This window comes from Pseudomonas sp. C6002 (assembly GCF_013385805.1).
Lineage (GTDB): Bacteria > Pseudomonadota > Gammaproteobacteria > Pseudomonadales > Pseudomonadaceae > Aquipseudomonas.
The window spans coordinates 1-459773 of sequence record NZ_JACAPH010000030.1 but is presented as its reverse complement, the minus strand read 5'-3'; the positions used below and the strand labels follow the sequence as shown (position 1 = coordinate 459773).

General features: G+C 61.2%; 429 protein-coding genes, 1 other RNA gene and 1 pseudogene (1 of these 431 running past the window's edge). 203 read left to right on the top strand and 228 right to left on the bottom strand.

The window, feature by feature from the left end:
• Positions 1-172: the end of a DUF2059 domain-containing protein gene (locus HX817_RS21830; RefSeq protein ID WP_177041151.1), read on the top strand. It extends 581 nt beyond the left edge of the window; 172 of the gene's 753 nt are visible here — the last part of the coding sequence; its start codon lies off the left edge, out of view; its stop codon occupies positions 170-172.
• A 104-nt stretch (positions 173-276) separates the two neighbouring features.
• On the opposite strand, the gene HX817_RS21825 is transcribed toward HX817_RS21830, so the two are convergent.
• Entirely contained in the window at positions 277-1218 is a 942-nt protein-coding gene (locus HX817_RS21825; protein WP_177041149.1) for an alpha/beta hydrolase, read from the bottom strand.
• A gap of 111 nt (positions 1219-1329) precedes the next feature.
• Between HX817_RS21825 and HX817_RS21820 the strand changes: the two genes are divergently transcribed.
• The 4 genes from HX817_RS21820 to HX817_RS21805 all read left to right on the top strand — a co-directional run bounded on the left by HX817_RS21820 (position 1330) and on the right by HX817_RS21805 (position 4014).
• Positions 1330-1914 (top strand): DUF6436 domain-containing protein, encoded by a 585-nt coding sequence (locus HX817_RS21820; protein WP_003213861.1) that lies wholly within the window; start codon positions 1330-1332, stop codon positions 1912-1914.
• A 107-nt stretch (positions 1915-2021) separates the two neighbouring features.
• A complete protein-coding gene (locus HX817_RS21815; protein ID WP_003213864.1) occupies positions 2022-2378 on the top strand; it encodes an EamA family transporter in 357 nt (118 codons plus the stop codon).
• Complete coding sequence (locus HX817_RS21810) at positions 2378-2791, top strand: multidrug efflux SMR transporter (RefSeq protein ID WP_008438917.1); 414 nt, start codon at positions 2378-2380, stop codon at positions 2789-2791. The genes HX817_RS21815 and HX817_RS21810 overlap by 1 nt, the downstream gene beginning before the upstream one ends.
• The gene (locus HX817_RS21805; RefSeq protein ID WP_177041147.1) at positions 2788-4014 is read left to right on the top strand and encodes a DegT/DnrJ/EryC1/StrS family aminotransferase; all 1227 of its coding nucleotides are present in this window, start codon (positions 2788-2790) and stop codon (positions 4012-4014) included. The genes HX817_RS21810 and HX817_RS21805 overlap by 4 nt, the downstream gene beginning before the upstream one ends.
• Here the strand turns inward: HX817_RS21805 and HX817_RS21800 are convergent.
• Positions 4011-4886, bottom strand: a complete 876-nt coding sequence (locus tag HX817_RS21800; RefSeq protein ID WP_177020263.1) for a hypothetical protein — start codon at positions 4884-4886, stop codon at positions 4011-4013. The two genes, HX817_RS21805 and HX817_RS21800, sit on opposite strands and share 4 nt — an antisense overlap.
• Positions 4883-5968, bottom strand: coding sequence for a GNAT family N-acetyltransferase (locus tag HX817_RS21795; RefSeq protein ID WP_177041145.1), 1086 nt, complete (start codon positions 5966-5968; stop codon positions 4883-4885). The genes HX817_RS21800 and HX817_RS21795 overlap by 4 nt, the downstream gene beginning before the upstream one ends.
• Positions 5969-6207: 239 nt before the next feature.
• On the opposite strand from HX817_RS21795, the gene HX817_RS21790 reads away from it, so the two are divergent.
• The gene (locus HX817_RS21790) at positions 6208-8571 is read left to right on the top strand and encodes a penicillin acylase family protein (RefSeq protein ID WP_177041143.1); all 2364 of its coding nucleotides are present in this window, start codon (positions 6208-6210) and stop codon (positions 8569-8571) included.
• A 131-nt stretch (positions 8572-8702) separates the two neighbouring features.
• Here the strand turns inward: HX817_RS21790 and HX817_RS21785 are convergent, their stop codons facing one another.
• Positions 8703-9605 carry an AraC family transcriptional regulator gene (locus HX817_RS21785; RefSeq protein ID WP_177041141.1) on the bottom strand — a complete coding sequence of 301 codons (903 nt, stop codon included), beginning with the start codon at positions 9603-9605 and terminating at the stop codon, positions 8703-8705.
• 99 nt (positions 9606-9704) lie between these two features.
• Between HX817_RS21785 and HX817_RS21780 the strand changes: the two genes are divergently transcribed.
• Positions 9705-10058: a carboxymuconolactone decarboxylase family protein gene (locus HX817_RS21780; RefSeq protein ID WP_016973032.1), complete on the top strand. Its 354-nt coding sequence runs from the start codon at positions 9705-9707 to the stop codon at positions 10056-10058.
• Here HX817_RS21780 and HX817_RS21775 read toward each other — a convergent pair.
• Positions 10036-11001, bottom strand: coding sequence for a GlxA family transcriptional regulator (locus HX817_RS21775; RefSeq protein ID WP_177041138.1), 966 nt, complete (start codon positions 10999-11001; stop codon positions 10036-10038). The genes HX817_RS21780 and HX817_RS21775 overlap by 23 nt on opposite strands.
• 268 nt (positions 11002-11269) lie before the next feature.
• On the opposite strand from HX817_RS21775, the gene HX817_RS21770 reads away from it, so the two are divergent.
• Positions 11270-11911, top strand: coding sequence for an HD domain-containing protein (locus HX817_RS21770; RefSeq protein WP_177041136.1), 642 nt, complete (start codon positions 11270-11272; stop codon positions 11909-11911).
• A gap of 144 nt (positions 11912-12055) precedes the next feature.
• Here HX817_RS21770 and HX817_RS21765 read toward each other — a convergent pair whose 3' ends face one another.
• The 8 genes from HX817_RS21765 to HX817_RS21730 form a co-directional block, all read right to left on the bottom strand.
• Positions 12056-12943: an ABC transporter permease subunit gene (locus tag HX817_RS21765; RefSeq protein ID WP_008438909.1), complete on the bottom strand. Its 888-nt coding sequence runs from the start codon at positions 12941-12943 to the stop codon at positions 12056-12058.
• Positions 12940-13860, bottom strand: coding sequence for an ABC transporter permease subunit (locus HX817_RS21760; protein WP_003213882.1), 921 nt, complete (start codon positions 13858-13860; stop codon positions 12940-12942). Before HX817_RS21760 ends, HX817_RS21765 begins: the two co-directional genes overlap by 4 nt.
• Positions 13857-14999, bottom strand: a complete 1143-nt coding sequence (locus HX817_RS21755) for an ABC transporter ATP-binding protein (protein ID WP_003195240.1) — start codon at positions 14997-14999, stop codon at positions 13857-13859. Before HX817_RS21755 ends, HX817_RS21760 begins: the two co-directional genes overlap by 4 nt.
• Positions 15000-15074: 75 nt before the next feature.
• Entirely contained in the window at positions 15075-16169 is a 1095-nt protein-coding gene (locus HX817_RS21750) for a polyamine ABC transporter substrate-binding protein (RefSeq protein WP_003213885.1), read from the bottom strand.
• Between the two features lie 165 nt (positions 16170-16334).
• Positions 16335-17429: a polyamine ABC transporter substrate-binding protein gene (locus tag HX817_RS21745; RefSeq protein WP_003213887.1), complete on the bottom strand. Its 1095-nt coding sequence runs from the start codon at positions 17427-17429 to the stop codon at positions 16335-16337.
• Between the two features lie 207 nt (positions 17430-17636).
• Positions 17637-19001, bottom strand: a complete 1365-nt coding sequence (locus HX817_RS21740) for an aspartate aminotransferase family protein (RefSeq protein WP_003213889.1) — start codon at positions 18999-19001, stop codon at positions 17637-17639.
• Positions 19002-19059: 58 nt separating this feature from the next.
• On the bottom strand, positions 19060-20418 hold the full coding sequence (locus HX817_RS21735; RefSeq protein ID WP_003213891.1) for a glutamine synthetase family protein: 1359 nt from the start codon (positions 20416-20418) through the stop codon (positions 19060-19062).
• A gap of 39 nt (positions 20419-20457) precedes the next feature.
• Positions 20458-21237, bottom strand: a complete 780-nt coding sequence (locus HX817_RS21730; RefSeq protein ID WP_003213893.1) for a gamma-glutamyl-gamma-aminobutyrate hydrolase family protein — start codon at positions 21235-21237, stop codon at positions 20458-20460.
• A gap of 278 nt (positions 21238-21515) precedes the next feature.
• On the opposite strand from HX817_RS21730, the gene HX817_RS21725 reads away from it, so the two are divergent.
• Positions 21516-22892: a glutamine synthetase family protein gene (locus tag HX817_RS21725; protein WP_003213894.1), complete on the top strand. Its 1377-nt coding sequence runs from the start codon at positions 21516-21518 to the stop codon at positions 22890-22892.
• 252 nt (positions 22893-23144) lie between these two features.
• A complete protein-coding gene (locus HX817_RS21720) occupies positions 23145-23783 on the top strand; it encodes a TetR/AcrR family transcriptional regulator (protein WP_003213896.1) in 639 nt (212 codons plus the stop codon).
• A gap of 171 nt (positions 23784-23954) precedes the next feature.
• On the opposite strand, the gene HX817_RS21715 is transcribed toward HX817_RS21720, so the two are convergent.
• The 10 genes from HX817_RS21715 to argE all read right to left on the bottom strand — a co-directional run bounded on the left by HX817_RS21715 (position 23955) and on the right by argE (position 34409).
• Positions 23955-24170 (bottom strand): molybdopterin-binding protein, encoded by a 216-nt coding sequence (locus tag HX817_RS21715; protein WP_003213899.1) that lies wholly within the window; start codon positions 24168-24170, stop codon positions 23955-23957.
• A 29-nt stretch (positions 24171-24199) separates the two neighbouring features.
• A complete protein-coding gene (gene ssuB / locus HX817_RS21710) occupies positions 24200-25006 on the bottom strand; it encodes an aliphatic sulfonates ABC transporter ATP-binding protein (protein ID WP_008438906.1) in 807 nt (268 codons plus the stop codon).
• Complete coding sequence (ssuC, locus tag HX817_RS21705; RefSeq protein ID WP_008438905.1) at positions 25003-25791, bottom strand: aliphatic sulfonate ABC transporter permease SsuC; 789 nt, start codon at positions 25789-25791, stop codon at positions 25003-25005. Before ssuC ends, ssuB begins: the two co-directional genes overlap by 4 nt.
• A 9-nt stretch (positions 25792-25800) precedes the next feature.
• Positions 25801-26949, bottom strand: a complete 1149-nt coding sequence (ssuD, locus tag HX817_RS21700; RefSeq protein WP_003213905.1) for an FMNH2-dependent alkanesulfonate monooxygenase — start codon at positions 26947-26949, stop codon at positions 25801-25803.
• Between the two features lie 25 nt (positions 26950-26974).
• Positions 26975-27943 (bottom strand): sulfonate ABC transporter substrate-binding protein, encoded by a 969-nt coding sequence (locus HX817_RS21695; RefSeq protein WP_003213907.1) that lies wholly within the window; start codon positions 27941-27943, stop codon positions 26975-26977.
• 108 nt (positions 27944-28051) lie between these two features.
• Positions 28052-28645: an NADPH-dependent FMN reductase gene (gene ssuE, locus HX817_RS21690; RefSeq protein ID WP_003213909.1), complete on the bottom strand. Its 594-nt coding sequence runs from the start codon at positions 28643-28645 to the stop codon at positions 28052-28054.
• Positions 28646-28962: 317 nt separating this feature from the next.
• Complete coding sequence (locus HX817_RS21685; RefSeq protein ID WP_003213910.1) at positions 28963-29601, bottom strand: peroxiredoxin; 639 nt, start codon at positions 29599-29601, stop codon at positions 28963-28965.
• A 273-nt stretch (positions 29602-29874) separates the two neighbouring features.
• Complete coding sequence (locus HX817_RS21680) at positions 29875-31233, bottom strand: OprD family porin (protein ID WP_003213912.1); 1359 nt, start codon at positions 31231-31233, stop codon at positions 29875-29877.
• A 592-nt stretch (positions 31234-31825) separates the two neighbouring features.
• A complete protein-coding gene (argA, locus tag HX817_RS21675; RefSeq protein ID WP_003213914.1) occupies positions 31826-33124 on the bottom strand; it encodes an amino-acid N-acetyltransferase in 1299 nt (432 codons plus the stop codon).
• A 136-nt stretch (positions 33125-33260) separates the two neighbouring features.
• The gene (gene argE, locus HX817_RS21670) at positions 33261-34409 is read right to left on the bottom strand and encodes an acetylornithine deacetylase (protein ID WP_003213916.1); all 1149 of its coding nucleotides are present in this window, start codon (positions 34407-34409) and stop codon (positions 33261-33263) included.
• A gap of 158 nt (positions 34410-34567) precedes the next feature.
• On the opposite strand from argE, the gene HX817_RS21665 reads away from it, so the two are divergent.
• Complete coding sequence (locus HX817_RS21665) at positions 34568-35935, top strand: inorganic triphosphatase (protein ID WP_008438903.1); 1368 nt, start codon at positions 34568-34570, stop codon at positions 35933-35935.
• Between the two features lie 56 nt (positions 35936-35991).
• Here HX817_RS21665 and HX817_RS21660 read toward each other — a convergent pair whose 3' ends face one another.
• On the bottom strand, positions 35992-36462 hold the full coding sequence (locus HX817_RS21660) for an Lrp/AsnC family transcriptional regulator (RefSeq protein WP_087693276.1): 471 nt from the start codon (positions 36460-36462) through the stop codon (positions 35992-35994).
• A gap of 127 nt (positions 36463-36589) precedes the next feature.
• Here HX817_RS21660 and HX817_RS21655 point away from each other — a divergent pair, with 127 nt between their 5' ends.
• The 7 genes from HX817_RS21655 to HX817_RS21625 all read left to right on the top strand — a co-directional run bounded on the left by HX817_RS21655 (position 36590) and on the right by HX817_RS21625 (position 42667).
• On the top strand, positions 36590-36928 hold the full coding sequence (locus tag HX817_RS21655; protein WP_102604088.1) for a hypothetical protein: 339 nt from the start codon (positions 36590-36592) through the stop codon (positions 36926-36928).
• Between the two features lie 84 nt (positions 36929-37012).
• Positions 37013-38716, top strand: coding sequence for a GspE/PulE family protein (locus HX817_RS21650; RefSeq protein ID WP_177041134.1), 1704 nt, complete (start codon positions 37013-37015; stop codon positions 38714-38716).
• Between the two features lie 56 nt (positions 38717-38772).
• The gene (locus tag HX817_RS21645; protein WP_003213925.1) at positions 38773-39693 is read left to right on the top strand and encodes an SPFH domain-containing protein; all 921 of its coding nucleotides are present in this window, start codon (positions 38773-38775) and stop codon (positions 39691-39693) included.
• A 10-nt stretch (positions 39694-39703) separates the two neighbouring features.
• Positions 39704-40150, top strand: coding sequence for an NfeD family protein (locus HX817_RS21640; protein WP_177041133.1), 447 nt, complete (start codon positions 39704-39706; stop codon positions 40148-40150).
• A gap of 69 nt (positions 40151-40219) precedes the next feature.
• Positions 40220-40537 (top strand): DUF2388 domain-containing protein, encoded by a 318-nt coding sequence (locus tag HX817_RS21635; RefSeq protein WP_008438896.1) that lies wholly within the window; start codon positions 40220-40222, stop codon positions 40535-40537.
• 160 nt (positions 40538-40697) lie between these two features.
• Positions 40698-41369, top strand: coding sequence for an outer membrane protein (locus HX817_RS21630; protein WP_177041131.1), 672 nt, complete (start codon positions 40698-40700; stop codon positions 41367-41369).
• A gap of 158 nt (positions 41370-41527) precedes the next feature.
• The gene (locus tag HX817_RS21625) at positions 41528-42667 is read left to right on the top strand and encodes a DegT/DnrJ/EryC1/StrS aminotransferase family protein (RefSeq protein ID WP_087693281.1); all 1140 of its coding nucleotides are present in this window, start codon (positions 41528-41530) and stop codon (positions 42665-42667) included.
• 42 nt (positions 42668-42709) lie between these two features.
• On the opposite strand, the gene gcvH is transcribed toward HX817_RS21625, so the two are convergent.
• From gcvH to HX817_RS21580, 9 genes are all read right to left on the bottom strand, one after another.
• Positions 42710-43093 (bottom strand): glycine cleavage system protein GcvH, encoded by a 384-nt coding sequence (gene gcvH, locus HX817_RS21620; RefSeq protein WP_087693282.1) that lies wholly within the window; start codon positions 43091-43093, stop codon positions 42710-42712.
• A 51-nt stretch (positions 43094-43144) separates the two neighbouring features.
• Positions 43145-44227, bottom strand: a complete 1083-nt coding sequence (gene gcvT, locus HX817_RS21615; protein WP_003213938.1) for a glycine cleavage system aminomethyltransferase GcvT — start codon at positions 44225-44227, stop codon at positions 43145-43147.
• Positions 44228-44383: 156 nt separating this feature from the next.
• Positions 44384-46000: an iron ABC transporter permease gene (locus HX817_RS21610; RefSeq protein ID WP_177041129.1), complete on the bottom strand. Its 1617-nt coding sequence runs from the start codon at positions 45998-46000 to the stop codon at positions 44384-44386.
• Between the two features lie 197 nt (positions 46001-46197).
• A complete protein-coding gene (locus tag HX817_RS21605; protein WP_008438892.1) occupies positions 46198-47202 on the bottom strand; it encodes an extracellular solute-binding protein in 1005 nt (334 codons plus the stop codon).
• Between the two features lie 95 nt (positions 47203-47297).
• Entirely contained in the window at positions 47298-48515 is a 1218-nt protein-coding gene (locus HX817_RS21600; protein ID WP_177020368.1) for a 2-octaprenyl-3-methyl-6-methoxy-1,4-benzoquinol hydroxylase, read from the bottom strand.
• A gap of 9 nt (positions 48516-48524) precedes the next feature.
• Positions 48525-49010 carry a DUF4442 domain-containing protein gene (locus tag HX817_RS21595; RefSeq protein WP_003213946.1) on the bottom strand — a complete coding sequence of 162 codons (486 nt, stop codon included), beginning with the start codon at positions 49008-49010 and terminating at the stop codon, positions 48525-48527.
• Positions 49003-50190, bottom strand: coding sequence for a 2-octaprenyl-6-methoxyphenyl hydroxylase (gene ubiH / locus HX817_RS21590; RefSeq protein ID WP_177041127.1), 1188 nt, complete (start codon positions 50188-50190; stop codon positions 49003-49005). Before ubiH ends, HX817_RS21595 begins: the two co-directional genes overlap by 8 nt.
• The gene (pepP, locus tag HX817_RS21585) at positions 50187-51509 is read right to left on the bottom strand and encodes a Xaa-Pro aminopeptidase (protein WP_177041126.1); all 1323 of its coding nucleotides are present in this window, start codon (positions 51507-51509) and stop codon (positions 50187-50189) included. Before pepP ends, ubiH begins: the two co-directional genes overlap by 4 nt.
• Positions 51510-51529: 20 nt before the next feature.
• Positions 51530-52087, bottom strand: a complete 558-nt coding sequence (locus HX817_RS21580) for a YecA family protein (protein ID WP_003213952.1) — start codon at positions 52085-52087, stop codon at positions 51530-51532.
• A 139-nt stretch (positions 52088-52226) separates the two neighbouring features.
• Between HX817_RS21580 and HX817_RS21575 the strand changes: the two genes are divergently transcribed.
• The 4 genes from HX817_RS21575 (at position 52227) to HX817_RS21560 (ending at position 53645) form a co-directional block, all read left to right on the top strand.
• A complete protein-coding gene (locus HX817_RS21575; protein WP_003213954.1) occupies positions 52227-52436 on the top strand; it encodes a TIGR02449 family protein in 210 nt (69 codons plus the stop codon).
• On the top strand, positions 52433-52750 hold the full coding sequence (locus tag HX817_RS21570) for a cell division protein ZapA (protein ID WP_003213956.1): 318 nt from the start codon (positions 52433-52435) through the stop codon (positions 52748-52750). Before HX817_RS21575 ends, HX817_RS21570 begins: the two co-directional genes overlap by 4 nt.
• 30 nt (positions 52751-52780) lie before the next feature.
• Positions 52781-52959, top strand: a non-coding RNA gene (ssrS, locus tag HX817_RS21565) — 6S RNA.
• A gap of 56 nt (positions 52960-53015) precedes the next feature.
• On the top strand, positions 53016-53645 hold the full coding sequence (locus tag HX817_RS21560) for a 5-formyltetrahydrofolate cyclo-ligase (protein WP_102370312.1): 630 nt from the start codon (positions 53016-53018) through the stop codon (positions 53643-53645).
• Between the two features lie 7 nt (positions 53646-53652).
• Here HX817_RS21560 and HX817_RS21555 read toward each other — a convergent pair whose 3' ends face one another.
• Positions 53653-53802, bottom strand: a complete 150-nt coding sequence (locus tag HX817_RS21555) for a hypothetical protein (RefSeq protein WP_003213959.1) — start codon at positions 53800-53802, stop codon at positions 53653-53655.
• A gap of 196 nt (positions 53803-53998) precedes the next feature.
• Here HX817_RS21555 and HX817_RS21550 point away from each other — a divergent pair, with 196 nt between their 5' ends.
• The 4 genes from HX817_RS21550 (at position 53999) to HX817_RS21535 (ending at position 59391) form a co-directional block, all read left to right on the top strand.
• Complete coding sequence (locus HX817_RS21550; protein WP_177020275.1) at positions 53999-54448, top strand: EVE domain-containing protein; 450 nt, start codon at positions 53999-54001, stop codon at positions 54446-54448.
• Between the two features lie 140 nt (positions 54449-54588).
• Positions 54589-55554, top strand: coding sequence for an HlyD family secretion protein (locus HX817_RS21545; protein WP_003213963.1), 966 nt, complete (start codon positions 54589-54591; stop codon positions 55552-55554).
• Positions 55551-58271 carry a ribosome-associated ATPase/putative transporter RbbA gene (rbbA, locus tag HX817_RS21540; protein WP_177041124.1) on the top strand — a complete coding sequence of 907 codons (2721 nt, stop codon included), beginning with the start codon at positions 55551-55553 and terminating at the stop codon, positions 58269-58271. The genes HX817_RS21545 and rbbA overlap by 4 nt, the downstream gene beginning before the upstream one ends.
• 1 nt (position 58272) lies before the next feature.
• On the top strand, positions 58273-59391 hold the full coding sequence (locus HX817_RS21535) for an ABC transporter permease (protein ID WP_003213965.1): 1119 nt from the start codon (positions 58273-58275) through the stop codon (positions 59389-59391).
• 118 nt (positions 59392-59509) lie between these two features.
• Here the strand turns inward: HX817_RS21535 and HX817_RS21530 are convergent, their stop codons facing one another.
• Positions 59510-59917: a flagellar basal body-associated protein FliL gene (locus HX817_RS21530; RefSeq protein WP_003213967.1), complete on the bottom strand. Its 408-nt coding sequence runs from the start codon at positions 59915-59917 to the stop codon at positions 59510-59512.
• Positions 59918-60066: 149 nt separating this feature from the next.
• Between HX817_RS21530 and HX817_RS21525 the strand changes: the two genes are divergently transcribed.
• The 3 genes from HX817_RS21525 (at position 60067) to glpT (ending at position 63296) form a co-directional block, all read left to right on the top strand.
• Positions 60067-61044: an NADPH:quinone oxidoreductase family protein gene (locus HX817_RS21525; RefSeq protein ID WP_177041122.1), complete on the top strand. Its 978-nt coding sequence runs from the start codon at positions 60067-60069 to the stop codon at positions 61042-61044.
• 76 nt (positions 61045-61120) lie between these two features.
• A complete protein-coding gene (locus HX817_RS21520; protein WP_008438881.1) occupies positions 61121-61738 on the top strand; it encodes a flagellar basal body-associated protein FliL in 618 nt (205 codons plus the stop codon).
• 220 nt (positions 61739-61958) lie between these two features.
• On the top strand, positions 61959-63296 hold the full coding sequence (gene glpT / locus HX817_RS21515; protein WP_010167932.1) for a glycerol-3-phosphate transporter: 1338 nt from the start codon (positions 61959-61961) through the stop codon (positions 63294-63296).
• On the opposite strand, the gene HX817_RS21510 is transcribed toward glpT, so the two are convergent.
• Positions 63293-63946, bottom strand: coding sequence for a gamma-glutamylcyclotransferase (locus HX817_RS21510; protein WP_003213974.1), 654 nt, complete (start codon positions 63944-63946; stop codon positions 63293-63295). The genes glpT and HX817_RS21510 overlap by 4 nt on opposite strands.
• A 40-nt stretch (positions 63947-63986) precedes the next feature.
• The gene (locus HX817_RS21505; RefSeq protein ID WP_177041120.1) at positions 63987-66380 is read right to left on the bottom strand and encodes a TonB-dependent siderophore receptor; all 2394 of its coding nucleotides are present in this window, start codon (positions 66378-66380) and stop codon (positions 63987-63989) included.
• Between the two features lie 329 nt (positions 66381-66709).
• Between HX817_RS21505 and HX817_RS21500 the strand changes: the two genes are divergently transcribed.
• Positions 66710-67186: a sn-glycerol-3-phosphate transporter gene (locus HX817_RS21500; RefSeq protein ID WP_177009072.1), complete on the top strand. Its 477-nt coding sequence runs from the start codon at positions 66710-66712 to the stop codon at positions 67184-67186.
• Positions 67187-67337: 151 nt separating this feature from the next.
• On the opposite strand, the gene HX817_RS21495 is transcribed toward HX817_RS21500, so the two are convergent.
• From HX817_RS21495 to HX817_RS21470, 6 genes are all read right to left on the bottom strand, one after another.
• Positions 67338-68306: a CDP-6-deoxy-delta-3,4-glucoseen reductase gene (locus HX817_RS21495; protein WP_003213981.1), complete on the bottom strand. Its 969-nt coding sequence runs from the start codon at positions 68304-68306 to the stop codon at positions 67338-67340.
• Complete coding sequence (gene ubiD, locus HX817_RS21490; RefSeq protein ID WP_008438879.1) at positions 68306-69772, bottom strand: 4-hydroxy-3-polyprenylbenzoate decarboxylase; 1467 nt, start codon at positions 69770-69772, stop codon at positions 68306-68308. The genes HX817_RS21495 and ubiD overlap by 1 nt, the downstream gene beginning before the upstream one ends.
• A gap of 89 nt (positions 69773-69861) precedes the next feature.
• Positions 69862-71847 carry an acyltransferase family protein gene (locus HX817_RS21485; RefSeq protein WP_177035325.1) on the bottom strand — a complete coding sequence of 662 codons (1986 nt, stop codon included), beginning with the start codon at positions 71845-71847 and terminating at the stop codon, positions 69862-69864.
• Between the two features lie 156 nt (positions 71848-72003).
• Complete coding sequence (rho, locus tag HX817_RS21480) at positions 72004-73263, bottom strand: transcription termination factor Rho (protein ID WP_008438874.1); 1260 nt, start codon at positions 73261-73263, stop codon at positions 72004-72006.
• 235 nt (positions 73264-73498) lie between these two features.
• Positions 73499-73828 (bottom strand): thioredoxin TrxA, encoded by a 330-nt coding sequence (trxA, locus tag HX817_RS21475; protein ID WP_003213989.1) that lies wholly within the window; start codon positions 73826-73828, stop codon positions 73499-73501.
• Positions 73829-73949: 121 nt separating this feature from the next.
• Positions 73950-74645, bottom strand: a complete 696-nt coding sequence (locus HX817_RS21470) for a FadR/GntR family transcriptional regulator (protein WP_003213991.1) — start codon at positions 74643-74645, stop codon at positions 73950-73952.
• A 255-nt stretch (positions 74646-74900) separates the two neighbouring features.
• On the opposite strand from HX817_RS21470, the gene HX817_RS21465 reads away from it, so the two are divergent.
• Genes HX817_RS21465 through HX817_RS21450 form a run of 4 tightly spaced genes read left to right on the top strand, consistent with a single transcriptional unit; the run spans position 74901 to position 77748 of the window.
• Positions 74901-75686, top strand: coding sequence for a transporter substrate-binding domain-containing protein (locus HX817_RS21465; RefSeq protein ID WP_003213993.1), 786 nt, complete (start codon positions 74901-74903; stop codon positions 75684-75686).
• A gap of 22 nt (positions 75687-75708) precedes the next feature.
• Positions 75709-76377, top strand: coding sequence for an amino acid ABC transporter permease (locus HX817_RS21460; protein ID WP_003213995.1), 669 nt, complete (start codon positions 75709-75711; stop codon positions 76375-76377).
• Positions 76374-77024, top strand: coding sequence for an amino acid ABC transporter permease (locus HX817_RS21455; protein WP_003213996.1), 651 nt, complete (start codon positions 76374-76376; stop codon positions 77022-77024). Before HX817_RS21460 ends, HX817_RS21455 begins: the two co-directional genes overlap by 4 nt.
• On the top strand, positions 77011-77748 hold the full coding sequence (locus HX817_RS21450) for an amino acid ABC transporter ATP-binding protein (protein ID WP_003213999.1): 738 nt from the start codon (positions 77011-77013) through the stop codon (positions 77746-77748). Before HX817_RS21455 ends, HX817_RS21450 begins: the two co-directional genes overlap by 14 nt.
• A 4-nt stretch (positions 77749-77752) precedes the next feature.
• Here the strand turns inward: HX817_RS21450 and HX817_RS21445 are convergent, their stop codons facing one another.
• The 4 genes from HX817_RS21445 to HX817_RS21430 form a co-directional block, all read right to left on the bottom strand.
• Positions 77753-78343 (bottom strand): hypothetical protein, encoded by a 591-nt coding sequence (locus HX817_RS21445; protein WP_177041117.1) that lies wholly within the window; start codon positions 78341-78343, stop codon positions 77753-77755.
• On the bottom strand, positions 78309-80813 hold the full coding sequence (locus tag HX817_RS21440; RefSeq protein ID WP_256348808.1) for a fimbria/pilus outer membrane usher protein: 2505 nt from the start codon (positions 80811-80813) through the stop codon (positions 78309-78311). The genes HX817_RS21445 and HX817_RS21440 overlap by 35 nt, the downstream gene beginning before the upstream one ends.
• A 7-nt stretch (positions 80814-80820) precedes the next feature.
• Complete coding sequence (locus HX817_RS21435) at positions 80821-81537, bottom strand: fimbria/pilus chaperone family protein (RefSeq protein ID WP_218173584.1); 717 nt, start codon at positions 81535-81537, stop codon at positions 80821-80823.
• 120 nt (positions 81538-81657) lie between these two features.
• Positions 81658-82317 (bottom strand): DUF1120 domain-containing protein, encoded by a 660-nt coding sequence (locus HX817_RS21430; RefSeq protein WP_008438866.1) that lies wholly within the window; start codon positions 82315-82317, stop codon positions 81658-81660.
• 472 nt (positions 82318-82789) lie between these two features.
• Here HX817_RS21430 and ppx point away from each other — a divergent pair, with 472 nt between their 5' ends.
• Positions 82790-84292 carry an exopolyphosphatase gene (gene ppx, locus HX817_RS21425; RefSeq protein ID WP_003214007.1) on the top strand — a complete coding sequence of 501 codons (1503 nt, stop codon included), beginning with the start codon at positions 82790-82792 and terminating at the stop codon, positions 84290-84292.
• A 186-nt stretch (positions 84293-84478) separates the two neighbouring features.
• On the opposite strand, the gene ppk1 is transcribed toward ppx, so the two are convergent.
• Together ppk1 and hemB are read right to left on the bottom strand one after the other, a co-directional pair.
• Positions 84479-86707, bottom strand: coding sequence for a polyphosphate kinase 1 (ppk1, locus tag HX817_RS21420; RefSeq protein WP_003214009.1), 2229 nt, complete (start codon positions 86705-86707; stop codon positions 84479-84481).
• Between the two features lie 18 nt (positions 86708-86725).
• Positions 86726-87739, bottom strand: coding sequence for a porphobilinogen synthase (hemB, locus tag HX817_RS21415; RefSeq protein WP_177041106.1), 1014 nt, complete (start codon positions 87737-87739; stop codon positions 86726-86728).
• A 229-nt stretch (positions 87740-87968) separates the two neighbouring features.
• Between hemB and HX817_RS21410 the strand changes: the two genes are divergently transcribed.
• Entirely contained in the window at positions 87969-88607 is a 639-nt protein-coding gene (locus HX817_RS21410) for a DedA family protein (protein WP_003214015.1), read from the top strand.
• Here the strand turns inward: HX817_RS21410 and HX817_RS21405 are convergent.
• On the bottom strand, positions 88588-89823 hold the full coding sequence (locus HX817_RS21405) for a sterol desaturase family protein (protein ID WP_177041104.1): 1236 nt from the start codon (positions 89821-89823) through the stop codon (positions 88588-88590). The genes HX817_RS21410 and HX817_RS21405 overlap by 20 nt on opposite strands.
• 115 nt (positions 89824-89938) lie before the next feature.
• Here HX817_RS21405 and elbB point away from each other — a divergent pair, with 115 nt between their 5' ends.
• On the top strand, positions 89939-90604 hold the full coding sequence (elbB, locus tag HX817_RS21400) for an isoprenoid biosynthesis glyoxalase ElbB (RefSeq protein WP_177041102.1): 666 nt from the start codon (positions 89939-89941) through the stop codon (positions 90602-90604).
• Here elbB and HX817_RS21395 read toward each other — a convergent pair.
• Together HX817_RS21395 and HX817_RS21390 are read right to left on the bottom strand one after the other, a co-directional pair.
• The gene (locus HX817_RS21395; RefSeq protein WP_003214020.1) at positions 90601-91053 is read right to left on the bottom strand and encodes a YaiI/YqxD family protein; all 453 of its coding nucleotides are present in this window, start codon (positions 91051-91053) and stop codon (positions 90601-90603) included. The genes elbB and HX817_RS21395 overlap by 4 nt on opposite strands.
• A gap of 2 nt (positions 91054-91055) precedes the next feature.
• Positions 91056-92951, bottom strand: coding sequence for a cytochrome c/FTR1 family iron permease (locus HX817_RS21390; protein ID WP_008439302.1), 1896 nt, complete (start codon positions 92949-92951; stop codon positions 91056-91058).
• 307 nt (positions 92952-93258) lie between these two features.
• Between HX817_RS21390 and HX817_RS21385 the strand changes: the two genes are divergently transcribed.
• The 4 genes from HX817_RS21385 to HX817_RS21370 are packed head-to-tail and all read left to right on the top strand — an operon-like array spanning position 93259 to position 96408.
• Complete coding sequence (locus tag HX817_RS21385; protein WP_003214023.1) at positions 93259-94656, top strand: COG3014 family protein; 1398 nt, start codon at positions 93259-93261, stop codon at positions 94654-94656.
• Between the two features lie 10 nt (positions 94657-94666).
• Complete coding sequence (locus tag HX817_RS21380) at positions 94667-95038, top strand: YcfL family protein (RefSeq protein WP_008439304.1); 372 nt, start codon at positions 94667-94669, stop codon at positions 95036-95038.
• A gap of 35 nt (positions 95039-95073) precedes the next feature.
• Positions 95074-95661, top strand: coding sequence for a penicillin-binding protein activator LpoB (gene lpoB / locus HX817_RS21375; protein ID WP_003214026.1), 588 nt, complete (start codon positions 95074-95076; stop codon positions 95659-95661).
• Positions 95662-95664: 3 nt separating this feature from the next.
• Positions 95665-96408 carry a penicillin-binding protein activator LpoB gene (locus HX817_RS21370; protein ID WP_177041101.1) on the top strand — a complete coding sequence of 248 codons (744 nt, stop codon included), beginning with the start codon at positions 95665-95667 and terminating at the stop codon, positions 96406-96408.
• Between the two features lie 141 nt (positions 96409-96549).
• Here HX817_RS21370 and HX817_RS21365 read toward each other — a convergent pair whose 3' ends face one another.
• From HX817_RS21365 to HX817_RS21355, 3 genes are all read right to left on the bottom strand, one after another.
• Complete coding sequence (locus HX817_RS21365; protein ID WP_003208844.1) at positions 96550-97182, bottom strand: LysE family transporter; 633 nt, start codon at positions 97180-97182, stop codon at positions 96550-96552.
• Between the two features lie 203 nt (positions 97183-97385).
• Complete coding sequence (locus HX817_RS21360) at positions 97386-97949, bottom strand: mechanosensitive ion channel family protein (RefSeq protein ID WP_008439307.1); 564 nt, start codon at positions 97947-97949, stop codon at positions 97386-97388.
• Positions 97949-99859, bottom strand: coding sequence for an ATP-binding cassette domain-containing protein (locus tag HX817_RS21355; RefSeq protein ID WP_003208841.1), 1911 nt, complete (start codon positions 99857-99859; stop codon positions 97949-97951). The genes HX817_RS21360 and HX817_RS21355 overlap by 1 nt, the downstream gene beginning before the upstream one ends.
• 50 nt (positions 99860-99909) lie before the next feature.
• Here HX817_RS21355 and HX817_RS21350 point away from each other — a divergent pair, with 50 nt between their 5' ends.
• Positions 99910-100371 carry a TIGR02444 family protein gene (locus tag HX817_RS21350; RefSeq protein ID WP_177041098.1) on the top strand — a complete coding sequence of 154 codons (462 nt, stop codon included), beginning with the start codon at positions 99910-99912 and terminating at the stop codon, positions 100369-100371.
• On the opposite strand, the gene HX817_RS21345 is transcribed toward HX817_RS21350, so the two are convergent.
• The gene (locus tag HX817_RS21345) at positions 100368-101465 is read right to left on the bottom strand and encodes an AlgP family protein (protein ID WP_177041096.1); all 1098 of its coding nucleotides are present in this window, start codon (positions 101463-101465) and stop codon (positions 100368-100370) included. The genes HX817_RS21350 and HX817_RS21345 overlap by 4 nt on opposite strands.
• A gap of 192 nt (positions 101466-101657) precedes the next feature.
• Here HX817_RS21345 and HX817_RS21340 point away from each other — a divergent pair, with 192 nt between their 5' ends.
• Positions 101658-102323, top strand: a complete 666-nt coding sequence (locus HX817_RS21340) for an FKBP-type peptidyl-prolyl cis-trans isomerase (protein ID WP_003208833.1) — start codon at positions 101658-101660, stop codon at positions 102321-102323.
• A 53-nt stretch (positions 102324-102376) separates the two neighbouring features.
• Here the strand turns inward: HX817_RS21340 and rsd are convergent, their stop codons facing one another.
• The 7 genes from rsd to HX817_RS21305 all read right to left on the bottom strand — a co-directional run bounded on the left by rsd (position 102377) and on the right by HX817_RS21305 (position 108775).
• Positions 102377-102835: a sigma D regulator gene (gene rsd, locus HX817_RS21335; protein WP_177041094.1), complete on the bottom strand. Its 459-nt coding sequence runs from the start codon at positions 102833-102835 to the stop codon at positions 102377-102379.
• Between the two features lie 206 nt (positions 102836-103041).
• Positions 103042-103563, bottom strand: a complete 522-nt coding sequence (locus tag HX817_RS21330; protein ID WP_003208831.1) for a disulfide bond formation protein B — start codon at positions 103561-103563, stop codon at positions 103042-103044.
• 237 nt (positions 103564-103800) lie between these two features.
• A complete protein-coding gene (locus tag HX817_RS21325) occupies positions 103801-105042 on the bottom strand; it encodes a heme biosynthesis protein HemY (RefSeq protein WP_003208828.1) in 1242 nt (413 codons plus the stop codon).
• Positions 105043-105047: 5 nt separating this feature from the next.
• Complete coding sequence (locus HX817_RS21320; RefSeq protein ID WP_003208826.1) at positions 105048-106166, bottom strand: uroporphyrinogen-III C-methyltransferase; 1119 nt, start codon at positions 106164-106166, stop codon at positions 105048-105050.
• An 18-nt stretch (positions 106167-106184) separates the two neighbouring features.
• Positions 106185-106952, bottom strand: a complete 768-nt coding sequence (locus HX817_RS21315; protein ID WP_177041092.1) for a uroporphyrinogen-III synthase — start codon at positions 106950-106952, stop codon at positions 106185-106187.
• Positions 106949-107890 carry a hydroxymethylbilane synthase gene (hemC, locus tag HX817_RS21310; RefSeq protein WP_008439333.1) on the bottom strand — a complete coding sequence of 314 codons (942 nt, stop codon included), beginning with the start codon at positions 107888-107890 and terminating at the stop codon, positions 106949-106951. The genes HX817_RS21315 and hemC overlap by 4 nt, the downstream gene beginning before the upstream one ends.
• A 138-nt stretch (positions 107891-108028) precedes the next feature.
• Positions 108029-108775: a LytTR family DNA-binding domain-containing protein gene (locus tag HX817_RS21305; protein WP_003208820.1), complete on the bottom strand. Its 747-nt coding sequence runs from the start codon at positions 108773-108775 to the stop codon at positions 108029-108031.
• A gap of 562 nt (positions 108776-109337) precedes the next feature.
• Between HX817_RS21305 and argH the strand changes: the two genes are divergently transcribed.
• Complete coding sequence (argH, locus tag HX817_RS21300; RefSeq protein WP_008439335.1) at positions 109338-110732, top strand: argininosuccinate lyase; 1395 nt, start codon at positions 109338-109340, stop codon at positions 110730-110732.
• 110 nt (positions 110733-110842) lie between these two features.
• Here the strand turns inward: argH and HX817_RS21295 are convergent, their stop codons facing one another.
• Positions 110843-111502 (bottom strand): glutathione S-transferase family protein, encoded by a 660-nt coding sequence (locus HX817_RS21295; RefSeq protein ID WP_177041090.1) that lies wholly within the window; start codon positions 111500-111502, stop codon positions 110843-110845.
• Positions 111503-111627: 125 nt separating this feature from the next.
• On the opposite strand from HX817_RS21295, the gene HX817_RS21290 reads away from it, so the two are divergent.
• The 3 genes from HX817_RS21290 (at position 111628) to HX817_RS21280 (ending at position 115315) form a co-directional block, all read left to right on the top strand.
• Positions 111628-111912, top strand: coding sequence for a hypothetical protein (locus HX817_RS21290; RefSeq protein WP_003208814.1), 285 nt, complete (start codon positions 111628-111630; stop codon positions 111910-111912).
• A 148-nt stretch (positions 111913-112060) separates the two neighbouring features.
• Positions 112061-112309: a TIGR02647 family protein gene (locus tag HX817_RS21285; RefSeq protein ID WP_177041088.1), complete on the top strand. Its 249-nt coding sequence runs from the start codon at positions 112061-112063 to the stop codon at positions 112307-112309.
• Positions 112310-112477: 168 nt separating this feature from the next.
• Complete coding sequence (locus HX817_RS21280) at positions 112478-115315, top strand: class I adenylate cyclase (protein WP_102370150.1); 2838 nt, start codon at positions 112478-112480, stop codon at positions 115313-115315.
• Here HX817_RS21280 and rnk read toward each other — a convergent pair.
• The 3 genes from rnk to cyaY all read right to left on the bottom strand — a co-directional run bounded on the left by rnk (position 115312) and on the right by cyaY (position 116407).
• Positions 115312-115722: a nucleoside diphosphate kinase regulator gene (gene rnk / locus HX817_RS21275; protein WP_003208808.1), complete on the bottom strand. Its 411-nt coding sequence runs from the start codon at positions 115720-115722 to the stop codon at positions 115312-115314. The two genes, HX817_RS21280 and rnk, sit on opposite strands and share 4 nt — an antisense overlap.
• A gap of 131 nt (positions 115723-115853) precedes the next feature.
• A complete protein-coding gene (locus HX817_RS21270; protein WP_003208805.1) occupies positions 115854-116072 on the bottom strand; it encodes a DUF1289 domain-containing protein in 219 nt (72 codons plus the stop codon).
• A 2-nt stretch (positions 116073-116074) separates the two neighbouring features.
• The gene (gene cyaY, locus HX817_RS21265) at positions 116075-116407 is read right to left on the bottom strand and encodes an iron donor protein CyaY (RefSeq protein ID WP_003208803.1); all 333 of its coding nucleotides are present in this window, start codon (positions 116405-116407) and stop codon (positions 116075-116077) included.
• A 239-nt stretch (positions 116408-116646) separates the two neighbouring features.
• On the opposite strand from cyaY, the gene HX817_RS21260 reads away from it, so the two are divergent.
• Genes HX817_RS21260 through HX817_RS21235 form a run of 6 tightly spaced genes read left to right on the top strand, consistent with a single transcriptional unit; the run spans position 116647 to position 121227 of the window.
• Positions 116647-116808 (top strand): lipoprotein, encoded by a 162-nt coding sequence (locus tag HX817_RS21260; RefSeq protein ID WP_003208801.1) that lies wholly within the window; start codon positions 116647-116649, stop codon positions 116806-116808.
• Between the two features lie 9 nt (positions 116809-116817).
• Positions 116818-118065: a diaminopimelate decarboxylase gene (gene lysA / locus HX817_RS21255; RefSeq protein WP_008439346.1), complete on the top strand. Its 1248-nt coding sequence runs from the start codon at positions 116818-116820 to the stop codon at positions 118063-118065.
• Positions 118066-118069: 4 nt separating this feature from the next.
• A complete protein-coding gene (gene dapF / locus HX817_RS21250; protein ID WP_177041086.1) occupies positions 118070-118900 on the top strand; it encodes a diaminopimelate epimerase in 831 nt (276 codons plus the stop codon).
• Positions 118901-118913: 13 nt separating this feature from the next.
• Positions 118914-119630, top strand: a complete 717-nt coding sequence (locus tag HX817_RS21245; protein ID WP_003208796.1) for a DUF484 family protein — start codon at positions 118914-118916, stop codon at positions 119628-119630.
• Between the two features lie 2 nt (positions 119631-119632).
• Entirely contained in the window at positions 119633-120532 is a 900-nt protein-coding gene (gene xerC / locus HX817_RS21240; RefSeq protein WP_008439350.1) for a tyrosine recombinase XerC, read from the top strand.
• Entirely contained in the window at positions 120529-121227 is a 699-nt protein-coding gene (locus HX817_RS21235; RefSeq protein WP_177041084.1) for an HAD family hydrolase, read from the top strand. The genes xerC and HX817_RS21235 overlap by 4 nt, the downstream gene beginning before the upstream one ends.
• 257 nt (positions 121228-121484) lie before the next feature.
• On the opposite strand, the gene sutA is transcribed toward HX817_RS21235, so the two are convergent.
• From sutA to glnK, 4 genes are all read right to left on the bottom strand, one after another.
• The gene (gene sutA / locus HX817_RS21230; protein WP_003208791.1) at positions 121485-121811 is read right to left on the bottom strand and encodes a transcriptional regulator SutA; all 327 of its coding nucleotides are present in this window, start codon (positions 121809-121811) and stop codon (positions 121485-121487) included.
• A 103-nt stretch (positions 121812-121914) separates the two neighbouring features.
• Complete coding sequence (locus HX817_RS21225) at positions 121915-122340, bottom strand: secondary thiamine-phosphate synthase enzyme YjbQ (RefSeq protein WP_003208787.1); 426 nt, start codon at positions 122338-122340, stop codon at positions 121915-121917.
• 209 nt (positions 122341-122549) lie between these two features.
• Entirely contained in the window at positions 122550-123890 is a 1341-nt protein-coding gene (locus HX817_RS21220) for an ammonium transporter (RefSeq protein WP_008439352.1), read from the bottom strand.
• Positions 123891-123924: 34 nt separating this feature from the next.
• The gene (gene glnK / locus HX817_RS21215; RefSeq protein ID WP_002555808.1) at positions 123925-124263 is read right to left on the bottom strand and encodes a P-II family nitrogen regulator; all 339 of its coding nucleotides are present in this window, start codon (positions 124261-124263) and stop codon (positions 123925-123927) included.
• A gap of 473 nt (positions 124264-124736) precedes the next feature.
• Here glnK and HX817_RS21210 point away from each other — a divergent pair, with 473 nt between their 5' ends.
• Positions 124737-124946, top strand: coding sequence for an accessory factor UbiK family protein (locus HX817_RS21210; protein WP_371103568.1), 210 nt, complete (start codon positions 124737-124739; stop codon positions 124944-124946).
• Positions 124947-124998: 52 nt separating this feature from the next.
• On the opposite strand, the gene cfa is transcribed toward HX817_RS21210, so the two are convergent.
• A complete protein-coding gene (gene cfa / locus HX817_RS21205; RefSeq protein WP_003208781.1) occupies positions 124999-126081 on the bottom strand; it encodes a cyclopropane fatty acyl phospholipid synthase in 1083 nt (360 codons plus the stop codon).
• Between the two features lie 263 nt (positions 126082-126344).
• Between cfa and HX817_RS21200 the strand changes: the two genes are divergently transcribed.
• Positions 126345-127253, top strand: coding sequence for a LysR family transcriptional regulator (locus HX817_RS21200; protein ID WP_003208779.1), 909 nt, complete (start codon positions 126345-126347; stop codon positions 127251-127253).
• A gap of 97 nt (positions 127254-127350) precedes the next feature.
• Positions 127351-128847 (top strand): YifB family Mg chelatase-like AAA ATPase, encoded by a 1497-nt coding sequence (locus HX817_RS21195; RefSeq protein WP_177041082.1) that lies wholly within the window; start codon positions 127351-127353, stop codon positions 128845-128847.
• Here the strand turns inward: HX817_RS21195 and HX817_RS21190 are convergent.
• Positions 128834-129418, bottom strand: coding sequence for a TetR/AcrR family transcriptional regulator (locus HX817_RS21190; RefSeq protein WP_177028054.1), 585 nt, complete (start codon positions 129416-129418; stop codon positions 128834-128836). The two genes, HX817_RS21195 and HX817_RS21190, sit on opposite strands and share 14 nt — an antisense overlap.
• Positions 129419-129532: 114 nt before the next feature.
• On the opposite strand from HX817_RS21190, the gene HX817_RS21185 reads away from it, so the two are divergent.
• Positions 129533-130456, top strand: a complete 924-nt coding sequence (locus HX817_RS21185) for an ABC transporter six-transmembrane domain-containing protein (RefSeq protein ID WP_177041080.1) — start codon at positions 129533-129535, stop codon at positions 130454-130456.
• 117 nt (positions 130457-130573) lie between these two features.
• Here HX817_RS21185 and HX817_RS21180 read toward each other — a convergent pair whose 3' ends face one another.
• Both HX817_RS21180 and HX817_RS21175 read right to left on the bottom strand, forming a co-directional pair.
• Positions 130574-132550 carry a methyl-accepting chemotaxis protein gene (locus HX817_RS21180; RefSeq protein WP_177041079.1) on the bottom strand — a complete coding sequence of 659 codons (1977 nt, stop codon included), beginning with the start codon at positions 132548-132550 and terminating at the stop codon, positions 130574-130576.
• A 178-nt stretch (positions 132551-132728) separates the two neighbouring features.
• On the bottom strand, positions 132729-133649 hold the full coding sequence (locus tag HX817_RS21175) for a LysR substrate-binding domain-containing protein (protein ID WP_003208769.1): 921 nt from the start codon (positions 133647-133649) through the stop codon (positions 132729-132731).
• A gap of 152 nt (positions 133650-133801) precedes the next feature.
• Here HX817_RS21175 and HX817_RS21170 point away from each other — a divergent pair, with 152 nt between their 5' ends.
• Positions 133802-135205 (top strand): NorM family multidrug efflux MATE transporter, encoded by a 1404-nt coding sequence (locus HX817_RS21170; RefSeq protein ID WP_008439410.1) that lies wholly within the window; start codon positions 133802-133804, stop codon positions 135203-135205.
• Positions 135206-135333: 128 nt separating this feature from the next.
• Here HX817_RS21170 and HX817_RS21165 read toward each other — a convergent pair whose 3' ends face one another.
• Positions 135334-137004, bottom strand: coding sequence for a bifunctional diguanylate cyclase/phosphodiesterase (locus HX817_RS21165; protein ID WP_177041077.1), 1671 nt, complete (start codon positions 137002-137004; stop codon positions 135334-135336).
• Positions 137005-137271: 267 nt separating this feature from the next.
• Here HX817_RS21165 and rep point away from each other — a divergent pair, with 267 nt between their 5' ends.
• Positions 137272-139281, top strand: coding sequence for a DNA helicase Rep (gene rep, locus HX817_RS21160; protein WP_008439414.1), 2010 nt, complete (start codon positions 137272-137274; stop codon positions 139279-139281).
• A 57-nt stretch (positions 139282-139338) separates the two neighbouring features.
• Complete coding sequence (locus HX817_RS21155; RefSeq protein ID WP_008439415.1) at positions 139339-139911, top strand: xanthine phosphoribosyltransferase; 573 nt, start codon at positions 139339-139341, stop codon at positions 139909-139911.
• 130 nt (positions 139912-140041) lie between these two features.
• Here the strand turns inward: HX817_RS21155 and HX817_RS21150 are convergent, their stop codons facing one another.
• The 6 genes from HX817_RS21150 to dadA all read right to left on the bottom strand — a co-directional run bounded on the left by HX817_RS21150 (position 140042) and on the right by dadA (position 146147).
• Positions 140042-141964, bottom strand: a complete 1923-nt coding sequence (locus HX817_RS21150) for an acetyl-CoA hydrolase/transferase family protein (protein ID WP_177041075.1) — start codon at positions 141962-141964, stop codon at positions 140042-140044.
• 135 nt (positions 141965-142099) lie between these two features.
• Positions 142100-142516, bottom strand: coding sequence for a cytochrome c5 family protein (locus HX817_RS21145; RefSeq protein WP_008439417.1), 417 nt, complete (start codon positions 142514-142516; stop codon positions 142100-142102).
• A 182-nt stretch (positions 142517-142698) separates the two neighbouring features.
• Positions 142699-143247, bottom strand: a complete 549-nt coding sequence (locus HX817_RS21140; RefSeq protein ID WP_003208755.1) for a cupin domain-containing protein — start codon at positions 143245-143247, stop codon at positions 142699-142701.
• 116 nt (positions 143248-143363) lie between these two features.
• The gene (gene alr, locus HX817_RS21135; protein WP_003208753.1) at positions 143364-144440 is read right to left on the bottom strand and encodes an alanine racemase; all 1077 of its coding nucleotides are present in this window, start codon (positions 144438-144440) and stop codon (positions 143364-143366) included.
• An 80-nt stretch (positions 144441-144520) separates the two neighbouring features.
• Positions 144521-144874, bottom strand: coding sequence for a RidA family protein (locus tag HX817_RS21130; RefSeq protein WP_003208752.1), 354 nt, complete (start codon positions 144872-144874; stop codon positions 144521-144523).
• Complete coding sequence (gene dadA / locus HX817_RS21125; RefSeq protein ID WP_177041073.1) at positions 144846-146147, bottom strand: D-amino acid dehydrogenase; 1302 nt, start codon at positions 146145-146147, stop codon at positions 144846-144848. Before dadA ends, HX817_RS21130 begins: the two co-directional genes overlap by 29 nt.
• A 156-nt stretch (positions 146148-146303) precedes the next feature.
• On the opposite strand from dadA, the gene HX817_RS21120 reads away from it, so the two are divergent.
• Positions 146304-146792 carry an Lrp/AsnC ligand binding domain-containing protein gene (locus HX817_RS21120; RefSeq protein WP_003206849.1) on the top strand — a complete coding sequence of 163 codons (489 nt, stop codon included), beginning with the start codon at positions 146304-146306 and terminating at the stop codon, positions 146790-146792.
• Between the two features lie 46 nt (positions 146793-146838).
• Here the strand turns inward: HX817_RS21120 and HX817_RS21115 are convergent, their stop codons facing one another.
• Positions 146839-147192: a YkgJ family cysteine cluster protein gene (locus HX817_RS21115; protein WP_008439419.1), complete on the bottom strand. Its 354-nt coding sequence runs from the start codon at positions 147190-147192 to the stop codon at positions 146839-146841.
• Positions 147193-147307: 115 nt separating this feature from the next.
• On the opposite strand from HX817_RS21115, the gene HX817_RS21110 reads away from it, so the two are divergent.
• A complete protein-coding gene (locus HX817_RS21110; protein ID WP_177028058.1) occupies positions 147308-148600 on the top strand; it encodes an FAD-binding oxidoreductase in 1293 nt (430 codons plus the stop codon).
• 1 nt (position 148601) lies between these two features.
• Here HX817_RS21110 and HX817_RS21105 read toward each other — a convergent pair whose 3' ends face one another.
• The gene (locus tag HX817_RS21105) at positions 148602-148838 is read right to left on the bottom strand and encodes a DUF1127 domain-containing protein (protein ID WP_023659297.1); all 237 of its coding nucleotides are present in this window, start codon (positions 148836-148838) and stop codon (positions 148602-148604) included.
• A 165-nt stretch (positions 148839-149003) separates the two neighbouring features.
• On the opposite strand from HX817_RS21105, the gene HX817_RS21100 reads away from it, so the two are divergent.
• Positions 149004-150428, top strand: a complete 1425-nt coding sequence (locus tag HX817_RS21100) for a PLP-dependent aminotransferase family protein (RefSeq protein WP_008439421.1) — start codon at positions 149004-149006, stop codon at positions 150426-150428.
• 62 nt (positions 150429-150490) lie between these two features.
• Positions 150491-152053 (top strand): phospholipase D family protein, encoded by a 1563-nt coding sequence (locus HX817_RS21095; protein WP_003208738.1) that lies wholly within the window; start codon positions 150491-150493, stop codon positions 152051-152053.
• A 124-nt stretch (positions 152054-152177) separates the two neighbouring features.
• On the opposite strand, the gene HX817_RS21090 is transcribed toward HX817_RS21095, so the two are convergent.
• Complete coding sequence (locus HX817_RS21090) at positions 152178-153320, bottom strand: MFS transporter (protein ID WP_102370161.1); 1143 nt, start codon at positions 153318-153320, stop codon at positions 152178-152180.
• Between the two features lie 156 nt (positions 153321-153476).
• A complete protein-coding gene (locus HX817_RS21085; RefSeq protein WP_003213259.1) occupies positions 153477-154970 on the bottom strand; it encodes an aldehyde dehydrogenase in 1494 nt (497 codons plus the stop codon).
• 230 nt (positions 154971-155200) lie between these two features.
• On the opposite strand from HX817_RS21085, the gene HX817_RS21080 reads away from it, so the two are divergent.
• Entirely contained in the window at positions 155201-155563 is a 363-nt protein-coding gene (locus tag HX817_RS21080; RefSeq protein ID WP_003213261.1) for a cupin domain-containing protein, read from the top strand.
• Between the two features lie 70 nt (positions 155564-155633).
• On the opposite strand, the gene rpmG is transcribed toward HX817_RS21080, so the two are convergent.
• Positions 155634-155789, bottom strand: a complete 156-nt coding sequence (gene rpmG, locus HX817_RS21075) for a 50S ribosomal protein L33 (protein WP_003176906.1) — start codon at positions 155787-155789, stop codon at positions 155634-155636.
• 11 nt (positions 155790-155800) lie between these two features.
• Positions 155801-156034 (bottom strand): 50S ribosomal protein L28, encoded by a 234-nt coding sequence (gene rpmB, locus HX817_RS21070; RefSeq protein WP_003213263.1) that lies wholly within the window; start codon positions 156032-156034, stop codon positions 155801-155803.
• A gap of 458 nt (positions 156035-156492) precedes the next feature.
• On the opposite strand from rpmB, the gene HX817_RS21065 reads away from it, so the two are divergent.
• Positions 156493-158085 carry an ABC transporter substrate-binding protein gene (locus tag HX817_RS21065; RefSeq protein ID WP_003213265.1) on the top strand — a complete coding sequence of 531 codons (1593 nt, stop codon included), beginning with the start codon at positions 156493-156495 and terminating at the stop codon, positions 158083-158085.
• A gap of 28 nt (positions 158086-158113) precedes the next feature.
• Here HX817_RS21065 and radC read toward each other — a convergent pair whose 3' ends face one another.
• Positions 158114-158788, bottom strand: a complete 675-nt coding sequence (radC, locus tag HX817_RS21060; protein WP_087693709.1) for a DNA repair protein RadC — start codon at positions 158786-158788, stop codon at positions 158114-158116.
• 130 nt (positions 158789-158918) lie between these two features.
• Here radC and coaBC point away from each other — a divergent pair, with 130 nt between their 5' ends.
• From coaBC to argB, 4 genes and pseudogenes are all read left to right on the top strand, one after another.
• The gene (gene coaBC, locus HX817_RS21055; RefSeq protein ID WP_008439425.1) at positions 158919-160127 is read left to right on the top strand and encodes a bifunctional phosphopantothenoylcysteine decarboxylase/phosphopantothenate--cysteine ligase CoaBC; all 1209 of its coding nucleotides are present in this window, start codon (positions 158919-158921) and stop codon (positions 160125-160127) included.
• Between the two features lie 5 nt (positions 160128-160132).
• Positions 160133-160588 (top strand): dUTP diphosphatase, encoded by a 456-nt coding sequence (gene dut / locus HX817_RS21050; protein WP_003213270.1) that lies wholly within the window; start codon positions 160133-160135, stop codon positions 160586-160588.
• Between the two features lie 252 nt (positions 160589-160840).
• Positions 160841-162262: pseudogene (locus HX817_RS21045) on the top strand (phosphomannomutase/phosphoglucomutase); the annotation flags it as partial.
• 19 nt (positions 162263-162281) lie between these two features.
• The gene (argB, locus tag HX817_RS21040; protein WP_003213275.1) at positions 162282-163187 is read left to right on the top strand and encodes an acetylglutamate kinase; all 906 of its coding nucleotides are present in this window, start codon (positions 162282-162284) and stop codon (positions 163185-163187) included.
• Between the two features lie 168 nt (positions 163188-163355).
• Here argB and pyrE read toward each other — a convergent pair whose 3' ends face one another.
• On the bottom strand, positions 163356-164000 hold the full coding sequence (gene pyrE, locus HX817_RS21035) for an orotate phosphoribosyltransferase (protein ID WP_003213276.1): 645 nt from the start codon (positions 163998-164000) through the stop codon (positions 163356-163358).
• Between the two features lie 82 nt (positions 164001-164082).
• Between pyrE and HX817_RS21030 the strand changes: the two genes are divergently transcribed.
• A complete protein-coding gene (locus HX817_RS21030; protein ID WP_003176915.1) occupies positions 164083-164862 on the top strand; it encodes an exodeoxyribonuclease III in 780 nt (259 codons plus the stop codon).
• Between the two features lie 59 nt (positions 164863-164921).
• Here HX817_RS21030 and HX817_RS21025 read toward each other — a convergent pair whose 3' ends face one another.
• On the bottom strand, positions 164922-165290 hold the full coding sequence (locus tag HX817_RS21025) for a DUF4870 domain-containing protein (protein WP_003213278.1): 369 nt from the start codon (positions 165288-165290) through the stop codon (positions 164922-164924).
• A gap of 22 nt (positions 165291-165312) precedes the next feature.
• On the bottom strand, positions 165313-166035 hold the full coding sequence (gene rph / locus HX817_RS21020) for a ribonuclease PH (RefSeq protein ID WP_003213280.1): 723 nt from the start codon (positions 166033-166035) through the stop codon (positions 165313-165315).
• Between the two features lie 217 nt (positions 166036-166252).
• On the opposite strand from rph, the gene HX817_RS21015 reads away from it, so the two are divergent.
• From HX817_RS21015 to HX817_RS20990, 6 genes are all read left to right on the top strand, one after another.
• The gene (locus HX817_RS21015) at positions 166253-167116 is read left to right on the top strand and encodes a YicC/YloC family endoribonuclease (RefSeq protein ID WP_102604063.1); all 864 of its coding nucleotides are present in this window, start codon (positions 166253-166255) and stop codon (positions 167114-167116) included.
• A gap of 11 nt (positions 167117-167127) precedes the next feature.
• The gene (gene gmk / locus HX817_RS21010; protein ID WP_003213284.1) at positions 167128-167748 is read left to right on the top strand and encodes a guanylate kinase; all 621 of its coding nucleotides are present in this window, start codon (positions 167128-167130) and stop codon (positions 167746-167748) included.
• 167 nt (positions 167749-167915) lie between these two features.
• Positions 167916-168179, top strand: coding sequence for a DNA-directed RNA polymerase subunit omega (gene rpoZ, locus HX817_RS21005; RefSeq protein WP_003176920.1), 264 nt, complete (start codon positions 167916-167918; stop codon positions 168177-168179).
• Between the two features lie 60 nt (positions 168180-168239).
• A complete protein-coding gene (spoT, locus tag HX817_RS21000; RefSeq protein ID WP_008439435.1) occupies positions 168240-170345 on the top strand; it encodes a bifunctional GTP diphosphokinase/guanosine-3',5'-bis pyrophosphate 3'-pyrophosphohydrolase in 2106 nt (701 codons plus the stop codon).
• Positions 170346-170369: 24 nt separating this feature from the next.
• Entirely contained in the window at positions 170370-170750 is a 381-nt protein-coding gene (locus HX817_RS20995; RefSeq protein WP_003213288.1) for a RidA family protein, read from the top strand.
• A gap of 63 nt (positions 170751-170813) precedes the next feature.
• The gene (locus HX817_RS20990) at positions 170814-171557 is read left to right on the top strand and encodes a hypothetical protein (RefSeq protein ID WP_003213290.1); all 744 of its coding nucleotides are present in this window, start codon (positions 170814-170816) and stop codon (positions 171555-171557) included.
• A 43-nt stretch (positions 171558-171600) separates the two neighbouring features.
• On the opposite strand, the gene HX817_RS20985 is transcribed toward HX817_RS20990, so the two are convergent.
• On the bottom strand, positions 171601-172452 hold the full coding sequence (locus HX817_RS20985; RefSeq protein ID WP_177041069.1) for an SDR family oxidoreductase: 852 nt from the start codon (positions 172450-172452) through the stop codon (positions 171601-171603).
• 189 nt (positions 172453-172641) lie between these two features.
• On the opposite strand from HX817_RS20985, the gene exbB reads away from it, so the two are divergent.
• The 9 genes from exbB to HX817_RS20940 all read left to right on the top strand — a co-directional run bounded on the left by exbB (position 172642) and on the right by HX817_RS20940 (position 181280).
• The gene (gene exbB / locus HX817_RS20980) at positions 172642-173628 is read left to right on the top strand and encodes a tonB-system energizer ExbB (protein WP_177020294.1); all 987 of its coding nucleotides are present in this window, start codon (positions 172642-172644) and stop codon (positions 173626-173628) included.
• A gap of 6 nt (positions 173629-173634) precedes the next feature.
• The gene (gene exbD / locus HX817_RS20975; protein WP_003213296.1) at positions 173635-174060 is read left to right on the top strand and encodes a TonB system transport protein ExbD; all 426 of its coding nucleotides are present in this window, start codon (positions 173635-173637) and stop codon (positions 174058-174060) included.
• Positions 174057-174806 (top strand): energy transducer TonB, encoded by a 750-nt coding sequence (locus tag HX817_RS20970; protein WP_003213297.1) that lies wholly within the window; start codon positions 174057-174059, stop codon positions 174804-174806. The genes exbD and HX817_RS20970 overlap by 4 nt, the downstream gene beginning before the upstream one ends.
• Positions 174807-174974: 168 nt before the next feature.
• The gene (locus HX817_RS20965) at positions 174975-175310 is read left to right on the top strand and encodes a cupredoxin domain-containing protein (RefSeq protein ID WP_177041067.1); all 336 of its coding nucleotides are present in this window, start codon (positions 174975-174977) and stop codon (positions 175308-175310) included.
• Positions 175311-175313: 3 nt separating this feature from the next.
• A complete protein-coding gene (locus tag HX817_RS20960; protein WP_008439439.1) occupies positions 175314-176132 on the top strand; it encodes an FTR1 family protein in 819 nt (272 codons plus the stop codon).
• 19 nt (positions 176133-176151) lie between these two features.
• Positions 176152-176682 carry an iron transporter gene (locus HX817_RS20955; RefSeq protein WP_087693714.1) on the top strand — a complete coding sequence of 177 codons (531 nt, stop codon included), beginning with the start codon at positions 176152-176154 and terminating at the stop codon, positions 176680-176682.
• Positions 176683-176796: 114 nt separating this feature from the next.
• Complete coding sequence (locus HX817_RS20950) at positions 176797-177717, top strand: hydrogen peroxide-inducible genes activator (protein ID WP_003213305.1); 921 nt, start codon at positions 176797-176799, stop codon at positions 177715-177717.
• Between the two features lie 8 nt (positions 177718-177725).
• Positions 177726-179801, top strand: coding sequence for an ATP-dependent DNA helicase RecG (recG, locus tag HX817_RS20945; RefSeq protein ID WP_003213306.1), 2076 nt, complete (start codon positions 177726-177728; stop codon positions 179799-179801).
• 78 nt (positions 179802-179879) lie between these two features.
• Positions 179880-181280 carry an aminoacyl-tRNA deacylase and HDOD domain-containing protein gene (locus HX817_RS20940; protein WP_003213308.1) on the top strand — a complete coding sequence of 467 codons (1401 nt, stop codon included), beginning with the start codon at positions 179880-179882 and terminating at the stop codon, positions 181278-181280.
• 134 nt (positions 181281-181414) lie between these two features.
• Here the strand turns inward: HX817_RS20940 and HX817_RS20935 are convergent, their stop codons facing one another.
• The 13 genes from HX817_RS20935 to tagH all read right to left on the bottom strand — a co-directional run bounded on the left by HX817_RS20935 (position 181415) and on the right by tagH (position 198929).
• Positions 181415-181795 carry a hypothetical protein gene (locus tag HX817_RS20935; RefSeq protein ID WP_008439448.1) on the bottom strand — a complete coding sequence of 127 codons (381 nt, stop codon included), beginning with the start codon at positions 181793-181795 and terminating at the stop codon, positions 181415-181417.
• Positions 181796-181920: 125 nt separating this feature from the next.
• Positions 181921-182844: a type VI secretion system-associated lipoprotein TagQ gene (gene tagQ / locus HX817_RS20930; protein WP_177041065.1), complete on the bottom strand. Its 924-nt coding sequence runs from the start codon at positions 182842-182844 to the stop codon at positions 181921-181923.
• A gap of 84 nt (positions 182845-182928) precedes the next feature.
• Positions 182929-184641, bottom strand: a complete 1713-nt coding sequence (locus HX817_RS20925) for an SUMF1/EgtB/PvdO family nonheme iron enzyme (RefSeq protein ID WP_063033839.1) — start codon at positions 184639-184641, stop codon at positions 182929-182931.
• A complete protein-coding gene (locus HX817_RS20920) occupies positions 184634-185818 on the bottom strand; it encodes an ABC transporter permease (RefSeq protein WP_177041063.1) in 1185 nt (394 codons plus the stop codon). The genes HX817_RS20925 and HX817_RS20920 overlap by 8 nt, the downstream gene beginning before the upstream one ends.
• Complete coding sequence (locus HX817_RS20915) at positions 185818-186522, bottom strand: ABC transporter ATP-binding protein (RefSeq protein WP_177041061.1); 705 nt, start codon at positions 186520-186522, stop codon at positions 185818-185820. The genes HX817_RS20920 and HX817_RS20915 overlap by 1 nt, the downstream gene beginning before the upstream one ends.
• The gene (locus tag HX817_RS20910) at positions 186522-189530 is read right to left on the bottom strand and encodes a serine/threonine-protein kinase (RefSeq protein WP_177041059.1); all 3009 of its coding nucleotides are present in this window, start codon (positions 189528-189530) and stop codon (positions 186522-186524) included. Before HX817_RS20910 ends, HX817_RS20915 begins: the two co-directional genes overlap by 1 nt.
• Complete coding sequence (locus HX817_RS20905; RefSeq protein ID WP_003213320.1) at positions 189527-190246, bottom strand: PP2C family serine/threonine-protein phosphatase; 720 nt, start codon at positions 190244-190246, stop codon at positions 189527-189529. The genes HX817_RS20910 and HX817_RS20905 overlap by 4 nt, the downstream gene beginning before the upstream one ends.
• Positions 190247-190900, bottom strand: a complete 654-nt coding sequence (tagF, locus tag HX817_RS20900) for a type VI secretion system-associated protein TagF (protein WP_008439457.1) — start codon at positions 190898-190900, stop codon at positions 190247-190249.
• Positions 190897-194397 carry a type VI secretion system membrane subunit TssM gene (gene tssM / locus HX817_RS20895; protein WP_177041049.1) on the bottom strand — a complete coding sequence of 1167 codons (3501 nt, stop codon included), beginning with the start codon at positions 194395-194397 and terminating at the stop codon, positions 190897-190899. The genes tagF and tssM overlap by 4 nt, the downstream gene beginning before the upstream one ends.
• Positions 194394-195683, bottom strand: coding sequence for a DotU family type VI secretion system protein (locus tag HX817_RS20890; RefSeq protein WP_177041039.1), 1290 nt, complete (start codon positions 195681-195683; stop codon positions 194394-194396). The genes tssM and HX817_RS20890 overlap by 4 nt, the downstream gene beginning before the upstream one ends.
• Before the next feature lie 6 nt (positions 195684-195689).
• On the bottom strand, positions 195690-197024 hold the full coding sequence (tssK, locus tag HX817_RS20885) for a type VI secretion system baseplate subunit TssK (protein WP_003213330.1): 1335 nt from the start codon (positions 197022-197024) through the stop codon (positions 195690-195692).
• Positions 197025-197038: 14 nt separating this feature from the next.
• Positions 197039-197545 carry a type VI secretion system lipoprotein TssJ gene (gene tssJ / locus HX817_RS20880; RefSeq protein WP_003213332.1) on the bottom strand — a complete coding sequence of 169 codons (507 nt, stop codon included), beginning with the start codon at positions 197543-197545 and terminating at the stop codon, positions 197039-197041.
• A gap of 52 nt (positions 197546-197597) precedes the next feature.
• Positions 197598-198929 carry a type VI secretion system-associated FHA domain protein TagH gene (gene tagH, locus HX817_RS20875; RefSeq protein ID WP_023659289.1) on the bottom strand — a complete coding sequence of 444 codons (1332 nt, stop codon included), beginning with the start codon at positions 198927-198929 and terminating at the stop codon, positions 197598-197600.
• A gap of 403 nt (positions 198930-199332) precedes the next feature.
• On the opposite strand from tagH, the gene tssA reads away from it, so the two are divergent.
• From tssA to HX817_RS20815, 12 genes are all read left to right on the top strand, one after another.
• Positions 199333-200352 (top strand): type VI secretion system protein TssA, encoded by a 1020-nt coding sequence (tssA, locus tag HX817_RS20870; RefSeq protein WP_177041038.1) that lies wholly within the window; start codon positions 199333-199335, stop codon positions 200350-200352.
• 54 nt (positions 200353-200406) lie between these two features.
• Positions 200407-200913 carry a type VI secretion system contractile sheath small subunit gene (gene tssB, locus HX817_RS20865; protein ID WP_003213340.1) on the top strand — a complete coding sequence of 169 codons (507 nt, stop codon included), beginning with the start codon at positions 200407-200409 and terminating at the stop codon, positions 200911-200913.
• 2 nt (positions 200914-200915) lie between these two features.
• Positions 200916-202412, top strand: coding sequence for a type VI secretion system contractile sheath large subunit (gene tssC / locus HX817_RS20860; RefSeq protein WP_003213343.1), 1497 nt, complete (start codon positions 200916-200918; stop codon positions 202410-202412).
• A gap of 153 nt (positions 202413-202565) precedes the next feature.
• Positions 202566-203054 (top strand): type VI secretion system tube protein Hcp, encoded by a 489-nt coding sequence (locus HX817_RS20855; RefSeq protein WP_003213345.1) that lies wholly within the window; start codon positions 202566-202568, stop codon positions 203052-203054.
• Between the two features lie 78 nt (positions 203055-203132).
• Positions 203133-203648 carry a type VI secretion system baseplate subunit TssE gene (gene tssE, locus HX817_RS20850; RefSeq protein WP_003213348.1) on the top strand — a complete coding sequence of 172 codons (516 nt, stop codon included), beginning with the start codon at positions 203133-203135 and terminating at the stop codon, positions 203646-203648.
• The gene (tssF, locus tag HX817_RS20845) at positions 203645-205504 is read left to right on the top strand and encodes a type VI secretion system baseplate subunit TssF (RefSeq protein WP_063033828.1); all 1860 of its coding nucleotides are present in this window, start codon (positions 203645-203647) and stop codon (positions 205502-205504) included. The genes tssE and tssF overlap by 4 nt, the downstream gene beginning before the upstream one ends.
• A complete protein-coding gene (gene tssG, locus HX817_RS20840) occupies positions 205468-206511 on the top strand; it encodes a type VI secretion system baseplate subunit TssG (RefSeq protein ID WP_008439466.1) in 1044 nt (347 codons plus the stop codon). Before tssF ends, tssG begins: the two co-directional genes overlap by 37 nt.
• Positions 206504-209161: a type VI secretion system ATPase TssH gene (tssH, locus tag HX817_RS20835; protein WP_177041019.1), complete on the top strand. Its 2658-nt coding sequence runs from the start codon at positions 206504-206506 to the stop codon at positions 209159-209161. The genes tssG and tssH overlap by 8 nt, the downstream gene beginning before the upstream one ends.
• Before the next feature lie 158 nt (positions 209162-209319).
• A complete protein-coding gene (locus tag HX817_RS20830; protein WP_177041018.1) occupies positions 209320-211260 on the top strand; it encodes a type VI secretion system Vgr family protein in 1941 nt (646 codons plus the stop codon).
• Between the two features lie 15 nt (positions 211261-211275).
• Positions 211276-211710: a DcrB-related protein gene (locus HX817_RS20825; RefSeq protein WP_003213356.1), complete on the top strand. Its 435-nt coding sequence runs from the start codon at positions 211276-211278 to the stop codon at positions 211708-211710.
• A gap of 12 nt (positions 211711-211722) precedes the next feature.
• Positions 211723-216030 carry an RHS repeat-associated core domain-containing protein gene (locus HX817_RS20820; protein WP_177020306.1) on the top strand — a complete coding sequence of 1436 codons (4308 nt, stop codon included), beginning with the start codon at positions 211723-211725 and terminating at the stop codon, positions 216028-216030.
• 15 nt (positions 216031-216045) lie between these two features.
• Positions 216046-216453 (top strand): hypothetical protein, encoded by a 408-nt coding sequence (locus tag HX817_RS20815; protein WP_102604051.1) that lies wholly within the window; start codon positions 216046-216048, stop codon positions 216451-216453.
• A gap of 117 nt (positions 216454-216570) precedes the next feature.
• Here HX817_RS20815 and HX817_RS20810 read toward each other — a convergent pair whose 3' ends face one another.
• The 3 genes from HX817_RS20810 to HX817_RS20800 form a co-directional block, all read right to left on the bottom strand.
• The gene (locus HX817_RS20810; RefSeq protein ID WP_003213368.1) at positions 216571-216846 is read right to left on the bottom strand and encodes an HU family DNA-binding protein; all 276 of its coding nucleotides are present in this window, start codon (positions 216844-216846) and stop codon (positions 216571-216573) included.
• Between the two features lie 191 nt (positions 216847-217037).
• Positions 217038-218186 carry an NAD(P)/FAD-dependent oxidoreductase gene (locus tag HX817_RS20805; RefSeq protein WP_087693724.1) on the bottom strand — a complete coding sequence of 383 codons (1149 nt, stop codon included), beginning with the start codon at positions 218184-218186 and terminating at the stop codon, positions 217038-217040.
• Between the two features lie 48 nt (positions 218187-218234).
• Positions 218235-218402: a rubredoxin gene (locus HX817_RS20800; protein ID WP_003213373.1), complete on the bottom strand. Its 168-nt coding sequence runs from the start codon at positions 218400-218402 to the stop codon at positions 218235-218237.
• Positions 218403-218597: 195 nt separating this feature from the next.
• Here HX817_RS20800 and HX817_RS20795 point away from each other — a divergent pair, with 195 nt between their 5' ends.
• Positions 218598-219161: a chorismate lyase gene (locus tag HX817_RS20795; RefSeq protein WP_177041016.1), complete on the top strand. Its 564-nt coding sequence runs from the start codon at positions 218598-218600 to the stop codon at positions 219159-219161.
• Entirely contained in the window at positions 219161-220051 is an 891-nt protein-coding gene (gene ubiA / locus HX817_RS20790; RefSeq protein ID WP_003213378.1) for a 4-hydroxybenzoate octaprenyltransferase, read from the top strand. Before HX817_RS20795 ends, ubiA begins: the two co-directional genes overlap by 1 nt.
• Positions 220052-220084: 33 nt before the next feature.
• Here ubiA and HX817_RS20785 read toward each other — a convergent pair whose 3' ends face one another.
• The gene (locus HX817_RS20785) at positions 220085-220465 is read right to left on the bottom strand and encodes a hypothetical protein (RefSeq protein ID WP_177041014.1); all 381 of its coding nucleotides are present in this window, start codon (positions 220463-220465) and stop codon (positions 220085-220087) included.
• 152 nt (positions 220466-220617) lie between these two features.
• On the opposite strand from HX817_RS20785, the gene phoB reads away from it, so the two are divergent.
• From phoB to HX817_RS20770, 3 genes are all read left to right on the top strand, one after another.
• Positions 220618-221307 (top strand): phosphate regulon transcriptional regulator PhoB, encoded by a 690-nt coding sequence (gene phoB, locus HX817_RS20780; protein ID WP_003195617.1) that lies wholly within the window; start codon positions 220618-220620, stop codon positions 221305-221307.
• A 43-nt stretch (positions 221308-221350) separates the two neighbouring features.
• On the top strand, positions 221351-222673 hold the full coding sequence (phoR, locus tag HX817_RS20775; RefSeq protein WP_008439473.1) for a phosphate regulon sensor histidine kinase PhoR: 1323 nt from the start codon (positions 221351-221353) through the stop codon (positions 222671-222673).
• A gap of 124 nt (positions 222674-222797) precedes the next feature.
• Entirely contained in the window at positions 222798-224138 is a 1341-nt protein-coding gene (locus tag HX817_RS20770) for a hemolysin family protein (RefSeq protein WP_003213385.1), read from the top strand.
• Between the two features lie 117 nt (positions 224139-224255).
• Here HX817_RS20770 and HX817_RS20765 read toward each other — a convergent pair whose 3' ends face one another.
• The 8 genes from HX817_RS20765 to HX817_RS20730 all read right to left on the bottom strand — a co-directional run bounded on the left by HX817_RS20765 (position 224256) and on the right by HX817_RS20730 (position 234732).
• Positions 224256-224906: a M23 family metallopeptidase gene (locus tag HX817_RS20765; protein WP_008439474.1), complete on the bottom strand. Its 651-nt coding sequence runs from the start codon at positions 224904-224906 to the stop codon at positions 224256-224258.
• 236 nt (positions 224907-225142) lie between these two features.
• Positions 225143-226042 (bottom strand): response regulator, encoded by a 900-nt coding sequence (locus HX817_RS20760; RefSeq protein ID WP_003213389.1) that lies wholly within the window; start codon positions 226040-226042, stop codon positions 225143-225145.
• 124 nt (positions 226043-226166) lie between these two features.
• The gene (gene phoU, locus HX817_RS20755) at positions 226167-226928 is read right to left on the bottom strand and encodes a phosphate signaling complex protein PhoU (protein WP_003213392.1); all 762 of its coding nucleotides are present in this window, start codon (positions 226926-226928) and stop codon (positions 226167-226169) included.
• A 72-nt stretch (positions 226929-227000) separates the two neighbouring features.
• On the bottom strand, positions 227001-227834 hold the full coding sequence (pstB, locus tag HX817_RS20750) for a phosphate ABC transporter ATP-binding protein PstB (protein ID WP_003213395.1): 834 nt from the start codon (positions 227832-227834) through the stop codon (positions 227001-227003).
• 139 nt (positions 227835-227973) lie between these two features.
• Positions 227974-229644, bottom strand: a complete 1671-nt coding sequence (pstA, locus tag HX817_RS20745; protein WP_008439475.1) for a phosphate ABC transporter permease PstA — start codon at positions 229642-229644, stop codon at positions 227974-227976.
• A 15-nt stretch (positions 229645-229659) separates the two neighbouring features.
• Positions 229660-231693 (bottom strand): ABC transporter permease subunit, encoded by a 2034-nt coding sequence (locus HX817_RS20740; RefSeq protein ID WP_173406109.1) that lies wholly within the window; start codon positions 231691-231693, stop codon positions 229660-229662.
• Positions 231694-232123: 430 nt separating this feature from the next.
• Complete coding sequence (locus HX817_RS20735; RefSeq protein ID WP_003213401.1) at positions 232124-233113, bottom strand: phosphate ABC transporter substrate-binding protein PstS; 990 nt, start codon at positions 233111-233113, stop codon at positions 232124-232126.
• Between the two features lie 329 nt (positions 233114-233442).
• The gene (locus HX817_RS20730) at positions 233443-234732 is read right to left on the bottom strand and encodes an MFS transporter (RefSeq protein ID WP_177041012.1); all 1290 of its coding nucleotides are present in this window, start codon (positions 234730-234732) and stop codon (positions 233443-233445) included.
• A 457-nt stretch (positions 234733-235189) separates the two neighbouring features.
• On the opposite strand from HX817_RS20730, the gene HX817_RS20725 reads away from it, so the two are divergent.
• Together HX817_RS20725 and HX817_RS20720 are read left to right on the top strand one after the other, a co-directional pair.
• Entirely contained in the window at positions 235190-235594 is a 405-nt protein-coding gene (locus tag HX817_RS20725) for an acyl-CoA thioesterase (RefSeq protein WP_003176975.1), read from the top strand.
• A gap of 58 nt (positions 235595-235652) precedes the next feature.
• A complete protein-coding gene (locus HX817_RS20720) occupies positions 235653-236552 on the top strand; it encodes a D-hexose-6-phosphate mutarotase (RefSeq protein ID WP_177041010.1) in 900 nt (299 codons plus the stop codon).
• 120 nt (positions 236553-236672) lie between these two features.
• Here the strand turns inward: HX817_RS20720 and HX817_RS20715 are convergent, their stop codons facing one another.
• The 5 genes from HX817_RS20715 to HX817_RS20695 all read right to left on the bottom strand — a co-directional run bounded on the left by HX817_RS20715 (position 236673) and on the right by HX817_RS20695 (position 240464).
• Positions 236673-237206, bottom strand: coding sequence for a DUF3299 domain-containing protein (locus tag HX817_RS20715; RefSeq protein WP_023659290.1), 534 nt, complete (start codon positions 237204-237206; stop codon positions 236673-236675).
• A gap of 78 nt (positions 237207-237284) precedes the next feature.
• Positions 237285-237530, bottom strand: coding sequence for a GlsB/YeaQ/YmgE family stress response membrane protein (locus HX817_RS20710; RefSeq protein WP_003213408.1), 246 nt, complete (start codon positions 237528-237530; stop codon positions 237285-237287).
• 103 nt (positions 237531-237633) lie between these two features.
• On the bottom strand, positions 237634-238719 hold the full coding sequence (locus tag HX817_RS20705) for a 5-(carboxyamino)imidazole ribonucleotide synthase (RefSeq protein ID WP_087694603.1): 1086 nt from the start codon (positions 238717-238719) through the stop codon (positions 237634-237636).
• A 12-nt stretch (positions 238720-238731) separates the two neighbouring features.
• Positions 238732-239223, bottom strand: a complete 492-nt coding sequence (purE, locus tag HX817_RS20700) for a 5-(carboxyamino)imidazole ribonucleotide mutase (protein WP_003213411.1) — start codon at positions 239221-239223, stop codon at positions 238732-238734.
• Positions 239224-239555: 332 nt separating this feature from the next.
• On the bottom strand, positions 239556-240464 hold the full coding sequence (locus HX817_RS20695; RefSeq protein WP_003213413.1) for a LysR substrate-binding domain-containing protein: 909 nt from the start codon (positions 240462-240464) through the stop codon (positions 239556-239558).
• Positions 240465-240645: 181 nt separating this feature from the next.
• Here HX817_RS20695 and aspA point away from each other — a divergent pair, with 181 nt between their 5' ends.
• The 6 genes from aspA (at position 240646) to HX817_RS20665 (ending at position 248289) form a co-directional block, all read left to right on the top strand.
• A complete protein-coding gene (gene aspA / locus HX817_RS20690) occupies positions 240646-242070 on the top strand; it encodes an aspartate ammonia-lyase (protein ID WP_003213415.1) in 1425 nt (474 codons plus the stop codon).
• Positions 242071-242462: 392 nt separating this feature from the next.
• Positions 242463-243914 (top strand): sodium:alanine symporter family protein, encoded by a 1452-nt coding sequence (locus HX817_RS20685; RefSeq protein ID WP_003213417.1) that lies wholly within the window; start codon positions 242463-242465, stop codon positions 243912-243914.
• A 77-nt stretch (positions 243915-243991) separates the two neighbouring features.
• A complete protein-coding gene (locus HX817_RS20680; protein WP_177041008.1) occupies positions 243992-244969 on the top strand; it encodes an asparaginase in 978 nt (325 codons plus the stop codon).
• A gap of 50 nt (positions 244970-245019) precedes the next feature.
• Complete coding sequence (locus tag HX817_RS20675; protein WP_177041005.1) at positions 245020-246012, top strand: AraC family transcriptional regulator; 993 nt, start codon at positions 245020-245022, stop codon at positions 246010-246012.
• A 154-nt stretch (positions 246013-246166) separates the two neighbouring features.
• Positions 246167-247201 carry a histone deacetylase family protein gene (locus HX817_RS20670; RefSeq protein WP_134327548.1) on the top strand — a complete coding sequence of 345 codons (1035 nt, stop codon included), beginning with the start codon at positions 246167-246169 and terminating at the stop codon, positions 247199-247201.
• The gene (locus tag HX817_RS20665) at positions 247198-248289 is read left to right on the top strand and encodes a polyamine ABC transporter substrate-binding protein (RefSeq protein WP_093203570.1); all 1092 of its coding nucleotides are present in this window, start codon (positions 247198-247200) and stop codon (positions 248287-248289) included. The genes HX817_RS20670 and HX817_RS20665 overlap by 4 nt, the downstream gene beginning before the upstream one ends.
• A gap of 21 nt (positions 248290-248310) precedes the next feature.
• On the opposite strand, the gene HX817_RS20660 is transcribed toward HX817_RS20665, so the two are convergent.
• Positions 248311-249873 carry a PLP-dependent aminotransferase family protein gene (locus HX817_RS20660; RefSeq protein ID WP_177041003.1) on the bottom strand — a complete coding sequence of 521 codons (1563 nt, stop codon included), beginning with the start codon at positions 249871-249873 and terminating at the stop codon, positions 248311-248313.
• A gap of 90 nt (positions 249874-249963) precedes the next feature.
• On the opposite strand from HX817_RS20660, the gene HX817_RS20655 reads away from it, so the two are divergent.
• From HX817_RS20655 to HX817_RS20635, 5 genes are all read left to right on the top strand, one after another.
• Positions 249964-250599, top strand: coding sequence for an FMN-binding negative transcriptional regulator (locus HX817_RS20655; RefSeq protein ID WP_177041001.1), 636 nt, complete (start codon positions 249964-249966; stop codon positions 250597-250599).
• On the top strand, positions 250596-251042 hold the full coding sequence (locus HX817_RS20650; RefSeq protein ID WP_087694598.1) for a GNAT family N-acetyltransferase: 447 nt from the start codon (positions 250596-250598) through the stop codon (positions 251040-251042). The genes HX817_RS20655 and HX817_RS20650 overlap by 4 nt, the downstream gene beginning before the upstream one ends.
• Positions 251043-251055: 13 nt before the next feature.
• On the top strand, positions 251056-251727 hold the full coding sequence (locus HX817_RS20645; RefSeq protein WP_177020311.1) for a GNAT family N-acetyltransferase: 672 nt from the start codon (positions 251056-251058) through the stop codon (positions 251725-251727).
• A gap of 384 nt (positions 251728-252111) precedes the next feature.
• Entirely contained in the window at positions 252112-255084 is a 2973-nt protein-coding gene (locus HX817_RS20640; protein WP_177040999.1) for an autotransporter domain-containing protein, read from the top strand.
• Positions 255085-255195: 111 nt separating this feature from the next.
• Positions 255196-256524: an autotransporter domain-containing protein gene (locus HX817_RS20635; protein ID WP_177040997.1), complete on the top strand. Its 1329-nt coding sequence runs from the start codon at positions 255196-255198 to the stop codon at positions 256522-256524.
• 70 nt (positions 256525-256594) lie between these two features.
• Here the strand turns inward: HX817_RS20635 and oadA are convergent, their stop codons facing one another.
• Entirely contained in the window at positions 256595-258403 is a 1809-nt protein-coding gene (gene oadA / locus HX817_RS20630) for a sodium-extruding oxaloacetate decarboxylase subunit alpha (RefSeq protein ID WP_003213440.1), read from the bottom strand.
• Positions 258404-258414: 11 nt separating this feature from the next.
• Positions 258415-259830: an acetyl-CoA carboxylase biotin carboxylase subunit gene (locus tag HX817_RS20625; RefSeq protein ID WP_003213442.1), complete on the bottom strand. Its 1416-nt coding sequence runs from the start codon at positions 259828-259830 to the stop codon at positions 258415-258417.
• A 194-nt stretch (positions 259831-260024) separates the two neighbouring features.
• Here HX817_RS20625 and HX817_RS20620 point away from each other — a divergent pair, with 194 nt between their 5' ends.
• Positions 260025-260999, top strand: a complete 975-nt coding sequence (locus tag HX817_RS20620) for a LysR family transcriptional regulator (protein ID WP_102604039.1) — start codon at positions 260025-260027, stop codon at positions 260997-260999.
• On the opposite strand, the gene HX817_RS31410 is transcribed toward HX817_RS20620, so the two are convergent.
• The 3 genes from HX817_RS31410 to HX817_RS20610 all read right to left on the bottom strand — a co-directional run bounded on the left by HX817_RS31410 (position 260929) and on the right by HX817_RS20610 (position 265251).
• On the bottom strand, positions 260929-261126 hold the full coding sequence (locus tag HX817_RS31410; protein ID WP_076013218.1) for a PA3496 family putative envelope integrity protein: 198 nt from the start codon (positions 261124-261126) through the stop codon (positions 260929-260931). The two genes, HX817_RS20620 and HX817_RS31410, sit on opposite strands and share 71 nt — an antisense overlap.
• 222 nt (positions 261127-261348) lie before the next feature.
• Positions 261349-262215, bottom strand: a complete 867-nt coding sequence (gene hexR / locus HX817_RS20615) for a transcriptional regulator HexR (RefSeq protein WP_003213447.1) — start codon at positions 262213-262215, stop codon at positions 261349-261351.
• 162 nt (positions 262216-262377) lie between these two features.
• Positions 262378-265251 carry a GGDEF domain-containing phosphodiesterase gene (locus HX817_RS20610; RefSeq protein ID WP_008439498.1) on the bottom strand — a complete coding sequence of 958 codons (2874 nt, stop codon included), beginning with the start codon at positions 265249-265251 and terminating at the stop codon, positions 262378-262380.
• A 279-nt stretch (positions 265252-265530) separates the two neighbouring features.
• Here HX817_RS20610 and uvrD point away from each other — a divergent pair, with 279 nt between their 5' ends.
• The 3 genes from uvrD (at position 265531) to HX817_RS20595 (ending at position 269325) form a co-directional block, all read left to right on the top strand.
• A complete protein-coding gene (gene uvrD, locus HX817_RS20605) occupies positions 265531-267714 on the top strand; it encodes a DNA helicase II (RefSeq protein WP_003213452.1) in 2184 nt (727 codons plus the stop codon).
• 191 nt (positions 267715-267905) lie between these two features.
• On the top strand, positions 267906-268781 hold the full coding sequence (locus tag HX817_RS20600) for a Tim44 domain-containing protein (protein WP_003213454.1): 876 nt from the start codon (positions 267906-267908) through the stop codon (positions 268779-268781).
• A gap of 136 nt (positions 268782-268917) precedes the next feature.
• Positions 268918-269325: an SMI1/KNR4 family protein gene (locus HX817_RS20595; RefSeq protein WP_003213456.1), complete on the top strand. Its 408-nt coding sequence runs from the start codon at positions 268918-268920 to the stop codon at positions 269323-269325.
• Positions 269326-269405: 80 nt separating this feature from the next.
• Here HX817_RS20595 and HX817_RS20590 read toward each other — a convergent pair whose 3' ends face one another.
• Positions 269406-271169, bottom strand: a complete 1764-nt coding sequence (locus HX817_RS20590; RefSeq protein WP_003213459.1) for a cation:proton antiporter — start codon at positions 271167-271169, stop codon at positions 269406-269408.
• A 295-nt stretch (positions 271170-271464) separates the two neighbouring features.
• Between HX817_RS20590 and HX817_RS20585 the strand changes: the two genes are divergently transcribed.
• Complete coding sequence (locus tag HX817_RS20585) at positions 271465-271950, top strand: acyl-CoA thioesterase (protein ID WP_003213461.1); 486 nt, start codon at positions 271465-271467, stop codon at positions 271948-271950.
• Between the two features lie 27 nt (positions 271951-271977).
• On the opposite strand, the gene HX817_RS20580 is transcribed toward HX817_RS20585, so the two are convergent.
• Both HX817_RS20580 and pdxY read right to left on the bottom strand, forming a co-directional pair.
• Complete coding sequence (locus HX817_RS20580; protein WP_177040995.1) at positions 271978-273024, bottom strand: hypothetical protein; 1047 nt, start codon at positions 273022-273024, stop codon at positions 271978-271980.
• An 81-nt stretch (positions 273025-273105) separates the two neighbouring features.
• Positions 273106-273978: a pyridoxal kinase PdxY gene (gene pdxY / locus HX817_RS20575; RefSeq protein ID WP_003213465.1), complete on the bottom strand. Its 873-nt coding sequence runs from the start codon at positions 273976-273978 to the stop codon at positions 273106-273108.
• Between the two features lie 117 nt (positions 273979-274095).
• Between pdxY and HX817_RS20570 the strand changes: the two genes are divergently transcribed.
• Positions 274096-274494, top strand: a complete 399-nt coding sequence (locus HX817_RS20570) for a DUF3301 domain-containing protein (RefSeq protein ID WP_003213466.1) — start codon at positions 274096-274098, stop codon at positions 274492-274494.
• Here HX817_RS20570 and HX817_RS20565 read toward each other — a convergent pair.
• The 4 genes from HX817_RS20565 to dksA are packed head-to-tail and all read right to left on the bottom strand — an operon-like array spanning position 274488 to position 277777.
• On the bottom strand, positions 274488-275450 hold the full coding sequence (locus tag HX817_RS20565) for a GTP-binding protein (RefSeq protein WP_177040993.1): 963 nt from the start codon (positions 275448-275450) through the stop codon (positions 274488-274490). The two genes, HX817_RS20570 and HX817_RS20565, sit on opposite strands and share 7 nt — an antisense overlap.
• A 45-nt stretch (positions 275451-275495) precedes the next feature.
• On the bottom strand, positions 275496-276140 hold the full coding sequence (locus tag HX817_RS20560; RefSeq protein WP_177040991.1) for a DUF1826 domain-containing protein: 645 nt from the start codon (positions 276138-276140) through the stop codon (positions 275496-275498).
• Positions 276140-277345 (bottom strand): zinc metallochaperone GTPase ZigA, encoded by a 1206-nt coding sequence (zigA, locus tag HX817_RS20555; RefSeq protein WP_177020318.1) that lies wholly within the window; start codon positions 277343-277345, stop codon positions 276140-276142. Before zigA ends, HX817_RS20560 begins: the two co-directional genes overlap by 1 nt.
• A gap of 27 nt (positions 277346-277372) precedes the next feature.
• Complete coding sequence (gene dksA / locus HX817_RS20550; RefSeq protein WP_003213474.1) at positions 277373-277777, bottom strand: RNA polymerase-binding protein DksA; 405 nt, start codon at positions 277775-277777, stop codon at positions 277373-277375.
• 127 nt (positions 277778-277904) lie between these two features.
• Between dksA and HX817_RS20545 the strand changes: the two genes are divergently transcribed.
• Positions 277905-278273 (top strand): hypothetical protein, encoded by a 369-nt coding sequence (locus tag HX817_RS20545; protein ID WP_003213476.1) that lies wholly within the window; start codon positions 277905-277907, stop codon positions 278271-278273.
• Here HX817_RS20545 and HX817_RS20540 read toward each other — a convergent pair.
• A complete protein-coding gene (locus tag HX817_RS20540) occupies positions 278270-279493 on the bottom strand; it encodes an N-acetylmuramoyl-L-alanine amidase (protein ID WP_003213478.1) in 1224 nt (407 codons plus the stop codon). The two genes, HX817_RS20545 and HX817_RS20540, sit on opposite strands and share 4 nt — an antisense overlap.
• 128 nt (positions 279494-279621) lie before the next feature.
• On the opposite strand from HX817_RS20540, the gene folE2 reads away from it, so the two are divergent.
• From folE2 to HX817_RS20505, 7 genes are read left to right on the top strand one after another with little or no spacing between them, the layout of a single operon-like run.
• Entirely contained in the window at positions 279622-280518 is an 897-nt protein-coding gene (folE2, locus tag HX817_RS20535; protein WP_177040989.1) for a GTP cyclohydrolase FolE2, read from the top strand.
• The gene (locus tag HX817_RS20530; RefSeq protein ID WP_008439505.1) at positions 280515-281183 is read left to right on the top strand and encodes a metal ABC transporter ATP-binding protein; all 669 of its coding nucleotides are present in this window, start codon (positions 280515-280517) and stop codon (positions 281181-281183) included. Before folE2 ends, HX817_RS20530 begins: the two co-directional genes overlap by 4 nt.
• A complete protein-coding gene (locus HX817_RS20525) occupies positions 281183-282049 on the top strand; it encodes a metal ABC transporter permease (protein ID WP_003213483.1) in 867 nt (288 codons plus the stop codon). Before HX817_RS20530 ends, HX817_RS20525 begins: the two co-directional genes overlap by 1 nt.
• An 11-nt stretch (positions 282050-282060) precedes the next feature.
• Complete coding sequence (locus tag HX817_RS20520; protein WP_102604031.1) at positions 282061-282945, top strand: metal ABC transporter substrate-binding protein; 885 nt, start codon at positions 282061-282063, stop codon at positions 282943-282945.
• A complete protein-coding gene (hisI, locus tag HX817_RS20515) occupies positions 282942-283367 on the top strand; it encodes a phosphoribosyl-AMP cyclohydrolase (protein ID WP_008439510.1) in 426 nt (141 codons plus the stop codon). The genes HX817_RS20520 and hisI overlap by 4 nt, the downstream gene beginning before the upstream one ends.
• Positions 283364-283924 carry a DapH/DapD/GlmU-related protein gene (locus tag HX817_RS20510; protein ID WP_003213490.1) on the top strand — a complete coding sequence of 187 codons (561 nt, stop codon included), beginning with the start codon at positions 283364-283366 and terminating at the stop codon, positions 283922-283924. The genes hisI and HX817_RS20510 overlap by 4 nt, the downstream gene beginning before the upstream one ends.
• A gap of 2 nt (positions 283925-283926) precedes the next feature.
• A complete protein-coding gene (locus HX817_RS20505; RefSeq protein WP_177040987.1) occupies positions 283927-285264 on the top strand; it encodes a dihydroorotase in 1338 nt (445 codons plus the stop codon).
• A gap of 142 nt (positions 285265-285406) precedes the next feature.
• Here the strand turns inward: HX817_RS20505 and HX817_RS20500 are convergent, their stop codons facing one another.
• Positions 285407-285928: a DUF3617 domain-containing protein gene (locus tag HX817_RS20500; RefSeq protein ID WP_003213494.1), complete on the bottom strand. Its 522-nt coding sequence runs from the start codon at positions 285926-285928 to the stop codon at positions 285407-285409.
• Positions 285929-286058: 130 nt separating this feature from the next.
• On the opposite strand from HX817_RS20500, the gene cls reads away from it, so the two are divergent.
• The gene (cls, locus tag HX817_RS20495) at positions 286059-287498 is read left to right on the top strand and encodes a cardiolipin synthase (RefSeq protein ID WP_134327562.1); all 1440 of its coding nucleotides are present in this window, start codon (positions 286059-286061) and stop codon (positions 287496-287498) included.
• A gap of 130 nt (positions 287499-287628) precedes the next feature.
• Here cls and cfaB read toward each other — a convergent pair whose 3' ends face one another.
• The 8 genes from cfaB to hflK (HX817_RS20455) form a co-directional block, all read right to left on the bottom strand.
• On the bottom strand, positions 287629-288813 hold the full coding sequence (gene cfaB, locus HX817_RS20490) for a C17 cyclopropane fatty acid synthase CfaB (RefSeq protein WP_177040986.1): 1185 nt from the start codon (positions 288811-288813) through the stop codon (positions 287629-287631).
• A gap of 87 nt (positions 288814-288900) precedes the next feature.
• Positions 288901-289686: a DNA-binding domain-containing protein gene (locus HX817_RS20485; protein WP_177040984.1), complete on the bottom strand. Its 786-nt coding sequence runs from the start codon at positions 289684-289686 to the stop codon at positions 288901-288903.
• Positions 289677-290522, bottom strand: a complete 846-nt coding sequence (locus HX817_RS20480; protein WP_087694584.1) for a DUF692 domain-containing protein — start codon at positions 290520-290522, stop codon at positions 289677-289679. The genes HX817_RS20485 and HX817_RS20480 overlap by 10 nt, the downstream gene beginning before the upstream one ends.
• A gap of 66 nt (positions 290523-290588) precedes the next feature.
• The gene (locus HX817_RS20475; protein ID WP_003213503.1) at positions 290589-290840 is read right to left on the bottom strand and encodes a hypothetical protein; all 252 of its coding nucleotides are present in this window, start codon (positions 290838-290840) and stop codon (positions 290589-290591) included.
• A gap of 107 nt (positions 290841-290947) precedes the next feature.
• Positions 290948-292843 carry a cation-translocating P-type ATPase gene (locus HX817_RS20470; protein WP_102370196.1) on the bottom strand — a complete coding sequence of 632 codons (1896 nt, stop codon included), beginning with the start codon at positions 292841-292843 and terminating at the stop codon, positions 290948-290950.
• Positions 292840-293874, bottom strand: a complete 1035-nt coding sequence (hflK, locus tag HX817_RS20465) for a protease modulator HflK (RefSeq protein ID WP_003213508.1) — start codon at positions 293872-293874, stop codon at positions 292840-292842. Before hflK (HX817_RS20465) ends, HX817_RS20470 begins: the two co-directional genes overlap by 4 nt.
• Positions 293871-294869, bottom strand: a complete 999-nt coding sequence (gene hflC, locus HX817_RS20460; protein ID WP_161635746.1) for a protease modulator HflC — start codon at positions 294867-294869, stop codon at positions 293871-293873. The genes hflK (HX817_RS20465) and hflC overlap by 4 nt, the downstream gene beginning before the upstream one ends.
• 9 nt (positions 294870-294878) lie before the next feature.
• Entirely contained in the window at positions 294879-296810 is a 1932-nt protein-coding gene (gene hflK, locus HX817_RS20455) for a protease modulator HflK (RefSeq protein WP_177040982.1), read from the bottom strand.
• Between the two features lie 184 nt (positions 296811-296994).
• Here hflK (HX817_RS20455) and HX817_RS20450 point away from each other — a divergent pair, with 184 nt between their 5' ends.
• Genes HX817_RS20450 through HX817_RS20425 form a run of 6 tightly spaced genes read left to right on the top strand, consistent with a single transcriptional unit; the run spans position 296995 to position 302682 of the window.
• Positions 296995-297618 (top strand): CDP-alcohol phosphatidyltransferase family protein, encoded by a 624-nt coding sequence (locus tag HX817_RS20450; RefSeq protein ID WP_003213515.1) that lies wholly within the window; start codon positions 296995-296997, stop codon positions 297616-297618.
• Between the two features lie 10 nt (positions 297619-297628).
• Positions 297629-299383 (top strand): bifunctional alpha/beta hydrolase/class I SAM-dependent methyltransferase, encoded by a 1755-nt coding sequence (locus HX817_RS20445; RefSeq protein WP_177040980.1) that lies wholly within the window; start codon positions 297629-297631, stop codon positions 299381-299383.
• Between the two features lie 3 nt (positions 299384-299386).
• Positions 299387-300685 carry a phosphatase PAP2/dual specificity phosphatase family protein gene (locus HX817_RS20440; protein WP_177040978.1) on the top strand — a complete coding sequence of 433 codons (1299 nt, stop codon included), beginning with the start codon at positions 299387-299389 and terminating at the stop codon, positions 300683-300685.
• On the top strand, positions 300675-301118 hold the full coding sequence (locus tag HX817_RS20435) for a hypothetical protein (RefSeq protein ID WP_003213520.1): 444 nt from the start codon (positions 300675-300677) through the stop codon (positions 301116-301118). Before HX817_RS20440 ends, HX817_RS20435 begins: the two co-directional genes overlap by 11 nt.
• A 9-nt stretch (positions 301119-301127) precedes the next feature.
• On the top strand, positions 301128-301748 hold the full coding sequence (locus HX817_RS20430) for a 1-acyl-sn-glycerol-3-phosphate acyltransferase (RefSeq protein WP_003213522.1): 621 nt from the start codon (positions 301128-301130) through the stop codon (positions 301746-301748).
• Position 301749: 1 nt separating this feature from the next.
• Positions 301750-302682, top strand: coding sequence for a phosphatidate cytidylyltransferase (locus HX817_RS20425; protein ID WP_177040976.1), 933 nt, complete (start codon positions 301750-301752; stop codon positions 302680-302682).
• 254 nt (positions 302683-302936) lie between these two features.
• Here the strand turns inward: HX817_RS20425 and HX817_RS20420 are convergent, their stop codons facing one another.
• On the bottom strand, positions 302937-303410 hold the full coding sequence (locus HX817_RS20420) for an Lrp/AsnC family transcriptional regulator (RefSeq protein WP_177041318.1): 474 nt from the start codon (positions 303408-303410) through the stop codon (positions 302937-302939).
• Positions 303411-303555: 145 nt separating this feature from the next.
• Here HX817_RS20420 and HX817_RS20415 point away from each other — a divergent pair, with 145 nt between their 5' ends.
• The 3 genes from HX817_RS20415 to pbpC all read left to right on the top strand — a co-directional run bounded on the left by HX817_RS20415 (position 303556) and on the right by pbpC (position 312386).
• The gene (locus tag HX817_RS20415) at positions 303556-304185 is read left to right on the top strand and encodes a LysE family translocator (RefSeq protein WP_177040974.1); all 630 of its coding nucleotides are present in this window, start codon (positions 303556-303558) and stop codon (positions 304183-304185) included.
• A gap of 79 nt (positions 304186-304264) precedes the next feature.
• Positions 304265-310108 carry an alpha-2-macroglobulin gene (locus HX817_RS20410; protein WP_177040972.1) on the top strand — a complete coding sequence of 1948 codons (5844 nt, stop codon included), beginning with the start codon at positions 304265-304267 and terminating at the stop codon, positions 310106-310108.
• A complete protein-coding gene (gene pbpC / locus HX817_RS20405) occupies positions 310089-312386 on the top strand; it encodes a penicillin-binding protein 1C (protein WP_032899911.1) in 2298 nt (765 codons plus the stop codon). Before HX817_RS20410 ends, pbpC begins: the two co-directional genes overlap by 20 nt.
• Here pbpC and HX817_RS20400 read toward each other — a convergent pair whose 3' ends face one another.
• The 18 genes from HX817_RS20400 to mnmG form a co-directional block, all read right to left on the bottom strand.
• Entirely contained in the window at positions 312387-313553 is a 1167-nt protein-coding gene (locus tag HX817_RS20400; protein ID WP_177040971.1) for a hypothetical protein, read from the bottom strand.
• The gene (locus HX817_RS20395; protein WP_177040967.1) at positions 313550-314131 is read right to left on the bottom strand and encodes a LemA family protein; all 582 of its coding nucleotides are present in this window, start codon (positions 314129-314131) and stop codon (positions 313550-313552) included. The genes HX817_RS20400 and HX817_RS20395 overlap by 4 nt, the downstream gene beginning before the upstream one ends.
• Before the next feature lie 161 nt (positions 314132-314292).
• Positions 314293-316125: a glutamine--fructose-6-phosphate transaminase (isomerizing) gene (gene glmS / locus HX817_RS20390; protein WP_003213537.1), complete on the bottom strand. Its 1833-nt coding sequence runs from the start codon at positions 316123-316125 to the stop codon at positions 314293-314295.
• A gap of 10 nt (positions 316126-316135) precedes the next feature.
• Positions 316136-316903, bottom strand: a complete 768-nt coding sequence (locus HX817_RS20385; protein ID WP_003213539.1) for a DeoR/GlpR family DNA-binding transcription regulator — start codon at positions 316901-316903, stop codon at positions 316136-316138.
• Between the two features lie 228 nt (positions 316904-317131).
• Positions 317132-318499 carry a bifunctional UDP-N-acetylglucosamine diphosphorylase/glucosamine-1-phosphate N-acetyltransferase GlmU gene (gene glmU / locus HX817_RS20380; protein WP_003213541.1) on the bottom strand — a complete coding sequence of 456 codons (1368 nt, stop codon included), beginning with the start codon at positions 318497-318499 and terminating at the stop codon, positions 317132-317134.
• Positions 318500-318614: 115 nt separating this feature from the next.
• On the bottom strand, positions 318615-319040 hold the full coding sequence (locus HX817_RS20375) for a F0F1 ATP synthase subunit epsilon (protein WP_008439541.1): 426 nt from the start codon (positions 319038-319040) through the stop codon (positions 318615-318617).
• Between the two features lie 44 nt (positions 319041-319084).
• Positions 319085-320464: a F0F1 ATP synthase subunit beta gene (gene atpD, locus HX817_RS20370; RefSeq protein ID WP_003213545.1), complete on the bottom strand. Its 1380-nt coding sequence runs from the start codon at positions 320462-320464 to the stop codon at positions 319085-319087.
• Positions 320465-320491: 27 nt separating this feature from the next.
• Positions 320492-321352, bottom strand: a complete 861-nt coding sequence (gene atpG, locus HX817_RS20365; protein WP_003213547.1) for a F0F1 ATP synthase subunit gamma — start codon at positions 321350-321352, stop codon at positions 320492-320494.
• Between the two features lie 50 nt (positions 321353-321402).
• Positions 321403-322947 (bottom strand): F0F1 ATP synthase subunit alpha, encoded by a 1545-nt coding sequence (atpA, locus tag HX817_RS20360; protein ID WP_003213549.1) that lies wholly within the window; start codon positions 322945-322947, stop codon positions 321403-321405.
• 21 nt (positions 322948-322968) lie between these two features.
• On the bottom strand, positions 322969-323505 hold the full coding sequence (locus tag HX817_RS20355; protein ID WP_003213551.1) for a F0F1 ATP synthase subunit delta: 537 nt from the start codon (positions 323503-323505) through the stop codon (positions 322969-322971).
• A 12-nt stretch (positions 323506-323517) separates the two neighbouring features.
• On the bottom strand, positions 323518-323988 hold the full coding sequence (locus tag HX817_RS20350; RefSeq protein ID WP_008439543.1) for a F0F1 ATP synthase subunit B: 471 nt from the start codon (positions 323986-323988) through the stop codon (positions 323518-323520).
• Between the two features lie 56 nt (positions 323989-324044).
• Positions 324045-324302, bottom strand: coding sequence for a F0F1 ATP synthase subunit C (gene atpE / locus HX817_RS20345; protein ID WP_002555987.1), 258 nt, complete (start codon positions 324300-324302; stop codon positions 324045-324047).
• A gap of 133 nt (positions 324303-324435) precedes the next feature.
• Entirely contained in the window at positions 324436-325305 is an 870-nt protein-coding gene (atpB, locus tag HX817_RS20340) for a F0F1 ATP synthase subunit A (protein ID WP_003213554.1), read from the bottom strand.
• 16 nt (positions 325306-325321) lie between these two features.
• Positions 325322-325729 (bottom strand): F0F1 ATP synthase subunit I, encoded by a 408-nt coding sequence (locus tag HX817_RS20335; RefSeq protein WP_003213556.1) that lies wholly within the window; start codon positions 325727-325729, stop codon positions 325322-325324.
• Positions 325730-325877: 148 nt separating this feature from the next.
• Positions 325878-326750 carry a ParB/RepB/Spo0J family partition protein gene (locus HX817_RS20330; protein ID WP_003213558.1) on the bottom strand — a complete coding sequence of 291 codons (873 nt, stop codon included), beginning with the start codon at positions 326748-326750 and terminating at the stop codon, positions 325878-325880.
• A 9-nt stretch (positions 326751-326759) separates the two neighbouring features.
• On the bottom strand, positions 326760-327557 hold the full coding sequence (locus tag HX817_RS20325) for a ParA family protein (protein ID WP_003213559.1): 798 nt from the start codon (positions 327555-327557) through the stop codon (positions 326760-326762).
• An 18-nt stretch (positions 327558-327575) separates the two neighbouring features.
• On the bottom strand, positions 327576-328220 hold the full coding sequence (rsmG, locus tag HX817_RS20320; protein WP_003213561.1) for a 16S rRNA (guanine(527)-N(7))-methyltransferase RsmG: 645 nt from the start codon (positions 328218-328220) through the stop codon (positions 327576-327578).
• Positions 328217-330109, bottom strand: a complete 1893-nt coding sequence (gene mnmG / locus HX817_RS20315; RefSeq protein WP_087694608.1) for a tRNA uridine-5-carboxymethylaminomethyl(34) synthesis enzyme MnmG — start codon at positions 330107-330109, stop codon at positions 328217-328219. Before mnmG ends, rsmG begins: the two co-directional genes overlap by 4 nt.
• A gap of 586 nt (positions 330110-330695) precedes the next feature.
• Between mnmG and HX817_RS20310 the strand changes: the two genes are divergently transcribed.
• The 3 genes from HX817_RS20310 to HX817_RS20300 all read left to right on the top strand — a co-directional run bounded on the left by HX817_RS20310 (position 330696) and on the right by HX817_RS20300 (position 334681).
• The gene (locus tag HX817_RS20310; RefSeq protein ID WP_008439546.1) at positions 330696-331202 is read left to right on the top strand and encodes a sigma-70 family RNA polymerase sigma factor; all 507 of its coding nucleotides are present in this window, start codon (positions 330696-330698) and stop codon (positions 331200-331202) included.
• Positions 331202-332146 (top strand): FecR domain-containing protein, encoded by a 945-nt coding sequence (locus HX817_RS20305; RefSeq protein ID WP_087694576.1) that lies wholly within the window; start codon positions 331202-331204, stop codon positions 332144-332146. Before HX817_RS20310 ends, HX817_RS20305 begins: the two co-directional genes overlap by 1 nt.
• Before the next feature lie 93 nt (positions 332147-332239).
• The gene (locus HX817_RS20300; RefSeq protein WP_102370204.1) at positions 332240-334681 is read left to right on the top strand and encodes a TonB-dependent siderophore receptor; all 2442 of its coding nucleotides are present in this window, start codon (positions 332240-332242) and stop codon (positions 334679-334681) included.
• A gap of 22 nt (positions 334682-334703) precedes the next feature.
• Here the strand turns inward: HX817_RS20300 and mnmE are convergent, their stop codons facing one another.
• From mnmE to rpmH, 5 genes are all read right to left on the bottom strand, one after another.
• Positions 334704-336074, bottom strand: coding sequence for a tRNA uridine-5-carboxymethylaminomethyl(34) synthesis GTPase MnmE (gene mnmE, locus HX817_RS20295; protein ID WP_008439550.1), 1371 nt, complete (start codon positions 336072-336074; stop codon positions 334704-334706).
• Positions 336075-336154: 80 nt separating this feature from the next.
• Positions 336155-337837, bottom strand: coding sequence for a membrane protein insertase YidC (yidC, locus tag HX817_RS20290; protein ID WP_003213572.1), 1683 nt, complete (start codon positions 337835-337837; stop codon positions 336155-336157).
• A 2-nt stretch (positions 337838-337839) separates the two neighbouring features.
• On the bottom strand, positions 337840-338085 hold the full coding sequence (yidD, locus tag HX817_RS20285; protein ID WP_003213574.1) for a membrane protein insertion efficiency factor YidD: 246 nt from the start codon (positions 338083-338085) through the stop codon (positions 337840-337842).
• Positions 338078-338482, bottom strand: a complete 405-nt coding sequence (gene rnpA / locus HX817_RS20280; protein ID WP_010168490.1) for a ribonuclease P protein component — start codon at positions 338480-338482, stop codon at positions 338078-338080. Before rnpA ends, yidD begins: the two co-directional genes overlap by 8 nt.
• Before the next feature lie 16 nt (positions 338483-338498).
• Positions 338499-338633: a 50S ribosomal protein L34 gene (gene rpmH / locus HX817_RS20275; protein ID WP_003213577.1), complete on the bottom strand. Its 135-nt coding sequence runs from the start codon at positions 338631-338633 to the stop codon at positions 338499-338501.
• A 585-nt stretch (positions 338634-339218) separates the two neighbouring features.
• Here rpmH and dnaA point away from each other — a divergent pair.
• From dnaA to gyrB, 4 genes are read left to right on the top strand one after another with little or no spacing between them, the layout of a single operon-like run.
• Complete coding sequence (gene dnaA / locus HX817_RS20270; RefSeq protein ID WP_032868695.1) at positions 339219-340739, top strand: chromosomal replication initiator protein DnaA; 1521 nt, start codon at positions 339219-339221, stop codon at positions 340737-340739.
• 39 nt (positions 340740-340778) lie between these two features.
• Entirely contained in the window at positions 340779-341882 is a 1104-nt protein-coding gene (dnaN, locus tag HX817_RS20265; RefSeq protein ID WP_003213582.1) for a DNA polymerase III subunit beta, read from the top strand.
• 20 nt (positions 341883-341902) lie between these two features.
• Complete coding sequence (recF, locus tag HX817_RS20260) at positions 341903-343006, top strand: DNA replication/repair protein RecF (protein ID WP_003213585.1); 1104 nt, start codon at positions 341903-341905, stop codon at positions 343004-343006.
• Between the two features lie 4 nt (positions 343007-343010).
• Entirely contained in the window at positions 343011-345434 is a 2424-nt protein-coding gene (gene gyrB, locus HX817_RS20255) for a DNA topoisomerase (ATP-hydrolyzing) subunit B (RefSeq protein ID WP_003213587.1), read from the top strand.
• Between the two features lie 93 nt (positions 345435-345527).
• Here the strand turns inward: gyrB and HX817_RS20250 are convergent, their stop codons facing one another.
• Positions 345528-346250, bottom strand: coding sequence for a response regulator transcription factor (locus tag HX817_RS20250; RefSeq protein WP_177040965.1), 723 nt, complete (start codon positions 346248-346250; stop codon positions 345528-345530).
• 173 nt (positions 346251-346423) lie between these two features.
• Between HX817_RS20250 and HX817_RS20245 the strand changes: the two genes are divergently transcribed.
• The 3 genes from HX817_RS20245 to HX817_RS20235 all read left to right on the top strand — a co-directional run bounded on the left by HX817_RS20245 (position 346424) and on the right by HX817_RS20235 (position 350250).
• On the top strand, positions 346424-346675 hold the full coding sequence (locus tag HX817_RS20245) for a hypothetical protein (RefSeq protein WP_003213590.1): 252 nt from the start codon (positions 346424-346426) through the stop codon (positions 346673-346675).
• A 269-nt stretch (positions 346676-346944) separates the two neighbouring features.
• Complete coding sequence (locus tag HX817_RS20240; RefSeq protein WP_256348805.1) at positions 346945-347940, top strand: FecR domain-containing protein; 996 nt, start codon at positions 346945-346947, stop codon at positions 347938-347940.
• 18 nt (positions 347941-347958) lie between these two features.
• Positions 347959-350250, top strand: coding sequence for a CHASE2 domain-containing protein (locus tag HX817_RS20235; protein WP_177040963.1), 2292 nt, complete (start codon positions 347959-347961; stop codon positions 350248-350250).
• A gap of 180 nt (positions 350251-350430) precedes the next feature.
• Here HX817_RS20235 and HX817_RS20230 read toward each other — a convergent pair whose 3' ends face one another.
• From HX817_RS20230 to glyQ, 4 genes are all read right to left on the bottom strand, one after another.
• Entirely contained in the window at positions 350431-351201 is a 771-nt protein-coding gene (locus HX817_RS20230; protein WP_177040961.1) for a 1-acyl-sn-glycerol-3-phosphate acyltransferase, read from the bottom strand.
• A gap of 84 nt (positions 351202-351285) precedes the next feature.
• Positions 351286-351822 (bottom strand): D-glycero-beta-D-manno-heptose 1,7-bisphosphate 7-phosphatase, encoded by a 537-nt coding sequence (gene gmhB / locus HX817_RS20225; RefSeq protein WP_166742131.1) that lies wholly within the window; start codon positions 351820-351822, stop codon positions 351286-351288.
• A 2-nt stretch (positions 351823-351824) separates the two neighbouring features.
• Positions 351825-353879, bottom strand: a complete 2055-nt coding sequence (glyS, locus tag HX817_RS20220; protein WP_003213599.1) for a glycine--tRNA ligase subunit beta — start codon at positions 353877-353879, stop codon at positions 351825-351827.
• Complete coding sequence (gene glyQ / locus HX817_RS20215) at positions 353876-354829, bottom strand: glycine--tRNA ligase subunit alpha (RefSeq protein WP_003213601.1); 954 nt, start codon at positions 354827-354829, stop codon at positions 353876-353878. The genes glyS and glyQ overlap by 4 nt, the downstream gene beginning before the upstream one ends.
• Positions 354830-354910: 81 nt before the next feature.
• Between glyQ and HX817_RS20210 the strand changes: the two genes are divergently transcribed.
• The gene (locus HX817_RS20210; RefSeq protein ID WP_087694571.1) at positions 354911-355468 is read left to right on the top strand and encodes a DNA-3-methyladenine glycosylase I; all 558 of its coding nucleotides are present in this window, start codon (positions 354911-354913) and stop codon (positions 355466-355468) included.
• Positions 355469-355508: 40 nt separating this feature from the next.
• Positions 355509-356396, top strand: coding sequence for a lysophospholipid acyltransferase (locus tag HX817_RS20205; protein ID WP_177040959.1), 888 nt, complete (start codon positions 355509-355511; stop codon positions 356394-356396).
• Between the two features lie 134 nt (positions 356397-356530).
• Here the strand turns inward: HX817_RS20205 and HX817_RS20200 are convergent, their stop codons facing one another.
• The 5 genes from HX817_RS20200 to def are packed head-to-tail and all read right to left on the bottom strand — an operon-like array spanning position 356531 to position 361087.
• Positions 356531-356842 carry a lipopolysaccharide assembly protein LapB gene (locus HX817_RS20200; protein ID WP_177040957.1) on the bottom strand — a complete coding sequence of 104 codons (312 nt, stop codon included), beginning with the start codon at positions 356840-356842 and terminating at the stop codon, positions 356531-356533.
• 18 nt (positions 356843-356860) lie between these two features.
• Positions 356861-358234 carry a Trk system potassium transporter TrkA gene (gene trkA / locus HX817_RS20195; RefSeq protein ID WP_003213611.1) on the bottom strand — a complete coding sequence of 458 codons (1374 nt, stop codon included), beginning with the start codon at positions 358232-358234 and terminating at the stop codon, positions 356861-356863.
• Between the two features lie 22 nt (positions 358235-358256).
• Complete coding sequence (rsmB, locus tag HX817_RS20190) at positions 358257-359567, bottom strand: 16S rRNA (cytosine(967)-C(5))-methyltransferase RsmB (protein WP_102604438.1); 1311 nt, start codon at positions 359565-359567, stop codon at positions 358257-358259.
• Positions 359564-360523, bottom strand: a complete 960-nt coding sequence (gene fmt, locus HX817_RS20185; protein ID WP_177040955.1) for a methionyl-tRNA formyltransferase — start codon at positions 360521-360523, stop codon at positions 359564-359566. Before fmt ends, rsmB begins: the two co-directional genes overlap by 4 nt.
• A gap of 57 nt (positions 360524-360580) precedes the next feature.
• Positions 360581-361087, bottom strand: a complete 507-nt coding sequence (gene def / locus HX817_RS20180; RefSeq protein WP_003213617.1) for a peptide deformylase — start codon at positions 361085-361087, stop codon at positions 360581-360583.
• 150 nt (positions 361088-361237) lie between these two features.
• Here def and HX817_RS20175 point away from each other — a divergent pair, with 150 nt between their 5' ends.
• From HX817_RS20175 to HX817_RS20165, 3 genes are all read left to right on the top strand, one after another.
• Positions 361238-362026: a peptidoglycan-binding protein gene (locus HX817_RS20175; RefSeq protein WP_177040953.1), complete on the top strand. Its 789-nt coding sequence runs from the start codon at positions 361238-361240 to the stop codon at positions 362024-362026.
• Between the two features lie 63 nt (positions 362027-362089).
• Positions 362090-363184 carry a DNA-processing protein DprA gene (dprA, locus tag HX817_RS20170; RefSeq protein ID WP_003213620.1) on the top strand — a complete coding sequence of 365 codons (1095 nt, stop codon included), beginning with the start codon at positions 362090-362092 and terminating at the stop codon, positions 363182-363184.
• A 54-nt stretch (positions 363185-363238) separates the two neighbouring features.
• Positions 363239-363796: an L-threonylcarbamoyladenylate synthase gene (locus HX817_RS20165; protein WP_003213622.1), complete on the top strand. Its 558-nt coding sequence runs from the start codon at positions 363239-363241 to the stop codon at positions 363794-363796.
• A gap of 145 nt (positions 363797-363941) precedes the next feature.
• Here the strand turns inward: HX817_RS20165 and HX817_RS20160 are convergent, their stop codons facing one another.
• Complete coding sequence (locus HX817_RS20160; RefSeq protein ID WP_008439566.1) at positions 363942-364919, bottom strand: NADPH:quinone reductase; 978 nt, start codon at positions 364917-364919, stop codon at positions 363942-363944.
• 158 nt (positions 364920-365077) lie between these two features.
• Here HX817_RS20160 and hemF point away from each other — a divergent pair, with 158 nt between their 5' ends.
• A complete protein-coding gene (gene hemF / locus HX817_RS20155; protein ID WP_003213625.1) occupies positions 365078-366007 on the top strand; it encodes an oxygen-dependent coproporphyrinogen oxidase in 930 nt (309 codons plus the stop codon).
• On the top strand, positions 366007-366825 hold the full coding sequence (gene aroE / locus HX817_RS20150) for a shikimate dehydrogenase (RefSeq protein WP_134325487.1): 819 nt from the start codon (positions 366007-366009) through the stop codon (positions 366823-366825). The genes hemF and aroE overlap by 1 nt, the downstream gene beginning before the upstream one ends.
• 114 nt (positions 366826-366939) lie before the next feature.
• Here aroE and HX817_RS20145 read toward each other — a convergent pair whose 3' ends face one another.
• The 3 genes from HX817_RS20145 to betC all read right to left on the bottom strand — a co-directional run bounded on the left by HX817_RS20145 (position 366940) and on the right by betC (position 371125).
• Positions 366940-368508: a SulP family inorganic anion transporter gene (locus tag HX817_RS20145; RefSeq protein ID WP_177040951.1), complete on the bottom strand. Its 1569-nt coding sequence runs from the start codon at positions 368506-368508 to the stop codon at positions 366940-366942.
• A gap of 165 nt (positions 368509-368673) precedes the next feature.
• Complete coding sequence (choX, locus tag HX817_RS20140) at positions 368674-369594, bottom strand: choline ABC transporter substrate-binding protein (RefSeq protein ID WP_177040948.1); 921 nt, start codon at positions 369592-369594, stop codon at positions 368674-368676.
• A gap of 16 nt (positions 369595-369610) precedes the next feature.
• Complete coding sequence (gene betC, locus HX817_RS20135) at positions 369611-371125, bottom strand: choline-sulfatase (protein WP_008439571.1); 1515 nt, start codon at positions 371123-371125, stop codon at positions 369611-369613.
• 103 nt (positions 371126-371228) lie between these two features.
• Between betC and HX817_RS20130 the strand changes: the two genes are divergently transcribed.
• The 6 genes from HX817_RS20130 (at position 371229) to HX817_RS20105 (ending at position 376909) form a co-directional block, all read left to right on the top strand.
• Positions 371229-372179, top strand: coding sequence for a LysR family transcriptional regulator (locus HX817_RS20130; RefSeq protein WP_102367813.1), 951 nt, complete (start codon positions 371229-371231; stop codon positions 372177-372179).
• Positions 372180-372210: 31 nt separating this feature from the next.
• On the top strand, positions 372211-372537 hold the full coding sequence (locus HX817_RS20125) for a DOPA 4,5-dioxygenase family protein (RefSeq protein WP_003213639.1): 327 nt from the start codon (positions 372211-372213) through the stop codon (positions 372535-372537).
• Positions 372538-372639: 102 nt separating this feature from the next.
• Entirely contained in the window at positions 372640-373608 is a 969-nt protein-coding gene (locus HX817_RS20120; RefSeq protein WP_177040946.1) for a 2-dehydro-3-deoxygalactonokinase, read from the top strand.
• Positions 373609-373621: 13 nt separating this feature from the next.
• Positions 373622-374242 carry a 2-dehydro-3-deoxy-6-phosphogalactonate aldolase gene (locus HX817_RS20115; protein WP_003213643.1) on the top strand — a complete coding sequence of 207 codons (621 nt, stop codon included), beginning with the start codon at positions 373622-373624 and terminating at the stop codon, positions 374240-374242.
• Between the two features lie 33 nt (positions 374243-374275).
• Positions 374276-375424 (top strand): galactonate dehydratase, encoded by a 1149-nt coding sequence (gene dgoD, locus HX817_RS20110; protein ID WP_003213645.1) that lies wholly within the window; start codon positions 374276-374278, stop codon positions 375422-375424.
• Between the two features lie 180 nt (positions 375425-375604).
• Positions 375605-376909, top strand: coding sequence for an MFS transporter (locus HX817_RS20105; protein ID WP_177040944.1), 1305 nt, complete (start codon positions 375605-375607; stop codon positions 376907-376909).
• A 203-nt stretch (positions 376910-377112) separates the two neighbouring features.
• On the opposite strand, the gene HX817_RS20100 is transcribed toward HX817_RS20105, so the two are convergent.
• The 3 genes from HX817_RS20100 to trpB all read right to left on the bottom strand — a co-directional run bounded on the left by HX817_RS20100 (position 377113) and on the right by trpB (position 379733).
• Positions 377113-377556 carry an anti-virulence regulator CigR family protein gene (locus tag HX817_RS20100; protein WP_003214903.1) on the bottom strand — a complete coding sequence of 148 codons (444 nt, stop codon included), beginning with the start codon at positions 377554-377556 and terminating at the stop codon, positions 377113-377115.
• A 140-nt stretch (positions 377557-377696) separates the two neighbouring features.
• Positions 377697-378506 (bottom strand): tryptophan synthase subunit alpha, encoded by an 810-nt coding sequence (gene trpA / locus HX817_RS20095; protein ID WP_102367815.1) that lies wholly within the window; start codon positions 378504-378506, stop codon positions 377697-377699.
• On the bottom strand, positions 378507-379733 hold the full coding sequence (gene trpB, locus HX817_RS20090) for a tryptophan synthase subunit beta (protein ID WP_177040942.1): 1227 nt from the start codon (positions 379731-379733) through the stop codon (positions 378507-378509).
• A 109-nt stretch (positions 379734-379842) separates the two neighbouring features.
• Here trpB and HX817_RS20085 point away from each other — a divergent pair, with 109 nt between their 5' ends.
• Positions 379843-380739 (top strand): LysR family transcriptional regulator, encoded by an 897-nt coding sequence (locus HX817_RS20085; RefSeq protein ID WP_008439584.1) that lies wholly within the window; start codon positions 379843-379845, stop codon positions 380737-380739.
• Here the strand turns inward: HX817_RS20085 and HX817_RS20080 are convergent.
• The gene (locus HX817_RS20080) at positions 380736-381062 is read right to left on the bottom strand and encodes a YqjD family protein (RefSeq protein WP_003170746.1); all 327 of its coding nucleotides are present in this window, start codon (positions 381060-381062) and stop codon (positions 380736-380738) included. The genes HX817_RS20085 and HX817_RS20080 overlap by 4 nt on opposite strands.
• Before the next feature lie 156 nt (positions 381063-381218).
• Here HX817_RS20080 and HX817_RS20075 point away from each other — a divergent pair, with 156 nt between their 5' ends.
• Together HX817_RS20075 and HX817_RS20070 are read left to right on the top strand one after the other, a co-directional pair.
• Complete coding sequence (locus tag HX817_RS20075) at positions 381219-381434, top strand: dodecin (RefSeq protein WP_008439585.1); 216 nt, start codon at positions 381219-381221, stop codon at positions 381432-381434.
• A 117-nt stretch (positions 381435-381551) separates the two neighbouring features.
• Entirely contained in the window at positions 381552-381779 is a 228-nt protein-coding gene (locus tag HX817_RS20070; RefSeq protein WP_003214893.1) for a DUF1161 domain-containing protein, read from the top strand.
• 118 nt (positions 381780-381897) lie between these two features.
• Here HX817_RS20070 and HX817_RS20065 read toward each other — a convergent pair whose 3' ends face one another.
• The gene (locus tag HX817_RS20065; protein WP_087694564.1) at positions 381898-382899 is read right to left on the bottom strand and encodes an LLM class flavin-dependent oxidoreductase; all 1002 of its coding nucleotides are present in this window, start codon (positions 382897-382899) and stop codon (positions 381898-381900) included.
• A 217-nt stretch (positions 382900-383116) separates the two neighbouring features.
• On the opposite strand from HX817_RS20065, the gene HX817_RS20060 reads away from it, so the two are divergent.
• A complete protein-coding gene (locus HX817_RS20060; RefSeq protein ID WP_008439587.1) occupies positions 383117-383548 on the top strand; it encodes an OsmC family protein in 432 nt (143 codons plus the stop codon).
• Between the two features lie 113 nt (positions 383549-383661).
• Positions 383662-383901: a DUF1161 domain-containing protein gene (locus HX817_RS20055; protein WP_003214887.1), complete on the top strand. Its 240-nt coding sequence runs from the start codon at positions 383662-383664 to the stop codon at positions 383899-383901.
• Here the strand turns inward: HX817_RS20055 and HX817_RS20050 are convergent, their stop codons facing one another.
• Positions 383902-384324: a hypothetical protein gene (locus HX817_RS20050; RefSeq protein WP_177040940.1), complete on the bottom strand. Its 423-nt coding sequence runs from the start codon at positions 384322-384324 to the stop codon at positions 383902-383904. It lies immediately after the preceding gene.
• Positions 384325-384466: 142 nt separating this feature from the next.
• On the opposite strand from HX817_RS20050, the gene HX817_RS20045 reads away from it, so the two are divergent.
• Positions 384467-385522 (top strand): aminopeptidase, encoded by a 1056-nt coding sequence (locus HX817_RS20045; protein ID WP_102367819.1) that lies wholly within the window; start codon positions 384467-384469, stop codon positions 385520-385522.
• Positions 385523-385618: 96 nt separating this feature from the next.
• Here the strand turns inward: HX817_RS20045 and HX817_RS20040 are convergent, their stop codons facing one another.
• The gene (locus HX817_RS20040) at positions 385619-386272 is read right to left on the bottom strand and encodes an HAD family hydrolase (protein ID WP_177009008.1); all 654 of its coding nucleotides are present in this window, start codon (positions 386270-386272) and stop codon (positions 385619-385621) included.
• Between the two features lie 11 nt (positions 386273-386283).
• Positions 386284-386826 (bottom strand): gamma carbonic anhydrase family protein, encoded by a 543-nt coding sequence (locus HX817_RS20035; RefSeq protein WP_003214876.1) that lies wholly within the window; start codon positions 386824-386826, stop codon positions 386284-386286.
• 102 nt (positions 386827-386928) lie between these two features.
• On the opposite strand from HX817_RS20035, the gene prlC reads away from it, so the two are divergent.
• A complete protein-coding gene (gene prlC, locus HX817_RS20030) occupies positions 386929-388980 on the top strand; it encodes an oligopeptidase A (RefSeq protein WP_003214874.1) in 2052 nt (683 codons plus the stop codon).
• Positions 388977-389249, top strand: a complete 273-nt coding sequence (locus tag HX817_RS20025; protein WP_003214872.1) for a YheV family putative zinc ribbon protein — start codon at positions 388977-388979, stop codon at positions 389247-389249. Before prlC ends, HX817_RS20025 begins: the two co-directional genes overlap by 4 nt.
• Positions 389250-389276: 27 nt before the next feature.
• Here HX817_RS20025 and HX817_RS20020 read toward each other — a convergent pair whose 3' ends face one another.
• Positions 389277-389963 carry a tyrosine-protein phosphatase gene (locus HX817_RS20020; protein ID WP_177040938.1) on the bottom strand — a complete coding sequence of 229 codons (687 nt, stop codon included), beginning with the start codon at positions 389961-389963 and terminating at the stop codon, positions 389277-389279.
• A 283-nt stretch (positions 389964-390246) separates the two neighbouring features.
• Here HX817_RS20020 and HX817_RS20015 point away from each other — a divergent pair, with 283 nt between their 5' ends.
• The 3 genes from HX817_RS20015 to HX817_RS20005 are packed head-to-tail and all read left to right on the top strand — an operon-like array spanning position 390247 to position 394070.
• Complete coding sequence (locus HX817_RS20015) at positions 390247-390987, top strand: gluconate 2-dehydrogenase subunit 3 family protein (RefSeq protein ID WP_003214869.1); 741 nt, start codon at positions 390247-390249, stop codon at positions 390985-390987.
• 2 nt (positions 390988-390989) lie between these two features.
• On the top strand, positions 390990-392774 hold the full coding sequence (locus HX817_RS20010; RefSeq protein WP_003214867.1) for a GMC family oxidoreductase: 1785 nt from the start codon (positions 390990-390992) through the stop codon (positions 392772-392774).
• 12 nt (positions 392775-392786) lie between these two features.
• Positions 392787-394070, top strand: a complete 1284-nt coding sequence (locus HX817_RS20005; protein ID WP_177040936.1) for a cytochrome c — start codon at positions 392787-392789, stop codon at positions 394068-394070.
• Between the two features lie 54 nt (positions 394071-394124).
• Here HX817_RS20005 and HX817_RS20000 read toward each other — a convergent pair whose 3' ends face one another.
• The gene (locus HX817_RS20000) at positions 394125-394310 is read right to left on the bottom strand and encodes a hypothetical protein (RefSeq protein ID WP_177040934.1); all 186 of its coding nucleotides are present in this window, start codon (positions 394308-394310) and stop codon (positions 394125-394127) included.
• 287 nt (positions 394311-394597) lie between these two features.
• Here HX817_RS20000 and HX817_RS19995 point away from each other — a divergent pair, with 287 nt between their 5' ends.
• The 3 genes from HX817_RS19995 to HX817_RS19985 all read left to right on the top strand — a co-directional run bounded on the left by HX817_RS19995 (position 394598) and on the right by HX817_RS19985 (position 398217).
• Positions 394598-395656 carry a PA0069 family radical SAM protein gene (locus HX817_RS19995; protein WP_087694555.1) on the top strand — a complete coding sequence of 353 codons (1059 nt, stop codon included), beginning with the start codon at positions 394598-394600 and terminating at the stop codon, positions 395654-395656.
• 196 nt (positions 395657-395852) lie between these two features.
• The gene (locus HX817_RS19990; RefSeq protein WP_003214859.1) at positions 395853-396584 is read left to right on the top strand and encodes a carbonic anhydrase; all 732 of its coding nucleotides are present in this window, start codon (positions 395853-395855) and stop codon (positions 396582-396584) included.
• An 85-nt stretch (positions 396585-396669) separates the two neighbouring features.
• Positions 396670-398217, top strand: a complete 1548-nt coding sequence (locus tag HX817_RS19985) for a SulP family inorganic anion transporter (RefSeq protein ID WP_008439613.1) — start codon at positions 396670-396672, stop codon at positions 398215-398217.
• Between the two features lie 129 nt (positions 398218-398346).
• Here the strand turns inward: HX817_RS19985 and HX817_RS19980 are convergent, their stop codons facing one another.
• A complete protein-coding gene (locus tag HX817_RS19980) occupies positions 398347-398994 on the bottom strand; it encodes a hypothetical protein (protein ID WP_003214855.1) in 648 nt (215 codons plus the stop codon).
• A gap of 368 nt (positions 398995-399362) precedes the next feature.
• On the opposite strand from HX817_RS19980, the gene coxB reads away from it, so the two are divergent.
• The 4 genes from coxB to HX817_RS19960 all read left to right on the top strand — a co-directional run bounded on the left by coxB (position 399363) and on the right by HX817_RS19960 (position 403754).
• The gene (coxB, locus tag HX817_RS19975) at positions 399363-400490 is read left to right on the top strand and encodes a cytochrome c oxidase subunit II (RefSeq protein WP_003214854.1); all 1128 of its coding nucleotides are present in this window, start codon (positions 399363-399365) and stop codon (positions 400488-400490) included.
• Between the two features lie 58 nt (positions 400491-400548).
• A complete protein-coding gene (gene ctaD / locus HX817_RS19970) occupies positions 400549-402138 on the top strand; it encodes a cytochrome c oxidase subunit I (RefSeq protein WP_003214853.1) in 1590 nt (529 codons plus the stop codon).
• A gap of 141 nt (positions 402139-402279) precedes the next feature.
• On the top strand, positions 402280-402831 hold the full coding sequence (locus HX817_RS19965; protein ID WP_008439615.1) for a cytochrome c oxidase assembly protein: 552 nt from the start codon (positions 402280-402282) through the stop codon (positions 402829-402831).
• Between the two features lie 35 nt (positions 402832-402866).
• Positions 402867-403754: a cytochrome c oxidase subunit 3 gene (locus HX817_RS19960; protein ID WP_003214849.1), complete on the top strand. Its 888-nt coding sequence runs from the start codon at positions 402867-402869 to the stop codon at positions 403752-403754.
• A gap of 6 nt (positions 403755-403760) precedes the next feature.
• Here the strand turns inward: HX817_RS19960 and HX817_RS19955 are convergent, their stop codons facing one another.
• Positions 403761-403964 (bottom strand): twin transmembrane helix small protein, encoded by a 204-nt coding sequence (locus tag HX817_RS19955; RefSeq protein WP_010168612.1) that lies wholly within the window; start codon positions 403962-403964, stop codon positions 403761-403763.
• An 84-nt stretch (positions 403965-404048) separates the two neighbouring features.
• On the opposite strand from HX817_RS19955, the gene HX817_RS19950 reads away from it, so the two are divergent.
• The 5 genes from HX817_RS19950 to HX817_RS19930 are packed head-to-tail and all read left to right on the top strand — an operon-like array spanning position 404049 to position 407966.
• The gene (locus HX817_RS19950; protein WP_177040932.1) at positions 404049-404792 is read left to right on the top strand and encodes an SURF1 family protein; all 744 of its coding nucleotides are present in this window, start codon (positions 404049-404051) and stop codon (positions 404790-404792) included.
• Positions 404758-405357, top strand: coding sequence for a hypothetical protein (locus HX817_RS19945; RefSeq protein ID WP_177035393.1), 600 nt, complete (start codon positions 404758-404760; stop codon positions 405355-405357). The genes HX817_RS19950 and HX817_RS19945 overlap by 35 nt, the downstream gene beginning before the upstream one ends.
• Before the next feature lie 10 nt (positions 405358-405367).
• Positions 405368-406447, top strand: a complete 1080-nt coding sequence (locus HX817_RS19940) for a heme A synthase (protein WP_177035394.1) — start codon at positions 405368-405370, stop codon at positions 406445-406447.
• The gene (gene cyoE, locus HX817_RS19935) at positions 406435-407334 is read left to right on the top strand and encodes a heme o synthase (RefSeq protein ID WP_003214839.1); all 900 of its coding nucleotides are present in this window, start codon (positions 406435-406437) and stop codon (positions 407332-407334) included. Before HX817_RS19940 ends, cyoE begins: the two co-directional genes overlap by 13 nt.
• Positions 407331-407966, top strand: a complete 636-nt coding sequence (locus HX817_RS19930) for an SCO family protein (RefSeq protein ID WP_008439627.1) — start codon at positions 407331-407333, stop codon at positions 407964-407966. Before cyoE ends, HX817_RS19930 begins: the two co-directional genes overlap by 4 nt.
• Before the next feature lie 212 nt (positions 407967-408178).
• On the opposite strand, the gene HX817_RS19925 is transcribed toward HX817_RS19930, so the two are convergent.
• Genes HX817_RS19925 through HX817_RS19915 form a run of 3 tightly spaced genes read right to left on the bottom strand, consistent with a single transcriptional unit; the run spans position 408179 to position 410685 of the window.
• Positions 408179-408952, bottom strand: coding sequence for a MetQ/NlpA family ABC transporter substrate-binding protein (locus HX817_RS19925; protein ID WP_003214835.1), 774 nt, complete (start codon positions 408950-408952; stop codon positions 408179-408181).
• A gap of 51 nt (positions 408953-409003) precedes the next feature.
• Complete coding sequence (locus HX817_RS19920; RefSeq protein ID WP_003214831.1) at positions 409004-409678, bottom strand: methionine ABC transporter permease; 675 nt, start codon at positions 409676-409678, stop codon at positions 409004-409006.
• Positions 409678-410685 (bottom strand): methionine ABC transporter ATP-binding protein, encoded by a 1008-nt coding sequence (locus HX817_RS19915; RefSeq protein WP_003214829.1) that lies wholly within the window; start codon positions 410683-410685, stop codon positions 409678-409680. Before HX817_RS19915 ends, HX817_RS19920 begins: the two co-directional genes overlap by 1 nt.
• Positions 410686-410953: 268 nt before the next feature.
• Between HX817_RS19915 and katE the strand changes: the two genes are divergently transcribed.
• The gene (gene katE / locus HX817_RS19910) at positions 410954-413095 is read left to right on the top strand and encodes a catalase HPII (protein WP_177028121.1); all 2142 of its coding nucleotides are present in this window, start codon (positions 410954-410956) and stop codon (positions 413093-413095) included.
• 112 nt (positions 413096-413207) lie between these two features.
• Here the strand turns inward: katE and HX817_RS19905 are convergent, their stop codons facing one another.
• From HX817_RS19905 to HX817_RS19890, 4 genes are read right to left on the bottom strand one after another with little or no spacing between them, the layout of a single operon-like run.
• Positions 413208-413927 carry a PA5502 family lipoprotein gene (locus HX817_RS19905; RefSeq protein WP_003214825.1) on the bottom strand — a complete coding sequence of 240 codons (720 nt, stop codon included), beginning with the start codon at positions 413925-413927 and terminating at the stop codon, positions 413208-413210.
• A gap of 37 nt (positions 413928-413964) precedes the next feature.
• Positions 413965-414753, bottom strand: a complete 789-nt coding sequence (gene znuB / locus HX817_RS19900; protein ID WP_003214823.1) for a zinc ABC transporter permease subunit ZnuB — start codon at positions 414751-414753, stop codon at positions 413965-413967.
• On the bottom strand, positions 414746-415531 hold the full coding sequence (gene znuC, locus HX817_RS19895) for a zinc ABC transporter ATP-binding protein ZnuC (protein ID WP_003214821.1): 786 nt from the start codon (positions 415529-415531) through the stop codon (positions 414746-414748). Before znuC ends, znuB begins: the two co-directional genes overlap by 8 nt.
• A complete protein-coding gene (locus HX817_RS19890; RefSeq protein ID WP_003214819.1) occupies positions 415531-416013 on the bottom strand; it encodes a Fur family transcriptional regulator in 483 nt (160 codons plus the stop codon). Before HX817_RS19890 ends, znuC begins: the two co-directional genes overlap by 1 nt.
• Positions 416014-416071: 58 nt before the next feature.
• On the opposite strand from HX817_RS19890, the gene HX817_RS19885 reads away from it, so the two are divergent.
• Entirely contained in the window at positions 416072-417001 is a 930-nt protein-coding gene (locus HX817_RS19885; protein WP_008439631.1) for a zinc ABC transporter substrate-binding protein, read from the top strand.
• A 127-nt stretch (positions 417002-417128) separates the two neighbouring features.
• Here HX817_RS19885 and HX817_RS19880 read toward each other — a convergent pair whose 3' ends face one another.
• Both HX817_RS19880 and HX817_RS19875 read right to left on the bottom strand, forming a co-directional pair.
• Entirely contained in the window at positions 417129-418082 is a 954-nt protein-coding gene (locus tag HX817_RS19880) for a homoserine kinase (protein ID WP_177040930.1), read from the bottom strand.
• Between the two features lie 56 nt (positions 418083-418138).
• Complete coding sequence (locus tag HX817_RS19875; RefSeq protein WP_003214814.1) at positions 418139-418429, bottom strand: DUF2782 domain-containing protein; 291 nt, start codon at positions 418427-418429, stop codon at positions 418139-418141.
• 74 nt (positions 418430-418503) lie between these two features.
• On the opposite strand from HX817_RS19875, the gene polA reads away from it, so the two are divergent.
• Entirely contained in the window at positions 418504-421296 is a 2793-nt protein-coding gene (gene polA, locus HX817_RS19870) for a DNA polymerase I (RefSeq protein WP_177035396.1), read from the top strand.
• Between the two features lie 266 nt (positions 421297-421562).
• On the opposite strand, the gene yihA is transcribed toward polA, so the two are convergent.
• Complete coding sequence (gene yihA / locus HX817_RS19865; RefSeq protein ID WP_003214811.1) at positions 421563-422204, bottom strand: ribosome biogenesis GTP-binding protein YihA/YsxC; 642 nt, start codon at positions 422202-422204, stop codon at positions 421563-421565.
• 192 nt (positions 422205-422396) lie between these two features.
• Here yihA and HX817_RS19860 point away from each other — a divergent pair, with 192 nt between their 5' ends.
• The 6 genes from HX817_RS19860 to HX817_RS19835 all read left to right on the top strand — a co-directional run bounded on the left by HX817_RS19860 (position 422397) and on the right by HX817_RS19835 (position 428016).
• Entirely contained in the window at positions 422397-422699 is a 303-nt protein-coding gene (locus HX817_RS19860; RefSeq protein WP_003214809.1) for a cytochrome c5 family protein, read from the top strand.
• A 33-nt stretch (positions 422700-422732) separates the two neighbouring features.
• Positions 422733-423338: a cytochrome c4 gene (locus tag HX817_RS19855; protein WP_003214807.1), complete on the top strand. Its 606-nt coding sequence runs from the start codon at positions 422733-422735 to the stop codon at positions 423336-423338.
• A gap of 169 nt (positions 423339-423507) precedes the next feature.
• Positions 423508-424146: a thiol:disulfide interchange protein DsbA/DsbL gene (locus HX817_RS19850; protein WP_063033700.1), complete on the top strand. Its 639-nt coding sequence runs from the start codon at positions 423508-423510 to the stop codon at positions 424144-424146.
• 10 nt (positions 424147-424156) lie between these two features.
• Positions 424157-425035, top strand: coding sequence for an endonuclease/exonuclease/phosphatase family protein (locus tag HX817_RS19845; protein WP_177040928.1), 879 nt, complete (start codon positions 424157-424159; stop codon positions 425033-425035).
• Positions 425032-427137: a GGDEF domain-containing protein gene (locus tag HX817_RS19840; RefSeq protein ID WP_177040926.1), complete on the top strand. Its 2106-nt coding sequence runs from the start codon at positions 425032-425034 to the stop codon at positions 427135-427137. Before HX817_RS19845 ends, HX817_RS19840 begins: the two co-directional genes overlap by 4 nt.
• Positions 427138-427239: 102 nt before the next feature.
• Positions 427240-428016 carry an N-acetylmuramoyl-L-alanine amidase gene (locus tag HX817_RS19835; protein ID WP_008439640.1) on the top strand — a complete coding sequence of 259 codons (777 nt, stop codon included), beginning with the start codon at positions 427240-427242 and terminating at the stop codon, positions 428014-428016.
• A 17-nt stretch (positions 428017-428033) separates the two neighbouring features.
• Here the strand turns inward: HX817_RS19835 and HX817_RS19830 are convergent, their stop codons facing one another.
• Together HX817_RS19830 and algB are read right to left on the bottom strand one after the other, a co-directional pair.
• Positions 428034-429821: a KinB sensor domain-containing domain gene (locus HX817_RS19830; protein WP_003214794.1), complete on the bottom strand. Its 1788-nt coding sequence runs from the start codon at positions 429819-429821 to the stop codon at positions 428034-428036.
• Between the two features lie 10 nt (positions 429822-429831).
• On the bottom strand, positions 429832-431178 hold the full coding sequence (gene algB / locus HX817_RS19825) for a sigma-54-dependent response regulator transcription factor AlgB (RefSeq protein ID WP_003214793.1): 1347 nt from the start codon (positions 431176-431178) through the stop codon (positions 429832-429834).
• 392 nt (positions 431179-431570) lie between these two features.
• Between algB and HX817_RS19820 the strand changes: the two genes are divergently transcribed.
• The 5 genes from HX817_RS19820 to HX817_RS19800 all read left to right on the top strand — a co-directional run bounded on the left by HX817_RS19820 (position 431571) and on the right by HX817_RS19800 (position 435957).
• Positions 431571-431855: a hypothetical protein gene (locus tag HX817_RS19820; RefSeq protein WP_087694545.1), complete on the top strand. Its 285-nt coding sequence runs from the start codon at positions 431571-431573 to the stop codon at positions 431853-431855.
• A 77-nt stretch (positions 431856-431932) separates the two neighbouring features.
• Positions 431933-432097 carry a DUF1328 domain-containing protein gene (locus HX817_RS19815; protein WP_003170804.1) on the top strand — a complete coding sequence of 55 codons (165 nt, stop codon included), beginning with the start codon at positions 431933-431935 and terminating at the stop codon, positions 432095-432097.
• Between the two features lie 2 nt (positions 432098-432099).
• A complete protein-coding gene (locus tag HX817_RS19810) occupies positions 432100-432567 on the top strand; it encodes an inhibitor of vertebrate lysozyme family protein (protein WP_177022440.1) in 468 nt (155 codons plus the stop codon).
• Between the two features lie 729 nt (positions 432568-433296).
• A complete protein-coding gene (gene gltP, locus HX817_RS19805) occupies positions 433297-434628 on the top strand; it encodes a glutamate/aspartate:proton symporter GltP (protein ID WP_003214787.1) in 1332 nt (443 codons plus the stop codon).
• Positions 434629-434727: 99 nt separating this feature from the next.
• Entirely contained in the window at positions 434728-435957 is a 1230-nt protein-coding gene (locus HX817_RS19800; protein WP_177040923.1) for a nucleoside recognition domain-containing protein, read from the top strand.
• Positions 435958-436043: 86 nt separating this feature from the next.
• Here the strand turns inward: HX817_RS19800 and HX817_RS19795 are convergent, their stop codons facing one another.
• The 9 genes from HX817_RS19795 to HX817_RS19755 form a co-directional block, all read right to left on the bottom strand.
• Positions 436044-436703, bottom strand: coding sequence for an ABC-type transport auxiliary lipoprotein family protein (locus HX817_RS19795; RefSeq protein ID WP_177022442.1), 660 nt, complete (start codon positions 436701-436703; stop codon positions 436044-436046).
• Positions 436700-437638, bottom strand: a complete 939-nt coding sequence (locus tag HX817_RS19790; protein WP_177040921.1) for an MlaD family protein — start codon at positions 437636-437638, stop codon at positions 436700-436702. Before HX817_RS19790 ends, HX817_RS19795 begins: the two co-directional genes overlap by 4 nt.
• A gap of 1 nt (position 437639) precedes the next feature.
• Complete coding sequence (locus HX817_RS19785; RefSeq protein WP_003214778.1) at positions 437640-438443, bottom strand: ABC transporter ATP-binding protein; 804 nt, start codon at positions 438441-438443, stop codon at positions 437640-437642.
• Positions 438440-439588 carry an ABC transporter permease gene (locus HX817_RS19780; protein WP_032899919.1) on the bottom strand — a complete coding sequence of 383 codons (1149 nt, stop codon included), beginning with the start codon at positions 439586-439588 and terminating at the stop codon, positions 438440-438442. Before HX817_RS19780 ends, HX817_RS19785 begins: the two co-directional genes overlap by 4 nt.
• Positions 439589-439643: 55 nt before the next feature.
• Positions 439644-440687 (bottom strand): DUF5924 family protein, encoded by a 1044-nt coding sequence (locus HX817_RS19775; RefSeq protein WP_003214774.1) that lies wholly within the window; start codon positions 440685-440687, stop codon positions 439644-439646.
• Positions 440688-440758: 71 nt separating this feature from the next.
• On the bottom strand, positions 440759-442141 hold the full coding sequence (locus HX817_RS19770; protein ID WP_003214772.1) for a pitrilysin family protein: 1383 nt from the start codon (positions 442139-442141) through the stop codon (positions 440759-440761).
• A gap of 58 nt (positions 442142-442199) precedes the next feature.
• Positions 442200-443858 carry a Na/Pi cotransporter family protein gene (locus HX817_RS19765; protein ID WP_003214770.1) on the bottom strand — a complete coding sequence of 553 codons (1659 nt, stop codon included), beginning with the start codon at positions 443856-443858 and terminating at the stop codon, positions 442200-442202.
• A 214-nt stretch (positions 443859-444072) separates the two neighbouring features.
• Positions 444073-444840 (bottom strand): TerC family protein, encoded by a 768-nt coding sequence (locus HX817_RS19760; protein WP_003214768.1) that lies wholly within the window; start codon positions 444838-444840, stop codon positions 444073-444075.
• Between the two features lie 65 nt (positions 444841-444905).
• Positions 444906-446213, bottom strand: a complete 1308-nt coding sequence (locus HX817_RS19755) for a CitMHS family transporter (protein WP_003214766.1) — start codon at positions 446211-446213, stop codon at positions 444906-444908.
• 272 nt (positions 446214-446485) lie between these two features.
• Between HX817_RS19755 and HX817_RS19750 the strand changes: the two genes are divergently transcribed.
• Positions 446486-446887: a GFA family protein gene (locus HX817_RS19750; RefSeq protein WP_177040919.1), complete on the top strand. Its 402-nt coding sequence runs from the start codon at positions 446486-446488 to the stop codon at positions 446885-446887.
• Here HX817_RS19750 and HX817_RS19745 read toward each other — a convergent pair.
• The 11 genes from HX817_RS19745 to HX817_RS19695 all read right to left on the bottom strand — a co-directional run bounded on the left by HX817_RS19745 (position 446884) and on the right by HX817_RS19695 (position 456980).
• Positions 446884-448845, bottom strand: a complete 1962-nt coding sequence (locus HX817_RS19745) for a DUF4105 domain-containing protein (protein ID WP_177040917.1) — start codon at positions 448843-448845, stop codon at positions 446884-446886. The two genes, HX817_RS19750 and HX817_RS19745, sit on opposite strands and share 4 nt — an antisense overlap.
• On the bottom strand, positions 448842-449162 hold the full coding sequence (locus HX817_RS19740) for a DUF2388 domain-containing protein (RefSeq protein WP_003214760.1): 321 nt from the start codon (positions 449160-449162) through the stop codon (positions 448842-448844). The genes HX817_RS19745 and HX817_RS19740 overlap by 4 nt, the downstream gene beginning before the upstream one ends.
• A 26-nt stretch (positions 449163-449188) precedes the next feature.
• A complete protein-coding gene (locus HX817_RS19735; RefSeq protein WP_003214758.1) occupies positions 449189-449497 on the bottom strand; it encodes a DUF2388 domain-containing protein in 309 nt (102 codons plus the stop codon).
• Between the two features lie 106 nt (positions 449498-449603).
• Positions 449604-449924: a DUF2388 domain-containing protein gene (locus HX817_RS19730; protein ID WP_003214756.1), complete on the bottom strand. Its 321-nt coding sequence runs from the start codon at positions 449922-449924 to the stop codon at positions 449604-449606.
• A gap of 151 nt (positions 449925-450075) precedes the next feature.
• The gene (locus tag HX817_RS19725; RefSeq protein WP_003214754.1) at positions 450076-450270 is read right to left on the bottom strand and encodes a DUF1127 domain-containing protein; all 195 of its coding nucleotides are present in this window, start codon (positions 450268-450270) and stop codon (positions 450076-450078) included.
• A gap of 262 nt (positions 450271-450532) precedes the next feature.
• Entirely contained in the window at positions 450533-450748 is a 216-nt protein-coding gene (locus HX817_RS19720; protein WP_003214752.1) for a DUF1127 domain-containing protein, read from the bottom strand.
• Between the two features lie 318 nt (positions 450749-451066).
• Positions 451067-452560 (bottom strand): acetyl-CoA hydrolase/transferase family protein, encoded by a 1494-nt coding sequence (locus HX817_RS19715; RefSeq protein WP_177040915.1) that lies wholly within the window; start codon positions 452558-452560, stop codon positions 451067-451069.
• Between the two features lie 179 nt (positions 452561-452739).
• Entirely contained in the window at positions 452740-454176 is a 1437-nt protein-coding gene (locus HX817_RS19710; protein ID WP_003214748.1) for an NAD(P)(+) transhydrogenase (Re/Si-specific) subunit beta, read from the bottom strand.
• The gene (locus HX817_RS19705) at positions 454173-454496 is read right to left on the bottom strand and encodes an NAD(P) transhydrogenase subunit alpha (protein WP_003170836.1); all 324 of its coding nucleotides are present in this window, start codon (positions 454494-454496) and stop codon (positions 454173-454175) included. The genes HX817_RS19710 and HX817_RS19705 overlap by 4 nt, the downstream gene beginning before the upstream one ends.
• Before the next feature lie 15 nt (positions 454497-454511).
• Complete coding sequence (locus tag HX817_RS19700) at positions 454512-455633, bottom strand: Re/Si-specific NAD(P)(+) transhydrogenase subunit alpha (protein WP_003214747.1); 1122 nt, start codon at positions 455631-455633, stop codon at positions 454512-454514.
• 447 nt (positions 455634-456080) lie between these two features.
• Entirely contained in the window at positions 456081-456980 is a 900-nt protein-coding gene (locus HX817_RS19695; RefSeq protein WP_177022446.1) for a LysR family transcriptional regulator, read from the bottom strand.
• Positions 456981-457137: 157 nt separating this feature from the next.
• Here HX817_RS19695 and HX817_RS19690 point away from each other — a divergent pair, with 157 nt between their 5' ends.
• Both HX817_RS19690 and HX817_RS19685 read left to right on the top strand, forming a co-directional pair.
• Positions 457138-458319: an acyl-CoA dehydrogenase gene (locus HX817_RS19690; protein ID WP_010168706.1), complete on the top strand. Its 1182-nt coding sequence runs from the start codon at positions 457138-457140 to the stop codon at positions 458317-458319.
• Positions 458320-458332: 13 nt separating this feature from the next.
• Positions 458333-459553 (top strand): CaiB/BaiF CoA-transferase family protein, encoded by a 1221-nt coding sequence (locus tag HX817_RS19685; RefSeq protein WP_177022447.1) that lies wholly within the window; start codon positions 458333-458335, stop codon positions 459551-459553.
• Positions 459554-459773: the final 220 nt, after the last annotated feature.

Genomic DNA, 459773 nt, shown 5'->3' with positions numbered 1-459773 from the left:
TGATCTGAACAACACGCTGTTGTACGTCTACCGGGATTTGTCCGACCCGGAGCTGGAAGAGTTCGCGACGTTCGCGGAGTCGCCGGAGGGCAAGGCGTACTACAAGGCGGCACTGGCGGCGATTCGCGCCGGGCTGGCGGTCGGCCAAAGCACCTCGAGCCTGGCGCAGTAACCCTGTGGGAGCGGGCTTGCTCGCGAAGACGGTGTGCCAGTCACTGGTTATGCTAACTGATCGACCGCCTTCGCGAGCAAGCCCGCCCCCACATTTGGATTGCGTTATTTCAGGTGGTCGGTGAGAAACCCGAAGTATTGCTGCCGAATCTCCGGAATCTCATTCGCCAAGTGATGCCTGCCGCGCGGCAGCATCAACACCTCCGGCTGGTCGAACTTGCTGCGCAGCACGTTCAGGTTGTGCTGCCAGTCCACCGTCATGTCTTCCTCACCCTGCACGATCAACGGCCGCCGCGTGCTGCGTGGCGCCGCTTCAACACGTTTGATCCAGCGCGCCAGGGCGCCCACCCAGGCAGTCGGCAACTGCCGTGGCTGCAATGGGTCGGCCTCCAGGAACGGCTTGAACTGCGGGTCGTTGGTGTTATCGCTGAAGCGCCGGGCAATGCCTTTGACGAACGGCCGGAGCAGGTAATAGCTGAGCTGCGACCAACCCCAGGCGCGGGGCCGCACCAGCGGTGACAACAGGAACGTCTTGCCCTGGGCCGGGCTGTCGACGCCATGGCTAAGCAGGTGATCCACCACAATCGCGCCGCCGGTGCTTTGCCCGAACAAGTGCCACGGCTGCGGCAATTGCAGCGCCCTGGCCTGTTCAAACAACGCCTGCACCACGTCCTGGTACACCGCAAAGTCATCAATGCTGGCCCGCTCGCCGCTGGACAGGCCATGGCCCGGCAAGTCGCAGGCGATCACCACAAAACCCTGGTCCAGCGCCCAGTCCACGGCATGCCGGTACAGGCCCATATGGTCGTAGAAGCCATGGAACATGAACATCGTCGCCACCGGCACCGGTGGCCACCACACCTGGCAGACCACGTCGAACCCATCCACCGCAAACCGCCCCAGGCGGCTTGTCGCGGGCACCTTGCGGGCAGCGAGGTCCAGGCCGTAGAAGCGCTGGTAGACCCGGGCCTCGGCTGAAAGCGGCTGCGCGTCCACCAGTGGGCGCAAGCTTTCGCGTAGATGATCAGGGTCAAACGTAACGGGCATAAGAACTTCCAGACTGTGGCTTCAACGCATTGAACAGATGAATATCGAGCCGCGATATTCATCTGTCAGGGCAAGCATGGCAAGCTACGCGTCCTCCGAGGATTGATCCAAATGCGACAGCCCTACCGCACCACCCTCTTCGCCAGCCTGATCGTGATCATTTGCGCCGGGGTGTTGTGGGCGGCGTATGACTGGTTCCAGGGACGCTACCTGCGGGCATTCAGTGAGCATACGGCGGTGTTTTCCGGTGACAGCCTGAGCCTGCCGGCCGAGCTTGCCGGCCCGGGCCCGATCCGCCTGGTGCACTTCTGGGACCCCGCCTGCCCGTGCAATGTCGGCAACCAGCAGCACCTTGGCGAGTTGATCGAGCAGTACGCCCCCCAGGGCGTGGAGTTCTATTCCCTGCAGAAAGCCGGCAGCCACGGCCAGTTGCCCGCCACCCTGGGCTCGATGAAGGCCCTCAAGGCAGTGCCCGGTGCCCAGCATCTGCCGGCCAGCCCTGCCGTGGGCATCTGGGACCGCAGCGGCAAGCTGGCGTATTTCGGGCCCTACAGTGAAGGGTTGACGTGTAACTCCAGCAACAGCTTTATCGAGCCCATCCTGCAAGCCCTCGAAGGCGGACGCGAGGTCAATGCGACCCACACCCTGGCGGTCGGCTGTTATTGCGAGTGGAACGGGGAAACGTCTCCACCCTGACTCGGCAAGCTGAACAGACGCTGTTCGTTCGACAAACTCGAACAACTGTATCGGCACGCTCCTGTATCGTAAGCAACTAGCCGTACAAGCAGACGACACGGGAACACATGAGCCAATTAACCATCATCCTCTGGATACTCAACGTCATCGTTGATACGTCCGGCCAGTTGGCGTTCAAAGCCGCAGCCTCAGCCAGCGCCGAGCATGACGGCATGGCCCACTGGCGCCATATGCTCAAGCGTCCGTGGATCTGGCTGGGCATCATCTGCTATGTGTTCGAATTCGTGCTGTGGCTGGCCTTCCTGACACTGGTGCCGTTGTCGGTCGGGGTGATGCTGGGCTCCATCAATATTGTCGTGATCATGATTGCCGGGCGTTTCCTGTTCAAGGAAAGCCTGAGCAAATGGCGGTTGATCGGCATCATGCTGATCGCCTGTGGCGTGACCGTCGTGGGGTTCGAGTAATGAAACGGTTTTATATCCTGGGTTTTCTGTCGCTGATCATTTTCGATACCTTGGCGCAGGTCAGTTTCAAGTTCGCCTCGATTCATGCCGAACCGCTGACGATGGACGCCGCCTGGTTGATCCGCGTGTTCGGTGCGCCATGGATCTACGGCGCATTCGTGGGCTACATCGGCGCGTTTTTCACCTGGATGACGCTGTTGAAATACGCCCCGGTGGGCCCGGCGTTTGCGGCGTCACACCTGGAGCTGATCAGCGTGACGCTGATCTCCGTCTGGCTGTTCAACGACACCCTTACCCTGCCCAAAATCGTCGGTGGCGCGCTGATTATCGCGGGCATACTGTGCCTGGCGCGCAGCGAAGACAAAGAAAGCAAGACCGTCGAGGCCGAACCCTCGCAGACGCTGGCGTCATGACGCCCGTTGTCAGCCAGCGGGAGATTCCGCCAACGGCGGGGCTTCCCCTGCGCTGGCAGGACTTGTTCAACCGCTCGGGCGACCTGGCCCGCGACCTGGCCCGACAGCTCGACATCCCGCTGCCGGCCCTGCCCTGCTCCGGCACCGCCGCGCTGATCATGGCGCTGCGGGTGTTGCAGCAGCGCACGCCGGGGCGCACCGAGCTTATCGTGCCGGCCTATACCTGCCCGCTGGTGGCCCTGGCGGCCCATCACTGCCCGCCTTTGCGCGTGGTAGCGTGCGATCTGCAGCCCGGCAGCATCGACCTGGACGAACACCAGCTGGCGCAGCTGTGCAACCAAAACACCTTGGCGATCGTCGTCACTCACCTGGCCGGGCGTGTGGCGGATGTGGAGGCTGCCAAGCTCATTGCCGAGCCACTCGGCATTGCGGTGATCGAAGACGCCGCCCAAGCCATGGGCGCACTGGATGATGGAAAAAGCGTCGGACTGAAAGGCGACATCGGCTTTTTCAGCATGGCACTGGGCAAAGGCCTGACGACGGCTGAAGGCGGTGTGTTGTTCAGCCGGGATCCGGCGCTGCATCAGGCGTTGCACCAGCAATGCCGGCAGGACTTGCCCTTCAGCCTGCGCTGGGAAGTGCAACGCAGCGCCGAGCTGTGGGGCTATGCCGCGGCGTATCAGCCCCGCGGGCTGAAGTACGTGTACGGCAAACCGCTGCGGGCGGCGCTGGCGCGGGGCGATGAAGTGGCGGCGGTGGGCGATGATTTTTCCGTCAACGATATTCCGTTGCACCGGTTGGGCGGCTATCGCCAGAAGGTCGGCGCCGCAGCCCTGGCACGCTTGCCCGAGCATTTGCAGCAAGGCCGCCTGCGGGCCTTGCGTCGCGTGGCGCAGCTGAGCAGCTTGCCCGGCGTGTCGGTGTTGACCGACAGCCCGGGCCAGCAAGGCACCTGGCCGTTCTTGATGGTGGTGATGCCCAGCGCACAAACCCGCGATACCGCGATGGCGCAGCTGTGGACGGCAGGCCTGGGCGTGACCCGCCTGTTCATCCACGTATTGCCGGGCTACCCGGCACTCACCCCGCTGTTACAGCAAGGCGCCGATATCCCCCGCGCGCAAAGCTTCGCCGCCCAGACACTGTCGATCAGCAATAGCCACTGGCTGACGGACGAGCTGTTCGAGCAAGTGCTGGATCATCTGCGGCGGATTCTTAAACGCTAGGCCCAGCTTTGATCGATACGGGTCAACAAGCGCGCATTCAGCTCATTCTGCTGCTGTTGCCAGATCACCACCTGGTTCTCCGGCAGCTCTTCCTGGCCATCCGACGCACTCAGCCAGCGCTTGAACTTGCTCTGGTAGTGGTAGGCGGACACGTCGCCGGTAATGTCCGCGCCAATAATGCTGCCGTGGCAGGCATCGATCAGCGCATTCAAATGCTTCTCCAGAAACTCGCCCTGGTCCCAGTTGGTATTCACCACCTGCGGGCTCAGCACGTCTTTGTCGATCGAGAGATACACCGGCAGCGAAGGGTCGAGCTGCGCCAGGAACGCGCTCATCAACTCGTCCGCGCTGGTGAATGCACGATTGCTGCGGCCTGCGCCGATCCAGTTCAACCAGCGGGTATCGACGTTGGTGTTCCAGTAGGTCAACTTGCGTTTCACCAGCGGCGACCAGTGATTCTCCCAGGCGTGCTTGAGGGAAATGTCCGGCGAGCCAATGCCCAGCACGTGAACGTGCTCGACCTGCGGCAGGCGGCTGGCCCAGTAGACCCAGGACCCACAATGGATACCAAACGGATAACGCATGTTGTCCGGGTGGTTATCGCAAATGATCAGCTGGATCTTTTGCTGGGTGGGAAGACGGTTCAACAACAGCTGGCTGAGGTGGTGATAATCACCGCTGCCGGTAAACACACAGCCGTAATCGCTGGGCATCTGCGCGTGCAGGGCGTTCTCCAGCTCCTTGAACTGCGCCCAGCGGCAGCCGAAACGGATCTTCTCCTGCCAGGCTTGCAACGGCAGGGTAAGGGCGCCGGGAATGTTATTCACGGCCCCGTCAAAATCGAGGATCAATGCGGGACGGGCCTGGCTCATGCGGTTTGCTCCTGCTGCCACTGGGTATCGCTTTCAAAATGGTGCCGGAAACGGTTCATCACTTTGCGCAGCAGCGGGTTCCTCACCCACACCAGATGGCGGGTAAACGTGAACTTGGCGCCGAGGCTGGACTTGACCTGTGGGTCGGTCCACCCCGCGACATAAAACTGCAGGCCCTTTTCCAGGGCGAACTCCAGGTTCACAAACCAGCTGACGAAGTACAGGTTGTGCTCCAGCGCCAGCGGGTAGTTCAGGCCGATGTACTTGTCGAGCAACTTGCCGTCTTGCTGGTAGCACAGGTTATAGCCAACCAGTTCGTCCTCGTCCCAGTAGCAGAACACATGCCCGCCGCTGTCGGCATCGGTGAGCAACTGGATGAAGAATTCGGGCGTGAGCAAGTCGAAGTGGATTTCGCTCTGTGCGTACACCGCCTTGTACAGCCGATACAGTTCCTGCTGCCATTGCTCATCGCTGAAGCGGGCATCGCCGGTGTCCAGGATCTCGATGCGCAGCTCATCACGGCTGCGTAGCTTGCGGCGGATATTGCGGCGACGGCTGTGGGACAACCGCGACAGATACTCATCCGTCGAGCTGAAGTCGATCGGTACATAGGCCAGCGCCTGGCCCTCTACATTGATGAATCCGCGCTGGGTGCAGGCCTCGATCAACGCGTGTGCGTAGCGATTGTCCTCAACGCTGAGCAGCGGAGAATCCAGCGGCACATCCTTGACGATGGTGAGCTTGCGTTGCGGTGCACACTCCTGTTGCAGCCATTGCGCCATGTCCTGTGGCGGTACGTTCAGCGGGAACGGGGAATATTCGCTGACCGTGGTGCCGATAAAACAGGTGTCGATATGCAGCCATGACTGCCACAAACGGTACCCCGGCCAACTGCGCAGGCGGCTACGCAGCTCATCGTCGGCGGTGGTCTGCAGGTCGAACCGGGTGAAAAAGTACGGCAGTCCCTGTGCTGACAGCTGGGCAGTGAAGCCCGCCGGCGGGTATCGCAAAAAATTGCTGATCAGCGATGGCGTTTCCATGCAGCAGGCATAAGGCACCTGTGCACGGCTGGGATCTGTCATAAATTGCATTCCGAAAGTGATAGCAAAGGCGCGCCCGGATGACGGGGTGAATCATCGCGCCGCTGGTTTCATGTAACAGAGTAAACATAATACTCCGCCCACCCGCGGCCCACTTCAGAACCCCCACTTCATGCAGCTCAGGTTCAGGGAGCACGAACCCGAGAGCATTTTCCGCAGCGCTCGCCAAACCCACTAAACTGCCCGAATCTTCACGGTGACCGACTAATAAGGGACAACCCATGAAACGCATCCTGACCGCGCTGGCCATCCTGCTCGTAGCCCTTATGGTTGGCGCCGGCTGGTACGTGTACAGCAAGCAGCCGACTCGCCAGGGCACGGTGGAGCTGGCCCATCTGCAAGGTTCGGTCACGGTGCGCTACGACGACCGAGGCGTGCCGCATATCCGCGCCGAGAATGAGACTGACCTGTACCGCGCCCTCGGCTACGTACATGCCCAGGACCGGTTGTTCCAGATGGAAATCATGCGGCGCCTGTCCCGTGGCGAGCTGGCCGAGGTGCTGGGGCCCAAGCTGCTGGAGACCGACAAGCTATTTCGCAGCCTGCGCATTCGCGAGCGCGCCTTGAGCTACGTCGAGCACATGGACCATGAGTCTGCGTCCTGGAAGGCCCTGCAGGCCTACCTGGACGGCGTGAACCAGTATCAGGACAGCCACGCCAAACCCATGGAGTTCGACGTACTGGGCATCCCCAAGCGCCCGTTCACCGCCGAAGACACCATCAGCGTCGCCGGCTACCTGGCCTACAGCTTTGCCGCAGCCTTTCGCACCGAACCCTTGCTGACCTACGTACGCGATCAGTTGGGCAACGACTACCTGAAGGTCTTCGACCTCGACTGGCAGCCCAAGGGCGCGCTGAACCTGGCGGCCGGTGACTGGAAAGACCTCGGCGCCATTGCCCAGTTGAGCGAACAGGCCATGGCCGACAACGGCCTGCCGCAGTTCGAAGGCAGCAACGCCTGGGCCATCAGCGGCAGCCGCACCAAGAGCGGCAAGCCGTTGCTGGCGGGTGACCCGCATATCCGTTTCTCGGTGCCGTCGGTGTGGTACGAGGCGCAGCTGTCGGCGCCGGGCTTCGAGCTGTACGGCTATCACAACGCGCTGGTGCCGGTGGCGTTCCTGGGCCACAACAAGGATTTCGGCTGGAGCCTGACCATGTTCCAGAACGATGACCTCGACCTGATCGCCGAGAAGGTCAACCCGGACAACCCCAACCAGGTCTGGTACCACGACAAGTGGGTGGACATGACCAGCAGCGAGCAACAGATCGCGGTCAAGGGCCAGGACCCGGTAACCCTGACCCTGCGCACCTCGCCCCACGGTCCGATCATCAACGACGTGCTCGGCGAGAATGCCGGCAAGACGCCGATTGCCATGTGGTGGGCATTCCTGGATACCGAAAACCCGATCCTCGACGGTTTCTATCAGCTCAACCGTGCCGATACCCTCGCCAAAGCGCGTGCGGCGGCGGCCAAGGTCCAGGCGCCTGGCTTGAACATCGTATGGGCCAATGCCAAGGGCGATATCGGCTGGTGGGCGGCGGCGCAATTGCCGATCCGCCCGGCCGGGGTCAACCCGGGCTTTATCCTCGACGGCAGTACCGCCCAGGCGGACAAGCTCGGTTTCTACCCATTCAGCGCCAACCCCCAGGAAGAAAACCCGGCCCGCGGTTATGTGGTGTCCGCCAATGCCCAGCCGGCGTCACCCACCGGCATGCCGATCCCCGGGTATTACAACCTGGCAGACCGTGGCCAGCAGTTGAACGCGCAACTGAGCGACAACAGCGTGAAATGGGACGTGGACAACAGCCAGGCCTTGCAGCTCGGCACCACCACCGCCTACGGGCCACGGCTGCTGGCACCGCTGCTGCCGGTGCTGCGTGAGGTGGTCAAGGACCCGGCGCAGTTGAAGCTGGTGGAGCAACTGGCAGCCTGGAAAGGCGATTACCCGCTGGGCTCCACCAGTGCCACGCTGTTCAACCAGTTCCTGTTCAACCTCACTGACGCAGCGTTCCACCCGAAACTGGGCGATGGGATGTTCAAGACCTTGCTCACCACCCGGGTAGTGGACGCAGCCTTGCCGCGCCTGGCCGCTTCAGCGGATTCGCCGTGGTGGGATGGCCACCGCGCCGAGACCGTCAAGCTTGCCTGGGACAACAGCCTGCAACACCTCAAGGCGACCTTTGGTGACGACCCATCGCAGTGGCAATGGGGCAAGGCCCACACCCTGACCCACGGCCATCCACTGGGCTCGCAGAAGCCGTTGGACAAGATCGTCAACGTGGGCCCGTTTGCCGCTCCCGGCAGCCATGAAGTGCCCAACAACCAATCCGCACAGATCGGCCCGGCGCCGTGGCCGGTGACGTACGGGCCGTCGACCCGGCGCCTGATTGATTTCGCCGATGCCGCACATGGGCTGACCATCAACCCGGTCGGGCAGAGTGGTGTGCCGTTCGACAAGCACTATTCCGATCAGGCGGAAACGTACATCGAAGGCGGGTATGAGCAGGCGCATTTCAATGATGAGGAAGTGACGGCGAATACCCGCAGTACGCTCAAGCTGTTGCCGGCCCGGACACCGCAATAACTGAAGAAACAAAAAACCAATGTGGGAGCGGGCTTGCTCGCGAATGCGGTGGATCAGTCAATACATCTGGTGACTGACACTCCGCATTCGCGAGCAAGCCCGCTCCCACATTTTGATCTGCGTTGTTGCTTCTAGCGGGTACGCAGCCGCCCCGGCGCCTCACCGTAGGTTTCCTTGAATTTCTTGCTGAACGCCGCCTGGGATTGATACCCCGCCTGAGCGGCAATATCCGTCAGGCTCAGCCGCGACTGATGCAGCAGGTTGAACGCCAGCTCCATGCGCAACTGCGTCAGCAACACCCACGGCGACACGCCCGCCACTTTGACAAACCCACGCATGAACGTCGCCCGGGACATCGACGCGGCGCTGGCCAGGCTGTCGATGGTCCACTCATGCCCGGGATCCGCCAGCATCGCCCGCCAGGCCTTGCCCAGGCGTTTGTCGGTCAACAAGGCAAAGGTGCCCGCCACCGGCGCTTGCTGCGTCAGCCATGCCCGCAGGATCAGGGTGAACAACGCCGACGACAGCGCATCAATGAAAAACCGCGCCCCCAGCCGCTGCCCGTCCGCCTCGCTGCGCAGCAGTGCGATCAATGCCGCCAACTGTCCATCGGCCTGCCACTGCCGGCTGGACACCACCAGGTAGTCCGGCAACGCACTGAACAGCAACGACTGGCGGTTGTAGCGAAAACTGCCGCAGAGCATGTCCACGTCCGGCTGCTCACCGCCCAGGCGATGGATCGGCAGCAAGCCGCCTTCGATCACGGTCTGCGCCACCGGCTTTACCCGCGCGCCCTGGCTGCGCACCAGGTGCGTCGCGCCACCGGGCATCAACAGGATGTCGCCCTCCTCCAACGTCACCTGCTGCCCGCCGGACAATTCGGCGCGGCAGGTGCCCGCCAGCACAATGTGATACGGCGCCACGCCCAGCGGCTCGGGCTCGTGGTCCATGGCCCAGGCGCCCTGGAACTGGCAACGCAAGTCCAGGCTGCCCCGCAGGTTGGCCAACGCGATGAGGGTGTCGATGGAGTTCATTTGCGAGCATCGGTCAAAAAGGTGAGTGGATCGAACAAAAGCGCCAAACCTGAACCGCGCACACTGGCTTCACACCCAACCCGTTCAGGAGTTAACACGATGTTCAATAACTGGTCCGACTTGCTGCCTACCGTGAAGAAAGCCTTTGGCGCGCTGGGCAAGAGCAACCCGAAGATGGTCAAAGCCTACATGGCGCTGGGGGAAGCAGCCGAGGAAAACAACGTCCTGGATGCCAAGACCCGTGAGCTGATTTCCATCGCCGTGGCCATCACTACCCGCTGTGACGGCTGCATCGGCGTGCATGCCGACGCGGCGATCAAGGCCGGCGCCACCCGCGAAGAAGTGGCCGCGACCCTGGCCACCGCGATCTCGCTGAATGCCGGCGCGGCGTATATCTACTCGCTGCGCGCCCTGGAAGCCTATGACACGCTCAAACCGGCGCCGCAAAGTTAAGCCGGAATTGTTGCGGCGTCACGCCCAGCCGGCGATTGAACACACTGCGCATGTGCTGGGCGTCGCGAAAGCCGCATTGATACGCCACGGTCTTGAGCGGTGCGTGGGTGCTTTCGAGCATCACCCGCGCCGCATCCACCCGCGCCCGCTCGACGAACTCCGCCGGAGTGATCTGCGCCTCCCGGGCAAATACCCGCGAGAAGTTGCGCGCGCTCATGTTGGCGGCTTTGGCCAGGTCGGCGATGGTCAGGTCGCCCGTCAGGTTGGCCAATACATACAGCTGCACCAGTGCCACCGCCGAGGTGGCTTGCGCGTGGGGTGTCAGGAACGGGCTGAACTGCGACTGCCCGCCGGAACGCTGGGTGAACACCACCAGGCGCTTGGCCACGCTGAGGGCGACTTCCGGGCCGTGGTCCTGGGCCAGCAGGTACAGCGACAGGTCGATGCCCGCCGTCACCCCGGCGGAGGTGTAGAGGTTGCCGTCCTGCACGTAGAGGCGGTCCGCTTCGACCTGGGACGATGGGCATAAGGCGGCCAGGTCGGCGGCATCGCCCCAGTGGGTGGTGACGGTGCGCCCGTCCAGCAACCCGGCGCGGGCGAGCATGAAGGCGCCGTTACAGATGGAGCCGAAACGTTTCGCTCGCGCGCTGGCGTCACGCAGCCATTGATTGAACACCGGGCCGAAATCCTCGAAGGGCAACTGCGGCCCGCCGGCCATCAATAGTAAATCGTAGGGCTCGACGGCCTCGCTGAAATGCCGGTGTGCCTGCAAGGACAAGCCGTTGGAACAGGCCATGTTGCCGTGCCCCAGGCCAATCACCTCCAGCTGGTAATGCGCCTCGGGCGGCAGAAAACGGTTGGCCTCGCAGAACACATCTAGGGGCCCGGTCACGTCCAGTGACTGGACGCCGGGGAAGATCAGGATGGCGACGGTTTTGCCCATGGATAGAAACACCTTTTTCCAACTGAATAAATGCAAAACCCCTGTGGGAGCTGGCTTGCCTGCGATACAGGCGACGCGGTCCATCAGGTATACCGAGGTGATGCTATCGCAGGCAAGCCAGCTCCTACATTTGATCGCGCATAGCCTTGGCGCGATATCGCGGCACATTGGCCGGGATCGCATCCTCGCCGCGATGGCCCCTTCGCGGGCGCGCGACCAGACTGGACTCATCGGCGCCAACCCCGGCGCTTTCTTGAGGAGAACGACCATGAGCACCACCATCGCCGGCATCAGGATCCCGGACAGCGCCCTGGCCAAGGCCACCACCGAATACATCCGCGACATCGAATCCGACCTGTTGTACCACCACTCCCGCCGGGTGTTCCTGTTCGGCGCATTGAGCGGCGAGCGCCAGCAGTTGGCCTATAACCCGGAGTTGCTGTACGTCGGCGCGATGTTCCACGACCTGGGCCTGGTGGAAGGTCACCGCAGTGACGACGAACGCTTTGAAGTGGACGGCGCCAACGCGGCGGCGGACTTTCTCAAGCCTTACGGGTTGAGCGATGACGACATCGAACAGGTGTGGTTGTCCATCGCCCTGCACACCACACCGGGGGTGCCCAAGCACTTGCGTCCAACCGTGGCGCTGGTGACGGCGGGCGTGGAAATGGATGTGCTGGGAATGGAGTACGCGGCGTTTACCAGCGTGCAGCGCGAAGCGGTGGTGCATGCGCATCCACGGGGTGAAGGGTTCAAGGAGTGCATCATCTGCGCGTTTGCCGACGGCCTGCGCCATCGTCCGCAGACCACGTTTGGCAACGTGAAGACCGATGTGCTGGTGGATCAGGAGCCGGGGTTCAAGCCGATGAACTTCGTCGAGGTGATTCGCAAGTCGCCTTGGACTGCTTAACCCGAATTGGAATGCAATCAAAATGTGGGAGCGGGCTTGCTCGCGAAGGCAGTGGATCAGTCAATACATCCGGTGACTGACACTGCGCTTTCGCGAGCAAGCCCGCTCCCACATTTTTGATCCGGTTTCTTCAGGGCTACCTGATTAGACCGGTGCTGGAGCCCGACGCGAATCCGCCGGCTTCTCCCAACCATCCGCAGCCGCTTCTTCAATCGCCTGCTGGATCGCTTTCTTGCGGTGCTCTTCCGCACGACGGCTGAAGAACCACACCAGGAAGGTCACGATCGACACCGCCAACAGAATCAGGCTGGCCACGGCGTTGATCTCGGGTTTAACCCCCAGGCGAACCGCCGAGAATACTTCCATCGGCAACGTGGTCGAACCCGGGCCCGACACGAAGCTGGCCAACACCAGGTCATCCAGCGACAGCGCGAACGACATCATGCCGCCCGCCGCCAGCGACGGCGCGATCATCGGGATGGTGATCAGGAAGAACACCTTCCACGGCCGCGCACCCAGGTCCATGGCTGCCTCTTCAATCGACAGGTCCAGCTCACGCAAGCGCGCCGACACCACCACCGCCACATACGCCGAACAGAACGTGGTGTGGGCGATCCAGATGGTCACCAGGCCACGTTCCTGCGGCCAGCCGATCATCTGCGCCATGGCCACGAACAGCAGCAACAGCGACAGGCCGGTGATCACTTCCGGCATCACCAGCGGCGCCGTCACCAGGCCGCCGAACAGCGTGCGGCCCTTGAACTGGCTGATGCGCGTCAGCACGAACGCCGCCAATGTACCGAGTGCCACCGCCGCAATCGCGGTGTAGCAGGCGATTTCCAGGGAACGACCGACCGAGCCCATCAACTGGGTGTTGTCCAACAGGCCGACGTACCACTTGATCGACCAACCGCCCCACACCGTCACCAGTTTGGATTCGTTGAACGAGTAGATCACCAGGATCAGCATCGGCAGGTAGATGAACAGCAACCCCGCCACCAGCATGAAGCTTGAGAAACTGACGCGCTTCATATCTTGCCCTCCATCTCTTTGGCTTGGCTGCGGTTGAACAGGATGATCGGCACGATCAGGATCGCCAGCATCACCACCGCCAGGGCAGACGCCACCGGCCAGTCACGGTTGTTGAAGAATTCTTGCCACAACACTTTACCGATCATCAGGGTTTCCGGACCGCCCAGCAGTTCCGGGATCACGAACTCGCCCACCACCGGGATAAATACCAGCATGCAGCCGGCGATGATGCCGTTCTTGGACAGCGGCACGGTGATTTTCCAGAAGCTGTTGAAGGTGCTCGAACCCAGGTCCGACGCGGCTTCCAGCAGGCTCTGGTCGTGCTTCACCAGGTTGGCGTACAGCGGCAGGATCATGAACGGCAGGTACGAATAGACCACGCCGATATACACCGCGATGTTGGTGTTGAGAATCTGCAGCGGTTCGTTGATCAACCCGATGGACATCAGGAAGCCGTTGAGCAACCCGTTGTTGCTGAGGATGCCCATCCACGCATAGACCCGGATCAGGATCGCAGTCCAGGTCGGCATCATGATCAGCAGCACCAGCACGGTCTGGATTTCCTTGCGTGCGCTGGCAATGGCGTAGGCCATCGGGTAGCCGATCAGCAGGCAGAGGATGGTGCTGAAAAACGCCATCTTCAGCGAGCCCAGGTACGCCGCGATGTACAACTCGTCATCGCCCAGCATCCCGTAGTTGGCCAGGTTCAGCACCAACTGCAGTTTCTGTTCAACGAAGGTGTAGATCTCGGTGTAAGGCGGGATCGCTACGTCGGCTTCGGCAAAGCTGATCTTCAAGACGATGAAGAACGGCAGCATGAAGAACAGGAACAACCAGAGGAAAGGGATCCCGATGACCACATGCCGGCCACCGGGGGTTATTCGTTGCAGCTGGCGTTTGAACTTCTTCATGTTCATGAGCGAAGTACCACGCCGCTGTCGTCTTCCCACCACACGTACACCTGGTCGCCCCAGGTAGGGCGCTGGCCACGGCGTTCGGCGTTGGCCACGAAGGATTGCACCAGCTTGCCGCTCGGCAATTCGACGTAGAACACCGAATGGCCGCCGAGGTAGGCGATGTCATGCACCTTGCCGCTGGACCAGTTGTGCTCGCAGGTCGGCATTTCGGTGGTCACCAGCAGCTTTTCAGGGCGGATGGCGTAGGTCACCGACTTGTCTTCCACCGAAGTGGCGATGCCGTAGCCGACGTAGATATCGCGGTCCAGGTCCGGGCACTTGAGTACCGCGTGGCCTTCGGCGTCGTCCACCACCTGGGTGTCGAAGATGTTGACGTTGCCGATGAACTCGCACACTAGGCGGCTGGTCGGCGTTTCATAGATGTCGATCGGGCTGCCGATCTGGGCGATCCAGCCCAGGTGCATGATCGCGATGCGCTCGGCCATGGTCATGGCCTCTTCCTGGTCGTGGGTCACCATCACGCAGGTCACGCCCACGCGCTCGATGATCTCCACCAGTTCCAGTTGCATCTGCGAACGCAGCTTCTTGTCGAGTGCGCCCATCGGCTCATCGAGCAGCAGCAGTTTCGGACGCTTGGCCAGGGAACGCGCCAGCGCCACCCGCTGACGCTGGCCGCCAGACAGCTGGTGCGGCTTGCGCTTGGCGTACTGGCTCATCTGCACCAGCTTGAGCATCTCGGCCACACGGGCGTCGACCTCGGCCTTGGGGATCTTGTCCTGCTGCAGGCCAAACGCGATGTTCTGGGCCACGGTCATGTGGGGGAACAAGGCGTAGGACTGGAACATCATGTTGATCGGCCGCTCGTACGGCGGCATGTCGGTGATGTCCACACCGTCGAGGTAAATGCGTCCTTCCGTTGGGCGCTCGAAGCCTGCGAGCATGCGCAGCAAGGTGGATTTGCCCGAACCCGATCCGCCGAGCAAGGCGAAGATTTCGCCTTTCTTGATTTCCAGGGACACATCGTCCACCGCAATCGTCTCGTCGAACTTCTTCGTGACCCGGTCGATTTTGACCAGCACCTTTTTCGGTGTCTGGTCGCCCTCGAGGGCTTTCTTATAGGCGCCGGAGGCAACTGCCATTTACGAAACTCCCAGAATAAAAAGAGTGCAGCTCGCCCAATACGGGCCAGCCTTGGATAGTTTGAGCGTTAAGCCTTACTTGCCCGTCTTGACCTTGGTCCAGCTACGGGTCATCAAACGTTGCACTTTCGGGGGTAGCTCGAAGTTGACAAAAGTCCGGTCGAGAACCGCCTGCGGTGGGTAAACCGCTTCGTCGGTGCGTATCGATTGCTCCATCAGTTTGTCCGCCCCTGGGTTAGGGTTGGCGTAACCGACGTAATCACTGACCTGAGCGATCACCTCAGGTTTCAGCAAATAGTTGATGAAGGCGAGGGCCTCTTTGACGTTGGTGGCATCCTTGGGGATGGCCAGCACGTCGAACCACAGGTTGCCGCCTTCTTTCGGAATCACGTAGGCAATGTTCACGCCCTTGCCCGCCTCGGCCGCACGAGCCTTGGCCTGGAACACATCACCGGAGAAGCCGGCCGCCACGCAGATGTTGCCGTTGGCCAGGTCCGAGATGTATTTGGAAGAATGGAAGTAGGTCACGTAGGGACGCACTTTCAGGAGTTTCTCTTCAGCCTTCTTGTAGTCTTCAGGGTTGGTGCTGTTGGGGTTGAGGCCCATGTAGTTGAGCACCGCCGGCAGCATTTCATCCGCCGAGTCCATGAACGACACACCGCACGTGGCCAGCTTCTTCATGTTTTCCGGCTCGAACAGCACGGCCCAGGAGTCGATATGGTCGACGCCCAATACTTCCTTGACCTTGTCGACGTTGTAGCCAATACCGTTGGTGCCCCACAGGTACGGCACGGCGTACTGGTTGCCCGGGTCGTTCTTTTCCAGACGCTTGAGCAGCGCCGGGTCGAGGTTGGCGTAGTGGGTCAGTTGCGACTTGTCGAGCTTCTGGAACGCGCCGGCCTTGATCTGCTTGCCGAGGAAGTGGTTCGACGGCACGACCACGTCATACCCGGTACGCCCGGCGAGCAACTTGCCTTCCAGGGTTTCGTTGGAATCAAACACGTCGTAGACCGGCTTGATGCCGGTGGCCTTTTCAAAGTTGGCCAGGGTGTCCGGGCCGATGTAGTCCGACCAGTTATAAATATGCACAGTCGGGGCGGCCTGCACGCTGACAGCCAGCGTGATACCTGCACCCACCAGCAAGGCTTTGCGAAATAAAGAAATTGGCAAGTGGAGGTCCTCTTAAATAGTTGGGCCCGAAGTTGTTGCCCGGCAACAAAACCGGCGCGCAACTTACCCTCGATAAACCGATCCGGCAAAACTTTCTGTCATTTAATTGTTTCGCTAACCACCGCGCGCATCGCGGCAGTTAGCAAAACAGGTATCAAAGCGGCTTTACTTGCCCGATTTGATTTTGGTCCAGCTGCGGGTCATTTCCCGCTGAGTAGCAGCCGGCAAGTCAGCAATGGCATACAGCTTGGCTTGCACGTCCGCTGGCGGATAAATGCCTGGGTCGCTGGTGATGTCTTTGTCGACCAACGCGGTAGCTTTCTCGTTACCGTTCGGGAAACGTACGCTGTTGGTAATGCCCGCCATGACTTCCGGCTTCAGCAGGTAGTTCATGAACTTGTAGGCAGCGTCGACGTTCTCGGCATCTTTAGGGATGGCGACCATGTCATAGAAGCTGCCGGCACCTTCTTTCGGAATGTCATAGGCAACCTTGACCTTGCCACCGGCTTCAGCCGCGCGGGACTTGGCCTGTTGCACGTCACCCGAATAACCCACGGCTACGCAGATGTTGCCGTTGGCCAGGTCGGAAATGTACTTGGACGAGTGGAAGTAGCCGATCGAAGGACGCAGCTTGAGGAACAGGGCCTCGGCTTGCTTGAGGTCTTCCTTCTTCTGGGTGTCGGTCGGCAGGCCCAGGTAATGCAGTGCCACTGGCAGCATTTCGGTTGGCGAATCGAGGAAGCTCACACCGCAGCCTTTGAGCTTGGCGAGGTTTTCCGGCTTGAGGATGGTGTCCCACGAGTCGATCTTGTCGATGCCCAGTGCGGCCTTGACCTTCTCCGGGTTGTAGCCGATGCCGATCGAGCCCCACATGTACGGGAAGGCGTGCTTGTTGTCCGGGTCGCTGATGGACACGGCTTTAAGCAGGGACTTGTTCAGGTTGTCGTAGTTCGACAGCTTGGACTTGTCCAGTTCCTGGTAAACACCGGCCTTGATCTGCTTGGCGAGGAAGTTGTTCGACGGCACGACAATGTCGTAGCCGGACTTGCCTGCCAGCAACTTGGCTTCCAGGGTTTCGTTGGAGTCGAACACGTCATAGACCACCTTGATCCCGGACTCTTTTTCAAAGTTCGCGATGGTGTCCGGTGCGATGTAGTCGGACCAGTTATAAACGTGCAGCACTTTATCGTCGGCGTGTGCCGCGCCTGCCATGGCCCCCATCAGGGACAAGGCCAGGAGGGTCTTGCCAGCGTTCTTCAAACCTAATGCCTTCATTCGGTCATGCTCCAATTTTTTCTTTTTTGGGCCACGTTCGTTCTTTAATTACAACGTGTTTCGCAGCCCGTCTAAGGGCGACAAAACAGGGCGACAGTCTGGCAAGTTCAGGGGCCGGCTTTCAACCAATGCCCCGCTTTTCTAACACCCCAGAAGCAGCGCCCGACAGGCGCTGCGTTCTGAGCCTAGCATTTAGCCCTGCAATGCCGCCAAAGTCAGGTCCAGGCAGTGCCGCGCCTTGGTCACCAACTCGTCTATCTCGGCCTTGCTGATCACCAACGGTGGCGAAATGATCATGGTGTCGCCGACGGCGCGCATGATCAGGCCATTCTCGAAGCAGAACGTGCGGCAGATCATGCCAACACCACGGCCTTCATAACGCTTGCGCGTTGCCTTGTCCTGAACCAGTTCGATGGCACCGAGCATGCCCACACCGCGAACTTCCCCCACCAGCGGGTGATCAGCCAGTTCCCTCAAACGCTTTTGCAAATAGGGTGCCGTTTCGTCGTGCACGTGCTTAACAATTTGTTCATCGCGCATGATGCGGATGTTTTCCAGGGCTACCGCTGCCGCCACCGGGTGACCGGAATAGGTGAAGCCGTGGTTGAAATCACCGCCTTCGTTCAGCACGGCGACCACTTCGTCGCGCACGATCAGGCCGCCCATCGGGATGTAGCCGGAGGTCAGGCCCTTGGCGATGGTCATCATGTCGGGCTTGAGGCCGTAGAAATCGCTACCGAACCACTCACCGGTGCGGCCAAACCCACAGATCACTTCGTCAGCCACGAACAGGATGTCGTACTTGGCGAGGATTTCCTTGATGCGCGGCCAGTAGCTGTCTGGCGGCACGATCACCCCACCGGCACCCTGGATCGGCTCGGCTATAAAGGCACCGACGTTGTCCACGCCCAGTTCCAGGATCTTCTCTTCCAGCTGGTTGGCCGCCCACACGCCGAATTCTTCCGGGCTCATGTCGCCGCCTTCGCCGAACCAGTAAGGCTGGGCGATGTGGACGATGCCCGGGATCGGCAAGTCGCCTTGTTCATGCATATAAGTCATGCCGCCCAGGCTGGCGCCGGCCACGGTTGAACCGTGGTAGCCATTCTTGCGGCTGATGATGGTTTTCTTGTTCGGCTGGCCTTTGATCGCCCAGTAGTGGCGGACCATACGCAGCATGGTGTCGTTGCCTTCGGAGCCGGAGCCGGTGAAGAACACGTGGTTCATGCCTTGCGGGGCGATATCGGAGATGGCTTTGGCCAGTTCCAGCACCGGCGGGTGGGCGGTCTGGAAGAACAGGTTGTAGTAAGGCAGTTCTTTCATCTGCTTGGCGGCCGCATCAGCCAGTTCATCGCGACCGTAACCGATCGCCACGCACCACAGGCCGGCCATGCCGTCGAGAATCTTGTTGCCTTCGCTGTCCCACAGGTAAACGCCGTGGGCTTTGGTGATGATCCGTGGGCCTTTCTCTTTCAATTGCTTGAAGTCGCTGAACGGCGCCAGGTGGTGATCGCTGCTCAAGGCTTGCCATTCACGGGTTTGCGGGTTGTTGCTGGACATACCAATCTCCTAGATGTTTCAGGTGAGGACGCGCCGTTTGAAGGGCGCGCCCGGCGCATCAGACGGCGAAGAGCAGGAATTCCCGCTCCCACGAACTGATCACGCGCTTGAAGTTTTCATGCTCGGCCCGCTTGACCGCGACGTAGCCTGTGATGAATTTGTGACCCAGGTATTTCTCGATGGTCTTGCTGTTTTCCATGCGTTCCAGGGCGTCTTCGATGGTCAGCGGCAGGCGCAGGTTGCGGCGCTCGTAACCACGGCCCACCACCGGCGCGCTTGGGCTGATGCCTTCGACCATGCCGATGTAGCCACACAGCAGGCTGGCAGCGATCGCCAGGTACGGGTTGGCGTCGGCGCCCGGCAGGCGGTTTTCCACCCGACGGTTTTGTGGGCCGGCGTCCGGAACCCGCAGGCCAACGGTGCGGTTCTCTTCGCCCCACTCCACGTTGACCGGCGCCGAGGTGTCGGGCAGGAAGCGGCGGAACGAGTTGACGTTAGGGGCGAACAGCGGCAGCAGCTCGGGGATGAACTTCTGCAGGCCGCCGATGTGGTGCAGAAACAGCTCGCTCTTGGTCCCGTCTTCATTGGAGAACACGTTCTTGCCGGTGGCGATATCGATGATGCTCTGGTGCAGGTGCATCGCGCTGCCGGGCTCGCCGGTCATGGGCTTGGCCATGAAGGTGGCCGCCACGTCGTGCTTGAGCGCCGCTTCGCGCATGGTGCGCTTGAACACCAGGATCTGGTCGGCCAGGGACAGTGCGTCGCCGTGACGGAAGTTGATTTCCATCTGCGCCGTGCCGTCTTCGTGGATCAGCGTGTCGAGGTCCAGTTCCTGCAGCTCGCACCAGTCGTAGACGTCTTCGAACAACGGGTCGAATTCGTTGGCCGCTTCTATAGAGAAGGACTGGCGGCCAGTCTCCGGGCGACCGGAGCGGCCAATCGGCGGTTGCAGCGGGAAGTCCGGGTCTTCGCAGCGTTTGGTCAGGTAGAACTCCATCTCCGGCGCCACGATGGGCTGCCAGCCTTTATCGGCGTAGAGCTTGAGGACTTTCTTGAGCACGTTGCGCGGCGACAGCTCGATCGGGTTGCCTTGCTTGTCGTAGGTGTCGTGGATCACCTGGGCCGTAGGCTCTATGGCCCAAGGCACGAGGTACACCGCGTTCTCGTCCGGGCGGCAGATCATGTCGATGTCGGCCGGGTCGAGCAATTCGTAATAGATGTCGTCTTCGACATAGTCGCCGGTCACGGTCTGCAACAGAACGCTTTCGGGCAGGCGCATGCCTTTTTCGGCGATGAACTTGTTGGTCGGCGAGATCTTGCCCCGGGTGATGCCGGTGAGGTCGCCAATCATGCATTCGACTTCTGTGATCTTGTGGTCTTTCAACCAATCGGTGAGCTGGTCGAGGTTGTTACTCATAAATGCCTCTGGGCTGTGTTTCCTGACATCCATTAAAGGTCAGGCGTAAGTTGACGCAGCATCCGCGTCGCGTTGCATCACCCGCTTTCGACAGGCATTGCCAAATGCCTGAAAGATTGCGAGGTAGTGCGGGTTAGAGCTTACCTGCCATTCGGGGTGCCATTGCACTCCTAAAGCAAAAGCCTTGCCCGCGGGCACTGAAAAGCCTTCGATCAGGCCATCCGGCGCGGTGGCCTCGACCTGGAAACCGGCCGCCAGGCGATCAATGCCCTGTGAATGAATCGAGTTGACCTGGATCGTCGACGGCAAGCCCAGGCTTGCCAATACCCCATTCGGGGAGATGGTTACCGGATGTGCCGGGCCGTACTGGATGTCCAGCGGCTGGGTGTCGTCTTCGCGGTGATCCATCATGCCCGGCACTTCATGAACCTTCTGGTGCAGGCTGCCGCCAAACGCCACGTTCATTTCCTGGAAGCCACGGCAAATCCCCAGTACCGGAACGCCGGCCGCTATGGCTGCACGCAGCAGCGGCAGGGTGGTTTGGTCCCGTGCAGAATCATGAGCAGTCCCGGGCGCGCTGGCCGGACCGTCGTAGTGAAAGGGTTCGATATTGGAAGGTGAGCCGGTAAATAGAATGCCGTCCAGGCCGTCAAGAATATTGGCCGGGTCGAGCAGATCCGCCAGGGACGGAATAATCAACGGCAAGCCCTTGGCAGCGGTGGCCACTGCACGGACGTATTTGTCGCCACTGATGTGATAAGCATGCAGACCGACCTGTTTGGAGCAGGCGGTGACGCCGATTAACGGCAGGCGAGACATGAAGCACCCCGGTATTATTGCTGTTATGGGTTTGAATCGAGCTTAGCCTTGTTCATTTTTTTACACAACACCCCCGTAAAAAATACAACACGGCCCGCTCAAACGTGCTGGTTCCAAGAGCCCCAATCCCAAAAAATTGCCCCAAAAAGCCCCAAAAAAGCCCTCACGGCGCTTTTTTAGGGCAAAAAAGGCCTCGCTTGACTTCGGCATGCCGTTCGGGTTGACTGAAACCCGAAGAGATCAATGATTGATATTTTTAACAACAAAGGTGTTGCATCATGTCGGTACCCCCGCGTGCCGTTCAGCTTAACGAAGCGAACGCGTTCCTTAAGGATCATCCTGAGGTTCTGTACGTAGACCTTCTAATTGCGGATATGAATGGTGTGGTGCGCGGCAAGCGCATCGAACGCACCAGCCTCCACAAGGTTTACGAGAAGGGCATTAACCTGCCTGCCTCTCTATTTGCCCTGGATATCAACGGCTCAACGGTGGAAAGCACCGGCCTGGGTCTGGACATCGGTGATGCTGACCGAATCTGTTATCCAATCCCCGACACCCTGTGCAATGAACCCTGGCAAAAGCGCCCAACCGCGCAACTGCTGATGACCATGCACGAACTCGAAGGTGAACCTTTCTTCGCCGATCCTCGCGAAGTACTCCGCCAAGTTGTAAGCAAATTTGACGACCTCGGTCTGACCATCTGCGCCGCATTCGAGCTGGAGTTCTACCTGATTGACCAGGAGAACGTGAATGGCCGGCCACAACCGCCCCGCTCGCCGATCTCCGGCAAACGCCCGCACTCGACACAGGTCTACCTGATCGACGACCTCGACGAATACGTCGACTGCCTCCAGGACATTCTGGAAGGTGCAAAAGAGCAAGGCATCCCTGCCGACGCCATCGTCAAGGAAAGTGCCCCGGCACAGTTCGAAGTGAACCTGCACCACGTTGCCGACCCTATAAAGGCCTGCGACTACGCGGTACTGCTCAAGCGCTTGATCAAGAACATCGCCTACGACCATGAAATGGACACCACCTTCATGGCCAAGCCTTACCCGGGCCAGGCAGGCAACGGTCTACACGTGCACATTTCGATCCTGGACAAGGACGGCAAGAACATCTTTGCCAGCGAGGATCCCGAGCAGAACGCCGCATTGCGTCACGCGATCGGCGGTGTGCTGGAGACCCTACCCGCCCAAATGGCGTTCCTGTGCCCTAACGTCAACTCCTACCGTCGTTTCGGCGCACAGTTCTACGTGCCGAACTCGCCGTGCTGGGGCCTGGATAACCGCACCGTGGCGATTCGCGTACCGACCGGCTCGTCCGACGCCGTACGTATCGAACACCGTGTGGCCGGGGCTGATGCCAACCCTTACCTGCTGATGGCTTCGGTATTGGCGGGCGTGCATCACGGCCTGACCAACAAGATCGAGCCTGGCGCACCGGTGGAAGGCAACAGCTACGAGCAGAACGAACAGAGCCTGCCGAACAACCTGCGTGATGCCCTGCGCGAGTTGGACGACAGCGAGGTGATGGCCAAGTACATCGATCCTAAATACATCGATATCTTCGTCGCCTGTAAGGAAAGTGAGCTGGAGGAGTTCGAACACTCCATCTCCGACCTTGAGTACAACTGGTACCTGCATACCGTGTAAGCGGTTGCCGGGCTAAAAAGAACGCCGCAGGCCTTTGGCCTACGGCGTTTTTTTATGGCTGTTGTGGCGAGGGAGCCTGCTCCCGCCGGGCTGCGAAGCGGCCCCAATAAGAACACCAGGTTCTTTCAGGCGGAACCGAGGTGCAGGTCTTGGGCCTGCTGCGCAGTCCAGCGGGAGCAAGCTCCCTCGCCACAGGGTATGGATCATCCAGTGGCTCTGCGTACAATGCCCGCTGCCCTGTAGGAGACTTCAATGAATCGCCCTGCCACTCCTCGCAAACCCCGCGCCCGCAGCCAGGCCCGGATCGACGCGATCCTCGATGCCGCCCGCACCTTGCTGGCCGCCGAAGGCGTGGCCAGCCTGTCGATCTACAGCGTGGCCGAGCGGGCGCAGATTCCACCGTCATCGGTGTATCACTTCTTCGCCAGCGTGCCGGCGTTGCTGGAGGCGCTGACCGCTGACGTTCATGCGGCCTTTCGCGCGGCCATTCAGGCGCCCATCGATCATGATTCACTCAAGCACTGGCGCGACCTGTCCTGCGTGGTGGAGCAGCGCATGCTCAGCATCTACAGCAACGACGCCGCCGCCCGCCAATTGATCCTGGCCCAGCACGGGTTGACCGAAGTGACACAGGCCGACCGCCAGCACGACCTGGAGCTGGGAAACCTGATGTTTGAGGTGTTCAACCGGCACTTCGAGGTGCCGAGCCTGCCCGCCGATGTCGACGTGTTTGCCCTGGCCCTGGAACTGAGCGACCGCGTCTACGCGCGCTCGGTGCATCAGCACGGGCAAATCACCCCGCGCATGGCCGAGGAAGGCATGCGGGTGTTTGATGCGTATGTGGGGCTCTACTTGCCGGCGTTCTTGCCCAAGCGGGTGGCTGCGCTCTGATTTTTTGTTGCCTGTCCGGGCCTCTTCGCGAGCAAGCCCGCTCCCACATTCGACCGTATTCCAAAGGTAGAACTCGGTCAAATGTGGGAGCGGGCTTGCTCGCGAAAGCAATCTTGAGAACGACAAAAACCCCGACAGGCTTTCACCTTCGGGGTTTGTGCGAACCATTGATCACAACTTGGCGATCGACACCTCGGTGGATTTCACGAAGGCAATCACTTCACTGCCGATCACCAGTTCCAGCTCTTTCACCGAGCGGGTGGTGATCACGGAAGTGACGATGCCGGACGCGGTCTGTACGTCGATTTCCGACAGCACGTCGCCTTCGACGATTTCCTTGATGGTGCCTTTGAACTGGTTACGCACGTTGATGGCTTTGATAGTCATGGTCGTTCTTCCTGTGTAAGACAAGTGAGTTATTGAGCCCAACGCAATTGCGTAGGCAGCGGTGAAACAGGTTCGGGTTCCGGCGGGGTGCCGGGCAGCGACAACACACGGTTAAGCACTTCGGTTTCCAGCGCCGCCAGGCGGTGGGAGCCACGCACCCGCGGACGTGGGAGTTCCACGTGCAGGTCGAGGCCGATTTCGCCGTCTTCGATCAAAATCACCCGGTCGGCAATGGCCACGGCTTCGCTGACGTCGTGGGTCACCAGCAACACGGTGAAGCCGTGCTTCTGCCAGAGGTTCTCGATCAGTTGCTGCATCTCGATCCGGGTCAGGGCATCCAGCGCCCCCAGCGGTTCGTCCAGCAGCAACAGGCGCGGTTGGTGGATCAGGGCGCGGGCCAGGGCCACGCGCTGCTTCTGGCCACCGGACAACGCCGCCGGCCACTCATTGGCGCGCTCGGCCAGGCCGACCGCTTCCAGCGCTTCCAGTGCCTGCGGGCGCCAGTTGCCCTTGAGGCCAAGGCCCACGTTGTCGATGATCTTTTTCCACGGCAGCAGGCGCGCTTCCTGGAACATCAACCGCGTGTCTTCAATCGCTTCGCTCAGCGGCGCGGAGCCGGCGAGCAGTTCGCCGCCGCTGGCTTTGTCCAGCCCGGCCAGCAGGCGCAGCAAGGTACTTTTGCCGCAGCCACTGCGGCCCACGACCGCCACGAATTGACCGGCAGGAATATGCAGGTCGATTTCCTTCAGCACTTCCCGCGCGCCGAAAGCCTTGCGCAACTTGCGCACTGCCAGGGGAATGCCCCGCAGCAGGCGTGGAGGTTGTTGAGCGGTCATGCCGCACCTCCTTTATTCACTTGATAAGCCGGGTGCCAGCGCAGCCAGACTCGCTCCAGGCCTCGCGCCGCCAGGTCTGCCAGCTTGCCGAGGACCGCGTAAAGCACGATCGCCAGAACCACCACGTCGGTCTGCAGGAATTCCCGGGCGTTCATCGCCAGGTAGCCGATACCGGAACTGGCGGAGATGGTTTCCGCGACGATCAACGTCAGCCACATAAAGCCCAGCGCGAAGCGCACGCCCACCAGAATCGAAGGCAAGGCGCCCGGCAAAATCACTTGGCGAAACAGGCTGAAACCGGACAGGCCATAACTGCGGGCCATTTCCACCAGCGCCGGGTCGACGTTGCGGATGCCGTGGTAAGTATTGAGATAGATCGGGAACAGCGTGCCGAGGGCGACCAGGAATATCTTCGCCGTCTCGTCGATGCCGAACCACAGGATCACCAGCGGGATCAGCGCCAGGTGCGGCACGTTGCGGATCATCTGCACCGAGCTGTCCAGCAGGCGTTCACCCCAGGTCGACAGGCCGGTAATAAAACCCAGGGTCAGGCCGATGCTGCCGCCGATCACAAAGCCCAGGCCCGCACGCCAGCCGCTGATGGCCAGGTGGGTCCAGATTTCGCCGCTGCGCACCAGGCTGACACCCGCTTCGATCACCGCGCTGGGCGCCGGCAGAATGCGCGTCGACAACCAGCCGGCCGAGACGGACAGCTGCCATACCGCCAGCAACAGGATCGGCAGCGCCCAGGGCGCCAATCGATGACTTAACTTTTCAAGGTTCATGGCGGCGCCTCAGCTCTGGGACGCAGCTTTGGGAAGAATGTCGTTGGCGACCATTTCGCCGAACGGGCTGACGTAGCCGGCGCCTTTCGGCAACTCGGGACGCTCGATGTCGAGATGCGGGAACAGCAACTCCGCTACGCGATACGACTCTTCCAGGTGTGGGTAGCCGGAGAAGATAAAGGTGTCGATACCGAGGTCCGCGTATTCCTTCACCCGCGCGGCCACGGTCGGGCCATCGCCCACCAGTGCCGTGCCGGCGCCACCGCGTACCAGGCCTACGCCCGCCCACAGGTTGGGGCTGACTTCCAGGTTGTCGCGACTGCCGCCGTGCAAGGCGGCCATGCGTTGCTGGCCTACGGAATCAAAGCGCGACAACGACGCCTGGGCGCGGGCGATGGTTTCATCGTCCACATGGGAGATCAGTTTGTCGGCGGCCTGCCAGGCTTCGGCGTTGGTTTCACGCACGATCACATGCAGGCGAATGCCGAAGCGCAGGGTACGCCCGAGCTTGGCGGCCTTGGCGCGAACCTGTGCAATCTTTTCCGCCACCGCGGCCGGTGGCTCGCCCCAGGTCAGGACCATTTCCACTTGTTCGGCTGCCAGGTCCTGGGCCGCTTCGGAAGAGCCACCGAAATACAGCGGCGGACGCGGTTGCTGGATCGGCGGATAGAGCAACTTGGCGCCTTTGACGCTGATGTGCTGGCCGTCGTAATCGACGGTCTCGCCTTCCAGTACGCGGCGCCAGATGCGGGTGAACTCCACCGACGCCTGGTAACGCTCTTCATGGCTCAGGAACAAACCGTCGCCGGCCAATTCATCCGGGTCTCCACCGGTCACCAGGTTGAACAACGCCCGGCCGCCGGACAGACGATCCAGGGTCGCGGCCTGACGCGCAGCCACCGTCGGGGAAATGATCCCGGGGCGCAGCGCGACAAGGAATTTCAAGCGTTGGGTCACCGGGATCAGCGACGCCGCCACCAGCCACGAATCCTCGCAGGAGCGGCCGGTGGGGATCAGTACCCCGCCGAAGCCAAGGCGGTCGGCCGCCTGGGCCACTTGCTGCAGATAACCGTGGTCTACGGCGCGAGCGCCTTCGGCGGTGCCAAGGTAATGGCCGTCGCCGTGGGTAGGCAGAAACCAGAAAATATTGAGGCTCATGGAGTTGTCTCCTGAAGAAGTCGGATTACGGCGCTTTGGCAACGGCGGCAGGTGGTGTCCAGATCACGTCCTTGATGCTCAAGGGTTTGGGGATCAATTTGAGTTGGTAGAAGCTGTCGGCGATTTTCTGCTGCGCCGCGATCACTTCAGGCGTCAGGAACTGCGCACCGTAGCCCTGGCGTTTTACCGAGGTCAGGGTGATGTCAGCCGGCAGGCCCAGCAGCGGAGCAACTTGTTCGGTGACTTGTTCCGGGTTGGCCTTGGACCATTCGCCCACGGCGCGGACTTCTTCCACCAGCGTCTTGATCACTTCAGGGTGTTTTTCGGCGTACGGCTTGGTGGCCAGGTAGAACTGATGGTTGTCGGCAATGCCGGTGCCGTCACGCAGGGTGCGGGCTTGCAGTTGCTTCTCGGCGGCTGCCTGGTACGGGTCCCAGATCACCCAGGCATCGACGCTGCCACGCTCGAACGCGGCGCGGGCATCGGCGGGCGGCAGGAACACGGTCTGCACGTCGGTGTATTTCAGGCCGGCATCTTCCAGGGCACGTACCAGCAGGTAATGCACATTGGAGCCTTTATTGAGGACGACTTTCTTGCCCTTGAGGTCTTGCACCGATTTGATCGGCGAGTCTTTCGGTACCAGGATCGCTTCGCTGGTAGGCGCCGGCGGTTCATAGGCGACGTAGAGCAGATCGGCACCAGCAGCCTGGGCGAACACTGGCGGGGTTTCACCCGTCACGCCGAAGTCGATGGAGCCTACGTTCAATCCTTCCAGCAGCTGCGGGCCGCCGGGAAACTCGGTCCACTGCACTTGCACGCCCTGCTCGGCCAGGCGCTTTTCCAGCGAGCCCTTGGCCTTGAGCAGCACCAGGGTGCCGTATTTCTGATAGCCGATCCGCAAGGTTTCGGCGGCCTGGGCTTGAACAATGGCGCCGAAGGACACAGCCGCAGCAAACAGTGCGACCAGACCACGACGCAAGATGACAGTGCGCATGGCGCTCTCTCCAAATATACGATTAGGGGGTTGGCTGCACCTGCTTGGCCGTTGGCGGCTGAGTAAGGTGAGTAGTACTTGTCGAATTCAGGTAAAGCTGGGTAAGGCTTAAATGCTCCAGCGAGCACTCAACAAACGTTCATTCAACACATTGGGGTCAAGGGGTTTCGGGCGGCGGGCCATGGCGCTGTAGAACGTCTCCAGGGCCTCGCTCAAGCGTTGTTCCAGCACCGGCACCAGTTGCGCCTGGGCGCTGCCTTCGCCGTAGGCGATCTGGCTGTCTTCGGCGAAAATCCCGTGGAGCAATTCCTGGGCTTTCAATGCCGACAGCACCGGTTTCAGCGCGTAGTCCACCGCGAGCATGTGGGCGATGCTGCCGCCGGTGGCCATCGGCAACACTATTTTGTGGGCCAGGGCGCGTTCAGGCAGCAGGTCGAGGATGGTTTTCAGCGCGCCGGAAAACGAAGCCTTGTACACCGGCGTGGCGATCACCAGGCCATCGGCGTTCGCCACTTGCTGCAACAAGTCGATAATTTTCGGGCTATCGAACCGCGCGTGCAGCAAGTCTTCGGCCGGGAAGTCCCGTATCTGATAACTCACCACTTCCACGCCTTGTTGCTGCAACCAGTTGCGGGTGTGATCCAGCAAGACCCCGGACCGGGAACGTTGGCTGGGGCTACCACCAAGTGTTACGACCAGCATGTAGGAAATTCCTTTGGAAAGTGTCGGCGGTTCGCTATGTGGCGATGGCGCCAAGATGGGACAGACCATATCAGCCAATTTATATATCTATAAATCTTATTTTTTCATTTGTTTATTCTTTAAATGCATATGCTGCCAACTAAATCGCAGGCATAAAAAAAGGCCGTCGAAACGGCCTTAAAACCCCTGCTATGTGAGACTTGAAATGCGTGCAAGTGTGGGAGCGGGCTTGCTCGCGAAAGCGGTGTGTCATTCAAAGATGCATCAACTGACAGTGCGCATTCGCGAGCAAGCCCGCTCCCACATGTGGTTGTGTGTCAGCGATTCGGTTGAGGCGTGAGCCGCAGGTACGGCTTCACCGCCCGGTAACCCTTCGGAAAGCGTTTCTTGATCTCTTCCTCGTCCTTGAGCGACGGCACTATCACCACTTCGTCACCGTCCTGCCAGTTGGCCGGGGTCGCGACTTTGTGGTTGTCGGTCAGTTGCAGCGAGTCGATCACCCGCAGGATTTCGTGGAAGTTGCGACCGGTGCTGGCCGGGTAGGTGATGGTCAGGCGAATCTTTTTGTTCGGATCAATCACGAACAGCGAACGCACGGTAAGGGTGTCACTGGCATTCGGGTGGATCAGGTCGTACAGGTCGGAGACCTTGCGGTCAGCGTCGGCCAGGATCGGGAAGTTAACGATGGTGTTCTGGGTTTCGTTGATGTCTTCGATCCACTTGTGGTGGGAGTCCACCGGGTCCACCGACAGCGCAATGGCCTTGACGCCCCGCTTGGCGAATTCATCCTTGAGCTTGGCGGTGAAACCCAGCTCGGTGGTGCACACCGGGGTGAAGTCCGCCGGGTGGGAAAACAGCACACCCCAGCTATCGCCCAGCCACTCGTGGAAGCGAATCTTGCCGGCGCTGGAATCCTGTTCAAAGTCGGGGGCGATGTCGCCCAGTCTGAGGCTCATGGTGTGGCTCCTGATGAGTGCTTATGGAGCCCACTGTGCCTGTGTCGCGGATTATTTAAAAAGAATAAATATCGATTTATCTAGACGATAAAGGAATATTAAAAATCTGTTCATTGGACTTGGCAACGGGCGTGGATCAACATCTGCTTCAAGGTTCGAGAAGGCCTTGAGACGCTGTACAAAGAGGGGTTCAGGACGGGCTTGCGGGGGTTGAGCCCGGCTTGAAAAGTAAAGCACCCTGCCCGGCATTGCGCCGGGCAAGGTTTTACGCTCTTACTTGAACGCGTAGGTGTAGCTGAGGATTACGCGGTTTTCGTCCTGGGAACGGGTGTTCGCCAGGTCGGTACGCCACATCGCGTTTTTCCAGGCAACGCCCAGGTTTTTCAGCGGACCTTCTGGAACAACGTAAGCCAGGGTCAGGTCGCGTTCCCACTCGTTACGCTCGCCGACGGTGGTGTCGATGTTGCTACCTTTGAGGTAAACCACACCGGCAGTCAGGCCAGGTACGCCGATCTTGGCGAAGTCATAGGCGTAGCGAGCTTGCCAGGTACGTTCGCCAGCACGGGCAAACTTCTGGATTTGCATGTCGGTGATGGTGCTGTTCGACGAGCCGTCACCTTGGTTCAGCCAAGGGAAGTCGCTGTCGCCCTTGGTGTACTGGTAGCCAGCACCGAAGGTGTGACCGGCAACCGAGTACAGCGCCAGGTAGCTGTACAGGTCGTTGTCGACCTTACCTTTGACCTTGGTGGCGTTGGTCGGATGATCCGAGTAGTAGCCGGAGGTGTAGTAACCGGCAGTATCACCGTTGGCACCGTTGTCACGGCTGCGGTAGTAGCGCAGGTCACTTTTCAGGACGCCAGGACCGATCGCCCAGTTGTGGACCAGGCCCAGGAAGTTCTGAGAGTAGAAATCCTTCAGCTCGCCGAAGTAGTACGAAGCGGTCAGGTCTTTGTTGATTTTGTAGTCAGCACCGGCGTAGTAGAACTTGTTGACGAAGTTACCAGCGTCGTAGTTCGAGCTGCCGTTGGCACCGGCCAGGGACAGACCTTCATTGTTGCTGGAGTTACGGCCTTTGGAGTGCTCGATCTGACCAGCAGTCAGGGTCAGGTCCTTGAACTCGTTCGAAGAGATCTCGCCGCCCTGGAAGGTTTGTGGCAACAGACGACCGTCGTTGGTCTTGATCACCGGGTTGTTCGGCTGCAAGGTACCGATCTTCAGCACGGTTTGGGAGATCTTGACCTTACCGGTCACGCCCAGGCTGGCGAAATCGTGAACGGCCTTGTTGCCATCACTTGGGAACACGGTGCCGCCGGAAGCAGTACCAGTGTAGTTACCGTGATCAGCGCGGCTGGAATCCAGACGCACGCCATACAGGCCGATGGCGTCAAGACCGAAGCCCACAGTACCTTGGGTAAAACCCGAGATGAAACGCAGGTCGAAACCCTGACCCCATTCAGCGTTTTTGCTGCGGGTGTTCGAGGTAGCCGATGGCTTCAGATCGCGGTTGTCGGTGTTGATGTAAAAGTTACGTACGCCCAGCGTGATCTTGCTGTCATCGATAAAACCAGCGGCGCCTGCTTGTTGGGCGATTGCCCCCAAAGCTACGGCCAACGCCAATGTTGACTTCTTCATGTACCGCTCCTCTCATTTCTAATTTTTGTATTTCTTAGGTCTCGGGTCTGACGCCCTCGATCCACAGATGCGCGATTAGCACCGGATAGTGACTGACAAGTCAATCGTAACCTTGTGTGTCTACTACTTTCGTCTAACCGCAGTTAATTTGGTCCTTGCAGGGTAATGAGTTTTTCATACACCCAAAAAGAATTGTTTCGTCCTTTTTCATACCATTCAGGAATAACGCTTTCCATGGGACGGTCAAGCCGACAGGCGATGCCGCTCCATAAGCGTTTTCCGAAAGAGTATGTCTTTGCGCTTTTTTAGATCGTTTTGTGTTGACCAAACGGGGTCATACGTCACTCACGATCAAAAACGCGACGCCATCATGGCCAAACGCACATCATTCCGTCAATTTGTTACAGTTTTTGTATCGATGAAACTTTTCTGCCGTCCCAGCAATCCACCTCACCGTACCCGGTGATAATGTCACTTTGATGTCAGTTATATGTATAAATTGGCAAACCCTGTGTTCAGGGCCGATGCATCCGCCGAGGAGCATGACTCGCCAAAGTGACAGGCGAGAGGATTGCCCCCTCGCCCCTTAGCCTTACAACGCCTTTTCGAAAATCTTCGAATTACGCTGATAGTTGTATAACGACGCCCGCGCCGACGGCAGGCGATCCACCGTGCTCGGCACAAAACCACGTTCGCGGAACCAGTGGGCGGTACGGGTCGTCAGCACGAAGAGCGTCTTCAAACCCTGGGCCCGGGCACGGGTCTCGATGCGCTCCAGCAGTTCGTCACCGCGACCGCCATGGCGGTACTCGGGGTTCACGGCCAGGCACGCCAGCTCGCCTGCGTCGGAGTCGGCGATCTGATACAGCGCCGCACAGGCGATGATCATGCCTTCACGTTCCACCACGCTGAACTGCTCGATTTCCCGCTCCAGCACTTCCCGGGAACGACGCACCAGAATCCCCTGCTCTTCCAGCGGGCTGATCAGGTCCAGCAACCCGCCAACGTCTTCAATCGCCGCTTCGCGCACCAGTTCGAACTGTTCCTGGGCCACCAGCGTACCGCCGCCATCCCGGGTGAACAGCTCGGTCAGCAAGGCGCCGTCTTCGGCATAACTGACAATGTGGCTGCGGCCTACGCCGCCACGGCAAGCTTCAGCCGCCGCGTCCAGCAATTCGGCCTGGTAGTTGTTGCCCAGGCGTTGCAGGTGCGCGGGCACCTGTTGCGGCCGCAATTCACGCACCAGGCGGCCGTGCTCGTCGATCAGGCCGAGATCGGCACCGAACAGCAGCAACTTGTCCGCGCCAAGGTCGATGGCCGCGCGGGTGGCGACGTCTTCACAGGCGAGGTTGAAGATTTCGCCGGTAGGCGAGTAGCCCAGCGGCGACAGCAGCACGATGGAGCGCTCGTCCAGCAGGCGGTTGATGCCCTTGCGGTCGACCCGGCGCACTTCGCCGGTGTGGTGATAGTCGACGCCTTCAAGTACACCGATCGGGCGCGCCGTCACCAGGTTGCCGCTGGCCACCCGCAGGCGCGAGCCCTGCATCGGCGAAGAGGCCATGTCCATCGACAAGCGCGCTTCGATAGCAATGCGCAGATGGCCGACCGCATCGATCACGCACTCCAGGGTTGCGGCATCGGTGATGCGCAAGCCTTCGTGGTAAGCCGGGGTCAGGCCGCGGGCGGCGAGGCGGGTTTCAATTTGCGGGCGCGAACCGTGGACCAGCACCAGTCGTACGCCCAGGCTGTGGAGCAGCACCAGGTCGTGGACGATATTGCCGAAGTTCGGGTGCTCTACACCATCGCCCGGCAGCATGACGACAAAAGTGCAATCCCGGTGGGCATTGATGTAAGGCGAAGCGTGACGAAGCCAATTGACGTATTCGGGCATAAAAACCTGGGCCTGTAATAAAAAGCAGCCAAAAATGGATGAATCGCAAAAACGCACAGCGGGCTGTTGGTTATCGTCGGAACAGGCTTGGCGACACGCTCGCTCTCCTTCTATGTACGGATGGGCAGGGGTTAATTTATGCAGGTGTCAGGCAGTAATGTTGAATCAGTTCACGCAATAGACGCACTGTAGGCGTCAAGCGTGACATTTCAAGGTACTCGCCTGGCTGGTGGGCGCAGGCGATATCGCCAGGGCCAAGCACCAGGGTCTCGCAACCAAGGCGCTGAAGATAAGGCGCTTCGGTGCCGAACGCCACTGCTTCGGCGCGATGACCGGTAAGTCGTTCAGCTACCCGCACCAATTCTGCATCCTCGGCCTGCTCGAACGGCGGCACTTCGGGGAACAGCGGCGCGTAGTCGATCTTCACCTGATGGCGCTCGGCCAAGGGTTCGAGCTTCTGCCGGATGGCAGCGCGCAGCACCTGGGGATCCATGCCCGGCAGGGGCCGCAGGTCGAATTCCAGGGAGCATTGGCCGCAGATGCGGTTGGGGTTGTCGCCACCGTGGATGCAGCCGAAGTTCATGGTCGGCTGCGGCACGCTGAACTGCGGGTTGCGGTATTCGCGCTGCCAGGCCAGGCGCAGGCCACGCAGTTCGCCAATGGCGTCATGCATGGCTTCGAGGGCACTGTGGCCCAGGCTTGGGTCCGACGAATGGCCGCTGCGCCCGAGGATATCGATGCGCTCCATCATTACGCCCTTGTGCAGGCGGATGGGTTTGAGGCCGGTGGGTTCACCGATCACCGCCGCACGGCCCAAGGGACGACCCGCCTCGGCCAGTGCACGAGCACCGGCCATGGAGCTTTCTTCATCGCAGGTGGCAAGAATCAGCAGCGGCTGCTTGAAAGGCTGGTCGAGCAACGGCTGGACGGCTTCGATCACCAGGGCGAAAAAGCCCTTCATGTCACAGCTGCCCAGTCCTACCCAGCGGCCGTCGACTTCCGTCAGCTTGAGCGGATCGGTCTGCCATAGGGCGCCGTCGTACGGCACGGTGTCACTGTGGCCCGCCAACACCAGGCCGCCAGGGCCGGTGCCGAAACTGGCCAACAGGTTGAATTTGCCTGGGCTGACCTGCTGGATGTCGCAGGCAAAGCCCAGGTCTGCCAGCCAGGTGGCGAGCAAATCGATGACCGGGCGGTTGGATTGGTCGAGAGAGGCCTGGGTACAACTGACCGAAGGCGCGGCAATCAGCGCGGCGAATTGTTCTTTCATGGACGGTAAAGGCATGCGCTGTCTCTCAACTTCCCGGACGAACCCCATCATAGAGCTATCTGAGTGACACAATAAACCGTTGCGGCACGTTGCCGGGCTCAGTCCTGTACACTGCACGACCTTGGCAGCCACTCTTTTCCCCGGCTGCGCTCCCGATCCTGGATTTTCCGGCCATGCAGAAAGAAACCGAAATCAAGCTCCGTGTCAGCCGCGAAACCCTCGCCGCGCTGCGTGAGCACCCGTTACTGAAAAAACGCAACAAAAGTGGCTGGGAACGCCGTGAGTTGATGAACCAGTACTTCGACACCCCGGAACGCGACCTGGCCCAGGCCAAAGTGGCCCTGCGCCTGCGCAAAGACGGCGACGAAGTGATCCAGACCCTCAAGACCCGTGGCCAGAGCGTCGCCGGCTTGTCGGAACGCAATGAGTACAACTGGGACCTGGCCAAAGCCAAGCTCGACGTGAAGAAACTCGACGGCGAATGCTGGCCCGAGCAACTGGCCGAGCTGGACAAAAAGACCCTCAAGCCGATCTTCACCACCGATTTCGTCCGCGAACGCGCTGAAATCGCCTGGGGCCGCGGCAAGGCCAAGGTGGTGATCGAAGCCGCCCTGGACCTGGGCCACGTGGTTGCCGGCAAGCAGAAAGAAGAAATCTGCGAGCTGGAACTGGAACTGCGCGAAGGCGACCCGGCCGCCCTGCTGGAGCTGGCCGCTGAACTGGCCGCGACCCTGGCGCTGATGCCGTGCGATATCAGCAAGGCCGAGCGTGGCTATCGCCTGTTCGACGCCAACAGCTACTCCCTGAGCCTGCCGGCACCGCTGCTGCACGCCGAAATGCCGCTGGACGACGCATTTGCTGCCGTCATGTGGCATCTGTTGGGCAGCAGCCAGCGCCTGGCCGAGCAATACCGTTTCAACGGCCACTGGCGCCTGCTGCAGGACTGGGTGGAAAACCTCGGCGAACTGCGGGCCCTGCTCGGCAGCCTCGGCCAGGCCGCACCGCGTCAGTCCACCAGCGAATTGCGCGCCGCACTGGACGCCTTGCTGGAAGACTGGCGTCCGCTGGTCCAGGCCGGTGACGACGATGAAGACATCCGCAAGGCCGCGCCGGAGCAGTTCGCCGAAGAACTGGAAGACGTGCGCTGGGGTTTGTTCTCCCTGACCACTTCCCGCTGGCTGCTGGCCCGCACCTGGGCCGCGGATCGCAACGTGCGTGGCAATCGCCAGGGCGCTGCACAGCTGGCCAACTGGCTGCCGCGCCTGCTGGCCGATGACGCTGTTGCCCTGCAACTGCCGCGCTACCAGCAACAGCCGGAAGACCTGGCCGAGCAACTGCCGCGTATCGAACGCATCCTGGCCTGGCTGCACCATGCACGCCAGGTGCTGGATATCGCCGAGCTGGACCGTTTGTATGGCGAGCTGAACAAGCTGGCGCACCTGGCCAACCAGCCGATCACCGATGAGTCGCTGGATGCGCGGATGCATCAGGCGATTGCGGTGTATCAGAATCGCGCCTGGAAAACCCTGCTGCGCCTGTAAAACCTTGTGGCGAGGGAGCTTGCTCCCTCTTCACTAAAATCAGGCCAAGACAACTATCAGCGCAACACCGGCAAACTCGTGGTGGACTTGATCTCCGACAAGGCCACTATCGAGTTGACCTCCTGAATCCCCGGCACCATCGACAGCTTCTCAAAGAAAAACCGCTCATACGCCTCGATGTCCGACGTGACGATCCGCAGTAAAAAGTCCACCGCCCCCATCAGCACATAACATTCCAACACTTCCGGAAAACCGCGAATCGCCTCGGTGAATTCAGTGAAGTTGGAACGGCCGTGGGCGTTGAGTTTCACCTCGGCAAAAATCTGCGTATTAAGGCCGATTTTCTTGCGATCCAGCAGGGTGACCTGGCCGCGAATCACACCCTCCTCTTTCAGCCGCTGAATCCGGCGCCAGCACGGCGACTGCGACAGGCCGACCTGTTCGGCGATCTGCGCGCTGGAGAGCGAAGCGTCTTCCTGCAACAGCGCGAGAATGCGCCGGTCGTACACGTCCAATTCAGCGTGCATAGAAATACCCATTAATCATGATTTAAAGAATTATATGATTCTCTTATAAGCCAATACAGGCTGTTTTAGATAAGAAATCTCCCGCGACGAATGCAAAAATTTCTCCAGTCGAATCCGGAGAATCATCATGCACGTCGTCGAAGCCTCCCACCCCGCCCAACGCGTTGACGCCTGGGCCGTCAGCAATGCCCACTGCCAGGCGCACTATCAAATCCTCGCCGAGGCTGAACCCGACGTGTTGTGCCGGGTGCTCAACTATTTTGCCCTGCAGTTCCTGGTGCCACGTCAGGTGAGCGTGCAGCGTGAAGACGACCTGCTGGCGATCGATATCGTGATGGATGGCCTGAGCTGGCACCGGGCCCAGGTGATCGGCGAAAAACTTCGTAACCTGATCAGTGTGTGCTCGCTGGAGCTGCGCCCGGCAGATGCTGCGCGGCCTCTGGCGGTCCAGGCGGCCGCTCAGTAAAAGCCTGCAATATACCTCGGAGGCCGAAGCGCAAAGGGTGACTAGCCTGAGGACTACGCCTAATCGTTGCCCAGGAACGTCACCATGTCCGTTGCGCCAAATCCGCAGGATCGCTGGCTGGAAATCCATCAGTTGTTGCCTGCCCTGATCGACCAGGGCCTGGTGCCCGCCGACCTGGCCCTACCGGCGAACAGTGGGCTGCATCCCCTGGAATGCATTGCCAGCCAGGGGCCGTCTCTGGAAATGCTGACCGAATGGCTCGCCCGCCACTGCGGCCAGCCCTACCTGCGTATCGACCCGTTGAAAATCGACGTCGCGGCGGTGGTGCCGCTGATGTCCTATGCCTTTGCCCAGCGCCACAAGATCCTGGCCGTTGCGGTCGACGCCCACAGCGTTACCGTCGCCAGTGCCCAGCCTTACGTGTGCAGTTGGGAAGCCGGCCTGGCTCAGGTGTTGAAGCGCTCCATCAAGCGGGTGCTGGCCAATCCCCAGGAGATCCAGCGCTGCACCGTGGAGTTTTACCGACTGGCGAAATCGGTCAGCGGCGCCATTGATCAAAAAACCTCCGGCGCGCCGAATATCGAACAACTGCTCAATCTCGGCGCCAGCGACCAGGAGCCCGACGCCAACGACGCGCACATCGTCAACATCGTCGACTGGCTGTTGCAGTACGCCTTTGGCCAGCGGGCCAGTGATATCCATATCGAACCCGGACGCGATCAGGGGCGCGTGCGTTTTCGCATCGACGGGCTGCTGCATGACGTCTATCAATTCCCATCCCAGGTGACGATGGCGGTGGTCAGCCGCCTGAAAAGCCTGGGCCGGATGAACGTGGCGGAAAAACGCAAACCCCAGGACGGCCGGGTGAAGACCAAAAGCCCCACGGGCGGGGAAGTGGAGGTGCGCCTGTCGACCTTGCCCATAGCCTTCGGCGAAAAGCTGGTGATGCGAATTTTTGACCCGCAGGTGCTGCACAAGGATTTCCAGCAACTGGGACTTTCCAGCGACGACCTGCAACGCTGGCAATCCATGACCGGCCAGGCCAACGGCATCATCCTGGTCACCGGCCCTACCGGTTCCGGCAAGACCAGCACGCTGTACACCACGCTCAAGCAATTGGCCACTCGCGAGGTCAACCTGTGCACCGTCGAAGACCCGATCGAGATGGTGGAGCCGGCCTTCAACCAGATGCAGGTGCAGCACAACATCGACCTGACCTTCGCCAGCGGCATCCGCGCCCTGATGCGCCAGGACCCGGACATCATCATGATCGGCGAGATTCGCGACCTGGAAACCGCAGAAATGGCGATCCAGGCCGCCCTGACCGGGCATCTGGTGCTGTCGACGTTGCACACCAACGATGCGCCCGGCGCCATCAGCCGCTTGCTGGAACTGGGCATTCCCCATTACCTGATCAATGCCACGCTGCTGGGGGTGATGGCCCAGCGCCTGGTCAGGCTGTTGTGCCCGCACTGCAAGCGGCAAGCCGGGCAGGTCCATCAGGCAGTGGGTTGCGGCGAGTGCCGGGAAAGTGGCTATCGGGGTCGAGCCGGGGTCTACGAGATCATGCTGATGAACGATCGCCTCAAGGCCCTGGTCAGCCCGGGCACCGACCTCCAGGCCCTGCGTCTGGCGGCCCTTGAACAGGGAATGTGCAGCTTGCGGTCCGCCGGTATGCGCAAGGTAATGGCAGGACTGACAACACTTGAAGAGGTACTGCGAGTGACGCCTGGGGATTCAGAAACAAATCCTTTGATCGATGGCGCGGTAATCCGTCCTTATCCGTGACAACACCGTTACAATCGGAAAAACCTCGCTTCACCGTCACCAGACAAGGAATCGTTATGCAGATCGGAACCGTACTGCTTCTTTTTGTAGGCTTGGCCGTCGCCATCCTTTTCATGGGTTTCAAGGTGGTCCCGCAGGGTTACCAGTGGACAGTCGAGCGCTTCGGCCGCTACACCAACACCCTCAAGCCCGGCCTGAACATCATCATTCCGGTCATGGACCGCATCGGTCGCAAGATCAACGTGATGGAAAGCGTGCTGGATATCCCACCCCAGGAAGTCATCACCGCTGACAACGCCACGGTGCAGATCGACGCCGTGTGCTTCTTCCAGGTGGTCAATACCGCCCAGGCTGCCTACGAGGTGAACAACCTCGAACACGCCATCCGCAACCTGTTGCAAACCAACATCCGTACCGTGCTCGGCTCCATGGAGCTGGATGCGATGCTCAGCCAGCGTGACGGCATCAACGAAAAACTGCTGCGCACCGTCGACGAAGCCACCGCACCGTGGGGCATCAAGATCACCCGGATCGAGATCAAGGACATCAGCCCGCCTGCCGACCTGATGGCCGCCATGTCCGGCCAGATGAAGGCCGAGCGGATCAAGCGTGCGCAGATCCTCGAGGCCGAAGGCCTGCGAGCCTCCGCGATCCTGACCGCCGAAGGCAAGAAGCAGGCGCAGATCCTGGAGGCCGAAGGTGGTCGTCAGGCCGCCTTCCTGGAATCCGAAGCCCGCGAACGTCAGGCCGAGGCCGAAGCCCGCGCCACTCAAGTGGTATCGGAAGCCATCGCCACCGGTAACGTGCAGGCCATCAACTACTTCGTCGCCCAGAAATACATCGACGCACTGGGCAAGCTGGCCTCGGCCAACAACAGCAAGGTGATCCTGATGCCGCTGGAAGCCAGCCAGGTGATTGGCGCAGTCGGCGGCATCGGCGAAATCGTCAAGGCAACCTTCGACAACAAGAAAGCCTGAGGCACGCACCATGTGGGAATTCCTGCAGCACCTGTCGTTTTGGGACTGGCTGGCACTGGGCACGGTGCTGTTGATCCTTGAAGTGTTCGGTGCCGGTGGTTATCTGCTGTGGATGGGCATCGCCGCGGCAGCCGTGGGCGTGATCAAGTTCCTGGTGCCGAGCCTGGGGCTGGAGTGGCAACTGCTGCTGTTCGCCGTGTTGTCGATCCTCACGGCGGTGTACTGGTGGCGACGCCAGCGCAGCAGCGCCAAGGTCAGCGACCAGCCGGGGCTGAACATGCGCGGCTCCGAGTTGATCGGTCGCACCTTTGTGGTGCATCAGGCCATCGTCGAGGGCCGTGGCAAGATCAAGGTGGGTGACGGTGTGTGGATGGCATCCGGGCGGGACGCGCCGGCTGGGGCACACGTACGTGTCATTGGTCAGGAAGGCGTGATTTTGCAGGTTGAAACTGTTTAGTCATCCATGGAACTCGGCTGGGCTATCTACAATCAAACTGTTCAGATAACCCAGTCGGAGTCACCCATCATGCGTCTAAAATATGCTGTCGCAACCCTCGCTGTGCTTTCCCTTCCTGTCGGTTCAGCCATGGCCGACAGCTTCTGGCGTAATGTCATCTCATCGGGTGCCACGACCGGCTCGACGTACCTGACCTTCAAGGACCACAAAATGGTAGTCGCCGCCCAGGACGACGCCGGTAGCTTCGTCGCCAGTGACGGCAACATCCGTGGCCCATACCTGGAAGCTGCGATGCAGAAAGTCCGCGCCGATAACCCTGGCCTCAAGGCCACGGATATGGACCTGGCGAACGCAATCCTGGCAAAAAACGCCATTGCTTCCGAGTAATACCGCCGCATAAAAAATGCCGTTCCTCGAGAGCGGCATTTTTTTGCCCTGATTTCCTACGCCAGACGCTGGCGATTCCGCATCTGAACAGGAAAAGTCCTGTCGAGTTGCAGGCGCGCCCGGCAACAAGCTATCGATTCCCTTCAGACTGAGTGAATCGATGACCATGCAAAAACTCTCCTACGCCCTGCTGCTCGCCGCGGTTGCCACGCCTTATGCCCAGGCAGAAAGCTGGTACGGGTCGGCAAAGCTCAACAGCGCCCGGCAGAATCTCTCAAGCTCACTGCTGACCAGCCCACGCGTAACCCACCGGGTAGAAGCCCCCGACAGCAGCAAGACGTTCACCGGCTCATTCGCCGTGGGCTATGCCTTTGCCGATGGCTGGCGCGTGGAGGGGGAATACACGATGCCCAGCCACTCGACCTTCAAATCCCATTGGGCACCGTTCAATGCCAACGTCAACAGCCTGCGCACCGACAGCCAGCGCCTGATGCTCAACGGTTATAAAAACATCCCGATCAATGAATGGCTGTCGTTCTACGGTATGGCGGGAGTCGGCGTGGCCCAGGTTGACGCCGAGGGTTACCAGACCAACGACACCCGCCGTTTCGCCAGCAATCGCCAATACAACTTCGCCTACAGCGTTGGCCTGGGGCTGGATGCCAAGGTCAGCGAAACCCTGACCCTGGGTACCGGCTGGCGTTACGTGGACATGGGCGGGATCGAGACCGGCTACAACACGTTCGCCAATCGGATAAACGCCCGGGACGAACAGCTCAAAGGCAAGCTCAAAGAGCAGAACGTGTTTCTTGAGGCACGCGTTGCCTTCTGACACCGATGCTGAAATGCCGCTCCCGAGGCGGCATTTTTTGTTTCAGGCGGGACGATTCATTCACAGACGACAGGCTATATTCAGTCGAGCCGTGCAACCATGCCCGGCATTGATATGCTTTTTTCTCATCGCCTTCTGAAACGGATGCCTTCAACGTCATGAGCCAACTGCCCTTTCTGCCGTTCTCCAAGCCCACTATTGATGAAGCCACCATCTCGGCGGTAGGCGACGTACTGCGCTCCGGCTGGATCACCAGCGGGCCGAAAGTGCAGGCGTTCGAGGCGCAGTTGTCGGAATATTTTGGGGGGCGCCCGGTGCGTACCTTCAACTCGGGCACCTGCACCATGGAGATTGCCTTGCGCATCGCCGGTATCGGGCCTGGTGACGAAGTCATCACCACCCCGATTTCGTGGGTAGCCACGGCCAACGTGATTCTGGAAGTCGGTGCCACGCCGGTGTTCGCCGACATCGACCCGGTGACCCGCAATATCGACCTGGCCAAGGTGGAAGCCGCGATCACACCGCGCACCAAGGCAATCATCCCGGTATACCTGGCGGGCCTGCCGTTGGACATGCCATTGCTCTACGCGCTGGCCAACAAGTACAACCTGCGCATCGTCGAAGATGCAGCCCAGGCCCTGGGTTCCAGCTGGGATGGCCAACGCATTGGCGCTACCGGCGATTTCGTATCGTTCAGCTTCCAGGCGAACAAGAACATCACCTCGTCCGAAGGCGGCTGCCTGGTATTGAACAACGCTGAAGAAGCGCGCCTGGCGGAAAAATATCGCCTGCAGGGCGTGACCCGCACCGGCTTCGATGGCCTCGACGTGGATGTGTTGGGCGGCAAGTTCAACATGACCGACATCGCAGCAGCCATCGGCCTGGGCCAGTTTGCCCATATCGAGAAGATCACTGCCCACCGCCAGGAACTGGCGCGTCACTATTTCGAATGCTTCGGCAGTGATTTTGAAGCGCAGTACGGTGCGCAATTGCCACCGGCAGACTTCGAAAACAGCAACTGGCACCTGTTCCAGCTGGTACTGCCGGAGCGCCAGGACGGCCTGCCCGCACGCGCCACGTTCATGGAGCAGATGCAGGCCCATGGCGTCGGCATTGGCTATCACTACCCGCCGATCCACCTGCTGAGCTTGTACAAGGCACAGGGATTCAAGGAAGGCATGTTCCCGGTAGCGGAAAAAGTGGGGCGTTTGATTGTGTCGTTGCCGATGTTCACGGCGATGACGAAAGCGGACGTAGAGCGTTCGGTAGCGGCGGTAAAAGCGGTGTTGAAGCGCTGACAAAACCTTTGCGGGAGCCGGTTGCCGGCTCCCGCAGCGGGATCACTCGCCGATGGCAGCCTTGTAGCCGGCAGCGTCCAGCAATTTTTTCAGTTCATCCGGGTTGCTTGGCTTGAGCTTGAAGATCCAGGCGCCGTAAGGGTCGGAGTTCAACAGCTCTGGCTCACCGCTCAAGGCGTCGTTCACCGCGATCACTTCGCCAGCAATTGGCGAGTAGATATCCGAAGCGGCCTTCACCGATTCAACCACGCCGGCCTGGTCAGCCGCCTTGAACACGTTGCCGACTTCGGTCAACTCAACGAACACTACATCCCCCAATGCTTCCTGGGCATGGTCCGAGATCCCGACGGTCACGGTGCCGTCAGCTTCCAGACGGGCCCATTCGTGACTTTCGGCAAAACGCAGGTCGGCAGGGATATCGCTCATAGTCTGTGTCCTCAAGGAAAAATGTCAGCGGCCATTGGCCCGCCGGAAAAGTTAGATCAATGTTTTGCCATGGCGCACGAACGTCGGTTTGACCACCCGAACCGGGTACCACTTGCCGCGGATTTCCACCTCGGCCCGGTCAGCAGTCGCCGACGGCACACGCGCCAGGGCAATGGATTTGCTTAGCGTAGGAGAGAAACTACCACTGGTGATCTCTCCTTCGCCAACATTGGCGATACGAACCACCTGGTGAGCGCGTAAAACCCCGCGCTCTTCCAGCACCAGGCCGACCAGCTTGGACTTCACACCCGCAGCCTTTTCGGCTTCCAGGGCGGCGCGGCCGATGAAATCCCGCTCGGCCGGCTCCCAGGCGATGCTCCAGGCCATGTTGGCTGCCAGGGGCGAAACGTCCTGATGAATATCCTGACCGTAAAGGTTCATGCCGGCCTCGAGGCGCAGCGTGTCGCGGGCGCCGAGGCCGATGGGCGAAATGCCTGCGCCTACCAGGTCGTTGAAGAACGCCGGGGCCTGATCGGCCGGCAGGACAATTTCAAGACCGTCTTCGCCGGTGTAACCGGTGCGCGCGATAAACCAGTCGCCGTCAGCCAGGCCTTCAAAGGGCTTGAGCTGATGGATCAGGGTGGCGCGGGACTGGGTCACCAGTTCAGCGATCTTTTGCCGGGCATGGGGGCCTTGAATGGCGAGCATGGCCAATTCGGGCCGCTCGCGGAGCTGGGCCTGATAGCTGCCGAGCCGAGCCTGCATCCAGGCCATGTCCTGGTCACGGGTGGCGGCGTTGACCACCAGCCGGTAACCGCCCTCGGTGCGGTAGACGATCATGTCGTCCACCACGCCGCCCTGCTCGTTGAGCATGGCGCTGTATAACGCGCGGCCGCAGCCGTGCAATCGGTCAACATCATTGGCCAGCAAATGCTGGAGCCATTCCTTGGCCTGGGGGCCTGTGATATCGATCACGGTCATATGGGATACATCGAACACCCCGCAGTCGCGTCGCACCTGATGGTGCTCCTCAACCTGCGAGCCGTAGTGCAAAGGCATATCCCAACCGCCAAAATCGACCATTTTCGCGCCAAGGGCGAGATGCAGGTCATACAGAGGCGTGCGCTGTCCCATGGGTTTCTCCTTCCGGGCGTGGCGAAGGTGCGGACGGTCGCCGTTCGGGCCGCACGCCTTGAAATACAAGGCCTGTAGCCGCGTTCAGCAACCCGATCTGAAAGATCGACCGCACCGAATGCCGCGCATTGTAGCCTCAAGCCGTAGGACTGGCACCTAACCGATTCGTCGCGCCGAACGTCGGATCAACCCGATGACCGGTAACAGCCCCACCAATACCAGGGTCAGGGCCGGCAGCGAAGCCCGCGCCCACTCCCCTTCGCTGGTCATCTCGAAAATCCGCACCGCCAGCGTGTCCCAGCCGAACGGGCGCATCAGCAGGGTCGCCGGCATTTCCTTGAGCACATCGACAAACACCAGCAGCGCCGCGCTCAGGGTGCCCGGCAGCAAAAGTGGCAGATACACTTTGCAAAACAGTCGCGGCCCGCTGACCCCAAGACTGCGGGCGGCTTCCGGCAAGGACGGACGGATTCGCGCCAGGCTGTTTTCCAGCGGCCCGTAGGCCACCGCAATGAAGCGCACCAGATACGCCAGCAGCAAGGCCGACAAACTGCCCAGTAACAGCGGTTTGCCGGCGCCCCCCAGCCAGCCGGAGACCGGGATCACCAGTTCACGATCCAGGTAGCTGAACGCCAGCATGATCGACACCGCCAGTACCGAGCCGGGCAGCGCGTAGCCTACGTTGGCCAGGCTGATGCCGGAGCGGATGGCCCGGGTGGGCGCCAGGCGATGGGCGAACGCCAGCACCAGGGCCACGCTGACGGTGATCAGGGCAGCCATACCGCCTAGGTACAGGGTATGGACGATCAAACCGGCGTAGCGCTCGTCCAGGTCTAAACGGCCACGCTGCCAGAACCAGGCCACCAGTTGCAGCATCGGGATCACGAACGCGCAGGCGAACACCAATCCGCACCAACCACTGGCCAACGCCGCCTTGAACCCGCGCAGATGGTAAAGCGCCTTGCCGCGAGGTCGCTCGTTGCTCGGCCGGCTGGCGCCCCGGGCACGGCGTTCGCCGTACAGCACCAGCATCACCACCAACAGCAACAGGCTGGCCAGTTGCGCGGCACTGGAGAGGCTGAAAAAGCCGTACCAGGTCTTGTAGATGGCGGTGGTAAAGGTGTCGAAGTTGAACACCGAGACGGCACCGAAATCCGCCAGGGTTTCCATCAACGCGAGGGCCACGCCCGCACCGATAGCGGGACGCGCCATGGGCAGGGCCACCCGCCAGAACGCTTGCCACGGCGACTGCCCCAAGACACGCGCCGCTTCCATCAGGCCTTTGCCCTGGGCGAGAAACGCGGTGCGCGCCAGCAGATAAACGTAGGGGTAGAACACCAACACCAGCACGATGATCACACCGCTGGTCGAGCGCACACGCGGCAGGCGCAGGCCTGTACCAAACCATTCGCGCAGCAGGGTTTGCACCGGGCCGGAGAAATCCAGCAGGCCGACGAAGACGAAGGCGAGCACATAGGCGGGAATCGCGAAGGGCAGCATCAACGCCCAGTCCAGCCAGCGCCGGCCGGGGAATTCGCAGAGGCTGGTCAGCCAGGCCAGGCTGACGCCCAGCAGCGTAACGCCCACACCGACGCCCAGCACCAGGGTCAAGGTGTTGCCCAGCAGACGTGGCATCTGGGTTTCCCACAGGTGGGACCAGATTTGATGGTCGATGGTCTGCCACGACAGCAACAGCACGCTCAGCGGCAGCAGCACCAGGGCGGCAACGGTGAAGACCGGCAGGTACCAGCGGCGATGGGCGGGATGGGCCAAAGGTTAATTCTCAGAGAATGAATAGCTTGAAGCCAGCGCTAACCAATGTGGGAGCGGGCTTGTGTGGGAGCGGGCTTGCTCGCGAAAGCGGCGTGTCAGTCAACGCATATGTGACTGATACACCCTCTTCGCGAGCAAGCCCGCTCCCACACAAACCCGCCCCCACATTTAGATCGGCGGCGCCTTGCAAATTGTATCTAGTTCCAGCCAGCGCGATCCATCAAGCGAATCGCCTCAGCCTGACGCTTGCCCGCCACTTCCACCGGCAATGTGTCAGCCACAAACTTGCCCCAGGTCGCGACTTCAGCCGACGGCGGCACCGCCGGGTTGGCCGGGAATTCCTGGTTCACATCCGCAAAGATCTTCTGCGCTTCCGGCGTGGTCATCCACTCCACTAGCGCCTTGGCTGCTTCCGGGTGCGGTGCATGCTTGGTCAGGCCGATGCCCGACAGGTTGACGTGCACCCCGCGGTCGCCCTGGTTCGGCCAGAACAACTTCACCGCCAGGTCCGGCTTCTGCTTGTGCAGGCGGCCGTAGTAGTAGGTGTTCACGATGCCCACGTCACACTGCCCGGCGTTGATCGCTTCCAGCACGGCAATGTCATCGGAGAACACGTCGGTGGACAGGTTGTTGACCCAGCCCTTGACGATTTCTTCGGTCTTGGCCGCGCCGTGGGTTTCGATCAGGGTGGCGGTCAGCGACTGGTTGTAGACCTTCTTCGCGGTGCGCAGGCACAGGCGGCCTTCCCACTGTTTGTCGGCCAGGGCTTCGTAGGTGGTCAGGTCGCCCGGTTTCACGCGATCGGTGGAGTAGGCGATGGTCCGCGCTCGCAGGCTCAGGCCAGTCCAGGCATGGGCCGAAGAACGGTATTGAAGGGGAATATTCTTGTCGATCACCGCAGAGGTGAACGGCTGCAGGATGCCCATCTGCTCGGCCTGCCAGAGGTTACCGGCGTCGACGGTGAGCAGCAGGTCGGCGGTGGCGTTTTCACCTTCGGCCTTGATGCGCTGCATCAGCGGCGCTTCCTTGTCGGTGATGAACTTCACCTGCACGCCGGTCTTCTTGGTGTAGGCGTCGAACACCGGCTTGATCAGTTCGTCGATGCGCGAGGAGTAGACCACGACCTCATCGGCCGCCTGCACGGTGGTGCTGCCGATAAGAGTGAGTGCCAGGGCAGTCAGGAGGCGCTTGGGTGCCAGCATGGGTGCGGTCTCTCATTTGCAAAAAGAGCGCAAATGATAAGGACTCACATTTGGTAACGCTCAACGGAGCCGTTACCAGATGTTGCACAGCGCACTCAGGCCTTGGCCAGCTCCGGCAAATCCCCGGTCAAACCCAATGCCTGACGCACAAACAACGCCTTGGCCTCCGGCATCTGCTCAACCACCTTCAGCCCTGCATTACGCAGCCAGCGCAACGGCAGTTGATCGGCCTGGAACAACCGCTCAAAGCCTTCCATCGCCGCCATCAGCGCCAGGTTGTGGGGCATGCGCCGACGCTCGTAACGGCTGAGCACCTTCACATCCGCCAGGCGCTCGCCGCGCTCGTTGGCCGCCAGCAGCACCTCGGCGAGCACCGCCGCATCGAGGAAGCCCAGGTTCACGCCCTGCCCCGCCAGCGGATGAATGACGTGGGCCGCGTCGCCAATCAATGCCAGGCCTTCGGCCACGTAACGTTTGGCGTGGCGCTGACGCAACGGCACGCACAGCCGTGGATCGGCGCTTATCACGCTGCCCAGGCGGCCTTCGAAGGCATTTTCCAGTTCACGGCAGAAGCTTTCATCGTCCAGCGCCATCAAGCGCTCGGACTCACTCGGGGTGGTCGACCAGACGATCGAACACCAGTCTTCCTGCCCGTCCCGCACCAGCGGCAGGAATGCCAGCGGGCCATTGTCGGTAAAACGCTGCCAGGCCGTCTTTTGATGCACCTGGCTGCTGCGCACACTGGTGACGATGGCGTTGTGCAAATAATCCCACTCACGGGTAGCGGTGCCGGTCAGGCGACGTACTGCCGAGTTGGCGCCGTCCGCCGCGACCACCAGCGGCGCGCGCAAGGTGCGGCCATCGGCGAGGGTCAGCAGCCAGTCATCGCCGGAGCGGCGCATCTGTTCCAGGCGCGCATTGGCCAGCAGGCCGAGGTCGCAGTCGTGCAGGCGGTCGAGCAAGGCGTCCTGGACCACACGGTTTTCGACGATATGCCCCAGCACCTCGGCATGCACGCTGGCCGCCGAGAAGTGGATCTGCCCGGTGCCGCTGCCGTCCCACACCTGCATCTCGCCGTACGGGCTGGCACGTCGCTCGACAATGCCTCCCCACACGCCAAGGCGCTCGAGGATGCGCTGGCTGGCGGCCGACAAGGCGCTCACCCGCGGTTCGAACGCAGCATGAGGGTCGAACGGCTTGACGCTCAGGGGGCTGCCGTCGAGCAGCAGCACCTGCAGGCCACTGCCCTGCAACGCCAGCGCCAGGGCGCTTCCGACCATTCCGGCCCCGACAATCAGCACATCTGCGCGCATGTCCATGCTTTAAGCCTGTCTCGATTGCAGCTTGCGCCGCACGTAAAGGGTTTTGTCGACCCGCGCCACCAGGGTGCCGGAGCCGTCATGAATCTGTACCTTGAGCTGCGGTAAATACTTGTCGCCGCTGGCGGTGTGCTGGCGAATCTCGTCCAGCAACGCTTGGTCGATGGAAAATTCGGCGAACACCGGGCCTTTGCCCGGCGAGATAAAGTCGATAGCGGCAGCCTTGTCCCAGACAATGTAGTCGCGGCCCAGGTTCTCCATCAGCATCAGCATGTAGAACGGGTCGACCATCGAATACAGGCTGCCGCCAAACTGCGTGCCGACGTAGTTGCGGTTGTACCAGCCCAGGCCCATGCGCACCTTGACCTCGCGGAAATCGCTGCCGATGTGCAACACACGAACTCCGGCCCCGAGGTACGGCGGGTACAGGGTCATGATCCAGCGCAACAGCCGCGCCTTGCCCAGGCGTCGGGTCAGCCACTCACGCATCGGGACGGGTACCCAGGCCCATGGCCTGGCGCGCGAACCAGCGCTTGGCCGGCGGCAGCAAGTCGAGGCCCAGCAAGCCCATGTTGCGGCCCAGCGCGACCAACGGTTGCGCACTGCCAAACAGGCGGGTGACCTGATCGGAGAAGCCGACGGTGAGCTTCTGGTCCATGCGCTGACGCTCGCGGTACGCCTGCAGTGTCGCCAGGTCGCCCGGAATCGCCGGCCCGGCCAGCAGCGCCTCGGCCAACGCGTAGGCATCCCGCAGGGACAGGTTGAAGCCCTGACCGGCAATCGGGTGCAGGCTGTGGGCGGCATTGCCAAGTACGGCCAGATGAGAGCGCACTTGTTCTTCCGCTTCCACGAGCGTCAGCGGGTACAGGTGGCGCGCACCGACTTGCTTGAGGGTGCCCAGGCGGTAGCCGAACACGCCCTGCAGTTCACTCAGGAAGCTGCGTTCGTCCAGCTCGGCCAGGCGCTTGGCGTCCATGCCGATGCGGGTCCAGACCAGCGCGCAACGGTTGTCCGGCAACGGCAGCAAGGCCATCGGGCCTTCGTCGGTGAACCGCTCGAACGCCTCGCCGTTGTGGGCCTCGCTTGGGGTGATGTTGGTGATCAGGGCGCTCTGGTTGTACGGCCGCTTTTTAACGCCGATGCCCAGTTGCTCGCGCAAACCTGAGCGACCGCCATCGGCCAGCACCGCGAGGTCGCACTCCAGCACGGTTTCGTCATTGAGGGTCAGGCGGTAGCCATCGGCAAGCGGCTCCATGCGCGTAACTTCCGCCGGGCAACGCCAACTGACCACGTCCTTGTCCAGCCCTTGCCACAGGCATTGGCCCAGCCAGGCGTTTTCCACCACGTAGCCAAGCGCCGGCACACCCTCTTCCATGGCGGACAGGCGCGCGGTAGAGAAGCGGCCACGGTCCGACACATGAATCTGTTTGATCGGCTCGGCGCGGCGAGAGATTTCCTGCCACACGCCCAATCGTTGATAGATCTGCCGCGCGCCAAAGGACAGCGCTGAAGAACGCGCGTCATAGCTCGGCTGGTAGCTGTCGCCGGGGGCAAACGGCTCGATCAGCACGATCTTCCAGCCCCGGGCCTTGGCCCCGGCCTGCAAGGCCAATGCGAGGCTGGCACCCACCAGGCCGCCGCCGATAATCGCCAGGTTGACCCGGCTCATCGGGCGCTCGCCATCAATGCTTCGATCTCGGCGACGGACTTGGGCACGCCACCGGTCAGAATTTCACAGCCTTGCTTGGTCACCACCACGTCGTCCTCGATGCGTACGCCAATGCCACGCCATTTCTTCGCCACGCTCTGGTTGTCCGGCGAGATGTAAATCCCCGGCTCCACGGTCAGTGCCATGCCAACTTCCAGCACCCGCCACTCGCCGCCGACCTTGTATTCGCCGACATCGTGCACATCCATCCCCAGCCAGTGGCCGGCGCGGTGCATGTAGAAGGCTTTATAGGCTTCACTGGCGATCAGTTCGTCGACATCACCCTGCAACAATCCCAGCTTCACCAGCCCGGCAGTGATCACTTGCACCGTCGCCTCGTGGGCCTGGTTCCAATGCTTGTTCGGGGCGATTTCGGCAAAGGCGGCTTCCTGGGAAGCCAGCACGATTTCATAAATCGCCTTCTGCTCGGCGGAAAACTTGCCGCTCACCGGCCAGGTGCGGGTGATGTCGCTGGCGTAGCAGTCGATCTCGCAGCCGGCGTCGATCAGCACCAGGTCGCCGTCCTTGAGCAGCGCGTCATTCTGCTGGTAGTGCAGGATGCAGCTGTTGCGCCCCGAGGCGACGATGGAACCATAGGCCGGCATCTTCGCCCCGCCCTTGCGAAACTCGTAGTCGAGCTCCGCTTCCAGGCTGAACTCATGCAACCCGGCGCGGCTGGCCTGCATCGCCCGTACATGGGCCGCGCAGGAAATCCGTGCCGCCTCGCGCATCACCTTCACTTCTGCCGCCGATTTATACAGGCGCATGTCGTGAAGCAGATGATCCAGGGCAACAAATTCGTTCGGTGGCTGGGCGCCGAGGTGCGCTTTGGAGCGGATCACGTTGATCCACTCCATCAGGTGCCGGTCGAATTCGGCATTGCTGCCCATGGCCGAATACACCCGGTCGCGGCCTTCGATCAGGCCGGGCAGGATGTCGTCGATATCGGTAATCGGGAAGGCGTCATCCGCGCCAAAATCGCGAATCGCGCCTTCGGTGCCCGCTCGCAGGCCGTCCCACAGTTCGCGCTCGGCATTGCGCTCGCGGCAGAACAGCACGTACTCGCCGTGCTGGCGGCCGGGCATCAGCACGATCACCGCTTCCGGTTCCGGGAAGCCGCTCAGGTACTGGAAGTCGCTGTCCTGGCGGTAGACGTGCTCGACGTCACGGTTGCGGATGGCTACCGCGGCCGCCGGCAGGATGGCGATGCTGTTGGGTTCCATCTGCGCCATGAGCGCCTTGCGGCGCCGGGTGTATTCCGCTTTGGGGATATGGATCATGGGCAGATGGGCTTCCTTTCTTAGTGCAGCGACGGCTTGGGTGCAGCGGGCTCAGCCGATTTACGGGTCTCGGTGAACAGCAGCAGCGGCGCGACGCGCAGGTATTCCATGACTTCCATGTAGTCGCTTTCGCCGTCTTCGGACTCTTCCAGGGCGTCTTGCACCTGGGAGATGGCGGCCAGGTCCTGCAGCACTTCCTGGGCATCGGTGCTCAGGTCGAGGCCGCCGGCGTTCACGCCGAAACCGTGGAGGAAGCCTTGGCACCATTGGCCCAACGCGGCGGCGCGCTCGGTGAGCGGCGCGTCATCGGTAGGCAGCAGCAGGACGACGGTGACGTCATCACCGGTCAGCTCGCCTTTAACCATCTCTTGCAGGCCGATGAGCGCATTGCGCACGTTTTCGGTAGGCTCGGTTTCCAGCAGCTCGGCGACGTCGGCCAGCCAGTTGTCGGCATCAAAGCCGACACCGGTGCAGCTGCGGCCCAGCAGCACGCCGTGCAGTTCGGCAGGCGAGCAAGGATGACCGCTGGAACTCAGCAGTTTGGAAAAAGCATCGTACGGGGAGTTCTGAATGGGCATGGTGAGCTAGGCGCCAGACGGCGCAATGTCTAGAATGAAGCGCTGTATCCTAGCATCGGCAGACGTACCAAGACTATCGAGGGCGTCAGATCGTTTATCCAGCAGTTGCCATTCATCAGACAAAATCCAGTGGAACCCAATGGAAGACACCGACCTGCAAGCGCTGATGGCCAGACTCGAGCTGCTAATTAACCGGGTCGAGCAACTTAAGAGCCAAAACGGACTCCTATTAGCTCAGGAAAAGACCTGGCGCGAGGAACGCGCTCACCTCATTGAAAAAAACGAAATCGCCCGGCGTAAGGTCGAATCGATGATTTCGCGCCTGAAGGCCCTGGAGCAAGACTCATGAGTTCAAGCAATAGCGTCACCGTGCAGATTCTCGACAAAGAATATTCGATCATCTGCCCCCAGGAAGAACGCAGCAACCTGGTGAGCGCTGCCCGCTACCTGGACGGCAAGATGCGCGAAATCCGCAGCAGCGGCAAAGTCATCGGCGCCGATCGCATCGCCGTGATGGCCGCCCTGAACATTACCCACGATCTGCTGCATAAGCAGGAACGGCCTGACGTGCAGGCCAGCGGCTCGACGCGCGAGCAGGTGCGCGACCTGCTGGAGCGGGTCGATCTGGTACTTTCTACCGATCCAGAGCCACCCAAGGGCTGATTGCGGCGTCGGTTTCGGGTATACTCGCCCCACTCCCTGGCGTGCTTGCCAGTCGGCGATGTCCCTGAGCCGATTCGCACTACCCTGGAAGTTACACGTTGGGCTGGTGTGCATGTCCGCTAGACGGAAAGCCTTAAAGCCTACTGTTTCTTCCACCTTGAACTTTCGGGTTCAAGGGCTAAGTCGACAGCGGTTCTGTCGGGGAGCCTGATTCCCAAATCCAATGCCAGTCCCAGGACTGGCATTGTTTTATGAGCCGAAAACCATGACCGAACCTGCGCCGCTTTCCCGCCCGCAACTTCGACGCATGCTGCGCAAAGCCCGCCGCGCCCTGACGCCAAGCGAGCAACGCCAGGCCGCCCTGGGCCTGTATCGGCAACTGGCACAGCACCCGCTGTTTCGCCGGGCCAAACACCTATCCTTATATCTACCGACGGACGGTGAAATCGATCCGCGCCTGCTGCTGCGCGCTGCACAGCGCCGGGGCAAGGCGACTTACCTGCCGGTGCTCAGTGCATGGCCGCGAACCAAGATGGTGTTCCAGCGAGTGCGCCCCGGCGAAAAGCTGAGGCCCAACCGTTTTCGCATCCTCGAGCCCCAGGTAAATGCCAGCCGACAACGCAAGGTCTGGGCGCTGGACCTGGTGCTGCTGCCACTGGTTGGCTTTGATGATGAGGGCGGACGGTTGGGCATGGGCGGCGGGTTTTATGACCGCAGCCTGGCCTACATGGCCCGCCGGAAATCCTGGCGCAAGCCGACGCTGTTGGGCCTGGCCCATGAATGCCAGAAGGTCGAACGATTGGCACAGGCAAGCTGGGATGTACCGCTTGAGGGCACAGTCACCGATAAGGATTGGTATATAGCAGAGACGCTACTGGAATCAGCAGCGCCTTGAAGACGGGTCAGCGTTTGAACGGTTGCGGCTGTTGCTGTGCGAGTTCAATCGGTGCGTCAGTCTTGTTCGACCACAAGCTCTGCGCATAGCCGGTGGTCACAACGCCCAGGCCGAACAAAATAACCAAAATCCATAGTAAATCCGGTTTGCGTTTCATCGATTGCCCCCCTTCAGGCATCTTGCACACGATGACAGCAACGTTCCATTAGTAGTCCGTGCCAGCTGCGTCAAGCTCAAAACCCCGGCATTCTGCGTTAACGTGAACCAACACGCAAACCTTGACGCCAACCGACTGTCGGTTTGTCATAAAATTGCAGGACAACTTTCCCAATCGACTTTTGAGGAGCGAAAACATGGCCTATTGGCTGATGAAATCCGAGCCCGATGAACTGTCCATCAAGGGCCTGGAAAAGCTCGGCGAGGCCCGGTGGGACGGGGTGCGCAACTACCAGGCGCGGAACTTCCTGCGGGCGATGGCGGTGGGTGACCAGTTCTTCTTCTACCACTCCAGCTGCCCGGAACCGGGGATTGCCGGCATCGGTAAAATCGTCGAGGCAGCCTACCCGGACCCGACCGCGCTGGAGCCCGACAGTCACTATTTCGACGCCAAGGCCAGCCCTGAAAAAAACCCGTGGAGCGCGATCAATGTTGCCCACGTCGAGACCTTTGCGAAGGTCCTGGGGCTGGGCTATCTGAAACAGCAAACCGCCCTCGCCGAGTTGCCCCTGGTGCAAAAAGGCAGCCGCCTTTCGGTGATGCCGGTCACCGCCGAGCAATGGTCCGCCGTACTCGGCCTGCGCTGAAACAGCAGAACCCTGCGGTCACGCCCATGGCGCATGCATCTGCGCGCCAACCGGGTTAGGCTGGCGCTTCATTTGACCCGCATCAAGGGCCTCCGGGCAGGATCGGTCAAACTAGGACGCTAACGCCGCAGGATGCACCCATGTCGACGAACCACCGTACCTCCCATCTTTTCGCCATTCCATTGATTGTCTTGCTGCTGGCCGCCGGCGGCTTCGGCTATTGGCAATCCACCCAGGACCGCCTGCCCGAAGGCTTGAGCATGGGCAATGGCCGGCTGGAATCGACTGAAGTGCAGATCGCCGCCAAGATCCCCGGTCGCCTCGCCGAAGTGCGGGTGGACGAAGGCGACAAGGTGCTCAAGGGCCAACTGCTGGCGCGCATGGACACCCGCACCCTGGAAGCCCAGCGCGCCCAGGCCGAAGCCGAAGTGCTGCGGGCCAGGGAGAATTTCGCTGCTGCCGAAGCCAATGTGCAACTGCGCCGGAGCGAACAACTGCTGGCCAGCCAGGAACTCAAGCGCACCCAGGAGCTGTACAAGCGCGGCTTCGCCAGCGGCCAACTGATCGACCAGCAGCAGGCCCGGCAAAACACCGGCAACGCTGCCGTGGTCGCCGCCCAGGCCCAGGTCAATTCGGTAAAGGCCGCCATCGGCGCCGCCCAGGCTCAGGTCGCCCAGCTCACCAGTGAAATCGAAGACAGCAGCCTGCGGGCGCCTATCGACGGCATCATCCAGCTACGCCTGGCCGAACCCGGCGAAGTGCTCGGCGCGGGTGGTCGCGTGTTACTGCTGATCGACCCCAACGACCAATACATGAACCTGTATCTGCCCGCTTCAGTCACAGGCGCTTTGACCGTGGGCAGCGAAGCGCGGATCGTCCTCGACGCCCTGCCGAAGCAACCGCTGCCGGCGAAAATCAGCTTCGTCGCCGCCAAATCGCAGTTCACCCCCAAGGAAGTGGAAACCCGCGACGAACGCCAGAAGCTGGTGTTCCGGGTCAAGCTGCGGCTGACCCAACCAAGCGCCGTGCCCCAAGCCAAACCGGGCATGCCCGGCGCCGGCTATGTGCGCACCGCTGACCTGGACTGGCCGGCTAACCTGCAATGAGCGGCCTGGCGCTGCACGCCACGGGGATCAACCATCGCTACGGCAAGCAACAGGCGCTGATCGACATCGCCTTCAGCCTGCCTGCCGGCACACGCTGCGGGTTGATCGGCCCGGACGGCGCCGGCAAGTCGAGCCTGCTGGGCTTGATCGCCGGGGTCAAAAAGCTTCAACAGGGCGAACTGCAAGTACTCGGCGGCTCCATCGAAGACCGCCGCCACCGCAACAGCCTGTACCCGCGCATCGCCTTCATGCCTCAAGGCCTGGGCGGCAACCTTTACCCCGAGCTGTCCATCAGCGAAAACATCCGGTTCTTTGCCACGCTGTTCGGCCTGTCAAAAGCCGATTGCGACCAGCGCATGCACAACCTGCTGCTGGCCACCGACCTCGCACGCTTCGCCGAGCGCCCCGCCGGCAAGCTCTCCGGCGGCATGAAGCAGAAACTCGGCCTGTGCTGTGCACTGATCCACGACCCGGACCTGTTGATCCTCGACGAACCCACCACCGGCGTCGACCCGCTGTCCCGTCGACGCTTCTGGGAACTGGTGGAAACCGTACGCAGCGAACGCCCGCAGCTCACACTGCTGGTGGCCACCGCCTACATGGAAGAAGCCGAGCAGTTTGAACACTGCCTGATGCTCGACCGCGGCAAGCTGATCGCCGACGGCCTGAGCAGCGAACTCGCCGCCGCGACGCCCAGCGGCAAACTGGATGAAGCCTTCACCCATTTCCAGGGCGACAGTGCCCATAACAATGAACCGCTGGTGATTCCGCCCCGGCAAAGCGACAACACCGACATCGCCATCGAAGCCCACGACCTGACCTTGCGCTTCGGCGACTTCACGGCAGTCAACAAGGTCAGCTTCGCCATAGGCCGGGGCGAGATCTTTGGTTTCCTCGGCTCCAACGGCTGCGGCAAGACCACCACCATGAAAGTCCTCACCGGGTTGATGCCCGCCACCGAGGGCACCGCCACGCTGCTGGGCAACCCGGTCAACGCCAAGGACCTGGCCACCCGCAAGCGCGTGGGTTTCATGTCGCAAAGCTTCTCGCTGTACGGCGAACTCAGCGTGCGCCAGAACCTGGTGCTGCATGCGCAGTTGTTCGACCTGCCCAAGGCCGAGAGCGGCCAGCGCATCGACGAGTTGATCAAGCGTTTTGACCTGGGCGACGTTGCCGAGCAGCCGTCCGGCGAGTTGCCGCTGGGCCTGCGCCAGCGCTTGTCCCTGGCGGTGGCGGTGCTGCACCGCCCGGAAGTGCTGATCCTCGATGAGCCGACCTCGGGCGTCGACCCGGCCGCGCGGGATGACTTCTGGCGGTTGCTGATCGAACTGTCCCGGGAACAGGGCGTGACGATCTTCCTGTCCACCCACTTCATGAACGAAGCCCAGCGCTGCGACCGCATCTCGCTGATGCACGCGGGCAAGGTGCTGGCCTGCGACACGCCGGACGCGCTGCAACAGCAGTTCCACGGCGAAACCCTGGAAGCGGCGTTCGTCACCTGCCTCGAACAGGCCCAAGGCGCGCCCGAAGCGACCACCGCGCCCACCGAAACCGTCAGCGAACCCATGGCCCCCCCCGTCAGCAAACGCGGGTTCAGCGTCGCCCGCCTGTTGGCCCTGGCCAGCCGCGAAGGCAAGGAACTGCTGCGGGACAAAGTGCGCATGGCCTTCGCCCTGTTGGGGGCGATTTTCATGATGGTGATCTTCGGCTACGGCATTTCCCTGGACGTGGAGAAGCTCGCCTTCGCCGTCTACGACCAGGATCAGACGCCGCAAAGCCGGGCCTACTTGGAAGCCTTTCGCAGTTCGCGCTATTTCGCCGAACAGCCGCCGATCACTGACTCCAACGAACTGCACAAACGCCTGCAACGCTCGGAAATCAAACTGGCGCTGGAGATTCCGCCAGGGTTCGGCCGCGATCTCTACGCCGGCCGCCAACCCGCCGTGGCCGCCTGGCTCGATGGCGGCATGCCGTTCCGTGCGGAAACCAGCCGCAATTATGTCGAGGCCGTGCACCAGGCCAACCTCCAACAACTGGCCGAACTGAACAGCACACCACTGAATCAGCAAGCCGCCGCCAAACTGGAAACCCGCTTTCGCTACAACCAGGACGTGGTCAGCGTGAACGCTATCGGCCCCGGCGTGATGGCGCTGATCCTCGCGTTTATCCCGGCGATGCTCACGGCCCTGGGGATCGTGCGCGAGAAGGAACTTGGCTCCATCACCAACTTCTACGCCACACCCCTGACCCGCCTGGAATTCCTGTTGGGCAAGCAGGCGCCGTACCTGGCCGTGAGCCTGATCAACCTGGGCCTGCTGGTGGCGATGAACCGCTGGCTGTTCGGCGTGCCGTTCAAGGGCAGCGGCGTGACCCTGGCTTTCGGCGGCCTGCTGTATGTGCTGGCCACCACCAGCATGGGCCTGCTGATTTCCGCGTTCACCCGCACCCAGATCGCAGCGATCCTCGGCACCATGATCATCACCAGCCTGCCGACCATCCAGTTCTCCGGGCTGATCGTGCCGCGCTCGTCCCTGGAAGGCGCCGCCGCGTTGATGGGCATGTTGTTCCCGGCGGGCTACTTCCTCGACATTGCGGTGGGCACCTTTACCAAGGCCCTGGACCTGCGTCAGCTATGGCCACAGTGCCTGGCGCTGTTCGGGTTTTTCCTGGGGTTCACCGGGCTTAGCCTGATCATGCTCAAGAAGCAGGAGGCCTGAGATGCACAAGTTCGCCCATATCCTGCGCCTCGGCATCAAGGAACTGACCAGCCTGCGTCACGACAGCGTGTTGCTGCTGTTCCTGTTCTACGCCTTTACCGTCGCCATCTATATGCCCGCCGCCGGCTCGGTGATCGGTGTGCACAACGCCAGCGTGGCCTTTGTGGATGAAGACCACAGCGCGCTTTCCCGGCAACTGGCCGAAGCGCTGCAACCGCCGGAATTCCAGGCGGCGGTGCCGTTGCCGTACGACCAACTGGACAAGGTGATGGACAGCGGCCAGTACACCTTCGTGATCAACGTGCCGGCGAATTTCCAGGCCGACCTGTTGGCCGGGCGCCAGCCGGGGGTGCAGGTCAACGTCGATGCCACGGCCATGAGCCAGGCATTCATGGGTGCCGGGTATATCGGGCGGATTTTCCAGCGGGAATTGCTGACCTATGGCAACCAGGCCGATGCCGCCCAAAAGGCGCCGGCGCTGCTGACCACCCGGGCGCTGTTCAATACCAACCTGGAAGGCGGCTGGTTTCTGGCGGTGATCCAGATCGTCAACAACATCACCATCCTCGCCATCGTGCTGACCGGCACCGCGCTGCTGCGTGAGCGCGAACACGGCACCCTCGACCATTTGCTGGTGCTGCCGCTGACTGCGCTGGAAATCATGCTGGCGAAAATCTGGAGCAACATGCTGGTGGTGGTGCTGTGCACCTGGCTGTCGCTGGAAGTGGTGGTGAAAGGCTTGCTCGGCGTGCCGCTGGCCGGGTCGCTGACATTGTTTTTGCTGGTAACAGCGCTGTACCTGTTTGCCAGTACTGCCCTCGGCATCTTCCTCGCCACGCTCGCCCGCTCGACGCCGCAGTTTGGCCTGCTGGCGATCCCGGTGATTATCCCGATGCTGCTGTTGTCCGGCGGCAGCACGCCGCTGGACAGTATGCCGCAGTGGTTGCAATGGGTGATGCAGGGCTCGCCGTCGACGCACTTTGTGAGCCTGAGTGCGGCGATTCTGTTCCGGGATGCGGGTGTGAATGTGGTGTGGCCGGACTTGCTGGCGCTGGCGGGGATTGGGTTGCTGTTCTTTGCGGTGGCGTTGGCGCGGTTCAGGAAGAGCCTGGCTTCCTGAGGTGCCTGTCAGGACCTCTTCGCGAGCAAGCCCGCTCCCACACTTGACCGAGTTCTAACATGAGAATGCGGTTAAATTTGGGAGCGGGCTTGCTCGCGAAGGGCGCGAAGCGACCGGCTTACTGGATGATCAGGTTGTTGAACAACAGATCCTCAACCTGCGGCTTGCCGGTTTCGTCGTTCATCACTTGCTGGGTCTGCTTCAGGGCTTCCTGGCGCAGTTTTTCCTTCCCATCAACGCTGCTCATGGTGTCGTTGGTCTGCTGGGTAAACAGCGCCACCAACTGGTTGCGAATCAGCGCGTCGTTGGCTTTCACGGCAGCGGCTGCCTCGGGACCGGTGACCCGCAGGGCGATATCCGCCTTGAACACCCGCAGCTTCGCGGTGCCATCCAGGCCGTAGTTACCGACAAACGGCGGGCTCAGGCTGATATAGCTGACCTTCGGCGCTTCGCCTTCTTTGGCTTCTTCGGCCAGGGCTGCCGTCGGCAGTGTCAGGGCCAGCATCAACAGGATCCACGCTTTCACAGTTCATTCCTCAATTCGGTTGCCCAGTAGCATAACGCTAGCAGCCCTGAGCACAAGCTTATGGCGACTTATCAGGCCGGGGCATGCTCGTTGACCCGTCGCCCTGCCCACCTACACTTATCGGCCAACACGCCAAAAGGAATAGTCCGATGAAAGCTGTGCTGTGCAAAGCCTTCGGCCCCGCCGAAAACCTGGTGCTGGAAGACGTCGAAAGCCCGGCGATCAAGAAGAACGAAATCCTGTTGGACGTGCATGCGGCCGGGGTCAATTTCCCGGACACCCTGATCATCGAGGGCAAGTACCAGTTCAAGCCGCCCTTCCCGTTTTCGCCGGGCGGTGAAGCGGCAGGCGTGATCAGCCAAGTCGGTGAGAACGTCAGCCACCTGAAGGTCGGTGACCGGGTGATGGCCCTGACCGGCTGGGGCAGCTTCGCCGAGCAGGTCGCGGTGCCGGGCTACAACGTGCTGCCGATCCCGCCGAGCATGGACTTCAATACCGCCGCCGCTTTCAGCATGACCTACGGCACGTCGATGCACGCCCTGAAGCAGCGGGCCAACCTGCAACCCGGGGAAACCCTGCTGGTGCTCGGTGCCTCCGGCGGCGTCGGCCTGGCTGCGGTGGAAATCGGCAAGGCCATGGGCGCCCGGGTGATCGCCGCGGCCAGCAGCGCCGACAAGCTGGCGGTGGCCAAGGCGGCGGGTGCCGATGAGTTGATCAACTACAGCGAAGCCAGCCTCAAGGACGAGATCAAACGCCTTACCGGCGGCAACGGCGTGGATGTGATCTACGACCCGGTGGGCGGCGACCTGTTTGACCAGGCCATTCGCGGCATCGCCTGGAATGGCCGGCTGCTGGTGGTGGGCTTTGCCAGCGGGCGCATTCCCGAGCTGCCGGTGAACCTGGCGCTGCTCAAGGGCGCGGCGGTGGTCGGGGTGTTCTGGGGTTCGTTTGCCCAGCGCCAGCCGCAGGACAATGCCGCCAACTTTCAGCAACTGTTCGGCTGGTTCGCCGAGGGCAAGTTGAAGCCGCTGGTGTCCCACGTGTATCCGCTGGAGCAGGCGGCGCAGGCGATCAACGACCTCGGCCAGCGCAAGGCTGTGGGCAAGGTCGTGGTGCAGCTACGCTGACTATTGTTTCATTTTGTCCGCGGAGTGCCTGGGCCCATGATCGGCCGAGGCACTCACTCACTGGCAGGAATGAATAATGGTCACACCGCTGCGCGCGCTGTTTCTGGGGTTGTTGATGATGGTGTCGGCTCACGCCTTTGCCCATAAAGAGGGCAAGGATGTACGCGGGCTGAACAACGTGACGGTGCTGATCGTGCGCCATGCGGAAAAACCCGATGAAGGTCCGTTGCTGAGCCCCAAGGGCGAACAGCGGGCGGCGGCCTACGCCAGCTATTTCGACCCGCTGCTGTTGAACGGCATCTCCGTGGTGCCCCAGCGGCTGATCGCCACCAGCGACAGCAAGGAAAGCTCTCGCCCGCGCCTGACCCTGACACCCCTGGCCCAGCGCCTGCAGCTCCCGCTTGAAACACCCTACTCAGACGATCAAGTCGGCAAGCTGGTGAAGTCCCTGCGCAAGTCCAACCAGGCGCAGACCGTGTTGATCGCCTGGCATCACGGGCATATCGACAAGTTGATCGAGGCCTTCGGCGGTGACGGCGCGGCGCTGACCGGGATGAAGAAATGGCCGGAAAATGTGTATGACTGGCTGATCGTGTTGCGCTTCGACGACCAGGGTCAACTGGTGGAATCCCGCAGCCAGAAGATCCAGGAACACCTGCTTCCAGGTGATATCGCAGCCGCCAACGGCAACTGAACCGAATCACTGCCTGTGGTAAGGGAGTTTGCTCCCTCACCACAGCTTCTTGGCATTCCCTCCTGAAAACGTCCCACACTTGCCTCTAAGCGACATGTTCGTAAAAGAACATGCAATTGCACTCAATTCCTATGCCCGCAGATAAGAGGCGGTGCTATTTTCGGTAACGAAACTGTAACATTCGCATCCGCAGTCAAAACAAGAAATCTGGAGCTCTTGAATGTTTGCTTTCTTCCGTCCTGCCGCACATCAGGCGCCCCTGCCTGAAGAAAAAATAGACAGCACGTACCGACGCCTGCGCTGGCAGATCTTCGCCGGTATTTTCTTCGGTTACGCCGGGTACTACCTGCTGCGCAAGAACTTCTCCCTGGCCATGCCGTACCTGATCGACGAGGGTTACACCCGTGGCCAGCTGGGCCTGGCAATGTCGGCGATCGCAATTGCCTACGGCCTGTCCAAGTTCCTCATGGGCCTGGTGTCCGACCGCTCCAACCCGCGCTACTTCCTGCCCTTCGGCCTGTTGGTGTCCGCCGGGGTGATGTTCATTTTCGGTTTCGCACCTTGGGCTACGTCCAGCGTGACCATGATGTTCATTCTGCTGTTCATCAACGGTTGGGCCCAGGGCATGGGCTGGCCGCCAAGTGGGCGGACCATGGTGCACTGGTGGTCGCAGAAGGAGCGCGGCGGTGTGGTTTCCGTATGGAACGTGGCGCATAACGTCGGCGGCGGCTTGATCGGCCCGCTGTTCCTGCTGGGCATGGCCTGGTTCAACGACTGGCACGCGGCGTTCTACGTCCCGGCTACCGTGGCCCTGCTGGTGGCGGCGTTTGCCTTCATCACCATGCGCGACACCCCGCAATCGGTGGGCCTGCCGCCCATCGAGCAATACAAGAACGATTACCCGGAAGGCTACGACGCCAGCCACGAGGACGAATTCAGCGCCAAGGAAATCTTCGTCAAGTACGTGCTGCGCAACAAAATGCTCTGGTACATCGCCTTCGCCAACGTCTTCGTCTACCTGCTGCGCTACGGCGTGCTGGACTGGGCACCGACGTACCTCAAGGAAGCCAAGCACTTCGACGTGGATAAAACCTCGTGGGCGTACTTCTTCTACGAGTGGGCGGGCATTCCGGGCACGCTGCTGTGCGGCTGGATGTCGGACAAGATCTTCCGTGGCAACCGTGGCCTGACCGGCATTGTGTTCATGGGCCTGGTCACCGTGGCGACCCTGGTTTACTGGCTCAACCCGCCGGGCAACCCGATGATCGACATGATCGCGCTGTTCTCCATCGGCTTCCTGATCTACGGTCCGGTGATGCTGATCGGCCTGCAGGCGCTGGAACTGGCACCGAAAAAAGCCGCCGGTACCGCAGCGGGCTTTACGGGCTTGTTCGGTTACCTGGGTGGTTCAGTGGCAGCGAGTGCGGCCATGGGCTACACCGTTGACCATTTCGGCTGGGACGGTGGTTTCGTATTGCTGATCGGCGCGTGCCTGCTGGCCATCGCGTTCCTGATCCCCACCTTGTGGCACACCAATAGCGTCAGTACCGCACGTTAATCGTCGGAACAGCCTTTGGAACACCGCTTGAGCCGCGCCTCCAGATTCTTGTCTGGCATGGCGTGGCTACGCAGGGCGTTGACGGTCTGCTCGACATAATCGCGCGTAGTGCCGTAACGCCCGCAAGCGCTTTGCAACACGTGATTCAGGACGATGTCGGGCAAATTGCCGGCATAACTGGGCAGGTGCCGCTCCAGGACAAATCCCAATGCCTGCACCTGGCTGCCATCTTCCAGACGACAGCTGAGCCAGTGCGGCCGGTACGAGGGATACGGCATCTCGCGCTGCCACAGGGCATACAGCGAGGCCTCCAGTTGATCTTCCGGCAAGCGGTAGGCAAACCCGCTGCACGAGCCGCCGCGATCCAGGCCAAACACCAACCCCGGTATTTCCGGCGTGCCCCGGTGCTCATGAGACCACAGGTACAAGCCCCGGTGATAACCGTGGACCCGCGCCCGCATCCGCTGTGTCGACGAACATTCAGGCCGCCAGATCAGCGAACCGTAAGCGAATAGCCAGACCGGCCCACCCTTGTGCAGCGCCATGGTGGCTTGCATCGAGCTCATCAACTGTTCGTGAGTGAGTTGCGGCCCCAGATCGAGCCGCGGAGGGTAAGCCAATTGCAAAAGATCAGATTCAATGGCGGTCATGGCAGATCGCTTAGGTCTCCTTTGTTGTTACGAGAAGCTGTTACCAGTTGTAAGCAACTTTACCGTAATAGAACGCGCCGCTGTAACCGTACGGCGAAAAAGTGCTATAGGCCAAATTGCCACCACTGCTGGCGTAGGCATTGAGTTTTTCCGGGTATTTGTCGGTGACGTTGTCGCCGCCAACGGTGAAGGTCCAGTTTTTCAGCTTGTAGTCGGCTGACAGGTCCAACAGCCAGGCGGCCTTGAAGCTCTGGTCGTTGGTCGGGTCGGCCTGGTAGCTGGTGAATGAACCATAGCGCACCAAATTACTGTGCAGCGCCCAGTTGCCGAAACTCAGGTCGTTGCCCAGGCTCAGCTTGTGCTGTGGCGTGGTATCGCCCAGCAGGCCGATGCGCTCGCGACGGTCCACCCGAACCAGGCTCGCGCCCAGGCTATCCAGTACGGACGGGTTGGCTTTTACGTCGGTGACCTTGGTGTGGTTGTAGTTGTAGCCCACGGTGCTGTTCCAGCGCACACCGTTGTCCAGTTGGTAGCGATAGTTGGCCACCAGGTCGACGCCATTGGTGGTGGTGTCGGTGGCGTTGGTGAAGTAGCGCACCGTGGTGTAGTTGATGTTGCCGACGCCATTGGCCTGCAGATACGCGAGCGCAGCCGGGTTCTTGCTCAGGTCCAGGTTGGAGGACAGGCTGATGCGGTCGCTGATGTCGATACGGTAGACATCGGCGGTCACGGTCAGGTTGTCGGTCGGCTCCAGCACCAGGCCGAGACTGTAGTTGCGGGACTTCTCGGCTTTCAGGTCTTCAGCGCCGAGCAGGCGCGCCACCTGGCTGTTGGCCGGGAAGGTGCCGGCTTCCTGGATGGTGTTGCCGATCAGTTGCGACGAGGTGTAGGCGAAGTTTTGCTGGGCCAGGGACGGCGCACGGAAACCGTTGGAAACACTGCCGCGCAAGGCCACTTGCGGGGTGAAGTCGTAACGGGCGGAGAGCGAGCCGCTGACGTTGGAGCCAAAATCACTGTAGTCCTCGTGGCGCACGGCGGCGGAGGCACTGAGTTTTTCGGTGAAGTTGGTTTCCAGGTCCAGGTACTGCGCCCAGTTGTGGCGCGTGCTGGTGCCGGCGTCGGAATCACGGAAGCCGCCCAGGCCCGAGCTGCCGGTCTGGTAGTAGGACGCCGGGTCGCCCGCCTTGATCTGGTAACCCTGGTCCAGGTATTCGCCGCCAAACGCCACCGACACTGGATACGGCAACCAGCCCAGGCTGAATTCCCGCGACAGGTCCAGGCTGAGTTGCTTCTGGTCATTGACCAACGTGCCGTTGTCGAACTTGCGCGGCGTGGCCAGGCCCAGCGAGGTGTTGATGGTTTCGGTACCGATCTGGTACTGGTTCTTGCCGTAGTTGACCGACACATCGTAGTGCCAGTCATAGGCCAACAAGCCGCGCAGGCCGACCGCCAGGGACGTGTCTTCCACGTCACCGCGAATCAACGGCAGGTAACCATTGGGGTTGAGCGCAGGAATGTTGTTGCTCGCGTTACTGGCCCGGTAGAACGCCGCCGTCTCGCCGCGGGTCTTGCTGTAGCCGCCAAACGCATAGAACTCGGCCGCATCGCTGAAGGAATATTCCGAGTTGAGAAACAGCTTGCCCTGGTCGGTGGCCGGCTCGCCCTGGCGGAACACCCGCTGGCCGTAGGTCGTCGAACCAACGCTGCCCGGACGCAGGTCCTTGCCGGCGCGGTTGGTGTAATCGTTGTCGGCGCCTTCGGCAGAGATGTTGATAAACCCGTTATCGCCCAGTGCCACACCGGTGTTGCCGCTGAGGTTGCGCTGGATACCGTCGCCCTTCTTGTACTCACCAAACTTGCTGATGATCGAGCCGCCGTGGTCGTCATGCTTGAGGATCACGTTGATCACCCCGGCAATCGCATCGGAGCCGTAGCGGGCCGATGCGCCGTCACGCAGCACCTCGATATGGTCGACCGCCGACAACGGGATCGCATTCAAATCCGCCGGCGCCGAGCCACGCCCAACCGCACCGCCGAGATTGACGAAGGCACTGGTGTGGCGGCGCTTGCCGTTGACCAGCACCAACACCTGGTCCGGTGACAGGCCACGCAGCTGCGCCGGGCGCACCAGTTCGGCACCGTCTACCAGGCTCGGGCGTGGAAAGTTGATGGAAGGAATCAATCGGGCCAACACCGCGCCCAACTCATCAGAGCCGGTGCTGCGCAAGGTGTCGCCGGAAATCACATCGATAGGTGACAACGAGGCACTGGCGGTGCGCTCTTGGGCGCGGGTGCCGGTGACAATGACTGTATCGAGTTTGGGTACATCGGCAGTGGCCGTTTCGGCGGATGCCACTGGACTGAATCCCACAGCGGTCAGCAAATTAGCCGACAAAATCGCCGTGTACAGCAGGTGCTGCTTGTTGCTCCCCATACCGCTCCCCTTGGAATCAAAAGCCAGAACGTCAATGCTCTGAGCTCGTACGATCGATCCGTGTGGCGGACGGTGGCGGTCATTTATTGGTTATTGGCAGAAAGTCGGTAGTCCGTTGGCATATAGCTTAATGATATTTATGTAACAAATTAAATACCTTTAAAGAATAAGCGAATGCATAAGCCCAGGCCGCTCCGCTCATCAGGATTGGCTGCCTCAATCCCTGTAGTTTCAGCGCAGGTTCAGCCTGGGGGCACGCTGAGCCTTCAAAATAGGCGCCTGTCACGACCCACCTGGCCGCCAACCGAATCGACTACCGAGGTCACTCCATGAAATACCGACTGCCCAGCCTGTTGTTCCTGGCACAGGCCACCACCGCCCTGGCGGCGGAAGTGCCGACCCAGGACGAAAAAGGCTTCTGGTATGCCCAGACGAGCGTCTACACCCGGCATTTTGCGCCGGACAAGGACCACAACAACAACCAGGACCTGATCGGCCTGGAGCGCAATGAAGCGTCAGGCCTGGTGTATGGCGGGGCGACGTTTCGCAACTCGTTCAGCCAGCGTTCGTACTACGCCTATGCCGGCAAACGCTACGACATGCCCGATTACCCGGTGTACTTGAAGCTGACAGGGGGTTTGATCCAGGGCTATCGCGGCAAGTACCGCGACAAGATTCCGCTGAATGGACTGGGGGTAGCGCCGGTGATCATCCCCTCGGTGGGCACCCACTACGGGCCGGTCGCCGCCGAGCTGGTGTTGCTCGGGTTCAATGCGGCGATGGTGACCACGGGCGTTCGTTTCTGATCAAGCCGCTGAAAGGCTTCTGTGGCGAGGGAGCTTGCTCCCGCTGGGTCGCGAAGCGGCCCCTGAAGTTCATGCGGTCTTTCAGGTAGAACACAGCGACTGTTTCGGGGCTGCTGCGCAGCCCAGCGGGAGCAAGCTCCCTCGCCACACGTTACGGGCGGGGTGCGTAGGCAAATACGTCAGCACGCATCTGGTGCGCATCCATGCCGGCCTCGACCAGCGCATCCAGGGTGCCGTAGATCATCGCCGGTGAACCGCTGGCGTAGACATGCACGGCCTTGAGGTCGCTGATGTCTTCGCACACCGCTTCATGTAACAGCCCGCAGCGCCCTTCCCAGCCACACAGGTCGCTGACCACTTTGTGCAGGAACAGGTTGGGCAGTTGCAGCCACTGGTCCCAGTGCTCGATGTCGTAGAAGTCTTCCGGTCGACGTACACCCCAATACAGATGCACCGGGTGCTTGAAGCCACTGGCGCGACAGTGTTCGATCAGGCTATGCATCTGGGCCATGCCGGTGCCGGCGGCGATCAGCACCAGCGGCCCGTCGGGCAGTTCCGCCAGGTGGGTGTCGCCAAACGGCATTTCGATGCGGGCCATCTGGTTGCGCTGCAACTGCTCCAGTAGGCTGCGGGCGCTGTCTTCCCGAGCCAGCACGTGCAATTCCAGCTCGCGCCCGGCGTGGGGCGCCGAGGCCAGGGAGAACGCCGACTTCTCGCCGTTTTCCCGCTCGATCATCAGGTACTGCCCGGCGTGGTAGCGCACCGCCTTGCCGGCTGGTGCCCGCAGGCGTACGCGCCAGACGTCACCGCCCACTTCAACGCATTCACTCAGTTGGCAAGACAGTTTGCGCACCGGCAATTCTCCCGGCGCCAGCACGCCATCCCACAACACAATGCAATCTTCCAGCGGTTCGGCGATGCAGGTATAGAACTCGCCATGGTCACGCACCTCACCGGCTTGCTGCACCCGGCCTTCCACCAGCAGCGCCGCGCACACGTGGCACACGCCATTGCGGCAGGCCTGGGGGCAATCGTAGCCCAGGCGGCGCGCACCCTCGAGGATCCGCTCGCCGGGCGTCAGTTCAAGTACCGCACCGGAAGGCTGCAGGGTTACACGCATCAATCTATTCCTAATTCTTTCCAGAGCGCATCGACACGGGCAGTGACCGCTTCGTCCTTGACGATCACGCGGCCCCATTCGCGGGTGGTTTCACCCGGCCATTTATGGGTGGCGTCCAGGCCCATTTTCGAGCCGAGGCCCGATACCGGGGAAGCAAAGTCGAGGTAGTCGATCGGCGTGTTGTCGATCATCACCGTGTCGCGCTTGGGGTCCATACGCGTGGTGATGGCCCAGATCACGTCGTTCCAGTCCCGGGCGTTGATGTCGTCGTCGGTGACAATAACGAACTTGGTGTACATGAACTGTCGCAAAAACGACCACACACCCAGCATTACCCGCTTGGCGTGGCCGGGGTACGACTTCTTCATCGTCACGATGGCCATGCGATACGAGCAGCCTTCGGGCGGCAGGTAGAAGTCAGTGATTTCCGGAAACTGCTTTTGCAGGATCGGCACAAACACTTCGTTCAACGCCACGCCGAGGATCGCCGGCTCATCCGGCGGGCGGCCGGTGTAGGTGCTGTGGTAGATCGGCTTGATCCGGTGGGTGATGCGCTCGACGGTGAACACCGGGAAGCTGTCGACTTCGTTGTAGTAGCCGGTGTGGTCGCCGTAGGGGCCTTCATCGGCCATCTCGCCCGGGTGAATCACGCCTTCGAGGATGATTTCGGCGGTGGCCGGCACTTGCAGGTCGTTACCGCGGCATTTCACCAGCTCAGTGCGATTGCCGCGCAACAGGCCCGCGAAAGCGTACTCGGACAGGCTGTCGGGCACCGGCGTGACGGCGCCGAGGATGGTCGCCGGGTCGGCGCCCAGGGCCACGGAAACAGGGAATGGCTGGCCGGGGTGCTTTTCGCACCACTCACGGAAATCCAGGGCGCCGCCACGGTGGCTCAGCCAGCGCATGATGACCTTGTTGCGGCCGATCACTTGCTGACGGTAGATGCCGAGGTTCTGGCGGTCCTTGTTCGGGCCCTTGGTGACGGTCAGGCCCCAGGTGATCAGCGGGCCGACATCGCCAGGCCAGCAGGTCTGCACGGGGAGCATGCCGAGGTCGACATCCTCGCCTTCGATCACCACTTCCTGGCAAACCGCGTCTTTCACGACCTTGGGGGCCATGGCGATGATCTTGCGGAAGATGGGCAGCTTCGACCAGGCGTCCTTGAGCCCCTTGGGTGGCTCGGGCTCCTTGAGGAAGGCCAGCAGCTTGCCGATCTCGCGCAGTTCGCTGACCGACTCGGCGCCCATGCCAAACGCCACGCGGTCGGGGGTGCCGAACAGGTTGCCGAGCACCGGGATATCAAAGCCCACCGGGTTTTCGAACAGCAGCGCCGGGCCCTTGTTGCGCAAGGTGCGGTCGCAAATCTCAGTCATCTCCAGGACCGGGGAAATCGGCACCTGGATACGTTTCAACTCTCCGCGCTGCTCAAGTTGCTGCACGAAATCCCGAAGATCCTTGAATTTCATTAACCATGCCACCCGTAAAATAGGCGTACATCCTACCTGCTCTTACGGTCGCTGGCAGCTTATTGAGCAGCATTGCCGACGACACAGACTCAAAGAGCCGATGCCTGGGTTTCATCGCGCAAGGCTTTGAACAAGGGTTCAAGAAACGCCTCGACATACCGCGAACCAACCGCCGAGAGGTGATTGTCGTCGGTGTACAGCGACTGACCGTCCAGTTCCACCCGGCACCAGTCATTCGCACTGCATAACTTGGGCGCCGGATCCATTACCTTTACCCCGGGATCAGCCGCCGCCATGCGCTCGAATACGCTGCTGATATAGGCCTGGCGCTGGAGGTGCTCATCCAGGGGCATGCCTTCTTTGTCGGTGGGCCGGCCGAGCATCGCCAGGCGACTCAGGCGGTAAGGCGGACTGAATTCCTGCAGGGGGACTTCCTTGACCAGCCACACCCGATGGCCGCTGGCGCGCAATTGCTGCACAAGGGCGCCGAGACTTTCAGCGAAGCGCCGCTCGGCGAAGGCGCGGTCATAGGTTCCGGTCGCCGGGTCCAGCAACGAAGCCTCGGTATCACCATCGCGCTGCCCATAGACATACAGGCTCCAGCGCGCCACCAGCACCACGTCGCTAAAGGTTTCCTTGCCGAGCAGTTGCGTGACCTGCTGGTTAAAGGTCAAGCAGCCCGGAACGCTTTCCTTGCGATTAAACGGCAGGCAACCGGCATAACCTGCCTGCGTGACGCTGACACCGTACTTGCTGGCGCCGTCTCGCAACGCCGGAACCAGCGCCGTGGCATGGCTATCGCCCCAGACCAGCGCGCGCGTCGGCGCGGACTGAGGCCCGAAATGACAAAATCCATGGTGGCGATTTTTCCCACCATCCACCAGGCAGGCCATAAGGTCCGGGCTCCACTCGCGCGCCTGGGCAAATTGCAGCGCCTCGGGCGACAGGCGCCAAGGCAAGCCCTTCGTCATGACCAGGCCTTTGCCGAGCAGTCCCACCCCAAGCAGCGCGATACCCGCCGCCACCAGGATTTGCTTGCGCCCTGCCAACAGCCGACGTTCACGGAACGGCGCCTCGACAAACCGCCAGGACGCATAACCCAGCACCAGGCTCAACACAAACAGTGCACCAAGCTCCCACGGGCCCAGCCCGTCGACACTGGCGTACTTGCCAAACACGTACACCGGCCAGTGCCACAGGTACCAGGAGTAGGAGATCAGGCCAATCCCCACCAGCAAGCGGCTACCCAGCAGCTTGCTGGTCAGGGTAGTTTGCTGGCCGTTGGCCCAAATCAGGCAGACCACGCCCACCACCGGCAACAGCGCTGCGGCGCCGGGAAACGGCGTGCTCGGGTCATACGCGAAGACCGCCAGCAGGATCAGGCCGAGGCCGGCAAGGCTGACGGCCTGCGCCAACGCCGGGCTGGCGCGGTACTCGCGTACCGGCATTACCGCCAGCATTGCGCCCGCCAACAGCTCCCAGGCACGCATCTGCAGCAGGAAAAAGGCTCTTTCCGGAGCGTGGGCCACCGCCCATGTACTCATGCCGAATGACACCAGCAACAACACGAACAGCGCCGTGCGCCAATATTTGAGCCGGCTCGACAGCAGTGTCAGCAGGAGTGGGAAGAGGATGTAGAACTGTTCTTCAACCGACAATGACCAGGTATGCAGCAACGGTTTGATATCGGAGGCCACATCAAAGTAACCGTCCTGACGCATGAAAAACAGGTTGGAGATAAACACCACCTGGTTATGTATCGAGCGCCCCAACTCGCTGTAATCCTTGGGCGCCAGCAGGAACCAGCCCACCACCAGCGCGCCGAGCATCATCACGAACAGTGCCGGCAGGATACGCCGCGCTCGCCTGGCCCAGAAGCTGACAAAACTGAAACGGCCGGCCTCACGCTCGCGCCAGATGATCGAGGTGATCAAGTAGCCGGAGATCACGAAAAACACGTCGACGCCGACAAAGCCGCCGGTAAAGCCCGGTACACCAAAATGAAACAGCACAACAGCGAGCACAGCTATGGCACGCAGGCCGTCAATGTCCCTGCGATAAGCGAGAATGGTCATAAAATCTTGTAATTTGCCTGATCGGATGGACAGCGAGTGTAGTCACACACGCGAATTTGTTTCTAAACAGACACACACTAAAGCCAAAACTCCTTTTCCAGAAACAAAAAAAATGGCGCCCCATGGGGCGCCATCCTTTTTGACCGAAGCGTCGTGTTACTTACGCTTCATCGACAGGAAGAACTCGTCGTTGGTCTTGGTGGTTTTCAGCTTGTCGATCAGGAACTCGATGGCCGCAACTTCGTCCATCGGGTGCAGCAGCTTGCGCAGGATCCACATGCGCTGCAGTTCGTCATCGGCGGTCAGCAACTCTTCGCGGCGCGTGCCGGAACGGTTGATGTTGATGGCCGGGAACACCCGCTTCTCGGCGATACGACGGTCCAAAGGCAGTTCCATGTTGCCGGTACCTTTGAACTCTTCGTAGATCACTTCATCCATCTTCGAACCGGTTTCAACCAGTGCGGTGGCGATGATGGTCAGCGAGCCGCCTTCTTCGATGTTCCGCGCAGCGCCGAAGAAACGTTTCGGTTTCTCCAGGGCGTGGGCATCGACACCACCGGTGAGCACCTTGCCGGAGCTTGGGATCACGGTGTTGTAGGCACGGGCCAGACGGGTGATGGAGTCGAGCAGGATCACCACGTCTTTCTTGTGTTCGACCAGGCGCTTGGCCTTCTCGATCACCATTTCGGCAACCTGCACGTGGCGGGTTGGCGGCTCATCGAACGTCGAGGCAACCACTTCGCCGCGCACGGTGCGCTGCATTTCGGTTACTTCTTCCGGACGCTCATCGATCAGCAACACGATCAGGTGAACTTCAGGGTTATTACGGGCGATGTTCGCTGCGATGTTCTGCAGCATGATGGTCTTGCCGGCTTTCGGCGGGGCCACGATCAGGCCGCGCTGGCCTTTGCCGATCGGGGCACACAGGTCGATGACACGACCGGTCAAGTCTTCGGTGGAACCGTTGCCGGCTTCCATCTTCATGCGCACGGTCGGGAACAGCGGCGTCAGGTTCTCGAAGAGAATCTTGTTTTTCGCGTTCTCGGGACGATCGTAGTTGATCGTGTCGACCTTGAGCAGGGCGAAATAACGCTCGCCTTCCTTTGGAGGGCGGATCTTGCCAACGATGGTGTCACCGGTGCGCAAGTTGAAGCGACGGATCTGGCTCGGCGAGACGTAGATATCGTCTGGGCCGGCGAGATAGGAAGCGTCTGCAGAGCGGAGGAAGCCGAAGCCGTCCTGGAGAATCTCCAGCACGCCATCACCGGAGATTTCCTCGCCGCTTTTCGCGTGCTTTTTCAGCAGGGAGAAAATCACGTCCTGCTTGCGCGAACGGGCCATATTTTCTATGCCCATCTGTTCGGCCAATTCGAGCAGTTCGGTAATCGGCTTTTGCTTGAGTTCAGTCAGATTCATATAGGAATGACGTAATCATTTATGGAGGGGGGGGAAATTAAGCTTTTGGCTTAATGAGGCCGCGCCGCAGAGAAGGCGACAGGATCGCGTACTAATCGAAAAGGAGAGCGTCGGCGACGGCTTGCAGGGGGCAGTGGAGAAACCAGTGCGGGGCCGAATGTACCACCTGAGTTTCAGAGCGTCTAGCCCTGTTTCACGAAAAAGCCCCGCAAATTGCGGGGCTTTTTGAGGACGCTTAGATATTGGCGTCGAGGAAAGCTTGCAGCTGGGACTTCGACAGCGCGCCGACCTTGGTGGCCTCGACGTTGCCGTTCTTGAACAGCATCAGGGTCGGGATACCACGCACGCCGTGCTTGGCCGGAGTTTCCTGGTTGTCATCGATGTTCAGCTTGGCAATGGTCAACTTGCCTTCGTAAGTGGTGGCAATGTCGTCCAGGACCGGAGCGATCATTTTGCAAGGACCGCACCACTCAGCCCAGTAGTCAACCAGCACCGGGCCCTGGGCCTTCAGTACTTCGGCCTCGAAGGTCGCGTCGGTGACGTGCTTGATAAGATCGTTGCTCATGGATGTCTCCGGGTTGTAAGCAAAAAAAACGTTGCCCATCATAGCCGCCCTTCCCGCGTTCAGGAAGCTGCAGCTGATTGACTCTTCCTATGATGGCGCATGAGTTTGGGTATAGCCCAACTCATGGGGTTACGGGAGTGATGAAGGCAATCCCTGTACGCAACGCCGCGTTACGCACATGTTCCTGCATGCTTTTCTGCGCCGCCCCGCTGGCGCGTCGGGCCAGGGCACGGAGGACCTTGCGGTGCTCCTGCCAGGTCTCCATGGCCCGCTCCGGCCGGATGAACGGTAGTTTCTGGCTCTCCAGGAACACCTCGGCACTGGCGCTGAGGATGCTCACCATCGCCTGATTGCCGCTGGCCAGCAGGATGCGCCGGTGGAATTCGAAGTCCAGCCGGGCGGCTGCCTCGAAATCACCGGCCTTCAGCTCCTTGCGCATCGCCTCGACGTTATCTTCCAGGATGTCCAACTCCCCGGTGGTCAGCGTCACCGCCGCCAGCCCCGCCGCAAAACCTTCCAGGGCGTAGCGCAGTTGAAAGATATCCAGCGGCGTCGCCTGTGCCGTAAACGGCCAGGCCAACCCCGGCAGCTCTTCGGCCGCTTGCACGAACACGCCTTTGCCCGGCTGCACACTTACCACGCCCAAGGCACTGAGGGACGACAAGGCTTCACGCAAAGAGGCCCGGCTCACGCCCAATTGCAGCGCCAGGTCGCGCTGGGAGGGCAACGCATCACCCGGCCCGAAGCCCTCGTCAGCGATCAATTTGCGGATGGCCTGTAGCGCCACTTCCGGTACGGCTTGGGCGATGGAATTCATAAGAAACTCAGGTTTCCAGTCAACTGAGCGGCTAGTTGTAAAGCTATTCGCAGCGCCCGGCAAGCCACGCCCCAAAGGGGCTCGCGCGGTTTTGACGGCGCTCGAAAAGGGTGCAGAAAACCCAGTAACTGTTCAGACCAGTAAGACCGCCAAGACTCAACAGCCACCGGCTCTGGCGCGAAATACGGCGGTGCTGGCATGGGCTGTGCACTGGCAAAAACCGGAAAATCCTTTCGTCCTTTTCGGAGAGTCGCCATGACCAAGCGTTGCAGCGCCCTGCTCACTGCCCTGTTTGCCAGCCTGATGCTGAGCCAGGCGCCCGCCCAGGCCAACGGTCTGGACGATATCGTCGCCCGTGGCACCCTCAAGGTGGCCGTGCCCCAGGATTTCCCGCCGTTCGGCTCGGTCGGCCCGGACATGAAGCCCCGCGGCCTGGACATCGACACCGCAAAGCTTTTGGCCGACCAGCTCAAGGTCAAGCTTGAACTGACCCCGGTCAACAGCACCAACCGCATCCCGTTCCTCACCACCGGCAAGGTCGACCTGGTGATTTCCAGCCTGGGCAAGAACGCCGAGCGCGAGAAGGTCATCGACTTCTCCAAGGCCTACGCGCCCTTCTACCTCGCCGTATTCGGCCCTCCCGATGCGCCGATCAGCACCGTTGACGACCTCAAGGGCAAAACCATCAGCGTGACCCGTGGCGCCATCGAAGACATCGAGCTGACCGCCGTGGCGCCTAAAGAGGCGACGATCAAGCGCTTTGAAGACAACAACTCGACCATCGCCGCCTACCTCGCCGGCCAGGTGGACCTGATCGCCAGCGGCAACGTGGTGATGGTGGCCATCAGCGAACGCAACCCCAAGCGCGTGCCGGCACTGAAAGTGAAGCTCAAGGACTCGCCGGTGTACGTGGGCGTGAACAAGAACGAGCCGGCGCTGCTGGACAAGGTGAACCAGATCCTGGTCGCGGCCAAGGCCGACGGCAGCCTGGAAAAGAATGCATTGCAGTGGCTCAAAGAGCCGCTGCCGGCTGATCTCTGAGCGCGGTAACGAGGGTTAGCCTATGGCCTATCAATTCGACTTTGTGCCGGTCCTGGCCAATACCGATCTGTTGCTGCGCGGCGCGCTGTTCACACTTGAACTGACCGCCATCGGTGCAGTACTGGGCGTGGCGCTGGGAATCGTCGGCGCCGTGGTGCGGGCGTGGAAGATCCAGCCGTTCAGTTGGATCTTCGGCGTGTACGTCGAGTTGATCCGCAACACGCCGTTCCTGGTGCAGTTGTTTTTCATCTTCTTCGGCCTGCCGTCCCTCGGCCTGAAAATTACCGAATGGCAGGCGGCGGTGCTGGCGATGGTGATCAACCTGGGGGCGTACTCCACCGAGATCATCCGCGCCGGGATCCAGGCGATCCCCCGCGGGCAACTGGAAGCGGCGGCCGCGCTGGCGATGACACGTTTCGAGGCGTTCCGCCATGTGGTGTTGCTGCCCGCGCTGGGCAAGGTCTGGCCGGCCCTGAGCAGCCAGATCATCATCGTGATGCTCGGCTCGGCGGTCTGCTCGCAGATCGCCACCGAGGAACTGAGCTTTGCCGCCAATTTTATCCAGTCGCGCAACTTCCGCGCCTTTGAAACCTATGCGCTGACGACCCTGGTCTACCTGTGCATGGCGCTGATGATCCGCCAATTGCTGAACTGGATCGGCCGGCGCTATGTCATGAGGAACGCCCGATGAGTGATTTTTCGTTCTGGGACATCGTGCGCAACCTGCTCACCGGTTTGCAGTGGACCTTGCTGCTGTCGCTGGTAGCGTTCATCGGCGGCGGCGTGATCGGTTTGCTGGTGATGACTATGCGCATCAGCACCAAGGCGTTCCCGCGCAATGTCGCCCGCACCTATATCGAACTGTTCCAGGGCACGCCGCTGTTGATGCAACTGTTCCTGGTGTTCTTCGGCATCGCCTTGCTCGGCGTGGACATTTCGCCCTGGCTGGCGGCGGCGATTGCCTTGACCCTGTTCACCAGCGCCTACCTGGCCGAAATCTGGCGTGGCTGCGTCGACTCCATCGCCCACGGCCAATGGGAGGCGTCCGCGAGCCTGGCCCTGAACCCGCTGGAGCAATTGCGCTATGTGATCCTGCCCCAGGCCCTGCGCATTGCCGTGGCGCCAACCGTGGGTTTCTCGGTGCAAGTGGTCAAGGGCACCGCCGTGACCTCGATCATCGGCTTCACCGAGCTGACCAAGACCGGCGGCATGCTCGCCAACGCTACCTTCGAACCCTTCATGGTCTATGGCCTGGTGGCGCTGGGTTACTTCCTGCTCTGCTATCCCTTGTCCCTCAGTGCGCGCTACCTGGAAAGGAGACTGCATGCCTCTGCTTAGAATTTCCGCCCTGCATAAGTATTACGGCGATCACCACGTACTCAAGGGCATCGACCTGAGTGTCGAAGAGGGCCAGGTGGTGGCGATCATCGGTCGCAGCGGCTCGGGCAAATCCACCCTGCTGCGCACCCTCAATGGCCTGGAGTCGATCAATGACGGCGTGATCGAGGTCGACGGCGAATACCTCGACGCCGCCCGCGCCGACCTGCGCACCCTGCGGCAGAAAGTCGGCATGGTGTTCCAGCAGTTCAACCTGTTCCCACACCTGACGGTGGGCGAAAACGTCATGCTTGCGCCGCAAGTGGTGCAGAAAGTGCCGAAAGCCAAGGCCGCACAATTGGCGCGACAGATGCTCGAGCGCGTTGGGCTGGGGGAGAAGTTCGACGCATTCCCCGATCGTTTGTCCGGCGGCCAGCAGCAGCGGGTAGCAATCGCCCGGGCACTGGCGATGTCGCCCAAAGTGCTGCTGTGCGATGAAATCACCTCGGCCCTGGACCCGGAGCTGGTCAACGAAGTGCTCAGCGTAGTGCGCCAACTGGCCAAGGATGGCATGACACTGATCATGGTCACCCATGAGATGCGTTTTGCCCGGGAAGTGGGTGACAAGCTGGTGTTCATGCACCAGGGCAAGGTGCATGAAGTGGGCGACCCGAAAATCCTGTTTGCCAATCCGCAGACCGCCGAGCTGGCCAACTTCATTGGTTCGGTGGAGCGCACGGACTGAGGCATCAAGTCCCGGGCGCCCACTCAAAACCGCCCTGCCCCTCAAATGTCGTTTCATCCCTGACGGCCAGCAAAGCCTCAGGCAGGAAGGTCTCGACGTTGACCAGGGCGGTGAAGCGGCGCCCATGCACCGGCATACCCGCTACGTGTGCAACAAGCCTATGGCCCGGCAGCAATCGTCCGGTCGCCGGCTCTTCAGACAGGTGCGGCATTACCAGCTCAACGGATTTTCCATCGACTTGAGCGGACTGCAGGCTCAGGGTGAAATGCCCCTGGCGCCCAAACCGAAAGCCCTCCAGGCCTGCGGGTACGCCCGTAAAGCGCAGCGCCATGGATACCGGCACCTCACAGGCCATGCTCAGGCGAAGCGTGCGCTTGCCCAGCGCGATCTGTGGGTGGCCCCGCTCGGCCTGGCGAACCAGACCGTAATCAACCCGGGGCTGGCTCAAGGACACCTGGCAGTTATCTGCCCGCGCCTCATTGGCCAACACCACGACAAACAGCAGCAGGTAAAGGATAAGCCCATGACGCAGGCGTACACCGTCAAAAGGCCCCACCGGCTCAGAGGGTACGGCAGACCGCCGAACCTGTTTCATAGAATTTGTCGTCATTGGATTCTGGCTCAAGGTTCAGTTGCAACAAGCAGGTGCTTGAATCTGGCAAGGAGATGTTCAGCGCTCGCGACTCATCCAGGCTGTTAAGGAAGACCATGCCCTCGCCCACGACGCTGGTCAGGAAAGCATTGTTGCTGTCGAGAACCGAGGCTCCCTGGGGCAAGGGTTGGCCCTGCGCGTCACGGACCTCAAGCAATACACGGCGCACTTTCACTACTTCGAAATCGATCGTGTTGAAAGAACCGCGTCCGGCCGCAAGGACCTTGGTGCCGTTTTTCAGATCGATGCGCTTGGGCAGGGATTGGGTTTGCACCTCGACATTGCTGCTGCGGTAGGCAGGCAGGCTGGCGATCACCGCCTGCCCGCGGTAGTCAGTCCAGACCGGCCCCTGCGGCGTCGAAACCTTGGCTGCCCCGACATTACCCACCGAGACAATTCCAAAGGTGTCCTGGACGGCATAGGGCGAGAACGTCATGCCTCTGTCGTGGACCACCACGCCGCCCTGCAATTGGCCGGTATACCCGGTGCTCAATGAATCATGTCGCACACCCAACCCTATCTGGGTGTAACGCGGCATGGCATTCACGCGGGCGTGAACAGCCTGTGTACGGCTCGCCTGCTCACGCGCAACCCCCACTTCATAGTTCACATAGTCGTTGACCCGATCGCTGAAGGCGGTCCCAAGATCGAACCTGTCGCCCCGCCGACTGGCATACGAGGTGACGCGGCGATCCCCACCGAACGGCACGGTGACCTGCAACCGAAGCGAAAGCCCCTTATCCGACACATCGCTGCGCTCGTCTCGAACGGTGTTCTTGACCTTGCGCGGTCGAGAGCCGCCCACCCGGGAATCCGCAATCAAAGCCACCTGGGTGCCATTGAACTGCTGGTTCCATGAGGCGAATACGTGTTCGGCGGAGCGATCATCAAATTGCGAGCTGCGGGAATAACTGACGGAAAAGCCTCCCAGGGACGGGTCGACCCAACTCAAACCTACCGTGTATTGGTCCTTGAAGCGGGCATCCCGCTGGTCACGCCGCGTCGACTGCCCCACTTCCAGTACTTCGCGATAATCCCGCGTCTGGGTAGTGGCACTCGACGTCATTTCAATGCCGGCGAACAGCGGACTTCCCACGGTGACTGAGCTGCGAGCCCCGGTAACTTCGTCCCGGCCATCGCGAGACAGGTTCTGGCGCACGCCAACCGAAAGGTGCTGGAAAAAAACACTGCTCCACACGCCACCCGCCGCCTGGTATTCGTCGGTACTCAACAGGCCGAATCCCAGTGACGAGTTGCGCCCCAATCCCCAGGTCCCACTGCCCATCGCCACGACCGGAGGCTCCCCGGCACCCGGATTTGCCCCGCGCACCTTGCCCAGGGAGAAGTAATAACCGGGCTCTATCGGTACCGCCCCCGCAAAGGACGCGGCAGGGACGGTGAACCCATGCCTGCCATCGCGAGTGCCAATGACACTGACCTCAAGATCGCTGGTGCCATTGAGTATGGGTAATCCGGTCAACGTGAACGGGCCTTCCGGTACCAGTGTGGTATGGATCAACACCCCGGCCTGGCGCACCTCGACCCGGGATGGGCTCTGGGCCAAACCTTCGACCACCACGCTGCTGCCACCCGGACTGCGCGATTGGCCATCCGGCGAGAGCTGGAAACCCGACAGCTGTAACCCACCGAACACCGGGTTGTTGCTGGAAATCTGCCCGACCTGGAAGGTCGACTTCAGGGGCGCGAAATCGCGTTGGGCGTAGGCATTCACATGCTCGCTGCTGCGCTTGCCGTTATCGGAGACAAAGAATTGGCGGCTTCGGACGATCCAGTTGCCGATATTGAATCCCGCCTCGGTGTAGGCCGAAACCGAGCGGGAAGAGCCGCTGTTGAAGCGCTCTTCGAATCCCTGCACATCGTAATTGAACAAGGCTGCCGTGCCGCCCTGGGAGAAACTGCCGACATCCCATTCGGCCTCGCGCATTGACTGAGTAGGCACCACCAGCGATACCTCATCGCTGCCGGGGCGCAACTTGACGATGGTCGCGGGGTAAGCACCGAGAAAGTCATGACACGCCTGGTCGGGCGCGATGCCCGGCCGAATAATCGCGGCTGGCAACCGCAACCCGGCCTTGTCCAGCAGGACCGGGGTAAAACACAACTGCCCCTGGTAATCGAAGCGTGCCTCCACCAGGCCCAATGAGGTGCCGTTGACCTGCAGCCCCACCACGTGCACGCCCTCGCGGAATCGCGCAGCACTGCGAAAATAATGGGCAACCTTCGGGTCGATCCCGTTCGCCGACAAGACCGCCAGATCAAAACCCGATCCGAGCTCCAGCGCGTAGGCGGGAAGGCTCCACAGCGTTGCCAGGCCGATACAAGTCCGGGAAACCGAGGTTCGAATGGGTCGTACAGAGAGGCTCCAATCGTTTGCATGGGTAGCATTTCTCATAGACCGCTCAACCCGCCTCGACAACAACGGAGGCTTCGTAGGCGGTTGCCGAATACCCGTAGACCGTCGCCGGCTGAATCTCGACACCGCTGACCTGGGCCACCGCCTCTTCGATGCGGGTTGATAACACTTCGCCAGGCAGGATATAGGTGCGCGGCAATATCGCCGGGTGCCTCGACGGCAGCAGGTGCACCTCCAGCCCCATCCGGACCACGTAGGCACTGTCGTTATGAACCGTCAGCCGATTTCCCCGCAGCTTCCACTTCAGCAACTTCCATGGCTCCTGATGCCGCGGCAAGCCCTGGGGGTGCAGGATCAGCGGTAAGTCCTGTCGAATGGTCACTCCAATGGTCGAGCGCCCTTCGGCGCGCGCCTGCGGAATGCCTTCAAAGGTGACGCGCTTCAATCGCTGAGTCTTGAGCGGCTGCTTCAAGGTACTGATAAACCGCACAAGTTGTGTTTCGCCCGGTTCGACACGGGCGATAGGAGGCGTAACGATCAAGAGTGTCTCCGGATCTTCCGGGACGTTTTGAATGACTGTGTGAAGTAAAGCAGGGCCAGCGTCCGTATTTTTTACGTTGATCGTCGCTTCACCGTTCTCTTCATAAAGAATAACAACGGATGTTTCCGGCTCCATCCCATCCGCTCTTACACTGCCAGAAACTAAAAAATAAAGATTCGCACACCAGAACAGAGCATTAACTGCATTTAAAAGACGACTCATCGAACTCTACCCGCAACCAGATAACGCACCGTTGACAATCACGAAATACCTATACGCATATAAAGAGCCAGCACGAAGCCACGCGCGACCGCCTGCTAAATGCTGGCCATGTTTATAGAGTTAGATTCGAGTTACTACCAAAGTAGCAGCTCCATTCAATTGAATATCCCTGCTGAGATCCAGTGCATCGCCGCGATTGATCACAGCCTTGACTACGAGAGTGCCGGTAACGGAAGAGACCGCGGCTGGAGTTGTGTTGTTATTACGGCTCCAGGAGTGCTGGTAAGGAGATTTTTCGACCTTGCCGTCACTGGTGCTCCAGGCACCGCCGGAGCTTGTCCTTCTAAGCGGGTACAGCGTAGCGCCGACAGTGGTCAAGGTGGCGAGCCTGATCGAATAGCCACCGGTATTCCTGGTTCCGACCGCGCCAAGACCAAAGTTGTGGTTGTCGGTGAAGCCGGTTCCCAGGATCCCCCTTACGACACTGTTTGTTTGTGAGTCAGTCACGGACAGTGCCATCTGGGCAGCCGCCGCACCACAGTTGACGTTTAACGGCAGCGACTTTTCCGGCAGAGGATAGAAAGAGGTCAGCGGAATGCTCGACGCATTGATCGTACCGTAATCAACGGTGCCGCCTGTGGCGCCGAGGTTTACCGTGCATGCAGCTGGTTTAATGGTTCCGGTGACTCTCAGGTTCCCGGCACCACTTGTATTTGCTTGAGTACCCATGCTTACCGCCAGGCCAACGACAACTATTGCCAAACCAAATGTTCTGTTCATGTTCATCCTGTCACTGAAGTTCTCAGGTGCATGTGGTTCGCCGGGCTATTCCATGCCCAACTGCTATCAACCTTGATAGGCAAACTACAAATAGTTAACACCACGGCTTAATTGCCGAGTGACAGTCTCTCTCGTAAACACCCGAAGAAAGAATGAGACGACGCCTGAACTAGTGTCAGAGCGGTAAAAAAACAATGTCCCCTTAGATCATCCTTGCAGTAGTCCTGACTTAATTATCGACTGGAACAAATAACCCAGCCATGTAGGCATATTCAGGAAGCCTATTAAAGCTGGAGATTTCCGTTACTCCACTTGCCCTACGGAACAATCGCCAGGCGCATCAAGAATCGCCCTACATATCCTGCAGATTTTCCTCCAAGACACCGATGAGCGAATTCCGGAAGCACTACGCGTTGGCGTCAGCGGTTGATCGTGGCACGATGGCGAGGTTATCGACCGAGACCCCTTAACCATGCCGCAATCCCAAGCCAAGAATCTGTCCCTGATCGCCGCCATCGACCTGGGCTCCAACAGCTTCCACATGGTCGTGGCCAAGGCCCAGAACGGCGAAATCCGCATCCTTGAGCGGCTCGGCGAGAAAGTGCAGCTGGCTGCCGGGATCGACGACGAGCGTCAGCTCAATGAAGAATCCATGCAGCGCGGGCTCGATTGCCTGAAGCGCTTTGCCCAACTGATCAACGGCATGCCCCCGGGCGCCGTGCGGATCGTCGGCACCAACGCCCTGCGCGAAGCCCGCAACCGGGGCGAGTTCATCCGCCGCGCCGAGGAGATCCTCGGGCACCCGGTAGAGGTCATCTCCGGCCGCGAGGAAGCGCGCCTGATCTACCTCGGCGTGTCCCACACCCTGGCCGACACTCCGGGCAAGCGCCTGGTGGCCGACATCGGCGGTGGCAGTACCGAATTCATTATTGGCCAGCGCTTCGAGCCGCTGCTGCGCGAAAGCCTGCAAATGGGCTGCGTCAGCTACACCCAGCGCTATTTCAAGGACGGCAAGATCACCCCGGCCCGCTACGCCCAGGCTTATACGGCGGCGCGGCTGGAGATCATGAGCATCGAGCACGCCCTGCACCGCCTGACCTGGGATGAGGCCATCGGTTCGTCCGGCACCATCCGCGCCATCGGCCTGGCCCTCAAGGCCGGCGGCCATGGCACTGGCGAGGTCAACGCCGAAGGCCTGGCCTGGCTCAAGCGCAAGCTGTTCAAGCTGGGGGATGCCGAGAAGATCGACTTCGAAGGCATCAAGCCTGATCGCCGCACCATTTTCCCGGCGGGCCTGGCGATTCTCGAAGCGATTTTCGACGCCCTCGAACTGCAACGCATGGACCACTGCGATGGCGCCCTGCGTGAAGGGGTGCTCTACGACCTGCTGGGCCGTCATCATCATGAAGACGTCCGTGAGCGCACCCTCAGCTCGTTGATGGAGCGTTACCACGTCGACCTGGAACAGGCAGCGCGGGTTGAACGCAAGGCGCTGCATGCTTTCGACCAGGTCGCAGCGGACTGGGACCTGGAAGACGGCGTGTGGCGTGAACTGCTGGGCTGGGCGGCCAAGGTCCATGAAGTGGGGCTGGACATCGCCCACTACCATTACCACAAGCACGGCGCCTACCTGATCGAGCACTCGGACCTGGCGGGTTTCTCCCGTGAAGACCAGCAGATGCTCGCGCTGCTGGTACGCGGCCACCGCCGCAACATCCCCCGGGACAAGTTTGCCGAGTTCGGTGCCGAGGGCATCAAGCTGATTCGCCTGTGCGCGCTGCTGCGGTTTGCGATCCTGTTCCACCACATCCGTGGTACCCAGGAAATGCCGCAAGTGGTCCTGCGGGCCAATGCCGACAGCCTGGACGTGGTATTCCCGAAGAACTGGCTGGATGAAAACCAGCTGACCCAGGCGGATTTCGCCCAGGAAGCCGAGTGGCTGACGCGGGTTGGGTTCACGCTGAACGTGCGCTGATATGAGTGAGTGACGCGGAGCGTCACAGGATGTATTCCCACGCAGAGCGTGGGAACAATCCAACGCCACAAAACAAATGTGGGAGCGGGCTTGCTCGCGAAGGCGGAGTGTCAGTCAACAGATTCATCGACTGATCCACCGCTTTCGCGAGCAAGCCCGCTCCCACATTTTTGACCGCGTCGGTTTTTAGTTCACCGTCAGAATCGGGCTGCCCAGCTTCTCCAGCAACGTCGCCTGGGCGCTGCGCGGGTTCTGGTTGCCGGTCGGGGTGTTGCGCACGTAGCGCCCGTCCGACTGCAGGCTCCAGCTGTGGGTGTTATCGGTGAGATAACTTTCCAGCTCCTTCTTGACCCGCATGATCAGTTTCTTGCCTTCCACCGGGAAGCAGGTCTCCACACGCTTGTCGAGGTTGCGCTCCATCCAGTCGGCACTGGAGAGGAACATCTGCTCCTCGCCGCCATTGAGGAAGTAGAACACCCGCGTGTGCTCCAGGAAGCGCCCGATGATCGAACGCACGTGGATGTTATGGGAGACCCCGGCGATGCCCGGCCGCAGGCAGCACATGCCACGCACCACCAAATCGATACGCACACCCGACTGGCTGGCCTTGTACAGCGCGCGGATGATCTTCGGATCGGTCAGCGAGTTGAACTTGGCGATGATGTGCGCCGGCTTGCCTTCGAGGGCGAACTGGGTCTCGCGGGCAATCATGTCGAGCATGCCCTTCTTCAGGGTGAACGGCGCGTGCAGCAGTTTCTTCATGCGCAAGGTCTTGCCCATGCCGATCAACTGGCTGAACAGCTTGCCGACGTCTTCACACAAGGCGTCGTCGGAGGTCAGGAGGCTGTAGTCGGTGTAGAGCTTGGCGTTGCCGGCGTGGTAGTTGCCGGTGCCCAAGTGGGCGTAGCGCACGATCTCACCGGCTTCGCGGCGCAGGATCAGCATCATCTTGGCGTGGGTCTTGAAGCCGACCACGCCGTAGATCACCACCGCACCGGCGGCTTGCAGACGGCTGGCCAGTTGCAGGTTGGACTCTTCGTCGAACCGCGCCCGCAGTTCGATCACCGCCGTCACTTCCTTGCCGTTACGCGCGGCGTCTACCAGCGCATCGACGATTTCCGAGTTGGCGCCGGAGCGGTACAGGGTTTGGCGCACAGCCAGCACGTGCGGGTCCTTGGCGGCCTGACGCAGCAGGTCGACCACCGGGGTGAAGGACTCGAACGGGTGCAGCAGCAGAATGTCCTGCTTGCTCACCACACTGAAGATGTTCTCGCTGTTTTGCAGCAGTTTCGGGATCTGCGGGGTGAACGGCGTGTATTGCAGCTCCGGGTGGCTGTCCAGGCCAGTAATGCTGAACAGGCGCGTCAGGTTCACCGGGCCATTGACCTGGTACAGCTCGGTCTCGCTCAGGTTGAACTGCTTGAGCAGGTAGTCGGACAGGTGTTTCGGACAGGTGTCCGCCACTTCCAGGCGCACCGCATCACCGTAGCGACGGGAGAACAGCTCGCCGCGCAGGGCGCGGGCCAAGTCTTCGACGTCTTCGGAGTCCAGCGCCAGGTCGGCGTTACGGGTCAGGCGGAACTGGTAGCAGCCCTTGACCTTCATGCCCTGGAACAGGTCATCGGCGTGGGCGTGGATCATCGACGAAAGGAATACATAGTTATCGCCAGCGCCCCCCACCTCTTCCGGTACCTTGATGATCCGTGGCAACAGGCGCGGTGCCGGAATGATCGCAAGGCCCGAGTCGCGACCGAAGGCATCGATACCTTCCAGCTCGACGATGAAGTTCAGGCTCTTGTTCACCAGCAGCGGGAACGGGTGCGTCGGGTCGAGGCCGATGGGGGTGATGATCGGCGAGATTTCGTCGCGGAAGTAGCGGCGCACCCAGGTCTTGATCTTGGTGGTCCAGTGCCGGCGCCGGATGAAGCGCACGTGATGCTTTTCCAGTTCCGGCAGCAGGATGTCATTGAGGATCGCGTATTGGCGGTCCACGTGGCCGTGTACCAGCTCGCTGATGCGGGCCAGGGCCTGATGCGGTTGCAGGCCGTCGGCACCGGCTTGTTCACGGGCGAACGTGATCTGCTTCTTCAGGCCGGCGACACGGATCTCGAAGAACTCGTCCAGGTTGCTGGAGAAGATCAGCAGGAATTTCAGCCGCTCCAGCAACGGATAGGACTCATCCAGTGCCTGTTCCAGCACGCGGATGTTGAATTGCAGTTGTGACAGCTCGCGATGGATGTACAGGCTGCTGTCATCCAGGTTGGTAACCGCAACCACCGGTACCGGCGCGGCAGCGGGCGCTTCGGCCACCACGGCAGGCGGGGCCGGCTCCAGCTCCGGCGGGGTCTCGGTAGCTTGTTCGACCACCGGGTGAGCGTCTTTTACGGCAACTTCTGTGAGTCCTTCGGTATTCATCGAGTGTTCCTGTGAGGGCTAGTGTTGCTCTCTAAGCAATTGGGCAGCGCGGGCGGCGAAGTAAGTCAGGATGCCATCGGCACCCGCGCGTTTAAAGGCAGTCAGGGATTCAAGGATCACCCCTTCACTCAACCAACCATTCTGGATCGCGGCCATGTGCATGGCGTATTCACCGCTGACCTGATAGACAAAGGTCGGCACCTTGAATTCCTCTTTGACCCGATAAAGGATGTCGAGGTACGGCATCCCGGGCTTGACCATCACCATGTCGGCGCCTTCGGCCAGGTCCGCGGCCACTTCGTGCAGGGCTTCGTTGCTGTTGGCCGGGTCCATCTGGTACGAGGCCTTGTTGGCCTTGCCCAGGTTCAGCGCCGAACCCACCGCATCGCGGAACGGGCCGTAATAGGCGCTGGCGTACTTGGCCGAGTAGGCCATGATGCGCACGTTGACGTGGCCGGCCAGCTCCAGGGCTTCGCGAATCGCCTGGATGCGACCGTCCATCATGTCCGAGGGGGCCACCACCTGGGCGCCCGCTGCGGCGTGGGACAAGGCCTGTTTTACCAGCGCATCAACGGTGATGTCGTTCTGAACATAGCCTTCTTCGTCGAGAATGCCATCCTGCCCGTGGGTGGTGAACGGGTCCAGCGCCACATCGGTAATCACCCCCAGCTCCGGAAAGCGTTCACGCAAGGCGCGGGTGGCGCGCTGGGCGATGCCGTCGGGGTTCCAGGCTTCGGCGGCGTCCAGTGACTTCAGCCCGGACGGCGTGACCGGGAACAGCGCCAGCGCCGGAATCCCCAGTTCAACCCAGTTCGCGGCCTCTTCGAGCAGCAAATCAATGGTCAAGCGCTCCACGCCCGGCATCGACGCCACCGCTTCCCGACGATTTTCACCGTCCAGCACAAACACCGGCAGGATCAGATCATTCACCGTCAGCACGTTTTCACGCACCAGGCGCCGGGAAAAATCATCACGACGGTTGCGACGCAGACGAGTGGCGGGAAACAGGCGGTTGGCGGGGGTAAAGCTCACGGCAGACTCCTGAGCCCGGCTTGACGGGCGAGCGTGACAGTTATAAGCGGCCATTATGACGAAGGAATTACAGTTGTGGTTAGCTCATGCGCCGTAAGGCAACCGGCGTGCGACCTGTAGTCGCATTCGTCGTTTATGTAGGAATTGTTCACTTCGTGACACATCTCGATACTTTCATGAATGTTCACGAAGGCGTAGGCTGCGCGTTCATTTCGCCAGCACCCAGACCATGCTTCAACAATTTCTGCATGACTTCGGCTACTTTGCGCTGTTCCTAGGCACCTTCTTCGAAGGCGAAACCATCCTGGTTCTCGCAGGCTTCCTGGCGTTCCGTGGATACATGGATATCAACCTGGTGGTGGTCGTTGCCTTTTTCGGCAGCTACGCCGGCGACCAGTTGTGGTACTTCCTGGGACGCAAGCACGGCCGCAAACTGTTGGCGCGCAAGCCGCGCTGGCAACTGCTGGGCGACAAGGCCCTGGAGCATATTCGCAAGCACCCGGACATCTGGGTGCTGAGCTTCCGGTTTGTCTACGGTTTGCGCACGGTGATGCCTGTGGCCATTGGTTTGTCGGGCTATCCGCCGGGCCGCTACCTGTTGCTCAACGGGATTGGCGCCGCCGTGTGGGCCGCAGCGCTGGGGGCTGCGGCTTACCATTTCGGCGCGGTACTGGAAGGCATGCTGGGCAGCGTCAAGAAATACGAGCTGTGGGTGCTGGGCGCACTGCTGGTGCTGGGCCTGGGCTTGTGGATTCGCCGGCGCGTCAAGAACGCCCGCCTGACCCGCGAAGCCTGTGCCGCCGAGAAGGTTCGCCTGGCGGCCGGCGAACCTGAAAAAGCCGAAAAGCCTACGACGCCAGTCGAGTAAGCCGGTCTCTGCAACAGTAGAGGCCGATGCCGCTGAGCAAGCTGTAACTGACCAGGCCCAGCCAGCCCAACGAGCTGGCCGGCCACAGCCCCACCAGCGGCGCCAGCCAAACCAGCGGCACATTCAGTGCCAGGCGCAGCAGTTCAGCCTTCAACGCCCACGGGCGGTTCTCCAGCGCCACCCCCAGGGTAAACAACCCCAATGCCATCGCGCTCCAGCCCAACACCAGGGCAGCGGTCGGCAAGCCCTCGCCGAAATTCATCAGGTAGCTGCCAAAACCCACGTACGCGGCAAACTGCAGCGCGATGTAAATCTGTTGGCGCCCATCCAGCGGCACCTCGAACTTGCGGAACTGGCTCAAGTCCGGCTTGGCCATCGGGTACTTTGCCGCCACATCCGCCGGGCGCCAACCGGTGCGCATGAACCAGATCCGCAGCTTGTCCCACCCACTTTCGGTGCGCCGTGCATCACTCCACAGCTGCGCATAAAACTGCAGGTTGGCCCACAGCGGGTTCCAACTGGCCAAGGGCGTGGTCACGCCAAAGATTACCGGCTCGTTATCGTCTTCTTCCTGGAAGGAGCCAAACAGGCGGTCCCAAATAATGAACACCCCGCCGTAGTTGCGATCCATGTAGAGAGCGTTCTGTGCATGGTGGGCCCGATGATTGGATGGCGTGACGAAGAACCACTCGTACCAGCCGAGCTTCGGCACATGCCGCGTATGCACCCAGAATTGATACAGCAGGTTGAGGGACGCCACGCTGATAAACACCACCAGCGGCACGCCCAACACGGCCAGCGGCAAGTAGAAGATCCAGCTCAGCAGGAAGCCGGTGCTGGTCTGGCGCAAGGCGGTGCTGAGGTTGTAGTCCTCGCTCTGGTGGTGCACGGAATGCGCGGCCCAGAGGATGTTGCGCTCATGGCCCATGCGATGCAGCCAGTAGTAGCAGAAGTCATAGAACACAAAGGCGAACACCCAGGTCCAGACGCTTTGGGCCGACAGCTCGATGATCGCCAGGTGCTTGAGCGCGAAGGCGTAGGTGAGGATGCCCACCCCTTTGGTCAGCAGCCCTGTGGTGGTGGACAGCACGCCGGTGCTGAGGCTGTTGATGGCGTCAGCCACCCGGTAGTTGCGTTGGCCGCGCCGGTAGTCGGCCAGCAGCTCGACCACGATCAAGGCAATGAAAAACGGTACCGCGTAAGGGACGAAGTCCATGGGCAAGTCCGGTCAATTATTGTTACATCTAGAGTAGGTGTAGCGGCTGGATATCCCATTGGCAATGAGTGACAAATGAGTAGACATTTAACGCCATGAATCAGGAGAAATGCCCATGAGCAAAAAGATTGCAGTGATCCTTTCCGGCTGTGGCGTGTACGACGGGGCTGAGGTTCATGAAAGCGTGATCACCCTGCTGCGCCTGGACCAGCGCGGCGCCGAGGTGCAGTGTTTTGCGCCGAACATTGCCCAGTTGCATGTGATCAACCACCTGACGGGGGAGGAGATGCCCGAGTCGCGCAATGTGCTGGTGGAGTCGGCGCGCATTGCCCGTGGCGAGGTGAAGGACATTCGTGAGGCCAACGCCGAGGATTTCGACGCACTGATCGTGCCCGGGGGGTTTGGCGCGGCGAAGAACCTGTCGAACTTTGCCGTGGAAGGCGCCGGGTGCAGCGTCAACCCGCAGGTGCTGGAACTGGCCGAGGCGTTTGCCGAAGCGGGCAAGCCCGTCGGGCTGATCTGCATCTCGCCGGCGCTGGCAGCGAAGATCTATGGCCCAGGCGTGACCTGCACCATCGGCAATGACGCCGACACCGCAGCCGCCATGAACAAGATGGGCGCCACCCACCAGGAATGCGCGGTCGACGACATCGTCGAAGACAAGGCGCGCAAGCTGGTGAGTACCCCGGCCTACATGCTGGGCAAACGCATCAGCGAAGTGGCGTCAGGCATCAACAAGCTGGTGGACCGGGTGCTGGAACTGACCCACGAGAACGATTAGGCCTTCATCAGCCGGGTCAGAATCCGATCCAGCGAATTGGCAAACGCCTGCTTGTCCTTGTCCCCATGGGGCGGCGGGCCACCGCCCATCTGCCCCTGCTCCCGCAGATCGGTGAACAGGTTACGCACCGCCAGCCGCTCGCTCATGTTCTGCGGGCTGAACTCCTTGCCTCGTGGGTCGAGCGCAGCCACGCCATTCTTCACCAAGCGGTCGGCCAACGGCACATCGCTGCAGATCACCAGGTCACCGGGCACGGCGTGCTCAACCAGGTAGTCATCGGCCGCGTCCGGGCCGCTGGGCACCACGATCAACTTCACGCACGAGAAGCTCGGCTTGATCTGGCTCTGCCCGGCCACCAGCACCACTTCGAACTGGCGCTTGAGGGCGAACTTCACCACCTGATCCTTGGCTGCCCGGGGGCAGGCGTCTGCATCGATCCACACGCGCATGGTTAAGCCACCACCCGGCGCTTTTCAGCGAGCCGGCTGCGACCGTACAGCACCACAATCGCCAGGATCGCCACAGCCTGAGCGCTCAGGGAATAGGCATCGGCGTGAATGCCCAGCCAGTCGAAGTCAAAGAACGCGACCGGCCGGGTGCCGAAGATCCCGGCTTCCTGCAACGCCTTGACGCCATGCCCGGCGAATACCACCGACAGCGCGCACAGCAACGCCGCGTTGATGCCAAAGAACAGCGCCAGCGGCAGTTTCGCCGAGCCCCGCAGAATCACCCAGGCCAGGCCCACCAACAGCACCAGCGCCGTGGCGCCACCGGCCAATACCGCGTTGTGCCCGGCAGGGCCGGCCTGCAACCACAGGGTTTCGTAGAACAGGATCACTTCGAACAGCTCGCGGTACACCGAGAAGAACGCCAGCATCGCAAAACCGAAGCGCCCGCCACCGCCTACCAGGCTGCTCTTGATGTAGTCCTGCCAGGCGGCCGCGTGACGGCGGTCGTGCATCCACACCCCGAGCCACAGCACCATCACGCTGGCAAACAGCGCCGTGCAGCCTTCCAGCAACTCGCGCTGGGCGCCGCTGACGTCGATCACATAAGCCGCCAACGCCCACGTCGCCAAGCCGGCCAACAGCGCCAGGCCCCAGCCGACGTTGACGCTGCGCACCGCCGATTGCTGGCCGGTGTTACGCAGGAACGCGAGAATCGCCGCCAACACCAGGATCGCTTCCAGGCCTTCGCGCAGCAGGATCAGCAAACCGGAGATGTAGCTCAGGGACCAGCTCAAGCCATCGCTGCCCAGCAGGCCGGCCGACTCGGTGAGCTTGCCCTTGGCCACATCCAGGCGCTGCTGCACTTGCTCGATCGGCAAGCCGTCCTGCAATGACTGCCGGTAGGCCATCAGGGCCTTTTCGGTGTCCTTGCGCACGTTGGCATCAACGTTATCGAGGGAGCTTTCAACCAGCTCGAAACCTTCCAGGTAGGCGGCTACCGACAGGTCGTAGGCCTGCTCGTGCTCGCCATTGCGGAACGCGGCGAGGCTTTTGTCGAGGGTGGCCGCGGTGTAATCAAGCAACTGCGCCGGGCCACGCTTGACCTGCGGCGGTTGGGCGCGCTGGGCGCGGAAGGTGGCAACTGCGCCGGGACCTTCGGCAGCCAGCACTTCGTTGGGGGTCTGGCGCGCGAGGTCGGCGAGGTTGAAGGACTTTTCACTGTTCGCGGCAGCCGGGTCGGCGGTGAAGCCGGCGATATAGGTCGCCAGGTCCCAGCGCTGGCGGTCGTCCAGTTGATCGGCAAACGACGGCATGTCGGTGCCTTCCACGCCCAGACCCAGGGTGTTGTAGATCGCGTAGAGGCTCAAGCGATCGAGGCGTGCAGCGTCCCGCAGGTTGGCGGGCGGCGGCGTCATGCCCACGCTTGCGGGGCCATCGCCGGCGCCTGTGGCGCCGTGGCACACCGAGCAGTTCTGCGCGTACAGCGGCGCACCGCGCGTCGGATCGGGGGTAATGGCCGGGGCCTGGCTGACTTCATAGGCCACTGCCAACTTGGCGCCCAATTGCCGGGCCTGGTGCGCAACCACCGCGCCGTCCTGATGGGCTGTTACGGCGGCCAGCAGTTCATCCACGCCTTTGATCAGTTCGGCACGCTCGGGCTTTTCCGGCAGATCGGCCACCAGCCCCTGCAACACCCCGAGAAACTCTACCTGTTCACGGTATTCGGAATCATCGATAACCTTGCCCGCCTCCACCGTCGGCGGGTAGTCCGCACCGATGTAATCCAGTAAATGCAGGGCCTGCGGGGCGCCCTCGGCAGTCGCAGCCAGCAGGTTGAAGCTGCACGACATCAACGCCGGCAGCACCAGCCAGGCAAGAAAACGGAAGGGGGCAATCATGAATGAATCTCAAAGGGAAATACGAAGTAACACATTGTCAAACCTTAAGGGGTTTGACTCAAGGCGTTAGTGATTCGGGGATGGGGATAACGACACTGAGGTGGTGGCATCCGAGCTAAAAATCGGATCCAAAAGGCCATTGTTTTGCCAGTAATGCAGCTTATAATGCCGCGCCTTCGTTATTTCGAAATGGCATTTCAGCTCCTCTTTTTATGAGGAATTGGCCGGATCGCAACGCGTTCCTGCCATTGGTGATTCGGCCCGACCAGCACATTCGGCCGATTACGTTCAGGGAAGAAGCTCTTCGATGGCATCTCGCGCCTTTACCTCGCTCGCGCTCGCGGCAGTGACCTTGCTGTCCGGTTGTTCGATGTTTCGCAGCTACGACACCGAGCTGCAAGCCACCAATCAGCAGTTGGCCACCGGCAACGTCGACGCCGCGCTGACGCTGCTTGAGAAGAACAACACCGGCGACGACAAGGACCTTCTCTACTACTTCGAAAAGGGTGAGTTGCTGCGCGCCAAGGGCGACCTGACCGGCAGCCAGGTCGCCTGGCGCAGCGCCGACCTGCAAGTCTACAAGTGGGAAGAGTCGGTCAAGTTCGACACCGACAAGTACCTCGCGCAGTTCGGCGCCTTCCTGGTCAATGACAAGGTCCGCCGTTACGAAGGCTACGACTACGAAAAGGTCATGCTGACCACCCAGATGGCCCTGAACCTGCTGGCGCTGAATGACTTCGACGGTGCCCGCACCGAGATCAAGAAGACCCACGAACGCGAAGCGGTGATTGCCGACCTGCGGGACAAGGAATACCTCAAGAGCGAAAACGAGGCCGAGCGCCAGGGCATCGCGACCCAGTTCAAGGACCTGCGCGGCTACCCGGTGGAAAGCCTCAACGCCCCTGAAGTGGTAGGCCTGAAGAACAGCTACCAGAGCGCGTTCAGCCACTACCTGGCCGGCTTCGTCTACGAAGCCCTGGGCGAAAAAGACCTGGCCGCACCGGGTTATCGCAAGGCCGCCGAACTGCGCCCCAACACACCACTGCTGGAACAGGCCCTGCTCGACCTGGACAAATCCAAGGTCGGTGCGGACGAGACTGACGTGCTGATCGTGGTGCAAAGCGGCCTGGCGCCGGCCCGCGACTCGATTCGCCTGCCGTTGCCGATCCCCATCGACGGCCACCTGGTGATCACGCCACTGTCGTTCCCGGTGATCAAGCCCGACACCTCGACCGCGCCCTTCGCCCAGATCGGTGTCGACGGCCGGCAACAGAACCTCACTGCCCTCAACAGCACCACCGCCATGTCCCGCCGCGCCCTGCGGGATGACATGCCGGGGATCATCCTGCGCACCACCGTGCGCGCCGTCACTCGCGGCATCACCCAGAACAACCTGAACAAGACCAACCCGATGGCGGGCCTGGTACTCGGTATTGCCTCGGCCGTCACCGAAGGCGCCGACACCCGCACCTGGCGCACCCTGCCGGACATGACCCAGGTGACACGCCTGCGCCTCAAGCACGGCGAGCACCAGGTCAGCCTGCCCAACGCCCTGGGCGGCACGCTGGTGACGGTCAAGGCCGATCAGCGCTACCAGGTGATCACCCTGCGCGTGGTCGGCAACCAAGTCTTCGCCGGCGGTCTTGCAGCCCACGTGGTGCAGAACAATCCGCCCCAGGCCGTCGCCACTCTCAAACAACCTTAAGGAGCACGCTATGCGTCATTTCATCCTCGGCGCCCTGGCGCTGGTCCTGCTGGCCGGTTGCGCCACCCCGCCACCGCCGGAACCCGGAAGCGCCGCGAGCAAGATCGTGGTGATGGGCAAGTTCAAGGGCATCGCCGTCGGCGCCATCCGTGTCGCCCGGGAAAACGGTTTCCTGACCGCCAAGGTGCAGTTGAGCAACATCACCAGTAGCAACCAGATGATGTATTACCGCTTCGCCTGGCTGGGTGCCGACGGTTTCCCGGTGGGTGATGAAGAGACCTGGAAGGTGCTGAACCTCTACGCAAACCAGGCGACCTTCCTGCCGGCCATCGCCAACCTGCCCCAGGCTGCCGACTTCCGCCTTGAAGTGAAGACGCCTTGATCCACCCACTCATTCAGTTTCAGAGAGACATCCCCATGTTTGCACGCTTCTCGTTCCTCGCCGTGGTGGCCGTCCTGGCCAGCGGCTGCGCCAACACCTCGCCAGTCCTGGGCGGTAAAAACATCAGCTACGGCGACAGCAAGGCCGTGGAACTGGTGACCAACGAGTTCGGCTCCACCGACCTGCAGATGATCGCCGAAAGCATGACCCGCTCCCTGGCCCAGTCCGGCATCCTGCAAGGCCGCCCGGTGGTGCAGGTGTATGACGTGAAGAACAAGACCAGCGAGTACATCGATACCCGCGAGATCACCACGTCGATCAAGACCCAGCTGATGAAGACCGGCACCGCCCGCTTCGCCAGCGACAACACTGACATGCAAAGCCAGGTCGACCAGCTGAAGCTGCAGAACCAGAGCGGCCTGTATAAGAAGTCGACCGTCAGCAAGACCGGCAACATGGTCGCCGCCAAGTACCGCCTGGAAGGCTCCATCAGCTCCATCGTCAAGCGCAGCTCGGACTACAAGGACGTGTTCTACAAGTTCAGCCTGCAACTGGTCGACGTCGAAAGCGGCCTGGCCGAATGGATGGACGAAAAAGAAATCCGCAAGACCACGGAGCGCTAAGCAATGCGTGCATGGATCGGCATGATCGGCCTGCTGTGCGCCTTTGGCGCCTCGGCCGCACCGAAGATCGCGGTAACCGACCTGGCCTACGAGGCTCGCGTGGAGGAGTACATCCACCAGGTCGCGGCCAGCAATAATTTCCAGGCCAGCGCCTACAACGCCAGCGGCGCCTCGAGCTACAGCGAATACGAAAGTCGTACCAGCTACATCGAGCAGACCGAGCTGCGCAAGTTCAGCGGCGACATCAAGGGGGAAATCCTCAAGTCGCGGCAGTTCCAGCTGGTGCAGGGCACGCCTTACACCGCGGACGCCAAGGGCGATGTGTATGACGTGATCAAGCGGATCAAGGCCGGTAACTTCAAGGGTGCGGACTACGTGCTGTTCGGCACCTTGTCGGACATCGACTTCACCCAGGACATCAACGTGCTGGACCACACCAACAGCTACTCGGCGGTGCTGGGCCTGACGCTGGTGGCGGATTTCAGCCTGATCAACACCCGCACTTTTGAAATCACCTCGGCGTTTACCGCCATGGGCGAAGGCCAAGACACCAAGCTGGTGAACAACCGTGACGTGCGCGTGAGCCTGAACCGGCCTCGCGTGGTGCGGGAAGTGTCGAAGGCGTTGGGCGAGGATGTGGCGCGGCAGTTGGCCGAACAACTCGGCGGTGGTTATCAGGAAGCACCTGGACAGCCTGCATTGCGCAATAACCTGCCACGGGATGAAGCGCCGAAGATCCTGCGCTGAACGAAAATCCCGCTACCGACATAAAACCAATGTGGGAGCGGGCTTGCTCGCGAATGCGGTGGATCAGTCAATACATCTGGTGACTGACACTGCGCATTCGCGAGCAAGCCCGCTCCCACATTTTTGATCCGGTTTCGTCAGTTACGCCGTTGCGCGATGCAAGCTGGCCAGGAACCCCGCCGCCCCAACGAACAAGCCAGCAAACGTACGGTTCATGCGTTTCTGCTGCTTCGGTGTGCGCAACAGGCGCAACACTTTCGACGCCAGCCCGGTGTAGCCGGCCATCACGATCATGTCCACGCAGATCATTGTCGCACCCAGGATCAGGTATTGGTTCAGCAGCGGCGCCTGCGGGTTCACGAACTGCGGCAGCACCGCCAGCATGAACACCAGGGCCTTGGGGTTGCTGGCGTTGACCAGGAACCCGCGGAACATCATCGCCATCGGCTTGCCGATCGGGCGAATCGCCGCGTCATCGCTCAGGTCGGTTGGCAGCGCGCGCCATTGCTTGATGGCCAGGTACACCAGGTACGCTACGCCAAACCATTTGATCGCATAGAACGCGGTGGAGGATGCGGCAAGAATCGCCCCCAGGCCACCGGCGACCACGGCAATCTGCATCGCCAGGCCCAATTGCAGGCCCAGGGCGTTCCAGTAACCGCGCAGGAAACCGTATTGCAGGCCGCTGGACATCGACGCAATGGCACCGGCGCCAGGGGAAAGACTGATGATCCAACTGGCCAGGAAAAAGGCCAGCCATGTGTCGAGCGCCATTACACACCTCAGAGCTTAGTTTGCTGAATGTTTCTAAACTAACGCTGCCGGCTGAGAAATGGCTAGAAAAATTTTGGGGTGCGCCTTTGTGGCGAGGGGGCTTGCTGTGGCGAGGGAGCTTGCTCCCGCTGGAGTGCGTAGCGCTCCCGGCTTTTTTTGGGGCTGCTACGCAGCCCAGCGGGAGCAAGCTCCCTCGCCACAGGTTAAGGCAGCACGTCGCTGCCGCGCCAACGGCGCACCGAGCGCTGGAAGAACAGGCTGTTGGGCACTTGCACCATGACACTGCCGGTACCGGCCTCTTCCACTTCGATCAGCGTGGTGTAGAGCAGGTTGATCGCCACCACCCGGCCTTTGACGCCGGGCTTGTCGACGGTGTCCACCAACTCGACCACATCGCCCAGGCGGAACGGCCCGACGGTGAAGATCAGGATGGCGCACAGCAGGTTGGACAACACCGACCACATGGCGAAGAACGCCACCGCGGCCACCGCCACAAAACCCGACAACGCCGTCCACAACACCGTGGCAGAGACGCCCAGGCGCTCCAGCACGAAGATCAGCGCGCTGCCCATGATCAGCCAGCGCAGGCCGCCGCGCAGCGGCATCAGCAACTGCGGCGGGAACGGATAACGTTCCCCCAGGCGGTTCAGGCATTTGGCGACGAAACGCTGGGCGAGATAGCCGGCCAGCAGGATCAGCAGAATCTGTACGGCCACCCAGATCGGCGCGATCCATTGGGCCGGCAGCGGCAGTTGCAGCGCTTCCATCAGGACAGCGCCTCCAGCTCCGCTTGCAAGGATTCCAGCAGTTCGAGGGCTTCCATCCAGGTCTCCTCCAACTGCGCTTCACGTACCTTGAGCTTGGCCTGTTCGGCCAGCAGGTCGCGCAATTCATCCTTGCGGGCCGGCTCGTAGACGGCGCTGTCACCCAGGCTGGTTTCGATCTTCGCCAGCTTCTCGTGGATCTTGCCCAATTCGGCTTCCAGCTTGTCCGCTTCACGCTTGTGCGGGGCCAGTTGCTGACGCAATGCAGCCGCGGCCTGGCGCTGGGCCTTCTTGTCGGTCTTGTCCGGGTTGACCGGCGTGTTGCTGACCGGCGCGTTGCGCAGGCGGTAGTCCGACAGCCAACGGGCATAGTCTTCCAGGTCGCCGTCGAATTCCTCGACCTTGCCATCAGCCACCAGCAGGAAGTTATCCGTGGTGCTCTTGAGCAGGTGGCGATCGTGAGACACCACCAGTACCGCGCCGCTGAATTCCTGCAGGGCCATGGTCAACGCCAGGCGCATTTCCAGGTCGAGGTGGTTGGTCGGTTCGTCGAGCAGCAACAGGTTTGGCCGGTCCCAGGCGATCAGGGCCAGGGCCAGGCGGGCCTTTTCGCCACCGGAGAAATTCAGCACCGGCTCGTCGATGCGCGCACCACGGAAGTCGAAACCACCGAGGAAGTCCCGCAGGGTCTGTTCGCGTTCGGTCGGCGCCAGGCGCTGCAGGTGCAGCAGCGGGCTGGCCTTGGCGTCGAGGGAATCCAGCTGGTGCTGGGCGAAGTAGCCCACCACCAGGTTCTCACCGCGCACCAGGCGGCCGGCCAGGGGCTGCAATTCGCCCGAGAGGTTTTTGATCAAGGTCGACTTGCCCGCGCCGTTGGGGCCGAGCAGGCCGATCCGCGCGCCAGGGGTGAGCTGCAACTTGACCTTCTCGAGGATGGTCTTGTCGCCATAGCCCAGGCGGGCATCGGAAAGGTCCAGCAACGGGCTGGAGATTTTCACCGACTCGCGGAACACAAAGTCGAACGGTGAATCGACGTGGGCCGCCGACAGTTCTTCCATGCGCTCCAGGGCCTTGATCCGGCTCTGGGCCTGACGGGCCTTGGTGGCCTGGGCCTTGAACCGGGCGATGTAGCTTTCCATGTGTGCGCGCTGCGCCTGCTGCTTCTCGTAGGCCTGCTGTTGCTGGGCCAGGCGTTCGGCACGGGCGCGTTCGAAGGCGCTGTAGCCGCCGCGGTACAGGGTGATTTTCTTCTGGTCGACGTGGGCAATGTTGTCCACCACGGCGTCGAGGAAATCCCGGTCGTGGGAAATCAGCAGCAAGGTGCCCGGGTAGCTTTTCAGGAAGTCTTCCAGCCACAGGATCGCATCGAGGTCCAAGTGGTTGGTGGGTTCATCGAGCAGCAACAGGTCCGAGGGGCACATCAGTGCCTGGGCCAGGTTCAGGCGCATGCGCCAGCCACCGGAGAAGTCGGCGACCGGGCGGTCCATCTGTTCGTTGGTAAAGCCAAGGCCGGCAAGCATCTTGCGCGCACGCGCGTCGGCGGTGTAGCCGTCGGCGCTGTCCAGTTCCGAGTGCAGGCGGGCCTGTGCGGCGCCGTCCTGGGCTTTCTCGGCCTCGGCGAGGTCGTGTTGCACCTGGCGCAGGCGCAGGTCGCCATCGAGCACGTAGTCGATCGCAATGCGGTCGAGGGTGTCGATCTCCTGGCGCATATGGGCGATGCGCCAGTCGGCCGGCAGCAGACAATCCCCGGAGTCGGGAGTCAGCTCACCCAGCAGCAAGGCGAACAACGTGGATTTGCCGGCGCCGTTGGCACCGATCAGGCCGGCTTTGTGACCGGCGTGCAGGGTCAGCTCGGCGTCTTCGAGAAGACGTTGCGGGCCACGCTGTAATGTTAGGCTTTGAAGTCGGATCATAATGGCGGCGGAGTCTACCAGCTTCGTTGGCCGCTGGCTTGGGTGTGAATATGTGCGCTGACCTGTGGAGCTTTGCCCTCTCGACCTACGCCCGCTCGGGCGTCGAGGACGCGTGCCTGCGCTTGCAGGCGCAAGGGGCTGATGTGTGCCTGGTGTTGTGCGGGTTGTGGCTGGAGCAGCGGGGTGTGGCGCCGCAACCGTCGCGCTTGCAGGCACTGCGACAGATCGCCGGGCCGTGGCAGGCGGAGGTGGTTGAGCCGCTGCGGCAAGTACGCACGCAATGGCGGGCCATGGCGCAGCAGGATGCTGAGCTGGGAGCGTTACGGGAGCGGGTCAAGGCTTTGGAATTGGATGCAGAAAGGCTGCTGCTATCACGCCTGGAAGGTGTGGCGCAGCATTGGCCGATGGCCGAGGTGAATCATCAAGCATGGGTTGAAGGACTGGCGGCCGAAGCCGCCAACCTTGACCACGACGCGCTGCATCAGCTGCGCGCCGCGGTTACCGGCACTTAGGAAGCGCTGGTTGGGGTGACGCTTGGCGCTGCCGGTGCAGGCGTGCTGCTGGCCGGTGCGGTTGGCGCTGTGGTACTGGCAGCAGGTGCAGCCGGGGTCGCAGGCTTTGCAGCTGGAGTAGCTGGTTTGGCTGGTGCTGGCTTGGCGGCGGCAGGTTTAGCGGCAGGTTTAGCGGCTGGTTTGGCAGCAGCAGGTTTGGCGGCCGGCTTGGCAGCTGGTTTCGCAGCAGCAGGTTTAGCGGCCGGCTTCGCGGCTGGCTTGGCAGCTGGTTTTGCAGCAGCAGGTTTAGCGGCTGGCTTCGCGGCAGGTTTTGCAGCAGCGGGTTTAGCGGCTGGCTTCGCAGCTGGTTTCGCAGCAGCGGTTTTAGCAGCTGGCTTCGCGGCTGGTTTCGCAGCAGCAGTTTTAGCGGCTGGCTTGGCAGCTGGTTTCGCAGCAGCAGTTTTAGCGGCTGGCTTGGCAGCTGGTTTTGCAGCAGCGGTTTTAGCGGCTGGTTTGGCCGCTGGTTTTGCAGCAGCGGTTTTAGCAGCTGGCTTGGCAGCTGGTTTTGCAGCAGCAGTTTTAGCCGCCGGTTTGGCAGCCGATTTAGCCGGTGCTTTTGCTGCAGGCTTGGCCGCAGCTTTTGCAGGTGCCTTGGCAGCGACGGCCTTGCTGGCTGGTTTTTTCGCCGCGCTGGCTGCAACAGCTTTAGCCGGAGCACGGGTGCTCAGCACTTTGCCTACAGCTTCCTTCACACGACCAACACCCTGGGCCAATTTCAGGCTCTCGGAAGCATCACGCTTGAGTTGGGAAATGTAGGTGCGGGTTTCGGATTGACGATCCTTGAGGGCGTCGAGCAAGTCCTCAAGTTCTTTGACGGCGTCCTTGGCCTTGGCTTGTGCCTTGGCTTTGCCAGCGGTCGCTGCGCCTTGCAGTTTGGTGCGGGATTTGTGCAGTTTTTCCTGAGCTTTGCCGCGTTGTTTTTCAAGCTTGGCGAGCAACTTCTCAGCATCAGCCAAGGCTTGTGAACAAGCGCTTTCCAAATGTTCGAGCAGGCTGCCCGAAAGTTGTTGGAGCAAATGCAACGGGGTATTTACAGGCTTCTGTTTGGCCGACATGGTTTACCTCCTGGCTGACGTGGGTGCGGCTCATACTAGCCCTCTGCTCTTACCGCCGCTAGGGCATGTTGACAGTATCGATTGGCTTGCGTTGCACCGCACGAAAATTCTTATTGATATAACGAAAATCCACGCCACTTTTTAAGCATTCACACTGGCATAATCCATCGCACTTTCGGCTGGAGAACGCCCATGTCGCGTTACCTTTTTTTAGTGTTGAGCGTGGTGCTTTGCGTGGCCAACGCAAGCGAGAAATCCCCCTCCAAAGATGACCACGACCTGGCCTACAGCCTGGGCGCGAGCCTGGGTGAGCGCCTGCGCCAGGAGATGCCTGGGTTGCAGGTAGAGGCGCTGATCGACGGACTCAAACAGGCCTATCAAGGTAAGCCACTGGCCCTGGACGACACACGCATCGAACAGATCCTTGCCCAGCACGAAGCACAAAACGCGCCGGACAATCGAGCACCACAAAGTGAAAAGGCACTCGCTGCCGAGCAACAATTTTTAGCCAGTGAGAAATCCAAAAGTGGTGTGCGTGAATTGGCAGACGGCATCCTGCTGACCGAACTGACCCCTGGCAGCGGGAAGAAACCGGCGGCCGATGATCGCGTGCAAGTGAATTATGTTGGGCGGTTACCCGACGGGACCGTCTTCGACAAGAGCACACAACCTCAGTGGTTTCGCCTGGACAGTGTGATCAATGGCTGGCGCAGTGCGTTGCAACAGATGCCGGTGGGCGCGAAGTGGCGCCTGGTGATTCCATCCGACCAAGCCTATGGCGCTGATGGCGCAGGCGAACTGATCCCGCCTTATACGCCGCTGGTATTCGAGATCGAATTGCTCAAGGCGGGCGCCTGAGCCCAAACGAAAAACGGTGCGCAATGCGCACCGTTTTCTTGTGTCGGGGGGAGTCAGGCCTTAGCCGTCAACTCTTCCTTGTGAGCGTTGTGCAGCACTTCGATCAGGCAATCTTCCAGCTCGAAACGCTCGTGAAGCAAACCACCCAGCTCTTTGAATTTTTCTGCAACGCACTGGCCGGCATCACACAGGTCGTTGAACGCCAGCAGCTTCTCGGTGATGACATCGATACGCGGGTAAATCGTCTCCGCCAAATCGAGGCCACGTTGATCGTCGAAAGCCTCGGCCTCTCTGGTCAACTGCTCGTAGACACCGAAGTGCCCCGCCGATACGTAGTCCACCAATACGCCGCAGAATTCCTGCAACGGCTTGCGGTTCTCGCTGAGCGCTTCGGGCTTGGCACCGAGAGCATCAAAGGCCCGAACCAGTTCGTGACGCGCTTTCAACCAACCATCGATCAGTTTGTGCACCCCACCCCAGCGTTCCTGAGCATTCTGACAACGTTCCAGCATGATGATCTCTCTTCCCTATAGGGGCGCCGCACGCTGCCCGCGCAACACTTCAAGGTTAAAGCGGCAACCGGGCAAAGGTGCATCGAACAGTCTGTTTCAATAACGCGTGCGGGCCAGATTATGCCCGCACGACTATGTCATCAAGGTACGCAGGAGAGAAAGTTCATACAAGTGTTTAATCCCTTCCTACAACCTGCGGTTACCTGTCAGTGCCGTGCAAGGCCAAAACGCTGGCTCAGCAGCAACCGCGAGAACTGCGCGATGCCAAGGATCAGCATCGCCACGAAGAACAGCAGGCTCCACTCGGGAATACTCAAGTCGAACAGCGTCCAGTTGATTTCCACGCAGTCGACGGTGCCCTTGAAGATCAAGGCCAACGTCTCTCTCAGCGACAGGTTCTCGATCATGGATTGAAGGCCGGGCCAACAGGCAGGCAACTGTTCCGGCGGCGTATTTTGCAGCAGCACCTGGCGTACGGCGGTAATGGCGCCCAGCACTGCACACCCCATGCTCGCCGCCCAATACAGGTAGATCCCGGACCGCTTCGGCCCATGAATCGCTGCCACGAGATTGATCAGCGTGAAGGCAGCCACAAGAATTCGTTGCACCTGGCACAGGAAACAAGGCCGCAAAAGCGCGGCGTATTCCAGGTAAAAGGACGCGCCCAGCGTCAGCGCACCAGCCAGGAACGCCAGGAGGAACAGGGAGCGTGAGGGGGCCAAAGACATTGTTTATCCGCAACGCAAGAGATAGGTAGTTACGGTAGAGGAAAGACCTTACCCCTTTCAATACGCGCCAGAGCAGACGATTCCGCGAGAGCGTAGGGATATCCCGTCAGAAGGCGAGCGATTAAACGCGCGTCTACGTAGGAGTTTACTACAAGCCGTATTGACTACAGCTATTGGGCGTTATTGAAGGGTTGGCCACCAGACAATTCTGAGGCAACCCTTACTCTGTTTCCTACTTCAAACCCGTGCCGGCACCGGCAGCGGTGACGCCAGCAAACGCTTGTCCAGCAAGCCCAGGCCTTCCTGGAACAACTGGTTGCTGCGCTCGGTGTCGCCCAACTGCGCCAGCAGGCGTGCCAGCTCGGCGCAGGCCTCAGGGTTGCGCTGCACCTGCAGGCTGCTTTCAAGGTAGTCCCGCGCCTTGCCCCACAAGCTGTTTTGCAGGCACAGGCGCCCCAGGGTCAGCAGCAGGCTGGCATCGCCTGGATGGTCCTTGAGCCAGCCTTCGGCGAACTTCAACTGCTTCGCCGGATCGCTGCCACGCAGCAGCCCGTAGAGCCGGATCAGATGACTGTCGTACTCGCGCTTGAGGGCACCGCGCAGCACTTCTTCGGCCTTGGCGTCCGCGCCCAACTGGCGCAATTGTTCGGCGTACGCCAGCACCAGTTGCGGCTCCTGGCGCTGGGCCGAAGTCAGTTGTTGCCAGGCCAGCTCCAGGGATTGCTGCCCGGCCTCGCCCTGCTCTTCGCGCTGGGCAGCCAGGGTCAGGTTCTCGCCCCAGGCGCGTCGCTCCAGGTCGGCCAACTCGGCAGGCGGCAACACCTTGTCCTTGCGCAACTCCGGCAACAGCCGGATTACCGAAGACCAATCGCCACGCTGTTGATACAGCCGCTGCAGTTGGCGCAATACCTGGACGTTATGCGGATGACGCTCATGCATGGCCTGCAGGGTGACCAGGGCGCCATCGGTGTCACCGCGGTCCATCTGCAACTGCGCATGACTCAAGGCTACCGCCAGTTCGGCCTGGGGCTGGCGCTCAAGCGCGCGTTCCAGCAGGCCATCCGCTTCCTCATAACGGCCCTGTTCGTTGGCCGCACGGGCGGCGCCGAGGTAGTAGAGCAATGGCTGGCGTTCGGCTTCGGCCGCACGGTGCAAGTGGCGCTCGGCACTGGCCCAGCGCCCTTCGGCGAGGTCCATCTGGCCCTGCTCGATGGCAACCTGGACCCGACGGCTGCGGTTGCGCCGCGACCACGGATTGACCACGCCACCCGAGGTCAGCACCAGGCCCAGCAGCACCCTGGCCAAATAGATCACCAGGCCGATGGCAAACAACGCCACCAGCGTCGACCACAGCCCCGACTCGTAATGCAGCACATGGGGATAGGTAATCAGCACGTAGCCGGTATGTTTCGAAATGCCCACGGCCAGTGCCAGGGCGATCGCAATCGCCAGCACCAGGATCACATAGAAGCGCTTCATCGGCTTTACTCCTGGGTCGCCGGCTTGCCAGCGGAAGCCTTGGCTTCCTCGGCAGACAGGTGGCGACGGTCAAGGTAAGCCTGCACGGCAGCCAGGCTCGCGGCCAGGTCCGGCGTGACCACCGAGACGGCCTTGGGCTCAAGCTCGGCAATACGGGCCAGCATGGCTTTGCTTTGCGGGTTGTCTTGATTGAAGTTGTCCTGCAACACGCTGCGAGCCTCGCCCAGGGATCGGCTGTACACCGCCGGCTCGCCGTTGAGCGCCGCCCATTGCGCCTGCTCAAGTGCAAGGCTCAGGGCCAGGCGCACCTGGTTCAGGCCTTGCCCTGCCAGGAGCGGGCGAATGTTGTCATCAGGATTGAAGTCGATGCGGAAATACCGCGAGATCTGCGCCCACCACTGACTCCAACGGCTGTCCGTGTCGGTGGTCGGACGCCCATCATTGGCCGCTTCAGGGAGTTGGTATTCCGGCGCGATGGCCGCCAACTGCACGACCTGATCGCGCAATGCCGCCAGTTGCAGGTACAGCCCGGTACGGTCGGGCTGTTCGATATTGCGCAACGCGGCGAGGCTCTTGGCCAACTGCTCACGGGCGGCGTAGGAGCCAGGGTCACTTTGTTCGCGGAGGATTTCGTCAGCGCCCTGGACCAGTGCCTGGGCACTGTTGATGTCCTGCAAGGCGGAAAGACGCAGGCTGGCCAGGCGGATCAAGTGCTCGGCCTCGGCCAGGCGCCAGTCCTGGCGGCTGGCCCCCAGCACCGTTTCCAGGCGCTGGCTCAGACGTTGTTGATCACCCTGCAATTGCGCCACCAGCCGGCGACGCTCTTCCAGCTCATCGGCGCCGGGCAGTTGCCCCAGACGGGCCGACAGCTGCTGCTGGCTCTGCTTGAGGCTCTGGGATTGGTCGTCCAGGGTTTGCACTTGGCCCAGCTGTTGCTGGCTGCTCGCCTGCAGTGCGCGGACCTGCCAGATCCCCCAGCCACCGGCGGCAACGCCGGCGGCGCCGAGCAACAAGGCCACGATGGCCAGGCCGTTGCCACGGCGCGGGGCGGTGGTGACCGGTGTCTCAACAGGCGCATCAAGCGCGGGCTGAGCTTCATCTTTAGGCAAGGCTGTTTCGCTCACGTATCCATCCTTTGCGTATTAGAGAGTGGGAACGGAAACACTCCGTAACGCCACTAACAAAGCCGCGGCACTGGCGCCACGACAATCCACAACTTCTTTCGCGCCAGCGGCACGCGCCATCTCGGCGACTCGCGGGCTGGGCACGAACAACGGCAGCTGTGCCACCTGGGGCCAATCTGTACCGGCCAGCGCTTGCAGGTGTAAAAAACCCTGCCCACTGCTGACCACCACGCCGTTCAAGCGTTCCACGTTTATGCGCTGGGTCAGCGTTGCACGGTCGTAGTCCGGCAGGAAACGGCGATACAACTCCAGATAGTCGACACTAGCACCTTGCTCGCGTAAACGCTCAGCCAGCAGCTCTCGCCCGCCCTCGCCCCGCAGGATCAGCACCCGGGCGCCGGGCTTCGAGATAGCCTCGCGCAAGGCGACCAGTTCAAGCAAGGCTTCACTGTCGTCGCCGTCGTGGGGATAACTGACATCAAGGCCATGCTCGGCCAACACCTGCGCCGTAGCAGCGCCGACACTGAACCACGGTAACGCCGGCGGTTGCGGCCAGTGTTGAGCCAACAACTGCAAGCCCAGGCGCGCGGCCGGCTTGCTCACCACGATCACCGCGCAATAGCGGTCCAGCTCGCGAAAAACAGTCTGTTGTTCAGGCGTGACAGGCAGCGCTTCAACCTCCAGCAACGGCAGGCTGCTGCTGAAAACACCTTCTTCGGATAACGTCGCCGCCAGGGCCGCCGACTCCTCGGCAGGCCGCGTCAGCAGCACACGCCATTGCATCACTGCGGCCCGGCCTCGCCGTACACCGCTTGCAGAATGGCACCGGCGCCTTTTTCCAGCAGTTCCTCGGCGACCTTGATACCCAGGCTGGTGGCCTCGCTTTGCGGCCCGCGAATCTCTGCGGTGAGCAACAACCCACCACTCGGGTCGCCCACCAGGCCACGCAGCCAGAGGTTCTCGCCCTCAAGCACGGCGTAACAGGCGATCGGTACCTGGCAGCCACCATTGAGGTGCTTGTTCAGGGCACGTTCGGCGGTGACGCGAATTTCGGTGTCCTGGTGATCCAGCGGCTTGAGCAGCGCATGAATTTCGCTGTCGGCGGTGCGGCATTCAATGCCCACAGCGCCCTGCCCGCCGGCCGGCAAGCTGTCTTCGACGCTGATGGCCGAGGTGATGCGGTCTTCAAAGCCCAAGCGGATCAAGCCGGCTGCCGCGAGAATGATCGCGTCATATTCACCGGCGTCGAGCTTGGCCAGGCGAGTATTGACGTTGCCCCGCAGGAAGCGGATTTGCAGGTCCGGGCGGCGGGTCAGCAACTGCGCCTGGCGACGCAGGCTGGAGGTGCCGACGACGCTGCCCAGCGGCAGCTCATCCAGGGAGGCGTAGGTATTGGAAACGAAGGCATCGCGGGGGTCTTCGCGCTCGCAGATGCAAAAAAGGCCCAGGCCTTCGGGGAAGTCCATGGGCACATCTTTCATAGAATGCACGGCGATGTCGGCTTCGTTCTCCAGCAGCGCGGTTTCCAGTTCCTTGACGAACAGGCCCTTGCCGCCGATTTTCGACAATGGCGAATCAAGCAGCTTGTCGCCGCGACTGACCATGGGCACCAGGGACACCTTCAGGCCAGGATGAGCCTGCTCAAGGCGTGCTTTGACGTATTCGGCCTGCCATAAGGCCAGGGCGCTTTTACGGGTGGCGATGCGGATTTCGCGAGAGGACATGGATCAATCCGTACTGAATAGATACGGCAGATAATAACAGCTCAGGCAAATGCGCTTTGATTTGAATCAGCAAGTGCGGGGCCTCCCTGGCCGCGTCGCACCGGGATATGGGCGGTGAAGCTCGCGTCAGCCCTCGGGCTAAAGCTGCTGCATCATCTTGCGCACACCGGCGACATGGCGCCGGCTGACGATCAGGGCGTCGCCATTGAGGCCCTTCAGGAACAGCTGAAAGTGCCCAAGCGGCGTGCGCTGCAGACGCTCGATTCGCTCGCGGGCCACCAGCGCATTGCGGTGGATGCGCACAAAGCGGTCGCCAAATTCATCTTCCAACGCCTTGAGTGGCTCATCGAGCAGCACTTCACCGGCCTCGTGACGCAAGGTCACGTACTTGTGATCGGCGATGAAGTAGACCACCTGGTCCAGGGGAATCAACTCGATGCCCTTGCGGGTACGGGCGCTGATATGGCTGCGTGGCCCGTTGCCGCCCTGGGCTGCGGGCTGGGTCAAGGCTGCCAGTTGGACACGATTGGGACGCTCGGCCTTTTTCAAGGCGCGAAGCAACGCATCGGCATTGATCGGCTTGACCAGGAAACTGGCGCCGCTGGCATCCAGGGCCTCGGAAGAGAACTCATCCTGGGAGGCGCACAGCACCACCGAAGGCGGCGATTCTCGCTCGCTCAGGCGGGCAGCCACCTGCAAGCCATCAAGGCCCGGCATGCGGATGTCGAGCAACACGACGTCCGGCTTGAGGCTGTCAATAAGGGCCAAGGCTTCCTCGCCACTGGTGGCGCTCGGCTCAAGGACATTGTAACCCTCGAGTTCACTGACCAAACGGCTCAGTCGCTCGCGGGCTTGGGGTTCGTCATCAACGATCAGGACATTCATATTGCGCTGGATTCCTGCGTGAGTCTCGCACAAGGATAGCGTAGACAGGTGCGGTGACTTCCGTCACGGCGATCCACGCTAAGACTAGCGCGAGCGGCAAAAAGTGCCCCGAGAGTGGCACCAATATTTACCCGGACCTGTTCAATCGCGCCCAAAGCCTGCTGCCTTCGGGCATCGTCGTAGGGTTTGCTGATACACAATACGAACACCCCCTCTCTAATGGATAGCCTGGAGTTCGACCTCATCGCCCGGCATTGGTGCAGTACACCTTCCGTCAGCGCGAAGCTCTATCAGTGCAACTGTAGACGCTGGCGAAGACGATATTGCTCAATCGTCAAATATCGTTTCAATAAACACGCTTTGTTTGACCAAGGACCGCAAGTTTCCCCCCCGATCGGTCCTGGCTCCAGTCTCGTCCTGCGCGAGTCCGGGGGCAAGGCACTTAGCCATCTTGGAAACAAATAAAAATGCCCCGCCCCGCCATCGTCGCCTCCGGGGGCAACCCTGTTATTATCGGCGCCACACTTTCATGCCCTCTTTCCAGCAGATCACGAGCGAATCCATGAGCACCGACAAGACCAACCAGTCCTGGGGCGGCCGCTTCAGTGAACCCGTCGACGCCTTCGTCGCGCGCTTCACCGCCTCCGTCACTTTCGACCAGCGCCTCTACCGCCACGACATCATGGGCTCGATCGCCCACGCCACGATGCTGGCCAAGGTCGGCGTGCTGACCGACGCCGAGCGCGACAGCATCATCGACGGCCTGACCACCATCCGTGGCGAGATCGAAGCCGGCACCTTCGACTGGCGCGTCGACCTGGAAGACGTGCACATGAACATCGAGGCCCGCCTCACCGACCGCATCGGTGTGACCGGCAAGAAACTGCACACCGGTCGCAGCCGTAACGACCAGGTGGCTACCGATATCCGCCTGTGGCTGCGGGACGAGATCGACCTGATCCTGGCAGAAATCACCCGCCTGCAAAAAGGCCTGCTGGAGCAGGCAGAGCGTGAATCCGGCACCATCATGCCCGGCTTCACCCACCTGCAGACCGCACAGCCTGTGACCTTCGGCCACCATCTGCTGGCCTGGTTCGAAATGCTCAGCCGCGACTACGAGCGCCTGGTGGACTGCCGCAAGCGCGCCAACCGCATGCCTCTGGGCAGCGCTGCACTGGCTGGCACCACCTACCCGATCGACCGCGAATACACCGCGCAGCTGCTGGGTTTCGACGCCGTGGGCGGCAACTCCCTGGACGGCGTGTCGGACCGTGACTTCGCCATCGAATTCTGCGCCGCGGCCAGCATTGCGATGATGCACTTGTCGCGCTTCTCCGAAGAGCTGGTGCTGTGGACCAGCGCGCAATTCCAGTTCATTGACCTGCCGGACCGCTTCTGCACCGGCAGCTCGATCATGCCGCAAAAGAAAAACCCCGACGTGCCGGAGCTGGTACGCGGCAAGAGCGGCCGTGTATTCGGTGCGCTGATGGGCCTGTTGACCCTGATGAAAGGCCAACCGCTGGCCTACAACAAGGACAACCAGGAAGACAAGGAACCGCTGTTCGACGCCGCCGATACCCTGCGCGACTCGTTGCGTGCCTTTGCCGACATGATCCCGGCGATCAAGCCCAAGCACGCCATCATGCGTGAAGCGGCCCTGCGCGGTTTCTCCACCGCCACAGACCTGGCGGACTACCTGGTACGCCGTGGCCTGCCGTTCCGCGACTGCCACGAGATCGTCGGGCATGCCGTGAAGTACGGAGTGGACACCGGCAAGGACCTGGCGGAAATGAGCCTGGAAGAACTGCGCCAGTTCAGCGACCAGATCGAGCAGGACGTGTTTGCGGTGCTGACCCTGGAAGGCTCGGTGAATGCCCGTAACCATGTCGGCGGGACTGCGCCGGCGCAGGTGAAGGCTGCCGTGGTTCGCGGCCAGGCATTGCTCGCCAGCCGCTAAAAGCTTCGCGAGCAAGCCCGCTCCCACATTCGACTGCATTCCAAAGGTGGAACTCGGTCAAATGTGGGAGCGGGCTTGCTCGCGAAAGCCTCATCACAAACACCCAAGATCTATTTCTTGGCAGCAATCATCGCCATAAACGCCGGCATCGCCGCTTCCTTGTCCGCCGCCACCCGCTGGGCATTCGGCAGCGCCTGCAAGCGCTCCAGCAACGCCTTGGCCTTCGGCAACTCAGCTAACAGATCCAGCCCGAACAGCTTCCCGGCCACGGCATAGGCCAGGTCCACGCTGTACACAAAATACAAATCCGCAATCGTGAAGCTGTCTCCTGCCACATACGGCGCAAACTTCCCGTGCCGCCCCAGCGATGCGATCCCCAGCAATAACTCCGCCCTGGACTTTTCCTTGATCGCCTCCGGCACCGGCATTCCGAAAAACGCCTCGGCAAAACACGCCCGGGCCGGCAACTCGATGTACAGCTCGATTTCCCTGCACAACGCCAGCACCTGGGCGCGCTGGAACGGCTCGCTCGGCAGCAGCGATCGTCCGCCCTGGGTCTGTTCGAGGTATTCGAGGATCACGCTGGTTTCGTTGATAAACCCTTGCTCGACACCCAGCACCGGCACCTTGCCCCGGGGGCTCACGGCCAAGGCTTCAGGGGTCTGGCCTGCGTAGAACGGCACCTCTTCGAAGGGCAGCCCTTTCTCCAGCAGCGCCAGTTTGACCATGTTGTAGTAGTTGCTGACCGAAAATCCATAAAGCTTGAGCATCACAAAGCCTCCAGGCCGTGTACGGGGTTGGCAGCAGTGGTTATAGATCGGGAGGCCGCGCCTGGCCAGCAGCATCAGCCGAGTGAATGGGGGTAGACTGGCGCCCTTTCCTCCAGGAGCCTGCCATGAGCGAGCCAACCGATATCGACAACGACGAAGAAGAGTTCGCCGAGACCACCTTGATTGAAGCGATCGAAAACCAGATCGAAAGCGACAACCCGCCCGCCGCCAAGGCCACGTTCAACAAGCTGACCCTGGTGGGCTACGAGCGCGAAGACATCCTGCAAATGATGGCCCACGTCCTCGCCATCGAAATTGACGCGCTGCTCGAAGAGGATCGCGCCTTCAATACCGAATGGTATGAAACTGCGTTGCGTGCGCTGCCGGAGCTGCCGCCCGAGAAGCAATAAGCCTCACACCGCGCTGGCCAGCAAACTCTTGCTGGCCACAATCCTGCCCCACATCAACACCGCATGAGTTCCGACTGGACAGCTCGCCCAAGTGCGTTCACCTTATGGCTGCTAACGTCTAAAAATTCCTAGAAAGTCTGGAGTCCTTATGTCGTATACCCCTGAGTTGGTTGCCGAACTGGAAATCCTTGCACTCTTCAACCTGGGCAGCTCCCAGGAAGGTCTGAAAGTTCATCAGACTGCCGCTCCCACTGCCATTGCCGCCGCCCGGCGCCTGTTTGATAAAGACCTGATCGACCAGCCAGACGGTGGTTACCTCACCAGCCTCGGCCGGGACGCTGCCGAACACGCACAAAGCCTGCTGACTATTCTGACGACCGACAAAGAAGCCGCCTGACACCTCGTATCGCCCACGGGATCCTCTTTTCACGGATTCCGCGGGCACTCCCGCGCCCGGGATAAAATTCCGGCGTCAAAAACAAATTCCCTCTAAACCTCCTACGCTACTGGCTGTAAACTCCCACACGGCCGCCCACGTCGGGCCCTGCGAGCCACCGAGTTCGACATGACCCGCACCCACGAAATCCGCCCCGACCTGGACGAAGGCATCGACCGCAAGGTGCTGGCCCAGTTACGCGCGCGGTTTCTGGCCCTGAACGAAGGCCGCATGGCCCGGGCCGTCGAAGGACTGACACCACGCCAGCAAAGCGTATTGACCCTGCTGCCGCTGTTTTTCCACGTGAATCACCCGCTGTTGCCGGGCTATGTGTCGGGCAGCACGCCGGCCGGCCTGTCGAATTTTGAACCCGACGCGCAAGCCTTGGCCGAGGCCCAGCGCCTGACCCGCACGTTTTCCTACAAGCCCCGCCACGGCAACCCACCGCGGCCGATTCACGGCCTGTTCCTGATGGGCAGCCTGGGCACCCTGGCCCAGGCCGATCAAAGTGATATGGACGTGTGGGTCTGCCATGCGGCCGATCTCAGCGAGAACGAGCTGGCCGAGTTGCGCAAGAAATGCCAACTGCTCGAAACCTGGGCCCTGAGCATGGGCGCCGAGGCGCACTTCTTCCTGATCGAGCCGACGCGGTTTATCCAGGGCGAGCGCGACAGCCAACTGAGTTCAGAAGACTGCGGCACCAGCCAGCATTACCTGCTGCTGGACGAGTTCTACCGCACCGCCATTTGGCTGGCCGGGCGCACGCCGATCTGGTGGCTGGTGCCGGTGTACGAAGAAACCCGCTATGCCGACTTCACCCACGCGCTGATTTCCAAACGCTTTATTCGCGCCGATGAAACCCTCGACCTGGGCCACCTGGCGCACATCCCGCCGGGTGAATTTATCGGTGCCGGCTTGTGGCAGTTGTTCAAGGGCATCGAATCGCCCTACAAATCAGTACTGAAACTCCTGCTGACCGAGGTCTACGCCAGCGAGCACCCGAAGGTGCAGTGCCTGAGCCTGCGCTTCAAGCGCGCTGTGTTTGCCAATCAGCTGGACCTGGACGAGCTGGACCCGTACATCGTCGTCTACCGCCGGATCGAGGAGTACCTCAAGGCCCGTAATGAGCCGGAACGCCTGGAACTGGTGCGGCGCAGCCTGTACCTGAAGGTCAACCGCAAGCTCAGCGCGGGCCAGCGCACCGGGTGGCAGCGTTTGCTGCTGGAGCGCCTGGCCAGCGAATGGGGTTGGGACCAGCGCCAACTGGCCCTGCTGGACAGCCGCAGCCAATGGAAAGTCCGCCAGGTGGCCTCCGAACGCCGGGCGCTGGTCAACGAGCTGAACTACAGCTATCGCTTCCTGACCCAGTTTGCCCGCACCGAACAGACCGTCAGCCTGATCAACAAGCGCGACCTCAATGTGCTCGGCCGGCGCCTGTACGCCGCCTTCGAGCGCAAGGCCGGCAAGGTCGAGTTCATCAACCCCGGCATTGCGCCCGACCTTGCCGAAGACACCCTGACCCTGGTGCAGTCGCCCAACCGCAAAGAGCCCGGCCAGCATCATTGGGGCTTGTACAACGGCAGCCTGACCGCCCTGGAATGGGAGCACTTCGCGCCGATCAAGCGCAGCCGCGATTTGCTGGAAATGCTCACCTGGTGCCACCGCAACGGCGTGATCGACAGCAGTACCCGCCTGGCGCTGCATCCCGGCAGCAGTGACATGACCGAATTCGAGCTGTTCAACCTGCTGGGCAGCCTGCAACAAACTGTCGTCCTGCCCCTGGCCAGCGTCGATGAAGACCGCCTGCTGCGCTCGGCAGTGCCCGAGGAAGTGCTGCTGCTGATCAACGTCGGCGTCGACCCGCTCAAGCATCATCGCGACCTGAACATCCTGATGACCACCGAGCGCACCGACTCCCTGAGTTACGCGGGCGTACGGGAAAACCTGGTGCTGACCCTGGACCAAGTCACGCTCAACAGTTGGAACGAGGTGATGGTCAGCCGCTATGACGGCCCCCACGCGCTGCTCGACTGCCTGCGCGACTACCTCAATCAGCTACCGCCCAATCACTTGCCGCGCTTGCGGGTGCGCTGTTTCTGCCACAACCGCGCGCAGTTCATTGCCCAGCGCGTGGAGGAAATCTTCGACACCGCGCAAAACCTACTGCTGGGCCAGGAAAACCACCGCTACCTGGTGCAGGTGCAGCAGCACTACCACGTGATGGAACTGACACCCGGCCAGGCCAACCATGTGTCACTGGCGACCCAGGACGCGCTGATCGCCTACCTCAGTGAGGAACTGGCCAGCTACAGCCCGCTGCACCTGGACACCATGGCCCTGGAAGACCACGACCTGGCGCTGCTGCTGCCCATGGGCCTGCCCGACTGTGTGCAGGTGTTCTACCGGATCAACGACGGAGTTGCCGAGCTGTACGTGCTGGATGAGTTCAACGCGCTCTGGCAGCAACACCTGCCGTTCCACGACGAGCAAAGCCTGTTGGTGCCGTTGCAGCGCTTCCTGCAGTCGATCATTTATCGCCGCGACGCGCTGCTGCCGCTGGACCCGCAACAGCCCTTCGGCGCGGTGCAAATCCTGTATTACCAGCTGTTGCCGTCAGGCAGCGGCCGTGCACGGCGGGCCGAACCGCGCCCAGCGCCGCAAACCCCGGCCAATAAGCCGTTCTACGACGTGCAGGCGATTATCGGCAAGGCAGCACCGGGCCAGGTGGGGATCACCTTGTACTGCAATCAACGAGAGTTTTCCGAGCTGGAATTTGGCGACCAACTGTTTGCGGTGGTCGCCCAGCAAATCGTCGGGCAACGCCGGGAAGCCGAGCGTTACCGCTGCTACATCACCGATCTGGACCTGTCCGGCCTGCTCGGTGATGTTCAAAGCCCGAGCAATCTGTACCTGCGCTACAAGGCTGATCTGGAACTGGCGCTCAATGAAGCGCTGAACCAGGTTTAGAGAGGAAAGGCGCCACCGTCTTTCGGCTGGCCTTCGACGCCGAGCAATTCAAGCTTGAGGGTCTTGCCACCCGGTGCTGGCCAGTCGATATGCTGGCCGACTTGCAGGCCCAGCAATGCACTGCCCACCGGCGCCAGGATCGAGATTTTGCCTTCGTCGGCGTTCGCGTCCTTGGGGTAGACCAGGGTCAGGTGATAGTCCTTGCCACTGCCTTGTTCACGGCAATGCACGCTGGAGTTCATGGTCACGACAGATGCAGGCACTTCATCGTGGCCAACCACTTCTTCGGCGCGGTCGAGTTCGTGTTGCAGGGCTTCAACGCCCGGCGACGCCTCGCCGACACGGTCGATCAGTTGCTCAAGACGCTGCACGTCAAGACGGGTGAGGATGATGGAAGGTGCGGTCATGATTCAGGCAGACTCCTTTTTTCTGCACAAAAAAGCAAAACCCCGCCAGGAAAAGGCGGGGTTCTCACGGACCTCGATGAGTTGAGGTGTATCCGGACACTACCACAGCACAATAAATAAACAAGACGGCCTCAGGCGCAGGTCCTGCGCTGCTCGGCCTGGGCGACGATCACGCGGCGTCGCGCATCGTCGGCGGAGCGCCATTCGCGGATGTCTTCCACATGACGGAAGCAACCGAGGCAGACTTTGTGCTCATCCAGCCGACATAAACTGATACAAGGTGACGGCACCGCCGGGCTGACATTGCTGAACAGCGGCTTGGGCGGGCGTACGGGAACGGGCTGCGTCACGATCAGATCTCGTCGAAGTCCAGCTCGACGCCGGCTTGTTCCTGGGTGAGGCGCGCGAGCATTTCGCTCAGCAGCTCATCGGTGGTGTCGTGGGTCCAGCGTTTTTCTTCTTCATCGTAATCGAAGTGAAAACCACCGGAACGCGCCGCCAGCCATAGCTGACGCAGGGGCTCCTGGCGGCTGAAAATCAATTGGGTGCCATTTTCAAACTTGACGGTGAGCACACCGGCCGAGTTCTCCAGGTCCACATCCAGACCGCTGTCGTCGAAAATATCCTCCAGCGCTTGCTGGGTCGCATCCACCAGGTCGTGAAAACGCGCTTCGGTCAAACTCATTGTGGGAACCTCGAAAAGTGTCTGGTCTCGCTCAAGCGCCGCACAATACGGACGCGCCATCATGATTGCAAAGGATACCGATTTCATTACCCACAGCCGTGTGAATTATCCTCGATTGGTGTAAGCACAATCGCAACAAACTCGGCAAAGCCCCGCCGGACGGGTATTTCGGCGCATAGGCAATCCGGCGGGTGGTCGGTATACTCGGGCGCAATTAATGCATATTCAAGGATTTCGCCATGAAGCGCCTGATCTCTTCCCTTGCTGCGCTCGTCGCGGTCGCTTGCCTCGTTAGTGCCTGTGGTCAAAAAGGCCCGCTGTATCTGCCCGATGACAGCAAAGACCCGAATGAACAGGCGCAATCGTCGCAAACCAAAGCGCACAAGCACGACACCTACTAAGGGAACATCATGGACGCTTTTAACTACCGGGACGGCGAGCTGTTCGCGGAAGGTGTCGCGCTGTCCGCCATCGCCGAGCGCTTTGGTACCCCGACCTACGTGTACTCCCGTGCCCACATCGAAGCGCAATACCGCTCCTTTGCCGATGCGCTGGAAGGCACGCCGAGCCTGGTGTGCTTCGCCGTAAAAGCCAACTCCAACCTGGGTGTACTCAATGTCCTGGCGCGCCTGGGCGCCGGTTTCGACATCGTGTCCCGGGGCGAGCTTGAGCGTGTACTGGCCGCCGGCGGCAAGGCTGACAAAATTGTGTTCTCCGGTGTCGGCAAGAGCCGCGAAGACATGCGCCGCGCCCTGGAAGTTGGCGTGCACTGCTTCAACGTCGAATCCACCGACGAGCTGGAGCGCCTGCAAGTGGTGGCCGCCGAGATGGGCGTTCGCGCGCCGATCTCCCTGCGGGTCAACCCGGACGTCGACGCCGGCACTCACCCGTACATTTCCACCGGTCTCAAAGAGAATAAGTTCGGCATCGCCATTGCCGACGCCGAGGACGTGTACATCCGCGCCGCGCAGTTGCCGAACCTGGAAGTCTTGGGCGTCGACTGCCATATCGGCTCGCAACTGACCAGCCTGCCACCGTTCCTCGACGCCCTCGACCGCCTGCTGGCGCTGGTCGACCGCCTCGGCGAGTGCGGCATCTACCTGCACCACATCGACCTCGGTGGCGGCGTGGGTGTGCGTTATCGCGACGAAGAGCCGCCGCTGGTGTCCGACTACATCAAGGCCGTGCGCGAGCGCCTCGAAGGCCGCGACCTGACGCTGATGTTCGAGCCGGGCCGCTACATCGTCGCCAACGCCGGCCTGCTGCTGACCCAGGTCGAGTACCTCAAGCACACCGAGCACAAGGATTTCGCCATCGTCGACGCGGCGATGAACGACCTGATCCGTCCGGCGCTGTACCAGGCCTGGATGAATGTGACGGCCGTCAAGCCACGCGCAGGCGAAGGCCGCAGCTACGATATCGTCGGCCCGATCTGCGAGACCGGCGACTTCCTGGCCAAGGAACGTCAGCTGGCCCTGGAAGAAGGCGACCTGCTGGCCGTGCATTCGGCCGGTGCCTATGGGTTTGTCATGAGCTCCAACTACAACACCCGCGGGCGTACCGCCGAGGTGCTGGTGGACGGTGATCAAGCGTTTGAAGTGCGTCGCCGCGAGACGGTAGCCGAGTTGTTTGCTGGCGAAAGCCTGCTGCCGGAGTAAGGTCATGTTGCTGCGTTTTACCAAGATGCACGGGCTGGGCAATGACTTCATGGTCCTCGACCTGGTCAGCCAGCACGCGCACATCCTGCCCAAGCACGCCAAGCTGTGGGGCGACCGGCACACCGGTGTCGGCTTCGACCAATTGTTGCTGGTGGAAGCGCCGAGTAACCCGGAAGTGGATTTCCGTTACCGGATCTTCAACTCCGATGGCTCCGAAGTGGAACAGTGCGGCAATGGTGCCCGCTGTTTCGCCCGTTTTGTCCTGGACAAGCGCCTGACCGCCAAGCGGCAGATTCGCGTCGAGACCAAAAGCGGCATCATCGAGCTGGATATTCGCAGCGACGGCCAGATCGGCGTCAACATGGGCGCGCCACGGCTGGTGCCGGCGGACATTCCGTTCCAGGCCACCGAGCAAGCCCTGAGCTATGCGGTGGATGTGGACGGCAAGACCGTCAACCTGGCCGCCGTGTCCATGGGCAACCCCCATGCCGTGCTGCGGGTGGATGACATCAACAACGCGCCGGTGCATGAACTGGGGCCGAAGATCGAAAACCACCCGCGCTTTCCGGCGCGGGTCAATGTGGGCTTCCTGCAGGTCATCGACCGCTCCCGTGCGCAGTTGCGCGTCTGGGAACGCGGGGCCGGCGAAACCCAGGCTTGCGGTACCGGCGCCTGCGCCGCTGCCGTAGCCGCGATCAGCCAGGGGTGGATGGATTCGCCGCTGCTGATCGACCTGCCCGGTGGACGCCTGTCCATCGAATGGGCAGGCCCCGGCCAACCGGTGAAAATGACCGGCCCGGCCACCCGCGTCTACGAAGGACAGGTCCGTCTATGAGTGAGCAAATCTAATGACTGATAAGCCTCAAGTACCCGCGCAAGCATCCCCAAGCGAAAGTCTGGAGGCCGCAGCCGTTGCGGCGTATCTGGAGGCTAACCCGGACTTCTTCGTCGAGCACGAAGAACTGCTGCCGGCCCTGCGTATTCCCCACCAGCGCGGCGATACCGTGTCGCTGGTGGAGCGGCAGATGAAGATCCTGCGCGAGCGCAATATCGAAATGCGCCATCGGCTCTCGCAGCTGATGGATGTGGCCCGCGACAACGACCGCCTGTTCGACAAGACTCGCCGCCTGGTCCTGACCCTGATGGACGCCGCCAGCCTGGAAGAAGCGGTGATCGCCGTCGAAGACAGCCTGCGCCAGGATTTCCAGGTGCCCTTTGTCAGCCTGATCCTGTTCAGCGACAACCCGATGCCGGTGGGTCGCTGGGTCAGCGGCAGCGATGCCCAGACCGCGATTGGCGGCCTGCTGTCCGAAGGCAAGACCATCAGCGGCACCTTGCGCGAGCATGAGCTGGACTTCCTGTTTGGCGCCGAGCAGCGCCAGCAGATCGGCTCCACCGCCGTGGTTGCCCTCAGTCATCAAGGTTTGCATGGCGTGCTGGCCATCGCCAGCCGTGATCCGCAGCATTACAAAAGCTCGGTGGGCACGCTGTTCCTGAGCTACATCGCCGAAGTGCTGGGCCGCGTCCTGCCACGCTTCACCAGCGCATTGCGCGCGGTGCGCTAGCCATGGAACGACAACTGGACGCCTACTGCGCTCACCTGCGCAGCGAGCGCCAGGTGTCGCCGCATACCCTGGAAGCCTACCGGCGGGACTTGAACAAGGTCCTGGCGTTCTGCGAGAAACAACACATCGGCAGCTGGAAGGCCCTGGACATCCAGGGTCTGCGCAGCCTGATCGCCCGCCTGCACCAGCAAGGCCAATCCTCCCGCAGCCTGGCGCGCCTGCTATCGGCGGTACGCGGCCTCTATCACTACCTGAACCGCGAAGGCCTGTGCGACCACGACCCGGCCAACGGCCTGGCGCCGCCCAAGGGCGAACGCCGCCTGCCCAAGACCCTCGACACGGATCGCGCCCTGCAATTGCTCGATGGCGCCGTGGAGGACGACTTCCTGGCCCATCGCGACCAGGCAATCCTCGAACTCTTCTACTCCTCGGGCCTGCGCCTGTCGGAGCTGACCGGGCTTAACCTCGATCAACTGGACCTGGCGGATGGCCTGGTGCAAGTGCTCGGCAAAGGCAGCAAGACCCGCGTATTACCGGTGGGCAAGAAGGCCCGCGAAGCCTTGCTGCTATGGCTGCCGCTGCGCGCCCTGGCCAACCCGGCGGACGACGCGGTGTTTATCAGCCAGCAAGGCCGGCGTCTCGGGCCCCGGGCCATACAAGTGCGGGTCAAGGCCGCCGGCGAGCGCGAGCTGGGGCAGAACCTGCACCCGCACATGCTCCGGCACTCCTTTGCCAGCCACTTGCTGGAGTCCTCCCAGGACCTGCGTGCGGTGCAGGAACTGCTGGGCCACTCCGACATCAAGACCACCCAGATCTACACCCACCTGGATTTCCAGCACCTGGCAACGGTGTACGACAGCGCCCATCCACGGGCCAAACGCATTAAGGGCAGTGACTCATGAGCATCAAGCTGATCACCTTCGACCTGGACGATACGCTCTGGGATAACGTGCCGGTCATCATCAGCGCCGAGGCATCGATGCGCGAGTGGCTGGCGACCCACGCCACCAAGGTGGGCGACTTGCCCCTGCAGAAGTTTGCCAGCCTGCGCCAGCAGGTGCTGGAGCGTCATCCCGAGCTGAAATATCGCATCAGCGTGTTGCGTCACAAGGTGCTGCAATACGCCTTCGAGGAAGCCGGGTACCCGCTGCCGGAAGCGGCGCAGATGGCGGATGTGTGCTTTGAAGCGTTCATCCATGCCCGGCATCAACTCACCGTATTCCCCGAAGCGGAACCGATGCTGCAAGCACTGCGCCGCGACTATCTGCTGGGGGTGATTACCAACGGTAATGCCGATGTGCAACGTGTGGGGTTGGCGGACTACTTCCACTTTGCACTCCGGGCTGAAGACATTGGTATTGCCAAGCCGGATGCGCGGTTGTTCCAGGAGGCCTTGCAGCGCGGCGGCGTTGAGCCGGGCGCGGCGGTGCACGTCGGGGATCATCCCGGGGATGACATTGCCGGGGCGCAACAGGCGGGACTGCGGGCGGTGTGGTTCAACCCGGCAGGCAAGGCCTGGGAGGCCGAGAAATTGCCGGATGCCGAGATTCGCAGCCTGACCGAGCTACCCGACGTGCTAGCCCGCTGGAATGCATAACCTGATGATGAAGGGCTTTTGTGGCGAGGGAGCTTGCTCCCGCTGGGCTGCGAAGCGGCCCCTGAACCAGCCACGACGGCCTTTCTGAAAGACCGCGTCGACCCAACCAGGGGCCGCTTCGCGCCCCAACGGGAGCAAGCTCCCTCGCCACACACGCTCTTCATCCTTGGATGGGTGTTGGCCCTGACCATTTTTTGTAGCGCCCATGAAAAAGCCCGCAGCGACGGCGGGCTTTTTCAGCAAGCAAACAGCAGGCCTTAGATAGGCCGGCTGCCGTACTTGTTATCCGGCTTCTTCGGTGGATCTGCCACCACGTTAGCCTCGACTTCCTGCACTTTGCCGCCTTTGGCGAGGAATTCTTCCATCGCCCGGGCCAGCGCATCGCGCTCTTTGTTCTTGGCTTCTACGCTCGGCAACTCGTCAACCGACACTGCAGCCTTGGCCTTGCCCTTGGCTGCCGGGACCGGTGCATCGTCGCCACCGTCGTCGTCAGCCACGTCTTCGGCAGCCGCCTCAAGACCTTCTTCGGTTTCGTCGTCGTCGCCTACTTCGAGGTCGTCGTTTTCCAGATCATCGTCGCTCATGTTCTACCTCATGACTTGCGAAAAGCAGATTAGTTATAGCCCAGCTTCGCCGCCTGTCGACGGCCGCCGGAAAAAAATCAACATCCACCGGTTAACCAGTGGCTTATGCCCCATCACCGTGCAAGGTGGCGAGGACTTTACGAGCACCGCCATGATCACGGTGCTCGCCCAGATAAACACCTTGCCAGGTCCCCATCGCCAAGCGGCCGGCCCTTACCGGCAAACTCAGCTGACAGCCCAGCAGACTGGCCTTGAAGTGCGCCGGCAGATCATCCGGACCCTCGTCGTTGTGTTCATATCCCGCCGTGCCTTGCGGCACCAGCGCATTGAAAAAACGTTCGAAGTCACGGCGAACCGCCGGGTCGGCATTCTCGTTGACCGTCAACGAGGCCGAGGTGTGCTGCAGCCACAAATGCAACAGTCCCACCCGACAGGCCTTCAATTCAGGCAGGCCGGCGAGCAACTCGTCCGTCACCAGATGAAAGCCCCGGGGCTTGGCCCGCAGGGTTATCAGGGTCTGTTGCCACATACAGTTCTCCGCCTATCGGCGCGCATTCTAGCGCGCTCAGGGAAAAAACAAAGTGCCGAATACGCCTACATGCCTGTAAGACATTCGCACACTGAAAAGTGCAGTGCGGATCCCATCACAAAGTCGCAAAAAAACCCATACACCTTTAGCCACAGACAAACCCAAGGCAAAAAAATGCCCGGCAAGCCGGGCATCTTTTTTTCGCGTACTTACAAGTTGTAGCCGCGCTCGTTGTGTTGCGCCAGATCGAGGCCAACCGCCTCTTCTTCTTCGGTCACCCGCAGGCCCATCACCACGTCCAGCACCTTGAGGATGATGTACGTCACGATAGCGGTGTAGATGACAGTGAAGCCGACGCCTTTGGCCTGAACCCAGACCTGTGCGGCAATGTCGGTAGTAGCGGCGTTGAAGCCACCCATCGACGGTGCGGCGAACACGCCGGTCAGGATCGCGCCGAGGATACCGCCGATACCATGCACGCCGAAGGCGTCCAGGGAGTCGTCGTAGCCCAGTTTGCGTTTCAGGGTAGTGGCGCAGAAGAAGCACACCACACCGGCAGCCAGGCCGATCACCAGGGCACCCATCGGGCCCACGGTGCCAGCGGCTGGGGTGATTGCCACCAGGCCCGCAACCACACCCGAGGCGATGCCCAGTGCGCTTGGCTTACCGTGGGTGACCCACTCGGCGAACATCCAGCCCAGGGCCGCAGCAGCGGTAGCGATCTGGGTCACCAGCATCGCCATGCCGGCAGTGCCGTTGGCGGCAGCAGCGGAGCCGGCGTTGAAGCCGAACCAGCCGACCCACAGCATGGCCGCGCCCACCAGGGTGTAACCGAGGTTGTGCGGCGCCATTGGGGTGGTTGGGAAGCCTTTACGCTTGCCGAGTACCAGGCACGCTACCAGGCCGGCCACACCGGCGTTGATGTGCACCACGGTGCCGCCTGCGAAGTCCAGCACGCCCCAGTCGCCCAGCAACGAACCCGGACCGCCCCACACCATGTGGGCAATCGGTGCGTAGACCAGGGTGAACCAGACGCCCATGAAGATCAGCATCGCGGAGAACTTCATCCGCTCGGCGAATGCACCGACGATCAGCGCCGGGGTGATGATCGCGAAGGTCATCTGGAAGGTCACGAACACGGCCTCAGGGAACAACGCCGCCGGGCCGGTGATGCTGGCCGGGGTCACACCCGAGAGGAACAGTTTGGACAAGCCACCCACAAACGAGTTGAGATTGACGACGCCTGCTTCCATACCGGTGGTGTCGAACGCCATGCTGTAGCCGTACACGAACCACAGGATGGTGATCAGGCCGGTGATGGCAAAGCACTGCATCATCACGGAAAGAATGTTTTTGGAGCGAACCATGCCGCCGTAGAACAGCGCGAGGCCTGGAATGGTCATGAACAGCACCAGCGCGGTGGACGTGAGCATCCACGCGGTGTCGCCGGAATTGAGGACTGGAGCAGGTACTGGGTCCGCCGCCATGGCCAGGGCCGGCATTACGAGGGACAACAGGGCTCCTAGCCCTGCGAATTTACGCAGAGTCATATTGTTTTCTCCTGGGGCGTTGGGGTTTGGCGGCTTAGATTGCGTCGGTATCGGTTTCGCCGGTACGGATGCGAATAGCCTGTTCCAGATTGACCACGAAGATCTTGCCGTCACCGATCTTGCCGGTGTTGGCGGCCTTGGTTATCGCCTCGATAACCCGGTCAAGATCCTTGTCGTCAATGGCGACATCAATCTTCACCTTTGGCAGGAAATCGACCACGTATTCCGCGCCGCGATACAGCTCGGTGTGACCCTTCTGCCGACCGAAGCCTTTGACCTCAGTAACGGTAATGCCCTGCACGCCGATCTCGGACAGTGACTCGCGTACATCGTCCAACTTGAACGGTTTGATGATGGCAGTGACTAGCTTCATGAAAACTCTCTCCCGAATTGGTGGACTTGCCCCAGGAAAACAAACCCGTCTCAAGTCTAAGCGCAGTGCCTGGCTTTGTAACGCTTCGTCGCCCTGGCATTTGCCGTTGCGACGCTCGCTAACCACTGGTGACGAAACATGTACCGCTGGTCCGTCGGCGCACTGCATCGTCACAGCGACTGCATCAGTGCATGGGTCATGATCGTCTAAGCAGAAAGCTTGCCAGCTCCGTAAAAATCACTGAAATCAGTCCTTTGTTCGCCTGTGCCCACCTACCGGGCGCCACGACAGCGAAGATACGCACGAAAACGGTGCGCGACCGCCCGTCCTCATGCGCGAAAAGCGTGCGCCGCAGGGGCTGGAAAAGACTATAGACGCTGCGTGATACACTGCCGGCCAACAGATTTTCCGGACGATTTCCCATGCTCGCGCCCAAAGACCTCCTCGACGCCCTGAGCGGCCACGCCTCCCGCCTGTTCAGCAGCGACACGCCGCTGCCACGCAATGAAATTGAAAGCCAGTTCAAGGCACTGCTGCAAAGCGGTTTCAGCAAGCTGGACCTGGTAAGCCGGGAAGAGTTTGATAGCCAGATGGTGGTGCTGGCGCGCACTCGGGCGCGGTTGGAAAGCCTTGAGGCCAAGGTGGCGGAGCTGGAAGCGCGATTGACGCCTGCCGCCGAATAAGCCGGCCCAACCGGGGCAGGTTTCACCTGTCCCCGTTAAACCGTTGCAACCCTCAGCTCACCCGCTGATACCCGCCGACAACCCCCTTCTTCGACAATACCCACTGCCACAGCTGGATATCCCGCGCGCGAAACGCCCCTGCACACGACAGCAGGTAGTAGCGCCACATCCGGTAGAAGCGCTGGCCGAAGGTGTCTGCGAAATCCGGCCACGCCAGTTCGAAGTTTTCACACCAGGCCATCAGCGTCTTGTCGTAGTCGGCGCCAAAGTTGTGCAAATCCTCGGCAACAAATAACCCGTCCATGGCGTCGCCGATCTGCCCGATCGAGGGCAAATCACCGTTGGGAAAGATGTATTTGTCGATCCACGGATCCGGCGTGCTGTTGCGTTGGTTCTTGCCGATAGTGTGTAGCAGGAACAACCCATCGTCTTTCAGGCAGCGGTTGGCGACCTCCATATACGCCCGATGGTTCTTGCGCCCCACATGCTCGAACATGCCGACACTGGCGATATGGTCGAACTGCTCGTCGATATCCCGATAGTCCTGCAGACGAAACTCGATCGGCAGATGTGAATACTTGGCCCGCCCCCACTCCGCCTGCTCCTTGGAGATGGTCACGCCGACACACTCGACCCCATAGTGCTCGGCCGCATGGCTCATGAAACTGCCCCAGCCACAGCCGATATCCAGCACGCGCATGCCCGGCTTGAGCCCCAGTTTTTTACAGATCAGGTCCAGCTTGGCGAACTGCGCCTGCTCCAGGGTGGTGGCATCTTTCCAGTAGCCACAGGTGTAGGTCATGCGCGAGTCGAGCATGCGTGCGTAGAAGTCATTGCCGAGGTCGTAATGTGCTTCGCCGACTTGCCAGGCGCGCTTCTTGTTTTGCAGGTTCAGCCAGCGGGAGCTGAACGCGTGAAACAACAAGGTGGCCGGGTTGGCCTGGTCGATCACGCCGGAGCGCATGAGGCGGAAAAAAAACTCATCCAGCGCCTCGGCGTCCCAGCCGCCATCCATGTAGTCTTCGCCAAGGCCAAGATTGCCCTTGGCCAGGGCGAGATCAAATGTGGCACTGTGGTGCAGTTGCATATCGGCAGCCGATGGCCCGTTGACCTCGATCTGCGCCTGCGCCAGCAACTCCTTAACGAAGCGCGCTCCCTGAGACATCTCATCAGAACCGGAAAAAGAATGACGCGTTTTGTTAAGCACAGTTGCTCTCCAGAAATAGCGTTGCCTTTGATTCATACACTGCGAGAAATCTGGCCATGGAAGCGTCTGGCAAGGCCCTTAAGGCGTCATGGAAGCGCTGGCTGGGAACAGATGTAACAAATCTTATCCAGCCATTTTTTAAAGATATAATGAATTAATATTATGAAAACCATGCAAAATTGGAATGCAAGATGGACATTCGGGCGCTCCGTTATTTCGTAGAAGTCGTCGACCAGCAGAGCTTTACCAAAGCCGCTGTGAAGCTGCACCTGACCCAGCCAACAGTCAGCAAGATGGTGCAGCAATTGGAGTCGAGCCTTGGCCTGAAGCTGCTCGACCGCATGGGAAAACGCTTCACCCTGACGGACGCCGGGGAAATTGTGCTCAAGCGCGCCAAGGAAATGATCGCGCTGCACGATGAAATGACGGTAGAGCTGCAAGACTTGCAGCATGTCGGGCGCGGCGCCCTGCGCATGGGGCTTTCGCCCTCTACCCACCTCGCACTGGCGCCGATCTTTGCGGAGTATCACGCCCGTTACCCGAAGATCGAACTGAAACTGTTCGAAAGCGGCGGCAATATCACCATCCAGGATCTGCGCCAGGGCACGCTGGAGTTCGGCACCATCCTTGACTCGCCGCGCGTGGCGGATATCTGGTCCGAATTCGAATCCATGCCCTTGTTCGAATCGCCACTGTGCCTGCTCGCGCCCCATGACTCGCCCTGGCAAGGCCGCAGCTCGGTGGAGTTGAGCGAACTGCAAGCCTGCGAATTCATCTTTTACGATGACACCTTCACCCTGAACCAATTCGTACTTGATGCCTGTGCACAAGCCGGTTTTGAGCCGCGGATCAGTGGCCGCAGCAGCCAATGGGACTTTATCGCCTCCCTGGTACGACTGGGCGTGGGCATCACCCTGCTGCCCCGGGCATTCTGCGAAACCCTTGATGCGAGCCAGTTCAGCATCGCGGAAATACAGTCGCCGGCGCTGAACTGGAGGCTGATGCTGGCGTGGCGTCGGCAGTGCAAGTTGTCGTTTGCGGCGCAGGCGTGGTTGACGCTGGCGAAAGAGTTTCTGTGTGTGCCGCCGTCGGACCGCTAGCGCGATACGTTCTGTAAAACCTCGCCGCCGCGCGTCGCCATCACTCAACTACCCTTGAAAAACCGCAGGAAGCGGCCACTCATTTCAAGGAACCAGCATGTCCCTCGCCATCGTCCACAGCCGCGCCCAGATAGGCGTCGAAGCGCCCGCCGTCACTGTCGAGGTGCACATGGCCAACGGCTTGCCGTCGCTGACGCTGGTGGGCCTGCCGGAAACCGCCGTCAAGGAAAGCAAAGACCGCGTGCGCAGCGCCATTCTCAATTCTGCGCTGCAATACCCGTCCCGCCGCATCACCCTCAACCTCGCACCCGCCGACCTCCCCAAGGACGGCGGGCGCTTTGATTTGGCGATTGCCCTGGGGATTCTCGCCGCCAGCGTGCAGGTAACGGCGCTGACCCTCGATAACGTGGAATGCCTGGGCGAGCTGGCGCTGTCCGGTGAGGTACGGCCGGTGAAAGGTGTGTTGCCCGCAGCCCTGGCGGCGCGCAAGGTCGGGCGCACCTTGATCGTGCCGCGGGCCAATGCCGAGGAAGCCTGCCTGGCTTCGGGGTTGAAGGTGATTGCCGTGGATCACCTGCTGCAAGTGGTGGCGCACCTGAACGGTCACGTGCCGATCGAGCCCTTCGTTTCCAGTGGCCTGATGTACTTGAACAAACCCTACCCGGACCTGAGTGAAGTGCAGGGCCAACTGGCAGCCAAGCGTGCGCTGTTGATCGCTGCGGCGGGCGCCCACAACCTGTTGCTCAGCGGGCCACCGGGCACCGGCAAGACCTTGCTCGCCAGCCGTCTACCAGGGTTGTTGCCGCCCTTGAGTGAACAGGAAGCGCTGGAGGTGGCGGCGATTCAATCGGTGGTCAGCCTGGCGCCGCTGAGCCATTGGCCACACCGGCCATTTCGCCAGCCGCATCATTCGGCATCCGGCCCGGCGCTGGTGGGCGGCGGCTCGAAACCGCAGCCGGGGGAAATAACCCTGGCCCATCACGGTGTGTTGTTTCTCGACGAGTTGCCGGAGTTTGATCGCAAGGTTCTGGAGGTGCTACGTGAGCCGCTGGAGTCCGGGCATATCGTGATTTCCCGCGCTCGCGACCGGGTGCGTTTCCCGGCGCGCTTTCAGTTGGTGGCGGCAATGAACCCCTGCCCTTGCGGCTATGTGGGCGAGCCCAGTGGGCGCTGTCGCTGCACGCCGGAGCAGATTCAGCGCTATCGCAACAAACTCTCGGGGCCGCTGCTGGACCGGATTGACCTGCACGTGACCGTCGCCCGGGAAAGCACCGCGCTGAACCCGGGCATACAGTCCGGTGATGACACCGCCAGCGCCTCCGTCCTCGTCGCCGATGCCCGGGACCGCCAACAACGGCGCCAGGGCTGCGCCAATGCGTTTCTCGACCTGCCGGGGCTACGCCAGCACTGCAAACTGAAAAAGGCTGATGAAGGCTGGCTGGAAAGCGCCTGCGAACGGCTGACGCTGTCGTTGCGGGCAGCCCATCGCCTGCTCAAGGTCGCCCGCACCCTGGCCGACCTGGAACAAGTGGAAGCCATCGCCCGCCATCATCTGGCGGAGGCCTTGCAGTACCGCCCTGCTAGCGCGTCCTAGGCAACGCCAGGAGCAGCCCCGCCACTTCCATCACCTCATCCATCACCGCTTCAGCGGATTCAACGGAGGGTTTGAGCAACAAGTCATCGGCATAGCCCATCGCTACGGCAAAGAGTTGTCGCGCAGCGCGCTTGGGCGACTCACAGCGAAACACCTTGGCTGCCACACCGTGCTCGATGATCTCGGCGAGCATGGCTTGCCATTGGGCGTTGATCACCAGGTAAGCCTGGGCCAATGGCTCGTCATGCATGGCTTCGTCCCAGGCATCCAGCCATAGCGCCCAACCGGCGTCTGCCGTGGAGGGCAGGCAGTCACGCAGGAACCCTTCGAGGGCTTCCAATGGCGGCAGATCCACCAGCGGCGCCCTCACCTCGTCCAGTTGCTCGTTGGCGAACCGCACGAACGCTTCGCGGCGCAGCTCTTTCCAGTCGCTGAAGTAGTGATAGACGTGGCTGCGGGACAGCCCGGCATGCTCCGCCAGGTCGCGGGTGGAAACATCGGCAAACCCTTTGCTGCGAAACAGCTCCAGGGCGGCGGCGATGATCTGGTCTTTACGGTCGATACGCGACATGAGGCTTTTCCTTCAGGCACCGGCAGATCGACGGCGCTTGCTTTTTGAGCGGTCGCTCAAGGATAATTGAGCAGTCGCTCAATACTAGCGTTTATCTCCCCCTTGGTGCACCCCATGTCATCCGTAACACCGCAAATTCTGATCGAAGAAAGCAAAAAGATCGGGCAACAATCCGCCAGCCAAACCCTCAAGGCGATCGCCAAGGCCTATCCCGGCAAGTTGTTCTGCACCTTGTCGCTGGTGGCCCTGGAGAACGCATTGCTGCTGGCCTACCCACTGTTTGCGGGGTTCGCGGTGGACTCGATTATCCGCGGCGATGCCGGCAGCGCGCTGTTCTACGCCGCCGTGGTGCTGGCGTTCTGGGTGGTCGGGGCGGCGCGACGGGCGCTGGATACGCGCACCTTCACCCGTATCTACGCGGACCTTGCGGTGCCGGTGATTCTCAACCAGCGTCTGCAAAACCACAGCACTTCCCGGGCGGCAGCGCGGGTGGTGCTGGCGCGGGACTTTGTCGACTTCTTCGAAAAACACGTGCCGATCATCGCGACGGCGCTGGTTTCCATCGTCGGTGCGGCAGTGATGCTGTTGGTGATCGAGCCGTGGATCGGCCTGGCGTGCCTGACAGCGCTGGTGCTGTGCACAACCTTGTTGCCACGTTTCGCCCGGCGCAATCAGGAGCTGCATGAGCGCTTGAATGACCGCCTGGAAAAGGAAATCGGCCTGGTGGAAAAGGTCGGCGCGCAGACCTTGCGGCGCCACTACCAGGTGTTGTCACGCCTGCGGATCTGGCTGTCGGACCGCGAGGCTGCCGCGTTCCTGTTTATCGGTACGCTGGCGGCACTGCTGTTTGTGGTTGCCATCAGCCAGCTGGCGCTGTCGCCGGCGGTCAAGGCCGGCCACGTGTATGCGGTGATGACTTACCTGTGGACCTTTGTCAGCAGCCTGGATGAAGCGCCAGGGATGGTCGACCAACTGGCGCGACTCAAGGACATTGGCAAGCGTGTGGACCCGGGGCTGGGCGACCGATCCGACGTTTGACGCGTCGGGTAGGCCGTCATCGCGGGCAAGCCCGGCTCCCACAGTGGACCGCGTACTCCAGAACAACACGGTCAACTGTGGGAGCGGGCTTACCCGCGATGAGGCCCGAACAGTCAATCAACGAAACCGGTCAACCTCATGCCGCAAGCCCGCCGCCAGGGTCTCCAGTTCCTTGGCGGTGATCGCAAGGTTGGACACCACTTCACGCTGCTCGCTGTTGGCCAGGGCGATGCTCTGCAAGTTGCTGCTCAGCAGGGTCGCCGTGCTGCTCTGCTCCTGGGTCGCCGTGGTAATGGCCGCAAACTGCTGGCCCGCCGAGCGGCTTTGCTCGTCGATCCGCGCCAGCGCAGAGGCGACGTCAGCGTTGCGAGCCAGGCCTTCCTGCATCAGCACGTTGCCTTGTTCCATGGTGCTGATGGCGTTGCCGGTTTCCTGCTGGATACTCTGGATCATCCCGGAAATCTCATCCGTGGCCTGACGAGTGCGCGATGCGAGGTTGCGCACTTCATCGGCCACCACCGCAAACCCGCGCCCCTGCTCACCGGCCCGCGCCGCTTCGATGGCTGCGTTGAGCGCCAGCAGGTTGGTCTGTTCGGCAATCGCGGTGATCACTCCGACGATCCCGCCGATTTCCTGGGAGCGCTGGCCCAGGGTGTTGATCACCGTGGCCGTGCTGTTCAGCGCGGTGGCGATGTGTTCCAGGGACGACGACGCTTCCTGCATCGAGGTGCGGCCGATCCTGGTTTGCTGGGCGTTGTCCTGGGCCAGGCGCTCGGTGTTGCCCATGTTGTCGGCAATATTCAGCGAGGTGGCGCTGAACTCTTCCACCGCGCCGGCCATGCTGGTGATCTCGCCGGACTGTTGCTCCATGCCTTCGTACGCACCGCCGGACAAACCCGACAACGCCTGGGCGCGGCTGTTCACGTCTTCAGCCGCCTTGCGGATATGCGACACCATGGTCGACAGCGCTTCGCCCATCTGGTTGAAACTGCGGGCTAGTTGGCCGATTTCATCATGGCTGGAAACGTTCAGCCGTGCGCTCAAATCACCGGCGCCCAGGGCTTCGGCCTGACGCACCAGGTCGCCCAATGGCTGCAACTTGCTGCGCAGCAACCAGACCGCCGCGCCCACCGCCAGCAGCATCGCGAGCAAGCTGCCGATCGCCAGGCGAATCCCCACCGACCAGGTCACCGCGCGAATTTCGGCTTTCGGCATGCTCGCCACCACCGACCACGGGCCGCCTTCAAACGGCACGGCAACGCTGTAGAAGTCTTCGTTCTTGTCGCTCCAGAAACGGCCTTTTCCAGGTTTGGCGGCCAGGTCGAGCATCACCGGAATCGACTGTTCCAGCGCCTGCACGCCAGCGGGCGGTACCAGCCAGTGCTTCTGTTCGTCAAGCAGCGCCAGGGAACCGGTCTGGCCGATGCGGAAACGCTTGAGGTTGTCGAACTGGGCGTTCTGCGCATCGGTGTAGTCGAAGCCGACAAACAGCACCGCAATCACTTTGCCGCTGGCGTCCCGCACCGGGCTGTACTGGGTCATGTAGGAGCGATCGAACAATACCGCACGGCCAACGTAGCCCTGCCCGCCCAGCAAGCGTTGGTAGGCCGGATGCTGGTGATCCAGCGCCGTACCGATGGCGCGGCTGCCATCCTGCTTGGTCAGGGAGGTGCTGACGCGGATAAAGTCCTCGCCGCTGCGTACGAACAAGGTCGCCACGCCGCCGGACATCTGCTTGAACTCATCGACTTCAGCGAAGTTGTTGTTGAGCACTTCCTCGCCCAGGTACAGGCCCGGCGTCTGCACGCCCGCCACCGTCACCGGTTGCTCAGGGCGCGTACTCAAGCCGGCGCTGAAGCGCTTTTCAAACAGCCCGCTCAAACGCTGGGTACTTTCGCGCAAGGTGCTGTGGAAGGTATTGAGCTGGTCGGCCAGCAAGCGGGCCTCGCTGGCCAGGTGCTCCTCGCGGGTGTCGAGGTTGGCGGAGTCCAGCGAACGCAACGCGAATACCGTGCTGCCGCTGATGACGACAGCCAGTATCACGGCGAGGGCAAGCCCCAGTTGAGAGGCAATCCGGGCGCGAGGTTGAGACATGAAGGCTCCTGGCCGAGGCCAGGATCATCCTGATCTCATAGCGCTGCTCGGCAAAATTCTAATAGGGGAAACGTTGCAGAACGGTAGTTCCAACAACCCTACTTCGGCGGGCAGGCTCAATACTTGAGCGAATCACAGGGGTATCGCGCAAACGATTGCTGGCCGGTGCGCAATCCACTCAGTCGAGGCGCTCGACCTGGGGCAATTCCATGGCCTGCACTTCGCCCTGGAGAAAGTCACCCAGCCGTCGCAAACGCTCGCCACCCGGCCGGGTCTTCGGCCACACCAGATAGTAATTTTCCCCACTGGCCACAGCGGTGGGCCATGGCAGGCTCAGGCGGCCCTGGGCCACGTCTTCGGCCACCATAAGCAAGTCGCCCATGGACACGCCGTACCCTCGGGCGGCGGCGATCATGCCCAACTCCAAGGTGTCGAACACCTGCCCGCCCTTGAGCGAAACCTGGGATGACAGCCCCATGCGCTCCAGCCAGTTGCGCCAGTCACGCCGGTCCGGCGTCGGGTGCAGCAGTTCGGCAGAGGCCAGGCGCGCAACGTCCCAGGGTCCGTCGCTCAACAGGTTCGGCGCGCCCACCGGAATCAGCAACTCCGGAAACAGGTAGCTGGCTTCCCAGTCCGGCGGGAAATGCCCGTTGCTCAGCAACACCGCGCAATCGAATGGTTCCTGGTTGAAATCCACCTCATCGACGCTCATCCAGGCGCTGGTCAGTTGCACTTCATTGCCCGGCTGCAGGTGCCGGAAGCGACTGAGCCGCGCCAGCAGCCAGCGCATGGTCAGGGTGGACGGCGCCTTCATGCGCAGGATGTCGTCCTCGGCATTCAAGGTATGGCAGGCGCGCTCCAGGGCCGCAAAGCCTTCACGCACGCCCGGCAGCAACAGGCGCGCCGCCTCTGTGAGTTGCAAGGTGCGGCCGCTGCGCTGGAACAGGCGGCAGGCGAAATGCTCTTCCAGGGTACGAATGTGCCGGCTCACCGCACTTTGGGTGATCGACAACTCTTCCGCCGCCCGGGTGAACGAGTTGTAGCGGGACGCAGCTTCAAACGCGCGCAAGGCGTAAAGAGGAGGAAGACGACGAGACATGGCGAAAACTCCGACGGCGCAATATCGAAACCCTACCAGAATCATTCAGGCATGAGTTTTAATCATGCGAACCATCGGATTTATCCCTTTGTGCAATGCGCTGTGAGCGCCGAGAATCAACCCTTCCACCCTTCCCTGACTTTTTGAGCGTGATGATCATGCAGCATCCGGCACGTACCGAACTCTGGGCCATTCTGCGGCTGTCAGGGCCGCTGATTGCCTCACAGTTGGCCCACATGCTGATGGTGCTGACCGACACCCTGATGATGGCCCGCCTGAGCCCCGAGGCCCTGGCCGGCGGAGGCCTGGGTGCGGCGAGCTATTCGTTCGTGTCGATTTTCTGCATCGGCGTGATCGCTGCCGTGGGCACGCTGGTCGCGATCCGCCAGGGCGCCGGCGACATCGAAGGCGCCACCCGCCTGACCCAGGCCGGGCTGTGGCTGGCCTGGTTGATGGCGCTGGTGGCTGGTTTGCTGCTGTGGAACCTCAAGCCAGTGCTGCTGATGTTCGGCCAGACCGAAACCAACGTCGCGTCCGCCGGCCAGTTCCTGACCATCCTGCCGTTCGCCCTGCCCGGCTACCTGACGTTCATGGCCCTGCGCGGCTTCACCAGTGCTATCGGCAAGGCCACGCCGGTGATGGTGATCAGCCTGGGCGGCACGGTGATCAACTACCTGCTCAACCACGCGTTGATCGAAGGCATGTTCGGCCTGCCGAAACTCGGGCTGGTGGGCATTGGCCTGGTCACCGCCATCGTTGCCAACTGCATGGCCCTGGCGCTGATCTGGTACATCAAATACAACCGTGCCTACGACGCGTATCCGCTGCGCAAGGGTTTGCTGCGGCCCAACCTGCACTACCTGCGGGAACTGTGGCGCCTGGGCCTGCCGATTGGTGGCACCTATGCGGTGGAAGTCGGGCTCTTTGCGTTCGCCGCGCTGTGCATGGGCACTATGGGCAGCACGCAGCTGGCTGCGCACCAGATCGCCCTGCAGATCGTGTCGGTGGCGTTCATGGTGCCGGCGGGCATGTCGTACGCGATCACCATGCGTATCGGCCAGCATTATGGTGCCGGGCAGTTGCTGGAAGCGCGGCTGGCCGGGCGAGTTGGCATAGGCTTTGGCGCAGTGGTGATGCTGGGCTTTGCAGCGGTGCTGTGGTTGTTCTCGCACCAACTGATCAGCCTGTTCCTCGACCAGCATGACCCGGCGTTTCGCGACGTGATCAACCTCGCCGTCAGCCTGCTGGCGGTGGCCGCATGGTTTGAGCTGTTCGACGGCGTGCAGACCATCGCCATGGGCTGTATTCGCGGGCTCAAGGATGCCAAGACCACCTTCCTGGTCGGACTGGGCTGCTACTGGCTGATCGGCGCACCGGCCGCATGGTTGATGGCGTTCAATCTCGGCTGGGGGCCGACGGGCGTTTGGTGGGGCCTGGCCCTGGGCCTGGCGTGCGCGGCAGTCAGCCTGACCTGGGCGTTTGAACGGAAGATGAAGCGGATGATTCGCCAGGAGCCTGAAACCCACCAAGGATTTCAAGCCGCGCAGCCGGAGTAACGGCTGTACTCGGTCAAATGTGGGAGCGGGCTTGCTCGCGAATGCGGTGGGTCAGCCATGAATTGGTTGGCTGAAATACCGCATTCGCGAGCAAGCCCGCTCCCACATTTTTGATCGGGTTCACAACATCAGATCACGCCGCCCACCAGTTCCTGGCTGTCACCAAACGTCAGATAGTCCACCAGTTCCGCCAACGGCAACGGCTTGCTGATCAGGTAACCCTGGGCCTGATCGCAGCCGAACAACCGCAGCAACCCCAGTTGCTCGGCGGTTTCCACGCCCTCGGCGACCACTTCCAGGTTCAGGTTATGAGCCAGGTTGATCATGGCGTGCACCAGCTTGCGATTCTCTTCGCGCTCTTCCATGCCGCCGACAAAGCTCTTGTCGATCTTCAGCAAGGCAATCGGCAGGCTGTTGAGGTGCACGAACGACGAAAAGCCGGTGCCAAAGTCATCCAGGGAAAAGCGCACACCCAGGCGGCCCAGCGCATCCATGGTCTGCTTGACCAGGTCGCTGCGGCGCATCACGGCGGTTTCCGTCAGCTCAAATTCCAGCCACTGGGCTTCCACGCCGCGCTCGGCAATCAGCCGGCTGAGGGTGCTGAGCAGTTGGCTGTCCTGAAACTGGCGGAACGACAGGTTGACCGCCATGTGCAACGGCGCAATCCCGCGTTCGCGCAGGTCCTGCATGTCGCGCAGGGCCCGGGAAATCACCCAGTAGCCCAGCGGCACGATCAAGCCGCTCTGCTCGGCCAGCGGCACGAACTCGCTCGGCGGCAACAGGCCGCGCTCACCGTGGCGCCAGCGCACCAGTGCTTCCAGGCCGACGATATGCCCATCGTCGAGGTCCAGGCGGGGCTGGTAATGCAGTTCCAGTTCGTCACGGCGCAACGCCCGGCGCAGTTCGCTCTCAAGGTCGGCGAGGCTGCGGGCATTGCGGTTGATGCGTTCGTTGAAGATATGAAAGGTGCAGCCCTGGGTGCTTTTGGCTTGCTGCATGGCGATGTGAGCGTGCCACATCAACGGGTCGGCGCCAGCCTTGGCGCGGGCATGGGCCACGCCGAGGCTGCAACCGATCAGCAGGCTTTCGCCATCGACCCAATAGGGTTCGGCCATGGCTTCGACGATGCGCTCGGCCATCCATTCGGCGCGCTGGGGCGCACGGCGGGTGTCGATCAGCAGGGCAAATTCGTCGCTGCCCAGGCGCGCCAGTTGATCGCCGGCCTCCAGCTGGCTCTTGAGCCGCGAGACCACTTGCAGGATCAGGCGGTCGCCGGCCTGGTGGCCGAGGGCGTCGTTGGCGTGACGGAAGTTGTCCAGGTCGAGGTGGCCGAGGGCAACGCCACGGCCTTCGTTTTCCGCCAGGCGGGCGGTCAGCAGGGTCTGGAAGCCCTGGCGGTTGGCGATACCGGTCAGCGGGTCCTGTTCGGCCAGGCGTTGCAGGGTGTTTTCCAGCACACCGCGCTCGCGCACATGCCGCAGGCAACGGCGCAATGTATCGACATCCAATGCATTCAGGATCAGCCAGTCGCTGACGCCGAGGGGCGAAACCAGGGGTTCCTCTTCCAACAGCAATACCGTTGGCAAGCTGCAGCGACCGGGGCCGGGCTGAAGGTTGGCCGTGGTCAACAGCACCGCGCTGTGATCGTCGTCGAACAGGTTGCTCACAGACTCCCAGTTTGGCGCGCTGATCAGCACAGCTCCGTCGCCCATCGGCGCCAGGCACTCGCGCAATAACGCTGCCCACGCTGGCTCATCGGCCAGTAGCAGCAAACGCAAGGGTTCGACAGGCGTAGACAAGCTAGCTCCCTAGACTCTGCAAAATTTCGTTGGCGGCGGGCATTATGACGTGCGCCCCGATAATGACCAATGATATGGGTTATCAAATGCGCACTGTGCAGCTCTAGACCGAACAATAGTCCTAAATACCCTGCACATCCTGCGGCAAAGTAACAAAACCGGCAAATTTAGATCGAGTGGTACGTCACACTGTCGTTCAGAGGCAGCAGAATCTTGCCAGCCTGTTAAAATGCCCGCCCTTTTGATCAATGACCTCCTGAATTTCGTATGTCCCGACTCAATCCCCGGCAGCAAGAAGCCGTGAACTACGTCGGCGGCCCTCTATTGGTGCTCGCCGGTGCCGGTTCCGGCAAGACCAGCGTGATCACCCGCAAGATCGCGCACCTGATCCAGAGCTGCGGCATCCGCGCCCAGTACATCGTCGCCATGACCTTTACCAACAAGGCGGCGCGGGAAATGAAAGAGCGCGTCGGCACCCTGCTCAAGGGTGGCGAAGGCCGTGGCCTCACGGTGTGTACCTTCCACAACCTGGGGCTGAACATCATCCGCAAGGAGCATGTGCGGCTGGGCTACAAGCCGGGCTTCTCGATCTTTGACGAGACTGACGTCAAGGCGCTGATGACCGACATCATGCAAAAGGAATACGCGGGCGACGACGGCGTCGACGAGATCAAGAACATGATCGGCTCGTGGAAAAACGACCTGATCCTGCCCGCCGAAGCCCTGGAAGCTGCGCGCAACCCCAAGGAGCAGACTGCCGCCATTGTCTACACCCACTACCAGCGCACGCTCAAGGCGTTCAACGCAGTGGACTTCGACGACCTGATCCTGCTGCCGGTGAAGCTGTTCCAGGAACATGCCGACATCCTCGAAAAGTGGCAGAACAAAGTCCGCTACCTGCTGGTGGACGAATACCAGGACACCAACGCCAGCCAATACCTGCTGGTGAAGCTGCTGATCGGCAAGCGCAACCAGTTCACCGTGGTGGGCGATGACGACCAGTCGATCTACGCCTGGCGCGGCGCCCGCCCGGAAAACCTGATGCTGCTCAAGGACGACTACCCGTCCCTGAAAGTGGTGATGCTGGAGCAGAACTACCGCTCCACCAGCCGCATCCTGCGTTGCGCCAACGTGCTGATCTCCAACAACCCCCACGAGTTTGAAAAGCAACTGTGGAGCGAGATGGGCCACGGCGACGAGATCCGCGTGATCCGCTGCCGCAACGAAGACGCCGAAGCCGAGCGCGTGGCCGTCGAACTGCTCACGCTGCACCTGCGTACCGACCGGCCCTACAGCGATTTCGCGATCCTGTACCGCGGCAACTACCAGGCCAAGCTGATCGAGCTGAAGCTGCAGCACCACCAGATTCCTTATCGCCTGTCGGGCGGCAACAGCTTTTTCGGACGCCAGGAAGTGAAAGACCTGATGGCCTACTTCCGGCTGATCGTGAACCCGGACGACGACAACGCCTTCCTGCGGGTGATCAACGTCCCACGCCGGGAAATCGGTTCGACTACCCTGGAAAAGCTCGGCAACTACGCCACCGAACGCAAGATCTCGATGTACGCCGCCACCGACGAAATCGGCCTGGGCGAGCACCTCGACACTCGTTTCACCGACCGCCTGGCGCGCTTCAAGCGCTTCATGGACAAGGTGCGCGAGCAGTGCGCTGGCGAAGACCCGATCAGCGCCCTGCGCAGCATGGTCATGGACATCGACTACGAGAACTGGCTGCGCACCAACAGCTCCAGCGACAAGGCTGCCGATTACCGCATGGGCAACGTGTGGTTCCTGATCGAGGCGTTGAAAAATACCCTGGAGAAGGACGAAGAAGGCGAGATGACCGTCGAGGACGCCATCGGCAAGCTGGTGCTGCGGGACATGCTTGAACGCCAGCAGGAAGAGGAAGACGGCGCCGAAGGCGTGCAGATGATGACCTTGCATGCGTCCAAGGGCCTGGAATTCCCCTACGTGTTCATCATGGGCATGGAAGAGGAAATCCTCCCGCACCGCTCCAGCATCGAAGCCGACACCATCGAGGAAGAACGGCGCCTGGCCTACGTGGGCATTACCCGCGCGCGTCAGACATTGGCCTTCACCTTTGCCGCCAAGCGCAAGCAGTACGGCGAGATCATCGATTGTGCCCCCAGCCGGTTCCTCGACGAACTGCCGCCGGACGACCTGGCCTGGGAAGGCAACGACGACACACCGACCGAAGTCAAAGCCGTTCGCGGCAACACCGCACTGGCGGATATACGCGCGATGTTAAAGCGCTAGAATCGACTACTTTTTAATCTACTTTCGGCGCGTGTTGCGCCAACAGAGGAAGCTTTCGTGGAAGCACTGCACAAGAAAATTCGCGAAGAAGGCATCGTGCTTTCCGATCAGGTACTCAAGGTCGACGCCTTTCTGAACCACCAGATCGACCCGGCGCTGATGAAACTGATCGGTGACGAGTTTGCTGCGTTGTTCAAGGATTCGGGCATTACCAAGATCGTCACCATCGAAGCCTCGGGCATTGCACCGGCGATCATGACCGGCCTGAACCTCGGCGTGCCGGTGATTTTCGCCCGCAAGCAACAGTCCCTGACCCTGACCGAAAACCTGCTGTCGGCGACGGTGTATTCCTTCACCAAGAAAACCGAAAGCACCGTGGCGATCTCCCCGCGCCACCTGACCAGCAGCGACCGCGTGCTGATCATCGATGACTTCCTGGCCAACGGTAAGGCGTCCCAGGCGCTGATCTCGATCATCAAACAGGCCGGCGCGACCGTTGCAGGTTTGGGGATTGTGATCGAGAAGTCGTTCCAGGGTGGCCGTGCGGAGCTGGATGCCCAGGGTTACCGGGTTGAGTCGCTGGCGCGGGTGCAGTCGTTGGCGGGTGGGGTTGTGACCTTTATCGAGTAATCGGTGCGGGCACGGTTAAACATGTGGGAGCGGGCTTGCTCGCGAAAGCGGTGTGTCAGTCACCGGATAGGTCGACTGATCCACCGCTTTCGCGAGCAAGCCCGCTCCCACATTTGATCTCCTGTGTTTTCTAGTGCGCGGTAGCTTGTAGGCCCGCTAGCAACAGGCGCTGGTACAGGTCCTCCTTCAACCCCTCCGGCTTATCCAGTCGCATCCGTACCAAATGCTCGGGAAACGCTTCCGGCTCCGGTGCATCCAGCGCCGCCTTGCCCAGCTCCAGAATCTCCGTCAGCTTGAATTTGCTCTTGAGCCAGTTCAACGCCCGCAACAAATCCCGCTCTTCATCCGTGAAGTCACTGCCCAGCGGATACTCCGGGAACAGCCGTGGATGCCGCGCCTGAATCCCCTGCAGACGCTCCGGCGTGTTGTCGGCAAACCGCGGATCCAGCTGGAAATCCTTCGGCAACTTCCCGGCCTTTTGCGCCTGCTCGATCAAGTCTTCCTGGAACCGTGAGTCGGTGATATTCAGCAGCGCCTCGATCACCCTGGCATCAGTCTGCCCGCGTAAATCCGCGATGCCGTATTCGGTGATGACGATGTCTCGCAGGTGCCGGGGAATCGTGCAGTGGCCGTATTCCCAGACGATATTGGAACTGACCTCGCCGCCCGATTCGCGCCAGCTGCGCAGGATCAGGATCGAGCGCGCGCCTTCCAGCGCATGGCCCTGGGCGACAAAGTTGTATTGCCCGCCAACACCGCTGAGCACGCGGCCGTCTTCCAACTGGTCGGCCACGCCCGCGCCCAACAGGGTCACGGTAAACGCGCTGTTGATGAAGCGCGCATCCAGGCGCTGCAAACGCTTGAGTTCTTCCTGGCCGTGCAGCTCGTTGATGTAGCTGATGCGGGTCATGTTGAATTCCAGGCGCTTGCTCTGTGGCAAGTCCCGCAAACGCTCGTAAAAGCTACGAGGCCCGAGGAAGAAGCCGCCATGCACAGAGATGCCGTCGGTCTGTGCCGCTTCGTCCAGGGTGCCGGCGTTGGCCCGCTCCTGGGTCGCGACGTCCGGGTATACCTTGCGCCGCACAATCCCGGCATCGGCCAGCACCAGCAGGCCGTTGACGAACATTTCGCTGCAACCGTACAGGCCACGGGCAAACGGCGCGACGCCGCCTTCGTGGCTGATCAGCGGTGCCCATTGGTACACATCCAGGTCGGTAAGCAACAGGCGATACGCCTCGTTATCGGCCTGGCGCGCCAGCAAGGCCGCAGTCAGTGCATCGCCCATGGAGCCGATGCCGATCTGCAAGGTACCGCCGTCGCGCACCAGGGTGCTGGCGTGCAAACCGATAAAGTGATCCTGGAAACCCACCGGCATGTTCGGGGTGGAGAACAGCGTGGTGCTGTCTTTCTCGTCGATCAGGAAGTCGAACTCATCCATGCCCAGCTCGGCGTCGCCGGGCATGTAGGGCAAATCACTGTGAACCTGGCCCACCACCAGGATGGTTTCACCGGCCTCGCGGCGCTTGGCGATCATCGGCAACAGGTCGAGGGTGATGTCGGGGTTGCAGCTCAGGCTCAGGCGATCCGGATGTTCAGCGCTGCTGGCCACCAATTGCGCGACGAGGTTCAGGCCGGCGGCATTGATATCACGGGCAGCGTGGCTGTAGTTGCTGCTGACGTAATCCTGCTGCGCCGAAAGGCTGTGAAGCAAACTGCCGGGCTGCATGAAGAACTGCTGCACGCGAATGTTCGACGGCAGGCTGTCCTTGCGCAGTGCGGCGAGGAAGTCCAGCTCGGGATAGTCACCGAAGACCCGTTCGATAAAGGGCTCGAGAAAGCGCTTCTGCAAACCATCGCCCAAGGTAGGGCGACCCAGGGCCAGGGCTGTGTAGATGGTCAGCGCCCGGTCCGGCAACTTGGCGATACGCCGGTACAGCGCGTTGACGAACAGGTTGGGTTTGCCCAGGCCCAGGGGCATGCCCATGTGAATATGCGCCGGCAGCCGTGCCAGTACGTCGTCGACTGCTTGCTCGATTGAACACAACTGCACCATCCGACTTCTCCCGAACATTCCATGAATTGGGGTTGGACCGAGCTTGCCGGGTCTTTGCTGCAAAGAACAGCCTAAAAAGGCAAATCGCGGGCACAAAAAAGCCGCTGGTCAGCGGCTTTTTTGGCGAAGATCGGTTTATTTCAGCCCCGACATCTTCTCGATCGCGCCTTTAAGCTCGGCATCCGAGCAATCGGCGCAGGTGCCTTTTGGCGGCATGGCGTTCAAGCCGGTAATGGCCTTGGCCAGCAGGCCATCGAGGCCACCCTGATGGTCCGCGCGGTCTTTCCAGGCGGCGGTGTCACCGATTTTCGGTGCGCCCAACAGGCCGGTACCGTGGCAAGCGTTGCAGTGCTTGGCGATTACGTCATCCGGCGATTTCGCACCGCCGCCGCCGCCCGCAGCCACTGCCACTTCCATCCCCTTGCACTCTTGCCCCTGGACGCACACCTGGCCTACAGGCTCCAGGCGCTTGGCGATATCATCATTGGTCGCAGCTTGAGCGCTGACAGCCCATAGGGCCAGTACGGTTGCTGGTGCAGCCAGCATTTTCATAATTAGGTTCACGCGTTCACCCTCAATGGTGGCTATTCACGCCTGCGGCCACGGTTTCGCAGGCGGCGAAAGTATAACGGTTAGCCCGCCCCGCCGAAACAACCCTATTAACCAAGGGGAGATTCAGCAAGACAGAATGCTGCTACGGGCGTCTCTGCGACATAGGCAGGACGCCTCTTTTCTTAAAAGTTCGCGGGTGTGGCTGCGCTGATTAGTCGCGCCGGCACTTCGAACGGATTGCGAAAACGGTGCGGCTTGGTGCTTTCAAAGTAGTAGCTATCGCCGGCTTCGAGCACAAAAGTTTCAAGGCCGACCACCAGCTCCAGGCGACCTTCCACCAGGATCCCGGTTTCCTCGCCCTCGTGGGTGAGCATCTCTTCGCCGGTATCAGCACCTGGCGGGTAGATCTCGTTGAGGAACGCAATCGCCCGGCTCGGATGCGCGCGGCCCACCAGTTTCATGGTGACGGCGCCGTCGGAGATATCGATCAGCTCATTGGCTTTATAGACGATCTGGGTCGGTTTTTCCTGGAGGATCTCCTCGGAAAAGAACTCCACCATCGACATGGGAATGCCGCCCAGCACCTTGCGCAAGGAGCTGATGGAGGGGCTGACACTGTTTTTTTCGATCATCGAAATGGTGCTGTTGGTGACGCCCGCGCGCTTGGCTAGCTCACGCTGGGAAAGACCTTTCAGTTTACGGATGGATTGCAGTCGTTCGCCGACGTCCAATGCAGGAGCCTCCTAGGATTCAGGCGTTGTTGTAATTGAGCGTTATCATGGCGACAGCGTTCAGTATTTACAACACTTTGGCCTAAATCCCGGGATCTGCCATTCGTGGGTGCCGCTCAAGCGCCGGAATAGAGCCGTGGCACTCGGCGCAGGTTGCAGAAGATCTGGTACGGAATGGTGTCGGCGGCGGTGGCAACGTCACTGGCGAGGATGTTTTTGCCCCACAATTCGACGGTGGAACCGAGCCCGGCCTGGGGCACGTCGGTCAGGTCGACACACAGCATGTCCATCGACACACGGCCCAGCAACTGGCTGCGCTGGCCGGCCACCAGCACCGGGGTGCCGGTGGGTGCGTGGCGCGGGTAGCCGTCGGCGTAGCCCATGGCAACTACCCCGATGCGCATCGGTTTCGGGGTAATGAACCTGGCGCCGTAGCCCACAGGTTCGCCGGCCGGCAGTTCACGTACGCAGATGACTTTCGATTCGAGGGTCATCACCGGCTGCAAACGCGCGGCGATGGCCTGGCCTTCGCCAAACGGCGTGGCGCCGTAGAGCATGATGCCCGGGCGTACCCAGTCACTGGAAACGTTCGGCCAGCCCAGCACCGACGGCGAGTTGCGCAGGCTGACCTGGGCCGACAAGCCCTGGCGCGCCGCTTCAAACACCGCTACTTGCTCTTCGCTGCTGGTGCTGTCCAGCTCATCGGCGCGGGCGAAGTGGCTCATCAGCACGATCTTCGCGACTTTGCCGCTGGCCAGCAGGCGCTGGTAAGCGTCGTGATAATCCTTGGGGTGCAAGCCAACGCGGTGCATGCCCGAATCAAGCTTGAGCCAGACGGTCAGCGGCTTGCTGAGTTGCGCCTGTTCAATCGCGTCCAGCTGCCACAGCGAATGCACCACGCACCAGAAATCATGCTCGATGATCAGCGGCAGCTCGTCGGCTTCGAAAAAACCTTCGAGCAACAGCACCGGCCCGCGAATCCCGGCGGCCCGCAGCTCCAGCGCTTCCTCGATGCAGGCTACGGCAAACCCGTCCGCCTCGGCTTCCAGCGCCTGGGCAACACGCACGGCACCGTGGCCGTAGGCATCCGCCTTGATCACGGCGAGGGCCTTGGCCCCACCCGTGACTTCACGGGCCAGTTGGTAGTTATGGCGCAGGGCTTGGAGGTCGATCAGGGCACGGGCAGGACGCATGGCGGCAGGCTTCTAGGCGGCGGTGGGAAGAAAAAACCGGTACCCGCTGACAACGCAGGCACCGGGAGAGGATTTTTTGCTTACGGCAGAGCGGCCACAACCGACAGCTCCACCAGGATTTCCGGTTCGCAGAGTTTCGCTTCAACCGTGGCACGGGCCGGCGCGACGCCTTTTGGCAGCCACTTGTCCCATACCGCGTTCATCCCGGCGAAATCGGCGTCAATGTCTTTCAGGTAGATGGTCACCGACAGCAGCTTGGTCTTGTCGGTACCGGCCAGGTCAAGCAAACGCTCGATATTGACGAGGGTTTCGCGGGTCTGCTGTTCAATCCCGGCACTCATGTCGTCGCCGACCTGCCCTGCCAGATACACGGTACCGCTGTGAACAACGATCTGGCTCATGCGCTCATTGGTGAGCTGGCGCTGGATTGACATGTTTTGCAGACTCCTGGTGGTTGCCATAACGGGAAATATCGAGGCCTTCGGCACTGATTTGCGGAGTTTTCTTCGCCATCAGGTCGGCCAGCAAACGACCCGAGCCACAAGCCATGGTCCAACCGAGGGTGCCGTGGCCGGTGTTCAGAAACAGGTTTTTGAACGGGGTTGCACCCACGATCGGCGTGCCATCCGGGGTGGTCGGGCGCAGGCCGGTCCAGAAACTGGCCTGGCTCAAATCACCGCCCTGAGGATAAAGGTCGTTGACGATCATCTCCAGGGTTTCCCGCCGACGCGGGTTCAGCGACAGGTCAAAACCGGCTATCTCGGCCATGCCACCGACGCGGATGCGGTTGTCGAAACGGGTGATCGCGACCTTGTAGGTCTCATCGAGAATGGTCGAGGTAGGGGCCATCGCCGGGTTGGTGATCGGCACGGTCATCGAGTAACCCTTGAGCGGGTACACCGGCGCCTTGATTCCCAGCGGCTTGAGCAATTTCGGCGAGTAGCTGCCGAGGGCCAGCACGTAGCGGTCGGCAGTTTCCAGCTTGCCGTCGATCCACACGCCGTTGATCCGGTCACCGGCGTAGTCCAGGCGCTGGATATCTTGCTCGAAGCGGAATTCGACACCCAGTTGCTTGCACATTTCGGCAAGACGGGTGGTAAACATCTGACAGTCGCCGGTTTGGTCGTTCGGCAGGCGCAGGGCACCGGCGAGGATATCGGTGACGCTGGCCAGGGCTGGTTCAACCCGGGCAATGCCGGCGCGGTCCAGCAGCTCGTAAGGCACACCGGACTCTTTCAATACCGCGATGTCCTTGGCAGCACCGTCCAGCTGAGCCTGGGTACGGAACAGTTGGGTAGTCCCCAAGGTGCGCCCTTCGTAGGCGATGCCGGTCTCGGCACGCAGCTCGTCGATGCAATCGCGGCTGTATTCGGACAGGCGCACCATGCGCTCCTTGTTCACCGCATAACGGCTGGCGGTGCAGTTGCGCAGCATCTGCGCCATCCACAAGTACTGGTCGATATCGGCGCTGGCCTTGATCGCCAGGGGCGCATGGCGCTCCAACAGCCATTTGATGGCCTTGAGCGGCACACCCGGCGCAGCCCATGGCGAGGCGTAGCCTGGCGAGATCTGCCCGGCGTTGGCGAAACTGGTCTCCATGGCCACAGCCGGCTGACGGTCGACCACGACCACTTCAAAACCAGCTCGTGCCAAATAGTAGGCACTGGCCACGCCAATGACACCGCTACCCAAGACCAGAACGCGCATTTTTATTCCCTCATCACGGCTTGACCGCTGACGTTTGTTGTTCAGCACAAAGATGTGGGCAGTATAAAAAGCAATCACCAGTGCATTTCACTATATAACTGCCTATATTTGGCGACAATTCTCGGCAAAAACCCTTTTCACGGAGGAGCATCCCCTATGCGGACCAACACTCAGACCAAGCGGGAGCTGGACAAGATCGACCGCAACATCCTGCGCATCCTGCAGGCCGACGGGCGAATTTCGTTTACTGAACTGGGGGAAAAGGTCGGGCTGTCGACCACGCCGTGCACCGAGCGGGTCCGGCGCCTGGAGCGCGAAGGGATCATCATGGGCTACAACGCCCGGCTCAACCCGCAGCATCTGAAGGGCAGCCTGCTGGTGTTTGTCGAGATCAGCCTCGATTACAAGTCCGGCGACACCTTTGAAGAATTCCGACGCGCCGTGCTGAAACTGCCCCACGTGCTGGAGTGCCACCTGGTGTCGGGGGATTTCGACTATCTGGTGAAGGCGCGCATCTCGGAGATGGCGTCGTACCGCAAATTGCTCGGCGATATCCTGCTCAAGCTGCCCCACGTACGGGAGTCCAAGAGCTATATCGTGATGGAAGAGGTGAAAGAGAGCCTGAACCTGCCGATCCCGGATTAAGACAGCACCACAGCCCGCTCCCACACTAGTTGATCGGGGACATCCGCTAGACCAATACCTGACGCGTCGACGCCATGTACGCATGAATCTGCTTTTCCACCCGTGGGTGGATCAACTCCACCGGGCGGCGGTCGTTGGGGCATGGCAAGGTCGGCGTGGTGCCGAACAAGCGGCAAATCAGCGGGCGCTCGTCGTACACGGTGCAGCCATTGGGGCCAAGGTGCACGCAGTTGAGTTCGTCCATCGCCGCTTCCTGCTCGGCAGCGGTCTTGCGCGGCAGGCGCGACATTTCCTCGGTGGACGTGGTCACCGGCCCACAGCAGTCGTGGCAACCCGGGACACACTCGAACGAGGGAATCTGCCGGCGCAGCGCGTTGACTTTCTGACTGTTGCAACTCATCGACACAGGGACCGAACGGCGAATAGGCGTGGATTCTGCCCTAAAAGCCCCCGGTGAGACAGCTTCGCCCGACCGCTGTATCCTGCGTCAAATTTTCCAAACAGGGATGCTCCCCATGACCGCCAGCGCCCGGCACGCCAATTCCTACTACGCCGCCAGCAGTTTCCCGCAGCCTGATTATCCGGTGCTGACAGGTGAAATCGTGGCCGATGTGTGCGTGGTCGGCGGCGGCTTTTCGGGGCTCAACACCGCCCTAGAACTGGCCGAACGGGGTTTCAGCGTGGTCCTGCTGGAAGCCCGCAAGATTGCCTGGGGCGCCAGCGGGCGCAATGGCGGGCAACTGATTCGTGGCGTCGGTCATGGCCTGGATCAGTTCACCAACGTCATCGGCACCGAGGGCGTGCGCCAGATGAAACTGATGGGCCTGGAAGCCGTGGAAATCGTGCGCCAGCGGGTCGAGCGTTCGCAGATCGCCTGCGACCTGACTTGGGGCTACTGCGACCTGGCCAACAAACCCCGCGACCTGGAACACCTGGCCGCCGACGCCGAAGAGCTGCGAAGCCTCGGTTATCGCCACGAAGTGCGCCTGCTGCAAGCGGGTGAAATGCGCAGCGTGATCGGTTCCAACCGCTATGTTGGCGGCATGATCGACATGGGCTCCGGCCACCTGCACCCGCTGAACCTGGCTCTCGGCGAGGCAGCCGCTGCACAGCAGTTGGGCGTCCAGTTGTTCGAGCATTCCGAGGCGGTGCGGATCGATTACGGCCCGGAGGTCAACGTACACACCGCCCAGGGCAATGTGCGCGCCAAGACCCTGGTGCTGGGCTGCAATGCTTATTTGAACGGCCTCAACCCGCATCTGAGCGGCAAGGTGCTGCCCGCCGGCAGCTACATCATCGCCACCGAGCCCTTGAGCGAAGCCCAGGCAGCCGAGTTGCTGCCGCAAAACATGGCGGTGTGTGACCAGCGGGTGACGGTGGATTACTTCCGGCTATCCGCCGACCGACGCTTGCTGTTCGGCGGTGCCTGCCATTACTCCGGACGGGATCCGAAGGACATCGGTGCCTATATGCGTCCGAAAATGCTGCAGGTGTTCCCACAACTGGCCAACGTGAAAATCGACTACCAGTGGGGCGGGATGATCGGCATTGGCGCCAACCGCCTGCCGCAGATTGGCCGACTGGCCGACCAGCCCAATGTGTATTTCGCCCAGGCCTATGCCGGCCATGGCCTCAACGCCACCCACCTGGCAGGCAAACTGTTGGGCGAAGCCATCAGCGGCCAGCAAAGCGGGCGCTTTGATCTGTTTGCCAAGGTGCCGCACATCACTTTCCCGGGCGGCAAGCATTTGCGCTCGCCGCTGCTGGCGCTGGGAATGCTCTGGCACCGATTGAAAGAACTGGTCTGAATCAGCCGCGCCAGAAGGGCTTCAAGCCTTCCCGGCGCGCCTGCTCGGCACTCAGGCCCACGTCTCGCAGTTGCTCGGGGGTCAGCTCCAGCAAGGTTTTGCGCGTATGCATGCGGTGCCAGAACAACGCCCATGAACTGAGTGTGGGGGCCTTGGTACGCGCCGCCATGCGCCGCTCCTGCCCGGCTTCCAGTTCCTGACTGTGTAACGCCAACCGCACATCGCTCATACCGCTCATTTTCCTGCCCCTCATTAACGTGTTGCCATGAGTACGTAGGATGAGCCGGCGCGTAAAACCATGACAGATTCAACCACCCTGTATTAAATCCATACAGATACTGCCTATCGGCCGCTGAATCCTGTATTTTCAGCCTATCTGTACTGGTAACCGGGAAGCACCGCCATGACCCTATACGTCAACCTCGCCGAACTGTTGGGCACGCGCATCGAGCAGGGCTTCTATCGCCCGGGCGACAGATTGCCGTCAGTTCGGGCCTTGAGTGTGGAGCATGGGGTCAGCCTGAGCACCGTGCAGCAGGCCTACCGCGTACTGGAAGACAACGGCCTGGCGATGCCCAAACCCAAATCCGGCTACTTCGTACCGGTGGGCCGCGACTTGCCGGCATTGCCCGCCGTAGGCCGCCCGGCCCAGCGCCCGGTGGAAATTTCCCAGTGGGACCAAGTGCTGGAGCTGATCCGCGCGGTGCCACGCAAAGACGCCATACAGTTGGGCCGGGGCATGCCGGATGTATTGTCGCCGACCATGAAACCCCTGCTACGCAGCCTCGCCCGGATCAGTCGGCGCCAGGACATGCCGGGGCTGTATTACGACACTATCCACGGCAACCTGGACCTGCGTGAACAGATTGCCCGCCTGATGCTCGATTCAGGCTGCCAACTGACGCCCCAGGACCTGGTGATCACCACCGGCTGCCACGAGGCCCTGTCCGCCAGCATCCACGCCATTTGCGAGCCCGGCGACATCGTTGCCGTCGACTCGCCAAGCTTCCACGGCGCCATGCAAACCCTGAAGGGCCTGGGCATGAAAGCCCTGGAAATCCCCACCGACCCACTCACCGGTATCAGCCTGGAAGCGCTGGAACTGGCACTGGAACAATGGCCGATCAAAGTCATACAGTTGACCCCCAACTGCAACAACCCACTGGGCTACATCATGCCGGAGTCGCGCAAACGCGCACTGCTGACCCTGGCCCAGCGCTTTGACGTGGCGATCATCGAAGACGACGTGTATGGCGAACTGGCCTACAGCTACCCGCGGCCACGCACCATCAAGTCCTTCGACGAAGATGGCCGCGTCGTACTGTGCAGCTCTTTCTCGAAGACCCTCGCACCCGGCCTGCGGATTGGCTGGGTAGCACCCGGTCGCTATCTGGAGCGTGTGCTGCACATGAAATACATCAGCACCGGCTCCACCGCGACCCAGCCGCAGATCGCGATTGCCGAGTTTCTGAAAGGTGGGCATTTCGAGCCACATTTGCGGCGGATGCGCACGCAATACCAGCGCAATCGCGACCTGATGCTCGATTGGGTCAGCCGCTATTTCCCGGCAGGCACCCGCGCCAGCCGCCCCCAGGGCAGTTTCATGCTGTGGGTGGAACTGCCGGAAGGCTTCGATACCCTGAAACTCAACCGGCTGCTGGTGGATGAAGGTGTACAGATTGCCGTGGGAAGTATCTTTTCCGCCTCCGGCAAGTACAGGAACTGCCTGCGCATGAACTACGCTGCCAAACCAACGCCGCAGATTGAAGAGGCTGTACGCAAGGTCGGCGCGACCGCCATCCGGTTGCTGGCCGAAGCGATGGACTGACCTTTTACGGGAAATAGCCGTCATATGCCGACAATCGCCCTGATTCGGAACCCATGTCATTGATGACCCACCGGCTATTACCGTTTTTCCTGCTGGGCATCCTGGCCCTGGGCGGCTGCGCCACCATCGACGCGCCACGCACACCCAGCGAGGCGCTGCCGGCCAGCGAATCTTCCTTCGGCCGCTCGATCCAGGCCCAGGCCGCACCCTACAAAGGCCGCTCCGGGTTCCGCCTGCTGCCCAACAGCAGCGAAGCCTTCATGGCCCGCGCCGAACTGATCCGCAACGCCCAGACCAGCCTCGACTTGCAGTACTACATCGTCCACGACGGCATCAGCACCCGCATGCTCGTGGATGAACTGCTCAAGGCCGCCGACCGTGGCGTGCGCGTGCGCATCCTGCTGGACGACACCACCAGCGACGGCCTGGACCAGATCATCGCCACCCTCGCCGCCCACCCGCAGATCCAGATTCGCCTGTTCAACCCGCTGCACCTGGGCCGCAGCACCGGCGTGACGCGGGCCATGGCGCGGCTGTTCGACCTGTCGCTGCAACACCGGCGCATGCACAACAAGCTGTGGCTGGCAGACAACAGCGTGGCCATCGTCGGCGGGCGCAACCTGGGGGATGAGTATTTCGACGCCGAGCCCAACCTCAACTTCACCGATATCGACATGCTCAGCGTGGGCCCGGTGGCCGAGCAACTGGGCCACAGTTTCGATCAGTACTGGAACAGTGCCCTGAGCAAACCCATTGGTGACTTCGTCAGCAGCGCCTCCAAAGGCGACCTGGCCAGCGCCCGCGTACGCCTGGAAGATTCCCTTGCCGAGTCTCGCCAACAAAACCATGCCCTGTACAACCGCCTGCGCACCTACAAGACCCAGCCGCGCATGGACATCTGGCGCCGTGAGCTGATCTGGGCCTGGAACCAGGCGCTGTGGGATGCGCCGAGCAAGGTGCTGGCCAAGGCCGATCCGGATCCACGGCTGCTGCTGACGACCCAACTGGCGCCGGAGCTGGAAGGTGTCAGCCATGAGCTGATGATGATTTCGGCTTACTTCGTGCCCGGGCAGCCCGGGCTGGTGTACCTGACCGGTCGCGCGGACGCCGGCGTATCGGTAAGCCTGCTGACCAATTCCCTGGAAGCCACCGACGTACCGGCCGTGCACGGCGGTTATGCGCCCTATCGCAAGGCGCTGCTGGAACACGGGGTGAAGCTATACGAGTTGCGTCGCCAGCCGGGAGACGGTGGCGGCAGCGGACCTCATCTGTTCCGCAAAGGTACATTCCACGGTTCGGATTCCAGCCTGCACAGCAAGGCGATCATCTTTGATCGGGAGAAATCCTTCATCGGCTCATTCAACTTCGACCCGCGCTCGGTGCTGTGGAACACCGAAGTCGGGGTGCTGGTGGACAGTCCCGAACTGGCGGAACACGTGCGCAACCTGGCACTGGAGGGCATGGCGCCCCCGTTGAGCTATCAGGCGAAGCTGCAGGATGGCCAGGTGGTATGGGTGACCGAAGACAACGGCCAACTGCACACCCTGACCCGCGAACCCGGCAGTTGGTGGCGCCGGTTCAATGCCTGGTTTGCTACATCCGTCGGGCTGGAACGCATGCTTTAAGAACAGCGACGGGACCTGTGGGAGCTGGCTTGCCTGCGATGGCGGAGTGTCAGTTTACGTATCCGGTGCTGACACTCCGCCATCGCGGGCAAGCCCGGCTCCCACAGGTGATCGCATTTCAAGTTCAGGCGGGTTGTGCGGCGCCGAACGCACCTTGGCGCAGCAACAGGATCACCAACCCCAACGCCCCCGCCGCCATCAACAACGGCAACGCATGCCCGCTGATCCACTGGCTGCCGGCACCGGCCACCAGCGGGCCGATCAGGCAGCCAATGCCCCACAGCTGCGCGATATGCGCATTGGCGCGCACCAGTGCGTCGTCGCGGTAGCGCTCGCCAATCAGGATCAGCGACAGGGTGAATAACCCGCCGGCGCTGGCCCCGAACAGCACCCACACCGGCCAGATCATCAGCGTATCGAGCAACAGCGGAATCGCCAGGCTCGTCACCAGCAGCATCAGCGCGCAGCCGAGAAACAGCGTGCGCCGAGGCAGGTAGTCCGCCAGCGCGCCAATCGGCAGTTGCAGCAACGCATCACCGACCACCACCGTGCTGACCATCGCCAGAGCAATCTCGGCGGTGAAACCCTGTTGCAGGCAATACACCGGCAACAACGTAAGAATCATCGCCTCGAATGCGGCGAACAACGCCACCGCCCAGGCAATCGCCGGCAAGCCCTGGCAGAAGCGCAGCAGGTCGCCAAAGGTCACGCTGAAAGACTCGGCAGTCGGCGCACCGGAACGGCCCAGCAGCAGGATCGGCGAGCACGTCAGCAGGCCGACACCCACCCAGAAGCCAATATCGTTGTCCGTACCCAGCGCGCCCAGCAGCAACGGGCCCGACAGCTGGCTCAAGGCATAGCTGCAGCCATACAGCGCCACCAGACGGCCGCGCCAGCGTTCGATCACCAGTTGGTTGATCCAGCTTTCGCCGAGGATAAACACGATGGTCAGGATCACCCCGATCATCAGCCGCAACACCAGCCATACCGGGTAGCTGGGCAATACCGCCAGCAAGCCGATGGAAATCGCTCCCGCCCACAGGCACAGGCGCATCAGGTTCGCCGTGCCCAGGCGCGAGGCCAGGCCGCTGGAGACCTTGGCACCCAGTAGCACACCGAAGGCCGGCATCGCCGCCATGACTCCGATGGCGAAGCTGCCATAGCCCCAGCTTTCCAGGCGCAGGGACACCAGCGGCATGCTCACGCCCAAGGCCAGGCCCACGCTCAAGACCGACGCCAACACGGCGAAATAGGTCGCCCAACGCATTTCCACGCTCCTGTGGATGATTTGGAGATCACACAAAACAGTGTGGGAGCGGGCTTGCTCGCGAATGCGGTGTACCAGTCAATACATCAGCGACTGTGATACCTCATTCGCGAGCAAGCCCGCTCCCACATTTTTTACAGCGGTGTTCCTGGAGGCTTACAACTTGATCCAGGTCGCCTTCAGCTCGGTGTACTTGTCGAACGCGTGCAGCGACTTGTCGCGGCCGTTACCCGACTGCTTGAAACCACCGAACGGTGCGGTCATGTCGCCGCCATCGTACTGGTTGACCCATACGCTGCCGGCACGCAGGGCCTTGGCAGTCAGGTGCGCCTTGGAGATATTCGACGTCCACACCGCAGCGGCCAGGCCGTATTGGGTGTCGTTGGCGATCGCAATGGCTTCTTCCACGCTGTCGAAGGCAATCACCGACAGCACCGGGCCGAAGATTTCTTCCTGGGCGATCTTCATGGCGTTGGTCACGCCGTCGAAAATCGTCGGCTCGACATAGGTGCCACCGCTTTCCTGCAGCGTGCGCTTGCCGCCGGCCACCAGCTTGGCGCCATCGGCATGCCCGGCTTCGATGTACGACAGCACGGTGTTCATCTGCTGGGTGTCCACCAGCGCACCGACCGTGGTGGCCGGGTCCAGCGGGTTGCCCGGCTTCCAGGCCTTGAGGGCCTCGATCACCAGCGGCAGGAATTTATCCTTGATCGAACGCTCCACCAGCAGGCGCGAACCGGCGGTGCACACTTCGCCCTGGTTGAAGGCGATGGCGCCAGCCGCGGATTCGGCGGCGGCTTGCAGGTCCGGGGCATCGGCAAACACGATGTTCGGGCTCTTGCCGCCAGCTTCCAGCCAGACGCGCTTCATGTTCGACTCGCCGGAGCGAATCAGCAGTTGCTTGGCGATCTTGGTGGAACCGGTGAACACCAGGGTGTCGACGTCCATGTGCAGCGCCAGGGCGTTGCCCACGGTGTGGCCATAACCCGGCAGCACATTGAACACGCCTTTCGGGATGCCGGCTTCAACCGCGAGGGCAGCGATGCGGATGGCGGTCAGCGGTGATTTTTCAGATGGCTTGAGGATCACCGAGTTACCGGTGGACAACGCCGGCCCGAGTTTCCAGCAGGCCATCATCAGCGGGAAGTTCCACGGCACGATGGCCGCGACAACGCCGACGGGCTCACGGGTCACCAGGCCCAGCTGGTCGTGAGGGGTGGCTGCGACTTCATCGTAGATCTTGTCGATGGCCTCGCCGCTCCAGCTCAGCGCTTGCGCCGCGCCTGGGACGTCGATGTTCAGGGAGTCGCTGATCGGCTTGCCCATGTCCAGGGTTTCAAGCAGTGCCAGCTCTTCGGCGTTGGCCTTGAGCAGGCCGGCGAAACGGATCATGGTGGCTTTGCGCTTGGCTGGCGCCAGGCGCGACCAGGCACCGGAATTGAACGTGGCACGGGCGTTTTCTACGGCACGCTGGGCGTCGGCGACGTCACAGCTGGCAACGGTTGCCAGCAGGCGGCCATCGACTGGGCTCAGGCATTCGAACGTGTCGCCGGAAACGGCGGCGGTGTATTCGCCATTGATGTAGGCGCGGCCTTCGATCTTCAGATCCTTGGCGCGTTGTTCCCAGTCGGCACGGGTCAGGGTGGTCATGCGAGTGTCCTCCTCTTATTGAATACAAGGGCCGGGCGATGTACCCAGGCACCTTCGAAGAATTCTTGCCCGGCCAGCCAGCTGTTCGGCTCAAGGCAGCTGCCACCCTAAACCAGCGGCGATGGATGTTTCAATATATTTGACATAACGGCAGCAAACGCCCTTGCGATGTTCATTTTAATAAACATAGACTTTGAGCTCTCCAACCGCAGGCCAGACGGGACACGCCCATGAACATCCAGAATATCGTCGACTTCAGCCAGGCCAGGACCGAGCCTGATCGCTACCGTCCGGCTGCGGAGAAAATCCTCAAGGGCGACCCGGAGCAAACCGTCTACAACCACTACAACAGTCCGTGCGGCCAGATGAGCGCCGGGGTCTGGGAAGGTGAAGTCGGACAGTGGAAGGTCAACTACACCGAGCATGAGTATTGCGAGATCGTGCAGGGTGTTTCGGTGTTGCGCGATGCCGACGGCAACGCCAAGACCTTGCGGGCCGGTGATCGCTTCGTCATTCCGGCCGGCTTCAGCGGCACCTGGGAAGTGCTGGAACCCTGCCGCAAGATCTACGTGGTGTTCGAAGAAAAGGCCTGATCATTTAACAGGCACAAAAAAAAGCCCGCATCGTGAGATACGGGCTTTTTTTCACAAGAAAGAAAACCAATTACTTGATTTTGCCTTCTTTGTAGATCACGTGCTTGCGAACGCGCGGGTCGAACATTTTCTTTTCGAGCTTGTCCGGGGTAGTACGCTTGTTCTTGTCGGTAGTGTAGAAGTGACCAGTACCGGCGCTAGAGATCATTCGAATCAATTCACGCATGATTTAGCTCCTTAGATTTTGCCGTCGCGGCGCAGTTCGGCCAGCACGACAGTGATGCCGCGCTTGTCGATAACACGCATGCCTTTGGCAGATACGCGCAGACGAACAAAACGTTTCTCTTCTTCAACCCAAAAGCGGTGATGCTGCAGGTTTGGCAGGAAACGACGACGGGTTTTGTTGTTTGCGTGGGAAATGTTATTCCCAGTCACCGGACCCTTACCGGTAACTTGACAGACTCTCGACATGCCTCAGCCCTCTAAAACCACATGCCCAACCCGGCATGGGTTGGCCGCTTAATCTCTCAGTCATTTGGCGCCAGGCGCCGCGTTTCTTTAGGGTCTTACCGGCTACACCTACTAGCGAAGGAACCGGGCCCCTAGAAAAGAGCGCTGCTTTATACCAGAAAGACCCCAGTGCAACAACAGGCCGTGTACTTTTATACGCGTAAATCCAGGCCATGGACGCCTGAACCGTTGCCAGGGTGGGCCGCTATAGAAGCTAACCGCTCGTCGCACAGAATGATTTACAGCGCCCGCGCGCACTGCAAAGTGCTCGGCAAAACGACCTGAGGCGCCATCAAAACAGTATTTGCGGCAAAAGCACAGGCAAAAATGGGCTAGTCATTTGTCAATCAGCCCACTACGGTAGGACTTTTCCAGACTGCACTCGCAGATGGGCCTTCGATCTGCAAAGGAAACCGAATATGCGCCTCGCTGCCCTACCGCTATTGCTAGCCCCTCTTTTTATTGCTGCACACGCCCAGGCGGCCACTACCCTGAGCGTCTGCACCGAAGCCAGCCCCGAAGGCTTCGACGTGGTGCAATACAACTCGCTGACCACCACCAACGCCTCGGCAGACGTATTGATGAACCGCCTGGTGGACTTCGACGCCACCAGCGGCAAGCTGGTCCCGAGCCTCGCGGACAGCTGGGAAGTGTCGCCGGACGGCCTCACCTACACCTTCAAGCTGCACCCGGACGTTAAATTCCACCGTACCGACTACTTCACGCCAAGCCGCAGCCTGACCGCCGAAGACGTGCGCTTCAGCTTCGAGCGCATGCTCGACCCGGCCAACCCCTGGCACAAGATCGCCCAGAGCGGCTTCCCCCACGCCCAGTCGCTGCAGTTGCCCACGCTGATCAAGAAGATCGACGCCCTCGACCCGCTGACCGTGCGCTTCACCCTGGACCACGCCGATTCGACCTTCCTCGCCGCCTTGAGCATGGGCTTTGCCTCGATCTACCCGGCGGAATATGCCGACAAACTGCTCAAGGCCGGCACCCCGGAGAAGCTCAACAGCCAGCCTATCGGCACCGGGCCGTTCATTTTCGGGCGCTTCCAGAAGGACGCGACGATTCGCTACAAGGCCAACCCGGATTACTTCGCCGGCAAGCCTGCGGTAGATAACCTGATCTTTGCGATCACCCCGGACGCCAACGTGCGCCTGCAGAGACTGCGTCGCGACGAGTGCCAGATCGCCTTGTCGCCCAAGCCCCTGGATATTGATGCCGCCCAGAAAGACGCCGACCTGAAGGTCGAGAAAACCGCGGCCTTCATGACCGCGTTTGTCGCCATCAACAGCCAGCATCCGCCACTGGACAAGCCGGAAGTTCGCCAGGCGATCAACCTGGCCTTCGACAAGGCCAGCTATCTGAAGGCCGTATTCGAAGGCACCGCCGAAGCCGCCAACGGCCCTTACCCACCCAATACCTGGAGCTATGCCAAGGACCTGCCGGGCTATCCGCAGGACATTGCCAAGGCCAAGCAACTGCTGGATCGCGCCGGGCTCAAGGATGGCTTCAAGACCACGATCTGGACCCGGCCGTCGGGCAGCCTGCTGAACCCCAACCCCAGCCTGGGCGCACAACTGCTGCAGGCGGACCTGGCCAAGGTCGGCATCCAGGCTGAAATCCGTGTGATCGAGTGGGGCGAACTGATCCGCCGCGCCAAGGCCGGCGAGCACGACTTGCTGTTCATGGGCTGGGCCGGTGACAACGGCGACCCGGATAACTTCCTGACGCCGCAGTTCTCCTGCGCAGCCGTGAAGTCCGGCACCAACTTTGCCCGCTACTGCGACCCGGCGCTGGACAAGCTGATCAGCGCCGGCAAGACCACCAGCGAACAAGGCGTGCGCAGCAAGCTGTACCAGCAGGCCCAGGCGCAGATCCAGCAACAGGCGCTCTGGCTGCCACTGGCGCACCCGACCGCGTTTGCGCTGACCCGCAAGAATGTCGAGGGGTATCAGGTGAGCCCGTTCGGGCGCCAGGATTACTCCAAGGTCAGCGTCAAGCCCTGACCCCTGCCAGGGGCTGGCATGCCAGCCCCTACATCCACCCAAATTCCGCCATCGACAGCGGGTCACCCTCCCCCACAATGATGTGGTCCAGCACACGCACGTCCACCATCTCCAGCGCCTTTTGCAGCACCTTGGTCAATTTTCGATCAGCGATGCTGGGCTCGGGGCTGCCGGAAGGATGGTTGTGGCACAGGATCAGCGCCGCGGCGTTGTAGTCCAGCGCGCGCTTCACCACTTGTCGCGGGTAGACGATGGCGTTGTCGATGGTGCCTTGAAACAGCTTTTCGAAGCCCAGCACTCGATGCTTGGCGTCGAGAAACAGGCAGCCGAATATCTCGTGAGGCTCGTGGCGCAGCAGTGCCTTGAGGTAGTCGCGCACGGCCTCCGGGCTTTCCAGCACCGAATCGTTGCGCAGGCGTTCAGCCAAATGACGGCGCGCCATCTCCAGTACGGCTTGAAGCTGGGCGAACTTCGCCGGCCCCAACCCCAAATGCTGGCTGAACACCGGCTGCCTCGCCTCCATCAGCGCCCGAAGGCTGCCAAATTGCGCCAGCAGATGGCGCGCCAGGTCCACGGCACTTTTGCCTGACACCCCGGTGCGCAGGAAAATCGCCAGCAATTCCGCGTCGGAAAGGTTCTCCGCTCCCAGCTCCAACAGCTTCTCCCGCGGACGCTCTGCCGCAGGCCAATCGCGAATACTCATGGCACCTCCGTGTGCATGTGCGCCGCTGTTGCATGGCGGACGCTGTGGTATCTTAGGCCATCTTTTTGCGTGCGATTTCACCTGGGGAGGGGGCATCGCAACGCCATCACTGAACTGGAAAGGCAAGCCAATGCAGCGTCTGTATCGGAAACGCATCGTTCTCGGCGTCGGCGGCGGCATTGCCGCCTACAAGAGCGCAGAGCTGGTTCGCAGGCTTCTCGACCAAGGCGCCGAAGTGCGCGTGGTCATGACCCGTGGCGGCAGTGAATTCATCACCCCGTTGACCATGCAGGCCTTGTCCGGCCACCCGGTTCACCTCGACCTGCTGGACCCTGCGGCCGAAGCCGCCATGGGCCACATCGAGCTGGCCAAGTGGGCCGACCTGGTGCTGATCGCCCCGGCCACCGCCGACCTGATCGCCCGCCTGGCCCAAGGCATTGCCGACGACCTGCTGACCACCCTGGTACTGGCCACCGACGCCACCGTCGCGATCGCCCCGGCCATGAACCAGGCCATGTGGCGCGACCCGGCCACCCAGGCCAACACCCAACTCCTGCAAAGCCGCGGCCTCAAGGTTTTCGGCCCGGCCTCCGGCAGCCAGGCCTGCGGCGACGTGGGCATGGGCCGCATGCTCGAAGCCACCGACCTGGCCCACTGCGCCGCCGACTGCTTCCAGCACCTGGCCCTGACCGGCAAGCACGTGCTGATCACCGCCGGCCCGACCCAGGAAAACATCGACCCGGTGCGCTACATCACCAACCATAGCTCAGGAAAAATGGGCTTTGCCCTGGCGGAAGCGGCGGTCGAGGCAGGCGCCCGTGTGACGTTGATCACCGGCCCGGTGCATCTGCCGACCCCGGATCGCGTCACCCGAATCGACGTAGTCAGCGCCCGCGACATGCTGGCGGCCTGTGAAGCGGCGATTCCCTGCGACCTGTTCATCGCTTCGGCTGCGGTAGCGGACTACCGCCCCGAGGTGGTTGCGCCGCAGAAACTCAAGAAAGACCCTACAAGCGGCGACGGCCTGCTCCTGCAAATGGTCCGTAACCCGGACATCCTGGCGACCATCGCCACCCGTGAGGACCGCCCGTTCAGCGTCGGTTTTGCTGCCGAAACCGAGCATTTGCTGGACTATGCCGCACGCAAATTGAAAGACAAAAACCTCGACCTGATTGTCGCCAACGATGTCGCCAACCCGAGCATCGGCTTCAACAGCGAGGAAAATGCCATCAGCGTGATCGACCGCGAGTTGCACGCTACCGTTTTCGCCCAGACCAGCAAGGGCAAGATTGCCCGCCAACTGATCTCTTTTATCGCCCAACGGCTGAACCAGGTTTAATTTCCATGCACGCTTTGCAAGCCAAGATCCTCGACCCCCGCATCGGCAACGAATTCCCGCTGCCGGCCTACGCCACACCAGGCTCCGCCGGCCTCGACCTGCGCGCCATGCTCAAGCAGGACACCGTGCTTGAACCAGGCCAGACCATTCTGATTCCGACAGGCCTGTCGATCTACGTGGGCGACCCGGGCCTGGCGGCGCTGATCCTGCCGCGCTCCGGCCTGGGCCACAAACACGGCATCGTCCTCGGCAACCTGGTGGGGCTGATCGACTCGGACTACCAGGGCGAGTTGATGGTGTCCTGCTGGAACCGTGGCCAGACCGCGTTCAATATCGCCGTCGGCGAGCGCATTGCCCAACTCGTGCTGGTACCGGTGGTGCAGGCGCACTTCGAGCTGGTCGAAGAGTTCGACGAAACACAACGCGGCGCAGGTGGCTTCGGGCATTCCGGCAGCCACTGACTAAGCTGAATTGACTTAGCCGAACAAGCCGGGTGCCTCACCCGGCCTGATGCCAACGCATGGCCTTTCAGGATGAAGAATGCGCGGAACTTACCAGCAAGGTTTCCCCAGTGAAATCAGGGCATTAAGGGGGCAAAAGGGCGGAGCTTCGGCGCCGATGGCACTTTTGCACCACGAACTCTATGCCAAAAACGCCGTCTTACCCTTCAGTTTGAGCCTGCCGGTCAGCACCCTTGAGGCCAGCCCAGCCCCTTATCGATGGAGTTCCCCCCCGCAATGAGCAACCCAGCCCGAGTCGCCCCGACATTTCCCGACAGCATTTTCCGCGCCTATGACATTCGTGGCGTGATCCCCAAGACCCTGACCGCCGAGACCGCCTACTGGATCGGCCGCGCCATTGGCTCCCAGAGCCTGGCACAGGGCGAGCCCAACGTTTCCGTAGGCCGTGATGGCCGCCTGTCCGGCCCCGAACTCGTCGAGCAACTGATCCAGGGCCTGGCCGACAGCGGCTGCCACGTCAGCGACGTGGGCCTGGTGCCGACGCCTGCGCTGTACTACGCAGCCAACGTACTGGCCGGCAAGTCGGGCGTGATGCTCACCGGCAGCCATAACCCGTCGGACTACAACGGCTTCAAGATCGTCATCGCTGGCGATACCCTCGCCAACGAACAGATCCAGGCCCTGCACACCCGCCTGAAGACCAACGACCTGACAAGCGGCGAAGGCAGCGTCACCAAAGTCGACATCCTGCAGCGCTACTCTGACCAAATCACCGGCGACGTCAAACTCGCGCGCCGCCTCAAAGTGGTGGTGGACTGCGGCAATGGCGCGGCCGGCGTGATCGCCCCGCAACTGCTCGAAGCCCTGAACTGCGAAGTGATCCCACTGTTCTGTGACGTAGACGGCAACTTCCCGAACCATCACCCGGATCCAGGCAAGCCCGAGAACTTGGTGGACCTGATCGCCAAGGTCAAGGAGACAGGGGCTGACGTCGGCCTGGCCTTCGACGGTGACGGCGACCGCGTTGGCGTGGTGACGGACACCGGCGAAAACGTGTTTGCGGACCGCCTGCTGATGCTGTTTGCCCGCGACGTGGTTGCGCGCAACCCAGGTGCCGAAATTATCTTCGACGTGAAGTGCACCCGCCGCCTCACACCGCTGATCAAGGAATATGGCGGTCGCCCGCTAATGTGGAAGACTGGCCACTCGTTGATCAAAAAGAAAATGAAAGAAACCGGCGCGCTATTGGCCGGCGAAATGAGCGGCCATGTGTTCTTCAAGGAGCGCTGGTTCGGCTTTGACGACGGCATTTACAGCGCCGCTCGTCTGCTGGAGATCCTCAGCAAGGAAAAATCGACCGCGCAGGAGCTGTTCCAGACCTTCCCGAATGATATTTCTACGCCAGAGATCAATATCCATGTGACCGAGGAGAGCAAATTCAGCATCATTGACGCACTGCACGATGCGCAATGGGGCGAAGGCGCCGACCTGACCAGCATTGATGGTGTGCGAGTCGATTACGCCAAAGGCTGGGGCCTGGTTCGCGCATCCAACACCACACCGGTGCTGGTGCTGCGTTTCGAGGCGGATACCGAGGCTGAGTTGCAGCGCATCAAGGACGTGTTCCACGCCCAGTTGAAACGTGTTGCCCCTGATCTCCAATTACCGTTCTGATTTTTTACCGGAGCCCTGAATGACCCTCGAACGCGAAGCCGCCGCCAATACCGCCAAGGTCCTTTCCGAAGCGTTGCCTTACATTCGACGCTACGTCGGCAAGACGCTGGTGATCAAGTACGGCGGCAATGCCATGGAAAGCGACGAGCTGAAAACCGGCTTTGCCCGCGACATCGTGTTGATGAAAGCCGTCGGGATCAACCCGGTGGTGGTACACGGTGGCGGCCCGCAAATCGGTGACCTGCTCAAGCGCCTGTCCATCGAGAGTCACTTCATCGACGGCATGCGTGTAACCGACGCCCAGACCATGGACGTGGTGGAGATGGTACTGGGCGGCCAGGTGAACAAAGACATCGTCAACCTGATCAACCGCCATGGCGGCAGCGCCATCGGCCTGACCGGCAAGGACGCCGAACTGATCCGGGCGAAGAAGCTCACCGTGACCCGCAAGACCCCGGAGATGACCCAGCCGGAAATCATCGACATCGGCCAGGTGGGCGAAGTGATCGGCATCAACACCGACCTGCTGAACCTGCTGGTGAAAGGCGATTTCATTCCGGTGATCGCGCCGATCGGTGTCGGTGCCAACGGTGAGTCCTACAACATCAACGCCGACCTCGTGGCCGGCAAGGTGGCCGAGGCGCTGAAGGCCGAGAAGCTGATGCTGCTCACCAACATCGCCGGCTTGATGGACAAGGAAGGCAAGGTCTTGACCGGCCTGACGACCCAGCAAGTGGACGACCTGATCGCCGACGGCACCATCTACGGCGGCATGCTGCCGAAGATCCGCTGCGCGCTGGAAGCGGTGCAAGGCGGCGTTGGCAGCTCGTTGATCCTGGATGGCCGGGTGCCGAATGCGATCCTGCTGGAAATCTTCACCGATACCGGTGTCGGTACCCTGATCAGCAACCGCAAGCGCCCCTAAGCGCTGGTAAACAAAAAGGCCCCGTTCAATTCGATTGAACGGGGCCTTTTCTATGTACTCGGTCTAAAAATGTGGGAGCGGGCTTGCTCGCGAAAGCGGCGGGTCAGTCGACACATATATCAACTGACAAGCCGTATTCGCGAGCAAGCCCGCTCCCACATGGATCTTCTAAACGCCGAACTGCTCGCGATAAGCCTTGACCGCCGGCAAATGCTGCTTGAGCTGCGGGTCATCTTCCAGGAACTGCAACACCTGGTTCAGGGACACGATGCTCACCACCGGAATCGCGAAATCACGTTCCACTTCCTGGATCGCCGACAATTCACCGTTGCCGCGCTCCTGGCGGTTCAGCGCGATCAACACGCCGGCCGCCTTGGCGCCGTCCTGGGAAGCGATGATCTGCATCACTTCGCGAATCGCCGTACCGGCAGTGATCACGTCGTCGATGATCAGCACGTCGCCCTTGAGCGGCGCACCCACCAGGCTGCCGCCTTCGCCGTGGGCCTTGGCTTCCTTGCGGTTGAAGCACCAAGGCAGATCCAGCTCGTGATGTTCAGCCAACGCCACGGCGGTCGCGGCCGCCAGGGGGATGCCTTTGTAGGCAGGGCCGAACAGCACGTCGAAGGAAATGCCGCTTTCAACGATGGCGGCCGCATAGAAACGACCCAGCTGCGCCAGGGCAGAACCCGAGTTGAAAAGGCCGGCATTGAAGAAGTAAGGGCTGGTGCGCCCGGACTTCAAAGTGAACTCACCGAAGCGCAATACGCCGCGATCGATGGCAAAACGAATAAAATCGCGTTGATACGCCTGCATGAAAAAAGCCTCAGATACCACGGATTTAGCTAATTAGGTAGACGGCGTGTATCATACACGCACGCGATTTTTGGGGCCATTTATGCGGATCATCAGTGTGAACGTCAATGGTATTCAGGCTGCAGTCGAGCGTGGTTTGCTCAGTTGGCTGCAAGCCCAGAATGCCGACGTCATCTGCCTGCAGGACACCCGCGCCTCCGCCTTTGAACTGGACGACCCAGCCTTCCAACTGGATGGCTACTTCCTTTATGCCTGTGATGCCGAAGTTCCCGCCCAAGGCGGCGTGGCTTTGTATTCGCGGTTGCAACCCAAGGCGGTCATCAGCGGCCTCGGCTTCGAGACAGCCGACCGCTACGGGCGCTACCTGCAAGCCGATTTCGATAAGGTCAGCATTGCGACCTTGCTGCTTCCATCAGGGCAGAATGGCGATGAAGACTTGAACCAGAAGTTCAAGCTAATGGACGACTTCGCCCGTTATCTGGATAAACAGCGGCGCAAACGTCGCGAGTACATTTACTGTGGCTCGCTGTACGTGGCGCAACAGAAGCTGGATATCAAGAACTGGCGCGACAGCCAGCAATCACCGGGCTTCCTGGCGCCGGAACGGGCCTGGATGGACGAGATTGTCGGCAATATGGGCTATGTCGATGCCCTGCGGGAAGTCAGCCGCGAAGGCGACCAGTACAGCTGGTGGCCGGATAACGAACAGGCCGAGATGCTCAACCTCGGCTGGCGTTTTGACTACCAGCTGCTGACGCCAGGCTTGCGTCGCTTCGTGCGCAGCGCACGTCTGCCACGCCAGCCGCGCTTCTCGCAGCACGCGCCGCTGATCGTGGACTACGACTGGACCTTGACCATCTAAGGTCTTTTTCCAGGCACAAAAAAACCGACATCGCTGTCGGTTTTTTTTGTGGGCGGTGGTTATTTGATCAACCGCAATGTCCACGGATAACGATAAGCCACGCCCTTGTTGGCCTTGATGCCCGCAATGATCGTCATCACCACCGCGCCGATCACCAGCACGGTCATCAACACGAAGCCGATCACGATAAAACCCAGCAGGAAGCAGACCGCCCAGGCAATGCCCACGGTGATCTGGAAATTCAGCGCTTCCTTGCCCTGGTCATCAATGAACGGGTCTGCATCCTTCTTCACCTGCCAGAGAATCAAGGGCCCCAGCAGGCTGCCGAACGGGAACATCAGCCCGAAGAACGCCGCAAAATGACAGAGCATCGCCCACTGGCGAACTTCCTTGGACGGTGTCGGCAGTGGAAGTTGGCTGTCACTCATGGCGTAGCTCCTTGGGATTGAATCAGTCGGCCAATGCGGCGTTCTGCAGTTCGAAGATTTCGGTCATGCCCTTCTGGGCCAGGGCCAGCATGGCATTCAGGTCCGCCGGCTGGAATGGCGCGCCTTCGGCGGTGCCCTGCACTTCGATGAAACCACCGGTGCTGGTCATCACCACGTTCAGGTCGGTCTCGGCAGCCGAATCTTCAAGATAGTCCAGATCCAGCACCGGCTCGCCCTGATACATGCCGACCGATACAGCCGCGATCATCTGCTTGAGCGGATCGCCGCCTTTCAGGCCGCCACGTTTCTTGATGACTTTGAGCGCGTCGACCAGGGCAACCATGGCGCCGGTGATGGAGGCAGTACGGGTACCACCGTCGGCCTGGATCACGTCGCAGTCGACGTACAGGGTCACGTCGCCCAGCTTGGACATGTCCAGGGCTGCACGCAGGGAGCGACCGATCAGGCGCTGGATTTCCAGGGTGCGGCCGCCTTGCTTGCCACGGCTGGCTTCACGCTGGTTACGCTCGCCGGTGGCGCGCGGCAGCATGCCGTATTCGGCGGTCAACCAACCCTGGCCCTGGCCCTTGAGGAAACGCGGCACGCCATTTTCGACGCTGACGGTGCAGATAACCTTGGTATCGCCAAACTCGACCAGTACAGATCCCTCGGCGTGTTTGGTGTAGTTGCGGGTGATGCGGATCGAGCGGAGCTGATCGGCAGCGCGACCACTTGGACGTTTCATAGGGGATACCTGTACGGAGGACGAAAAACTGCCGAGCATTATAGAGCCACCAGCCCTGATCGGCACGGCTAAAAAATCCTGTTACAAACCCGGGCACCGAAGCCACTGTTTGGGGCCACCCGTCCCCTTGAGCTACAATCCTGCGCCTTCGCAGCCTGTCGGCTTCAATCTACCCATCAGCCCGCCTGTTTGCGGGACTGCATCGCGAGGTACCTCCATGGTGCACAGCATGACCGCCTTCGCCCGCGTCGAAAAAGCCGGCGTCCAAGGCACCCTGAGCTGGGAATTGCGCTCGGTCAACAGCCGCTACCTGGAGCCGCACCTGCGCCTGCCGGAATCGTTTCGCGACCTCGAAGGCGCGGTTCGTGAGGCACTGCGCCAGGGCATCTCCCGCGGCAAGCTGGAATGCACCCTGCGCTTTACCGAGGAAACCACCGGCAAGCCGTTGCAGGTGGATCGCGAGCGCGCCGCGCAATTGGTCGCCGCCGCCGAAACCATCGCCGGCCTGATCAAGCAGCCTGCCGCCATCAACCCGCTGGAAGTCCTGGCCTGGCCCGGCGTGCTGGTGGCCGATGCCACTGACCCACAGGCGTTGAACGCCGAGGCGCTGACCCTGTTCAACCAAGGCTTGAAAGAACTCAAGGCCGGCCGCGAGCGTGAAGGGGCCGAACTGGCCCGCCTGATCAGCGACCGCCTGACCTCCATTGAAGAAGACGTGGTGACCCTGCGCGAACTGGTGCCGCAGATGCTTGCCACCCAGCGCCAGAAGGTCCTGGACCGCTTCGCCGACATGCAGGCCGAACTGGATCCGGTGCGCCTGGAGCAAGAGATGGTCCTGCTGGCGCAAAAAAGCGACGTGGCCGAAGAACTCGACCGCCTGAGCACCCACATCCTGGAAGTACGCCGCGTGCTCAAGTCTGCCGGTGCCGCCGGTCGGCGCCTGGACTTCCTGATGCAGGAACTCAACCGCGAAGCCAATACACTGGGCTCCAAAGCCTTTGATCCGCGCAGTACCCAGGCGGCGGTCAACCTCAAAGTGTTGATCGAGCAAATGCGCGAACAAGTACAGAATATCGAGTAAGGCACCCTGACATGACCCACAGCACCGGCACCCTGTACATCATTTCCGCCCCATCGGGCGCGGGCAAAAGCAGCTTGGTCAAGGCCCTGACCGACGCTGACGAGCAGATCCGCATCTCGGTATCCCACACCACCCGCGCCATGCGCCCGGGTGAAGTGAACGGCGTGCACTACCACTTCGTCGAGCGCACCGAGTTCGTCAAGATGATCGAGCACGGTGATTTCCTGGAGCGCGCCGAGGTCTTCGGCAACCTCTACGGCACCTCCCAAAGCCACCTGCAGCAGACCCTGGACGAAGGCCACGACCTGATCCTGGAAATCGACTGGCAGGGCGCCGAGCAAGTGCGCCAGCTGATGCCCAAAGCTCGCTCGATCTTCATCCTGCCGCCTTCGCTGGAAGCGTTGCACCAGCGCCTGACCAATCGTGGCCAGGACAGCGACGAGATCATCGAAGGTCGCATGCGTGAAGCCGTCAGTGAAATGAGCCACTACGTCGACTACGACTACCTGATCATCAACGACGATTTCGCTCACGCGCTGGACGATCTGAAAGCGATTTTCCGCGCCAATCAGCTCCAGCAAAAGCGTCAGCAGCAGCGTTTCGGCAAATTATTGGCCGAACTGCTCGGCTGATTGGCTCTTCCCAAAACCGCTGCAGGGGCTTTACATTGGCACTTGTAGCGCGTTTGCGATGGCCTGCGAAAAATCAGCGCTTCCCTAAACGCTGGTGATTTTTTAAACTGTTCAGTCCGCTCGCCCAACCGGGCAGCGCGCATATTGCATTCGCTCCGAGGAATACCATGGCCCGCGTAACCGTTGAAGACTGCCTAGAACACGTGGATAACCGCTTTGAGCTGGTCATGCTCTCTACCAAGCGTGCCCGTCAACTGGCCACTGGCGGCAAAGAGCCCCTGGTCCAGTGGGAAAACGACAAGCCTACCGTTGTAGCCCTGCGTGAAATCGCTGAAGGCCTGATGAGCTACGAGTTCATCGCCAACGCCGAAATCGTTGAAGACGAACCGCTGTTTGCAGCGTTCGAGGACGAGTCCAACGAGGCCGTCTAAGCCTATGCCTGGTCGACGTAGCACGGCGCGGGGTCACAGCCAACGGCAGGAGTTAATACTTTGCCGAGCATAGACGCCCTCGCCGATCGCTTATCGACCTACCTCGGCCCAGACCAGGTCAACCTGGTCCGCCGAGCGTATTTCTACGCCGAACAAGCCCACGACGGCCAACGCCGCCGCAGTGGCGAGGCGTATGTCACGCATCCTCTTGCCGTGGCCAATATTCTTGCCGACATGCACATGGACCATCAGAGCCTGATGGCCGCGATGCTGCATGACGTGATCGAAGACACCGGCATTGCCAAGGAAGCGCTCAGTGCGCAATTTGGCGAAACCGTGGCCGAACTGGTCGACGGGGTCAGCAAACTGACCCAGATGAACTTCGAGACCAAGGCCGAAGCCCAGGCGGAAAACTTCCAGAAGATGGCCATGGCCATGGCCCGGGACATCCGGGTGATCCTGGTCAAGCTGGCCGACCGGCTGCACAACATGCGCACGCTGGAAGTGCTGTCCGGTGAAAAACGCCGGCGCATCGCCAAGGAAACCCTGGAAATCTACGCGCCCATCGCCAACCGGCTGGGCATGCACGCCATTCGTATCGAGTTCGAAGACCTCGGCTTCAAGGCCATGCACCCGATGCGTTCCGCGCGCATCTACCAGGCAGTGAAACGCGCCCGGGGCAATCGCAAGGAAATCGTCAACAAGATCGAAGAATCCCTGAGCCATTGCCTGGCGATCGATGAGATCGAGGGCGAAGTCAGCGGCCGGCAGAAACACATCTACGGCATCTACAAGAAGATGCGCGGCAAGCGCCGGGCCTTCAACGAGATCATGGACGTGTACGCGTTCCGGATCATCGTCGACAAGGTCGATACCTGCTACCGCGTGCTGGGTGCTGTACATAATTTGTACAAGCCCCTGCCCGGACGCTTCAAGGATTACATCGCGATTCCCAAGGCCAACGGCTACCAGTCGCTGCATACCACGCTGTTCGGTATGCACGGGGTGCCGATCGAGATCCAGATCCGTACCCGCGAAATGGAAGAGATGGCCAACAACGGCATCGCCGCCCATTGGCTGTACAAATCCACCGGCGACGAGCAGCCAAAAGGCACCCATGCCCGCGCCCGCCAGTGGGTCAAGGGCGTGCTGGAAATGCAGCAACGTGCCGGCAACTCCCTGGAATTTATCGAAAGCGTGAAGATCGACCTGTTCCCGGACGAGGTCTACGTGTTCACGCCCAAAGGCCGGATCATGGAGCTGCCCAAAGGCTCCACGGCGGTCGACTTTGCCTACGCGGTGCACACCGACGTGGGTAACAGCTGCATAGCCTGTCGGATCAATCGTCGACTGGCCCCGCTGTCGGAACCGCTGCAAAGCGGTTCCACGGTGGAGATCGTCAGCGCACCGGGCGCGCGCCCGAACCCGGCCTGGCTCAACTTTGTGGTCACGGGCAAGGCTCGCACCCACATCCGTCATGCCCTGAAACTGCAACGCCGTTCCGAGTCCATCAGCCTGGGCGAACGCCTGCTGAACAAGGTGCTCAACGGCTTCGACAGCTCACTGGACAAGATCCCGGCCGAACGCGTTCAGGCGATGCTCCACGAGTACCGCCAGGAACTGATCGAAGACTTGCTGGAAGACATCGGCCTGGGCAACCGCATGGCCTATGTGGTCGCGCGCCGCTTGCTGGGCGAAGGCGAACAGTTGCCAAGCCCCGAAGGCCCGCTGGCGATTCGCGGCACCGAAGGCCTGGTGCTCAGCTACGCCAAGTGCTGCACGCCGATCCCTGGCGACCCGATTGTCGGCCACCTGTCCGCCGGCAAAGGCATGGTGGTGCACCTGGACAACTGCCGCAACATCAGTGAAATCCGCCACAACCCCGAGAAATGCATCCAGCTTTCGTGGGCAAAGGATGTCACTGGCGAATTCAACGTCGAGCTGCGGGTCGAGCTGGAACACCAGCGCGGCCTGATCGCCCTGCTGGCCAGCAGCGTGAACGCGGCCGACGGCAATATCGAGAAAATCAGCATGGACGAACGCGATGGCCGCATCAGCGTGGTCCAACTGGTGGTCAGCGTGCACGATCGCGTGCACCTGGCCCGCGTGATCAAGAAACTGCGCGCCCTGACCGGGGTCATCCGCATCACCCGCATGCGCGCCTAGCCCATCCATTACAAGGAGTCATTCATGACCAAGACTGTTATCACCAGCGACAAGGCACCAGCAGCAATCGGTACTTATTCCCAGGCGATCAAGGCGGGCAATACCGTCTACATGTCCGGCCAGATTCCACTGGACCCAAAAACCATGGAGCTGGTTGAAGGCTTTGAAGCCCAGACCATCCAGGTCTTCGAAAACCTGAAGTCGGTTGCCGAAGCTGCGGGCGGTTCGTTCAAGGACATCGTCAAACTGAACATCTTCCTCACCGACCTGAGCCACTTCGCCAAGGTCAACGAGATCATGGGCAAGTACTTCGAACAGCCGTACCCAGCCCGCGCCGCCATCGGCGTTGCCGCCCTGCCAAAGGGCGCGCAGGTTGAGATGGACGCCATTCTGGTCATCGAGTAAAACATCCGGCGCAGCGCTTCCACGGGAAGGCTGCGCCGAATTGGTTCTTGGAAGGATTTCGTAATGCGCAAAGCGCTCGTTGCCTCTTCGTTGCTCGCCCTGTTGCTCGGCGGCTGCGCCAGCAATCCCGCCGACCTGGATGTGAGCGGCACCTGGATCAACCAGGCCGCCATCGACGCGGCAGCCAAGGGCGGCCCTTTGCGTGAAGCCCTGCAGAGCTATGGTCCGAACCTCGAATGGGAGGTGAACACCAAAGCGTCCCAGGCCCGCTACTACAACGGTTTTGAAGTAGCTGAAGGCAAATTGCTGGGTGAAAAATCCGGCGCCTGGAGTGTCGATTTCTACGGCAGCTCCGCCACTGAACTCAAGCGTAAAGGCAAGCTGCTGCTGCAAGGGGCCAATGATAACGAGCCCGAGCAACTGTTCGCCCGTGCCAAGGATCCAGCCCCCGAAGGCGCGCCACTGGGTGCCAACTTCGAACGCACCCTGTACGCCGCCTACATGGGCGGCACCTGGAAAATCAGCAGCGGCACTGGCGAAGGCGCCACCGTACAGTTCCAGGCCAATGGCCAGGTGACCGGCTTGCCCGGCGCCGATCAGTACTCGCTGTGCCTGGCGGGCGATTGCGCCTCCATGAGCGGCGGCTACGACAGTATCTGGCTACAGTTGAACGGCCAGGGCAACCCGTGGATCTTTGCGCGCAAGGGCAAGCAACTGGAGATCTTCCAGGCGATCAACACCGCCCAGGCCGACGAGGTACCCTCGTTTACCCCCGGGCCACGACAGTGGTTGCTGGAAAAGCAGTGACGCAAAAAAGGAGCACTCAGGCTCCTTTTTCTTCACGCCGCGATCAACCCTCCAGGATCGCCGCATACCCTTCGCGATAACTCGGATAACGCGGCACCCAGCCCAACGCCTTGGCCCGGGCGTTGCTGCACTGCTTGCTACCGGCGCGTCGCACGCTGGCGTTCTCGGCCCATTCGGTCACGCCAAGGTACTCGCGCAACCAGGCAACCACCTCGGCCAGCGGGGCCGGAGCATCGTCAACGCCGATGTAGCACTTATCCAGCACACCGCCCTGCTCCACGTGCTGCAGCAAAAACGCCAGCAAACCCGCCGCGTCATCCGCGTGAATCCGGTTGCCATATAAAGGCGGATCAATCGCCACGCGATAGCCCTGGCGCACTTGGCTCAGCAGCCATTCCCGGCCCGGGCCATAGATACCGGTGAGGCGCACCACGCTCGCGGGAATGCCGCTATTCAACGCCACTTGCTCGGCTTCCAGCATGACTTGGCCGGAATAACCGCCTGCCTTGGTCTCGGAGCTTTCGTCGACCCACTCACCGTTCTGCTGCCCATACACACTGCTGCTGGACACAAACAGCAGGTGCTTGGGCTCCTGGCCGTAGTCGTTCAGCCACTCCAGCACATGCTGCAACCCTTGCACGTATGCCGCACGATAACCCGCCTCGTCGTGATCGGTGGCGGCCGCGCAATACACCAGGTAATCCACCCCGCCCACCGGCCAGGTATCGGGGCAGTCTTCATTGAACAGGTCGCCGGCAATCCCGATAACGCCCTTGGGAAGGCGCGAAATATCCCGCCGCAGGCCATGAACCTCCCAGCCCTGGGCCAGCAATTGGGTGGCCAGACGGCTACCGACATCGCCGCAACCGGCAATCACCACAGAAGGCGCAGACATCACAAAACTCCGTTCTTAAAGGTCAAGGTTAGCCCCCGCAGATGACCAGCGGCCAGCAAAACGACAAATAAAGTAACTGTATTACTTCTGTTAACAAGAATTACTTGCAATAATAACCGCCCATTTGTCCTCGACCCGTTACGGTCTGGAAGGACGCTCACTCATTTTTTTCTCTCAGGTCCGGCCAGCATGACACGCAATACATCCCCCGCTTCGCCAACCAAGCCTCACAGCCCATCCCGCGCCTGGCGTGCGATTGCTGCAGTGCTGTTCAGCGTCCTGCTGGCACCGACCGCCGCGTTCGCCGACAACACCGCGCCGGCCGCCCCGCCTGCAGCGAGCGCGCCAGCTACAGAGCAAAACGCTCCTGCGCCAGCCGCCGCACCGGCCGCGACCGACCCGGCCCTGGCCGCCGAAGGTGCTCCGGCTGACGATTCCGGCGTCGTGCTGGAAGAAGACAACAGCCTGGGCATGGCCCACGACCTGTCGCCGTGGGGCATGTACCAGAACGCTGACATCATCGTGAAGATCGTGATGATCGGCCTGGCCATCGCTTCGATCATCACCTGGACCATCTGGATCGCCAAGGGCTTCGAACTGCTGGGCGCCAAGCGTCGCCTGCGCACTGAAATCGTCCACCTGAAAAAAGCCACCACCCTGAAAGAAGCCAGCGAAAGCGCGGCGAAGAAGGGCACCCTGGCGCACCTGCTGGTTCACGACGCACTCGAAGAGATGCGCCTGTCGGCCAACACCCGTGAAAAGGAAGGCATCAAGGAGCGCGTCAGTTTCCGTCTTGAGCGCCTGGTTGCCGCCTGCGGTCGCAACATGAGCAACGGCACCGGCGTGCTGGCCACCATCGGTTCCACCGCGCCCTTCGTCGGCCTGTTCGGTACCGTGTGGGGCATCATGAACAGCTTCATCGGCATCGCCAAAACCCAGACCACCAACCTCGCCGTCGTGGCGCCCGGCATCGCCGAAGCCCTGCTGGCAACCGCACTGGGCCTGGTTGCCGCGATTCCTGCGGTAGTCATCTACAACGTCTTCGCCCGTTCGATCGCCGGCTACAAGGCGCAGGTGTCGGACGCTTCGGCAGAAGTCCTGTTGCTGGTCAGCCGTGACCTCGATCACCTGCCTACCGAGCGCAGCTCGCAACCGCATATGGTGAAAGTGGGGTAATCGGCCATGGGCCTGCATTTGAATCAAGGCGACGACGAGCTCGTCGAGAACCACGAAATCAACGTCACGCCGTTTATCGACGTGATGCTGGTGCTGCTGATCATCTTCATGGTGGCTGCACCGTTGGCCACCGTGGATATCAAGGTCGACCTACCCGCTTCCAGCGCGAAACCTGCGCCGCGGCCGGAGAAACCGATATTCCTCAGCGTGAAGGCGGACCAGCGTCTGTTCCTGGGCGAAGAAGAAGTCAAATCCGACACCCTGGGCGCGGTGCTCGACGCCAAGACCCAGGGCAAGAAAGACACGACCATCTTCTTCCAGGCCGACAAGGGCGTGGACTACGGCGACCTGATGAGCGTGATGGATGCCCTGCGGGCGGCCGGCTACCTCAAGGTAGGCCTGGTCGGACTTGAGACGGCAGCCAAGAAATGATCACGACGCGCCACAAACTGACGCGTTATGGCACCAGCCTTGCCGTCGTGCTGGGCGTCCACGCCGTCGCGATCATCATCGCGCTCCAGTGGTCGGCGCCACATATGGTCCAGCTGCCTCCGGCCGCCATGGTCATCGACCTGGCACCGATGCCGGCGCCACCACCTCCGGCCCCGCCGAAGGTGATCACGCCGCCACAGCCGCCTGCGCCAGTCGAAGAGCTGCCATTGCCGAAACTGGCCGAGGCACCTAAGCCGACGATCCAGGTGCCAAAGCCGGTCAAGCCCAAGCCAAAACCACAGCCGCCCAAGCCTGTGGAGAAGAAGCCCGATCCGCCCAAGGAAAAACCTTCCGAAGAGCCGCCGAGCGAAACTCCGCAGAACAACGCGCCTACGGAAAAATCCGCCCAGCCACAACCGGGCCCTTCACCGCAGCAGATCGCGGCCAAGGCCACCTGGGAAAGTACCCTGCTGGGCCACCTGCAGAAGTACAAGAAGTACCCGCCGGGCGCCCAGGCGCGTGGCAAGGAAGGCCTGAACCGCCTGCGTTTCGTGGTGGATGCCGATGGCAACGTGCTGTCCTACGAACTGGTGGGCCGCTCCGGCAACGCCGACCTGGACCGCGCCACCCTCGACATGATCCGTCGTGCCCAGCCGCTGCCCAAGCCGCCGGCCGACATGTTGAAAGGCGGGAGCATCGAGATCGTTGCACCATTCGTTTACAACATCGAAAAACGTCGCCGCTAAACCCTACCGTGGGCACTCTCGGGTGCCCACGGCTGCTGTTCCCTCCCCCGCGCATCACCGCAACCTGAACCAGGCTTGAACGAATCGACACCTAACTCGATCTTCACTTGTAACAATTAAAGACAACGCTAATTATCCGCGAATAGTTCTCATTAGCGGACATTCGGCATGCCCAACCTTGCCCGGCTGGCTCTCCTCCTACTGGCTTTCCCCGTCGCCGCACAGGCGGATCAGCTGGTCACCCTGGTCATTCAGAATCACACCTTCAGCCCCTCGACGTTCGAGGTGCCGGCCGGTGAGCGCTTTCGCATTCAACTCACCAGCCACGATGAAAGCGTCGACGAGTTCGAAAGCTACGACATGAAATTCGAAAAAATCATTGTCCCCGGCAACACCATCACGGTGTTTGCCGGCCCGCTGCATCCCGGCACCTACACCTTCTTCGATGACTACCACCCCGACCAGGCCAAAGGCACGGTCACCGCCGTCGCAGCCAAGGAGTAAGCCATGCTGGCCTGTCTGTTGATCGTGTTTCGTGAAGTGCTGGAAGCCGGGATTGTGGTGGGCATCGTGATGGCCGCCACCCAGGGCCTGGCAAGACGTGGGCTGTTCATTGGCGGCGGAATCGCAGCCGGCGTGCTCGGTGCCGGCATCTTGGCGCTGTTTACCGGCGCAATCACCCAGGCGCTGCAAGGCTTCGGCCAGGAAATTTTCAACGCGGCCATCCTGGTGGTCGCCGTGGTCATGCTGGGCTGGCACAACTTGTGGATGGCCAGTCATGGTCGCGAGCTGGCGACCCAACTGCGCAGCGCCGGCAATTCAGTACTCAAGGGTGAAAAATCACTCTGGGCCCTGGCCGTGGTCATCACCGTGGCCGTGCTGCGCGAAGGCTCGGAAATCGTGCTGTTCCTCTATGGCATCGCCGCATCCAGCCAGACAGACCCACTGTCGATGTTGGCCGGCGGCGTGCTCGGCATCGTCGCCGGCGCCGCGCTGTCCTGGCTGATGTACCGCGGCCTGGTCGCCATCAGCCTCAAGCGTCTGTTCTCGATTACCGGCTGGATGATCGCCTTGCTTGCCGCCGGCATGGCTGGCCGGGCCGCCGCGATCCTCGCCGGTATCGACCTGATTCCCGCCTGGGGCTACCAGCTCTGGGACACCTCCTGGCTGGTCTCCGATGGCAGCCTCACCGGCCGCGCATTGACCGCGCTGGTGGGCTACACCGACCGACCTCTGGGCGTTCAATTGGTGGCGTGGCTCGTCACCCTCTCGCTCCTGGTGCTGGGTAACCGTTTACTGCATTCACGCCCGACACAATCACATTAACCGCCCCAGGAGCCCCACCATGAAACACCTGCGCAACCCCTTCGCCGCCGCACTGCTGCTCGTCAGCGCCGTGGCCGCTTCCTCCCTCGCCCAAGCCCGCGAATACCCGATTGGCGGACCGGTGCAGATCAATGACATGGAGATCGCCTCCTCGTACCTGGTGGGCATCGAAATGGCGCCCATGCCGCCAGGCATGGTGATGAGCAAGGACTCGGTACACCTTGAGACCGATGTGCACGCCACCGCCGACAACAAATACGGCCTGTCCAACGGTGAGTGGGTGCCCTACCTGACCATCAGCTACTCACTGGTCAAGGAGGGCTCGCCCGACTACAAGGAAATCGGCACGCTGTTGCCGATGGTGGCCAAAGACGGCGCCCACTACGCCAACAACGTGAAAATGGACGGCCCCGGCACCTACACCGTGGTGCTGCGCTATGAAAGCCCACAGATCAAGGGCTTCTTCCACCATGTAGACAAGGAAACCGGCGTGCCTGAATGGTGGGCTCCCTTCACCGAAACCTTCACCTTCAAGTACCCGCAAAAGTGAAATACGGGGCGGCGATACCCGATTAACCGGTGTCGCGGCCCCTACGCTGTCTGATAACGTGCGTCTATCGATTGCAGCCGGTATGCTTGGCCCGCAACCTCATGGACGCCCGCTATGACTCTTACAGAATTACGCTACATCGTTACCCTCGCCCAAGAGCAGCACTTCGGCCACGCGGCCGAGCGTTGCCACGTCAGCCAGCCGACGCTGTCGGTGGGTGTGAAGAAGCTTGAAGACGAACTCGGTGTGCTGATTTTCGAGCGCAGCAAAAGCGCCGTGCGCCTGACGCCCGTCGGCGAAGGCATCGTCGCCCAGGCCCAGAAGGTTCTGGAACAGGCCCAAAGCATTCGCGAGCTGGCCCAGGCCGGCAAGAACCAGCTGACCGCCCCGCTGAAAGTCGGCGCCATCTACACCGTCGGCCCGTACCTGTTCCCGCACTTGATTCCGCAACTGCACCGCGTCGCGCCGCAGATGCCGCTGTATATCGAAGAAAACTTCACCCACGTGCTGCGCGACAAACTGCGCAACGGCGAGCTGGACGCGATCATCATCGCCCTGCCGTTCAACGAGGCGGATGTGCTGACGCTGCCGCTCTACGATGAGCCGTTCTACGTGCTGATGCCGGCGTCCCACCCATGGACGCAGAAAGACACCATCGACGCGGGCCTGCTCAACGACAAGAGCCTCCTGTTGCTGGGCGAAGGCCATTGCTTCCGCGACCAGGTGCTGGAAGCCTGCCCGACCCTGACCAAGGGCAACGACGGCGCCAAGCACACCACCGTGGAGTCCAGCTCCCTGGAAACCATTCGCCATATGGTCGCCTCCGGACTGGGTATCTCGATCCTGCCGCTGTCGGCGGTCGACAGCCATCACTACGCCCCCGGCGTAATCGCCGTGCGCCCACTGACGCCGCCGGTACCGTTCCGCACCGTGGCGATTGCCTGGCGTGCGAGCTTCCCGCGTCCGAAAGCGATTGAAATCCTCGCCGACTCGATCCGCCTGTGTTCGGTGGCCAAGCCGCCTGCTGCGAGCTAAGTAACGGTATGACTGAGCTGTCGCAGGTATCGGTGACGGCACTCAAGGGTGTCGGGGAGGCCATGGCCGAGAAGTTGGCCAAGGTCGGGCTGGAAAATCTCCAGGACGTGCTGTTCCACCTGCCCCTGCGTTACCAGGACCGCACCCGCGTGGTGCCCATCGGCCACTTGCGCCCTGGGCAGGACGCCGTGGTTGAAGGCACCGTCAGCGGTGCCGACGTGGTCATGGGCAAGCGCCGCAGTTTGGTCGTGCGCCTGCAAGACGGCACCGGCGGCCTGAGCCTGCGCTTCTACCACTTCAGCAACGCCCAGAAGGAAGGCCTCAAGCGTGGTACCCGCGTGCGCTGCTACGGCGAAGCCCGGCCCGGTGCTTCGGGGCTGGAAATCTATCACCCGGAATACCGCGCGATTACCGGCGACGAACCGCCGCCGGTAGACACCACCCTCACGCCAATTTACCCGCTCACCGAAGGCCTGACCCAGCAGCGCTTGCGCCAACTGTGCATGCAGACTCTGACGATGCTCGGGCCAAAAAGCCTGCCCGACTGGTTGCCCCAGGAACTGGCGCGCGACTATCAACTGGCGCCGCTGGATGATGCGATCCGCTACCTGCATCACCCACCCGCCGATGCCGACGTCGACGAGTTGGCTCTCGGGCATCACTGGGCCCAGCATCGCCTGGCGTTCGAAGAACTGCTGACCCATCAACTATCCCAGCAGCGCCTGCGCGAGAGCATGCGTTCGCTGCGCGCGCCGGCCATGCCCAAGGCCAAGCGCCTGCCTGCGCAATACCTGGCCAACCTGGGGTTTGCACCGACGGGCGCCCAGCAACGGGTCGGCAACGAAATTGCCTACGACCTGAGCCAGAAAGAACCGATGCTGCGGCTGATCCAGGGCGACGTGGGCGCGGGTAAAACCGTGGTCGCCGCCCTCGCCGCGTTGCAGGCTCTCGAAGCCGGCTATCAGGTGGCGCTGATGGCGCCCACCGAGATTCTCGCCGAGCAGCACTTCATCACCTTCAAGCGCTGGCTCGAACCGTTGGGCCTGGAAGTCGCGTGGCTGGCCGGCAAGCTCAAGGGCAAGAACCGCGTAGCCGCCCTGGAGCAGATCGCCGCCGGCGCCCCGATGGTGGTGGGCACCCACGCGTTGTTCCAGGACGAAGTGAAGTTCAAGAATCTGGCGCTGGTGATCATCGACGAACAGCACCGCTTCGGTGTGCAGCAGCGCCTGGCCCTGCGCCAGAAAGGCGTGGGTGGCCGCATGAGCCCGCACCAGTTGATCATGACCGCCACACCGATCCCGCGCACCCTGGCCATGAGCGCCTACGCCGACCTCGACACTTCGATCCTCGACGAACTGCCGCCGGGCCGAACGCCGGTCAACACCGTGCTGGTCACCGACACCCGCCGCGTCGAAGTCATCGAACGGGTACGCGGCGCCTGCGCCGAAGGCCGTCAGGCGTATTGGGTGTGCACGCTGATCGAAGAATCCGAAGAGCTGACCTGCCAGGCCGCCGAAACCACCTATGAAGACCTCACCAGCGCCTTGGGTGAACTCAAGGTCGGGCTGATTCACGGTCGCATGAAGCCGGTGGAAAAGGCCGCGGTAATGGCCGAGTTCAAGGCCGGCAACCTGCAATTGCTGGTGGCGACCACGGTGATCGAAGTCGGCGTCGACGTCCCCAACGCCAGCCTGATGATCATCGAGAACCCCGAGCGCCTGGGCCTGGCGCAACTGCACCAATTGCGCGGCCGCGTCGGCCGGGGCAGCGCCGCCAGCCACTGTGTGCTGCTGTACCACCCGCCGCTGTCGCAGATCGGTCGCCAGCGCCTGGGGATCATGCGCGAAACCAACGACGGCTTCGTGATCGCCGAAAAAGACCTCGAACTGCGCGGCCCCGGCGAGATGCTCGGCACCCGCCAGACCGGCCTGCTGCAATTCAAGGTCGCCGACCTGATGCGCGATGCCGACTTGCTGCCCGCCGTGCGCGACGCGGCCCAGGCGTTACTGGAGCGTTGGCCGGAACACGTCAGCCCGCTGCTGGATCGCTGGCTGAGACATGGGCAGCAATACGGCCAAGTGTGACGGCTGACTCACTTAGACAACCCTCACTTGTATCAAGCTGGTTATACTCCAATGACTGTAGGAAATTGGATTCAGGCCATGTCAGAAGTTGCCCTCGCCACAGCTCCACCGACTGCACCCTCGGTGATTCGGACGCTGCTTGCAAAGCTCGCCATCAGCTACACGGAAGTTACCGAACGCCCCGGCCTGAACCCGGCGCAGAAGGTTCAAGCCGTACTGCTCGATGATGCCGTGGGTGCGCTCATGGTGCTGTTTCCACAGAACCAATTGCTGGACCTTAATCGCCTCGCCGAGCTCACCGGTCGGCGCCTCAAGGCCGTGTCGCCGGAGCGCCTGGAGCGCATGCTCGGCAAGCACAGCCTGAGCCTGCTGCCCGGCCTGCCGCCGCTGACCAGTTCTCCCTGCCTGTACGAAGAAAGCCTGTTGCGTGAGCCGACCGTGCTGGTGCACTCGGGCGAAGCCGGGCTGCTGCTGGAGATTTCCAGCGACGCGTTCAAGAGCATGCTGACCAAGGCCAGCGCCGCGCATTTCGGCGAGCCGCTGAGCAACATCCGGCCAAACCTGGATCGCCCCAATGACGACCGCGAGGAAATCACCCAGGCGATGCAGGCGTTCACCGCCCGCCGTATCCAGCAACGCCTGGAAGCGACCATCGAAATTCCACCGCTGGCCGATACCGCGCAAAAGATCATCAAGCTGCGGGTCGACCCCAACGCCACCATCGACGACATCACCGGCGTGGTCGAAACCGACCCGGCCCTGGCCGCCCAGGTGGTGAGTTGGGCCGCGTCGCCCTACTACGCCTCGCCGGGCAAGATCCGCTCGGTGGAAGACGCCATCGTGCGCGTGCTGGGCTTTGACCTGGTGATCAACCTCGCACTCGGCCTGGCCCTGGGCAAGACCTTGAGCCTGCCCAAGGACCACCCGCAACAGGCCACGCCGTACTGGCACCAGTCGATCTACACCGCCGCCGTCATCGAAGGCCTGACGCGCGCCATGCCCCGCGCCCAGCGCCCGGAAGCCGGCCTGACGTACCTCGCCGGCCTGCTGCACAATTTCGGCTACCTGTTGCTGGCCCACGTCTTCCCGCCGCACTTCTCACTGATCTGCCGGCACCTGGAGGTCAACCCGCACCTGTGCCACAGCTACATCGAGCAGCATCTGCTGGGCATCAGCCGCGAGCAGATTGGTGCGTGGTTGATGCGCTACTGGGACATGCCGGACGAACTGTCCACCGCCCTGCGCTTCCAGCACGACCCGACCTACGACGGCCAATATGCGGAATACCCGAACCTGGTGTGCCTGGCCGTGCGCTTGCTGCGCAGCCGCGGCATCGGCTCGGGGCCGGATGAATCCATCCCGGACGAACTGCTTGAGCGCCTGGGGCTGACCCGGGACAAGGCAGAGGATGTGGTGAGCAAGGTGCTGGACGCGGAAACGTTGTTGCGCGAGTTGGCTTCGCAGTTCAGCCAGGGATAAATCGGGCGCCTGTTACACCGTATTCGCGAGCAAGCCCGCTCCCACATTCAATCCCATTCCAAAGTTGGAACTCGGTCGAATGTGGGAGCGGGCTTGCTCGCGAATGCAGGCGACGCAGTATTGCTGAAGAACCCCTAGCCTTTGGGCTTTTTCTTCGGCTTCAAATACTTGGTCAACCCCTGGAACCAGATCACCAGCGCCGGGTTGCCCTTGATCTGGATCGACTTGTCCTGAATCCCCGTCATGAACGCCAGTTGCTTGTTCTTCGCCTGCATCGTGGCGAAGCCGTAGGCGGCGTCTTTGAAGGCGATGGCAAACGCAGGCGCGGGATGAACACCCGAGCGGCTGGTAATGCGCTGGTCTTTGACGATGAAGTGACGGGCAACCTTGCCGTCGAGGGTCTGCAACTGGAACGCCAGGTCCTTGTCACCCAACTGCTGCTGGAACGCAGGGTTGGTGCGGCTGGCTTTGCCCATCAACAGGCCAAGCATCCAGAGAAGAAAACGAAATTTCATGCACACGGCCTCAGTGTAATTATTGGGTGGCCGCAGCAGTTTAACGATTTGTGCAAATAACGCTACCGATCTCCCGTTTTAGCAGGAGATCGGCTGGCGTTTAACGCTTATAGCAACAACTTTCCTCAGACGTTAGGGCAAGGAACCGGTGCCCAGTCCGCCAGGTTCGGATCACGGCAAGTGCCTTCGATCTGCGCTTTACCGGCGCTGGCAACCTGCTTGCTTTCAGCTTGTTTGGTCTGGGCGGTCTGGATGGTTTTCTCGGTGGCTACGGCTTCTTTCGGCACGGTTGGCAGTACCGGCTTTTTCGCGACTTTTACCGGCTTCTTGCCTTTGGCTGGCGTCACCACCGGCGTGGTATCGGCAGTCGCAACAGTGACCACGTCAGCACGTTGTACGCCCACTTGTTGCAGATCCTGCTCGTACGCCTGGGTGTAGTTGTTCAGGTCTTCGCTGGCCTTGCCGTTCACCGCGACGATCAGGTCGTTGGACTCTTTCAGGCCCGAGACGATTTCTGCCAGGCGCTTGCGGCCTTCAACGTCGTTGACGGTCTTGGCCTTGCGGTCGGCCACCAGCTTGGTGAACGCGCTCTGGTAGCACTGCTGGGACGCCTTGGCGTACGCGGTGCTGCGGTCGATGTCGGAGGCACGCTTGCTGACGTCGGTGGCGTAGGAGGCGATGCGCTGGTTGTCATCGGTGATCTGCTTCTGGCGCTCGGTGTAGTAACCCGCAGCACCACCGGCCAGGGCGCCGCCCGCTGCACCGATGGCAGCGTTGCGGCCGCGCTTGTCGGAGTCGCCGGTCAGGGCGCCCAGCAATGCACCACCGGCCGCACCCAGGGCGGCACCGGTGACCACCGACTTGGTCAGGTCCGAATCGGTAGCACGCAGGTGCTGCACCGGCTCGTAGCAGTTCGGGTAGTACTCGACCTTGGTGGTCGAGGCGACCTTGTTGGTCGGCGACGTTGCGCAACCGGTCAGCACCGTGCTGAAGCCTGCGGCAATCAGCAGCAGATGACGCTTGGAAACCGCCTTACGGGAAAAAATCATCGTTGTGTTCTCTTTTAAGTTTGACTTGCCCAGCGCGGCCCACCGCCGCCTGAGTCCCTTCCAAGCTCGCTGTACAACCAGCGGTCAAGACCGCTGACCGCTCGCTGCGAGCAATTCCTTCAAAATCGTCGCCGGGTCGGCCCGCTGTTGCTTGCGGTAGTTGCCCACATGGCGAACGAATAACGTCGCACGCGTCACCAGGCTCTTGCCCAGTACCGGCTTGCGATCCAACTCTTCCTTGATCCGTTGAAACTGCGCCTGGATCACCGCATCTGTGTAGCGCGTGCCGGTGGCCAGGTTGTCGATGTAGATCGCCACCGCGCCGTCCAGCGCACTGCGCCCATTGGTGATCGCCGTGGCGAACAGCTGCGCGCTGGCCTCGTCCTTGGCGTCGATGGCCTGCTGGCGGCTCTTCTGCAAATTGATCAGGCGGATGTTGTAGTTGTTGATGGTCTCGGCCACCAGGGCCGCGGACTGAATCAGGTTGCCGGCCGCTTCTTCGCGCTGCTGGGCGATCAGCGAGACGTTGCGCTTGAGCTCTTCGTTGACCAGGCCGAGCTCCGCTTGCAGGCGCGGGTCGACGCTGGCGGCGATGATGCTGTCCAGGCGCTTGGTCGGGTCCTGGGCGTCGTCGATGGCATCGGTCAGCGAGGCCAGGCGACCTTCCTTCTGCCACTGGGCGAACAGTTCCTTGTAGCGCGAACGCGGTGCCGACAAGGCGCCAATCGCCACGCGAAAGCCGGTGGTCTCGTTGCTTTGTTCGGTACCGTCGGCGGCGAACAACGGGTACTCGCGGCGCATGCCGGTGAACAGCGTGCCCTCGCCTTCCAGATAGTTGCCGCCCTTGACCACGAACCCGCCGTAGGTGCCCTGACGACGCCCGGCGTGCACCAGTTGAAAGGATTCCTGGACCATTTCCGCCGCGTTGCCGATCACATCGAACATGCCGATCGGGTTGGGCAGCTTGGTGCCGATGGGCATCAGCCGTGCGGCCTGGCCGGTGCCACCCGCGACCTGATTGAACACCGCGTAATCGGCAAGGGGACCATCGCTTTCGCTGCCCTCGGTACGCCGTGGAAACAGCCGGCCTTCCAGGTCCTGACGGCTGACCGCCTGGCCACCGCGCGCGGCAAACTCCCACTCCACTTCGGTAGGCAGGCGCACAAAGCCCAGCCCGCCGTCATCTGCCGAAGCACCGCGACCACTCACCGGCAACAGCTCGCGGTGATATTTCATCAACCAGGCGCTGTACACCGCCGAGAAACGTTCGGCTTCAAAGCGCGACAGCTTGACCTTGGGCAAGCGCGCCGCCATCCCGGTAGGTACATCGCACGCCGGGGCGGGTTCGCCACTGGCCAGGGATTGCGCCTGGGACATGACCTGCGCATATTGCCGCGCGGTGACTTCGTACTTGCCGATGAAGTACAGCATGGGCTTGAGCGGGGTCTTGGCGTCGGTCTTCGGCATCAGCGGCGCGATGACCTTGTTCCAGTCCTTGGGCAGGTCCTTGAGGGTGAACTGGCCGTTGATGAAGTCGCGGCGATAACCGGAAATGAACGACTGCTGATAGCCCGCTTCACCTTCGCTGAACGGGTAGCCGAGGCTGATCTCGCGGTCATCCAGGGTGCCCTGGGCCAGCACGTAGGCATAGCGGAACACCATGTTGCCTTCGCAGGGCAGCGGCAGGCTGACGTCATCCGGCAACGGCTTGGGGTTGTCCAGCTTGTCGCTCGCCTCATCGGCCCAGGCCACGCAGGACAGGGTCAGCGCCACGGCGGCGCCCAGTAACTTATACATCTCTGATTCCTTCAGAAGCCTGGATACGCGCCACACGCCAACCACCACACGCCGCCGCCACGGCGCTGACGCCGAGGACAGCTGCCAGGGCCAGGCCGTAGTGACGCGCCAGCAGGTGGCTGGCGTATTCGCCCGGCACCTGCACGAATAATTGGTTCAGGCCGGACTCTGCCAAGCCATATAAAAGCCCACTCAATGCAGCGGCAAACCCCGCGCTGTAGAGCGCCTGCAACACCACAAACAGCAACAACCCGGCGGTGGAAAACCCCAACAACCGCAATACCGACAGCTCCCGGCGCTTGCGTGCAACCGACGCCAGCGCCCCGGCAAAGATCGCGGCAAACGCGCCCGCCAACGCCAGCCCGGCGATGATCCAGAACACGATCGACAGGTTGCGGCTCAACGACTGCACCTGGGCGATGGTCTGGGCCTGGGTCGACACCAACAGATTCTGCCCGGCGAAATACACCCGCAGCGGCTCCACATCCACCAGGCGCCGCGCATACAAACGGAACGCCGGGTATACCCGCTGTTCGCTGACGCCCACCGCTTCGCCGCCCCAGCCAAACGCCGGCACCGCGCGGCCATCGCGATAATCTTCCGCCGCTTCCAGCAAGCCCAAGGGCGCAAACAATCCATCCCGGGCGAAGGCTTCCAGCGGCGCTACCTGCAGCACTTGAACCCGCAGGCGTTGCGACTCGACGCGCCCCGCCACCTGGCGCCCAAAACTCGCCTCCAGCCAATCCCCGGCCTTTGCCCCGAGCTTTTCGGCAGCGGTGTGGCTCAGCACGATCTGATCCAGGCCCTTGGGCATCGGCAGGCCGGCCAGCAATGGGTCGTTGGCGGCGGTCGGCAGCATCTCCACCGTCACCGCCCCCAACTGCGCCGTCGCCGCAATCTGCCGGGTGCGCGGCAAGGCGAACGCCACGTCGCTGCGCTGGCGGAGCTGCTCGACAAATTCACTGCTGAATCGACCACCGCCCAACGGAATAATTTCCCGGGTGGCCGGGTCGTTCTCCAAACGTTCGGTCAAACTGCTAACCAGTCCAAATTTCAGGCCGAACAACACCAGCAACGGCGCGATCACCGCCACCAGCGCCAGCACCGAACACACCGACAGCCACGCATCGTTGCGGTAATCCTGCCAGGCCAGGGAAGTCACCAGGGCGATACGCATCAGCACGCCTCCCCAAGGGTGGCGGTGACGCCGCCGTCGGCGTCGCGACGGCAACTGATGCGCCGCACCTGCAAGCCGCTGGCCCGGGCCAGGGGTTCATCATGGGTGGCGATCACGCAGCACGCGCCGTTATGCCGGGCCTGGGCCAACAGCGCCTGCATCACCCGCTCGGCGTTCAACGGGTCGAGCGCAGCGGTGGGCTCATCCGCCAGCAACAGCTGCGGACCGTGGGCCAGGGCTCTTGCGCAACTGACCCGCTGACGCTGGCCGACGGACAACGCCGTCGGCTTCTTGTCCAACTGATCAGTGATTTCCAACTGCTCGGCCAACCGCGCCACGCTGCCGTCGTCTTTCAAACCCAGGAGTTGCCGCGACAACGCAATGTTGCCGCGCACATCGAGAAAGCCCAGCAGGCCACCGGTTTGCAGCACATAACCCAGGTGCCGACTACGCAGGTCCGCCAGCGCGCTTTGCTGATCACTACGCCAAAGCCCGGCAATGTCGACGCGGTTGAAATCGAACTGCCCGACCTGATCCGGCGCCAACACCAGCGCGAGCAAATCCAGCAAGGTGCTCTTGCCACAGCCACTCGGCCCGACCACCGCCAACTGTTCACCCGCACGCAGTTGCAAGCCCGGTATCACCAGGCTGTAGCGCTGGGCACCAACGCCCCGGCTCTTGTGCACTGCGCTCAAGTTCAGCATTACGGCAGCGTCGACAGCGGCACGCGGTACAACGCATCACCCGGCTCGGCATCGCCGAAACGGACCCAGTTGGCCACATCGTTATGGAAGGTTTCGTAGAGGCGGATCTTCGAATCCAGCTCGTCGATAAAGTCTTCCTGCTCGGCCACGCTCAACGACAGCCACAAATCCTGGGTCATGTTCAGCGACTTGCTGCGGTACGGCAGGCCTTCCAGGTATTCGCCAAGGATGCCGCCGTCCGCCAGGTTGCCGCCCTTTTTCAAGGCCTGTGGATCACGGCTCATATAGGCCGAGGCGCTGGCGATTTCCTGGAAGAAATCCTTCGGTGAGGTCTGGGTTTTGCGCGCGGCGTCGACGATCAGTTTCAAGGACTGCTGCAAATCGTTGAGCTGCAATTTGGTCAGCATCACGCACACCTGAAAGGCCGGCAGCGCGGTGTTGGTCAGGTCGCGATCGGCGGTCCAGGCACTCACCAGTTGCGGCGCCTGGCTCGCGGTTTTGCGGCCGAGGAAATCCATGTGCATCGCGTAACCGACGGCGGCGGATTTGTCCGCCAGGGTCGGCGCGGCACTGAGCAGCGGCACCGGCTGCGGCGTGTTGCTGCGCACCTGATGCACCAGGTTGGCGAACACCGTGCCGATCTCGTCGACCCGCTCGCCGAACTTGCGCACATCGCCACCGGGCACCGGCGTGTACAGGTCGCCGATCTGCGGGTTGGCATCGGCGGTCAGGGTCCGGTACTGGGTTTCGGCGCCGCTGTGGGTTTTCTTCCCGGCTTCGGTGCGCAGGTGCAAGGCGTAGATCTTGATCTGCTTGCCCAGCGCCGCCTGGCGCACTTCGGCTTCGTTCATCTGGGTGGTGGCGAACGGGTCGTTCTTGCGCAACGCACCGGCGTCGGTCACCAGCAGGATCAGGCGCCCGCCGTAGCCGGACCAGTCCATGCCTTCCACCGCCTGCATGACACCGGCGAACGCGTCTTCATTGAACGAGTGGCTGGACACCGTCGACGCTTTGACCTGCCGCGCCATGTCGAGGAAGCGCTGCGGGTCGCGCCCTTGGTCGAGGGTGATCAGGGTCTTGGCCACATACTCCAGGCCGGGGGTTTTCTTGATGCTGTTGCGAAAACCCACCAGGCCAAAGCTCACGCTGTCCAGTTCGCCACGCTCGGCGATGCGGGTTTGCAGCTCGTGGACCACGTCGCGAACCTGGTCGATGTAGGGCTGCATCGACACCGTGGTGTCGACCACCAGCACCACCGCAGTGCGGAAGGCGTCGGCGCTGGCATCGATCGCCGGCGTTCGGCCGACAGCCTTGGCGATGACATTAGGCGTGTTGCCCGGGTCGATGGAGGCGACGTTGAGCAACTGCACCGGCTGGCCGTTTTCGTCGAAGCTCTCTTTGGAGTCGAAGATCGGCAGCAGGTAAAACTGGTTCTGCGGCACAGCACTGGCGGCCGGTTCCAAGGCCAGCACTTGCTGGTTGTCCTCGCTGTTTTTCTGCACCTTGAGCAGCAGGTTTTTCGCTGCGGCAGGATCGGCCAGCAGCTTTTCCACTTCCGCAGATTGGCGCAGGAACATCACCGGCGCCCGGCCCGAACGCTCGGTGAACTTGAGCACCAGGCTCTGCTTCCAGTCGCTGGCTTGCGCCGCCGGCAGCCAGCCGTCGCTGCGCCCGTCGGTGGCGGCGCCAACCCGTAGCCAGGGGCTGCCGTCGACGTCCTTGCGTTGGTAGACATAGAGCACGGAAAACGCCGGCAAACCTTCGCCAGGCGCCCCGCCCGCTTCGTGGGAAAGCTTGGCGCCGGGCTTGCTCAGTACCCGCTGGAACAGGGTTTTCTTGCCGGCCATCAGCAACGGGCGTTGACCGCCGTCGACCTGCGCCGCTACCGGTTGCGCGGCAGGCGGCGGGATGGTCTTGGCCGCCTCGGCAACCGGCGGCGCGGCGGCTGGCGCGTCATCTTTCAACCACCAGTAACTTGCGCCCGCAATCGCCAGCGCCACTGCCACGGCAACCGCTGCCAACGCCAGCACCGGCCCACGGTTTTGTCCGGACACAGCCGAGTGTTGCGTCGGCGTCACCACCGGTTGCCGCACGGGTTGTGGCTGCGGCTTTTCGGTCGGGATTTCGATGGAAACCGGCGTGAGTCCGGCCAGGTCATTCGAGACCGCCACCGGAATCGGCAGAGGCCGAATCAACGTCGCCTCGACCTGCTCTTCCTTCGGCAACTGATCCAACGCCCGCAACAACGCCGCCGCATCCGGGAAGCGTTCCGCCGGGTCTTTGGCCAGCAGCTTGCGCAGCACCTCCTGATAACGCCCGTGGTGCACCGGCAATTCCGGCAGCGGTTCAGTCAGGTGTGCCAGTGCTGTGGAAAGCGCATCGGTGCCGTTGTAAGGCAACTTGCCCACGAGGATTTCATAGAGCACCACGCCCAGCGCATACAGGTCGGCGCGCCCGTCAATTTCCTGGCCTCGCGCCTGTTCGGGGCTCATGTAGCTCGGCGTGCCAACGGCAAATCCGGCCTGGGTGAATTGCGTGCGGTCATCCAGGGACTTGGCGATGCCAAAGTCCGACAGCACCGCCGTGCCATCCGCGCGGAACAGAATGTTCGCCGGCTTCACATCGCGGTGTACCAGGCCCTGGGCGTGGGCATAACCCAGCGCCGAGGCGATCTGGCGGATATACGTCAGCCCTTGCTCCGGCGTCAGGCCCGCGGCGATGCGCTCCTTGAGCGTGCCATTGGGCAGGTATTCCATGGCCATGTAGTACAGCTCACCGACATTGCCGATGTCATGGATGGTCACGGTGTGCGGGTGGGACAGCCGCGCCAGGGTCTTGCCTTCGCGCAGGAAGCGCTCGCAGAAGCTCGGGTCGGCCGCCAGCGCCGCCGCCATGATCTTCAGCGCCACCTTGCGCTCCAGGGAACGCTGGGTCGCAAGGTACACGCTGGCCATGGCGCCAACGCCGATTTCGCCTTCGATGTCGTAGCCGGGAATGATGATGTTCATGTCGACACCTTCACAACGATGGCGGTGATGTTGTCCGGCGCGCCGCGATTGAGCCCCAGGTGCACCAGGCTGCGGACGATTTCGTCCGGCTCGGCATGGCTCAGTACTTCGCGGATCTCGTGGTCTTCGACGGTCTTGTTCAGGCCGTCGCTGCACAGCAGGTAACTGTCGCCGGGGGCGATCAACAGGTCGACCGACGACAACGCCAACTGTGCTTCCACGCCAATCGCGCGGGTGACGATATTCGCCCGTGGATGCACCCGCGCATCGGCTTCGCTGAGCAGGCCGCTGTCCTGCAAGTCCTGCACGTAGCTGTGGTCGCGGGAAATGCTTTCCAGCAGGCCGTCGCGCAGGCGATACAGGCGGCTGTCGCCGGCCCACAGGCACACGCCGCGCAAGCCTCGGGTGGCGAGCAACACCACGGTGCTGCCCATCATGGTCACGCCACGGTGGGCGGTTTCTTCGCGCACCGCGCCGTTGACTCGCAGCAGGTCGCTGCGCAACGCCGCCGTGTATTCCTCAAGAGAACGGCCCACGGGAATGCTGCGCAGGCTGTCGACAATCAGGCTGCTGACGTAATCCCCCGCCGCGTGCCCGCCCATGCCGTCGGCCACCACCCACAGGCCGTTTTCCGGCAGGTCGAGGCAAGCGTCTTCATTGACTTGGCGAACCATGCCGACGTGGCTTTTGCTGGCGGATTTGAACGTGGACCGCATCTACACAACACCTTCTTGGCCGAGCAAAAATTGCGCAAAATCGTCGGCAGCAGGCAAGCCCTGACACCGCATTAAACCGGGAGAAATCTGTTGCGAACCACGGCCCCACCACAGGCTCGCGCCTTCGCAGGCCTGTTCGGCAAGCGCAGTCATCCGCGCCTGCGGGTCTGTGGCGTTTACACGCTGCAAGCCCGCAAAGCGACTACCCAAGGTGCGAGGTTGGCAGGCTGGAGCGCCGAGGGATTCGATCCCGCCGCTGAAACCTTCGAAGCTGGCGCCGGCGTCCAGCGTGCTCAGCAACAACTCTTCCACCTGTTCAAACCAGGTGTCCGGGCCGCCAACGACGGAGGCCGGGTCGGTGTCGTGATCCAACAGCGCAGCCACCGTCAGCGGGAAATAGCGCCCCACCCGGTCGATGCTCGGCATCACCACGCCCACCGCCGCGTCCGGCCCGCACACACCCGGCGCCAACACGAAGCGCCACAATGGGCTGACCAGGTAAGCATTCAGCCAGTCAGCCCCGAGGCGGGTCTGGCTGGCGAGCAATCCGGACGCCAGCCAACTGTCCCAAGGGCCGATAAAACTCTGGGGCAGCGCGCGGCTGACAAAGTCGCCGCGGCACGCCAACTTGCCATAGAAACCCAGCGTGGTCATAGCCGCTCCGGCAGGCTGAAGCCGTTAAGCACGCGGCTCTTGAACGGGTTGAAGGCACTGTTGGCCCGCAACTCGTAGGAGATGCTCGCGCCGTCGACCCGCAGACGCAGGTTGAAGCGGTCCGGCGAATTGCCGGCGGTCAGGTCCGATTGCTCCAGCAGGCGAAACCAGGCCCACGGGCCGTCCAGCGTTACACCGGAGCGCCCGCTGGCTGACGGCGGCATGATGGAAATGCGCACCACGCCAATGCTGCCGGGATTCGGCCACTGCATCGCGACCGGGCGGCTCGGGCCGTGGTCGTAGCTCAGTTGCTGGCCGTCCAGGTCCAGCAGGAACTGGGTGATGGTCGCGTCCATCGCCACCGGCTTGAGTTCAAAGCGCACGATCGGCTGGGTGCCACCGGCACGGAAAAACGCATCCCGAATGGTCGCCGCACGCTGGAACGTTTGCAGCACGCCCGGCGCGATGCCGAGCTTCTGCGCCGCGCCCGGCTGCCAGCGCCAGGTTTGCGTGGAGGTGTCGACGTAAGGTTGCAGGTACTTGCGGAAGTAATTGTCCATCACCCCGCCCACCCCGAAGAACTGGCCGAAGTCATCCAGGGTCGCGTCCCGCGCACTGCCGGGCGACATCGGATAACGCCCGGCCAGGGACTGGCGATACACGTTCACCACTTCGCTGACCCACGCCGCATTCAGCTGGTTGCGCACCCCGCCCATCATGCTGTTGGTGGTGGAGTTGACCACTGACTTGACCATGCCCTGCACCAGCGGCGGCTGGCGTTCGGCATTCAGGCTGACCCGCGTGGCCGCAGCCGCCGCCTGGTTTTTCGCTTCGCCGAGCAACGCATCGCCGCTGGCGCCGACCATGGCGCTGACCTGCACATACAACGCATTCATGTCCGCCAGCAGGCCATCAATGGCCGCCGGTTCACCTTCGTTCTTGCTGACGATGCTGTTGAGTTCGGCGAAGTGCGCCGTCACCGGGTCTTCACTGGCCGCTGGTGCATTCGCAGTTGGCTGGTCCTGGCCAAGCAGGCTGCCGAGGCGTTCCTTGAGCTTGTCCACGCCACCTTCCACCGGCGCGCCCTTGGCGGCCAGCAAGCGTTCTTCCGCCTGCAGATCGGTCTCCTTGGAGACTGCCACCAACAGCTTCTTCAGCGGCGAGGTCGGCCCGGAAATCACCCGCAAAACGTCGGCCGCCTGGGCCACGCTGGTGATCGGCACAAAGTCGATGTCCGCCAGCAAGGCGTCCCACTGGCGTTGATAGTCCTGGAAGTAAAGGCGACGCACGTCCGCCGCGAGGCTGACCACGTTCTGTTGATCGGCCGGCTCGCGGCCCAGCACCCATTGCTCTTCAGCGAGGGTGCCGGTCTGGTTCAGGCTGGTCAGCAGGAAGCCCTGGCGATAACCCTTGGCGGTGAAGAAACCGCTCAACGGTTCGCCCAACGGCTTGCCGCTCTTGCGACTGAACACCAGCGCGGCATCGCGGCCCGCCGCTTCGTTGATGCGAAAGTCCGGCACGCCTTCCGGCAGTTTCTGGCGCTTGATGCGGTCGTAGACGCGCTGGGCCACCGGCAGTTGCTGCAGTTGCCGGCGCAGGTCGTCGATCAAGCGCGGGTCAAGCCGGGCGCTGGGCGGATGCCGCTCGAACAAGGTCTGCAAGTGCCCGATCAATGCCTGGCGTTGGTCCGCCGGCAGGTCGCGCGGCAGGTTGCGGTCCCAGTCGAGGGCGATCCAGGCCTTGATGAAGTCCGGGTCGTAATGCTCGCTGTCGGCGAGCATCAGGTAGGCCTTCAAACCTTCGTAGAGGAAGTCGGAATTGCCGCCGCCGTGCAGTTGCTCTTCGATGCGCGTCACCAAACGGGGTGCGAACACGGCGATCAACAGCTTGCGGTAGACGCTGGAGGATTCGGCTTCGAGCATGTCGCCCTGATACAGGCCCAAGCCTTCGGACCAGCTCGGCGAGTCGCCCGCGAGGTTCTTCACGGCGTTAAGCAGGGGCAGCACCGCGAGTACTTCGCGCTGTGCCGGGCTGAGGTTCTGCACGGTCTGGCCCAACGGCGCGACCTTCTGGTCAACCTGGGCGATGTAGGCCTGGTTGGCGCGATAACTCACCCACCACAACGTGCTGACGACCAGTACCAGCGCCACGGTTGCGGCCAGCACACCCCGGGCAATCCACTTGCGACGGCGCTCGACCTTCGGGTTGACGCCCACCAGGCCACGCTCGGCAAACGCCACGGCGGTGAACAGTTTTTCGATGAAGTAACTGCGCCCGGTGCCGGTCTGGCGCGCCAGGTGCTGGCGGTCCAGGTTCATGCTCTGGGCCATGGCGCCGATCAAGCGGTCAATCGGGCTGCCTTCCTGGGTGCCGCTGGTGAAGTACACACCGCGCAGCAAGACGCGCTCTTCAAAGGCGTTGGGTTTGAACACGCCTTCGAGGAAGCCTTGCAGGCAATCCTTCAACGCGCCGAACTGCTGCGGGAAACCGTAGATCAGGTCGCGCCGCGCCGGGTCGCGTTCCTGTTGCAGGCGCTCCACCAGGCGCTCGTTGAGGCGCTGTTCCAGGCCGGCGAACTCGCTTTGCAGATGGGCCAGCGGGCTGTCGCTGTTCTTGCCGTCGTCCAGGGCGAAGGTCATGCCCCACACCTGGGCGCGCTCTTCCTTGCTCAGGTTGTCGAAGAACTCCATGAAGCCCGGCACCAGGTCGAGCTTGGTGAGCATCAGGTAGATCGGGAAGCGCACGCCCAGTTGGGTGTACAGCTCCTGGATGCGCAGGCGGATCGCGGCGGCATGGGCGGCACGCTCGGCGTCGCTGCCCAGCAGCAGGTCCGAGAGGCTGATGGCGATAAACGCACCATCAATCGGGCGCCGGGAACGCTGCTTTTTCAGCAGGTCGAGAAAGCCCAGCCAGGCGGCTTTATCCACCGTGGAGTTGCTGTCCTGGGTGGTGTAGCGGCCAGCGGTGTCGAGCAATACGGCCTGGTCGGTAAACCACCAATCGCAATTGCGCGTACCGCCCACGCCCCGTACCGCACCGGCACCCAACTGCGCCGCCAAGGGAAAGTGCAGCCCGGAATTGACCAGCGCGGTGGTCTTGCCCGAGCCCGGCGGGCCGATGATCACGTACCACGGCAGCTCATACAGGTTGCGGCGCTCGTCACCGCCCAGCTTGGCCTTTTTCAACAGGGCCAGGGCTTCGTCCATGCGCTGGCGCAGGGTCGCCAGCTCTTCGGCGGTGGCGACGCTGGCAGGGTCTGGCGGGGTTTCCGCCGCGAGGCTGCGCATCACTTCGGCGGCCTGGCGCCGGGCCTGGATAATCCGGAATACGCGGTAGGCAATCCACACCGCGAACACCAGGATGATCAGCGCCCAGCGGCGCCCTTCCGGCACCAGCACATCGAGCAACGGGCCCACAAACCAGATGATCAGGCTCAAGGCGATCAGGCCCAGCAGCGGGATCACCCAGCGAATCACAAAACTGAAAAACGCCTTCACTCGACGCCCTCCGCCAATACGGTGATTTCTACCCGGCGATTGCGCGCACGGCCTTCGGCTGTGGCGTTGGTCGCCACCGGCTCGGTGTCGCTGCGGCCTTCGGCGCTGAAGCGTTCCGGCTGGCCGGTCTTGGCCGCGAGAATCTCCAGCACCGACTTGGCTCGCGCTTCGGACAGCGCCCAGTTGGACGGAAAGCGCAGGGTCGCAATCGGACGGTTATCGCTGTGGCCGGTGACCCGCACCTGGCCCTTGACCTTGCGGATGGCGTCGGCAATGCGCAGCATCAGTGGCTGGAAGTCATCGACGATGCTGGAGCTGGCCGAGGCGAACAGTTCATCGCCACGGATGGTCACCACGGAGCGGTCGACAGCATCTTCCACCGCCACGCGACCGGCCTTGATGTCTTCCACCAGGAAGCCCGCCAGGCGTGGCCGCTCGATGATTTTCGGCTGGGCCACCGGACGGTCGATGGCCTGCACCGGGATCTCGCCCAGGGCATGAATATTCTTGAACACCGGCTCGGCATCCGACGCCAGTTTCATCCGCAATCCGAACAGCAACGCCAGCAACAATGCCACGCCGATGGCCACGGCGATCCACGGCGGCATGAACTGCGCCAGGCGATCACGGGCCACGGTTACGCCGCGCCAATGGGGCGACAGCTCGCGCTCATGTTCGCCACGGGCACTGCGAATCGCCGCCGCGGTACGCTCGCGCAAGGCTTCCAGCTGGCTACGGCCGTCGTTCATCACGCGGTAGCGACCTTCGAAACCCAGGCACAGGCACAGGTACAGCAGTTCCAGCAGGTACAGGCGTTCCCGCGGGCTTTGCAGGCAGTGATCCAGCAATTGGAAGACCTTTTCGCCGCCCCAGGCTTCGTTGTGCACGGTGATCAGCAGGCTCTGCTTGCCCCAGTCACTGGCACTGCCCCACGGCGTACTCAGCACGGCTTCATCGAGGGCGGTGCACAGCGCGTAACGCGCCAGCAGCACATCGTTGCGGGCCACGCCGGCCGCCTCGGCACGTTCTTCGAACTGGCGCAGGTAAGCCAGCAACTGCGCACGCAGGCTCGCTGGCGCAGGGTGCGAGATCGTGTTGCGCAGGCGCGTCAGCAGCGACAACAACGGGCCGGCAGCGCTTTCCAGCGGGTTCAGGCCCTGGGCCTTGCCGGTCAGGATCGGCGCAGCGGGCATCGACAGCGGCGCCGGCTCTGCGCGAACAGGCTCCGGCGCGCGGCCACCGGGACGCGGCATGAACTGGGTGCGGTCATCGTCATTCGGATGCATCGCGGATTACCCTCGGATGGCCCAGAAAGCCAGGTTCAACCCCGGGAACTGGCCGGCGATGTGGAACGCAAAGCCACCGGAATTACCCAGTTGCTGCCAGTGCTCGCTGCCCCGGTCCAGCTCGTAGTAGGTGGAGCCTGCGTGGTACGGAATCTGCCGTGGCGCCACCGGCAGCGGCAGCAGGCCGATGCCCGGCAGTTGCAGGTTGACCAGGTCGCGGATGTGTTCCACCGAGCCGACTTTGCTTTGCTGGCCGAAGCGTGCGCGCAGGGTTTCGCCCGGCACATCGGCGCGCACCACCAGGATGAAACTGGCGCTGTCGATCAGGGTTTTGTCGGCCAGCATCGCCACGTGCACGCCGTAGGCTTTCTCGACAATCGGGATCGGCGTGGCCTTGCTGTCGATCAGCATCGACAGCGCCTCGCGCAGGGCCTGCATCACCGGGGTGAAGCTCAGGGCCAGGTCGTCATGCTGGTATTGCGGGTATTCGTGGGGGCGGCGACCCGTGGTGGAGAAGGTCGAGAACTCGCCGGCCAGGCTCACCAATTCACTGAAGAAACGCTCCGGATGCAGCGGGCTCAACTGACTCAGGTGCTGGATCAGCGGCTGGGCGCGGTTGACCAGTTGCAGCAGCATGAAGTCGGCAATCTCCGAAGCACCACCGGCGCCCGAAGCCACCACGCGCCCGGCCAACGCTTCGCCGCGCTGGTGCAGCAGGCCCAGCAGTTCGCTGCGAAACGCGGTCAGCGGTTTGCTGGCCGTCACGTCGAGGACCGGCGGGATGTAGCTCTCGTCCAGCACCAGGGCGCGGTCGGCGCGTTTTTCCTTGATGCGCACCAGGCCAATGGCCGCGTAATCGCTGATGCCATCCTGGGCGGTCAACAGGCGCAAGGCGCGGGAGCCGACCGCCACCGGCGCACGGTTTTCGAAGGGCGCGTTGTCGTCGCGCACTTCACGCACCTGGCTGACATAGCGCGCGGCTTCCAGGGCCTCGCCTTCGTCGACGGTGTCGCGGGCGCCGGCACGCTTGAGGGGCAACGCCAGGTACACCAGGCCATCGCGCAAGTTGTCGTCGATATTCAGCGGGCTCGGCGCCAGGTCGTCCTGGGGGATATTGAACGGCGTGCCATCCGGTAACAGGCCACGTGCCGAGACGATCGCCAGCTTGCCCTGGGCCAGCAGGCCCTGGTCGATCAACAGTTCGGAAAAGCCCCAGGCCCCCGCCGACAACGGGCGGCTGCGCGCATCGATCAGGTTTTCCAGGTAACGGTCATGCTGCTGGAAGTGCTGCGTTCCGATGAACATGCCTTCCGACCAGACCACGCGATTGTTCCAGGACATGGGGGCTCCGATTCTTATTGGGCAGGGCTGGATGGGGGGACCACGACGTCGGCACGCACGGCATGCACATCGAGGCTGATCTGGTATTCAGTGTATTGGCGTGCCGGCACGTTGAGCACCGTGCGCCACTCGGCGCGGTCCAGTTCGCGATAGCCCACCAGCAGGCCGATCTGGCGGGTGGACGGGTCGAGGTCGCGCTGGATGCTCAATTGCTGGCCGGGCAGGATCACCACTTCGTCCTGGTCGAGCAGGTCGAGGCCGAGGGTCGACTGTGCGCGATCGGCCAGGGCGAAGTAGTCGGAACGGCTGAAGGTGGCGGCGTTTTTCAGTTCGAAAATCCGCACCCGTACCGGGGCTGCCTGGCCATTGGCGCCGGGGTTGAGCCCGGCGATGGCATGGAAATGCAGCTCGACGGCGGCGGTGTCTGCCTCAGCTTCGGCGGCCTCGGGCTTGGCCGCATCCTTGGCACACGCCGTCAGCAGAAGCGCGGTGGCGACTGCGAGTAAAAACCTGGGAATCATCCTGCGTCCTCAATGACGTACTTAGCTATCCGTTGTTCCATGCACTGCGTTGTTAGTGACGCTGTCGGCTGCTGTGCGCTTCGTAGGCACGGCTGAATTCACGCCCGAACAGGTCCTGGAAATCTTCCTGGGCCTCGCGGGAAATATTGCTGTAGAGCTCGGTGAACTGCTGCCAGTACTGGGCCTGGCGCGAGCCGTTGAAAATGCTCGACAGCCCGCCGGGCTTGCCCATGCGCTCTTCGAGCTGCGCCGGTTCAAAGCGCGTCAGCAGGTGCTTGATGGCGGCTTCGACCCCGGCCATGACGGCCAGTTGGTGGGCGCGCAGATCGTCGAAACTGTCGCGCACGGCCAAGTCCGGTGCCATAAACGCCTGATTGCTGTGGCGTAGGAGCAGCAGTAGCGCTTCATCGGCATTCGGGGCGAATTTCAACGGATTGTTTTCCACCGGTTGAATCACCGTCTGCTGCATGCGGAACTCGCCCTTGAGGCTGCTGCGGGCACGCAACACGTCGATCAGGCCTTCGACCATCAGCCGGTAACTGCGGCCGATGCTTTCCATCTGGGCTTCGGCCTGGGCCTTGTCCAGGCGCAACTGATCGAGGCCCGCACCACGCAGGAAGGCTTGCAACAGGTCGGGCTGGCTGGCATCAGCCACCGGGAGCGGGCGCTCGACCTTGGGCGGCTCGATGACCGGCGGCTGTGGCGGTGTTGGCGGCGGCGGTGCAACAGGCCTGGGTGCCGGGGCATCGCCGAACAGATCCCAGTCTTCGGGGATTACTGAGCCCGAGACCACCGGCGCAGGCGGCTCAGCCACGGGCAGCGGTGTCGGCGGGCGGAAGTCGTGCTGCTCGGCCGGCACGTGATCGTGCACGGTGGCCGGCGGTACGCTGGTGGGCGCGAGGAAGTCGAACAGGTCCGGCAGGGTGTCCATCGACGAGGCGCCCTGGAACTGCGGCGCGATCACCGGAGGTGGCGTCGGGGCCTTCACGGCGGCGCCCATCAGGGCTTCGAAACTGTTGGAAGCGTCACCGGTGAAAGACGGGGTATCTGTCACTTTCAGGTTGAAATCGATACGCGCCTGGATCTCGTAATCGCCGATGCGGATCAGTTCGCCGTCCTGCAATGGCTCGCTGCTTCCCCGCCGCAAACGAATACCGGCATGCACTAACTCAACTCCATTAGTGCTGTTATCAGTTAAGTAGTAACGACCATCTTTGTACTGAATAACGCAATGTTGCGTGGAAACAAGACGTTCTGGATCAGGCAGTACCCAGTCATTTTCGGAACCGCGGCCAATAGCCATCACTCCCTGGTCCAGGGACTTTTCAGAACACTGGCCAGGGGTAATCTTGTGATAACTAGTGATAGTCAAGCACAGCGACATCTTGCCTCCTTGCTGATACTTCGCGCGCGGCCGTTCCCTGGGAGAAATGCTCCGAGAGATCCACGACAGATCCTTTCAAAACCTTGAAAGCCTGCTTCAACCCGCGTAATTGCTGATCTTAACCGGCCTGTATGACAAAAATCCTGCCTCGGCACCTGCTTCGACTGATCAGTCGCACAAGATGTTAAGCACCGCACATCTGTCATAGAGGGCGAATAGCTTACCTTGACAAGGCATAAGTACTACACCAAAAATGCACAACTTCTTGAACACCAATGATGGCACTTTGAAATCAGCATGATGTCAAAGCGCTAAATAAGACCAAGAAAACATGCAAAGTTCCTCGCGCAACTAATGCATGAGTTGCCCGTCATCTAACGGGCTGATAGGGAGATCGAATTTAGTGGATGTGCCTCTGCTGCTCACCGCCGTTTCCGCGACTTCGCCCTGTGGCGAAGACTTGGAATATGACGCCGATTACTTGCATCTTGAGCGTGCCGCACAGGGTCAACCCGAGCGCAGCATGGGCGACTCGATCCTGCCTGCCGAACCTCCGGAATGGCGCAGCATCCAGCAGCAAAGTCTCGACCTCCTGCAACGCAGCAAAGACCTGCGCATCACCCATTTCCTGTTGCAAGCCGCCCTCGCCCTCCAGGGCATTGCAGGGCTTGCCGACGCACTCGCGCTGATCAACGCGCTGCTGCGCGAATACTGGGCCGACCTGCATCCGCGCCTGGATGCCGATGACGACAACGACCCCACCGTGCGCATCAACGCCCTCAGCGGCGTGGCCAGCGACGCGAACATCCGCCTGCTGCGTGAGGCCATTCTCACCCGTTCGCGCACCTTCGGGCCCGTCAGCCTGCGCGCCGCGCTGAATGCCAGCGGGCTGCAGAGTTTCCCCGGCGAAAACCTCGGTGCCGAACAGCTTAACGGCGCATTCCTCGACAGCGATGCCGAGCAACTGCAAGCCACCCGCGACGCGCTGAACGCCGCCCGCGACGCCTGTGAGGCCATCGAACAATACGTCAGCGACCAGGTCGGTTCCGCCCAGGGCGTGGACCTCGGCCCCTTGAAGCAACTGCTCAAGCAGGCCGCGCAGATACTTAACCAATACGCCCCGCACAGCGGCGCTGCCAGCGAGCCCGAGGTTGTCAGTGACGACAATGCCCCCTCGGTTGAATACGCCGCCGCGCCCGTTGCAGCACGCCCGACCGGCGACATCGCAAGCCGCGATGAAGTGCTGCGCAGCCTCGACAAGATCCTTGCGTACTACACCCGGCACGAGCCTTCGAGCCCGCTGCCGGTGCTGTTGAACCGGGCGAAGAATCTGGTGCACGCCGACTTTGCGGCCATCGTGCGCAACCTGATTCCCGACGGCATGTCCCAATTTGAAAATCTGCGCGGGCCGGACAGCGAATAAGCGTACGGATCGCGCAGTTACAACACCGTCGCTCAAGCGACCAGGAGCAGCAACGTGGCGAAGCAAAGTTCTCAGAAATTCATCGCGCGCAACCGTGCGCCTCGGGTGCAGATCGAGTACGACGTCGAGCTCTACGGCGCCGAGAAAAAGGTCCAGCTGCCCTTCGTCATGGGCGTGATGGCCGATCTCGCCGGCAAGCCCGCCGAGCCTCTGGCGCCTGTGGCCGACCGCAAGTTCCTTGAAGTGGACGTCGACAACTTCGACTCGCGCCTCAAGGCCATGCAGCCACGCGTCGCGTTCCACGTGCCCAACGAGCTGACCGGCGAAGGCAACCTGAGCCTGGACATCACCTTCGAAAGCATGGACGACTTCAGCCCCGCCGCTGTGGCGCGCAAGGTCGATTCGCTCAAGCAACTGCTCGAAGCCCGCACCCAACTGGCCAACCTGCTGACCTACATGGACGGCAAGACCGGCGCTGAAGAAATCATCATGAAGGCGATCAAGGACCCGGCACTGCTTCAGGCACTTGCCAGCGCGCCCAAGCCTGCAGGGGAGCAGTAATCATGACTGACAATACCGCCCGCGAAGGCACCCAGATCCTGGGTACCACCGAAGAAGCCAGCGAGTTCGCGAACCTGCTGCTGCAAGAATTCAAACCCAAGACCGAGCGTGCCCGCGAAGCCGTGGAAACCGCTGTGCGCACCCTGGCCGAGCAGGCTCTGGCCCAGACCGACCTGGTGTCCAACGACGCGATCAAGTCGATCGAATCGATCATCGCCGCCATCGACGCCAAGCTCACCGCCCAGGTCAACCAGATCATCCATCACCAGGATTTCCAGCAGCTGGAAAGCGCCTGGCGTGGCCTGCACTACCTGGTGAACAACACCGAGAGCGATGAGCAGCTGAAGATTCGCGTGCTCAACATCTCCAAGCCGGACCTGCACAAGACCCTGAAGAAATTCAAGGGCACCGCGTGGGACCAGAGCCCGATCTTCAAGAAGATGTACGAAGAAGAATACGGCCAGTTCGGCGGCGAACCTTACGGTTGCCTGGTGGGCGACTACTACTTCGACCAGTCGCCTCCCGACGTGGAGCTGCTGGGGGAGCTGTCGAAAGTCTGCGCCGCCATGCACGCACCGTTCATTGCCGCCGCTTCGCCAACCGTGATGGGCATGGGCTCGTGGCAGGAACTGTCGAACCCGCGCGACCTGACCAAGATCTTCACCACCCCGGAATACGCCGGCTGGCGCTCGCTGCGTGAATCGGAAGACTCGCGCTACATCGGCCTGACCATGCCGCGCTTCCTGGCGCGCCTGCCGTACGGTGCCAAGACCGATCCGGTGGAAGCCTTCGCCTTCGAAGAAAACACCGACGGTGCCGACAGCTCCAAGTACACCTGGGCCAACGCCGCTTACGCGATGGCGGTGAACATCAACCGTTCGTTCAAACACTTCGGCTGGTGCTCGCGCATCCGTGGCGTGGAGTCGGGCGGTGAAGTCGAGAACCTGCCGGCCCACACCTTCCCGACGGATGACGGTGGCGTGGACATGAAGTGCCCGACCGAAATCGCTATCAGCGACCGCCGCGAAGCGGAACTGGCGAAGAACGGTTTCATGCCGCTGCTGCACAAGAAAAACACCGACTTTGCCGCCTTCATCGGCGCCCAGTCGTTGCAGAAACCGGCCGAATACGATGACCCGGACGCCACCGCCAACGCCAACCTGGCCGCGCGCCTGCCGTACCTGTTCGCCACCTGCCGTTTCGCTCACTACTTGAAGTGCATCGTGCGCGACAAGATCGGTTCCTTCAAAGAGAAGGACGAGATGCAGCGCTGGTTGCAGGACTGGATCCTCAACTACGTCGACGGTGACCCGGCGCACTCCACCGAAACCACCAAGGCCCAGCATCCATTGGCTGCCGCCGAAGTGATCGTGGAAGACGTCGAAGGCAACCCGGGGTACTACAACTCCAGGTTCTACCTGCGCCCACACTACCAGCTTGAAGGGCTGACCGTGTCGCTGCGCCTGGTATCGAAACTGCCTTCGGCGAAAGGCGCGTAATACCGTCGCTCGTTCCCACGCTCCGCGTGGGAATGCCGCCCGGGACGCTCCGCGTCCCAGTGACGCAGAGCGTCACAAGATGCGTTACCACGCAGAGCGTGGGAACGATCAGCGTTAACAAATTCTGTGGCTGAGACCACACAGGGAGAAAACATGGCTGTTGATATTTTCATCAAGATCGGCGACATCAAAGGCGAGTCCATGGACAAGGCCCACAAGGACGAAATCGACGTGTTGAACTGGAGCTGGGGCATGGCCCAGTCCGGCAACATGCACGTGGGCGGTGGCGGCGGTGCGGGCAAGGTGAACATCCAGGACCTGTCGCTGACCAAGTACGTCGACAAGGCCTCGCCCAACCTGATGATGCACTGCGCGAGCGGCAAGCACATCGACAAGGTCACGCTGACCGTGCGCAAGGCCGGCGGTGAAAGCCAGGTCGAGTACATGATCATCAACCTGGAAGAAGTGCTGGTCACCTCCCTGAGCACCGGCGGTTCGGGCAGCGATGACCGCCTGACCGAAAACGTGACCCTGAACTTTGCCCAGGTGATGGTGGACTACCAGCCACAGAAAGCCGACGGCACCAAAGACGGCGGCGCGATCAAGTTTGGCTGGAACATTCGCTCCAACACCAAACGCTGATTGCCCCTGTAGCCGCCACCCCAAGTGGCGGCTGCAAGCCCCCTGTTCCTCTCGCAACCCGTCCGTGGAGCTGCTTTGGTGGTAACTGAAATTGCTTCCCGCGATCGCCTGCAACCGTCCCTGCTGGACCGGTTGACCGACGATGACCCGACCAATCCCAAGGAAAGCGCCGACAAACGCGTGCTGTCCCTGAGCCAATTGAAAGCCTCGGTGCTGCGTGACCTGACGTGGCTGCTCAACACCACTTCACTGCTCAACGCCGATGCCACGCTGCACACGCCTGCCGGTACGTCGGTGGTCAATTACGGGCTGCCGGCGCTGGCGGGCAACAGTGTCTCCAGTGTCGACATCAGCGCCCTGGAAGCCTTGATTCGACAAGCCATCGCCACCTTCGAGCCGCGCATCCTGCGCCACACCTTGCGGGTCAAGGCACGCGTCGGCCACGGTGAGATGAACCACAACGCCCTGAGTTTCGAGATCGAAGGCGACCTGTGGGCGCAGCCGGTGCCGTTGCGCCTGTTGCTGCAAACCGACCTGGACCTGGAGTCCGGCCATGTGCGTGTGGTGAACGCCGACCAGCGGAGACGCCCATGAACCCGCGCTTGCTGGAGCTGTATAACCAGGAACTGCACCACGTGCGCGAAAGCGCCGCCGAGTTCGCCAAGGAATACCCGAAGATCGCCAGTCGGCTGACCCTGTCCGGCATGGACTGCGCCGACCCGTACGTCGAGCGTTTGCTCGAAGGCTTTGCGTATCTCACGGCCCGGGTCCAGCTCAAGCTCGACGCCGAGTACCCGACCTTCACCAACAACCTGCTGGAGATCGCCTACCCGCACTACCTGGCGCCGACCCCGTCGATGACCGTGGTGCAGTTGCAGGCCGATCCCGATGAAGGCTCCCTGGCCAGTGGTTTTCCACTGCCCCGCGACACCGTCCTGCGCGCCGCCTTGGGCCGCGAAACCCAGACCTGCTGCGAGTACCGCACCGCGCACCCGGTGACGCTGTGGCCGTTGCAGGTCGCCCAGGCCGAGTACTTCGGCAACCCGTCCGCCGTGCTCGGGCGGTTGGCCGCCAGCGAACCCAAGGCCAAGGCCGGCCTGCGCCTGACCTTGCGTACCGGCGCCGAACTGCCGTTCAACAGCCTCGCCCTGGATAACTTGCCGCTGTACCTCAGCGGTGCCGACGAGCAACCGTTCCGCCTCTACGAACAACTGCTGGGCAATGCCTGCGCGGTGTTCGCGCGCAAGCCCGGCGGTGATTGGGTTGAACGCCTGCCGCCGGATGCCTTGCGCTCCCGGGGTTTCGACGACGCCGATGCGGCAATGCCGGTGGTGCCTCGGGCATTCCAGGGCTATCGCTTGCTCCAGGAATACTTCGCCCTGCCCCACCGTTTTCTATTCGTTGAATTCGCTGAGCTGAGCCGCGCCGTCAAACGCTGTGACGGCCAGGAACTGGAACTGATCGTGCTGTTCGACCGTCACGATCCAAGCCTGGAAGGCAGCGTCGGCAAGGCGCAATTCGTGCCGTTCTGCACCCCGGCAATCAACCTGTTTCCCAAGCGTGTGGACCGGATTCACTTGTCCGAGCGGGTCAACGAACACCATGTGATCGCCGACCGCACGCGACCGATGGATTTCGAGATTCACTCCTTGAGCGGCATCACGGGCCACGGCACCGGACCGGAGCAGCCGTTCCTGCCGTTCTATGCAGTACGCGATCCATCGCGCTATGGCCGTGACCAGGCTTACTACACGGTGCGTCGCGAACCCCGCGTGTTGTCCAGCGACCAGCGCCGCAACGGGCCGCGCTCCACCTATGTGGGCAGCGAAACCTTCGTCAGCCTGGTGGATACCCAGCAGGCGCCGTACCGCCATGACCTGCGCCAACTGGGCGTGACCGCGTTGTGCACCAACCGTGATTTGCCACTGTTCATGAGCGTGGGCAACGGCAAGACCGACTTCACCCTGGCCGACAGTGCGCCGGTCTTGGCCGTGCGCTGCGTCGCCGGGCCAAGCCGCCCGCGCGCCAGCCATGCCCATGACGCCAAGGCCTGGCGCCTGATCAGCCAGTTGTCGTTGAACTACCTGTCGCTGAGCGAGCAAGGCCAGGGCGCCGCCGCGCTGCGTGAACTGCTGCGCCTGTATGGCGACAGCAACGACGCCGCCCTGCAATTGCAGATCGAAGGCCTGCGGGAAGTCAGCAGCAAGGCGGTGACCCGGCGCCTGCCGATGCCCGGCCCGATCGTGTTTGGCCGCGGCCTTGAGATCACTCTGGAATTTGATGAAAACGCGTTCCGCGGCACCGGCGTGTTCCTGCTCGGTGCGGTGTTTGAACGGTTCCTGGCACGCTATGTGTCGATCAACAGTTTTACCGAGACGGTGATCCGTACCACCGAACGCGGCGAGATCATGCGATGGAAAGCCAAGCCCGGACGCCGTCCGACCCTGTGAGTACCCTGGATGCGATGCATCAGGAGCCCTGGGAATATGACTTCTTCCAGGCGCTGCGGCGTATCGAGTGCGAATCGCCGGACCTGCCACGCCTGGGGCACTCCCTGCGCCTGGCGGATGACCCGCTGCGTCTCGGGCAGCAGGCCGATTGCACCTTTGCGCCGGCCACATTGGCCTCGGTCGAACCTGGGGCCGAAGGCCAGCCGGCACGGCTGGAGCAGTTCTTCTTCGGCCTCGGCGGCCCCAACGGCCCGCTGCCGCTGCACATCACCGAGTACGTGCGTGAGCGCCAGCGCAACAACGCCGACAGCACCAGCAAGCGCTTCCTGGATGTGTTCCACCACCGCCTGCTGACCCTGTTTTATCGCGCCTGGGCCGAGGCGCGGCCTACCGTCAGCCATGACCGCCCGGACGATGACTACTGGTCGGCGCGCCTCGCCGCATTGAGCGGTCGCGGCACCCCGAGCCTGCTCAACCAAGGCCTGATCCCCGACACGGCGAAGCTGCATTACAGCGGCCACCTGTCGGCACAAACCCGCTATCCGGACGGCCTGAAGGCGATTCTCGGCGAGTACTTCGGCCTGCCGGTGGAGATCGAAGAGTACGTCGGCCAATGGCTGGAGCTGCCCGAACGCAGCCGCGTGAGTGTCAGCGCCAACCAGCTGGGCGTGGACTTTTGCCTGGGCAGCCACGTGTGGGACCGCCAGCATAAATTCCGCATTCGCCTGGGCCCGCTGAAGCTCGATGACTACATGGGCATGCTGCCCGGCAGCCAGCCGTTCAACGAGCTGGTGGCGTGGGTCGCCGAGTACCTGGGCCACGAACTGGACTGGGACCTGAACCTGATCCTGCAACAACCGGAAGTGCCGGCCCTGCAACTCAACGGTCAGTTCCGCCTGGGCTTCAACACCTGGCTCGGCCAACCCGAGCATGACGCCAACGACCTAATCCTGGCCCGGCATTACGCCGAACACGCCAACACCTCAAGGAATCCAGAGCATGGGTGAAATCAGTCGCGCCGCACTGTTCGGCAAACTCAACAGCGTGGCCTACAAGGCCATCGAAGCCGCCACCGTGTTCTGCAAGCTGCGGGGCAACCCGTACGTGGAACTGGCCCACTGGTTTCACCAGTTGCTGCAACTGCAGGACTCTGACCTGCACCGCATCATTCGACAGTTCAATGTCGAGCCGGCACGCCTGGCCCGCGACCTGACCGAAGCCCTGGACCGCCTGCCCCGTGGCTCGACGTCGATCACTGACTTGTCGTCCCATGTGGAAGAAGCGGTCGAGCGTGGCTGGGTCTACGGCAGCCTGATGTTTGGCGAAAGCCAGGTGCGCACCGGTTACCTGGTGCTGGGAATTCTCAAGACGCCGAGCCTGCGCCACGCGCTGTTGGGCTTGTCCGGTGAGTTCGACAAGATCAAGGCCGAAGCCCTGAGCGAACGCTTTGATGAATACGTCGGCGACTCGCCCGAAAATGCACTGAGTGCCAGCGACGGTTTCAACGCCGGTGCTGTACCGGGCGAGGCCAGCGGCGCCATGGCCCCGAGCGCGATGGGCAAGCAGGAAGCCCTCAAGCGCTTCACCGTCGACCTGACCGAACAGGCCCGTAGCGGCAAGCTCGACCCGATCGTCGGGCGTGACGAAGAGATCCGCCAACTGGTGGACATCCTCATGCGTCGCCGCCAGAACAACCCGATCCTTACCGGTGAAGCCGGCGTCGGCAAGACCGCCGTGGTCGAAGGCTTCGCCCTGCGCATCGTCGCCGGCGACGTACCACCCGCGCTGAAAGATGTGGAACTGCGCAGCCTCGATGTCGGCCTGCTGCAAGCCGGCGCGAGCATGAAAGGCGAGTTCGAACAACGCCTGCGACAGGTCATCGAAGACGTCCAGGCTTCGCCGAAACCGATCATCCTGTTTATCGACGAAGCCCACACCCTGGTAGGTGCCGGTGGCGCCGCCGGGACCGGTGACGCGGCCAACCTGCTCAAGCCTGCCCTGGCCCGTGGCACCTTGCGTACCGTGGCCGCCACCACCTGGGCCGAGTACAAGAAGCACATCGAAAAAGACCCGGCCCTGACCCGCCGTTTCCAGGTGGTGCAAGTGGCCGAGCCGTCGGAAGACAAGGCGTTGCTGATGATGCGCGGCGTGGCTTCGACCATGGAAAAACACCATCAGGTGCAGATCCTCGACGAAGCGCTGGAAGCGTCAGTGAAGCTGTCCCACCGCTACATTCCGGCGCGTCAATTGCCGGACAAATCCGTGAGCCTGCTGGACACCGCCTGCGCCCGCGTCGCCATCAGCCTGCACGCGGTGCCGGCAGAAGTCGACGACAGCCGCCGCCGTATCGAGGCACTGGAAACCGAGCTGCAAATCATCGCCCGCGAGCACGCGATCGGCATCGCCATCGGTGCGCGCCAGACCAACAGCGAAGCGCTGCTGAGCGCCGAACGCGAGCGCCTGGCCACCCTGGAAAGCCGTTGGGCCGAAGAGAAAACCCTGGTGGATGAGTTGCTCGCCACCCGTGCGACGTTGCGTGAAAAATCCGGTGTCGTGGACAGCGGCGATGATCAATTGCGTGCCCAATTGGTAGACCTGCAACAACGCCTTAGCACCCTGCAAGGTGAAACTCCGCTGATCCTGCCGACCGTGGATTACCAGGCCGTGGCCTCGGTGGTCGCCGACTGGACCGGCATCCCGGTGGGCCGCATGGCCCGCAACGAACTGGAGACGGTGCTCAACCTCGACCAGCACCTGAAGAAACGCATCATCGGCCAGGACCACGCCTTGCAGATGATCGCCAAGCGCATCCAGACCTCCCGCGCCGGCCTCGACAACCCGAGCAAGCCGATTGGCGTGTTCATGCTCGCCGGCACCTCCGGCGTGGGCAAGACCGAAACCGCCCTGGCCCTGGCCGAAGCCATGTACGGCGGTGAGCAGAACGTGATCACCATCAACATGAGCGAGTTCCAGGAAGCCCACACCGTGTCCACCCTCAAGGGTGCGCCACCGGGCTACATCGGCTATGGCGAAGGTGGCGTGCTGACCGAAGCCGTGCGGCGCAAACCCTACAGCGTGGTGCTGCTGGACGAGGTGGAAAAAGCCCACCCGGACGTGCATGAAATCTTCTTCCAGGTGTTCGACAAAGGCGTGATGGAAGACGGCGAAGGCCGGGTGATCGACTTCAAGAACACCTTGATCCTGCTGACCACCAACGCCGGTACCGAGTTGATTTCCCAGGTCTGCAAAGACCCGGCGAACATCCCCGAGCCCGAGGAAATCGCCAAGGCCCTGCGCCAGCCGCTGCTGGAGATTTTCCCGCCGGCGCTGCTCGGCCGCCTGGTGACCATTCCGTACTACCCGCTCAGCGACGAGATGCTGAAAGCGATCACCCGCCTGCAACTCAACCGCATCAAGAAGCGTGTGGAGAACACCCACAAAGTCGCCTTCGATTACGACGACGACGTGGTCGACCTGATCGTGTCCCGCTGCACCGAAACCGAAAGCGGCGGGCGGATGATCGACACCATCCTCACCAACAGCCTGCTGCCGGACATGAGCCGCGAATTCCTCACCCGCATGCTCGAAGGCAAGGCGCTGGCGGGGGTGCGGATCAGCACGCGGGATAACGAATTGCACTACGACTTCAACGATTGACCTGACGGAATGCGATCAAAACTGTGGGAGCGGGCGTGCTCGCGAAGGCGGTGCATCAGTTGATGCATCCAGTGGCTGATTCACCGCATTCGCGAGCACGCCCGCTCCCACAGTTGGAGCCGGTTCCTACAGTTATTACGCTATTTACGGGTTAACCGATGTTATTCAACCAAGCCTCACGCCTGGCCAAGATCACCAGCCCCCTGGGGCCGGATGTGCTGCTGCTCAATGAAATGGGTGGCGGCGAAGAGCTGGGTCGGCTGTTCAATTTCGAACTGCAGCTGACCTCGCTGGACGCCAACATCGACCTCAACCAGTTGCTGGGCAAGCCCATGAGCCTGAACCTGCAACTGGCGGACGGTGGCGAGCGACACTTCCACGGCATCGTCGCCCGCTGCAGCCAGAACATCGACCTGGGCCAGTTCGCCAGCTATCAGGTGACTTTGCGCCCGTGGTTGTGGCTGCTGAGCCGCACCTCCGACTGCCGGATTTTCCAGAACCTGAGCATCCCGCAGATCATCAAGCAGGTGTTTCGCGACCTGGGTTTTTCCGACTTCGAAGACGCCTTGAGCCGCCCGTACCGCGAGTGGGAATACTGCGTGCAGTACCGCGAGACCAGCTTCGATTTCGTCAGCCGCCTGATGGAACAGGAAGGCATCTACTACTTCTTCCGCCACGAGCAGGACCGCCACGTGCTGGTGCTGGCCGATGCCTACGGTGCCCACGCCAACGTGCCCGGCTACGCCTCGGTGCCTTACTACCCCAAGGACGAGCAGCAGCGCGAACGCGACCATATGCACAACTGGCACCTGGCACAGGAAGTACAGCCCGGCTCCCTTGAGCTCAACGACTACGACTTCCAGCGTCCCAGCGCGAGCATCGACGTACGCTCGGCCATGCCGCGCCCGCACACCGCCGGCGACTACCCGCTGTACGACTACCCCGGCACCTACGTCAAAAGCGAAGACGGCGAACACTACGCCCGCACCCGCATCGAAGCCCTGCAAACCCTGCACGAACAAGTGGAGTTCAGCGGCAATGCGCGCGGCCTGGGTTCCGGCCACCTGTTCAGCCTCACCGGCTTCAGTCGCCGCGACCAGAACCGCGAATACCTGATCGTCGGCGCCCGCTACTACATCTCCCAGGAAAGCCTCGAAAGCGGCGGTGGCGCGCCTTCGGCCCAGTTCGAAAGCACCCTCACCTGCATCGACGCACAACAGAGTTTCCGCCCGCTGGCCAACACCTACCGGCCCATCGTCAAAGGCCCGCAGACGGCGCTGGTGGTGGGCCCCAAGGGCGAAGAAATCTGGACCGACCAATATGGCCGGGTCAAGGTGCATTTCTATTGGGACCGCCACGACCAGTCCAACGAAAACAGCTCATGCTGGATTCGCGTATCGCAGTCCTGGGCCGGAAAAAACTGGGGCTCGATGCAGATCCCGCGAATCGGCCAGGAAGTGATTGTGAGCTTCCTGGAAGGCGATCCCGACCGGCCGATCATCACCGGCCGCGTGTACAACGCCGAGCAGACCGTGCCTTACGATCTGCCGGAAAACGCCACCCAAAGCGGGATGAAAAGCCGCTCCAGCAAAGGCGGCACACCGGCCAACTTCAATGAAATCCGCATGGAGGACAAGAAGGGGTTGGAGCAGTTGTACATCCATGCCGAGCGCAATCAGGACATCGTGGTAGAGGTGGATGAAAGTCATTCGGTGGGGCATGACCGGAACAAGAGTATTGGGCATAACGAGACGGTGACGATTGGGAACAATCGAGTGCGCATCGTCAAGCATCAAGACATCCTCTCGGTGGGCCAGAGAAAGACCGACAGCATCAGCCAGAGCTACGTGATTGAAGTGGGCGAAAACCTGCGATTGGTCTGCGGTAAAAGCATCCTAGAGTTGAACGCCAGCGGGCAGATCAACCTGAGTGGCGTAAATATCAGCTTCCACGCCAGCGGCGATGCCGAATTCAATACCGGCGGCGTCCTGCACCTGAACAACGGCGGCGGCCCCGGCGCAACACCCGATGGTCAGGGCATGAAAGCCAGCATCGACGCCAATATCAAAGCCGCGTTCCCCGCGCCTAAAAGCTCCTGACGAGACCTGTTTTCCATGACGTACCGAATTAACGAATTTCAGTTCCAACTGCCAGCCGGCGAGCTGCAGGACGCTACGATCAATATCCTCAAGTTCCCCGAGCTGGGCACTTCCTTGATCATCAGCCGCAGCTTCCTCACCGATGGCGAAACCCTGCACAGCAACTTCGACGAACAGCTCAAACGCCTGGAAAAACAGGTGCAGGATTTGCGCTATCAACCGGGCGTCGGTGTCCGTCTAGGTGCAACAAAGGAAGTAGAAGGCATAGAGCTCCGCAGCCAGTTCAGCAAGGGCAGTGACAAGGTGTTCCAGTACCAACTGGCTCTGGTAATCCCGGGCACACGCAAGATGCTCGCCTTGAGTTATGTGAAGGCAGACAAGCTGGGCGATGCCGAGGCGGCGCACTGGGCGACGATCAAAAACTCATTGTCGTTCGACGCGATTTCCTGATGGGCACCATGCATGTCTGATGCTCTATGGGCCGCTCGCATGGGCGACGCGCTCTCCCACACCTCAATGATGGCCGACATCCTCGGCGGTGTGTTGGAGGTGGCGGCCAATATCGCGATCACTGCAGTAGCGACTGCTGCCGTGGTGGCTGCTACCGGTATCACCGTCGCTACCGGCGGACTCGGATGCGTCCTGCTCGGCGCAGTGGTGGGCACAGTTGTCGGCCTTCTCATGAGCAAGAGCGGGGCGGACAAAGGCCTCACCAATTTATGCGACAGCTTCAGCAACGCCCTGTTTCCGCCCACGGTACAGGCGAATATTCTCACCGGTGCCACCGATACCCTGACCAACAACCTTCCCGCCGCACGTGCCGCGGGGGCGATCAGCTCGCATGTCGCGCCAGCCGGAACCGAACTGGAAGAACCCGCACCCGAACCAGAAGCCAGTTATCTGGATATGGCCGAGAGCTTCTTCTCCCAAATGTGGCGCCCCACGGTGGCTACTCCCACACCAGGAGCCGTGCCCAAGCCTCTGGACTTGGTCACCTGCATGAAGCATCCACCGATGCCTCCGCAGTTCCTGGCCGAGGGTTCGGATAAGGTCACGATCAATGGCCAGCCTGCGGTGCGCAGTGGTGATCGTAGTACCTGCGATGCAACAGTGGTGTCGTCCGGGTTGATTTCATCGAACGTGACCATTGGCGGCGGGTCAGTGGTGGTGCGGGAAATACGCAGTGGCAAGACGCCGGGCGTGGGGTTGGCGGTCACCGCGTTACTGATGCTCAAGGGCGGCAAGGGCAAGTTCTTCAGCAAGTTGCCGTGCATGCTGATTGGCGGGGCTACTTCGATGGCCGTCAGCAGCGCGATGGACGCGATGACCAACGCTGCCATGGGCTCGTCGAATCCGGTGCATGCTGCAACGGGAGCGAAGGTGCTGGGCGGCACCGATGAACTGGATTTTGTACTGCCCGCCATCCTGCCGATTGACTGGCAACGCTTCTACAACAGCCGCGACGAACGCCCAGGCACACTGTTCGGTACAGGCTGGAGTGTGGCTTATGAAGTATGCGTCGAAATCCAACCTCATCCAGAAGGCGGTGAAGCGCTGGTCTACACCGACGAGCAGGGGCGCCCTATCGACATGGGCTCGATCCCGTTGGGGGGGGCGGTGTTCAGCCCCGGCGAAGGGCTCTCTGTGCGTCGGCACCTCAACGGGCAGTTGCTGATTGAAAGTGACGACGGCCTATATCGTTTGTTTGAGCCCACAGCCAACCCGTCGCTGCTGCGCCTGATTCAACTTGGCGACCGCAACGACAACCGCATTCATCTCGACTACGACCAGGCCGGACGCCTGGTACGCCTGCGCGATACCTTCGACTTGGTGCAGGTCGAGTTGATACGCGAACATGAGCACGTCACTCGCGTCGAACGCCTATTCCCAGATCAACGTCGCGAAGTGCTCGTCAGCTACGGCTATGACGCCAGGGCCAATCTGGCAGAGGTGCGCGATGCCTCTGGCCAGGTGCAGCGGCGCTTCACGTACGATGCCGGGCACCGAATGGTGGAGCATCAGTTACCCACCGGGTTGCGGTGCTTCTATGAATGGGCACTGATTGAAAACTCAGAGTGGCGAGTCGTCCGACACTGGACCGATGAAGGTGACTCCTACCAGTTCGACTATGACTTGAAGGCGGGCCTCACCCGTATCATCGACGGCTTACAGCGCGTCAGCACCCGACATTGGAATACTCAGCACCAGATCATTCAATACAGCGATAAGCTGGGGCAAACCTGGCTGTTCGAGTGGAATGACGAACGCCAACTTCTCAGCGCCACCGACCCGCAAGGTGGACGCTATGAATACAAGCATGATGACGCCGGCAACCTGATCGGCGAAACGGACCCGTTGGGCCGCAGCGATTCAACGTTGTGGCTTGAACACTGGGCGTTACCCCTGGTGGAGACCGACGCCGCCGGCAACAGTTGGCAGTATCGCTATGATCCTCGCGGCAATTGCGTTGCCGAAACCGACCCGCTGGGCCACATCACCCGCTATCGCTATGACGCCCACGGCCAGGTCGTGGAAATCATCGACGCCTCCGGTAAAAGCAAAAAACTGCGTTGGAATCCGTTCGGGCAATTGGTCGAACACATTGATTGCTCGGGTTATCCCACGCGTTTCAGCTACGACGAGCGCGGCTATCTGCAGGTGATCACCGACGCGCTTGGCGAGCGCACTCAATTCAGCTACGACCTCCAGGGGCGCTTACTCAGCAACCAACTGCCGGACGGTCGCATCGAGCTGTTTCAACGCGATGTCAGCGGCCAACTCGTGGGGTACACCGACCCTGCCGGACATACCACGCTCTACCAGCACAATCGACGTGGCCAGATAAGCCTGCGCACCGACGCTCATGGCCGGCAGGTGAAGTTCGGCTATGACAGCTATGGGCGCCTGCAAGCACTGACCAACGAGAACGGCGAACGTTATCTCTTTGCCTGGGACGCCGGGGATCGGCTGACTGAGCAGCAAGACCTCGATGGCAGTGCCAAAAGCTACACCTACAATCCACTGGACCATATCACCACGGTGACCGCCACTCCGGCCCCCTACGGCAACGGGCTAGGCCTGGTTCCCGAGACGCCGCCAGCGCCCATTGTCCATCAAATGGAACGTGACGCAGTAGGTCGGCTGATCGCCAAAACCACCGACGATGGGCGCACCGACTACGCCTACGACCCGCTGGACCAGCTCACCGCCGTCACCTTCACCGACCTGCTGGGCAATACCCAAGCCCTTGGTTTCGCTTACGACGCCCTCGGCCAAATGCTTGCCGAACAGAGTTCTATGGGCACCCTGCAGCACCACTACGACGAACTCGGTAATCTTATCCAGACCCAGATACCCGACGGACGCTGGCTCAATCGCCTGTACTACGGCAGCGGTCACTTGCATCAGGTCAATCTCGACGGCCAGGTCATCAGCGACTTTGAACGCGACCGCCTGCACCGCGAAGTACTGCGCACCCAAGGCCGACTCAGCACCCGCAGTGAGTATGACCGCAGCGGCCGTCTACGCTCACGCCAACACCGCCTTACAGGCCTGCCATCGTTGATGCCAGCGACAGCGCAAAAGCAGTTCGAGTATGACCCTGCCGACAACTTGGTCGGCAAGTTCGACCAGCAATCTGCCATACAACATCGCCAACTGCTGCACTACGATGCCACTGGCCGCATCATCGCCAGCCAGGACAGCCTGCACGGCCAGCGCGAAACGTTTGCCTACGATGCCGCCGCCAACCTGCTGGATGGCCCGCAGTCAGGCGCTGGGCTGGTCGTGCATAACAAACTGCTGACCTATCAGGACAAGCGTTATCGCTATGACGCGTTCGGTCGGATGATCGAAAAACGCAGCGCAGCGCGTGGCTTGCAACGCTTCGCCTACGATGCAGAAAGCCGGCTGATTGAAGTGCGCAATGAAAACGGCAGCGTAGTCAGGATGATCTACGACCCGTTGGGCCGACGCATTGAGAAAACCGAACATGGCAACGACGGCTATCCCCTGGGGGAAACCCGGTTTACCTGGGATGGGCTGCGGTTATTGCAGGAGCATAAACACAGCCAGACCAGTCTTTACATCTATGAAGATGAAGGCAGCGAACCCTTGGCTCGCGTTGACGGCACCGGGCCGCTGCAGAAAATCCGCTACTACCACAACGACCTCAACGGACTGCCGGAGCAACTGACTGAAGCTGACGGGCATAATGTCTGGCGCGCGACATATCGTGTGTGGGGCAATACGGTTGAGGAAGTGCGCGAGCCGTACTACATCGAAGAACAGAACCTGCGCTTTCAGGGGCAGTATCTGGACCGGGAGACGGGGCTGCATTTCAATACTTTCAGGTTTTATGATCCGGACGTGGGACGGTTTACGACACCGGATCCGATTGAGTTTGACGGCGGGCTCAATTTTTATCAGTACGCCCCCAATCCAATATCCTGGATTGATCCATGGGGACTGGCCCCCGAGCTTTATTACCTGATTGCGAAAAAGGACGGCTTTTATGACGAGATGGCATGGGGCCATAAAAAGCCAATAGGCCAAGTCTATTTGAAAAAAGGTGAAGTTTGGAAAGTCGGTGAAACCGTCAATCCGAATCGGCGATATACCCAAAAGTGGCTGAAATCCAAAAATCTTGCCTACAAAAGGGTTATGGCAGCACCGACGAAGGGCAATATGCAGGTATGGGAAAGATTAAAAATCGGAAAATATTTTAAACGCCGAGGAAAACTACCCCCGGGCAACAAATGCAGGCACTGACATAAGGAATACTTTATGCGAGTCGATACGACATCGGACTCACCGAGTTGGACAAAGGTCTTTGAAATCACCGACGAGCTAAATGGCCTGAGTGAGATTCTTGAAAAAAAGTATCCCACCCTCGACTGGGAACTGGCGGTCTGCATGCGATGCCTGCCGAAGAACCTGGAACGAAAAACATTTTGCCGTTATTACGCAAAAGACAAAATGTTCGGTCTGGATATCGCCATGGACGAGGAAGATTTTGTTCCACTGAAAAAAGACATAGCTGCTCAGCGCAAATTAATAGGTGCGGCATTCATTACATTTTTTGTTGAAAGTATTAAGAAATACGAGAAAAAACTCCCCAATCTGCAACCGGTATCGGCGCTACTAATTGCGGATGTACAGCAATGGTGTATTGAGAACGAGTGGACAGCTTGAAGCTCAACGATTGAGCAAGGATTGCCCACCCACAAAAAATGGGCACCCGACCCAGTCGGCGTGCCCATTTTTTATCCCGCGCTCACACTCGCATGTGCGTAGCGCAGGCTTCTTTACTTACGGATTGACGCTGTCTTTAAGCGACTTGCCTGGCTTGAACGCAACGGTGTTGCTCGCCTTGATTTTCACCGGCTCGCCGGTTTGCGGGTTTTTGCCGGTGCGGGCGCCGCGGTGGCGCTGCAGGAAGGTGCCGAAGCCCACCAGGGTGACGCTGTCCTTGCGATGCAGCGCGCCGGTGATTTCTTCGAGTACGGCGTTGAGTACGCGATTGGCCTGTTCTTTGGTCAGGTCTGCTTTTTCTGCAATAGCGGCTGCGAGTTCTGGTTTACGCATAAGTGAAGCCTCTTTGACGGTTTTTTGTTGTTATGTCCGTGCTGCTCTCTATCGGAGCAGCGCCCAAGGCGCCGCAGGCTCTACTCTGCGGCAGACGGGAGTGAGGATGGCATGCCATCGGGGCCTGCGCCAGTCTCACGGCGACCTTTCTACGGTCAAAATGATGCTTATTCCGACAGAACGACCAGCATTTACGCCAGCAGCGGCGGAAGTTCTTTGTTGAGGGCCAGTTTTTCCATCACGGCCGTGCCGGTCAGGGCGTAGCCCAGCAGTCGGCCGCTGGCGTCGCGGCACAAGGCCTTGATGTCGCCGCCCTGCCCTTCGACGCTCCACACGCCTTCGGTGCCCCGTGGCGGTGGCGAGACGACCAGCGGGCAGACCGGGGTTTTTACCGTGACGGGCATCGGGCCGTAGCTGACGGCCGTCGCGTTGCCCGCCAGGGTCTGGGCCAGGGCGCGGGCGCAGCTCATCAGGGGCATTACGTACAGCAGGTTCAGGCCATCGACCTCGGCGCAGTCGCCCAGGGCGTAGATGTTGGCGTGGGAGGTCTTGAGGTGGCGGTCGACCATGATCCCGCGGTTGATCTGCAACCCGGCGGCGGCGGCCAGGTCGACACGCGGGCGCAGGCCGATAGCAGACACCACCAGGTCACACTGGATCACTTCGCCATCAGACAAGTGGGCTTCCAGGCCGTCAGCGGTGCGCTGCAGGCGATTGAGCACCGGGCCCAGGTGGAAACGCGCCCCCAGGCCTTCCAGACCGGCCTGCACCGCTGCGGCGGCTGCCGGGTGCAGCAGGGTCGGCATGACTTGCTCGCACGGCGCCACCAGGTCGATCTCGTAGCCGCCGAGGATCAGGTCGTTGGCGAACTCGCAGCCGATCAGCCCGGCACCCAGCAACAGCACCCGGCGTTTTCCGGCCGCAGCGGCACGAAAGCGTGCGTAGTCTTCGAGGTCGTTGATCGGGAAAATCAGCTCGGCGGCGTCGCCCTGTACCGGCACCCGCACGGTTTCTGCGCCCCAGGCCAGGATCAGGTCGCGATAGGCCACCGCTTCCTCACCGATCCACAAGCGCTTGTGGCCCGGGTCGATGCCACTGATGCGGGTGTGGGTACGCACTTCGGCCTTCAGTTGCTCGGCCATGGCGCCCGGTTCCGCCATGCTCAGGCCGTCGGCTTCCTTGTTCTTGCCAAAGCCGGTGGAAAGCATGGGCTTGGAGTAGGAGCGCCCGTCATCTGCGGTGATCAGCAACAGCGGGGTTTCGCTATCGAGCTTGCGAAACTCCCGAGCCAGGTTGTAACCGGCCAACCCCGTGCCGACGATCACGACAGGTGCGTTCATTCCTTTCTCCTTGTAGTACGTTTCTTGAATTGCGATTTAAATCAGCAATCAGCCGATTTCGATCATTTCGAAATCCATTTTGCCCACGCCGCAGTCCGGGCACAGCCAGTCTTCGGGGACGTCCTGCCACAGGGTGCCCGGCGCGATGCCGTCATCCGGCCATCCGTCTTTCTCGTCGTAGATCAGGCCACAGACGACACATTGCCACTTCTTCATTACTTGTTTCCTCAGGTCCAGGCGCGTTGGCCGACGGTCGATAGATGCAACCTTGCCGTGCGGCTCAGGGCGTTTTGTACTGATCAGCAGGCGCAGATGCAAGCATGATCGACGCATGGGCATGGCGCACTCCGGCAAAAGTCCAGGGCACCATGGTAAGCTCGCCGCCTCATTAACTGCCAATAATGACCCTCCGTGCCGCATTCAAACGCCCTTCCCGATGCTTGCCGATGGCTGACCCAGAGCCTTCTGAGCCCACTGCCCGCGCCGCTGACACTCAACTGGCTGTTCGATGAAGGTTCGCTGACCCGGCGCCTGACGCGCCTGTCCGACGATGGCTTCAGCGTGACGCCGTTGTTCGAAGGCTGGCAGCCACTGCGAGACGACGAATGCGCCACCCTGGACTTGCCCGCCGCCAGCATCGGCTGGGTGCGCGAGGTGTATTTGCGTGGCCATGGCCAGCCGTGGGTGTTTGCCCGCAGCGTGGCGGCCCGCAGCGCCTTGCAGGGCGACGGCTTGCACATGGATGAGTTGGGCAGCCGGTCTCTCGGGGAATTGCTGTTTTGTGACCACGCCTTCACGCGCCAGGCCATCGAGGTACGCCGCTACCCACGGGAATGGCTGCCCCCGGCGGACCAGGCCGATCAACTGTGGGCGCGCCGCTCGCGCTTCGATCGCGGGCCGCTGAGCGTGCTGGTGGCCGAGATCTTCCTGCCGACCCTGTGGCAAGCCGTGCACGACCATCCGGAGCGTTTCTGATGTACCAGCGCCTGCTCAAATCCCTGAATCACCTGAACCCAAGGGCCTGGGACTTCATCCAGTTGACCCGCATGGACAAGCCCATCGGCATTTACCTGCTGCTGTGGCCCACGCTGTGGGCGCTGTGGATTGCTGGCAAGGGTTCGCCATCGCTGCTCAATATCCTGATCTTCGTGCTCGGCGTGGTACTCACCCGGGCCGGCGGTTGCGTCATCAATGACTGGGCCGACCGCAAGGTCGACGGCCATGTGAAACGCACCGAACAGCGCCCGCTGGTCAGCGGCAGGATCAGCTCGAAAGAGGCCCTGGTGTTCTTCGCGGTGCTGATGGTCATCAGTTTCCTGCTGGTGCTGCTGACCAACTCCATGACGATCTGGCTGTCTCTGGGCGGCCTCGCGCTGGCGGCCAGCTACCCGTTCATGAAGCGCTACACCTATTACCCGCAGGTGGTATTGGGCGCGGCGTTCTCGTGGGGCATGCCGATGGCGTTCACCGCCGAGACGGGCAGCCTGCCCGCCGCGGCATGGCTGTTGTACATCGCCAACCTGTTGTGGACGGTGGGATACGACACGTACTACGCCATGACCGATCGCGACGATGACCTGAAAATCGGGGTCAAATCCACCGCGATTCTGTTCGGCGATGCCGACCGGGTGATCATCCTGACCCTGCAGGGCCTGGCACTGGTGTGCCTGTGGCTGGCGGGGATGCGTTTTGAGCTGGGCGGCTGGTTCCACCTGGGCTTGCTGGCGGCGGCCGGGTGTTTTGCCTGGGAGTTCTGGTACACCCGGGACAAGGACCGGCTCAAATGCTTCAAGGCGTTTTTGCACAACCACTGGGCCGGGTTGGCGATTTTTGTCGGGATTGTCGCGGACTACGGATTTCGGTGAGAGGCCAGGCCCCTCACCCTTATCCGGCTCACATCAAGGCTTGGCGACCTTCCACGCCCCGTCCATTTTGCCTTCGCCGGTCATGTCACCGGCCTTCTTGTCCATGATGAAGGTGTAGAGCGGCTTGCCGCTGTAGGCCCACTGGCTTTTCTGGTCGTCACGGGTGATCACGGTCCACTTGCCCATGGGCTTGTCGGTGGATTCGGCCATCAACGGCGGCCAGTTGGTGGCGCACTTGTCGTTGCACATGGATTTGCCATCAGCGTCCTTGGCAAAGGTGTAGAGGGTCATGCCGTTGTGGTCCACCAGCATCCCGTCCTTGGTCATCGCCGGGTCTGCCGCAAACGCCACTGTCGGCAGCGTTAACGCGGCCGTTACCAGCAGGGCTTTCCAGGAAAAAGTACTGTGAGTCATGGGAACCTTCCTTTTGTGGTTGTCAGGATTCGGACCCAAAGCGTAGTCCAGAGAGGCAAGGATTGCCCAGGCGACTAAATTACTGTCACACGACTGCAATAATTCCGTTATCTAATGCGGCGCAAGACAGTTAAATGACAAGAGGATTTAGCATGGTTGGCAGGAGCATTCTGATCGTTGACGACGAAGCGCCCATTCGCGAGATGATCGCCGTTGCGTTGGAAATGGCCGGCTATGACTGCCTGGAGGCGGAGAACTCCCAGCAGGCCCATGCCATTATCGTCGACCGCAAGCCGGACCTGATCCTGCTGGACTGGATGCTGCCCGGCACCTCCGGCATCGAACTGGCCCGCCGCCTCAAGCGTGACGAGCTGACCGGGGATATCCCGATCATCATGCTCACCGCCAAGGGCGAAGAGGACAACAAGATCCAGGGCCTGGAAGTCGGCGCCGATGACTACATCACCAAGCCCTTTTCCCCACGGGAACTGGTCGCCCGTCTGAAAGCCGTTCTGCGCCGTGCCGGCCCCACCGATGGTGAAGCGCCTATCGAAGTCGACGGCCTGATCCTTGACCCGATCAGCCACCGCGTGACCATCGACGGCAAACCCGCCGAGATGGGCCCTACCGAATACCGCCTGCTGCAATTCTTCATGACCCACCAGGAGCGCGCCTACACCCGTGGCCAACTGCTGGACCAGGTCTGGGGCGGCAATGTGTATGTGGAAGAGCGCACCGTCGACGTGCATATCCGCCGCCTGCGCAAAGCCTTGGGCGACGCTTACGAGAATCTGGTACAAACCGTGCGCGGCACCGGCTACCGGTTTTCCACCAAAGGCTGAGCCAGCCCGAACTGCCCAGACAGCTGAAAGGACGCGTGTTTAAGTGAACCAAAACTGGCATGGCACCCTGATCCGCCACATGCTCCTGTTGATCACCGGCTGCCTGCTGGTGGGCCTGGTCAGCGGCTATTACGGCTGGAGCCTGGCCGTCGGCCTGGGCCTTTACCTGGGCTGGACCCTCAAGCAACTGCTGCGCCTGCACGAATGGCTGCGCCAGCACAAACCCGACGAAGCACCACCCGACGGCTACGGCCTGTGGGGCGAGGTGTTCGACAGCATCTACCACTTGCAACGCCGCGACCAGCGTGTACGCGGGCGCCTGCAAGCGGTGATCGACCGGGTGCAGGAGTCCACCGCCGCACTGAAAGACGCGGTGATCATGCTCGACAGCGACGGCAACCTGGAATGGTGGAACCGCGCCGCAGAGACCTTGCTGGGCCTCAAGACGCCCCAGGACAGCGGCCAGCCGGTGACCAACCTGGTGCGCCACCCGCGTTTCAAGGAGTATTTCGAGCAGGACAACTACGAAGAAGCCCTGGAAATCCCGTCACCGACCAACGACCGCGTGCGTATCCAGCTGTACCTGACGCGCTACGGCAATAACGAACACTTGATGCTGGTGCGCGATGTCACACGCATCCATCAGCTGGAACAGATGCGCAAGGACTTCGTCGCCAACGTCTCCCACGAACTGCGCACACCGCTGACAGTGATCTGCGGTTATCTGGAGACGCTGCTCGATAACGTCGAAGACGTGAACCCGCGCTGGACCCGTGCCCTGCAACAGATGCAGCAGCAAGGCTCGCGCATGCAAACCCTGCTTAACGACCTGCTGTTGCTGGCCAAGCTCGAAGCCACCGATTACCCCTCGGACAACCATCCGGTGCCGGTGCAAAGCCTGTTGCAGACGATCAAGAGCGACGCCCAGGCATTGTCCGGGCAGCGTGAACAGCAGATCACCCTTGAAGCCGACCCGTCGATCCTGCTCAAGGGCAGTGAGGGCGAGTTGCGCAGCGCGTTTTCCAACCTGGTGTTCAACGCCGTCAAATACACCCAGGACAAAGGCAACATCCGCATCCGCTGGTGGGCCGACGACCAGGGCGCACACCTCAGCGTGCAGGACTCCGGGATGGGCATCGACGCCAAGCATTTGCCGCGCCTCACCGAGCGTTTCTACCGCGTCGACTCCAGCCGCAACTCCAACACCGGCGGCACCGGGCTCGGCCTGGCCATCGTCAAACATGTGCTGCTGCGCCATCGCGCGCGGCTGGAAATCAGTAGCGTGCTCGGCCACGGCAGTACCTTTACCTGCCATTTCCCGCCGGCCCAGGTGACACGTTCCCGGGTCCTTCATCAGGACGAGTGACCCTCCGCCCGGCAGCCGCCACTAGGCAAGCGCCCCGTCAGCCGCTACATTGGCGGACTTGCGCCTGCCTTTCAGGCCCACCTGCTCACCCTTTTCGATTAGACGGAACCCGCAAAACCCCATCATGGACCCTTCCCCTGGCATCACCCTCGCGACACTCTTCGCCGACTTCGGCATGATTCTTTTTGCACTGATCCTGGTACTGCTCAACGGCTTTTTCGTTGCGGCGGAATTTGCCATGGTCAAACTGCGCTCGACCCGGGTCGAGGCCATCGCCCACAAGAACGGCTGGCGCGGGCAGATCCTGCGCACCGTACACAGCCAGCTCGACGCCTATCTGTCGGCCTGCCAGTTGGGTATCACCCTCGCCTCCCTGGGCCTGGGCTGGGTCGGTGAGCCGGCCTTCGCGCACATCCTCGAGCCGTTGCTGGGGGCGATCGGTGTGCAGTCGCCGGAAGTGATCAAGGGCGTGTCGTTCTTTGCCGCCTTCTTCGTGATCTCGTACCTGCACATCGTGGTCGGTGAACTGGCGCCCAAGTCCTGGGCCATTCGCAAGCCCGAGTTGCTGTCGCTGTGGACCGCCGTGCCGCTGTACCTGTTCTACTGGGCCATGTACCCGGCGATCTACCTGCTCAACGCCAGTGCCAACGCCATCCTGCGCATCGCCGGCCAAGGCGAGCCTGGCCCGCACCACGAGCACCATTACAGCCGTGAAGAACTGAAACTGATCCTGCACTCCAGCCGCGGCCAGGACCCGAGCGACCAAGGCATGCGCGTGTTGGCCTCCGCCGTGGAAATGGGCGAGCTGGAAGTGGTGGACTGGGCCAACTCCCGGGAAGACCTGGTGACCCTGGACTTCAACGCACCGCTCAAGGAAATCCTGGCGCTGTTCCGTCGCCACAAGTTCAGCCGCTACCCGGTGTACGACGCCGTGCGCAACGAGTTCGTCGGCCTGCTGCACATCAAGGACCTGCTGCTGGAACTGGCGGCCCTGGACCACATTCCCGAGTCGTTCAACCTGGCCGAGCTGACCCGCCCGCTGGAACGCGTATCGCGCCATATGCCGCTGTCGCAACTGCTCGAGCAGTTCCGTAAAGGCGGCGCGCACTTCGCCCTGGTGGAAGAGGCCGACGGCAAGGTCATCGGCTACCTGACCATGGAAGACGTTCTGGAAGTACTGGTAGGCGACATCCAGGACGAACACCGCAAGGCCGAGCGCGGCATCCTCGCTTACCAGCCGGGCAAATTGCTGGTGCGTGGCGACACGCCGCTGTTCAAGGTGGAGCGCCTGCTGGGCGTCGACCTGGACCACATCGAGGCCGAAACCCTGGCCGGGCTGATCTACGACACCCTGAAACGGGTGCCGGAAGAGGAAGAAGTGCTGGAAGTCGAAGGCCTGCGCATCATCATCAAGAAGATGAAAGGGCCGAAGATCGTGTTGGCCAAGGTGCTATTGCTCGACTAGGGCACACCCCCTGTAGGAGCGAGCTTGCTCGCGAAGGACGTTAACGATAACGCTGGGACCCTGACACCCGGCAGCGCCCTCAGGTTTTTCGCGAGCAAGCTCGCTCCTACAAAAGCCTTATCGCGTGCCCAACGCAAAGTTGGGCAACGCCTGCACCGGCTGGTTGAATTCATAGGGAATCGACACCAGCCCCGACGCCGTCGTGCGCTGCACCACAAAATGCAGATGCGGCCCGCTGCTGTTACCGGTATTGCCCGACAACGCCAGCGGACTGCCCACCGCCACTCGCTGCCCTTCCCTGACGCTGACCGACCCTTGCTTGAGGTGCAGGTACACGCCTTGCGTGCCGTCATCGTGCTGCACCCGCACGAAATTGCCCGATGGATCGCTGCCGCGCCCGCTCTGCTCGTTCTCGGTTTTCAGTACGACACCGCCACGTGCCGCGATGATTGGCGTGCCTTCAGGCATGGCAATGTCCATCGCATAACGGCTTTTGAGCTCAGAGTGGCTGAAGGTACCGTTGGGGCCTTGGGTGAGACGGAACGGCCCGCCACGCCAGGGCAAGGGATAACGATAGGAAGCGGGTTGCGACGGATATACAGGCTTGGGAATCACCCGTTCCTGATACACAAACGCCTGCGCCCCGGGCGTGTACCGGTCGCTGAAGACCACAGCGCCGTCGGCGTCGATGGATTTGTAGAGGGTCATGGACATCGCCGGCATGACAACGGCGAACAGTCCACACAGCAGCAGTGAGCGCACGAGCATCGGGTTGGCCTGCCAGGGACGACTGGATGGCAGGCTAACAAGGGATCATGACAGTGCTATGTGAACCAAACACTAACCCTGTGGCGAGGGGGCTTGTCCCCCGTTGGGCTGCGCAGCGGCCCCAGTAGAGTTATCGCGCAGGGTCAGGCAGAACTCAATTACAGGGTTTGGGGCCGCTACGCAGCCCAACGGGGGACAAGCCCCCTCGCCACAGGTTTTTTGGAGACCCCATCAAGTCACGCACCCGGCACAAAATGCTTCTGTGCGGTCCCTCGGGCGATCAGCCGCGAAATGTAGTCAAGCTTCTGCGCATCCTGGTCGATAAACCGGAAGGTCAGTTGCAGCCAGTCACTGTCGGGCTTGGGCTCGTAGGCCACGACGGCATGCAGGTAGCCATTCAGACGCGCCACTTCAGCGTTCTCACCCTGCTCCAGGTCGAGCACGGCGCTTTCCAGTACCTGAGGCAGGATTTCACCACGACGCACCACCAGCAGCGCCTCCTTGATACTCAGGGCCTTGATCACACACTGCTGGGTGCCACTGGACAGGCGCAACTGGCCCTGGCCACGACCGCTGGCAGGCGACGCTGCCGCAGCCACCTGCACCGGCGGGCTGTTGAGCAGGCCTTTGCTGGGCGCGGCCACCGGGGCCGGCTTGACTGCGTCAGGCTTGCCACCAGTGAGGGCGCTGAGGGAATCGTTACCGAACGCCGAGTTCATCTTGGTCGGTGCGCTGGCGATCAGCGCGTCGAGGCGGCCAATCTTGTTCAGTGCCTGCTTGACCTTGTTCAGCAACTGCTCGTTGGTGAATGGCTTGCTGACGTAGCCGGAAACCCCGGCCTGGATCGCCTGCACCACGTTTTCCTTGTCGCCACGGCTGGTCACCATGACGAAAGGCATGGCTTTGAGATGAGGCTGTTCACGGCACCAGGTCAACAGTTCCAGGCCGGACATTTCCGGCATTTCCCAGTCGCACAGCACCATGTCGAAGGTTTCGCGCATCAGGATGGCCTGGGCCTTTTTGCCGTTCACCGCATCTTCGATCTTGATCCCCGGGAAGTAGTTACGCAGGCACTTCTTCACCAGGTCGCGAATAAACGAGGCGTCATCCACCACCAATACACTGACTTTGCTCATCGACCCTTCATCCTATAAAAACCCCGGCAAGCATAACGCTTCGCTGATGGCGTTTTGCCAAAAATTCCAACACCACAAACGAAAACGCCCGACCAAAGGCCGGGCGTTTATTTCTCGGGCAATCTTACTTATCGTCAGGAACGCCCGGAACATTAGGGATTTGATCGGTCGTACCTTCAACTTCTGCTTTCATCCGCTTGAGGCCCATGTGCCGCACGTCAGTACCCCGCACCAGGTAAATCACCAGTTCCGAGATGTTGCGTGCGTGGTCGCCGATGCGTTCCAGCGAACGCAGTACCCAGATGATGCTCAGTACCCGCGAGATAGAGCGCGGGTCTTCCATCATGTAGGTCGCCAGTTCGCGCAGCGCCGTCTTGTATTCGCGGTCGATGGTCTTGTCGTATTGGGCCACCGACAACGCCAGCTCGGCGTCGAAACGGGCAAACGCGTCGAGGGCGTCGCGAACCATGTTGCGCACCTGGTCACCGATGTGGCGCACTTCGACATAACCACGCGGCGCTTCGCCTTCCTCACACAACTGGATGGCGCGGCGGGCGATCTTGGTGGCTTCGTCACCGATGCGCTCCAGGTCGATCACCGACTTGGAGATGCTGATGATCAAACGCAGGTCGGACGCCGCCGGCTGACGACGGGCCAGGATGCGCAGGCATTCTTCGTCGATGTTGCGTTCCATCTGGTTGATCTGGTCATCGATCTCGCGCACTTGCTGGGCCAGGCCCGAGTCGGCCTCGATCAGCGCGGTGACGGCGTCGTTGACTTGCTTCTCCACCAGCCCGCCCATGGCCAGGAGGTGGCTGCGCACCTCCTCAAGCTCGGCGTTGAACTGCGCGGAGATGTGATGGGTAAGGCCTTCTTTGCTAATCATGTTGGCGTCCTTGGAACGTCCAGTAAGGTGCGGTCGACCGCAGCATCAGTTCAGTGAGCAACCAGTCACCTGCTAGCCGTAGCGACCGGTGATGTAGTCTTCGGTCTGCTTCTTCGCCGGGTTGGTGAACAGGGTATCGGTGTCGCCAAATTCCACCAGCTTGCCCATGTACATGAACGCGGTGTAGTCGGAAACCCGCGCCGCCTGTTGCATGTTGTGGGTCACGATGACGATGGTGAACTTGGATTTGAGTTCGTAGATCAGCTCTTCGACTTTCAACGTGGAGATGGGGTCGAGTGCCGAGCACGGTTCATCGAGCAGCAGCACTTCCGGCTCCACGGCGATGGTGCGGGCGATCACCAGACGTTGCTGCTGGCCGCCGGACAAACCGAGGGCCGACTCGTGCAGGCGGTCCTTGACCTCGTCCCACAGCGCCGCGCCTTTCAGTGCCCACTCAACGGCTTCGTCGAGGACGCGCTTTTTGTTGATGCCCTGGATGCGCAGGCCGTAGACCACGTTTTCGTAGATGGTCTTGGGAAACGGGTTGGGCTTCTGGAACACCATGCCCACCCGGCGCCGCAGCTCGGCTACGTCTTCGCCCTTGCGGTAGATGTTGGTGCCGTACAGGTTGATCGCGCCCTCGACGCGGCAGCCGTCCACCAGATCGTTCATCCGGTTGAAGGTGCGCAGCAGGGTCGACTTGCCGCAACCGGACGGGCCGATGAAGGCGGTCACGCGCTGCTTCGGAATGTTCATGCTGACGTCGTACAGCGCCTGCTTGTCGCCGTAGTACAGGCTCAGGCCCGGGACTTCGATGGCCACGGTTTCCTGGGCCAGGCTCAGGCTCTGCTTGTCGCGACCCAGGGCTGACATGTTGATGCCGTGGGAATGGGTTTCATGTTGCATGGGATGCTCCCTGTGCTACCAATTCGTTTTGTGGGAGCGGGCTTGCTCGCGAAGGCGTCAGGTCAGTTGACCCATGTATGACTGATACACCGCATTCGCGAGCAAGCCCGCTCCCACATTTAGTCCGCGTTCACTTCAATTAACTGTCCAGCGCTTTGTATTTTTCGCGCAGGTGGTTACGAATCCACACCGCCGACAGGTTGAGCGTGGCGATCACCAGCACCAGCAGCAAGGCGGTGGCGTACACCAGCGGCCGCGCGGCTTCGACGTTGGGGCTCTGGAAGCCGACGTCATAAATATGGAAGCCCAGGTGCATGATCTTCTGGTCCAGATGCAGGTATGGGTAGTTGCCGTCCACCGGCAGCGACGGCGCCAGTTTCACCACACCCACCAGCATCAGCGGTGCCACTTCACCCGCGGCGCGGGCCACGGCGAGGATCATGCCGGTCATCATCGCCGGGCTGGCCATCGGCAGCACGATCTTCCACAGCGTTTCCGCCTTGGTCGCGCCCAGTGCCAAAGAACCTTCACGTACGGTGCGAGGAATCCGCGCCAGGCCTTCTTCGGTGGCCACGATCACCACCGGTACCGCCAGCAGCGCCAGGGTCAGGGACGCCCAGAGCAGGCCAGGCGTACCGAAGGTCGGTGCCGGCAAGGCCTCGGCGAAGAACAGCCGGTCAACCGAGCCGCCCAGTACGTACACAAAGAAGCCAAGGCCGAACACGCCGTAAACGATGGCGGGTACACCGGCCAGGTTGTTCACCGCGATGCGGATGATCCGCGTCAGGGTGTTCTGCTTGGCGTATTCACGCAGGTACACCGCCGCCAGCACGCCGAACGGGGTCACGATCATCGCCATGATCAGGGTCATCATCACGGTGCCGAAGATCGCCGGGAAAATCCCGCCTTCGGTGTTGGCTTCCCGTGGATCGTCGCTGAGGAATTCCCAGACCTTGCTGAAGTAGAAACCAACCTTGGTCATGTAGCCCATGGCGTTCGGCTGGTAAGCGTGCACCACCTTGCCAATGCCGATTTCGATTTCTTTGCCGTTGGCATCGCGGGCGGTCAGGCTGTCGCGGTTGAACTGGGTATGCAGGTCGGCCAGGCGGGCTTCGATATCCTTGTAGCGGTTGTTCAGTTCGGCGCGGCCGCTGTCCATGTCGGCCTGGGCGGTGGCGTCCAGCTTGCCTTCCAGCTCCAGTTTGCGACCGTGCAGACGGATGCGTTCGAGGCCGGCGTTGATGGCGCCGATGTCAGACTTCTCGAGGGTCTTGAGCTGGGCCGCGAGCTTGTTGACGCGGTCCACGCGGGCTTGCAGTTCCGGCCAGGCCGCCTCGCCTTCGGCGATCACCTTGCCGTCCTGCTTGACGTTGACCAGGGTGCCGTAGAAGTTGCCCCACTCACGACGCTCGATGGCCATCAACTCGACCGGCTTGGTCTGGTTGGTCAGCCACTCGCCGACGATCCAGGTGAAGTCATTGCCGTTCAAGTCACGGTTGCCGACCTTGATCAGCTCGCGGGTCATGAACTCCGGCCCTTGGTCCGGCACCGGCAAGCCAGCGCTTTTCAGGCGCTCGCGGGGCACTTCTTCTTTCTGCACCACTTCGCCGACGACGATGTGATTTTCCTGGCCCGGCACGTTGTAGTTGGCCTGGATCAGGTCGGCCGGCCAGAAGTGGCCCAGGCCACGCACGGCAATCACGGCCAGCAAACCAATGGTCATGATGACCGCGATGGACACCGCGCCACCGCTGATCCAGACGCCCGGGGCGCCGCTCTTGAACCATCCATTCAGGGAGTTCTGTTTCACAGACTTCTACCTTTCTTAAAGCGACGAGTATTTCTTGCGCAGACGCTGACGAATCAGCTCGGCGAGGGTGTTCATGATGAAGGTGAACAGCAGCAGCACCAGCGCCGAGAGGAACAGCACGCGGTAGTGGCTGCCGCCGACTTCCGATTCGGGCATTTCTACCGCGACGTTGGCTGCCAGGGTGCGCAGGCCTTCAAACAGGTTCATCTCCATCACCGGCGTGTTGCCGGTGGCCATCAGCACGATCATGGTTTCACCGACCGCGCGGCCCATGCCGATCATCAGCGCCGAGAAGATGCCCGGGCTGGCGGTCAGGATCACGACGCGGGTCATGGTCTGCCATGGCGTGGCGCCCAGGGCCAGGGAGCCCAGGGTCAGGCCGCGCGGCACGCTGAACACGGCGTCTTCGGCGATGGAGTAGATGTTCGGGATCACCGCGAAACCCATGGCCAGGCCGACTACCAGGGCGTTGCGCTGGTCGTAGGTGATGCCCAGGTCGTGGGAGATCCACATGCGCATGTCGCCGCCGAAGAACCAGGTTTCCAGGTACGGGCTCATGTACAACGAGAGCCAGCCCACAAACAGGATCACCGGGATCAGGATCGCGCTTTCCCAGCCATCCGGGACCCGCAGGCGGATCGACTCAGGCAGGCGGCTGAAGACGAAGCCGGCCACCAGGATGCCAATCGGCAGCAGCATCAGCAGGCTGAAGATCCCCGGCAAATGCCCTTCGACATACGGCGCCAGGAACAGGCCGGCGAAGAAGCCGAGGATCACCGTCGGCATCGCTTCCATCAATTCGATCACCGGCTTGACCTTGCGGCGCAGGCTCGGGGCCATGAAGTAAGCGGTATAGATCGCAGCGGCAACGGCCAGTGGTGCGGCCAGCAGCATGGCGTAGAACGCGGCCTTCAGGGTACCGAAGGTCAGGGGCGCCAGGCTCATCTTGGGTTCGAAATCGGTGTTGGCGGCGGTCGATTGCCAGACGTATTTAGGCTCGTCGTAGTTTTCGTACCAGACCTTGCTCCACAGCGCGCTCCAGGAAACTTCAGGGTGCGGGTTGTCCAGCAGCAGCGGTTGCAGCTTGCCGCCGGCCTCGACGATCACCCGGTTGGCCCGTGGCGACATGCCGAAGATACCGTTGCCGTCGACCACCTGGTCCACCAGCAACGTACGGTGGGCAGTGCTGTGGAACACACCGAACTTGCCGGAAGCGTCGAGGGCGGTGAAGCCTTTACGACGTTCTTCAGCAGTGATTTCAACGATAGGCGCGGTGCCCATCTGGAAGGTACGGATCTGCTTCAGGCGTTGTTCGCCGTCCGGGTCGCGGGCCATGAACCACTGCGCCAGGCCACCGCTGGAGTTACCGATGATCAGCGAGATGCCGCCCACCAGTTGGGTGCTGGCCGTGACTTGCGCCACGCCGTCTTCCAATAATTTGTAGCGACCGTTGAGGCTCTTGTCCCGCAGGCTGAAAACGTCGGCCTGGGCGCGACCGTTGATCACGTACAGCCACTGCTGGCGCGGATCAACGAAGATGGCTTTGACCGGCTCGGTCATTTGCGGCAGCTCGATGCGTTTCTGCTCGGTGGTGACTTCCTCGGTCATCATGTTTTCTTCACGGCTGATGGACAGCACGTTCAGATGGGCACCACTGGAACCGGCCACCACCAGCGTCGAGTCGGTCGCGTTCAAGGCGACATGCTCAAGGGAGCGGCCCTGTTCGTCGAGGACGATTGGTGTTTCGCCGTAAGGGTATTCGACGGCGGGCGAGATGGTCTTCTTGCCGTCCGGGTACGACACTTTATAGGTGTGACGGAACACCAGGGACTGGCCGTTGGACAGGCCGAGGATCACCAGCGGGCTGCCGGGCTGGTCTTCACCAATGGAGGCGACTGTCACGCCCGCCGGCAACGGCAGGTCAACGCGCTTGAGTTCGGCACCCGTGTCAACGTTGAAGAACAGCGCCTGGCCCTTGTCGGAAACCCGCATGGCGACCTGGTTCTGTTCTTCCATGGAGATCATCAGCGGCTTGCCGGCGTCCTGCAGCCAGGCAGGCGCGAGGGCCTCTTCCTTGGTCAGGTTGGCGCCGTGGAACAGCGGCGCGACCACGTAGGCGAGGAAGAAGAAGATCAAGGTGATCGCGCCCAGGACGGCAAGGCCGCCCACCAGCACGTACCAACGGGTCAGGCGATCCTTGAGCGCGCGGATGCGGCGCTTGCGTTGCAGCTCAGGCGTATTGAAATCAATGCGCTTGGGGGGAGAAGTCGTCGTCATGGTGGAATTGGCCAGATCATTCATGCGCACACCCTAGCGATCCTGTATGACAGAAAGATGACAATGCAGTGACGCAAGAAATCCGCCGCGTAGCAGGGCTGGCAGCGGATTAAAAAATGGGAGGCGAGGTCCAGGTCTTACAGACCCCGCCCGGGCCTTGAACCGTGGGTAAACCGCGGTTCCAGGCAGGTTTACCGGCGGCTTATTTGCCACCTTCTTTCAGGCCCAGGTCAGCCAGTGCCTTGGCGGCAACTTTGGCTGGCAGCGGGATGTAGCCGTCTTTCACTACCACTTCCTGGCCCTGTTTGGACAGAACCAGCTTCACGAACTCGGCTTCCAGCGGGGCCAGAGGCTTGTTCGGGGCTTTGTTGACGTAGACGTAGAGGAAGCGCGACAGCGGGTATTTGCCGTTCAGGGCGTTTTCTTCGCTGTCTTCGATGAAGTCAGTGCTGCCTTTCTTGGCCAGGGCCACGGTTTTCACGCTGGCGGTTTTGTAACCGATGCCCGAGTAACCGATGCCGTTCAGCGAGGAGCTGATGGACTGCACAACCGACGCCGAACCAGGTTGTTCGTTCACGTTAGGCTTGTAGTCGCCTTTGCACAGGGCTTCTTCCTTGAAGTAGCCGTAGGTGCCGGATACCGAGTTGCGACCGAACAGTTGCACTGGCTTGTTGGCCAGGTCGCCGGTCACGCCCAGGTCGCCCCAGGTCTTGACGTCAGCCTTGGCGCCGCACAGACGAGTCGAGGAGAAGATCGCGTCGACTTGTTCCATGGTCAGGTGCTGGATCGGGTTGTCCTTGTGCACGAACACGGCCAGGGCATCCACGGCAACCGGGATCGCGGTTGGCTTGTAGCCGTACTTCTGCTCGAAGGCAGCCAGTTCGGTGTCCTTCATCTTGCGGCTCATCGGGCCCAGGTTGGAGGTGCCTTCAGTCAGTGCAGGAGGTGCAGTGGCGGAGCCGGCGGCCTGAATCTGGATGTTGACGTTCGGGTATTCCTTTTTGTAACCCTCAGCCCACAGGGTCATCAGGTTTGCCAGGGTATCGGAACCAACGCTGGACAGGTTGCCCGACACACCAGTGGTCTTCACGTAAGCCGGAATCGCCGGGTCAACACCAGCGGCTACCGCGTTAGCGGTCGCAACGCCAGCAGCGACAAAAGTCATTGCCGCCATCAAACGTTTCAGTTTCATGCCTTGCTCCTAGCAGATAGGGATAGTTGGATCGGGGCCAAGTATCGGTAGGCCGTGTGAACACTCTATGTCTGGAATATGACAATTAGATGAAAGGCCAGCATTTATGAAAAAGCTGACAGGAAGGAGAAACGCCAATAAATCCGGGGCTTGCGAGGAGGTTGGAGCGATTTCGTGGAAACAATCTGTAATCGTTGTAAGGCAAAATCTGTGGCGAGGGAGCTTGCTCCCGTTGGGTCGCGTAGCGGCCCCCAGAATGGAACGGCTGCGCAGTTCAACGGGAGCAAGCTCCCTCGCCACAAGGTTGTCCGGCAGTTTTCAAAAACGTGTCAGCGCCCGCGCTTCCACAGGTACCCACCCACCGCCATCCCCATCACGCACAGGGCCGCCACGTAGTAAGCAGGGCCCATCGGGCTTTCCTTCATCAGCAGCGACACCGCTAACGGCGTCAGGCCACCGAATACGGCGTAGGCGACGTTGTAGGAGAACGACAAACCGCTGAAACGCACCACCGGCGGGAACGCTTTCACCATGACATAGGGCACCACGCCGATGGTGCCTACAAACAGGCCGGTCAAGGCGTACAGCGGGAACAGCCAGTCCGGGTGAGCCATCAGGCTGTGATAGAGCGTCCAGGACGTTGCCAGCAACAAGGCACAACCGATGATCAGCACGCGCCCGGCACCAAAACGGTCGGCCAGGGCGCCGGAAGCAATACACCCCAGGCTCAGAGTGACGATGGCCAGGCTATTGGCCTGCAGCGCCACCGTTGGGCTGAAGTGGTAGACCGTTTGCAGCACGGTCGGCGTCATCAGGATAACCACGACCACACCGGCCGACAGCAGCCAGGTCAACAGCATCGACAGTACGATGGCGCCACGATGGTCACGCAACACCGCGCGCAACGGCAGCTCGGCCGCCAGGGTCTTGCGCTGCTGCATCTCGGCGAAGATCGGGGTTTCGTGCAGCCAGCGACGCAGGTACACCGACAACAGGCCGAACACACCACCCAGCAGGAACGGAATGCGCCAGGCGTAATCCGACACCTGTTCCGGGCTGTAGAGCGTGTTGATGGCGGTGGCCACCAGCGAACCCAACAGAATGCCGGCCGTCAGGCCGCTGGTCAGGGTGCCGCAGGCATAACCGATGTGACGGGGCGGCACGTGCTCGGATACGAACACCCACGCGCCCGGCACTTCACCGCCAATCGCCGCGCCCTGGATCACGCGCATCAGCAGCAACAGGATCGGCGCCCACAGGCCGATCTGCGCGTAGGTCGGCAGCAGGCCCATGATCAGGGTCGGCACGGCCATCATGAAGATGCTCAGGGTGAACATCTTCTTGCGCCCCAGCAGGTCGCCGAAGTGCGCCATGATGATCCCGCCCAGCGGCCGCGCCAGGTAGCCGGCGGCGAAGATGCCGAAGGTCTGCATCATGCGCAGCCATTCGGGCATGTCCGCCGGGAAGAACAGCTTCCCGACTACCGTCGCAAAAAATACGAAGATGATGAAGTCGTAGAACTCCAGCGCCCCGCCCAAGGCAGACAGCGACAGGGTTTTGTAGTCGTTGCGGGTCAGCGGGCGCGACGGTTGCGCACTGCTTGCGGGCACGGAGGACATGGCAAGGCTTCTCTTATAGTAGTCAGGACGGCAAGCCCGGGACTTGCGGCAGGCTTGGCAAGATAGCAAATCGCTTGAAAAAGCACAGCGTTGAGCCGTTAACAGTTCAGATCCGCGAAATATTTCCGTAGCAGACGTGCAATTAATATGAGCAGGAGCACAGTTGCCGGAAAAAGCCGCGATACAGCGTCTATTTACCGACCAAATGAGCGTCGGGAGGTCGTCGTGGCGCCGACGGCTCGATATACTCGGCCCTTGCAAGCGCCAGACCCGCATCCTTGAGGGGCTGCTGTGCCAAAACGCCGTTGGTTATACGCCAGCCGATTTGGCAGAGTTTCCCTTTAGTACGCCTTACGAGAAACGCATCGAGCGGTGTATGTTGGTGCTGAAACGTTTTTCCAGAAGACGGCTATCCACTTGAAATACCCATGAAGCGTCACGGGTCAGAGGCACCGGCATGATCGAACTCGAACAAGAAGATCCTATCCCGCAAGGCGATCTCGCCCTGCAAATCACCGCACTCCCGCGTGAAACCAACGGTTTCGGCGACATCTTCGGCGGCTGGCTGGTCGCGCAGATGGACCTGGCCGGCACCGCCATGGCGAGCAAGGTTGCCGGTGGCCGCGTAGCCACCGTGGCGATTGATCGCATGGCATTCCTGGTGCCCGTGGCCGTCGGCGCACAGTTGTCCTTCTACACCCAGGCCCTGGAAATCGGCCGCAGCTCGATCCAGATGATGGTCGAAGTGTGGAGCGACGACCCGCTGTCCAGCGAATGGCGCAAGGTGACCGAGGCGGTGTTTGTGTTCGTTGCCATCGACGGCAGCGGCCGCACCCGCTCGGTTCCGTCGCGGGCGCGTTAAACATCGCGACGTTTTGACGGTCCATTGCCCCATTGTCTGCCATTGAGAGCGCGCGCCTATGTCTACGCCCAACGTTGAAACCGTAAAACTGGATGAGCTGAACGCTTGGCGCATCCGCCACAACGGCGCCGAATTGGTGGTGGCCCAGCAAGGTGCGCATATCGTCAGCTACCAGCGCGCTGGCGAGAAGCCAATCATCTGGCCCAACGATCAGGTGGTGTTCAAGAAAGGCAAAGGCATTCGTACCGGCGTGCCGGTGTGCTGGCCGTGGTTTGGTGTGTTCGACCGCAACCCGCAGAGCGTCAAGGCCATGTACCAGGGCGCCGAGCCGGCCGGTGCCCATGGTTTCGTGCGGACCGCTGACTGGACGTTGGCTGGCGTTGAGGCAGAAGGCACAGCGCTGAGGGTTGAGCTGGAACTGCCAGTGCCTGAAGGTGGCTTCCCGGGTTGGCCGCATCAGGTTGACCTGAAGATGAGCATCCTGCTGGATGATCAACTGCACATCCGCCTGACCAGCCACAACCACGGCGCCGAGACCGTCAGCCTCAGCCAGGCGCTGCACAGCTATTTTGCGGTCAGCGATGTACGCAACGTGCAGGTCGACGGCCTGGACGGGCGGGACTATATCGATACGGCCGACGGCTGGACCCCAAAGCAGCAATCCGGGCTGCTGCACTTCACCGCCGAGACCGACCGCATCTACCTCGACACCCCGGCTCACGTGAACATCGTCGATAAAGACTGGCAGCGCCGCGTTCAGCTCACCAGCACAGGCTCGCGCTCGACGGTGATCTGGAACCCGTGGACCGAACGTGCCAAGGCCTTCAGTGACATGGCCGACGACGGCTGGCAGGGCATGTTGTGCATCGAGACCGCGAATGTGCTGGACGATGTGGTGACGCTGGCGCCGGGTGAAAGCCATACCCTGGGCGTGAGCATCAGCGGTATCGCCCTGTAACCCCAATCAAAAATGTGGGAGCGGGCTTGCTCGCGAATGCGGTGTTCCAGTTAGTGCATGTGCTGACTGACACACCGCATTCGCGAGCAAGCCCGCTCCCACATTAGGTTCTGCATCAGATCAGAGATCCGATTCCTTGACCGCCCGCACCTTCCCCGCATCCAACGCATACGCCGCATCGGCCAGGTCATTGTTGACCTTCTCCACCTTCAGCGTGCCCGTCACCCACAGCGGCGTGTAGATGTCATCCAGCTTCAAGCCCTTGGGATAACGCACCAGCACCAACTGGTTGGGCGGCGGTGGCGGCACGTGGATGCAGGCGCCCGGATAAGGCACCAGGAAGAACAGCGTGCTGCGGCCCTTGGCGTCGGTTTCCAGCGGCACGGGGTAGCCGCCAATGCGAATATTCTTGCCGTTCATGGCAGCCACCGTCTTGGTGGAATACATAACCGCCGGCAAACCCTTGCTCTGCTTCAGGCCACCCTTTGCGGTGAACGTGCCTTGGGCTTCCGGGGAGTTGTGGTCGATTTCCGGCATTTCTTCGAGGGCTTTCTGGTCCGACTTGGGCATCAGTTCCAGCCAGTCGGTTTCCGGCAGTTCGCCAGCGTGGGCCAACCCGGTGCATAGAAGAAGGGATAACAGGAGACGGCGCATGGAGAGGCTCGGCAAGGATTACAGTGCCGGCATTCTAGCCCTCTGCGCCTGCGCAGCGCAGAGGGCCTGGTCGCTAAATTACTTCTTTTTCAGCAGACCGTAGATCACCAACAGCACCACGGCACCCACCAGCGCACCAATGAAGCCTGCGCCCTGGCCAGCCTGATAGATGCCCAGTGCCTGGCCACCATAAGTCGCAACCAGCGAACCGGCGATACCCAGCAGGATGGTCATGATCCAGCCCATGCTGTCGTCGCCTGGCTTCAGGAAACGCGCCAGCAGGCCGACGATCAAACCGATAAAGATGGTCCCAATGATACCCATGGCATTTCCCTCTGATTGAAGTGAATTCAGTCAAAGCCTAGTCAGACTTTGGCTTCCTGCAATCAGAGGGTGGCGGGTACCAATGGTTCCGCCCGGCCTTGGGTTATTGCTCGGCGATCAGCGCTTCGACCTTGAGGATCTGCTCTTGCAGCGTCGCGCGATCCTTGCAGCGCAGGTTGGCGTGGCCGACCTTGCGCCCGGCCTTGAACGCCTTGCCGTAGTGATGCAGATGGCAGTCATCAATCGCGATCACGCGATCAACCGGCGGCACCACGCCGATGAAGTTGAGCATGGCGCTCTCGCCGACTTTTGCCGTGGAGCCCAATGGCAAGCCCGCTACCGCCCGCAGGTGGTTTTCGAACTGGCTGCACTCGGCGCCTTCGGTGGTCCAGTGCCCGGAGTTGTGCACGCGCGGGGCGATTTCGTTGGCCTTGAGGCCACCGTCGACTTCAAAGAACTCGAACGCCATCACGCCGACGTAATCCAGTTGCTTCAGCACACGGCTCGAATAATCTTCGGCCAGGGCTTGCAGCGGGTGATCGGTGCTGGCCACGGACAGCTTGAGGATGCCGCTGTCGTGGGTGTTGTGCACCAGCGGGTAGAAACGCGTTTCGCCATCGCGGGCACGCACGGCAATCAGCGAGACTTCACCGGTGAACGGCACGAAGCCTTCCAGCAGGCAGCCGACGCTGCCCAGTTCGGCGAAGGTACCGACCACGTCGGCGGCGGTGCGCAGGACTTTCTGGCCCTTGCCGTCGTAACCCAGGGTGCGGGTCTTCAACACGGCCGGCAGGCCGATGGAGGCGACTGCGGCGTCCAGGTCAGCCTGGGACTGGATGTCGGCGAAAGCCGGTGTCGGGATGCCCAGGTCCTTGAACATGCTCTTCTCGAACCAGCGGTCACGCGCGATGCGCAAGGCTTCGGCGCTCGGGTATACCGGCACGAACTGCGACAGGAAGGCCACGGTTTCAGCCGGGACGCTTTCGAACTCGAAGGTCACCAGGTCGACTTCATCGGCCAGTTGGCGCAGGTGATCCGGGTCGCTGTAGTCCGCACGCAGGTGTTCACCCAGGGCAGCTGCGCAGGCATCTGGTGCCGGATCCAGGAAAGCGAAGTTCATCCCCAGCGGCGTACCCGCCAGGGCCAGCATGCGGCCCAGTTGGCCGCCACCGATTACACCGATTTTCATCAATCAACCACCTCAGGCAATGCGTGGGTCTGGATTGTCCAGGACGCTGTCTGTCTGCTCAGCACGGAATTTTTTCAGCGCCGCGTGGAACTGCGGGTGCTTGGCGCCGAGGATGCTGGCGGACAACAAGGCAGCGTTGATCGCGCCGGCCTTGCCGATCGCCAGGGTAGCCACCGGAATACCGGCGGGCATCTGCACGATGGACAACAGCGAATCCACGCCCGAGAGCATCGACGACTGCACCGGTACGCCCAGCACTGGCAGGTGAGTCTTGGCCGCACACATGCCTGGCAGGTGAGCTGCGCCGCCGGCACCGGCGATGATTACCTCGATGCCACGGGATTCTGCTTCATCGGCATACTGGAACAGCAAATCCGGAGTGCGGTGGGCGGAAACCACCTTCACTTCGTAGGGAATGCCGAGTTTTTCCAGCATATCGGCGGTGTGGCTAAGGGTGGACCAATCGGACTTGGAGCCCATGATCACGCCAACCAATGCACTCATCGTCGTGCCTCTTCTCTCTGGGCGCCCGCAGGCGCGTCAAAAAACAACAAGCCACGCGGGAAATCCAGCGTGGCTTGTTGTACGAATTAAGGCCGGTTGGACCGGCCGAAGGCCGCGCAGTATACCGTAATAACGCAGATAAACAGCCCCTGGAATGACCATCTGTCTTACACCTCAAACAGGCGGTTTTATTGACTTCCAGGTCAGCGAACACACCAGAAAACTAATGTGGGAGCGGGCTTGCTCGCGAATGCGGTGGATCAGCCACCGATGGGTTGACTGACACTACGCTTTCGCGAGCAAGCCCGCTCCCACATTTGATCTGTGTGGGCTCAGGTGTTCTGCGCCGCGCCGCCTTCCAGCTTGCGCCACAACAACCGCACGTTCGCCTTGCGCACCAACGCACAGCGATACAACCGGATCTCCAGCGGCACATGCCATTGCGGGCCGCCGCACACCACCAGCTCACCCCGGGCCAGCTCGGCGCGCACGCTCAACTGCGGCACCCAGGCAATGCCCAAGCCCTCAAGGGCCATGCTTTTCAGGCTGTCGGCCATGGCGGTTTCGTAAATCGTGGTAAAGCGCAGCGCCCGCTGGCGCAGCAGCAGGTTTACCGAGCGCCCCAGGAAAGCTCCGGCGCTGTAGGCCAGCAGCGGCACGCTGCCCTCGCCTTCCAGGTCGAACAGCGGCTTGCCGTCGGCATCGGCGGCGCACACCGGCAGCATCTCGGTGTTGCCCAGGTGCAGCGACGGGAAGATCTCCGGGTCCATCTGCATCGCCGCATCCGGGTCGTAGAACGCCAGCATCAAATCGCAACCGCCTTCACGCAGCGCATGCACGGCGTCGCCCACGTTGGTGGCGACCAACCGCGTGGCGATGTTCAGCCCTTCGTTTCGCAACTGCGCGATCCAGCGCGGGAAGAAACCCAGGGCCAGGGAGTGCGCCGCCGCCACTTGCATGACTTCACCCTGCCCGCCTTCCAGGTGATGCAGGTGGCGCAGCACCTCGCCGAGCTGCTCGACCACGGTCCGCGCGGTGACCAGGAACAACTGCCCCGCCGCCGTCAGTTCGACCGGCGTGCGCGAGCGATTGACCAGGGTCAGCCCCAGCGCCGCCTCCAGGCTGCGGATGCGCCGACTGAACGCCGGCTGGGTGACGAAGCGCCGCTCAGCCGCCTGGGAGAAGCTGCGGGTGGCAGCCAGGGCGCTAAAGTCTTCCAGCCATTTGCTTTCAAGGTTCATCACATCCTCCCGGGGCACGCACCATTTTGGCACACACGTCCGTCATGGTAACGGGGTCACACCGACATTATGCCGTTTATGCATAGGCCAGTGTTTAACAGCATTGGCCCAAAATCTCCTGCAAGCCTAGCATTCACAGCGTTCCGGCCTAGCCCGGGTCCATATCGAGATGATTTCCGTCATGTCCTCCGCTGCATCTTTCCGCACAGAAAAAGACCTGCTTGGCGTACTCGAAGTACCCGCTCAAGCGTATTACGGCATCCAGACCCTGCGAGCGGTGAACAACTTCCGTCTCTCGGGCGTTCCGATTTCGCATTACCCGAAATTGGTGGTCGGCCTGGCAATGGTCAAGCAGGCAGCTGCTGACGCCAACCGCGAGCTGGGCCAACTCAGCGAAGCCAAGCACGCTGCCATCAGCGAAGCCTGTGCCCGTCTGATCCGCGGCGATTTCCACGAAGAGTTCGTGGTGGACATGATTCAAGGCGGCGCTGGCACTTCAACCAACATGAATGCCAACGAAGTCATTGCCAACATCGCGCTGGAGGCCATGGGCCACAGCAAGGGCGAATACCAATACCTGCACCCCAACAACGACGTGAACATGGCGCAGTCGACCAACGACGCGTACCCGACCGCGATCCGCCTGGGTCTGCTGCTGGGCCACGACGCGCTGTTGGCCAGCCTCGACAGCCTGATCCAGGCGTTCGCTGCCAAGGGTGAAGAATTCAGCCACGTCCTGAAAATGGGCCGTACCCAGCTGCAAGACGCCGTGCCGATGACCCTCGGCCAGGAATTCCGTGCCTTCGCCACCACCCTCGGTGAAGACCTGGCCCGCCTGAAGACCCTGGCGCCTGAGCTGCTGACCGAAGTGAACCTGGGCGGCACCGCCATCGGTACCGGCATCAACGCCGACCCGCGTTACCAGGCCCTGGCCGTCCAGCGCCTGGCGACCATCAGCGGCCAGCCGCTGGTACCGGCTGCCGACCTGATCGAAGCCACCTCCGACATGGGCGCTTTCGTGCTGTTCTCCGGCATGCTCAAGCGTACCGCGGTGAAGCTGTCGAAGATCTGCAACGACCTGCGCCTGCTGTCCAGCGGCCCGCGCACCGGCATCAACGAAATCAACCTGCCGGCGCGTCAGCCAGGCAGCTCGATCATGCCCGGCAAGGTCAACCCGGTGATCCCGGAAGCCGTGAACCAGGTGGCGTTCCAAATCATCGGTAACGATTTGGCGCTGACCATCGCGGCCGAAGGCGGCCAGCTGCAACTGAACGTGATGGAGCCGCTGATCGCCTACAAGATCTTCGACTCGATCCGCCTGCTGCAACGCGCCATGGACATGCTGCGCGAGCACTGCATCGTCGGCATCACTGCCAACGAAGCCCGCTGCCGCGAGCTGGTGGAACACTCCATCGGCCTGGTCACCGCGCTGAACCCGTACATCGGCTATGAAAACGCCACCCGCATCGCCCGTATCGCCCTTGAAAGCGGCCGCGGCGTGCTGGAACTGGTGCGCGAAGAAGGCTTGCTCGACGACGCCATGCTCGACGACATCCTGCGCCCCGAAAACATGATTGCCCCACGCTTGGTGCCTCTGAAGGCCTAAGCGTTTGTTGCACCGCTCACCAGGTTGAGGGACTAGACACCTCTCACCTTTTGAGGGCCTGAAGGCTCGTTCTTCAGGCCCTTTTTTTTGCCTCAAGGTTGTGAAATGACGCCAATAAAAACTCCAAGATCGCCCAACAAACCCGCCTTGCCCGTAACGCCTTGGCTGAAACCTTTAATCGCCTCGTGCAGACGGATCACCCACTCCTAGGTATAGTGCCGCCCCTCTTCGCGTCAGCGGTCGTCGGTAACGAGACCCTGGGAAGCGCGAAACCGCATGAATAACAACACCCGCAAAAGGATTGGGGTCGAAGCGTCGTGCACTGCCTGGTGCCGAGCGATGCGTCGGACCGTCCTGCGTTTGCCATTAGAAAAATCAGCGAGGAACACTCCATGCTAGAAGTCATCAACGACTTCCTCTCAGGGAAAGTATTGATCGTGCTCATTGTCGGGCTCGGTGGTTACTTCACGATCCGCTCGCGTTTCGTTCAGTTGCGTCACTTTTTCCACATGTTTTCGGTGTTTCGCGACAGCCTGAAAAGCAGCGCCGGCCAGCTCAGTTCGTTCCAGGCGCTGATGCTCAGCCTCGCCGGGCGCGTGGGTGCCGGCAACATCGCAGGCGTCGGCATTGCCGTGACCCTGGGTGGCCCGGGCGCCGTATTCTGGATGTGGGTCACCGCACTGGTGGGCATGTCTTCGAGCTTTATCGAGTGCTCCCTCGGCCAACTGTACAAACGCACCGACGCTGAAGGCACCTACCGTGGTGGCCCGGCGTATTACATCCAGCACGGCCTGCACAAACGCTGGCTGGGCATGGTGATGGCGTTCCTGCTGCTGGTGACTTTCGGCTTCGCCTTCAATGGCCTGCAAGCCCACGCCGTCACCCACTCGCTGAACAACGCGTTTGGCCTCGACACCACCTACACCGGCCTGGCCCTGGCGGTGCTGCTGGGCCTGGTGTTCATCGGCGGGATCAAGCGTATCGCCTCGATCGCCGACCTGCTGGTGCCGGTCAAGACCCTGGTCTACATCGCGGTGACCCTGTACGTGATCGTGCTGCAATTCGACCACGTGCCGGCCATGCTCGCGACCATCGTCAAGAGCGCTTTCGGCCTCGACCAGGCCTTCGGTGGCCTGGTGGGCAGCGCGATCATCATGGGTGTGAAACGCGGCGTGTTCGCCAACGAAGCCGGCCTGGGCAGTGCGCCTAACGTGGCGGCAGTCGCCTCGGTTGAACACCCGATCGCCCAAGGCGTGGTTCAGGCGTTCAGCGTGTTCCTCGACACCTTCGTCATCTGCACCTGCACCGCGCTGCTGATCCTGCTCTCGGGCTTCTACACCCCGGGCTTCGAAGGCGACGGCATTGCCCTGACCCAGAACTCCCTGGCGGCGGTGGTGGGTGACTGGGGCCGGATGTTCATCTCGGTGGCCCTGGCGTTGTTCGTGTTCACCTCGATCATGTACAACTACTACCTCGGCGAGAGCAACCTGCGCTTCATCGTGGGCGACAACCGCAAGGTGCTGATGGGCTACCGCGCGCTGGTGCTGGTGCTGATTTTCTGGGGTTCCATCGAGAACCTGAGCACCGTGTTCGCCTTCGCCGACATCACCATGACCATGCTGGCGTTCGTCAACCTGTTCGCCCTGGCGTTCCTGTTCAAGATCGCCATGCGCATCCTGAATGACTACGACGGCCAGCGTGCTGCGGGCATCAAGACCCCGGTGTTTGATTCCAGCAAGTTCCCGGACCTGGACCTGGACCGCAAGGCCTGGCCGGCGAATCCGGTGAAGCCTGAGCCAGCCGCTCAAGCGACCGCAGAATTGAACGCTCAAGCGCAACGCTAAACCTAGATAGATGACACGCCGCCCGGCCTTGGGCATGCTCTGGGCCCGGCGGCGTTTTTCGTTCAGGAGATTCTTCAATGCAACCAGCCAACAACGTCATGGTGCTCTACACCGGCGGCACCATCGGCATGCAGGCCAGCGCCAACGGCCTGGCCCCCGCTTCGGGGTTTGAAGCGCGCATGAGCGAAGCCCTCGCCCAACTGAATATGCCAGCCTGGCGCTTTCGGGAAATGTCCCCGCTGATCGACAGTGCGAACATGACCCCCGCCTATTGGCAGCGCCTGCGCGCCGCCGTGGTTGAGGCGGTGGACGAGGGTTGCGACGCCGTACTGGTGCTGCACGGCACCGACACCCTGGCCTACAGCGCCGCGGCCATGAGTTTCCAACTGCTGGGCCTGCCCGCGCCGGTGCTGTTTACCGGCTCGATGCTGCCGGCCGGTGTGCCCGACAGCGATGCCTGGGAAAACGTCAGCGGCGCGCTGGCAGCCCTGGGCGCTGGCCTGGCGCCGGGCGTGCAACTGTACTTCCACGGTGCACTGATGGCCCCGACCCGTTGCGCGAAGATCCGCAGTTTTGGTCGCCATCCGTTTGCCGCGTTGCAGCGTAACGGCGGCGTCGCCAAGGCGGACATGATTCCGGCGGCGCTGCATTACCGCCAGCCCAAGGCGCTGGTCAATGTGGGCGTGCTGCCACTGGTGCCGGGCATCGCCGCCGCGCAATTGGACGCGTTGATCGACAGCGGCATCCAGGCGCTGGTGCTGGAATGTTTCGGCAGCGGCACCGGGCCGAGCGACAACCTGCAGTTCCTCGCCAGCCTGCAGCACGCACAGGATAACGGCGTGGTCGTGGTGGCAATCACCCAATGCCATGAAGGCGGTGTGGAGCTGGACGTGTACGAGGCCGGCAGCCGCTTGCGGGGCGTCGGGGTGTTGTCAGGTGGCGGGATGACCCGTGAAGCCGCGTTCGGCAAGCTCAATGCGTTGATCGGCGCCGGGCTGGACACCGCCGAAATCCGCCGCCTGGTCGAACTCGACCTGTGCGGCGAACTGAGCTGACCGGCATATAACTTGCTCCTCTTCCAGCCATCCCCTGGCTGGAAGTACCCATGTTGCACTCCCACCTCACCACCCTCAATGCCGTCTCGTTGGTGCTCAATACCTTCAAGGCCGAAGGCCAACCCGCCGAGGCCTTGCTGGCCGGCAGCGGTATCTGCGCGGCGGACTTGATCCGCGCCGACACCCGCATCACCACCAACCAGGAGATGCGCGTGTGCGCCAACGCCGTAGCCCTGCGCCGGGATATCGGCCTGGAGCTGGGCCGGCAAATGCACGTTTCTTCCTATGGCATGCTCGGTTACGCACTGCTCACCAGTGCCACCTTCGGTGACGCTTTGCGCCTGGCGCTGCGGTATCCGGCGCTGCTGGGAACACTTTTCGAGCTGGACCTTGAGGAAGACGGCACGCGCATCTGGTTCAGCGCCGCGGATTACCGGGAAAATCCGGCGCTGGAAATGTTCAACGTCGAACTCTGCCTGGCCTCGTTGAAAGTGATCTGCGACGACTTGCTGGGGCGTGCCCTGCCGCTGCTGGGGGCGCGCTTTGAACACGACGCCCCGGATTACCGCGCACGGTACGCCGAAATCTTTGCCTGCCCGCTGCAATTCGGCGCCATCGCCAACGCGTTTGCCTTCGACCGAAGCTGGCTGGACCAGCCCCTGCCATTAGCCGACGCCGTCACCCACCAGGCCATGGCTGAGCGCTGCCGCAAGCAAAACACCGAGTTCACCGGGCGCCAGGCCTGGCTGGGCAAGATTCGCCACCTGCTCGCCAGCCAACTCAGCGCCGCGCCGGGCCTCGACGGCCTGGCCGAGCAGATGAACTGCTCCCCGCGCACGCTACGCCGGCACCTGCATGACTTGGGCTGCAGCTATCAGGAGTTGCTGGACGAGCTACGCTTCGAGCGGGCCAAGCGATTGCTGGGCGAGGATGAGCTGCCCATTTACCGAATTGCCGAGGCGCTGGGCTTCAGCGAAACCGCGAGTTTCCGTCACGCCTTTGTTCGCTGGAGCGGCGTCGCACCCAGCCAGTTCCGCCCCTGAAGCCACTTGCTGGGGCACGGCCGCGCCATTTCGGGGCGAATTGCGGTCACACACTTTGGCCATATTTATCCCCTTTTGGCCGCTCCTGCCATTCTCATTAATCCCACCCGCCGCAAGACTGGACTCACCGATTCAGCCTGCGGAGAACAACAATATGCTGACGATCTACTCGGACGATCACCACCTGCACCATGGCCGGTGCGAGTTGATGGACGGGCAACTGATGCCCTGTTTTGAAATGCCCGCGCGCGCCGACCATGTGTTGCAACGGGTCAAGGACCGCGAACTGGGCCCGGTGCAAGCGCCTGAGGATTTTGGCCTGGCGCCGCTGCAACGTATTCACAGCCCCGCGTACCTGGACTTCTTCAAAGGCGCCTGGCAACGCTGGACGGCATTTGGCCAGGACGGAGACTTGCTGCCCTACACTTGGCCCGCCCGCACCTTGCGCCGGGTCATCCCCACCAGCCTGCACGGCCAGCTCGGCTATTACAGTTTCGACGGCGGCGCGCCGATCACCGCCGGCACCTGGCAAGCGGCCTACAGCGCGGCGCAAGTTGCACTCACCGCGCAACAGGCGATCCAGCAAGGCGCCCGCAGTGCCTTCGCCCTGTGCCGTCCGCCCGGGCACCACGCCGCCAGCGACTTGATGGGCGGATATTGCTACCTCAACAACGCGGCCATCGCAGCCCAGGCGTTTCTCGACCAGGGCCACACAAAGGTGGCCATCCTCGACGTGGACTACCACCACGGCAACGGTACCCAGTCGATTTTCTACGAGCGCGACGATGTGCTGTTCACCTCGATCCACGGCCATCCGGAGGCGGAATTTCCGTTCTTCCTGGGCTACGCCGACGAGTTGGGCGAAGGCGCCGGTGAAGGTTTCAACTTCAATTACCCGCTGCCCGCAGGTTCTGGCTGGGACCGCTGGAGCGCCGCGCTGGAGCAGGCCTGCGGGGATATCGAGCGCTACGGCGCCGACATCATCGTGGTCTCGCTGGGCGTCGACACCTTCAAGGACGACCCGATCTCCCAGTTCAAGCTCGACAGCCCCGACTACCTGGCGATGGGTGCGCGAATCGCCCGCCTCGGCAAACCGACGCTGTTTGTGATGGAAGGCGGCTACGCCGTGGAAGAAATCGGCATCAATGCCGTCAACGTTCTCGAAGGTTTTGAGGGATTCGCCCAATGAACATGCTCAAGCATCTCGTCCTCTGCGCCGCCGTGCTGAGCGGGGCCGCGCACGCCGAAGAAAGAACCCTGCGGGTCTACAACTGGTTCGACTACATCACGCCCAAGGCCCTGGAGGATTTCAAGGCGCAGAACCCCAGCGTCAAGCTGGTCTACGACATCTTCGACACCAACGAAGCCCTGGAGGCCAAGCTGCTGACCGGCAACTCCGGCTATGACGTGGTCGTGCCCTCCAACGTGTTCCTGGCCAAGCAGATCGAAGCCTCGGTGTTCCAGCCGCTGGACCGCAGCAAACTGCCCAACTGGAACCACCTCGATCCCAAGTTGATGAAGCTGATCGAGGCCAACGACCCCGGCAATAAATTCGCCGTGCCCTACATGTACGGCACCATCCTGATCGGCTTCAACCCGGACAAGGTCAAGGCCGCGCTGGGGGCGAACGCCCCCGTGGACAGCTGGGACCTGATCTTCAACGTCGAGAACATCAGCAAGCTCAAGCAATGCGGCGTGGCGCTGCTGGATTCGCCGTCGGAAATCCTGCCCTTGGCATTGCAACACCTGGGCCTGGACCCCAACAGCAGCAACCCGGCGGACTATGTCAAAGCCGAAGCACTGCTGATGAAGATCCGCCCGTACATCACCTATTTCCATTCGTCCAAGTACATGGCTGACATTGCCAACGGCGACATCTGCGTGGCGGTCGGCTATTCCGGCAGCTTCTCCCAGGCCGCCAACCGCGCCAAGGAAGCCAAGAACGGTGTGACCGTGGACATGCGGCTACCCAAAGAAGGCGCGCCGATCTGGTTCGACATGCTTGCCATCCCCAAAGGCGCCAAGGACCCGGAAGACGCCTACGCCTTTATCAACTACCTGCTGCAACCGGGCGTGATCGCGCCGATCAGCGATTTTGTCGGTTACCCCAACCCCAACAAGGACGCCACCGGGTTGGTGGATCCGGCGATTCGCAACAACCCCAACCTGTACCCGACCGAGGCGGCCATGGCCACGCTGTATACCCTCAAGCCCCTGGGACGTGACGCCGAACGAGCCAGGACCCGCGCCTGGACCAAGATCAAGTCCGGCACCTGATCGGTTGCCGCCGGTTGCGCCTCAGTGCGCAACCGGCGCGCGCCAAACCTGGCCCAAGCGCTTCAACGCCTGGCTGATCTGCGCCTCGGGCACGGCAGCAAACCCCAACACCAATCCGGCACGCTGATCCTGGGGCGTGAGTGACTCCGGCAGCCAATAGCTGCTCAAGCCATTGACCTCCACACCCACTGCCGCCGCCTGTTGGATCAGCGCCTGTTCCCGCGCCAGGCTGTCGACCCGCACGGTCAGGTGCAGCCCGGCCGCCACCGACGGCAGGCGGCCAACACCTTCAACGCCGGCGGGCCATTCGGCCAATAGCGCATTGAGCCGGCTCTGCGCGGCGCGGCGCATGCGGCGTACATGACGCTGGAAATGCCCGGTCGCCATGAACTCCGCCATCACCGCCTGGGTGCTGACTTCCGAGTGGCGCACATCCACCGCGCGGCGCCGGGCAAAGGCCTGGACCAGGCCGACCGGCAACACCAGGTAGCCCAGGCGCAGCGCCGGAAAGGCCACCTTGCCGAAAGTCCCGACATACAGCACCCGCCCCGTGCGATCGAGGGCCGCCAGTGGCGCCAGGGGCGCGCCGCTGTAGCGGTACTCACCGTCGTAGTCATCCTCGACGATCCAGCCGCCCGTACGCTCGGCCCAGGCCAGCAGTTCCAGGCGCCGGGCCAGGCTCATCACCACGCCGGTGGGGTATTGATGGGACGGGGTGACGTAGGCCAGGCGGCAACCGCCGAGGCGGTTCAAGGCAGCGCAGTCGATGCCCTCGCTGTCCACCGTCACGCCATGCAATTGGCCACCCGCCACCGCGAACGCATGGCCTGCTGCCCGATACCCCGGATTCTCGATGGCAACCTCATCGCCGGGCTCCACCAGCAGCTGTGCACAAAGGCTGATTGCCTGCTGCGCGCCACTGGTGATCACTATTTGCTCAGCCGTGCACTGCATGCCGCGAGAACTGCGTAGATAGGCCGCAATCAATCCACGCAGGCGCGCGTCGCCCGCCGGGTCGCCGTAACACAACTGCTGCAAGTCCGGCTTGCGCCAGAAAGCCGCATTCAGCTTGGCCCACACGTCAAACGGGAACAGATCGAAAGCCGGTACGCCCACCCTGAAAGCCCTCGGCGGACCACTGGGCGGAAGCGCCAAATGATTGTTTTCCACCCGCGCCAGCGCACCGCTGTGGATAACTTGACTGGACGAAAACACAGGTAACTCCGGCCGTTTTGTGGATAAACCTGGGGATAAGCCTGTTGATAACCCTGTGGACACTTTTGTGGATAGTTTTTTTGCGGGCGTCGGCGTCTGCGGCAATTGCGCCACATAGGTGCCATCACCCACGCGGCCTTCGATAAATCCTTCGGCATACAGTTGGTCGTAGGCGCGAACCACACTGTTGCGCGAGATCGACAGTGCCGCCGCCAGGTCACGGCTGGCGGGGAGCCGGGTGCCACTGACTAACCGGCCATCCAGTACCCGCTGGCGCAGCGCCTGATAGAGCTGGCGGGTGAGTCCCTGGCGGCGGTCCAACTCGATACCCGCCGGGTTGAACGAGAGCGGTGGTTCTAACGCAGGCATGGAATTGGACCTATAAAATTGACTGTAGATGGCTCTTACAACGAACCAATAGCCTGCCTAGGATGCAGGCATTCGCCAAGGAAAATCTTCATGTACACACCACGCGCCTTTGCCCTCGATGACTTGCCTGAAATCCAGCAACTGATCCAGCACACGCGCCTGGCGCAACTGGTGACCTTGGGCGAACAAGGCCTGCAAGCCAGCCATTTGCCGCTGCTGCTCAACCCGGGTGAAGGGCCCAACGGCACCCTTTACGGGCACATGGCCAAGGCCAATCGCCAATGGCAGGACCTGCAAAATGGCGGCGAGGCCCTGGTGATTTTTGCCGGCGCCGAGGCCTACGTCAGTCCGTCGTTCTACCCGGCCAAGGCCGAACACGGCAAAGTGGTGCCGACCTGGAATTACATCGCGGTACACGCCTACGGCACCGGCGAAGTGTTCACCGACGCCGAGCGCCTGCTCGAACTGGTCAGCGCCCTCACCGACCGCCATGAAGGCAATCGCGCCCAACCCTGGAAAGTCAGCGACGCCCCGGCCGACTACATCGACGGCATGCTCAAGGCCATTGTCGGCTTTGCCCTGCCGATCCAGCGCCTGGAAGGCAAACGCAAACTCAGCCAGAACCGCAGCCCGGCGGACATCGCCGGTGTTCGCGACGGCCTGGCCGCCAGCACCGACGTACGCGACCAGACCCTCGCCCGCTTTATTCCCAAGGAGCCATCATGAGCCAGATCGAAATCCGCCAGGTCAGCGCCGCCGACCACGCCGCTTGGTTGCCCCTGTGGCAAGCCTACCTGCGCTTCTACAACACCGAGCTGCCCGACGCCGTCAGCCAGAACACCTGGCAACGCTTGATCGACGCCAATGAGCCGACCCACTCGGCCCTGGCCTGGCAAGACGGCAAGGCCATAGGCATGGTCAATTTCATCTACCACCGTTCCAACTGGAGCATCGAGAACTCCTGCTACTTGCAGGATTTGCTGGTAGATCCGGCCCAGCGCGGCACCGGCGTCGGCCGCAAGCTGATCGAATTCGTCTACGCCACCGCCAAGGCCGACGGTTGCTGCAAGGTCCACTGGCTGACCCACGAGACCAACGCCACCGCCATCCAGCTGTACGAACGCATCGCCGAACGCCCCGGTTTTATCCAGTTTCGCAAAGGTCTTTAAGGAGAAGCACAGCATGACGACATCATTGGCCGACTGGAAAGGTGTCCCGGCGCCCACCGTCACCCTTATCGAAGGGCGCTTCGTGCGCCTGGAAAAACTCGACCCGGCCCGCCACGGCGATGACCTGTTCAACGCCCTGCAAGGCCCCGGCGCGGATCCGAAGCTGTGGGACTATTTGCCTTACGGCCCATTCCCCGAGCGCGCCGCCTTCGATGCCTGGCTGAACAACCACGCGTCCCACAGCGACCCGTACTTCTTCAGCGTGATCGACAAGGCCAGCGGCGAGGTGCAAGGCATCCTCAGCCTGATGTCCATCGTGCCCGAGCAAGGCCGCATTGAAATCGGCCACGTGACCTTCGGTGCCCCGATGCAACGCTCACCGAAAAGCACCGAGGCGGTGTACCTGCTGGCCAGGCACTCGTTTGAGCTGGGCAATCGCCGCCTGGAGTGGAAGTGCAACAACGCCAACGCCCGCTCCAAAAACGCCGCCGAGCGTTTGGGTTTCAGTTTTGAAGGGGTGTTTCGCCAGCACACCGTAGTGAAGGGAAAGAACCGGGATACGGCGTGGTATTCGATCCTGGATGGGGAATGGCCGGCGATTGGGGCCGGGTTTGAAGCGTGGCTGTCGGATGCAAACCAGACCGGTTCGGGACAGTTGAAAACGCTGGTGGAGTGCCGTACCTAAGCCACCCTGCCACCCCCTGACAAATGTGGGAGCGGGCTTGCTCGCGAAAGCGGTGTATCAGTCACAAATGTATTGACTGACCCACCGTCATCGCGGGCAAGCCCGGCTCCCACATTGTATCTTCAGCGTATCCGAGCCTTGTGCTCAGCCAACCCCGCCCATCTTCAACCCAAACGGCCTGAGCGCCGCATTCAACGACTTGAGCGTCTGATTGCCCTCGCCGTGTTCGATATACACCAGAGTACGCACGTGCACATCGACATTTGGTTCAGCATGGTGACCTCCCCCCAAACGACGCACCACCTCAGTAACCTCCCCGCCATCATTCTGTAAAAAACCTCCGCTATACAGGTCGACTCTTTTCCAAAAATAAGGACGTCTGCCATGCCTCCGTCACCCCAGCGCCTCGTACTCACCCTCGGCCTGCTGGTGGGCAGCGGCTTTGCTGACGCAGCCCCGACCCCACCCAAGACATTGCAGATCGACACACCGACCACCACCGGGCAAACCCTGGGCGGCAGTGACTCGCTGACGATCTCGGCACCCGGCAGCATCACCACCAGCAAAGTGGCCGTGACCCTGAAGGACGGCACCCGCGACAATGGCGTGGTGATCGACAACTCCGGCAGCATTACCTCCACGGGTGGCCGGGCCATCGACAGCAGCGGCAGCCTCACCGGTACGCGCAACTACAGCATCTACAACCGAGCCGGCGGCGTGATCCAGGGCGCCAACGACGCGCTGCGCATCGACAGCAACTTCGCCAGCGGCAGCCTGTTGATCGACAACAACGGCACCATTCGCTCCGCCACCGGCCAAGGGCTGGACCTGGATGCGATCCGCAGCTCCAACGTCACCACCACTATCATCAACCGCCAGGGCGGGCTGATTCGCGGCGACGCCAGCGACGGCATGAAGACCGGCGGCAACGCTACGATCACCAACTACGGCGAGATTTCCACCGGCGACACCCACTCGCGCGATGACAAATTCGACGGCGTCGACATCGACTCCGCTACTGGCGTGACCGTCACCAACTACGGCCTCATCTCCGGCGGCCGCCACGGCATCACCACCGACCTGGGCGCCACGCTGACCAACTACGGCACGGTAATCGGCCGCAACGGCTCGGGTTTTGGTTCCGACGGCGATGGCACGGTGATCAACCACGGCACTATTACCGGCGCATTCTCCGGACTGCAGCCGGACGGCGATGGTGACGGCGTGGACATCGACAAGATCGCCCACATTGAAAACTACGGCATCATCCAGGGCGTCGGCGCCGGCGGTGTCGACAAGAACGGCTTTGCCAACGGCAGCGAAGGCATCGCCCTCGGCGGTGGCTACGTGTTCAACGGCGTGGGTGCATTGGTAAGCGGTGCCAACAACGCGGTGCTGGTGGACGACGGCAGCGACGGCCCGGGACTTGCTGCAACCACCCTGATCAACCATGGCACCATTCAGGGCCTGAACGGCTTCGGCGTGAAGTTCGTCGGCGAGTTTGCCGACACGGTGGTCAACGCCGGCTTGATCAGCGGCAGCAACGGCCTGGCCCTGGATTTGGGCGGCGGCGATGACACGCTGACCCTGCTCGGCGGCAGCCGCTTTGTCGGCGTGGTGGATGGCGGCACCGGATATGACCGCGTGATCATGGACGACGCCGCCGGCGGCAGTTTCGGCGACAGCCGCAACTTCGAATGGCTGGACGTGAAGCAAGGCACCTGGACCCTCACCGGCAGCGGCGACTTCAGCGACGGCGGCGAGATTTTCAGCGGCGCCAAGCTGATCAACCAGGGTGGGATCGCTGGCAACCTGACCGTCGATGAAGGCGGTATCTATGCCGGTGGCGGCAGTGTCGGCAGCCTGTTGGTCAAAGGCACCTTGCAGACCAGCACCGCCCTCGGCACCGCCAGCATCACCCGCGACCTGACGATGACCAGCGGCTCGACCCTGGCCTATGGCGTGAACGCCGACGGCAGCAGCGCACCGGTCCAGGTCGGCGGCACCGCGTACCTGAATGGCGCGACCCTGGCGGTCTATCCCGGCACCGGCACCTACCCGTGGCAGAGCCACTACACGGTACTGCAGGCCGGCAGCATCAATGGCACGTTCGGCAAGGTCACCAGCGACTATGCCTTCCTCACCCCCACACTGGATTACAGCCCTACCCAGGTCGGCCTGACCTATTCCCGCAATGACGTGGCGTTCAATCAGTTCGCCAACACCGGCAACGGCACCCGCGCCGCCAACGCCCTGGCGAGCCTGGGCAAGAACAACGCGTTGTACAACGCCTTGCTCAACACCACCAACAGCAGCGCCGGTGCCGCCATCGAGCAATTGGCCGGCAGCAGCACCGCCAACCTGACCAGTGCCACCCTCGGCGCCAGCGCCCAGGTCGGCAACAGCATGTTGAACGCCATGCACCAACTGGGCGGCGGTGCCGGACTGCTGGTGGGCCTTGATCAAAAAGACACACCCGTACTGGCCGCCACCGGCGTACCCGCCGAAGCCCGTAACCTCAACGACCCCAATGCCCGGGGCCGCCTGTGGCTGCAAGGTATCGGCAGCTACGGCAAGCTCGACGGCGACCACGGCAGCAATGGCCTGACCCAGCGCACCAAAGGCAGCGTGCTGGGGGCCGATTGGGCGCTCGATTCGGACTGGCGCGTGGGCGTGCTGGGCGGTTATTCGAAGACCGACCTGGACACCACCGGCGTCGACGGCAGCGTCGACAGCTGGCACGCCGGCGTCTACGCCATGCGCCAGAGCGGACCGCTGGCCTTGCGCCTGGGTGCTGCGTACAGCGGGCACCAGGGAGACAGTAAACGTACGGTGGCCTTTGACGGTTTCAACGATCGCCCCAAAGGTGACTACGACGCCAACAGCCAACAAGCCTTCGCCGAACTGGGTTATGCCATGGGCAGCGGGCGCCTGAGCGCCGAGCCGTTCGCCAACCTCGGCTACCAGCGCTACCACCGCGACAGCTACAACGAAAAAGGCGGCGCCGCCGCCCTGCATGTCGAAGGGCAAACCCAGGACAATTTCAGCAGCACCTTCGGCCTGCGCCTGGCGCACTTGAGCCAGCTGGACAACGGCATCAGTCTCACGCCGCGGGTCAGCGCCGGCTGGAAACACACCTACGGTGACGTGGACAGCAGCACCCGCCAGGCCTTCCTGATGGGCGGCACCGCGTTCAACGTCGAAGGCAGCGCCCTGGACCGCGACAGCCTGTTGCTGGAAGCCGGGCTGGATGTAGGCCTGTCGGCACGCCATACCCTCGGCGTGGGCTACAGCGGCGAAATAGGCAGTAACAGCCGCAATCACGGGCTGATCGGGCAATGGCAGATGAGTTTTTAATCGCGGCCCACTAGAGACATCTCTGGCAGGCAAAGGGTGGATGGCCTGACATTTATCCGCCCTTTACCCCGCTAGATTTCCCGACCTCATACATCAAGAGGTCGGACCTGCATGCCACTCCTTCAGAAACAACTCGCACTCGCCATCACCTTCGCGCTGGGTGCCACCAACGCTCAATTCGTCCAGGCGCGAGGGGACATCGATCCAGACAGCGAGTGGTTCATCCCGGCGCCAGAGGCCGGCCAGCAAGGCCACCAGCGCCCCAAGCCACCCAAGCCCACTCCCGACTTTAACTTTACCGACCACGCCACCACCCGTAACGGCCAGCAGGTTGCCCGCGTACTGGACTCTGCGGTGGACACCCTCATCAAGTCGGGCGAACTCAATGACTGGGAGGAGTACGAACTGGACAATATCGCCCGGGAACTTGGCAGGCTGGCACCGGGCCGTGTGGGTGCAGTTCTGGAGCAACTGGCAGGCAGCCAGAACGCCAACCTTGGCGCCGCCACTCAAGACAGCATGAAACAGCTCAACAGCAGCCTGCTTTCAGTCATGCGCCGGACAGGCGACGAACGCAACCTTACGGATGCCGAAGGCAATGGCCACGTATGGTTCCAGGCCCTGGGCAACGCTGGCAAGCTTGAAGGACAGCACGGTAGCGTGGGCCTGCAGCAACACACCCAAGGCCTGATGCTGGGCGGCGACTGGGCAGTGGACGATGCCTGGCGGGTGGGTGTGATGGGCGCCAAGTCCGCCAGCGACCTGAACGCCAAACGCTTCAAGGGCGAACTGGACAGCTGGCACCTCGGCGGTTACGCCGTGCGTCAGGACGGCCCCCTTGCACTGCGCCTGGGGGCGATCTACAGCAGCCATGCCGGCCAAACCCAACGCACCGTAGACTTTGATTTCGTCGAGCGCCGCGAGCAGTCCAAAGGCAAATACAACGCCCAAAGCCAGAACGCTTTCGCCGAGCTGGGCTATCAACTGGACAAGGGCAGTTTCAGCATCGAACCCTATGCGGGGATCGGCTACCAGCGCTATCACCGCGACCGCTACAAGGAAAAAGGCGGCTTTACAGCGCTGAATGTCGGCGCCCAGACCCAGGAAAACCTCAGCAGCACCTTCGGCTTGCGCCTGGCCAGTGCCTTTACGCTGGACAACCAGATGGCCCTCAAGCCGCACCTGAGCACAGGCTGGAAGCACCTCTACGGTGACGTGAGCAGCACCGTGCGCCAGTCCTCCGCGTGGGTAAAACGGCCGGGCTTCAACAGTGACTTCACCATCGAAGGCACCTCCCTGGACCGCGACAGCCTGGCGCTGCACACCGGGGTGGACCTGGCGCTGTCGACCCGGCACACCGTGGGCCTGGCCTATACCGCCGAGGTCGGCACCCACAGCCGTAACCAGGGTTTGCTGGGCCAGTGGACCCTGGCGTTCTGATTATTGCGGGCGAAAAAAAAGGGGGCACATGCCCCCCCGAGGTTTAAGCGGTAGTTTCGAAGGCTGTTGATCAGCCTTCGATTTCAATCAGGATTTCACCCGGGTTGACCCGGTCGCCCTTGGCCACGTGTACGGCGGTGACCTTGCCGGCGATCGACGCCTGTACTTCGGTCTCCATCTTCATCGCTTCAGTGATCAACACAGCCTGGCCGGCCTTCACCACGTCGCCTTCCTTGACCAGCACGTCGACGATGTTGCCCGGCATCGCCGTGCTGACATGGCCTGGCGCGGTGGCGTGCTTGCGCTTGCTGCCGCCACTGCTGACAAACTCGTTGAGCGGCTCGAACACCACTTCTTCCGGCATGCCGTCGATGGACAGGTAGAAGTGGCGCTTGCCTTCGGCCTTGACGCCCACCCCGGTGATGTCCACGCGATAGCTTTCGCCGTGCACGTCGATCACGAACTCGGTCGGCACACCTTCGCCACCGGCACGGGCCACGCCGCCGGCTTCAGGAATCGGCAACAGCACTTCAGGGCTCAAGGTGCCAGCGTCGCGCTCTTCAAGGAATTTGCGCCCGATGTCCGGGAACATCGCGTAGGTCAGTACGTCTTCTTCGGACTTGGCCAACGCGCCGATTTCGCCGCGCAACTTGGTCATTTCCGGCTTCAGCAGATCTGCCGGGCGATGGTCGATCACCTCTTCGCTGCCGATGGCCTGGCGCCGCAGTTTTTCATTCACGATGCCCGGCGCCTTGCCGTAGCCGCCTTGCAGGTACAGCTTCACTTCGTTGGTGATGGTCTTGTAGCGCTCGCCGGCCAGCACGTTGAAGAACGCCTGGGTACCGACGATCTGCGAAGTCGGGGTGACCAGCGGCGGGAAGCCAAGGTCTTCACGAACCCGCGGGATTTCGGCCAGCACTTCGCTCATGCGGTTCAGCGCGCCCTGCTCTTTCAGCTGGTTGGCCAGGTTGGAAATCATCCCGCCCGGTACCTGGTTGACTTGCACGCGGGTGTCGACGGCGGTGAATTCGCTTTCGAACTGGTGGTACTTCTTGCGCACGGCGTAGAAGTACAAACCGATTTCCTGCAGCAGTTCCAGGCTCAGGCCGGTGTCGAATTCGCTGCCTTTGAGGGCCGCGACCATCGACTCGGTACCCGGGTGGCTGGTGCCCCAGGCGAAGCTGGAGATAGCGGTGTCGATATGGTCGGCACCGTTTTCGATGGCCTTGAGCTGGCACATCGAAGCCAGGCCCGCAGTGTCGTGGGAGTGGATGAAGATCGGCAGGCTCTGCTCGGCCTTCAGCGCCTTGACCAGCTCGCCGGTGGCGTATGGCGTCAGCAGGCCGGCCATGTCCTTGATCGCCACCGAGTCGCAACCCATGGCTTCCATTTGCTTGGCCTGGGCCACGAACGCCTCGATGGTGTGCACCGGGCTGGTGGTGTAGGCGATGGTGCCCTGGGCATGTTTGCCGGCGGCTTTTACCGCTTCGATGGCCACTCGCAGGTTACGCACGTCGTTCATCGCGTCGAAGATGCGGAACACATCGATACCGTTGACAGCGGCCTTGGCGACGAAGGCTTTGACCACATCGTCGCTGTAGTGGCGGTAGCCCAACAGATTCTGGCCACGCAGCAGCATTTGCAGGCGCGTGTTGGGCAACGCCGCGCGCAGTTTGCGCAGGCGCTCCCACGGGTCTTCTTTCAGGAAGCGTACGCAGGCGTCGAAGGTCGCGCCGCCCCAGACTTCCAGGGACCAGTAGCCGACTTTGTCGAGCTTGTCGCAGATCGGCAGCATGTCGTCGGTGCGCATGCGGGTCGCCAGCAACGATTGGTGGGCGTCGCGCAGGATGGTGTCGGTTACGAAGATCTTCTTGCTCATTCTTATATTCCTCACAGGCCTGCGTGGGCGGCGATGGCGGCGGCGATGGCCAGGGCCAGCTCTTCGGGTTTGCGCTTGATCGAGTAGTTGGTCAGCTCAGGGTGGCTTTCCACAAAACTGGTGTTGAACTGGCCGCTGCGGAATTCCGGGTTGCGCAGGATTTCCTGGTAATAGGCGGCGGTGGTCTTCACGCCTTGCAGGCGCATGTCGTCCAGGGCGCGCAGGCCGCGGTCCATGGCTTCTTCCCAGGTCAACGCCCACACCACCAGCTTCAGGCACATCGAGTCGTAGAACGGCGGGATGGTGTAGCCGGTGTAGATCGCCGTGTCGGTACGCACGCCGGGACCGCCGGGTGCGTAGTAACGGGTGATCTTGCCGAAGCTGGGCAGGAAGTTGTTCTTCGGGTCTTCGGCGTTGATGCGGAACTGCAACGCAAAACCCCGGTGCTGAATGTCTTCCTGCTTGACCGACAGCGGCAGGCCCGACGCAATGCGGATCTGCTCACGCACAATGTCGATGCCGGTGATTTCTTCGGTAATGGTGTGTTCCACCTGCACCCGGGTGTTCATCTCCATGAAGTACACCTCGCCCTCGGCGAGCAGGAACTCAACGGTGCCGGCGTTCTCGTAGCCCACGGCCTTGGCCGCGCGCACCGACAGGTCGCCGATGTAGGCACGCTGTTCAGGGGTCAGCTGGGGGCTAGGGGCGATCTCGATCAGCTTCTGGTTACGGCGCTGGATCGAGCAATCGCGCTCGAACAGGTGCACCACATTGCCGAAGCTGTCACCGAGGATCTGCGCCTCGATGTGCTTGGGATTGACGATGCATTTTTCCAGGAACACTTCCGCCGAACCGAAGGCCTTGGTGGCTTCGGAAATTACCCGGGGGAAGGCTTGTTCGAGTTCTTCACGGCTGTTGCAGCGACGGATACCGCGACCGCCACCACCGGAGGTGGCCTTGAGCATCACCGGGTAACCAATGCGGTCGCCTTCGGTGAGGGCTTCAGCGATGTCGGCAACGTTGCCTTCGGTGCCCGGGGTGACCGGTACGCCGGCCTTGATCATGCTGCGGCGGGCTTCAGTCTTGTCGCCCATGCGGCGAATCACTTCTGCGGACGGGCCGATGAACTTGATCCCACGTTCGGCGCAAATGTCTGCCAGCTCAGCGTTTTCCGAGAGGAAGCCGTAGCCGGGGTGCAGCGCGTCGCAACCGGTTTCCACCGCCAGGTTCACCAGCTTGCGCGGGTTCAGGTAACCAGCCAATGGCTCGGCACCGATGCTGTGGGCTTCATCTGCACGCTTTACATGCAGGGCATGGCGATCGGCATCGGAATAGACCGCGACCGAACGAATGCCCATCTCGGCGCAGGCACGCACGATACGTACGGCAATCTCACCACGGTTGGCGATCAGGATCTTTTTTATCACTTGGAAATTCCCTTGAGCCGATTGCTACCTACTTCGACCCTGGAAGCGGGTCGGCGCGTGACCAAATGTTTCATGGCAGTCGCGTGACACACACTATGCCCCTGCATGGATTAACAAAAATCAATAATTATTGGGTTGTGTATAAGCAAAGACTTATAGTCGTCGCATCAAGGGTCGGTGGGAGTGCTTGAACTATGCGTAAGTCATTGATGCGTATGACATTGCGTCAATTGCAGATTTTCAATGAAGTCTGTGATTTGCGTTCCTACAGCCGCGCAGCCGAGGAAATGTCCCTCACGCAACCGGCCGTTAGCCTACAAATCAAGCAGCTGGAGGAGCTGCTGGGCCAGCCATTGTTCGATTACGTCGGCAAAAAGCTCTATATGACTGAAGCTGCTGAAGCCTTGCAACGGGCCAGCCGGGACATTTTCGGCCGCCTGGAAAACCTCGATATGCAGCTCTCCGACATGCAGGGCTCGTTGCAGGGCCAGCTGAAACTGGCGGTGGAATCCAGCGCCAAGTACTTCGTACCGCACCTGTTTGCCGCCTTCAAGCGCCAGCATCCGGAGGTCAACCTGCACCTGACGGTGGTCAACCGCGCCCAAGTGATTCGCCGGCTTTCAGACAACCGCGACGACCTGGTGATCATGTCGATGGTGCCCCAGGACATGGGCCTGGAATTCCTGCCGTTCCTGAACAACCCGATTGTCGCGGTGGCGCCCCACGATCATCCGCTGAGCCATCAAGGGCCGTTGCGCCTGCAGGACCTTGAGCCTTACACGCTGCTGTTGCGCGAGCCGGGGTCCGGGACGCGGATGGCGTGCGAGGAGTATTTCAAGGAGAAGCGCGTGCACTTCACCCAGACGGTGGAAGTGTCTTCGGCCGAGGCGCAGCGCGAGTGCGTGACCGCCGGGTTGGGCGTGGCGCTGCTGACGCGCCACGCGGTCAACCTGGAACTGGCCACCGGCGGGCTCAGGGAGCTGCCGGTGGAAGAACTGCCGCTGTACCGCAGTTGGTGCCTGGTGCAGGCCAAGGCCAAGCGCCTGTCACCGGTGGCCCATGCATTCCTGGGCTTTATCCGCAGCGAGCGGCTGCAGATCAGCGCGCTGGCTGAGCGCTTCGCTGGGCAGCTGCGGGTGCCTGCCAGTGGAGTTCCGGATAGTCACTGATGCTCTGTTGCAATTGACGCTGATCGCAGCGGTCTTCAATTGCGCGACGGAAGGCCATGCGGCGCTGGTCTTCCTGCTGGCGGCGGGTCTTGACGGTGCTGTTGCTTTCTTCGTATTGCCGAGCCATTTCGAGTCTCCCAATGCGAGTAAGGGGAGTTCAGGATGGGCTCGGGCAATGACGGTTTGGCGGCACGGGGATGACAGGACGATGAATCTTGCGGGGCAGGACCCAATCAAAATGTGGGAGCGGGCTTGCTCGCGAATGCGGTGGGCCAGCCAGCATATTCAGTGACTGACACTTCGCATTCGCGAGCAAGCCCGCTCCCACAATTGGTCCGCGTACAAACTATCAGTCGTCGAGGGCTTTTACGGACTTGGGTGACAACCGAAGGCTGCGCAAGCTGCGCTTCACGCTCTTGAGGTGGTTGACCAGGCTCGGGCCGCGCGCCATGGCCACGCCCATCGCCAGCACGTCGATCACCACCAGGTGGGCGATACGCGAGGTCAGCGGCGTGTAGATCTCGGTGTCCTCGTGCACATCGATCGCCAGGTTGACGGTCGACAGCTCTGCCAATGGCGTCTGGCTCGGGCACAGGGTAATCAGGGTCGCGCCGCTTTCACGCACCAGGTTGGCGGTGATCAGCAAATCCTTGGAGCGGCCGGACTGGGAAATGCAGATCGCCACGTCGCTGGGCTTCAACGTCACCGCCGACATCGCCTGCATGTGCGGGTCGCTGTAGGCCGCCGCCGTCAGCAGCAAACGGAAGAACTTGTGCTGGGCATCCGCCGCCACCGCGCCGGACGCGCCGAAACCATAGAACTCCACGCGCTGGGCCTGGGACATGGCGGTCACGGCTTTTTGCAGCTCCACCGGGTCGAGCTTTTCGCGCACTTCCATCAGGGTGTGCAGGGTGGTGTCGAAGATTTTCAGGCTGTAGTCGGCGACGGAATCGTCTTCGTGGATCGCAAACTGGCCAAAGCTCGCACCCGCTGCCAGGCTCTGGGCCAGCTTGAGCTTCAAGTCCTGGAAACCGGAGCAACCAATGGCGCGGCAGAAGCGCACGATAGTCGGCTCGCTGATGCCCACGCTGTGGGCCAGGTCGGCCATGGAACTGTGCATCACGGCCGCAGGGTCAAGCAGCACGTGATCGGCAACCTTGAGTTCCGATTTGCGTAACAGGTGGCGCGACTGGGCGATATGTTGCAACAGGTTCAAAGGGCTGGACTCTTGTTATTGGCAGACGCCAGGGATGTAGCAAGCTTGTAGTTATACTACAAGAATTACCGATTTGCCCGTTCGATGCATCACTTAATCACGCTGCTGCCCGCTGATTCAGCGGGCAGGCTCGATGTAGCCCCGCGTGCGGCTTGGGCTCAACTATGGAAAATCGGCATTTTTTCGTAACAAATCCGCCAAGCCATCCGCTTCCACCGGCCGACTGATCAAATAGCCCTGCACCTCGTCGCACTGCTCATCCCGCAAAAAGTCCAGCTGCTGCTGATCTTCCACACCCTCGGCCACCACCTTGAGCGACAGCCCGTGGGCCATGGCAATGATGGCGCGGGTGATCGAGGCATCTTCGCGTCCCTGGCCCAGGCCGCGAATGAACGTCTGGTCGATCTTCACGTAGTCCACGGGGATGCGCTTGAGGTAACTGAGGGATGAGTAACCGGTGCCGAAATCATCAATCGCCAGCTTCACCCCCAGGTCGCGCAGTTGCTGGAAGGTCGAGATGATGTGCTCGACGCTGTCGAGCAGCTGGCTTTCGGTCAGTTCCAGCTCCAGGTATTGCGGATCAAGCCCGGTTTCTTCCAGCACCTGGCGCACCAGGCTGATCAGCTTGCCCTGGCGCAGTTGGTGCACCGACAGGTTGACCGACACCCGAATCGGCGCCAGCCCCTGGCGTTGCCATTCACAAGCCTGCCAGCACGCCTGGCGCAACACGAACTCCCCCAGCGGCACGATCAGGCCGGTTTCTTCGGCCAGCCCGATAAAGTCGCCGGGCGGCACCATGCCCCACTGCGGATGTTCCCAACGAATCAATGCTTCGGCCGCATTCAGCTTGCCACTGGCCAGGCACAGTTTGGGTTGGTAGAACACCGTAAGCTGGCGCTCATCAATCGCCTTGCGCAGCTGGTTTTCCAGCTGCAAACGTTCCAGGGTGCTGGCCTGCAGGCTGTCGGTGTAGAACTGGAAGTTATTACCGCCCAGGTGCTTGGCGTGCTGCATGGCCATGTTCGACTGGCTGACCAGCGCGGATATTTCCCGCGCATTGTCGGGCAACAGGCTGACGCCCATTGAGGCACTGACCACCAACTCGTGCCCTTCCACCGTCACCGGCACCCGCAACTTGGCCAGCAACCGCGTGGCCACCCGCGCCAGGCTCGACAGGTTGCCGTAGGCGTCGAACAGCACGGCGAATTCATCGCCAGAGAGCCGCGCTATGGTGTCGGCCTCAGGCAAGGCGTTGATCAAGCGGCGGGCCATTTTCTGCAACAACTGGTCGGCCACTTCATGCCCGAGGCTGTCGTTGAGCAGCTTGAAACGGTCCAGGTTGATATGCAGTAAAGCCAGGCTGCGGCCACCCTGGCGCACCCGCTGATGGGCTTCGCGCAACCGCTCGCGGAACAGCGAGCGGTTGGCCAGCCCGGTCAATTCGTCGTAATGCGTGAGGTAGCGCATGCGCTCCTCGGATTCGCGGCGCGCAGACAGATCGGCGAAGAAGCCCACGATATGGCTGACGTTTCCTCGAATATCCCTCACTACATTCAGTTGTAGCCATTGCGGGTAGAGTTCGCCGTTCTTGCGGGTTTCCACGAGCTCGCCCTGCCAGGTGCCGTGGCTGAGCAACGCCTGGCGGATCACCGGGAAGTGGCGCCGTGCGTCGCGGCTGCTGGGCAGTTCCACGACATTGCGCCCGATCATGTCGTCAATGTCGAAGCCGGTGACGCGGCTGAATGCCTGGTTGACGGCTATCAGCACGTAGTCCGGGTCGAGGATCACAATGCCTTCGCTGGCCGCCTCGAACACCGTCGATGCCAGGCGCTGCTGTTCTTCCAGGACCTTGCCGGCGCTGATGTCGCGGCGGGTGCCGAGCATCCGCGTGACGCGTCCACTGGGCGAGCGCTCCACGGCGCGGCCACGGTCCTGGATCCATACCCAATGGCCATCGCCATGGCGCACCCGGTATTCCACCAGGTAGTCCTCGCTGCGGCCTTTAAGGTGCTCCACCAGCGCGCGCTTGAGCAGCGGCAAGTCGTCCGGGTGCAGGCGTGGCTTGAGGTGGCTGAGCATCGCCGTGACGTATTCCGGCTCCAGGCCGAACAACTCCTTGAGCTGGGTATGGTGGACCTCATCGGTTTGCAGGTTCCAGTCCCACAGCCCCAGTTCGCTGGCCTGCAACGCCATGGCCAGACGCGCCTCGCTTTTGCTCAGGGCCAGGCTCGCCGCGTCCAGTTCCTGACTGCGCTGATCGACGCGTTGCTGCAGGCCGATCTGTGCTTCGCGCAACTCTTGTTCGACCTGGCGCCGCTGCTCCACCTCACGCACCAGTTCCTGGTTCAGTTGCTCGCTGCGTTGCTGCGCTTGCTGCAGATGCTCGATCAACGCCTGGTTCTGGAAGCGCCTGAGCAGCCCGCGCTGGATCAGGCGATTGACCTGCCATGCCACCAGGCTCAGGGATGCCAGCAGAATCAGGCCCAGGCAACCCCAGCCTTGCTGTTGCGGGTCGCCGCTCCAGAATAAATAGAGGATGGCCGGCACCAGGCAGGGCACGGCAAACGACAGGAAAGCCGGCAGACTGACGGCATAGGCCACACTGGCGGACAAGGTCGCCGCGCCGAGCAGGCCGAACACCCAGGCCTGTTGCGCAAAGCTGTCCACCGGTACCAGGGCGATGGCAGCACTGGCCAGCGTCAAGCCGCTGACGGCCGAGCCCAGCATGAACATGCGTCGCCAGATCGGCTGCGCCTGGCGGCTGGGCATGGCGGAATCGAACGCCGCCACCTGAATTACCCGCAAGGCCACCAGCGCCAGCAGCCATACCAGCCAAATGCTGTCCAGCAGATAGCGCTGCGGGCTCCAGAGCAACCAGGCGCAGACCAGTCCATTCACCAGCATTAATAAAGTAGGCAGCAGGGAGCCTTGGTAAAGCAGGCGCGTGCGCTCCACCGCCATCTCCATGGCGTAGTGCTTGCGGATAACCTGCGCCGGCGCCACGGAGGGTCCCGCCAGGTCAATGCTAAGGGTCATAGGCAGTGTTCTTATAATGGTGAGCCCGAAACGTCGACGGAGCATACACAAGCAAACGCTCGGGCCAAACTGCCCCAAGTCATAAAAACAGCGCGACAATCAGGCGCAAACCTTGGAGCCAGACAGCTTGAGTGAGACAGGGCGCGGGCTGTGGGCGATGACCGACCGGTCATCACCGTGAATAGATTGTTGCCTTATCCTGTGTCGACGCAGAAGTTTTCCCGTGACCACCCGGCATTGGGATTTGCCCGACTCCCCCGGGCACCCTAGAATGCGCCGATGCGCGATGATCTCTCTCTTTTGCTGAACTCCCTCAACGATGCCCAACGCCAGGCCGTAGCGGCCCCCGTTGGCCGTCAGTTGGTCCTGGCCGGTGCTGGCTCCGGTAAAACCCGAGTGCTGGTGCACCGTATCGCCTGGTTGATCCAGGTCGAGAACGCCTCACCGCATTCCATCCTGTCGGTGACCTTCACCAACAAGGCCGCTGCCGAGATGCGTCATCGCATCGAGCAGTTGATGGGCATCAGCCCGGCCGGCATGTGGGTGGGCACCTTCCACGGCCTGGCGCACCGCCTGTTGCGGGCGCATTGGCAGGAAGCCGGCCTGAGCCAGACCTTCCAGATTCTCGACAGCGACGACCAGCAACGCCTGGTCAAGCGGGTGATCCGCGAGCTGGGCCTGGATGAACAACGCTGGCCGGTCCGTCAGGCCCAGTGGTTTATCAATGGCCAGAAAGATGAAGGCCTGCGCCCGCAACATATCCAGGCCAGCGGCGACCTGTTCCTGGCCACCATGCGCAGCATTTATGAAGCCTATGAAGTGGCCTGCCAGCGCGCCGGCGTCATCGACTTCTCCGAACTGCTGCTGCGCGCCCTCGACTTGTGGCGCGACAACCCGGGCTTGCTGGCGCACTACCAGAAACGCTTCCGCCACATCCTGGTGGACGAGTTCCAGGATACCAACGCCGTGCAGTACGCCTGGTTGCGCCTGCTGGCCAAGGGCGGCGACAGCCTGATGGTGGTGGGCGACGACGACCAGTCGATCTACGGCTGGCGCGGCGCGAAAATCGAGAACATCTACCAGTACAGCGACGACTTCCCGGACGCCGAAACCATCCGCCTGGAACAGAACTACCGCTCCACCGCCGGGATCCTCAAGGCCGCCAACGCCTTGATCGCCAACAACACCGGGCGCCTGGGCAAAGAGCTGTGGACCGACGGCGGCGAAGGCGAAGCGATCAACCTGTACGCCGCCTTCAACGAACACGATGAAGCGCGCTACGTGGTGGAAACCATCGAAAGCGCCCTGAAAACCGGCCTGGCCCGCAGCGATATCGCGATTCTCTACCGCTCCAACGCCCAATCACGGGTATTGGAAGAGGCCCTGCTGCGCGAGCGCATTCCGTATCGCATCTATGGTGGCCAGCGCTTCTTCGAACGTGCCGAAATCAAGAACGCCATGGCCTACCTGCGCTTGCTGGAAGGTCGCGGCAACGATGCGGCGCTGGAACGGGTGATCAACATTCCGGCCCGTGGCATCGGCGAGAAGACCGTCGAGGCGATTCGCGACCACGCACGCCACAGCGATGTGTCGATGTGGGAAGCGATGCGCCTGCTGATCGCCAACAAGGGCCTGACCGGCCGTGCGGCCGGTGCCTTGAGCGTGTTTGTCGAGCTGATCGAGAACCTGGCCGCCAAGTGCATGGAAATGCCGCTGCACCTGATGACCCAGACCGTGATCGAGCAGTCCGGCCTGATCGCCTACCACGAAGCGGAAAAAGGCGAGAAAGGCCAGGCCCGGGTAGAAAACCTTGAGGAACTGGTCAGCGCCGCCCGCGCGTTCGAAAACACCGAAGAAGACGAAGACCTGACGCCATTGGCGGCATTCCTCGGCCACGCTTCCCTGGAAGCCGGCGACACCCAGGCTGATGAGCATGAAGACAGCATTCAGCTGATGACCTTGCACAGTGCCAAGGGCCTGGAGTTCCCCTACGTGTTCCTGGTGGGCATGGAAGAAGGCCTGTTCCCCCACAAGATGAGCCTGGAAGAACCCGGCCGCCTTGAGGAGGAACGCCGCCTGGCCTACGTGGGCATCACCCGGGCGATGCAGAACCTGGTGATGACCTACGCCGAAACCCGGCGCCTGTACGGCAGCGAGACCTACAACAAGGTGTCGCGCTTCGTACGCGAGGTGCCGAAAGGGCTGATTCAGGAAGTGCGCTTGTCCAACAGCGTCAGCCGACCGTTCGGCGGCGGCCAGCAGCAGAACTCCAGCAGCATGTTCGCTGGTTCGGAAATCCCCGAGACGCCGTTCAGCCTTGGCCAACAGGTCAAGCACGCGATCTTCGGCGAAGGCGTGATCCTCAACTTCGAAGGCGCCGGTGCCCAGGCCAGGGTGCAGGTGAACTTCGCCGAAGGCAGCAAGTGGCTGATGATGGGCTACGCCAAGCTCGAAGCAATCTGAAACAACTGTAGAACATGAAGGATGTTGCCCCACCCTTGTATTTGGCAGCGGTGGGGCCAATATCTGTAATAAGTCCTACAGACGATTCGGTATTGGCCCTACGCAAAAGCCCGAAACACTATGCCGCTAGCCACTGACATCACACCTGTGCAACATGGCGCGCGTGCAATCCACAAATGGGAATTCCCTTTATGAAACGTTTTCTTAGCATCGCCATGGCGTTGTGCATCGGCCTGACGATGAGCCTTGACGCCAACGCCAAGCGCTTCGGTGGCGGCAAATCCATGGGCTCGGCGCCGAGCCACCAGACCAGCCAAATGGCCCCATCCGGCGGCGGCATGGGCGGCGCAGCTGCGACCGCTGGCGCTGCCGGTGCCGCAGGCGCTGCTGCCAAGGCTGGCGGTGCTTCGCGCTGGTTGGGCCCTCTGGCCGGTATCGCGGCCGGCGGCCTGCTCGCCTCCATGTTCATGGGCGGCGGCTTCCAGGGCATGCAGATCTTCGACATCCTGATCATGGCGGTCATCGCCTTCCTGATCTTCCGCTTTATCGCCGCCCGTCGCCGCAAGCAACAGGAGCACATGGCTCCAGCCGGCGCGCCGATGCAGCGTGAAGTGTTCGAGCAAAAGCCTGCTGCCATGGGTTCGATCTTCGGCGGTTCGGCTGCTCCTGCTGCCGCTCGTCCGGTGATCAACGCACCCGCCTGGTTCAACGAAGAGCGCTTCGTCGAAGCGGCCCGCAGCCACTTCCAGTCCCTGCAGCAACACTGGGACGCCAACGAAATGGACAAGATCGCCGAGTTCGTGACCCCGCAACTGCTGGAGTTCCTCAAGCGCGAACGTGCCGACCTGGGCGACGGCTTCCAGTCGACCTACATCGACGACCTGAAAGTGCAGCTTGAAGGTGTGGATGACCGCGCCGACAAGACCATCGCCACCCTGACCTTCAGCGGTGTGTCGAAGACCTCGCGTTTCGACCAGGGCGAAGTGTTCAGCGAAAGCTGGAACATGGAGCGCCCACAAGGCGAAAACCAGCCTTGGCTGGTCGCCGGTATCCGCCAGAACGGCTGATCCCTGCCCGCTTTGAGTACGCAGTAACAAAAACCCCGGACTTGTCCGGGGTTTTCTATTTCACGGTTGCACTTATAGCGAGCTACTGTATAAAACGCCCCTATAAACCGCGCCATCTAGCAAGAGGATCCCGGCCGTGGAAGAAGTTATCGAACAATTGCGTGAAGCCAACGAACCGGTGCCGGTTCCTCTGGAGCTGCCTGACGAAGATCAACTGGTGGAAATCGAGGAACAACTGTTCATCGATATTCCGTTCGTCTTCCGTGAATTTCTGCTGACCGTCAGCGATGTGGTCTACGGCAGCCTGGAGCCGGTGACCGTCACCGACCCACAGTCCCACACCTACCTGCCGGACGTTGCCGCCAACGCCTGGGATGCCGGTGTTGACCGCAGCATGATCCCGATCTGCCAGGACGGCGACGACTACTACTGCGTCGAGGAAGACGGCACCGTGGTGCTGTGGTCCGGCGAAGAAGAACTCGTCACCGAAGAAACCTGGGAATCGGTGTGGCACTGGGCACGGGACGTCTGGCTGGAAAGCTGAGACCCCTGTGTGCCGAGGACGCTTGTTGTGGCGAGCGAGCTTGCTCGCGCTGGGCTGCGAAGCAGCCCTCTGCGACCCACTCAGTGCTCCGGCGTATCCTTATGGTTATCCAGGGTCTCCAGCAAGGCGACCTGCATCCGCGTATGCACGCGGATGAACCAGCGCCAGAGCACGGCGGCCACCGCGGCCGTCACCACGGCGATCAGCACCAGCAACTTGTTGGTCGGCAGGATACTGGCCGACAAGGCTGCCAATAGCAGGAAAATCACCAGCAGCGAAAGAATCGGGATCACTTCGGCGATCACCCGGCGCACGCGCTGAGTGTGGCGCCCGGCCATTTCCGGCTTCACGCTCATCTCCGCCAGCAGCATCGACAGCGCCTTGAGCTTGCGGTACGCCGCAATCAAAAACGGCAGCGACAGCAGCAACGCCCCACCCCAGATCAATGCCTTCTGCCAGCTCGGATCGCTGACCCAGCCTTCCAGGTAGCTGCCAATACGCGCCGCGAAAAAGCTGCCGGCAAAGAAGATCGCCACCACCAGCGCCAGGTTCACCCCCACCTGCAGAATGATCTTGCGGATCATCGACGCCAGCATCGCACCCTCGCCCTGGGGCTGAATGCTGCGCAGCCACTCGCCATACATCCCGAACACCCGGCTCATGCGCTTGGGCATCACTGCGGCAATCTTCAGCGACAGCGGGTCTGCGCCACGGATCAGATAGGGTGTGAGCAGTGTGGTAATCGCAGAAACAGCCACCGCCACCGGATACAGGAAGTCGCTGGTGACCTGCAACGTCATCCCCAGCGCGGCGATGATGAATGAAAATTCGCCAATCTGTGACAGCCCCATCCCCACTCGCAATGAAGTGCGGCCATCGTTACCCGCAATGAACGCCCCCAACCCACAGGACAACATCTTGCCCAGCACCACGGCCACGGTAATCACCGCAATCGGCCAGGCGTATTGCAGGAGGATCTGCGGGTCGATCATCAAGCCAATGGCGACAAAGAAGATCGCGCTGAACATGTCGCGAACCGGTTCGATCAGGCGCTCAATCTTCAGCAATTGCCGGGATTCAGCCATGATCGCGCCGATCAGGAATGCCCCCAGCACCATGCTGTATTCCAGCTTGACCACCAGCAGACAGAAACCGAAACACAGGCCCAGCACGGTGATCAGCAGCATCTCATTGCTTTCGAATTTGGCCACGTATTCCAGCAGGCGTGGCACCAGCAAAATCCCGATCACCAGCGCGACAATCATGAACAGCGAGAGCTTGCCGACGGTGGAGAACACCTCGCCGGAGCTGACCGTGCCGCTGACGGCAATGCTCGACAGCAAGGCGATGATGCCGATGCCGAGGATGTCTTCGACGATCAGCACCCCGAAAATCAGCTGGGCAAAGCGCTGGTTTTTCATCTTCAGGTCATTGAGCGCCTTGACGATGATGGTGGTCGAGGAAATCGCCAGGATCGCGCCCAGGAACAGCGAGTCCATGGTGTTCCAGTCGAACCAGCGGCCGATTTCGTAGCCGATCCAGATCATCAGGATGATTTCGAGGAACGCCGCGATAAAGGCGGTGGCGCCAACCTTGAACAGCTTGCGCAGGCTGAACTCAAGGCCCAGGCAGAACATCAGGAAGATCACCCCAAGCTCGGCCAGGGTCTTGATCGTGTCCTCGTCGTGGATCAGGCCAAACGGTGGGGTGTGCGGGCCGATGATGAAGCCGGCGACGATATACCCCAACACCACCGGCTGCTTGAGCCGATGGAACAGGATCGTCACCACCCCGGCCACCAGCATGATCACGGCCAGGTCCTGGATAAAGCTGATGGCGTGCATGGCGAGAGGCTCCTTGAGGGGTACTGGCGCTTTTCCCATTTCCACGCATGCACCCCGAAAGGTCGCAATGAACGGAAAGAAAAGTCTGCCTTGATCGTAAGAATTGCCTTTGAGACGGGCTTTTGAAGGGTAACACCGCGACTTGCGGCAGAAAGCCGGTGCAATATATGGAAACAGATCGCCCCGGGCGTGACGGCAAGCCGGGGCCCAGCGTCCCGTTATGAATGGCTCTGCAAAGATTCCAGCACCCGCAGAGGTGCCTCCCCACCCAATGCCTACAACCCGTGAGTGTGCTATGGAACCCGGAAACGCCCAGCTGTCGATGACAGTATTGATGACCCCTGACATGGCCAACTTCTCTGGCAATGTGCACGGCGGCACGCTGCTCAAGTACCTCGACGAAGTGGCCTACGCCTGCGCCAGCCGTTATGCCGGGCGCTATGTGGTGACGTTGTCGGTGGACCAGGTGATTTTTCGCGAGCCGATCCATGTCGGCGAGCTGGTGACCTTCCTGGCCTCGGTCAACTACACCGGCAACACGTCGATGGAAGTGGGGATCAAGGTGGTCACCGAGAACATCCGTGAGCGTTCGGTACGCCACACCAATAGCTGCTTCTTCACGATGGTCGCGGTGGATGACCAGCGCAAACCGGCCGCCGTGCCGCCGCTGCAACCGCAGAACAGCGAAGACAAGCGACGGTTTGTGCAGGCTCAACAGCGCCGGCAGATTCGCCAGGAGCTGGAAAAGCGCTATCAGGAAATCAAGGCAGACGGCCCGTAAGAGCCCGCCAGGTTTCTGGATGACCGCTTAGTAACGCGAGCACTTGTCAAAGTGCGCACACACATCAAAGCGCTGGTCCAACTGGGCCATGCGCTCCATATGGTGATTGACCACCTCCATCGTCACGCTCTTTCGGGTATTCACGTAGTACTGCACCATAAACTTGTCGTTCTCCGCTACGCGCGATTTGATCGCACTGTCCGTAGGCTGCATCCATTGCTCCAGGACGGCATCCTCAGTTCCCCGCAGGCGCTGGCGGTACACCTCAGTGTAAAATCCCAGAGCCCGGGCCAGACGACCGGCAGACTCTTGATTCGACAGTTCGTAGTTCTGCCGAAACTGGTTCCAATAGTCCGGCGGCAAGGTATACGAGCCCATCAACGCCTTGCGCTTGCTGATCAACTCATCAAGCTCTTGAGGCGAAGTTTGCATTCGGTCGACTTTATTCTCTGACACGATGGCCGTGATCGACTGCGCACGCTCGTCAAGAATGCGATCAATCAACACCATTCGCTGCGGAGTATCCGGTAACAACTTGCCGAATATCGGACCTTTGCCCTCGCAAGACGGCATGCCGGTCTCGAACAGCGGCTGCGGGATCCGCACGTCCTTGCCGTCCAATCGCGTAAGACGCTGGAGCAGCGTGCTGCATTGGCGGCCCTGCAATTCGAAGGTCACTTCGTACTCTTCACCCGCCTTGGGCGTTAGATTGAACGCTTTGCCACAGACATAGGAGCTGCCGTTGGTGTTGATCATCAACATAGTGTCCTTTCCGGGCGCCAGCTTGATCTCCAGCAGCCCACGAGCCGTGGGCGGTGGCGGCACAAGCATGTCTACCCGCCGCTTGGTGTCCACCAGGAACATGTTGTTGAGAATGCCTGTGGTCTCACCCATGCAGTGCTGTGCGTCATAGACAAAAAGGGTGCTGTTGGTGGTGTTGGAGATGAACCGCAGCTTCGCCGCATCGGGCTCGGCTGCGTCAGGATAGGTACCGTGGACGCTGCAACCACTGAGCAGCGTAACCAGGGCCAATGCGATAAATGCCCGTGGCGAATGGAGCAGGGATAACGACATGATCTTCCTTGATGAACGCAGAGGGCAAAAAGACGGCCGATAGTAACGGACGCCCTTTGCCTCGCTCAATCAGGAATAGTCCTACAGCCCGATTGGGGTTGCCTCGAAGCGAACTCGCGGATGGGCAATCCGGTCCTGGGCGCGCACCAGTTCCAGCTCATAGCTGGCGCACGCCTGGGTTTCCAGCAGTACTTCATGCACCGCTGCAGCAGTGAACTCAAAGGCCGCCACCAGGCTATCCCCCAACAACACCCGCGCCAGGAACAGGCCCGACGTCAGGTCGCCCACGCCCACCGGCTGACGCGGGAATGCCAGCAGTGGCCGACGCAGGTGCCAGCTGCCTTCAGCCGTCACCAACAGCATTTCGAAGCCGTCCGGCAGCTTGCCGGGATAATCCAGGTGCTTGACCAACACCGCTTTCGGCCCGCGGGCCAGTAACGCACGGGCCATCCCCAGGCAATCGAACAGCGACTGCGGCTTGCGCCCGGCAAAGCTGTCCAGCTCCAGCTGGTTGGGGCACAGAAAGTCGGCCATCGCCGCCGCTTCCTCCAGCAGGAAGTCGCTGACCTCCTGGGGCACGATGCAGCCTTTTTCCGGATGCCCCATCACCGGGTCACACAGGTAAAGAGCCTTGGGGTTGATCGCCTTGATCCGCGCCACGCCGGTGAGGATCGCCCGGCCCTGGGCCGCACTGCCCAGGTAGCCCGACAGCACTGCATCACAGTTGCCCAGCTCGCCAATCGCCGCGATGCCTTCCACCAGCGCAGGAATTTGCTGCGGCGCCAACACTTCTCCCGCCCACTGACCATACTGAGTGTGGTTGGAGAACTGCACCGTATTGAGCGGCCACACGTTCACCCCGACCCGTTGCATGGGGAACACGGCGGCGCTGTTTCCGGCGTGGCCGAAGACCACATGAGACTGGATCGCAAGCAGATGGGGCGTACGTTTCATGCAGGGGATTTCCGTAAAGCCGTTGATATTCTGGCTGCGCAGTATGCGACTAAACGCGGCCTGTACGACAGACCGGAGACGCAGTTAAGCTGGCCCTACTTTGTTGGAGTTCATCGAATGCTGACCCTCGGAAATATCTTCGTGCTGATGCTGCTGGCGACCGGTGCCGCCTGGCTGTGGCACAACCACGGCCTGCGCGAGCGGGCGCTGGAACGGGTCAAGCAGCACTGCGCCAAGCTCGACATCGAGCTGCTCGATGGCGCCGTGGCGTTGAAGCGCATCGGTTTTGTGAAAGATGCCAGCGGGCGGCGGCGCCTGGCACGGATCTACAACTTCGAATTCACCGTGACCGGCGAAACGCGGCACCCGGGGACCATCACCCAATTCGGCGCCCACAGTGCACAAATCGAGTTGGCGCCCTACCCGTTCGAGATCAAGACGCCATTGCCCAGCGCCGAGATCATTGAGCTAAGCCAGTGGCGCCAGGAGCATGGCAACAGCAAGACCCGTCACTGACGGCAAGCGGTTAACCCACCCTGTAACTGCGCAACGTCCTGCACTTCGCTGAAGATCAATTCGATACGCGAATCCCGCCGCCATTCGCTGGGCTGCCAGGCCAACGCGGCGTTATCCACAGCGTTGGCCGATACCCAGCCATCCAGGCTGTGGATAACCAGTTTTGCCCGTCGCCAGTCCAACGATTCCAGCCATAGCTGAATGCGCCGCGCGTCGAATCGCTGACTCGGATGCCAGCGCCAGCCAATGCTCCAGCCATCCTCCTGGCCCTGGCTGAGGCAGATCGGCGATGCCGGATCCGTCCAGATGGCCGGCATTTGCCCCAGGCCTTTGGGCAACTCGAAGTTATCCACAGCCGCTGCCGCTTGAGCATTCACACCCGGTAACCGGGCCAAGGGCAGTTGCGCCTGCTGCGTCCAATAGATCGGCCGGCCGGGCAGTTGTCCTTGAATCAACAGGCGCTGCGCATCACTTAAGGCTTCATTCTTGTTCAATACCAACAGCCCGGCGCTGGCTAATGCCTCCCGTTGGGCATTGGGTAAAGGTTTACCCGCCGCCAACGCCTGGGCGTCCAGTACGAGTACGCACGGCTGCACCGCCAGTACCTGCTGCCAGGGTGCTTCCCGCAGCTGCTTGAGCAATTGAGCCGGGTGCCCAAGCCCGGACGGCTCGATAAACAGCCGGTCGGGCCTGGCCTTACGCAACAAACGCCCCAGCCCTACCTGGAACGGCGCCCCGTTGACGCAACACAGGCAGCCACCCGCCACTTCACCGAGGGCAATACCGTCGTCCTCACGGGTGAGCAAAGCGGCATCCAGGCCAATCTGCCCGAATTCATTGATCAACACCGCCCATCGCTCGTTGGCCGGGCGCTGGGCCAGCAGGTGCTTGATCAGGCTGGTCTTGCCGGCGCCCAGGGGCCCGGCAATCACGTGGGTGGGAATGTTCTGCAGCATGGTGGACATCATTCAGACCGTGTAGAGAGGTTCGATCCTACCCGGTTACGCCAACCAATCCAGCGTCAGAATCAACCGTCGTTGATCCGCTTGCAGCGGCGGCGAGCGGTGGATCAGACCAAAGCCTTCGTTGCCGTGCCATTTTTCGCCCTTGAGCAACGCCACTTCGCCGCAGTGGATTTGCTCAATGCGTTCTTCCGGCTCAGCACTCGCCTGGCTCAGGTGTCGCCGCTCCATAACCCCCTCGCGCAACCACTGGCTGCCGATGCCGGCGTAGGTCGTGATCAGCCGCACCGGCACATGATCCACATGAAAACGCGGGCACATGGCCTTGTCCAATAGCCGCAAACGCACGCCGATACGCTTGGCTCCGAGCAAACAGGCAAAGGCGCTGACCAGCCACGACACATCGGCGATAAAGCCTTCGTAGCCTTCAAGGTCACGGCAACCCGATGCAAAGTCCTGCAGGTTTGGCTCGGCGTCTTCGCTGTTCAGTTCAACCACCAACGACTCGGCCAATGGCTCATTGAGTGCCACCAGTAACGCGCCGAACTCGGCGATGTGCAGAGGCAACTGACGCTGCCACACCGCCAGGTTCACGCCGTCCTCAAGGATATCGGTGAGCACGGCCGGGGTTTCGCCGTGGGTCTGGCGTACCACCGGGCGCAGTTTCAGGGTCGGTGCCAGCATCAGGCAGCCTCTTCGAACCAAGGGCCAAAGGGATCGGCCAACAAGCGCCAGCCTTCGACACCCGTGGCCATTTCATCGTCGGTCAGCAAACAAGCGTCCAGCTCGGCGGTCATCTGGGCGAAGTCGATGTTCTGGCCGATAAACACCAGCTCCTGCCGGCAATCGCCGGTGCTCAGTTGCCAGTTTTTCATGATTGCGGCGATGCCTTCCTCGTCCTGGGGCCACTGGGTTTTCGGCACGAAACGCCACCAGCGCCCGGCAAACCCATGGCGCATCAGGCCGCCAGCCTGGGACCAGCTACCGGCGTCCTGGTGTTTGCTGGCCAGCCAGAAAAAGCCCTTGGAGCGCAGCAGTTTTCCATTCACCCAAGGCCGGTCGATAAAGTCGAAAAACCGCTGCGGGTGGAACGGGCGGCGGGCGCGATAGGCGGTGGAGGCGATGCCGTACTCTTCGGTTTCCGGCAGGTGTTCGCCACGCAGTTCCTGCAACCAGCCCGGTGCCTGGGAAGCACGCTCGAAGTCGAAACGGCCGGTGTTGAGGATCTTCGCCAACGGCACTTCGCCCATGACCATCGGGATGATTTCAGCCTGGGAGTTCAAGCGCTCCAGGATCGCCATCAACTCCTCGCGCTCACTGCTGCTGATCAGGTCGATCTTGCTGATGAGGATCACATCCGCAAATTCGATCTGCTCGATCAGCAGGTCGGTGATCGAGCGCTCGTCCTCTTCACCGAGGGTTTCGCCCCGGGACGCCAGGCTTTCGGCAGCCTGGTAGTCGAGCAGGAAGTTCATGCCGTCGACCACGGTGACCATGGTGTCGAGCCGGGCAATGTCCGCCAGGCTCTGGCCGTCTTCGTCGCGAAACGTGAAGGTTTCGGCCACCGGCAACGGCTCGGAGATCCCAGTGGACTCGATCAACAGGTAATCGAACCGACCTTCCTTGGCGAGCTTTCCGACTTCTTCCAGCAAGTCTTCGCGCAAGGTGCAGCAGATGCAGCCGTTGCTCATCTCCACCAGTTTTTCTTCGGAGCGATTGAGGGTGACGTCGCGCTGGACCTCACTGCCATCGATGTTGATTTCGCTCATGTCGTTGACGATCACCGCCACCCGCAGGTTTTCGCGGTTGCGCAGGACGTAGTTGAGCAGCGTGCTTTTGCCGGCGCCGAGGAATCCGGACAGCACAGTAACGGGGAGACGATTGGGCATCAGGTATTCCTCATCAGGGTTGGCCGGTCAAATCGCCCGTTGATGGCGTTCGCGCAGCTCTTCACGTTCTTTGGCTTCGATACACAGGGTGGCCGTGGGGCGCAGCAGCAGGCGCTTGAGGCCGATGGGTTCGCAGGTTTCACGGCACCAGCCGTATTCACCGCGGGCCAGGCGTTCCAGGGCTTCGTCGATCTTGTCCAACAGCTTTTTTTCGCGTTCCAGCAGGCGCAGTTGCCATTGGCGCTGTTCTTCGGCGCTGCCGACATCGGCGGGATCGCTGTTGGGCTCCTGTTCGCGCAGCACCATGAATTCAGCGTCGATACGCGCTTGCAGCTCGTTGCGCTGGGCCAGCAGCAGCTCGCGGAAGAAACCTTGCTGGGCTTCATTCATGTAGTCGGCGCAGGGTTGGGCGAGAAGGTCTTGTTCGGTCATCGGAGGTGGTTCACGGGTCAGGCTGTTTTTTAATGTTATAGTATAACAATGCAAATAAGCCAATCCCCCTTGCTCGTGACGACGAAGGGCGCAATGCTGGCAGCCGAATAACGCCCCGAGAGCCTCTATGAAATACCTGCTGTGTGCTGTGTTGCTGATGCTGGCGAGCCTGGCCAACGCCCAGGTGCCCAGCCTGCTGGCCAACTGCACCCGCAGCGCCAACCTGCTGGCGTGCGTCGACGCCCAGGGCAATGCCTACAGCGTCGCGACGGCAGGCAGCACTACGTATTTGCGGGGCTTTGAAGTGATCGGAAAACGCTATTGGGCACAGACCAGCAGCCGCTACGGGCAACTGACGTTCTTTACCGGGTTGGCTTCCGATGGTGAGGCGTGGGTGGGCTACACGCGGCGAGTGGGCTGGACCACCCTCAACCGGTTTTCCAGTTCCGGTGGTGCCAGCGCCAAGTTCACCTGTAGTCGAATCACCGGCTGTTAGACCTGGCCGGTTTTCTGTTCCTGAACCCAGGCCATGTAGCTGTTCATCGGCGGGTTCTTCTGGAAGTAATTTTTCAACCCTTCAAATAAACCGTCTGCCACCGCCTGTTGATGGCGCGCGGTGACCAGTCGCTGGGCGTCCTGGGTGTTGGAGATAAACCCGGTTTCCACCAGGATCGACGGCACGTCCGGCGACTTGAGCACCGCAAAGCCGGCCTGTTCCACGCGTTTTTGATGCAGCGTGGTGATGCTTTGCAGGCTGCCCAGTACCGAGCTGCCCAGTTGCAGGCTGGAGGCGATGGTGGCGTTCATCGACATGTCGAGAATCACCCCGGCGAGCATCGGGTCCTTGTCCTTGAGATTGAGCAAGGTGGTGGCGCCCAAGAGGTCGGCGCCGTTTTCCCGCTGCGCCATGAACCGTGCGGTGGCGGAGGTGGCGCCGCCTTCAGACAGCGCATAGACAGAGGCGCCGGACGCCGTAAGCCGTGGCGCGGCATCGGCGTGTACCGAGATAAACATGTCGGCCTTGTGCTGACGGGCGATGTCCACACGTTTACGCAGCGGCACGAAGAAGTCGTCGTTGCGCACCAGCTTCACATCGAAGCCCTTCTCGCGCTTCAGACGCTTGGCCAGCAACTGGGCGATGGACAGCACCACGTCTTTTTCGCGCTGGCCCTTTGAGCCAATCGCGCCGGGATCCTTGCCGCCGTGCCCAGGGTCGACCACCACGATGATGTCGCGTTTCGGATGAGCCCTGTCCACCGGCGCCGGCACGGGTGCAGCCAACGCGGCCGGTGCCGCAGCGATTTGCATAGGCGCATGAGTGGCGCTTGTCAGGTCCAGCACGAGGCGGTGGCCCTGGCCATCCTGCGGCGGCAGGAGAAAGCTGTTGAGCTGCATCGGCGCCTTCAAATCCAGCACGATCCGCGTATCGCCCTGCCCGAAATGCCCCGAGCGAATCGAGGTAATGCCGCTGTTGGTCAGGGCCAGTTGGCTGAAATCACCGGTCAGCTTCGCGCCGCTCAAATCGATGATCAACCGCTCCGGCGCGGTCAGGGTGAAGGTCTTGTATTGCACCGGGCCGCTGAGGTCCAGCACCAGCCGCAGCTTGTTGTCCGACCGCCACAGCCGTGCATTGCGGATCTGCGCGGCAGACACGCCCAAGGGCAAGGTGAACACCGCACTGGCCAGCAGCAGGTTGAGGAGTTGACGTCTGTGCATGACTTACACCGCAAATAAAGGAGCTTCCGTACTCGACATGACTGAATAAAAGACAGAACAGAAAAACTTTCGTCGTTTCAATTGTAATAATATAACATGTCTTTTTATTTCCAACGATGGACCTGCTCATGAACGCGCTGACTCTGCCCGATATCGCCGCGCAGGCTTCACGCCAAGCCTTGCCGCTCGATTGGGTGGGCATGTGCGGCATTGCCCTGCCCATTCTGATCGACGGCCAAAGCCTTAGCGCCACGGCTGATGCCGGCGTCAGCCTGGACGACGGCGAGGCCCGTGGCATTCATATGTCACGGCTTTACCTGGCGCTGGAAATGCTTGAACAGCAGCCGCTTTCGCCAGCACTGCTGCGCAGTGTATTGCAACGTTTTCTCGACAGTCATGAAGGTTTATCCACAAATGCCTACCTGCGGATTCATGCAGGTCTGCTGCTGAAACGTCCGGCGCTGGTCAGCCCGTTGGCCGGCTGGAAAAGCTACCCGGTGAGCATCGAGGCGCGCCTGGAAAACCAGATGTTCCACGTGGAACTAAAAATTGACGTTACTTACTCTTCAACCTGCCCTTGCTCCGCTGCCCTCGCCAGGCAATTGATTCAGCAGCAATTTATCGAGGACTTTGCCGGCACACCGCTGCAGCACGAAGACGTACTGACCTGGCTCGGCAGCGCAAACGGCATCGTCGCCACGCCCCACAGCCAGCGCAGCAGCGCGCTGTTGCAGGTCCGGCTTCAGGACGATCAGCCAACACTGCCGCTGACCCAGTTGATCGACGAAACCGAAGCCGCCCTCGGCACTGCCGTGCAAACCGCCGTAAAGCGTGCAGACGAACAAGCCTTCGCCCTGGCCAACGGGCAGAACCTGATGTTCTGCGAAGACGCCGCCCGCCGCCTGAACCTCGCCTTGAAACGCTCGGATGCGGTCAATGCCTTCCACTTGAAAGTGATCCACGCCGAAAGCCTTCACGCGCACGATGCCGTGGCCGAAAGCCGCTGGACGAGACCTTCCAAATGATCACCTGCACCGCTTTGCGCTGGGGCGCCCCCGGCCAACCACTGACCCCCGCCGTGGATTTCACCCTGGAAAAAGGCAGCCTTACCGGCATCATCGGCGCCAACGGCACCGGCAAAAGCAGCCTGTTGAAAGTTATCGCCGGATTGCAGAAGCCACTGGCGGGGAAAGTGACGATCGATGTTCCACGCCGTGGCGGCCTGTCGTTTTTGCCCCAGCAACAGAACCTCGATCGCCAGTTTCCTATCAGCCTCGAAGAGTTGGTGGCCGCCGGTTTTTGGGGCAGCAGGCAAACCCCGCAACAACGTACCGAACGCCTGAGCGCCGTGCTCGAAGACTGGTGCCTCAGCGGCCTGGAGCATCGGCCGTTGATGGCCTTGTCGGGCGGCGAACTGCAACGCGCCCTGCTCGCCCGCATGAGCCTGGCCGAGTCGCCGATATTGCTGCTGGACGAACCCCACGCCGCCCTCGACGAAGACGGCCAGGCGCTGTGCTGGAAACACATCCACGCCTGGCACGACGCAGGTCGCACGGTGGTCGTGGTGTGCCATGACCTCGGCTCCGTACGCCAACACACCCAGCAAGTGGTGCAGATCAAAAGCAGTGGCTGCGTGTTCGGCTCCAGCAAAGAACTGATCCGCCCGCAGCCGCAAATGCAGGTGGCCTGATGCACTTCGCCGCCCACCTGTGGATGCCGTTTCTCGATTTCGTTTTCATGCGCCGCGCGCTCGTCGGCGGTCTGGTATTGGCATGCAGCACGGCGCCGCTTGGGGTGTTCCTGATCCTGCGCCGCATGAGCCTGATCGGTGACGCGGTGTCCCACGGCATCCTGCCCGGCGCCGCCCTGGGCTTCTGGTTTGCCGGCCTGAGTTTGCCCGCGCTGACCATCGGCGGCCTGGGCGCCGGCCTGAGCATGGCCGGCCTCGCCGCCTGGATCACCCGTCGCACCGGGCTGAAGGAAGACGCCAGCCTCGCCGCCATCTACCCGATCTCCCTGGCCAGCGGCGTGCTGATCCTCGGCCTCGCCGGCAAACGCCTGGACCTGCTGCACCTGCTGTTCGGCTCGGCCCTGGCGGTAGACGGCCCGACCCTCACCGGCATGCTGTGGGTCTCGGGCTTCAGCCTGATCGCCATGGTGGTGATCTACAAACCGCTGCTGCTGGACACCCTCGACCCGCTGTTCCTGCAAACCGTCAGCCGCCTCGGCCCGCTGGCCCACGGCCTGTTCCTGACGCTGGTGGTGCTGAACCTGGTGATCGGTTTCCAGGCCATCGGCGCGTTGATGGTGGTCGGCCTGATGATGTTGCCGGCGATTGCTTCACGTTTCTGGAGCCGGCGCCTGCCGGTGTTGATCGCCATATCAGCGGTGCTGGGATGCCTGTCGGTCTGGCTTGGCTTGTTGCTGTCGTTCTACTACTCGCTGCCCAGCGGCCCGGCAATTGTGCTGGTGGCTGGCGGCTGGTACCTGCTGTCCGTGGTCTTCGGTCCGGTGCACGGCTTGCTGCGCCGCCCGCCTTTGCTTACATCCCAATGAGGTGTTTCCCGATGCGCGCTCTACTCGTGCTGTTCAGTGTGTTGCTGCCGCTGTCGTTCGCGACGGCCCAGGCTGCCGACAAGCTTCAGGTGGTTACCAGCTTCAGTATTCTTGACGACATGACCCACCAGGTCGGTGGCGATCATATCCAGATCAGCAACATGGTCGGCCCCGACGCCGACGCCCACACCTACGAACCAACACCGGACGATGCCAAGGCCCTGCTCAAGGCCAAGGTGATCATCAAGAACGGCCTGGGCTTCGAGCCGTGGCTGGATCGCCTGATCACCAGCACCGAGACCAAGGCCACTGTGGTCACTGCGAGTAAAGGCGTGCTCTCCCACACCATGGAAGAGGACGGCGAAACCATCCCCGACCCGCACGCCTGGCACAACCTGGCCAACACCGTTATCTACGTGAACAACATCACCAAGGCGCTGATCGCTGCCGACCCGGCCAACAAGGCCGACTACGAGCACAACAGCCAGGTGTACCTGAAAGAAATCTACCGCCTGCTGGCTGAAGCCAAGGCCAAGTTTGGCGCGCTGCCACCGGGTAACCGTCGCATCGTCACCTCTCATGACGCCTTCGGCTACCTGGGCCAGGCCTACGGTATCGAGTTCCTGTCGCCTCAAGGCCTGTCCACCGAACGTGAACCGTCGGCCGCCGAAGTCGCCACGCTGATCACCCAGATCCGCAAGGACAAGGTCAAGGCCGTGTTCATGGAAAACATCAAGGACTCGCGTCTGCTCCAGCAGATCGCTGATGAGAGCGGCGCGCAGATCGGCGGCACGCTGTACTCGGACGCCCTGGCTGCAGAAGGTCCGGCCAGCACCTTTACCGGCCTGTTCGAATACAACCTCAACACCCTGTGCGCGGCCCTGAGCAAGCCATGAGCCTGAGCATGCTTGACCTGGAGGAGGCTGCCATCGGCAGCCGCTTTCCACTCGATAGCGTGCTCGACGCCCTGCCGTGGAACAGCGATGGACTGATCGCCGCCATCGCCCAGCAACACGGCAGCGGCGAAGTGTTGATGCTGGCCTGGATGAACCGCCAGGCCCTCGACGAAACCCTGGCCACCGGGCACGTCTGCTACTGGTCCCGCTCGCGCCAGCAACTGTGGCGCAAGGGCGAAACCTCCGGCCACTGGCAACTGCTGGTGGAGGCCCGCCTGGATTGCGACGGCGACGCGGTATTGCTGATCGTCGACCAGCAAGGCCCGGCCTGCCACACCGGCCGGCCCACCTGTTTCTACAACGCCATCGACGGCCATCACGTCAACATCATCACCGCGCCTCTCAAGGAACCTGACCCATGATCCGCAAGAACCCTTCCGGCGATCTGCCCGTGATTGCCGAATCGGCCTACGTCGACAAAACTGCAATCATCTGCGGCAAGGTGGTCATCGGCGAAAACGTATTTGTCGGCCCTTACGCGGTGATCCGCGCCGACGAAGTCGACGCCAACGGTGACATGGACCCGATCACCATTGGGGCCAATTCGAATATCCAGGACGGCGTGGTGATCCACTCCAAATCCGGCGCCGCCGTAACCATCGGCGAGTTCACCTCCATCGCCCACCGCTCCATCGTCCACGGGCCCTGCACCGTTGGTGACCGGGTGTTCATCGGCTTCAACAGCGTGCTGTTCAATTGCGTCGTCGGCGATGGCTGCGTGGTGCGGCACAACTCTGTAGTCGACGGCCGCGATTTGCCCGACGCGTTCTACGTGCCCTCCACCACCCGCATCGGCCCCAACACCGACCTGTCCCAGTTCCCGCCGGTGAGTGTCAGCGCTTCGGAGTTTTCCGAAGACGTGGCACGCACCAACGTCGACCTGGTACTGGGTTACAAAGCCCTGCAAAACGAGTTCTGACCATGAGCCGCCTGCTGATCCGCAACGCCCGCCTGGTGAACGAAGGCGAGGAATTCGAGGCTGACCTGCTGGTCGCCAATGGCCGTATCGAGAAGATCGCCGGCAGCATCGACAACGCCAACGCCACCGTGGAAATCGACGCCCAAGGCCAGTGGCTGCTACCGGGAATGATCGACGACCAGGTGCACTTCCGAGAGCCCGGCGCGCCGGACAAAGGCAGCTTCTACAGCGAGTCCCGCGCGGCGGTGGCGGGTGGCATCACCAGTTTCATGGACATGCCCAACACCAACCCGGCGACCCTGAACCTGGATGCCCTGGCCGACAAGAAGCGCCGCGCGGCGCTGCATTCGGTGGCCAACTATGGCTTTCACTTCGGAGTGAGCAACGACAACCTCGACACCGTCGCCGCGCTGGACCCGCGGGAAGTTGCCGGGGTCAAAGTGTTCATGGGTGCGTCTACCGGCAATATGCTGGTGGATGATCCGAAGATCCTCGAGCGTCTGTTCGCCGAGGTGCCGACCATTCTCCTGGCCCACTGCGAGCACACCCCCAGCATCCTGGCCCGCGAGCAAAGGATGCGCGAGCGTTTCGGTGAGCACATTCCTGCCGTAGCACACCCGCTGATCCGCGATGCCGAGGCCTGCTATCGCTCCTCGTCCCTGGCGGTGGAACTGGCCAAGCGGCACGGCACGCGCCTGCATGTGTTGCACATCACCAGCGCCCGAGAGTTGGTGCTGTTCGAAGACAAACCCCTGGCGCAAAAACGCATCACGGCGGAGGTCTGCCTGCATCACCTCTTATTCGATGACCGCGACTACGCCCGCCTCGGCCACCAGATCAAATGCAACCCGGCGATCAAAACACGTGCCGACCGCAACGCCTTGCGCCTGGCATTGTTGAGTGATCGTCTGGATGTAATTGGCAGTGACCATGCGCCGCACACCTGGGCGCAAAAACAGCTGCCCTATCGCGAAGCGCCGTCAGGCTTGCCGCTGGTGCAACACGCCCTGCCGGCGCTGCTGGAGTTGGTCGCCGACGGCCTGCTGCCGCTGACCACGCTGGTGGCGAAAACCAGCCATCGGGTCGCGGACCTGTTTGCGATCCCCGACCGTGGCTACCTGCGCGAAGGCTATTGGGCCGACCTGGTGCTGATCCAACCCGAGCCTCACGGCAAGCCCGTCAGCAGCCAGCCGCTCCTGGCCCGCTGCGGCTGGACGCCGTTTGCCGGGCGCAGCTTCCGGCACAGCGTCAGCACCACGCTTGTGTCCGGCCACCTGGCCTGGCACGACGGGCGCGTGCACGACAGTTGCCAGGGGCTGCCGCTGCATTTTCAGCGCTGAAGAGACTCTGTACCTGGCAATCCAATCAAATGTGGGAGCGGGCTTGCTCGCGAATGCGGTGGGTCAGCCAATACACCTGTGACTGATTCACCGCATTCGCGAGCAAGCCCGCTCCCACATTTTGATCGGGGTATGTCTTAGGTTAGGCGCGGGGTTTGACCGTGCCGCAGTTGCTGCCCAACCACTGCGCGTGGGTGTCCAGGCTGCCCTTCTGCTGTACGCCGGTGGCGTTGAAGGTACCGTTAACCGTAGTGGTGAATTCCTGCTGGCTCTGGAACGTCGCCACGCCAGTGCCCTGGGCTTTCGGGCAACTGAAACGGAATTTCCATTGGTTGCCGGTCTTGTCCGTCACTTCCTGCTTGCAGCCCGATTGCGGATCGGTCAGCGGGATGGAATCGGACGCCACCTGGGCCGGAGTCAGGCACACCTGCACGCCTTTGCCGGCCATGGTGATGCCTTGCTTCTCAAGCATCGCGCGTTGTTCCGGGGTCATCTGTTGCTTGAGCTGACCGAGGATCAGCGACAAGTCCGGCAGGTCCTGGTTATCGACCTTCATGTTGCTGGTGGTCAACTCCCACAAGCCCGGCGCCAACATCTGCGCTTGCGCCGCCACAGGCAGCGTCAAACCAACAACCATGGCCAAACCAAGCAGACGAGCATTCATCGGGTAACTCCTGGGCAATTGTCGGCGTTAGACGCCGCAAAAGCGCCAGTGTTGCACAGCAAATAAAATAGCGACATTCGTGGCCGAACATGGTCTGTTAGGCACTTGTTCGTCAGGAGTACCGTTGTCCATGGATTTCTTTGGCCCGCACCTGCTCGCCTATTTCATTGCCACCCTGCATTTTCTGGGCACCCTCGCCGCCATCCATGCGGTGCTGACCGTCAGGACCGCCCAAGGCTCGATTGCCTGGGCATTGTCGCTGATGTTCATCCCCTACCTGACGCTGATTCCCTACCTGATCTTTGGCCGGAGCACCTTCGACGCCTACATTCAGGCGCGGCGCCAGGCCAACCAGGAAATGCACAAGGCGATCACCGAGCTGAACTGGCGCCCATGGGTTGAAGAGGCATTGGCCGCGCGCAACTCCCAGGCCTACGCTTCGCTGCGGGCCATGCCCAAGCTGGGGCGCATGCCGTGCCTGGCGAATAATCAGGTGCGCTTGCTGATCAATGGCGAGGCTACGTTCAGCGCGATTTTCGAGGCGATTCGCTCGGCAAAGACCGCTGTGCTGTTCCAGTTCTTCATCATTCATGACGACGAACTTGGCCGCCAACTGCACACCTTGCTCAAGGAAAAAGCCGCCGAAGGCGTAGCCATTTTCGTGCTGTACGACCGTATCGGCAGCCATGCCCTGCCCCATCGTTATGTGCAGTCGCTGCGAGACGCCGGGGTGCAGGTCAAGGCCTTCGCCACGCGCAGCGGCTGGCTCAACCGCTTCCAGGTCAACTTCCGCAACCACCGCAAGATCGTGGTGGTGGATGGCATTACCGGGTTCGTCGGTGGGCATAACGTCGGCGATGAGTACCTGGGCAAGAAACCGCCGCTGGCGCCATGGCGTGACACCCATGTGCAAGTCAGCGGCCCGGTGGTGGCGTGCTTGCAGGAATCCTTTGCCGAAGACTGGTTCTGGGCCGCGCGTGAGCTGCCGCCGCTGCTGCTGCCGGATACCTACCCGGACGACGGCGTGCTCTGCCAATTACTGGCCAGCGGCCCGGCGGATCCCTATGAAACCTGCTCGCTGTTTTTCGTCGAGGCCATTCATGCGGCCACCGAACGGGTGTGGATCACCAGCCCGTATTTCATTCCCGATGAGGCGGTATTTGCGGCTTTGAGGTTGGCGGTATTGCGCGGTGTCGACGTGCGTCTGCTGCTGCCGTCACGGCCGGATCACCGCATCGTCTACGCCGCTTCCAGCCTGTATGCGATCGAAGCCGTGCGCGCCGGGGTGCGGGTATTCCGCTATACGCCAGGGTTCCTGCATCAGAAAGTGGTGTTGGTCGACCGTGAAATCAGCGCCATCGGCAGTGCGAACCTGGATAACCGCTCGTTCCGGCTGAATTTCGAAGTGATGTTGCTGACGGTAGATGACACTTTCGCCAGCCAGGTGGAGCACATGCTGCTGGAAGACTTCGCCCTGGCCCATGAAATCAGCCAGGAAGAAAACCGCCAGACCCACCGCCTGCAACAATTGGGCATGCGGATCGCGCGGCTGATTTCTCCAATTTTGTAAGGCTTGCACCGAACCCAATGTGGGAGCGGGCTTGCTCGCGAAAGCGGAGTGTCAGTCACTGAATGTGTTTCTGATCCAACGCCTTCGCGAGCAAGCCCGCTCCCACCTTTTAGATCACCGGTACCATTGCTTACTGGTACAGGTCATCCCGCGTCCACGGCAGCTCATGGCTACCATCGGCATGGGGTTTCACCGCCAGAATCTGATGCAGGTTGATCCAGCACCGGGCAAACGCATACGCACAGCCGGCCAGGTACAGGCGCCAAATGCGCAAGGCTTGTTCCGGCACCATCTTGCCTGCCGCTTCCAGGTTGTCTTCGAGGCGCTCGCTCCAGTGATCCAGCGTGCGCGCGTAATGCAGGCGCAGGCTTTCGACGTCGACGACTTCCAGGCCCACGTCGCTGATCTCGGCGGTCATCATCGACAGATGCGGCAACTCGCCGTTGGGGAACACATAACGCTCGATAAAATCCCCGGCGCCACGGCCCACGGGCCGGCCATCAATGTGCTTGGCGGTAATCCCGTGGTTCATCACCAGGCCGCCCTCACGCACCGCGCCGTAGAGAATCTTGCAATACTCCGCCAGGTTGGCGTGGCCAACGTGTTCAAACATCCCCACGCTCACCACCTTGTCGAACCGGCCATCCTGAGGCAAGTCGCGGTAGTCGAGCAGCGTCAGCTCTACCTGGTCTTCCAGGCCTTCGGCCTTCACCCGCTCCTGGGCCAGCGCCAGCTGTTCCTTGCTCAGGGTGATACCGAACACCTTGACCCCGAATTCCCGCGCGGCATACCGCGCCAGCCCACCCCAACCGCAGCCCACGTCGAGCAAATACTCCCCCGGCTGCAGCCGCAATTTGCGGCACAGGTGGCGGAATTTGTCTTGTTGGGCTTGATCAAGGGATTCGCTGCCGGTTTCGAAATACCCGCAGGAATAGGCCATGTCGCGGTCCAGCCACAGCTGGTAGAACTCGTTGGACAGGTCGTAATGGTAGGAAATAGCCGCTGCGTCGGTGGCCTTGTCGTGGATCGAGCGCACCGGACGACTCCCCTCGTCGTCATCAACCAGGGCATGACTCAACTCGTCAACGACCCTGATCACTTCGGAAATGGAGCCTTCCAGCTCCAGTTTGCCCTCGACGAAAGCTTCGCCCAGTGAGTCGAGCGTCGGATGGCTGAGCTTGGAAACCATCATGGGGTCCTTGACCACAATGGTGACGCTGGGATCCGGGCCCAGGTTGAATTCATGGCCGTCCCAGAGTCGAAGACGCAGCGGTAGCTTGAGATTCTGTAAGGCCGGTGGAAGTTGCGCGAGCATGAGTAGTCCCCCCTTGTTTCAGACGTCTGAAATGAGGGTAGACCATCCACGGAAAAATTAGCAGGCTATCGAAACAATAGCGCTTTTCTATGGTGCCCGCCGCTGGAGCAAACCCTCCTGGACCCACTGTTTCAGCCAGGTAACCGCTTGCAATGGCGCGCCCTCCTGGTAAGTGACTGCCAACTCGGCACACAGTTCGGAAAAACTCCAACCGTTGGCGACCATGCCTGTCAGCGCGCTGGCTTGCGCCGGTTCCAGGCTGCGGTATTGGCAGACATTCTGATGGCGCCATACCAGACACACCTGCGCCAATGGCAGGGCCTCGCTGCCGGGAAAGTCCCATTCGCCCTTGCTCGCACGCCAGATGCCCAGGCTGTTGAAATCACACAGCACCTGCTGCACCGAGGGCACCAACTGCACCTGCAGCCCTGGCCAGTCTTCGGGCGGCAGCGTTGCCATGTCTTGCAGGGTCAACGGCTCGCCCTGCGGTGCATCAAAGGCCAGGGTGAATGCCCATTCGAGCCGCGCCAGCTCGGCAGGCGCCAAACCTTGCTCGCCATAATGCTCAACGATAAACCCGGGGAACCGCTCGCCAAACCAGCGCAGGCTGTAATGGGCCGAGGGATAACGGCAGATATAGGCCGAACCCAACGCTGCAAACTCCTCGTCCCCCAGCCAATACCAGACGGCGCTGAAGTCATCGCGCAGCACCTCCTGCAATCGGGCGTGATAGGCGTTGTGGTAAATCGCCAGGCCCGTCTCGACATCCAGGGTCGGACCGCCCATCAAGGTGGCGCTGAAGCTGTTGCTGGCAGTGGAAGACTCGGCCAGCAAATGCCGCTCAAAGGCCAATTGCCAATCGATCAGGCGCATAACGCTCTCCTGTCCAGCGCGCTCGCGCCCAGTTCGCGGGCCTTGTTCAACTCGTCGAGCAGCTCCTGGAAAGGCGGGAAATGGTCATCGCGTTCGAGCAAGGTCGAGACTGGCCCGAGGTGCTCCAGGGTCCGCTGGTACAGCGCCCACACCGGATCGCATACCGGATGGTCATGGGTGTCGATCACGTAGTCGCCGTAATCCATATGCCCGGCCAGGTGCAGTTGGCGGATGCTTTCGGGCGGCAGGTTGCGGATAAATTCCCAGGCGTCGAACCCGTGATTGCGCGAGCTGACGTAGACGTTATTCACGTCCAGCAGCAACTGGCAGCCGGTGAGGTGGCTCAGGGCGTTGAGAAATTCCCACTCGGTAAACTCATCCGCCTTGGAGCGCACGTAGCTGGAGACGTTTTCCAGCACGAACGGGCGCTGCAACACATCCTGCACCTGCCGTACGCGAGCGGCGACGTGGTACAGGCTTTCTTCGGTGTAGGGCAGCGGCAGCAAGTCATGCAACTGGTGCGCGTTGCCACGGCTCCAGCACAGGTGATCGGAAATCCACGCCGGCCGGATGCGCTCGGAGAGCTGCTTGAGTTGTTTCAGGTAATCGGTATCGAGGGCATGGGGCCCGCCGATAGACAGGGACACGCCATGCATCACCAGGGGATAACGCTCGGCTATCGCATCCAGGTAGTACAAGGCCTTGCCGCCCTGCACCAGATAATTCTCGGAGATCACTTCGAACCAATCCACGGCCGGCGATTGTTCAAGGATCTGCTGGTAGTACTCGCTGCGTAAACCCAGGCCGTAACCCAGACTCGGAAGGGAAGCGGACATAAAAACACTCCTGGGGAAAGTGTCCGCAGCGGCGGGGGGCCCGCTGCGGTTGCACTCGGTTGTCGGTTACTCGCCGACTTTGCCGCCTTTCTGGTCGCACATCGCCTTGCTCATCGACAGGAAGCCCTGGCCTTTGCAAGAACCCATGCCTTTGCAGGCGTGGTCTTTGGTTTTGCAGTCGTTCTGGCCTTTGCAGGCGTTGACGCCATAGCAATGGACCTGGGCGTCTGCTGCCTGTACCTGGGTGGCAACACCGGCAAACATGCCAGCAGCGGCGATAGCGAGGGCGGCACCAGCAGCAGCGGATTTGATGTTCATTGTGTATTCCTCATGATCGGTAGTGGAGCCGGTCTGAACGGATTGTTCAGTCTCGACATAGCACTAGAGTGAGGTACCCCCATGGCGTTACAGCACGACTGAAAAATTTATTCCTCGAGTTTCAATAACGGCTCCTGGAACCGCAACAAGCGCCCCGCATTCCCCAGCACCAGCAGCGTACTGAGGTTGTGCAGCACCGCCGCAATCATCGCGCCCGCCGCGCCCAGCCAGCCAAATGCGGCGAACACCACGATCGCCAGCGTCCAGCCCAGACCGATGATCACGTTGACCTGCAACGTGTGCCGGCACTGGCGGCTCAAGCGTACGCACGTGCCCAGGCGCCGCAGGTCGCTGCCGATCAGCACCACGTCCGCCGACGCCAGCGCGATATCCGCCCCGCCCGCGCCCATCGCCACACCGACCACGCCGGCCTTGAGCGCCAGGGAATCGTTGATCCCGTCGCCCACCACCATCGGCCGGAAACCGCTGCCGATTTCCCCCAGCACGCGATTGAGTTTGTCCTCCGGCAACGCCTGGGCTTCGACGTCGCTGATGCCCACTTCCAACGCCAGGCTGTCGGCCACGCTCTGGCGGTCGCCGGTCAGCAGCAGTTGGCGCCCCAGGCCCAATTCACGCAGCTCTTTCATCGCCTGGCGCGCTTCAGGTTTCACGCTGTCCGCCAGCAACAGCCAGGCAAGGAACTGCCCGTTCAACGCAAGCCCGGCAATCGGGCCGTCGTGATTGGGGACCGCCGTGGTCGTGATGCCCAGTTGCTCAAACAATTCCGGCCGGCCGAGGGCGGCTTCGCCCTGCCCGGTCTGCGCGACCACACCGAGGCCCTGCCGCTCGCGAATATCCGACAACACCAGCATGTGTTCCTGAGTCGCCAGCCCCGCCAACGCCCGGCTGACCGGGTGGCTGCTGGCCGAGCCGAGGCTGGCCGCCAGATTGAGCAGTGCTTGCCGATCCGGCTCGCGGGTGTCGATGGACTGCAAACGCAGGGTGCCAAACGTCAGGGTGCCGGTCTTGTCGACCACCAGGGACGTCAGGTCCGCCAGCTCTTCGAGAAACGCCGAGCTGCGAATCAGAATGCCGTGACGCGCCGCCACCGCAATGCCCGCAATTGCCGTGGCCGGCGCCGACAACACCAAAGCACACGGGCACGCCGCCACCAGCACCGCGAGCATCGCCTGGGCGTCATTGGTGACAAACCAGGTGACCGCCGCCAGCAACAGCACCAGCACCATGTAGCTGCCGGCGTAGCGCTCCAGCAATCGGGTGATCGGCGGCTTCGAACGTTCGGCGCTCTGCATCAGGGCGATGACTTTGCCCAGCGTCGACTCATTGCCGGTGCGGGTCACTTCCAGGCGCAGCAAACCGTCGAGGTTGATCGCGCCACCAAACACCTGCACGCCGACACTCGCTTCCAGCGGCACCGATTCACCGGTAATCGGCGCGGTGTCGAGGCTGGCCTGGCCCGACAGCACCACGCCGTCGGCGGGCACGCGGTCACCGGCACGCACTTCGACGATATCGCCGGTCTTCAGGATGCCGTTGTCCACTTCCAGGATCGTCCCGTCCGCCTGCACCAACCGTGCGTGGCTACGGGTCAGCTTGCCCAGGGCATGAATCGCTTCCTGGGAGCCGATGACGCTGCGCTCTTCCAGCACATGGCCGAAGATCATGATGATCGGCAGCAGCGCGGCGGTCAGCAGGTCACCGGTAGCCCAGGCGCCGAGCATCGCCAGCGCAATGAGTTGGTCGGTGATGCCATGCAAACTTGGATACCGCAGGCTGTACCAGGCCGAGCGCATCACGGGCACGGCCACCAGCAATGAGGCGACGCCCAACAGCAGTTGGCTCACGCCGGTCTGGTCCGGCGCCAGCCAGCGCCATACCAGGCCCAGGCTGAGCAGGCCCAGGGCGAGCATCGCCAGGGTCAGTTGCCGGGCGGCGCTGCGTTGTTCGGCCGATGAGAGCATCGGGGCGGCGTGGGCGGTCATTGTTCGGCTCCCTGAATGATCAGGCGGGAATCGTCTTTAGGGTCAACCGTGGTCACGGAGCCGGCCTGCCCGAGAATCTTCGGCAGGCGTTCGCGGTACAGGCGCAGCAACAGGCCGGGGTCTTGGACCTGGGCCAGGCTGGCGACGGTAGCGGTTTGCGCCTGGGCGTTGGACAGCCGTTCGCTGGCCTGGGCGTGAGCCACTTGCACGGCGCGGTCGGCGTCCTGGTTAGCGGTCTGGGTAAGTTTTTCGGCGTCGGTGCGCGCATTGGCCACCGCCTTGTCGGCTTGCTGGCTGGCGGTCAGCACTGCGTTGAAGGCATTGACCGCCGGGCCCGGCAAGCTCGATTGCACGTCGACCCGGGTGACTTCGATGCCCAGGCCAAGGCCGGTGGACGCCAGGTCAGCCAGGCGTTGATTGATGCCGCGCACCAGGTCGCCACGCAGCCGTTCGCGGCGTTCGGCGGCCTGGTTGTCGGCGCCGATCAACTCGGGGCGCGCCACCAGAATCGTGTCCAGATCCCGCGCCGCAGTCAGCACCACAGCGCTGCGAGTGACCAGTCGATCCAGCGCCGGCAGCACGTGATCGCCCTGCAACACAAACGCATAGGGTTCGGTGACCTTGTAGAAGACCCGCACATCCAGTTGCACCACGCCGGCATCGCCGGTCAGCAGGTAGCCGGAGCCGGCCAGGGCATCGCTCAGCGGCGTGGCAAAACTGGCCACGCGATCGGCTTGGGTGGCCGCATCGGAACGCAGCAGGTTTTCCACCCGGCGCTCGATCACCCGGTCTGCGGCGGGCAACAGCACCACTTGTTCAAACGGACGCGGCCAGGCCAGCAGCAGCCCGGCATTCTGGATCCGGTCCAGCGCGCCGAAGTGCAACACCACGGCACGGTTCTGCGGGTCGATCTGCCGCACGTTGGAAAACGCCCACGCCAGCGCGGCCAATACCGTCACCGCATACAGCGCCAGGAACGTCAGCCGTCCAGCCTGGATCCACGGGCTGTCGAGGCTTTCCCGCTCACTCATGGCTGGACATCCTTCGGCCCATCCACCAGCGCGCGGAAAGGCGCGGCGTCGGTGCGCAGGATGATCTTGGTGCCCGGCGTGACCACTGTGCCAAGGGTGTCGAGGGAACGCAGCAGGTTGTACAACTGCGGATTGCCGGCGTAGGCACGGCCATAAATCTGCGCCGCTTCCACCCGGGATTGCGCTTCGATATCGGCGGCTTTCACCGTGGCGTCGGCCTGGACGATTCGCGCATCACGCTCGGCGGCCGAACGAATCTGCGCCGCTTCACGCTTGCCCACGGCGGTTCGTTCCGTGGCGATGGTCTCGCGCTCGGCGCGCATGCGGTCGACGGTGGCGGCCAGGGTCACCGACGGCAAGGTCAGCCGTTCAACGCCCACCTGCACCACACGCACGCCATAGGTGGTGAGCAATTGTTGATCAATCTGCTGGCGCAACTGCGCTTCAAAATCGGCAATGCGCACCTGGCTGGCATCGGTGTTCACCAGGTTGGCCAGGTCGAAACTGGCGGCGGTGGTTTCCAGCGCCGAGCCGACAAAGGTGCGAATCTGCCGCGCCGCTTCATCCGGCTGGTTCTGCACCGCGCGCATAAAGCGCTGCACATTGTCGGGGTCGCCCTGCACCTGCCAGGCCACGTAGGCTTGCACGATGATCCGCAGGCCATCGCGGGTGCCCACATCCTGCAAACCGCTGGAGGTGGTGCGCAGGCGCAGGTCCACCGGAATCGCCGCCTCGAACGGCGCCGGCCAGCGCCATCCCAGGCCCGGCTCCAGCAATACCCGCGACGGGTTGCCGAAGCGGGTAATCACCGTGGCTTCACCGGAACGCACCTGCACCAGGCTCGCCGCGGCGACCGCGAACAGCACGAGCAATACCGCCCAGCCCATACGCCGCCAGGGGAACGGGCCGGCTTCGTGTTCATCGCCATGATGGTGATGATGGTGGCCGTGGTGGTGACCATGGCCTGCGTGATCGTGAGAATGAGCGCTCAACAGATGAACTCCTTATTGAACGGCTTTACGCGGCACCGCAGGGTCGGCCGGTAAGGTAAAGGAACGCAGATCGATGGTCGGTGCGCCACTGGCGCCCAGGCGATGATCAAGAATGAGTAACTTGGCGTGAGCCAGGCCCTGGCTCAGTTGGCTCAGGTACTGCTCCAGCACGAACGCCTGGCCGGCTTGTTGATAGGCCTTTTGTTCGGCGCTGAAGCGCAGGTCCGCCGCTTGGGCGCCGGCGCTGACTTCATGGGCCGTGGCCTGGGCCTGGTCGCGGGCGGTACTGGCTTGCAGCAACGCCTGGTTGGTCTGCTCACTGGCAGCGCCGCGCTCCCGGGAAATCAGCGCCTGGGCGCCGATCTGCGCAGCTTGCACCGCGTGGTAGGCATTCGCCGCACCGGAGGGCGGGTGAATGGCTTCCACCACGGTGGCGAGAATTTCCACACCGCTGTCGAGTGTCTTCAGGTCCGCTTGCACTGCCTTGCCAATTTCATCGGCGAGGCTGTTGCGTTCTTCACCCAGCAATTCATCGAGGGTTCGCGAGGCAAACTCGTGGACGAGGATGCGGCTGGCGGTGCTGCGGATCAGCGTGGGCACATCGGCGCTGTTATAGGTGGCGGCGAGTGCGGCCTGGTCGGTCAAGCCGATGCGGTACACAAAGCGCACGTCCATATTGACGATCTGGAAGCTCTGCTTGTCGCCGCTGCTGCTGGCGATCACCTGGGATTTGTCATTCACATGGCTGGCGTCCCACAGGCGATTGGCGATCAGCGGCGCCGGGCCCTCGGCCGGAGCGACGTCGGTGTTTGCCGCTTCGCCAACGCTGGTGGCCAGCTCATGGACCACGCCGTTTTCCACGTTCAGTACGCGACCCAGCGGCCACGGCAAACCGGCATGCAGGCCAGGCCCGAAGACCTCCACCGGCTTGCCAAAGCGTTCATAGATCCCACGGCTTTGCAGGGCGACTTCATGCACGCCGGTCAGCAACCAGCCTACGGCCAGCACCACCACCAGCACTGGCAGGAATGCCCGGCGCATGTAGGTGAAGGCCCAGATCTGCCGCAGGTCGATGCCGAAACGGTTGTGCAGTTCGTGCTGCAAGGCGAGCAACGGTTGCGGCGGCCAGCGCAGCATCCCGGCGATAAAACTTTGCGCCATCAGGCGCGGCTCAAGCCGCTCCTGGCGCGGGCTGAACAGCGACAGCAGGCCTCTTAGTAGAAACTCCAGCGCCACCAGGGCCGGCAACAGGCCGATCAACACGGCCAGGCGCAGAGGCCACACGGACTCTTCACCGGCAAACAGCAGACAAATCGCACTGATCACCAGGCAGATAATCGCCACCCGGCTCAGTTGCGCCAGTTGCACCGCTTCCGGCCATTGGGCGGTGCTTTCCTGGGCCATGCGCCGTTCAAACACCAGCAAGCCGAACGCCAGTGCCAAGGCAATGGCGGCGCCCACACTGGCAGCCTGGCCCAGCGCCGCGGCGGGCAAGGTCAGGCTCCAGAATTCCAGAACGCTGAAGAATGCCAGCAACGACCAGCCGCACAGCCAGAACACCGGCGCGCCTATCTGCACCAGCAAGCCACTACCGACGCGACCGAACTGCCGGTTAAGCCAGCCAGGCTCTTCTTGTGGCAGCGGCGGTTCGATCAGCCGTGCAGCCGGCTCCTCCAGCGCCATGGCCCGCCAATCCGCGACCCACCACGCCGATTGCAAGCCAGCCACCAGCACCAGCAACGCCGAGGCGCAGTTGATCAGCACCACCGGCCAGATCGACAGCGGGGCGAACAGCGCCACAAACAGCGCCAGCATCCAGCCGCCGACCGCCAGCACCGTCAGGCCAATGCCGGCCTGCCTTAACCGGCGGGCATGAAACAACCCCTGCTGAAAACGCGGCAGCCCTTCGATGGCCACGTCATCAGCGTCTAGATCCACTCGCATCCCCAAACGCCCACCCAGAAACAATTAGTTACTCTATAACCCGAAGCGTGAAATTTTTGTTTGGTTTCACACAGATAGTGACGAAAGCCCCAGAAACACGAGCCATCACTGGTTTCAGCGGTGATAAATCGGCACACTCCCCAGAGTTTTTCGCGGGCTTACGGACAAGGAAGCGTCACTCCCCATGATTTCGATCTATCAGCTTAAACCGCGTTTTCAGAACCTGCTGCGCCCGCTGGTGCAGCGCCTCTACGACAACGGCACCACCGCCAACCAGATCACCGTGCTGGCCGGGGTGGTTTCCCTGCTGGTGGGATTGCTGATTGCCGGCTTCGCACAACATGTGTGGCTGTTTGCGCTGATCCCGCTGTGGATGATCCTGCGCATGGCCCTCAATGCCATCGACGGCATGCTCGCCCGGGAATTCGGCCAGCAGTCGCGACTCGGCGCCTACCTCAATGAACTGTGCGACGTGATCGCCGACAGCGCACTGATCCTGCCGTTTGCGCTGATCCCCGAGGTCAGTCTGGCGCCGGTGTTGCTGGTGACGCTGCTGGCGGTGTTCAGCGAATACGCCGGCGTGCTCGGGCCGATGGTCGGGGCTTCCCGGCGCTACGACGGCCCGATGGGCAAGAGCGATCGGGCGTTTGTGCTCGGGGTGCTGGCCACCGGCGTGGCGCTGGGTTGGCTGGGTGCCGGTTGGGTCGAAGCGGTGATGTGGCTGGTCGCCGCCTTGCTGGCCTACACCCTGGTCAACCGTGTGCGCCAAGGCTTGAAAGAAGAAACGAACACCTCCCCTTCTGCATAAGGATTTTGCGATGCGTGAACAGCAAGAGCACACCTTCAGCACCCATGACGGGGTGGAGCTTTTCTACCGTCATTGGCCCGCCACCGCACCCGCGGGCTTTGCGCCGCGCAAGGCGATCTTGCTGTTCCATCGCGGCCACGAGCATTCCGGTCGTATCGCCCACCTGGTGGACGAGCTGAACCTGCCGGAGTTCGACTTCTTCGCCTGGGACGCCCGTGGCCACGGCCAATCGCCCGGCGCGCGCGGCGACAGCCCGAGCTTCGCCACCAGTGCGCGGGACGTGCAGACTTTCGTTGACCATATCGGCAGCGCCTACAACATCGAGGAAGAACACCTCGCAGTGATCGCCCAAAGCGTCGGCGCGGTGATCGCGGCCACCTGGGTGCACGACTACGCGCCGAAGATTCGCTCGCTGGTACTCGCCTCCCCCGCATTCAAGGTCAAACTCTACGTGCCCTTCGCCCGGCCGGGCCTGGCGTTGATGCGCAAGTTTCGCGGCAACTTTTTCGTCAACAGCTACGTCAAGGCCAAGTTCCTGAGCCATGACCCGGAGCGCGTGGCGTCCTACGACAGTGATCCGCTGATCACCAAAGCCATTTCCGTAAATGTGCTGCTGGGCCTGTACGAAGCGGCCGACCGGGTTGTAGCCGATGCCCAGGCAATTCAGGTACCGACCCAACTGCTGATCTCCGGCTCGGACTTTGTGGTGCACCGCAAACCCCAGCAGCAGTTTTTCGACCGCCTCGGCAGCTTGAAGAAAGAGCTGCACATCCTCCCCGGCTTCTTCCACGACACCCTCGGTGAACGTGACCGCGCCGTGGCCTTGAGCAGTGCCCGGCGCTTTATCCTGCAGAACTTCGAACACCCGCTGGAACGCGCCTCCTTGCTGGATGCCGACAGGATTGGCCTGACCTGCGCCGAATCCGAGTCCCTCGCCGCGCCGTTGCCACGCAACTCCCTGCGCGACCTGTACTGGCGCATGACCCGCGCCAGCATGGGCCTGGGCAGCAAACTGTCGGATGGCGTGAAGCTCGGTTTCGACACCGGCTTCGACTCCGGCAGCACCCTGGACTACGTGTACCGCAACAAACCCACCGGCAAAGGCGGGCTGGGGCGGATGATCGACACCAATTACCTGAACTCCATCGGCTGGCGCGGTATTCGTCAGCGCAAGTTGAACGTGGAAGAACTGCTGCGCCTGGCGATGGCCAAGCTGCGGGACGAGCAGCGGGAAGTGCGCATCGTCGACATCGCCGCCGGGCATGGTCGGTACATTCTGGAAGCCTTGCAGGGCGTTTCGCCGTTGCCGGAATCGATCCTGCTGCGGGACTACAGCGATATCAACGTGCGCGACGGTGGCGCGCTGATTCGTGAAAAAGGGCTGGGGGATATCGCCCAGTTCGTCAAAGGCGATGCGTTTGACCGGGCGGACCTTGCGGCGCTGGAACCCAAGCCGACGCTGGCGGTGGTGTCCGGGTTATATGAACTGTTCGCGGATAACGCGATGGTCGGTGGCTCGCTCGCCGGTTTGGCCGAAGCCGTGGAGCCCGGTGGTTATCTGGTGTACACCGGCCAACCGTGGCACCCGCAACTGGAACTGATCGCCCGCGCCCTCACCAGCCACCGCCAGGGCCAGGCCTGGGTAATGCGCCGGCGCAGCCAGGCGGAAATGGATCAACTGGTGGAAGCCGCCGGTTTCCGCAAGATCACCCAACGCGTGGATGAGTGGGGGATTTTCAGCGTGTCCCTGGCACAGCGAGCCTGACCCATGCGTGAACCGGGCCTGTTGAAACCGGCGGTGCTGTGGCTGCTGCTGTTGGCGCCGCTGTTTTTCAGCACCTACGGCTTTGCCACGTGGGTCACCAGCCAGCGCAGCGACGTGGGCACGATGGTGTTCGGCTGGGAAACCCATATCCCGTTCTGGGCCTGGACCATCGTGCCCTACTGGTCGATCGACCTGCTCTACGGTTTCTCCCTGCTACTCCCAAGCACCCGCCATGAACTGAAACAACATGCCTTGCGCCTGCTGACGGCCCAAGTGATTGCCGTCACCTGCTTCCTGATCTGGCCCTTGCGTTTCACCTTCGAAAGACCGGAGCTGGACGGCGTGTTTGGCTGGCTGTTTGCGGTACTCGCCGGGTTCGACAAGCCGTTCAACCAGGCGCCGTCATTGCACATCGCGCTGCTGGTGGTGCTGTGGATAATGTATCAGCGGCATAGCCAGGGCCTGTGGCGCTGGCTGGTGCATGGCTGGTTCGCGTTGATCGGCCTTTCGGTGCTGACCACTTATCAACATCACTTTATTGACTTACCCACAGGCGCCCTCGCCGGCTGGCTGTGCGTGTGGCTGTGGCCGCTGGAACATCCGAGCCCGCTGCTGAATGCCCAGCTGACCAGGGACCGCCAGCGTTGGCGGCTGGGGCTGTGCTATGGCTTCGGGTCGCTGGTGTGTTTGATCCTGGCGTTTTCCCTTGGCGGCGGCTGGTTGTGGCTGCTTTGGCCGGCGGTATCCCTTGGCTTGATGAAGGCGAATTACCTGGTACTGGGCGTTTCGGGATTTCAGAAACGCGCCGACGGACGACTCACTCCGGCGGCGCGCTGGTTGTTGGCGCCTTATCTGGTGGCCGCCTGGATCAATTCCCGCCTGTGGACACGTAGACATCCACAGCCCGATCAGGTTGTGGATAACGTTTGGCTGGGGCGAATTCCCACCAGCGGTGAGCTGGGATCATTCAAGGCGGTGGTCGATCTGTGCGCCGAATTGCCGATTAATCCACAGGGTCGCGCCTACTACAGCCTGCCAGTGCTCGACCTGACGGCGCCCACTGCAGCGCAATGCGTGGAAGCCGCCCAAGCGATAGAGCGGCTACGCTCAGCCCGACCTTTGCTGGTGTGCTGCGCCCTCGGTTACTCACGCAGCGCCACCGCCGTGGCTGCATGGCTGCTGCATACCGGGCGCGCAGACAATGTCGACGAGGCGGTGGCTATTATTCGTACAGCACGCCCACGTGTGGTCCTGCATTCCGCTCACCGTGAGGCCCTGGAGGGTTTAGCCCATGCCCGCTGATATGGAATTACAGGTCGTCGCCAGCCTGCTGCGGCGGGGCCGTTCCCTGGATCAGTTATCCACAGGCCTGACCTTGCTCGGCGTACTGTTCGGCCTCGCTCAACTGCTGATGGCCAGCATCACGCCGGTCTGCCTGATCCTCAGCCTGTGGATGATTGTGCTCGGGCTGCTGGAAAAATATTGGGCGCTGCGGGTGGCCTTCGACGCCGACCTGTTCGCCCTGCTCGCCCGCGACACCGACCGCACGCCCGACTTCGACCAGGCCATGCAAACCCTTGGCCTGCAATCCGCCAAACGCGCAGGCCGCCCCTGGACCGAGCGCCGTCGCGGCGCCCTGAAACTGTTGCGCAAGCAAGCCTACCTGCTGGCGGCGCAAGTGCTGCTGACCGTGGCCGTCATCCTGGCCAGCCCCTGGCTACCCTTCGCCGGATAAGGAATCCTCATGTTCGAACCCGTGGTCGCCACCCTGATTACCTCCATGGCCCGCACCGTCACCGGCGCCCGCAGCCTGTGGCTTGGCTGCGCGCCGGTGCCGGTGCAACGCATCTACTACGCCAACCACAGCAGCCACGGCGATTTCGTGCTGCTGTGGGCCTCGTTGCCGCAGAACCTGCGTAAATTCACCCGCCCGGTGGCCGGCAGCGACTACTGGAACACCAGCGCCCTGCGCCGCTACATCATCAACCGGGTGTTCAACGGCGTGCTGATCGACCGCGAGCGCAAGGACCCTGTGGATAACCCTCTGGCGCCGATGCTTCAGGCCCTGGAAAACGGCGACTCGCTGATCATCTTTCCCGAGGGCACGCGCAACCTGGAAGACGGCCTGTTGCCGTTCAAAAGCGGGCTGTATCACCTGGCCAAGAGTTATCCACAAGCCGAATTGATCCCGGTGTGGATCGCCAACCTCAACCGGGTCATGCCCAAGGGCCGTGTGCTGCCGCTGCCCTTGCTGTGCACCACCAGCTTCGGCGCACCGCTGCAACTGGAGGACGGCGAAGACAAGGCGCTGTTCCTCGCCCGCACCCGCGACGCCTTGCTCGCCCTTGCCCCGGAGCATTCCTGAGATGGATAGCCAAACCCTGATGTTGTTCGGCGGGATCGGCGCGATCCTCGTGCTCGCCTCGCTGATCGGCCTGATCCTCAAACTGCACACCCGTGGCACACCCAACGCGGTGATCGACAACCTCAACGCCCGCATCAACGCCTGGTGGGTGATGGTGGTGGTGATCGGCATTGCGTTCTGGCTCGGCACCGGCGCGGTGATCCTGCTGTTTTACGCCGTGTCGTTCTATGCCCTGCGGGAATTCCTCACGCTGACACCCACCCGGCGCAGCGATTACCCGGCGCTGGTGGCGGCCTTCTACTTGGCGCTGCCGCTGCAATACCTGCTGATCTACTTCGACTGGTACGGGCTGTTCTCGATCTTTATCCCGGTGTACGTGTTCCTGCTGCTGCCGATCCTCGCGTCACTGGGCGGCGACAGCACGCACTTCCTGGAACGGGCGTCGAAGGTGCAATGGGGGCTGATGATCGCGGTGTTCTGTGTGTCCTTCGTGCCGGCGCTGCTGACCCTGGATATCGTCGGCTACGAAGGCCGCAACCTGCTGCTGATTGCCTACCTGGTGATCGTGGTGCAACTGTCGGACGTGTTGCAGTACGTGTGCGGGAAGCTGTTCGGCAAACACAAGATCGCGCCCAACTTGTCGCCGTCTAAAACCGTGGAAGGGTTTGTCGGCGGGATTCTGCTGTCATCCCTGATCGGCGCGGCGCTGTGGTGGACCACGCCGTTCAATCCCTGGCAGTCGTTCCTGATTGCGCTGCTGATCAACCTGCTGGGGTTTGCGGGCGGGATTGTGATGTCGGCGATCAAGCGCGACCGGGGCGTGAAGGATTGGGGGCACATGATCGAAGGGCACGGCGGGATGCTGGATCGGCTGGATTCGGTGTGTTTTGCCGCGCCGATCTTCTTTCATCTCGTGCGCTACTGGTGGACCTGACGACCACCTCCCTCCCCAAATCCACACAACCCCAGTGGCGAGGGAGCTTGCTCCCGCTGGAGTGCGCAGCGCTCCCAGGATTTTGGGGCCGCTACGCAGCCCAGCGGGAGCAAGCTCCCTCGCCACAACAAGCGTCCTTATCTGATCGTTCCCACGCTCTGCGTGGGAATGCATCCGGTGACGCTCCGCGTCACGACTTTAAAGCGGACGCGGAGCGTCCAGGGCGTTATTCCCACGCGGAGCGTGGGAACGATCTAGCCGGGAAGGTGACTCAGCGGCAATGCCCCGGGCGTCTTCACCGTCTGAATCGCGAAGTTGCTGCGGATATCGCTCACCCCCGGCAACTTTAACAAGCTCCCGGTCAGGAACCGCTCATACCCGCGTAAGTCCGGCACCACCACTTGCAGCAGGAAATCCGACTCCCCCGACACCAGAAACGCCGAAATCACCTGGGGCAGCGCCGTCACCGCCAACCGAAACGCCTCCGCCTGTTCGTCGTTATGCCGCTCCACTTTCACCCCGACAAACACCGTCAGCCCCAACCCGACTTCATTCCGGTCCAGGCTTGCCTGATAACCACGAATCACCCCGGCCTCTTCCAGCAGCCGCACACGCCGCAAGCAGGGCGAGGCCGACAGGCCAATCTCGTCCGCCAGTTGCACGTTGCTCAGCCGGCCATCCCGTTGCAGGGCTTCAAGAATCTTGCGGTCAAATGCGTCCAGCTTCAGATTTGGCATAAGTGAAATGTTTCGCCCGAAAAAAGTGGCAGATTGTGCCAAGACTAGACGCTTTTCCGGCTGACTACGCAAGCACCTGCCCCGGCCTTCACCCCTAAAATTGCCCTACGAATCACCTACCGCAAGGGGCAGGCACATGGCAGAACTCTGGTTGTTTTTAGTCGCGTTGGCAGTGGTGTACCTGCTGCCCGGCCCGGACATGATCCTGCTGCTGCAAACCGGCGCCCGCCAGGGCAAGGCGATGGCACTGGCAACCGCAGGCGGCTTGGGCCTGGCGCGAGCCTGCCACGTGGCGCTGGCGGGGATGGGCCTGGCGACCCTGTTCAAGGTCGCACCCTGGACCTTCGATGTGGTGCGCCTGTGCGGTGCGGCGTATCTGCTGTGGATCGGCGTGCAGTGCCTGCGCTCAAACCTGCTGCCCAACCTGAACGCCGAGCACAGCACGGCGCCGGCGCATGCCTGGCGCGAAGCCTTCCAGCGGGGTTTGCTGACCAACCTGCTCAACCCCAAGGCGCTGCTGTTCTGCTCCGTGCTGCTGCCGCAATTCATTGATCCACATGGCGCATCGGTGACGGCGCAGTTTGCGCTGCTGGGGGCGATTCTGGTGGCGGTCGGCCTGGGATTCGACAGTTGCTATGGATTGGCCGGCGCAAGAATCGGCCGCTGGCTGGAGCGCAGCCCGTCCGCCCAGCGCCTTCAGCAATGGCTGTTTGGCAGTCTTTTGATCGGTTTTGCGATACGCCTCACCTTCGTACAGCAAGCCTGAGCTTTGCGGCGCATTTGCCGTCATCTTTTGTATCAAAGAGACGTGTAAGATACGCGACACATTGCCAGGGATGCTCACCATGTTTGATTCGTTAAAAGCGACCAGCCGCCGTTTTTTCGGGGCCTTGATCTCAGTGGTGAGTGTCCTGTTCAGCGCCGTTCGATGGCTGGCGCGCAGCCTGTTCGGCCAGTGGCAGCCGCCGCGCTGGCTGCAAGCCACAGGCAACGGCCTGGTCAACGTCGGCCACAAGGCCCGGGCTTATCCGCGCCAGGCTGCGGGCGGCGCGCTGGCCCTGGTACTGGTGCTGGCCGCGGGCTTTTACGGCTGGCACTGGTATTCCCACCTGCCACAGCCCCACACCGTGGGTTATTCGCTGCACAAGCCCAACCTGACGGATTACACCCAGCCGCAGCCGGTTGTGGATAACTTGCAGGTGCGCTTCGCCGAATCCGTGGCCCCGCTGGCGGCCATCGGCAAGCCGGTCACCGAAGGCATCACCCTCAAGCCTGCCATCGCCGGCGCCTGGCGCTGGGCGGATGACCGCAGCCTGGTGTTCACCCCGGAAAAAGACTGGCCCGTCGACGCCCACTACACCATCGACCTGGCCAAGAAAACCCTGTTGACCGACGGCGTACTGCTCAGCCAATACACCAGCCAATTCTCCACCCAGCCGTTCCGCGCCACCTTGACGCAAAACGAGCTGTACCAGGACCCGAGCAACCCGACGCAGAAACAGCTGGTAGCGACCTTCCACTTTTCCCACCCGGTAGACGAAGACAGCGTACGCAAACGTGCCTCGGTCGCCCTCGGAAAAGGCTTGGCCTACCGCGACGCGCAACTGCCCAATCGACCGGAAATCACCTTCGACGAACACAAGCTCAACGCCTTTGTGCGCTCTGCCGCCCTGGCCACCCCACTGGAAAGCACCCCGGTCAGCGCCAAGCTCGATGAAGGCCTCAAGGCCCGTGATGGCGGCAATCCCAGCTCGGCGCCGCTGGTGGCCGAAGTCACCGTGCCCGGCCGCTATCGCCTGACCTTTACCGGCGCCGAAGTCAGCTTTGTCGACAACGAGCGCGGCGAACCCGAGCCGGTGTTGATGTTCAGCAGTTCCAGCGCCGTGGCCGACGAGACCATCGCCAACAAGGTGCAGGCCTGGATGCTGCCGGAAAAAGCCGAGGACGATACCCGGCCCTGGAACCTGCAAGACATCGACGACAAACTGCTGGCCAGCAGCACCAAGGTCAAGCTGACCCACGTGCCGAGCGTCGAACCGCTGAATACCCTGCACGCCTTCAAGTTCAAGGCCCCGCCGGGCCGCGCCCTGTATGTGCGGGTGCCGGCCAACCTGGAAGCCATCGGCGGCTACCTGGCGAAAAATCCGACAGCCTCTCTCGTGAGCATGCCGGCTTATCCACGCACGCTGCAGTTCCTGTCCGACGGCGCCCTGCTCAGCCTCACCGGCGAAAAACGCCTGGGCTTCATGGCCCGTGGCGTACCCGGCGCCCATGTGGAAATCGCGCGCCTGCTGCCCAACCAGTTGCAACACCTGGTGGACCAGAGCAGCGGCAGCTTTGCCCGACCGAATTTTGCCAATGACTACTTCGACCGGATGGTGGAGCGTCAGAGCCTGGACATTCCGCTGTCGGCTGGCGACCCGTCGAAAACCGTCTACGACAATGTCGACCTGAGCAGCTACCTGACGGCCAACGGCGGCCGCCGGGGGATTTTTGTGCTCAAGCTGAGCCCGCAGGACGACCCGGCTGATCGCACCTTCGACTACTCGCGCAACACCACCAGCGACCTGCGTTTCATCGTGGTCACCGACTTGGGCATCATCGCCAAGCGCTCCAGCGATGGCAGCCACGATGTGTACGTGCAGTCCATCGGCAACGGCTCGCCGGTGTCCGACGCCCAGGTCGATATCATCGGCCGCAACGGTTTGCCGGTCGCCAGCGGCCATACCGACGCCGAAGGTCACGCGCACTTCGCCAAGCTGGATGAACTGCGCCGTGAGAAAACGCCGTTGATGTATGTGGTCAGTCGCGGCAATGACCAATCCTTCCTGCCGATTGCCCGTCAGTCGCAACAGCTGGATTTGTCACGCTTTGATGTAGGCGGCCTGGAAGAGGACGGTGCGATCAATCGCCTCAGCGCCTACCTGTTTACCGATCGCGGCCTGTACCGGCCCGGCGAGACCGCGCACCTGGGCATGATCGTGCGCAGCGGCGACTGGAAAGGCGCCCTGCAAGGCCTGCCGGTTGAGTTGCAGATCACCGACCCCCGTGGCCTTGAAGTGATTCGCCAGCCGTTGAAACTGTCGGCCAGCGGTTTTGAAACCTTCGATTTCCCAAGCAGCGAAGTAGCGCCATCCGGCGATTACACCGCGACCCTGCAACTGATCGGTGAGAAGCAGCGTCGTACCGACCTGGGCAGCGTCAGCTTCAAGGTCCGCGACTTTGAACCGGACCGGATGAAAGTCAGCCTGAGCCTGCACGATACACCGGTGCTGGGCTGGATCTCGCCGGACCAGGTGGTGGCCAAGGTCACCGCGATGCACTTGTTCGGCGCTCCGGCGGCGGGTCGTCGCGTCACGGCGAAAATGTCTCTGAGCCCGACGCTCGCGGCCTTTGATCGCTACCCGGATTACCGCTTCCGCCTGAATGACTCGCTGGAAGAAGCCAGCTCCGAAGACCTGGCCGAAACCACCGTCGACGACAATGGCCAGGCGGTGCTGGACTTGAACCTGCAACGCTTCGCCAACAGCACCTACCGCCTGCAAGTGATGACCCAGGTGTACGAAGCCGAAGGCGGTCGCAACGTCGCCGCACAAAGCGCATTGCTGGTGTCGGCGGCGCCGTACCTGGTGGGTGTGAAGAGCAAGGATTCGCTGTCTTTCGTCGCCAAGGACGCCCCGCGTGAAGTGCAATGGCTGGCCGTGGCGCCAGACCTTACGCCAGTCGCAGTCGACGGCCTGACCAGTGAAGTGGTCGAGCACCGCTACGTCTCGGTGCTGGTGAAGCAATCCAACGGCACCTACAAATACGAGTCGCGCATCAAGAACATCAGCCAGCCGGCCTCGCCGCTGGTGATGACCAAGGACGGCGCCAAGCAAACCCTGAACACCGGCACCCCGGGCGATTTCACCCTGCAACTCAAGGACGCCAACGGCAACCTGCTGAACCAGATCGACTACAGCGTCGCCGGCCGGGGCAACACCTCGCGCTCCCTGGAGCGCAACGCCGAGCTGCAACTGCGCCTGGATAAACGCAGCTACGCCACCGGTGATGAGATCGCCATCAGCATTCGCGCGCCGTACACCGGCGCCGGGTTGATCACCATCGAGCGGGACAAGGTCTACACCCAGCAGTGGTTCAAGGCCGACAGCACCAACAGCGTGCAACACATCCGCGTTCCTGCGGGGCTTGAGGGCAATGCCTACGTCAACGTGCAGTTCGTACGGGACATTGGTTCGTCCGAGGTCTACATGAGCCCGCTGTCCTACGGCGTAGTGCCGTTCAGCATCAACCTCGACGCGCGGCGCATGGCGCTGAAAGTCGAAGGTCCGGCGAAGATCGAGCCGGGGCAGACCCTGGATATCAAGGTCAACGCCGACCGCCCTGGTCGCGCAGTGGTCTACGCGGTGGACGAAGGCATCCTGCAAGTGGCGCGCTACCAGACGCCGGACCCGTTGGGCTTCTTCTTCCAGAAGCGTGCACTGGAGGTCGGCACCAGTCAGATCCTTGACCTGATCCTGCCGGAATTCAGCCGCCTGCTCAGTGGGGCAGCGCCGGGTGGCGATACGGAAGGCGCCCTGGCCAACCACCTCAACCCGTTCAAGCGTAAACATCAGCCGCCTGTGGCCTGGTGGTCTGGCCTGGTGGACTTGCCGGCCGGTGAAACCGTGCTGCACTACCAGGTTCCGGACAGCTTCAATGGCAAGCTGCACCTGTTTGCGGTGGCCGTGGACAGCGACAGCGTGGGCGTCAGCGAGGCCAACACCGAAGTGCGCGGGCCGCTGGTGATCACGCCGAACGTGCCGGCCTTTGTCGCACCGGGGGATGTGTTCAGCGTCAGCGCCGGGGTGTTCAGCAACCTGGACGCGGCGGCGGACGTGAAGTTTGAAGTGCAGACCAGCGATGGCCTGCAGGTGCAAGGCGACAAGGCCAGCACCCTGGCCCTGCAACCGCGCAAGGAGGGTGTCGCCGAGTTCAAGATCAAGGTAGGCGAAACCCTCGGCTCGGCAGACTTGCGCTTCGTCGCGGTGCTGCCGGATGGCAAGCGTATCCAGGTGGCGGAAACCACGTCGATCCGACCCTTGAGCGAGCATCGGGTGGCCCTGAGCCTGGGCCGTTTCGACAGCGCCAGCAAAGAGCTGAAACCGACCCGCGAGCTGTTCAGCCAGTTGCGCGATGTGCAGTTGGGCGTCGCCGCTTCGCCGCTGGTATGGGCCAACGGCCTCAAGCATTACCTGGATGACTATGGCTACGCCTGCACCGAGCAATTGGTGTCCAAGGCCATGCCGGCGTTGATCTGGGGTGGTAACGCGCCGGAGGCCGAGCAGGCCTTCAGCGGTGCGGTGCGCATGCTGCGTCAACGGCAGAACCAGGCCGGCGGTTTCGGCTTGTGGGCGGCCAACCCGGACGTGGCGCCGTATGCCAGCCTGTACGCCACCGACTTCCTGATCGAAGCCAGGGAGCGCGGGCTGCCGGTGCCGGAAGACCTGCTGCAACGTTCCAACGCGTACCTCACCGACCTGGCCAACGGCCCGAGCGAAGGCCTGTCGGAATTGCGCAACCGCGCCTACGCCAGTTACCTCCTGAGCCGTCAGGGGATTCTGGTGAGCGGCGCCTTGAGCGATATCCGCGAGCGCTACGAAAGCTACTTCAAGGACACCTGGCAGAACGACATTGGCGCGGCGTACCTGGCCGCCAGCTACAAGCTGCTCAAGCAGGATCGTCAGGCCGATACCTTGTTCCGCAAGGTGCCGTGGCTTTCCCTGTCGGATAAATGGAACAGCGACGGCCTGTATTACGACCCGCTGGTGCACGACGCCGAGCACCTGCATTTGCTCGCGCGGCACTTCCCGGAAATGCTCGACGATGTGCCGACAAGCCTGCTGGATAAACTCGGCAAGCGTCTCAACGAGCAACGCTACAACTCGCTGTCGGCGGCACTGTTGCTGCGGGCCCTGGACAATTACGGCCAGCGCGCCCAAAGCGACATGACCCTCAAGGCCACCGCATGGCTCAGCGACAAGCAGCAACAGTTGTTGCAGATGGCCGGCCAGCCGCCACGTGCGGCGGTGCCTGCCGGTACGCAAAAACTGCAGATGGAAAAATCCGACGGCCCGGCGGCGTTCTACATGCTGAGCGAAGCGGGCTATGACAAGGGCGCCAACCTCAAGCCGATCAACAGCGGCCTGGAAATCATCCACGAATACCTCGACCTCAAAGGCAATCCAGTCAGCAAGGTCGCGGTAGGCGATGAGTTCCTGGTGCGCCTGCGCTTGCGCGCCACCGACCGTGATCAGGTGCAACAAGTGGCGGTGGTCGACCTGCTGCCGGGCGGCGTCGAGCCTGTGTATAACTTGCCGCCGGAGCCGGAAGCGGCCAGCACCGAGGAAAGCGAAGGCGACGATTCGGAGTACGTTGAAACCGGCGAAGACACCGAAGAAGCCGACGCCTGGCAGGCGCCGATTGGCGAGACCGACTTGAGCAACTGGCAACCGGACTACGTCGACGTGCGTGATGACCGAGTGGTGTTGTACGGCACCGCGCTGCGGGATGTAGGCACCTTCGTGTACCGCGTGCGCGCCACCAACGCCGGTACCTTCAATACGCCACCGGCCTACGCCGAGGGCATGTACGAAACCACCCTGCAAGGACGCGGCAAAGTAGGCCAGCTTGAAATTACCAAGCCTTAAAAGCCTGACGCCGCTGCTGGCAGCGGCGTTGATTCTGGCGGGGCTACGGTTGTGGCCCCACGCGCCGCTGGAACAGGCAGCCACCTCCTCACGGGTGGTATTGGCCGATGACGGTTCGCTGCTGCGCATGACCCTGGCGGCTGACGGGCAATATCGCCTGTGGCTTCCCCTGGAACGGATTTCTCCGTCACTGGTGGAGGCGTTGCTGCTCAAGGAAGACCGCAATTTCTACTGGCACCCGGGGATCAATCCCCCGGCGTTGCTGCGGGCGGCCATGGCCACCTATAGCGGCGGCCAGCGCCAAGGCGGCTCGACCTTGAGCATGCAGTTGGCCAGGCGCCTGTGGGATCTCAATACCCGCCAGGTACCCGGCAAGCTGCAGCAGATGGCCCTGGCACTGTGGCTGGAGGCGCGTTACAGCAAGCACGACATCCTTGAGGCCTACCTCAACCTGGCGCCCATGGGCGGCAATATCGAAGGTGCCGAAGCGGCCAGCCGGATCTATTTTGGCAAGTCAGCGGCGCAGTTGTCCTTGTCTGAAGCCCTCGCGCTGGCCGTGATTCCCCAGCAACCGGGTCGTCGGGCGCGCTTTGGGCCTTCCCTGCAAACCGCCCGGCAACGGCTGATGGCCGACTGGCGGGAAACTTATCCACAGGACCCGCGTAACGACAGTTTGCTGGACCTGCCGCTGGAAGCCCGCAACCGCCAGCAGATCCCGTTTCTCGCGCCGCACCTGAGCGAACAGTTGCTGGCCTCGCAAACCGGCAATGAGTTGAACAGCACCCTCAACCTGGCGCTGCAACAATTGCTGGAACGGCTGATCACCGGCTTCATCGCCGAGCGCCGCAGCAGCGGTGTGGAAAACGCCACGGCGATCCTGATCGACAGCCGCGACCAGAGCGTAAAAGCCCTGGTGGGCTCGGCAGACTACTTATCCACAAGCATCCACGGCCAGGTCAACGGCGTGTTGTCGCGGCGCTCGCCGGGCTCCACCCTCAAGCCATTCCTGTATGGGCTGGCGCTGGACCAAGGGGTGATCCACCCCATGAGCATCCTCAAGGACATGCCGAGTAACTTCGGCTACTTCCAGCCGGAAAATTTCGACGGCAGTTTTGTCGGGCCGGTGACAGCCCGTGACGCGCTGATTCGCAGCCGCAATATTCCGGCTGTCTGGCTGGCCAGCCAAACCCGCTCGCCGTCACTTTACGGATTGCTGCAACGGGCCGGGATCAAGGGCCTGCGCGGCGAAAGCCATTACGGCTTGGCGCTGGCCTTGGGTGGCGGCGAGATGACGCCCGAGGAGCTGGCGCGGCTGTATGTGATGCTGGCTGGTGACGGGCATTTGCGGCCGCTGCGCTATTTGCAGGAACAGCCGCAAACCACTGGCGCCCAGCTACTCACGCCGCAGGCCGCGTTTATGGTGCGCGACATGCTGCGGCGCAACCCGCGCCCGGACGGGCTGCCGGGGCGCCACTGGCGTACGGCCTGGAAGACCGGCACGTCCTGGGGTTTTCATGATGCATGGAGCGCCGGCCTCGTAGGCCCGTACGTGCTGGTGGTGTGGGTGGGCAACTTCGATGGCCGTCCGAATCCTGAGTTTATCGGTGCGAAAACTGCGGCACCGTTGTTCTTCCGTATCGCCGACGCCCTGCCGCTGGCCTTGCCCAATGTGGTGATCAAACCCGACAAACCGCCCGCCGGGCTGATCCGCATTGACGTCTGCGCGGCCTCTGGTGACTTGCCCAACCGTTGGTGCCCACGTACCCGCAAGACCTGGTACATCCCCGGCGTGTCACCGATTCGGGTGTCCAACCTGCACCGCCCGGTGCTGATCGACACCCGCACCGGCAAGGCCGCGTGCCCGCCGTTCGACCCGCAGTACACCCGTGAAGAAGTCTTCGAGTTCTGGCCCAGCGATGTGCAGCGGCTGTTCCGCGCCGCCGGGCTGCCCCGGCGTACGCCGCCCAATGTGCAGAAAAGCTGCCAACCCAACCGTGTCGGCGATCAAAGCGAAGCGCCACAGATTCGCTCGCCGCTGACCCAGGTCAGCTACCACCTGCGCCTGTCCCAGCCCCAGGAAAGCATCCCGCTGAACGCCAACGCGGCCAGTGATGCACTGACGCTGTATTGGTTCGCCGACCAGACCCTGATCGGCCAGGGCCCGCCGCAAACCACGCTGAACTGGCGGCCGGGTAAGTCGGGGGAGTACCGGTTGCGGGTGACTGACGATCAGGGCCGCAGCGCCAGCCGAGGCTTGAAGGTTGAGTTTGTACCCTGATCAGGCGTCCTCGTCGCCTAAACCGGCAGTGCCGGCATCTTTTGCGAAATGCTTGTACGCCACCCCTAGCTTGCGTTGCTCAAAGATCGAAAACACCAGGGTGCCCAGCAGAATCATCATCCACACCAGGAACACCTTCATGGTGTCCACCTGGGCCACCACCAGCAGCAAGGTCACTACGCCGCCAATCACCATGCCCAGGCCCATCCAGGCGCCCAGCACGCGGCCTACCGCCAGGCGCATGCCCGTGGGCAGCAAGAGCCGCAGCGCGAGCAACACCACAAACATCGTCAGCAAGAAGCCAAACGCGGCCATGAAAGGAATCACGAAGCCGTTGTCACGGTACAACCAGGCCAGAAACCGATAGGCGGGATTCAGCTCTGCCATTTGCTGGTAGGTGGCAGGGCCCGGCAAATGCAGTTGGGCAAAATGTTCCGGCGTCATGGCCATGATGCCGACGCCGATCAAACCCACCACCACCGCGTAGAAACCACCGGCGCGCCACAGCGGCGCCAGCACACGGCGGTTTTCCACCTCCTTGGTCTCGGCCAGGCCGAACACCGCGTCAGGTTGCCGGCCCTGGGCAATCACCGTCTTGCCCGCACGCTCGCAGGCGTCGCCAATCAGCATCACCTGCATATCCTGGGTGAGGAGCAGTTCGCCCTGGCGGCGGGAGCTGCTGATCCATTCATGGTCGTCCGGGCGCTTCTTGCCGAACAGGTCGATACCCTCGGCAATCACTGTCACTTCACCGGTGGCGTCCTGCAGGCGGAAGTCATTGCAGCGAGCCTCGGCCGAGACCTGGCTCCAGCTCCAATCGCCATCCTTGTCTTTGGTGCCTTCTTCGATGACCCACACGTAACCCGCGCAAGGCTTGCCGTGGACCGGGGAGATCAGGGGCGTGTCGACGATCACCTTGCCGTTCACTTCCACCAGCCCCATGGCCAATGAGCGTATCTGGCTGGTGGCCAGGCGCTGTTCGGTGCGATAGAAATTGGGGCCGAAGCTGGCCAGCAGTCCGATCAGGATGCACACAGGAAAAAACAGCGCCACCAGGATCGTCGGGGCGTAGACCATCAGGCCAATAAAGCCGGCGAGAAAGACCAGTGCCACCAGGGTTTTCCACGCTGGTTTTTTTGTGACAACCCCTGCCTGGGTGGTTTTCATGCCCCCGGCATCTCAAGCTTCACGCCGTCGTAGCGGGTTTCTTCGGCGCTGATGGCCAGCAGCGGAATGCGCTGATAGCCGAGCATCTTGGCGAAGAACAGATCAGGAAAAATCGCGATGGCGATGTTGTAGAGGTTGACTGACTCATTGAAGAACTCGCGACGGTCGGCGATGCGTTCCTCAACCGCCGAGATCGCCTGCTGCAACTCGACCATGTTGGGGCCGGAGATCAGCGTCGGATAATTCTCGGCCACTGCAATCACCGACTTGAGCGCCGTATTGAGCTGGTTGGAGGCATCGACTTTATCGGTGAGGCTGCTGGCGTTGAGGTACGCGGTGCGGGCGTCGCTGAGGCGGGTGAACAGCGCGTTCTCATGGTTCATGGCGGTTTGCACCACGCGCATCAGGTCGGGAATCTGGTCTGCCCGCTGCTTGAGCAGCACGTCGATGTTGGCGAAGGCTTTATCCACATCGTTGCGGCGCATCACCAGGCCGTTGTAGACCCCCACCAGCCAGCCGACCAGGCCGACGACAATAATCAGCACGACGATACCGGCGATCAGCAGTTCGATGTTCATGGCGGCGGCATTCCCTGGCTAGTTATCCACAGGGCGCATTCTAGGGGTAAAGCAGGGGAATACTCCCGGAATTAGTCCACAGAAACGGCAAGACCCGATGCTCGGTAGCCTGAAAAAGCAAAACCCCCGAAGAACGGGGGTTTTGGTGGTTCGGGTGCGGCTTATTCCACCGTCACCGACTTCGCCAGGTTACGCGGCTGGTCAACGTCGGTGCCCTTCAGCACAGCCACGTAATACGACAGCAGCTGCAGCGGGATGGTGTAGAGGATCGGCGACAGGGTGTCGTGGATGTGCGGCATGTTGATGACGTGGGTGCCTTCGCCATTGGTCATGCCGGCCTTCTCGTCGGCGAACACGATCAGTTGCCCGCCACGGGCGCGCACTTCCTGCAGGTTGGACTTGAGCTTCTCCAGCAGTTCGTTGTTCGGCGCGACGGTAACGACTGGCATGTCGTCATCCACCAGGGCCAGCGGACCGTGCTTGAGCTCACCGGCCGGGTAGGCTTCGGCGTGGATGTAGGAGATTTCCTTGAGCTTGAGCGAACCTTCCATTGCCACCGGGTATTGCGCACCACGGCCGAGGAACAGGGTGTGGTGTTTGTCGGCGAACAGCTCAGCGACTTTCTCCACGGTGCTGTCCATGGCCAGGGCTTCACCCAGGCGGGCCGGCAGGCGGCGCAGTTCTTCGACCAGGTGTGCCTCGACGCCTTCGCCCAGCGTGCCGCGAACCTGGCCCAGGGACAGGGTCAGCAACAACAGGCCGACCAACTGGGTGGTGAAGGCCTTGGTGGATGCCACGCCGATTTCACGACCGGCCTGGGTCAGCAGGGTCAGGTCGGACTCGCGCACCAGGGAGCTGATGCCGACGTTGCAGATCGCCAGGCTGCCGAGGAAGCCCAGTTCCTTGGCGTTGCGCAGGGCGGCCAGGGTGTCGGCGGTTTCGCCGGACTGGGAGATGGTCACGAACAGAGTGTCGGGCTGCACCACCACCTTGCGGTAGCGGAATTCGCTGGCGACTTCGACCTGGCACGGGATGCCGGCCAGTTCTTCCAGCCAGTAACGGGCGACCATACCGGCGTGGTAGCTGGTGCCGCAGGCGACGATTTGCACGTTGCGCACTTTGGCGAACAGCTCGGCAGCTTGCGGGCCGAAGGCTTGCACCAATACCTGGTTCTGGCTCAGGCGACCTTCCAGGGTGCGTTGCACCACGGCCGGTTGCTCGTGGATTTCCTTGAGCATGAAGTGGCGGAACTCGCCCTTGTCGGCGGCTTCGGCGCCGTCACGATACTGCACGGCCTCACGTTCCACGGACTGGCCGTCAACGTCCCAGATCTGCACGCTTTCACGGCGGATTTCGGCGATGTCGCCTTCTTCCAGGTACATGAAGCGGTCAGTCACCTGACGCAGGGCCAGTTGGTCGGAGGCGAGGAAGTTCTCGCCCAGGCCCAGGCCGATCACCAATGGGCTGCCACTGCGGGCGGCGACCAGGCGGTCAGGCTGGCTGGCGCTGATCACGGCCAGGCCATAGGCGCCATGCAGTTCCTTGACGGTGGCCTTGAGAGCGTTGGTCAGGTCGCCGATGTCCTTGAGCTTGTGGTTCAGCAGGTGGGCGATGACTTCGGTGTCGGTGTCCGAGGTGAAGACATAACCCTGGCCCTTGAGTTGTTCACGCAGCACTTCGTGGTTTTCGATGATGCCGTTGTGCACAACCGCCAGGTCACCGGAGAAGTGCGGGTGAGCATTGCGTTCGCACGGCGCGCCGTGGGTGGCCCAACGGGTGTGGGCGATACCCAGGCGGCCTACCAGCGGCTCACCGGCCAACGCTTGTTCGAGTTCGCTGACCTTGCCCGGGCGACGCATGCGCTCAAGCTTGCCGGCGTTGGTAAAGAGCGCCACACCGGCGCTGTCGTAGCCACGGTATTCCAGGCGTTTGAGGCCTTCGAGCAAAATGGCAGTGACGTTTCGTTCAGCGACTGCGCCAACAATTCCACACATGGTTTCTCTCCTAGATGACTGCCGCGCAAATCAGCGTGATGCCGCGGGCTTGAATCTGGTCGCGGGCCTCAAGTGGCAGGCGATCATCGGTAATAAGGGTATGGACGCTGCTCCAGGGCAGTTCCAGGTTGGGGATCTTGCGGCCAATCTTGTCGGACTCGACCATCACCACCACTTCGCGGGCGACTTCGGCCATGACGCGGCTCAGCCCCAGTAATTCGTTGAAGGTGGTGGTGCCGCGCTCCAGGTCGATGCCATCGGCACCAATAAAGAGCTGGTCGAAATCGTAGGAACGCAGTACCTGTTCGGCGACCTGACCCTGGAACGAGTCCGAATGCGGGTCCCAGGTGCCGCCGGTCATCAACAATACCGGCTCGTGTTCCAGGTCGCTCAAGGCGCTGGCAACGTGCAGGGAGTTGGTCATCACCACCAGGCCGGGCTGGTGGCCCAATTCGGGGATCATGGCGGCGGTGGTGCTGCCGCTGTCGATGATGATGCGCGCGTGTTCCCGCAAACGCCGGACGGCCGCACGGGCGATGGCGCGCTTGTAGGCCGAAATGGGCTGTGCCGGATCACCGACCAGTTCCTGAGGCATGGTGATGGCGCCACCGTAGCGACGCAGCAACAGACCGTTACTTTCGAGGGCCGCCAGGTCCTTGCGGATGGTGACTTCCGAGGTTTCGAAACGCTTGGCCAATTCGTCCACGCTGACTTCACCTTGCTCGGTGAGCATGGCAAGGATGTTGTGGCGACGTTGGGGTGTATTTCGTTTCGACATGGTGATGATAAGTTTCGTTTCGAAAGATAACGAAGGCAATCAAAACCTATTCATTCAAAATGGTCAAGCATGCGACTGAGTTTTTTGAATCAACACAGATAAAAATGTGGGAGCGGGCTTGCTCGCGAAGGCGGTGTGTCAGTCGGCGCATGTATCAACCGAAAGACCGCCTTCGCGAGCAAGCCCGCTCCCACATAAGTACCGCAGTGTTTCAGGGTTGTGGATAACTCAGCTCTTCTTGATTTTGACCGGGCGTTTCCAGCCGTCGATGTTGCGCTGGCGGGCGCGGGCGACGGCCAACTGGGACTTATCCACATCCTGGTTGATGGTGGAACCTGCGGCGGTGTTTGAACCATCACCGATAGTGACGGGGGCGATCAGCGAGTTGTTGGAGCCGATAAACACGTCTTCGCCAATGGTCGTCTGGTACTTGTTGGCGCCGTCGTAATTGCAGGTGATGGCGCCTGCGCCGATATTGCTGCGGGCACCGATCACTGCATCACCGAGGTAGGCCAGATGGCCGGCCTTGGCGTCGTCGCCCATCCGGGCGTTTTTCAGTTCTACAAAGTTACCCACATGGGCGCGAGCGCCCAGCACGCTGCCCGGACGCAAACGCGCGAACGGACCGGCATCACTGCCCTCGCCCATCACCGCACCGTCGATATGGCTGTTGGCCTTGATCACCACACCCTTGCGCAGGGTGCTGTCCTTGATCACGCAGTTCGGCCCGATCACCACGTCATCTTCAATGACCACGCGGCCTTCGAGGATCACGTTGATATCGATCAGCACGTCGCGGCCAACGGTGACGTCACCCCGCACATCGAAACGTGCCGGATCACGCAGCGTCACGCCCAGCGCCATCAGGCGGCGGCCTTCACGCAGTTGGTAGTGACGCTCCAGCTCCGCCAGTTGCTTGCGGTCGTTGGCGCCCTGCACTTCCATCGGGTCGTGGGGCTGTTCGGTGGCGACCACCAGGCCATCGCTGACGGCCATCTCGATGACGTCGGTCAGGTAGTACTCGCCCTGGGCGTTGTTGTTGGACAAGCGGCTCATCCAGTCAGCCAGGCGGTCAGCCGGCACCGCGAGGATGCCGGTGTTGCCTTCAGTGATGGCGCGCTGGGCTTCGCTGGCGTCTTTATGCTCGACGATGGCCGCGACCTTGCCGTCAGCGTTGCGCACGATGCGACCGTAGCCGGTCGGGTCATCCAGCTCGACAGTGAGCAAGCCCATCTGGCCTGGCACCACGTGCTTGAGCAGGCGCTGCAAGGTTTCCACTTCGATCAGCGGCACGTCTCCGTAGAGGATCAGCACGGTGTCGGCCTTGATGAACGGCACGGCCTGCGCGGTGGCATGGCCGGTACCCAATTGCTTGTCCTGCAATACGAAATTCAGGTCATCCGCCGCCAGCCGCTCACGCACCACATCGGCACCGTGGCCGATCACCACATGAATGCGCTGTGGATCCAGCTGCCGGGCGCTGTGGATAACATGGCCAAGCATGGAGTTGCCGGCAACCGGGTGCAGCACCTTGGGCAGGGCCGAACGCATGCGGGTGCCCTGGCCTGCGGCAAGAATTACGATTTCGAGAGACATGAATGGCTACCAATCCTGGGCGGTCAGACTTCAGACCAAAGAAGTGTTTTGCAAAAAAAGAAAAAGGGTAGCCGAGGCTACCCTTTTTAATCAATCACGCATGAGGCTTGACGGCTTAGCCGCCAAACTTCTTGCGGATCTGCTGGACGGTGCGCAGCTGAGCTGCGGCCTCGGCCAGACGTGCAGCAGCAGAACCGTAGTCGAAATCTGCGCCTTTTTCGTTCAGGGCCTTCTCGGCAGCCTTGACGGCTTCCTGAGCGGAGGCTTCATCCAGGTCGGCAGCACGTTGCACGGTGTCGGCAAGTACCTTGACCATGTTCGGCTGAACCTCGAGGAAACCACCGGAGATGTAAAACACCTCCCGTTCCCCGCCCAGCTTGGTCAGAGTGATCGGACCAGGCTTCAAGGATGTAATCAATGGCGCGTGGCCAAAGTTAATACCCAGGTCGCCCAGTTCGCCGTGTGCAATCACACTCTCGATCTGACCGGAGAAGATTTCCCCTTCCGCGCTGACGATATCGCAATGGAATGTCATAGCCATCTGCTTGCCTCAACCTGATTAGCGCCCGTTACCGGGCGCCGGAATTACAGTTTCTTGGCTTTCTCGATCGCTTCTTCGATGCCGCCGACCATGTAGAACGCTTGTTCTGGCAGGTGGTCGTAGTCACCGTTGAGGATGCCTTTGAAGCCAGCAATGGTGTCTTTCAGGGAAACGTATTTACCCGAGGCACCGGTGAAGACTTCAGCCACGAAGAACGGCTGCGACAAGAAGCGCTGGATCTTACGAGCGCGGGATACCAACTGCTTGTCGGTTTCCGACAGCTCGTCCATACCCAGGATCGCAATGATGTCCTTCAGTTCTTTGTAACGCTGCAGAACGTACTGGACGCCGCGAGCGGTGTCGTAGTGTTCCTGGCCGATGACGTTCGGGTCCAGCTGGCGCGAAGTCGAGTCCAGTGGATCGACCGCTGGGTAGATACCCAGGGAGGCGATGTCACGGGACAGTACGACGGTGGCGTCCAAGTGGGCGAACGTGGTCGCTGGCGACGGGTCAGTCAAGTCATCCGCAGGTACGTATACCGCTTGGATCGAGGTGATCGAACCGTTTTTGGTCGAAGTGATACGCTCTTGCAGAGTACCCATCTCTTCGGCCAGGGTCGGCTGGTAACCTACTGCGGAAGGCATACGGCCCAGCAGTGCGGATACTTCAGTACCGGCCAGGGTGTAACGATAGATGTTGTCGACGAACAGCAGAACGTCGTTACCTTCGTCACGGAACTTCTCGGCCATGGTCAGGCCGGTCAGTGCTACGCGCAGACGGTTACCCGGCGGCTCGTTCATCTGACCGTAAACCAGTGCCACTTTGTCCAGAACGTTGGAATCCTTCATCTCGTGGTAGAAGTCGTTACCCTCACGAGTACGCTCACCCACACCGGCGAACACGGAATAACCGCTGTGCTCGATGGCGATGTTACGGATCAGTTCCATCATGTTTACGGTTTTGCCTACACCGGCACCACCGAACAGACCGACTTTACCGCCCTTGGCGAACGGGCAAACCAGGTCGATAACCTTGATGCCGGTTTCCAGCAGGTCGTTGCCGCCCGCTTGTTCCGCGAAGGAAGGCGCAGGACGGTGAATGCCCCAGCGCTCTTCGGTGTCGATTGGACCGGCTTCGTCGATCGGGTTACCGAGGACGTCCATGATCCGGCCCAGGGTCGCTTTACCGACCGGTACGGAGATGGCTGCGCCAGAGTCAGTGACTTCCAGACCGCGCTTCAAGCCTTCGGTGGAACCCATTGCAATGGTACGAACCACGCCGTCGCCCAGCTGCTGCTGAACTTCCAGGGTGGTGCCTGCATCGCTTTTGACTTTCAAAGCGTTGTAGATGCTCGGTACGCTGTCGCGTGGGAATTCCACGTCGATAACGGCGCCGATGATTTGAACGATACGTCCGCTACTCATAGCTGGATCCTCTGAATATTTGAACCGTTAAACCGCGGCAGCGCCGCCGACGATTTCCGAGATCTCTTGGGTGATCGCAGCCTGACGCGCCTTGTTGTAGATCAGCTGCAAATCGCTGATCAAATCACCGGCGTTGTCGGTAGCGTTCTTCATCGCGATCATCCGCGCAGCTTGTTCAGCCGCGTTGTTCTCGACCACCGCCTGGTACACCTGCGACTCCACGTAGCGCACCATCAAGCCGTCAAGCAGCTCTTTGGCGTCTGGTTCGTAGAGGTAGTCCCAGTGGTGCTTGAGTTCTTGTTCCGGGGCGGCCACCAATGGAATCAACTGCTCCACGGTAGGCTGTTGCGTCATGGTGTTGATGAACTTGTTGGATACCACGGAGAGGCGGTCAATCCGGCCTTCCAGGTATGCATCCAGCATCACCTTGACGCTGCCGATCAAATCATTGATCGACGGTTCTTCACCCAGGTGGCTGATAGCTGCAACGACGTTACCGCCGAAGTTGCGGAAAAAGGCCGCACCCTTGCTACCGACCACACACAGATCGATCTCGACGCCTTTTTCGCGGTTTACCGCCATGTCCTTGACCAGGGCCTTGAACAGGTTGGTATTCAAACCACCGCACAAACCACGGTCACTGCTCACCACGACATAACCGACGCGCTTTACTTCGCGATCGATCATGAACGGGTGGCGATATTCCGGGTTGGCGTTGGCCAGATGACCAATAACCTGGCGGATACGCTCCGCGTAGGGACGGCTAGCAGCCATGCGCATTTGTGCCTTGCGCATTTTGCTGACCGCCACTTTTTCCATGGCGCTGGTGATCTTTTGCGTGCTTTTGATGCTCGCAATCTTACTGCGAATCTCTTTTGCGCCTGCCATGTAACACCTATCAGGTTAGCAAGCGGGAGCCTCGCGGCCCCCGCTGCGGCTTACCAGGTTTGGGTGGCCTTGAACTTCTCGATACCGGCTTTGATGCCAGCGTCGATGTCGTCATTGAAGTCACCCTTCACGTTGATCTTCGCCATCAATTCGGCGTGATCGCGGTTGAAGTAAGCAATCAGCGCTTGTTCGAAGCTGCCGACCTTGGTGATTTCAACGTCGGTCAGGAACCCACGCTCAGCGGCATACAGCGACAGCGCCATGTCAGCGATTGACATTGGTGCGTATTGCTTCTGCTTCATCAGCTCGGTAACGCGCTGACCATGCTCAAGTTGCTTACGGGTCGCTTCGTCCAGGTCAGAAGCGAACTGGGCGAATGCCGCCAGTTCACGGTACTGAGCCAGAGCGGTACGGATACCACCGGAGAGCTTCTTGATGATCTTGGTCTGAGCGGCACCACCCACACGGGATACCGAAACACCGGCGTTCACTGCAGGACGGATCCCGGAGTTGAACATGGCCGATTCCAGGAAGATCTGACCGTCGGTGATGGAAATCACGTTGGTCGGAACGAACGCGGAAACGTCGCCAGCCTGGGTTTCGATGATCGGCAGTGCGGTCAGGGAACCGGTTTTGCCGGTCACTGCGCCGTTGGTGAACTTCTCTACGTATTCTTCCGAAACGCGGGATGCGCGCTCCAGCAGACGGGAGTGGAGATAGAACACGTCGCCTGGGTAAGCTTCACGGCCTGGTGGACGGCGCAGCAGCAGGGAAATCTGGCGGTAAGCCACTGCTTGCTTGGACAGATCGTCATAAACGATCAGCGCGTCTTCACCGCGGTCGCGGAAGTATTCGCCCATGGTGCAACCGGAGTACGGTGCCAGGAACTGAAGTGCAGCGGATTCCGAAGCACTGGCGGCCACGACGATGGTGTTAGCCAGGGCGCCGTTTTCTTCCAGCTTGCGAACCACGTTGGCGATGGTCGATTGTTTCTGACCGATGGCTACGTAGACGCAGAAAATCCCGCTGTCTTTCTGGTTGATGATCGCGTCGATCGCCAGAGCGGTTTTACCGATCTGACGGTCACCGATGATCAGCTCACGCTGGCCACGGCCGACAGGAATCATGGCATCGACAGCCTTGTAGCCAGTCTGTACAGGCTGGTCTACCGACTTACGCCAGATCACGCCTGGAGCAACTTTCTCGACCGCATCGGTCTCGGTGTTGTTCAGCGGACCTTTGCCGTCAACTGGGTTACCCAGTGCGTCGACAACGCGACCCAGCAGTTCCTTACCAACCGGAACTTCCAGGATGCGGCCTGTGCACTTGGCGCTCATGCCTTCGGCCAGAGTCTGGTAGGAGCCCAATACAACGGCACCTACAGAGTCTTGCTCCAGGTTGAGGGCCATACCGTAGACGCCGCCCGGAAACTCGATCATCTCGCCGTACATGACGTCGGCCAGACCGTGAATCCGCACGATGCCGTCAGATACGCTGACGACAGTGCCTTCGTTACGGGCTTGGGAGGTCACATCGAGCTTGTCGATGCGGCCCTTGATAATTTCACTTATTTCGGAAGGATTGAGTTGCTGCATTGCTCTGCTGCCCCTTCAAACTCAAGATTTCAATGCTTCGGCAAGATTCGCGAGTTTGCCGCGAATCGAGCCATCGATAACCAGGTCGCCGGCGCGAATGATGACACCACCAATCAGGGTGGCATCCTCCGCAACTTGCAGGCGCACTTCCCGGTCGAGTCGTGCACTGAGAACCTTGGCGAGTTTGTCTTGCTGTTCTTGGTTCAATGCAAAAGCACTGGTCACTTCAACATCTACCGATTTCTCTTGTTCGGCCTTGTACAGGTCAAACAGAGCGGCGATCTCCGGCAGAAGCGGGAGACGGTCGTTTTCGGCAACGACGTGGATGAAGTTCTGCACTTTTACATCAAACTTGTCGCCGCACACGTCAATAAACGTGGCGGCCTTGTCTGCGCTCGTCAGTCGCGGGGCCTTGAGCACGCGCTGCATGGTGTCGTCTTGCGACACTGCTGCAGCCAGGCCGAGCATGGCTGACCAAGAGGCCAGCTGCTGGTGGGCCTGGGCGTGCTCGAAGGCTGCCTTAGCGTAAGGTCGGGCCAACGTGGTCAATTCTGCCATGATCGCCCTCGCTTAAATTTCAGCAGCCAGTTTGTTTACCAGCTCCGCGTGCGCGTTTTGATCGATTGTGGCACCCAGGATCTTCTCAGCACCGCCGACGGCCAGAGCACCCAGTTGGGCACGCAGCGCATCTTTGACACCGTTCAGTTCCTGCTCGATCTCGGCTTGAGCCTGAACCTTCACACGGTCAGCGTCGATACGGGCTTTTTCAACAGCCTCTTCAACGATCTGGTTACCGCGTTTCTTGGCTTGCTCAATGATTTCAGCTGCCTGAGCTTTCGCTTCGCGCAGTTGTTGACCCGCTTTATCTTGGGCCAACTCCAGGTCGCGAGCTGCTCGTGCGGCAGCGTCCAGTCCGTCTGCGATCTTCTTCTGACGTTCGTGCAAAGCCGCGATGACCGGAGGCCATACGAACTTCATGCAGAAAACTACAAAAATCAAGAACGCTAAGGACTGACCAATAATGGTTGCATTAATGTTCACGCCAATACCTCGCTCGTTCGTTGCACAACACACCAATCACTCGAAAAAACGAGTGATTAACCGGCGAGTTGACCAACGAAGGGGTTCGCGAAGGTGAAGAACAGAGCGATACCAACACCGATCATGGTCACGGCGTCGAGCAGGCCGGCGACGATGAACATTTTAACTTGCAGCATTGGAACCATTTCTGGCTGACGCGCTGCGCCTTCCAGGAACTTGCCGCCCAGCAGGCCGAAACCAATGGCAGTACCCAGGGCGCCCAGGCCGATCAACAGTGCAACAGCGATAGCGGTTAGACCAACTACAGTTTCCATCTTTCCTCCCGACTTTTACGTCGTATGGTTTAGGTTTTTTAGATTTTAAAGCGGTAAAACAAATCGTTTCATAGCCCTTCAGGGCTACCCTCCCGTTTGACCGGGAGGGACATCAGACTAGTCGAGACTGGTCTTAATGGTTCTCTTCGTGCGCCATCGACAGGTAGACGATGGTCAGCATCATGAAGATAAACGCCTGCAGGGTGATGATCAGGATGTGGAACACAGCCCACGCCCACTGCAGAACAATGCCCAGGCCGCTAAGCCAGAGCAGACCACTGCCGAACATCACAGCGATCAGAATGAACACCAGCTCGCCGGCATACATGTTGCCGAACAGTCGCAGGGCCAGGGAAATCGGCTTGGCGACCAGGGTCACGAACTCCAGCAGGAAGTTCACCGGGATCAGCAGCGCTTGAACGAAGATGTTCTTGCTGCCGAACGGGTGCAGGGTCAGTTCGCCGATGAAGCCGCCGATGCCCTTGATCTTGATGCTGTAGAAAATGATCAACGCGAACACCGACAGGGCCATGCCCAGGGTGGCGTTAGGGTCCGTGGTCGAAACCGCACGGAATGGAATGTGGTGATCGCCGGAGATCAGGATGGCCAGCTGAGGAATCCAGTCGACCGGGATCAGGTCGACGGCGTTCATCAGGAACACCCAGACGAAGATGGTCAGTGCCAACGGTGCAATCACCGCGCTACGACCATGGAAGCTGTCCCGCACGCTGCCATCGACGAATTCGACCAATACTTCAACGAAGTTCTGCAAAGCACCTGGCTGACCGGAAGTCGCCTTCTTTGCCGCCATGCGGAAAATCAGGACGAAGATCAGGCCCAATGCGACAGACCAGCCCAGAGTATCCAGGTGGAATGCCCAGAAGCCCATTTCTTTGGCTTCTGCTGCGGAGTGGGCAAAGCCCCAGCCGCCGTTGGGAAGCTGACCGAAGGTCAGGTTCTGCAAGTGGTGCTGGATATAGCCCGAAGCGGTTGTTTCTGCCATGGTTGCCTCAAACGCCCTAAGGTTTCGAAAGTCTTGTTTTCATTAGCAGGGGAGCGAACCAGCTGACCAGTTGGGTCAACACGAAGACGCCGAATACAGCCAGCGGCGCCAATGGCTTCACACCTGCAAAGGTCAGTGCAAACAGCACTGCCGTCAAAATCAATTTCCCCGCCTCGCCGGCATAAAAAGACCGGACGATAGCCTGGGCTGCTCGGGCGCCGGAAAACCGAAAGGCCCTGTGAGCAAAATACATATTGGGCAGCAAGGCTATCAGGCCTCCGCAGAGTCCCGAGTATCCGGCTACGACTCCATACCAATACCAGAGCGCCAAAGAGGCGATCAGTAAAATGACAAATTGAGCCACTAAAACCGGGAAAACGGCCAAGCGATGGAACGGCAACGTGTTTGGCGTGCGGGTTTCCATCACTCTTGCTCCTCAATGGTCGGCTGCCGGAAATCAATAACTTGGCATAATTTGTGCCGACAAAATGCGCGCAGAGTATAGGGGCGGTTCTGCCCCTATTCAACTGCCGGGTAGTGATTTCCGACTGCGCGCTACAGAAGCAATTGTTTCAGCGGATGTGGGCAAGGACGCCCTGAAGCTCATCCAATGAGTTATATCCGATGACCAATTGCCCTTTGCCTTTCTTGCCATGACGAATTTGCACCGCAGAGCCTAGGCGTTCGGCCAGGCGCTGCTCCAGGCGTGCAATATCCGGATCAGGTTTGGCGGTTTCGACCGGTGCAGGTTTGCCACTGAGCCACTGGCGAACCAGGGCCTCGGTCTGACGAACGGTGAGGCCTCGTGCGACAACGTGTCGCGCCCCCTCAACCTGTTGATTTTCCGGCAAACCGAGCAAAGCACGGGCATGACCCATTTCCAGGTCGCCATGGGAAAGCATGGTTTTGATGACTTCCGGCAGCGCGATCAGGCGCAACAGGTTGGACACGGTAACCCGGGACTTGCCCACCGCATCCGCGACTTCCTGCTGGGTCAGTTTGAATTCCTGCTGCAAACGCTGCAGGGCGATCGCTTCCTCGATCGGATTGAGGTCTTCACGCTGGATGTTCTCGATCAACGCCATGGCGATGGCGGTTTCATCCGGCACATCGCGCACCATTGCCGGAATGGTTTCCTTGCCGGCCTGCTGGCTGGCGCGCCAGCGGCGCTCGCCGGCGATGATTTCAAAGCGGCCTGCACCAATCGGGCGCACCACGATCGGCTGCATCACGCCCTGGGCCTTGATCGAATTCGCCAATTCCTCCAGCGCCTGCGGGTCCATGTCCCGGCGCGGCTGGTATTTGCCGCGCTGGATCAGGTCCAGCGGCAGGTGCTGCAGCTCGCGCTCGTCGGCCTGCACCGCTTGCTCTTCAAGGGTCGTGACAGTCGGACCACTCAGCAGTGCATCCAGTCCACGTCCGAGACCTCGTTTCTTGACGGCCATGGGGATTCCTTAAGTTGGCTGGGCTGCAGCGGTGCGTGAATTGCGGCGTTGACGGCGAACCATCTCGCCTGCCAGCGCCAGATAGGCAATGGCGCCGCGGGAAGACTTGTCGTACGCCAGCGCGGGCATGCCATAGCTTGGCGCTTCGGCCAGGCGGATGTTGCGTGGAATCACGGTGTCGTAGAGCTGATCGCCGAAGTGTTCCTTGAGCTGTGCCGACACATCGTTCATCAGGCTCAGGCGCGGGTCATACATGGTCCGCAGCAGGCCTTCGATTTGCAGGTTCGGGTTGAGCAACTCGGCGATACGCTTGATGTTATCCACAAGGTCGCTCAAGCCTTCGAGCGCGAAGTACTCGCACTGCATGGGGATAATCACCCCGTCGGCCGCAACCAGTGCGTTCAACGTCAGCATCGACAGCGACGGCGGGCAGTCGATCAAAATGTAGTCGTAATTCTCGCGGATCGGCGCCAGGGCGCTGCGCAGACGGCTTTCTTTCATCTGCATTTCCAGCAGCACCACTTCCGCCGCGGTCAAATCGCGGTTGGCCGGCAGCAGTTGATAACCGCCGTGCTCGGAGAAGTGCATGGCCTGGGCCAGGTCGCACTCGCCAATCAGCAAGTCGTAGACCGAGTTTTCCAGGCCGTGTTTATCCACACCGCTACCCATGGTGGCGTTGCCCTGTGGATCGAGATCGATCAACAGCACCCGACGCTTGGTAGCGACCAGGGATGCTGCGAGGTTGATGCAGGTGGTGGTTTTGCCCACGCCACCTTTCTGGTTCGCTATCGCGAATACCTTAGCCATTCTTGCTTGTGTTCCCAATCATGCCGTGCGGCGCAGTATCAGCAGATGGCGTTGGCCTTGGCAACCGGGTACGGCCAAGGCGTGTTCGCTATCGAGGTGGAAGTCTGCCGGCAATGCTAACAGCTCGTCGCTTGGATGAACGCCCTTCATTGCCAGCCAACGGGTATCGCGGTCGCCGAGGTGGCGGGTCCAGTTGCTGAAGTTCTCCATGCTGCTGAACGCCCGGGAAACAATTCCGTTGAAAGGCTGTTCAGGCGTAAAGGCTTCGACGCGACTGTGGATAACTTGCAGGTTATCCAGCTTGAGTTCGAGTTTGACCTGGGTCAGGAAGCGGGTTTTCTTGCCGTTGCTGTCCAGGCAGGTCACTTGCGACTCCGGAAACAGGATCGCCAGCGGGATGCCGGGCATGCCCCCGCCGCTGCCAACGTCGAGCCAGCGGCCGTTTTCGATAAACGGCATGACACTGAGACTGTCGAGCAGATGGCGGGAGACCATTTCGTCCGGGTCACGCACCGCAGTGAGGTTGTAAGCCTTGTTCCATTTGATCAACAGGGCCAGATAACCCAGCAGCAACTCGTGCTGGGCTTCGGTCAGGTTGACGCCAAGCTGGCGAGCACCTGTGGATAACTCTTCGGCGTGTTGCGAGGTGACCAACGAACTCAAGCGCTTTGCTCCAACTGACGGCCCGCGCCGCGTTTTTTCAAATGAATCATCAACAGCGAAATGGCTGCCGGCGTGACGCCCGGGATACGGGACGCCTGGCCCAGGGTCTCCGGTCGAGTTATCCCCAGCTTGCCTTGGATCTCTTTCGACAGCCCGGAAATGTTTGTGTAATCGATATCCACAGGCAGCTTGGTGTCTTCGCTGGCCCGCAGACGAGCGATCTCATCCTGCTGACGGTCAATGTAACCGGCGTATTTGGTCTTGATTTCGACCTGCTCGGCAACCTGTGGATCTTCTGCGCCAGCGCCGGTGACCGAGATCAGACCAGCGTAGTCGATTTCCGGCCGGGACAGCAGGTTCAGCAAGTTGTATTCGTGAGTCAGCGGCGTGCCGAATTTTTCGGCAATCGCATCGCCTTGCTCGGTGCCCGGGCGAACCCAGGTACTTTTCAGGCGTTGCTCTTCCAACTCGATACTTTCGCGTTTTTTGCAGAAGGCCGCCCAACGCACGTCGTCGACCAGGCCCAATTCGCGACCTTTTTCGGTCAAGCGCAGGTCGGCGTTGTCTTCCCGCAGGATCAGACGGTATTCGGCCCGGGACGTAAACATCCGGTACGGTTCCTGGGTTCCGAGGGTGATCAGGTCGTCGACCAACACACCGATGTACGCCTCATCGCGACGCGGGCACCAGCTGTCTTTGCCCTGTGCACGCAGTGCCGCGTTGGTTCCGGCCAGCAAACCCTGGGCGCCGGCTTCTTCGTAACCGGTGGTGCCGTTGATTTGCCCTGCAAAGAACAAACCGCCGATGACCTTGGTTTCCAGGCTGTATTTCAGGTCACGCGGGTCGAAGTAGTCGTACTCGATGGCGTAGCCAGGACGCACGATGTGCGCATTTTCCATACCGCGAATCGATTGCACGATCTGGATTTGCACGTCGAACGGCAGGGACGTGGAAATTCCGTTCGGGTACAGCTCGTGGGTAGTCAGACCTTCCGGTTCGATAAAAACCTGGTGGCTTTCCTTGTCGGCAAAGCGGTGGATCTTGTCTTCGATCGACGGGCAGTAGCGCGGGCCAATACCTTCGATCACCCCGGAATACATCGGCGAACGGTCGAGGTTCGCAGCAATGATTTCGTGGGTGCGGGCGTTGGTGTGGGTAATCCAGCAACTGACCTGCTTCGGATGCTGTTCCTTGGAGCCCATGAACGACATCACCGGAATCGGTGTATCGCCGGCTTGCTCGGTCATCACCGAGAAATCCACAGACCGGCCATCAATTCGCGGCGGCGTGCCGGTTTTCAGGCGACCAACACGCAGTGGCAGTTCGCGAAGGCGCTGAGCCAGGGCGATTGACGGTGGATCACCGGCGCGGCCACCGGAATAGTTCTGCATACCGATGTGGATAAGTCCGCCGAGGAAGGTACCGGTGGTCAACACCACGGATTCTGCGAAGAAACGCAGGCCCATTTGCGTGACAACACCGCGTACCTGGTCTTGTTCGACGATCAGGTCATCGGCTGCCTGTTGAAATATCCACAGGTTCGGCTGGTTTTCCAGGGTTTCGCGGACAGCGGCCTTGTACAGGATGCGGTCGGCTTGAGCACGTGTGGCTCGTACGGCCGGGCCTTTGCGACTGTTCAATACGCGAAATTGAATACCACCCTTATCGGTGGCCATGGCCATCGCGCCGCCCAGGGCATCGATTTCCTTGACCAGGTGGCTTTTGCCAATCCCGCCGATCGCGGGGTTGCAGCTCATGGCGCCGAGGGTTTCCACGTTATGCGTCAGCAACAGGGTTTTTGCCCCCATGCGTGCTGACGCCAGTGCTGCCTCGGTACCGGCATGACCGCCGCCGATGACGATCACTTCAAAACGGGAAGGGAAATCCACCACGCACCTCGTGCCTGCTTCTGTAGGTAATTAGGAATGAGCGTTCGAGATCAGGTTTTCGAACGAGTCGGCAAGTATAGGGACTTCGCCCTTCCTAAAGAACCCTTTGCACAAAATTTAACCAGCTGTGGATGAATCACGAACAATAGAAATTAAAAGAGAGAAATTTATTAAATCTTTGTTTTTATGTTTATTTCTACTGAGGCATGTTTCTGTGGATAGATCTCTACAGGCCTTTATTTACGATATGTACAGAGATTCTAAAGTCTGTGGTTAGGTGCCAATGAGGCCCTTGGATAAGTGCTTTAAGCCTGTGGATTAAACGGGTGGTTATCCACAGAGGGGTTTTTACTCAGGTTTCAAGCCTGGTTATCAACCGGGCACAGGGGTGGTTATTCACAGGGCTTAATCCACAGAAAATACGGATCCCGATAAGTTTTAGGCAGGCAGATGCCTCCGAAAATCCTCGGTCAGGCAGGAAACAGTTCATTTGCATTTGTGAAACGGGTTGATGGAACGCCTATTGTGAGAAAGCGTCACGGCAGTTAATAATAGTTATTATCATTAACCTGCCTCGTCACCTCTCATGGCCCTTCCCTCGCATACCGTTGCAGTCCAACACATCTATGAGCAGCACCATTCGTGGTTGCACAGCTGGCTCAAGGGAAAGTTGCATAACGCCTGCGATGCAGCTGACGTGGCACACGATACGTTCGTGCGGATCCTGGGGGGCCGCAATGCGACGCAGATCCTCGAGCCCAGGGACTATCTGGCCACAGTTGCCCGGGGACTGGTGATTGACCGCTATCGTCGCCGCGCCATTGAGCAGGCCTATCTGCAAACCCTGGCAGACCGGCCCGAAGCGATCGCAATCAGTGAAGAAGACAAGGCCATCATCATTGAAACCCTCGTTGCTGTGGATAAAGCCTTGTGTGGGCTGGGGGAGCGGGCCAGGCGAATTTTCATGCTGTCCCAGGTCGAAGGCCTGACTTATCAACAGATCGCCGATCAGTTGCGTGTCTCGCTGACCACCGTCAAGAAACATATGGTTCGGGCCCTGACTGAATGCGCCTTGATCATGGCGGGCATGTAATGGCTGCCCCGGATCGCAAGACGTTCGAAGCCGCCGCCAGTTGGTACGTGCAATTTCAATCGCAGCCACCGACACCCGCGCAACAAAGTGCCTGGCAGCAATGGCTCAACGGCGACCCCTCCCATCAGGCGGCCTGGAACCAGATGGAGCAGTTGCAACGTGGCCTCGGTGCGCTACCCAAGGACTTCACCCGTCGTGCGCTCTCGGCCAGTCAACAACGGCGGCAAGTGCTCAAGCTGATGCTGATGCTCGGTGCCGCCGGGTACTTGGGGTGGAACGTTCAACAACACACATCCCTGGGCAACCTCTGGGCTGACTATCGGACCAAGGTCGGCGAACGACGGCGAATCGGGTTGGCCGACGGCACTCAAATTGACCTCAATACGAACACGGCTATCGACGTACTTTTCGATGGGCAGCAGCGACTGGTCCGTTTGCGTGAGGGGGAAGTACTTATCCACACCGGAAAGTCGGGCCGGCAAACACCGTTTTATGTCGAAACCCATGAGGGTCGTGTTCAAGCCTTGGGTACGCGGTTCACTGTTCGCCAACTGCAAGGGTCGACGCGGGTTGGTGTGCTGGAAGACCGGGTCAGCGTGCAACCCGTCGACCAGCCGGCCCATAGCCGAGTGCTCGGACCTGGTGAAAGTGTCGACTTCGGCACGCAAGACGTAGGCCCCAGCCATATCTATCGCGGGAACCAAGCCGCATGGGTCGACGGCCAACTGATCGTTCTGGATGCGCGACTGGGGGATGTCATCGACGAACTGGCGCGCTATCGGCCGGGCGTTATGCAGTGCGATGCCGCATCAGCGCGGCTGCGGGTGTCCGGCACTTTCCGTCTGGATTCCACCGACGCCGTATTGGCCAACCTGCAGGTCACGCTGCCGATCCACGTGAAGTATTTCACGCGCTATTGGGTCTCCGTCACGCTTACAGCTTGATACTGAAAAAATACTCTCAACGGGGGTTATCTTTTTTTTACCTGGCACGGCCCTACAGGTAATCACGATGCTACCTTCAGGGCTTACTCACACATGCGCCTTCCTACAAAACTTCGCCAGCGTCTCTCCCATCACGGCATCACGTATGGCTTGCTGCTGGCCACGGCAGCGACTGCCAGCACCTTGCTATGCACTCGGGCCATTGCTGCCAGCCCAGTGCAACATTACGTGATCGCCTCCGGGCCACTCGACAATGCCTTGAGCCAATTCGCGTCGAAGGCCAATGTGATTCTGTCATTCTCGCCGCAGCAGACGGCGCGCCTGCAAAGTCCTGGGCTGGAGGGTGACTACTCGGTGGAGCAAGGGTTTGCGTTATTGCTGCAAAACTCGGGATTGCAGGCGGCGGTTCAAGGCCCCGGCAGCTACGCGCTGCAGCCGGCTGCGAGCGGGGAACAGCTCATGCTGGCCCCCACTACTGTCAGCACTTATCAACAGACTGGGTTCAATCAGGAAATTGCCGGGGACGTAGGTTACAAGGCGCAAAACAGCCGAATCGGTACCAAGACCAGCACACCATTGTCGGAAACCCCGCGCTCGGTGTCGGTGGTGACCGGCCAGCGCATCAAGGATCAAAAATCCCAGACGCTCACAGAAGTGCTGGGCTATGTGCCGGGAATCTTTGCCCCTCCCTTCGCTGCGGGCGACGGGCTGGCCGGTGACTTGTTCTTCATTCGCGGTTTCAACGCTACGGATTATGGCTACGGCCTGCTGCGCGATGGCTTGCGAGTCCAAGGCAACCGGTATGACACCACCAGCGAACCTTATGGCCTGGAACGGGTGGAGATATTCCGTGGCCCTTCTTCCCTGCTCTACGGCGAAAACGCACCCGGTGGCCTGGTCAACCTGGTGAGTAAACACCCGACAGCTACACCACAAGGCGAAGTTCAGCTGACCTACGGTTCTAATAACCGGCGCCAGGTGGGTGTGGATATCTCCGGTCCCTTGGACGACAGCGGCAATATCCTTGGACGGGTGGTGATGCTCGGCAGGAAGTCCGACACCCAGACCGATCACGTTCCCGATGACCGTCTGTATATCGCACCGTCCCTGACCCTCAATTTCGACGACTACAACACCCTGACGCTGCTGGCCAACTACCAGAAAGACCACACCAATCTTGAACTTGGCCTACCTGCAGCAGGCACGTTACTGACCAACCCCAACGGAAAGCTCTCCAAGCACACCATGCTCGGTGACCCGGATTGGAACACCTTCGAACGGGAAACCTGGAGCACCGGCTACGAGTTCAGCCACAGCTTCAATGATGACTGGCAGTTTCGGCAGAACTCGCGCTACATGCAGTCGCGAATCACCCGCCATGAAACCTGGCCAGGCAACCTGAATAATGCGGGGTTCGGCACACAGCTGAACATGAATGCCTACGACCGCTACAACAAATCGATGGTCTACTCGCTGGATAACCAGTTGGAAGGCAAATTCCAGGTAGGCGGGCTGGAAAATACCGTGCTGTTCGGTGCCAGCTATGACCGTACCTCGTTCAGCCAGGATTGGAATGCCGGATTTGCAGGCACGATCAATGTGTATAACCCGGTGTACCTGAGGGACCCATTGACGCCTCTCGCGGTGCAAAACACGTTGCTCGAACAGCAGATGAAAGGTGTTTATGCACAGCTTCAGAGCAAGTATGACCACTGGTTATTCTTGCTCGGCGGGCGGCAGGACTGGGTCGACAGTGATTTTCGCGACAAGGTGGCCAAGGCCGGCAACATCAGCTCTGAAGACCGCAAGTTCACCTATCAGGGCGGGATCATGTACCAGTTCGACAATGGCCTGACGCCATATGTCAGCTACTCGACCGCGTTCGTTCCGGTACAGCAGATCTCCAATGCCGGCACACCGCTGGACCCGATCACCAGCAGTCAATACGAAGTAGGCCTCAAGTACGAGCCGATCGGCTGGGACACGGCGATGACGTTGTCGGTCTATGACTTGCGCAAGCAGGACGACACGTACCTCGACGCCACGACCAATACCTACCGCCAGGTCGGCGAAAGCCGGGCCAAGGGTGTGGAAGTGGAGGTCAACAGCAACCTCACACCTAATTTGAACGTGACTGCGGCCTACACCTACACCGATGCTCGTATTACCAAGGATTCGGCAACGTCGCTCGTGGAAGGTCACCAGATGACCGGTGTTCCGCGTAATCAGGCTTCGGTCTGGGGCAAATACCGCTTTCTTGATGGCCAGCTCAAGGGCTTGTCCGTCGGCGGCGGCGTGCGCTACTTCGACAGCACTTTCGCTTACACCGCGCCTTCTCTTTACGGGAAGCTGGATGCTGGAAGCGTGACGTTGGTGGATGCCGCCATTGGTTACCAGATTGACCAGCACTGGTCGGTAGACGTGAATGCGAAGAACCTGTTCGACAAGGAGTATGTGTCCGGCTGCAACGATGCGGGCCGCTGCTACTGGGGTGAAAGCCGGACGCTACTCGGAACTGTTTCCTACAACTGGTAACCAGCCAGCTGTGGATAACCGCCTATTTCCCGATACAGAAGCTTGAAAAGATCCGCCCCAACAAATCATCGGAGCTGAATGCGCCGGTGATCTCCCCCAACAGCTGCTGCGCCTGGCGTAAATCCTCAGCCAGCAGCTCACCGGCTCCTGCCAGCGTCAGTTGCGCACGGCCATGCTCGAGGGCGGCGCTGGCATGCCGCAGTGCCTCCAGGTGCCTGCGACGAGCGCTGAAGCTGCTTTCCGAAGTCTGCTCGTAGCCCATGCACGCTTTCAGATGATCGCGCAGCAGTTCCAGCCCTTCTCCTGCAGCCTTGGCACTCAAGCTGATTGTCACGTGGCCATCTTCACTGACTTCCAGGGCAATTGCCTCGCCCGTCAGGTCAGCCTTGTTGCGAATCAGCGTGACCTTGGCCGGGTCCGGCCGTTGTTCGAGGAATTCCGGCCACAGTGCGAACGGGTCTGCAGCCTCTGGCGCGGTGGCATCCACCACCAGCAACACGCGGTCAGCTTCCGTGATGGCCTTCAACGCGCGTTCCACCCCGATCTTTTCCACCTGGTCATCGGTGTCACGCAGTCCAGCGGTGTCCACCACATGCAGGGGCATGCCATCGATGTGGATATGTTCGCGCAGGATATCCCGCGTGGTGCCGGCGATCTCGGTGACGATCGCGGCCTCTCGCCCGGCCAGGGCATTGAGCAGGCTCGACTTGCCGGCGTTGGGACGGCCGGCAATCACCACGGTCATACCGTCGCGCAGCAAGGCACCTTGCCCGGCTTCGCGCAGCACTGTGGATAACTCATCACGAACCTTATCCAGCATCGCCAGGACATGCCCATCGGCAAGGAAGTCGATTTCTTCCTCCGGGAAATCAATCGCGGCCTCCACGTAGATGCGCAAGCTGATCAATTGCTCGGTGAGGTTATGCACACGCAGGGAAAACGCGCCCTGCAACGAGCGCAACGCATTGCGCGCAGCTTGTGCAGAGCTGGCTTCGATCAGGTCGGCAATCGCCTCGGCCTGGGCCAGGTCGAGTTTGTCGTTGAGGAACGCGCGTTCGCTGAATTCACCCGGACGTGCCAGGCGGCAACCCAACTGCAGGCAACGCTGCAGCAGCATGTCCAGAACGATCGGGCCGCCGTGGCCTTGCAGTTCTAGGACGTCTTCGCCGGTAAAGGAGTTCGGCCCCGGGAAATAAAGGGCGATACCTTCATCCAGCACTTCTTCATCAGCACCTAAAAACGGCCCGTAATGCGCATACCTCGGCTTCAGTTCCCGCCCACTGATGGCCTGGGCCGCCACGCCGGCGAGCGGCCCGGAAATACGAACGATACCGACACCACCACGACCTTGAGCGGTGGCGACAGCGGCGATGGTTTCACGAGGAGCGCTCATGGCGGGTACCCGGATAAAAATGACAGAAAGCAAAACGCCCCACTAGGGGGCGTCTTGAGTGGTGTTATCCACAGAGTAAATTACGCCTCGGCTTTTTTGGTAGCCGCTTCGATTTTACGTGTGATGTACCACTGTTGGGAGATCGACAGGCAGTTGTTGACCACCCAGTACAGCACCAGACCAGCCGGGAACCACAGGAAGAAGAAGGTGAAGATGATTGGCATCATTTTCATTACCTTGGCCTGCATCGGGTCCGGCGGAGTCGGGTTCAGACGCTGTTGGATGAACATGGTCGCGCCCATGATGATCGGCAGGATAAAGAACGGGTCTTTGATCGACAGGTCAGTTATCCACAGCATGAACGGCGCCTGGCGCATTTCCACGCTTTCCAGGAGCACCCAGTACAACGACAGGAACACCGGCATCTGCACCAGAATCGGCAAGCATCCACCCAACGGGTTGATCTTCTCTTTCTTGTACAGCTCCATCATGGCCTGGGACATTTTCTGCCGGTCATCGCCATGTTGTTCTTTCAGCGCGGCCAGTTTCGGGGCCACGGCACGCATACGCGCCATCGACTTGTAGCTGGCAGCCGACAGTGGGAAGAAGATCCCCTTGATCAGCATGGTCAGCAGGATGATCGAGAAGCCCCAGTTACCCACAATGCTGTGGATATGTTGCAGCAGCCAGAAAATCGGCTGGGCAATGAACCACAGAATGCCGTAATCCACAGTCAGTTCCAGACCTGGGGATAACTCTTTGAGGACTGCCTGGCTCTTCGGACCGGCGTACAACGTGGCGCTGGCTTCAGCCTTGGCACCCGGAGCGACGGTCAACGTCGGGCCAGTAAAGCCAATGATGTAGTTGCCTTGGCTGTCTTTGCGGGTTTGAACCAGGTTGGCATCACCTTTGTTCGGGATCCATGCGGTCACGAAGTAGTGTTGCAACCAGGCAACCCAGCCACCTTGAACGGTTTCTTTCAGCGCGCCCTTGTCGATATCTTTCATCGACACTTTTTTGTACGGCTCGCTACTTGTCCACAGGGCTGCGCCCAGGTAAGTCGCGGTGCCGGTGGCAGTGCTGGAAGAAGGATCGGCGCTGTTGTCACGCTTGAGCTGGGCAAACAGGTTGCCCGTCCACGGCTTCGCGCTTTCGTTGTCGATCAGGTAAGTGACTTTCAGATCGTACAAACCGCGGGTGAAGCTGAAACGCTTGATGTAGTTGACGCCGTCGTGACTGAATTTCAGGTCGACGTTCAACTGGTTCTGGCCATCGGCCAGTTGATAAGTCTTCTGTTCGGTCGAATAAACCGGACGACCGGTAGCACGAGCATCCGGACCGTCAGTACCGGTCAGGCCACTTTGCGCCAGATATACACGTTCGCCACCGTTATCGAACAGTTGGAACGGAACATCCGGATGGTCTTGGCGACGTGGATACAGCGGCAGCTTGAGCTGGGCGATATCACCACCCTGTGGGTCGATTGCCAGGTCCAGTACATCCGTTTTTACATGGATGAGGTCTTTATTGGTGACGACCGGGGTTTCTACCGGGGTACTGGTATCGGCATTCGCGCTGGGTACATCGGCACTGGCGGCAGCATTGTTACCCAGTGGCGTATCCGGAATAGCCGGCGCCGACTGATTGGTAGCAACATTCTGAGTCGGCAGGGCAGCTTGGCCATAATCCTGGTTCCACTTAAGAACCATAGAGTAGGACACGATTGCCAGGGCGACGATCAGGATCGTGCGTTTAATATCCATGATTACTCGGCCATCGAAGAAGAACGGGAGGTAGGGATAGGCGGAACCGGGTCATAACCACCGGGATTCCACGGATGACAGCGACCTAAACGACGAAAGGTCAGCCAGCCACCGCGCAGAAGGCCATGATTTTCTATGGCTTCCAACGCGTAGCAGGAACAACTGGGGTAGAAACGACAGTGGTTTGCCATCAGGGGACTAATGGCATAGCGGTAAAACTGGATCGGAACGAGGGCCAGTTTACGCATCAGTACTGTCTACCCCTACAGTTTCGGTGCTGACAGCTGGTGCTGGCTTGTTGGTACGAGCCAAACGTTTCCAGAGCTTGCCGAAATGCTGAATCAATTCGGGGTTTTCTACGTCCCCCAAGCCTTTGCGCGCGACGATAACAATATCCCAACCAACCAGAGTTTCCTGGTGGAGGCGAAACGATTCGCGCATCAGACGCTTGAGGCGATTGCGCTCAACGGAGAGCTTTACGCTCTTCTTGCCGATCACCAACCCGAGACGGGGGTGATCCAGATCGTTGTTACGCGCAAGGAGCAGGAGATTTTTCCCCGGAACCTTGCCGGTGGGGGAGTCAAAGACTGCCTTGAAATGCCGGGGGGTTAGCAGACGCTTTTCCCGACTGAAGTCCTGACTCACCACCAGTACCGGATTATCAAACTGCCAGACGCGCACGACCTTTGGCGCGGCGACGCGACAGGACAGCACGGCCGTTCTTGGTGGCCATGCGAGCACGGAAGCCGTGAGTACGGGCGCGTTTGATGGTGCTTGGTTGGAAAGTACGTTTCATGGCGTGTTACCTGGTTCGTCCACAACGGGCCGGAATGGCCCCCGTTTTAAGAGACCGGCGATTCTAGAGAAAGCAAGCCTCTAGGTCAATTTCCAACCAGCTTTTCCTTTAATTAGATATCTGGAGGCCTGCGGACCGAATCCGGGCGATTCGCCTTTCACGAGCAATGCCATAGATATAAAAATAAAGAAGGAAGTTATTTAAAGCTTTTCTGTAAAGCTTATAAAAGCTAGGCACCCCATCTTCTGTGGATAACTGCCTTGAGGCTATATTCTACGGGCTGTACAGAGAATGACAACACGGGGGAGAAACGGTGCTCTGCCTGTGCTGCGCTATCGGATAAGCTGTGTGTGGAATGGCTAGTTATCCACAGGCCAGTTACCCACAGACTTTCGACCCCACTTGTACAACGAGCTTAGGGGCGCTTATCCACAGAGCTTATGCACAGACCATTTGTCGCCTTTTTTACGGTTAAGGCATTGATTCTTGGCGCCCTGTGAGCAACCTACATGTGGATAAGTGGGCGGCTGGCCGCTACAATGGCGGCTGTTTTTGCCTCACCGGCTTTCAACTTAGGGGATATCCGTGTCAGTGGAACTTTGGCAGCAGTGCGTGGAGCTTTTGCGCGATGAGCTGCCTGCCCAGCAATTCAACACCTGGATCCGTCCGCTACAGGTCGAAGCCGAAGGCGACGAGTTGCGTGTCTACGCACCCAATCGTTTTGTTCTCGACTGGGTCAACGAGAAATACCTGAGCCGCGTTCTCGAATTGCTCGATGAACATGGCAACGGGCTTGCTCCGGTGCTCTCCTTATTAATAGGCAGCAAACGTAGCTCGGCACCTCGTGCTGCGCCGAATGCACCGTTGGCAGCCAGTGCCTCCCAGGCTCAGGCCGCTGCGGCACCTGTTAATAACTCGCCAGCCCCGGTCGCCCAGACGCCTTCGAAATCCTCGTCGCAGAAAAACGCGCCTATAAATGAAGAGCCGTCCCGCGACAGCTTTGACCCAATGGCCGGCGCCAGTTCACAACAGGCCCCGGTTCGTGCCGAACAGCGCACCGTCCAGGTAGAGGGTGCGCTCAAGCACACCAGCTATCTGAACCGCACGTTCACCTTTGAGAACTTTGTCGAAGGTAAATCCAACCAGCTGGCCCGCGCGGCAGCCTGGCAGGTCGCCGACAACCCCAAGCATGGTTACAACCCGCTCTTCCTTTATGGTGGCGTTGGCTTGGGTAAAACTCACTTGATGCACGCCGTGGGTAACCACCTATTAAAGAAGAACCCGAATGCCAAGGTCGTGTACCTGCACTCGGAGCGCTTCGTGGCCGATATGGTCAAGGCGTTGCAGCTAAACGCCATCAACGAGTTCAAGCGGTTCTACCGTTCCGTTGATGCCTTGCTGATCGATGACATTCAATTCTTCGCCCGCAAGGAACGTTCCCAGGAAGAGTTTTTCCACACGTTCAACGCGTTGCTCGAAGGTGGCCAGCAGGTCATCCTGACCAGTGACCGTTATCCGAAGGAAATCGAAGGCCTGGAAGAGCGCCTGAAGTCGCGCTTCGGCTGGGGCCTGACCGTAGCGGTAGAACCGCCGGAGCTTGAAACCCGCGTCGCGATCCTGATGAAAAAGGCCGACCAGGCCAAAGTCGACCTGCCGCACGACGCCGCGTTCTTTATCGCCCAGCGCATTCGCTCCAACGTGCGTGAACTGGAAGGCGCACTCAAGCGGGTCATCGCTCACTCGCACTTCATGGGGCGTGACATCACCATCGAGCTGATTCGCGAATCCCTGAAAGACCTGCTGGCGTTGCAAGACAAGCTGGTGAGTGTGGATAACATCCAGCGCACCGTGGCCGAGTATTACAAGATCAAGATTTCCGACCTGCTGTCCAAGCGCCGTTCGCGCTCGGTAGCACGTCCCCGCCAGGTAGCGATGGCGCTCTCCAAAGAGCTGACCAACCACAGCCTGCCGGAAATTGGTGATGTGTTTGGCGGTCGCGACCACACCACGGTCTTGCACGCGTGCCGCAAGATCAACGAACTTAAGGAATCCGACGCGGATATTCGCGAGGACTACAAGAACCTGCTGCGTACACTGACTACTTGATGAACACCAGCGCAGCTTATTAAGGCAAGGGACTAGACCATGCATTTCACCATTCAACGCGAAGCCCTGTTGAAACCCCTGCAACTGGTCGCAGGCGTCGTCGAGCGCCGACAGACCTTGCCGGTGCTTTCCAACGTATTGCTGGTTGTCGAAGGCCAGCAATTGTCCTTGACCGGTACCGACCTGGAAGTCGAGCTGGTCGGTCGCGTCCAGCTCGAAGAGCCCGCCGAACCCGGCGAGATCACCGTGCCGGCGCGCAAGCTGATGGACATCTGCAAGAGCCTGCCCAACGACGCGCTGATCGACATCAAGGTTGATGAGCAAAAGCTGGTGGTCAAGGCCGGTCGCAGCCGTTTCACCCTGTCGACCTTGCCGGCCAACGACTTCCCGACCGTGGAAGAAGGCCCAGGCTCGCTGACCTGCAGCCTGGAACAAAGCCGACTGCGCCGCTTGATCGAGCGCACCAGCTTCGCCATGGCCCAGCAGGACGTGCGTTATTACCTTAACGGCATGCTGCTGGAAGTCTCCGAAGGCATCATCCGCGCCGTAGCCACCGACGGTCACCGTCTGGCCATGTGCTCGATGAAGGCCGATATCGGTCAGCCGGATCGCCACCAGGTGATCGTGCCGCGTAAAGGTATTCTGGAGCTCGCGCGCCTGCTGACTGAGCCGGATGGCAATGTCAGTATCGTGCTGGGCCAGCACCACATCCGCGCGACCACTGGCGAGTTCACCTTCACTTCCAAGCTGGTTGACGGCAAGTTCCCGGATTACGAGCGCGTTCTGCCTAAAGGCGGCGACAAGCTGGTGATCGGTGATCGTCAGGCCCTGCGTGAAGCGTTCAGCCGTACCGCTATTCTTTCCAACGAGAAATACCGTGGTATCCGCCTGCAATTGGCCAACGGCCAACTGAAAATCCAGGCGAATAACCCTGAGCAGGAAGAAGCGGAAGAAGAAGTGGGCGTCGACTACAACGGCGGCAACCTGGAAATCGGCTTCAACGTCAGCTACCTGCTGGACGTGCTGGGCGTGATGACCACTGAACAGGTTCGCCTGATTCTGTCTGACTCCAACAGCAGTGCCCTGGTACAAGAATCCGACAACGATGACTCGGCTTACGTTGTCATGCCGATGCGCCTGTAATCATGTTCAGCAGAAGCTAGATGTCCCTCAGTCGCGTCTCGGTCACCGCGGTGCGCAATTTGCACCCGGTGACCTTCTCCCCCTCCCCCCGCATCAATATCCTCCACGGCGCCAACGGCAGTGGCAAAACCAGCGTGCTGGAAGCCATTCACCTGCTGGGGCTCGCTCGTTCCTTTCGCAGTGCCCGCTTGTTGCCGGTGATTCAGTACGAGCAACTGGCGTGCACAGTATTTGGCCAAGTCGAATTGGCCGAAGGCGGTCATAGCAGCCTGGGGATTTCTCGTGATCGTCAGGGGGAGTTTCAAATCCGCATCGATGGGCAGAATGCTCGCAGTGCTGCGCAGCTGGCAGAAATCCTGCCACTGCAACTGATCAACCCGGACAGCTTCCGCTTGCTGGAAGGCGCGCCAAAAATCCGCAGGCAATTCCTCGATTGGGGAGTGTTCCACGTGGAACCGCGTTTCATGGCCACTTGGCAGCGCCTGCAGAAGGCCCTGCGGCAGCGGAACTCATGGCTGCGGCATGGTACACTTGACGCCGCTTCACAAGCTGCTTGGGACCGGGAACTGTGCCTGGCCAGCGCTGAAATAGATGAATACCGCCGCGCCTATATCAAAGCCTTGAAACCAGTCTTTGAGCAGACCTTGAGCGAGTTACTTGAACTCGAGGGGCTGACGTTGAGCTACTACCGTGGTTGGGACAAAGACCGGGAACTGAGTGCAGTGCTCGCGACGTCCTTGCAACGGGATCAGCAAATTGGTCACACCCAGGCCGGACCACAACGGGCTGATTTGCGCCTTAGATTGGGCGCACATAATGCTGCGGATATCTTGTCCCGCGGTCAGCAGAAGTTGGTGGTCTGCGCTTTGCGTATCGCCCAGGGGCATCTGGTTAGCCAGGCCCGGCGCGGGCAATGTATTTATCTGGTGGATGACTTGCCGTCCGAACTGGACGAGCAGCACCGCCGCGCGTTATGCCGCTTGTTGGAAGACTTACGCTGCCAGGTGTTTATCACCTGTGTAGACCACGAATTATTGAGGGAAGGCTGGCAGACGGAAACGCCAGTCGCTTTGTTCCACGTGGAACAAGGCCGTATCACCCAGACCCACGACCATCGGGAGTGAAGGCATGAGCGAAGAAAATACGAATACGTACGACTCGACCAGCATTAAAGTGCTTAAAGGTTTGGATGCCGTACGCAAACGTCCCGGTATGTACATCGGTGATACCGATGATGGCAGCGGTCTGCACCACATGGTGTTCGAGGTGGTCGATAACTCGATCGACGAAGCTTTGGCCGGTCACTGCGACGACATCAGCATCATCATCCACCCGGACGAATCCATCACCGTACGCGACAACGGTCGCGGCATTCCGGTAGATGTGCATAAAGAAGAAGGCGTTTCGGCGGCAGAGGTCATCATGACCGTGCTCCACGCCGGCGGTAAGTTCGACGATAACTCCTATAAAGTATCCGGCGGTTTGCACGGTGTAGGTGTTTCGGTAGTAAACGCCCTTTCTGAAGAGCTGATCCTGACTGTACGTCGTAGCGGCAAGATCTGGGAACAGACTTACGTTCATGGTGTTCCACAGGAACCGATGAAAATCGTCGGTGACAGCGAAAGCACTGGTACGCAGATTCACTTCAAGCCTTCGGCTGAAACCTTCAAGAACATCCACTTCAGCTGGGACATTCTGGCCAAGCGGATTCGTGAACTGTCTTTCCTGAACTCCGGTGTGGGTATCGTCCTCAAGGACGAACGCAGCGGCAAGGAAGAGCTGTTCAAGTACGAAGGCGGTCTGCGTGCGTTCGTTGAATACCTGAACACCAACAAGACCGCGGTCAATCAGGTGTTCCACTTCAACATCCAGCGTGAAGACGGCATCGGCGTAGAAATCGCCCTGCAGTGGAACGACAGCTTCAACGAGAACCTGTTGTGCTTCACCAACAACATTCCTCAGCGCGATGGCGGTACTCACCTGGTGGGTTTCCGTTCTGCACTGACGCGTAACCTGAACACCTACATCGAAGCGGAAGGCTTGGCGAAGAAACACAAAGTCGCCACCACCGGTGACGATGCCCGCGAAGGCCTGACCGCCATTATCTCGGTCAAGGTTCCGGATCCGAAGTTCAGCTCCCAGACCAAAGACAAGCTGGTGTCCTCCGAAGTGAAGACAGCGGTCGAACAGGAAATGGGCAAGTACTTCTCCGACTTCCTGCTGGAAAACCCGAACGAAGCCAAGCTGGTTGTCGGCAAGATGATCGACGCAGCACGGGCTCGTGAAGCGGCGCGTAAAGCCCGTGAGATGACGCGTCGTAAAGGTGCGCTGGATATCGCCGGCCTGCCGGGCAAACTGGCTGACTGCCAGGAGAAAGACCCTGCCCTCTCCGAACTGTACCTGGTGGAAGGTGACTCTGCTGGCGGTTCCGCCAAGCAGGGTCGCAACCGTCGCACCCAGGCCATCCTGCCGTTGAAGGGTAAGATCCTCAACGTCGAGAAGGCGCGTTTCGACAAGATGATTTCCTCGCAGGAAGTCGGCACCTTGATCACCGCCCTGGGCTGTGGCATCGGCCGCGATGAGTACAACATCGACAAGCTGCGCTATCACAACATCATCATCATGACCGATGCTGACGTTGACGGTTCGCACATCCGCACCCTGCTGCTGACGTTCTTCTTCCGTCAGTTGCCGGAGTTGATCGAGCGTGGCTACATCTACATCGCCCAGCCGCCGTTGTACAAAGTGAAAAAAGGCAAGCAAGAGCAATACATCAAAGACGACGACGCCATGGAAGAGTACATGACGCAGTCGGCCCTGGAAGATGCGAGCCTGCACTTGAACGACGAAGCCCCGGGCATCTCCGGTGAAGCGTTGGAGCGCCTGGTAAACGACTTCCGCATGGTGATGAAGACCCTCAAGCGTTTGTCGCGCCTGTACCCCCAGGAGCTGACCGAGCACTTCATCTACCTGCCATCCGTCAGCCTGGAGCAGTTGGGTGATCATGCCCACATGCAGGCTTGGTTGGCCCAGTACGAAGTCCGCCTGCGTACCGTTGAAAAATCCGGCCTGGTCTACAAAGCCAGCCTGCGTGAAGACCGTGAACGTAACGTCTGGCTGCCAGAGGTCGAACTGATCTCCCACGGCCTGTCGAACTACGTCACCTTCAACCGCGACTTCTTCGGCAGCAACGACTACAAGACGGTTGTTACCCTCGGCGCGCAACTGAGCACCCTGCTGGACGACGGTGCTTACATTCAGCGTGGCGAGCGCAAGAAAGCGGTCAAAGAGTTCAAGGAAGCCCTGGACTGGTTGATGGCGGAAAGCACCAAGCGCCATACCATTCAGCGATACAAAGGTCTGGGCGAAATGAACCCGGATCAGCTATGGGAAACCACCATGGACCCAGCCCAGCGTCGCATGCTGCGCGTGACCATCGAAGACGCCATTGGCGCGGACCAGATCTTCAACACCCTGATGGGTGATGCGGTCGAGCCTCGTCGTGACTTCATCGAGAGCAATGCCCTGGCGGTTTCCAACCTGGACTTCTGATCAGGTTGCAGCAAAAAAAAAGGCCAACGCTTAGCGTTGGCCTTTTTTATGGGCTGGATATGAGCATTTTATAAATGCTCCACGTGGAACATCTCAGTCCTCGGAAGCCGCCGTCACACTCTCCAACCGATATCCGTACCCATAGATCGTCAGCAACTGCCAACCCCGATCCGCCGTCAGCCCGAGCTTATTCCGCAGCCGATAAATATGCGTATCCAGCGGCCGCGACGACACCATCTCCTCATGGGTCCAGAACCGTTCATACAGGTACTCTCGAGACAGCGGCCGCGCCAGGTTCTCAAACAGGCACCGCGCCAGGCGGTATTCGCGCTCCGTCAGGCTGATGGGTTTTCCCGCCCTGCTCACCGTGAGTTCAGCATCATCAAAGGTCAGGTCATTGAAGGTATGCACCTCACTGACTGCAGACCTCTGCAACCCGTGGCGACGCAGAACGGCATTCACCCGAGCCTTAAGCTCATTGGGACGAAACGGCTTGCTGACGTAATCATCGGCACCACTGTTCAGCGCCTGGACGATATCGCTCTCGGCATCGCGGCTGGTAAGCATGATGGCGGCTGGCGGCGCTTCCATGTGCTCGCGGGTCCAGCGCAGCAATGCCAGGCCACTGAGGTCGGGCAGTTGCCAGTCAAGGATCAGCAAGTCGAAGGTCTCGCGGCGCAGTTGCCGCAGCAGGTCTTCTCCACGCTCGAAGCAGTGCAGGGTCCATGGCTGATCCGCAGCGCTGGGGATTTGTCGCAGTGTCTGTTCCACCCGCCGCAGTTCAGCAGGTTCGTCATCCAGTATTGCGACACGCATGGCAGGGTCCTTTCTTATTGAAGAATGCGGGCATCGAATCTGAACAATTATGGCCAGATTCTCAGGCCCTCTGAATCTCTCGGTACGCTGATATCAAATGGCCGCAAGCCATTGGAAATCGTCAACACCCAAGCTGGGAAGATACCGGCTCGAGACCTTCAGGAAAAGGATCAATGGCAATCTGGTTTTATGCTGTTTCGAGACGTATGGCCGTTCTGGGGAAGGTTGATGTATGGGGAAGACTGGTATTGGTGGTGATGGTTGCTACGCTGGGCACGGAAACGGTCGGGGCCAATAAGCCGGCGATACCTATGCCGTTCGAGGAACGGCAGACTTTGAGTGAGCCCGGCAATGGCATGGGCTTCGCCCGTTCACCGTTTCAGCAACTCAGCGAACAGCAGCAGACCCAACGTTGGGTATTTTAAGTACCCGCAAATCTGAACAAATGTTGCGAATCGGTCCGATGCACCTATGTTGTAGGTAAATTCGCTCTCGCTGGATGACACACGGATTGGAGCGACGGAAGTGCTCCGACACAGGGACGTGTCATCTTCTGCAATGGATCTCACGCTCCCAGATATTTCGGCTATCGACTGGCTACCTCATCGAGTATCGTAGACGGTACTCAAGGTCTTCCCGCTGCAAGACGCTGCCTGAAAGTGCTTTCTGATGACCCATTAGAACTAGAATCTTGATGAGCGCCATGACCTTTTTCCCTTGCCGATTCCGCTCTGCCGCTTCTACGCTGTTGAGTTCGGGCCTGATCGTTACGCTTGGCGTAGTGAGTCTTCCGGCCTTGGCACGCCCTGCCCCTCCCCGTGCACCCTATATCGACGACAACCGGATGTGCCGCGCGCAACCGCTTCCGGCAGTGGTGCAGCACCTCACGGGCGAAGCCTGGAAACTGGATGCCAAGGGTGTGTCCACGGCCCTGGAAGAAGGCATGTTCATTGATGAACAAGAAAGCGTAAAAACCTCATCGGGCGCATTTGTCAGCCTGTTGCTGGGGGACGGCTCGCGGATTGTCTTGCCCTCCAGCTCCCAGGTCCGATTGCATCTGGTCGAGGAGCAATCCATTCCCCAGGTGATTCTTGAAGAAGGTCAGGTCGAGGCTTACGTGATCAAGCGTGCCAGCGACTATGACCGTTTCCAGATCATGACCCCGGTGGGCGTTCTGGGGGTACGCGGCACGCATTTCCGTGTGCGTAACGATGGCGAACAATCGCTGGTGGAAGTACTCAACGGGCAAGTGGCGGTCAATCGTGATGACGCTCCACCGACCCCGCACCCTATCAAGAAGAAGCCCATTACCGGTCCAGTCTCTGGTGAAGTAAAGGTTGGTGCGCGGCAGGGCCTCGCGTTCAAGAAACAAGGCGAACTCAAACCCGTGGAACTGCTTGATGCGCCACGGTTGGTCGGCCAGGACGGCCAAAAGGGCGATGCGCCTGTCTGGACCCTGTTCCTGCGGCCATTGGCCGGGGCCCAGCGCTACCGGGCCCAGGTCGCGACCGATAAGGAGTTTCTGAACATCAAGCAGGAAAACTTCTCCGACAAGCCGCAAATGCGCTTCACTGGGCTGAAAGCATCGTTCTATCACGTTCGCTTGTCGGCATATGATGAACACGGGCTTGAGGGAGAAACCGGGGTTTATGACATTTTCTATTACCCACCCGCGAACCGCGTGCAGTAGTGCCCTGGACGCGAGCCGGTGAGGCTGTGGCACAGGGCTGAAAAGCGCCAACCGACTCAGGCTCAGCGGCTGTTCAATGGCCTGGTGCGCGAATGGCTGTGGGTCAGCCTGTTGCTATTACCCATCACGGCCTTCCTGTCCCTGAGCCCTGGCCTGGCCCTCAATAACCTGCTGTATGACAGCCTCCGCCGGCTGGCGCCTTTATCGGTGGATCCACGCATCCTGCTGGTAACAATCGACGACCGAAGCCTGAAGGAACTCGGCCAATGGCCGTGGTCCCGACGTGTGCATGCCGACCTGCTTGATCGGCTGAGCGCCGCCAAGCCTGCCGGCATCCTGTTTGATGTGATCTTCAGCGAGCCCGCCCGGGAGCCAGCCAATGACCTGCGCCTGGCCGAGGCTATGTGCAACGCTGGCAACGTCCTGTTGCCTTTGATTCGTGAAGGCTCGCCGCGCTACGGCCAGCCTGTGGCGCAAATCCTGCCCGTGTTGCCCTTGCGTGATTGCGCCCGTAGCGTCGGCCATATCAACGTGGAAGCGGACAGCGATGGCATCGTTCGAAGCCTGTATTTGCGTGAAGGTCCACCCGGTAATTTGACACCGCAGTTAGCCTGGCTGGCGTTTGAACTGAGCGGCCAGCGATCCGGAATGCCGGGCGCACCTGGTCCGTCGGAAAGCTCCAGCTGGCAGCGGGAAAATGCCATTCGAATTCCTTTTATTGCCAGTCATGCCGGCTTTCCCAGCGTGCCGTATATCAGTGTCTTGCGCGGGGAGGTGCCATCCGAGTTGCTGCGCGACCGCTTGATCCTGATTGGCGCTACGGCACCGGGCATGGGCGACCGTTATGTCACGCCGCTTTCGGCCAGTGTCGGCACCACCCCGGGCGTGGAGATCCAGGCAAATATTCTCAATGGCTTGCTGCAAGGGCGCAGTATTGTCGATCTGCCCGTGTGGATGGCGACGCTACTGGCCACCGCGATGGTCGCGGTGCTGTTGGGCCTTCTGCTGTTTCGCCCGCGTTATGCACTGTGGCTGACCCTCGGTTGCATGGTGGCTGCGCTTCTGGGTTCATGGGGCCTGTTGCGCCTGGGCCATTGGTGGTCGCCGGCAGCAAGTCTGATTGGCATGCTGCTCAGCTACCTGATCTGGAACTGGCGGCGCCTGAGCGTGATCCTGGCCTACTTCGGCTGGGAACTGGCACGCCTGGACAACGAACCCAAAGTGCTCCCGGAGCGCCGTCGAGCGCCCGCCAGCCAGGGTGATGTATTGCAGGGACGAATCTTCGCCCTCGAACAAGCGGTCAGCCGTACCCGGGACACTCGTCGCTTCATGGCCGATGGGCTGGAATGTTTGCCTGTAGCAACCTTGATTACCGACCCCAAGGGCAACGTCCTGCTGGCCAATCGAATTGCCCGCGATGTGTTCGGCAATGAACTGGTGGCCGAAAACCTCTTGGATCAGCTCGCCGCATTAGGTTACCCACCGCTGCAGGACGGTGTTCGCCCTGCCCTGTCGACGCTGGAGATTGTCGAGTTCCGCGACACCCTTGACCGCAGCCTGCGCCTCGACCTGGCGCCGCTGCTGCCTGCAGACGGTGACGTGGCCCTGGGCTGGCTGCTGAGCCTCACAGACCTGAGCATTGAGCGTGATGCCCAGCAGCAACGGGAGACCCTGCTGCGCTTTCTGTCCCATGACTTGCGTGCGCCGCATTCGGCGATCCTGGCCCTGTTGGATGTTCAGGACTCCGCCGCGCCGATATTTGCGCTGATCGAACAACAAGTCCGCCGTGCCCTGAACCTGACCGAATCATTCGTGCAGCTGGCGAAAGCCGAATCCGATGGCTACCAATTCCAGCCCAGCCTGTTCGCCATGTTGGTGCTCGACGCATTTGATCAAGTCGCAGTGCACGCCCAGTTGAAAGGCATTCGCCTGGTCCATCACCTGGATGAAGACGGCGAAGAAATGGTGTGGGCGGATCAATCGCTGCTGACCCGCGCCTTATTCAACCTGTTGGAAAATGCGGTGAAATACAGCCCATCGGGCACCACCGTTACGTTAAGCCTGACCCGCCATGAAGACGCGTTGGAGTGCCGCATCAGCGACCAGGGGCGAGGAATCTCCCCGCAGGATTTGCCCGAACTCTTCGCTCAATACCGGCGCTTCGCCTCGGCTCAGGGCAGTGAAGGATTGGGGTTGGGGCTGACCATGGTCAAGGCCGTCGTGGATCGTCACGGTGGGAGAATTCGCTGCGAAAGCGAGGTGGATAAAGGTACGACCTTCATCCTTCAGCTGCCATTGTGGCGAGACTGAATCGCGGCTTTTCACCTGTGCATAAAAAACCGGTCTCAAGGACCGGTTTTTTAATGCGGGAAAAACTTATGCACCTTTTCCGCTGTTTTATGAGCTTGGGAAATATGTAAGTAAATCAGCAGCCTATAAGCCAAAAAGAGCAATTCGCCAACAAACCGTACACAGGTTATCCACAGAAACTCAAATCACCGGCGTGTCGACCACAACCGGCTCCGGCGGCAACGAACCCATGGCCCTTTGTTGCGCTTCATTCCATGCCTGGGCACGGTCGTTGAGGCCTGCAATGGCACGTGGGCCTTCGCCCTCGGCATACATGGGCTCGCCAATGATTACAGTGATGGTGCCTTCACGCTTGGCCCAGCCGGTCTTTGGCCAGAACTTGCCGGCATTGTGAGCAATCGGCAGCACCGGCAGCCCGGCGTTCACCGCCAGGGCCGTACCGCCACGTGAGAACTTGCCCACAGTGCCGTAGGGCACGCGTGTGCCTTCAGGGAAGATCAGCACCCAAACCCCATCCTTCAACAGCTCATCGCCCTTCTTGGCCACATGCTTGAGTGCGGCCTTGGGGTTGTCGCGGTCGATGGCGATCGGTCGCAGCATGGCCATGGCCCAGCCGAAGAATGGCACGTACAGCAGCTCACGCTTGAGCACCTGGCTCAGGGGCGAGAAATACGCAGACAGGAAAAAGGTTTCCCAGGTGCTCTGGTGGTTCGACAGAATCACACAAGGCTGGTCCGGGACGTTTTCGGCGCCCTTGATCTCGAAACGAATGTTCAGGAACACCTTGGTCAACCACAGCGCGCAGTTGCACCAAAAGACGTTGATGAAACGATAGCGCGCCTTGAACGGCAGGAAAGGCGCGATAAAAAAGCTCAGGGTGCACCAGAGAAAAGAGCTGGTGCCCAACAGCAGGTAAAAGAAGAAGGTTCTGATGGCCTGCAAAATCGACATGGCGGCATTTACCGTTGCGGGACAACGCCCGCCTGTTAAAAGCGCGCTCCCGAACAGTCCTTGGTCAGGAAGTCAGAAGGGCTGCTAGTTGTTGATAAGTTCTGCGGCAACCGCCGCCAGATCGTCAAAAATCAAAGTACCTACCGGCAGGGTTTTAGCCTGGGTCTTTTCGCCTTTCCCGGTTTTTACCAAAACTGGCTGAGAGTCGACGGCTTTGGCGGCTTCCAGGTCACCGAGGCTGTCCCCGACAAACCATAGCCCAGCCAACGGCACGTTGTAATGTTCAGCAATAGTTTTAAGCATACCCGGTTTGGGCTTGCGGCAATCGCAGCCTTCATCCGGGCCGTGCGGGCAATACACCACCAGCCCTACTTCACCGCCCTGCTCGGCCACCAGCGTGCGCAGGCGCGCGTGCATGGCGTCGAGGGTGGCGATGTCGTAGTAGCCGCGGGCGATGCCGGACTGGTTGGTGGCGATGGCCACTGTCCAGCCCGCTTTGCTCAACTGCGCGATGGCCTCGATCGAGCCGGGCAGTGGAATCCATTCCGCCACCGATTTGATGTAAGCGTCGGAGTCGTAATTGATCACTCCGTCCCGATCGAGAATCAGCAGTTTCAACATGGTCAGCTCAGTACGGAAATGTCAGCGATATTGATGAACAGGCCGCGCAGGCGCGCCAGCATGGCGTAGCGGTTTTTCCGCACGCCCGCGTCTTCGGCATTGATCATCACCGCTTCGAAGAACGCATCCACCGGCTCACGCAAGGTGGCCAGGCGCGCCAAGGCTTCGGCGTAGTTGCGTTCGGCGATCAGCGGCTTCACTGCATTTTCTGCCTTGGCGATGGCCGAGTTCAGCGAGAACTCCTTGGCATCGGCAAACAGGCCCGGGTCGACTTCGGCATTGCCGAGGTTGTCGGCCTTGCTCAGCAGGTTCGACACACGCTTGTTCACGGCGGCCAGGGCACCGGCTTCCGGCAGCTTGCGGAAGGCCTGTACGGCCTGCACACGCTGGTCGAAGTCCAGCGCCGAACCTGGTTGCAGGGCACGTACCGACAGGTACACCGAAACGTCCACACCTTCGTCTTCGTAACGCGCACGCAGACGGTCGAACACGAACTCCAGCACTTGCTCGGCCAGGCCCGCTTGCTTGACCTTGGCACCGAACTGGCCAACCGCAAACACCACGGCCTGGGTCAGGTCGAGGTCGAGCTTCTTGTCGATCAGGATGCGCAGCACGCCCAGGGCCGCACGGCGCAGCGCATACGGGTCTTTGCTGCCGGTAGGCAACATGCCGATACCGAAGATACCGACTAGGGTATCCAGCTTGTCAGCGATGGCCACGGCCGCACCGGTGAGGGTGGTCGGCAGCTCGGCGCCAGCACCGCGCGGCATGTACTGCTCGTTCAGCGCCAGGGCGACGTCTTGCGGCTCGCCATCATTCAGAGCGTAGTAGTAACCGGCAACACCTTGCATCTCCGGGAACTCGCCGACCATCTCGGTGGCCAGGTCGCACTTGGACAGCAGCCCGGCACGCGCAGCCCAGGCAGCATCGCCACCAATGCGTGGCGCGATGTAGGCCGCCAGCTTGGAAACCCGTACGGCCTTGTCGTATACGCTGCCGAGTTTTTCCTGGAACACCACGTTCTGCAGGCGCAGGTTGAAGTCTTCGAGCTTCTGCTTCTTGTCTTGCTTGAAGAAGAACTCGGCGTCAGTCAGGCGCGGGCGAACGACTTTTTCGTTACCGGCGATGATCTGCTGGGGGTCCTTGCTTTCGATGTTGGCCACGGTGATGAAGCGCGGCAGCAGCTTGCCGTCGACGTCCAGCAGGCAGAAATACTTCTGGTTGTCCTGCATGGTGGTGATCAGCGCTTCCTGCGGCACGTCGAGGAAACGCTCCTCGAACGAGCACACCAGCGGCACTGGCCATTCAACCAAAGCGGTCACTTCGTCCAGCAGGCTTGGCGGCACGATGGCGGTGCCTTCCTGCAGGCGGGCCAGCTCTTCGGTACGCTTGCTGATCAGCTCGCGGCGCTCATTGGCATCCGCCAGCACATAGGCTGCACGCAGGTCATTGAGGTAGTTGGCGGGCGCGGTGATGCGCACGGCTTCAGGATGGTGGAAGCGGTGGCCACGTGAATCACGGCCGGCCTTCTGGGCGAGGATGGTGCAGTCGATGACCTGGTCACCGAGCAGCATCACCAGCCATTGGGTCGGGCGCACGAACTCTTCCTTGCGGGCACCCCAGCGCATGCGCTTGGGAATCGGCAGGTCGTTCAGCGAGTCTTCAACGATGGTCGGCAACAGGCTGGCGGTCGGCTTGCCGGTGATGACCTGGCTGAAACGCAGCTTCGGGCCACTCTGGTCGATTTCGCTCAGCTCGACGCCACACTTCTTGGCAAAACCAAGGGCGGCTTGAGTCGGGTTGCCTTCAGCATCGAAGGCGGCCTGGCGTGGCGGGCCGTCGAGGTTGATGCTGCGGTCCGGCTGCTGGGTTTCCAGTGCGGTGAGCAACACAGCCAGTCGGCGCGGCGCGGCGTAGACCTTTTTTGCGGCGAACTTCAGGCCAGCGGTTTGCAGGCCTTTTTCGATACCGGCCAGGAATGCGTCGGCCAGGGTATTCAGGGCCTTGGGTGGCAGCTCTTCGGTGCCCAGTTCAACCAGGAAATCTTGAGCACTCATTGTGCAGCCTCCAGCTTAGCCAACACTTCATCACGCAGGTCCGGGGTGGCCATCGGGAAGCCCAGCTTGGCGCGAGCCAACAGGTAGGCTTGGGCGACGGAACGCGCCAGGGTGCGTACACGCAGGATGTATTGCTGGCGCGCAGTTACCGAGATGGCACGACGGGCGTCCAGCAGGTTGAAGGTGTGGGATGCCTTCAGAACCATTTCATAGCTTGGCAACGGCAGCGGCTGATCCAGTTCGATCAGGCGCTTGGCTTCGCTTTCATAGAAGTCGAACAGTTCGAACAGCTTCTCGACGTTCGCGTGTTCGAAGTTGTAGGTCGACTGCTCCACTTCGTTCTGGTGGAACACGTCGCCGTAGGTCACCTTGCCGAACGGGCCGTCAGCCCACACCAGGTCGTAGACCGAGTCCACGCCTTGCAGGTACATGGCCAGGCGCTCGAGACCGTAGGTGATCTCGCCGGTCACCGGGTAGCACTCGATGCCGCCGGCTTGCTGGAAGTAAGTGAACTGCGTCACTTCCATGCCGTTGAGCCAGACTTCCCAGCCCAGGCCCCAGGCGCCCAGGGTTGGCGATTCCCAGTTGTCTTCGACGAAACGGATGTCGTGGACCAGCGGGTCCAGGCCGACATGTTTCAACGAGCCCAGGTACAGCTCCTGGAAGTTGTCCGGGTTTGGCTTCAGAACCACCTGGAACTGGTAGTAGTGCTGCAGGCGGTTCGGGTTTTCGCCGTAGCGGCCGTCAGTCGGGCGACGACTGGGCTGCACATAAGCGGCGTTCCAGGTTTCCGGGCCGATGGCCCGCAGGAAGGTAGCGGTGTGGAAAGTGCCGGCGCCTACTTCCATATCGTAGGGCTGAAGTACCACACAACCTTGCTCGGCCCAGTATTGCTGGAGGGCGAGGATCAAGTCTTGGAAGGTACGCACGGCTGGCGTAGGCTGGCTCACGAAATTCACCTGTTACTTGGGCTGCGATTTAAAGAGCGGGAGTATACCCGATTCGGCCGCGCCACCATCCCCTGGAGCCTTATGCCACGCTGCTTTTGGTGTTCTGAAGATCCGCTGTACATGGCTTATCACGATCAGGAGTGGGGAACGCCGCTGCGCGATGCGCAGGGACTGTTCGAGTTGCTTTTGCTCGAAGGGTTCCAGGCGGGCCTGTCCTGGATCACCGTTTTACGCAAACGCGAGCATTATCGAAAGGTCTTGTTCGGCTTTGATGCGCAGCGTCTGGCCCAACTGAGCGATGCCGAGATCGAAGCGCTGATGCTCGATCCGGGCATCGTGCGTAACCGCCTGAAACTCAATGCCACCCGGCGCAATGCCGCCGCCTGGCTGGCGCTGCAGGACCCCGTGGAGTTTCTGTGGTCGTTTGTGGGCGGCGTGCCCAAGGTCAATCATTTCAAGGACCGCAGCCAGGTCCCGGCCATTACGCCGGAGGCTGAGGCCATGAGCAAAGCCTTGAAAAAAGCCGGCTTCACGTTCGTCGGGCCGACCATCTGCTACGCGTTCATGCAGGCCTCGGGCATGGTCATGGACCACACTCAGGACTGCGACCGTTACGCGGACCTCGCCAACGCCGGTTAGAATGGCGGCTTTGCGCACCACACACGATCAGGAGTGACCTGTGGAAAAGTTTAAAGGCGCCTTGCTGGTAGGCGCTCTTCGGTTGTTTGCCCTGCTGCCCTGGCGCGCGGTGCAAGCGGTCGGTTCGGCAATTGGCTGGATCATGTGGAAAACCCCCAACCGTTCCCGCGAGACGGTGCGGATCAACCTGTCCAAATGCTTCCCGGACATGGATCCGGCCGAGCGCGAGCGTCTCGTTGGACGCAGCCTGATGGACATCGGCAAGTCCCTGACCGAAAGCGCCTGCGCCTGGATCTGGCCGGCCCAGCGTTCCATCGACCTGGTGCGCGAGGTCGAAGGCCTGGACGTGCTGCACGAAGCCCTGGCCTCGGGCAAAGGCGTGGTCGGCATCACCAGCCACCTGGGCAACTGGGAAGTGTTGAACCACTTCTATTGCAGCCAGTGCAAACCGATCATTTTCTACCGCCCGCCGAAGCTCAAGGCGGTGGATGACTTGCTGCGCAAACAGCGGGTGCAACTGGGTAACCGCGTGGCGGCGTCCACCAAGGAAGGCATCCTCAGTGTCATCAAGGAAGTGCGCAAAGGCGGCCAGGTGGGCATTCCTGCGGATCCGGAGCCGGCGGAATCGGCCGGGATCTTCGTGCCGTTCTTCGCCACCCAGGCGCTGACCAGCAAGTTCGTGCCGAACATGCTGGCGGGGCACAAGGCGGTCGGGGTGTTCCTGCATGCCCTGCGGCTGCCGGATGGCTCGGGCTACAAAGTGATCCTGGAAGCGGCGCCGGAAGACATGTACAGCACCGACACCGCCACTTCGTGTGCGGCGATGAGCAAGGTGGTGGAGCGCTATGTGGGGGCTTACCCGAGCCAGTACATGTGGAGCATGAAACGCTTCAAGAAACGCCCGCCGGGTGAGGCGCGGTGGTATTGATGTACGGCTGACTCAAGGTTGGCACAAAACAAAATGTGGGAGCGGGCTTGCTCGCGAAGGCGGTGTATCAGACACAAATTCGGTGACTGACACGACGCCTTCGCGAGCAAGCCCGCTCCCACATTGGGTTCTGCTTAAGCTTGGCGGTCGAGTTTCTTCAGGAATACGGTCATTTCCTTTTCGGCCTGCTTGTCGCCATGTGCCAGGGCCGCTTCAATACCCTTCTCCCAAGCTAACCGCGCTGCAGCGTTATCACCCTGCCCCAACTGCGCCTTGCCCAACAGCTTCCACGCCGCCGAATACTTCGGGTCGAACTCGACGCATTTCTGCAAATGCTCGGCCGCCTTGGCGTTGTCCTTCAGATCAAGATAACCCTTGCCCAAACCAAGCCGCAGCAGTGAGTTATCCACACCCTTGGCGAGCATTTTTTCCAGGGATTCGAGCATGTCGGTCACTCCGTTTGATCAGAAAAAGCTCAGGCCCACGTGGAACAGCTTCTCCACATCGCGGATATGTTTTTTATCCACAAGGAACAGAATCACGTGGTCGCCCGTGGCGATCACCGTGTCGTCGTGGGCGATGATCACTTCTTCATCGCGAATGATTGCGCCGATGGTGGTGCCCGGCGGCAGGCCGATATCGCGGATCGCCTTGCCAATCACCTTGCTCGATTTTGAATCACCGTGGGCAATCGCCTCGATGGCTTCCGCCGCACCCCGGCGCAACGAGTGCACACTGACGATATCGCCGCGCCGCACGTGGGCCAGCAAGGTGCCGATGGTCGCCAGTTGCGGGCTGATGGCGATGTCGATATCGCCGCCCTGGATCAGGTCGACGTAGGCCGGGTTGTTGATGATGGTCATCACCTTCTTCGCCCCCAGCCGCTTGGCCAGCAACGACGACATGATGTTGGCTTCGTCATCGTTGGTCAGGGCCAGGAAGATATCGGCGTCGGCGATGTTTTCTTCCAGCAGCAGATCACGATCCGAGGCGCTGCCCTGCAGGACCACGGTGCTGTCGAGGGTGTCGGACAAATACCGGCAGCGTGCCGGATTCATCTCGATGATCTTCACCTGGTAGCGGCTTTCGATGGCCTCGGCCAAGCGCTCACCGATCTGCCCGCCGCCGGCGATGACGATGCGTTTATAGGTTTCATCCAGACGGCGCATTTCGCTCATCACCGCGCGAATGTTCGCTTTGGCGGCGATGAAAAACACCTCGTCGTCAGCCTCGATCACCGTATCGCCCTGGGGCAGGATCGGCCGGTCGCGACGGAAGATCGCCGCCACCCGCGTCTCGACGTTGGGCATGTGCTCGCGCAGTTGGCGCAGTTGCTGGCCCACCAACGGCCCGCCGTAGTAGGCCTTGACCGCCACCAGCTGTGCCTTGCCTTCGGCGAAGTCGATCACCTGCAAGGCGCCCGGGTGTTCGATCAGGCGCTTGATGTAATGGGTCACCACCTGTTCCGGGCTGATCAGCACATCGACCGGGATCGCGTCGTTGTCGAACAGTCCGGCGCGGGTCAGGTACGCGGCCTCACGCACTCGGGCGATCTTGGTCGGAGTGTGAAACAGGGTGTGGGCGACCTGGCAGGCAACCATGTTGGTCTCGTCACTATTGGTGACTGCCACCAGCATGTCGGCATCGTCGGCACCGGCCTGGCGCAGCACTGTAGGAAACGAGGCGCGGCCTTGTACGGTACGGATGTCCAAACGGTCGCCCAAATCCCGCAGGCGCTCCGCGTCGGTGTCGACCACGGTGATATCGTTGGCTTCGCTGGCCAAATGCTCGGCCAGCGTACCGCCAACCTGCCCTGCGCCGAGGATGATGATTTTCATCCGGTCACTCCCTTAAAACCATTCAGCCGCGAGCGGCGGCAATCTTGATCAGCTTGGCGTAATAGAACCCGTCGTGGCCGCCTTCCTGGGCCAGCAACTGGCGGCCATGAGGCTGCTTGATCCCGGCCTGGATGTCGAGGTCCAGTTCCCGTGCGCCGCTGGTGCGAGCAAGGAAGGCTTCGATGACTTCCGTGTTTTCGGTAGGCAGCGTCGAGCAGGTGGCGTACAGCAGGATGCCGCCTACTTCGAGGGTCGGCCACAACGCGTCCAGCAACTCGCCTTGCAGCACGGCCAGGGCGGCGATGTCGTCGGGTTGGCGGGTCAGCTTTATGTCCGGGTGGCGGCGGATCACGCCGGTGGCGGAGCACGGTGCGTCCAGCAGGATGCGCTGGAACGGCTTGCCGTCCCACCAGGTGGCGGTGTCGCGGCCGTCAGCGGCGATCAGCTCGGCGCTGAGGCCCAGGCGGGCGAGGTTTTCCCGCACACGCACCAGGCGCTTGGCTTCCAGGTCGACGGCGACGACACCGGCCAGGTCTGCTTGCACTTCCATGATGTGGCAGGTCTTGCCGCCGGGGGCGCAACAGGCGTCCAGTACGCGTTGGCCTGGGGCCAGGTCCAGCAGGTCGGCGGCCAGTTGAGCGGCTTCGTCCTGCACGCTGATCCAGCCTTCGGCGAACCCGGGCAGGTTACGTACATCGCCCGGTTCTGTAAGAACGATGCCGTCCTGGCTGTAGACGCAGGCCGTGGCCGCTACACCGGCTTCGCCAAGCAATGTGAGATAAGCGTCGCGGGTGTGATGACGGCGATTGACCCGCAGGATCATCGGCGGGTGCGCGTTGTTGGCGGCGCAGATGGCTTCCCATTGCTCGGGCCAGAATGCCTTCAGGGATTTTTGCAGCCAGCGCGGGTGGGCGGTGCGCACCACCGGGTCATGTTCCAGCTCGGCCAGCAGCGCTTCGCTTTCGCGCTGGGCGCGGCGCAGCACGGCGTTGAGCAGGGCCTTGGCCCAAGGCTTTTTCAGCTTGTCGGCGCAACCGACGGTTTCGCCGATGGCCGCGTGGGCCGGCACGCGGGTGTAGAGCAGTTGATACAGGCCCACCAGCAGCAGCGCCTCGACATCGGCGTCTGCCGCCTTGAACGGCTTTTGCAGCAGCTTGGCCGCCAGCGCCGATAAACGTGGCTGCCAGCGGGCGGTACCGAAGGCCAGGTCCTGGGTAAAGCCGCGATCGCGGTCTTCGACTTTATCCAGTTGGGTCGGCAACGAACTATTGAGGGAAGCCTTGCCGTTGAGCACGGCGGCCAGGGCCTTGGCGGCGGCCAGACGTGGGTTCATTGCGCGTCCACCGCTTGGCCGAGGACGATGCCAACGGCAAATTTCTCACGGCGGCTGTTGAACAAATCGCTGAAGTTCAGCGCCTTGCCGCCGGGCAATTGCAGACGGGTCAGACACAGCGCCTGTTCACCGCACGCTACCAACAGGCCGTCCTTGCTGGCGCCGATGATCTCGCCGGGGGCGCCCTTGCCTTCGGCCAGGGTGGCGGCCAGTACTTTCAAGGCCTCGCCATTGAGCATGCTGTGGCAGATCGGCCACGGGTTGAAGGCACGCACCAGACGCTCCAGCTCAACGGCCGGGCGGCTCCAGTCGATGCGGGCTTCATCCTTGTTCAATTTGTGGGCGTAGGTGGCGAGGCTGTCGTCCTGAACTTCACCTTGCAGGGTGCCGGCAGCCAGGCCTGCGATGGCCTGGACGACAGCCGGCGGGCCCATTTCGGCGAGGCGATCATGCAGGCTGCCGCCGGTGTCTTGACCGGTGATCGGAGTGGTGACTTTCAACAGCATCGGGCCGGTGTCCAGGCCCGCTTCCATGCGCATCACGGTCACACCACTTTCGGCGTCACCGGCTTCAACGGCACGCTGGATCGGTGCCGCACCACGCCAGCGAGGCAGCAGCGAGGCGTGGCTGTTGATGCAACCCAGGCGCGGGATATCCAGCACGGCCTGGGGCAGGATCAAACCATACGCCACCACCACCAGCAGGTCCGGCTTCAGCGCAGCCAGTTCGGCCTGGGCGTCGGCGTTGCGCAGGGTTGGCGGCTGCAGCACCACAATGTTGTTCTCAAGTGCCAGCTGCTTGACCGGGCTGGGCATCAGTTTTTGCCCACGACCGGCCGGGCGATCGGGCTGGGTGTAGACCGCCACGATTTCATAAGGGCTGGCGAGCAGGGCCTTGAGGTGTTCGGCGGCGAATTCGGGGGTGCCGGCAAAAACGATGCGCAGTGGCTCGGTCATGGGAAACGTCTCACAAAAGAAAAAGGCTTGCCGGAGCAAGCCTTTGAAAGAAGGGAATCAAGCTTGCTGGCGATGCTTCTTTTCCAGCTTCTTCTTGATCCGGTCGCGTTTAAGCGTGGACAGGTAATCGACAAACAGCTTGCCGTTGAGGTGGTCGCACTCGTGTTGGATGCACACCGCCAGCAGGCCTTCGGCAATCATCTCGAACGGCTTGCCGTCACGGTCCAGGGCCTTGATCTTGACGCGCTGGGGACGGTCGACGTTCTCGTAGAAGTCGGGCACCGACAGGCAGCCTTCCTGGTACTGGCCCATCTCGTCGGTCAGGGTTTCGAACTCAGGGTTGATAAACACCAGGGGCTCGCTGCGGTCTTCGGACAGGTCCATGACCACGACGCGCTGATGCACGTCGACCTGGGTCGCGGCGAGGCCGATACCCGGGGCTTCATACATTGTTTCAAACATGTCATCGACCAACTGACGAACCTTGGCGTCCACTACGGCCACTGGCTTGGCGATGGTGCGCAGGCGTGAGTCCGGAAATTCGAGGATGTTCAAAATAGCCATAAGCGTAATTGCTGCACATGTGAGGTAAAGGCAAGTCGGCGCCGGGGATGGACCCTTGATGTGCCGGGATAAGTGCCGTGGGAAAACGTCCGAAAGCCGCGAAGGCCAAGGCGTTTCACGCGAATGCACATAATAAAGGAGATTCACCCCATGAGGAAATCGCTACTCGTCTTGCTGCTGTGGGCCCAGGCCGTTATTGCCCAGGTTCCCGAGAGCTATCCACAGGCCGGCCAACCGTTGCCGCTTCATACGCAGCAGGCCATCCAGCGCTTTTTACTGCACAACCGCATTCTCGATACCCCCCAGGAACTGGAGCACGCTCCCTATATTGTTGCAGCAGATGCCGGACGAGTATTGGGCGCCGATGGCGAGCGTATTTATGCGCGAGGTGCCCTGGACCCTGCAGTCGAAAGCTACGGGATCTTCCGTCGCGGCAAGGCCTATACCGACCCGCAAAGCCAGGAATTGCTGGGTATCAACGTCGACGACATTGGCACCGCACGTTTTGTGACGGCGGGCGATGTCAGCACGTTGGGTGTGCAGCGCGTCACCCAGGAAGTGCGGCCCGGCGACCGATTGCTCAGCCAGCAAGCGCCCATCGACCTGGCCAGCCTGGTGATTCAGATGCCTGCTCGCGCCACTGCCGGGCACATCATCGACGTGCCACGGGGCGTGACGCAGATCGGCGTGCTGGACGCGGTGACGCTGAACAAGGGCCGTCGTGACGGCCTGATGGAAGGCCATTTGCTGGCCGTGGTGAAAACCGGGGAAACCGTTCGGGACCGAGTGACCGGTGCTCCGGTGAAGATGCCCGACGAGCCGGCCGGGACGCTATTGGTGTTCCGCACCTACGAAAAGCTCAGCTACGGCCTGGTGCTCAGCGCGTCGCGTTCGCTGGCGGTAATGGACCGTTTTGAGGCGCCTGAACGAAGACAATAATTAGGTTGCTAAATAAGTTACCAACAGAGTTATCCACAGCTTGTTCCGATCAAGGACGATCATATGTTACCGACGAATGACCGTGAAATTTCCCCGGCAGAACTGGAAGCCCGACTACGCTTGCACAGGCTGCCGGAACTGGGTCCCAAGGGCTTTAAAAAACTTATCGAGGCCTTTGGTTCTGCGTCAAAAGCCATCAGCGCACCGGCCAGTGCCTGGCGCTCCCTGGGGCTCAAGGTGGCCAGCGCCGATGCCCGGCGTTGCGAGGAAGTACGTGATGGTGCCAGTGCGGCATTGGCCTGGTTGGAGCGTCCGGCCCAGCATTTGCTGATGTGGGACCAACCCGACTACCCGGCATTGCTTGCAGAATTGGATGATGCACCCCCGCTATTATTCGTCGCCGGCAACCCGGCGATTCTGGAGAAACCGCAGCTGGCGATGGTCGGCAGCCGTCGCGCCTCCAGGCCAGGAATGGATACCGCCGCCGCGTTTTCCCGCAGCCTGGCGAGTGCCGGTTTTGTCATCACCAGTGGCCTTGCCCTGGGTATCGACGGTGCTGCTCACCAGGCGGCTTTGGATGTTGGTGGACATACAATCGGCGTGCTGGGCACCGGGCTCGAAAATTTTTATCCACAGCGCCATCGACGCTTGGCCGAGGCGATGATTGCCCAAGGCAGCGCCGTGGTTTCCGAGTTTCCGTTGGACGCCGCGCCCCAGGCCGGCAACTTCCCGCGCCGCAACCGTATTATCAGTGGCCTGTCGCTTGGGGTACTGGTGGTGGAGGCCAGCATGGCCAGCGGTTCGCTGATCACCGCGCGGCTGGCGGCGGAGCAAGGGCGCGAGGTATACGCCATCCCCGGCTCCATCCATCACCCCGGGGCCAAAGGCTGCCATCAACTGATCCGCGATGGCGCGGTGCTGGTGGAAACCATCGAGCACATTCTCGAAAACCTGCGTGGCTGGCAGGCCCTCTCCCGCCCGGCGCCGATTGCGGTCAATCATCCGCTGGTGGCGCTGTTGCACGCGGCGCCCCACACCAGTGAAGCCCTGGCGATTGCCAGTGGCAGGGCCTTGTCCGAGGTGCTGGCCAGCCTGACGGAGCTGGAACTGGAAGGCCGGGTGATCTGCGAAAGCGGGCGCTGGCTTGCGCGCGGCTAGGTTTTGTAACGAAGATCGGTAAACTGCGCAGAGCTTTAGTCCGGAGAGTGAGTAATGGTCAACAGGTGGCGTGTGCGAGAAGCCGCACGAGAAATTCGCGCAGGCGCAGTGATTGCCTATCCAACTGAGGCGGTCTGGGGCCTGGGCTGTGACCCTTGGAACGAAGAAGCGGTGGATCGGTTGCTGGCGATCAAGGGCCGGTCTGTGGATAAGGGGCTGATCCTGATTGCCGACAATATCCGTCAGTTCGATTTTCTCTTCGAAGATTTTCCCGATGAGTGGATGGACCGCATGGCCAGTACCTGGCCTGGCCCGAATACGTGGCTGGTGCCCCATCAGGACTTGCTGCCCGAGTGGATTACCGGGGTGCATGACACGGTGGCGTTGCGGGTGACTGATCATCCGCAAGTGCGGGATCTGTGCTCGCTGGTCGGGCCACTGATTTCCACCTCGGCCAACCCGCAGGGCCGCCCGGCGGCGCGCACGCGGATTCGTGTGGAGCAGTACTTCCGCGGGCAGGTGGATCTGGTATTGGGGGGGAATCTGGGTGGGCGCAAGAACCCGAGTCTGATTCGGGATCTGGCGACGGGTGAGGTTGTGCGGCCGTCTTAAGACCGAGCCGCCTGCTTTCGCGAGCAAGCCCGCTCCCACATTTGACCGAGTCCAACTTTTGGAACGCGGTCAAATGTGGGAGCGGCGGTGCGACGATTCGACTTGCTCGCGAAGAGGCCCTCAAAGCCGCTGAAAATCCAACGCCCTATGGCAGCAGAATGGTCGACCCAGTCGTGCGCCGCGCCGACAACTCTGCCTGAGCCTTCGCCGCATCCCCCAACGAAAACCGTTGGTTAATATCAATCTGCAGCTTCCCGCTGATGATCATCGAAAACAGATCATCCGCCATCGCCTGCAGGTTTTCCGGGTTGTTGGCATAGGTCGCCAATGTCGGCCGGGTCACATACAGCGAGCCCTTGGCCGCCAGAATCCCCAGGTTGACCCCATCCACCGCCCCCGAAGCATTACCGAAACTCACCACCAGCCCGCGTGGCGCAACACTGTCCAGCGAGGTGAGCCAGGTGTCCTTGCCTACGCCGTCGTACACCACTGGGCACTTCTTGCCGTCAGTCAGTTCCAGCACGCGTTGTGCGACATTTTCCTTGCTGTAGTCGATGGTTTCCCAGGCGCCGAGGGATTTGGCCAGCGCCGCTTTTTCCGGCGAACTCACGGTACCGATCAGCTTCACGCCCAAGGCCTTGGCCCATTGGCAAGCCAGGGAGCCGACGCCACCGGCAGCGGCGTGGAACAGAATGGTTTCGCCGCCCTTCAACTCATAGGTCTGGCGCAACAGGTACTGCACCGTCAGGCCCTTGAGCATCGCGCCGGCGGCTTGTTCGAAGCTGATGTCGTCCGGCAGGTGCACCAGGTTGGCAGCCGGCAACACATGCAATTCGCTGTAGGCGCCCAGCGGGCCGCTGCCGTAGGCCACGCGATCGCCGACCTTGAATTGAGTGACTTCGCTGCCCACCGCATCAACCACGCCGGCACCTTCTGCGCCCAGGCCCGACGGCAAGGCCGGTGGTGCATACAGGCCGCTGCGGAAATAGGTGTCGATGAAGTTCAGGCCAATGGCCTTGTTCTGCACGCGAACCTGCTGCGGGCCGGGTTCGGCCGGGGTGTAGTCCACATACTCAAGCACTTCGGGTCCGCCATGGGCACGGAACTGGATACGTTTGGCCATCTGCACTCTCCTTAAGTCATTTCGCGTAGCCCCCTATCGGACTCCTAAGCTTGATCTTCGTCAACTGTGGCAGCAGTGGGTGCAGTGGTATCCTGTGCGCCCATTTGCCGCCGATGCCCAATGGCCTCGTGTAGCGTTGCCCGATTCAAGGTGATGTCATGACTACCCGCACCGAGGCTGTCAAAGCCTACCTGCTTGACCTGCAAGACCGCATTTGCAGCGCCCTGGAAACCTTCGAGACGGACACTCGCTTTATCGAAGACGCCTGGACCCGGCCTGCCGGCGGCGGCGGTCGCACCCGTGTGATCGAAAACGGTTCGGTAATCGAGAAAGGCGGCGTTAACTTTTCCCACGTGTTTGGCAGCGGCCTCCCACCGTCCGCCAGTGCCCATCGCCCGGAATTGGCCGGTCGCGGTTTTGAAGCCCTCGGCGTGTCGCTGGTGATCCACCCGCACAACCCGCATGTGCCGACTTCCCACGCCAATGTGCGTTTTTTCATCGCTGAAAAAGAAGGCGAAGAGCCGGTGTGGTGGTTTGGCGGCGGCTTCGACCTGACGCCCTACTACGGCAACGAAGAAGACTGCATCCACTGGCACCGCGTCGCCGAACAGGCCTGCGCGCCGTTTGGCCCGGACGTGTACTCGCGCTACAAGGCCTGGTGCGACACCTACTTCCACATCAAGCACCGCAACGAACCGCGGGGCATCGGCGGTTTGTTCTTCGATGATTTGAACGAGTGGGACTTCGACACCAGCTTCGCCTTCATGCGCGCCATCGGCGACGCCTACATCGACGCCTACCTGCCAATCGTCCAGCGCCGCAAGGCCATGGCCTATACCGAGCAGCAGCGCGAATTCCAGGAATTCCGCCGTGGCCGCTACGTCGAGTTCAACCTGGTCTACGACCGCGGCACTTTGTTTGGCCTGCAATCGGGCGGGCGTACCGAGTCGATCCTGATGTCGCTGCCACCCCAAGTGCGCTGGAGCTATGACTGGAAAGCCGCCCCCGACAGCGAAGAAGCGCGCCTAACCGACTACTTCCTGCAAGACCGCGACTGGCTGGGTGTGCTGCCCAAGGCGGCGGTCTGATGGATCGTTATGTCGTCTTCGGCAACCCCATCGGCCACAGCAAGTCGCCGCTGATTCACCGTCTGTTCGCCGAACAGACCGGCGAGCAACTGGACTACAGCACCTTGCTCGCGCCGTTGGAGGATTTCACCGGCTGTGCAAAAGCATTTTTCGCACAAGGCCGTGGCGCCAACGTCACCGTACCGTTCAAGGAAGAGGCCTATCGCCTGGCCAACGCCCTGACCGAACGCGCCCAACGGGCCGGCGCGGTGAATACCCTGAGCAAGCTCGGCGATGGCAGCCTGTTGGGAGACAACACCGACGGCGCCGGCCTGGTGCGGGATTTGACGGTGAATGCCGGGTTCAGCCTGCAAGGCAAACGTATCCTGCTGCTGGGTGCCGGTGGTGCGGTGCGCGGCGCGTTGGAGCCGTTGCTGGCTGAGCAGCCGGCTTCGCTGATCATTGCCAATCGCACCGTGGAAAAAGCGGAATTGCTCGCCGAGCTGTTCGACGATCTCGGCCCGGTGTCCGCCAGCGGTTTCGACTGGCTGCGTGAACCGGTGGATCTGATCATCAATGCCACGTCCGCCAGCCTGTCAGGCGATGTACCGCCGATTGCCGGCAGCCTGATCGAACCCGGAAAGACTTTTTGCTACGACATGATGTACGGCAAAGAGCCTACGGCTTTCTGCCGCTGGGCCGGTGAGCAGGGCGCGGCGGTGGCAATGGATGGCCTGGGGATGCTGGTGGAACAGGCCGCGGAAGCGTTCTTCCTGTGGCGCGGCGTTCGACCGGACTCCGCGCCGGTGCTGGCTGAATTGCGTAGCCAACTGGCCTGACGCAATCCAAATGTGGGAGCGGGCTTGCTCGCGAATGCGGTGGATCAGTCGATACATACGGCGACTGTCACACCGCATTCGCGAGCAAGCCCGCTCCCACAGTTTTAACCGCATTCAGTCTTCGAAATGGATGGGGCATTTGTCGGCCCCTTCCAGTTTCTTCAGCTCTTCCACCACCTGCGGCCGGGCCTTGCGCAACGCCAGGCTGCGCCCCACTCCATTCAATCGGCGCGCTTCCTGGTGCAGCATCTCCACCCCGGAATAGTCGATGAAGTTGATCTGCTGCGCCTCGATCACCACCCGCTGGCCGTGCAGGCTTTGCAGCCGTACTTGCAGGTAATGGCTGGCGCCAAAAAAGATCGACCCGCCGACTCGCAGCACATCGTCCTCTCCGTCACGCCATTGCTGGACCCGCGGCTGTGAGGTGCGCTTGAGGTAGAAAAACAGCGACGCCAGCACCCCGGCGTAAATGGCCGTTTGCAACTCCAGCAACAGCGTGGCGATGCAGGTCAGGCTCATCACCACGAACTCTGCGCGGCTGACCCGGAACAGCGCCCGAATACCACGATGGTCGACCAACCCCCAGCAAATCAGCAGGATGCTGGCGGCCATGCTCGGGATCGGGATATGCGCAATCAATGCCGCACCGAACAGCGCGAACAACGCCACCCACAACGCGGAAAACACTCCCGCCAGCGGCGAACAGGCGCCTGCCTCATAACTCAGGCCCGACCGTGTGAAGGAACCCGCCGACAAGTACCCCGAGAAAAATCCACCGACGATGTTGGATAAACCCTGGGCGCGCACTTCCTGATTTGCATCGAGCAATTGTTGGGAGCGGGCCGACAGTGAGCGCGCAATCGACAGGCTGGTCACCAGCCCCAGCATGCCCACCGCCACGGCACTCGGCAGCAGGCGCAGGACCATGTCCAGGTCCATCGGCAGCGGGCTGAACGGTGGCAGCTTGCCGACAAATGAACTGACCCGCGCCACCTCCCCGAACATCGTCGGCCACAGCCACGGGATGAGGCTGCCCAGGGCCAGTGCGATCAACAGGGTTGGCCAGCGCGGTACCCAGAGTTTCAGCAGCACCCCCACCAGCAAGGTGCCGAGCCCGAGCACCAGTGAAGGACGATTCCACTCCCCGGCATGGTTGATCAGCGCCAGCAGACTGTTGATCGCCGTGGCCTGGCTGGGCAGGTCCAGCCCCAGCAGGTTGGGCAGTTGGCCCAGGGCGATCACCACCGCAGCGCCGAGGGTGAAGCCGAGCACCACTGAATGCGAGACGAAATTCACCAGGGCGCCGAAGCGCAGCATACCCAACAGCCATTGGAAGACGCCGGCCAGGAATGTCAGCAACAGGATGAGTGTGATGTAGTCCTGGGAGCCGGGCACGGCCAACGGGCTGACGCTGGCGTAGAGCACGATAGAGATGGCTGCCGTGGGGCCGCAGATCAGGTGCCAGGAAGAGCCCCACAAGCAGGCGATCAATACCGGGATGATCGCGGCGTACAGGCCATACTCCGGTGGAAGCCCGGCGATCAGCGCGTAGGCAATGGACTGGGGTAATGCCAGGACTGCACCGCTCAGGCCGACGACAGCGTCCCTTCCGACGCTGGCGCGGGTTTGGCGCGGGAGCCAGCTGAGGAAGGGGAAGAGTTTGTGGCGGTTGGGCCAGGGCATTTAAAACTCGATTGAAGAGGTTTGAATCAGAGTATCAGGCTCATGATGATCGTTCCCACGCTCTGCGTGGGAATGCCGTCTTGGACGCTCTGCGTCCGCTCTTGAGTCGTGACGCGGAGCGTCACCGGATGCGTTCCCACGCAGAGCGTGGGAACGATCAGTGCATCAGAGTGTGGCTTTTACAGCGGCCAGTGCATCCTGGCCGTCCACGGTTTTAACCCCGTCCAGCCACTTGTCCAGCACCGCCGGGTTCGCCTTGATCCACGCCTTCGCCGCGTCCGCATTACTGAGCTTCTTGTTCACCACCTCAGCCATGATGGCGTTCTCCATCTCCTGGGTGAAACTCAGGTTGGTCAGCAATTTCCCCACATTCGGGCACGCCTGTGCATAGCCCTTGCGGGTCAACGTATACACGCTGCCGGTGTCACCAAAGTACTTCTCCCCACCCTTGAGGTAATGCATCTTCAACTGCACGTTCATCGGGTGCGGCGTCCAGCCGAGGAAGGTCACGAACTTCTGCTTCTTCACCGCCCGGGACACTTCGGCCAGCATCGCCTGTTCACTGGACTCGATCAGCTTCCACTGGCCCAGGTCAAAGTCGTTCTTCTTGATGATTTCCTGCAACGAGAGATTCGCCGGCGCACCCGAACCGATGCCGTAGATCTTCTTGTCGAACTTGTCGGCAAACTTGTTCAGGTCGGCAAAGTCATGCACCCCGGCGTCCCAGACATAGTCCGGCACGGCCAGGGTGAACTCGGTGCCGTCGAGGTTCTTCGCCAGTTGCACCACATCGCCATTGGCCACGAACTTGTCGTAGAAGCCCTGCTGCGCCGGCATCCAGTTACCCAGGAACACGTCCACCTGGCCGTCCTTGAGCCCGCCAAAGGTGATCGGCACCGCAAGGGTGTCGACCTTGGCCTTGTAGCCCATGCCGTTCAACAGGAAACCGGTAATGGCATTGGTGGCGGCGATATCGCTCCAGCCCGGATCGGCCATCTTCACGGTGTCGCAGCTGGTGTCCGCGTAGACGCCGGCACTGCTCAATGCCAGCAGCGCAACGCTCAACACGGTGGATAACTTTTGCATGGCCTTCCCCTCAGTTTTATTGGTTTTGGCAGGGTTGTGGAAAACGTGCCTTGCGCTCCAGATCGTCGAGGTCGATGTGGTTGCGCATGTATTGCTGACTGGCGTCTACCAGTGGCTGGTGGTCCCAGCTCTTCAGCTTGCCCTGGGTCAGCGCCTCGAACACCAGGCGGCGACGGCGTTGGCTGGCGAGCACCTGCTGGTGGATCGCCGGGATGTCCCATTTGGCCCGCGCTTCATGCAAAAACGCCTCGAACAGTGGCCGGTGTTCCGGTGACTGGCTGAGGTCCTCCCGCTCGTGCGGGTCGTTGTGCACATCGAACAATAGGCAAGGATCGTCCTCGCTGTAGATGAACTTGTAGGCGCCACGGCGAATCATCATCAGCGGGCTGATGGTGCCCTCGGCCATGTACTCACCGAACACTTCGTCGTGCCCGCCCTGCCCTTGCAGGTGAGACACCAGCGAGCGGCCGTCCAGCGCCAGCCTCGGGTCCAGCTCGCCGCCGGCCAGTTCCACCAGGGTAGGCAGCAGGTCGGCGGTGGACACGGCGGCGGTCACCCGGCCGGCCGCAAACTGCCCCGGCGCGCTGATCAGCAGCGGCACCCGGGCGGCCATTTCAAACCAGTGCATTTTGTACCAGAGCCCGCGTTCGCCGAGCATGTCGCCGTGGTCGCCGGAGAAGATGATGATGGTGTCATCGGCCAGGCCCGTGTCTTCCAGGGTTTGCAGCAGCTTGCCGACGTTGCTGTCAATGTAGCTGCACGCGCCGAAGTAGGCGCGGCGTGCATCGCGGATCTTGTTCAGCGGCAGCGGCTTGTCCCACAGGTCATAGACCTTGAGCAGGCGCTGGGAGTGAGGGTCGAGGTCAGCCTGTGGCGGTGTTGCAGGCAGCGGGATGTCGTTGTCGTCGTACAGGTCCCAGAACGGTTTGGGAATGGTGTAAGGGTCGTGTGGGTGCGTCATCGACACGGTCAGGCAGAACGGCTGGTCGCCATCTTCGCGGATATGGTCGAACAGGTACTGCTGGGCCTTGAACACTACCTCTTCGTCGAAATCCAGCTGGTTGGTGCGCACGCACGGCCCGGCCTGCAGCACCGACGCCATGTTGTGGTACCAGGAGGGGCGCACGTCCGGCTCATCCCAGTTCACGGCCCAGCCATAGTCGGCCGGGTAGATGTCACTGGTCAGGCGTTCTTCATAGCCGTGGAGCTGGTCGGGGCCGCAAAAATGCATCTTGCCCGACAGCGCGGTGCGGTAGCCGAGGCGGCGCAGGTAGTGGGCATAGGTCGGCACGTCGGCGGGGAAATCGGCCGCGTTGTCGTAGGCGCCGATCTTGCTCGGCAACTGCCCACTCACCAGGGTAAAGCGCGATGGCGCACACAGCGGACTGTTGCAGTAAGCGGCGTCGAACACCACGCCCTCAGCGGCGAGGCGACTCAAGTTTGGCAGTTTGATAGGCGAAGGACCGTAGAACGGAAGCATCGGCGCGGCCATTTGATCGGCCATGATAAAAAGAATGTTCTTGCGCTTCATGGTTTCGCGGCATTCCATAGTCGATGTTTATGCGAATGAGCATGCAGGCCATGGAAATCGTGGTAAAGCCCATAAGAAGCAATGTCTAGGATAAGCCCAGCTTATGTATCAATCCCTCGGTCACCTGTCACTCGACCTGCTGCGTGCCTTTGAATCCGCAGCGCGCCAACGCAGCTTTACGGCAGCGGCGATGGAGTTGGGCACCACCCAGCCGGCCATCAGCCAGCAGATCAAGCGCCTGGAAGAACAGCTGAAGGTGCGCCTGTTTGATCGCATCTACCGTGGCATCGAGCTGACCGACGCGGGCGCCTTGTTATTCGAGCAGGTACAGGCCGGTTTGCAGAGCATCAACCAGGGCCTGAGCGCGATTGCCGAGCAGGACCAGCATGAAGTCCTGCAGGTGGCGACCGACTTTGCCTTCGCCGCGTATTGGCTGATGCCACGCCTGCATCGTTTCCATGAAGCCAACCCGCAGGTGGACGTGAGCCTGGTCACCAGCGAGCGTAACCACGCCACGTTGCGCAGCGATATCGATGTAGCGGTGCTGTTCGGTGACGGCCGCTTCAAACAGGGCGACAGCCTGTGGCTGTTCAACGAGGAAGTGTTCCCGGTGTGCAGCCCGCAGCTACTCCAGGACCGAGTCGCGCCACTGTCGGTGCAGAGCCTGCTGGAGTTCCCCTTGCTGCACCTGCGCCAGCAAAACAACAACCAGTGGTTCGACTGGAGCGGGGTGTTTCGCGAACTGGGCATTACCACCGCGCCCACCCCGGGCCAACTGCGTTTCGACAATTACACGCTGTTGATCCAGGCCGCGATCGCGGGCCAGGGCGTGGCCATCGGCTGGCGTCACCTTGTGGATAACCTGCTGGAGCAAAAATGGCTGTGCCGGCCGATTGGCGACACGGTGATCTCGCGCTTCGGCTATTACGTGGTGCTGCCCCAGCGCAAACGCCGCAGCCAGTTGATCGAGCGTTTCGTCGACTGGCTGATGACCGAACAGGCCAGCAGCGCACAATCGCTGACCGGTCTGGCCCTGCCGTCCATTGCGGTCTAGGATTTGCCGATCAATGAGCCCGGAGCCTGTCATGCAACGTATCAAGGGCTACCACGCCCATATCTATTTCGACGCCAACACCATCGACCAGGCGCGCAAACTCTGCGAAGACGCCGCGCAATTGTTTCCGCTGCGCATGGGCCGAGTGCATGAACGCCCGGTGGGCCCGCACCCGGACTGGAGCTGCCAGCTGGCATTCGAACCTGAATACATCGGCGTCGTGCTGCCTTGGCTGGCCCTCAACCGCAACGGCCTGGTGGTGTTCCTGCACCCGACCACCGGTGATGACCTCAAGGACCACACCGAACACGCGATCTGGATGGGGGCGATGCGCACGCTGGATCTGTCAATATTTTAAGCCTGCAATTTCCCTATATATGGGACTGATATTTATATATTGAGACTTTGCCGGTCTTGGGTTTATATTCGCCTCATCCGCTCAGAACACTCAGGTGAAGCGATGCAGGCGCAATTGATCGCGCTCGATTGGGGAACCAGTTCCCTTCGTGCTTACAAGCTCGGCCCGGCAGGCGTCGTGATCGAACGGCGCACCTTGGCGTCGGGGATCATGCACCTGCCCACTGAAGCCCGGGAAATAGCCGGTGTTCGCTGCAGCAACGGGTTCGAGCTGGCATTCGACGCAGCCTGCGGTGACTGGCTCGACACCCAGCCCGACCTTCCCGTTATCGCCTGCGGCATGGTCGGCAGCGCCCAGGGCTGGAGCGAAGCGGCTTACCGCGACACCCCGGCCGACGTTTCTACCCTCGGCCAGGCGCTGCATGTGGTGCGCAGCCTGCGGGGCGCAGCGGTGCACATCGTGCCCGGCGTGATTCAACGCGGCGCGTTGCCCAATGTGATGCGCGGTGAAGAAACCCAGGTGCTCGGCGTGCTGCAAAGCCTGTCTGCCCATACCGGGCGCGACGTATTGATCGGCCTGCCGGGCAGCCATTCCAAGTGGGTGGAGGTGGTGGAAGGCTGCATCACTCACTTCGATACTTTCATGACCGGCGAGTTGTTCGCCGTGCTCAGTCAGCACAGCATTCTGGGGCGCACCCAGCGCCCTTCCGAACAGTTCCAGGTGGCCGCTTTTGATCGCGGTGTTCAGGTTGCGCTGTCGGCAGACGGCCAAACGGGCCTGTTGTCGAACTTGTTCAGCGCACGCTCCCTGGGATTGACCGGCGAGCTGGCGCCTGACGAGCAACCGGACTATCTGTCCGGGCTGTTGATTGGCCACGAACTGACCGGCCTGCGCACTCGCAAGCCCAGCCAGCAGCGCGACATCGTCCTGGTCGGCACACCCCAACTCTGCACCCGCTACCAGCGTGCACTCCAACTCTGTGGCTTCCCCCACGTGATCCTGGCGCAGGAGGCTACCGAGCGTGGCCTTTGGCAGCTGGCCATGGCGGCGGGGCTGCTGCCTGCAACCTGACGAGAGGCCCGACATGCTCAAGCAAGCACTGACACACAACGGTTTGATCGCGATCCTGCGCGGCCTGCGACCGGAGGAGGCGCTGGCGATCGGCGAGGTGTTGTACACGGCGGGCTTCAGGGTGATCGAAGTGCCGCTGAACTCGCCGGATCCTTATTCCAGCATCCGCATCCTGCGGGACAGCCTGCCCGCCGATTGCCTGATCGGCGCCGGCACCGTGCTGACCCCGGAACAGGTCGATCAAGTCAAAGCCGCCGGCGGCCAGGTGATCGTCATGCCCCATAGCGATGCCAAGGTGCTGCGAGCCGCCAAGGCCGCGGGCCTGTATCTGTCGCCGGGTGTGGCCACGCCCACCGAAGCGTTTGCCGCGCTGGCCGAAGGCGCCGACGTGCTGAAGCTGTTCCCGGCCGAGCAAATGGGCCCGGCGGTGGTCAAGGCCTGGCTCGCGGTACTGCCCGCCGGCACCGTGCTGCTGCCGGTGGGCGGCATCACCCCGGACAACATGCAGGTATTTTTCGACGCGGGCGTCAAGGGCTTCGGCCTGGGCTCCGGGTTATTCAAGCCGGGCATGAGCGTCGCCCAAGTGGCGAGCAACGCCCAGGCCTACGTCGCCGCCTGGCATGCCTTGGGCTGATCAGCGTTCTCCATCTACAAGAGAGATAAGAAGATGAAAATCACCAAACTGACCACCTTCATCGTCCCGCCGCGCTGGTGCTTCCTCAAGGTTGAAACCGACCAGGGCGTGACTGGTTGGGGCGAGCCCGTTGTCGAGGGCCGCGCCCATACCGTGGCTGCCGCCGTCGAGGAATTGTCCGACTACTTGATCGGCAAGGACCCACGCAATATCGAGGACATCTGGACCGTGCTCTATCGAGGCGGTTTCTACCGTGGCGGCGCGATCCATATGAGCGCTCTCGCCGGTATCGACCAGGCGCTGTGGGACATCAAGGGCAAGGCCCTCGGCGTGTCGGTCAGCGACTTGCTGGGTGGCCAGGTGCGCGACAAGATCCGCGTGTATTCGTGGATCGGTGGCGACCGCCCGGCCGACACTGCCCGCGCCGCCAAGGAAGCCGTGGCCCGTGGTTTTACCGCGGTGAAAATGAACGGCACCGAAGAGCTGCAATTTCTCGACAGCTTCGAAAAAGTCGACCAGGCCCTGGCCAACGTCGCCGCCGTGCGGGATGCGGTCGGTCCGAACGTCGGCATCGGCGTCGACTTCCATGGCCGGGTGCACAAACCCATGGCCAAGGTGCTGATGAAGGAACTCGACCCCTACAAACTGATGTTTATCGAAGAGCCGGTGCTCAGCGAAAACTACGAAGCGCTGAAAGAGCTGGCGCCGCTCACCAGCACCCCGATTGCCCTCGGCGAGCGCCTGTTCTCGCGCTGGGACTTCAAGCGCGTGCTCAGCGAAGGCTACGTCGACATCATCCAGCCGGATGCGTCCCACGCCGGCGGTATCACCGAAACCCGCAAGATTGCCAACATGGCCGAAGCCTACGACGTGGCCCTTGCCCTGCACTGCCCGCTCGGCCCGATTGCCCTGGCAGCGTGCCTGCAGCTGGATGCGGTTTGCTACAACGCGTTCATCCAGGAACAGAGCCTGGGCATTCACTACAACGAGAGCAATGACCTGCTGGATTACGTGCGCGATCCGGGTGTTTTCGACTACGACCAGGGCTTTGTGAAAATCCCCAACGGGCCAGGCTTGGGCATCGAGATCAACGAGGAATACGTGATCGAACGCGCGGCCATCGGGCATCGCTGGCGCAATCCGATCTGGCGGCATGCCGACGGCAGCTTCGCGGAGTGGTAAACACCGCGAATTTGAGGTGAAAACCCGATCAATTTGGGAGCGGGCTTGCTCGCGAAGGCGGAGTGTCAGTCAACACATCCGCTGCAGGTAGACCGCTTTCGCGAGCAAGCCCGCTCCCACATTTGATTCGGTTTCTTCAGTAAGACCTGTCCTCAATAACCATAAGAAGAGGCAACCCCCATGCAATCCGAGTCCTTCACCGGGCAGGCTTCTTTAGTCACGCCCAGCCGAAAGCGTTTCTTCATCATGGTGCTGCTGTTCATCACCGTGGTGATCAACTACCTGGACCGCAGCAACCTGTCGATTGCCGCTCCGGCCCTGACCAGCGAGCTGGGGATCGACCCGGTGCATGTCGGGTTGATCTTCTCCGCGTTCGGCTGGACCTACGCGGCCATGCAGATTCCCGGCGGCTGGCTGGTGGACCGGGTGCCGCCGCGCATTCTCTACAGCGTCGCCCTGCTGCTGTGGTCGGTGGCCACGGTGATGCTCGGTTTCGCCGCCAGCTTCATCGCGCTGTTCGTATTGCGCATGGCGGTGGGCGCCCTGGAGGCCCCGGCCTACCCGATCAACAGCCGCGTGGTCACCACCTGGTTCCCCGAGCGTGAACGGACCACGGCGATCGGCGTTTATACCTCCGGGCAATTTGTCGGGCTGGCGTTTCTCACGCCGGTGTTGGCCTGGCTGCAACACACCTTTGGCTGGCACATGGTGTTTGTCGCCACCGGCGGCGTGGGCATTGTATGGGCGTTGATCTGGTACGCGGTGTACCGCGAGCCACGGGATTTCAAAGGCGCGAATGCGGCGGAAATCGAGCTGATCCGCGAAGGCGGCGGGTTGGTGGACATCCAGGCGCAGGCGGCCAAGGCACCGTTCAGCTGGGTCGACCTCGGCATCGTGTTGAGCAAGCGCAAACTGTGGGGGATCTACCTGGGGCAGTTCTGCCTGAATTCCACGTTGTGGTTTTTCCTGACGTGGTTTCCGACCTACCTGGTGAAATATCGCGGCATGGACTTCATCAAGTCCGGCCTGCTGGCGTCGCTGCCGTTTCTGGCGGCGTTTGTCGGGGTGCTGTGTTCGGGGCTGTTTTCCGATTGGCTGATTCGCCGGGGAGCGTCCGTGGGGTTTGCGCGCAAGTTGCCGATCATTGGCGGGCTGTTGATTTCCACGGCGATCATCGGCGCCAACTTTGTTGATTCCACGGCGTGGGTGATTGCGTTTCTGGCGGTGGCGTTTTTCGGCAATGGCCTGGCGTCGATCACCTGGTCGCTGGTGTCGACCCTGGCGCCGGCAAGGCTGCTGGGGCTGACCGGAGGGGTGTTCAACTTCATCGGCAATCTGTCGGCGATTACCACGCCGATCGTGATTGGCTTTCTGGCGACCGGGGATTCGTTTGCGCCGGCGATTACGTACATCGCGGTGCTGGCGTTGTTGGGTGCGTTGTCCTACATCTTGTTGGTCGGCAAGGTCGAGCGTATCGAGATTTAGGCGACTGCTGCGGCGAGGGGGCTTGCTGTGGCGAGGGAGCTGGTGTGGCGAGGGAGCTTGCTCCCGCTGGAGTGCGCAGCGCTCCCAGGATTTTGGGGCCGCTGCGCAGCCCAGCGGGAGCAAGCTCCCTCGCCACACCAGCTCCCCAGCCACACCAGCTCCCCAGCCACAGCAAGCTCCCTCACCACAAAAGCCGTCCGGCTCTAGTACAGCGCGCCATCCAGAATCTGATAGACGATGCTGGTGCCAACGGCGATCAATACGATGTCCCCACCCGAACGGCGCCATTCATAACCAGGGTATTGCGGCAGATGGCCCAGCGCCCGTGGGTCCAGACGCTCACCATAGTAGTTTGGCGGCAGGCGCTGGCCGCGCACCAGGTGGATGCCGGGAGGCGGCGGCGCGCCACGGCGGAAGTCGCCATGGTTGTCGCGGATGACCTGTCTCACAGGACCAAAGTCCTGAGGCGGCCCGCCACGGTGGTTGTCCTGCGGCCCGCGATGGTCATCGCCACGTTGATCGTGCTGGCCCTGTGGGCCACCACGGTCAGGTCCGCCACCCTGATCATAGGGCGCAGCTTGGACCAGGGCGCTGGCGCCAAGCACCAGCACACCTACACCTGCAATCAAACGTTTGGGGATTTTCATGGGGCTGTTTCCTCAGTACTGCACGAACAAAAAAGGGATTTCGAACCGGGTTCGAAATCCCTTGGTCTTGTTAGCTTAGGTGCTGATTTGCCAGCATGATTCCTCTGTATCAGGAACTTTACCTACCGCTTACGAGCCGCTTACTTACGGGCGTTGCGTACACCTTCCGACAGCGCCGAGCACAGGGTCAATACACCGTCGATGGCCTGTTGATCATTGCTGGCGTTGGCGATGTGGTCGATCAGTGCCGACCCCACCACCACACCGTCTGCCAGGCGGGCGATTGCAGCGGCCTGCTCCGGGGTGCGGATGCCGAAACCGATGCTGATCGGCAGGTCGGTATGCCGACGCAGACGGGCCACGGCCTCTTCGACGTGTTCCAGGGTCGCGGCGCCTGCGCCGGTCACACCGGCCACCGAGACGTAGTACACAAACCCTGAGCTGCCGTTGAGCACGGTCGGCAGGCGCGCGTCGTCGGTGGTCGGCGTGGTCAGGCGGATAAAGTCGATACCGGCAGCCTGGGCCGGGTCGCACAGCTCGCCGTTATGTTCCGGCGGCATGTCGACCACGATCAGGCCGTCGACGCCGGCTTCTTTCGCATCGCTGATGAAGCGTGGCACGCCGTACATGTGGATCGGGTTGAAGTAGCCCATCAGCACCAGCGGCGTGTCGCTGTTGCCCTCGCGGAACTCGCGAACCATTTGCAGGGTTTTCGTGAGGTTCTGCTTGGCGGTCAGCGCGCGGATGTTGGCCAGTTGAATGGCCGGGCCGTCAGCCATCGGGTCAGTGAACGGCATGCCCAGTTCGATCACATCGGCGCCGGCCGCCGGCAAGCCCTTGAGGATCGCCAGCGAGGTGTCATAGCCCGGGTCGCCAGCGGTGACGAAGGTCACCAGGGCGGCGCGGTTTTGTTCTTTCAGTTGCGCAAAACGTGTTTGCAGGCGGCTCATTTAGTGTTTCTCCTGCTTGGACTGTTCCATGTGGTGCATCACGGTTTGCATGTCTTTGTCGCCACGGCCGGACAGGTTGACCACCATCAGGTGATCTTTCGGCAAGGTCGGCGCGCGCTTGAACACTTCGGCCAAGGCGTGGGCGCTTTCCAGTGCAGGAATAATCCCTTCCAGGCGGCAGCATTTGTGAAAGGCGTCGAGGGCTTCATCGTCGGTCACCGAGGTGTACTGGACTCGACCGATGTCGTGCAACCAGGCGTGTTCAGGGCCGATGCCCGGGTAGTCGAGGCCCGCTGAGATCGAGTGGGCGTCGATGATCTGGCCATCGTCGTCCTGCAACAGGAAGGTACGGTTGCCGTGGAGCACACCCGGTACGCCGCCGTTGAGGCTGGCCGCGTGTTTGCCGGTCTCGATGCCGTAGCCGGCCGCTTCAACGCCGATGATCTCGACGCTGGTGTCATCCAGGAACGGATGGAACAGGCCCATGGCATTGGAACCGCCGCCGATGCACGCCACCAGGCTGTCGGGCAGACGGCCTTCCTGGGCCTGCAGCTGGGTACGGGTTTCCTTGCCGATCACGGCCTGGAAGTCGCGAACCATCGCCGGGTACGGGTGCGGGCCGGCCACGGTGCCGATCAGGTAGAAGGTGCTGTCGACATTGGTCACCCAGTCACGCAGGGCTTCGTTCATCGCGTCTTTCAGGGTGCCGGTACCGGCGACTACCGGGATCACTTCAGCGCCCAGCAGCTTCATGCGAAATACGTTGGCCTGTTGGCGCTCGATGTCGGTGGTGCCCATGTAGATCACGCATTGCAGGCCAAAACGCGCGGCGACGGTGGCGGTGGCCACACCGTGCATGCCGGCGCCGGTCTCGGCGATGATGCGTTTTTTACCCATGCGCCGCGCCAGCAGGATCTGGCCGATGCAGTTGTTGATCTTGTGGGCGCCGGTGTGGTTCAGCTCTTCGCGCTTGAGGTAGATCTTGGCGCCACAGCAGAACTCGGTCAGGCGCTCGGCGAAGTACAGCGGGCTTGGGCGTCCGACGTAGTCGCGCTGGAAGTAGGCCAGTTCTTCGTTGAAGGCCGGATCGATCTTGGCCGCTTCGTATTCGCGGGCCAGGTCAAGGATCAACGGCATCAGGGTTTCCGCCACGTAGCGGCCGCCGAACGAACCAAACAGGCCATTGGCATCCGGGCCGTTGCGTAAATCGGTCTGGGTCTGAGTCATGGGACGCTCCAGGTAGAAAATGTGTAAGAGGCAATGACGGTCACTCTACCCCTGACGCTTCCACGTGAAAACCGATAAGATCGCCACAACCTGTCAGGAAAACTCACAGATGAGCCGAGACCTCCCACCGCTGAATGCTTTGCGCGCTTTTGAGGCGACTGCGCGCCTGAACAGCGTTAGCCAGGCCGCTGAGCAACTGCATGTGACCCATGGTGCGGTCAGCCGGCAGCTCAAGGTGTTGGAAGAACACCTCGGCGTCAGCCTGTTCGCCAAGGACGGGCGCGGCCTCAAACTCACAGATGCCGGCATTCGTCTGCGGGATGCGAGTTTCGAGGCGTTCGAGCGACTGAGGGACACCTGCGCCGAGCTCACGCAAAGCAGTGCCGATGCGCCGTTTGTGCTCGGCTGCTCCGGCAGCCTGCTGGCGCGCTGGTTTATTCCGCGTCTGGGGCGCCTGAACGCCGAGTTGCCGGATTTGCGCCTGCATCTGTCGGCGGGTGAAGGCGATCTTGACCCACGCCGCCCCGGCCTGGACGCGCTGCTGGTGTTCGCCGAACCTCCATGGCCGGCGGATATGCAGGTGTATGAATTGGCCAGCGAACGCATCGGCCCGGTCATGAGCCCGCGTTTTGCCCATTACGAGCGATTGCGCCAGGCGCCTCCCGAGGCGCTGCTGAGTGAGGCCCTGTTGCACACTACCTCACGCCCGCAAGCCTGGCCCAGCTGGGCGCAGCACCATGGGATCGACGCTGGCGCGTTGAAGTACGGTCAGGGGTTTGAGCATTTGTATTATTTGCTGGAGGCGGCGGTGGCCGGGCTGGGGGTAGCAATTGCGCCTGAGCCGCTGGTGGCAGAGGACCTGCGAGCGGGTCGCCTGGTTGCGCCGTGGGGTTTCAGTGAAACCCCGGCGCAACTGGCGTTGTGGCTACCCAAGCGCGCCGCAGATGGGCGCGCCGGGCAACTGGCGCAGTGGCTCAAGGCTGAGCTTGCGCGCCAGGACGTTTAATCGCCGCGTTTGCACAGCAAGTAGGCCGCCAGCAGACCCAGCGCGCCGACGGCAACACCGGCGGTAGTCCATGGATGCTCTTGCGCGTAGTCCCGTGTTGCAACACCGGTTTCGCGGATTTTGACTTTGCTTTCTTCATAGGCATCGCTGATCAGGTGGCGAGAATGCTTGAGGGCGTTCTCGGCATTGCTTTTCAGGGCCTTCAGGGTTTTGCGCGACTCGTCAGACGCATCGTCCTTGAGGCTTTCCAAAGATTTGAGCAGGCTCGAAATCTCGGCTTCCATGCTTTCCAATGACGCTTTGCGTAAAGAGGTGTTGGCCATGTGGGCTCTCCTGGAGTGATTGAGTGGCGTGTGTTGTTTCCGACTGCGGCGGTTTCAGAAAGTGCAGTAAATCTGAACTTTCACATCGCAATAGCCGCCAGAAGCAGTACGAGAATTCACTGCTAGTCTTGATTAACGACCCCAGGAGAAAAACTTATGAGTGATCATCACACCTACAAGAAAGTCGAACTGGTGGGCTCTTCCGCGACCAGCATCGAGGAGGCCATCAACAATGCCCTGGCTGAAGCCAGCAAGAGCATCAAGCACTTGGAGTGGTTTGAAGTGACCGAAACCCGTGGCCACATCAAGGACGGCAAGGCAGCGCATTTCCAGGTCACCCTCAAGGTGGGGTTCCGAATTGCCAGTAGTTGATTGAGCCGGTTGAACTTGCGCGCTGGCCGATTGCCATAAACTCCGCTACAACCTTTAGGCACGTCGACGTGACGAGCGTCGGCGTGCTTCCTTTCGATCAACCCAAGGAAGTGACGGATGAAGAACTTTTTGTTGGCGGTAGGTTTGTTGAGCATTGCGGGCACGGCCCTGGCGGCGGGCAAGCCTTGTGAAGAGCTGAAAAGCGAGATTGCGGCGAAAATCGACGCGAAAGGCGCTTCGGGCTACTCCCTGGAAATCGTGGACAAAGGTGCTGCACCTAGTGACCACACGGTTGTCGGCAGCTGTGAAGCCGGTACCAAGGAAATCGCCTACAAGCGCGGGTGATCCCGTGTTGCAGACGTAAAAAACCGACGCAAGTGCGTCGGTTTTTTTATGCCTGCGATCCCTCGCTCCGCGTGGGAATGAAGCCTGGGATGCTCTGCGTCCCGCCTCACTCCTGGATTCAGCCCTTCATGACCTGCGCCAGCAGCTCGTAGGAATGAATCCGGTCGGCATGTTCGTACAGGTCACAGGTAAAGATCAGCTCATCAGCGCCGGTCTGCTCCACCAGCACCTCCAGCTTGGCGCGGATCTTCTGCGGGCTGCCCACCATGGCCAGGCCGAGGAAACTGCCCACGGCGTCTTTCTCATGGGGCAGCCACAGGCCGTCCATAGTCTTGACCGGCGGGCGCTGCACCAGGCTTTGCCCACGCATCAGCGCGAGAATTCGCTGGTACACCGAGGTGGCCAGGTAGTCGGCTTGCTCATCGGTGTCGGCGGCCACCAGCGGGATGCCGAGCATCACGTAGGGCTTGTCCAGCACGGCCGAAGGCTTGAAGTGGTTGCGATAGACGCGAATCGCTTCATGCATCAGGCGCGGTGCGAAATGTGAGGCAAAGGCGTAAGGCAAACCGCGCTCGCCTGCCAGCTGCGCACTGAACAGGCTGGAGCCCAATAGCCACACAGGGACGTTGGTGCCGGTGCCGGGTACGGCGATCACTCGTTGGTCCGGAGTGCGCGGGCCGAGGTAGGCCATCAGTTCTGCCACGTCTTCCGGGAAATCATCAGCGCTGCCGGAGCGTTCACGGCGCAGCGCGCGGGCGGTCATCTGGTCGGAGCCTGGTGCGCGGCCAAGGCCCAGGTCGATGCGGCCCGGGTACAGGCTTTCCAGGGTGCCGAACTGCTCGGCGATCACCAGCGGTGCGTGGTTGGGCAGCATCACGCCACCGGAACCGACACGGATCGTCGAGGTGCCACCGGCCAGGTAACCCAGCAATACCGAGGTCGCCGAGCTGGCGATGCCGTCCATATTGTGGTGTTCGGCGACCCAGAAACGGTTGTAGCCGAATTTTTCCACGTGCTGGGCCAGGTCCAGGGAATTGCGCAGCGACTGCGCCGGGCTGCCGTTGGCACGCACGGGCACGAGGTCGAGGGTCGAGAACTTTACGTCGGACAGCGATTTCATAAGCCTGCTTCTCCAATGGGGGCGCAGGCTTCTTAGACGAACCAAAACCTGCCGCTTCATGTGCATGTCCTATGCAATGAGGGCATATACCCGAGATTCAATAGCGATGGTGAAATTTCCTACTTAATCGCTAGGTTTCTCCGACAAGATGAACTTTGCCGTGGCGTCTATCCTCAGAACCCTTACTGACGCAAAACCACCGTTCGAGGAGACCGCTATGAGTATTGTTAAAAAAGCATCCGCGCATTGGGAAGGCGACCTGAAGACTGGCCTGGGTTCCATTTCCACCGAAACCGGCGTTCTGCGTGAAGCGCCTTACGGCTTCAAGGCCCGTTTCGAAGGTGGCAAGGGCACCAACCCTGAAGAACTGATCGGCGCAGCCCATGCCGGTTGTTTCTCCATGGCGTTTTCCATGATTCTCGGCGATGCCGGGCTCAAGGCCGACAGCATCGACACCCAGGCCGAAGTGACCCTGGACCAAGTGGACGGTGGCTTTGCGATTACTGCCGTGCACCTGACCCTCAAGGCGAAGATCCCGGGCGCCAGCCAGGCGCAGTTTGATGAGCTGAGCAAAAAGGCCAAGGAAGGATGCCCCGTGTCCAAGGTACTGAATGCAACCATTACCCTGGATGGCACGCTGGTTAGTTGATGCAACCCCCTTGCAGGGGTGAGCTTGCTCGCCCCTGCAGGTGCAAATGTGGTCGAATAGCCGATTGCAGACTCAGCGCACACCCGTGCGCGTGCATTCAGGGAGCTTCACACATGAAACGTATTGCCTTGGCGGTTATCTGCTGTGCACTGGCCACGTCGGCGCTGGCGGCGCCAAAAGATTGTGAAGAGCTCAGGAAGGAGATCGAGGTCAAAATCCAGGCGAATGCCGTTCCGTCCTACACCCTCGAAATCGTCACCAAGGAAGAAGCTGACAAGCACGACAGCGCCATGGTTGTCGGCAGCTGTGAGAATGGCACCAAAGCCATCGTCTACCAGAAGAACAACGACTGATCAGATGCAGTTGACGCTACGTTCTTCGGCCAGCAATTGACCCGCTTTGTTGTACAGCCGGATATTCGGGTTGTAGCCCAGTGAGCGCCCTTCCAGGCGATAGCGCTGGCCCGCCTCGAAACGGTCGTATTGCAGGGTCATGAAGCAGGTACGGTCAGTGGTTTGGCCAAACCCGCCGAAACTGCCGCCGGTAGGCACCTCGAAATCAAAACGTACCATCAGCTCATGGCTGCCAGGCGGCATTTGGAAGAAGCGCCCGTCGTTCAGGTTTTTCCCGTCCAGGCGTTGCGCCATTACCAGCTTGGCGCCGGGTGTCGGGGTAGTGAAGTCGACCCAGGCTTGGAGTGGATCAACCGGCGGTAGTGGCGTCGACGCACAGGCACTGAGAAAAATCGCGGCGACGGGAAGCAGTAGCTGACGCATGTTAAGCACTCAACTGTAGGAATGGTTTTTTGAACGGCTGCGTTCGGGAGCACGCTCCCTATGAGTATAAACACGCCACGCCATGGAAAAATTCCCCACAGGCGAGATAGTCTGGCGGGATGGTTACCGGCGAGAGGTTTTAATGGTCAGGCGTTTGCTTCCCGGCTTGATGCTGCTGTTGCTCAGTGGCTGTTCCAGCGTCAGTTATTACAGCCAACTGGCAGACGGCCAATGGCAATTGCTGCGTGCCCGGGAGCCGGTCTCCGCGGTCGTCGCCGACCCGTCCCGGCCACAGGTGCTGCGCGAGCACTTGGCGCAGTCGCAGAAAGCCCGCACCTTCGCCAGCGAACACCTGCACCTGCCGGATAACCAGAGTTACCGGCTGTATGCCGATATCGGCCGCCCTTACGTGGTCTGGAACGTGTTCGCCACGCCTGAATTTTCCCTGTCCCCGCAAACCCACTGCTTCCCGATTGCCGGTTGCGTGGCCTATCGCGGCTACTACAACCAGGGCGCCGCACGCGGCCAGGCGGCTTTGTTGAAGCAGCAAGGGATGGATGTGTCGATTGGCGGCGTGGAGGCCTATTCCACCCTCGGCTGGTTCAACGACCCGATCATGAGTTCGATGATGAGCTGGGGGGACGAGCGCCTGGCCACGCTGATTTTTCATGAGCTGGCGCACCAGCGGTTTTATGTGAAGGACGACACCGAGTTCAACGAGTCGTACGCCACCTTCGTCGAGCAGGAAGGTACCCGGCAATGGCGCGCCGCCCAAGGCTTGCCGCCTGCCAGCGAGTCAGCGTTGAAACAGCGCGACCAGTTCACCCGGCTGGTGCTCGATACCCGCAAACGCCTGGAGCAGTTGTATGCGCAGCCGCTGACGGCAGATGCCATGCGCCAGGCCAAGGCCGCTGAATTCGAGCGCCTGCGCCGTGACTACCGGCACATGCGCGATAGCCAGTGGGGTGGCGACAAGCGTTATGACGCCTGGGTCAACCTGCCGATGAACAACGCAAGGTTGCTGCCGTTTGGGCTGTATGACCAGTGGGTGCCGGCGTTCGTCGCGTTGTTCCGGCAGGAAGGCGGGGATTGGCCGAAGTTCTTTGCGGCGGTGGAGAAGCTGGGCGGGTTGCCGGTGGATCAGCGCAAGGCGGCCCTGAGGGCGTTGGAGGGATCCGGGCAAGTGGTTGGCCGGTAGGGCCTCATCGCGGGCAAGCCCGGCTCCCACATTTGACTGAGTTGTCTTGTCCGACCGTGATCAAATGTGGGAGCTGGCTTGCCTGCGATAGCGCATTCAAGGCCGTTGCAAAAACGCCTGATGCAGCTCGGCCAACGTTTCGAAATGCCAGGTCGGCGCCTCGGCACTCAGCTCTTCATGGCTGCCAAACCCATAACCCACCGCCGCCGAATCCAGCCCATTGCTGCGGGCCCCGATCAGGTCGTGCTTGCGGTCGCCAATCATCAAGGTGCTGGCCGGGTCCAGGCTTTCTTGCGCCATCAGGTGGGCAATCAGCTCGACCTTGTTGGTGCGCGTGCCGTCCAGCTCGCTGCCGTAGATCACCTTGAAGTGCTTGGCGAAATCAAAATGCCGGGCGATTTCCCGGGCAAATACCCAAGGCTTGGACGTGGCTACATACAGCTGACGGCCCTGGCCATTCAATTCCTCAAGCAGCGGCATCACGCCGTCGAACACGCGGTTTTCGTACAGGCCGGTGACCTTGAAGCGCTCGCGGTAGAAATTCACCGCCTCCCAGGCCTTGGCTTCGTCGAAGCCATAAAACTGCATGAACGCTTGCAGCAGCGGCGGGCCGATAAAGTGCTCGAGTTTGGTCAGGTCCGGCTCATCGATCCCCAGTTTGGCGAGGGCGTACTGGATCGAGCGGGTGATGCCTTCGCGCGGGTCGGTGAGGGTGCCATCGAGGTCGAACAAAACGGTCTGGTAATGCATGGGTGTCCTTGTCATTGGTCGAAGCCTTCGGCCAGGTGCAGGTCTTTGAGCTTTACGTAGTTCGCGGCGCTGTAGGTGAAAAATGCCCGTTCCTTGTCAGTCAGCGGGCGGATTTGTTTAACCGGGCTGCCAACATACAAAAAACCGCTCTCAAGTTTCTTGCCCGGCGGCACCAGGCTGCCGGCGCCGATGATCACCTCGTCTTCCACCACGGCGCCGTCCATCACAATGCTGCCCATGCCGATCAGGATCCGGCTGCCTACCGTGCAGCCATGCAGCATGACCTTGTGGGCAATGGTCACATCGTCGCCGATCAGCAGCGGGAAACCATCAGGATTGAAGGGGCCTGCGTGGGTAATGTGCAGCACGCAGCCGTCCTGCACGCTGGTGCGCGCACCGATGCGGATGCGGTGCATGTCGCCGCGGATCACCGTCAGCGGCCATACCGAGCTGTCGGTGCCGATTTCGACGTCGCCGATCACCACCGCCGATGCATCGACGAAAGCCCCGGCGGCCAGGGCCGGCGTGTGATTCTGGTAGGTGCGAAGGGTCACGATAGGCTCTCTCTCTTCTGCTGATAGCTGCGGTGGGCGTTGATTGTAATTAAGATGGCCCCATCTTTGTTCTTACATGTTTCTTCAGCCAAGGTGCCAACCGTGAGCGCGAACAACCCTCTTCTGCAGTCCTACGACCTGCCGCCGTTCTCGGCGATCCGTGCCGAGCACGTGCAGCCGGCCATTGAACAGATCCTCGCCGACAACCGCGTCGCCATCGAAGGCATCCTGCAAAGCCAGGGTAAAAATCCGACCTGGGCCGGGCTGGTCCTGGCCATGGACGAACTCAATGACCGCCTGGGTGCCGCCTGGAGCCCGGTCAGCCACCTGAATGCCGTGTGCAACAGCGCCGAACTGCGGGAAGCCTACGAGGCGTGCCTGCCGGCACTGAGCGCCTACTCCACCGAGATGGGCCAGAACCGCGAGTTGTTCCAGGCCTTCGACGCCCTGGCCAACAGCCCGGAAGCCGCCGGCTTCGACGTGGCGCAAAAAACCATCCTGGAACACTCCCTGCGGGACTTCCGTCTGTCGGGTATCGATTTGCCGCCTGAGCAGCAAAAGCGTTATGCCGAAGTGCAGAGCAAGCTCTCCGAACTGGGCAGCAAGTTCTCCAACCAATTGCTCGATGCCACCCAGGCCTGGACCAAGCACGTCACTGACGAAGCAACCCTCGCCGGCCTGACCGATTCCTCCAAGGCGCAAATGGCTGCGGCTGCCCAGGCCAAGGGCCTCGACGGCTGGCTGATCACCCTGGAATTCCCAAGCTACTACGCGGTGATGACCTACGCCCACGACCGCGCCCTGCGTGAAGAAATCTACGCAGCCTACTGCACCCGCGCGTCGGACCAAGGCCCGAATGCCGGTCAGAACGATAACGGCCCGGTCATGGAACAGATCCTCGACCTGCGTCAGGAGCTGGCGCAACTGCTGGGCTTCGCCTCGTTCTCCGAGCTGAGCCTGGCCACCAAAATGGCCGAGTCCAGCGACCAGGTGCTGAGCTTCCTGCGGGACCTGGCCAAGCGCAGCAAGCCGTTTGCCACCCAGGACCTGCAACAGCTCAAGGCCTATGCCGCCGAACAAGGCTGCGCGGACCTGCAAAGCTGGGACAGCGGTTTCTACGGCGAAAAACTGCGTGAGCAGCGTTACAGCGTTTCCCAGGAAGCCCTGCGCGCCTACTTCCCGATCGATAAGGTACTCAGCGGCCTGTTCGCCATCGTGCAACGCCTGTATGGCATCGAGATCGCCGAGCAGAAAGGCTTCGACACCTGGCACCCGGATGTTCGCCTGTTCGAAATCAAGGAAAACGGCCAGCACGTCGGCCGCTTCTTTTTCGACCTGTATGCCCGCGCCAATAAGCGTGGGGGTGCCTGGATGGACGGCGCCCGAGACCGTCGCCGCACGGTTGATGGCGTGCTGCAAAGCCCGGTGGCCAACCTGGTGTGCAACTTCACCCCGGCCGACAGCGGCAAGCCTGCCCTGCTGACCCACAATGAAGTGACCACGCTGTTCCACGAATTCGGCCACGGCCTGCACCACCTGTTGACCCGTGTCGAGCACGCCGGCGTGTCCGGCATCAACGGCGTGGCCTGGGATGCGGTGGAGTTGCCGAGCCAGTTCATGGAGAACTGGTGCTGGGAGCCGGAAGGCCTGGCGCTGATTTCCGGTCACTATGAAACCGGTGAGCCGCTGCCTCAGGACCTGCTGGAAAAAATGCTCGCGGCGAAGAACTTCCAGTCCGGCCTGATGATGGTTCGCCAGTTGGAGTTCTCGCTGTTCGACTTCGAGCTGCACGCTACCCACGGCGATGGCCGCAGCGTGCTGCAGGTGCTGGAAGGTGTGCGTGATGAGGTGTCGGTGATGCGTCCGCCCGCCTACAACCGCTTCCCCAACAGCTTCGCGCATATCTTCGCTGGCGGTTACGCCGCGGGTTACTACAGCTACAAGTGGGCGGAAGTGCTGTCGGCCGATGCCTTTTCCAAGTTCGAAGAAGATGGCGTGCTCAATGCCGAGACTGGCCGGGCGTTCCGCGAGGCGATCCTGGCCCGTGGCGGTTCCCAGGCACCGATGGTGCTGTTCGTCGATTTCCGCGGACGGGCGCCGTCGATTGACGCACTCTTGCGCCACAGCGGCCTGAGTGAGGACGCGGCAGCATGAGTGAAGCACCTGTGAAAACCAAAAAACGCTTTATCGCCGGGGCAGTCTGCCCGGCGTGCAGCGAGCCGGACAAGTTGATGATGTGGAGCGAGGACGATGTTCCGCACCGCGAATGCGTGGCTTGCGGCTATTCCGACACGCTGAATGAACAAGGTCTGTCAGTGCCCAAGGAATTGGGTACGCGGGTTAATACGTCGGCGTTGAAAGCACCGGACCCCAAGGTGCAGGCGGTGCAGTTCTTCCCTAATCCGAAGCTGAAAAAAGACTGACCGAGAAGCGCTCCCTGGGTTGATGGCTCAGGGAGCGACCACCCAGGCGGTTTTTTCCTCGGCCGGGTCTTTGGCGTTGTCCGCGGTATTCAGCCAGCTTTTCATCGAGCACAGCGCAAAGGCGCTGGTGCTGCATTCGCCGTTGGCCAGTGCAGTGCGTAACTTGTCGACATCCGCCTTCATCATGTAGCGAACGCCGTCCTTGAAGCCGCTACTGGCGCCGAAGCCGCCCAAGGTCATTTCGTTCAGCGCGTCTTCCTTGCTCCATCCCTGAATCACCACCCGATACATCGCCGCCATCAGGCCCGTGCGGTCGGAGCCGTGTTTGCAGTGCATCAGCACCGGGCCGTTGGCTTCGGCATCCTGAATCGCGCGCAACGCTGCGAGCACATCGGCGTCATCGACATGGTTGGTGCGATAGGACAATTGCACCTGGTTGATGCCGGGTGATTTCAGCCAGTTGGCATCTGACTCGGGCAAAAAGTTGATCACCGTACCGATCTTGAGCTTTTCCAATACAGGAACAGCACCGCTATCCGGCAGCGCGCTGCGATAGAGCGTGGGCGACATTTGATACAGGTTGTATTGATTGCCCACAGGCTGGGCCCATTCCGATGAACGGATGGGCGTGAGCTCTTCGGCCTGGGAGGGTGCGGTGGTGAACAACGCCATGAACACGAGGCTGAGGGCAGGCAGCAATTGATTCTTGAACATGCGCGATGTAACCGAATAGGAAGGGGCTGATGGGGCCCAGATTCGCCTACAGGGGGTCAATGCCGCGTGAGGTGCTCGTCAAAGAATCGTGAATAAGCCGGCTCCGAGCAGGTTTTTTCGCGCTGAATCGATTTTCCCCGATCCTTAGCCTGCTATCCTTTGTAACTATTGATTGCTGCTGTGTTCTATCCCCTTGGGTCCTTTGGATCCCATTTACTGCCAAAACTATAAGTCGTTCCTCGAAGCGGCTGATAAATCCGTGACCACATGATGAGGTGCCACCATGTCTGATCAAGATCAAGACAACCCCCGGCGTGAGTTTTTACGCAAATCCTTGACCTTGATCCCCGTGGTCACTGTCGCCAGCACGGGCCTGGGCGGTTCGATGCTGATGGCGGTTCCCGAACCGGCTCAAGCCAGCCCGGAGAAGGCGCCCGTCAGCAGCAAGGCCTATGAGCCGAGCTATTTCACTGCCGAGGAATGGGCCTTTATCAACGCGGCCGTTGCGCGCCTGATCCCGGCGGACGACCAGGGCCCAGGCGCCCTGGAAGCCGGCGCGCCGGAATACATCGACCGTCAGATGAACACGCCGTACGCGGCGGGTGCCCTGTGGTTCATGCAAGGCCCGTTCAATGCCGACGCGCCGCCTGAAATGGGCTGGCAGAGCAAATTGGTGCCCAAGGAGATCTATCGCCTGGGCATCGCTGCCACGGATGCCTGGTCGAAAGCGATGAACGGTAAGCTATTTGCCGAGCAAGACAGCGCTACCCAGGAAAAGTTGTTGCAGCGCCTGGAGGCCGGCGACGCGCAGTTCGACAGCGTCCCGCCGAAGATTTTCTTCAATCTGTTGCTGCAAAACACCAAGGAAGGGTTCTTTTGCGACCCGGTCCACGGTGGCAACAAAGGCATGGTCGGCTGGACCATGATCGGCTTCCCCGGCGCCCGCGCCGATTTCATGGATTGGGTTGAACGCAACGAGCAATACCCCTTCCCGGCTGTTTCGATCCGTGGCGAGAGGGCGTAAACGTGGCGACCATCATGAAGAAAGTGGATGCAGTGATTGTCGGCTTTGGCTGGACCGGCGCGATCATGGCCAAGGAGCTGACGGAAGCTGGCCTCAACGTGGTAGCGCTGGAGCGCGGCCCGATGCAGGACACCTACCCGGACGGCAACTATCCCCAGGTCATCGACGAACTGACCTACAGCGTGCGTAAAAAGCTCTTCCAGGACATCTCCAAGGAAACCGTGACCATTCGCCATAGCGTGAATGACGTGGCGATGCCCAACCGCCAACTGGGCGCTTTCCTGCCTGGCAACGGTGTCGGCGGTGCAGGCCTGCACTGGTCCGGCGTGCACTTTCGGGTGGACCCTATCGAGTTGCGCATGCGCAGCCATTACGAAGAGCGCTACGGGAAAAACTTCATTCCCAAGGACATGACCATCCAGGATTTCGGCGTCAGCTATGAAGAGCTGGAACCATTCTTCGACTATGCCGAGAAAGTCTTCGGCACCTCCGGGCAAGCCTGGACGGTGAAAGGCCAGTTGGTGGGCGAAGGCAAGGGCGGCAACCCTTACGCACCGGATCGCTCCAATCACTTCCCGCTGGAATCGCAGAAGAACACAGTCTCCGCACAGCTGTTCCAGAAGGCCGCCACGGCCGTGGGGTACAAACCCTACAACCTGCCTTCCGCGAATACATCGGGGCCGTACACCAACCCTTACGGCGCCCAGATGGGCCCGTGCAACTTCTGCGGCTTCTGCAGCGGTTATGTCTGCTACATGTATTCCAAGGCTTCGCCGAACGTGAACATCCTGCCGGCCTTGCGCCAGGAACCCAAGTTCGAACTGCGGCCCAATTCCCACGTGCTGAAGGTCAATCTCGACAGCACCAGGAGCAAGGCGACCGGCGTGACGTATGTCGACGCCCAGGGGCGGGAATGCGAGCAGCCGGCGGACCTGGTGATCCTCGGTTCCTTCCAGTTCAACAACGTGCGCCTGATGCTGCTGTCGGGCATCGGCAAACCCTACGACCCGATCTCCGGTGAGGGCGTGGTGGGCCGCAACTTCGCCTACCAGAACATGGCCACCATCAAGGCGTTCTTCGACAAGGACGTGCACACCAACAACTTCATCGGTGCCGGCGGCAATGGCGTGGCGGTCGATGACTTCAACGCCGACAACTTCGACCATGGGCCGCACGGCTTTGTGGGCGGCTCGCCGATGTGGGTCAACCAGGCGGGCAGCCGGCCGATTGCGGGCACCTCCAACCCGCCGGGCACGCCGGCCTGGGGCAGCGCGTGGAAGCGCGCCACGGCTGATTACTACACCCATCAGGTGTCGATGGATGCCCATGGCGCCCACCAATCCTACCGTGGCAACTACCTCGACCTGGACCCGGTTTACCGCGATGCCTACGGCCTGCCGCTGCTGCGCATGACCTTCGACTGGCAGGAAAACGACATCAAGATGAACCGTTTCATGGTCGAAAAAATGAGCAAGATCGCCGAAGCGATGAACCCCAAGGCGATTGCCTTGCTGGGCAAAAAGGTGGGCGAGCACTTCAACACCGCGTCCTACCAGACCACCCACCTCAACGGTGGCGCGATCATGGGCACCGACCCGAAAACCAGTGCCTTGAACCGCTACCTGCAGTGCTGGGACGTACACAACGTGTTTGTCCCGGGCGCTTCCGCGTTCCCACAAGGCTTGGGCTACAACCCTACGGGCCTGGTGGCGGCATTGACCTACTGGTCGGCGCGGGCAATTCGCGAGCAGTACCTGAAAAACCCCGGCCCACTGGTTCAGGCATAAGGAGCGATGACCATGAAAGCATTTGTTATCGCGTCCCTGGCTTTGTTCAGCAGCTGCTCGGTGAGTGCGGCTGAAACCGATCTGGTCAAACAGGGTGAATACCTGGCGCGCGCCGGTGACTGCGTGGCCTGCCACACCGCCAAGGGCGGCAAACCGTTCGCCGGTGGCCTGCCGATGGAAACCCCGATCGGCACCATCTACTCCACCAACATCACCCCGGACAAAACCGGCCTGGGCGACTACAGCTTCGAAGACTTCGACCAGGCCGTGCGCCATGGCGTCGCCAAGAACGGTAGTACGCTTTACCCGGCGATGCCCTACCCGTCCTACGCGCGGGTCAGCGAAAGCGACATGCAGGCGTTGTACGCGTACTTCATGAAGGGCGTGGAGCCGGTGGCGCAGGTGAACAAGGACAGCGACATTCCCTGGCCGTTGAGCATGCGCTGGCCGTTGGCCGGATGGCGCTGGATGTTCGCCCCCAAGGTTGAGGACTACCAGGCCCAGGCGGGCGCCGACCCGGTGATCAGCCGTGGCGCTTATCTGGTAGAGGGACTTGGCCACTGCGGTGCCTGCCATACGCCACGGGCCCTGACCATGCAGGAAAAATCCCTGAGTGCGTCGGATGGCAGCGCTTTCCTGTCCGGCAGTGCGCCGCTGGAAGGCTGGATTGCCAAGAGCCTGCGGGGCGACCACAAGGACGGCCTGGGTAGCTGGAGCGAGGAGCAACTGGTGCAATTCCTCAAGACCGGGCGCAGTGATCGCAGTGCGGTGTTTGGCGGCATGAGCGACGTTGTGGTCCACAGCATGCAGTACATGTCGGAAGAGGACCTGACGGCTATCGCCCGTTACCTCAAGACCCTGCCGGCGGTGGATCCCAAGGACCAGCCGCACCAGTACGACAAACAAGTCGCCGACGCGCTGTGGAAGGGCGATGACAGCAAGCCGGGTGCCTCGGTGTACATCGACAACTGCGCGGCGTGCCACCGTACCGACGGCCACGGCTACACCCGCGTGTTCCCGGCGCTGGCGGGCAACCCGGTATTGCAGACGGCGGATGCGACGTCGCTGATCAACATCGTGTTGAACGGCGGCACGTTGCCGGCGACGCATACGGCACCTTCGACCTTCACCATGCCGGCGTTTGCCTGGCGGCTGTCGGATCAGGAAGTGGCGGATGTCGTCAGTTTCGTTCGGGACAGTTGGGGTAATAAGGGAGAGACTGTAAAGGCTTCGCAAGTGAAAGACTTGCGAAAAGATGCAGTAACTACCGAAGCTGATCAAACTTCAGAGAAGTAGTGTCAGTTGCCAGGTTTATAGTTTTATATATAAGCCTGGCAACTAGCCGATTAATTATCGAGGGGCGCAGGTTTTTACAAAGCTATTCGCCATGTTCAGGAAGATGGTCTTGTCCTGTTCATCGAAGTCGCCGTCGTTATCCAGGTCGGTGGTGGAGGAAGTGGTGTCGTAGTGCCCGTCCCTGTTGGAGGAAGAGGCATACATGGCGTAGGACAGTTTACCGTCGGTAAAGCGCTCCATTAATACTTCCGGGCTGTTATCTTTTTCAAAGTCTTCGCATTTAAAGCGTAGTTCATCCTGAGACATAAATATCCTGTAGGTGGTAATGAGTTAAGTTGTGATCATAGCGATGTGTTAATAACTTTATCCATGTCACATATGTCGCGATTTATTTCTTGTTTGGTTACATGTAGGAAGGTGTCATTCCGTTCGTGCGAAGGTCGATGCTAGACCGCGCCGCCCAGTGGTGCTGGTGAAAAGCGATCTTCTCGAATACTGTATATGGATACAGTTTATGAGGTCTGACTATGAATGTCCCTTTGCCGCCTCGCGGGCGCGGCACGGCCACCAACCTGCACAACCGTTTTGCGCCCACCGTCAGCGTGGCGGAAGACGACGGTTGGTATCAGGAAGTGCCACAGACCCAGGGCACCGAAGTCCGTATCGAAACCGCGAAAACCATCATTACCCGCAACAGCTCGCCGGATATCCCGTTTGACCGGGCGATCAACCCGTATCGCGGCTGCGAGCATGGTTGTATCTACTGCTATGCACGGCCCAGCCACGCGTATTGGGACCTGTCGCCGGGGCTGGACTTCGAAACCAAGCTGATCGCCAAGACCAACGCCGCCGAGGTGCTTGAGCAGCAACTGTCGAAACCGGGCTACACCTGCGCGCCGATCAACCTGGGCTCCAACACCGACCCGTACCAGCCCATCGAGCGCGAGTACAAGATCACCCGGCAAACCCTCGAAGTGCTGCTGCGCTACCGTCATCCGGTGACGATCATTACCAAGGGCTCGCTGATCCTGCGGGACCTCGACCTGCTGACCGAGTTGGCGCAGCAGCGGCTGGTGGCGGTGATGATCAGCCTCACCAGCCTGGACGATGAACTCAAGCGCATCCTCGAACCGCGCACGGCTGCACCCAAGGCCCGGCTGCGGGCGATCCGGGTGATGCGTGAGGCGGGGATCCCGGTGGGCGTGCTGTGTTCGCCGATGATCCCGATGATCAACGACAGCGAGCTGGAAAGCCTGCTGGCCGAAGCTCATGCCGCGGGGGCACAAAGCGCGGCGTACATGATGCTGCGTTTGCCTCTGGAGGTGGCGCCGCTGTTTGAGGAATGGCTGGCGGCCCATTACCCGCAGCGCGCGGCCCATGTGATGAGCCTGGTGCGGCAGGTGCGCGGCGGTGAGGTCTACGACAGCCGCTTCGGTGTACGCATGCGTGGCGAAGGGCCGTTTGCCGATTTGCTGGCGCAACGTTTCGCCAAGGCGATCAAACGATTGGGGCTCAACCGGCGGGAAGGGTTTAATCTGGATTGCACGGCGTTTTGTCCGCCGGGCAGACAGATGGCATTATTGTAAACTGCTGGATAAGCGTACTTTTCTGTAGGAATAGTCGCGTTTTGATATCACTGAAAGCCCCGATCTAGAGCGGCTCATTCAGTTTGAGTTAAGTTTCGGCGGGTACCTTGTTCATCGAGTGACTAATGAGTCGGCGCTTCAGTTTGGGCGTCGGCCGCACTGGAAAACTCCCCTGCTCCAACCAAGAGGATGAATTATGAGTGACAAGGATAAACAGCCGTTGGCTGCGTCGGCTTCAGCCCCTCACGAGGCGGAATCCGCCGATGCAGCGCTGCAGCACATCGTTGAAGGCTTTTTGCATTTCCATAACGAGATCTTCCCCCAGCAGGAAGAGCTCTTCAAAAAACTCGCCACGGCCCAGAGCCCGCGGGCGATGTTCATTACCTGCGCCGACTCGCGCATCGTTCCCGAGCTGATCACCCATAGCTCCCCTGGGGATTTGTTCGTGACCCGTAACGTCGGTAACGTCGTGCCGCCTTATGGGCAGATGAACGGCGGTGTTTCAACGGCTATCGAGTACGCGGTACTGGCCCTTGGTGTGCAGCACATCATCATTTGCGGCCACTCCGACTGCGGCGCCATGCGCGCGGTGCTCAACCCCCAAAGCCTGGAAAAAATGCCCACGGTAAAGGCCTGGCTGCGCCACGCCGAAGTCGCCAAGACCATGGTCCAGGACAACTGCGATTGCGCCAACGAACACGAAAGCATGCACGTGCTGACCGAAGAAAACGTGATCGCCCAACTGCAGCACCTGCGCACTCATCCCTCCGTGGCCTCGCGCATGGCCAACGGGCATTTGTTTATCCATGGCTGGGTCTACGACATCGAGACCAGCGAAATCAGGGCCTACGATGCGGATCAGGCAGCGTTCCTGCCCTTGAACGGTACCCAGCCGATTCCATCCGCGACGCCTAAAGCGCGCTTCTAAAACAATCCCCTGTCGGGTAACGCGATGGCTGCCATTCGAGCAGCCAGGCTTTGCCACGCCCGGCGAATGCCTCGGGAGAGTCATTATGCGTGCTGCTCAATTGAAAGCTGTGCTGCCACGGGAGCTGCTGGCTTCCGTGGTTGTGTTTCTGGTCGCCCTGCCGCTGTGCATGGGGATCGCCATCGCGTCCGGAATGCCTCCGGCCAAAGGCTTGATCACCGGGATCATCGGTGGCCTGGTGGTCGGTTGGCTGGCGGGGTCGCCGTTGCAAGTCAGCGGTCCGGCGGCAGGTTTGGCGGTGTTGGTGTTCGAACTGGTTCGCCAGCATGGCATGGCCATGCTCGGGCCGATCCTGTTGCTGGCGGGCTTCCTGCAATTGGTGGCCGGGCGTTTGCGCCTGGGCTGCTGGTTCCGCGTGACTGCGCCTGCAGTGGTGTACGGGATGCTGGCGGGGATCGGGGTGCTGATTGTCCTGTCGCAAGTACACGTGATGCTCGACGGTGTGCCAAAGCCCTCGGGGCTGGATAACCTTGCCGGCTTCCCTGCGGCACTGATCCAGGCGATCCCCACATTGGGCGGCGGGCTCGGCTGGCAGGCCGGTTTGCTCGGGCTGTCGACGATTATGGTGATGTGGTTGTGGGACAAATTTCGCCCGCAAAAGCTGCGCTTCGTCCCCGGCGCCCTGCTCGGCGTGGGTTTGGCGACAGTCACCAGCCTGGTGCTGGCGTTGCAGGTCAAGCGGGTGGAGGTGCCGGAAAACCTCGCGGATGCCATCGATTGGCTGCGCCCCAGCGACCTGTTGAACCTGGCGGATCCCAATCTGTTGATCGCCGCGTTCGCCGTCGCCTTTATCGCCAGCGCTGAAACGCTGCTTTCGGCGGCGGCAGTCGACCGTATGCACAGTGGCCAGCGTTCCGACTTCGACAAGGAATTGTCGGCACAAGGCGTGGGCAACATGCTGTGTGGCCTGGTCGGCGCCCTGCCGATGACCGGTGTGATCGTGCGCAGTTCGGCCAACGTCCAGGCCGGCGCTACCACGCGTTTGTCGGCAATGTTCCACGGCTTGTGGTTGCTGGCGTTCGTGCTGTTGCTGTCCAGTGTGCTGCAAAGCATTCCGGTGGCAAGCCTGGCGGGTGTGCTGGTGTACACCGGGATCAAGCTGGTGGACATGAAGGCGTTTCGTGGCCTGGCGCGCTACGGGCGAATGCCGATGTTTACCTACGCGGCGACGGCGCTGGCGATCATCTTTACCGACCTGCTGACGGGTGTGTTGGTGGGCTTCGGGTTGACGCTGGTGAAGCTGGCGTTCAAGGCCTCACGCTTGAAGATAAGCCTGATCGACCTGCCGCAGGAGGGCGAGATGGAGCTGCGATTGACGGGGGCCGGGACCTTTCTCAAAGTGCCTGCATTAACCCAGGTGCTGTCGACGGTACCCGCCGGGACCACCTTGCATGTGCCGCTCAGTAACCTGAGTTATATCGACCACTCCTGCCTTGAGCTATTGGAGGAATGGGGTCGGGCCAATGCGGCCAAGGGCTCGAAGCTGATGATCGAGGCGCGGGGGTTGAAGCGCAGGTTGGAAGGACGGGTAAGAACGACGACCGGAATAGGCTCGGCGCCGTCTGTTGGCTGACGAAACCGGATCAAAATGTGGGAGCGGGCTTGCTCGCGAAGGCGCAGTGTCAGTCACTGAATGTGTTTCTGATACACCGCTTTCGCGAGCAAGCCCGCTCCCACATTGGATCTTTGCAAGCCGGCAAATCTAAGCTGGCTGGTCCAGCTCAAGACCCACGCCCAACTGCCGCGACAGGCACGGCCAGCGTTTCCACGCCGCTTCCGTGTCCGGGCTCTTGAGCTTGTCGCGGTAGGCTTCGACCGACTCCAGCGCAAAACTCTCCTCGTTAAGCATCTCATCCACCGCGTGGTGCACCGCCTCATCCAGCTGATTGGCAAACGCCTCGCCGATCAATTGGTGGGCAATCACGTTCGCCACAGTGGTATCCAGCGGAATCAACGGCTGGCCGAAGTGCTTGATATACAGATCGTTGACCTCTTCCACCAGGCGATGCGCCAGGTAAGCCTCATCCAGCAAACCGTCCAGGCCTTCATGCCCGGCCAGGATCGCCGGCGGCTGCAGGAAGAAATGCTCGGCGATTTTCAGCACCGGTTTGATCTGGCTTTCAATACCGGCTTCGCGGGCGACATCGTTGGCCGCGTCCAGCAGATCGGGGACCTGGTCGATGTAGGCGCTTACAAAACGCGTCATCACGCCCTTGGCGTCGACGTCAGGCACGGAAATCGCCGGGTGCAGGTGCGGTAACTGAACTTCCAGCTGCTGAGCAAGCTGGCCAGTGCTGGATTCGTGTTGATGGGCACGGGAAATCTGCTCGCGCAATGCGGCGGTGTTCATGAAAGCTCCAGTGATGCAGGCGTAGGAAATAGGGAGAGCATAAGGTAGCTCGTTTATACGAGAGCCTAAGACGCATTTGTCATAATTATTTCATGGTTATGCGCTGGCGTTATATCAAATTGCCATCGTTCGTCGGATAACGCGCGCCACCGGTCCTGTTGTGTGGTCCGTTTCCTCATTTTCGTTCATTTGCCCGATCACATTGCGGGGTGGCGGTCGCTGTCTATACTCGATTTTGTACGCAATTAGCTGATGACGCCCGACTGCATGAGCAGGCAAGGCCTGGCGGTTGTAAGCAGTATGGAAGCCGCTCCCTTGGCCGCAGGTGCAAACCGGCGGGATAACAAGAATGATAAGGGGAACCCGCAATGACGCGACATCCACATGTTTGGATGGGCCTCCTGTTGTGGTCAGTATTCGGCCAGGCGCAAGCCGCCTGGACAACGAATATGGCGCCAGGGGCCACTGAAGTCAGTCACGCCGTGTTTGACCTGCACATGACCATTTTCTGGATTTGTGTGGCGATTGGCATCGTCGTGTTTGGCGCGATGTTCTGGTCGATGATCGTTCACCGGCGCTCCACGGGACAGGTGGCAGCCAAGTTCCACGAGAGTACGACGGTGGAGATTCTCTGGACCGTGGTGCCCTTGCTGATCCTGGTGGCGATGGCCATTCCGGCCACCAAGACGCTGATCAACATCTACGACAGCACTGAGTCGGATATCGATATCCAGGTCACCGGCTACCAGTGGAAGTGGCATTACAAATACCTGGGCCAGGATGTCGAGTTCTTCAGCAACCTGGCCACGCCCGCCGAGCAGATCCATAACCAGGCCGTCAAAGGCGAGCATTACCTGTTGGAAGTCGACCAGCCGCTGGTGCTGCCGGTGGGTGCCAAGGTGCGTTTCCTGGTGACCGCTGCGGACGTGATTCACTCCTGGTGGGTGCCGGCGTTTGCGGTGAAGCGTGATGCGATTCCCGGCTTCGTCAACGAGGCCTGGACCCGCATCGAAAAGCCCGGCATCTATCGCGGCCAGTGCGCCGAACTTTGCGGCAAGGACCACGGCTTCATGCCCATCGTGGTGGAGGTCAAATCCAAGGCCGACTACGACACCTGGCTCGGCGAGCGTAAGGAAGAGGCGGCCAAGCTCAAGGAGCTGACCTCCAAGGAATGGACCCTGGATGAGCTGGTGGCCCGTGGCGACAAGATCTACCACACCACCTGCGTCGCCTGTCACCAGGCCGAAGGCCAGGGCCTGCCGCCGATGTTCCCGGCGCTCAAGGGCTCGCCGATTGCCACCGGGCCCAAGGAAGACCACCTGCACCGCGTGTACTTCGGCAAGCCCGGCACCGCCATGGCGGCGTTCGGCAAGCAACTGTCGGAAGTCGATATCGCGGCGGTCGTGACCTATGAACGTAACGCCTGGGGCAACAACAAAGGCGACATGGTCACACCTAAAGACGTGCTGGCTCTGAAACAGGCGGAAAGCAAATGACTTCCTTCATTGCATATTCCCTGAACCGTCCCGCCCACTCGTTCGCAGGAGAAAGGCCATGAGCGCTGTGATCGATGACCACGGTCATGCCGGTGACCACGCTCACGGCCCCGCCAAGGGCCTGATGCGTTGGGTACTGACCACCAACCACAAAGACATCGGCACGATGTACCTGTGGTTCAGCTTCTGCATGTTCCTGCTTGGTGGCTCGTTTGCCATGGTGATCCGTGCCGAGCTGTTCCAGCCGGGTTTGCAGATCGTCGAGCCGGCGTTCTTCAATCAGATGACCACCATGCACGGGCTGGTGATGGTGTTCGGTGCGGTGATGCCAGCGTTTGTCGGCCTGGCCAACTGGATGATTCCGTTGATGATCGGCGCGCCCGACATGGCCCTGCCGCGCATGAACAACTTCAGTTTCTGGCTGTTGCCGGCGGCGTTCCTGATGCTGGTTTCCACCCTGTTCATGCCCGGCGGCGGGCCGAACTTCGGCTGGACCTTCTACGCCCCGCTCTCCACCACCTACGCGCCGGAAAGCGTGACGTTCTTCATCTTCGCCATCCACTTGATGGGCATCAGTTCGATCATGGGCGCGATCAACGTCATCGCCACCATCCTCAACCTGCGCGCTCCCGGCATGACGTTGATGAAAATGCCGCTGTTCGTCTGGACCTGGTTGATCACCGCGTTCCTGCTGATCGCGGTGATGCCGGTGCTGGCGGGCTGCGTGACCATGATGCTGATGGACATCCACTTCGGCACCAGCTTCTTCAGTGCCGCCGGTGGCGGTGACCCGGTGTTGTTCCAGCATGTGTTCTGGTTCTTCGGCCACCCCGAGGTGTACATCATGATCCTGCCGGCGTTCGGTGCCGTCAGCTCGATCATCCCGACCTTCTCGCGCAAGCCGCTGTTCGGCTACACCTCGATGGTGTACGCCACGGCGAGCATCGCATTCCTGTCGTTCATCGTGTGGGCGCACCACATGTTCGTGGTGGGCATCCCGCTGGTGGGCGAGCTGTTCTTCATGTACGCCACGCTGCTGATCGCGGTGCCCACGGGCGTGAAAGTGTTCAACTGGGTCAGCACCATGTGGCAAGGCTCGCTGACCTTCGAGACGCCGATGCTGTTCGCGGTGGCCTTCGTGATTCTGTTCACCATCGGCGGTTTCTCCGGGCTGATGCTGGCCATCGCCCCGGCGGATTTCCAGTACCACGACACCTACTTCGTGGTGGCGCACTTCCATTACGTACTGGTGCCTGGGGCGATCTTCGGGATCTTCGCCTCGGCCTACTACTGGCTGCCGAAATGGACCGGCCACATGTACGACGAAACCCTGGGCAAGCTGCACTTCTGGCTGTCGTTCGTGGGGATGAACATGGCGTTCTTCCCGATGCACTTCGTAGGGCTTGCCGGCATGCCGCGTCGGGTGCCGGACTACAACCTGCAGTTCGCCGACTTCAACATGGTCTCCTCCATCGGTGCCTTCACCTTTGGCGCGACGCAGATCTTCTTCCTGTTCATCGTCATCAAGTGCATCCGTGGCGGCCCGCCTGCGCCGGCCAAGCCGTGGGATGGCGCCGAAGGGCTGGAGTGGAGCATTCCTTCGCCCGCGCCGTACCACACCTTCACCACGCCACCGGAGGTCAAATGAACATCTCCCTATCCTGTGGGAGCTGGCTTGCCTGCGATGGCATCACTTCGGTGTACCTGAAAGACCGAGTTGCCAGCATCGCAGGCAAGCCAGCTCCCACAGAAAGGCCATTCGCAGAACATTCATTCGCAGGTGGCCGCCATGCTTGAGTCCGTGCCTATCAAGCGCCTGGTCACGCGCCTGCTGATCCTGGTGGTGGCGATGTTCGCCTTCGGGTTTGCCCTGGTGCCGATCTACGACGTGATGTGCAAGGCGTTCGGCATCAATGGCAAGACCGCCGGGCAGTACGAAGGCGAGCAGGTGGTGGACCCGACGCGGCAGGTGCGGGTGCAGTTCCTATCCACCAATGCCATCGATATGGTCTGGGAATTCCACTCCAAGGCCGACGAGGTGGTGGTCAATCCCGGCGCAGTCACCGAGATGCTGTTCGTGGCCTACAACCCCACCGACAAGCCGATGACCGCCCAGGCGGTGCCGAGCATTTCGCCGGCCGAGGCGGCGATGTACTTCCACAAGACCGAGTGTTTTTGCTTCACCCAGCAAGTGCTACAGCCAGGTCAGCGCATAGAGATGCCGGTGCGCTTCATTGTCGACCGCGACATGCCCAAGGATGTGAAGCATTTGACCCTGGCGTACACGCTGTTCGATATCACCGCGCGCCAACCGCCCGTGGCTGTCCATACCGGCGGCTAGGCGTTGCTTGCGGGCTCGATTAGGAGAACGAATACATGTCGACTCATGATACGTACTACGTACCAGCGCAAAGCAAATGGCCAATAATTGCTACGTTGGGGATGCTGATCACGGTGTTCGGATTGGCGACCTGGTTCAACGATTTGAAGGCCGCACGCCCGGAATCCCACGGCCCGCTGATCTTTTTCGTCGGTGGCTTGCTGCTGGCCTACATGATGTTTGGCTGGTTCGGCGCGGTGATCAAGGAAAGTCGCGCCGGTTTGTACAGTTCGCAGATGGACCGCTCCTTTCGCTGGGGCATGACCTGGTTCATCTTTTCCGAAGTGATGTTCTTCATCGCGTTTTTCGGTGCGCTGTTTTATGTGCGGCACATGTCGGCGCCGTGGCTGGCGGGCGAAGGCCACAAGGGCATCGCGCACATGCTGTGGCCGAACTTCGAATTTGCCTGGCCGCTGCTGAACAATCCTGACCCGAAAATGTTTCCGGCGCCCAAGGGCACCATCAGCCCGTGGGGCTTGCCGCTGATCAACACGATCTTGCTGGTCAGCTCCAGCGTGACCATCACTATCGCCCACCATGCCTTGCGCAAAGGCCATCGCGGCGCACTGAAGATCTGGCTGGCGATCACCGTGTTGCTGGGTTGGGCGTTTCTCGGGTTCCAGGCCGAGGAATACATCCATGCCTATAAGGAGTTGGGCCTGACCCTGGGTTCCGGCGTGTACGGCGCGACCTTCTTCATGCTCACCGGCTTCCACGGTGCCCACGTGACCATCGGCACGATCATTTTGTTTGTGATGCTGATGCGCATCCTGAAGGGGCATTTCAACAACGAACACCAGTTCGGGTTCGAGGCGGCCAGTTGGTATTGGCACTTTGTGGACGTGGTGTGGATCGGGCTGTTTTTCTTCGTTTACGTGCTTTGAGGTGTTTCACCAGGGCGCATGAGATACCAGCTGGCCGCTGAAGAAACCCCAGGTGATCAACCCCAGGGTGATCACGGCCAGCACCACACGCACGGTCAAGGCAGTGACGAGGCGGTTGGAGTTGCCCTCGTCCTTGACCAGGAAGAACAAGCCACTGAACAGGCTCACGACGGTAGCAATCAGCATCAGGGCAATGGCTGCTTTGAGCATGGTGGGCTCCGGGGCTCTTTTTTGGAGGGGGCGAGCAATGAGATTCAGTATAGCCAGCGCAGCACCGACCTCTGCGGCAATGCCATGAAACCCTTTCGCCCCGGTATTGCGCCGACGCTGGTGGTACTCGTGCTGCTGCCGTTACTGGTATTTCTCGGCTTTTGGCAGCTGTCTCGCGGTCACGAAAAACAGGCGCTGCTGGACACTTACGCCGAGCGCCGCGCTGCCGAGCCCATGAGCAGTACGCAACTGCAGGCCACCGAAGATCCGGCATTCCGTCGTGTGCATTTGCGCGGGCAGTTCGATGCCGAGCACAGCGTGTTGCTGGATAACCGCTTTCGCGACGGCAAGGTTGGTGTGGAGCTACTGCAACCTTTCCATGATCAGGCCAGCGGCCAGTGGCTGTTGCTCAATCGTGGCTGGCTGCCCTGGCCGGACCGCCGTGCACCGCCGGTTTTCACCACTCCCGAACAACTGTTGAATCTCGACGCCTGGGTCTATGTGGCGCCTGGCGAGACCTTCCAGTTGCATGCCGATCCGGCGGGCGCACAGTGGCCACGATTGTTGACCGCGCTGCATCCCGCAGCGCTGTGGACCGAGTTGGGCCGCAGCGGATTCGCCTATGAAGTGCGGGCTGAAGCGGGCCCTGGCACTTTCGAAACCAACTGGCCCGTGGTCGCCATGGGCCCGGAAAAACACCTGGGCTATGCCGTGCAGTGGTTCGCCATGGCGGTGGCGCTGTTCGGCCTTTACCTCTACCTCGGATGGCACAACACAAAAAAGGAGAAGCGCCATGGGAGCGGCCATGAATCCACTCAACATATCTGACGCGCCGGCAGCGCCCAATCGGCGCAAGGGCCGCTGGCAACTGATCCTGATCCTGCTGATGGTGGTCGGCCCGATGGTGCTCGCCACCTTTATGTACAAATTGCAGTTCTGGGTGCCGGACAGCCGCAGCTACCACGGCGAGATGATCGGCAATGGCCAGACCCGTGCCGACATTGGCGTGCAGGCTGACGAAGACCGCTGGCAACTGCTGGTCACCGCGCCCACCGCTTGCGCCGCCGACTGCCAGCAACTGGTGTACCTCGCACGCCAACTCCAGATCGGCCTGGGCCGTGATGCCTCCCGCGCCAGCCACGCCCTGGCCAGTGCGCAGCCGGTCAGCACCGCGTATGACGCCAAACTCAAGGCCGAATACCCGCAACTGCAACGCTATTCCCTGGACCTGTCGACCTTCAACAAAGACGCCGCCGCCCAAGGCAGCGGCGATGCCCAGCTGTGGATCGTCGACCCCCACGGCAACCTGGTGCTGCGCTACGACGCCCGGGTCAAGGGCAAGGACCTGCTCAACGACCTGCGCCTGCTGCTGAAACTGTCGAACATCGGATAAGGACACCGTCATGGCCAAACCTGGATTTCGCCTCGCGCTGTTTGCCACCCTGCTGGCCCTGATCGTGGTGCTGCTGGGCGCCTATACCCGCCTCACCCACGCGGGTCTCGGTTGCCCGGACTGGCCGGGTTGCTATGGCTTTATCAGCGTGCCGAAAAGCGAAGCCCAGCTGGCCCATGCCGAACTGCATTACCCGGACACTCCGGTCGAGGCGGACAAGGGCTGGAACGAGATGACCCACCGTTACTTCGCCGGCACCCTCGGGCTGTTGATCGTGCTGCTGGCGGCGCGCGCCTGGACCCATCGGCATCATCCGGGCCAGCCGTTGAAGCTGCCGTTGTTCCTGTTGGCGGTGGTGTTCGCCCAGGCGGCGTTTGGCATGTGGACGGTGACGCTGAAGCTCTGGCCGCAAGTGGTCACCGGGCATTTATTGGGCGGGTTTGCGACGTTGAGCCTGCTGTTCTTACTGACGCTGCGATTGTCCGGCGTATTGCCGGCGCTGATCGTGCCCAGGCGTTTGCAGTATTGGGCGACGGCCGGGCTGGTGCTGGTGATCGGCCAGATCGCGCTGGGTGGATGGGTCAGCTCCAACTACGCAGCCGTGGCGTGTATCGACCTGCCGACCTGTCACGGGCAATGGTGGCCGGCGGCGGATTTCGCCAATGGCTTTCACCTCACCCAGCATATCGGCCCCAATTACCTCGGCGGGCAACTGGACAGTGATGCGCGCACGGCGATTCACCTCACCCACCGGATTGGCGCGCTGCTGGTCACTGTCGTGTTGCTGGGCCTGGCCTGGCAGCTCAAGGTGGTCGGCATGACCCGCCTGGCGGGCCTGTTGCTGATCGCCCTGACGGCGCAACTCTGCCTGGGCCTGAGTAACGTGTACTTCCACCTGCCGCTGCCGGTTGCGGTCGCGCATAACGCCGGCGGCGCGGCGTTGCTGCTGACGCTGGTGCTGGTCAATTACCACGCCCGCACCAGCCTGGTTCGGGTGCGACATCAGTTGCCGTTCGGCTGGCGCTTCAGCCCGCGTAAACACGTGTCGGGCCTCATAACCATTAAAGGAGAGATGCCATGGCGACCTTGATCAGCGAGCGTCACAGCCAGGCGATCTGGCGTGACTATCTGGAGCTGACCAAGCCAAAAGTGGTGGTGCTGATGCTCATCACCTCGCTGGTGGGCATGTTCCTCGCCACCCGCGCCGGGGTACCGTGGCCGGTGCTGATTTTCGGCAACCTGGGGATCGCGCTGTGTGCCGGCGGCGCGGCGGCGGTCAACCATGTGGTGGACCGGCGCATTGATGCGCTGATGGCGCGTACCCATAAGCGCCCGCTGGCGGAAGGGCGCGTATCGCCTGTGGCGGCGCTTGTTTTTGCGATGGTGCTGGCGGTGGCCGGGCTGGCGCTGTTGCTGGCGTTTACCAATCCGCTGGCCGCCTGGCTGACCCTGGCCTCGCTGTTGGGTTATGCGGTGATCTACACCGGCTTTCTCAAGCGTGCGACGCCGCAGAACATCGTTATCGGCGGCCTCGCCGGCGCCGCGCCGCCGTTGCTGGGTTGGGTTGCCGTCACTGGCCACGTCAGCGCCGAGCCGTTGCTGCTGGTGCTGATCATCTTCGCCTGGACCCCGCCGCACTTCTGGGCCCTGGCGATTCACCGCAAGGAGGAATACGCCAAGGCCGACATCCCGATGCTGCCCGTGACCCACGGCGAGCACTACACCAAGGTGCATATCCTGCTCTACACCTTCGCCTTGCTGGCGGTCAGCCTGATGCCCTATGTCATCCACATGAGCGGCATGCTGTACCTGGTGTGCGCACTGGTTCTGGGCGGGCGCTTTCTGCAATGGGCCTGGGTGCTGTACCGTGGCAGTCGGCCGCACGCGGCGATCAACACCTTCAAGTACTCTATCGGGTACCTGTTCATGCTGTTTATCGCCCTGCTCGTAGATCATTACCTATTGTTGAACCTATGACTCGAACTCAAAAAACTGTCTTCATTCTGGTGGCCATTGTCGCGTTGATCATGGGCCTGACCGTCAACAAAGTCCTGAGTGGCAAAGGCCAGGGCGACCCGACGGCCTTGATCGATGCCGGCATCATCCTGCTGCCGCAAAGCCGTCAGTTGCCACCGGTGACCATGACCAACCAGGACGGCCAGCCGGTGGTGGTCAACGAGCTGAAAGGCAAGTGGAGCGTGCTGTTCTTCGGCTACACCTTCTGCCCGGATATCTGCCCGACCACCCTCGCCCAACTGCGCCAGATCAAGAGCGAGCTGCCCAAGGACGTTGTGGATAAGTTGCAAGTGATTTTGGTCAGCGTTGACCCGAACCGCGATACACCGGCGCAACTCAAGCAGTACCTGGGCTACTTCGATCCACAGTTCGAGGGCCTGACCGGTGCGAGTGTGGACGATGTGCAGAAGGTTTCGAATGCGGTGAGCATTCCGTTTATTCCGGCAGACACCAGCAAGCCCAACTACACCGTCGACCACAGCGGCAACCTCGCGCTGATCGGGCCGGATGGAACGCAACGCGGGTTTATCCGGGCGCCGTTGAACAACCAGAAGCTGGTGGCGCAGTTCCCGGGGTTGTTGCAGCGTAAATAAGCCTGCCGACCATTTTCTGAGCGACACAAATCAAATGTGGGAGCGGGCTTGCTCGCGAAGGCGGTGTGTCAGTCAACAGATGTATCGACTGAACCACCGCCTTCGCGAGCAAGCCCGCTCCCACATTGGTTTGGATCGTTCCCACGCTCTGCGTGGGAATGCCGCACTGGACGCTCTGCGTCCGCTTTTTCGATCGGGGTTTCGGCCTTGGATCAGAACGCCGGCAGGATCGCGCCTTTGTACTTCTCAAGAATGAACGCTTTCACTTCCGGGGTGTGCAGGGCTGCTACCAGCTTCTTCACCGCGTCCGAATCCTTGTTGTCTTCGCGGGTCACCAGGATGTTCACGTAAGGCGAGTCGTTGCCTTCAATCACCAGTGCGTCCTTGGACGGGTCCAGCTTGGCTTCCAGGGCGTAGTTGGTGTTGATCAGCGCCAGGTCGACTTGGGTCAGCACGCGCGGCAGGGTGGCGGCTTCCAGTTCGCGGAATTTCAGACCTTTCGGGTTTTCAGTGATGTCCTTGATGGTCGACAGGATGTTGGTCGGGTCCTTCAGGGTGATCAGGTTGTGCTTGGCCAGCAGCAACAGCGCACGGCCGCCGTTGGTGGCGTCGTTCGGGATCACGACGTTGGCGCCGCTTGGCAGGTCTTCCAGCTTCTTGTACTTGCTGGAGTAGGCGCCCAGAGGCTCCAGGTGCACAGCGCCAACGCTCACCAGATGAGTGCCCTTGGCTTTGTTGAACTCATCCAGGTACGGCTGGTGCTGGAAGAAGTTGGCGTCCAGGCGCTTTTCGGCTACCTGTACGTTTGGCTGAACGTAGTCGGTGAAGACTTTGACCTGCAGGTCCACGCCTTCCTTGGCCAGAGCCGGCTTCACGAATTCGAGGATTTCAGCGTGCGGCACCGGGGACGCGGCCACGGTGAGGGTTTCGGCGGCGTGGGCGGAGAACGCGGCAACGGCGGCGAAAGCAACCAGTAGTTTTTTCATTCAACAAGCTCCTTGTTCGGGAATTGGCCGGCTTAACGCCGGCAATAGCCGTTATTTTCGAGAAAAGTGCACCACCAGCTTGTCGCCGACGGTTTGCAGAATTTGTACCAGGATCAGCAGCAGCACCACGGTGACCACCATCACGTCGGTCTGGAAGCGCTGATAACCGAAGCGGATCGCCAGGTCACCCAGGCCACCGGCACCCACTACACCGGCCATGGCCGTGTAGGAAACCAGTGTAATCGCCGTCACCGTAATCGCCGCGAAGATGCCGGGGCGGGCTTCGGGCAGCAACGCGTTGGTAATGATCTGGCGAGTGGTCGCGCCCATGGCCTGGGTCGCTTCGATAATCCCGCGGTCCACTTCACGCAGCGCGGTTTCCACCAGGCGCGCAAAGAACGGCGTGGCACCCACCACCAGTGGCGGAATTGCACCGGCAACACCCAGCGAGGTGCCGGTGATCAGCACCGTGAACGGGATCATTACGATCAACAGGATAATGAACGGCAGCGAACGCAGGATGTTCACCACCAGCGACAACAGCGCATAAACATTCTTTTGTTCGAACAGCTGACGCGGGCTGCACAGGAACAGCAGCACGCCCAACGGCAAGCCCAGCAATACGGTGAACAGCAGCGAGCCGAACAGCATGGTCATGGTGTCGCCGGTGGCGAGCAGGATTTCCGACCAGTCGATGTTCGAGAAAAAGCTCAAGAGGATTTCCATTAGCGCAGCACCTCCATATGGACGTCTGCCGCGGTGAAGGCGGCGAAGGCGGCCTCCATGTCACCGCCGGTGACGGCGAGGGTCAGTTGCCCGTAGGGAATGTCTTTGATGCGGTCGATACGACCGGCGAGGATGCTGTAGTCCACACCCGTGTCGCGGGCGACGGTACCCAGCAGCGGCGCGTAGGTCGCTTCGCCCTGGAACGTCAGTCGCACGATGCGCCCCGGTACATGGGCGAAGTCATCACGCTGTTCGCCTTCGTCGACTTGCTCGGATTCCTGCACGAAGCGCTTGGTGGTCGGGTGCTTGGGGTGCAGGAATACGTCGGCGACGGTGCCTTGCTCGACGATCACGCCGGCGTCCATCACGGCCACGTGGTCGCACACGCGGCGGATCACGTCCATTTCATGGGTGATCAGCACGATGGTCAGCTTCAGCTCGCGGTTGATCTCGGCCAGCAGTTGCAGGACCGAAGCCGTGGTCTGCGGGTCGAGGGCGCTGGTGGCTTCGTCGCATAGCAGGATTTTCGGCTTGGTGGCCAGGGCGCGTGCGATGCCGACGCGCTGCTTCTGGCCGCCCGACAACTGCGCCGGGTACTTCTTGGCGTGGTCGGACAGGCCGACCCGGGCCAGCAATTCGGCCACGCGCAGGTCGATTTCCTTGCGGGAAAGTTCGCCCGCGAGAGTCAGCGGCAGCGCCACGTTGTCGGCAACGGTCTTGGATGCCAGCAGGTTGAAGTGCTGGAAGATCATCCCGACCTGTTGCCGGAAACGGCGCAGGCCGTTGGCGTCGAGGGCGGTGACTTCTTCGTCATCGACCTTGATCTGGCCGCCGCTGGGTTGCTCCAGGCGGTTGATCAGACGCAGCAAAGTACTTTTTCCCGCACCGGAATGGCCGATCAGACCAAACACCTGGCCATTTTCGACGCGCAGGTTGGTGGGATGCAGTGCGGGGATATCCTTACCGGCGACCCGGTAGGTTTTATGGACGTTATGAAACTCGATCACGTAGCGAACCTTGTGGGGCGCATTAAAAAGGGATCAGCGGTTAGCCGGGCGCGCATTTTAGCCTGTCCGTATAGCGTTTCTTAGCATTTATTTCTCATCCGACCAGCGATTTGGCAATAACGCGATCAAAGGTCATAAAAAAGGAACGGTACAAAACCGTGTCAGTCACTACATAAGCAACTCGAAACTCCCAGGTGCCGTGCCTGGGGTTTTGCTCAAGAAGAGCCGGGGATCGCTCTGGCCTACGCAAACGAGGAGTTTTTGTCTGATGAGTACTAAAAAGCCAGTTACCCCGCCCAAGAGCGAACTTGCGGGCACCGACACTCTGGACCGTGGCAACACCAACGCCAAGCTGCAAAGTCTGGAAACATTCCGCTCCGACGCGACGGGCCAAGCACTGCGCACCAACCAGGGCGTGAAGGTTTCCGATAACCAGAACAGCTTGAAGGTCGGCTCCCGTGGCCCATCGCTGCTGGAAGACTTCATCATGCGTGAAAAAATCACGCACTTTGACCATGAGCGGATCCCGGAACGTATCGTTCATGCTCGGGGTACCGGTGCCCATGGTTATTTCCAGACCTACGAAAACCACTCGGCGCTGACCAAGGCCGGATTCCTGCGTAACCCCGAACACAAAACCCCGGTATTTGCGCGTTTCTCTACGGTGCAGGGCCCTCGCGGCTCGGGTGATACCGTGCGTGACGTGCGTGGCTTTGCCGTGAAGTTCTTCACCGATGAGGGCAACTTCGACCTGGTGGGTAACAACATGCCGGTGTTTTTCATTCAGGACGCGATCAAGTTTCCTGACTTCGTGCATGCGGTAAAACCTGAGCCCCACAACGAGATTCCTACCGGCGGCTCGGCCCACGATACGTTCTGGGATTTTGTCTCGCTGCAGCCGGAGTCGGCGCACATGGTGATCTGGGCCATGTCTGACCGGGCGATCCCGAAAAGCCTGCGGACCATGCAGGGGTTTGGCGTGCACACCTTCCGCCTGGTGAATGCCGAGGGCAAATCCAACTTCGTCAAATTCCACTGGCGGCCTACCGTCGGCACCTGCTCCCTGGTGTGGGACGAGGCGCAGAAGCTGGCGGGCAAAGACACGGACTTCCACCGTCGTGACCTGTGGGAATCCATTGAAAGTGGCGATTACCCGGAGTGGGAATTGGGCGTGCAGATCATCGCCGAAGAGGACGAGCATAAGTTCGACTTCGATATTCTCGACCCGACCAAGCTGATCCCCGAAGAGCTGGTGCCGATCACGCCGTTGGGCAAAATGGTGCTCAACCGCAACCCGGACAACTACTTTGCCGAGACCGAGCAAGTGGCGTTCTGCCCGGGGCATATCGTGCCGGGCATCGACTTTTCCAATGACCCGCTGCTGCAAGGCCGTCTGTTTTCCTACACCGATACGCAGATCAGCCGACTGGGCGGGCCGAACTTTCACGAGTTGCCAATCAACCGTCCGGTAGCGCCGTTCCATAACGGCCAGCGCGATGCCATGCACCGCACCACCATAGACAAGGGCCGCGCGTCCTACGAGCCGAACTCGATTGATGGCGGCTGGCCGAAAGAAACTCCGCCTGCGGCGCAGGACGGTGGTTTTGAGACGTATCCGGAGCGTATTGATGCCCACAAGATCCGTGAGCGCAGCGAGTCGTTCGGTGATCACTTCTCCCAGGCGCGCCTGTTTTTTCGCAGCATGAGCAAGCACGAGCAGGAGCACATCATCGCCGCCTACAGCTTTGAACTGGGCAAGGTGGAGCGTGAGTTTATTCGCGCTCGCCAGGTGAACGAGATCCTCGCCAACATCGACTTGGAACTGGCCAAGCGTGTGGCGCAGAACCTGGGCTTGCCAGCACCGACTAAAGGTACGGTGCCAGAGCGCAAGACGTCTCCGGAACGCTCGCCAGCGTTGAGCCAGGCCAATTTGCTGTCGGGTGATATCAAGACCCGCAAGGTGGCGATTCTGGCGGCGAACGGTGTTGATGGTGCGGAGATTGATGCCTTGAAGAAGGCGCTTGAGGCCGCAGGTGCGCATGCGAAGTTGCTGGGGCCTACCTCGGCGCCGGTAACGACGGCGGATGGCAAGAGCCTGCCGGTGGATGCTTCCATGGAAGGCTTGCCTTCGGTGGCGTTCGATGCGGTGTTTGTGCCGGGTGGCGCCAAGTCGGTTCAGGCGTTGAGCGCTGATGGTGTGGCGTTGCATTACCTGCTGGAGGCCTACAAGCACTTGAAAGCAATTGCCCTGGCCGGTGAGGCGAAGCAGTTGCTGGATGTGCTGAAGCTTGAGGCGGATGCGGGCTTGATTGTGGGCGGCGACGCGAAGGCGTTTAAGGCGTTCTTTGCGGCGATTGCCCAGCATCGGGTCTGGGATCGGGAGCCGAAGGCTAAAGCTGTTCCGGCTTAAGGTATCGGTTGTTTGTTAGATCGCTTTCGCGAGCAAGCCCGCTCCCACATTTGACCGCATTCCAAAGTTGGAACTCGGTTAAATGTGGGAGCGGGCTTGCTCGCGAATGGCGTTATTCAGTCTTACGCGGAATCAGCACGACCTGCGCCGGAACCTTCTTCAGGATCTGCCGGTGAATCTTCAGGTCATACCCCGAATCGATGCGCTTCACCCGTTTGGTCAGCAACGTGGCCAGCCATGGGTAATCTTCGGTGCGCGGCGCCTGGATGCTCACATCGCACTGGTAATTCACCACATCGGTGGCGATCTCATCCAGTTGATGGCGCAGCGCCTCGATATCGGTGAGGTTCAGCGCAACCGTAGTGCTTGGCGCTGCCGGGTCGATGACCTTGGCCGGCGGCTTGGCTTCGGCGGCTTTCAGAGCGGCCTCGGCTTTGTCCAGCTCGACTTTACGGGCATGGGCGATCGCACTGTTGACGCCACCGGTCAGCGCCGGAGCCTTGGGCATCAATGCCCGTGCGCGGCTCAGGGCCGTCGCGGCAGCGTTGACATCACCCTTTTGCAGGACGATCTGGCTGCGCTGCAAATAGGCTTCGGCCAGTTGGCGCTGATAAGGCTCCAGCGCCGGATCGTTGGGCGACTGGGCCTGCAAGGCGGCCAGCTCGTCTTCGGCGGTGGCCAGTTCACTGCTGGCGAGGTTTTGCTCCAGCTGTGCGATGGCCGCAGCACGTGCGTCCGGCGCCTGGGGGGCGGCGGGCGGGGTGCTTTGGCAGGCGCCCAGCAGCAAGGAAAATGCGGCAAGGAGCAGATAACGGGCGTTGAACAGCTTCATTCCTGCGACTCTCTAATTGCGCAAAAAGCGAGCAAGTCTACACCCCACGACGGGGCAGGACAAAACTCAGCAGAAACAGGGCGGCCGCCGTGACCACAATCGACGGCCCGGCCGGGGTGTCCTTGAACCAGGACAGCGCCAGGCCACCACACACCGCGAGCATCCCCAGAAGGCTGGCGCCGAGCGCCATTTGCTCCGGCGAGCGGGCGTGACGCTGGGCCGCAGCAGCCGGGATGATCAGCAGCGATGTGATCAACAATACGCCGACAATCTTCATCGCGACAGCGATCACCACGGCGATCAGCAGCATCAGGGTCATGCGCAGCGCCGCCACGGGCAAGCCTTCGACGGTGGCCAGTTCTTCGTGAACGGTGATCGCCAGCAGCGGGCGCCACAGCGTCACCAGCAGCACCAGCACTGCCGCGCTGCCGCCTAGAATCCACGCCAGGTCGGTGGGGCTGATAGCCAGCAGGTCGCCGAACAGGTAGGCCATCAGGTCGATACGCACTTCATGCATGAAGCTCAGCACCACCAGGCCCAGGGACAAGGTGCTTGGGGCCAGGATGCCCAGCAGGGTATCGGAGGCCAGCGGCTGACGCTGTTGCAGGGTCACCAGCAGCACAGCCAGCAGCAGGCAGCCGACGGTGACGGCAATGGTCGGGCTCACATCCAGCAGAAATCCCATGGCCACGCCCAGCAGCGCAGCGTGGGACAGGGTGTCGCCAAAATAGGCCATGCGCCGCCAGACCACGAACGAGCCCAGTGGGCCCGCCACCAGCGCCAGAGCCAAGCCTGCCAGCAGGGCGTAGAGCAGAAAATCAGCCATGCTTGCAGCTATCTCCATGAACGTGGGTGTGGGATGCGGTGGAGTCATCGACTACAGCGCCATGCAGGTCATGGGCGTGGTCGTGATGGTGGTGGTAGATCGCCAGGCTCTGGGCGTTCTTGCCGAACAGCTCGACAAAAGCCGGATCGCCGCTGACCTGTTCCGGGTGGCCGGAACAGCACACGTGACGATTGAGGCACACCACCTGGTCGGTGGTGCTCATCACCAGGTGCAGGTCGTGGGAGACCATCAGCACGCCGCAACCATGGCGGTCCCGCAGGCGGGTGATCAGGCTGTACAGCTCGGCCTGGCCGGCGACGTCGACGCCTTGCACGGGTTCATCCAGTACCAGCAATTCCGGCTCGCGCAGCAGGGCGCGGGCCAGCAGCACACGCTGCATTTCGCCACCGGAGATGCTTTGCACCGGGCTGTCGATCACCTGTTCGGCGCCCACTTCCTTGAGGGCGGACTGTGCGCGGGCACGGTCGACACCGGGCACCAGGCGCAGGAAGCGCAGCACCGAGAGGGGCAAGGTCGGGTCCACATGCAGCTTCTGCGGCATGTAGCCAACTCGCAGCTTCGGCTTGCGCCACACGCTGCCGCTGTCGGGCTTGAGCAGGCCGAGTACGGCGCGCACCAGGGTGGTCTTGCCGGCACCGTTGGGGCCGATCAGCGTGACGATCTGACCTGGCTCGACGCTCAGGGCGATGTTGTCCAGCACGTTTTGCCCGGCGAACGTGACCCCGACCTGCTCCAGGCGGATTAACGCAGTGCTCATCAAGCCCCCTGGCAGCCCGAGCACACACCGACGACTTCGACGGTTTGCCCTTCGACCTTGAAGCCGACGTCGCCGGCGCTCTTGATGATGCTGTCGCTGATGCTTTTTTGCTCAAGTTCGATGGCGGCGTGGCACTCGCGGCAAATCAGGAACTGGCCCTGGTGCGCGTGTTCCGGGTGGTTGCAGCCGACAAAGGCGTTGAGCGATGAGATGCGGTGCACCAGGCCGTTGTCCAGCAGGAAGTCCAGCGCGCGGTAAACCGTGGGCGGCGCGGCGCGGCGGCCGTCCTGCTCGCTGAGCACGCCGAGGATGTCGTAGGCACCCAGCGGCTTGTGGCTTTGCCACACCAGCTCCAGCACCCGGCGACGCAGGGCGGTCAGGCGCAGGCCTTGGCGCGCGCACAAGGCGTCGGCCTCTGACAGTGCGCTGTGCACGCAGTGAGAGTGGTCATGGGGACGGCTGGCAAGCGGTGTTTTAGGCATGAGCGGCGACAGATATTTGTGAGAGACGTTATTATGTTACCTGTTCCTGCCTCCTTGAGTGGTCATCGTGTCCAGACTTTTTCCCGTTTTTGTCGTATTTGTCACCAGTTTGCTGCTTGCCGGTGCCGCTCAGGCGGAGGTTCGGGTGCTGACCAGTATCAAACCGTTACAACTGATTGCTGCTGCTGTGCAGGATGGCGTGGCGATTCCCGAGGTATTGCTGCCGCCGGGCGCTTCGCCGCATAACTATGCGTTGCGCCCTTCCGACGTACGGCGCGTGCAGTCGGTGGACCTGCTGTATTGGATCGGCCCGGACATGGAAAGCTTTCTGCCGCGTGTCTTGAAAGGCCGCAGCTTGCCGACGGTGGCGGTGCAGGACCTTCCGGGAATGAAACTGCGTCGGTTCGCCGAAGATAGCCACTCCCATGCTGAAGATGCCGACGAACATGATCATGACCATCGCCCGGGCAGCCTGGATGCGCATTTGTGGCTGTCGACGGTCAACGCCCGGGTGATTGCGAACCGCATGGCGGCGGACCTCAGCGCTGCCGACCCGGCGAACGCCGAGCGTTACCAGAGCAACGTGAAGGCCTTTGATGGCCGTATGGATGCACTGGACGCGCGCTTGAAGGCACGTATGGCGGACGTCGCCGGCAAGCCGTACTTCGTGTTCCATGAAGCCTTCGATTACTTCGAAGATGCCTACGGCCTCAAGCACACCGGGGTGTTCAGTGTGGCCGCAGAAGTGCAGCCGGGTGCCCAGCATGTGGCAGCGATGCGTACGCGTTTGCAGGAAGTGGGCAAGACTTGTGTGTTCAGCGAGCCGCCGTTGCGCCCGCGCCTTGCGGAAACGCTGGTGGCGGGTTTGCCGGTGAAGCTGGCGGAGCTGGATGCGTTGGGCGGCTACACGCCGGCCTCCGCCCAGGGGTATGAGCAGGTGCTGGAGAAGCTGGGGAATGACCTGGCTGGGTGCCTGGAGTCGCTCTGACAGACGCCGCATAACCACTGTGGGAGCGGGCTTGCTCGCGAATGCGGTGCATCAGTCAGCGCATCTGGTGACTGAAACTCCACATTCGCGAGCAAGCCCGCTCCCACATTTTGATCGCGTACGATCTTTACAGCGCGAACGGCAGCGGGGTCTTGACCTGCTGGCGTTGCGCCAGGCGCACCTGAAACTCGCGCGGGTCGTGAATCAGCACGTCCTGCCCGGCGAACGATTCCGCCGCAATCAGGCGTGACAGCCAGAACCGCACACAGGCCACACGCAGCATGGTCGGCCACAGCTCCGCTTCCTTGGCGGTAAACGGCCGCAAGCCCGCATAAGCCCCCAGCAACGCCCGCGCCCGTTGGCCGTCGATCACGCCGTCGGCGTCCGAGCACCAGTCGTTCAGGGCGATCGCCACGTCGTACAGCATCGGCCCCGAGCAGGCGTTGTAGAAGTCGATCAGCCCGGTCAGGTGCGTGCCTTCGAACATCGCGTTGTCGCGAAACAGGTCGGCGTGGATGTTTGCCCGGGGCAGCGTGAGGATCTGCGCCTTGTGCGCCTCGATCTCATCCAGCGCCGCTTGCAACAGGCCGCGTTGTTCCGCGTCGAGGTGCGAGATCAGTTGCGCGCCTTCGCTGAGCATCCAGTCCAGCCCGCGATCGGTCTTGCGTTCCAGCACCTTCTCGCCTTGGGTGGCCAGGTGCAGGTGCCCGAGCAATTCGCCCACTTGCACGCAATGCTGGGCGTTGGCGTCCTTGATGTGCTTGCCCGCCAGGCGCGGTTGCAGCAGCGCCGGTTTGCCCGCCAACTCGCGCAAGGCCACGCCGTCGGTGGTACGCAGGGCGTAAGGCACTGACAAATCAGCGTCGTGGAGCACGTCCAGCAGTTCGATGAAGAACGGCATTTCCTGCACGGGGCCGCGCTCGACCAGGGTCAGGACAAATTCGCCCTGTTCCAGGCTGATGAAGAAATTGGTGTTTTCACTACCAGCGGCAATCCCCTGGAAATCAAGCAGGCGGCCGAGCCCGTAAGGGGCAAGAAAGGTTTCCAGCTCGGGCCGAGCCAGGGGGGTGAACACAGACATGGTTAAAACTGCCGTTACGGGCGCTGCGGGGGGCAGCGCCGATTAAAGTTAAGAAATCATTTCCATTCGAAGATCTTCCATGACGGGATCAGCATATCCGGCTGGTCAGAGCGGATGAAGTTCGCATCGGTTCCGTCCGCGCGCACCAGGAAGTAAGGCGGAAAGCCTTTCTGGGTCACCTTGATTGCGTACAGGAAACCATTCTGGCGGTATTCCTGAATGGTCTTGTCGCCTTCCGTGCGAATGGTGACTTCCGGGTCGCCCGAAGGGGCAGTATCTGCCGCCATGGCCACCATCGGAGTGAGTGCAATCAAGCCGGTCAACAACAAGCGATTTACTGTACGCATGATAACCTTGTCCCTTTGTCGTCATTGGTCCGGCTATTCTAGCGCCTGACCCGCCGAAAAGGTTGATCCTGCTCATGAGCCAAGCCCCCCTCGTCCTGGTGGACGGTTCTTCTTACCTGTACCGCGCCTTTCACGCGCTGCCGCCGCTCACCACTTCCAAAGGCCTGCCTACCGGCGCGGTCAAGGGCGTGTTGAACATGCTCAAAAGCCTGCGCAGGCAATACCCGAACAGTCCGTTCGCGGTGGTGTTCGACGCCAAGGGCGGGACATTTCGCGATGAGCTGTACGCCGAATACAAGGCCAACCGCGCGAGCATGCCCGATGACATGCGCGTGCAGATCGAGCCGCTGCACCAGAGCGTGATCGCCCTGGGCTTCCCGCTGCTGTGCGTCGAAGGCGTCGAAGCGGACGACGTGATCGGCACCCTGGCCCGCAGCAGCGCGGCCGCCGACCGTCCGGTGGTGATTTCCACCGGCGACAAGGACATGGCGCAGCTGGTCGACGGGCACATTACCTTGGTCAACACCATGACCGGTAGCGCCATGGACGTTGAGGGCGTGAAGGAGAAATTCGGTGTCGCTCCCGAGCAGATCATCGATTACCTGGCGTTGATGGGCGATTCGTCCGACAACATCCCGGGCGTTCCGGGCATTGGTCCGAAGACGGCTTCCGGCCTGTTGGTAGGCGTCAACGGCGGCTTGAAGGAGCTCTACGAGCAGCTCGATATCGTGCCGACCTTGCCGATTCGTGGTGCCAAGACCCTGGTCGCCAAACTGGAAGAGCATAAGGCGAGTGCGTTCCTGTCCTACGAGCTGGCGACGATCAAGATCGACGTGCCGCTGGACGTGGGCCTGGATGATTTGCACCTGATCGAGCCGGATCGCGAGAAGCTGCTGGAGCTGTATACGCTGCTGGAGTTCAAGAGCTGGATTGACGAGATTCAACGCGATGCCAAGCGCGTCGAGTTGAGCGCTGCTCCTTCGGCCGCGGTCGCCGAGGAAGCGGTTGAGGTGGTCGCGCCGGTTTCTGTGGAGCCGGTGTACGAAACCATCCTCACCCAGGCCCAGTTCGATGTCTGGCTGAAGAAGCTCAACGACGCCAAGCTGTTCGCCTTTGATACCGAGACCACCGGGATCGACGCCCAGAAAGCGCAACTGGTGGGTGTGTCGTTTGCCGTGCAGGCCCATGAAGCAGCCTACATTCCGCTGACCCACTCCTACATCGGCGCGCCGGAACAGCTGGATCGGGACACCGTGCTGCTGGCCCTGAAGCCGTTGCTCGAAGACCCGGAAAAACTCAAGGTCGGCCAGCACGCCAAGTTCGACATGAACATCCTGGCCAACTGCGCCATCGGTGGTGACCCGGCACACGGCATCACCGTGCGCGGCATTGCCTTCGACACCATGCTTGAATCCTATGTGCTGAACTCCGTGGCGACGCGCCACGACATGGACAGCCTGGCGAAGAAGTACCTGGACCACGACACCGTCAGCTTCCAGGACATCGCCGGCAAAGGCGCCAAGCAGCTGACCTTTGACCAGATTGCCCTGGAGCAAGCCGGCCCTTACGCGGCGGAAGACGCGGATGTGACCCTGCGTTTGCACCAGGAACTGCACAAGCAGCTTGCCGCTATTCCTACCCTGGCCAGCGTATTGTCCGACATCGAGATGCCGCTGGTGCCCGTGCTGGCGCGCATTGAGCGTCAGGGCGCCCTGGTGGATGCCGCCTTGCTGGGCATCCAGAGCATCGAGCTGGGCAACAAGATGGTCGACCTCGAGCGCCAGGCGTATGAGATCGCCGGCGAGGAATTCAACCTGGGCTCGCCCAAGCAGTTGGGTGCGATTCTCTACGAGAAACTCGGGCTGCCGGTGTTGAAGAAGACCGGCAAGGGCCAGGCCTCGACGGCCGAGGAAGTCTTGGCCAAATTGGCTGAAGACGACTACCCACTGCCGAAAGTGCTGATGCAGTACCGCAGCATGAGCAAGTTGAAAAGCACCTACACCGACCGTTTGCCGGAGCAGATCAACCCGCGCACCGGTCGCGTGCACACCTCCTATCACCAGGCCGTAGCAGCAACCGGGCGCCTGTCCTCCAGCGATCCAAACCTGCAGAACATTCCGGTGCGTACCGCTGAAGGCCGGCGTATCCGCCAGGCATTTGTCGCGCCCAAGGGCTACAAGCTGCTGGCGGCGGACTACTCGCAGATCGAGCTGCGCATCATGGCGCATTTATCGAAGGACGAAGGCTTGCTGAATGCGTTCCGCGACGACCTGGACGTGCACACCGCCACGGCGGCCGAGGTGTTCAAGGTTGAGTTGGCTGAGGTCACGTCCAATCAGCGTCGCAGTGCCAAGGCGATCAACTTTGGCCTGATCTACGGCATGGGCGCCCAGAAGCTGGGCAAGGACATCGGCGTCGACACCAAGACCGCCAAGGCTTATATCGATGTGTACTTCGCCCGTTACCCGGGGGTTCGCGAGTACATGGAGCGCACCCGTGCCCAGGCGGCTGATCAGGGTTATGTGGAAACCCTGTTCGGGCGCCGCCTGTACCTGCCGGAGATCAATTCCAACAAGCCTCAGGAGCGTGCTGGCGCCGAGCGTACGGCAATCAACGCGCCGATGCAGGGCACTGCGGCCGATATCATCAAGAAGGCCATGGTCAAGGTCGACAACTGGCTGACGGACTCGGGCCTGGACGCCAAGGTCATCCTTCAGGTGCACGATGAATTGGTGCTGGAGGTGCGTGAGGACCTGGTGGCTGAAGTCAGCGCGAGGATTCGTGAACACATGAGCGAGGCGGCAAAGCTGGATGTGCCGCTGGTGGTAGACGTCGGCGTGGGCGACAACTGGGACGAAGCGCACTAAGCCTGGGGCCTGGGCCGCGGCATCATGCCGCGGCAGCGCGTTAGATCGGAAAACGCGGCGGGTTATTTCCAATAGTTTTTTGAACGTGCCGGAACTTAACCCGTGAATTGCTACTCAGAGTTACTGAATGGGTGGTGAAGCCCTTCAATGCTCCTATGTTGTGTTAAGTGTTGGCAGATATCTGGACCCCGCCCTAGCGGTCCGGAACTTGGACCCCGAACTTCCCCTCCCCATACGAAGTCCGGGGTTTTTTTTGCCCCGAGTTTTTACTCGGCGGCTTCCGAACCCTTGTCAGCCAGTTCCATCCAACCTGCCAATACAGTGTAGGCATCTTCCAGGCCCATGCGTTTTGGCGCCGAGAACAACTGGATAGTCACCGCATCACCCCAACCCTTACGGATTTCTGCCTGCACTTTGAGCAGGGTGTTTTTCGCTGCGCCGTAGGTCAATTTGTCGGCCTTGGTCAGCAAGACGTGCATCGGCATGCCGCTGGCGACGGCCCAATCGAGCATCAACAGGTCGAAGTCGGTCATTGGATGACGGATGTCCATCATCAGAATCAAACCCTTCAAACTCTCCCGGCCACCCAGATACGCTTCGAGGTGACGCTGCCAGTGCAGCTTCAGCGGGATAGGTACTTTTGCATAACCGTAGCCCGGCAGGTCGACCAGACGCCGATCATCGTCTAGCTTGAAGAAGTTGAGGAGCTGTGTGCGCCCCGGGGTTTTCGAGGTGCGGGCCAGGCTGGCGTGGGTCAGGGTGTTCAGCGCGCTGGATTTGCCGGCGTTGGAACGGCCGGCGAATGCGACTTCGAAGCCTTCGTCATCGGGGCATTGGTCGACTTTGGCGGCGCTGAGCATGAAGGTGGACTGTTGGCACAGGCCGAGGATGGGATTCTTGAGTTGCATGAGTTTTCCGATGTGGGCGGTGCCGGGAATAGGTGCGGCAAGCGGTGTCGTTTCCGTTTCAGTAGCGCCAGTATATAATGCCGCAGATTTTGTGTGTGCTTTGTCCCAGCGAAGGATGAAGTTCACGGGAGCGATAGACCTTTATTGCGCATTAGAACGCAAAACGCTCTCAAACCCTGAAAAGGTCGATGTATGACCAAGTGGCTGCTGGCCTTCGGTTTCTTGATGCCACTTTACAGTGCGCAGGCTACACAGGAACCGGAGGCTGTGTACAACCGCTTTTGCGGGGCCTGCCATGCCGGACAGCTGCCCAACGCCCCTGGACGGGGTGACCAGGCAGCCTGGAAGCCAAGATTGGCTCAAGGTATGGACACGCTGGTGCAACACGTGACCCAGGGTTTCAAGGCGATGCCGCCGCGTGGTTTGTGCATGGACTGCAGTACCGAGGATTACCATGCCGTCATTCAGTTGATGGTGAGTGAACCCGGTCCATAACTCTTTAACCCTTAGCCGTAGTTGGATTAGCTGATGAACAAACTGATCGTGAGTCTGCTGTTGACCCTGGGCATCACCGGTGTTGCCCATGCCGCAGGCGACGCCACTGCTGGCCAGGCGAAAGCCGCCGTATGTGGTGCTTGCCATGGACCGGACGGTAATAGCCCGGCGCCTAACTTTCCAAAACTGGCCGGCCAGGGTGAGCGTTACCTGACCAAGCAGATGCACGACATCAAGGATGGCAAGCGTACGGTCCTGGAAATGACCGGCTTGTTGACCAACCTCAGCGATCAGGACCTGGCGGATATCGCGGCGTATTTTGCCAGCCAGAAAGGCAGTGTGGGAGCTGCTGATCCGAAACTGGTGGCCCGCGGTGAAGAATTGTTCCGTGGCGGCAACCTGGAAAAAGGCATGCCTTCCTGCCTCGGCTGCCACTCGCCTAACGGCGCAGGCCTTGCTGCCGCTGGCTTCCCGCACTTGAGCGGCCAGCATGCCCAGTACATCGGCAAACAGCTGACGGACTTCCGCGAAGGCAATCGCACCAACGACGGCGATACCAAGATCATGCAGAGCATCGCCGCGAAACTCAGCAACAAGGACATCGAAGCCGTGTCCCAATACATCCAGGGCCTGCACTAAGTGCCCCGGCTACGTTAACGCTCGATTAATCCGTCGATGCAAGCATAAAAAGGGTGGCCCAGGCTGCCCTTTTTTGTGGCCGGTGCCGTTACACTAACGAACTCATGCCCGCGTAGACCTGTCACAACAAAGGTCGCGTGAGGCGACTTTATTTGTCCAGGAGTAAAGCATGCGTAATCTGATCCTCAGCGCCGCTCTCGTCACTGCCAGCCTTTTCGGCATGACCGCACAAGCTGCCGATAATGTGCCGCTTGAAGCCGGTAAAACCTACGTTGAGCTGGCCAATCCTGTGCCGGTTTCCGTACCGGGCAAGATCGAAGTGGTGGAGCTGTTCTGGTATGGCTGCCCGCATTGCTACGCTTTTGAGCCAGTCATCAATCCGTGGGTCGATAAGCTGCCTCAGGACGTGAACTTCAAACGTATTCCTGCCCTGTTCGGCGGCCCATGGGACGCCCACGGCCAGCTGTTCATTACCCTGGACACCATGGGTGTAGAACACAAGGTTCACGCGGCTGTCTTCAATGCCATCCAGAAAGAAGGCAAGCGCCTTGTGAAGCCTGAAGACATGGCCGATTTCGTCGCCACCCAAGGCGTCGACAAAACCAAGTTCCTGGAGACATTCAACTCGTTCGCTGTGAAGGGCAAGATGGCCCAATACAAGGAACTGGCCCAGAAATACGGCGTGCAAGGCGTACCGACGCTGATCGTCAACGGCAAATACCGCTTTGACATCGGCAGTGCCGGCGGCGAAGAGCAGGCGCTGAACGTGGCCGACCAATTGATCGCCAAAGAGCGCGCAGCCAAGTAAGGGGCCCGTCATGCGTCGCTGGGGTACTGAACGTGTCGTTGGCCTGCATGACCCGAAGGTCAACGAACATCACCTGGAATCCACGGGCCTGCCGGCTGACAGTCGGTTGCGCCTGCTCAGTTTCAATATCCAGGTGGGTATCAGTACCGAGAAATACCGGCATTACCTGACCCGTGGCTGGCAGCACCTGCTGCCCCACAATGGGCGTGCCGGCAATCTGCAAAAGATCGGCGACCTGCTGGGTGACTTCGACCTGGTAGCCCTGCAGGAGGCCGATGGTGGCAGCCTGCGTTCCGGCTACATCAACCAGGTCGAACACCTTGCGCAACTCGGTGCCTTTCCCTACTGGTATCAACAACTCAATCGCAACCTCGGCAAACTCGGCCAGCACAGCAATGGTGTGCTCAGCCGCCTGAAGCCGTGGGCGATCGAGGATCACCCGTTACCCGGTCCAAAAGGCCGCGGGGCGATTCTCGTGAGGTTCGGCGAAGGGCCGGAAGCGTTGGTCGTGGTGATGATGCACCTCGCGTTGGGGGCACGAACCCGCACCCTGCAGTTGGCCTACATCCGTGAGTTGATTGGCGGCTACAAACACCAGGTGCTGATGGGCGACATGAACACCCATGCCACAGACCTGCTACAGAATTCCCCGTTGCGCGACCTTGGGTTGCTGGCGCCGCAAGTCGAAGCCACCTTTCCCAGCTGGCGACCGCAACGTTGTCTTGATCACATCCTGCTCAGCCCGACCCTGACACTCGAAAGTGTGCAGGTACTGGCGCAGCCCATCTCCGATCACCTGCCCGTCGCGGTAGAGATTCGTCTGCCGGGTTCGCTCACGGCTGATGCATTGCCCGCGTTGAGCCCCGGCCCTCGCGGACCCCTTGCATGAGCGACGACGCCCAGCGTTGGAAAGAGAAATACCTTAAAAGCGTCGAGCAACAAGAAAAGCTCGAGCGTCGCTGGGCCGCCCGCCTCGACCTGCTGCGCCGAGGGCTGGTGCGCAGCACCCTGGCGGCAGAAGGGACCGACCGAGCGGTTGACCAATGCATGAAGGAAATGCGCGATGTGGTGCGCACCGACGACATGGACGCCGCCCTCGCTGCATTGCTGCCGCGCCTGGAAAAGGCCGTGCTGGATTCGGAGCAGCGCCGCGAAACCCGGGTTGACCAGATCGGCAGCGCGTTGACGGCCCTGGTCACTCAGTTGCAGAAACTGCCCTTGCCACGGGACGTGAGTCGCCCGCTGAAGGCTTTCGCCAAGCAGCTGGACGGTCGGGTTGGCCAGGCGCGGGAGATCCCGCTGTTGCTGAGTGAGCTGAGCGGCCTCCAGGGGCAGGCGTTGAGTAACCTGGAGCCGGAGGGCGAAACCAGCCGTTCGAGCCCGGGGCTGTTGCAGCGTCTGTTTGGCACCAAGGACGCAATCGACACGCCGGAGGTTGAAGCGCCCACGCCATCCCGCCCGGCTTCTCCGGCGCCTGCTGCGCCAAAGCCCAGGCCGGTGGATGAAGTTGAAGCGCCGGCGCAATCGACGGAACTGGCCCAGGCGCTGCGGGCTTTTGCACCGCAGCCGAAGGTCCCGGCCCCCATCGAGTCGCCCCCTGAGCCGGTATCGCCAGTAGAGGCTACCGACGCTGTCAGCGAAGCAGTGCCTGTTGTTCCGGCCGTCGCGGTCACAGCGCCTGTCGTCGAGGCACCCGCTACGATTATCGAAACGCCAGAACCCGAGCAACCGATCGAAGCGGAGGTTGAGCTCGAGAGTGCTCTTGCCGCCATGGTCGAGGTGCCAGAGGTGCAGGCCCGTGAGCCGGAGCGGACAGAGATCGGCAGTCTTTCCCTGCCCCCGGTCCTGGCCGATGAACCGCAAGAATCGCCCGAGCAGGCAGAGCTGAACCCAGACGAGCTGCAAGCGGATCAAGCCTACGCCCTGCCCGACACTCCCGAGCCGTCTTACAGTTCGGTGGCCAAGCACATCGAAGATACCCTGCTCGGCTTACTGGAAGACCTCTCGCTGCCCGAGCGCCATCGGCCCCAGGCCGAAGCCATGCGTGAACGCCTGGCCCACGGATTGAACTGGTACGAATTGCTGCCGATCCTCGATGACCTGGCGGTGTTGATGCTGGCGATCACCGACAGCGGCCAGCACGAGTTTGAAGCCTACCTCAAGCAACTCAACGATCGTCTCGAGGCGTTCCAGGGGCACCTGCAGGTCGCCAGTGACGGCCACGCCGACAGCCGCTCGGCGGCCAGGGAACTGGATACCCAGATCCGCGAACAAGTGGATGGTTTGCAAACCAGCATGCAGGACGCCGCAGACCTCGACAGCCTCAAGCACGTGCTGGAGAGCCATCTCGAAGGGTTGCTGGGCACCATGGATGAACACCGCCACCAGCGTGACCAGCGCGAACAGGAAGTGGCTGCACGGCTCAAGGGCCTGGCCGAACGGGTCGCCAATATGGAGCAAGAGGCTCAGGGCTACCGTGAACACCTTGAGGTTCAGCGCCAGAAAGCCCTGATCGATCCGCTCACCGGACTACCCAACCGCGCGGCCTGGAGCGAGCGCCTGGAGCAGGAGGTCAACGCCTGGCACCAGCGTGGAAATAACCTGTCACTGGCCATGCTGGACCTCGATCACTTCAAGCGCATCAACGACGGCTATGGTCATCTGGCGGGCGACAAGGTGCTGAAAATCATCGCCACGGTGCTTCGCAAACGCCTGCGGCCGAACGACTTCATCGCGCGTTTTGGCGGTGAAGAGTTTGTACTGCTGATGCCCAACTCGTCGCTGTCCGATGCGTTGGCGGTGGGTGAAACCCTGCGTGCAGCCATCCAAGCCTGCCCGTTTCACTTCAAGGGCGAGCCGGTGACGATTACGGTGTCCATGGGCATGGCGCAGTTTCAGCCGGGAGAACGCAGTGACCTGGCGCTCAAGCGCGCTGACGAGGCGTTATATCGTGCCAAGGCGGCGGGGCGTAATCAGGTGCAGGCGGCCTGACCGGAAATGTTCCATTTTGTTTAAAACATCGCATTTGGCCGCCTGGCAGCAAACGGTACGTTACACTGTTGCATTATCGTCTTAAGCGTACTATTTGCTGCCATGAAACTTCTGTGTTCTGCCTTTCTGTTTCTCCTGCTCGCCGGTTGCGCGAGCGGCCCTCGCCTGGACACCAGTCATCCTTCGGTGAACCACGACAATCGTGTGCAGTTTGTCGTCGTGCACTACACCTCGGCGTCCCTTGAGCGCTCCCTGGCGCTGTTGACCCATGGCCAGGTCAGCAGTCATTACCTGATCGGTGATAACGCCTCGGCCACCATCTATAAGCTCGTGGATGAAAGCCAGCGCGCCTGGCATGCCGGAGAAAGTGAATGGATGGGCCGCACCTGGCTCAACTCCAGCTCCATCGGGATCGAGATCGTGAACCCGGGTTATCGGGATTTGCCGACGGGCCGCGTCTGGTATCCCTATTCCGAAGCGCAGGTGCAGTCGCTGGTGGTGCTGCTCAAGGACATCACCAAACGCAACGGCATCGACCCGCGAAACATCATCGGCCATAGCGACATTGCCCCGCTGCGCAAGCTGGACCCGGGGCCGTTGTTCCCCTGGAAGCGCCTGGCGGATGAAGGGCTGGGCATGTGGCCGGACGCCAAGGCGGTGGCCCGTTACCAGGTGCAGTACGCAGCCGATCTGCCGAGCATTACCTGGTTCCAGGAAGAGTTGGCGAAGCTGGGCTATCCGACGCCACAGACGGGCGAGCTGGATGTAGCGACGCGGCATGTGGTGGCCGCGTTCCAGATGCATTTCCGGGCGTCGCTGTTTGACGGGACGCCGGATGCCGAAAGTGCTGCGATCCTGCGGGCGTTGAATCACCAATAACGGTTGGCGCGTTGGTCCTACAGGGGCAACGCCATGTAGAACTGCGTCCCCTGCCCCGGCCGCGAATACACCCCCATGCGGCCACCGTGCAATTGCACGATCTCCTTGCACAGCGCCAGGCCCAGCCCGGCGCCGCCTTTCTTGCGGCCTACCTGCACAAACGGTTCGAAGATTCGTCCCTGCTGGCCGTAGGCAATGCCTTCACCGTTGTCTTCAACGCTGACAATCACCCGTTCGCCATGGCGACGCGCCTGCAAGCGGATCTGCCCACCGTCGGCTGTGTGCCGCAGGGCATTGCCCAGCAAATTGTCGAGCACCCTTTCCAGCTGCGCTCGATCGGCATGCAACCTCGGTAGCGGGGATTGTTCCTCAACCAGCAGCTCGATGTTCTGCGCATTCGCCTGCTCCGCGAAGCGGGCGCGGGCATGTTCGAGCAGGTCGCTGATGTCACACGGGCCCAGGGTGAGTTTCTGCAAGCCATTCTGGTAGCGCGAGAAGTTGAGCAAGTCGTTGATCAACTGCATCAGGCGCTGCATTTCCTCGTTGACCGTATCCAGCAGGTCCGCTTCGCGCGACTCCGCAGGAAACTTCGCCCGTTCCCGGAACAAGCCGAAGGCCATGTGCATGCCCGTCACCGGCGTGCGTAATTCATGGGACGCGCGCAATACAAACTCACTGCGCACTCGTTCAAAGGCACGCTGCTCGGTAACGTCATGCAGCACCATCACCGCGCCCAGAATGTGCCCCTGGGTATGGCTGACCGGCGTCAGGCTGTACGTCAGCAGGCGCAGTTCACCCTCAACCTCTACTTCCAGGTCTTCAGGTGCGCGCTCCAGATTGCCGCCGCGCAGTACCAGCTGCAGCTGTTCATCCAGTTCCGGGCGGCCCAGGGCGTCGCCAAGGCCTTGGCCCAGGCGATTCTCGTCCCAGCCGAGTTGACGTTGTGCCACCGGGTTAAGGTGTTCCAGGCGACCCTGGCGGTCGATCATCAGCAGGCCGTCGTCGATGCTGTCGAGCACCGCTTGCAGGCGTTGCTGCCCGGCGAGTAGCTCGTCGACATTGGTTGCCTGATGCTGGCGCAACGCCTCGGCCATGATGCCGAAGCGTCGGGTCAGCAGGTTCATTTCCGCTGCGGATGAAATGGGCAGCGTGACTTCGAAGTTGCCCTGGCCGATCTTGTCGGCGGCCTTGGCCAGCGCTTCGATCGGCCCGCCAAAGCGTCGGGCGATACCGTGGGCGGTAACGAAACCGATGATCAGCACCGCCAGCCCGACCAGGCCCAGCAGGCCGGCAATCAGCAGCGCACGTTCACGGGACTTGTGTTCGGTATCGTTGATGTTATCCAGGGCTTTCTTGTGCTCGGTGATCAGGCCGTTGCGCAGGATGTTGAAGCGTTTGGTCAGCTCGTCGTTGTTGCGCAGTTGCGGCGGAGCATTCTCCTTTTCATCGAACGCCTCGAGAAAGCTCAGGTAATTGGTCTTGGCCTGGGTAAAACCGCTGGTTACCGCGTCCTTTTGTTCGTGGTCGATACCTTGCTGCAACAGGGCGAAATAGCGTTGCTTGGAGTCTTCCAGCGCAGCGGTATTCGGCTGTTCATTGAGCATGATCATCAACTGGTCGCCGAGGGTCTGCCGAAGCTTGAGCCCCAGGTCCAATGTGATGAAGTTGCTGCGAATCAACGATTCCTGGGTCTTGGCCATTTGCATGACGCTCACCAGCCCCAGCAGCAACCCCAACAGGGCGACGGTGATCAGCGCGGAAATACTCAGGAACAACCGAGTGCGCAGGGTCATCGCAAGCTTCATAGGCTACAGCTCACAGGTTGTATTGTTTGCGTTTGCGATACAGCGTCGACGCATCAATGCCAAGGGTTCGGGCCGCCTGGTCCAGGGTGTCGCTGGTGGCCAGCACGGCGCCGATATGCGCCTTTTCCAGTTCATCCAGGCTCAACGCCGCACCGATACGCGGGGCATTGTTAGTCGGCTGCTCGGCCATGCCGAGGTGGCTGATCTCAACTTTTTCCTGCGGGCAAATGATGCTGGCCCGCTCAACCACGTTGCGCAGCTCACGGATGTTCCCCGGCCAGCGGTAGTTGAGCAGTGCCTCACGGGCTTCATCGCTGAAGCCGCGCGCCGGCCGCGCATATTCCTTCACGAAGCGCGCCAGGAAGCGGTCGGCCAGGGTCAGGATGTCTTCGCTGCGTTCGCGCAGGGGCGGCAGGTGCAAGGTGATGACATTCAGGCGATACAGCAGGTCTTCGCGGAAACGGCCGTCGCGAACCATGTCTTCCAGGTTCAGGTTGGTAGCGGCGAGAATTCGCACATCGGCACGGCGCGTCACCGGGTCGCCGACGCGCTCGTATTCCTTGTCCTGGATAAAGCGCAGCAACTTGGGTTGTAAAGTAAGCGGAAAGTCGCCGATCTCGTCGAGAAACAAGGTGCCGCCATCGGCCTGGTTGACGCGGCCGAGGGTGCTTTCGCTGGCGCCGGTAAACGCACCACGGCTATGACCGAACAACTCGCTTTCCATCAGTTCCGCCGTCAGCGATGGGCAGTTGATGGTGACACAGGATTTTTTCGCGCGTTTGCTCCAACCGTGGATCGCCCGGGCCAGTTCACCTTTACCGGTGCCGGATTCGCCGAGAATCAGGATGTTGGCATCAGTGCCCGCCACCTGGCGTGCGGTTTCCAGCACCACCATCATCGCCGGGCTATGGGAGTCGAGGCCGTCCTTGGGCTGGCGCACTGCGCCTTCCAGGGCTTCCAGGCGTGCCGAGAGCTGGCGCACTTCCAGCTGCTTGGCCGTGGCCAGGCGCAATTGGTCGGGGCTGCAAGGCTTTACCAGGTAGTCGGCCGCGCCGGCCTGGATCGCATCCACGGCGGTGTCGACGGCCGAGTGGGCCGTGACGATCACCACGCGCATCCACGGCGCCTGGATACGCATTTGCGCCAGTACATCCAGGCCGTTGTCTTCGCCCAGGCGCAGGTCCAGGAAGCACAGGTCAAACACCTGGCGTTGCAACAAGGCATCGGCCTGGGCGGCGCTGTTGGCGGTGGCTACGGTGTAGCCTTCATCTTCCAGGCAGTAACGGAAGGTGCGAAGGATCGCGGATTCGTCATCCACTAAAAGAATGCGGCCTTGAAGTTCCTTGGCTGATTCCATCTGTCCCGCGCTCCCTTAAGAATGAATGATGTTGTTTAGTCCCGGAATAATCGGGCAAGTTGCATGGTTTATTCTGATTGATTAAAGCCGTCACCGCGCAGCTATCTGCGCTTCTTCTTACAAAGACGCTCACAAGAGGCGTTTTTGTCTCCCTCTTGCCACTTCGGCAGTCGAACGTTGCCTTCCTATCCCTTGATCCGACCAGTGACCATCGTGCATTTCGCACGGCAAGGATAGGGGCATCGTGCAGGATGCTCGTGGTGTCAAAGCGCTTTTGTTTTTAACTTGTTGATTTTATTGGGTTTTATTTTGTTAAAAAACTGGCACGCAGGCTGCAATACACCTCATACGAGTTTCATCTACGAATAATCAGAATGCGGGAGAGATACAGCATGACTCGCCAAAGCCTGACCCAACTGCGTGTATCGCCACTGCGCCTGCAACAGGGGCTGTTTGCCAGCCTGGCCCTGATGGTGACCTTGATTGGCGGTCAGCAATTGGCGCATTGGCAGCAGAGTCAGCAGCAAGTCGTGCAGTTTGAACGTCCGATGATGACCCAGACCCATTTCCGCTCCGTCGGCAGCACTGCCGCCGATGTGACAACCCCGCAATTGGCGGCGGTTGAACAGGACTCCACCCTCGGCGACCTGCCATCGCAGGAACGCTGGGTGTTCTAGGCAATACACGGTCCTCGAATCGAGCGACCGCAGGCACTACCGCTGTTACCCCTAAAAGAAGCGTAAGGAGAATCACCATGTTGAGTTGGGCAATCACATTTCTGATCATCGCCATTGTGGCTGCAGTCCTGGGCTTCGGTGGTATCGCGGGCACCGCCACGGGTATCGCCAAGATTCTGTTTGTGGTCTTCCTGGTGATGTTCATCGCTTCCTTCTTCTTTGGCCGTCGTGGTCGAGGCTAAGCATGTTCAACTCGTCCCTTAAAGCCCTGGCTGCCGCCCTGTTGTTGGGCGGCAGCGGCTTGGTGCTGGCTGCCAATGATGGCCAGTCCCGAGCCAACGAACTGTTGAGCGCGAACCCGCAGTATCGCGAGACCTGGCAGAGCGTGGTCAAGAAGGAAGAGCGTCTGCCTGAATGGGTGTTGAACCTGTCGGGCAGTGCTGAACAAATGAATGCCGTTGAAGAGGATGGCGACAAGTACTTGGTTGGGCCGCTCTGCGAGACCGCAGACACATGCCTGAACAAGCGCCTGATCGTCGCCTTCAGCTTCGACAAGGAAGATGCCTACGCGATGTTGGTAGAAGTCCCGGCGGGCCTGCCCGCGGACAAATCGCCAACGCGGCATGCCGACTACCGTTTTCTTGGCAAGCCGGACGAAGGCATGCAAAAGCTGCTGATGGAACAGCTCAAGAAAGATCCGAATTGGTACTAGGTTCGGTCTGACGACGCTGTCGTCTACCGGCTTAACGTCCATAGAAAGAAGCGCCGTGCTTCTTTCTGTTTGCATCGCCCGACAAGGGTGGTGCATGACCAAGGGGCCGGGTTGCTCTGATCGTTTGGATCGGCGTGACCTACGGGGACAGGGAGTGCCTGCGCAAGGGCCGGGTCAGGTGAAAAGCTGCGACGCAAGTTCCCAAGCCGATGGTTTGTGGAACTTGCGACGGGCTTGCGGCTCCTATGCCCGCTTCTGTCATGCCGCCCATAGCGGCAATTCTCCTTTTTGCGTCCGCCCAACCATTTCTTGGTGTTTCCGCGTGACCATCTATCGAGAAAGTTTGTCTCCTGCCAGACGAGTTTTTCGATGGTATGCGTAGGAATTTTCAGGGGTTTTCAACTGCGACCGTAGATTTTCAAAAAACCCTGCGCGAGCCTGAAATGGCCGGTTCGCGGCATTTATGCCTGCCGAAATGTCGTATTCGAACTGACCGTTCAGACAGAAAAACTCAAAAAAACTCATGCCGATTCGGCATAGGGTAGGCGTTTACGGCATTAGACGTCGCCTCCTTGCATCGGAATAGTTGCGCCTTTTTTCGCCTGCCAGTGAGCCATATCGGCCAACTGCGGTGACCTTCTACGGGGGCAGATGCACACACTTTTTCGCTCTCGAGCGTTCCAGCTGCTGGCGCATCTGCCTGAGTCCACTTGAAGTAAGGGTAATGACATGAAGAAGGCAAAGCTAAGCCTCGCCTGGCAGATCCTCATCGGTCTGGTGCTGGGGATTGCAATCGGTGCGGTGCTTAACCATTTCAGTGCTGAAAAGGCCTGGTGGATCAGCAACGTGTTGCAGCCCGCTGGCGATATCTTTATCCGCCTGATCAAGATGATCGTTATCCCGATCGTGATTTCGTCGCTGATTGTCGGAATCGCCGGTGTTGGCGATGCGAAAAAGCTCGGCCGGATCGGCGTTAAAACCATCCTTTACTTCGAAGTGGTCACCACCATTGCCATTGTGGTCGGCCTGTTGCTGGCCAACCTGTTCCATCCGGGTACCGGCATCGACATGAGTACCCTGGGTACCGTCGACATTTCCAAATACACGGCCACCGCCGCCGAGGTCCAGCACGAGCACGCGTTCATCGAGACGATCCTCAACCTGATCCCGTCGAACATCTTCGCCGCCGTGGCCCGTGGCGACATGCTGCCGATCATCTTCTTCTCGGTGTTGTTCGGCCTCGGCTTGTCGAGCCTCAAGCCTGAATTGCGCGAGCCCCTGGTGACCATGTTCCAGGGCGTGTCCGAGAGCATGTTCAAAGTCACCCACATGATCATGAAATACGCCCCGATCGGTGTATTTGCCCTGATCGCGGTGACCGTCGCCAACTTCGGCTTCGCCTCGCTGCTGCCGCTGGCCAAGCTGGTGATCCTGGTTTACGTCGCCATCCTGTTCTTTGCTTTTGTGGTGCTGGGCCTGATCGCCCGCCTGTTCGGTTTCTCGGTGATCAAGCTGATGCGCATCTTCAAGGATGAGCTGGTGCTGGCCTACTCCACTGCCAGCTCTGAAACCGTGCTGCCGCGTGTGATCGAGAAGATGGAAGCCTACGGCGCGCCAAAGGCGATCTGCAGCTTCGTGGTACCGACCGGCTACTCGTTCAACCTCGACGGTTCGACCCTGTACCAGAGCATCGCGGCGATCTTTATCGCCCAGCTGTATGGCATCGACCTGTCGATTGGCCAGCAACTGATGCTGGTGCTGACCCTGATGGTCACCTCCAAAGGCATCGCCGGCGTGCCGGGCGTGTCCTTCGTGGTGCTGCTGGCGACCCTGGGCAGCGTGGGCATTCCGCTGGAAGGCCTGGCGTTCATCGCCGGTGTCGACCGCATCATGGACATGGCCCGTACCGCACTGAACGTGATCGGTAACGCCCTGGCCGTACTGGTCATCTCCCGCTGGGAAGGCATGTACGACGATGCCAAGGGCGAGCGCTACTGGAACTCCCTGCCGCACTGGCGCACCAAGCAAGCACTGCCGGCCGGCGAGACCACTCGCGGCTGACCGCCAGGACTGGCTCCTACACAAACCCCGGAAAATCCGGGGTTTGTCGTTTCTGCCAGCCCCGCTATCATTCGCCCCATCTTTCGGGGGATTCAACTGATGCTCAATGGCCTGTGGCTTGGCTTCTTCATCGTGGCGATGGTGTCTGCGCTGGCGCAATGGCTGATCGGCGGGAATGCCGGGATCTTTGCGGCCATGGTGGAAAGCATTTTCGCCATGGCCAAGCTGTCGGTCGAGGTGATGGTGTTGCTGTTCGGCACCCTGACCTTGTGGCTGGGCTTCCTGCGTATCGCCGAGAAAGCCGGGATCGTCGACTGGCTGGCCAAGGCCCTGGGGCCACTGTTCCGGCGCCTGATGCCGGAAGTGCCTGCCGGTCACCCGGCCATCGGCTTGATCACGCTCAACTTCGCCGCCAACGGACTGGGCCTCGATAACGCCGCTACGCCCATCGGCCTCAAGGCCATGAAGGCGCTGCAAGAGCTCAACCCTATCCCCAATACCGCCAGCAACGCGCAGATCCTGTTCCTGGTACTCAACGCGTCTTCCCTGACCCTGCTGCCGGTCACCATCTTCATGTACCGCGCCCAGCAAGGTGCGGCGGACCCGACGCTGGTGTTCCTGCCGATCCTGCTGGCCACCAGCGCCTCGACCCTGATGGGCCTGTTGTCGGTGGCGGTGATGCAACGCCTGCGGCTGTGGGACCCGGTGGTGCTGGCGTATCTGATTCCGGGTGCGCTGGTACTGGGTGGCTTCATGGCCTTGCTGGCGACGCTCTCAGCCACTGCGCTGGCGGGCCTGTCGTCGATCCTCGGCAACCTCACGCTGTTCGGGCTGATCATGTTGTTCCTGGTGATCGGCGCGCTGCGCAAGGTCAAGGTCTACGAGGCGTTTGTCGAAGGTGCCAAAGAGGGCTTCGACGTTGCCAAGAACCTGCTGCCGTACCTGGTGGCGATGCTCTGTGCAGTGGGCGTGTTGCGGGCGTCCGGCGCGCTGGATTTCGGCCTGGAAGGCATTCGCCACGTGGTGGCCTGGACCGGCATGGACACGCGCTTTGTCGATGCGCTGCCGACCGCGATGGTCAAGCCGTTCTCCGGCAGTGCGGCGCGGGCGATGTTGATTGAGACCATGCAGACCCAGGGCGTGGACAGCTTCCCGGCGCTGGTGGCGGCGACGATTCAGGGCAGCACCGAGACCACGTTCTATGTGTTGGCGGTGTACTTTGGCTCGGTGGGAATCCAGCGGGCACGGCATGCGGTGGGGTGTGCGTTGTTGGCGGAGTTTGCTGGTGTGGTGGCGGCGATTGCGGTGTGCTACTGGTTCTTCGGCTAAGACCTGAATCCCTGTGGCGAGGGAGCTTGCTCCCGTTGGGCCGCGAAGCGGCCCCAGTCAGTTATCGCAGGTGTGTCAGTCAAAGCTCATTGACTGGTTTTGGGGCTGCTGCGCAGCCCAACGGGAGCAAGCTCCCTGGCCACAAAAGCGCGGCTTCCCAGGCCGACGGCCCAATCCACCACCTGCCTGTTCAGTACATCGCCAGCCTGACCAAACCCGGCTACCACCGCCGGCACCTTGGTATCCCCCACCGGCTGCCTCACCTCGAACCGCTTGCTGGCAATAATCCGTTGATCACTGCCGCGCACCAACCGTGCGTCCAGCCGTATCACCACTTCAACTGCGCTGCCGCGATACTCACTCTGAAACGCCTGCAACTGCCCGCCCAACTCAAAGTCCGCCTGCAGATTGGTCTCATCGGTACTGAGCAACGTCACCCGCCCATCCCGCTGGAACCCGTCCAGCAACCGGTTACGCAACAGCACGGGGGCTGGATCGCTCCAGCGGGAATTCGCATAGCTGCTGATCAAGTCACCGTTAGGCACCACGGCAATCCGCGGGCTGTCGAGGAATTCGCTGGTCTGCGGCTTCGCCACCCGCAGCGACCAGGCCACCGGGCTGGCCTGCGTGGCGGCCTGCGCCGATGGCAACCGGTACACGTCCGAGGGATCCGCCTTCGGCAGGATGGAACACGCACTGACCAATACCAGCGCAACGGGGGCGATCATTTGGTACGCACGCTTCATGGCGTGAACTCCTTGTTCTTGTCGCTGCCCAGCAGGTAACCGCTGGGGTTGGCTTCCAGGCGGCGGGAAATGGCGCGCAACGAACCCAGGGTTTCCCGCAGCTCGCGCACTGCTGGCGCCAGTTCGTTGAGACCCTGCATGCCGCTGTTCAGGGAATCCTTGTTGTTGGTCAGCAAGGTGTCGATCGTGGCCGTGCTCTGTTGAAGGGACTGCATGGCCTTCTCGGCGCTGCCAAACACCTGCTTGCCCTGGTCGTTGAGCAAACCGTTGGCGTTGCGCATCAACGCGGTGGTTTGCTCCAGGGTGGCGCTGGCCTGTTTGCTCACCTGCATCAATTGCTGCATCACCACCTTGATGTCGCCGCGCTGATCGGCAATCGCGCCGGTGGTCTGTTGCAGGTTGCCCAGGGTATTGCTGAGGCGGTCGACGTTCTCCCGGGAGAACATGTGATTGGCGTTGTGCAGCAGCAAGTTGATGCTGGTCATCAGGTCGTTGCTGTTGTTCAGCAGTCGCGCGATCGGCGATGGCGACGCAATGATTTCCGGCAGGTTGCCGTCCTTGCCCTTGAGCTCAGGGCTTTGGGGCGTACCGCCGCTGAGCTGGATGATCGAGGTGCCAGTAATGCCGGTCAGGGCCAGCTTGGCCTGGGTGTCTTCCTTGATCGGCGTCTGCCCGGCCAGGCGGATGCGCGCCAGCACCCGGCGCGGGTCTTTCGGGTCGAGGCGCAGGCTGGTGACGTCGCCCACTTTGATCCCGCTGTACTGCACGGCACTGCCTTGGGACAGCCCACTGACCGCCTCGTTGAACACCACTTCGTAATCCTGGAATGCGCTGTCGACGCTGGACTTGGCCAGCCACAGGCCAAACAGCATGGCGCCGACCACGACGATCACGCTGAACAGACCGATCATCACATGATGGGCTCGGGTTTCCATGTCATACCTCGTTGAGCAGTTGAGCGGCATCCAATGCCGCGCGGCCCCGTGGGCCATGGAAGTATTCGTGAATCCAGGCGTCGTCGGTTTCCGAGACGACATCGATGGCATCCGCCACCAGTACCTTTTTCTGCGCCAACACCGCTACACGGTCGGTGATGGTGTACAGCGTGTCGAGGTCGTGGGTGACCAGGAACACGCTCAGGCCCAGCGCATCGCGCAGGGTCAGGATCAGTTGATCGAAGGCGGCGGCGCCGATCGGGTCGAGGCCGGCGGTGGGTTCGTCGAGAAACAGGATGTCCGGGTCCAGCGCCAGGGCACGGGCCAGGGCCGCGCGCTTGATCATGCCGCCGGAGAGTGACGAGGGGTATTTGTCGGCGGCCGACAGCGGCAGCCCGGCCAACGCGAGTTTCACTGCCGCCAGGTGCTCGGCATCGGGACGGCTGAGGCCGGCATGCTCTATCAGTGGCAACGCAACGTTCTCGGTGACCGTCAGCGAGGAAAACAGCGCGCCCTTCTGGAACAGCACGCCGAAGCGCCGCTCCACCAGCGACCGCTCGTGTTCCGACAGGCTCGGCAAGTTCTGCCCGAACACCCGCACCTGGCCTTCGCTGGGCTGGCGCAACCCAATGATGCTGCGCAGCAGCACCGACTTGCCGCTGCCGGAGCCACCGACGACGGCGAGGATTTCACCCTTGTACAAGTCCAGGTCGAGGTTCTCGTGCACGCTTTGCGAACCAAACCGGTTGCACAGCCCGCGGACTTCGATCACCGCCTCAGTGGGCGCACGGCGCAGACGACTCACCAGCCCATCTCCATGAAGAACAGTGCGGCGACCGCATCCAGCACGATCACCACGAAAATCGATTGCACCACACTGGAGGTGGTGTGGGCGCCGACGGACTCGGCGCTGCCGCTGACCTTGAAACCTTCGAGGCAGCCGATGGCCGCGATAAGGAACGCGAAGATCGGCGCCTTGACCATGCCGACTAGGAAGTGCTGCACGCCAATGTCCGATTGCAGCAGCGACAGGAACATTGCCGGCGAAATATCCAGGGCCACGGCACACACCACACCGCCGCCGATAATGCCCGAGAGCATTGCCAGGAACGTCAGCATCGGCAGCGCCACCAGCAATGCCAGTACGCGGGGCAGCACCAGCAACTCCATCGGGTCGAGGCCCAGGGTGCGGATCGCATCGATCTCTTCGTTGGCCTTCATCGAGCCGATCTGTGCGGTGAAGGCACTGGCGGTGCGGCCGGCCATCAGGATCGCGGTGAGCAACACGCCGAACTCCCGCAGGAAGGAGAACGCCACCAGGTCCACGGTGAAAATGCTCGCGCCAAAACTGGCCAGCACCGTGGCACCGAGAAACGCCACCACTGCGCCCACCAGGAAGGTCAGCAAGGCCACGATGGGGGCCGCATCGAGGCCGGTTTGTTCGATATGCGCAACCATTGGCGTCACGCGCCAGCGCTTGGGCCGGAATACGCCACGGGCGAAGGTTTCGAGGATCAGGCCGATAAAGCCCAGCAGTTTCATGCCGTCTTGCCAGACGGTGTAGACCGCGCCGCCGATGCGCGCCAGCAACATGATGCCGGCGGCTTCTTCGGGTTCCTTGACCGGCACACAGAAGTCGTTCAGAGAGCGGTAGACGGTTTTCAGTAACGCGCGGTCGGCGGTCGAGAGGCTGCAGTCGGTCTGTTCGGCGGACTGTTCGATGCGCTCGGGGCCGAGCAGTTCCACCAGCAGCGAGGCGCCGGCCGTGTCCAGGGCGCCGAGGCCGTTAAGGTCGATACGTGCGCCAGCGTCGTACTGGCCGTCGAGCTTTTCCGACAGCTTCTTCAGGTTGGCATAGTGGGCAAGCGTCCAATCCCCTGTAATCCTCAGCAATGGAGGCTGGGTGGACGTGTCCAGATGGGCTGCACCGGCCGTTGTGCTACTGGTCATAAGCTCCGAGCTTGTTTGGCTATTCCAGAATTCCTACGTAATAGCACGATCCTGCCTACTTTGGCGCGTCTGGCGTTGTAGCGCCCTGACCGGGGTCAGTCACCTTGAAGCGCAACACGCCGATCACTTGGCCATCTTCGGTCAGCACCCGTACCTGCCAGCGTCCTACCGAGTCGGGGGGGAAGTTCTGCTTGTGGGTCCAGGCCCGATAGCCTTCCTTGCGCCCACCATGGATGTCCAGGGCGATGCGGTCGACTTCCTTGCCGTTGAATTTCCACACATGGTAGATCCGCTCATCCAGGCCGCGCGGCGCGTTGATCGCGGTGTAGGCATACAGCCCGCTGCTGCGCAGTTGGGCGGCGCTGACTTCTTTCAGGTCATCGCCGGGCGTGCGGTCCTGCAATTGGGTGCTGATGGCCACTTCGGTCATCCACAGCGTAGCGGGCGGCACCCAAGTGCGCAGGAACCAGCCGGCGCAACCAATCGCTGCGGTAACCCCCAACAGCATCGCCCAGCCCTTGATGCTACGCAGCGGCAGGCTCACGGCCAGGCTCGGGATAGAGAGCGCCATCGCCACGCCGAGGGCCAGTTTGTAACTCTCGGCGGTGGTCAGGTGCAGGATGATCGGCAGCGCGGTCAGCAGGGCTGCGAACAGGGTCAGGGTGTGCAGTGCGAGAAACAGCGAGCGCTTGGGTGCCAGCCACTTGTAGTACAGCGGGTCGGTGATCGATACCAGTGCCGCCGCGCCCAGCAGGCCGGTAAAGATCGACTGGCCGCTGTTCCAGGTGGTGGTGACAAAAAAGAACGGCAGGACAAAAAACAGGCTTTCCTGATGGATCATCTGCGTGGCGTAGCGCAGCAGCGGTTCGGGGATTTCCCGTTTGAAGACTTTGCTGAACAGCTGGGTGAGGCTGTTTTCGAGCATCAGCCATAACCAGCTCACCAGCATGATGATCGCGATCCAGCTGGCCATGCCTTGCTGGCGATCCACCAGGATGAAGCTGCCCACACCCGAGATGAAACCGCCGAGTGCAATCACCCCTGGGTAGCGCTTCATCAGCTCGAGGATGCGCTGGATGGTGTGGGTCAGGATAGGCATTCGGCAGTTCACAGTCTTTGTAGGAAAAATCCCAGACAGAATAACGTTTTAGCCGTTTTCTCGGGGCCCGATTACGCAATCCCTTTGCGATAACGCCACACACCTAGTAACACAATCGCAATCAGCCCCAGTGCGCCTGCGGCGATCCAGTTGAGGCTATCGTAGCTGAACAACGGTTTCTCGATGCGCCAGTAGCCGTTCTGCTTGAACAACTCGCGCATGGCCTGGTTGGCTTGCTCCAGGCTGACGGCCTTGATGCGCTTGGCCGGGTCGCTGAAATGCCCTTTGGCGTAGTCGCCCGAGGCACTCCAGTAATAGTCGGCCAACGCGCTGTTGCCTTGAACGGCCCACGCCTGGCGGGCAATGGCGGCTTGTTGCAGGCGGGCGAAGGTGGCCGGGTCGAGGCCATCCTTGAGCAGTTGGGCCCTGAGGGTTTCCAGCACGTGCTCGGCTTCGGGCAGGTTGTCGCGTTCAAGGTCGGCGTTGAGGCTCATGAAGCCGACGCCGCCCAGCACTTCGCGCTCGCTCCATGGGCCATAGGACAAGCCGTGCTGCAAGCGCAATTGACGATACAGCGCCCAATCCAGGTAGTCCTTGAGCAGGTCGAAGGTTTCATCGTACTGGTCGTCCAGCACCGGCTCGGGGAATAACCAGTGCAGCTTGGCGTTGTCACCGACCCAGCCGTGGATCAGGTCGCGGCGGACGGCGGCGGCGTGTTGAATCTCCGGCAACGGGCGATGTTCGCTGGGGTCAACCGGATCCAGTGCGCCGTAAGTGCGTTCGAGATAGGCCGGCAGCAGCTTGTCGAGGTCGCCGACGATGATCAGGGTCATGTTGTTGGGGGCGTACCAGGCCTTGCGCAGCTTTTCCAACTGGTCGCGGGTCAGGTGCTCGACTTCGGCCCGCTCGGCGCATTTGAGCCCCAGTTCGACGGCAAGCTGACTGCTGGCCTTGTGGCCGAGGTCCTGGCGGTCCAGCAGCCGTTGCAGGTGTGAGTAATGGCCGCCGTCTTCGCGCTCCACCACCTGTTTGGCGGCATTGATGTTGGCGTCGGTCAGTTGGGTGCGGGTGATGATGGCCAGCAGCAGGTCGAGCACCTTGCGCTGGTTCTGCGCCGGAGCCTCGATGACGAAAGTGGTGTCGGCATTGCTGGTGTAGGCGTTCCAGTCGCCGCCGAGGGCTTGCATGCGTTCTTCCAGTTCACCTTCGCCGCCACCGTCGATCCCGCTGAACAGCAAATGCTCCAGCAGGTGCGGCAGTTCCTTGTCTTCGCAACTGAAGTCATCCAGGCCCACACCCACCACCAGGCGGATTGCCACGTGGCCGCGTTCGGTGCCCGGCTTGAGCAGCAATTGCAGGCCGTTGGGCAGGGTGTAGCCCTCGACTTGCAGGCGGTCAAAGGCAAAGGTGTGTGCCGAACCCATGAGCAGGCAGGCGAATAGCAGGCGACGCATAACAGGCTTCCTGGCGAGTGAGGTCCATTGTTAACTGACTTCACTCGCCGTCGTACGTTCAGGGCGAATGGGTGATGTCGGCAATATCGTCCGCCGAGAGGGCGCCGGTGTCGGTGGTTTCCAGCACCACATAAGCGCTGCTGCAGAACAGCGAGTTGAGACGCTTCATGTCGGCAATCAGCTCCAGGTGCAAGGAACTGGTCTCCAGGCTCTGTACGATTTTACGTTGCAAGCGGCTGACGTGGGCGTGGGCCAGGCGACGCTCCTGGGCGCGGAAGCGGCGCTTTTCCCGCAGCAGTTGCCGGGCGCTTTCCGGGTCGGCACTGAGGAACACCGAGAGCCCCAGGCGCAGGTTGGCGATCAGTTGGGTTTGCAGGCCCGCGAGTTCCTCCAGGCCGACTTCGGAGAATGAGCGGCGCTGGGAGGTCTTTTGCTGCTGGACCTTGCGCAGCATGCGTTCGATCAGGTCGCCGGCCAGTTTCAGATTGATCGACAGTTCGATGATCTCGGCCCAGCGTCGGCTGTCCTGTTCGCTGAGGTCTTCCCGGGGCATTTGCGCGAGGTAGAGCTTGATCGCGCTGTAGAGCGCCTCGACATCGTCGCTCAGGCTGCGCATTTCCTGGGTGATGGCGGTTTGCTTGCCGCGCAGCACTTCCAGCATCGAGGTCAGCATGTTGTCGATCAGGTCGCCCAGACGCAGGGTTTCGCGGGCGGCGTTGGCCAGTGCCAGGCTTGGGGTGGCGAGTGCTGCCAGGTCCAGGTGGCGCGGCTTGGCCAGGCCGTTGACCTCTTCGCGTTCCGGGAGCAACCAGGCGCACAAGCGGGACATCGGGCCGATGGTGGGCAGCAGGATCAGGCAGCGAATAACGTTATAGAGCAGGTGGAAGGTGATCACCATGCCTTGGGCGCTGTAGTCCAGGTTATCCATCCAGCCGACCAGCGGGTCGAGTACCGGGATGATCAGCAGCAAGCCGATCAGCTTGTACAGCAGGCTGCCCAGGGCCACCTGGCGCCCGGCGGCGTTCTGCATGCTGGTGCTGAGGAAGGCCAGCACGCCGCTGCCGATGTTGGCGCCGATCACCAGGCCGATGGCCACGTGCAGGCCGATCACGCCGGCACCGGCGAGGGTCGCGGTCAGCAGGACGGCGGCCAGGCTGGAGTAGGAGATCATCGCGAACAGTGCGCCGACCAGGGCATCGAGCAAGATGTCGCCGGTCAGCGAGGCGAACAGGACCTTGACGCCCTGCGCGTGGGTGATCGGGCCCGCGGCTTCGACGATCAGTTGCAGCGCAAGGATGATCAGCCCGAGGCCGATCCCGACACGGCCCATCTGCCCGGCGCGTGTCTGTTTGCGCGACAGGAAGAAAATCACCCCGAGGAAAATCAACAGCGGCGACAGCCACGACAGGTCAAAGGTCAGCACCCGGGCCATCAGCGCGGTACCGACATCGGCACCGAGCATGGTCGCCAGGGCGGGCATCAGGCCCATCAGGCCCTGGCCGACAAACGAAGTCACCAGCATCGCCGTGGCGTTGCTGCTTTGCACCATGGCCGTCACCAGGATGCCGGCGATAAACGCCAGCCAGCGCTTGGACATGTTCTGCCCGATGACCTGGCGCAAGTTGGAGCCGTAGACCCGCAGGATGCCGGTACGGACGATGTGCGTGCCCCAGATCAGCAGGGTTACCGCGGAAAGCAGATTGAGCAGGGTCAGCATGCTGGGCCCCCTGTGTTGAGTCGTGCTCCAATCGGAGCAAGTGAATAGTGCCGCGTGCCGTTCTACGTCTTGTACTTAAGCTGTAGTTGGCGAATGGGCTCGGCGCCAGCATCGCATAGCTAAAGTCGGGATTGAAACAAAACTGTCATGAAATCAGCTTTTTGCAGATGAAAAAAAGGGGCTCTAAAGCCCCTTTTTCAGCAGCGGGTCCAGGTTATTGACCCGGAATGTCCTTGCGCAGTTTCACAGGATCCTGCTGTTTCTTCTTTTTCGCGATGGCGGTACGCATCTTGATGTTCACCGCTTCAACCGCCAGGGAGAACGCCATGGCGAAGTAAACGTAGCCTTTTGGCACGTGAACGTCGAAGGCTTCGGCGATCAGCACGGTACCCACCACCAGCAGGAACGACAGCGCCAGCATCTTCAGCGACGGGTGTTTGTCGATGAAATCGCTGATGGTGCCAGCGGCCAGCATCATCACGAGTACGGCGACGATGATCGCGGCCACCATCACCGGTACGTGGGAAACCATACCGACGGCGGTAATCACCGAGTCCAGGGAGAACACGATGTCGATGATCGCGATCTGGATGATGGTGTAGATGAACTTGCCACCGGCGCCCTTCGGCTCGTCGTGGGTTTCGTCTTCACCTTCCAGGGCGTGGTACATCTCCTGGGAGCTTTTCCACAGCAGGAACAGGCCACCGAAGAACAAGATCAGGTCGCGGCCGGAAATGCCTTGGCCGAACACCACGAACAGATCGTCGGTGAGGCGCATGACCCAAGTGATCGACAGCAGCAACAGGATCCGCGTGACCATCGCCAGCGCCAGGCCGAAGATCCGGGTACGCGCCTGCATGTGCTTGGGCATGCGGCTGACCAGGATCGAAATCATGATGATGTTATCGATGCCCAGGACGATCTCGAGGGCCGTCAGGGTGAAGAAGGCAATCCAGATTTCCGGATTGGTCAGCCATTCCATGTGTATTCCTTTGAGCGAGTGTTAGACCGCGCCAGCCTTAAGAGCCGGCGCAGTGAGTTGTACGATTATAGAGTGCTGAACAGCGGAAAAATCCCCATCAGCAAAGCGGCGACCATTATGCACAGGCACACCAGCACCGCCCACTTGAGGGTGAAGCGCTGGTGATCGCCAAATTCGATACCCGCCAGGGCTACCAGCAAGTAGGTCGATGGAACCAGTGGGCTCAACAAGTGCACAGGCTGGCCAACGATTGAGGCGCGGGCCATTTCCACGGCAGTGATGCCGTAGTGGCTGGCGGCTTCGGCCAGTACCGGCAGAACGCCGTAGTAGAAGGCATCGTTGGACATGAAGAAGGTAAACGGCATGCTCACCAGCGCGGTGATCACGGCCAGATAAGGCCCCAGCGCGTCAGGGATGACGGCCAGCAGGCTCTTGGACATGGCATCGACCATGCCGGTACCGGACAGGATGCCGGTGAAGATACCGGCGGCGAAGATCAGGCCGGTGACCGCCAGCACGCTGCCGGCATGGGCGGCGATCCGGTCTTTCTGCATCTGCAGGCACGGGTAGTTGACGATCATCGCGATACTGAAGGCCACCATGAACAGTACTGGCAGTGGCAACAGGCCGGCGATCAAGGTGCACATCAGGGCGAAGGTCAGTGCGCCGTTGAACCAGATCAGTTTCGGACGGCGGGCGTCCGGGTATTGCGAGACGCTGATTTCGCTGTGGTCGATTTCATCGCCTTGCAGGTGCAACTCGCCCAGGCGTGCCCGTTCGCGCTTGCCGTACATATAGGCAATCACCAGGATGGCGACGACGCCGGCGGCCATGGCTGGAATCATCGGTACGAAAATATCCGATGGGTCCACGTGCAATGCACTGGCGGCGCGGGCGGTCGGGCCACCCCATGGGGTCATGTTCATCACCCCACCGGCGAGGATGATCAGGCCGGCCATGATCCGCGGGCTCATGCCGATGCGCTGGTACAGCGGCAGCATGGCGGCCACGCAGATCATGTAGGTGGTGGCGCCGTCTCCGTCCAGTGATACCACCAGGGCCAGCACGGCGGTGCCGACCGAGACCTTCAGCGGGTCGCCCTTGACCAGCTTGAGGATCTTGCGCACGGCCGGGTCGAACAGGCCGGAGTCGATCATCAAGGCGAAATAGAGGATGGCAAACATCAGCATTACGCCGGTCGGCGCAAGCTTGGTGATGCCCGCGAGCATCATCGGGCCGATCTGCGGGGCAAAGCCGCCGAACAGCGCGAACAGGATCGGTACGATGATCAGGGCGATCAGCGCAGACAGGCGCTTGGTCATGATCAGGAACATGAACGTGATGACCATGGCAAAGCCAAGGAAAGTCAGCATAGGAGTACTCCAGGCGTAGCGCGGCTAGGGAATGGCGAACCGGTTGGGTCAGCGCAGAACGAAAGGCACGAGGCGTACGGGTGGAGTCGGGGCAAACAGGCGGGTACGAGCGGACATCGGGAATCACCATTGTTGTTGTTAACAACCGGTCTGTTGCCGGTAGTGGTGGGCGATCCTAGTCCCGGAAGCTTTCAGCCAGCTTTCGCTTGAGAAACGGGCTACGTTGAATGGACGACTGGTCCTGTGTGAAATAAGGATGTGGGAGACAGAGCATGCATGAGCAACACCAAGGCGGCTGCCATTGCGGGCGGGTGCGTTATCAGTTCAGCGGGGCGTTGGTGGATATTGCCCACTGCCACTGTTCGATTTGCCGACGGGTCAGCGGCGGCTTGGTGACGACCTGGATCACCCTGCCCCGTTCCGCGTTCGCCTGGGTGGCGGGAACGCCGGCGCAGTACGAATCTTCGCCGACATGCGTGCGGTATTTCTGTTCTAACTGTGGGGCGCATTTGGCGCTGGTAACGCAACTGAGTGCCGAGAGTATCGATGTGACCATCGCAACCCTGGATCACCCGGAGCTGGCCCCGGCAGATCGGCACATCTGGGTAGAGAGCCGATTGCCGTGGTTACACCTGGATGAGCAACTACCGGAAGAAGACGGAGAAGCGCTCTAGGGCAGCTCGAACCCGCCGGAGGCCTTGTGCAGTGCGCGCAAGTGCTCGCCTAGCTGCTTGAGGTTGGCTTCACATGCGGCAATCTCCGCCGCGCGGGCCGGTTCCAGCAGCGCCCTCACCTCTTTGTCCAGATCGCCGGTCAGCGACTGCAACTGCTTCTGGCGCGCGGCGCTCTCTGATTCCAGGCGTTTGGATTCTGTTGGTTGTGGCAAGCCGTAACCGCTGGTGCCCAGCAGCTCTGCCGGGCGACTGAGGAAGCCACTGTTGGCGAGGATCTGCTGCAACGTCGCGTTGGCCTTTTCCATGCCGCCGTTCTTCAGCTCGCGGGCGCCAAGGTAGCGTTGCTTGACTTCATCCTGGGCCAGCATGAGCTGCTTGCGGAAGCTCGCCTGTTCCAGCAGCAACAAGGCGGCGCTGGCGCGCAGGTCGGCTTCGGCGAACCATGGGCGGCGCTCTTCGGCACTCAGTGACAACCAATCCTCCACTTCAGCCTGTTTGATCGGCAGGCGCTTTTTCAACACCTCGAACATCGCCTGGTAGCGCTCGCGGAAGGAGTCGAAGTGATAGCCGAGGCGCAGCGCGCGTTTTTTGTCGTCCAGCACACTGGTATCGGCCAGGCCTCGGCCCTTGAGGACTTCCAGCAGGCCATTGGGCGTGATGTTGTCCAGGCCGGTCAGCTGCGGGTTGGCGCTGCCGCTGCGTAACAGTTTCAGGCTCTCGACTGCGCAGTTGTTGGAGATGAAGAAGTAGTTGCCGTCGTAGCTCCAGTGCATTTCGGCGGCGTGTTCGACGGTGTCGTTGATCTCCTGGCGCGTGAGCTTCAACGGCACCGACGCCAGGCCGCGCAGCTCGGTCTTGGTGTACTCGTCGATGACCTGAGACAGCGGCAGCACGAACAGCCGCGACGGGTATTTGCCGATCAGGCCGTCCCAGCTCGACAGTTGTACGTCACCGACAAACGCGCGGTAGGACAACACCAGGTGCTGGTCCAGGTCCAGGCGGCAGTCCGGGCCCCGTGGCCGGCCGGGGGCGCAGATCACCAGGCGCAGCATGCTGTGGCCCCAGCGACTCACGAGGTTCTGGTTGGCTTCGGCCAGCAGGTAGTCGATTTCGTAGACCCGCTCGGGGTCGACCTGGCCCAGTGGAGTCTTGGCGAAGTCGTTGCCGGCGTTGAGGAAGGCGTAGGTTTTGGCACAGGTGTCCTTGGCGGGCGGCGCCCAGCCAAAGTGTTCCTTGTAATAGCGGTACAGCGAAGGCCGGCGGCAGGCATAGCTCGGGTCGAGGAGGAAGTACTCCATGTTGACGGCGACGAATTCCAGCGGGCTGGTGGTTTCGTAGATGTCCGGGCTGCGGGCGACCTGATGGTTGTTCTGTTCACGTTCGCCGCGACGGCCGACGTATTGCGGCCACCCTGCGAGGTCCATCAGGCGAGGGTCATCGCTGAGGGTAAAGCGGCGGTCGTTCTGGCCCCGGCATTGATCGGGCAGGCCGATCAGGCCGGTGATGTTGTTCTGGCGGCTGCAACGCTGGATCAGCTTGCGGTCGGCGCTGGACCACAGGCGGGCACGGTCATAGATGTGGGTCAGTTCATGCAGCACGGTGGCGAGCATTTCCCGGCGCACGGTGCCGTGGGGGCGATTGGTTTTTTGCGTCGCGGCACTGCCGTCGGTAAGGCTTTCCAGCAAGTTGCTGTTGAGGTCCAGTTCGGACACCAGCGAAGCCTGGCCGTAGGCGTTCTCGGGCATCTTGTCGGTCCAGCCGACGTCGATGGTCCGGTCCAGTTGCTCGATGAAGCGCGGCGGCAACGCCTGCATCGCTTCATCCAGCAATGCTTGGCTCGCCTGCTGCTGGGCCGGGCTCAAGCCATCGGTCTTGAGCCGCAGTTGCAGGGCGGCCTGAGCCGCGCTGGCGCCCAGCAGCAAGGTGCCGGCCAGTAGCCAGGCGGCAATGCGCCTCACAGAGAGAGGATAGCTTCGGCGAGGACCTGGTCGCTGGCGTCGCGGGCTTCCGGCACGCGGGTTCGCAGGGTGTCGAAGGCGGCTTCCAGTTGAGCGCCACGAATCTCGCCATTGCTGGCGACGAAACTGGCGGCATCGTCGTGGGCTTCGCGTACGACTTTGGAGTCGCGGATGGACGTGGTGGTGTCCGAGGTGAAATCGATGGTACGGGCCGAGGCTCGGACGATGATGTTACTGGTGGCCTTCAGGGTTTGTGCCTGGGCAACACCGGCCAACAACAGCAGGCCGAGAGCGGCGGCGATCAGCGGGCTACGCATGGAATGACTCCGAAATACAAAGATGATTATTGGACGAGAATTGCTTGCGCCAGTTCAAGGTCACTGGCGTTAAGTTTTGGCTGGGTACGGCGCAGATAATCCAGCGCTGATTCCAGTCGGGCTCCCCGCCATTGGCCGTCAGTGGCAATGAAAGCGGCAGCGTCATCCTGGGCGGCCAGTATCAGTTTATGGTCGAACGGTGCGGAGGTCACTTTGCTGGTGGCATACGCACTGACAACGAGGCTCTGGGTGGACAGGTCAAAGGCCGGAGCTTGCGTGGACCAGCAGGTGCAAAACACTACGGGAGCGATCAACAGGCGGTATGAAAAAGCCATGGGACTCGACAACTGAAAACGAGCGCCAAGGCTAGCGCAATGCCCGGGCGAGAGCCAGCGCGGAGGGTTCGGGGAGCGCCTGGCGCCCCCTTTATCCCACCTGCGGTCAGATGGCCAGGATCGCCTGGGCCAGCTGCGCGTCAGTCGCGGTATTCAGTTGTGGAGCCTGTTGGCGGATCTGGGCCAGGGCGCTTTCCAGTTTTACGCCACGGATGGCGCCTTCGCTGGCAACGAAGCTGGCGGCGTCGTCACGGGCAGCACGTACGACCTTGTTGTCACGCAGGGAGGAAGTGGCATCGGAGGTGGCGTCTGAGGTGGCTTTCAGTGCGCCGACGATCGAATCCGTGGTCACGATCAGGCTGGAGGCGTTGGCATTGGCAACCAGGGCCAGCAGGGCTGCAGCGCTAAGCAGGTGAAGACGGGACATGGGGTGACTCCTGTAAATGAACGAAAGGGTGGCACAAAGCTACTGCTTGAGCAGCGAGACCATGGGCATCAGACGCCCGTTCTACAGGGTTCGCCACGTGGTAGCCGGATATTAGCCGCCGCTTATCTGTTCGGATAGCTTCCTGCGGTGATTACTCGCGCCAGAACGATTTGGCCAGCTCAGATGCCCGGTCGCCGTGACTGATACCCGCATCGGACAATTCCCGCGGATCCAGTTGAGCCAGCAGCCTGCGTGTGCGGGCCCGTTGCCCCCAGCAGACGAGTGCTGCAGCGGTGCGCTTGAGTAGCTGTATCAACCGAGGGTGTTGCTGGTTTTTGGTATTCATGACGCGCGCCTTTCATGAGGTCCTGGAACACCATCTTGGGCTGGAGGGTGCTACCGGTACAGATACACGCGGGTTAAATTGTACTGCTTAATTGTTATGTTTTTTAAACTGTATCGGTCTGTAGAAAGCCGACTGTTTTCGCCATTGAAAATCCAAACCCCAGAAACAGCAGAACCCGCCGCCGGTTACCCGGGGCGGGTTCTGCTTTAACAATTCGGAGTGCTGGCGGTGGACCCGGTGGGTCAGGGCCAGCGGACGCTAATTAGCGCCAGAACGGCTTGCTCAGCTCTTCGTAGCGTTGTGCTTCGCTGATACCGGCGTCAGCCAGCAGACGCGAATCCAGACGAGCCAGTTGATGGCGGCTGGAGATGCGGCGCTGCCACAACATCAGGTTGGCGAGAACGCGCAGAGGCAGGGAAGCCTGGGTGTTTACAGCTTTTTCTTCGAAGAACAGATCGGAACTGAGTGTACGTTCCATGATGACATCCTTCCGCTTGTGGCGGGATTAGGTAGTGGTTTAACTGGTGCCAATGATCCTCCTCCCAGGCAAGACTCTCTAGATACAGTTCACCTGTATTGTGAGGGGCCAGTTAACTGTTTATAGGGGCTGTACTGTACGAAATTGGGGCAACTGTACCTGTCGGCACTTTTATGGTGCGTTTTAGGCGTTTATGGAGTTCGAGGTAGGATATTTCAGTAGGAAATGACCGGTACAGCAGTACAGTTTTTTATAAAAGTTGGGCTCGGAAGCTCGGGCTGATGAAACTGTGTTTGCATCAGCCCGAATCTGTATCAATCACGCCTTCAGCATATGCCCGGTTTCTTCCAGGTTGATGTGCCAACTCAGTGCTTCTCGCAGGATATGCGGGGTGTGCCCGCCCAGCACACAGGCTTGGGTGAAGTAGATGTTCAGGGCATCGCGGTACGCCGGGTGCACACAGTTGTCGATGATGACCCGGGCCCGCTCCCGCGGCGCCAGGCCCCGCAGGTCCGCCAGGCCGACCTCGGTCACGAGGATGTCGACGTCATGCTCGGTATGGTCCACATGGCTGACCATTGGCACCACGCTGGAAATCGCGCCGGCCTTGGCAATCGACTTGGTGACAAAGATCGCCAGGTGCGCGTTGCGCGCGAAGTCGCCCGAGCCGCCAATTCCGTTCATCATCCGGGTGCCGCAGACGTGGGTGGAGTTGACGTTGCCATAGATGTCGAACTCCAGCGCGGTGTTAATGCCGATGATGCCCAGGCGCCGCACCACTTCCGGGTGATTGGAGATTTCCTGGGGCCGCAGCACCAATTTGTCTTTGTAGCGCTCCAGGTTGCCGAACACGTCGGCGTTGCGCCGTTCCGACAATGTGATCGAACTGCCTGAGGCAAAGCTCAGCTTGCCTGCGTCGATCAGGTCGAATGTGGAATCCTGGAGGACTTCCGAATACATCGTCAGGTCTTCGAAGGGCGACTCGATCAAACCGCACATCACCGCATTGGCAATGTTGCCGATGCCTGCCTGCAGCGGGCCGAGCTTGTTGGTCATGCGTCCGGCGTCGACTTCTTCTTTAAGGAAGTTGATCAGGTGATTGGCGATCGACTGGGTGTCGCTGTCGGGCGGCGTCACGGTGGAGGCCGAATCCGCCTGATTGGTGATGACGATCGCGACGATCTTTTCCGGCGGAATCGGAATCGCGGTGCTGCCGATACGGTCGTCCACGGCCACCAGCGGAATTGGCGTGCGGGTCGGGCGATAGCTCGGGATATAGATGTCGTGCAGGCCTTCCAGGTTCGGGTTATGCGCCATGTTGATCTCGACGATCACCTGCTTGGCGAAAATCGCGAAACTGGCGGAGTTGCCCACGGAAGTGGTTGGCACAATGTGGCCTTGCTCGGTGATCGCTACGGCTTCGATCACCGCGATGTCCGGTAGCTTGAGCTGATTGTTGCGCAGCTGCTCGACGGTTTCCGACAAATGTTGGTCGATAAACATCACCTCGCCGGCGTTGATCGCCTTGCGCAGGGTGCTATCTACCTGGAATGGCATGCGTCGCGACAGTACACCGGCTTCGGTCAGTTGCTTGTCCAGGTCGTTGCCCAGGCTGGCGCCGGTCATCAGGGTAATTTTCAGCGGTGATGTCTTGGCGCGTTCGGCCAAGGCGTGGGGCACGGCCTTGGCCTCACCGGCGCGGGTGAAGCCGCTCATGCCGACGGTCATGCCGTCCTGGATCAGTGCGGCAGCGTCAGCCGCGCTCATGACCTTGTTCAACAACGAAGGCAAGCGGATACGATCACGGTACATGGATTGTTATCTCGGGCTACGGAAGCAAGATGCGCAGTCTAGTGATTTCAAAAAATTTCGTCCCGCTACCATGGTCGAATGCCAGGCAGCGATTTAGAGCCTTTTGTCGGTTTTTACCGGTAATAAAAAACCCCAGCCTACTAAAGGCCAGGGTTTTGGGTATTGCGCTGGCGCAGTGTTTATTCGACGGCCTTGACCATGTCTTCTATGACCTTCTTGGCGTCGCCGAAGACCATCATGGTCTTGTCCAGGTAGAACAGTTCGTTGTCCAGGCCGGCATAGCCGCTGGCCATCGAGCGCTTGTTGACGATGATGGTCTTGGCCTTGAACGCTTCGAGGATCGGCATGCCCGCGATGGGCGACTTGGGATCGTTCTTGGCGGCCGGGTTGACCACGTCGTTGGCGCCTAGCACCAGCACCACGTCGGCCTGGCCGAACTCGGAGTTGATGTCTTCCATCTCGAACACCTGGTCGTAAGGCACTTCTGCCTCGGCCAGCAATACGTTCATGTGACCAGGCATACGGCCTGCAACCGGGTGGATCGCGTACTTCACGGTCACGCCGCGGTGGGTCAGCTTCTCGGTCAGCTCTTTCAGCGCATGTTGTGCCCGTGCCACCGCCAGGCCGTAGCCCGGTACGATGATTACGGTGTCGGCGTTGGTCAGCAGGAAGGTTGCATCGTCAGCCGAGCCGGATTTCACCGGGCGCGCTTCTTTCGAGCCGGCCGGGCCGGCGGCGTCTGCCGTGTTGCCGAAACCGCCGAGCAGTACATTAAAGAAGGAGCGGTTCATCGCCTTGCACATGATGTACGACAGGATCGCACCGCTTGAACCCACCAGCGAACCGGCGATGATCAGCATCGAGTTGTTCAGCGAGAAGCCGATCCCCGCCGCAGCCCAGCCGGAGTAGCTGTTGAGCATCGAGACGACCACCGGCATGTCGGCGCCGCCAATCGGGATAATGATCAGTACGCCCAGCACAAACGCCAGGGCCAGCATCAATGCGAAGGCGCTGAGGTTGCCGGTGAACATGAAGGCCAGGCCCAGGCCCAGCGTCAACAGCCCCAGCACCAGGTTCAGCTTGTGCTGACCGCCGAACTGTACCGGTGCGCCCTGAAACAGGCGGAACTTGTACTTACCCGACAGCTTGCCGAAGGCGATGACCGAGCCGGAGAACGTAATTGCACCGATGGCTGCACCGAGGAACAACTCCAGGCGGTTACCGGCGGGGATCGAATCCCCCAGGTGTTTCACGATACCCAGCGACTGTGGTTCCACGACTGCGGCGATGGCGATAAACACTGCAGCCAGGCCGATCATGCTGTGCATGAACGCCACCAGCTCCGGCATCTTGGTCATTTCCACGCGCTTGGCCATGATCGAGCCGGCGGTGCCGCCGACCAGCAGGCCAACGATGACGTAGCCAATTCCGGCAGTGGCCAGCTCGGCGCCGAGCTTATAGATGAGGCCCACGGTGGTGAGCACTGCCAGCGCCATGCCGAGCATGCCGAACAGGTTGCCGCGCCGGGACGTCGTCGGGTGTGACAGGCCTTTAAGTGCCTGGATAAAGCAGATCGACGCGATCAGGTAGAGCGTCGTGACCAGATTCATGCTCATGACGATGGCGCCTCTTCTTTTACTTTCGGGGCTTTCTTCTTGAACATCTCAAGCATCCTGCGGGTAACCAGGAAGCCACCGAACACGTTGACCGCCGCGAGGGCTACGGCCAGGGTGCCCATGGTCTTGCCCAGTGGTGTCACGGTGAGTGCGGCTGCCAGCATGGCGCCGACGATCACGATCGCCGAAATTGCGTTGGTCACGGCCATCAGCGGGGTGTGCAGGGCCGGGGTGACGTTCCAGACCACGTGATAACCGACATAAATCGCCAGCACGAAGATGATCAGGTTGTAGATACCGGGGGAAATAAGCTCTTCCATCGTCTGAATCCCTGCTTAGGCGTTTTTGCGGATGACTTGGCCGTCGCGGCACATCAGGCACGCGGCGACGATGTCGTCTTCGAGGTTGATTTCAAACTGCCCTTCCTTGGTGAAGACCAGCTTCAGGAAGTCCAGCAGGTTGCGTGCGTACAGCGCCGAGGCATCGGCGGCGACGGCGCCGGCCAGGTTGGTCGGGCCGCAGATGGTCACACCGTTTTCCACGACCACCTGGTCTGCCACGGTCAGCGGGCAGTTGCCGCCTTGTGCTGCGGCGAGGTCGATGACCACCGAGCCTGGCTTCATCTGTGCGACGGTCTCGGCGCTGAGCAGGGTCGGTGCCTTGCGACCCGGAATCAATGCGGTGGTGATGACGATGTCGGCTTGCTTGGCACGTTCATGCACGGCCAGGGCCTGGCGCTGCATCCAGCTTGTTGGCATTGGGCGCGCGTAACCGCCCACGCCAACCGCGCATTCACGTTCTTCATCAGTTTCGTATGGCACGTCGACGAACTTGGCGCCCAGGGATTCGATCTGTTCCTTTACCGCCGGACGCACGTCGGACGCTTCGATGACCGCACCCAGGCGTTTCGCGGTAGCGATCGCCTGCAGCCCTGCTACACCAGCTCCAAGAATCAGCACGCGAGCGGCTTTCACCGTTCCGGCGGCGGTCATCAGCATTGGCATGAAGCGTGGGTAGTGATGGGCGGCGAGCAGTACAGCCTTGTAGCCGGCAATGTTTGCCTGGGAAGAAAGCACATCCAGGCTCTGCGCGCGGGAGGTGCGCGGCGCGGCCTCAAGGGCAAAGGCCGTGATGCCATGCTCGGCCAGTCGAGTGATGGTTTCGTTGCTGAACGGATTGAGCATGCCCACCAGCACTGCGCCGCTTTTGATCAGCGTCAGTTCGCTGTCATTGGGGGCGACTACCTTGAGGATCAGCTCGGCGCCGAATGCATCACTGGCGTTGCCAATGGTTGCGCCTGCCGCTTCATAGGCACTGTCGACGACACTGGCATTGATGCCTGCCCCGCTTTGCACAGTGACCTTGTGGCCCTGGCCGATCAGCTTCTTGATGGTTTCCGGGGTGGCAGCCACCCGCGTTTCACCGGTCTGGGTTTCGAGAGGAACACCAATGTGCACGTCAAATCTCCTGCATGATCTTTTTGCTTTGATTTTTGTAAAAGGCCAGTGCGCCACGACAGGCGAATCTGGGCGGCCGATCAGCACGATCCCGCTGAAATACAGCGGGGCGCGGCATTTTGCAGGCGAACTTTACGGCCTTCAAGAGATTATGACGGGTGACGAAAAATTAACTACAAGTCACCCCGTGACCGATTGTCGCAATGGATAGATTAAATTCGTTTAAATACAGGAGATTAAAGAGTTTTTACCGAAATATCAGCGCATCTCCATCGCCGACGTGAATGCTTGGGCATCGCTGCAATTTTATGGCTACAGGCCAATACCTACATGGCTTAAAGGCCATTTCAGGGTCAAAAGATGCGGTCTTCTAAATTGCGACATATATATACATATGTAGGTATTTTATTTTGTTGACTACAAAGTTAATAAATTGACGAAGACCCTTTAGATATTGGGGTTGTAACGATGCGCCTGATCAATCAGCCAGTCCCTGAACGCATGCAGAGAAGCTGATTCGACCTTTCTCTCGGGAATCATCAGGTAGTAAGCCTTTGAGCTCGCCAGTACCTGAGGGCTGGCAATCACCAAGTGCCCATCGCTCAGTTCCCTTTGAATAAGGAACGGCGGTATCAGTGCAATGCCCATATCGTGCATGGCTGCCTGGGACAACATGGAGAATAGCTCGTAACGCGGGCCTGTCATGTCGCGGGGTATGTCCAGCTGTTGCGCGTTGAACCACTGGCGCCAGGCATAGGGTCGAGTGGTTTGTTGCAGCAGGGGCAGTTCGGCGATTTCGTGTGCAGTGAAGTGCGTGCGACCGTCCAGCAAGCGTGGGCTGCATACCGGGAGCGGGTTTTCTCCCATCAGTTTGTGGGATTCGGTACCGGACCAGTCGGCATCGCCAAAGTAGATTGCCGCGTCGAATTCGGTATCGGCGAACAGGAAAGGCCGTGTGCGGTTGGTCAGGTTGACGGTGACTTCGGGATGCTGGTGCTGAAAGTCCTTGAGGCGTGGGATCAGCCATTGGGTGCCGAACGTCGGGACCACCGCCAGTTCAATAACGTTGGTGCCCTGCTGTCCCATGATCGAAAGGGTGTCGCGTTCCACGGCGTCAAGTTGCGTAGCCACCCGGCGACTGTAGGAAAGCCCTGCTTCTGTCAGTTTCACGCCCCGGCGCGAGCGTCGAAACAGCTCGACACTTAAAAACTCCTCAAGACTGGCGATTTGTCGGCAGATTGCGCCCTGGGTGATCGAAAGCTCCTGTGCCGCCTTGGTAAAGCTCTCGTGGCGGGCTGCAGCCTCGAAACTGACCAGCGCCGTGGTGCTGGGAATTTTTCTGCGCATGTACCGTGACCTCACAAGTAAAGAGCATCTATGCCGCTTTTGAATGTTACGGAGTGAGAAATTAGCACAAGGCTATGCAAAATCCTCGTTTGCCCTCCTCGCCTGCCCGGCCTAGGCTCCATGCACGACTTTTGATTTACTTCGCGAGGACTCACTCATGGGCGGTAAGGCAAGCTTCAACTGGATCGATCCACTGCTGCTGGATTCACAGCTCACCGAAGAAGAACGCATGGTGCGCGACAGTGCCGAACAGTTCGCCCAGGACAAGCTGGCGCCCCGTGTTCTCGAAGCCTTCCGCCATGAAAAGACTGACCCTGCGATCTTCCGCGAAATGGGTGAGACCGGCCTGCTGGGGGCGATGATTCCAGAGCAGTACGGTGGCAGTGGATTGAACTACGTCAGCTATGGCCTGATCGCTCGTGAAGTAGAGCGTGTGGACTCTGGCTACCGTTCGATGATGAGTGTGCAGTCCTCACTGGTGATGGTGCCTATCAATGAATTCGGTACCGAAGCGCAAAAGCAGAAATACCTGCCGAAGCTGGCCTCTGGTGAATGGATTGGCTGCTTTGGCCTGACCGAGCCTAACCATGGTTCCGACCCGGGCGCGATGATTACCCGCGCGCGCAAAGTGGATGGCGGCTACAGCCTCACTGGCAGCAAGATGTGGATTACCAACAGCCCGATTGCGGATGTGTTCGTGGTGTGGGGCAAGGACGATGCGGGCGACATTCGCGGCTTCGTGCTGGAAAAGGGTTGGAAAGGCCTGAGTGCTCCGGCGATCCACGGCAAGGTCGGATTGCGCGCCTCGATCACCGGTGAAATCGTCATGGATAACGTGTTTGTTCCTGAAGAGAACATCTTCCCGGATGTGCGTGGCCTGAAAGGACCGTTCACTTGCCTTAACTCGGCACGCTACGGGATCTCGTGGGGTGCCTTGGGGGCCGCGGAGTTCTGCTGGCATACCGCGCGTCAGTACACCCTTGATCGCCAGCAGTTCGGGCGGCCTTTGGCGGCTACTCAACTGATCCAGAAGAAGCTCGCAGACATGCAGACTGAAATCACCCTGGCGCTGCAAGGATGCCTGCGGTTGGGTCGTATGAAGGATGAGGGCACTGCGGCTGTGGAAATCACCTCGATCATGAAGCGTAACTCGTGTGGCAAGTCGCTCGACATTGCCCGGATGGCGCGTGACATGCTCGGTGGTAACGGCATCTCGGATGAGTTCGGCATTGCCCGCCACCTGGTCAACCTTGAAGTGGTGAATACGTATGAGGGTACTCACGACGTGCATGCATTGATCCTGGGGCGAGCGCAAACCGGTATTCAGGCGTTCTATTAATAGGAGAACGACCATGGGCGCGCTTTCGCACCTGCGGGTACTGGATTTGTCGCGAGTGCTGGCGGGCCCTTGGGCCGGGCAGATACTTGCAGACCTTGGCGCTGAAGTGATCAAGGTCGAGCGGCCCGGGAATGGCGACGACACTCGTGCCTGGGGGCCACCCTTCCTCAAGGATGCGTATGGGGAAAACACCACTGAGGCGGCGTATTACCTGTCTGCCAATCGCAACAAGGAATCGGTGACGATCGACTTCACGCGGCCGGAGGGCCAGAAGCTGGTGCGTGACCTGGCGGCGAAGTCCGACATTCTGATCGAGAACTTCAAGGTAGGCGGCTTGGCGGCCTATGGGTTGGACTATGAGTCGCTCAAGGAGCTCAATCCGGAGTTGATCTACTGCTCGATTACCGGGTTTGGTCAAACCGGGCCCTATGCGACGCGGGCGGGCTACGACTTCATGATCCAGGGGCTTGGCGGGCTGATGAGCCTGACTGGCCGCCCGGAGGGTGAAGACGGCGCCGGACCGGTTAAGGTTGGCGTGGCGCTGACGGATATTCTTACGGGGCTTTACTCGACAGTTGCGATCCTGGCGGCCATGGCTCACCGGGATCATGATGGTGGCGGCCAGCATATCGATATGGCGTTGCTGGATGTGCAGGTGGCTTGTCTGGCTAATCAGGCGATGAACTACCTGACGACGGGCGTCTCTCCAAAGCGCCTGGGTAACGCTCATCCGAATATCGTTCCCTATCAGGATTTTCCTACGGCGGATGGCGACTTCATTCTTACTGTGGGTAATGATGGGCAGTTCCGCAAATTTGCCGAAGTGGCTGGGCAGCCCCAGTGGGCGGATGATCCTAGGTTTGCTACTAATAAGCTGCGAGTGGCTAACAGGGCGGTGCTGATTCCGTTGATCCGTCAGGCTACCGTGTTCAAGAGCACGGCTGAATGGGTGGCTCAGCTGGAGCGAGTAGGTGTGCCTTGCGGCCCGATCAATGACCTGGCGCAGGTGTTTGCCGATCCTCAGGTGAAAGCGCGCGGGTTGGCGATGCAGTTGCCTCATGCGTTGGCTGGTACTGTGCCCCAGGTGGCAAGTCCTATGCGCTTGTCCAAGACGCCTGTTGAATACCGCAGCGCACCTCCGCTGTTGGGTGAGCATACCCATCAGGTGCTGCAGCAAGTGCTGGGTTTGACGCCAGCGAATGTGTCGGCTTTGAGGGAGGCCGGGGTCATCTGAAGCTTCTCTTCTATATAGAGGGTTGTTGAGGCTCTCTATATGGAGGGAAGGTGGTCGGTTTTTAGCCAGAAATGCCTATTTGATAGAAAAGCTGAATTAAGGGTTGACGGCAGATTCTGGAAGTCTATAATTCGCCCCACTTCCGGCGCAGTCGAAACGGAAAACTCCTTGGTAAACAAAGAGTTATGTAGGTTTCGGCAGCGAGTTGCTTCAGATCATC

Coding starts and splice junctions, on each gene's coding strand:
- HX817_RS21825 (WP_177041149.1), bottom strand. CDS start 1,218: ATGCCCGTTACGTTTGACCCTGATCATCTACGCGAAAGCTTGCGCCCA.
- HX817_RS21820 (WP_003213861.1), top strand. CDS start 1,330: ATGCGACAGCCCTACCGCACCACCCTCTTCGCCAGCCTGATCGTGATC.
- HX817_RS21815 (WP_003213864.1), top strand. CDS start 2,022: ATGAGCCAATTAACCATCATCCTCTGGATACTCAACGTCATCGTTGAT.
- HX817_RS21810 (WP_008438917.1), top strand. CDS start 2,378: ATGAAACGGTTTTATATCCTGGGTTTTCTGTCGCTGATCATTTTCGAT.
- HX817_RS21805 (WP_177041147.1), top strand. CDS start 2,788: ATGACGCCCGTTGTCAGCCAGCGGGAGATTCCGCCAACGGCGGGGCTT.
- HX817_RS21800 (WP_177020263.1), bottom strand. CDS start 4,886: ATGAGCCAGGCCCGTCCCGCATTGATCCTCGATTTTGACGGGGCCGTG.
- HX817_RS21795 (WP_177041145.1), bottom strand. CDS start 5,968: ATGACAGATCCCAGCCGTGCACAGGTGCCTTATGCCTGCTGCATGGAA.
- HX817_RS21790 (WP_177041143.1), top strand. CDS start 6,208: ATGAAACGCATCCTGACCGCGCTGGCCATCCTGCTCGTAGCCCTTATG.
- HX817_RS21785 (WP_177041141.1), bottom strand. CDS start 9,605: ATGAACTCCATCGACACCCTCATCGCGTTGGCCAACCTGCGGGGCAGC.
- HX817_RS21780 (WP_016973032.1), top strand. CDS start 9,705: ATGTTCAATAACTGGTCCGACTTGCTGCCTACCGTGAAGAAAGCCTTT.
- HX817_RS21775 (WP_177041138.1), bottom strand. CDS start 11,001: ATGGGCAAAACCGTCGCCATCCTGATCTTCCCCGGCGTCCAGTCACTG.
- HX817_RS21770 (WP_177041136.1), top strand. CDS start 11,270: ATGAGCACCACCATCGCCGGCATCAGGATCCCGGACAGCGCCCTGGCC.
- HX817_RS21765 (WP_008438909.1), bottom strand. CDS start 12,943: ATGAAGCGCGTCAGTTTCTCAAGCTTCATGCTGGTGGCGGGGTTGCTG.
- HX817_RS21760 (WP_003213882.1), bottom strand. CDS start 13,860: ATGAACATGAAGAAGTTCAAACGCCAGCTGCAACGAATAACCCCCGGT.
- HX817_RS21755 (WP_003195240.1), bottom strand. CDS start 14,999: ATGGCAGTTGCCTCCGGCGCCTATAAGAAAGCCCTCGAGGGCGACCAG.
- HX817_RS21740 (WP_003213889.1), bottom strand. CDS start 19,001: ATGTCCAGCAACAACCCGCAAACCCGTGAATGGCAAGCCTTGAGCAGC.
- HX817_RS21735 (WP_003213891.1), bottom strand. CDS start 20,418: ATGAGTAACAACCTCGACCAGCTCACCGATTGGTTGAAAGACCACAAG.
- HX817_RS21730 (WP_003213893.1), bottom strand. CDS start 21,237: ATGTCTCGCCTGCCGTTAATCGGCGTCACCGCCTGCTCCAAACAGGTC.
- HX817_RS21725 (WP_003213894.1), top strand. CDS start 21,516: ATGTCGGTACCCCCGCGTGCCGTTCAGCTTAACGAAGCGAACGCGTTC.
- HX817_RS21720 (WP_003213896.1), top strand. CDS start 23,145: ATGAATCGCCCTGCCACTCCTCGCAAACCCCGCGCCCGCAGCCAGGCC.
- HX817_RS21715 (WP_003213899.1), bottom strand. CDS start 24,170: ATGACTATCAAAGCCATCAACGTGCGTAACCAGTTCAAAGGCACCATC.
- ssuB (WP_008438906.1), bottom strand. CDS start 25,006: ATGACCGCTCAACAACCTCCACGCCTGCTGCGGGGCATTCCCCTGGCA.
- ssuC (WP_008438905.1), bottom strand. CDS start 25,791: ATGAACCTTGAAAAGTTAAGTCATCGATTGGCGCCCTGGGCGCTGCCG.
- ssuD (WP_003213905.1), bottom strand. CDS start 26,949: ATGAGCCTCAATATTTTCTGGTTTCTGCCTACCCACGGCGACGGCCAT.
- HX817_RS21695 (WP_003213907.1), bottom strand. CDS start 27,943: ATGCGCACTGTCATCTTGCGTCGTGGTCTGGTCGCACTGTTTGCTGCG.
- ssuE (WP_003213909.1), bottom strand. CDS start 28,645: ATGCTGGTCGTAACACTTGGTGGTAGCCCCAGCCAACGTTCCCGGTCC.
- HX817_RS21685 (WP_003213910.1), bottom strand. CDS start 29,601: ATGAGCCTCAGACTGGGCGACATCGCCCCCGACTTTGAACAGGATTCC.
- HX817_RS21680 (WP_003213912.1), bottom strand. CDS start 31,233: ATGAAGAAGTCAACATTGGCGTTGGCCGTAGCTTTGGGGGCAATCGCC.
- argA (WP_003213914.1), bottom strand. CDS start 33,124: ATGCCCGAATACGTCAATTGGCTTCGTCACGCTTCGCCTTACATCAAT.
- argE (WP_003213916.1), bottom strand. CDS start 34,409: ATGCCTTTACCGTCCATGAAAGAACAATTCGCCGCGCTGATTGCCGCG.
- HX817_RS21665 (WP_008438903.1), top strand. CDS start 34,568: ATGCAGAAAGAAACCGAAATCAAGCTCCGTGTCAGCCGCGAAACCCTC.
- HX817_RS21660 (WP_087693276.1), bottom strand. CDS start 36,462: ATGCACGCTGAATTGGACGTGTACGACCGGCGCATTCTCGCGCTGTTG.
- HX817_RS21655 (WP_102604088.1), top strand. CDS start 36,590: ATGCACGTCGTCGAAGCCTCCCACCCCGCCCAACGCGTTGACGCCTGG.
- HX817_RS21650 (WP_177041134.1), top strand. CDS start 37,013: ATGTCCGTTGCGCCAAATCCGCAGGATCGCTGGCTGGAAATCCATCAG.
- HX817_RS21645 (WP_003213925.1), top strand. CDS start 38,773: ATGCAGATCGGAACCGTACTGCTTCTTTTTGTAGGCTTGGCCGTCGCC.
- HX817_RS21640 (WP_177041133.1), top strand. CDS start 39,704: ATGTGGGAATTCCTGCAGCACCTGTCGTTTTGGGACTGGCTGGCACTG.
- HX817_RS21635 (WP_008438896.1), top strand. CDS start 40,220: ATGCGTCTAAAATATGCTGTCGCAACCCTCGCTGTGCTTTCCCTTCCT.
- HX817_RS21630 (WP_177041131.1), top strand. CDS start 40,698: ATGACCATGCAAAAACTCTCCTACGCCCTGCTGCTCGCCGCGGTTGCC.
- HX817_RS21625 (WP_087693281.1), top strand. CDS start 41,528: ATGAGCCAACTGCCCTTTCTGCCGTTCTCCAAGCCCACTATTGATGAA.
- gcvH (WP_087693282.1), bottom strand. CDS start 43,093: ATGAGCGATATCCCTGCCGACCTGCGTTTTGCCGAAAGTCACGAATGG.
- gcvT (WP_003213938.1), bottom strand. CDS start 44,227: ATGGGACAGCGCACGCCTCTGTATGACCTGCATCTCGCCCTTGGCGCG.
- HX817_RS21605 (WP_008438892.1), bottom strand. CDS start 47,202: ATGCTGGCACCCAAGCGCCTCCTGACTGCCCTGGCACTCACTCTTATC.
- HX817_RS21600 (WP_177020368.1), bottom strand. CDS start 48,515: ATGCGCGCAGATGTGCTGATTGTCGGGGCCGGAATGGTCGGAAGCGCC.
- HX817_RS21595 (WP_003213946.1), bottom strand. CDS start 49,010: ATGCGTGAGTGGCTGACCCGACGCCTGGGCAAGGCGCGGCTGTTGCGC.
- ubiH (WP_177041127.1), bottom strand. CDS start 50,190: ATGAGCCGGGTCAACCTGGCGATTATCGGCGGCGGCCTGGTGGGTGCC.
- pepP (WP_177041126.1), bottom strand. CDS start 51,509: ATGATCCATATCCCCAAAGCGGAATACACCCGGCGCCGCAAGGCGCTC.
- HX817_RS21580 (WP_003213952.1), bottom strand. CDS start 52,087: ATGCCCATTCAGAACTCCCCGTACGATGCTTTTTCCAAACTGCTGAGT.
- HX817_RS21575 (WP_003213954.1), top strand. CDS start 52,227: ATGGAAGACACCGACCTGCAAGCGCTGATGGCCAGACTCGAGCTGCTA.
- HX817_RS21570 (WP_003213956.1), top strand. CDS start 52,433: ATGAGTTCAAGCAATAGCGTCACCGTGCAGATTCTCGACAAAGAATAT.
- HX817_RS21560 (WP_102370312.1), top strand. CDS start 53,016: ATGACCGAACCTGCGCCGCTTTCCCGCCCGCAACTTCGACGCATGCTG.
- HX817_RS21555 (WP_003213959.1), bottom strand. CDS start 53,802: ATGAAACGCAAACCGGATTTACTATGGATTTTGGTTATTTTGTTCGGC.
- HX817_RS21550 (WP_177020275.1), top strand. CDS start 53,999: ATGGCCTATTGGCTGATGAAATCCGAGCCCGATGAACTGTCCATCAAG.
- HX817_RS21545 (WP_003213963.1), top strand. CDS start 54,589: ATGTCGACGAACCACCGTACCTCCCATCTTTTCGCCATTCCATTGATT.
- rbbA (WP_177041124.1), top strand. CDS start 55,551: ATGAGCGGCCTGGCGCTGCACGCCACGGGGATCAACCATCGCTACGGC.
- HX817_RS21535 (WP_003213965.1), top strand. CDS start 58,273: ATGCACAAGTTCGCCCATATCCTGCGCCTCGGCATCAAGGAACTGACC.
- HX817_RS21525 (WP_177041122.1), top strand. CDS start 60,067: ATGAAAGCTGTGCTGTGCAAAGCCTTCGGCCCCGCCGAAAACCTGGTG.
- HX817_RS21520 (WP_008438881.1), top strand. CDS start 61,121: ATGGTCACACCGCTGCGCGCGCTGTTTCTGGGGTTGTTGATGATGGTG.
- glpT (WP_010167932.1), top strand. CDS start 61,959: ATGTTTGCTTTCTTCCGTCCTGCCGCACATCAGGCGCCCCTGCCTGAA.
- HX817_RS21510 (WP_003213974.1), bottom strand. CDS start 63,946: ATGACCGCCATTGAATCTGATCTTTTGCAATTGGCTTACCCTCCGCGG.
- HX817_RS21505 (WP_177041120.1), bottom strand. CDS start 66,380: ATGGGGAGCAACAAGCAGCACCTGCTGTACACGGCGATTTTGTCGGCT.
- HX817_RS21500 (WP_177009072.1), top strand. CDS start 66,710: ATGAAATACCGACTGCCCAGCCTGTTGTTCCTGGCACAGGCCACCACC.
- HX817_RS21495 (WP_003213981.1), bottom strand. CDS start 68,306: ATGCGTGTAACCCTGCAGCCTTCCGGTGCGGTACTTGAACTGACGCCC.
- ubiD (WP_008438879.1), bottom strand. CDS start 69,772: ATGAAATTCAAGGATCTTCGGGATTTCGTGCAGCAACTTGAGCAGCGC.
- HX817_RS21485 (WP_177035325.1), bottom strand. CDS start 71,847: ATGACCATTCTCGCTTATCGCAGGGACATTGACGGCCTGCGTGCCATA.
- rho (WP_008438874.1), bottom strand. CDS start 73,263: ATGAATCTGACTGAACTCAAGCAAAAGCCGATTACCGAACTGCTCGAA.
- trxA (WP_003213989.1), bottom strand. CDS start 73,828: ATGAGCAACGATCTTATCAAGCACGTCACCGACGCGACCTTCGAGGCC.
- HX817_RS21470 (WP_003213991.1), bottom strand. CDS start 74,645: ATGAATTCCATCGCCCAAGCCGTACCGGAAGTGGCGCTACAGGCCATC.
- HX817_RS21465 (WP_003213993.1), top strand. CDS start 74,901: ATGACCAAGCGTTGCAGCGCCCTGCTCACTGCCCTGTTTGCCAGCCTG.
- HX817_RS21460 (WP_003213995.1), top strand. CDS start 75,709: ATGGCCTATCAATTCGACTTTGTGCCGGTCCTGGCCAATACCGATCTG.
- HX817_RS21455 (WP_003213996.1), top strand. CDS start 76,374: ATGAGTGATTTTTCGTTCTGGGACATCGTGCGCAACCTGCTCACCGGT.
- HX817_RS21450 (WP_003213999.1), top strand. CDS start 77,011: ATGCCTCTGCTTAGAATTTCCGCCCTGCATAAGTATTACGGCGATCAC.
- HX817_RS21445 (WP_177041117.1), bottom strand. CDS start 78,343: ATGAAACAGGTTCGGCGGTCTGCCGTACCCTCTGAGCCGGTGGGGCCT.
- HX817_RS21440 (WP_256348808.1), bottom strand. CDS start 80,813: ATGAGAAATGCTACCCATGCAAACGATTGGAGCCTCTCTGTACGACCC.
- HX817_RS21435 (WP_218173584.1), bottom strand. CDS start 81,537: ATGAGTCGTCTTTTAAATGCAGTTAATGCTCTGTTCTGGTGTGCGAAT.
- HX817_RS21430 (WP_008438866.1), bottom strand. CDS start 82,317: ATGAACAGAACATTTGGTTTGGCAATAGTTGTCGTTGGCCTGGCGGTA.
- ppx (WP_003214007.1), top strand. CDS start 82,790: ATGCCGCAATCCCAAGCCAAGAATCTGTCCCTGATCGCCGCCATCGAC.
- ppk1 (WP_003214009.1), bottom strand. CDS start 86,707: ATGAATACCGAAGGACTCACAGAAGTTGCCGTAAAAGACGCTCACCCG.
- HX817_RS21410 (WP_003214015.1), top strand. CDS start 87,969: ATGCTTCAACAATTTCTGCATGACTTCGGCTACTTTGCGCTGTTCCTA.
- HX817_RS21405 (WP_177041104.1), bottom strand. CDS start 89,823: ATGGACTTCGTCCCTTACGCGGTACCGTTTTTCATTGCCTTGATCGTG.
- elbB (WP_177041102.1), top strand. CDS start 89,939: ATGAGCAAAAAGATTGCAGTGATCCTTTCCGGCTGTGGCGTGTACGAC.
- HX817_RS21395 (WP_003214020.1), bottom strand. CDS start 91,053: ATGCGCGTGTGGATCGATGCAGACGCCTGCCCCCGGGCAGCCAAGGAT.
- HX817_RS21390 (WP_008439302.1), bottom strand. CDS start 92,951: ATGATTGCCCCCTTCCGTTTTCTTGCCTGGCTGGTGCTGCCGGCGTTG.
- HX817_RS21385 (WP_003214023.1), top strand. CDS start 93,259: ATGGCATCTCGCGCCTTTACCTCGCTCGCGCTCGCGGCAGTGACCTTG.
- HX817_RS21380 (WP_008439304.1), top strand. CDS start 94,667: ATGCGTCATTTCATCCTCGGCGCCCTGGCGCTGGTCCTGCTGGCCGGT.
- lpoB (WP_003214026.1), top strand. CDS start 95,074: ATGTTTGCACGCTTCTCGTTCCTCGCCGTGGTGGCCGTCCTGGCCAGC.
- HX817_RS21370 (WP_177041101.1), top strand. CDS start 95,665: ATGCGTGCATGGATCGGCATGATCGGCCTGCTGTGCGCCTTTGGCGCC.
- HX817_RS21365 (WP_003208844.1), bottom strand. CDS start 97,182: ATGGCGCTCGACACATGGCTGGCCTTTTTCCTGGCCAGTTGGATCATC.
- HX817_RS21360 (WP_008439307.1), bottom strand. CDS start 97,949: ATGGAAGCGCTGCAACTGCCGCTGCCGGCCCAATGGATCGCGCCGATC.
- HX817_RS21355 (WP_003208841.1), bottom strand. CDS start 99,859: ATGATCCGACTTCAAAGCCTAACATTACAGCGTGGCCCGCAACGTCTT.
- HX817_RS21350 (WP_177041098.1), top strand. CDS start 99,910: ATGTGCGCTGACCTGTGGAGCTTTGCCCTCTCGACCTACGCCCGCTCG.
- HX817_RS21345 (WP_177041096.1), bottom strand. CDS start 101,465: ATGTCGGCCAAACAGAAGCCTGTAAATACCCCGTTGCATTTGCTCCAA.
- HX817_RS21340 (WP_003208833.1), top strand. CDS start 101,658: ATGTCGCGTTACCTTTTTTTAGTGTTGAGCGTGGTGCTTTGCGTGGCC.
- rsd (WP_177041094.1), bottom strand. CDS start 102,835: ATGCTGGAACGTTGTCAGAATGCTCAGGAACGCTGGGGTGGGGTGCAC.
- HX817_RS21330 (WP_003208831.1), bottom strand. CDS start 103,563: ATGTCTTTGGCCCCCTCACGCTCCCTGTTCCTCCTGGCGTTCCTGGCT.
- HX817_RS21325 (WP_003208828.1), bottom strand. CDS start 105,042: ATGAAGCGCTTCTATGTGATCCTGGTGCTGGCGATTGCGATCGCCCTG.
- hemC (WP_008439333.1), bottom strand. CDS start 107,890: ATGTCCTCTCGCGAAATCCGCATCGCCACCCGTAAAAGCGCCCTGGCC.
- HX817_RS21305 (WP_003208820.1), bottom strand. CDS start 108,775: ATGAATGTCCTGATCGTTGATGACGAACCCCAAGCCCGCGAGCGACTG.
- argH (WP_008439335.1), top strand. CDS start 109,338: ATGAGCACCGACAAGACCAACCAGTCCTGGGGCGGCCGCTTCAGTGAA.
- HX817_RS21295 (WP_177041090.1), bottom strand. CDS start 111,502: ATGCTCAAGCTTTATGGATTTTCGGTCAGCAACTACTACAACATGGTC.
- HX817_RS21290 (WP_003208814.1), top strand. CDS start 111,628: ATGAGCGAGCCAACCGATATCGACAACGACGAAGAAGAGTTCGCCGAG.
- HX817_RS21285 (WP_177041088.1), top strand. CDS start 112,061: ATGTCGTATACCCCTGAGTTGGTTGCCGAACTGGAAATCCTTGCACTC.
- HX817_RS21280 (WP_102370150.1), top strand. CDS start 112,478: ATGACCCGCACCCACGAAATCCGCCCCGACCTGGACGAAGGCATCGAC.
- rnk (WP_003208808.1), bottom strand. CDS start 115,722: ATGACCGCACCTTCCATCATCCTCACCCGTCTTGACGTGCAGCGTCTT.
- cyaY (WP_003208803.1), bottom strand. CDS start 116,407: ATGAGTTTGACCGAAGCGCGTTTTCACGACCTGGTGGATGCGACCCAG.
- HX817_RS21260 (WP_003208801.1), top strand. CDS start 116,647: ATGAAGCGCCTGATCTCTTCCCTTGCTGCGCTCGTCGCGGTCGCTTGC.
- lysA (WP_008439346.1), top strand. CDS start 116,818: ATGGACGCTTTTAACTACCGGGACGGCGAGCTGTTCGCGGAAGGTGTC.
- dapF (WP_177041086.1), top strand. CDS start 118,070: ATGTTGCTGCGTTTTACCAAGATGCACGGGCTGGGCAATGACTTCATG.
- HX817_RS21245 (WP_003208796.1), top strand. CDS start 118,914: ATGACTGATAAGCCTCAAGTACCCGCGCAAGCATCCCCAAGCGAAAGT.
- xerC (WP_008439350.1), top strand. CDS start 119,633: ATGGAACGACAACTGGACGCCTACTGCGCTCACCTGCGCAGCGAGCGC.
- HX817_RS21235 (WP_177041084.1), top strand. CDS start 120,529: ATGAGCATCAAGCTGATCACCTTCGACCTGGACGATACGCTCTGGGAT.
- sutA (WP_003208791.1), bottom strand. CDS start 121,811: ATGAGCGACGATGATCTGGAAAACGACGACCTCGAAGTAGGCGACGAC.
- HX817_RS21225 (WP_003208787.1), bottom strand. CDS start 122,340: ATGTGGCAACAGACCCTGATAACCCTGCGGGCCAAGCCCCGGGGCTTT.
- HX817_RS21220 (WP_008439352.1), bottom strand. CDS start 123,890: ATGACTCTGCGTAAATTCGCAGGGCTAGGAGCCCTGTTGTCCCTCGTA.
- glnK (WP_002555808.1), bottom strand. CDS start 124,263: ATGAAGCTAGTCACTGCCATCATCAAACCGTTCAAGTTGGACGATGTA.
- HX817_RS21200 (WP_003208779.1), top strand. CDS start 126,345: ATGGACATTCGGGCGCTCCGTTATTTCGTAGAAGTCGTCGACCAGCAG.
- HX817_RS21195 (WP_177041082.1), top strand. CDS start 127,351: ATGTCCCTCGCCATCGTCCACAGCCGCGCCCAGATAGGCGTCGAAGCG.
- HX817_RS21190 (WP_177028054.1), bottom strand. CDS start 129,418: ATGTCGCGTATCGACCGTAAAGACCAGATCATCGCCGCCGCCCTGGAG.
- HX817_RS21185 (WP_177041080.1), top strand. CDS start 129,533: ATGTCATCCGTAACACCGCAAATTCTGATCGAAGAAAGCAAAAAGATC.
- HX817_RS21180 (WP_177041079.1), bottom strand. CDS start 132,550: ATGTCTCAACCTCGCGCCCGGATTGCCTCTCAACTGGGGCTTGCCCTC.
- HX817_RS21175 (WP_003208769.1), bottom strand. CDS start 133,649: ATGTCTCGTCGTCTTCCTCCTCTTTACGCCTTGCGCGCGTTTGAAGCT.
- HX817_RS21170 (WP_008439410.1), top strand. CDS start 133,802: ATGATCATGCAGCATCCGGCACGTACCGAACTCTGGGCCATTCTGCGG.
- rep (WP_008439414.1), top strand. CDS start 137,272: ATGTCCCGACTCAATCCCCGGCAGCAAGAAGCCGTGAACTACGTCGGC.
- HX817_RS21150 (WP_177041075.1), bottom strand. CDS start 141,964: ATGGTGCAGTTGTGTTCAATCGAGCAAGCAGTCGACGACGTACTGGCA.
- HX817_RS21145 (WP_008439417.1), bottom strand. CDS start 142,516: ATGAAAATGCTGGCTGCACCAGCAACCGTACTGGCCCTATGGGCTGTC.
- alr (WP_003208753.1), bottom strand. CDS start 144,440: ATGCGTCCTGCCCGTGCCCTGATCGACCTCCAAGCCCTGCGCCATAAC.
- HX817_RS21130 (WP_003208752.1), bottom strand. CDS start 144,874: ATGTCAATCCAGCGCCAGCTCACCAATGAGCGCATGAGCCAGATCGTT.
- dadA (WP_177041073.1), bottom strand. CDS start 146,147: ATGCGCGTTCTGGTCTTGGGTAGCGGTGTCATTGGCGTGGCCAGTGCC.
- HX817_RS21120 (WP_003206849.1), top strand. CDS start 146,304: ATGCGGACCAACACTCAGACCAAGCGGGAGCTGGACAAGATCGACCGC.
- HX817_RS21115 (WP_008439419.1), bottom strand. CDS start 147,192: ATGAGTTGCAACAGTCAGAAAGTCAACGCGCTGCGCCGGCAGATTCCC.
- HX817_RS21110 (WP_177028058.1), top strand. CDS start 147,308: ATGACCGCCAGCGCCCGGCACGCCAATTCCTACTACGCCGCCAGCAGT.
- HX817_RS21105 (WP_023659297.1), bottom strand. CDS start 148,838: ATGAGCGGTATGAGCGATGTGCGGTTGGCGTTACACAGTCAGGAACTG.
- HX817_RS21100 (WP_008439421.1), top strand. CDS start 149,004: ATGACCCTATACGTCAACCTCGCCGAACTGTTGGGCACGCGCATCGAG.
- HX817_RS21095 (WP_003208738.1), top strand. CDS start 150,491: ATGACCCACCGGCTATTACCGTTTTTCCTGCTGGGCATCCTGGCCCTG.
- HX817_RS21090 (WP_102370161.1), bottom strand. CDS start 153,320: ATGCGTTGGGCGACCTATTTCGCCGTGTTGGCGTCGGTCTTGAGCGTG.
- HX817_RS21085 (WP_003213259.1), bottom strand. CDS start 154,970: ATGACCACCCTGACCCGTGCCGACTGGGAACAACGCGCCAAGGATCTG.
- HX817_RS21080 (WP_003213261.1), top strand. CDS start 155,201: ATGAACATCCAGAATATCGTCGACTTCAGCCAGGCCAGGACCGAGCCT.
- rpmG (WP_003176906.1), bottom strand. CDS start 155,789: ATGCGTGAATTGATTCGAATGATCTCTAGCGCCGGTACTGGTCACTTC.
- rpmB (WP_003213263.1), bottom strand. CDS start 156,034: ATGTCGAGAGTCTGTCAAGTTACCGGTAAGGGTCCGGTGACTGGGAAT.
- HX817_RS21065 (WP_003213265.1), top strand. CDS start 156,493: ATGCGCCTCGCTGCCCTACCGCTATTGCTAGCCCCTCTTTTTATTGCT.
- radC (WP_087693709.1), bottom strand. CDS start 158,788: ATGAGTATTCGCGATTGGCCTGCGGCAGAGCGTCCGCGGGAGAAGCTG.
- coaBC (WP_008439425.1), top strand. CDS start 158,919: ATGCAGCGTCTGTATCGGAAACGCATCGTTCTCGGCGTCGGCGGCGGC.
- dut (WP_003213270.1), top strand. CDS start 160,133: ATGCACGCTTTGCAAGCCAAGATCCTCGACCCCCGCATCGGCAACGAA.
- argB (WP_003213275.1), top strand. CDS start 162,282: ATGACCCTCGAACGCGAAGCCGCCGCCAATACCGCCAAGGTCCTTTCC.
- pyrE (WP_003213276.1), bottom strand. CDS start 164,000: ATGCAGGCGTATCAACGCGATTTTATTCGTTTTGCCATCGATCGCGGC.
- HX817_RS21030 (WP_003176915.1), top strand. CDS start 164,083: ATGCGGATCATCAGTGTGAACGTCAATGGTATTCAGGCTGCAGTCGAG.
- HX817_RS21025 (WP_003213278.1), bottom strand. CDS start 165,290: ATGAGTGACAGCCAACTTCCACTGCCGACACCGTCCAAGGAAGTTCGC.
- rph (WP_003213280.1), bottom strand. CDS start 166,035: ATGAAACGTCCAAGTGGTCGCGCTGCCGATCAGCTCCGCTCGATCCGC.
- HX817_RS21015 (WP_102604063.1), top strand. CDS start 166,253: ATGGTGCACAGCATGACCGCCTTCGCCCGCGTCGAAAAAGCCGGCGTC.
- gmk (WP_003213284.1), top strand. CDS start 167,128: ATGACCCACAGCACCGGCACCCTGTACATCATTTCCGCCCCATCGGGC.
- rpoZ (WP_003176920.1), top strand. CDS start 167,916: ATGGCCCGCGTAACCGTTGAAGACTGCCTAGAACACGTGGATAACCGC.
- HX817_RS20995 (WP_003213288.1), top strand. CDS start 170,370: ATGACCAAGACTGTTATCACCAGCGACAAGGCACCAGCAGCAATCGGT.
- HX817_RS20990 (WP_003213290.1), top strand. CDS start 170,814: ATGCGCAAAGCGCTCGTTGCCTCTTCGTTGCTCGCCCTGTTGCTCGGC.
- HX817_RS20985 (WP_177041069.1), bottom strand. CDS start 172,452: ATGTCTGCGCCTTCTGTGGTGATTGCCGGTTGCGGCGATGTCGGTAGC.
- exbB (WP_177020294.1), top strand. CDS start 172,642: ATGACACGCAATACATCCCCCGCTTCGCCAACCAAGCCTCACAGCCCA.
- exbD (WP_003213296.1), top strand. CDS start 173,635: ATGGGCCTGCATTTGAATCAAGGCGACGACGAGCTCGTCGAGAACCAC.
- HX817_RS20970 (WP_003213297.1), top strand. CDS start 174,057: ATGATCACGACGCGCCACAAACTGACGCGTTATGGCACCAGCCTTGCC.
- HX817_RS20965 (WP_177041067.1), top strand. CDS start 174,975: ATGCCCAACCTTGCCCGGCTGGCTCTCCTCCTACTGGCTTTCCCCGTC.
- HX817_RS20960 (WP_008439439.1), top strand. CDS start 175,314: ATGCTGGCCTGTCTGTTGATCGTGTTTCGTGAAGTGCTGGAAGCCGGG.
- HX817_RS20955 (WP_087693714.1), top strand. CDS start 176,152: ATGAAACACCTGCGCAACCCCTTCGCCGCCGCACTGCTGCTCGTCAGC.
- HX817_RS20950 (WP_003213305.1), top strand. CDS start 176,797: ATGACTCTTACAGAATTACGCTACATCGTTACCCTCGCCCAAGAGCAG.
- recG (WP_003213306.1), top strand. CDS start 177,726: ATGACTGAGCTGTCGCAGGTATCGGTGACGGCACTCAAGGGTGTCGGG.
- HX817_RS20940 (WP_003213308.1), top strand. CDS start 179,880: ATGTCAGAAGTTGCCCTCGCCACAGCTCCACCGACTGCACCCTCGGTG.
- HX817_RS20935 (WP_008439448.1), bottom strand. CDS start 181,795: ATGAAATTTCGTTTTCTTCTCTGGATGCTTGGCCTGTTGATGGGCAAA.
- tagQ (WP_177041065.1), bottom strand. CDS start 182,844: ATGATTTTTTCCCGTAAGGCGGTTTCCAAGCGTCATCTGCTGCTGATT.
- HX817_RS20925 (WP_063033839.1), bottom strand. CDS start 184,641: ATGTATAAGTTACTGGGCGCCGCCGTGGCGCTGACCCTGTCCTGCGTG.
- HX817_RS20920 (WP_177041063.1), bottom strand. CDS start 185,818: ATGCGTATCGCCCTGGTGACTTCCCTGGCCTGGCAGGATTACCGCAAC.
- HX817_RS20915 (WP_177041061.1), bottom strand. CDS start 186,522: ATGCTGAACTTGAGCGCAGTGCACAAGAGCCGGGGCGTTGGTGCCCAG.
- HX817_RS20910 (WP_177041059.1), bottom strand. CDS start 189,530: ATGAACATCATCATTCCCGGCTACGACATCGAAGGCGAAATCGGCGTT.
- HX817_RS20905 (WP_003213320.1), bottom strand. CDS start 190,246: ATGCGGTCCACGTTCAAATCCGCCAGCAAAAGCCACGTCGGCATGGTT.
- tagF (WP_008439457.1), bottom strand. CDS start 190,900: ATGACCACGCTGGGTTTCTATGGCAAGTTGGCGTGCCGCGGCGACTTT.
- HX817_RS20890 (WP_177041039.1), bottom strand. CDS start 195,683: ATGCATCCGAATGACGATGACCGCACCCAGTTCATGCCGCGTCCCGGT.
- tssK (WP_003213330.1), bottom strand. CDS start 197,024: ATGTCCTGGAACAATCGCGTGGTCTGGTCGGAAGGCATGTTCATCGGA.
- tssJ (WP_003213332.1), bottom strand. CDS start 197,545: ATGATTCCCAGGTTTTTACTCGCAGTCGCCACCGCGCTTCTGCTGACG.
- tagH (WP_023659289.1), bottom strand. CDS start 198,929: ATGTCGCTGTGCTTGACTATCACTAGTTATCACAAGATTACCCCTGGC.
- tssC (WP_003213343.1), top strand. CDS start 200,916: ATGACTGACAATACCGCCCGCGAAGGCACCCAGATCCTGGGTACCACC.
- HX817_RS20855 (WP_003213345.1), top strand. CDS start 202,566: ATGGCTGTTGATATTTTCATCAAGATCGGCGACATCAAAGGCGAGTCC.
- tssF (WP_063033828.1), top strand. CDS start 203,645: ATGAACCCGCGCTTGCTGGAGCTGTATAACCAGGAACTGCACCACGTG.
- tssG (WP_008439466.1), top strand. CDS start 205,468: ATGGAAAGCCAAGCCCGGACGCCGTCCGACCCTGTGAGTACCCTGGAT.
- tssH (WP_177041019.1), top strand. CDS start 206,504: ATGGGTGAAATCAGTCGCGCCGCACTGTTCGGCAAACTCAACAGCGTG.
- HX817_RS20830 (WP_177041018.1), top strand. CDS start 209,320: ATGTTATTCAACCAAGCCTCACGCCTGGCCAAGATCACCAGCCCCCTG.
- HX817_RS20825 (WP_003213356.1), top strand. CDS start 211,276: ATGACGTACCGAATTAACGAATTTCAGTTCCAACTGCCAGCCGGCGAG.
- HX817_RS20820 (WP_177020306.1), top strand. CDS start 211,723: ATGTCTGATGCTCTATGGGCCGCTCGCATGGGCGACGCGCTCTCCCAC.
- HX817_RS20815 (WP_102604051.1), top strand. CDS start 216,046: ATGCGAGTCGATACGACATCGGACTCACCGAGTTGGACAAAGGTCTTT.
- HX817_RS20810 (WP_003213368.1), bottom strand. CDS start 216,846: ATGCGTAAACCAGAACTCGCAGCCGCTATTGCAGAAAAAGCAGACCTG.
- HX817_RS20805 (WP_087693724.1), bottom strand. CDS start 218,186: ATGAACGCACCTGTCGTGATCGTCGGCACGGGGTTGGCCGGTTACAAC.
- HX817_RS20800 (WP_003213373.1), bottom strand. CDS start 218,402: ATGAAGAAGTGGCAATGTGTCGTCTGTGGCCTGATCTACGACGAGAAA.
- ubiA (WP_003213378.1), top strand. CDS start 219,161: ATGTACCAGCGCCTGCTCAAATCCCTGAATCACCTGAACCCAAGGGCC.
- HX817_RS20785 (WP_177041014.1), bottom strand. CDS start 220,465: ATGACTCACAGTACTTTTTCCTGGAAAGCCCTGCTGGTAACGGCCGCG.
- phoB (WP_003195617.1), top strand. CDS start 220,618: ATGGTTGGCAGGAGCATTCTGATCGTTGACGACGAAGCGCCCATTCGC.
- HX817_RS20770 (WP_003213385.1), top strand. CDS start 222,798: ATGGACCCTTCCCCTGGCATCACCCTCGCGACACTCTTCGCCGACTTC.
- HX817_RS20765 (WP_008439474.1), bottom strand. CDS start 224,906: ATGCTCGTGCGCTCACTGCTGCTGTGTGGACTGTTCGCCGTTGTCATG.
- HX817_RS20760 (WP_003213389.1), bottom strand. CDS start 226,042: ATGAGCAAAGTCAGTGTATTGGTGGTGGATGACGCCTCGTTTATTCGC.
- phoU (WP_003213392.1), bottom strand. CDS start 226,928: ATGATTAGCAAAGAAGGCCTTACCCATCACATCTCCGCGCAGTTCAAC.
- pstB (WP_003213395.1), bottom strand. CDS start 227,834: ATGCAACATGAAACCCATTCCCACGGCATCAACATGTCAGCCCTGGGT.
- HX817_RS20735 (WP_003213401.1), bottom strand. CDS start 233,113: ATGAAACTGAAACGTTTGATGGCGGCAATGACTTTTGTCGCTGCTGGC.
- HX817_RS20730 (WP_177041012.1), bottom strand. CDS start 234,732: ATGTCCTCCGTGCCCGCAAGCAGTGCGCAACCGTCGCGCCCGCTGACC.
- HX817_RS20725 (WP_003176975.1), top strand. CDS start 235,190: ATGATCGAACTCGAACAAGAAGATCCTATCCCGCAAGGCGATCTCGCC.
- HX817_RS20720 (WP_177041010.1), top strand. CDS start 235,653: ATGTCTACGCCCAACGTTGAAACCGTAAAACTGGATGAGCTGAACGCT.
- HX817_RS20715 (WP_023659290.1), bottom strand. CDS start 237,206: ATGCGCCGTCTCCTGTTATCCCTTCTTCTATGCACCGGGTTGGCCCAC.
- HX817_RS20710 (WP_003213408.1), bottom strand. CDS start 237,530: ATGGGTATCATTGGGACCATCTTTATCGGTTTGATCGTCGGCCTGCTG.
- HX817_RS20705 (WP_087694603.1), bottom strand. CDS start 238,719: ATGAAAATCGGTGTAATCGGTGGCGGCCAACTGGGCCGCATGCTGGCC.
- purE (WP_003213411.1), bottom strand. CDS start 239,223: ATGAGTGCATTGGTTGGCGTGATCATGGGCTCCAAGTCCGATTGGTCC.
- HX817_RS20695 (WP_003213413.1), bottom strand. CDS start 240,464: ATGAACCTTGAAAGCAAATGGCTGGAAGACTTTAGCGCCCTGGCTGCC.
- aspA (WP_003213415.1), top strand. CDS start 240,646: ATGTCCTCCGCTGCATCTTTCCGCACAGAAAAAGACCTGCTTGGCGTA.
- HX817_RS20685 (WP_003213417.1), top strand. CDS start 242,463: ATGCTAGAAGTCATCAACGACTTCCTCTCAGGGAAAGTATTGATCGTG.
- HX817_RS20680 (WP_177041008.1), top strand. CDS start 243,992: ATGCAACCAGCCAACAACGTCATGGTGCTCTACACCGGCGGCACCATC.
- HX817_RS20675 (WP_177041005.1), top strand. CDS start 245,020: ATGTTGCACTCCCACCTCACCACCCTCAATGCCGTCTCGTTGGTGCTC.
- HX817_RS20670 (WP_134327548.1), top strand. CDS start 246,167: ATGCTGACGATCTACTCGGACGATCACCACCTGCACCATGGCCGGTGC.
- HX817_RS20665 (WP_093203570.1), top strand. CDS start 247,198: ATGAACATGCTCAAGCATCTCGTCCTCTGCGCCGCCGTGCTGAGCGGG.
- HX817_RS20660 (WP_177041003.1), bottom strand. CDS start 249,873: ATGCCTGCGTTAGAACCACCGCTCTCGTTCAACCCGGCGGGTATCGAG.
- HX817_RS20655 (WP_177041001.1), top strand. CDS start 249,964: ATGTACACACCACGCGCCTTTGCCCTCGATGACTTGCCTGAAATCCAG.
- HX817_RS20650 (WP_087694598.1), top strand. CDS start 250,596: ATGAGCCAGATCGAAATCCGCCAGGTCAGCGCCGCCGACCACGCCGCT.
- HX817_RS20645 (WP_177020311.1), top strand. CDS start 251,056: ATGACGACATCATTGGCCGACTGGAAAGGTGTCCCGGCGCCCACCGTC.
- HX817_RS20640 (WP_177040999.1), top strand. CDS start 252,112: ATGCCTCCGTCACCCCAGCGCCTCGTACTCACCCTCGGCCTGCTGGTG.
- HX817_RS20635 (WP_177040997.1), top strand. CDS start 255,196: ATGCCACTCCTTCAGAAACAACTCGCACTCGCCATCACCTTCGCGCTG.
- oadA (WP_003213440.1), bottom strand. CDS start 258,403: ATGAGCAAGAAGATCTTCGTAACCGACACCATCCTGCGCGACGCCCAC.
- HX817_RS20620 (WP_102604039.1), top strand. CDS start 260,025: ATGCGTAAGTCATTGATGCGTATGACATTGCGTCAATTGCAGATTTTC.
- HX817_RS31410 (WP_076013218.1), bottom strand. CDS start 261,126: ATGGCTCGGCAATACGAAGAAAGCAACAGCACCGTCAAGACCCGCCGC.
- HX817_RS20610 (WP_008439498.1), bottom strand. CDS start 265,251: ATGACCCTTAGCATTGACCTGGCGGGACCCTCCGTGGCGCCGGCGCAG.
- uvrD (WP_003213452.1), top strand. CDS start 265,531: ATGCGCGATGATCTCTCTCTTTTGCTGAACTCCCTCAACGATGCCCAA.
- HX817_RS20600 (WP_003213454.1), top strand. CDS start 267,906: ATGAAACGTTTTCTTAGCATCGCCATGGCGTTGTGCATCGGCCTGACG.
- HX817_RS20590 (WP_003213459.1), bottom strand. CDS start 271,169: ATGCACGCCATCAGCTTTATCCAGGACCTGGCCGTGATCATGCTGGTG.
- HX817_RS20585 (WP_003213461.1), top strand. CDS start 271,465: ATGGAACCCGGAAACGCCCAGCTGTCGATGACAGTATTGATGACCCCT.
- HX817_RS20580 (WP_177040995.1), bottom strand. CDS start 273,024: ATGTCGTTATCCCTGCTCCATTCGCCACGGGCATTTATCGCATTGGCC.
- pdxY (WP_003213465.1), bottom strand. CDS start 273,978: ATGAAACGTACGCCCCATCTGCTTGCGATCCAGTCTCATGTGGTCTTC.
- HX817_RS20570 (WP_003213466.1), top strand. CDS start 274,096: ATGCTGACCCTCGGAAATATCTTCGTGCTGATGCTGCTGGCGACCGGT.
- HX817_RS20565 (WP_177040993.1), bottom strand. CDS start 275,450: ATGCTGCAGAACATTCCCACCCACGTGATTGCCGGGCCCCTGGGCGCC.
- HX817_RS20560 (WP_177040991.1), bottom strand. CDS start 276,140: ATGCTGGCACCGACCCTGAAACTGCGCCCGGTGGTACGCCAGACCCAC.
- zigA (WP_177020318.1), bottom strand. CDS start 277,345: ATGCCCAATCGTCTCCCCGTTACTGTGCTGTCCGGATTCCTCGGCGCC.
- dksA (WP_003213474.1), bottom strand. CDS start 277,777: ATGACCGAACAAGACCTTCTCGCCCAACCCTGCGCCGACTACATGAAT.
- HX817_RS20545 (WP_003213476.1), top strand. CDS start 277,905: ATGAAATACCTGCTGTGTGCTGTGTTGCTGATGCTGGCGAGCCTGGCC.
- HX817_RS20540 (WP_003213478.1), bottom strand. CDS start 279,493: ATGCACAGACGTCAACTCCTCAACCTGCTGCTGGCCAGTGCGGTGTTC.
- folE2 (WP_177040989.1), top strand. CDS start 279,622: ATGAACGCGCTGACTCTGCCCGATATCGCCGCGCAGGCTTCACGCCAA.
- HX817_RS20530 (WP_008439505.1), top strand. CDS start 280,515: ATGATCACCTGCACCGCTTTGCGCTGGGGCGCCCCCGGCCAACCACTG.
- HX817_RS20525 (WP_003213483.1), top strand. CDS start 281,183: ATGCACTTCGCCGCCCACCTGTGGATGCCGTTTCTCGATTTCGTTTTC.
- HX817_RS20520 (WP_102604031.1), top strand. CDS start 282,061: ATGCGCGCTCTACTCGTGCTGTTCAGTGTGTTGCTGCCGCTGTCGTTC.
- hisI (WP_008439510.1), top strand. CDS start 282,942: ATGAGCCTGAGCATGCTTGACCTGGAGGAGGCTGCCATCGGCAGCCGC.
- HX817_RS20510 (WP_003213490.1), top strand. CDS start 283,364: ATGATCCGCAAGAACCCTTCCGGCGATCTGCCCGTGATTGCCGAATCG.
- HX817_RS20505 (WP_177040987.1), top strand. CDS start 283,927: ATGAGCCGCCTGCTGATCCGCAACGCCCGCCTGGTGAACGAAGGCGAG.
- HX817_RS20500 (WP_003213494.1), bottom strand. CDS start 285,928: ATGAATGCTCGTCTGCTTGGTTTGGCCATGGTTGTTGGTTTGACGCTG.
- cls (WP_134327562.1), top strand. CDS start 286,059: ATGGATTTCTTTGGCCCGCACCTGCTCGCCTATTTCATTGCCACCCTG.
- cfaB (WP_177040986.1), bottom strand. CDS start 288,813: ATGCTCGCGCAACTTCCACCGGCCTTACAGAATCTCAAGCTACCGCTG.
- HX817_RS20485 (WP_177040984.1), bottom strand. CDS start 289,686: ATGCGCCTGATCGATTGGCAATTGGCCTTTGAGCGGCATTTGCTGGCC.
- HX817_RS20480 (WP_087694584.1), bottom strand. CDS start 290,522: ATGTCCGCTTCCCTTCCGAGTCTGGGTTACGGCCTGGGTTTACGCAGC.
- HX817_RS20475 (WP_003213503.1), bottom strand. CDS start 290,840: ATGAACATCAAATCCGCTGCTGCTGGTGCCGCCCTCGCTATCGCCGCT.
- HX817_RS20470 (WP_102370196.1), bottom strand. CDS start 292,843: ATGACCGCCCACGCCGCCCCGATGCTCTCATCGGCCGAACAACGCAGC.
- hflK (WP_003213508.1), bottom strand. CDS start 293,874: ATGAGTGAGCGGGAAAGCCTCGACAGCCCGTGGATCCAGGCTGGACGG.
- hflK (WP_177040982.1), bottom strand. CDS start 296,810: ATGCGAGTGGATCTAGACGCTGATGACGTGGCCATCGAAGGGCTGCCG.
- HX817_RS20450 (WP_003213515.1), top strand. CDS start 296,995: ATGATTTCGATCTATCAGCTTAAACCGCGTTTTCAGAACCTGCTGCGC.
- HX817_RS20445 (WP_177040980.1), top strand. CDS start 297,629: ATGCGTGAACAGCAAGAGCACACCTTCAGCACCCATGACGGGGTGGAG.
- HX817_RS20440 (WP_177040978.1), top strand. CDS start 299,387: ATGCGTGAACCGGGCCTGTTGAAACCGGCGGTGCTGTGGCTGCTGCTG.
- HX817_RS20435 (WP_003213520.1), top strand. CDS start 300,675: ATGCCCGCTGATATGGAATTACAGGTCGTCGCCAGCCTGCTGCGGCGG.
- HX817_RS20430 (WP_003213522.1), top strand. CDS start 301,128: ATGTTCGAACCCGTGGTCGCCACCCTGATTACCTCCATGGCCCGCACC.
- HX817_RS20425 (WP_177040976.1), top strand. CDS start 301,750: ATGGATAGCCAAACCCTGATGTTGTTCGGCGGGATCGGCGCGATCCTC.
- HX817_RS20415 (WP_177040974.1), top strand. CDS start 303,556: ATGGCAGAACTCTGGTTGTTTTTAGTCGCGTTGGCAGTGGTGTACCTG.
- HX817_RS20410 (WP_177040972.1), top strand. CDS start 304,265: ATGTTTGATTCGTTAAAAGCGACCAGCCGCCGTTTTTTCGGGGCCTTG.
- HX817_RS20400 (WP_177040971.1), bottom strand. CDS start 313,553: ATGAAAACCACCCAGGCAGGGGTTGTCACAAAAAAACCAGCGTGGAAA.
- HX817_RS20395 (WP_177040967.1), bottom strand. CDS start 314,131: ATGAACATCGAACTGCTGATCGCCGGTATCGTCGTGCTGATTATTGTC.
- glmS (WP_003213537.1), bottom strand. CDS start 316,125: ATGTGTGGAATTGTTGGCGCAGTCGCTGAACGAAACGTCACTGCCATT.
- HX817_RS20385 (WP_003213539.1), bottom strand. CDS start 316,903: ATGTCGAAACGAAATACACCCCAACGTCGCCACAACATCCTTGCCATG.
- glmU (WP_003213541.1), bottom strand. CDS start 318,499: ATGTCTCTCGAAATCGTAATTCTTGCCGCAGGCCAGGGCACCCGCATG.
- HX817_RS20375 (WP_008439541.1), bottom strand. CDS start 319,040: ATGGCTATGACATTCCATTGCGATATCGTCAGCGCGGAAGGGGAAATC.
- atpD (WP_003213545.1), bottom strand. CDS start 320,464: ATGAGTAGCGGACGTATCGTTCAAATCATCGGCGCCGTTATCGACGTG.
- atpG (WP_003213547.1), bottom strand. CDS start 321,352: ATGGCAGGCGCAAAAGAGATTCGCAGTAAGATTGCGAGCATCAAAAGC.
- atpA (WP_003213549.1), bottom strand. CDS start 322,947: ATGCAGCAACTCAATCCTTCCGAAATAAGTGAAATTATCAAGGGCCGC.
- HX817_RS20355 (WP_003213551.1), bottom strand. CDS start 323,505: ATGGCAGAATTGACCACGTTGGCCCGACCTTACGCTAAGGCAGCCTTC.
- atpE (WP_002555987.1), bottom strand. CDS start 324,302: ATGGAAACTGTAGTTGGTCTAACCGCTATCGCTGTTGCACTGTTGATC.
- atpB (WP_003213554.1), bottom strand. CDS start 325,305: ATGGCAGAAACAACCGCTTCGGGCTATATCCAGCACCACTTGCAGAAC.
- HX817_RS20335 (WP_003213556.1), bottom strand. CDS start 325,729: ATGGAAACCCGCACGCCAAACACGTTGCCGTTCCATCGCTTGGCCGTT.
- HX817_RS20330 (WP_003213558.1), bottom strand. CDS start 326,750: ATGGCCGTCAAGAAACGAGGTCTCGGACGTGGACTGGATGCACTGCTG.
- HX817_RS20325 (WP_003213559.1), bottom strand. CDS start 327,557: ATGGCTAAGGTATTCGCGATAGCGAACCAGAAAGGTGGCGTGGGCAAA.
- HX817_RS20310 (WP_008439546.1), top strand. CDS start 330,696: ATGGCCCTTCCCTCGCATACCGTTGCAGTCCAACACATCTATGAGCAG.
- HX817_RS20305 (WP_087694576.1), top strand. CDS start 331,202: ATGGCTGCCCCGGATCGCAAGACGTTCGAAGCCGCCGCCAGTTGGTAC.
- HX817_RS20300 (WP_102370204.1), top strand. CDS start 332,240: ATGCGCCTTCCTACAAAACTTCGCCAGCGTCTCTCCCATCACGGCATC.
- mnmE (WP_008439550.1), bottom strand. CDS start 336,074: ATGAGCGCTCCTCGTGAAACCATCGCCGCTGTCGCCACCGCTCAAGGT.
- yidC (WP_003213572.1), bottom strand. CDS start 337,837: ATGGATATTAAACGCACGATCCTGATCGTCGCCCTGGCAATCGTGTCC.
- yidD (WP_003213574.1), bottom strand. CDS start 338,085: ATGCGTAAACTGGCCCTCGTTCCGATCCAGTTTTACCGCTATGCCATT.
- rpmH (WP_003213577.1), bottom strand. CDS start 338,633: ATGAAACGTACTTTCCAACCAAGCACCATCAAACGCGCCCGTACTCAC.
- dnaN (WP_003213582.1), top strand. CDS start 340,779: ATGCATTTCACCATTCAACGCGAAGCCCTGTTGAAACCCCTGCAACTG.
- recF (WP_003213585.1), top strand. CDS start 341,903: ATGTCCCTCAGTCGCGTCTCGGTCACCGCGGTGCGCAATTTGCACCCG.
- gyrB (WP_003213587.1), top strand. CDS start 343,011: ATGAGCGAAGAAAATACGAATACGTACGACTCGACCAGCATTAAAGTG.
- HX817_RS20250 (WP_177040965.1), bottom strand. CDS start 346,250: ATGCGTGTCGCAATACTGGATGACGAACCTGCTGAACTGCGGCGGGTG.
- HX817_RS20245 (WP_003213590.1), top strand. CDS start 346,424: ATGGCAATCTGGTTTTATGCTGTTTCGAGACGTATGGCCGTTCTGGGG.
- HX817_RS20240 (WP_256348805.1), top strand. CDS start 346,945: ATGAGCGCCATGACCTTTTTCCCTTGCCGATTCCGCTCTGCCGCTTCT.
- HX817_RS20230 (WP_177040961.1), bottom strand. CDS start 351,201: ATGTCGATTTTGCAGGCCATCAGAACCTTCTTCTTTTACCTGCTGTTG.
- gmhB (WP_166742131.1), bottom strand. CDS start 351,822: ATGTTGAAACTGCTGATTCTCGATCGGGACGGAGTGATCAATTACGAC.
- glyS (WP_003213599.1), bottom strand. CDS start 353,879: ATGAGTGCTCAAGATTTCCTGGTTGAACTGGGCACCGAAGAGCTGCCA.
- HX817_RS20210 (WP_087694571.1), top strand. CDS start 354,911: ATGCCACGCTGCTTTTGGTGTTCTGAAGATCCGCTGTACATGGCTTAT.
- HX817_RS20200 (WP_177040957.1), bottom strand. CDS start 356,842: ATGCTCGAATCCCTGGAAAAAATGCTCGCCAAGGGTGTGGATAACTCA.
- trkA (WP_003213611.1), bottom strand. CDS start 358,234: ATGAAAATCATCATCCTCGGCGCAGGGCAGGTTGGCGGTACGCTGGCC.
- rsmB (WP_102604438.1), bottom strand. CDS start 359,567: ATGAACCCACGTCTGGCCGCCGCCAAGGCCCTGGCCGCCGTGCTCAAC.
- fmt (WP_177040955.1), bottom strand. CDS start 360,523: ATGACCGAGCCACTGCGCATCGTTTTTGCCGGCACCCCCGAATTCGCC.
- def (WP_003213617.1), bottom strand. CDS start 361,087: ATGGCTATTTTGAACATCCTCGAATTTCCGGACTCACGCCTGCGCACC.
- HX817_RS20175 (WP_177040953.1), top strand. CDS start 361,238: ATGAGGAAATCGCTACTCGTCTTGCTGCTGTGGGCCCAGGCCGTTATT.
- dprA (WP_003213620.1), top strand. CDS start 362,090: ATGTTACCGACGAATGACCGTGAAATTTCCCCGGCAGAACTGGAAGCC.
- HX817_RS20165 (WP_003213622.1), top strand. CDS start 363,239: ATGGTCAACAGGTGGCGTGTGCGAGAAGCCGCACGAGAAATTCGCGCA.
- HX817_RS20160 (WP_008439566.1), bottom strand. CDS start 364,919: ATGGCCAAACGTATCCAGTTCCGTGCCCATGGCGGACCCGAAGTGCTT.
- hemF (WP_003213625.1), top strand. CDS start 365,078: ATGACTACCCGCACCGAGGCTGTCAAAGCCTACCTGCTTGACCTGCAA.
- aroE (WP_134325487.1), top strand. CDS start 366,007: ATGGATCGTTATGTCGTCTTCGGCAACCCCATCGGCCACAGCAAGTCG.
- HX817_RS20145 (WP_177040951.1), bottom strand. CDS start 368,508: ATGCCCTGGCCCAACCGCCACAAACTCTTCCCCTTCCTCAGCTGGCTC.
- choX (WP_177040948.1), bottom strand. CDS start 369,594: ATGCAAAAGTTATCCACCGTGTTGAGCGTTGCGCTGCTGGCATTGAGC.
- betC (WP_008439571.1), bottom strand. CDS start 371,125: ATGAAGCGCAAGAACATTCTTTTTATCATGGCCGATCAAATGGCCGCG.
- HX817_RS20130 (WP_102367813.1), top strand. CDS start 371,229: ATGTATCAATCCCTCGGTCACCTGTCACTCGACCTGCTGCGTGCCTTT.
- HX817_RS20125 (WP_003213639.1), top strand. CDS start 372,211: ATGCAACGTATCAAGGGCTACCACGCCCATATCTATTTCGACGCCAAC.
- HX817_RS20120 (WP_177040946.1), top strand. CDS start 372,640: ATGCAGGCGCAATTGATCGCGCTCGATTGGGGAACCAGTTCCCTTCGT.
- HX817_RS20115 (WP_003213643.1), top strand. CDS start 373,622: ATGCTCAAGCAAGCACTGACACACAACGGTTTGATCGCGATCCTGCGC.
- dgoD (WP_003213645.1), top strand. CDS start 374,276: ATGAAAATCACCAAACTGACCACCTTCATCGTCCCGCCGCGCTGGTGC.
- HX817_RS20105 (WP_177040944.1), top strand. CDS start 375,605: ATGCAATCCGAGTCCTTCACCGGGCAGGCTTCTTTAGTCACGCCCAGC.
- HX817_RS20100 (WP_003214903.1), bottom strand. CDS start 377,556: ATGAAAATCCCCAAACGTTTGATTGCAGGTGTAGGTGTGCTGGTGCTT.
- trpA (WP_102367815.1), bottom strand. CDS start 378,506: ATGAGCCGCCTGCAAACACGTTTTGCGCAACTGAAAGAACAAAACCGC.
- trpB (WP_177040942.1), bottom strand. CDS start 379,733: ATGACTCAGACCCAGACCGATTTACGCAACGGCCCGGATGCCAATGGC.
- HX817_RS20085 (WP_008439584.1), top strand. CDS start 379,843: ATGAGCCGAGACCTCCCACCGCTGAATGCTTTGCGCGCTTTTGAGGCG.
- HX817_RS20080 (WP_003170746.1), bottom strand. CDS start 381,062: ATGGCCAACACCTCTTTACGCAAAGCGTCATTGGAAAGCATGGAAGCC.
- HX817_RS20075 (WP_008439585.1), top strand. CDS start 381,219: ATGAGTGATCATCACACCTACAAGAAAGTCGAACTGGTGGGCTCTTCC.
- HX817_RS20070 (WP_003214893.1), top strand. CDS start 381,552: ATGAAGAACTTTTTGTTGGCGGTAGGTTTGTTGAGCATTGCGGGCACG.
- HX817_RS20065 (WP_087694564.1), bottom strand. CDS start 382,899: ATGAAATCGCTGTCCGACGTAAAGTTCTCGACCCTCGACCTCGTGCCC.
- HX817_RS20060 (WP_008439587.1), top strand. CDS start 383,117: ATGAGTATTGTTAAAAAAGCATCCGCGCATTGGGAAGGCGACCTGAAG.
- HX817_RS20055 (WP_003214887.1), top strand. CDS start 383,662: ATGAAACGTATTGCCTTGGCGGTTATCTGCTGTGCACTGGCCACGTCG.
- HX817_RS20050 (WP_177040940.1), bottom strand. CDS start 384,324: ATGCGTCAGCTACTGCTTCCCGTCGCCGCGATTTTTCTCAGTGCCTGT.
- HX817_RS20045 (WP_102367819.1), top strand. CDS start 384,467: ATGGTCAGGCGTTTGCTTCCCGGCTTGATGCTGCTGTTGCTCAGTGGC.
- HX817_RS20040 (WP_177009008.1), bottom strand. CDS start 386,272: ATGCATTACCAGACCGTTTTGTTCGACCTCGATGGCACCCTCACCGAC.
- HX817_RS20025 (WP_003214872.1), top strand. CDS start 388,977: ATGAGTGAAGCACCTGTGAAAACCAAAAAACGCTTTATCGCCGGGGCA.
- HX817_RS20020 (WP_177040938.1), bottom strand. CDS start 389,963: ATGTTCAAGAATCAATTGCTGCCTGCCCTCAGCCTCGTGTTCATGGCG.
- HX817_RS20015 (WP_003214869.1), top strand. CDS start 390,247: ATGTCTGATCAAGATCAAGACAACCCCCGGCGTGAGTTTTTACGCAAA.
- HX817_RS20005 (WP_177040936.1), top strand. CDS start 392,787: ATGAAAGCATTTGTTATCGCGTCCCTGGCTTTGTTCAGCAGCTGCTCG.
- HX817_RS20000 (WP_177040934.1), bottom strand. CDS start 394,310: ATGGAGCGCTTTACCGACGGTAAACTGTCCTACGCCATGTATGCCTCT.
- HX817_RS19995 (WP_087694555.1), top strand. CDS start 394,598: ATGAATGTCCCTTTGCCGCCTCGCGGGCGCGGCACGGCCACCAACCTG.
- HX817_RS19990 (WP_003214859.1), top strand. CDS start 395,853: ATGAGTGACAAGGATAAACAGCCGTTGGCTGCGTCGGCTTCAGCCCCT.
- HX817_RS19985 (WP_008439613.1), top strand. CDS start 396,670: ATGCGTGCTGCTCAATTGAAAGCTGTGCTGCCACGGGAGCTGCTGGCT.
- HX817_RS19980 (WP_003214855.1), bottom strand. CDS start 398,994: ATGAACACCGCCGCATTGCGCGAGCAGATTTCCCGTGCCCATCAACAC.
- coxB (WP_003214854.1), top strand. CDS start 399,363: ATGACGCGACATCCACATGTTTGGATGGGCCTCCTGTTGTGGTCAGTA.
- ctaD (WP_003214853.1), top strand. CDS start 400,549: ATGAGCGCTGTGATCGATGACCACGGTCATGCCGGTGACCACGCTCAC.
- HX817_RS19965 (WP_008439615.1), top strand. CDS start 402,280: ATGCTTGAGTCCGTGCCTATCAAGCGCCTGGTCACGCGCCTGCTGATC.
- HX817_RS19960 (WP_003214849.1), top strand. CDS start 402,867: ATGTCGACTCATGATACGTACTACGTACCAGCGCAAAGCAAATGGCCA.
- HX817_RS19955 (WP_010168612.1), bottom strand. CDS start 403,964: ATGCTCAAAGCAGCCATTGCCCTGATGCTGATTGCTACCGTCGTGAGC.
- HX817_RS19950 (WP_177040932.1), top strand. CDS start 404,049: ATGAAACCCTTTCGCCCCGGTATTGCGCCGACGCTGGTGGTACTCGTG.
- HX817_RS19945 (WP_177035393.1), top strand. CDS start 404,758: ATGGGAGCGGCCATGAATCCACTCAACATATCTGACGCGCCGGCAGCG.
- HX817_RS19940 (WP_177035394.1), top strand. CDS start 405,368: ATGGCCAAACCTGGATTTCGCCTCGCGCTGTTTGCCACCCTGCTGGCC.
- cyoE (WP_003214839.1), top strand. CDS start 406,435: ATGGCGACCTTGATCAGCGAGCGTCACAGCCAGGCGATCTGGCGTGAC.
- HX817_RS19930 (WP_008439627.1), top strand. CDS start 407,331: ATGACTCGAACTCAAAAAACTGTCTTCATTCTGGTGGCCATTGTCGCG.
- HX817_RS19925 (WP_003214835.1), bottom strand. CDS start 408,952: ATGAAAAAACTACTGGTTGCTTTCGCCGCCGTTGCCGCGTTCTCCGCC.
- HX817_RS19920 (WP_003214831.1), bottom strand. CDS start 409,678: ATGGAAATCCTCTTGAGCTTTTTCTCGAACATCGACTGGTCGGAAATC.
- katE (WP_177028121.1), top strand. CDS start 410,954: ATGAGTACTAAAAAGCCAGTTACCCCGCCCAAGAGCGAACTTGCGGGC.
- HX817_RS19905 (WP_003214825.1), bottom strand. CDS start 413,927: ATGAAGCTGTTCAACGCCCGTTATCTGCTCCTTGCCGCATTTTCCTTG.
- znuB (WP_003214823.1), bottom strand. CDS start 414,753: ATGGCTGATTTTCTGCTCTACGCCCTGCTGGCAGGCTTGGCTCTGGCG.
- znuC (WP_003214821.1), bottom strand. CDS start 415,531: ATGAGCACTGCGTTAATCCGCCTGGAGCAGGTCGGGGTCACGTTCGCC.
- HX817_RS19890 (WP_003214819.1), bottom strand. CDS start 416,013: ATGCCTAAAACACCGCTTGCCAGCCGTCCCCATGACCACTCTCACTGC.
- HX817_RS19880 (WP_177040930.1), bottom strand. CDS start 418,082: ATGTCTGTGTTCACCCCCCTGGCTCGGCCCGAGCTGGAAACCTTTCTT.
- HX817_RS19875 (WP_003214814.1), bottom strand. CDS start 418,429: ATGCGTACAGTAAATCGCTTGTTGTTGACCGGCTTGATTGCACTCACT.
- polA (WP_177035396.1), top strand. CDS start 418,504: ATGAGCCAAGCCCCCCTCGTCCTGGTGGACGGTTCTTCTTACCTGTAC.
- yihA (WP_003214811.1), bottom strand. CDS start 422,204: ATGCAACTCAAGAATCCCATCCTCGGCCTGTGCCAACAGTCCACCTTC.
- HX817_RS19860 (WP_003214809.1), top strand. CDS start 422,397: ATGACCAAGTGGCTGCTGGCCTTCGGTTTCTTGATGCCACTTTACAGT.
- HX817_RS19855 (WP_003214807.1), top strand. CDS start 422,733: ATGAACAAACTGATCGTGAGTCTGCTGTTGACCCTGGGCATCACCGGT.
- HX817_RS19850 (WP_063033700.1), top strand. CDS start 423,508: ATGCGTAATCTGATCCTCAGCGCCGCTCTCGTCACTGCCAGCCTTTTC.
- HX817_RS19845 (WP_177040928.1), top strand. CDS start 424,157: ATGCGTCGCTGGGGTACTGAACGTGTCGTTGGCCTGCATGACCCGAAG.
- HX817_RS19840 (WP_177040926.1), top strand. CDS start 425,032: ATGAGCGACGACGCCCAGCGTTGGAAAGAGAAATACCTTAAAAGCGTC.
- HX817_RS19835 (WP_008439640.1), top strand. CDS start 427,240: ATGAAACTTCTGTGTTCTGCCTTTCTGTTTCTCCTGCTCGCCGGTTGC.
- HX817_RS19830 (WP_003214794.1), bottom strand. CDS start 429,821: ATGAAGCTTGCGATGACCCTGCGCACTCGGTTGTTCCTGAGTATTTCC.
- algB (WP_003214793.1), bottom strand. CDS start 431,178: ATGGAATCAGCCAAGGAACTTCAAGGCCGCATTCTTTTAGTGGATGAC.
- HX817_RS19820 (WP_087694545.1), top strand. CDS start 431,571: ATGACTCGCCAAAGCCTGACCCAACTGCGTGTATCGCCACTGCGCCTG.
- HX817_RS19815 (WP_003170804.1), top strand. CDS start 431,933: ATGTTGAGTTGGGCAATCACATTTCTGATCATCGCCATTGTGGCTGCA.
- HX817_RS19810 (WP_177022440.1), top strand. CDS start 432,100: ATGTTCAACTCGTCCCTTAAAGCCCTGGCTGCCGCCCTGTTGTTGGGC.
- gltP (WP_003214787.1), top strand. CDS start 433,297: ATGAAGAAGGCAAAGCTAAGCCTCGCCTGGCAGATCCTCATCGGTCTG.
- HX817_RS19800 (WP_177040923.1), top strand. CDS start 434,728: ATGCTCAATGGCCTGTGGCTTGGCTTCTTCATCGTGGCGATGGTGTCT.
- HX817_RS19795 (WP_177022442.1), bottom strand. CDS start 436,703: ATGAAGCGTGCGTACCAAATGATCGCCCCCGTTGCGCTGGTATTGGTC.
- HX817_RS19790 (WP_177040921.1), bottom strand. CDS start 437,638: ATGGAAACCCGAGCCCATCATGTGATGATCGGTCTGTTCAGCGTGATC.
- HX817_RS19780 (WP_032899919.1), bottom strand. CDS start 439,588: ATGACCAGTAGCACAACGGCCGGTGCAGCCCATCTGGACACGTCCACC.
- HX817_RS19775 (WP_003214774.1), bottom strand. CDS start 440,687: ATGCCTATCCTGACCCACACCATCCAGCGCATCCTCGAGCTGATGAAG.
- HX817_RS19770 (WP_003214772.1), bottom strand. CDS start 442,141: ATGCGTCGCCTGCTATTCGCCTGCCTGCTCATGGGTTCGGCACACACC.
- HX817_RS19765 (WP_003214770.1), bottom strand. CDS start 443,858: ATGCTGACCCTGCTCAATCTGCTTTCCGCGGTAACCCTGCTGATCTGG.
- HX817_RS19760 (WP_003214768.1), bottom strand. CDS start 444,840: ATGGAATGGCTGACCAATCCGGAAATCTGGATTGCCTTCTTCACCCTG.
- HX817_RS19755 (WP_003214766.1), bottom strand. CDS start 446,213: ATGCTGACTTTCCTTGGCTTTGCCATGGTCATCACGTTCATGTTCCTG.
- HX817_RS19750 (WP_177040919.1), top strand. CDS start 446,486: ATGCATGAGCAACACCAAGGCGGCTGCCATTGCGGGCGGGTGCGTTAT.
- HX817_RS19740 (WP_003214760.1), bottom strand. CDS start 449,162: ATGCGTAGCCCGCTGATCGCCGCCGCTCTCGGCCTGCTGTTGTTGGCC.
- HX817_RS19735 (WP_003214758.1), bottom strand. CDS start 449,497: ATGGCTTTTTCATACCGCCTGTTGATCGCTCCCGTAGTGTTTTGCACC.
- HX817_RS19730 (WP_003214756.1), bottom strand. CDS start 449,924: ATGTCCCGTCTTCACCTGCTTAGCGCTGCAGCCCTGCTGGCCCTGGTT.
- HX817_RS19725 (WP_003214754.1), bottom strand. CDS start 450,270: ATGAATACCAAAAACCAGCAACACCCTCGGTTGATACAGCTACTCAAG.
- HX817_RS19720 (WP_003214752.1), bottom strand. CDS start 450,748: ATGGAACGTACACTCAGTTCCGATCTGTTCTTCGAAGAAAAAGCTGTA.
- HX817_RS19715 (WP_177040915.1), bottom strand. CDS start 452,560: ATGTACCGTGATCGTATCCGCTTGCCTTCGTTGTTGAACAAGGTCATG.
- HX817_RS19710 (WP_003214748.1), bottom strand. CDS start 454,176: ATGAGCATGAATCTGGTCACGACGCTCTACCTGATCGCGTCGATCTGC.
- HX817_RS19705 (WP_003170836.1), bottom strand. CDS start 454,496: ATGGAAGAGCTTATTTCCCCCGGTATCTACAACCTGATCATCTTCGTG.
- HX817_RS19695 (WP_177022446.1), bottom strand. CDS start 456,980: ATGCGCAGAAAAATTCCCAGCACCACGGCGCTGGTCAGTTTCGAGGCT.
- HX817_RS19690 (WP_010168706.1), top strand. CDS start 457,138: ATGGGCGGTAAGGCAAGCTTCAACTGGATCGATCCACTGCTGCTGGAT.
- HX817_RS19685 (WP_177022447.1), top strand. CDS start 458,333: ATGGGCGCGCTTTCGCACCTGCGGGTACTGGATTTGTCGCGAGTGCTG.